At 70.0% G+C, this 422,305-nt stretch carries 365 protein-coding genes, 9 tRNA genes, 8 pseudogenes and 1 riboswitch (1 of these 383 cut by a window edge); of the genes and pseudogenes, 208 read left to right on the plus strand and 174 right to left on the minus strand.

Features of this window, described 5'->3' with window-relative positions:
• The 3 genes from mmsA to ACWDZ6_RS00485 all read left to right on the plus strand — a co-directional run.
• Positions 1–1,296: the 3' portion of a CoA-acylating methylmalonate-semialdehyde dehydrogenase gene (gene mmsA, locus ACWDZ6_RS00475; RefSeq protein ID WP_451501079.1), read on the plus strand. The gene continues 204 nt to the left of window position 1, outside the view; only the last 1,296 of its 1,500 coding nucleotides appear in the window; the start codon falls outside the window, past its left edge; its stop codon occupies positions 1,294–1,296.
• Between the two features lie 293 nt (positions 1,297–1,589).
• A complete protein-coding gene (locus ACWDZ6_RS00480; protein WP_326649993.1) occupies positions 1,590–1,715 on the plus strand; it encodes a hypothetical protein in 126 nt (41 codons plus the stop codon).
• A gap of 92 nt (positions 1,716–1,807) precedes the next feature.
• Positions 1,808–2,608, plus strand: coding sequence for a DUF2637 domain-containing protein (locus ACWDZ6_RS00485; RefSeq protein WP_451501080.1), 801 nt, complete (start codon positions 1,808–1,810; stop codon positions 2,606–2,608).
• 158 nt (positions 2,609–2,766) lie between these two features.
• On the opposite strand, the gene ACWDZ6_RS00490 is transcribed toward ACWDZ6_RS00485, so the two are convergent.
• Positions 2,767–3,945, minus strand: a complete 1,179-nt coding sequence (locus ACWDZ6_RS00490) for a S8 family peptidase (RefSeq protein WP_451501081.1) — start codon at positions 3,943–3,945, stop codon at positions 2,767–2,769.
• Between the two features lie 187 nt (positions 3,946–4,132).
• Positions 4,133–4,561, minus strand: a complete 429-nt coding sequence (locus ACWDZ6_RS00495; RefSeq protein ID WP_451501082.1) for a GNAT family N-acetyltransferase — start codon at positions 4,559–4,561, stop codon at positions 4,133–4,135.
• A gap of 131 nt (positions 4,562–4,692) precedes the next feature.
• On the opposite strand from ACWDZ6_RS00495, the gene ACWDZ6_RS00500 reads away from it, so the two are divergent.
• Positions 4,693–7,527 (plus strand): alpha/beta fold hydrolase, encoded by a 2,835-nt coding sequence (locus ACWDZ6_RS00500; protein ID WP_451501083.1) that lies wholly within the window; start codon positions 4,693–4,695, stop codon positions 7,525–7,527.
• The gene (locus ACWDZ6_RS00505) at positions 7,524–8,384 is read left to right on the plus strand and encodes an ABC transporter permease (RefSeq protein ID WP_451501084.1); all 861 of its coding nucleotides are present in this window, start codon (positions 7,524–7,526) and stop codon (positions 8,382–8,384) included. Before ACWDZ6_RS00500 ends, ACWDZ6_RS00505 begins: the two co-directional genes overlap by 4 nt.
• A gap of 68 nt (positions 8,385–8,452) precedes the next feature.
• Here the strand turns inward: ACWDZ6_RS00505 and ACWDZ6_RS00510 are convergent, their stop codons facing one another.
• Positions 8,453–9,055, minus strand: a complete 603-nt coding sequence (locus tag ACWDZ6_RS00510) for a DNA-binding response regulator (protein WP_451501085.1) — start codon at positions 9,053–9,055, stop codon at positions 8,453–8,455.
• Positions 9,056–9,551: 496 nt separating this feature from the next.
• Between ACWDZ6_RS00510 and ACWDZ6_RS00515 the strand changes: the two genes are divergently transcribed.
• From ACWDZ6_RS00515 to ACWDZ6_RS00525, 3 genes are all read left to right on the plus strand, one after another.
• On the plus strand, positions 9,552–11,150 hold the full coding sequence (locus ACWDZ6_RS00515) for a YfbK domain-containing protein (protein WP_451501086.1): 1,599 nt from the start codon (positions 9,552–9,554) through the stop codon (positions 11,148–11,150).
• A gap of 144 nt (positions 11,151–11,294) precedes the next feature.
• On the plus strand, positions 11,295–11,765 hold the full coding sequence (locus ACWDZ6_RS00520; protein WP_451501087.1) for an anthrone oxygenase family protein: 471 nt from the start codon (positions 11,295–11,297) through the stop codon (positions 11,763–11,765).
• 190 nt (positions 11,766–11,955) lie between these two features.
• Positions 11,956–12,312 carry a hypothetical protein gene (locus ACWDZ6_RS00525; RefSeq protein WP_451501088.1) on the plus strand — a complete coding sequence of 119 codons (357 nt, stop codon included), beginning with the start codon at positions 11,956–11,958 and terminating at the stop codon, positions 12,310–12,312.
• Between the two features lie 202 nt (positions 12,313–12,514).
• On the opposite strand, the gene ACWDZ6_RS00530 is transcribed toward ACWDZ6_RS00525, so the two are convergent.
• A tRNA-Arg gene (locus ACWDZ6_RS00530) sits at positions 12,515–12,587 on the minus strand.
• Positions 12,588–12,907: 320 nt separating this feature from the next.
• Between ACWDZ6_RS00530 and ACWDZ6_RS00535 the strand changes: the two genes are divergently transcribed.
• The 7 genes from ACWDZ6_RS00535 (at position 12,908) to ACWDZ6_RS00565 (ending at position 21,759) form a co-directional block, all read left to right on the plus strand.
• Entirely contained in the window at positions 12,908–14,509 is a 1,602-nt protein-coding gene (locus ACWDZ6_RS00535) for a dynamin family protein (protein WP_451501451.1), read from the plus strand.
• A gap of 5 nt (positions 14,510–14,514) precedes the next feature.
• On the plus strand, positions 14,515–16,275 hold the full coding sequence (locus ACWDZ6_RS00540; protein ID WP_451501089.1) for a GTPase: 1,761 nt from the start codon (positions 14,515–14,517) through the stop codon (positions 16,273–16,275).
• A gap of 97 nt (positions 16,276–16,372) precedes the next feature.
• Positions 16,373–16,789: a single-stranded DNA-binding protein gene (locus tag ACWDZ6_RS00545; protein ID WP_366730689.1), complete on the plus strand. Its 417-nt coding sequence runs from the start codon at positions 16,373–16,375 to the stop codon at positions 16,787–16,789.
• A 256-nt stretch (positions 16,790–17,045) separates the two neighbouring features.
• Entirely contained in the window at positions 17,046–18,467 is a 1,422-nt protein-coding gene (locus ACWDZ6_RS00550; RefSeq protein WP_451501090.1) for an LAETG motif-containing sortase-dependent surface protein, read from the plus strand.
• A gap of 505 nt (positions 18,468–18,972) precedes the next feature.
• Positions 18,973–20,637: an energy-dependent translational throttle protein EttA gene (gene ettA, locus ACWDZ6_RS00555; protein WP_366730666.1), complete on the plus strand. Its 1,665-nt coding sequence runs from the start codon at positions 18,973–18,975 to the stop codon at positions 20,635–20,637.
• Between the two features lie 7 nt (positions 20,638–20,644).
• Positions 20,645–21,088 (plus strand): acyl-CoA thioesterase, encoded by a 444-nt coding sequence (locus ACWDZ6_RS00560; RefSeq protein WP_451501091.1) that lies wholly within the window; start codon positions 20,645–20,647, stop codon positions 21,086–21,088.
• Positions 21,085–21,759 (plus strand): hypothetical protein, encoded by a 675-nt coding sequence (locus ACWDZ6_RS00565; RefSeq protein ID WP_366730664.1) that lies wholly within the window; start codon positions 21,085–21,087, stop codon positions 21,757–21,759. The genes ACWDZ6_RS00560 and ACWDZ6_RS00565 overlap by 4 nt, the downstream gene beginning before the upstream one ends.
• Before the next feature lie 42 nt (positions 21,760–21,801).
• Here ACWDZ6_RS00565 and ACWDZ6_RS00570 read toward each other — a convergent pair whose 3' ends face one another.
• Complete coding sequence (locus tag ACWDZ6_RS00570; RefSeq protein WP_326649976.1) at positions 21,802–22,206, minus strand: globin; 405 nt, start codon at positions 22,204–22,206, stop codon at positions 21,802–21,804.
• Positions 22,207–22,391: 185 nt separating this feature from the next.
• Between ACWDZ6_RS00570 and ACWDZ6_RS00575 the strand changes: the two genes are divergently transcribed.
• Positions 22,392–23,399: a methyltransferase domain-containing protein gene (locus tag ACWDZ6_RS00575; RefSeq protein ID WP_451501092.1), complete on the plus strand. Its 1,008-nt coding sequence runs from the start codon at positions 22,392–22,394 to the stop codon at positions 23,397–23,399.
• Positions 23,400–23,464: 65 nt separating this feature from the next.
• On the opposite strand, the gene ACWDZ6_RS00580 is transcribed toward ACWDZ6_RS00575, so the two are convergent.
• The 4 genes from ACWDZ6_RS00580 to ACWDZ6_RS00595 all read right to left on the minus strand — a co-directional run bounded on the left by ACWDZ6_RS00580 (position 23,465) and on the right by ACWDZ6_RS00595 (position 29,984).
• Positions 23,465–24,697, minus strand: a complete 1,233-nt coding sequence (locus ACWDZ6_RS00580) for an FHA domain-containing protein (RefSeq protein WP_451501093.1) — start codon at positions 24,695–24,697, stop codon at positions 23,465–23,467.
• Positions 24,698–24,757: 60 nt separating this feature from the next.
• Complete coding sequence (locus tag ACWDZ6_RS00585; protein WP_451501094.1) at positions 24,758–26,116, minus strand: vWA domain-containing protein; 1,359 nt, start codon at positions 26,114–26,116, stop codon at positions 24,758–24,760.
• An 85-nt stretch (positions 26,117–26,201) separates the two neighbouring features.
• Positions 26,202–27,563: a PP2C family serine/threonine-protein phosphatase gene (locus tag ACWDZ6_RS00590; RefSeq protein ID WP_451501095.1), complete on the minus strand. Its 1,362-nt coding sequence runs from the start codon at positions 27,561–27,563 to the stop codon at positions 26,202–26,204.
• 3 nt (positions 27,564–27,566) lie between these two features.
• The gene (locus ACWDZ6_RS00595) at positions 27,567–29,984 is read right to left on the minus strand and encodes a tetratricopeptide repeat protein (RefSeq protein ID WP_451501096.1); all 2,418 of its coding nucleotides are present in this window, start codon (positions 29,982–29,984) and stop codon (positions 27,567–27,569) included.
• Between ACWDZ6_RS00595 and ACWDZ6_RS00600 the strand changes: the two genes are divergently transcribed.
• A complete protein-coding gene (locus ACWDZ6_RS00600) occupies positions 29,968–30,231 on the plus strand; it encodes a hypothetical protein (RefSeq protein WP_451501097.1) in 264 nt (87 codons plus the stop codon). The genes ACWDZ6_RS00595 and ACWDZ6_RS00600 overlap by 17 nt on opposite strands.
• Before the next feature lie 40 nt (positions 30,232–30,271).
• On the opposite strand, the gene ACWDZ6_RS00605 is transcribed toward ACWDZ6_RS00600, so the two are convergent.
• From ACWDZ6_RS00605 to ACWDZ6_RS00660, 12 genes are all read right to left on the minus strand, one after another.
• Positions 30,272–31,612, minus strand: coding sequence for a hypothetical protein (locus ACWDZ6_RS00605; protein WP_451501098.1), 1,341 nt, complete (start codon positions 31,610–31,612; stop codon positions 30,272–30,274).
• A 44-nt stretch (positions 31,613–31,656) separates the two neighbouring features.
• Positions 31,657–32,667 carry a glutamate ABC transporter substrate-binding protein gene (locus tag ACWDZ6_RS00610; protein ID WP_451501099.1) on the minus strand — a complete coding sequence of 337 codons (1,011 nt, stop codon included), beginning with the start codon at positions 32,665–32,667 and terminating at the stop codon, positions 31,657–31,659.
• An 11-nt stretch (positions 32,668–32,678) separates the two neighbouring features.
• Positions 32,679–34,070 carry a hypothetical protein gene (locus ACWDZ6_RS00615; protein ID WP_451501100.1) on the minus strand — a complete coding sequence of 464 codons (1,392 nt, stop codon included), beginning with the start codon at positions 34,068–34,070 and terminating at the stop codon, positions 32,679–32,681.
• Positions 34,071–34,306: 236 nt separating this feature from the next.
• Entirely contained in the window at positions 34,307–35,002 is a 696-nt protein-coding gene (locus tag ACWDZ6_RS00620) for a phytanoyl-CoA dioxygenase (protein ID WP_451501101.1), read from the minus strand.
• 85 nt (positions 35,003–35,087) lie between these two features.
• Positions 35,088–36,071: an N-acetylglucosamine kinase gene (locus ACWDZ6_RS00625; RefSeq protein WP_451501102.1), complete on the minus strand. Its 984-nt coding sequence runs from the start codon at positions 36,069–36,071 to the stop codon at positions 35,088–35,090.
• Entirely contained in the window at positions 36,062–37,327 is a 1,266-nt protein-coding gene (locus ACWDZ6_RS00630; protein WP_451501103.1) for a 6-phospho-beta-glucosidase, read from the minus strand. Before ACWDZ6_RS00630 ends, ACWDZ6_RS00625 begins: the two co-directional genes overlap by 10 nt.
• A 6-nt stretch (positions 37,328–37,333) precedes the next feature.
• Positions 37,334–38,230, minus strand: a complete 897-nt coding sequence (locus ACWDZ6_RS00635; protein WP_451501104.1) for a carbohydrate ABC transporter permease — start codon at positions 38,228–38,230, stop codon at positions 37,334–37,336.
• Positions 38,231–38,235: 5 nt separating this feature from the next.
• Entirely contained in the window at positions 38,236–39,225 is a 990-nt protein-coding gene (locus tag ACWDZ6_RS00640; protein WP_451501105.1) for a carbohydrate ABC transporter permease, read from the minus strand.
• Positions 39,226–39,231: 6 nt separating this feature from the next.
• Entirely contained in the window at positions 39,232–40,569 is a 1,338-nt protein-coding gene (locus tag ACWDZ6_RS00645) for an ABC transporter substrate-binding protein (protein ID WP_451501106.1), read from the minus strand.
• An 81-nt stretch (positions 40,570–40,650) separates the two neighbouring features.
• Positions 40,651–41,853, minus strand: coding sequence for an ROK family transcriptional regulator (locus ACWDZ6_RS00650; protein ID WP_451501107.1), 1,203 nt, complete (start codon positions 41,851–41,853; stop codon positions 40,651–40,653).
• 249 nt (positions 41,854–42,102) lie between these two features.
• The gene (locus tag ACWDZ6_RS00655; protein ID WP_451501108.1) at positions 42,103–43,866 is read right to left on the minus strand and encodes a D-glucuronyl C5-epimerase family protein; all 1,764 of its coding nucleotides are present in this window, start codon (positions 43,864–43,866) and stop codon (positions 42,103–42,105) included.
• A 184-nt stretch (positions 43,867–44,050) separates the two neighbouring features.
• Positions 44,051–45,115, minus strand: a complete 1,065-nt coding sequence (locus ACWDZ6_RS00660) for a mechanosensitive ion channel family protein (RefSeq protein WP_451501109.1) — start codon at positions 45,113–45,115, stop codon at positions 44,051–44,053.
• Positions 45,116–45,355: 240 nt separating this feature from the next.
• Between ACWDZ6_RS00660 and ACWDZ6_RS00665 the strand changes: the two genes are divergently transcribed.
• Positions 45,356–45,892 carry an HNH endonuclease gene (locus ACWDZ6_RS00665; RefSeq protein WP_142217192.1) on the plus strand — a complete coding sequence of 179 codons (537 nt, stop codon included), beginning with the start codon at positions 45,356–45,358 and terminating at the stop codon, positions 45,890–45,892.
• A 158-nt stretch (positions 45,893–46,050) separates the two neighbouring features.
• Here ACWDZ6_RS00665 and ACWDZ6_RS00670 read toward each other — a convergent pair whose 3' ends face one another.
• Positions 46,051–48,996 (minus strand): beta-N-acetylglucosaminidase domain-containing protein, encoded by a 2,946-nt coding sequence (locus tag ACWDZ6_RS00670; protein WP_451501110.1) that lies wholly within the window; start codon positions 48,994–48,996, stop codon positions 46,051–46,053.
• A 252-nt stretch (positions 48,997–49,248) separates the two neighbouring features.
• Here ACWDZ6_RS00670 and ACWDZ6_RS00675 point away from each other — a divergent pair, with 252 nt between their 5' ends.
• The 4 genes from ACWDZ6_RS00675 to ACWDZ6_RS00690 all read left to right on the plus strand — a co-directional run bounded on the left by ACWDZ6_RS00675 (position 49,249) and on the right by ACWDZ6_RS00690 (position 52,989).
• Positions 49,249–49,479, plus strand: coding sequence for a hypothetical protein (locus ACWDZ6_RS00675; protein ID WP_389175825.1), 231 nt, complete (start codon positions 49,249–49,251; stop codon positions 49,477–49,479).
• On the plus strand, positions 49,480–51,834 hold the full coding sequence (malQ, locus tag ACWDZ6_RS00680; protein ID WP_451501111.1) for a 4-alpha-glucanotransferase: 2,355 nt from the start codon (positions 49,480–49,482) through the stop codon (positions 51,832–51,834).
• A gap of 20 nt (positions 51,835–51,854) precedes the next feature.
• Positions 51,855–52,085, plus strand: a complete 231-nt coding sequence (locus ACWDZ6_RS00685) for a hypothetical protein (protein WP_366730643.1) — start codon at positions 51,855–51,857, stop codon at positions 52,083–52,085.
• A gap of 328 nt (positions 52,086–52,413) precedes the next feature.
• The gene (locus ACWDZ6_RS00690) at positions 52,414–52,989 is read left to right on the plus strand and encodes a dihydrofolate reductase family protein (protein ID WP_366730642.1); all 576 of its coding nucleotides are present in this window, start codon (positions 52,414–52,416) and stop codon (positions 52,987–52,989) included.
• Between the two features lie 21 nt (positions 52,990–53,010).
• On the opposite strand, the gene ACWDZ6_RS00695 is transcribed toward ACWDZ6_RS00690, so the two are convergent.
• The 7 genes from ACWDZ6_RS00695 to pepN (ACWDZ6_RS00725) all read right to left on the minus strand — a co-directional run bounded on the left by ACWDZ6_RS00695 (position 53,011) and on the right by pepN (ACWDZ6_RS00725) (position 60,907).
• Positions 53,011–53,622 (minus strand): NADPH-dependent FMN reductase, encoded by a 612-nt coding sequence (locus ACWDZ6_RS00695; RefSeq protein ID WP_451501112.1) that lies wholly within the window; start codon positions 53,620–53,622, stop codon positions 53,011–53,013.
• A gap of 389 nt (positions 53,623–54,011) precedes the next feature.
• Complete coding sequence (locus tag ACWDZ6_RS00700) at positions 54,012–55,109, minus strand: selina-4(15),7(11)-diene synthase (RefSeq protein WP_451501113.1); 1,098 nt, start codon at positions 55,107–55,109, stop codon at positions 54,012–54,014.
• A 217-nt stretch (positions 55,110–55,326) separates the two neighbouring features.
• On the minus strand, positions 55,327–55,947 hold the full coding sequence (locus ACWDZ6_RS00705; RefSeq protein ID WP_366730640.1) for a GTP-binding protein: 621 nt from the start codon (positions 55,945–55,947) through the stop codon (positions 55,327–55,329).
• Positions 55,928–56,287, minus strand: a complete 360-nt coding sequence (locus tag ACWDZ6_RS00710; RefSeq protein ID WP_326649947.1) for a DUF742 domain-containing protein — start codon at positions 56,285–56,287, stop codon at positions 55,928–55,930. The genes ACWDZ6_RS00705 and ACWDZ6_RS00710 overlap by 20 nt, the downstream gene beginning before the upstream one ends.
• Complete coding sequence (locus ACWDZ6_RS00715) at positions 56,284–56,700, minus strand: roadblock/LC7 domain-containing protein (RefSeq protein WP_326649945.1); 417 nt, start codon at positions 56,698–56,700, stop codon at positions 56,284–56,286. Before ACWDZ6_RS00715 ends, ACWDZ6_RS00710 begins: the two co-directional genes overlap by 4 nt.
• Positions 56,697–58,127 (minus strand): sensor histidine kinase, encoded by a 1,431-nt coding sequence (locus tag ACWDZ6_RS00720; RefSeq protein ID WP_451501114.1) that lies wholly within the window; start codon positions 58,125–58,127, stop codon positions 56,697–56,699. Before ACWDZ6_RS00720 ends, ACWDZ6_RS00715 begins: the two co-directional genes overlap by 4 nt.
• A gap of 173 nt (positions 58,128–58,300) precedes the next feature.
• Positions 58,301–60,907, minus strand: coding sequence for an aminopeptidase N (gene pepN, locus ACWDZ6_RS00725; protein ID WP_451501115.1), 2,607 nt, complete (start codon positions 60,905–60,907; stop codon positions 58,301–58,303).
• 282 nt (positions 60,908–61,189) lie between these two features.
• Between pepN (ACWDZ6_RS00725) and ACWDZ6_RS00730 the strand changes: the two genes are divergently transcribed.
• Positions 61,190–61,693, plus strand: coding sequence for a DUF1203 domain-containing protein (locus ACWDZ6_RS00730; RefSeq protein ID WP_351445449.1), 504 nt, complete (start codon positions 61,190–61,192; stop codon positions 61,691–61,693).
• Between the two features lie 57 nt (positions 61,694–61,750).
• Here the strand turns inward: ACWDZ6_RS00730 and ACWDZ6_RS00735 are convergent, their stop codons facing one another.
• The 3 genes from ACWDZ6_RS00735 to ACWDZ6_RS00745 all read right to left on the minus strand — a co-directional run bounded on the left by ACWDZ6_RS00735 (position 61,751) and on the right by ACWDZ6_RS00745 (position 66,798).
• Entirely contained in the window at positions 61,751–62,779 is a 1,029-nt protein-coding gene (locus ACWDZ6_RS00735; RefSeq protein ID WP_451501116.1) for an aspartate-semialdehyde dehydrogenase, read from the minus strand.
• A gap of 183 nt (positions 62,780–62,962) precedes the next feature.
• Positions 62,963–66,289 (minus strand): S8 family serine peptidase, encoded by a 3,327-nt coding sequence (locus ACWDZ6_RS00740; protein ID WP_451501117.1) that lies wholly within the window; start codon positions 66,287–66,289, stop codon positions 62,963–62,965.
• On the minus strand, positions 66,283–66,798 hold the full coding sequence (locus tag ACWDZ6_RS00745) for a CGNR zinc finger domain-containing protein (RefSeq protein ID WP_451501118.1): 516 nt from the start codon (positions 66,796–66,798) through the stop codon (positions 66,283–66,285). The genes ACWDZ6_RS00740 and ACWDZ6_RS00745 overlap by 7 nt, the downstream gene beginning before the upstream one ends.
• Before the next feature lie 80 nt (positions 66,799–66,878).
• Between ACWDZ6_RS00745 and ACWDZ6_RS00750 the strand changes: the two genes are divergently transcribed.
• Both ACWDZ6_RS00750 and ACWDZ6_RS00755 read left to right on the plus strand, forming a co-directional pair.
• Positions 66,879–67,349 (plus strand): NUDIX hydrolase, encoded by a 471-nt coding sequence (locus ACWDZ6_RS00750; RefSeq protein WP_451501119.1) that lies wholly within the window; start codon positions 66,879–66,881, stop codon positions 67,347–67,349.
• 119 nt (positions 67,350–67,468) lie between these two features.
• A complete protein-coding gene (locus tag ACWDZ6_RS00755) occupies positions 67,469–68,629 on the plus strand; it encodes a serine hydrolase domain-containing protein (RefSeq protein ID WP_451501120.1) in 1,161 nt (386 codons plus the stop codon).
• Positions 68,630–68,642: 13 nt separating this feature from the next.
• On the opposite strand, the gene ACWDZ6_RS00760 is transcribed toward ACWDZ6_RS00755, so the two are convergent.
• On the minus strand, positions 68,643–69,665 hold the full coding sequence (locus ACWDZ6_RS00760) for a hypothetical protein (RefSeq protein WP_451501121.1): 1,023 nt from the start codon (positions 69,663–69,665) through the stop codon (positions 68,643–68,645).
• Positions 69,666–69,869: 204 nt separating this feature from the next.
• Positions 69,870–72,446, minus strand: coding sequence for an aminopeptidase N (gene pepN, locus ACWDZ6_RS00765; protein WP_451501122.1), 2,577 nt, complete (start codon positions 72,444–72,446; stop codon positions 69,870–69,872).
• A gap of 133 nt (positions 72,447–72,579) precedes the next feature.
• Between pepN (ACWDZ6_RS00765) and ACWDZ6_RS00770 the strand changes: the two genes are divergently transcribed.
• A complete protein-coding gene (locus tag ACWDZ6_RS00770) occupies positions 72,580–73,224 on the plus strand; it encodes a mycothiol-dependent nitroreductase Rv2466c family protein (protein ID WP_451501123.1) in 645 nt (214 codons plus the stop codon).
• A gap of 141 nt (positions 73,225–73,365) precedes the next feature.
• Here ACWDZ6_RS00770 and ACWDZ6_RS00775 read toward each other — a convergent pair whose 3' ends face one another.
• Both ACWDZ6_RS00775 and ACWDZ6_RS00780 read right to left on the minus strand, forming a co-directional pair.
• Positions 73,366–74,007, minus strand: a complete 642-nt coding sequence (locus tag ACWDZ6_RS00775; RefSeq protein ID WP_451501124.1) for a superoxide dismutase — start codon at positions 74,005–74,007, stop codon at positions 73,366–73,368.
• A gap of 638 nt (positions 74,008–74,645) precedes the next feature.
• The gene (locus tag ACWDZ6_RS00780) at positions 74,646–76,055 is read right to left on the minus strand and encodes an amino acid permease (protein ID WP_451501125.1); all 1,410 of its coding nucleotides are present in this window, start codon (positions 76,053–76,055) and stop codon (positions 74,646–74,648) included.
• 413 nt (positions 76,056–76,468) lie between these two features.
• Here ACWDZ6_RS00780 and ACWDZ6_RS00785 point away from each other — a divergent pair, with 413 nt between their 5' ends.
• Entirely contained in the window at positions 76,469–77,053 is a 585-nt protein-coding gene (locus tag ACWDZ6_RS00785; RefSeq protein WP_451501126.1) for a biotin transporter BioY, read from the plus strand.
• 135 nt (positions 77,054–77,188) lie between these two features.
• Here the strand turns inward: ACWDZ6_RS00785 and ACWDZ6_RS00790 are convergent, their stop codons facing one another.
• On the minus strand, positions 77,189–77,818 hold the full coding sequence (locus ACWDZ6_RS00790) for a hypothetical protein (RefSeq protein ID WP_451501127.1): 630 nt from the start codon (positions 77,816–77,818) through the stop codon (positions 77,189–77,191).
• Positions 77,819–78,073: 255 nt separating this feature from the next.
• Between ACWDZ6_RS00790 and ACWDZ6_RS00795 the strand changes: the two genes are divergently transcribed.
• Positions 78,074–79,993 carry a protein kinase domain-containing protein gene (locus tag ACWDZ6_RS00795; RefSeq protein ID WP_451501128.1) on the plus strand — a complete coding sequence of 640 codons (1,920 nt, stop codon included), beginning with the start codon at positions 78,074–78,076 and terminating at the stop codon, positions 79,991–79,993.
• Here ACWDZ6_RS00795 and ACWDZ6_RS00800 read toward each other — a convergent pair.
• Entirely contained in the window at positions 79,957–81,474 is a 1,518-nt protein-coding gene (locus ACWDZ6_RS00800) for an amino acid permease (RefSeq protein ID WP_451501129.1), read from the minus strand. The genes ACWDZ6_RS00795 and ACWDZ6_RS00800 overlap by 37 nt on opposite strands.
• Before the next feature lie 182 nt (positions 81,475–81,656).
• Between ACWDZ6_RS00800 and ACWDZ6_RS00805 the strand changes: the two genes are divergently transcribed.
• Positions 81,657–82,145 (plus strand): ribose-5-phosphate isomerase, encoded by a 489-nt coding sequence (locus tag ACWDZ6_RS00805; protein ID WP_351445424.1) that lies wholly within the window; start codon positions 81,657–81,659, stop codon positions 82,143–82,145.
• A complete protein-coding gene (locus ACWDZ6_RS00810; RefSeq protein ID WP_451501130.1) occupies positions 82,145–82,954 on the plus strand; it encodes an Fpg/Nei family DNA glycosylase in 810 nt (269 codons plus the stop codon). The genes ACWDZ6_RS00805 and ACWDZ6_RS00810 overlap by 1 nt, the downstream gene beginning before the upstream one ends.
• Positions 82,955–83,033: 79 nt before the next feature.
• Here the strand turns inward: ACWDZ6_RS00810 and ACWDZ6_RS00815 are convergent, their stop codons facing one another.
• Positions 83,034–84,263: a GNAT family N-acetyltransferase gene (locus ACWDZ6_RS00815; RefSeq protein WP_451501131.1), complete on the minus strand. Its 1,230-nt coding sequence runs from the start codon at positions 84,261–84,263 to the stop codon at positions 83,034–83,036.
• A gap of 106 nt (positions 84,264–84,369) precedes the next feature.
• On the opposite strand from ACWDZ6_RS00815, the gene ACWDZ6_RS00820 reads away from it, so the two are divergent.
• Together ACWDZ6_RS00820 and ACWDZ6_RS00825 are read left to right on the plus strand one after the other, a co-directional pair.
• Complete coding sequence (locus tag ACWDZ6_RS00820; RefSeq protein ID WP_451501132.1) at positions 84,370–85,515, plus strand: PP2C family protein-serine/threonine phosphatase; 1,146 nt, start codon at positions 84,370–84,372, stop codon at positions 85,513–85,515.
• Positions 85,516–85,823: 308 nt separating this feature from the next.
• A complete protein-coding gene (locus ACWDZ6_RS00825; protein ID WP_451501133.1) occupies positions 85,824–86,999 on the plus strand; it encodes an amidase in 1,176 nt (391 codons plus the stop codon).
• On the opposite strand, the gene ACWDZ6_RS00830 is transcribed toward ACWDZ6_RS00825, so the two are convergent.
• A complete protein-coding gene (locus ACWDZ6_RS00830; RefSeq protein ID WP_451501134.1) occupies positions 86,996–87,277 on the minus strand; it encodes a DUF397 domain-containing protein in 282 nt (93 codons plus the stop codon). The genes ACWDZ6_RS00825 and ACWDZ6_RS00830 overlap by 4 nt on opposite strands.
• Positions 87,237–88,085 (minus strand): helix-turn-helix domain-containing protein, encoded by an 849-nt coding sequence (locus ACWDZ6_RS00835; protein WP_451501135.1) that lies wholly within the window; start codon positions 88,083–88,085, stop codon positions 87,237–87,239. The genes ACWDZ6_RS00830 and ACWDZ6_RS00835 overlap by 41 nt, the downstream gene beginning before the upstream one ends.
• Before the next feature lie 113 nt (positions 88,086–88,198).
• On the opposite strand from ACWDZ6_RS00835, the gene ACWDZ6_RS00840 reads away from it, so the two are divergent.
• Positions 88,199–88,696, plus strand: coding sequence for an ATP-binding protein (locus ACWDZ6_RS00840; RefSeq protein ID WP_366732908.1), 498 nt, complete (start codon positions 88,199–88,201; stop codon positions 88,694–88,696).
• Positions 88,697–88,771: 75 nt separating this feature from the next.
• Complete coding sequence (locus ACWDZ6_RS00845; protein WP_451501136.1) at positions 88,772–89,218, plus strand: HD domain-containing protein; 447 nt, start codon at positions 88,772–88,774, stop codon at positions 89,216–89,218.
• A gap of 42 nt (positions 89,219–89,260) precedes the next feature.
• On the opposite strand, the gene ACWDZ6_RS00850 is transcribed toward ACWDZ6_RS00845, so the two are convergent.
• Positions 89,261–90,415: an acyltransferase family protein gene (locus tag ACWDZ6_RS00850; RefSeq protein WP_451501137.1), complete on the minus strand. Its 1,155-nt coding sequence runs from the start codon at positions 90,413–90,415 to the stop codon at positions 89,261–89,263.
• Positions 90,416–90,837: 422 nt separating this feature from the next.
• On the opposite strand from ACWDZ6_RS00850, the gene ACWDZ6_RS00855 reads away from it, so the two are divergent.
• Complete coding sequence (locus ACWDZ6_RS00855; protein WP_215097656.1) at positions 90,838–91,032, plus strand: hypothetical protein; 195 nt, start codon at positions 90,838–90,840, stop codon at positions 91,030–91,032.
• Positions 91,033–91,220: 188 nt separating this feature from the next.
• Here the strand turns inward: ACWDZ6_RS00855 and ACWDZ6_RS00860 are convergent, their stop codons facing one another.
• Positions 91,221–91,739 (minus strand): hypothetical protein, encoded by a 519-nt coding sequence (locus tag ACWDZ6_RS00860; protein WP_451501138.1) that lies wholly within the window; start codon positions 91,737–91,739, stop codon positions 91,221–91,223.
• 217 nt (positions 91,740–91,956) lie between these two features.
• The gene (locus tag ACWDZ6_RS00865) at positions 91,957–92,424 is read right to left on the minus strand and encodes a cupin domain-containing protein (RefSeq protein ID WP_451501139.1); all 468 of its coding nucleotides are present in this window, start codon (positions 92,422–92,424) and stop codon (positions 91,957–91,959) included.
• Positions 92,425–92,573: 149 nt separating this feature from the next.
• Between ACWDZ6_RS00865 and ACWDZ6_RS00870 the strand changes: the two genes are divergently transcribed.
• Together ACWDZ6_RS00870 and ACWDZ6_RS00875 are read left to right on the plus strand one after the other, a co-directional pair.
• Positions 92,574–92,720, plus strand: a complete 147-nt coding sequence (locus tag ACWDZ6_RS00870) for a hypothetical protein (RefSeq protein ID WP_451501140.1) — start codon at positions 92,574–92,576, stop codon at positions 92,718–92,720.
• Positions 92,717–92,845, plus strand: a complete 129-nt coding sequence (locus ACWDZ6_RS00875; protein ID WP_451501141.1) for a hypothetical protein — start codon at positions 92,717–92,719, stop codon at positions 92,843–92,845. Before ACWDZ6_RS00870 ends, ACWDZ6_RS00875 begins: the two co-directional genes overlap by 4 nt.
• On the opposite strand, the gene ACWDZ6_RS00880 is transcribed toward ACWDZ6_RS00875, so the two are convergent.
• Positions 92,818–93,498: a CocE/NonD family hydrolase gene (locus ACWDZ6_RS00880; RefSeq protein WP_451501142.1), complete on the minus strand. Its 681-nt coding sequence runs from the start codon at positions 93,496–93,498 to the stop codon at positions 92,818–92,820. The genes ACWDZ6_RS00875 and ACWDZ6_RS00880 overlap by 28 nt on opposite strands.
• 140 nt (positions 93,499–93,638) lie before the next feature.
• Between ACWDZ6_RS00880 and ACWDZ6_RS00885 the strand changes: the two are divergent.
• A pseudogene (locus ACWDZ6_RS00885) lies at positions 93,639–93,818 on the plus strand (replication initiator); the annotation flags it as partial.
• Between the two features lie 390 nt (positions 93,819–94,208).
• On the opposite strand, the gene ACWDZ6_RS00890 reads toward ACWDZ6_RS00885, so the two are convergent.
• Positions 94,209–94,279, minus strand: a tRNA-Gly gene (locus ACWDZ6_RS00890).
• Positions 94,280–94,432: 153 nt separating this feature from the next.
• Between ACWDZ6_RS00890 and ACWDZ6_RS00895 the strand changes: the two genes are divergently transcribed.
• The 5 genes from ACWDZ6_RS00895 (at position 94,433) to clpX (ending at position 99,136) form a co-directional block, all read left to right on the plus strand.
• Positions 94,433–94,509, plus strand: a tRNA-Pro gene (locus ACWDZ6_RS00895).
• A gap of 207 nt (positions 94,510–94,716) precedes the next feature.
• The gene (gene tig / locus ACWDZ6_RS00900; protein WP_451501143.1) at positions 94,717–96,120 is read left to right on the plus strand and encodes a trigger factor; all 1,404 of its coding nucleotides are present in this window, start codon (positions 94,717–94,719) and stop codon (positions 96,118–96,120) included.
• A 240-nt stretch (positions 96,121–96,360) separates the two neighbouring features.
• The gene (locus ACWDZ6_RS00905; protein ID WP_351445495.1) at positions 96,361–96,966 is read left to right on the plus strand and encodes an ATP-dependent Clp protease proteolytic subunit; all 606 of its coding nucleotides are present in this window, start codon (positions 96,361–96,363) and stop codon (positions 96,964–96,966) included.
• A 57-nt stretch (positions 96,967–97,023) separates the two neighbouring features.
• Positions 97,024–97,707 carry an ATP-dependent Clp protease proteolytic subunit gene (locus ACWDZ6_RS00910; RefSeq protein ID WP_326649911.1) on the plus strand — a complete coding sequence of 228 codons (684 nt, stop codon included), beginning with the start codon at positions 97,024–97,026 and terminating at the stop codon, positions 97,705–97,707.
• Between the two features lie 145 nt (positions 97,708–97,852).
• A complete protein-coding gene (clpX, locus tag ACWDZ6_RS00915) occupies positions 97,853–99,136 on the plus strand; it encodes an ATP-dependent Clp protease ATP-binding subunit ClpX (RefSeq protein WP_451501144.1) in 1,284 nt (427 codons plus the stop codon).
• Positions 99,137–99,211: 75 nt separating this feature from the next.
• On the opposite strand, the gene ACWDZ6_RS00920 is transcribed toward clpX, so the two are convergent.
• Positions 99,212–100,222, minus strand: coding sequence for a hypothetical protein (locus tag ACWDZ6_RS00920; protein WP_451501145.1), 1,011 nt, complete (start codon positions 100,220–100,222; stop codon positions 99,212–99,214).
• A 136-nt stretch (positions 100,223–100,358) separates the two neighbouring features.
• Here ACWDZ6_RS00920 and ACWDZ6_RS00925 point away from each other — a divergent pair, with 136 nt between their 5' ends.
• From ACWDZ6_RS00925 to galE, 19 genes are all read left to right on the plus strand, one after another.
• Complete coding sequence (locus tag ACWDZ6_RS00925; RefSeq protein WP_451501146.1) at positions 100,359–102,980, plus strand: valine--tRNA ligase; 2,622 nt, start codon at positions 100,359–100,361, stop codon at positions 102,978–102,980.
• 146 nt (positions 102,981–103,126) lie between these two features.
• On the plus strand, positions 103,127–104,617 hold the full coding sequence (gene folC, locus ACWDZ6_RS00930; protein WP_451501147.1) for a bifunctional tetrahydrofolate synthase/dihydrofolate synthase: 1,491 nt from the start codon (positions 103,127–103,129) through the stop codon (positions 104,615–104,617).
• Positions 104,618–104,623: 6 nt separating this feature from the next.
• On the plus strand, positions 104,624–104,947 hold the full coding sequence (locus tag ACWDZ6_RS00935) for a DUF4233 domain-containing protein (protein ID WP_326649906.1): 324 nt from the start codon (positions 104,624–104,626) through the stop codon (positions 104,945–104,947).
• Positions 104,948–105,122: 175 nt separating this feature from the next.
• Entirely contained in the window at positions 105,123–105,548 is a 426-nt protein-coding gene (gene ndk, locus ACWDZ6_RS00940) for a nucleoside-diphosphate kinase (RefSeq protein WP_326649905.1), read from the plus strand.
• 322 nt (positions 105,549–105,870) lie between these two features.
• Positions 105,871–106,890, plus strand: coding sequence for a rod shape-determining protein (locus ACWDZ6_RS00945; RefSeq protein ID WP_326655195.1), 1,020 nt, complete (start codon positions 105,871–105,873; stop codon positions 106,888–106,890).
• A gap of 116 nt (positions 106,891–107,006) precedes the next feature.
• On the plus strand, positions 107,007–108,023 hold the full coding sequence (gene mreC / locus ACWDZ6_RS00950) for a rod shape-determining protein MreC (protein ID WP_366732921.1): 1,017 nt from the start codon (positions 107,007–107,009) through the stop codon (positions 108,021–108,023).
• Between the two features lie 16 nt (positions 108,024–108,039).
• Entirely contained in the window at positions 108,040–108,711 is a 672-nt protein-coding gene (gene mreD / locus ACWDZ6_RS00955) for a rod shape-determining protein MreD (protein ID WP_366732922.1), read from the plus strand.
• 13 nt (positions 108,712–108,724) lie between these two features.
• Positions 108,725–110,893, plus strand: a complete 2,169-nt coding sequence (gene mrdA / locus ACWDZ6_RS00960) for a penicillin-binding protein 2 (protein ID WP_366732923.1) — start codon at positions 108,725–108,727, stop codon at positions 110,891–110,893.
• Positions 110,894–110,896: 3 nt separating this feature from the next.
• On the plus strand, positions 110,897–112,099 hold the full coding sequence (gene rodA, locus ACWDZ6_RS00965) for a rod shape-determining protein RodA (protein ID WP_351445385.1): 1,203 nt from the start codon (positions 110,897–110,899) through the stop codon (positions 112,097–112,099).
• A 129-nt stretch (positions 112,100–112,228) separates the two neighbouring features.
• The gene (locus tag ACWDZ6_RS00970; protein WP_451501148.1) at positions 112,229–113,776 is read left to right on the plus strand and encodes a CYTH and CHAD domain-containing protein; all 1,548 of its coding nucleotides are present in this window, start codon (positions 112,229–112,231) and stop codon (positions 113,774–113,776) included.
• Between the two features lie 51 nt (positions 113,777–113,827).
• Positions 113,828–115,753: a TIGR03960 family B12-binding radical SAM protein gene (locus ACWDZ6_RS00975; protein ID WP_451501149.1), complete on the plus strand. Its 1,926-nt coding sequence runs from the start codon at positions 113,828–113,830 to the stop codon at positions 115,751–115,753.
• A gap of 129 nt (positions 115,754–115,882) precedes the next feature.
• Positions 115,883–117,049: a hypothetical protein gene (locus ACWDZ6_RS00980; protein ID WP_451501150.1), complete on the plus strand. Its 1,167-nt coding sequence runs from the start codon at positions 115,883–115,885 to the stop codon at positions 117,047–117,049.
• A gap of 125 nt (positions 117,050–117,174) precedes the next feature.
• Positions 117,175–117,999, plus strand: coding sequence for a TIGR03936 family radical SAM-associated protein (locus ACWDZ6_RS00985; RefSeq protein ID WP_451501452.1), 825 nt, complete (start codon positions 117,175–117,177; stop codon positions 117,997–117,999).
• 231 nt (positions 118,000–118,230) lie between these two features.
• Entirely contained in the window at positions 118,231–122,091 is a 3,861-nt protein-coding gene (locus ACWDZ6_RS00990; RefSeq protein WP_451501151.1) for an Rne/Rng family ribonuclease, read from the plus strand.
• Positions 122,092–122,431: 340 nt separating this feature from the next.
• Positions 122,432–123,550, plus strand: coding sequence for a DegT/DnrJ/EryC1/StrS family aminotransferase (locus ACWDZ6_RS00995; protein ID WP_366732930.1), 1,119 nt, complete (start codon positions 122,432–122,434; stop codon positions 123,548–123,550).
• Complete coding sequence (locus ACWDZ6_RS01000; protein WP_451501152.1) at positions 123,547–124,560, plus strand: Gfo/Idh/MocA family protein; 1,014 nt, start codon at positions 123,547–123,549, stop codon at positions 124,558–124,560. Before ACWDZ6_RS00995 ends, ACWDZ6_RS01000 begins: the two co-directional genes overlap by 4 nt.
• Before the next feature lie 11 nt (positions 124,561–124,571).
• Positions 124,572–126,200 carry a glycosyltransferase family 2 protein gene (locus ACWDZ6_RS01005; RefSeq protein WP_366732932.1) on the plus strand — a complete coding sequence of 543 codons (1,629 nt, stop codon included), beginning with the start codon at positions 124,572–124,574 and terminating at the stop codon, positions 126,198–126,200.
• Complete coding sequence (locus ACWDZ6_RS01010; protein ID WP_366732933.1) at positions 126,197–127,480, plus strand: nucleotide sugar dehydrogenase; 1,284 nt, start codon at positions 126,197–126,199, stop codon at positions 127,478–127,480. The genes ACWDZ6_RS01005 and ACWDZ6_RS01010 overlap by 4 nt, the downstream gene beginning before the upstream one ends.
• Before the next feature lie 142 nt (positions 127,481–127,622).
• The gene (gene galE, locus ACWDZ6_RS01015) at positions 127,623–128,603 is read left to right on the plus strand and encodes a UDP-glucose 4-epimerase GalE (protein WP_451501153.1); all 981 of its coding nucleotides are present in this window, start codon (positions 127,623–127,625) and stop codon (positions 128,601–128,603) included.
• An 88-nt stretch (positions 128,604–128,691) separates the two neighbouring features.
• Here the strand turns inward: galE and ACWDZ6_RS01020 are convergent, their stop codons facing one another.
• From ACWDZ6_RS01020 to wecB, 3 genes are all read right to left on the minus strand, one after another.
• A complete protein-coding gene (locus tag ACWDZ6_RS01020; RefSeq protein WP_451501154.1) occupies positions 128,692–130,833 on the minus strand; it encodes a glycosyltransferase family 1 protein in 2,142 nt (713 codons plus the stop codon).
• On the minus strand, positions 130,830–132,185 hold the full coding sequence (locus tag ACWDZ6_RS01025; protein ID WP_451501453.1) for a glycosyltransferase: 1,356 nt from the start codon (positions 132,183–132,185) through the stop codon (positions 130,830–130,832). The genes ACWDZ6_RS01020 and ACWDZ6_RS01025 overlap by 4 nt, the downstream gene beginning before the upstream one ends.
• 166 nt (positions 132,186–132,351) lie before the next feature.
• Positions 132,352–133,455, minus strand: a complete 1,104-nt coding sequence (gene wecB / locus ACWDZ6_RS01030) for a non-hydrolyzing UDP-N-acetylglucosamine 2-epimerase (protein ID WP_366732936.1) — start codon at positions 133,453–133,455, stop codon at positions 132,352–132,354.
• Positions 133,456–133,908: 453 nt separating this feature from the next.
• On the opposite strand from wecB, the gene ACWDZ6_RS01035 reads away from it, so the two are divergent.
• On the plus strand, positions 133,909–134,967 hold the full coding sequence (locus ACWDZ6_RS01035; RefSeq protein ID WP_451501155.1) for a hypothetical protein: 1,059 nt from the start codon (positions 133,909–133,911) through the stop codon (positions 134,965–134,967).
• 162 nt (positions 134,968–135,129) lie between these two features.
• Here ACWDZ6_RS01035 and ACWDZ6_RS01040 read toward each other — a convergent pair whose 3' ends face one another.
• Positions 135,130–135,732 (minus strand): acyltransferase, encoded by a 603-nt coding sequence (locus ACWDZ6_RS01040; RefSeq protein ID WP_351445356.1) that lies wholly within the window; start codon positions 135,730–135,732, stop codon positions 135,130–135,132.
• Positions 135,733–135,787: 55 nt separating this feature from the next.
• Positions 135,788–137,635, minus strand: coding sequence for a hypothetical protein (locus ACWDZ6_RS01045; protein WP_451501156.1), 1,848 nt, complete (start codon positions 137,633–137,635; stop codon positions 135,788–135,790).
• A 297-nt stretch (positions 137,636–137,932) separates the two neighbouring features.
• Here ACWDZ6_RS01045 and rplU point away from each other — a divergent pair, with 297 nt between their 5' ends.
• From rplU to ACWDZ6_RS01105, 12 genes are all read left to right on the plus strand, one after another.
• On the plus strand, positions 137,933–138,253 hold the full coding sequence (gene rplU / locus ACWDZ6_RS01050; RefSeq protein WP_108148675.1) for a 50S ribosomal protein L21: 321 nt from the start codon (positions 137,933–137,935) through the stop codon (positions 138,251–138,253).
• Between the two features lie 14 nt (positions 138,254–138,267).
• Positions 138,268–138,525, plus strand: coding sequence for a 50S ribosomal protein L27 (rpmA, locus tag ACWDZ6_RS01055; protein ID WP_326649883.1), 258 nt, complete (start codon positions 138,268–138,270; stop codon positions 138,523–138,525).
• A 119-nt stretch (positions 138,526–138,644) separates the two neighbouring features.
• Positions 138,645–140,081, plus strand: coding sequence for a GTPase ObgE (gene obgE, locus ACWDZ6_RS01060; protein ID WP_366732939.1), 1,437 nt, complete (start codon positions 138,645–138,647; stop codon positions 140,079–140,081).
• A 153-nt stretch (positions 140,082–140,234) separates the two neighbouring features.
• Positions 140,235–142,310 (plus strand): glycosyltransferase family 4 protein, encoded by a 2,076-nt coding sequence (locus ACWDZ6_RS01065; protein WP_451501157.1) that lies wholly within the window; start codon positions 140,235–140,237, stop codon positions 142,308–142,310.
• A 188-nt stretch (positions 142,311–142,498) separates the two neighbouring features.
• Positions 142,499–143,998: an SDR family NAD(P)-dependent oxidoreductase gene (locus tag ACWDZ6_RS01070; protein WP_451501158.1), complete on the plus strand. Its 1,500-nt coding sequence runs from the start codon at positions 142,499–142,501 to the stop codon at positions 143,996–143,998.
• 134 nt (positions 143,999–144,132) lie between these two features.
• A complete protein-coding gene (locus ACWDZ6_RS01075; protein WP_451501159.1) occupies positions 144,133–146,274 on the plus strand; it encodes a hypothetical protein in 2,142 nt (713 codons plus the stop codon).
• Between the two features lie 140 nt (positions 146,275–146,414).
• Complete coding sequence (locus ACWDZ6_RS01080; RefSeq protein ID WP_451501160.1) at positions 146,415–147,470, plus strand: glycosyltransferase family 2 protein; 1,056 nt, start codon at positions 146,415–146,417, stop codon at positions 147,468–147,470.
• Positions 147,471–147,603: 133 nt separating this feature from the next.
• Positions 147,604–148,731 carry a glutamate 5-kinase gene (proB, locus tag ACWDZ6_RS01085; protein ID WP_451501161.1) on the plus strand — a complete coding sequence of 376 codons (1,128 nt, stop codon included), beginning with the start codon at positions 147,604–147,606 and terminating at the stop codon, positions 148,729–148,731.
• 132 nt (positions 148,732–148,863) lie between these two features.
• Entirely contained in the window at positions 148,864–149,382 is a 519-nt protein-coding gene (locus ACWDZ6_RS01090) for a hypothetical protein (RefSeq protein WP_366732945.1), read from the plus strand.
• Between the two features lie 64 nt (positions 149,383–149,446).
• A complete protein-coding gene (locus ACWDZ6_RS01095) occupies positions 149,447–150,739 on the plus strand; it encodes a glutamate-5-semialdehyde dehydrogenase (protein ID WP_451501162.1) in 1,293 nt (430 codons plus the stop codon).
• A 223-nt stretch (positions 150,740–150,962) separates the two neighbouring features.
• The gene (locus ACWDZ6_RS01100; protein ID WP_366732947.1) at positions 150,963–151,571 is read left to right on the plus strand and encodes an SCO2584 family spore wall biosynthesis protein; all 609 of its coding nucleotides are present in this window, start codon (positions 150,963–150,965) and stop codon (positions 151,569–151,571) included.
• An 89-nt stretch (positions 151,572–151,660) separates the two neighbouring features.
• On the plus strand, positions 151,661–152,737 hold the full coding sequence (locus tag ACWDZ6_RS01105) for an SCO2583 family membrane protein (protein ID WP_366732948.1): 1,077 nt from the start codon (positions 151,661–151,663) through the stop codon (positions 152,735–152,737).
• Here ACWDZ6_RS01105 and ACWDZ6_RS01110 read toward each other — a convergent pair.
• Entirely contained in the window at positions 152,722–153,852 is a 1,131-nt protein-coding gene (locus ACWDZ6_RS01110; RefSeq protein ID WP_451501163.1) for a M48 family metallopeptidase, read from the minus strand. The genes ACWDZ6_RS01105 and ACWDZ6_RS01110 overlap by 16 nt on opposite strands.
• A 110-nt stretch (positions 153,853–153,962) precedes the next feature.
• Between ACWDZ6_RS01110 and ACWDZ6_RS01115 the strand changes: the two genes are divergently transcribed.
• From ACWDZ6_RS01115 to ACWDZ6_RS01145, 7 genes are all read left to right on the plus strand, one after another.
• Positions 153,963–154,127: a hypothetical protein gene (locus ACWDZ6_RS01115; protein WP_389175930.1), complete on the plus strand. Its 165-nt coding sequence runs from the start codon at positions 153,963–153,965 to the stop codon at positions 154,125–154,127.
• A 108-nt stretch (positions 154,128–154,235) separates the two neighbouring features.
• Positions 154,236–154,397 (plus strand): hypothetical protein, encoded by a 162-nt coding sequence (locus ACWDZ6_RS01120; RefSeq protein ID WP_326649869.1) that lies wholly within the window; start codon positions 154,236–154,238, stop codon positions 154,395–154,397.
• 38 nt (positions 154,398–154,435) lie between these two features.
• Positions 154,436–155,059: a nicotinate-nucleotide adenylyltransferase gene (gene nadD / locus ACWDZ6_RS01125; protein WP_451501164.1), complete on the plus strand. Its 624-nt coding sequence runs from the start codon at positions 154,436–154,438 to the stop codon at positions 155,057–155,059.
• A gap of 19 nt (positions 155,060–155,078) precedes the next feature.
• A complete protein-coding gene (locus ACWDZ6_RS01130; RefSeq protein WP_451501165.1) occupies positions 155,079–156,782 on the plus strand; it encodes a LytR C-terminal domain-containing protein in 1,704 nt (567 codons plus the stop codon).
• Positions 156,783–156,877: 95 nt separating this feature from the next.
• A complete protein-coding gene (rsfS, locus tag ACWDZ6_RS01135) occupies positions 156,878–157,309 on the plus strand; it encodes a ribosome silencing factor (protein ID WP_366732953.1) in 432 nt (143 codons plus the stop codon).
• Positions 157,306–157,968, plus strand: coding sequence for a histidine phosphatase family protein (locus ACWDZ6_RS01140; protein ID WP_451501454.1), 663 nt, complete (start codon positions 157,306–157,308; stop codon positions 157,966–157,968). Before rsfS ends, ACWDZ6_RS01140 begins: the two co-directional genes overlap by 4 nt.
• 105 nt (positions 157,969–158,073) lie before the next feature.
• A tRNA-Ala gene (locus ACWDZ6_RS01145) sits at positions 158,074–158,146 on the plus strand.
• A 123-nt stretch (positions 158,147–158,269) separates the two neighbouring features.
• On the opposite strand, the gene ACWDZ6_RS01150 is transcribed toward ACWDZ6_RS01145, so the two are convergent.
• Positions 158,270–159,148, minus strand: coding sequence for a helix-turn-helix transcriptional regulator (locus ACWDZ6_RS01150; protein ID WP_451501455.1), 879 nt, complete (start codon positions 159,146–159,148; stop codon positions 158,270–158,272).
• 111 nt (positions 159,149–159,259) lie between these two features.
• Between ACWDZ6_RS01150 and ACWDZ6_RS01155 the strand changes: the two genes are divergently transcribed.
• From ACWDZ6_RS01155 to ACWDZ6_RS01165, 3 genes are all read left to right on the plus strand, one after another.
• Entirely contained in the window at positions 159,260–160,696 is a 1,437-nt protein-coding gene (locus ACWDZ6_RS01155; RefSeq protein WP_451501166.1) for an MFS transporter, read from the plus strand.
• Positions 160,697–160,934: 238 nt separating this feature from the next.
• Positions 160,935–161,168 (plus strand): hypothetical protein, encoded by a 234-nt coding sequence (locus ACWDZ6_RS01160; protein ID WP_147986417.1) that lies wholly within the window; start codon positions 160,935–160,937, stop codon positions 161,166–161,168.
• 169 nt (positions 161,169–161,337) lie between these two features.
• Positions 161,338–161,410, plus strand: a tRNA-Ala gene (locus ACWDZ6_RS01165).
• A gap of 64 nt (positions 161,411–161,474) precedes the next feature.
• Here the strand turns inward: ACWDZ6_RS01165 and ACWDZ6_RS01170 are convergent.
• Both ACWDZ6_RS01170 and ACWDZ6_RS01175 read right to left on the minus strand, forming a co-directional pair.
• On the minus strand, positions 161,475–163,073 hold the full coding sequence (locus ACWDZ6_RS01170) for a ferredoxin (RefSeq protein WP_451501167.1): 1,599 nt from the start codon (positions 163,071–163,073) through the stop codon (positions 161,475–161,477).
• Positions 163,070–164,554 carry a hypothetical protein gene (locus ACWDZ6_RS01175; protein ID WP_451501168.1) on the minus strand — a complete coding sequence of 495 codons (1,485 nt, stop codon included), beginning with the start codon at positions 164,552–164,554 and terminating at the stop codon, positions 163,070–163,072. Before ACWDZ6_RS01175 ends, ACWDZ6_RS01170 begins: the two co-directional genes overlap by 4 nt.
• 605 nt (positions 164,555–165,159) lie before the next feature.
• Here ACWDZ6_RS01175 and leuS point away from each other — a divergent pair.
• From leuS to ACWDZ6_RS01200, 5 genes are all read left to right on the plus strand, one after another.
• The gene (leuS, locus tag ACWDZ6_RS01180; RefSeq protein ID WP_451501169.1) at positions 165,160–168,021 is read left to right on the plus strand and encodes a leucine--tRNA ligase; all 2,862 of its coding nucleotides are present in this window, start codon (positions 165,160–165,162) and stop codon (positions 168,019–168,021) included.
• Positions 168,022–168,139: 118 nt separating this feature from the next.
• A complete protein-coding gene (locus ACWDZ6_RS01185) occupies positions 168,140–168,955 on the plus strand; it encodes a hypothetical protein (protein WP_451501170.1) in 816 nt (271 codons plus the stop codon).
• Between the two features lie 78 nt (positions 168,956–169,033).
• The gene (locus tag ACWDZ6_RS01190; protein WP_366730618.1) at positions 169,034–169,879 is read left to right on the plus strand and encodes a DegV family protein; all 846 of its coding nucleotides are present in this window, start codon (positions 169,034–169,036) and stop codon (positions 169,877–169,879) included.
• A 324-nt stretch (positions 169,880–170,203) separates the two neighbouring features.
• Complete coding sequence (locus tag ACWDZ6_RS01195; protein WP_451501171.1) at positions 170,204–171,064, plus strand: helix-hairpin-helix domain-containing protein; 861 nt, start codon at positions 170,204–170,206, stop codon at positions 171,062–171,064.
• The gene (locus ACWDZ6_RS01200; protein ID WP_451501172.1) at positions 171,061–173,658 is read left to right on the plus strand and encodes a ComEC/Rec2 family competence protein; all 2,598 of its coding nucleotides are present in this window, start codon (positions 171,061–171,063) and stop codon (positions 173,656–173,658) included. Before ACWDZ6_RS01195 ends, ACWDZ6_RS01200 begins: the two co-directional genes overlap by 4 nt.
• 141 nt (positions 173,659–173,799) lie before the next feature.
• Here the strand turns inward: ACWDZ6_RS01200 and ACWDZ6_RS01205 are convergent, their stop codons facing one another.
• Positions 173,800–174,042 (minus strand): hypothetical protein, encoded by a 243-nt coding sequence (locus tag ACWDZ6_RS01205; RefSeq protein WP_451501173.1) that lies wholly within the window; start codon positions 174,040–174,042, stop codon positions 173,800–173,802.
• A gap of 82 nt (positions 174,043–174,124) precedes the next feature.
• Between ACWDZ6_RS01205 and holA the strand changes: the two genes are divergently transcribed.
• Positions 174,125–175,117, plus strand: coding sequence for a DNA polymerase III subunit delta (gene holA / locus ACWDZ6_RS01210; protein WP_326649856.1), 993 nt, complete (start codon positions 174,125–174,127; stop codon positions 175,115–175,117).
• A gap of 224 nt (positions 175,118–175,341) precedes the next feature.
• On the opposite strand, the gene rpsT is transcribed toward holA, so the two are convergent.
• Positions 175,342–175,608 carry a 30S ribosomal protein S20 gene (gene rpsT / locus ACWDZ6_RS01215; protein ID WP_366730613.1) on the minus strand — a complete coding sequence of 89 codons (267 nt, stop codon included), beginning with the start codon at positions 175,606–175,608 and terminating at the stop codon, positions 175,342–175,344.
• A 234-nt stretch (positions 175,609–175,842) separates the two neighbouring features.
• On the opposite strand from rpsT, the gene lepA reads away from it, so the two are divergent.
• Both lepA and ACWDZ6_RS01225 read left to right on the plus strand, forming a co-directional pair.
• Positions 175,843–177,708 (plus strand): translation elongation factor 4, encoded by a 1,866-nt coding sequence (lepA, locus tag ACWDZ6_RS01220; RefSeq protein WP_366730612.1) that lies wholly within the window; start codon positions 175,843–175,845, stop codon positions 177,706–177,708.
• 268 nt (positions 177,709–177,976) lie between these two features.
• On the plus strand, positions 177,977–179,866 hold the full coding sequence (locus tag ACWDZ6_RS01225) for an AMP-dependent synthetase/ligase (RefSeq protein ID WP_451501174.1): 1,890 nt from the start codon (positions 177,977–177,979) through the stop codon (positions 179,864–179,866).
• 69 nt (positions 179,867–179,935) lie between these two features.
• Here ACWDZ6_RS01225 and ACWDZ6_RS01230 read toward each other — a convergent pair whose 3' ends face one another.
• Entirely contained in the window at positions 179,936–180,520 is a 585-nt protein-coding gene (locus ACWDZ6_RS01230) for a response regulator (protein WP_451501175.1), read from the minus strand.
• A 10-nt stretch (positions 180,521–180,530) separates the two neighbouring features.
• Positions 180,531–184,634: a HAMP domain-containing protein gene (locus ACWDZ6_RS01235; protein WP_451501456.1), complete on the minus strand. Its 4,104-nt coding sequence runs from the start codon at positions 184,632–184,634 to the stop codon at positions 180,531–180,533.
• A gap of 240 nt (positions 184,635–184,874) precedes the next feature.
• On the opposite strand from ACWDZ6_RS01235, the gene ACWDZ6_RS01240 reads away from it, so the two are divergent.
• Together ACWDZ6_RS01240 and hemW are read left to right on the plus strand one after the other, a co-directional pair.
• A complete protein-coding gene (locus ACWDZ6_RS01240) occupies positions 184,875–186,833 on the plus strand; it encodes a SpoIIE family protein phosphatase (protein WP_451501457.1) in 1,959 nt (652 codons plus the stop codon).
• A gap of 40 nt (positions 186,834–186,873) precedes the next feature.
• On the plus strand, positions 186,874–188,106 hold the full coding sequence (gene hemW / locus ACWDZ6_RS01245) for a radical SAM family heme chaperone HemW (RefSeq protein ID WP_451501176.1): 1,233 nt from the start codon (positions 186,874–186,876) through the stop codon (positions 188,104–188,106).
• 6 nt (positions 188,107–188,112) lie between these two features.
• Here hemW and ACWDZ6_RS01250 read toward each other — a convergent pair whose 3' ends face one another.
• Both ACWDZ6_RS01250 and ACWDZ6_RS01255 read right to left on the minus strand, forming a co-directional pair.
• A complete protein-coding gene (locus ACWDZ6_RS01250; RefSeq protein WP_451501177.1) occupies positions 188,113–188,934 on the minus strand; it encodes a DUF3097 domain-containing protein in 822 nt (273 codons plus the stop codon).
• Between the two features lie 10 nt (positions 188,935–188,944).
• Positions 188,945–189,679: an MBL fold metallo-hydrolase gene (locus ACWDZ6_RS01255; RefSeq protein WP_451501178.1), complete on the minus strand. Its 735-nt coding sequence runs from the start codon at positions 189,677–189,679 to the stop codon at positions 188,945–188,947.
• 180 nt (positions 189,680–189,859) lie between these two features.
• Between ACWDZ6_RS01255 and hrcA the strand changes: the two genes are divergently transcribed.
• From hrcA to ACWDZ6_RS01275, 4 genes are all read left to right on the plus strand, one after another.
• Complete coding sequence (hrcA, locus tag ACWDZ6_RS01260; RefSeq protein ID WP_366730605.1) at positions 189,860–190,882, plus strand: heat-inducible transcriptional repressor HrcA; 1,023 nt, start codon at positions 189,860–189,862, stop codon at positions 190,880–190,882.
• Positions 190,883–192,019 carry a molecular chaperone DnaJ gene (dnaJ, locus tag ACWDZ6_RS01265; protein WP_326649847.1) on the plus strand — a complete coding sequence of 379 codons (1,137 nt, stop codon included), beginning with the start codon at positions 190,883–190,885 and terminating at the stop codon, positions 192,017–192,019.
• 316 nt (positions 192,020–192,335) lie between these two features.
• Positions 192,336–193,406, plus strand: a complete 1,071-nt coding sequence (locus ACWDZ6_RS01270; RefSeq protein WP_451501179.1) for a nitronate monooxygenase — start codon at positions 192,336–192,338, stop codon at positions 193,404–193,406.
• The gene (locus ACWDZ6_RS01275) at positions 193,406–194,149 is read left to right on the plus strand and encodes a 16S rRNA (uracil(1498)-N(3))-methyltransferase (protein ID WP_451501180.1); all 744 of its coding nucleotides are present in this window, start codon (positions 193,406–193,408) and stop codon (positions 194,147–194,149) included. The genes ACWDZ6_RS01270 and ACWDZ6_RS01275 overlap by 1 nt, the downstream gene beginning before the upstream one ends.
• A gap of 17 nt (positions 194,150–194,166) precedes the next feature.
• Here ACWDZ6_RS01275 and ACWDZ6_RS01280 read toward each other — a convergent pair whose 3' ends face one another.
• Entirely contained in the window at positions 194,167–194,550 is a 384-nt protein-coding gene (locus tag ACWDZ6_RS01280; RefSeq protein ID WP_326649844.1) for a hypothetical protein, read from the minus strand.
• Between the two features lie 73 nt (positions 194,551–194,623).
• Between ACWDZ6_RS01280 and ACWDZ6_RS01285 the strand changes: the two genes are divergently transcribed.
• The 5 genes from ACWDZ6_RS01285 to ACWDZ6_RS01305 all read left to right on the plus strand — a co-directional run bounded on the left by ACWDZ6_RS01285 (position 194,624) and on the right by ACWDZ6_RS01305 (position 200,949).
• Positions 194,624–195,166: a hypothetical protein gene (locus ACWDZ6_RS01285; RefSeq protein ID WP_451501181.1), complete on the plus strand. Its 543-nt coding sequence runs from the start codon at positions 194,624–194,626 to the stop codon at positions 195,164–195,166.
• Between the two features lie 46 nt (positions 195,167–195,212).
• On the plus strand, positions 195,213–198,428 hold the full coding sequence (locus ACWDZ6_RS01290; protein WP_451501182.1) for a S41 family peptidase: 3,216 nt from the start codon (positions 195,213–195,215) through the stop codon (positions 198,426–198,428).
• 206 nt (positions 198,429–198,634) lie between these two features.
• The gene (locus ACWDZ6_RS01295) at positions 198,635–198,994 is read left to right on the plus strand and encodes a histidine triad nucleotide-binding protein (protein WP_366730598.1); all 360 of its coding nucleotides are present in this window, start codon (positions 198,635–198,637) and stop codon (positions 198,992–198,994) included.
• A 13-nt stretch (positions 198,995–199,007) separates the two neighbouring features.
• The gene (locus tag ACWDZ6_RS01300) at positions 199,008–199,916 is read left to right on the plus strand and encodes a ribonuclease Z (RefSeq protein ID WP_451501183.1); all 909 of its coding nucleotides are present in this window, start codon (positions 199,008–199,010) and stop codon (positions 199,914–199,916) included.
• Between the two features lie 25 nt (positions 199,917–199,941).
• Positions 199,942–200,949, plus strand: a complete 1,008-nt coding sequence (locus ACWDZ6_RS01305) for an adenosine deaminase (RefSeq protein WP_451501184.1) — start codon at positions 199,942–199,944, stop codon at positions 200,947–200,949.
• An 84-nt stretch (positions 200,950–201,033) separates the two neighbouring features.
• Here ACWDZ6_RS01305 and ACWDZ6_RS01310 read toward each other — a convergent pair.
• A pseudogene (locus tag ACWDZ6_RS01310) lies at positions 201,034–201,396 on the minus strand (IclR family transcriptional regulator domain-containing protein); the annotation flags it as partial.
• Positions 201,397–201,656: 260 nt separating this feature from the next.
• Here ACWDZ6_RS01310 and ACWDZ6_RS01315 point away from each other — a divergent pair.
• The 7 genes from ACWDZ6_RS01315 to ACWDZ6_RS01345 all read left to right on the plus strand — a co-directional run bounded on the left by ACWDZ6_RS01315 (position 201,657) and on the right by ACWDZ6_RS01345 (position 207,826).
• Positions 201,657–201,779, plus strand: coding sequence for a hypothetical protein (locus ACWDZ6_RS01315; RefSeq protein WP_451501185.1), 123 nt, complete (start codon positions 201,657–201,659; stop codon positions 201,777–201,779).
• Positions 201,776–203,080, plus strand: a complete 1,305-nt coding sequence (locus ACWDZ6_RS01320) for a glucarate dehydratase family protein (protein ID WP_451501186.1) — start codon at positions 201,776–201,778, stop codon at positions 203,078–203,080. Before ACWDZ6_RS01315 ends, ACWDZ6_RS01320 begins: the two co-directional genes overlap by 4 nt.
• A 176-nt stretch (positions 203,081–203,256) precedes the next feature.
• On the plus strand, positions 203,257–204,360 hold the full coding sequence (locus ACWDZ6_RS01325) for a carbohydrate kinase family protein (RefSeq protein WP_389176822.1): 1,104 nt from the start codon (positions 203,257–203,259) through the stop codon (positions 204,358–204,360).
• Positions 204,361–204,609: 249 nt separating this feature from the next.
• Positions 204,610–205,671, plus strand: coding sequence for a PhoH family protein (locus ACWDZ6_RS01330; RefSeq protein ID WP_451501187.1), 1,062 nt, complete (start codon positions 204,610–204,612; stop codon positions 205,669–205,671).
• A 12-nt stretch (positions 205,672–205,683) separates the two neighbouring features.
• Positions 205,684–206,181, plus strand: a complete 498-nt coding sequence (gene ybeY / locus ACWDZ6_RS01335) for an rRNA maturation RNase YbeY (protein ID WP_451501188.1) — start codon at positions 205,684–205,686, stop codon at positions 206,179–206,181.
• Positions 206,178–207,476, plus strand: a complete 1,299-nt coding sequence (locus ACWDZ6_RS01340; RefSeq protein WP_451501189.1) for a hemolysin family protein — start codon at positions 206,178–206,180, stop codon at positions 207,474–207,476. Before ybeY ends, ACWDZ6_RS01340 begins: the two co-directional genes overlap by 4 nt.
• On the plus strand, positions 207,473–207,826 hold the full coding sequence (locus tag ACWDZ6_RS01345; RefSeq protein WP_451501190.1) for an MmcQ/YjbR family DNA-binding protein: 354 nt from the start codon (positions 207,473–207,475) through the stop codon (positions 207,824–207,826). Before ACWDZ6_RS01340 ends, ACWDZ6_RS01345 begins: the two co-directional genes overlap by 4 nt.
• A gap of 84 nt (positions 207,827–207,910) precedes the next feature.
• On the opposite strand, the gene ACWDZ6_RS01350 is transcribed toward ACWDZ6_RS01345, so the two are convergent.
• Positions 207,911–209,311, minus strand: a complete 1,401-nt coding sequence (locus ACWDZ6_RS01350) for an MFS transporter (RefSeq protein ID WP_451501191.1) — start codon at positions 209,309–209,311, stop codon at positions 207,911–207,913.
• 126 nt (positions 209,312–209,437) lie between these two features.
• On the opposite strand from ACWDZ6_RS01350, the gene ACWDZ6_RS01355 reads away from it, so the two are divergent.
• From ACWDZ6_RS01355 to era, 7 genes are all read left to right on the plus strand, one after another.
• A complete protein-coding gene (locus tag ACWDZ6_RS01355) occupies positions 209,438–210,298 on the plus strand; it encodes a helix-turn-helix transcriptional regulator (RefSeq protein WP_451501458.1) in 861 nt (286 codons plus the stop codon).
• 92 nt (positions 210,299–210,390) lie between these two features.
• Complete coding sequence (locus tag ACWDZ6_RS01360) at positions 210,391–211,125, plus strand: hypothetical protein (RefSeq protein WP_451501192.1); 735 nt, start codon at positions 210,391–210,393, stop codon at positions 211,123–211,125.
• A gap of 61 nt (positions 211,126–211,186) precedes the next feature.
• A complete protein-coding gene (locus ACWDZ6_RS01365) occupies positions 211,187–211,540 on the plus strand; it encodes a cytidine deaminase (protein WP_326649829.1) in 354 nt (117 codons plus the stop codon).
• Between the two features lie 35 nt (positions 211,541–211,575).
• Entirely contained in the window at positions 211,576–211,944 is a 369-nt protein-coding gene (locus ACWDZ6_RS01370; protein ID WP_451501193.1) for a hypothetical protein, read from the plus strand.
• A 269-nt stretch (positions 211,945–212,213) separates the two neighbouring features.
• A complete protein-coding gene (locus tag ACWDZ6_RS01375) occupies positions 212,214–213,569 on the plus strand; it encodes a beta-xylosidase (RefSeq protein WP_451501194.1) in 1,356 nt (451 codons plus the stop codon).
• A 99-nt stretch (positions 213,570–213,668) separates the two neighbouring features.
• Positions 213,669–214,655, plus strand: coding sequence for a WxL protein peptidoglycan domain-containing protein (locus ACWDZ6_RS01380; RefSeq protein ID WP_451501195.1), 987 nt, complete (start codon positions 213,669–213,671; stop codon positions 214,653–214,655).
• 20 nt (positions 214,656–214,675) lie between these two features.
• Positions 214,676–215,617 (plus strand): GTPase Era, encoded by a 942-nt coding sequence (gene era, locus ACWDZ6_RS01385; RefSeq protein WP_326649825.1) that lies wholly within the window; start codon positions 214,676–214,678, stop codon positions 215,615–215,617.
• Between the two features lie 32 nt (positions 215,618–215,649).
• On the opposite strand, the gene ACWDZ6_RS01390 is transcribed toward era, so the two are convergent.
• Positions 215,650–215,916, minus strand: coding sequence for a protealysin inhibitor emfourin (locus ACWDZ6_RS01390; protein ID WP_451501196.1), 267 nt, complete (start codon positions 215,914–215,916; stop codon positions 215,650–215,652).
• Positions 215,917–215,941: 25 nt separating this feature from the next.
• Positions 215,942–217,009 (minus strand): M4 family metallopeptidase, encoded by a 1,068-nt coding sequence (locus tag ACWDZ6_RS01395; protein WP_389176837.1) that lies wholly within the window; start codon positions 217,007–217,009, stop codon positions 215,942–215,944.
• Between the two features lie 294 nt (positions 217,010–217,303).
• Between ACWDZ6_RS01395 and leuA the strand changes: the two genes are divergently transcribed.
• Positions 217,304–219,064 carry a 2-isopropylmalate synthase gene (leuA, locus tag ACWDZ6_RS01400; protein ID WP_351445259.1) on the plus strand — a complete coding sequence of 587 codons (1,761 nt, stop codon included), beginning with the start codon at positions 217,304–217,306 and terminating at the stop codon, positions 219,062–219,064.
• Between the two features lie 211 nt (positions 219,065–219,275).
• Positions 219,276–219,968, plus strand: a complete 693-nt coding sequence (locus tag ACWDZ6_RS01405; RefSeq protein ID WP_451501197.1) for a tellurite resistance TerB family protein — start codon at positions 219,276–219,278, stop codon at positions 219,966–219,968.
• Between the two features lie 170 nt (positions 219,969–220,138).
• Here the strand turns inward: ACWDZ6_RS01405 and ACWDZ6_RS01410 are convergent, their stop codons facing one another.
• Positions 220,139–221,500 (minus strand): FAD-dependent oxidoreductase, encoded by a 1,362-nt coding sequence (locus ACWDZ6_RS01410; protein ID WP_451501198.1) that lies wholly within the window; start codon positions 221,498–221,500, stop codon positions 220,139–220,141.
• Between the two features lie 400 nt (positions 221,501–221,900).
• Between ACWDZ6_RS01410 and ACWDZ6_RS01415 the strand changes: the two genes are divergently transcribed.
• Complete coding sequence (locus ACWDZ6_RS01415; RefSeq protein ID WP_451501199.1) at positions 221,901–222,731, plus strand: hypothetical protein; 831 nt, start codon at positions 221,901–221,903, stop codon at positions 222,729–222,731.
• Positions 222,732–222,820: 89 nt separating this feature from the next.
• On the opposite strand, the gene ACWDZ6_RS01420 is transcribed toward ACWDZ6_RS01415, so the two are convergent.
• Positions 222,821–225,349 (minus strand): SpoIIE family protein phosphatase, encoded by a 2,529-nt coding sequence (locus ACWDZ6_RS01420; protein ID WP_451501200.1) that lies wholly within the window; start codon positions 225,347–225,349, stop codon positions 222,821–222,823.
• A gap of 178 nt (positions 225,350–225,527) precedes the next feature.
• Between ACWDZ6_RS01420 and ACWDZ6_RS01425 the strand changes: the two genes are divergently transcribed.
• The 3 genes from ACWDZ6_RS01425 to ACWDZ6_RS01435 are packed head-to-tail and all read left to right on the plus strand — an operon-like array spanning position 225,528 to position 227,460.
• Positions 225,528–225,797: a DUF1905 domain-containing protein gene (locus ACWDZ6_RS01425; protein WP_451501201.1), complete on the plus strand. Its 270-nt coding sequence runs from the start codon at positions 225,528–225,530 to the stop codon at positions 225,795–225,797.
• Positions 225,798–225,847: 50 nt separating this feature from the next.
• Entirely contained in the window at positions 225,848–226,600 is a 753-nt protein-coding gene (recO, locus tag ACWDZ6_RS01430; protein ID WP_326649811.1) for a DNA repair protein RecO, read from the plus strand.
• Between the two features lie 14 nt (positions 226,601–226,614).
• Entirely contained in the window at positions 226,615–227,460 is an 846-nt protein-coding gene (locus tag ACWDZ6_RS01435; protein ID WP_326649810.1) for an isoprenyl transferase, read from the plus strand.
• Between the two features lie 995 nt (positions 227,461–228,455).
• Here ACWDZ6_RS01435 and ACWDZ6_RS01440 read toward each other — a convergent pair.
• Genes ACWDZ6_RS01440 through ACWDZ6_RS01455 form a run of 4 tightly spaced genes read right to left on the minus strand, consistent with a single transcriptional unit; the run spans position 228,456 to position 231,610 of the window.
• On the minus strand, positions 228,456–228,893 hold the full coding sequence (locus ACWDZ6_RS01440; RefSeq protein ID WP_326649809.1) for a Fur family transcriptional regulator: 438 nt from the start codon (positions 228,891–228,893) through the stop codon (positions 228,456–228,458).
• 55 nt (positions 228,894–228,948) lie between these two features.
• The gene (locus tag ACWDZ6_RS01445; RefSeq protein WP_451501202.1) at positions 228,949–229,842 is read right to left on the minus strand and encodes a metal ABC transporter permease; all 894 of its coding nucleotides are present in this window, start codon (positions 229,840–229,842) and stop codon (positions 228,949–228,951) included.
• Between the two features lie 2 nt (positions 229,843–229,844).
• On the minus strand, positions 229,845–230,642 hold the full coding sequence (locus tag ACWDZ6_RS01450) for a metal ABC transporter ATP-binding protein (RefSeq protein WP_451501203.1): 798 nt from the start codon (positions 230,640–230,642) through the stop codon (positions 229,845–229,847).
• On the minus strand, positions 230,639–231,610 hold the full coding sequence (locus ACWDZ6_RS01455; RefSeq protein ID WP_451501204.1) for a metal ABC transporter substrate-binding protein: 972 nt from the start codon (positions 231,608–231,610) through the stop codon (positions 230,639–230,641). The genes ACWDZ6_RS01450 and ACWDZ6_RS01455 overlap by 4 nt, the downstream gene beginning before the upstream one ends.
• Before the next feature lie 144 nt (positions 231,611–231,754).
• On the opposite strand from ACWDZ6_RS01455, the gene ACWDZ6_RS01460 reads away from it, so the two are divergent.
• Positions 231,755–233,137 carry a glycine--tRNA ligase gene (locus ACWDZ6_RS01460; RefSeq protein ID WP_366730566.1) on the plus strand — a complete coding sequence of 461 codons (1,383 nt, stop codon included), beginning with the start codon at positions 231,755–231,757 and terminating at the stop codon, positions 233,135–233,137.
• Here ACWDZ6_RS01460 and ACWDZ6_RS01465 read toward each other — a convergent pair.
• Complete coding sequence (locus tag ACWDZ6_RS01465) at positions 233,107–233,574, minus strand: hypothetical protein (protein ID WP_451501205.1); 468 nt, start codon at positions 233,572–233,574, stop codon at positions 233,107–233,109. The genes ACWDZ6_RS01460 and ACWDZ6_RS01465 overlap by 31 nt on opposite strands.
• Positions 233,575–233,751: 177 nt before the next feature.
• Between ACWDZ6_RS01465 and ACWDZ6_RS01470 the strand changes: the two genes are divergently transcribed.
• From ACWDZ6_RS01470 to ACWDZ6_RS01485, 4 genes are all read left to right on the plus strand, one after another.
• Positions 233,752–234,963: a sensor histidine kinase gene (locus tag ACWDZ6_RS01470; RefSeq protein WP_451501206.1), complete on the plus strand. Its 1,212-nt coding sequence runs from the start codon at positions 233,752–233,754 to the stop codon at positions 234,961–234,963.
• A complete protein-coding gene (locus ACWDZ6_RS01475) occupies positions 234,951–235,598 on the plus strand; it encodes a response regulator transcription factor (RefSeq protein ID WP_326649801.1) in 648 nt (215 codons plus the stop codon). The genes ACWDZ6_RS01470 and ACWDZ6_RS01475 overlap by 13 nt, the downstream gene beginning before the upstream one ends.
• A gap of 98 nt (positions 235,599–235,696) precedes the next feature.
• Positions 235,697–235,900, plus strand: coding sequence for a hypothetical protein (locus ACWDZ6_RS01480; protein WP_451501207.1), 204 nt, complete (start codon positions 235,697–235,699; stop codon positions 235,898–235,900).
• 195 nt (positions 235,901–236,095) lie between these two features.
• A complete protein-coding gene (locus ACWDZ6_RS01485) occupies positions 236,096–236,296 on the plus strand; it encodes a DUF6243 family protein (protein ID WP_366730562.1) in 201 nt (66 codons plus the stop codon).
• A 74-nt stretch (positions 236,297–236,370) separates the two neighbouring features.
• Here the strand turns inward: ACWDZ6_RS01485 and ACWDZ6_RS01490 are convergent, their stop codons facing one another.
• Positions 236,371–237,753 carry an MFS transporter gene (locus tag ACWDZ6_RS01490; protein WP_451501459.1) on the minus strand — a complete coding sequence of 461 codons (1,383 nt, stop codon included), beginning with the start codon at positions 237,751–237,753 and terminating at the stop codon, positions 236,371–236,373.
• A 173-nt stretch (positions 237,754–237,926) separates the two neighbouring features.
• Here ACWDZ6_RS01490 and ACWDZ6_RS01495 point away from each other — a divergent pair, with 173 nt between their 5' ends.
• A complete protein-coding gene (locus ACWDZ6_RS01495) occupies positions 237,927–238,781 on the plus strand; it encodes a helix-turn-helix transcriptional regulator (protein WP_451501208.1) in 855 nt (284 codons plus the stop codon).
• 63 nt (positions 238,782–238,844) lie between these two features.
• Here the strand turns inward: ACWDZ6_RS01495 and ACWDZ6_RS01500 are convergent, their stop codons facing one another.
• The 4 genes from ACWDZ6_RS01500 to ACWDZ6_RS01515 form a co-directional block, all read right to left on the minus strand.
• Positions 238,845–240,005, minus strand: coding sequence for a hypothetical protein (locus ACWDZ6_RS01500; RefSeq protein WP_451501209.1), 1,161 nt, complete (start codon positions 240,003–240,005; stop codon positions 238,845–238,847).
• Between the two features lie 30 nt (positions 240,006–240,035).
• On the minus strand, positions 240,036–240,668 hold the full coding sequence (locus ACWDZ6_RS01505; protein ID WP_451501210.1) for a dioxygenase family protein: 633 nt from the start codon (positions 240,666–240,668) through the stop codon (positions 240,036–240,038).
• 230 nt (positions 240,669–240,898) lie between these two features.
• Complete coding sequence (locus ACWDZ6_RS01510) at positions 240,899–243,532, minus strand: helix-turn-helix transcriptional regulator (RefSeq protein WP_451501211.1); 2,634 nt, start codon at positions 243,530–243,532, stop codon at positions 240,899–240,901.
• Positions 243,533–243,627: 95 nt separating this feature from the next.
• Positions 243,628–245,082 carry an MFS transporter gene (locus ACWDZ6_RS01515; RefSeq protein WP_351445218.1) on the minus strand — a complete coding sequence of 485 codons (1,455 nt, stop codon included), beginning with the start codon at positions 245,080–245,082 and terminating at the stop codon, positions 243,628–243,630.
• A gap of 52 nt (positions 245,083–245,134) precedes the next feature.
• On the opposite strand from ACWDZ6_RS01515, the gene dusB reads away from it, so the two are divergent.
• Positions 245,135–246,283, plus strand: a complete 1,149-nt coding sequence (gene dusB, locus ACWDZ6_RS01520; RefSeq protein ID WP_451501212.1) for a tRNA dihydrouridine synthase DusB — start codon at positions 245,135–245,137, stop codon at positions 246,281–246,283.
• Positions 246,284–246,418: 135 nt separating this feature from the next.
• On the opposite strand, the gene ACWDZ6_RS01525 is transcribed toward dusB, so the two are convergent.
• Positions 246,419–247,171, minus strand: a complete 753-nt coding sequence (locus ACWDZ6_RS01525) for a GntR family transcriptional regulator (protein ID WP_451501213.1) — start codon at positions 247,169–247,171, stop codon at positions 246,419–246,421.
• A 265-nt stretch (positions 247,172–247,436) separates the two neighbouring features.
• Between ACWDZ6_RS01525 and ACWDZ6_RS01530 the strand changes: the two genes are divergently transcribed.
• The 7 genes from ACWDZ6_RS01530 (at position 247,437) to ACWDZ6_RS01560 (ending at position 256,819) form a co-directional block, all read left to right on the plus strand.
• A complete protein-coding gene (locus ACWDZ6_RS01530; protein WP_451501214.1) occupies positions 247,437–248,582 on the plus strand; it encodes an ABC transporter substrate-binding protein in 1,146 nt (381 codons plus the stop codon).
• Entirely contained in the window at positions 248,582–249,478 is an 897-nt protein-coding gene (locus ACWDZ6_RS01535) for an ABC transporter permease (RefSeq protein WP_451501215.1), read from the plus strand. Before ACWDZ6_RS01530 ends, ACWDZ6_RS01535 begins: the two co-directional genes overlap by 1 nt.
• On the plus strand, positions 249,466–250,398 hold the full coding sequence (locus tag ACWDZ6_RS01540; RefSeq protein WP_451501216.1) for an ABC transporter permease: 933 nt from the start codon (positions 249,466–249,468) through the stop codon (positions 250,396–250,398). The genes ACWDZ6_RS01535 and ACWDZ6_RS01540 overlap by 13 nt, the downstream gene beginning before the upstream one ends.
• Positions 250,399–250,401: 3 nt before the next feature.
• On the plus strand, positions 250,402–251,496 hold the full coding sequence (locus tag ACWDZ6_RS01545; RefSeq protein ID WP_451501217.1) for an ABC transporter ATP-binding protein: 1,095 nt from the start codon (positions 250,402–250,404) through the stop codon (positions 251,494–251,496).
• A gap of 8 nt (positions 251,497–251,504) precedes the next feature.
• Entirely contained in the window at positions 251,505–252,218 is a 714-nt protein-coding gene (locus ACWDZ6_RS01550; protein ID WP_451501218.1) for an HAD family hydrolase, read from the plus strand.
• A 340-nt stretch (positions 252,219–252,558) separates the two neighbouring features.
• Positions 252,559–255,267: a pyruvate, phosphate dikinase gene (ppdK, locus tag ACWDZ6_RS01555; protein ID WP_451501219.1), complete on the plus strand. Its 2,709-nt coding sequence runs from the start codon at positions 252,559–252,561 to the stop codon at positions 255,265–255,267.
• Positions 255,268–255,799: 532 nt separating this feature from the next.
• Positions 255,800–256,819, plus strand: coding sequence for an ArsR/SmtB family transcription factor (locus ACWDZ6_RS01560; protein WP_451501220.1), 1,020 nt, complete (start codon positions 255,800–255,802; stop codon positions 256,817–256,819).
• Here the strand turns inward: ACWDZ6_RS01560 and ACWDZ6_RS01565 are convergent.
• The 7 genes from ACWDZ6_RS01565 to ACWDZ6_RS01595 form a co-directional block, all read right to left on the minus strand.
• Complete coding sequence (locus ACWDZ6_RS01565; protein ID WP_366730631.1) at positions 256,789–257,949, minus strand: alkaline phosphatase PhoX; 1,161 nt, start codon at positions 257,947–257,949, stop codon at positions 256,789–256,791. The two genes, ACWDZ6_RS01560 and ACWDZ6_RS01565, sit on opposite strands and share 31 nt — an antisense overlap.
• Before the next feature lie 320 nt (positions 257,950–258,269).
• Positions 258,270–258,464, minus strand: a complete 195-nt coding sequence (locus ACWDZ6_RS01570) for a ferredoxin (protein ID WP_451501460.1) — start codon at positions 258,462–258,464, stop codon at positions 258,270–258,272.
• A 26-nt stretch (positions 258,465–258,490) separates the two neighbouring features.
• Positions 258,491–259,738, minus strand: coding sequence for a cytochrome P450 (locus tag ACWDZ6_RS01575; protein WP_451501221.1), 1,248 nt, complete (start codon positions 259,736–259,738; stop codon positions 258,491–258,493).
• A 151-nt stretch (positions 259,739–259,889) separates the two neighbouring features.
• Positions 259,890–260,816, minus strand: a complete 927-nt coding sequence (locus ACWDZ6_RS01580) for an oxidoreductase (protein ID WP_451501222.1) — start codon at positions 260,814–260,816, stop codon at positions 259,890–259,892.
• 266 nt (positions 260,817–261,082) lie between these two features.
• Complete coding sequence (gene nirD, locus ACWDZ6_RS01585; protein WP_451501223.1) at positions 261,083–261,433, minus strand: nitrite reductase small subunit NirD; 351 nt, start codon at positions 261,431–261,433, stop codon at positions 261,083–261,085.
• Positions 261,430–264,051 carry a nitrite reductase large subunit NirB gene (nirB, locus tag ACWDZ6_RS01590; RefSeq protein WP_451501224.1) on the minus strand — a complete coding sequence of 874 codons (2,622 nt, stop codon included), beginning with the start codon at positions 264,049–264,051 and terminating at the stop codon, positions 261,430–261,432. Before nirB ends, nirD begins: the two co-directional genes overlap by 4 nt.
• Entirely contained in the window at positions 264,038–265,267 is a 1,230-nt protein-coding gene (locus tag ACWDZ6_RS01595) for an NAD(P)/FAD-dependent oxidoreductase (protein ID WP_451501225.1), read from the minus strand. The genes nirB and ACWDZ6_RS01595 overlap by 14 nt, the downstream gene beginning before the upstream one ends.
• Positions 265,268–265,538: 271 nt before the next feature.
• Between ACWDZ6_RS01595 and ACWDZ6_RS01600 the strand changes: the two genes are divergently transcribed.
• Positions 265,539–266,324: a sulfite exporter TauE/SafE family protein gene (locus tag ACWDZ6_RS01600; protein ID WP_451501226.1), complete on the plus strand. Its 786-nt coding sequence runs from the start codon at positions 265,539–265,541 to the stop codon at positions 266,322–266,324.
• A gap of 96 nt (positions 266,325–266,420) precedes the next feature.
• On the opposite strand, the pseudogene ACWDZ6_RS01605 reads toward ACWDZ6_RS01600, so the two are convergent.
• From ACWDZ6_RS01605 to ACWDZ6_RS01615, 3 genes and pseudogenes are all read right to left on the minus strand, one after another.
• Positions 266,421–267,046 (minus strand): annotated as a pseudogene (locus tag ACWDZ6_RS01605) (class F sortase).
• Between the two features lie 127 nt (positions 267,047–267,173).
• Entirely contained in the window at positions 267,174–267,683 is a 510-nt protein-coding gene (locus ACWDZ6_RS01610) for a hypothetical protein (RefSeq protein ID WP_451501227.1), read from the minus strand.
• 637 nt (positions 267,684–268,320) lie between these two features.
• Entirely contained in the window at positions 268,321–269,082 is a 762-nt protein-coding gene (locus tag ACWDZ6_RS01615; protein WP_451501228.1) for an aminotransferase class IV family protein, read from the minus strand.
• Positions 269,083–269,165: 83 nt separating this feature from the next.
• On the opposite strand from ACWDZ6_RS01615, the gene ACWDZ6_RS01620 reads away from it, so the two are divergent.
• The 3 genes from ACWDZ6_RS01620 (at position 269,166) to ACWDZ6_RS01630 (ending at position 270,787) form a co-directional block, all read left to right on the plus strand.
• Entirely contained in the window at positions 269,166–269,825 is a 660-nt protein-coding gene (locus ACWDZ6_RS01620; protein WP_451501229.1) for an NADPH-dependent FMN reductase, read from the plus strand.
• A gap of 165 nt (positions 269,826–269,990) precedes the next feature.
• Positions 269,991–270,323 (plus strand): divalent-cation tolerance protein CutA, encoded by a 333-nt coding sequence (gene cutA, locus ACWDZ6_RS01625; RefSeq protein WP_351445182.1) that lies wholly within the window; start codon positions 269,991–269,993, stop codon positions 270,321–270,323.
• Entirely contained in the window at positions 270,320–270,787 is a 468-nt protein-coding gene (locus ACWDZ6_RS01630; protein WP_451501230.1) for a gamma-glutamylcyclotransferase family protein, read from the plus strand. The genes cutA and ACWDZ6_RS01630 overlap by 4 nt, the downstream gene beginning before the upstream one ends.
• Before the next feature lie 7 nt (positions 270,788–270,794).
• On the opposite strand, the gene ACWDZ6_RS01635 is transcribed toward ACWDZ6_RS01630, so the two are convergent.
• The 3 genes from ACWDZ6_RS01635 to ACWDZ6_RS01645 all read right to left on the minus strand — a co-directional run bounded on the left by ACWDZ6_RS01635 (position 270,795) and on the right by ACWDZ6_RS01645 (position 274,487).
• The gene (locus ACWDZ6_RS01635; RefSeq protein WP_451501231.1) at positions 270,795–272,990 is read right to left on the minus strand and encodes a molybdopterin oxidoreductase family protein; all 2,196 of its coding nucleotides are present in this window, start codon (positions 272,988–272,990) and stop codon (positions 270,795–270,797) included.
• Between the two features lie 228 nt (positions 272,991–273,218).
• Positions 273,219–273,800: a TIGR03086 family metal-binding protein gene (locus tag ACWDZ6_RS01640; RefSeq protein WP_451501232.1), complete on the minus strand. Its 582-nt coding sequence runs from the start codon at positions 273,798–273,800 to the stop codon at positions 273,219–273,221.
• Between the two features lie 72 nt (positions 273,801–273,872).
• Entirely contained in the window at positions 273,873–274,487 is a 615-nt protein-coding gene (locus ACWDZ6_RS01645) for a SanA/YdcF family protein (protein ID WP_451501461.1), read from the minus strand.
• Positions 274,488–274,873: 386 nt separating this feature from the next.
• Here ACWDZ6_RS01645 and ACWDZ6_RS01650 point away from each other — a divergent pair, with 386 nt between their 5' ends.
• The 5 genes and pseudogenes from ACWDZ6_RS01650 to ACWDZ6_RS01670 all read left to right on the plus strand — a co-directional run bounded on the left by ACWDZ6_RS01650 (position 274,874) and on the right by ACWDZ6_RS01670 (position 281,896).
• Positions 274,874–275,806 (plus strand): sirohydrochlorin chelatase, encoded by a 933-nt coding sequence (locus tag ACWDZ6_RS01650; protein ID WP_451501233.1) that lies wholly within the window; start codon positions 274,874–274,876, stop codon positions 275,804–275,806.
• Between the two features lie 47 nt (positions 275,807–275,853).
• A complete protein-coding gene (locus tag ACWDZ6_RS01655; protein WP_451501234.1) occupies positions 275,854–277,194 on the plus strand; it encodes a deoxyguanosinetriphosphate triphosphohydrolase in 1,341 nt (446 codons plus the stop codon).
• 139 nt (positions 277,195–277,333) lie between these two features.
• A complete protein-coding gene (locus ACWDZ6_RS01660; protein ID WP_366730528.1) occupies positions 277,334–278,596 on the plus strand; it encodes an NAD(P)/FAD-dependent oxidoreductase in 1,263 nt (420 codons plus the stop codon).
• 35 nt (positions 278,597–278,631) lie between these two features.
• Entirely contained in the window at positions 278,632–280,536 is a 1,905-nt protein-coding gene (gene dnaG, locus ACWDZ6_RS01665; protein ID WP_451501235.1) for a DNA primase, read from the plus strand.
• A 106-nt stretch (positions 280,537–280,642) separates the two neighbouring features.
• Positions 280,643–281,896, plus strand: a pseudogene (locus tag ACWDZ6_RS01670) (RNA polymerase sigma factor).
• A gap of 21 nt (positions 281,897–281,917) precedes the next feature.
• Here the strand turns inward: ACWDZ6_RS01670 and ACWDZ6_RS01675 are convergent.
• The 4 genes from ACWDZ6_RS01675 to ACWDZ6_RS01690 all read right to left on the minus strand — a co-directional run bounded on the left by ACWDZ6_RS01675 (position 281,918) and on the right by ACWDZ6_RS01690 (position 287,443).
• Positions 281,918–283,840 carry an ABC transporter ATP-binding protein gene (locus ACWDZ6_RS01675; RefSeq protein ID WP_451501236.1) on the minus strand — a complete coding sequence of 641 codons (1,923 nt, stop codon included), beginning with the start codon at positions 283,838–283,840 and terminating at the stop codon, positions 281,918–281,920.
• Positions 283,837–285,570, minus strand: coding sequence for an ABC transporter ATP-binding protein (locus ACWDZ6_RS01680; protein ID WP_451501237.1), 1,734 nt, complete (start codon positions 285,568–285,570; stop codon positions 283,837–283,839). The genes ACWDZ6_RS01675 and ACWDZ6_RS01680 overlap by 4 nt, the downstream gene beginning before the upstream one ends.
• Before the next feature lie 91 nt (positions 285,571–285,661).
• A complete protein-coding gene (locus tag ACWDZ6_RS01685) occupies positions 285,662–287,107 on the minus strand; it encodes an FGGY family carbohydrate kinase (RefSeq protein WP_389176915.1) in 1,446 nt (481 codons plus the stop codon).
• Positions 287,108–287,143: 36 nt separating this feature from the next.
• Complete coding sequence (locus tag ACWDZ6_RS01690) at positions 287,144–287,443, minus strand: YtxH domain-containing protein (RefSeq protein WP_366730523.1); 300 nt, start codon at positions 287,441–287,443, stop codon at positions 287,144–287,146.
• Between the two features lie 173 nt (positions 287,444–287,616).
• Between ACWDZ6_RS01690 and ACWDZ6_RS01695 the strand changes: the two genes are divergently transcribed.
• The 3 genes from ACWDZ6_RS01695 to ACWDZ6_RS01705 all read left to right on the plus strand — a co-directional run bounded on the left by ACWDZ6_RS01695 (position 287,617) and on the right by ACWDZ6_RS01705 (position 288,030).
• A tRNA-Asn gene (locus ACWDZ6_RS01695) sits at positions 287,617–287,689 on the plus strand.
• 5 nt (positions 287,690–287,694) lie between these two features.
• Positions 287,695–287,767 (plus strand) — tRNA-Asn (locus ACWDZ6_RS01700).
• Positions 287,768–287,956: 189 nt separating this feature from the next.
• Positions 287,957–288,030 (plus strand) — tRNA-Ile (locus ACWDZ6_RS01705).
• 1,422 nt (positions 288,031–289,452) lie between these two features.
• On the opposite strand, the gene ACWDZ6_RS01710 is transcribed toward ACWDZ6_RS01705, so the two are convergent.
• A complete protein-coding gene (locus ACWDZ6_RS01710) occupies positions 289,453–290,121 on the minus strand; it encodes a MerR family transcriptional regulator (protein ID WP_451501462.1) in 669 nt (222 codons plus the stop codon).
• Positions 290,122–290,297: 176 nt separating this feature from the next.
• On the opposite strand from ACWDZ6_RS01710, the pseudogene ACWDZ6_RS01715 reads away from it, so the two are divergent.
• Positions 290,298–290,441: pseudogene (locus ACWDZ6_RS01715) on the plus strand (GntR family transcriptional regulator); the annotation flags it as partial.
• A 342-nt stretch (positions 290,442–290,783) separates the two neighbouring features.
• The gene (locus ACWDZ6_RS01720) at positions 290,784–291,587 is read left to right on the plus strand and encodes a hypothetical protein (RefSeq protein ID WP_451501238.1); all 804 of its coding nucleotides are present in this window, start codon (positions 290,784–290,786) and stop codon (positions 291,585–291,587) included.
• 141 nt (positions 291,588–291,728) lie between these two features.
• Here the strand turns inward: ACWDZ6_RS01720 and ACWDZ6_RS01725 are convergent, their stop codons facing one another.
• Positions 291,729–292,298, minus strand: coding sequence for a PadR family transcriptional regulator (locus ACWDZ6_RS01725; RefSeq protein WP_451501239.1), 570 nt, complete (start codon positions 292,296–292,298; stop codon positions 291,729–291,731).
• A 117-nt stretch (positions 292,299–292,415) separates the two neighbouring features.
• Here ACWDZ6_RS01725 and ACWDZ6_RS01730 point away from each other — a divergent pair, with 117 nt between their 5' ends.
• Genes ACWDZ6_RS01730 through ACWDZ6_RS01740 form a run of 3 tightly spaced genes read left to right on the plus strand, consistent with a single transcriptional unit; the run spans position 292,416 to position 295,447 of the window.
• Positions 292,416–292,811, plus strand: a complete 396-nt coding sequence (locus ACWDZ6_RS01730; protein ID WP_451501240.1) for a nuclear transport factor 2 family protein — start codon at positions 292,416–292,418, stop codon at positions 292,809–292,811.
• Positions 292,804–294,285: a phytoene desaturase family protein gene (locus tag ACWDZ6_RS01735; protein WP_451501241.1), complete on the plus strand. Its 1,482-nt coding sequence runs from the start codon at positions 292,804–292,806 to the stop codon at positions 294,283–294,285. The genes ACWDZ6_RS01730 and ACWDZ6_RS01735 overlap by 8 nt, the downstream gene beginning before the upstream one ends.
• A 25-nt stretch (positions 294,286–294,310) precedes the next feature.
• Entirely contained in the window at positions 294,311–295,447 is a 1,137-nt protein-coding gene (locus ACWDZ6_RS01740; RefSeq protein ID WP_451501242.1) for a 2Fe-2S iron-sulfur cluster-binding protein, read from the plus strand.
• Between the two features lie 305 nt (positions 295,448–295,752).
• On the opposite strand, the gene ACWDZ6_RS01745 is transcribed toward ACWDZ6_RS01740, so the two are convergent.
• Positions 295,753–296,661: a GlxA family transcriptional regulator gene (locus tag ACWDZ6_RS01745; protein ID WP_451501463.1), complete on the minus strand. Its 909-nt coding sequence runs from the start codon at positions 296,659–296,661 to the stop codon at positions 295,753–295,755.
• 140 nt (positions 296,662–296,801) lie between these two features.
• Between ACWDZ6_RS01745 and ACWDZ6_RS01750 the strand changes: the two genes are divergently transcribed.
• Both ACWDZ6_RS01750 and ACWDZ6_RS01755 read left to right on the plus strand, forming a co-directional pair.
• On the plus strand, positions 296,802–297,395 hold the full coding sequence (locus tag ACWDZ6_RS01750) for an MBL fold metallo-hydrolase (RefSeq protein WP_451501243.1): 594 nt from the start codon (positions 296,802–296,804) through the stop codon (positions 297,393–297,395).
• A 548-nt stretch (positions 297,396–297,943) separates the two neighbouring features.
• Positions 297,944–298,546, plus strand: a complete 603-nt coding sequence (locus tag ACWDZ6_RS01755) for a cadmium resistance transporter (RefSeq protein WP_451501244.1) — start codon at positions 297,944–297,946, stop codon at positions 298,544–298,546.
• Between the two features lie 159 nt (positions 298,547–298,705).
• Here the strand turns inward: ACWDZ6_RS01755 and ACWDZ6_RS01760 are convergent, their stop codons facing one another.
• Positions 298,706–299,944 (minus strand): heparan-alpha-glucosaminide N-acetyltransferase domain-containing protein, encoded by a 1,239-nt coding sequence (locus ACWDZ6_RS01760; RefSeq protein WP_451501245.1) that lies wholly within the window; start codon positions 299,942–299,944, stop codon positions 298,706–298,708.
• A gap of 366 nt (positions 299,945–300,310) precedes the next feature.
• Positions 300,311–300,661 (minus strand): DoxX family protein, encoded by a 351-nt coding sequence (locus ACWDZ6_RS01765; protein WP_366734016.1) that lies wholly within the window; start codon positions 300,659–300,661, stop codon positions 300,311–300,313.
• A gap of 50 nt (positions 300,662–300,711) precedes the next feature.
• Here ACWDZ6_RS01765 and ACWDZ6_RS01770 point away from each other — a divergent pair, with 50 nt between their 5' ends.
• Positions 300,712–301,374: a TetR/AcrR family transcriptional regulator gene (locus ACWDZ6_RS01770; RefSeq protein ID WP_451501246.1), complete on the plus strand. Its 663-nt coding sequence runs from the start codon at positions 300,712–300,714 to the stop codon at positions 301,372–301,374.
• 66 nt (positions 301,375–301,440) lie between these two features.
• Here ACWDZ6_RS01770 and ACWDZ6_RS01775 read toward each other — a convergent pair whose 3' ends face one another.
• From ACWDZ6_RS01775 to ACWDZ6_RS01790, 4 genes are all read right to left on the minus strand, one after another.
• The gene (locus tag ACWDZ6_RS01775; RefSeq protein ID WP_451501247.1) at positions 301,441–302,247 is read right to left on the minus strand and encodes an SDR family NAD(P)-dependent oxidoreductase; all 807 of its coding nucleotides are present in this window, start codon (positions 302,245–302,247) and stop codon (positions 301,441–301,443) included.
• Positions 302,240–302,878 (minus strand): carboxymuconolactone decarboxylase family protein, encoded by a 639-nt coding sequence (locus tag ACWDZ6_RS01780; protein ID WP_451501248.1) that lies wholly within the window; start codon positions 302,876–302,878, stop codon positions 302,240–302,242. Before ACWDZ6_RS01780 ends, ACWDZ6_RS01775 begins: the two co-directional genes overlap by 8 nt.
• 177 nt (positions 302,879–303,055) lie before the next feature.
• Entirely contained in the window at positions 303,056–303,472 is a 417-nt protein-coding gene (locus ACWDZ6_RS01785) for a VOC family protein (RefSeq protein ID WP_451501249.1), read from the minus strand.
• 358 nt (positions 303,473–303,830) lie between these two features.
• On the minus strand, positions 303,831–305,276 hold the full coding sequence (locus tag ACWDZ6_RS01790; protein WP_326649752.1) for a glyceraldehyde-3-phosphate dehydrogenase: 1,446 nt from the start codon (positions 305,274–305,276) through the stop codon (positions 303,831–303,833).
• Positions 305,277–305,405: 129 nt separating this feature from the next.
• Here ACWDZ6_RS01790 and ACWDZ6_RS01795 point away from each other — a divergent pair.
• Positions 305,406–305,561 (plus strand): annotated as a pseudogene (locus ACWDZ6_RS01795) (molybdopterin-dependent oxidoreductase); the annotation flags it as partial.
• Between the two features lie 2 nt (positions 305,562–305,563).
• Here the strand turns inward: ACWDZ6_RS01795 and ACWDZ6_RS01800 are convergent.
• Positions 305,564–305,983 (minus strand): TOBE domain-containing protein, encoded by a 420-nt coding sequence (locus ACWDZ6_RS01800; protein WP_451501250.1) that lies wholly within the window; start codon positions 305,981–305,983, stop codon positions 305,564–305,566.
• A gap of 135 nt (positions 305,984–306,118) precedes the next feature.
• On the opposite strand from ACWDZ6_RS01800, the gene ACWDZ6_RS01805 reads away from it, so the two are divergent.
• The 4 genes from ACWDZ6_RS01805 to ACWDZ6_RS01820 all read left to right on the plus strand — a co-directional run bounded on the left by ACWDZ6_RS01805 (position 306,119) and on the right by ACWDZ6_RS01820 (position 311,993).
• Positions 306,119–306,514, plus strand: coding sequence for a TOBE domain-containing protein (locus tag ACWDZ6_RS01805; RefSeq protein WP_366734010.1), 396 nt, complete (start codon positions 306,119–306,121; stop codon positions 306,512–306,514).
• Between the two features lie 85 nt (positions 306,515–306,599).
• A complete protein-coding gene (modA, locus tag ACWDZ6_RS01810; protein WP_451501251.1) occupies positions 306,600–307,409 on the plus strand; it encodes a molybdate ABC transporter substrate-binding protein in 810 nt (269 codons plus the stop codon).
• Positions 307,410–307,517: 108 nt separating this feature from the next.
• Positions 307,518–309,446, plus strand: a complete 1,929-nt coding sequence (locus ACWDZ6_RS01815; RefSeq protein ID WP_451501252.1) for an ABC transporter permease — start codon at positions 307,518–307,520, stop codon at positions 309,444–309,446.
• A gap of 492 nt (positions 309,447–309,938) precedes the next feature.
• Complete coding sequence (locus ACWDZ6_RS01820) at positions 309,939–311,993, plus strand: ricin-type beta-trefoil lectin domain protein (RefSeq protein ID WP_451501253.1); 2,055 nt, start codon at positions 309,939–309,941, stop codon at positions 311,991–311,993.
• 35 nt (positions 311,994–312,028) lie between these two features.
• Here the strand turns inward: ACWDZ6_RS01820 and ACWDZ6_RS01825 are convergent, their stop codons facing one another.
• Both ACWDZ6_RS01825 and ACWDZ6_RS01830 read right to left on the minus strand, forming a co-directional pair.
• The gene (locus tag ACWDZ6_RS01825) at positions 312,029–312,817 is read right to left on the minus strand and encodes a VOC family protein (protein WP_451501254.1); all 789 of its coding nucleotides are present in this window, start codon (positions 312,815–312,817) and stop codon (positions 312,029–312,031) included.
• A 118-nt stretch (positions 312,818–312,935) separates the two neighbouring features.
• A complete protein-coding gene (locus tag ACWDZ6_RS01830; RefSeq protein ID WP_451501255.1) occupies positions 312,936–313,145 on the minus strand; it encodes a hypothetical protein in 210 nt (69 codons plus the stop codon).
• Positions 313,146–313,511: 366 nt separating this feature from the next.
• Here ACWDZ6_RS01830 and ACWDZ6_RS01835 point away from each other — a divergent pair.
• Positions 313,512–314,764 (plus strand): annotated as a pseudogene (locus ACWDZ6_RS01835) (MFS transporter).
• A gap of 83 nt (positions 314,765–314,847) precedes the next feature.
• Here ACWDZ6_RS01835 and ACWDZ6_RS01840 read toward each other — a convergent pair.
• The 3 genes from ACWDZ6_RS01840 to ACWDZ6_RS01850 all read right to left on the minus strand — a co-directional run bounded on the left by ACWDZ6_RS01840 (position 314,848) and on the right by ACWDZ6_RS01850 (position 318,594).
• Entirely contained in the window at positions 314,848–316,326 is a 1,479-nt protein-coding gene (locus ACWDZ6_RS01840) for a carboxyl transferase domain-containing protein (protein ID WP_451501256.1), read from the minus strand.
• A complete protein-coding gene (locus tag ACWDZ6_RS01845) occupies positions 316,319–317,728 on the minus strand; it encodes an acyl-CoA synthetase (protein ID WP_451501257.1) in 1,410 nt (469 codons plus the stop codon). Before ACWDZ6_RS01845 ends, ACWDZ6_RS01840 begins: the two co-directional genes overlap by 8 nt.
• Positions 317,729–317,970: 242 nt before the next feature.
• Complete coding sequence (locus ACWDZ6_RS01850; protein ID WP_451501258.1) at positions 317,971–318,594, minus strand: LysE family transporter; 624 nt, start codon at positions 318,592–318,594, stop codon at positions 317,971–317,973.
• A 70-nt stretch (positions 318,595–318,664) separates the two neighbouring features.
• Between ACWDZ6_RS01850 and ACWDZ6_RS01855 the strand changes: the two genes are divergently transcribed.
• Positions 318,665–319,090, plus strand: coding sequence for an Lrp/AsnC family transcriptional regulator (locus ACWDZ6_RS01855; protein WP_326649740.1), 426 nt, complete (start codon positions 318,665–318,667; stop codon positions 319,088–319,090).
• Here ACWDZ6_RS01855 and ACWDZ6_RS01860 read toward each other — a convergent pair.
• The 3 genes from ACWDZ6_RS01860 to ACWDZ6_RS01870 form a co-directional block, all read right to left on the minus strand.
• Positions 319,087–319,254 (minus strand): hypothetical protein, encoded by a 168-nt coding sequence (locus ACWDZ6_RS01860; RefSeq protein WP_451501259.1) that lies wholly within the window; start codon positions 319,252–319,254, stop codon positions 319,087–319,089. The genes ACWDZ6_RS01855 and ACWDZ6_RS01860 overlap by 4 nt on opposite strands.
• 8 nt (positions 319,255–319,262) lie before the next feature.
• Positions 319,263–320,306 carry a rod shape-determining protein gene (locus ACWDZ6_RS01865; RefSeq protein ID WP_366734000.1) on the minus strand — a complete coding sequence of 348 codons (1,044 nt, stop codon included), beginning with the start codon at positions 320,304–320,306 and terminating at the stop codon, positions 319,263–319,265.
• A gap of 124 nt (positions 320,307–320,430) precedes the next feature.
• On the minus strand, positions 320,431–321,003 hold the full coding sequence (locus ACWDZ6_RS01870; protein ID WP_389176958.1) for a hypothetical protein: 573 nt from the start codon (positions 321,001–321,003) through the stop codon (positions 320,431–320,433).
• Between the two features lie 134 nt (positions 321,004–321,137).
• Between ACWDZ6_RS01870 and ACWDZ6_RS01875 the strand changes: the two genes are divergently transcribed.
• Positions 321,138–321,854: an SCO2400 family protein gene (locus ACWDZ6_RS01875; protein ID WP_451501260.1), complete on the plus strand. Its 717-nt coding sequence runs from the start codon at positions 321,138–321,140 to the stop codon at positions 321,852–321,854.
• A 9-nt stretch (positions 321,855–321,863) separates the two neighbouring features.
• Here the strand turns inward: ACWDZ6_RS01875 and ACWDZ6_RS01880 are convergent, their stop codons facing one another.
• Complete coding sequence (locus ACWDZ6_RS01880) at positions 321,864–322,304, minus strand: MarR family winged helix-turn-helix transcriptional regulator (RefSeq protein ID WP_326649736.1); 441 nt, start codon at positions 322,302–322,304, stop codon at positions 321,864–321,866.
• A 91-nt stretch (positions 322,305–322,395) separates the two neighbouring features.
• Between ACWDZ6_RS01880 and ACWDZ6_RS01885 the strand changes: the two genes are divergently transcribed.
• Positions 322,396–323,415, plus strand: a complete 1,020-nt coding sequence (locus tag ACWDZ6_RS01885) for an NADP-dependent oxidoreductase (RefSeq protein WP_451501261.1) — start codon at positions 322,396–322,398, stop codon at positions 323,413–323,415.
• Positions 323,416–323,482: 67 nt separating this feature from the next.
• A complete protein-coding gene (locus ACWDZ6_RS01890) occupies positions 323,483–323,911 on the plus strand; it encodes an organic hydroperoxide resistance protein (RefSeq protein WP_326649734.1) in 429 nt (142 codons plus the stop codon).
• Positions 323,912–323,994: 83 nt separating this feature from the next.
• Here the strand turns inward: ACWDZ6_RS01890 and ACWDZ6_RS01895 are convergent, their stop codons facing one another.
• Entirely contained in the window at positions 323,995–326,535 is a 2,541-nt protein-coding gene (locus tag ACWDZ6_RS01895) for a M14 family zinc carboxypeptidase (RefSeq protein ID WP_451501262.1), read from the minus strand.
• 215 nt (positions 326,536–326,750) lie between these two features.
• Between ACWDZ6_RS01895 and ACWDZ6_RS01900 the strand changes: the two genes are divergently transcribed.
• Complete coding sequence (locus tag ACWDZ6_RS01900; protein WP_451501263.1) at positions 326,751–327,539, plus strand: EI24 domain-containing protein; 789 nt, start codon at positions 326,751–326,753, stop codon at positions 327,537–327,539.
• Here ACWDZ6_RS01900 and ACWDZ6_RS01905 read toward each other — a convergent pair.
• A complete protein-coding gene (locus ACWDZ6_RS01905; RefSeq protein WP_451501264.1) occupies positions 327,536–328,252 on the minus strand; it encodes a carbon-nitrogen hydrolase family protein in 717 nt (238 codons plus the stop codon). The genes ACWDZ6_RS01900 and ACWDZ6_RS01905 overlap by 4 nt on opposite strands.
• A gap of 83 nt (positions 328,253–328,335) precedes the next feature.
• On the opposite strand from ACWDZ6_RS01905, the gene ACWDZ6_RS01910 reads away from it, so the two are divergent.
• Positions 328,336–328,944: a LysE family translocator gene (locus tag ACWDZ6_RS01910; protein ID WP_451501265.1), complete on the plus strand. Its 609-nt coding sequence runs from the start codon at positions 328,336–328,338 to the stop codon at positions 328,942–328,944.
• A gap of 70 nt (positions 328,945–329,014) precedes the next feature.
• Here the strand turns inward: ACWDZ6_RS01910 and ACWDZ6_RS01915 are convergent, their stop codons facing one another.
• The 3 genes from ACWDZ6_RS01915 to ACWDZ6_RS01925 form a co-directional block, all read right to left on the minus strand.
• A complete protein-coding gene (locus ACWDZ6_RS01915) occupies positions 329,015–330,463 on the minus strand; it encodes a hydrolase (RefSeq protein ID WP_451501266.1) in 1,449 nt (482 codons plus the stop codon).
• Positions 330,464–330,876: 413 nt separating this feature from the next.
• Positions 330,877–332,142 carry a pyroglutamyl peptidase gene (locus ACWDZ6_RS01920; protein ID WP_451501267.1) on the minus strand — a complete coding sequence of 422 codons (1,266 nt, stop codon included), beginning with the start codon at positions 332,140–332,142 and terminating at the stop codon, positions 330,877–330,879.
• 704 nt (positions 332,143–332,846) lie between these two features.
• The gene (locus ACWDZ6_RS01925; protein ID WP_451501268.1) at positions 332,847–333,767 is read right to left on the minus strand and encodes an SGNH/GDSL hydrolase family protein; all 921 of its coding nucleotides are present in this window, start codon (positions 333,765–333,767) and stop codon (positions 332,847–332,849) included.
• Between the two features lie 262 nt (positions 333,768–334,029).
• Between ACWDZ6_RS01925 and ACWDZ6_RS01930 the strand changes: the two genes are divergently transcribed.
• Complete coding sequence (locus ACWDZ6_RS01930) at positions 334,030–334,524, plus strand: DUF3145 domain-containing protein (RefSeq protein WP_326649724.1); 495 nt, start codon at positions 334,030–334,032, stop codon at positions 334,522–334,524.
• A 94-nt stretch (positions 334,525–334,618) separates the two neighbouring features.
• Here ACWDZ6_RS01930 and fabF read toward each other — a convergent pair whose 3' ends face one another.
• The 5 genes from fabF to ACWDZ6_RS01955 form a co-directional block, all read right to left on the minus strand.
• The gene (fabF, locus tag ACWDZ6_RS01935) at positions 334,619–335,881 is read right to left on the minus strand and encodes a beta-ketoacyl-ACP synthase II (RefSeq protein ID WP_326649723.1); all 1,263 of its coding nucleotides are present in this window, start codon (positions 335,879–335,881) and stop codon (positions 334,619–334,621) included.
• Positions 335,882–335,959: 78 nt separating this feature from the next.
• On the minus strand, positions 335,960–336,208 hold the full coding sequence (locus tag ACWDZ6_RS01940; RefSeq protein WP_078077492.1) for an acyl carrier protein: 249 nt from the start codon (positions 336,206–336,208) through the stop codon (positions 335,960–335,962).
• Positions 336,209–336,263: 55 nt separating this feature from the next.
• Positions 336,264–337,265: a ketoacyl-ACP synthase III gene (locus tag ACWDZ6_RS01945; RefSeq protein WP_366733989.1), complete on the minus strand. Its 1,002-nt coding sequence runs from the start codon at positions 337,263–337,265 to the stop codon at positions 336,264–336,266.
• 16 nt (positions 337,266–337,281) lie between these two features.
• Positions 337,282–338,244, minus strand: coding sequence for an ACP S-malonyltransferase (locus tag ACWDZ6_RS01950; protein WP_451501269.1), 963 nt, complete (start codon positions 338,242–338,244; stop codon positions 337,282–337,284).
• An 89-nt stretch (positions 338,245–338,333) separates the two neighbouring features.
• Complete coding sequence (locus ACWDZ6_RS01955) at positions 338,334–339,518, minus strand: PucR family transcriptional regulator (RefSeq protein WP_451501270.1); 1,185 nt, start codon at positions 339,516–339,518, stop codon at positions 338,334–338,336.
• A gap of 91 nt (positions 339,519–339,609) precedes the next feature.
• Here ACWDZ6_RS01955 and ACWDZ6_RS01960 point away from each other — a divergent pair, with 91 nt between their 5' ends.
• Entirely contained in the window at positions 339,610–340,290 is a 681-nt protein-coding gene (locus tag ACWDZ6_RS01960; RefSeq protein ID WP_451501271.1) for a pirin family protein, read from the plus strand.
• A 28-nt stretch (positions 340,291–340,318) separates the two neighbouring features.
• Here the strand turns inward: ACWDZ6_RS01960 and ACWDZ6_RS01965 are convergent, their stop codons facing one another.
• A complete protein-coding gene (locus ACWDZ6_RS01965) occupies positions 340,319–341,137 on the minus strand; it encodes a serine hydrolase domain-containing protein (RefSeq protein WP_451501272.1) in 819 nt (272 codons plus the stop codon).
• A 10-nt stretch (positions 341,138–341,147) separates the two neighbouring features.
• The gene (locus tag ACWDZ6_RS01970; protein WP_451501273.1) at positions 341,148–341,609 is read right to left on the minus strand and encodes a GNAT family N-acetyltransferase; all 462 of its coding nucleotides are present in this window, start codon (positions 341,607–341,609) and stop codon (positions 341,148–341,150) included.
• Positions 341,610–341,696: 87 nt separating this feature from the next.
• Between ACWDZ6_RS01970 and ACWDZ6_RS01975 the strand changes: the two genes are divergently transcribed.
• Together ACWDZ6_RS01975 and ACWDZ6_RS01980 are read left to right on the plus strand one after the other, a co-directional pair.
• Positions 341,697–342,152, plus strand: a complete 456-nt coding sequence (locus ACWDZ6_RS01975) for a MerR family transcriptional regulator (RefSeq protein ID WP_351445051.1) — start codon at positions 341,697–341,699, stop codon at positions 342,150–342,152.
• Between the two features lie 6 nt (positions 342,153–342,158).
• Positions 342,159–343,175 carry an aldo/keto reductase gene (locus tag ACWDZ6_RS01980; protein WP_451501274.1) on the plus strand — a complete coding sequence of 339 codons (1,017 nt, stop codon included), beginning with the start codon at positions 342,159–342,161 and terminating at the stop codon, positions 343,173–343,175.
• A gap of 172 nt (positions 343,176–343,347) precedes the next feature.
• Here ACWDZ6_RS01980 and ACWDZ6_RS01985 read toward each other — a convergent pair whose 3' ends face one another.
• Both ACWDZ6_RS01985 and ACWDZ6_RS01990 read right to left on the minus strand, forming a co-directional pair.
• A complete protein-coding gene (locus ACWDZ6_RS01985; protein ID WP_451501275.1) occupies positions 343,348–344,217 on the minus strand; it encodes a DUF4429 domain-containing protein in 870 nt (289 codons plus the stop codon).
• Between the two features lie 75 nt (positions 344,218–344,292).
• Positions 344,293–345,504: an alpha/beta hydrolase gene (locus tag ACWDZ6_RS01990; RefSeq protein WP_451501276.1), complete on the minus strand. Its 1,212-nt coding sequence runs from the start codon at positions 345,502–345,504 to the stop codon at positions 344,293–344,295.
• A 526-nt stretch (positions 345,505–346,030) separates the two neighbouring features.
• Between ACWDZ6_RS01990 and ACWDZ6_RS01995 the strand changes: the two genes are divergently transcribed.
• Entirely contained in the window at positions 346,031–346,399 is a 369-nt protein-coding gene (locus ACWDZ6_RS01995) for a peptidase inhibitor family I36 protein (protein WP_366733981.1), read from the plus strand.
• Between the two features lie 48 nt (positions 346,400–346,447).
• A complete protein-coding gene (locus ACWDZ6_RS02000; RefSeq protein ID WP_451501277.1) occupies positions 346,448–346,756 on the plus strand; it encodes a small hydrophobic protein in 309 nt (102 codons plus the stop codon).
• A 99-nt stretch (positions 346,757–346,855) separates the two neighbouring features.
• On the opposite strand, the gene ACWDZ6_RS02005 is transcribed toward ACWDZ6_RS02000, so the two are convergent.
• A complete protein-coding gene (locus tag ACWDZ6_RS02005; protein WP_451501278.1) occupies positions 346,856–347,662 on the minus strand; it encodes a potassium channel family protein in 807 nt (268 codons plus the stop codon).
• A 99-nt stretch (positions 347,663–347,761) separates the two neighbouring features.
• The gene (gene aceE, locus ACWDZ6_RS02010; RefSeq protein ID WP_451501279.1) at positions 347,762–350,494 is read right to left on the minus strand and encodes a pyruvate dehydrogenase (acetyl-transferring), homodimeric type; all 2,733 of its coding nucleotides are present in this window, start codon (positions 350,492–350,494) and stop codon (positions 347,762–347,764) included.
• 457 nt (positions 350,495–350,951) lie between these two features.
• Here aceE and ACWDZ6_RS02015 point away from each other — a divergent pair, with 457 nt between their 5' ends.
• The 6 genes from ACWDZ6_RS02015 (at position 350,952) to ACWDZ6_RS02040 (ending at position 355,482) form a co-directional block, all read left to right on the plus strand.
• A complete protein-coding gene (locus ACWDZ6_RS02015) occupies positions 350,952–351,380 on the plus strand; it encodes a DUF3052 domain-containing protein (protein WP_326649708.1) in 429 nt (142 codons plus the stop codon).
• Between the two features lie 111 nt (positions 351,381–351,491).
• Positions 351,492–351,950: a peroxiredoxin gene (locus tag ACWDZ6_RS02020; protein ID WP_326649707.1), complete on the plus strand. Its 459-nt coding sequence runs from the start codon at positions 351,492–351,494 to the stop codon at positions 351,948–351,950.
• A gap of 119 nt (positions 351,951–352,069) precedes the next feature.
• Positions 352,070–352,645 carry a TerD family protein gene (locus tag ACWDZ6_RS02025; protein ID WP_326649706.1) on the plus strand — a complete coding sequence of 192 codons (576 nt, stop codon included), beginning with the start codon at positions 352,070–352,072 and terminating at the stop codon, positions 352,643–352,645.
• Positions 352,646–352,874: 229 nt separating this feature from the next.
• Positions 352,875–353,450 carry a TerD family protein gene (locus ACWDZ6_RS02030; RefSeq protein WP_326649705.1) on the plus strand — a complete coding sequence of 192 codons (576 nt, stop codon included), beginning with the start codon at positions 352,875–352,877 and terminating at the stop codon, positions 353,448–353,450.
• Positions 353,451–353,519: 69 nt separating this feature from the next.
• A complete protein-coding gene (locus tag ACWDZ6_RS02035; RefSeq protein ID WP_326649704.1) occupies positions 353,520–354,647 on the plus strand; it encodes a DUF475 domain-containing protein in 1,128 nt (375 codons plus the stop codon).
• A 97-nt stretch (positions 354,648–354,744) separates the two neighbouring features.
• Positions 354,745–355,482, plus strand: coding sequence for a TerD family protein (locus ACWDZ6_RS02040; protein ID WP_451501280.1), 738 nt, complete (start codon positions 354,745–354,747; stop codon positions 355,480–355,482).
• A 30-nt stretch (positions 355,483–355,512) separates the two neighbouring features.
• Here the strand turns inward: ACWDZ6_RS02040 and ACWDZ6_RS02045 are convergent, their stop codons facing one another.
• Positions 355,513–356,316 (minus strand): TerD family protein, encoded by an 804-nt coding sequence (locus ACWDZ6_RS02045; RefSeq protein WP_451501281.1) that lies wholly within the window; start codon positions 356,314–356,316, stop codon positions 355,513–355,515.
• A 177-nt stretch (positions 356,317–356,493) separates the two neighbouring features.
• Here ACWDZ6_RS02045 and ACWDZ6_RS02050 point away from each other — a divergent pair, with 177 nt between their 5' ends.
• Genes ACWDZ6_RS02050 through ACWDZ6_RS02060 form a run of 3 tightly spaced genes read left to right on the plus strand, consistent with a single transcriptional unit; the run spans position 356,494 to position 361,050 of the window.
• Complete coding sequence (locus ACWDZ6_RS02050; protein ID WP_451501282.1) at positions 356,494–357,657, plus strand: HpcH/HpaI aldolase/citrate lyase family protein; 1,164 nt, start codon at positions 356,494–356,496, stop codon at positions 357,655–357,657.
• Position 357,658: 1 nt separating this feature from the next.
• Positions 357,659–360,226: a phosphoribosyltransferase gene (locus tag ACWDZ6_RS02055; protein ID WP_451501283.1), complete on the plus strand. Its 2,568-nt coding sequence runs from the start codon at positions 357,659–357,661 to the stop codon at positions 360,224–360,226.
• Positions 360,223–361,050 carry an HAD family hydrolase gene (locus ACWDZ6_RS02060; RefSeq protein WP_451501284.1) on the plus strand — a complete coding sequence of 276 codons (828 nt, stop codon included), beginning with the start codon at positions 360,223–360,225 and terminating at the stop codon, positions 361,048–361,050. The genes ACWDZ6_RS02055 and ACWDZ6_RS02060 overlap by 4 nt, the downstream gene beginning before the upstream one ends.
• Before the next feature lie 100 nt (positions 361,051–361,150).
• Here ACWDZ6_RS02060 and ACWDZ6_RS02065 read toward each other — a convergent pair whose 3' ends face one another.
• From ACWDZ6_RS02065 to ACWDZ6_RS02085, 5 genes are all read right to left on the minus strand, one after another.
• On the minus strand, positions 361,151–361,372 hold the full coding sequence (locus tag ACWDZ6_RS02065; protein ID WP_351445021.1) for an FmdB family zinc ribbon protein: 222 nt from the start codon (positions 361,370–361,372) through the stop codon (positions 361,151–361,153).
• 46 nt (positions 361,373–361,418) lie between these two features.
• Positions 361,419–362,117 (minus strand): FadR/GntR family transcriptional regulator, encoded by a 699-nt coding sequence (locus ACWDZ6_RS02070; protein ID WP_451501285.1) that lies wholly within the window; start codon positions 362,115–362,117, stop codon positions 361,419–361,421.
• Positions 362,114–362,698 (minus strand): DUF4383 domain-containing protein, encoded by a 585-nt coding sequence (locus ACWDZ6_RS02075; RefSeq protein ID WP_451501286.1) that lies wholly within the window; start codon positions 362,696–362,698, stop codon positions 362,114–362,116. The genes ACWDZ6_RS02070 and ACWDZ6_RS02075 overlap by 4 nt, the downstream gene beginning before the upstream one ends.
• A 350-nt stretch (positions 362,699–363,048) precedes the next feature.
• Entirely contained in the window at positions 363,049–364,422 is a 1,374-nt protein-coding gene (locus ACWDZ6_RS02080; protein ID WP_451501287.1) for a hypothetical protein, read from the minus strand.
• A gap of 71 nt (positions 364,423–364,493) precedes the next feature.
• Entirely contained in the window at positions 364,494–365,258 is a 765-nt protein-coding gene (locus tag ACWDZ6_RS02085; RefSeq protein ID WP_451501288.1) for a DUF4097 family beta strand repeat-containing protein, read from the minus strand.
• Between the two features lie 199 nt (positions 365,259–365,457).
• Between ACWDZ6_RS02085 and ACWDZ6_RS02090 the strand changes: the two genes are divergently transcribed.
• Both ACWDZ6_RS02090 and ACWDZ6_RS02095 read left to right on the plus strand, forming a co-directional pair.
• Positions 365,458–365,532, plus strand: a tRNA-Val gene (locus ACWDZ6_RS02090).
• Between the two features lie 289 nt (positions 365,533–365,821).
• A pseudogene (locus ACWDZ6_RS02095) lies at positions 365,822–365,971 on the plus strand (IS110 family transposase); the annotation flags it as partial.
• 58 nt (positions 365,972–366,029) lie between these two features.
• Here ACWDZ6_RS02095 and ACWDZ6_RS02100 read toward each other — a convergent pair.
• Positions 366,030–366,182: a hypothetical protein gene (locus ACWDZ6_RS02100; protein WP_451501478.1), complete on the minus strand. Its 153-nt coding sequence runs from the start codon at positions 366,180–366,182 to the stop codon at positions 366,030–366,032.
• Entirely contained in the window at positions 366,179–366,820 is a 642-nt protein-coding gene (locus tag ACWDZ6_RS02105) for a TetR/AcrR family transcriptional regulator (protein ID WP_451501289.1), read from the minus strand. The genes ACWDZ6_RS02100 and ACWDZ6_RS02105 overlap by 4 nt, the downstream gene beginning before the upstream one ends.
• A gap of 111 nt (positions 366,821–366,931) precedes the next feature.
• Here ACWDZ6_RS02105 and ACWDZ6_RS02110 point away from each other — a divergent pair, with 111 nt between their 5' ends.
• Together ACWDZ6_RS02110 and ACWDZ6_RS02115 are read left to right on the plus strand one after the other, a co-directional pair.
• Positions 366,932–367,585: a hemerythrin domain-containing protein gene (locus ACWDZ6_RS02110; protein WP_451501290.1), complete on the plus strand. Its 654-nt coding sequence runs from the start codon at positions 366,932–366,934 to the stop codon at positions 367,583–367,585.
• Complete coding sequence (locus tag ACWDZ6_RS02115; protein WP_451501291.1) at positions 367,582–368,268, plus strand: SDR family oxidoreductase; 687 nt, start codon at positions 367,582–367,584, stop codon at positions 368,266–368,268. Before ACWDZ6_RS02110 ends, ACWDZ6_RS02115 begins: the two co-directional genes overlap by 4 nt.
• Before the next feature lie 365 nt (positions 368,269–368,633).
• Here ACWDZ6_RS02115 and ACWDZ6_RS02120 read toward each other — a convergent pair whose 3' ends face one another.
• On the minus strand, positions 368,634–368,993 hold the full coding sequence (locus ACWDZ6_RS02120; protein ID WP_451501292.1) for a DoxX family protein: 360 nt from the start codon (positions 368,991–368,993) through the stop codon (positions 368,634–368,636).
• A gap of 173 nt (positions 368,994–369,166) precedes the next feature.
• Positions 369,167–369,661 (minus strand): cupin domain-containing protein, encoded by a 495-nt coding sequence (locus ACWDZ6_RS02125; RefSeq protein ID WP_451501293.1) that lies wholly within the window; start codon positions 369,659–369,661, stop codon positions 369,167–369,169.
• Between the two features lie 81 nt (positions 369,662–369,742).
• Between ACWDZ6_RS02125 and ACWDZ6_RS02130 the strand changes: the two genes are divergently transcribed.
• The 4 genes from ACWDZ6_RS02130 to ACWDZ6_RS02145 all read left to right on the plus strand — a co-directional run bounded on the left by ACWDZ6_RS02130 (position 369,743) and on the right by ACWDZ6_RS02145 (position 371,840).
• Positions 369,743–370,594: a LysR family transcriptional regulator gene (locus tag ACWDZ6_RS02130; protein WP_451501294.1), complete on the plus strand. Its 852-nt coding sequence runs from the start codon at positions 369,743–369,745 to the stop codon at positions 370,592–370,594.
• A gap of 164 nt (positions 370,595–370,758) precedes the next feature.
• Positions 370,759–370,959, plus strand: coding sequence for a dehydrogenase (locus tag ACWDZ6_RS02135; RefSeq protein WP_351450777.1), 201 nt, complete (start codon positions 370,759–370,761; stop codon positions 370,957–370,959).
• A gap of 174 nt (positions 370,960–371,133) precedes the next feature.
• Positions 371,134–371,418 carry a hypothetical protein gene (locus ACWDZ6_RS02140; protein WP_351450779.1) on the plus strand — a complete coding sequence of 95 codons (285 nt, stop codon included), beginning with the start codon at positions 371,134–371,136 and terminating at the stop codon, positions 371,416–371,418.
• Between the two features lie 197 nt (positions 371,419–371,615).
• Positions 371,616–371,840, plus strand: coding sequence for a cold-shock protein (locus ACWDZ6_RS02145; RefSeq protein ID WP_451501295.1), 225 nt, complete (start codon positions 371,616–371,618; stop codon positions 371,838–371,840).
• Between the two features lie 609 nt (positions 371,841–372,449).
• Here ACWDZ6_RS02145 and ACWDZ6_RS02150 read toward each other — a convergent pair.
• Positions 372,450–373,034: an effector-associated constant component EACC1 gene (locus ACWDZ6_RS02150; protein WP_451501296.1), complete on the minus strand. Its 585-nt coding sequence runs from the start codon at positions 373,032–373,034 to the stop codon at positions 372,450–372,452.
• Positions 373,035–373,695: 661 nt separating this feature from the next.
• Here ACWDZ6_RS02150 and ACWDZ6_RS02155 point away from each other — a divergent pair.
• Positions 373,696–374,049, plus strand: coding sequence for an NIPSNAP family protein (locus ACWDZ6_RS02155; protein WP_451501297.1), 354 nt, complete (start codon positions 373,696–373,698; stop codon positions 374,047–374,049).
• Between the two features lie 256 nt (positions 374,050–374,305).
• Here the strand turns inward: ACWDZ6_RS02155 and ACWDZ6_RS02160 are convergent, their stop codons facing one another.
• The 6 genes from ACWDZ6_RS02160 to ACWDZ6_RS02185 form a co-directional block, all read right to left on the minus strand.
• On the minus strand, positions 374,306–374,839 hold the full coding sequence (locus ACWDZ6_RS02160; RefSeq protein ID WP_451501298.1) for a hypothetical protein: 534 nt from the start codon (positions 374,837–374,839) through the stop codon (positions 374,306–374,308).
• Between the two features lie 129 nt (positions 374,840–374,968).
• A complete protein-coding gene (locus ACWDZ6_RS02165) occupies positions 374,969–375,766 on the minus strand; it encodes a bestrophin-like domain (protein ID WP_451501299.1) in 798 nt (265 codons plus the stop codon).
• A gap of 860 nt (positions 375,767–376,626) precedes the next feature.
• A complete protein-coding gene (locus ACWDZ6_RS02170) occupies positions 376,627–377,679 on the minus strand; it encodes a fatty acid desaturase family protein (RefSeq protein WP_451501300.1) in 1,053 nt (350 codons plus the stop codon).
• Positions 377,680–378,111: 432 nt separating this feature from the next.
• Complete coding sequence (locus ACWDZ6_RS02175; protein WP_451501301.1) at positions 378,112–379,749, minus strand: FAD-dependent oxidoreductase; 1,638 nt, start codon at positions 379,747–379,749, stop codon at positions 378,112–378,114.
• Positions 379,750–379,854: 105 nt separating this feature from the next.
• Positions 379,855–381,258, minus strand: coding sequence for an MFS transporter (locus ACWDZ6_RS02180; protein ID WP_451501302.1), 1,404 nt, complete (start codon positions 381,256–381,258; stop codon positions 379,855–379,857).
• 268 nt (positions 381,259–381,526) lie between these two features.
• Positions 381,527–381,910: a VOC family protein gene (locus tag ACWDZ6_RS02185; protein WP_451501303.1), complete on the minus strand. Its 384-nt coding sequence runs from the start codon at positions 381,908–381,910 to the stop codon at positions 381,527–381,529.
• A 195-nt stretch (positions 381,911–382,105) separates the two neighbouring features.
• Between ACWDZ6_RS02185 and ACWDZ6_RS02190 the strand changes: the two genes are divergently transcribed.
• Positions 382,106–383,257 (plus strand): serine hydrolase domain-containing protein, encoded by a 1,152-nt coding sequence (locus ACWDZ6_RS02190; protein WP_451501304.1) that lies wholly within the window; start codon positions 382,106–382,108, stop codon positions 383,255–383,257.
• Between the two features lie 199 nt (positions 383,258–383,456).
• Positions 383,457–383,711 carry a DUF2277 domain-containing protein gene (locus tag ACWDZ6_RS02195; protein ID WP_451501305.1) on the plus strand — a complete coding sequence of 85 codons (255 nt, stop codon included), beginning with the start codon at positions 383,457–383,459 and terminating at the stop codon, positions 383,709–383,711.
• On the opposite strand, the gene ACWDZ6_RS02200 is transcribed toward ACWDZ6_RS02195, so the two are convergent.
• From ACWDZ6_RS02200 to ACWDZ6_RS02220, 5 genes are all read right to left on the minus strand, one after another.
• Entirely contained in the window at positions 383,677–384,324 is a 648-nt protein-coding gene (locus ACWDZ6_RS02200) for a DedA family protein (RefSeq protein WP_451501306.1), read from the minus strand. The genes ACWDZ6_RS02195 and ACWDZ6_RS02200 overlap by 35 nt on opposite strands.
• A gap of 195 nt (positions 384,325–384,519) precedes the next feature.
• Positions 384,520–384,993 (minus strand): DoxX family protein, encoded by a 474-nt coding sequence (locus ACWDZ6_RS02205; RefSeq protein ID WP_451501307.1) that lies wholly within the window; start codon positions 384,991–384,993, stop codon positions 384,520–384,522.
• A 59-nt stretch (positions 384,994–385,052) separates the two neighbouring features.
• Positions 385,053–387,047, minus strand: a complete 1,995-nt coding sequence (locus ACWDZ6_RS02210; RefSeq protein ID WP_451501308.1) for an FAD/NAD(P)-binding protein — start codon at positions 387,045–387,047, stop codon at positions 385,053–385,055.
• Between the two features lie 146 nt (positions 387,048–387,193).
• On the minus strand, positions 387,194–388,882 hold the full coding sequence (locus tag ACWDZ6_RS02215; protein WP_451501309.1) for an alkaline phosphatase D family protein: 1,689 nt from the start codon (positions 388,880–388,882) through the stop codon (positions 387,194–387,196).
• Between the two features lie 102 nt (positions 388,883–388,984).
• Entirely contained in the window at positions 388,985–389,638 is a 654-nt protein-coding gene (locus tag ACWDZ6_RS02220) for an HNH endonuclease family protein (RefSeq protein ID WP_366734844.1), read from the minus strand.
• Positions 389,639–389,804: 166 nt separating this feature from the next.
• Between ACWDZ6_RS02220 and ACWDZ6_RS02225 the strand changes: the two genes are divergently transcribed.
• A complete protein-coding gene (locus ACWDZ6_RS02225; RefSeq protein WP_389177067.1) occupies positions 389,805–390,545 on the plus strand; it encodes an ABC transporter permease in 741 nt (246 codons plus the stop codon).
• 239 nt (positions 390,546–390,784) lie between these two features.
• A complete protein-coding gene (locus tag ACWDZ6_RS02230; RefSeq protein ID WP_389177069.1) occupies positions 390,785–391,369 on the plus strand; it encodes a TMEM165/GDT1 family protein in 585 nt (194 codons plus the stop codon).
• Between the two features lie 89 nt (positions 391,370–391,458).
• On the opposite strand, the gene ACWDZ6_RS02235 is transcribed toward ACWDZ6_RS02230, so the two are convergent.
• The 3 genes from ACWDZ6_RS02235 to ACWDZ6_RS02245 all read right to left on the minus strand — a co-directional run bounded on the left by ACWDZ6_RS02235 (position 391,459) and on the right by ACWDZ6_RS02245 (position 392,744).
• Positions 391,459–392,136, minus strand: coding sequence for an HAD-IA family hydrolase (locus tag ACWDZ6_RS02235; RefSeq protein WP_451501310.1), 678 nt, complete (start codon positions 392,134–392,136; stop codon positions 391,459–391,461).
• A gap of 158 nt (positions 392,137–392,294) precedes the next feature.
• Positions 392,295–392,486: a hypothetical protein gene (locus ACWDZ6_RS02240; protein ID WP_389177073.1), complete on the minus strand. Its 192-nt coding sequence runs from the start codon at positions 392,484–392,486 to the stop codon at positions 392,295–392,297.
• A gap of 42 nt (positions 392,487–392,528) precedes the next feature.
• The gene (locus ACWDZ6_RS02245; protein ID WP_366734872.1) at positions 392,529–392,744 is read right to left on the minus strand and encodes a peptidoglycan-binding domain-containing protein; all 216 of its coding nucleotides are present in this window, start codon (positions 392,742–392,744) and stop codon (positions 392,529–392,531) included.
• A 1-nt stretch (position 392,745) separates the two neighbouring features.
• On the opposite strand from ACWDZ6_RS02245, the gene ACWDZ6_RS02250 reads away from it, so the two are divergent.
• Both ACWDZ6_RS02250 and ACWDZ6_RS02255 read left to right on the plus strand, forming a co-directional pair.
• A complete protein-coding gene (locus tag ACWDZ6_RS02250; RefSeq protein WP_451501479.1) occupies positions 392,746–393,279 on the plus strand; it encodes a hypothetical protein in 534 nt (177 codons plus the stop codon).
• A 274-nt stretch (positions 393,280–393,553) separates the two neighbouring features.
• On the plus strand, positions 393,554–395,656 hold the full coding sequence (locus ACWDZ6_RS02255; RefSeq protein ID WP_451501311.1) for a DHA2 family efflux MFS transporter permease subunit: 2,103 nt from the start codon (positions 393,554–393,556) through the stop codon (positions 395,654–395,656).
• A gap of 57 nt (positions 395,657–395,713) precedes the next feature.
• Here the strand turns inward: ACWDZ6_RS02255 and ACWDZ6_RS02260 are convergent, their stop codons facing one another.
• Complete coding sequence (locus ACWDZ6_RS02260; protein ID WP_451501312.1) at positions 395,714–396,193, minus strand: GNAT family N-acetyltransferase; 480 nt, start codon at positions 396,191–396,193, stop codon at positions 395,714–395,716.
• A gap of 108 nt (positions 396,194–396,301) precedes the next feature.
• On the opposite strand from ACWDZ6_RS02260, the gene ACWDZ6_RS02265 reads away from it, so the two are divergent.
• Complete coding sequence (locus ACWDZ6_RS02265) at positions 396,302–396,922, plus strand: hypothetical protein (RefSeq protein ID WP_451501313.1); 621 nt, start codon at positions 396,302–396,304, stop codon at positions 396,920–396,922.
• Positions 396,922–397,485 (plus strand): hypothetical protein, encoded by a 564-nt coding sequence (locus ACWDZ6_RS02270; protein WP_451501314.1) that lies wholly within the window; start codon positions 396,922–396,924, stop codon positions 397,483–397,485. Before ACWDZ6_RS02265 ends, ACWDZ6_RS02270 begins: the two co-directional genes overlap by 1 nt.
• 48 nt (positions 397,486–397,533) lie before the next feature.
• On the opposite strand, the gene ACWDZ6_RS02275 is transcribed toward ACWDZ6_RS02270, so the two are convergent.
• The 3 genes from ACWDZ6_RS02275 to ACWDZ6_RS02285 form a co-directional block, all read right to left on the minus strand.
• The gene (locus ACWDZ6_RS02275) at positions 397,534–397,875 is read right to left on the minus strand and encodes an antibiotic biosynthesis monooxygenase family protein (protein ID WP_366734852.1); all 342 of its coding nucleotides are present in this window, start codon (positions 397,873–397,875) and stop codon (positions 397,534–397,536) included.
• Between the two features lie 225 nt (positions 397,876–398,100).
• Positions 398,101–398,781, minus strand: coding sequence for an O-methyltransferase (locus tag ACWDZ6_RS02280; RefSeq protein ID WP_451501315.1), 681 nt, complete (start codon positions 398,779–398,781; stop codon positions 398,101–398,103).
• Positions 398,782–398,796: 15 nt separating this feature from the next.
• Complete coding sequence (locus ACWDZ6_RS02285) at positions 398,797–399,888, minus strand: DUF2330 domain-containing protein (RefSeq protein ID WP_451501464.1); 1,092 nt, start codon at positions 399,886–399,888, stop codon at positions 398,797–398,799.
• A gap of 348 nt (positions 399,889–400,236) precedes the next feature.
• On the opposite strand from ACWDZ6_RS02285, the gene ACWDZ6_RS02290 reads away from it, so the two are divergent.
• From ACWDZ6_RS02290 to ACWDZ6_RS02300, 3 genes are all read left to right on the plus strand, one after another.
• Complete coding sequence (locus ACWDZ6_RS02290; protein WP_451501465.1) at positions 400,237–402,219, plus strand: bifunctional glycosyltransferase 87/phosphatase PAP2 family protein; 1,983 nt, start codon at positions 400,237–400,239, stop codon at positions 402,217–402,219.
• A 215-nt stretch (positions 402,220–402,434) separates the two neighbouring features.
• A complete protein-coding gene (locus tag ACWDZ6_RS02295; RefSeq protein ID WP_451501316.1) occupies positions 402,435–403,268 on the plus strand; it encodes a helix-turn-helix domain-containing protein in 834 nt (277 codons plus the stop codon).
• Positions 403,243–403,491 carry a DUF397 domain-containing protein gene (locus ACWDZ6_RS02300; protein ID WP_451501317.1) on the plus strand — a complete coding sequence of 83 codons (249 nt, stop codon included), beginning with the start codon at positions 403,243–403,245 and terminating at the stop codon, positions 403,489–403,491. Before ACWDZ6_RS02295 ends, ACWDZ6_RS02300 begins: the two co-directional genes overlap by 26 nt.
• Positions 403,492–403,552: 61 nt before the next feature.
• Here ACWDZ6_RS02300 and ACWDZ6_RS02305 read toward each other — a convergent pair whose 3' ends face one another.
• Positions 403,553–404,809, minus strand: a complete 1,257-nt coding sequence (locus ACWDZ6_RS02305; RefSeq protein ID WP_451501318.1) for a cytochrome P450 — start codon at positions 404,807–404,809, stop codon at positions 403,553–403,555.
• A 287-nt stretch (positions 404,810–405,096) separates the two neighbouring features.
• On the opposite strand from ACWDZ6_RS02305, the gene ACWDZ6_RS02310 reads away from it, so the two are divergent.
• Complete coding sequence (locus tag ACWDZ6_RS02310) at positions 405,097–406,266, plus strand: steroid 3-ketoacyl-CoA thiolase (RefSeq protein WP_451501319.1); 1,170 nt, start codon at positions 405,097–405,099, stop codon at positions 406,264–406,266.
• A 248-nt stretch (positions 406,267–406,514) separates the two neighbouring features.
• Here ACWDZ6_RS02310 and ACWDZ6_RS02315 read toward each other — a convergent pair whose 3' ends face one another.
• From ACWDZ6_RS02315 to ACWDZ6_RS02370, 12 genes are all read right to left on the minus strand, one after another.
• The gene (locus ACWDZ6_RS02315; RefSeq protein ID WP_326649658.1) at positions 406,515–406,946 is read right to left on the minus strand and encodes an aggregation-promoting factor C-terminal-like domain-containing protein; all 432 of its coding nucleotides are present in this window, start codon (positions 406,944–406,946) and stop codon (positions 406,515–406,517) included.
• A 275-nt stretch (positions 406,947–407,221) separates the two neighbouring features.
• Positions 407,222–408,094 (minus strand): ECF transporter S component, encoded by an 873-nt coding sequence (locus ACWDZ6_RS02320; protein WP_451501320.1) that lies wholly within the window; start codon positions 408,092–408,094, stop codon positions 407,222–407,224.
• The gene (locus tag ACWDZ6_RS02325) at positions 408,091–409,857 is read right to left on the minus strand and encodes an ABC transporter ATP-binding protein (protein ID WP_451501321.1); all 1,767 of its coding nucleotides are present in this window, start codon (positions 409,855–409,857) and stop codon (positions 408,091–408,093) included. The genes ACWDZ6_RS02320 and ACWDZ6_RS02325 overlap by 4 nt, the downstream gene beginning before the upstream one ends.
• Entirely contained in the window at positions 409,854–410,915 is a 1,062-nt protein-coding gene (locus ACWDZ6_RS02330) for an energy-coupling factor transporter transmembrane component T (protein ID WP_451501466.1), read from the minus strand. The genes ACWDZ6_RS02325 and ACWDZ6_RS02330 overlap by 4 nt, the downstream gene beginning before the upstream one ends.
• A 488-nt stretch (positions 410,916–411,403) precedes the next feature.
• Entirely contained in the window at positions 411,404–412,069 is a 666-nt protein-coding gene (locus ACWDZ6_RS02335) for an SCO2322 family protein (protein ID WP_451501322.1), read from the minus strand.
• A complete protein-coding gene (locus ACWDZ6_RS02340) occupies positions 412,069–413,322 on the minus strand; it encodes a prenyltransferase/squalene oxidase repeat-containing protein (protein WP_451501323.1) in 1,254 nt (417 codons plus the stop codon). The genes ACWDZ6_RS02335 and ACWDZ6_RS02340 overlap by 1 nt, the downstream gene beginning before the upstream one ends.
• A 132-nt stretch (positions 413,323–413,454) precedes the next feature.
• Positions 413,455–413,527: riboswitch (cobalamin riboswitch) on the minus strand.
• A 111-nt stretch (positions 413,528–413,638) separates the two neighbouring features.
• Positions 413,639–414,685, minus strand: coding sequence for an MBL fold metallo-hydrolase (locus ACWDZ6_RS02345; protein ID WP_451501324.1), 1,047 nt, complete (start codon positions 414,683–414,685; stop codon positions 413,639–413,641).
• 229 nt (positions 414,686–414,914) lie between these two features.
• Positions 414,915–415,637 (minus strand): CAP domain-containing protein, encoded by a 723-nt coding sequence (locus ACWDZ6_RS02350; RefSeq protein WP_451501325.1) that lies wholly within the window; start codon positions 415,635–415,637, stop codon positions 414,915–414,917.
• A gap of 754 nt (positions 415,638–416,391) precedes the next feature.
• The gene (locus ACWDZ6_RS02355) at positions 416,392–417,633 is read right to left on the minus strand and encodes a cytochrome P450 (protein ID WP_451501326.1); all 1,242 of its coding nucleotides are present in this window, start codon (positions 417,631–417,633) and stop codon (positions 416,392–416,394) included.
• Positions 417,634–417,698: 65 nt separating this feature from the next.
• Positions 417,699–419,090: an NAD(P)/FAD-dependent oxidoreductase gene (locus ACWDZ6_RS02360; protein ID WP_451501327.1), complete on the minus strand. Its 1,392-nt coding sequence runs from the start codon at positions 419,088–419,090 to the stop codon at positions 417,699–417,701.
• Complete coding sequence (locus ACWDZ6_RS02365; protein WP_451501467.1) at positions 419,080–419,316, minus strand: ferredoxin; 237 nt, start codon at positions 419,314–419,316, stop codon at positions 419,080–419,082. The genes ACWDZ6_RS02360 and ACWDZ6_RS02365 overlap by 11 nt, the downstream gene beginning before the upstream one ends.
• 136 nt (positions 419,317–419,452) lie before the next feature.
• The gene (locus tag ACWDZ6_RS02370; protein ID WP_451501468.1) at positions 419,453–420,121 is read right to left on the minus strand and encodes a hypothetical protein; all 669 of its coding nucleotides are present in this window, start codon (positions 420,119–420,121) and stop codon (positions 419,453–419,455) included.
• 392 nt (positions 420,122–420,513) lie between these two features.
• Between ACWDZ6_RS02370 and ACWDZ6_RS02375 the strand changes: the two genes are divergently transcribed.
• Both ACWDZ6_RS02375 and ACWDZ6_RS02380 read left to right on the plus strand, forming a co-directional pair.
• Positions 420,514–421,974 (plus strand): aldehyde dehydrogenase, encoded by a 1,461-nt coding sequence (locus ACWDZ6_RS02375; protein ID WP_451501328.1) that lies wholly within the window; start codon positions 420,514–420,516, stop codon positions 421,972–421,974.
• Between the two features lie 11 nt (positions 421,975–421,985).
• Positions 421,986–422,219 (plus strand): ferredoxin, encoded by a 234-nt coding sequence (locus ACWDZ6_RS02380; protein ID WP_366734870.1) that lies wholly within the window; start codon positions 421,986–421,988, stop codon positions 422,217–422,219.
• Positions 422,220–422,305: the final 86 nt, after the last annotated feature.

Here is a 422,305-nt window from a genome sequence, read left to right on the forward strand (position 1 = left end):
CTTTTCCACTACCGCGCACTCCTCGACGCGCACCGCGACGAGATCGCCGCGCTGATCACCGCCGAGCACGGCAAGGTCCACTCCGACGCGCTCGGCGAGGTCGCCCGCGGCCTGGAGATCGTGGAACTCGCCTGCGGTATCACCACCCAGCTCAAGGGTGAGCTGTCCACCCAGGTATCCAGCCGGGTCGACGTCTCCTCGATCCGTCAGCCGCTCGGTGTCGTCGCCGGCATCACGCCGTTCAACTTCCCGGCGATGGTGCCGATGTGGATGTTCCCGCTGGCCATCGCCTGCGGAAACACCTTCGTACTGAAGCCGAGCGAGAAGGACCCGTCGGCCGCCAACCTCCTTGCCGAGCTGGCTTCGGAGGCCGGGCTGCCCGACGGCGTGCTCAATGTCGTCCACGGCGACAAGGTCGCGGTCGACGCGCTGCTGGCGCACCCGGATGTCAGCGCGGTCTCGTTCGTCGGCTCCACCCCGATCGCCCGCTACATCCATACCACCGCCTCCGCGAACCACAAGCGCGTCCAGGCGCTCGGCGGCGCGAAGAACCACATGCTGGTCCTCCCGGACGCGGACCTGGACGCGGCCGCCGACGCCGCGGTCTCGGCGGCGTACGGCTCGGCCGGTGAGCGCTGCATGGCCATCTCCGCGGTCGTCGCGGTCAGTTCCATCGCCGACGAGCTGGTGCAGAAGATCCGCGAGCGCGCCGAGAAGATCAAGATCGGCCCCGGCGACGACCCGGCGTCGGAGATGGGCCCGCTGATCACCAAGGCCCACCGCGACAAGGTCGCCTCGTACGTCAAGGGCGCGGCGGCGCAGGGTGCGGAGGTCGTCCTGGACGGCACGGGCCACACGGTCGACGGCTTCGAGGACGGCCACTGGATCGGCCTGTCGCTCCTCGACCACGTCTCCACCGACTCCGACGCCTACCGTGACGAGATCTTCGGCCCGGTGCTGTGCGTTCTGCGCGCGGAGACGTACGAGGAGGGCGTGGCGCTCATCAACGCCTCTCCCTTCGGGAACGGCACCGCGATCTTCACTCGCGACGGCGGCGCGGCCCGTCGCTTCCAGCTGGAGATCGAGGCGGGAATGGTCGGCGTGAACGTCCCGATCCCGGTGCCGGTGGGTTACCACTCCTTCGGCGGCTGGAAGGACTCGCTCTTCGGCGACCACCACATCTACGGCAACGACGGCGTGCACTTCTACACTCGCGGTAAGGTCGTCACCACCCGCTGGCCGGACCCTTCGGACGCTCCGGCCGGCGTGGACCTGGGCTTCCCGCGCAACCACTGACAGCAACAGCAGGCAGGCACCGGGCCCGTACGGAACTCTGTATCCGTACGGGCCGCGTCTGTCCGGTGCGGCGCGGCCGGCGCCCACGGCGGCTCGCTCGCATTTCACATGCGCCGGCGTTCCGGGGTCTCCGACACGCCGGGGGCTGCATATTTCACCTATTTACTATTTATTGGTTCATTCGTGTGGCCGATAGCGATGGGGGCGCGTTCGTCGTTGAGAGGGCTGTGACAACGCCAACTTCACAGCCCAAGTCGCTCAACCCACGTGCCGACGGACTGCCCCGGTGGCCCATGCGTACCAGTACGGAAGGTGCCGCCGTTCTGGTCCGGGCCCGGGAGTGCACCGCGGAACTGGCGGACTTCATGGCGGCCATGGACCTGATCGAGGCCGATTACACCCGCCGCTTCCCCGCGTGACCGCCGAGCATGGCGCCGCACACTTCCACCGCGGCCCACTGCCGGAGCCGCCATTGCCACCACCACTGGACATCGTCCACGGTAGGAACCACATGTATGACAGGCACGACCACTTCGGGGCGTACGGAATGCCTGCTGAGCAGTACGACGAGACGTACGCATCCGTCTCGGAACAGTGGGACGGTTACAGTTCCGCCGACCAATGGGACGGCTACAGCGCCTCGTTCGGGCAGGAACCATTCTCTGCTCCGGACCTTGACGTCCTGCAAGGGCGCTGGGAACCGGACGTCGAACTGACACAGCTGCTGCAGGAAAATCCCGACCCCGTGGAACTGCCGCCCCCGGTCCTGGACCTGCGGCCCCCGACGATGGGCCCGTCCTGCCACCGCCGGCGCCCGATGCACAAGGTGAAGCCGAGAGCGTGGAAGCTCAACCGCAACCAGTCCCTGAACTACGCCCTGGCAGGGGCGAGTGCGGTCATCATTGCCATCGTGAGCATCCTCGGGTGCCTGCTCACCCACGACATCATGCGGCACGCCGCCGCCCCTGGTGCCGCGTTCAGGCTTTCGCCCTGGTGGCCGGCGCTGGTGTACGGACCCTGGACGGTCGCATCGCTCTCGATCCTGCGAGCCACGCTGCACCGCCGCCGTGCTCCCCACGCCTGGGCCATCGCCCTGTTCTTCTGCGCGCTCGCCGCGCTCTCGTGCGTCGCCGCGGCGCCCAGGACCGTCAGCGGAGCGGGCGTCGCCGCTCTCCCCGCCATCGCGACCATGGCCTGCTTCCATCAGTTCGTACGCCACATCACTCTCACCCGGCCGCCACGCCGCGAGGTGGGTGGCTGGTGCAGAGCCGTACGCCGATGTTCGAGTCCTGATCATTCAGAGTCGCTGTAGGTGCGGGACAAGCCGGCAGAAAACGTCGCGAGCAGGCTGCTGCCCGAGGAGCGCCGTGCCCGGATGGGCAGGAACTCCTCGGGCAGCAGCTCGGTCGGACCAGAGACTCGGCCGGACCAGCCATTCGGCCGGACCGGTCGGTTGGACCGGTCACTCTTCTAGAAGAGTGAATACAGCAGCTTGTTCGGCGAACCCGTCCGCGGGTCCTGGACCTTGCCGCTCGTCGCGCCGTTCACCAGCGCGTCCCGGACCTGGACCGGGCTCGCCGTGGCGTGGGTCGCCAGGTAGAGCGCCGCGGCGCCCGCAGTGTGCGGGGTGGCCATCGAGGTGCCGGAGATCGTGTTCGTCGCCGTGTCGCTGTCCTTCCATGACGAGGTGATGTTCACTCCCGGCGCGAACAGGTCCAGGCAGGTGCCGTAGTTGGAGAACGACGCCCGCCGGTCCGTGTTGTCCGTCGCGCCGACCGTGATCGCCTCGGGCACGCGGGCCGGCGAGTAGTTGCACGCGTTCGCCGGCAGGCCGAGGAAGTTGCCATTGCCCGCGGCGATCGCGTAACTCACGCCCGAACCGATGGACTTCTTCACCGCGTTGTCCAGCGCCGCGTCCGCGCTGCCGCCCAGGCTCATGTTCGCCACGGCCGGCTTCTTCGCGTTCGCGGTCACCCAGTCGATGCCCGCGATGACCCCGGCCGTCGTACCGGAGCCCTGGCAGTCCAGGACACGTACGGCCACGAGCTTGACGCCCTTGGCGACGCCGTACGTCTTGCCGCCGACCGTACCGGCGACATGCGTGCCGTGGCCGTTGCAGTCCTGGCCGTTCTGGCCGCCGCCGACCGTGTCCGTGCCGACGCTCGCGCGGCCGCCGAACTCGCTGTGCGAGGTGCGGATCCCGGTGTCGATGATGTACGCGGTCACATTCGACGCGGTGGTGTTGTAGGTGTACGTCTTCGACAGCGGCAGGTTCCGCTGGTCGATGCGGTCGATGCCCCACGTGGCACTGGGCTGAGTCTCGTTGATGCGGACCGTGGCGTTCTGCTGGACGTACGCCACGCGCGGATCGGCGGAGAGTTTCGCGGCCTTCGCGCCGGACATCGACGCGGAGAAGCCCGTAAGGGCACTGCGGTAGGTGTGGTTCGGCGTGACTCCCAGATCGGCGGCGCGCGTGGTGCCGTCCTTCAGGACGACAATCCAGCTGTTCTGTACGGCAGTTGCAGTGGGAGCGAGACGGAGATCGCCGATTGACGCGCTGTGCGCGGTGGGGGAAACGGCGAACTGGAGACCGGCCGCAAGGGCGACTGCGGGTATCAGCGCCCCGACGCGTCGGGCAGTGGTTCTCATCTCGTGCACCTACCTTTCGTTGACCGTTTAAGGGACAAGTACGGGCGTGCATGCTGCCAGACAGTGCATATGCGCTGACCAGGGTCTCGTGACGTGACGTGCGACACAAGGTGCCGACACCATGTACGGCATGACGGCTCCCGGACGGTGAACACCCATCAGGTCGGCCTCGTCGACGAGGCCGTGGCTACCTGGCCGGGAACTCCCAGGTGAGCATCGCGAACACGCCGTCGTCCTTCGCCCCCGCCGATCGGTAGGTCGCCGTCGCCGGGCCGTTGTCGGTGTCCACGCCTACCCACATGCCGTAGCAACCCCGCTCCCGCGCCACCTCGGTCAGCGCCTCGGTCAGCGCCCGTCCGATGCCGCGCCTGCGGTACGTCTCGTCCACCGACAGCTCGTACAGGCACATCTCCGTGCCCTTGTCGGGATGGAGCATCTCGATGCCGGAGATCATCCCGGCCGGCGTCCCGTCGACGTACGCGATCAGCATCAGATGCCCGGCGGCGGCAAGGAACCGCTCGGCCCACTCCGCCCGCGCCGGTCCGTCGTAGAGGTGCTCGGCCGCCGTGAGCTCGGCCACGGTCGTCGCGCGCCGGATGTCCGTACGGAGGTCCATGCGGTCCCTTCCCCCAGGCTGCATACCGCGTCTGGTGTACGGCGACCGTACTCCGTACTACTTGGGGAGGCTCGTGAGTTCCCCCTGGCGGCAGCCGAGTCCGCACAGGGGACCGGCTTAGGGTTTCAAGCATGCAGATCCGACTTCCCCGGCCGCGCGGCCGATGGCTCGCAGGCGTCGCGGCCTTCGCCGTCCTCGCCGGCGCGGGCACCTGGACCGCGGTCGCTGACGACAGCGCACCGGCTGTGCACCGTGAGGACCGGGTGCAGCAGATGCCCGGGGCGGAGATCGACACCTCCTACTTCACGGCGGGCGGCACGGGCCGCCGGCCCGCTGTTCTCCTCGGGCACGGCTTCGGCGGCAGTAAGCAGGATGTACGCGCCCAGGCCGAGCAGCTGGCCCGCGACGGATACGCCGTGCTGACCTGGTCCGCCCGCGGTTTCGGTGAGTCCACCGGGAAAATCGGGCTCAACGACCCGGACTTCGAGGTCAAGGACGTCTCGCGGCTGATCGACTGGCTGGCGGCGCGGCCCGAGGTGCAGCTTGACGCGGACGGCGATCCGCGCGTGGGTGTCACCGGGGCCTCGTACGGCGGGGCGATCTCGCTCCTCGCGGCCGGCTACGACAAGCGGGTCGATGCGATCGCACCCCAGATCGCCTACTGGAACCTGGCCGACGCGCTCTTCCCGAACGGTGTTTTCAAGAAGCTCTGGGCCGGGATCTTCTTCTCGACCGGCTCGGCGGGTTCGGCGGCCGGTTCCGGCTCGCAACCCCCGGCCGACGAGGCCGCACCGGACGCGCCGGCGGGTCGGGCGGCCCCCGGCGACGCGGCGAAGACCGATGGGGCGAAGACCGATGGGGCGACGGCCAAGACGCCCGGCGGCGCGGCGAAGGCCAAGGAGGCGAAGGCCGAGGCGGCCCGGGCCGAAGCCGCCGCCGACCCGAGCGGCTGCGGGCGTTTCGAACCTGCGCTCTGCGCCATGTACGAGCGCGTCGCCGTTGCCGGAAAGCCCGACGCCGCCGCCCGTACGCTCCTCGAAGTCCGCAGCCCCTCCGCCGTCGGCGACCGCATCAAGGTGCCCGCGCTCATCGTGCAGGGCCAGGCGGACTCGCTCTTCCCGCTGATGCACGCCGATGCCATGGCCAAGAGGATCAGCGCCAACGGCGCGCCCGTCTCCGTCGACTGGATCGCGGGCGGCCACGACGGCGGCGACCGGGAGACCGGCCGCGTCCAGAGCCGTATCAGCGACTGGTTCGACCGGTATCTCAAGCAGGACAAGGGCGCGGACACCGGGCCCGCCTTCCGCGTCAGCCGCACCGGCGGCGTCGACTCCACCGACGGACAGGCCCTGCTGCGCGGCGCCACCGGCAACGCCTACCCGGGGCTCGGCAGCGGCGTGCGGCCGGTCGCGCTCAACGGCCGCGCGCAGACCTTCGCGAATCCTGCCGGCGCCACCCCGCCCGCCATCTCGGCCGTCCCCGGCCTCACCGGCGGGCTCACCCAGCTCTCCTCTCTCGGCCTCGGACTCTCCCTCGACTTCCCCGGCCAGTTCGCGCGCTTCGACTCCGCGCCGTTGGCCCAGTCGCTGCGGATCACCGGCTCGCCGGCCGTCAAGGTCAGGGTGACCTCGAGCAGCGGCGACGCTGTCCTGTTCGGGAAGGTGTACGACGTCGGGCCCAACGGCCGTGAGCAGGTGCTGCCTTCCCAACTCGTCGCGCCGGTCCGGGTCGAGGGCGCCGGGCAGGGCAGGGACGTCGAACTGACCCTGCCGGCCGTCGACCACGAGGTCGACGCCGGTCACCGGCTGCGGCTGGTCCTGTCCGCGACCGACCTCGGCTATGCGTCTCCGGCCGCCCCCGCCGCGTACACCGTCGAACTCCTCGGCAGTGGCGCACTGGCTGTGCCCACCGCGCCCGCCGTGAAGACGCAGGCCGCGGGACTGCCCTGGTGGACCTGGGTCCTCCCGGCCGCGGGCGCGCTGCTGGCGGCGGCCCTGCTGGTCACAGCCCGCCGCCGGGTGGTCGCTCCCGCACCCGACCCCGAGCTTGCCGAAGTGCCCCTGGAGATCACCGGGTTGACCAAGCGGTACTCCAAGTCCGCCGACCGGTACGCCGTACGGGAGCTCTCCTTCCGTGTCCAGAAGGGCCAGGTACTCGGCCTCCTCGGCCCCAACGGCGCGGGCAAGACCACCACCCTCCGCATGCTGATGGGCCTCATCCGGCCCGACGACGGCGAGATCCGCGTCTTCGGCCACGCCATCAGGCCCGGCGCACCTGTTCTCTCCCGGGTCGGCGCGTTCGTCGAAGGCGCGGGCTTCCTGCCGCATCTGTCGGGACGCGACAACCTGGAGCTGTACTGGCGGGCCACCGGCCGCCCTGCGAGCGACGCGCACTTGGAGGAGGCCCTGGAGATCGCCGGCCTCGGCGATGCCCTCGCCCGCGCCGTACGCACCTACTCGCAGGGCATGCGGCAGCGTCTCGCCATCGCCCAGGCCATGCTCGGCATGCCCGATCTGCTCATCCTCGACGAGCCGACGAACGGCCTCGACCCGCCCCAGATCCGTGAGATGCGGGACGTGATGATCCGGTACGCGGCCGCAGGCCGGACGGTCATCGTCTCCAGCCACCTCCTGTCGGAGGTCGAGCAGTCCTGCACGCATCTGGTGGTCATGGACCACGGGCGGCTGGTGCAGGCAGGACCGGTCGCGGAGATCACCGGCGAGAGCGACACCCTGCTGGTCACCACCGCGGAGGAGGTGCCGGAGCCATTGATCGAGAAGATCGCGGCGCTCCCGGGTATCGGTTCCGCCTCCCGTACGGACGAAGGACTGCTCGTACGCCTCGACGGAGCCACCGCCACCGGCATGATCACCGAACTCGTCCGGCTGGACGTGCCGTTGACGGGCGTCGGTCCGCACCGCCGCCTGGAGGATGCCTTCCTCAACCTGATCGGAGGTTCCGCATGAGCACGCTCGTCGAGTCGGCCCCGGGCTACCGGGCACGGCACACGCTGCCGCTGCGTGTCGAGGCCGTACGGCAGCTGAAGCGCAGGCGGACGCTGGTGATGGCGGGGATCCTTGCCGCGCTGCCGCTCATCCTGATCGCCGCCTTCGCGATCGGCGGCACACCGGACGGTGGGGACAGCAGCCGGGTGACCCTGATGGACACGGCCACCGCGTCCGGCGCGAACTTCGCCGCCACCTGTCTGTTCGTCTCGGCAGGCTTCCTGTTGGTGGTGCCGGTGGCGCTCTTCCACGGGGACACCGTGGCCTCGGAGGCGAGCTGGTCCTCTCTGCGCTATCTGCTGGCCGCCCCCGTCCCGCGCTCCCGGCTGCTGTGGTCCAAGCTGGCGGTGTCGCTCGGTTTCAGCGCGGCGGCGATGGTACTGCTGCCGCTGGTCGGTCTGGCGGCGGGGACCATCGCATACGGCTGGGGCCCGCTGAAGCTGCCCACGGGCGGCGGCTCCCTGGCCGCCGGCGACACCGTGGCGCGTCTTGCGCTGGTCGTGGCGTTCATCTTTGTCTCCCAACTGGTCACGGCAGGACTTGCGTTCTGGCTGTCCACCAAGACCGACGCCCCGCTGGGCGCGGTCGGCGGAGCGGTCGGACTGACGATCATCGGCAATGTGCTGGATGCGGTCACCGCGCTCGGTTCGTGGCGTGATGTGCTGCCCGCGCACTGGCAGTTCGCCTGGATCGACGCGCTGCAGCCGCAGCTGGAGTGGAACGGCATGGTGAAGGGCGCGGCGGTCTCGGTGACGTACGCCCTGGTGCTGTTCGCGCTCGCCTTCCGGAACTTCTCCCGCAAGGACATCGTGTCGTAGGAGATGTCGCAGGGCATGCCGTACGGGCTGTCGCAGGAGGTCTCGCGAGCGGTCCCGCCGGGCTCCTCCTAGACCCAGCCCCGGCGAGCCGCTTCCGCTCCCGCCCGGAAGCGGCTCGTCGTGCCGAGGGCGGTGAGCAGTTGACCGACGCGGCGGCTGTACGTACGCCCGGACATGCCGAGCCGGCTCGCGGCCGCCTCGTCCGTGAGCCCTGCCAGCAGGGCCTGCAGGACGGGCTGCAGATGGACGGGCAGGGTGCCGGGTACGGCCTGCCCGGTCAGATCGTCGCCGGTGTCCCACCAGGAGCGGTGCGCACGGACCAGGGCCTGGACGACGACGGGATCCCGGATCAGCAGCACGCCGTTGTAGTGCAGTTCGAGGTCGAGGGGGACGGCCGCGACCGTACGGTCCGCGACGAGCATCTTGAACGGGATCGAGTCGGTCACCCGGGCCGCGCCAGGACCGGTCCAGGGTGCCGTGAGATGAGTCAGCCCGTGCCGGGGTGCGATCCGTCGTACCGTCGCGGTCTGCGCCGTGGCCGTGCGCACGCATCTGCCGGCGAACTCCAGAAAGGGCTCCGGGATGCCGTGGCCCAGCGCGCCGGCCGGATCGTCGAAGCTGAGGAGCTCATGGCGAGCGGAGCGGACCAGGCCGGTCAGGGCCGCTCTCACCTGTGCCGCTCCATGAACCGGCCGCCCCGGCACCTCGCGCAGAACGGACCGTGAGACCTCCCGCGAAAAGTCCTGTGCAACCTCCCTGCCGAGCACGGAGCCCGGAACCATTCCCACGACCATGGCCGATCACCCCCGTCAATCCGCCTGCCAGGCCGTGTGTCGGACCGCCTGACGATCCGCGCGGTCCGTCCCCTCGGAGCCGCGCGCCACTCCATGTACGCATACGGATGCGCATGGTGACAAGGGCCTGCTCAGGGACTGGCGAGTCCTTGCCAGTCCCTTCAGTTCCGACGCCGGGCGGGTCACGATCGAGGCACGGGAGACGAGCGAATGAGAGCTGCGCGGGCCTGAGCCACTGAGGGGGTTGCCACCGGCCGAGGACAACCCCCGCCCGCCGTTGCCGCATTGAGATTCATCCGCAACTCCTTCGTCTGCTCCTTCTGGCCTCCTCGAACGTCACATTCACAAGTGCTGACGATCCAGGGGAGCCCAGATGAAGCTCTGCGCAAGGACGTACAGGGGAGTGCTGGCCGCGGTTCTGGTCGGCGGCATGCTGCTCACCGCCGGCTGCGGTGGAGGCGGCCAGAGCGACCGGGCCTCCCACGGAGGTGCCGAACGGCGGGCGAACGACGGCGCGAAGCCGGTGCCCCCGCCGAGAGCGCCGGACGGCGGTGGCGGAGGCGGAGGAGCGCCCGCGGCCGGGACCGACGCAAGGAAGGAGGGGGAGCGGAACGGCGATGAGCTCCAGGAGTCCAAGCCAGCGGCCGACTACCTGTCGACCTTCGCGCTCGACGTGGACACCGCCTCGTACGGCTACGCTCGCCGCACGCTCGCCGACGGGCAGCGGCCGAAGCGGGGCGACATCAGGCCCGAGGAGTTCATCAACAGCTTCCGCCAGGACTATCCGAGGCCGAAGGGCAACGGCTTCTCGGTGACGGTCGACGGTGCGCGTCCCCGGAGTGCCGAGGGCGAGGCGGGCGCCGAGGACTGGTCGCTCGTACGGGTCGGACTCTCCACCCGCCCCTCCGACCGCAAGGGCGAACGGCCGCCCGCCGCCCTCACCTTCGTGATCGACATCTCCGGCTCCATGGCCGAGCCCGGCCGGCTCGACCTGGTCAAGGAGTCGCTGGGCATCCTCACCGATGAGCTGCGTGACGACGACTCGATCGCCGTCGTCACCTTCAGCGACGAGGCCGAGACGCGGCTGCCGATGACCCGGATCGACGACAACCGCGACCGTATCCATTCGGTGATCGACGGCCTGGAGCCGACGGACTCCACCAATGTGGAGGCGGGCGTTCGGGCCGGTTACGACGAGGCCGTCGAGGGCCGCAGGCGCGGGGCCACCAACCGGGTCGTCCTGCTCTCCGACGCACTCGCCAACACCGGCGAGACCGACGCCGACGCGATCCTCGACCGGATCGACGATGCCCGCCGCGAGTACGGCATCACCCTCTTCGGCGTCGGTGTCGGCAGTGAGTACGGCGATGCGCTGATGGAGCGACTGGCCGACAAGGGCGACGGGCACACCACGTATGTCTCCACCGGCGAACAGGCCAGGAAGGTCTTCGTCGACCAGCTGCCCACCCATGTCGAGTTGCGCGCCCGGGACGCGAAGGCGCAGGTGGCCTTCGACCCGAGGACCGTCAAGCAGTTCCGGCTCATCGGGTACGAGAACCGCGCGGTCGCGGACGAGGACTTCCGTAACGACCGTGTGGACGGCGGTGAGATCGGCCCCGGCCACACGGTGACGGCGCTCTATGCCGTACGGCTCCGGGAAGGTGCGAGCGGACATCTCGCGACGGCTACGGTGCGCTGGCTCGACCCGAGGACGCGGGCGCCGCACGAGCAGACCGGCTCGGTCGAGACGGACGCGGTCGACGGCGCGCTGTGGGACGGGGCCTCGAAGAGGTTCCAGGTCACCGCGGTCGCGGCGTACTTCGCCGAGTCGCTCAGGGGCGGTTCGATGCCGGGCGCGCCGACGCTCGGTGAACTCGCCGAACGGGCCCGGAAGCTGGCGCGCTCGACGGAGGACAGCTCCGTGCGGCAACTCGCGGACGCGATCGGACAGGCGCAGCGGCTGAGGGATTGAGCGCGGGAGCCCCGGACCCGCTCCACTGTCCGGGGAGCGGGAGCCGTGGCGTCCCGCCCTGCGACGGGGGCCGGGGCCCGCCGCGGCCCGGGCCCTGTCGCAAGGTGGCTGCACCGCCCGCCCCACCGCGCCATGATGTGCGCCATGGCCACCCTTCTCCTCGCCCTCGCCGTCATCTCCACAGGTCTGTACGCGGGCATGATGCTGATCTTCCGGACCGGGATCATGCCCGCGCTCGCCCGCCTGACTGACGACCAGTTCGTGACGGTCATGGGCCGCATCAACGAGGCCGTGCCACGTGCTGTGTTCCTGCTGGTCTTCCTCGCGATCGTGGTGTTTCCGGCCGCGGCCCTGGCCGTCCCGGTCGACGGCCGCACGGACACCCAGCGGTGGCTGATCATCGCGGGCCTGGTGTGCGCGGTCCTCAACCACCTGATCACCATCGGCGGCAACATCCCGCTGAACAACGCACTCGCCTCGGCCGAGTCGGCTTCCCCGGCTGTCCCCGCCGGCCAGGCGCGCGCCACCTTCGAGTCCCGCTGGAACCTCTTCCATCTGATCCGCACCCTGTTCACGCTCGCGTCGTTCGCGCTGCTCGTCAGTGCGACGCTGTAGTCGATCGTCAGGCCCTGGGGCCGGACCGGGTCGAGCAGCGAGTAGCGGTCCATACAAGCTCCACGCCGCGCAACCTGAGGTCGGCAAGCAATGGACTGACACGGGCAAGGTCCATGAAGAACGCGGGTTGAAGGGGCGCGCGGCTGACGACACCCGGCCTGTGCCCTGCCGACCCGCCCCGTCGAAGATCTTGCGCGAGCACATCAAGGCGGAGAGGCTGCGGCCCGGCGATCTGCTGTCCCCGGGGGAGAAGGGCGAGATGCTGGCAGGCTCAGTTTTCCGCCGGGCCTGGCGCTCTGCCCGGCAGCAGGTGCTCACCCCGGATGAGTACGCGTCGCCGCTCGGCAAGAGGGTGTACGACCTGCGGCACACCTGCCTGACAACCTGGCTCAACAACGGGGTGCCGCCGGCGCAGGTGGCCGAGTGGGCAGGCAACAGCGTGCCCGTCCTGCTGGCCACGTACGCCCGCTGCATCTCGGAACAGCTCAAGGATCTCCAAAAGCGCATCGAGGCGACCGAGCTCCCAGTGGTGGACGACGACGCGTGATCGGCGACCCGGAAAACGCCACCGCGTATCCACAGTGGCCACCCGCAGAAACCCGGTGACAGCCGGACAGCGCCGGATCGATCCCCGACCGTCTCGGGGGCGGTCCGGCGCTTACGTGTCCGCTACCCTCCGCCCGCTATGGTGCCTTTGACCAGCAAAAAGACCCTCCGGGGTGGAGGGTCTGTCGGTTGTGCGGACTGTGCGCCCCCGGCAGGACTCGAACCTGCGGCCAAGCGCTTAGAAGGCGCCTGCTCTATCCACTGAGCTACGGGGGCCGAATGGTGGCCTCGGTGGCCTGGAGCCCCGGGTCTGGTGGTTCCGTGACCTTGCCGGACACAAGGATAGGGCTCCGATCCCCATGACCCGGTTGCTTCACCTGCGTGGCACGATGTGGAGGTTCGGTGAAGCGAACCGATAATCGCAGGCAGGTGCGATTCCCGCACCGCTTTTGACGTCTCAGGTCACGGGTGTTGTGCACTCGTTATGCCTGCGCCCCACTCATCCCGTCTGCCCCGTCTGTCCGATCGGCGCGCGCAGAGAGTTCCATACGCTTCAAAAAGCCGCCAAAATTGGGCATTCTTCGCATGTGGTGACCTTGGATGCACGGCCTCAGCTGATCGACGCACTATCCGCCCTCCGCGACCGTGTCGCCGCCGTGCGTCTCCCCCTCCCTCTGCCCGGCACTCCGCGTGCCCGGCAGACGCGCACCGAGCTGCTCGCACAGCTCGACGACTATCTCGTGCCCCGGCTCAAGGAGCCCGAAGCGCCGCTCCTCGCGGTCGTCGGCGGATCCACCGGGGCCGGGAAGTCGACCCTCGTCAACTCCCTTGTGGGGCGCCGGGTCAGCGAGGCCGGTGTGCTGCGGCCCACCACGCGTACGCCCGTGCTCGTGTGCCACCCCGACGATCACCACTGGTTCGCCGGGATGCGTGTGCTGCCCCAGCTCACCCGCGTATGGCTGCCGCAGCAGGACGAGACCGAAGGGCCCGACGACGGCGCGCGCGAGGCCGAGGAGGAGAACTCGCTGCGGATCGAGACCGCCGCGACGCTGCCCCGCGGGCTCGCGCTCCTCGACGCCCCCGACATCGACTCGCTCGTCGTGGAGAACCGTCTGCTGGCGGCCGAGTTGATCTGCGCCGCCGATATCTGGGTGATGGTGACCACCGCCTCGCGGTACGCCGACGCTGTGCCGTGGCATCTGCTGCGTACGGCGAAGCAGTACAACGCCACGCTGGTGACGGTCCTCGACCGGGTGCCGCACCAGGTCATCGCGGACGTGTCGCGGCAGTACGCGGCGCTGCTGACGAAGGCCGGCCTCGGCGATGTGCCGCGGTTCACCATCCCGGAGCTGCCCGAGTCGACGGGCGGCGGCAACGGTCTGCTGCCCACCACCGCGGTCAGCCCGCTCTTCAGCTGGCTCGCCCACCGGGCGCAGGACCCGGCGGCCAGACAGCAGGCCGCAGGGCGTACCGCGGCGGGCGTGATCGACTCGCTCAATACGCGGATGCCCGAGCTCGCGGGCGCGGTGGCCGCCCAGTACGCGGCGGCCGTACGCCTCACCGGCGCGGTGGAGGAGGCGTACGAGAGGGAGGGCGAGCGGGTGCGCCAGCGGCTCCGGGCCGGTGCCGTGCTCGCCGGGGACGCGCGGACCCGCTGGCGCGGCTTTCCGCGCGACAGCTCTGCGGGCGAGCTGCTGGACTCCCTCGTCGCCAGCCTCTCGTCGCTGCTCCAGTGCGCCGTCGCCGCCGCCGACGAGCATGTCCGGGCGGCCTGGCGGCGCGAGCCGGCCGCGGCAGCGCTGACCGTCCAGGGGCGCCGGGACCTGGAGTCGGTGGAGCGGATCGGGATCGCCGTTCGCCGCTGGCGACGGGTGCTGGAGGAGCTGGCCGAGGAAGAGGTGCGCCGGCTGGATCGGACCGCCGCTTCCGACCCCGAGACGGTGGCCGCGCTCCTCGGGGCCGCGCTGCTCGGCGGGCGCCGCGCCCGCAGCGCGGGGGAGCGGCTCGCCGAGCGGATCGGGGCCCAGGGAGCGCTGCGGCTGCGAGACAGGGGCGGCGAGCTGGTGACGGCGTACATCGAAGACGTACTGCATGGCGAACGCGACCGCTGTCTCGCCCCCATCGACGCACTCGAAGTGACCCCTGAACCGCAGGCCGAGCTGATCGCCGCGCTGTCCGTACTGCAGAAGGAGAGGTGACCGCGGTGACCGCCATCACTGACGACGAGAACGAGGCCGCCGGCCGCTGGGACGACGGGCTGATCGCCCGGCGGGCCGGCGGCCGGGAGGAGGACCCCGGGACGGAACCGGAGGAGGACCTCCTGGGCGAGGTGCATGTGCCGATCGGCGGTCCCTATATCGGGCCGCTGAGGGTCAGGCTGGACGCGCTGCGCGAGCTGATCGGGCTGTCACGTACCCGGCTGGACGGCAGGACCCTCGCGGAGGCGGGACGGGTACTGGACGAGGCGGCCGCCCGGCAGCGGCTCTCCTCGCGGCACACCGTCGTCGCCATCGCGGGCGCCACGGGGAGCGGGAAATCGACGTTGTTCAACGCGCTCGCCCAGGTGCCGATCTCGGAGACCGGGCTGCGCAGACCCACCACATCCGCGCCCATCGCCTGCACCTGGTCGGAGGGTTCGGCCGGTCTCCTCGACCGGCTCGCCATCCCGCCGCGGCTGCGGCGCAGACCGCTCGCAGGCGGCGACGAGGAGTTGTCCGGGCTCGTCCTCGTCGATCTGCCCGATCACGACTCGGCCATGGTCAGACACCGGGAGCAGGTGGACCGGGTGCTGGCACTGGTGGACGCGGTGATCTGGGTCGTCGACCCGGAGAAGTACGCGGACGCCGCGCTGCACGAGCGGTATCTGCGGCCGCTCGCCGGGCACGCGGAGATCACCTTCGTGGTGCTCAACCAGGTGGACCGGCTCTCGTGCGACGCTGCCGACCAGGTGCTCGACGATCTGCGCCGGCTCCTCGACGAGGACGGCATCGCGCTCGGTGAACACGGCGAGCCCGGCGCCACGGTGCTCCCGCTCTCGGCGCTCACCGGCAGCGGTGTCGGTGAACTGCGCGAGCTGCTCGGGAAGTTCGTTCAGGAGAAGAACGCCGCGGCGCGCCGGCTGTCCGCCGACGTGGACGCGGCCGCCGCGAAGCTCCTCACGGTGTACGTCGCCGAAGGCCGCACCGGTCTCGGCGAGCGCTCGCGCGAGGACTTCGCCGCACGGCTGGCGGAGGCGGTGGGCGCGAAGGCGGCGGGCGAGACCGCGGAGCGCGAGTGGCTCAGGAACGCGAGCCGGGCCTGCGGGACGCCGTGGCTGCGGCTGTGGCGCTGGTACGAGCGCACGCGTATGCGCGGGAGCGGGTTGAGGCCTGCGGCCCCGGCGGAGGACGAGCTCACGGCACGGCAGCGGGTCGAGCAGGCGGTGCGCGCGGTCGCGGACGAGGCGTCACACGGGCTGCCGGGGCCGTGGGGGCAGGCGGTGCGCGAGGCTGCGCTTCGCGGTGCCGAAGGACTGCCCGAGGCGCTGGACGAACTGGCGGTGCGCGAGGCGGGGGCGACGAGCGGCCGGCCGCCGCGTGCCGCGTGGTGGCCGGCCGGGGTGCTGGCGCAGGTGGCGATGACGCTGCTCCAAGTCTACGGAGGCCTGTGGCTGGTGGGCCAGATCATCGGTGTACTGGAGCCGGGCCTTGTGCCGCCGGCGCTGGTGATGCTCGCGGGGATCGTGGGCGGGCCGCTGGTGGAGTGGGCGTGCGCGGCGGCGGCCAGGGGGCCGGCGCGCCGGTACGGGCAGGACGCACAGCGGCGGCTGCAGGAGGCGGCCGCGGCGTGCGGGCGGGCGAAGGTGCTCGATCCGGTCGTGACCGAGCTCATGCGGTACCAGGAGGTACGGGAGCGTTACTCGACCGTCTCGGGGCCCGGGAGGCCGACTGCGGGGGTGACGAAGTTGTCCACAGTCGTGCGGTAGTCCACAGGCGTCGGCGGGATCCCCCCGTCCGGTCCAGCATGGAGACCGGTCGGAGAAGACCGGTCAGGGCAACAACCGGACGGGGAGGGTGGCCGCGATGAACGACACGATGGTGACGGTGGTGGGCAATGTCGCCACGAATGTGGAGTACCGGGAATCGGCGTCGGGAGGGGTGGCGCGATTCCGCTTCGCGGTGACGCCGAGACGGTACGAGCGGCAGAGCGGGAGCTGGTCGGACGGACACACCAGTTTCTACACGGTCTTCGCCTGGCGGACGCTCGCCGCGAATCTCGCCGGCTCCGTGTCCGTCGGTGAACCTCTCCTGGTCCATGGGCGGTTGAAGGTGCGGGAGGAGGAGCGGGACGGGAAGCGGAGGACGTTCGTGGACATCGAGGCGGTGGCGGTGGGACACGACCTGACGCGGGGAACGTCTGCGTTCCGCCGAGTGGTGAAGGCGGAACCGAATCTGACGGAACGTCCGCAGGGAGTGCCGGCTCCGGCGCCCGTGTCCTGACCTGGAGTTGTGAAGATTTGTCGATCGAGAAACGGTGAAACGGCGATGACGTGCGGCTCGGTGGAGGTCGGCGGGGGACGGAGGGCGGACGGCGATAACGATTCCGAGTCGGAATGGTTGTCTGACGGTATGACTGGGGACTGGGGTGCGCCTCCTCTCTAGGATTTCCGCATACTCACGGGGCACTTGAGTCTGCAGGCGAGGCACTCCCCCCACGCGTCACCCGCGAATAGGTCCTCGTCCGGAGGGGAATTCTGTGTTTGCTGTGTTCTCTGCGTCGTCTGTACGCAGGCGGGGCGCTGCTCGTCGTCTTACTGTCGCGGCTGTGGTGTCGGGCCTCATCGCGACGGGCTCCATGGCCGGCGCGGGTGCGGCCGCCGTCGACGACGACGGCGTCCAGCACCAGGGGGGCGCGGTCGCCACTCTTGACGGGCTGAAGACCTTCGACCGGGCCGTGCTCCACACGAACGGCAGGAATCACGAGATCCCCGCCGGGGTGTTCGAGATGACCGTCGACGGCGGCGGCCGGCTGAAGACGTACTGCATCGACATCCACAACCCGACCCAGGAGCAGGCGAAGTACCTGGAGACGCCGTGGAACCAGACGTCGCTCGGCACCAACAAGAACGCGGGCAGGATCCGCTGGATCCTGCAGCACTCCTACCCGCAGATCGACGACCTGGCGGCGCTGGCCAAGGAAGCGGGCACCGGGCCGCTCTCCGAGAGGACCGCTGCGGCAGGCACTCAGGTCGCCATCTGGCGCTACTCGGACGCGGCGGATGTCGACGCCCTGGACCCGCAGGCGGAGAAGCTCGCTGACTGGCTCGAGAAGGCGGCCAGGGACGTCGCGGAGCCCAAGGCCTCGTTCAGCCTGGAGCCGAACGCGGTCTCCGGTCCGGCCGGCGGCCGGCTCGGCCCCGTCACGGTCCGCACCGACGCCGACCGGGTCACCGTGAACCCGCCGGCCGACGCCGCCGCCAGCGGCATCAAGGTCACCGACGCGGCCGGCAAGCCCGTCACCTCCGCCGTCAACGGCGCCCAGCTGTACTTCGACGTCCCGGCCGGCGCCATTGACGGTTCGGCGACGCTGACCGCGCAGGCGACCACCTCCGTGCCGGTGGGCCGGGCGTTCGCCGGAGCGACCAAGAGCCAGACCCAGATCCTGGCCGGCTCCAGCGAGACGACGGTCTCCGCGGACGCCACCGCCACCTGGGCGAAGGCGGGCGCGATACCGGCGCTCTCCGCGAAGAAGAACTGCGTCAAGGGCGGCGTCGACATCACGGCCACCAACAAGGGCGACGCTCCGTTCACCTTCGAGCTGATGGGCTTCAAGCACTCCATCCCGGCCCGCGCATCCAGGACCGTCACCATTCCGGTCGGCGAGGACCAGGCGTACGACTTCACCATCACCGGGCCCGACGGCTTCGAGAAGACCTTCAAGGGCGTACTGGACTGCAGGACCGCCGGCACCTCGGGCCCGGAGACGGACACCCCCTCGTCCCAGCCCAGCCCGGCCTCGGCCGGCGGCACCTCCGCGGGCCTCGAGGGCGACCTCGCCGAGACCGGCAGCTCCAGCGCCACCCCGATGATCGCGGGCATCGCCATCGCGCTGGTCGTCATCGGCGGCGGCGCGGTCTTCTTCCTCCGCAGGAAGAAGTCGACGGCCACAGAGGAGTAAGCGCGCATACGCGCAACGTGACGCTGGCTGATGACGGCCCCGGTATGCCCGCCCGTACCGGGGCCGTTGGTCGAGCGTCGACTGTCGGCCGCGACTGCTTCGGTCGTGCGGCACCCTGCGCGGGCGCCTCATGAGGAACAATTTCTCGCACTCGCACTCTCACCCGTATTCGATTTGCGCGGGATGGGCTGTCGCCCGGCAGGGGATCCCACTCGGCAGTGTGAGGGGGCTCACATACGCAGAGGGGGCGGTGGGGCGGGGCGGCGTCTCCGTTGCCCGATCGCCTTCCCGTCGGCGCGTTGGCCAGCCAGAACGTGTTCGCCCGCGGGGCCGTCCGCGTGCCGCCGAGGGGGTCCGGCAACGACCGATGACGGCCGGACCGGCGTGTGCGCGCGTCCTGAGCGGCTCAGATCAGAGCCGCTGACCGTACTCATTTCCATCACGGGCTGGACCTACGGCAAGATGGGGTGTATCTGCCCATCCACTTCTTGCCGGACGGTTTCTCTTGGCTGAGTACATCTACACGATGCGCAAGACGCGCAAGGCGCACGGCGACAAGGTCATCCTCGATGACGTGACGCTGAGCTTCCTGCCCGGTGCGAAGATCGGTGTGGTCGGCCCCAACGGCGCCGGTAAGTCCACCGTGCTGAAGATCATGGCCGGCCTTGAGCAGCCGTCCAACGGTGACGCGTTCCTGTCGCCCGGCTACACGGTCGGCATGCTCCTCCAGGAGCCCCCGCTCGACGAGTCCAAGACCGTGCTGGAGAACGTCCAGGACGGCGCCGCCGAGATCATGGGCAAGCTCAGGCGCTTCAACGAGGTCGCCGAGCTGATGGCGACCGACTACTCCGACGCGCTGATGGAGGAGATGGGCAAGCTCCAGGAGGACCTGGACCACGCCAACGCCTGGGACCTCGACGCACAGCTCGAGCAGGCCATGGACGCGCTGGGCTGCCCGCCCGGCGACTGGGCGGTCACCAACCTCTCCGGTGGTGAGAAGCGCCGCGTGGCCCTGTGCAAGCTGCTTCTCGAAGCCCCCGACCTGCTGCTCCTCGACGAGCCCACCAACCACCTGGACGCCGAGTCCGTGCAGTGGCTGGAGCAGCACCTCGCCAAGTACTCCGGCACCGTCGTCGCCGTCACCCACGACCGGTACTTCCTCGACAATGTCGCGGGCTGGATCCTGGAGCTCGACCGCGGCCGTGCCATCGGCTACGAGGGCAACTACTCCACCTACCTCGAGAGCAAGCAGTCCCGCCTCAAGGTCGAGGGCCAGAAGGACGCCAAGCGCGCCAAGCGCCTCAAGGAAGAGCTCGAGTGGGTCCGCTCCAACGCGAAGGGGCGGCAGGCCAAGTCGAAGGCCCGCCTCGCCCGTTACGAGGAGATGGCCGCCGAGGCCGACAAGATGCGGAAGCTGGACTTCGAGGAGATCCAGATCCCGCCGGGCCCGCGTCTGGGCTCCGTCGTCGTCGAGGTCAACAAGCTCTCCAAGGCCTTCGGTGACAAGGTCCTCATCGACGACCTCAGCTTCACGCTGCCGCGTAACGGCATCGTCGGTGTCATCGGCCCGAACGGCGCCGGCAAGACCACGCTGTTCAAGATGATTCAGGGCCTCGAGGCCCCCGACTCCGGCGAGATCAAGGTCGGCGAGACCGTCAAGATCTCCTACGTCGACCAGAGCCGCGCCAACATCGACCCCAAGAAGTCCCTGTGGGCCGTTGTCTCGGACGAGCTCGACTACATCAACGTCGGCCAGGTCGAGATGCCGTCGCGCGCTTACGTCTCGGCGTTCGGCTTCAAGGGCCCGGACCAGCAGAAGGCGGCCGGCGTCCTCTCCGGTGGTGAGCGCAACCGCCTCAACCTGGCGCTGACCCTGAAGCAGGGCGGCAACCTGCTGCTCCTCGACGAGCCGACCAACGACCTCGACGTCGAGACGCTCTCCTCCCTGGAGAACGCCCTGCTCGAGTTCCCCGGTGCGGCCGTGGTCGTCTCCCACGACCGTTGGTTCCTCGACCGCGTCGCCACGCACATCCTGGCGTACGAGGGCGAGTCCAAGTGGTTCTGGTTCGAGGGCAACTTCGAGTCGTACGAGAAGAACAAGGTCGAGCGCCTCGGTGCGGACGCGGCCCGTCCGCACCGTGCCACCTACAAGAAGCTGACCCGGGGCTGAGTCGCTCATGGCCCGGTACATCTACCGCTGTCCCCTTCGCTGGTCGGACATGGACGCCTTCGGGCATGTCAACAACGCCGTCTTCCTGCGGTATCTGGAAGAGGCGCGGATCGACTTCATGTTCCGGCTGGCGCCGGGGGACGGTTCCCCGTCGTTCTCCGGCGGGTCCGTCGTGGCCCGGCACGAGATCGACTACAAGCGGCCGCTGGTCCACCGGCACGAGCCGGTGGTCGTCGAGCTGTGGGTGACGAAGATCAGCGCCGCGTCGCTGACCATCACGTACGAGGTCAAGGACGCCGAGGGCGCCTCCTCGCAGGTCTATGTGCGGGCCTCGACCATCGTCGTGCCCTACGACCTCAGCGCCGAGCGACCGCGCCGGATCAGCGCGGAGGAGAAGTCCTTCCTCCAGCAGTACCTCGACGACGCGGGCGAGGGTGCTCTCGCAGCATGACCGTGCCCGTGCAGAGTCTGCACTTCGCCGATGCGAGGGAGGCGGAGGATCTCGCCGCCTTCCTCGCCCGGCTGATCCACTACGACCGCGCCGCCGCCGTCAGGCTGCAGGCCGGGGCCGGCGCGCTTGCCGTTTTCGGGCGTCCACCGTCCTTCGAGGTGCTCGCGATCCGTACGGCACGGCTCGGCGACCCCGTCGAGCTGGATGTCACCGTCTCCGCGGGCGAATTGCTGGAGTGCATCGGAGCCGAGGGCGGCGCGGAGTTCACCGTGCCCGCTGCCGTCACCGGTCCGCCGTGGGCCGGTCTGCTGCCGCCGCGCGGCGGCTGGCGCGAGATCTCCGGACTTCCCCAAGCGAACGCGATGCAGGGCGCGGTCGCCGCCGCGGTTGCCGAATTCCGTACCCGCGACGCGCAGTTGCCCGCCGAGCGCCGCACCCGGGCAGAGCGTGACCGGATAGGGCGCGAGATCTGGTCGCGCACCGTCGCCGGCAGCAAGCTGCCGCTACGCGCCGTGCACGCCGCCCAGTCGCTCGGCTTTCTGCGGCCCGGCGCCCCGGTCGCGCTCTTGTCCGCGGGCGCCTGGCTCAGACTGCGTACGCCCTTCGGCTCGATCGTCGTACGCACGTCGGGTCTCGGCGGACTGACGATGACCCCCACCGGACGCGGTTGACCCACGCCCGACCGGGCAGGCACGGCGTGCAGCCCGCGGCGTTCAGTCTGCGGCGTTCACCATCGTCGCTGCGGCATAGGTGAGGTACTTCCACAGCTGCTGCTCGTGCTCCTGCGAGAGTCCGAGCTCGTCGACGGCCGTGCGCATGTGCTTCAGCCAGGCGTCGTGCGCGGCCCTGTCGACGGTGAACGGTGCGTGCCGCATCCGCAGCCGGGGATGGCCGCGGTGGTCGCTGTAGGTGCGCGGACCGCCCCAGTACTGGATCAGGAAGAGAACGAGCCGCTCCTCGGCCGGACCCAGATCCTCCTCCGGGTACATCGGCCGCAGCACCGGGTCCCCGGCAACGCCCTGGTAGAAGCGGTGGACGAGCCGCCGGAAAGTCTCCTCGCCGCCGACCTGCTCGTAGAAGGTCTGCTCCTGAACGGTGCCGCGCGGAATCTCGTTCACGTGAATAAGCCTCGCAATGTGTCTCTGGTCAGCCCCGATGGGGTGTCGGCCGGGGGTCCGGGGGTTGCCCCCGGGAAGTGCAGCACCCGTCCATCGTCTCAGACGCACCGGCCGAGGACTCCAGGCCTAGGACCATCCCCGACGGGGTGCTCGCCTACGGGGCGGCGGCGCAGGAGAGTGTAGGCATGGCTGTGCACCTGGACCGGTTCGCCGAGCCCGCCGCCGAGGCGCGGCGGTCGCTGGTGCGGGAGATCGTGGCGGCCGGCGGGCTGACCGACCCGGCCTGGCGGGCGGCGTTCGAAGAGGTGCCGCGGCATCTGTTCGTGCCGTACTACTACGGGATCCGGGCGGGTGCGTACGAACGCCTGTGGTGCGAGGACCCGGACCCCGTGCGGCGGGTGCGCTGGCTGCGAGGTGCGTACGCGGACGGGCCGCTGGCCACCCGGGTGCGCGACGGTGAGTTGGTCTCCTCCAGCAGCCAGCCCTCGCTGATGGCCCGGATGCTCGAGGAGCTCCATGTCGAGGACGGGAACGCCGTACTCGAGATCGGCGCGGGCACCGGCTACAACGCCGCGCTGCTGTCGCACCGGCTCGGCGACGACCTGGTGACCACGGTCGAGCTGGACCCTGAGATCACCGAATCGGCGCGGTCGCATCTTGCGGCCGCGGGCCGCCATCCCACCGTCGTCACCGGCGACGGTGCGCGCGGCTGCCCGGGGCGTGCCCCCTTCGACCGCATCATCGCGACCTGCACACTGCCGTCGGTGCCGTTCGACTGGCTGCCGCAGTGCAGCCCGGGGGCGCGGATTCTGGCTCCGCTCTCCACCGGGCTGATCGCGCTGCGGGTACGTGTCGACAGCCGCGGCAGAAGCGCGGAGGGCCGCTTTCTGCGCACGTCGGCGTATTTCGTGCCGCTGCGCGGTGGCGCGCTGCCGCGGGAGGGACATACCGGCGGGTTGCCGAGGCGCGTGGTCGAGAACGACCTCTTCCGCTTCCTGCTGACCTTGACCGCGGGCAGCCTCGACCCGCACGAGGCCCTCTCGCTGTGGGAGCGCGAGCGGCGCCCGGAGCGGGACCGGTTCGGGGTCACGGTCAGCGGGGACCACCAGTGGGCCTGGCTGGACGACCCCGAAGGGCCGTACGCGTGGCCGCTGGGACGCCCGACCGGCTGGGCCGCCTCGGCAGGTGGCTAGTCTTCCGACGGCATGGCCGGGAGCCCAGTCCTGAAACAGCCCTGAAAACAGTCCTAAAACATGCCTCAGCCGCGCCGGATGGTGATGGTCGTCCAGGCGCCGACATGGACCCGGTCGCCGTCGTTCAACGGGATGGGCACGTAGGGCTGGATCGGGTCCTCGGCGCCGTTGAGCGTGGTGCCGTTGGTGGAATTCTGGTCGACAACGGCCCAGGAGCCGTCGGGCTGCTGGACCAGCACCGCGTGCTGGTGCGAGACACCGGGGTCCTCCGGCGGTACGGACAGGTCGATGTCGGGGGACTCGCCCGTGGAGTGCCGGCGGCGGCCGATGGTGATCTGGTTGCCGTCGAGCGGCAGGTGCTGCTCGGGCGAGTACGCGGGCAGATTGAGGCTGGTGGCCTCGGGTCCGCTGCGCTGCATCATCGCCAGGAAGTACTCACGGTCGGGCGCGATGACGGCGGTCCAGCCGGCGGGGGTCTGGTACTGGGGCGGCTGCTGCTGACCGGGCTGCTGGCCCTGCTGCTGCCCTTGCTGCTGGGCGAACTGCTGCTGCATGGCCAGTTGTTGGAAGGGATCGCCCGGCTGCCGGAACGAATCCGGCTGCTGCGGCGCCTGGGGAGTCTGGGGTGCCTGGGTCTGCGAGGGCGGAGACAGCATCCAGTCGTCGCCGCCCGTCTGCGCGGGCTGCGACAGGTCGGGCGGAGCGGGCTGCTGGTACGCGGGCGGGGCCGGCGGACCCGGCTGCGACTGCGGGTTGGGGAACGGATTCTGCTGGGGGAACGACGGCGGGGCCGGCGGACCCTGCTGCTGGTACGCCTGCTGCTGGGCCGACGGATCGTTCATCAGGGGCTCGGCCGGCCGGTTCATCTGCGAGGGCCGCGAGCTCTGGTAGTCGTACGCATCAGGCTGCCGGTGCGGCGGCGGCTGCTGCTGGTACGGCGGTGGGGGCGGCGGCGGAGCCTGCGCGGGCTGGGACTGGAAGCCCGGCGGAAGGTTCAGCCCGGGGGGCTGCTGGGACGGAGCCACCGGGGTGTACGACGTCGCCGTGTGCGTGAGGAAGTTGTACCGGCACTCCTCGCAGAACGGGGCCATGGCCTCGCGCGGGGTGCGGCACTGGGGGCAGAGCTCCGCCTGGGCGGTGGCGTTCGGATCGCCGGGGCCCGGGTAGCCGTAGGCCGGCGGCGGGGGAGGCGGCGGCGGAACGGCACCCGCGGGAGCGCCAGGACCGGCCATGCGGTGGCCACAGACCTCGCACCAGTCGTCGGAACCCGACTGGTGTCCGTTCGGGCAGGTCGGCATGTCGGCGCTTCCCCCTCTCCTCGTTCGGCCCGAGGGCCGTTCGCCTAGGTATTTCTGCTGCTACTTCTTCACGCGAACCGTCTTGGTCGAGCGCGTTTCGAGGGTCATCTCGTCGGCTTCCGCGACCTTCGCCTTCAGTCGCACAGTACCGGTCGCCGCATCGACGACGTCCACCACCTTCGAAAGGAGTTTCGCAGTGTCCTCGTTCCCCGAGTTCGCCGCGAGTTGAACCGCGCGGCCCAGCTTGGCGGTCGCGCCGTCGAAGTCGCCCGACTTGCGTGCATCCAGCCCCTGCTGGATGACTTGCGCCAGTTCGGCCTGTCCTGTGTAGTGCGCGACCTGGGGGTTGATCGAGGTGGACGCCACCATGTCGTCCGTCCACACGGCCTTGACGAGCCCTTGCGACAGCACCTGGGGAGCGCCGCCGTCCGCCGCCGGAATGATCAGCGAGACCCGGGCCGCCAGCATCTCCTGGCCGATGCCTGCCTCCGGTACCTGGACGCACACGTGGTAGTCGCGGGACTCGTCGCCCCAGGAGCCGGTCGGATAGTCCCCGGCCCGCGGTCCCGCCTCCGTACGCCGCCCGGTCAGCTCCTCGACCGTCGGAGCCACCTGCTTGACGAACTTGATCTCCACGCCGACGGGCGTCCACAGCCGCAGCGCCACATCCGCGATCTCCTTGCCCATCGCGTTCTCCATCATGCTGGTGAAGTCCGCGGCCAGGCCGGCCGGGTCGGCGACGATATCGGCCGTGCCGAGCAGCGCCGATGCGATACCGGTGACCTCCTTGACCTCCCAGTCCGTGCCGACTCCGCGGGCGTCGCAGGTGAAGCGGCCCGCGCCGGCGTCCAGGGCGGCCCGCAGGTCCTCCGGGGACTCGTGCTCATTGCGCCCGTCGGTGAGCAGGATGCCGTGCCGGATGGGGACGTCGGAGGAGGCCAGCAGCCGGTCGGTCAGCCGCAGCCAGGTGCCGATCGCGGTGCCGCCGCCCGCGCTGAGCCGTCGCAGGGCTTCCTTGGCCTGGCCGCGGGTCTGCGCGTCGGCGACCGCGAGCCGGCCGCCTCCGGGAAAGACCTCGCTCGCCACATGCGTACCGGCGACCACCGCGAAGGCGACACCGTCGCGCAGGGTGTCGATGGCGGCGGCGGTGGCATCACGGGCATTGCGCATCTTGGTCGGCGGATAGTCCATCGAACCGGAACAGTCGACCATGATCACCACAGCGGCGCCCGGCGCCCGGCCCGGTATGTACGAGGGGGAGAGCGACGCTCCCGCCAGCGGCGCCCCGCCGCTGGTGCCGCCCCCGGTGGAGGTGACCGTGACGATCGCGTTGACCTCGCGGCCGCCCTCCGGCAGATATTCGTTCTGATAGACCTCGACGGAGAACTGCGGCACCTGGGACTTGGAGAAATTGGCCATCTCATCGGCTCCTTGAGGCTCCACTGGGCAGCGAGAAAAGAACACAGGGGTCCCGCGGGCGGCGGCTCGCCGGACATATCGGGGCTCAAGCCTTGTTGTAGGCCGATCCTGCCCCTTGGTGCGGCACGGCGAACGGCAGTACGGCCACTGTTACGTTGTCGTGGCCGCCGCCGTCGAGGGCATGACCGACCAGCACCTGAGCGCTGTGCAGCGGCCGGCCCGCGGCATCCACCGGGATGGCCCGGGCCATCTCCTCGGCGCCTTCCGCGTAGTTCCACAGGCCGTCCGTGCAGACCACGACCACACCTGGCCGGTCCGGCTTGAAGGACGCGGTGTGCGGCTCGAGTTCGTACGCATCGGCCCCCAGCCAGCCCGTGATGGCGTGGGCGCGCTCGTCGGCGTACGCCTCCGCCTCGCTCATCAGACCGGCCGACACCATCTGGGCGGCCCAGGAGTCGTCCTCGGTGAGCCGGGCGGGCGGGCCGCTGCGGTCGTCGGGCACCCAGTAGGCGCGGCTGTCGCCGACCCAGCCGATGACCAGCAGACCTGCGGCGGCCACCGCGCCGACGATCGTGCACGCCGGTGCGTTCTGATGGCGGTGCGGATCGTGCTCCATGGCCTCGCCCCGATCGGGCTCCGTGGCGAGGGAGTTGACCGCTTCGGAGGCGGCGATGATCGCCTCATGCATTGCCTGCTGGGGGTGCGTGCCGCGCGGCAGCGACTCCAGCAGCAGCTCGTTGGCAGCGCTCGCGGCGGCCTCCGATGCCTCGTCGGGGCGGGTCGCCGATGAGACCCCGTCGCAGACGATCGCGACGACGGCGGGTGAGCCGTCCGGCAGAGCCGTGGAGGAGACCGCGAACGAGTCCTCGTTGCGGTGGTGGCGCAGCCCGCGGTCGCTGACTGCGGCGACCGAGCCCAGCTCCTGCTCCATGTGGTCGCGCTCGCGGGGCTGGGCGTGGCCGCAGTTCTCGCAGTAGCCGTCGGTGTCGACATGGCCGGCGCGGCAGGCCACGCAGAGCTTGGTGCCCGGCGCGGAAGTGATGGCGGGGTCCGCGGCACGCGGGTCGGCGGCCACGGCGGTGCCCGCCTCGGGCGCGGGCAGCTCGAAGTCGCCGCTCGATGAGGCACTGGCGTCGGCGGACGCGCCATGGCTGGGCGGATGGTCGTACCGCACGGCCGATGCGGGCAGTTGACCGCCGCCCGAGTCCGTACCCGCCAGATCGCTCGGCAGATGCACCGGCGCGGGGGTGCCCGAGGTGTCCGTCCCGGTGGCCGCCGGCCACTCGACGGGAGTGCCGATGGCGATGGTGGGATGGTCGCTCCGGGGCGCCGGCACGGCCGACAGGTCGTACCCGCACGCACCGCAGAACAGGTCACCCGTCTCCAGCGGTTCCTCGCAGCTGGGGCATGTCGACCCGGTGGCCAGCTGATGTTTCTGCGACGACATCAATCACACCCACGTCCGGGGGCGGAAACGGTTCGCCCGTTCCACCAGGTCTATCCGCTCCTCGCCCCGCTGGGCGAGCCGGGCGAGCACCCGGTATGAGCGTTCCAGCCCGAAGCGCAGGCCGCGCTCGTCCAGTTCGCTGCCGAGCAGCACGGTCGGTGCGCTCTGGGCGCTCTGTGCGTTCGGCGCGGTCGGTACGGACGGCGGGGCTCCGGGACTACCGGAGAGTACCCAGTCGAGAGCCGTGCCGAGTACTTCTGTCGACAACTGCTCACGGCGTACCGCGTCCAGACCGAAGTCCTTCAGGGCCTCCACCTGCGCCGCGGCCGCCGACAGGTCGTCGATCAGAGGGTCGTGCGCGGCGCGTCGCCGCAGCCTCGCCCGTACGGCCGCGACCCGCGCCGCCGTGTAGTGGATCGACGCCTCGGGTACCGACTCCAATGTCCGTACGGCTCCGGTCCGGTCGCCCGCCGCGATCTGCACCCGGGCCAGGCCGAACGCGGCGCTGACATAGCTCGGGTCGGTCGTCCATACGAGGCGGTAGTACTCCGCGGCGTTGTCCAGCTGGCCGAGCACCTCGGCGCAGACGCCCAGCGCCAGCTTGGGCGCGGGCTCGCCGGGGAACGCGTCGTAGATCGCGTCGAAGGAGAGCGCCGCGACCTCGTTCTCACCGGTCACCAGCGAGGTGAGACCGCGGTACCAGACGACGCGCCAGTCGTCGGGATGCCGGTTCTCCAGGGTCGCCAGTGCCCCGGTGGCGGAGTCCAGTTCGCCCATCTCGAGCCGGGCGCGCAGCTCGCGCAGCCGGGTCTCCGGGGAGCCGGCGGCGGCGGAGTGCAGCGCGGCGATCAGCTCGGCGGGCGCGGAGGCCATGAGACCGGCGAGGAAGCCGGCGTTGGGGTCGTTCGGGTCGACGCGCGGCACCGGCAGCGCGAGCGAGGTCGCCCGGGCGTCGAGCACCGCGAGATGCGGTGCGAGGGACAGGCTCGCGGGCGGTGCGCCGAGGACCTCGCCACGTGGCGCGGGGATCGCGGCGGCCGGTGGCGCGTAGGGGTTGGCGGCGGCTCCCGGGGTTCCGCCGCCCGGGATTCCGGCGCCATTGCCGGTCTCGTATCCGGCGCCCCAGGGGTGGGCCGCCGAACCAGCGGCCACCGCGGCCGAGCCGGTCACCGCGGCCGAACCGTTCCCGGCGGCCGTCCGCTTGCGCCCGCGGCCCGAAGGCAGCACCACCCGCGCGCCCAGCTGCGACACATCCCCCGTGAGCTCCGCGAACAACTGCGTGTCCGTGACCCGCAGCTCCGGGCCGAAGAGCGTGGACAGCGAAGGCCGCGGGCGGCCCGTCTGGATCGCCACGACCTCCCGGAGCACGCCCGTCAGCTGCTCCGCCATCTCCTGCGCCGAGGCGAACCGCCGCACCGGATCCGGGTCCGTCGCGCGCACCAGCAGCCGGTAGAAGGACTCGTACGTCCTGAAGACCGGGATGTTCTCCGGGTCGGGCAGGGAGTCCACGAACACATTGGTGTAGCCCTGGAAGTCGAAGGTCAGCACGGCCAGCGTCCGCGCGACCGTGTACAGGTCGGAGGCCACCGACGGGCCGACCTCCGCGACCTCAGGGGCCTGGTAGCCGACCGTGCCGTAGATCGCGGACTCGTCGTCGTCCATCCTGCGGACGGCGCCCATGTCGATGAGCTTGAGCTGGTCCTGCTGCTGGATGGCGTTGTCGACCTTGAAATCGCAGTACAGCAGGTTTCTGCTGTGCAGGTGCCCGAGCGCCTCCAGCGCCTCGATGCCGTACGCGCACGCCTGCTCGACCGGCAGCGGGTCGCGCTTGCCGTCCGGGCCGCGCCGCTCGTTGGCGATCTCCTTCAGCGACTTTCCGCCGACGTACTCCATGACGATGTAGCCGTCGAGAGAGCCGGTCCGCTGGTCGAGGTGCTCGACGAAGTTGTAGATCCGGACGATGTTGGAGTGCTCGATCTCCGCGAGGAAGCGGCGCTCCGAGATCGCCGCCGCCATGGCGTCCTGGTCGCCCGTGTCCAGCAGGCCCTTCAGCACCACCCAGCGGTCGGACACCGCCCGGTCCACCGCGAGATAGACCCAGCCCAGGCCGCCGTGGGCGAGACAGCCCGCGACTTCGTACTGCCCGTGGACGATGTCGCCCTCGCTCAGCTTCGGCACGAAGGAATACGGGTGGCCGCACTTGGTGCAGAAGCCTTCCGTGCGGCCGGCGCGCTCACCGCGGGAACGTCCCACCGGCGCCCCGCAGTCGGAGCGCGAGCAGAACCGCTTCCGCTCCGGAACCTCGGGGTTCTCCATCACGGCCGAGCGCGGATCGGGGCGCGGCACCTCCGGTACGGAGACCAGGCCCGCCCCCAGGCGGTTGCGGCCGGAGGAGCCGGTGTTGGTGCCGGAGCTGCGCACCGAGACCGAATGGGACGAGGTGCTGCTGCCGGAGAGCGAACGCGACAGGCGGCCGGAGACGGAACGGCGCGAGGTCGATGAGCGCGACGAGGCCCGCGAGGAGCGTGAACTGCTCCGTGCGGAACTGCTGCCCCGGCCGCCGCCCGTGATCCCGGTGGGCTGCGAGGCGACCAAGCCGCTGGGGGAGACGACGGGCGCAAGACCGCAGGTGTCGCAGTACAGGTCACCGCTGCCCATGTCCTCGTAGGAGCCCTCACAACCGGGGCGCTGACACTGCTTGTTCTCGCTCACGAATCCCCCCTGCGGTCAGTGGGCCCGGACGGACCGGACTGTCTCGGCACCAGTACCTCCGCGGCGGCCTGCTGATAGCGCAGCACCGCCTGCTCGGCGACCCGCAGATCGCACGGTGCGCTCCACAGCATCCGGCGGGCCGCGTCGTACCGCTCGATCAGCAGCGGGTCCTCCGCCATGCCGTGCCTGGCCACCTTCGCCTTGTACGCGTCCAGCCGGCCGCGCAGCTCGGCACGGACGGCGAGCGGCGCGGTGACCGCGGTCAACGACTCGCGGGCGCGCAGCAGCTCGTCCTCGGCCTCACGTTCCAAGGACTCCAGCAGCGGCGAGAGCCGGTGCCACTGGGAGTACCGGCGGTACTCGGCTGCGGTGGCGAGCCGCTCCTGCAGTACGGTCGCCGGGCCGCTGACCGCCGGCACCTCGGATGCCGCGATCTTCGCCAGCACCTCGCCCCGCGCCGAACGCGCCTCGGTCAGCGTCCGGTCGGCGCGCGAGAGCACATCCCGCAGCCGGAGCAGCCGCTCCTCCGAGTCCTGCCGGACCTGGAGCACCGCCTCGATCTCCCGGCGGATGTCCTCCAGGACCCGTGCCGCCCGGTCGTAGCGTTCGGTGTCGGGCCGGCCGCCGCCCGGGGCCGAACTGCCGGGCGCGGACCGCCAGAAGGCCAGCGGATCGGAGATCACCTGGGCGCGCAGCGTGGACAGCTCATGGGTGATCGACTCCAGCTCGTCGCCGGCCGGGTGCTCCCCGGGCCGTACGCCGACGGAGTGCGCGAGCGAGCGGGTGCGATGCAGCTCGGCGGAGAGCAGATCTATCCGGGCGGGCAGCGCGGACCACACCGAGTCGGCCGTCACCACCATGTCCAGCGAACTCGCGTACAGCTCGTTCATCCGGGAGACCAGCTCCTCGAGCGTGAACTGCTCGGAGAGTTTGGCGGGTCCGGTGATCGAGGGCGCCGGGTGAGCGGCGGTGCCGGCGATCGTGACACTGCGGCCGCGCAGCCGTTCGGTCAGCTCCACCAGGTCCTCGCGACCGGGCCAGCGCCGCCTTGCGCGCAGCTCACGCGTGTCGTCCAGGGCGGCGGTGTACGCGTCGAAGTACCCCCACAGCAGCGATATCGCCTGCTCGGTGGAGGCCCAGCGGTCCTTGGTGACGCCCGTCAGCCCGGCACCTTCGAGGAGCCTGCGGCCCGCGTGGTCCTGAAGGGCCAGGAGCGACGTCTCGATCGCCTCGTGCTCCGCGCCGAGCCGCGCCAGCGCACGGTCCACCTCGTCCCGGTCCATCACCGGTCCTGGGGGTCCCCCCGCGAAGCTGGGGGAGGGTCCGGCGACGCCCATCGATCACCTCTCCGCTCTTCCTGCAAGGACTAGTCGTTCGTAGGTCAGCCGGTGCGGTACTTGGGCGCGGGTGGCCCGGTTATCCCGGGCAGATCGGCGACCAGCCACTTGTTGTACGCCTCCGTCCAGGGGCCCTTGCGGTAGTCGTCGAGCACCTTGTTGACCCGGCGCACCAGGTCGTTGTTGCCGAGCTTGGTGGCGACGCCGTAGAACTCGGTGGTGAAGGGCTTGCCGCCCTTGAGCTCGACGGCAGGGTCCTGCGCCGCCTGGCCGGCCGCGAGGGCGGCGTCCGTCACGACCGCGTCGACGAGGCCCATCTGGAGCCGGACCAGGCAGTCGAGCTGGTTGGGCACGGTGAACCGGTCCTCGTCCTGCGGCTGCCCGTCGTGCGCGTCCTTGAACGTCGCTCCGAAGGAGTTCTTCTCCAGGGCCTCGTACGCCGTCGAGCCCTCCGCTGAGCAGATCCTCTTCCCGGCGAGTGACGTGTTGTACCCGGTGATGGACGAGCCCTTGGGCGCGAGCACCTGCTGGCCGGTCTGGAAGTACGCGGTGGAGAACGCGACCTGCTTGATCCTGGCGCAGTTGATCGTCATCGTACGGACGACGATGTCCACCGTGCCGTTGTTCAGAGCGGGTATGCGCTGGTTGGTCGGTATGGCGCGGAAGATGACGGCGTCCGGCCTGCCGAGGAGGTCCCGGGCGATGGCCCGGGCGAGATCGATGTCGAAACCCTCGAGGCCGCCGCTGGCGGGATTGCGATAACCCCAGCGGTAGCTGTTCTGGTCGACGCCGACAATCAGCTTGCCCCGCTGCACGATCCTGTCGATGTTCGGCCCGTCGGCGGCCGACGACGGCAGCGAGGCCTCGGGCGTCTCGCAGTCGTCGGCCTTGGCGGGCCGGGTCGAGGCCACGCCCTGACCGGCCGGCGACGCACCGGCGTTGGCCGCGGCGCCGTGGGACAGCGGCAGCAGTGTGGCTGCGGCGGTCAGGGCGCAGGCCGCGGCCATCCCCGCGACGCCGCCCCAGCCACGGAACCGGGTCCTCGTGTCCGTCATCGCGCCTCCTCTCACCGGTACTCCGAAAGCCTGCGGTTGATGCCGAGAATCGCTCCCGCCGCGCCCAGCACAGCCAGCGCCGCGGCGCCGATCGCCAGCCCGGACAGTGCCCCGCGCCCCGACTCCGCGGACGCCGTGAACTCGCTCTGCTCATGGTCGATCGCCTGGCGCAGCGCCGCGTCCACCGTGTCGAAGGACTGGCCCGTGGAGCCCTTCGCTCCAATGGTCTGCTCCAGGGCGCCCTCGAAGTCGCCGTCGTTGTCGACGTCGCGCGCCTTCTGGTGGCGGGTGCGCCACTCGGCGACGGCCGTGGTGGCGTCCGCGACGGGGTCGCGGCCCTCGGGGTCGTCGGCGAGGTCCTTGGCCCACTTGAGGGTGAGACTGACGGCGTCCATGCGGTTCTTGTAGGTGAACTCGTACTGGTCGTTCTTGCCGTCCGGGGTGAGGACCGCGCCTCGTGCCACCAGTGTCAGGTTCTCGTTGGCGCGGGCCTGCAGCGCGTGCACCCGGGAGGTGTTGAGGGTCTTCAGGGATTCCTGGCCGTGCTCCATGGCGTCCCGCAGCTCGGTGCGGGCCACGGTGTGCCCCACGATCAGCCAGAGGATGACGACCGTCGAGGCCGCCGTGGCGGCGAGCAGCCCGTGGTTGAACATACGGTTCGTCCGCCGGTAGTTGCGCCGCTGGGCCCAGACGAGCGCGGCCAGCGCCAGCACGCCGAGACCGAGCGAGGCGAACGGCCAGTCGCGCGCGTCGCCGGTGTCCTGGTCGAGCCGCGCCGTCTCCGCCTTGTAGAGCCTGTCGGCGGCGGGCAGCAGCTCGGTCGACATCTTCAGGTTCGCGTACCGCAGATAGGCGCCGCCGAGCGGCAGGCCCTGCCGGTTGTTGGCACGGGCGCGCTCGATCAGTCCTGTGTAGCGGGGCAGCTGCTCATTGAGGGTCGCGATCTGGCGGCCGGATTCACTCGAACTGCTGGTATTCGCCGCGGCGTTGACCAGCAGACGGGACGCGGCCGTGATGTCCCTTTCGTACCGCTCGTGGATGACGCGGGGTTCTTCGGCACCCGCCAGGAAGCCATTGGCCGCCGCGGCGTCGGCGTCGGCCAGCGAGCGGTGGATGGACGCGGCGTCCGCGCTCAGCGGCTGGCTGCGGCTCACCACGTCGTCGGCCGCGGACGCCCGGTCCGAGATCTCGAACGCGGTCACCACGCCGAACGCCACCACCAGCGCGGCCAGCACGGCCCCGATGATCTGCAGCCGGCCGGGCTCGGTCGTCGCGGCCGTACGCAGCCGCTCCTTGCCCTCGGCCCATGCGCCGCGGTGGGCGGGCGGCTGGGCCGGCGGCTGCGCGGGCGCATACGTCGGAGCCGCTTGGGGCGCGGTGCGCACAGTCGGCGGGTATGTCACGTGACCTCCCCCTCGGTCGCTGACGTCGGCCCGCCCCCCGGCGGGTTGGGGGACGACTCCCGGCAGCAGTATGGCCGCAGTGACTGACATTCACAGCACGATTGACTGGATCTTGTTTCTATCGCAGCGATTCAGGATCCCGCCAGGCCATTCTCCCCGCATCCTCCCCACCATGAATACGCTTCAGTGCCTTGATCGGTTCCCGTTGTACGGGCGGCGGAAGCCGCACCAGAGGTCTAGGCGGAGGCCGGATACAGCGGAGGCTGGGCCATGAACCGTGGCCGCGTACCGTGGTGCGGCTGCGCGGCGTGCACCAGGAAGGGATGGCAGAGATACACATCCCCGGGCCGGCCCGTCGCGCATACCGTCCCGCGGTGCGCGGACGCCGCGTCGATCGCCGGGCCGATCTCCATGATCGAGACGCCTTCCTCCCCGTACGGAGCGAGCAGCGCCGGCATGTCGTGGTGCGAGCCGATCCGGATCCGGGTCGGCGCGTCACGCTCGCCGACCTCGCTGAACAGGAACTGCATCAGCAACGCCCGGCCCTTGGAACGGTGGTTGGCGTAGTACGTGCTCGCGCCCTCCGGCTGATAGCTGCCCTCGATGTGCCAGCCGGCGTCGTCGGGCTCCTCCTCGTGCGGGAAGCGCAAGGGGAACGACCCCAGTGAGTACCGCGGCTCCCACCGCCCGGGACCGACCAGCCGGTCGAACGCGTCGAGCAGCACAGGGGTGTTGACGGCCTGTATGAACGGCTCCTGCGCCATGCCCCACACCCAGTGCACGGGCCGGGTCCAGGTCGCAGGATCGCCCGGATCACACCCCGTCTCGGCCCACAGCAGGTCGGCGCACTCCTGTGCCACGGACGCCGGGAAGGCCTCTTCGAGCTTGACGAACCCGTCGGTCTCGAACCGTTCACGCAATGCGTCGCCCATGCCCCGATCCTGGTACCGGGCACAGGGGCGGCGCATCCCATTTTCCTGCCGCTCTGCCGCCCCCCGCCGCCCCGCCCCGCTCTCGCTACGCGTAATGAGCGCGCAACCGGGCGCCCGCCTGTGGCGACGCCCCGATGTGGTCGAGTCCCAGCAGAGCGGCGCCCAGCACCGGCGGGGCCGTCACCACCCCGATGACCGCCTTCGGTGCCTTGGCCGCGAGCAGTTTGCCGATGTGCTCGTCCAGTTCCGGGTGCTGGGCCGCGAGGACGCTGCCGCCCAGCAGCACCGGAGCCTCCTCGTCGAGCAGATCGAGCCGGGCGAGCGCCACCGTGGACATGGCGACGACCTCCTCCGCGAGCCGGTGCACCAGCGAGCGGGCGACCGGATCCCCCTCGGCGGCGGTGGCGAAGAGGACCGGGGTCAGCTCATGTCTGCGCGCCGGGGCGATGTGCTCCAGATGCAGCGCCTCGATCAGCGCGTACATGGAGCCCAGGCCGAAGTGCGCGGGCAGCGTGCGGGCCAGGGCCGTCGGCTCGCCCCGGCCGTCCTCCGCCCGCGCCGCGAACCACAGCGCCTCCTCCGCGAGCCCCGAACCGCCGCCCCAGTCCCCGGAGATCCTGCCGATCGCGGGGAAGCGTGCGGTACGGCCGTCCGGCAGCATGCCGACACAGTTGATGCCCGCGCCGCACACCACCGCGACGCCCCGCGGCTGGTCGGCGCCCGCGCGCAGTATGGCGAAGGTGTCGTTGCGCACCTCGGTCGTACGGCCCCACTCGCGGGCGTGCAGGGCGGCCGTCAGCTCTCTTTCCTCCACCGGCAGATCGGCGTTGGCGAGACAGGCCGACACATGCTCGACGCCGTCGATGGCGGCGCCGTGGGCGTGTGCCTTCGCCAGTGCCTCGCCGACGGTCGTGCCGAGCACGTCGAGTGCCGCCTCGACGCCGACCTTCGGCGGCTGGAAGCCGGGCCCGCGGGACGACACAAGGACCGAGCCGTCGTGGCCGACGAAGGCGACATCGGTCTTGCTGTTGCCCGCGTCGATGGCGAGGACTGCGGCGTTCACGCCCACGCGAGATGCTCCTGGTTGTGTGCGATCAGCTTGTCGGTGAGCGCTTCGGCGTACTCGTACTGGCCGATCAGCGGATGCGACAGCATGGCCTTGAAGACACGGTCACGGCCGCCGCGCAGGGCGGCCTCCAGCGCCAGGTCCTCGTAGGCGGTCACCTGGGCGATCAACCCCGCGTACAAAGGGTCGACTTCGGGCACAGGCAGCGGTGTCACACCCTTCGAGCCGACGGCGGCCTGTACCTCGATCACGGCGTCGTCCGGCAGGAAGGACAGCGTGCCGTTGTTGACGGTGTTCACCACCTGGTACGGGCTGCCGCCCGCGCCCAGCAGCGAGGCCGCCAGGTCCACGGCGGCCTCCGAATAGAAGGCGCCGCCGCGCTTGGCGAGCAGCTCCGGCTTCTGATCGAGCGCCGGGTCGCCGTACATCTCGAGCAGCTGCTTCTCCATCTCCGCGACCTCGGCGGCCCGCGAAGGCTTCGTCCTCAGCTCGCGTACGACCTCGTCGTGCGCGTAGAAGTAACGCAGGTAGTACGAGGGGACGACACCGAGCCGGTCGAGCACCGCACGCGGCAGACGCAGATCGTCGGCGATCGCGTCACCGTGGCCGGCCAGCAGCTTCGGCAGCAGATCCGTGCCCTCGGGACCGCCGAGCCGCACACCCGTCTCCCACGTCAGGTGGTTGAGGCCCATATGGTTCAGGTGGATGTCGGCCGGGGCGACTTCCAGGAGCGCGGCGAACTTGCGCTGGAAGCCGATGGCGACATTGCACAGACCGACGGCCTTGTGGCCGGCCTGCAGCAGCGCCCTGGTCACGATGCCGACCGGGTTGGTGAAGTCGATGATCCAGGCGTTCGGATTGGTACGGCGTACCCGCTCGGCGATGTCGAGGACGACCGGGACGGTACGCAGCGCCTTGGCGAGGCCGCCCGCGCCCGTCGTCTCCTGGCCGATGCAGCCGCACTCCAGCGGCCAGGTCTCGTCCCGGTTCCGCGCCGCCTGCCCGCCGACGCGCAGCTGCAGCAGCACCGCGTCGGCGCCGGCCACGCCCGCGTCCAGGTCGGAGGTGGTGACGATCTTCCCGTCGTGTCCCTGCCTGGCGAAGATCCGCCGTGCCAGACCGCCGACCAGCTCGAGCCGGTCGGCCGCCGGGTCGATGAGAACCAGTTCACTGATCGGGAGGGTGTCCCTCAGCCGGGCGAAGCCGTCGATCAACTCAGGGGTATAGGTGGATCCGCCACCCACGACTGCGAGCTTCATCAGTTCTTAGCCCTTCACTCCGGTCAGTGTGACGCCCTCGACGAATGCCTTCTGGGCGAAGAAGAAGACGAGGATCACGGGGGCCATGACCAGTACGGTCGCGGCCATGGTCAGATTCCAGTCGGTGTGGTGCGCGCCCTTGAAGGACTCCAGGCCGTACGACAGGGTCCATGCGGCCGGGTTCTCCGAGGCGTAGATCTGCGGGCCGAAGTAGTCGTTCCAGGCGTAGAAGAACTGGAAGAGGGCGACGGCGGCGATACCCGGTCTGGCCATCGGCAGCACCACTTTGATCAGTGTGCGGAACTCACCGCAGCCGTCGACCTTCGCCGAGTCGAGATACTCGTTCGGGATGGTCAGCAGGAACTGGCGCAGCAGGAAGATGGAGAACGCGTCGCCGAACGCCATGGGGATGATCAGCGGCCAGAGCGTTCCGGAGAAGTCGAACTGCTTCGCCCAGAACAGGTACATCGGGATGATGGTCACCTGCTGCGGCAGCATCATCATCGAGATGACCAGCATCAGCGACAGCTGGCGGCCGCGGAAGCGGAACTTGGCCAGGGCGTACGCCACCGGGATCGAGGAGGCGACCGTGAGGACGGTGCCGAGACCCGCGTACAGCAGCGTGTTCTTCCACCAGGTCAGAAATCCCGGGGTGTTCCAGACGTCCGCGTAGTTGCTCCACTCCCAGTTCTGCGGCCAGAGATCGCGGGTGAGCGCCTGCTGGTCGCTCATCACCGATGTCAGGAAGAGGAAGAGGAACGGCAGGACGAAGAAGAGCGCGGCCGCGATCCCCAGCGAGTGCACCGCGACCCAGTGGAGCAGGGCCTTGCGGCGCGCGGTGCGGGCGGCGGGGGACCGGGAGATCTCCTCGGGGGCCGTGCGGGCGCTCAGGACTTGGGTCATGACGGTCAGTCACCTGCCTGGATCAGGCCGCCACGGCGGCGCATCAGCAGCGCGGTGAAGGCCATGGCGAGAGCGAACAGCACAAGCGCGATCACACAGGCGGAGCCGTAGTCGAAGCGCTGGAAGCCGAGGTCGTAGACGAGCTGGGGGAGGGTCAGCGTGGACTTGTCGGGGTAGCCGGGTTCGAACTGCTGGCCCGAGCCGCCGATGATGCCGGAGGCCACCTTTCCCGCGACGAGGGGCTGTGTGTAGTACTGCATCGTCTGGATCACGCCGGTGACCACGGCGAACATCACGATGGGCATGATGTTGGGCAGGGTCACGAAGCGGAACCGCTGCCGGGCCGAGGCACCGTCCAGCTCCGCCGCCTCGTACTGCTCCTTCGGTACGTTGAGCAGCGCGGCCATGAAGATCACCATCAGGTCGCCGATGCCCCACAGGGCGAGCGAGGTGAGAGCGGGCTTCGACCAGGTGGGGTCGGTGAACCAGCCGGGAGCCGGCAGCCCGATCGAGTCGAGGACCGAATTGACCGGTCCCGTACCCGGGTTGAGGAGGAAGACGAAGGCGAGCGTGGCCGCGACCGGCGGGGCCAGGTACGGCAGATAGAACAGCGTCCGGAAGACCCCGGCACCGGTCTTGATCCTGGTGATCAGCAGTCCGATGCCGAGACCGAACACCACCCGGCAGGTGACCATGACCACGACGAGCCAGAGGGTGTTCTGCATGGCCGGCCAGAACAGCCGGTAGTCGTTGAAGACGTAGGACCAGTTGTCCAGGCCGTTGAAGGCGGGCGGCCGGATGCCGTCGTACTTCGTAAAGGAGAAGTAGACGGTGGAGATCAGCGGGTAGGCGAAGAAGACGCTGAAACCGATCAGCCAGGGCGACATGAAGGCCGCCGTGCGAAGCGCCGACCGGCGGCGCTTCGCACGCAGGGTGTGCCGGCCGGTGCTCCCGCTCCTGCCCGTGCCCGTGCTAGTGCTCGCGCTCGTGCTCATGGAGGGCTACTTCGCCTTCGCGATGTCCGTGTCGATCTGCTGGGCGGTCTTCTCCAGACCGGCCTTGAGATCCTTCACGGAGCCCTTCTCGTACTGGTAGCCGAAGTCCTGGAACGTCACCTGGTACGCGCCGCCGTCGGCCTGCGCGGGGGTGGTGTTCGACTTCGGGTGCTGCGCGATCTCGATGAAGGTCTCGAACCCAGGCTCGATCTTCAGCTTCGGCGACTTGAGCGCCTCCAGCGTGGACGGCACGTTGTGGATAGCGTTGGCGAAGGCCACGACCGCGTCGGTGTCCGTGGTCATGTACTTCAGCAGCTCCCACGCCGCGTTCTGCTTCTGGCTGGTGGCTGCGATGCCCATGACGGTGCCGGAGAGGTAGCCCTTGCCGTAGTCGGCGACCTGGTCGTCGGCGACGGGCAGCGGAGCCGTGCCGATCTCGAACTTCGCACCCGCCTCCTTGGCCATACCGAGGCGCCACTCGCCGTCGAGCTGCATGGCGACCTGTCCGGTGTGGAAGGGGTGCTTGGCGCCCCACTCGTCACCGAAGGTGTTGCGGTACTTCTCCAGTTTCTGGAAGCCGCCGAGCTTGTCGATCAGGCCCTTCTGGAAGGTGAGCATTTTCGAGAAGGCCGGGTCCTTGACGACGTTGGACCTGCCGTCGGCGCCGAAGTACGTGGGGCCCCACTGGGAGACGTAGTGCATCGGGGTCGTCTCGTAGCCGTGGTAGGTCGGCATGAAGCCGACCTGCGAGTAGCTGTCGCCCTTGGGCCTGGTCAGCTTCTCGGCGGCCTTCTCGAACTCGCTCCACGTCTTCGGCGGGGCGGTGATCCCGGCGGCCTTGAAGGCGTCCTTGTTGTAGTAGAGCCCGTACGCGTCGTTGAGCAGCGGCAGCGTGCACTGATTGCCGTCGAACTGCGTGTAGTCGAGCAGCGTCTTCGGGAAGACCTTCGACGGGTCGATCTTCGACTTGTCCAGGAACGGCTTGAGGTCGACGAAGGAGCCGGAGGTGCAGAACTTGCCGACGCTGTCGGTGGTGAACGAGGACACCACGTCGGGAGCCTTGGAGCCGCCGGCCCGCAGCGCCTGCTGGGTCTTGGCGTCGGTGATATTGGCGGTGACCTTCACCTTGATGTTCGGGTGCGCCTTCTCGAACCGGGCGACGTTGTCCTGGATCGCCTTCACCTCGCCGGGCGCGCTCCAGCCGTGCCAGAAGTTGATCGTGACGTCTTTCTTGGGGTCGTCGTTCGCCGCGCTCTCGTTCGACCCCGTACAGGCCGGGGCCAACAGGGATATCGCGGCGGTCGCGGCGAGCGCGGCGGCAGTCCTCCGGGTGCGTGTGGGCATGGCTGTGTCTCCCTGTGGCGGGTAGAGGGGCCTGAGGTCGAACGGGTAGGTGTGCTGGTTTCAGCGGGAGGTGCGGCGGTTTCAGCGGGAGGTGTCGAAGACTTCGTCCCGCGTGGTGGCCAGGGCACTCTCCAGCGCTCCTCGCAGGACAGGGTGTTCCCGTACGGAACCGAGTACGAGACGGGGCCGGGAAGCGGCCAGTTCGGTGAGCTCTGCCTGCACGCGTTCGCGCAGAGGTTCTCCGCCGGCGGCGATCACCTCGCCGGACAGGACGACAAGTTCGGGGTCGAGCACGGCGACCATGGAGGCGAGACCGGTGGCGAGACCGGTCGCATAGGCGTCGAGGAGCTCGCGGTACGGCCCTGACCCGGCACCCGCGGCCCTGGCGACCAGCTCGGTGGCGGCCTCGGCGTGCGGACCGTGCGGGACGCCGTCCACACCGAGCTCGCGCGCCAGCCGGGGCAGCGCCTGCGCACCGGCCAACTCCTGGAAGCCGCCGCTGTTCGCCTTGGTCACCTGCCGCACCAGCGGGGTGCCGGGCACCGGCAGGAACCCGACCTCACCGGCACCACCGGTGAATCCGCGGTGCAGCCGGCCGCCGATGACGACGGCGGCGCCGAGGCCCTCCTCGTTCCACAGCAGCACAAAGTTCTGATGACCGTGCGCGGCGCCGAGGCGCTGCTCGGCGACCGCGACGAGGTTGACGTCGTTCTCGTACTCGACGGGCATCGGCAGCACCGCGGCCAGCTCGTCGAGGAGGGTGGGGGAGTGCCAGCCGGGCAGATGGGAGGCGTACCGCAGCCGCCCGGTGGACGGGTCGAAGGCGCCGGGTGTGCCGATGACCAGCCGGTGCACGTCGGAGCGGGTGACCCCGGCGGCCTTCACGGCCCCGTCGAGCGCCTCGGTGACCTGGCGTACGACGCTCTCGGCGCGCCGTCCCGGGGTCGGCAGCTCGAACTCGCCGACGGTGGCGCCGGTGATGTCGGCGACGGCGGCACGGATCCGGTGCGGGGTCACATCGAGCCCGCCGGCGTAGGCGGCCCGCGCGTTGACGGCGTACAGCTGAGCGTTGGGCCCGGGCCGCCCTTCGGTGGTCCCGGTGGCGACGACGAGCCCGGCGGCCTCGAGCCGCGCCAGGAGCTGGGAGGCGGTGGGCTTGGAGAGGCCGGTAAGTTTGCCTATCTTCGTACGTGACAGGGGCCCGTGCTCGAGCAGCAGGTCGAGTGCGGCCCGGTCGTTCATGGCGCGGAGTACGCGCGGCGTACCGGGGGTGGTTCCGGCCACGACGGATGCACCTGCCTTTCGACTGCCGACTTTCTCGGCTGCACTGTTAGGAAAGTTTCCTAACCAGTGAGAGGAAAGTAAGCCGCACGTCAGCCGGGCGTCAATGGCCGGCGCCTCCGAGGCAACCAAAGTGTTACCTGCCAAGCCGCCGAGTGTGTGCGGTTGTTCGATACTTTCTCCGCTGCCGACCGGCTGCCGACCGGTTGCCGGCCCGCAGCAGCGGACCTGCAGGTCCGCTGCCGCGCTGCGTCAGCGCCCGTCGGTGAGCAGCTGGGCGGTGGGTGCCCAGTACCCGTTCAGTCCGCCGGCGGTGATCCGGACCATGGGCCTGCCGTTCACGACGGCCCTGCGGTCGAAGGGGGCGTTGGACTCCTTGGCGAACTTCACCGTCCTGGTGGAGCCGGTCGTCCCGTCGGTGCCGAACTTGACGCAGGTGACTTCCACATTGGCGGGGAACGTCGCGGTGCGCTGCGGGAGGTAGGTGGTGGAGAGATACTCGCCGCGCAGGAAGGCCTTCGGGAACGCCTCGCCGATCCACCAGCCCGCGTACGCACCGGCGTTGATCCGGTAGTAGATGCCGCGGCCCATGATGCGGCGGCGTACGTTGACCGGCGCCTGGGTGGCCTTGGAGAAGGTCACCTTCTTCGTGGCCAGCTGCTTGTCGGCCTTCGGGGCGGACCAGCCGAAGCTGCGCTCCGCGCCGAGGGTGTCGAACATGTAGAGGGTGTGCGTGCCGGCGGCGATGGCCGTTACGGACCCCGAGCGCAGGCCGTACGCCGGGAAGTCGTCGATCAGCTGGTCGTGCCGGTTGGCGAATGCGGGACTGCCCGTCTGCCAGTGCAACTGCCGCAGAAGGTTGATGTGGTGCTGGTGATACGTCGGCGCCTCAATGCGGTGGGTGTCGCAGTAGTACGAGAACCAGCGGGCGTTGCGCAGCCGGGGGAAGTGATCGCGGATCGTGGTCAACGAACCGTCGTACAGCCGCTCCGCCAGCGGATTGCCGGTGGCCTGGAAGTAGTCCCAGAGCCCGAACATGGCGAAGACCATGCCGTTGTAGGTGTAGTCCGAGGTGCCCGGGGAGTCGATCGGATACTCCTGGATCCACAGGTACCCGTTCCTGTCCTTGTTCACCGCCCACGGCCTGGCGTCGTCGGCGCGCAGCAGCGAGGCGAAGGCACCGTCGGCGGCCGCCTTGTAGGTCGTGCGCTCCTGCTCGGCGATCCCGTCGAGCTGGGAGAGCTGGATGAAGAGACTGATCGCCTCACCCTGCGCCATGCCGGAATACCAGGGCGCCTTGTAGGTGATGCCGCTGTGTACCGCGTGCGTGAAGTCGAAGGGGTACGGGAAGTACCAGGCGCCGCGGGCCTCCACCCGCTTCTCGATCAGACGGTCCGCCTGCGCCTTGGCGCGCTGGAGGAAGAGCGACTTGCGGGCGGGGTCCTTCTCGGTGCGGTAGGCGGTGATGCAGCCCAGACCGAACTGGATCTGGGTGACGGGCTGGTCGTACCCGGCCGCGGTCCTGCTCGACCGGTACTGGATGGCGCCCCTGGAGTCGAGATAGATGTGGTCGTTGTCGGGCGTGATATTGGCCCAGGCCGTCGGACGGTCCCGCCACGGCCGCAGCGCCTCGGGCAGGGCGGTCACGCACGTGTAGCCGGCCTTGTTGAACTCGAACGGCAGGGTCGTCGGTACAAGGTCCCCGGCGTCCCTCGGTTTCACCGGCTCGTCGGTGTACGGAATCTTCACCCGGGGGCCGGGCTCGGAGAGAGTGCCCTCGGACATCTGATCCGGTAGCGGCGGCAGCGGCGCCTGATCGCCGCCGGGTGCCGCAGGCAGGCTCAGCGCGAGCGACCTCGGCATCCCGCCGAAGGGGTCCGGCTCGGGGGTGTTGAACACCCCGGTGGCCATGGCGCTGAAGGTGCCCCCACCCGCCACGGCTGCGCCGGCGACGGTGCCTCCGGCCACACGGATGAAGCGTCTGCGACCGATGTCGGCACGTCTCTGTCCTGGCATGACTGAAGAACGGGAGTCACGGGGGAGTCGTCATGCCGGTGTGCCCAGGAGTACACGAATGTGTGGTCCGATCCGACGCGGCGCCAGGCGTCGGTGCCCCTCTGCGTGTCATCGACCTCTGGCAGGGCACCGCCGGGGTTCCCCACCGATCCGGGACCCGGGGTGCCCGTTCCTGTGCGTAGTCCTACTTCGCCACGGCCGTCGGAGGCGTTATCGGCGTCGCCGCCACCGACTGCGGCGAGGTCGTCGACGCGTACGCCGAAGGCGCCGCCATGCCCGCCGTCGGGTCTGCCGCCGAGGCCTGGTCCGTCACTGGCGGCAGGCCGCCCACGATGCGGATGTCCGCAGCGTCGAAGGCCTTCTTGATCCGCAGGCGGAGCTCGCGCTCCACGCCGAGCGCCTTGCCCGGCATCGTCTTCGCCGAGACCCGCACCGTCATCGAGTCCAGCAGCACCTCGTTCAGGCCCAGCATCTCCACCGGGCCCCACAGCCGCTCATTCCACGGCTCGGCCTTCGCCAGGTCCTCCGCGACCTCGCCGATCACCGAGCTGACGCGGTTCAGGTTCTCCGAGGAGCGGACCACGACGTCGACCATGGCGGTGGCCCAGCCCTGGCTGAGGTTGCCGATGCGCTTGATCTCTCCGTTGCGGACGTACCAGATCTCACCGTTGTCGCCGCGCAGCTTGGTGACGCGCAGGCCCACCTCGATCACCTCGCCCGAGGCGACGCCCGCGTCGATGCTGTCCCCGACTCCGTACTGGTCCTCCATGATCATGAAGACACCCGAGAGGAAGTCGGTGACCAGGTTGCGCGCGCCGAAGCCGATCGCGACGCCCGCGACACCTGCCGATGCCAGCAGCGGGGCCAGGTCGATCTTGAAGGCGCCGAGGATCATCAGGCCCGCAGTGCCAAGAATCACAAAGGACGAGACCGAGCGAAGTACGGAACCTATGGCCTCCGAGCGCTGGCGGCGCCGCTCGGCGTTGACCAGCAGGCCGCCGAGCGCCGTGCCCTCCATGACCTGGGCGGAGCGGTTCATCCGCGAGATCAGCCTGGTGAGGGCGCGGCGCAGCACCATACGCAGTACCAGCGCGACCACCAGGATCAGCGCGATGCGCAGGCTGGTGTTCAGCCAGGTGGACCAGTTCTCCTCCACCCAGCCTGCGGCGTCTCCTGCCTGCTTGGCGGCCTCGTCGAGCGAGGCGGGCTCGGGTGACGGGTCGGCGGCCAGTAGGACGGACCAGGACACGAGCGGAACCTCCAGGCATTGCGGGTGGCAGAGAAACCACCCTAACGGGGCATCCGGTGTGCTCCCTCGCTGTGTTCGAGGGAGAGACGAGGCTCACCTGGGGATGAAGCGGGTGTGCCGCAAAACACTTCGAGCCCGTTACCCGCACGTGGTGGCGCTCGGACCTGGCATGAGGAGACACTGAAGTGCAGATCGTCCCGGCGCGAGCCACGCGCCGCCGGCGTACAAGGAGGCATCCCCGTGCCGCACGTTCTGGTCCTCAATGCGTCGTACGAGCCGCTCGGCGTCGTACCGCTTCGCCGCGCGCTCATCCTCGTACTGGAGAACAAGGCCCTCTGCCTCGAGGAATCCGGCGCCTTCATGCACAGCGCGACCCGTGTCATCGCCGCACCCAGCGTCGTACGGCTGAAGCGGTTCGTCCGGGTGCCCTACCGGGGACCCGTTCCCCTCACCCGCAAAGCACTCTTCGCCCGCGACGGCGGGCGCTGTATGTACTGCGGTGGCGTCGCAACCAGCGTCGACCATGTCATTCCGCGCAGCCGTGGCGGACAGCACGCCTGGGACAACGTGGTGGCGGCCTGCCGCCGCTGCAACCATGTCAAGGCCGACCGGCATCTGCGGGAGCTGGGGTGGCGGCTGCACCAGCATCCCGCCCCGCCGAGCGGGCTCGCGTGGCGCATCATCGGGACCGGGCATAGGGACCCGCGCTGGCTGCCATACCTGCAGCCGTACGGCGCGGACGACGCGATGGCCCGGATCGACGGCATTTCCGCCTGAGGACCGAGCCATTTTTCGTGGCTCGCCTCGCCTCCGGGGCGCCTGAGCGTCCGACGGCGGTCGACCGTGCTCGACCACGCGTCCCTCGCGGCCTCCGCGCGCCCCTCGGTTTCTCTCGCCAGGGCTGCGGTGCTGCGGGGCGGAGGCCGGGCCGCAGCTCACTCTGCGACGGCGTATGCCTCCACCGACCAGAGTGAGTACCCGTACCGGGTGGCGCGCGCGTCGCCCTGGACACGGATGAAGCGGGTGTCCCTGCTGTCCATACGGACGCTCTCGCGCCCGCCCCCGCCGTCGTTCACCGTCGCCGCCGTGCGCCAGGTACGGCCGTCGGCGGAGACCTGGATGCGGTACTTCGTCGCGTACGCGTCCTGCCAGTGCAGCACGACCTGGCCGACCCGGGCCGGCCGCGGCAGCTCCAGCTGCCACCAGGCGCCGTCCTCGGCGGGCGAGGACCAGCGGGTCTTCGGGTCACTGTCGATCGCCGCCGACGCCGGGAAGTCGGCCGTCTCGTCGCCGGACGAGGCGGCGGCAGCGCCCGCTGTGCGCGCGAGGTCGGGCCCGCCGGTGCGCGGATAGGCACGCACCGTCAGCGTGCGCTCCTGGCCCGCGAAGGACAGCGGCACCCGGTACTCACCCGCGGGTGTGCCCGCCGGGACGGTGACCTCGACCGGCACGGTCGTACGCTGCCCGCGGTGCACCGTCGTCTGCTTCGGCACCCGCACCTTGATGCCGGCCGGAGCCTTCGCGGTGAGTTCACCGCGCACCTCGGCGGGGCGCCGCCCGGTCAGCCGGACACCCGTGTGCTGCGGGCCGCCGCCGATCTCGGCGTCCGCCTCGCCGCGTACGAGATCGAGGCCGGCCGGCGGCTCGTCGGCGAACCACGGCACCACGGACCGTACGGCGACGGGATCGCCCCCGTCCGAAGCGACCCTCACCGCGTCCACCCGCAGGCCCTTGGCGTCGGTCTCGGTCCAGCCGCCGGCGGAGAGGGGGCCGAGCGTGCGCCAGCCCTGGCCGGGGACATGCGCCTCCACCCGGCCGCGGGAGCCCGCGGCACCGGAGGACGGTTCGGTCATCGTGTTCACCGCGGCGACGGGCCTGGGCCGGTCCAGCCGGACCGTGTCCTCGCCGGCCGAGTCCGCGAAGCGGTCCGCGCCCGTCCAGGTCGCCGACTCCTTCGCGGCCCGGTCCAGGAAGGGATTCAGCACGCCCTTGCCCACCGTTGCCCGGCTTGCCCTGATGGCCGTACGCAGCGGCTCCAGGGCCAGCGAGTCACGCCAGGCCGCCACGCCGTCCCCGCGCGCCTGCGCCTGCAGCATGTCGACCGAGAGCTCGCCGGCCCGGCCGTACCGCGCCAACTGCTGCAGCCACGGCCCCGCTTCGTCGTCAAGACGGCCGTCGGCAGGCCGCGTCAGCCGCTGCGGGGCCTCGCGCATCACGGTGAACGCGGCGCGCAGAGAGGCCGCCGCCCGGTCCCTGGCCGCCGCGTCCGTGGTCGTGCGCGACCGCCAGAATTCCTTCAGCAGCGGCTGCAGATAACCGGACTCGGTGGGGTTGAGTATCGAAGAGGCGTGATTGCCGGCCAGTGCGCGCAGCGCTTCGCGGGTCTTCGTATCGCCGCCGGCGAGATCGTTGATCGCGGCCTGCCAGGACTCGTCGGGGCGGTAGCCCTTGGGGTTCCAGGCGTAGTCGGCAGCGGTGAACAGCGGTATGCGGGACGCGGATGCCTGCTCCATGGCGTTGGCCAGCAGCGCGACGGAGCCGGTCGCCACTGCGGGCTCGCGGCCCGTGTACGGGCCGAGGAACATCCGGTCCTGCGCGTAGTCGTTGACCGGGTAGTTGTCCATGGTGACCAGCGGATGCTCGAACGCCTCCCGGGCACCCGCCAGTTCGCGGCCCGTGATGGTGCGCGGCACCACCCCGACGCCCGTCCACGCCACCTGCACCCGGCCGTCCAGCTCGCTCGCGAGCGCCCGCCGGTAGTCGGTGGCGCCGTCCTGGTAGAACTCCGTCGGCATCAGTGAGAGCGGCGCGGCGTCGGGGTACCGGCTGGCCAGATGCTGCGCCACCGCGCCCGCCACGCGCGCCTGGGCCCTGGCCGCCGCCTCGGGGCCCGAGCCGAAGGTGTCCGCGTCCTTGTCGCAGTGCCACTCGCTGTAGCTGACGTCCTGGAATTGCAGCTGGAAGGCGCGTACGCCCAGTGCCCACATCGCGTCGATCTTGCGCGTCAGCGCCTTGACGTCGCCTTCCTTGGCCAGACACATGGCCTGCGCGGGCGCGACGGCCCAGGCGAGCGTGACGTGGTTGCGGCGTGCGCGCTCGGCGAGTTCACGGAACTGTGCACGCTGGGCCGCCGGATACGGCTCGCGCCAGCGGGCCTGCCGGAAGGGGTCGTCGCCGGGCGCGTACAGATAGCGGTTCTGCTTGGTACGTCCCATGAAGTCGAGCTGCGCCAGCCGCTGTTGACGGCTCCACGGCTGTCCGTAAAAACCTTCTGTCATGCCGCGTACGGCCGTGCCCGGCCAGTCGCGCACAAGGACTCCGGCAATGGTCTGCCGGGCGGCTCCCGCGACGGTCTGCCGGACGATCAGCTGCCGCAGCGTCTGGACGCCGTGGTAGAGACCGTCCTCGCCGACGCCGTCGAGCGCGACGGTGTCCCGGCCCTGGACCTGGCCGACCGCGAGCCGGTAGCCCCCGGAGGGGAGATCGGTGCGTTCGGGTGCGCGCAGGGCGCGCAGCGCGTCCTGCGCGCCGGTGCCGCCGATGCGCAGGACGGGGCCGCGGCCGGGCAGCGCGGTGTGCACGGTCCGTACGCCGGACGCGTGCAGCAGCTCCTTCAGCCGCTCGACGGCGTACGGATCGGCGCCGGGGTCCGCGACGACGGTCGCTTCCTCGCCCAGCGCGACGGCCGATCCGGCCGCCCGCATTGTCTGCGGCCGCGGCCAGACGGAGGGCACTGCGGCCGCACCCTCGGGGTCCTGAGCGGTGGCCGGGGAGCCCGGAGTGTCCGGAGCGGCGACCGCGCTGTGCGCGCCGCCGAGCAGGCTGCCGATGACAGCGACCGCGACGGCTGTCGCAGTACGCCTCCCGCGCGCGAGCCGCACGCTCGTCTCCCCTCGGTCTCCCCAGTCGCTCCGGTCGGCTTTGAGCCCACCACCACACGGTGAGGGTGTCAATGCGAGTGGCCGTTGTGCACCTTTTGACTGGTGCGATGGGGCGGTTTGATTGATTTGATTCAACCGCCGCGCCGGGAACGGAATGTGACACGGACCACGTTGCCTGATCGTGTACGTCTGCGGCCGCGCCCACTGGGTAGGGCTGCTGTGTCCCACTACCGACCGCTTGGAGTGACCACCGTGGCCGCATCCGCACACCTTCTGCTGTCCGCCCTGTCCAAACAGGTCCCGGGGCCCGGCCCGCTGACCAGCGAACCCCCGCTCGCCGATGCCCGTCCGCTGACCAGCGAGCCCCCGCTCGCCGATGCCCGTCCGCTGACCAGCGAGCCCCCGCTCGCCGACATCGCACCTCTCACCAGTGAGCCGACGGCCCACGGCACTGCCGGGGGCATGGAGTCCTCAGGAGTCTGAATGGGCCTTGCCCGGCTCGCCGCACTGCACGGAGTCGCCACTTCCTACGCACCTTCCGAGGGCGTCACCGTCCCGGTACCCGACGCGACGGTCGTCGCGGTCCTCGCCGCGCTCGGCGTCGACGCGTCCACCGCGTCGGGGGTGCGTGATGCCCTGAGCCGCGCCGAGTCCGCCGCCGCGGACCGGCTGCTGCCGCCGACGGTCGTGCTCTGGAGCGCGAGCGGCGAGGTCCCGGCGGCGCTGACGGAGCTCCCCGCGGGCACCACCCTGCGGGTCGAGACGGAACAGGGCGCGGCGCTGCAGTGGCTGATCCCCGGGCCAGAGGCCGCCGCGACGCCCGGCGACGCGGAACAGGCCGCGCCGCGGGGCGAGGTGGAAGCGGCCGTCTTACGCGACGACGACAATGAGGCGGCCTTACGCGGCCACACGGAGCGGTCCCACACGCCCTCAGTGGCGCGCGGCGAACCCGCCGTACCCTCAGCGCCGGCCGCTTCCGGCGGTGCCGGGGCCGCGCCCGAGGACCCCCGCCCCTGGCGCCGGCTTCCGTATGGCGTCCACCAGTTGTCGGCCGAGGCTCCGGACGGGCGGGTCGCCCGGTCCAGCCTTGTGGTCGCGCCCGCCCGGGTGCCGCAGCCCGACGGCCGCTCGCACGGCCTTCTCGTACAGCTCTACTCCCTGCTCTCCGCCCGCTCCTGGGGCATGGGTGACCTCGGCGACCTGGCCGAGCTGGCTACCTGGTCCGGACGGTCGCTCGGGGCCTCCTTCGTACAGGTGAACCCGCTCCACGCCGCCGTACCCGGCGCCCCCACCGACCCCTCCCCGTACCGGCCTTCCTCGCGCCGTTTCCCCGACCCCGTCCATCTGCGCATCGAGGACATCCCCGAGTACGCGTACACGGACGCCAGGGAGAGACAGCGGCTGGACGAGCTCCGTGACAAGGGCGCCGGGCTGCGCGAATCCGTTCTGCGCAAGGGCGCGTTGATCGACCGGGACGCGGTCTGGGAGCTGAAGCGCGAGGCACTGGAGATCGTGCACCGTATCCCGCTCGGGCCCGGACGCCGTGCCGCGTACTGTGACTTCCTCGCCGAGCAGGGCCAGGCCCTGGAGGACCACGCCACCTGGTGCGCCCTCGCCGAGGTGTACGGCCCGCAGTGGCGCACCTGGCCGGCGGGACTGCAGGACCCGCGCTCGGCCGAGACCGCCCGCGCCGGGCACGAGCTGATGGACCGGGTCGACTTCCACAGCAGGCTCGCCTGGCTGACCGACCGGCAGCTGGCCGCCGCCGGGCAGGCGGCGCGCGAGGCCGGCATGGGTGTCGGTATCGTCCACGACCTGGCCGTCGGGGTGCATCCGGCCGGCGCGGATGCCTGGGCGCAGCGGGAGGTCTTCGCCGCCGGGATGTCGGTCGGCGCCCCGCCGGACGCCTTCAACGCCCGCGGCCAGGACTGGGGCCTGCCCCCGTGGCGCCCGGACGTGCTGGCCGCGTCCGGATACGCCCCGTACCGAGGACTGCTGCGCTCACTCCTGCGCAATGCGGGCGCGCTCCGTATCGACCATGTGATGGGCCTGTTCCGTCTCTGGTGGGTCCCGGAGGGCTGCCCGCCCACCGACGGCACGTACGTCCGCTACGACGCCGAAGCCATGCTCGCGGTCCTCGTCCTGGAGGCCCACCGCGCCGGCACCTTCGTGATAGGGGAGGACCTCGGCACGGTCGAGCCAGGTGTGCGCGAGGAGCTGACGCGCCGGGGCGTACTGGGCACCTCCGTGCTCTGGTTCGAGCGCGACTGGGCCGGCACCGGCCGTCCGCTGCCGCCCGAGGAGTGGCGCGTGGGCTGTGTGGCCACCGCGACCACGCACGATCTGCCGTCCACGGCGGCGCGGCTGACCGGCGAGCATGTGGCGCTGCGCCACCGCCTCGGTCTGCTGACCCGTTCCCTGGAGCAGGAGCGCACGGAGGACGCCGGGGATATCGCCGAGTGGCTCGGCCTGCTCGGCGACCTCGGCCTGCTGCCCGAAGGCAGCGGTGACGAGGAGGGCCGGATCCGCGCGGTCTACCGCTTTCTGCTGCGTACGCCCGCCCGGATGGTCGGCGTCTGGCTGCCGGACGCGGTGGGTGACCGGCGCCCGCAAAATCTGCCGGGCACCTGGGACGAGTATCCGAACTGGCGGCTGCCCGTCGCGGACGCCGAAGGCCATCCCCTCACGCTGGAGGAACTGGCCGCCTCGCCGCGGCTGCATGCGCTGATGGGTGTCTTCGCGGATGTCCTGCGCCCCGGGGGCGGACCGGGAGCCGGCGCGGGGCCCGGTCGCGGGCCCGGTGCCCGTACGGCACCCCCGGACGCGCGCCCGGGATAGCCGTTCGCTACGTTGGCACCGTGGACAAGAAGAACGCTTTGCGCGCCGGCGCCGTCGCGGCCGGTACGACGCTGATGATGCTGCTCCTGTCGTCGCCGGCGCTCGCGCTGACCCAGGACGACGGCGACGACCCGGGCCCCGGCCTGAGCGTGATCCAGACGGTCGGCCTCTTTGTCGTGACACCTCTCGCTCTCTTCGCGTTGATCGCGGGCCTGGTGATGGTCCTCGACAAGTCCAAAAAGGCGAGCTGACCGGCTCCCAGCAGTCCGAACCGATCTTCCAGGGCGCCCTGGGGTGTGTACGCACCCCAGGGCGCCTTTGTCGTGTCGCGGCCGCCCACGGCGTTGGTGTGGCGACCGGCCGGACGTAGGCCCTGGGCACGGTGCCGCTCCTCGATGGAGTGATGCCGGGGCGTCGGGCGGTGGGGCGGGCGGGAGCGAGTGGGACCGTGGGGAGGGTCGCCTTGCGCTAACCAATACAAGTGAAGTACTATGACTGTCGTGGTTAACGGGATGCTCAACAGCCTCGACGCATCTCCCGTGGATTCCGACCCGGCACTCATCGACGAAGAGGACCAGCTTGCGAAAGCTCGTGTACTACATCGCCTGCTCCATCGACGGCTTCATCGCATCCCCGGAAGGTGACGGCAACGTCTATCCGATCAGCGAGGAGTTCACGTCGTACACATCGGCGGAGTACCCGGAGACCCTGCCTTCGCACATCCGCCCGCTGCTCGGGATCGAGGACGCGGAGAATGTGCACTTCGACACCGTGGTGATGGGGCGCGGGACATACGATTCCGCGCTGGAGATCGACATCACCAGCCCGTACGCGCACATGCGGCAGTACGTCGTCTCCCGCAGCATCAAGCAGCAGCTCGACCCGGCGGTGAAGATCGTCTCCGGTGATGCCGTCGCCAAGGTCCGCGAGCTGAAGCAGGAGGACGGCCTCGGCATCTACCTCTGCGGCGGCGGAAACCTCGCGGGACAGCTGCGTGACGAGATCGACGAGCTGCTCGTGAAGACCTACCCGGTGGTACTCGGTTCCGGCACCCCGATGTTCTCCGCGGACTTCTCCGTCACGGACTTCGAGTTCCGCTCCAACCGGGTCTTCGACAACGGTCTGGTCTTCACCACGTACGACCGGAAGCGGTAGTCGCCGTCTCTGCGGCGAGGCCTACGCACAGGGACGGTCCCGCCGGGCGTCGTGGAGCACCGAGCCCCACCACAGCAGCTGGTCGAGCAGCACCTTCGCCGCGCCGTTGGGGCCCTCGGGGTTCCTCAGGGTGCCGTCCGGGCCGAAGAGTTCGTAGTACCGGGGGAACGAGACGACGTCCCGGACCGTATGGGCTTGCAACTCGCCGAACACCTGGCGCAGTTGTTCCACCGCCAGTAGCCCGCCGCTTCCACCGCTGTAGCCGATGAAGCCGACCGGCTTCGCGTGCCACTCGGTGTAGTGCCAGTCGATTGCCGCCTTCAGCGAGGCCGGAAAACTCCGGTTGTACTCCGGTGTCACCACGACGATCGCGTCCGCCGCCCCGATCCGCCGGGTGAGCCCCGCCATCTCCGCCGGCCGCGTCATCTCGGGCTCGAGCGCGGGCGGTACGGGCGGCAGCTCGAGCGGGAGTGGCGTGTCCGCCAGGTCGATGACGTCCACCGCGAACCGGCCGTGCTGCTCGGCCCGTTCGGCGAACCAGTTCGCGACCACGGGGCCGAACCGGCCCTCCCTGACGCTGCCGATGATCACTGCGAGATTGAGGGGCGCACTGTTGAGGGGCTCACTGGTCATGGCTGTGCTCCGTCCGAAGGCATGCGGAGAGGTGTGCGGAGAGATGTGCAAAAGGATGTGCAGGAGAGATGTGGGTGACCGGGGCGGTCACCCGACCCAACCTGCCCGCCGCCGACCCTGCGAGGAAGGCCGCCCCAAGGCTGGTAGCAGCAGGGCCACCATCCCGCCCGTCCCGCACTGTTACGTTCACCATGTGAGCGACAACGAGCCGGGGATTTTCCTGCGTACGCGCCGGGAAACGCTCACCCCCGGGCCGGGCTGCGCGCCGTCTCCGGCCGAGCGCCGAGCAGCCGGCCGGGCCGGACCGACACGTCAGGCCGGAGAGCAGGCCGCGCCGGACCGAGCACCCTCGTCAGGCGTCTCCGGCCGACACCGCAGAATCCTTTGCTCTATGAGGTTCGCTGAACCGGCCGGTACCGGTCCGCCGCAGTGGTGCCGCACGGGAGAAGGTCCCACCACCAGGCGATCGCCGGGATGGCCAGCGGCTCGCGGCTGTCGTCGGTGGGCGTATCGCGGAACACCGTGGGGATGCTGGCCGGGTCGTCCGGCGTGGTGTACCGCACGGAGCTGACGCCCCAGTCCTGGGCGCCCCGTATGAAGGAGGCCAGGCTCTTCAGATACTGGCGCAGCTGCGGGCTGCCCTGCTCCGCCACATAGTCGCTCAGGCGTATGAAGAGGCACATCACCCGGTCCCGCTGGGCGATCGCCGTGGTCAGTGCCTGGTCGGTGCCGAGCCCGCTCTCCTGCTCCAGCACCCGCAGGACGTTGAGGAAGTAGCCCGGCCCGCTCCGCTCCTTGTGGTACGAGAAGATGTCGTTGTCCCAGGTGATGACGAACGACGCCATTTCGGCCGCGGCGCGCACCGTTGTGCGGTCCCGCTCGTGCGGCTGGAGCTCGTAGCCGTGCCCCATCTCCAGCAGGGGCAGCACCACCGACGTCGCGCCGTCGTACAGCCGCATCAGGGTGTAGTCGTTCAGGTCGGGCACTGTGCCCGCGCTGCGGTGGGACGCCTCCCACACCACCGAGAAGAAGTACTCCCGCAGCGCGTCCACCCAGCGGGCCGTCTGCCCAGCTGTGCCGTACCGGCTGACTCTGAGCCGCAGGTCCCGCAGCCCGGCCGCCAGCGGGTCGTCCAGCAGCATGGGGGCTTCCGGGTTCTGCGCGATACGCAGCAGCCGGTGCAGCAGTCCCGCCAGATCGCCCGGCCGCCGGCCGAGTTCACCCTCCTCGCAGTGCCCGTCGTCCACACCGAAGAGCCAGAGCACGAAGTCGGCCAGAAGGGAGACGACTTCCTCGCGGCCCTCCGGCAGGATCCGGGCGGAGAAGGTGCCGATGTCCTGCATGACGAGTTTGCCGCGCAGTTCGTCGGACCCGATGCGAAACGTTTCCGCCCAGGCCGCTGTCTGTACGTCTATGTCCGCATGGCGCGGATGGATCGCCGGTGGGAAGGGAGAGAAGATCGGCGGAACCGCCAGCTCAGGCTCCACTTCGGCCTACCTCTCCATGCCGGGTGCGACGCGTTGTCACTGACGCAACACGCGACACGCACATCCCATAGTGATCAACTATCACGCATCGTACTGAGCCGTGATGGCTGATCCAATAGGACAATCCCTCAGCTATCCGACACGCGCCGGCGTTTATCAGCCGGAACGGAACAACGACCTCCGTCAGCAGCCGGGGTGAGTCCGGTCGTGGGCGTGGTTACGACGCCTCCGGCTTCGCGGCGAGGGACTGCAGATAGCGCATCAGCGTCAGCAGCACGTCGCGGCTGGAGGCGCGCCCGCGTGCGTCACAGGAGACGACCGGGACCTCCGCCGGCAGATCGAGGGCGCCGCGCACCTCCTCGAGGGAGTAATCGGGCGCATCGGGGAAGGAGTTGACGGCGACCACGAAGGGCACACCGCGTTCCTCGAGCCGCCCGATGACATCGAAGCTGACCTCGAGCCTTCGGGTGTCGACCAGCACCACCGCGCCCAGCGCGCCCTCGAACAGGCCGCGCCACAGGAACCAGAAGCGCTCCTGGCCCGGGGTGCCGAAGAGATACAGCACCAGCTCCTCGTTGATGCTGATGCGGCCGAAGTCCATGGCGACGGTCGTCGAGGTCTTGCGCTCCACGCCCTGGACGTCGTCGACCCCGACCCCGGCCTGGGTCATGGTCTCCTCGGTCGTCAGTGGCCTGATCTCGCTCACCGAGCCGACCAGGGTCGTCTTGCCGACGCCGAAGCCGCCCACGATGACCACCTTGACGGCCGCGGCGGCCGTCTCGGGCAGTACGTCCTCGCTCCGCGGCCCGACGGCCTGCTCAGAGCTTTTGAAGTCCATCGATCACTGCCTCAATCAAAGCTCGGTCGGGGAGTTGGGCGGCCTGGACAGGCGCGCGGGCAAGCACCTGGTTGTCGGCCAGTAGATCGCTGAGCAGTACGGTGACGACACTCACCGGAAGGCTCAGATACGCGGAGAGCTCGGCCACCGAGAGCGGCGCCTGGCAGAGCCGGATGATCGCGGCGTGCTCGGGCTGAATACCGGGCCGGGGGCCCGACCTGGCGACGATCAGCGTGACCAGGTCGAGAGTGGTGGGTGCGGAGGAGCCGCTGCGGCCGCCGGTGATGACGTAAAGCCGCTCGGGACTGCTCTCTTCCCAGTTCCCGCCCGGGTTGCTCACGCGGTCTGTCCCTCGTGCCGCGGCGGCGTGCTCAGGTGCTCTCCGATCCGCAGCACCAGATCGCGCATCCGGTGGCCCATCAGCCCGGCGTCGACGCCCTCGTCGGCCAGCACGGCGAGATAGGCACCCGCGCCCGCCGCCATCAGATAGAAGAAGCCGCCGTTCATCTCGATGACGACGAGACGCATCTGCCCGTCGCTGTGCGGGAGTTCGCTCGCGACGGCGCCGGCCAGACTCTGCAGTCCGGCGCACGCGGCCGCCAGCCGGTCGGCGGTGTCGGTGTCCGCGCCGTACTGGGCCATGCGCAGCCCGTCCGCGGACAGCACGACCACGTTCCTGGTCTGCGGGACACCCTCGGCCAGGTCCTTGAGCATCCAGTCCATGTTGGTCTGGTTGGACTGCTGCTGAATCATGGCTGCGTGTTCCCCTTGCTCGTCTGGGTGGGCTCACCGGACAGCCCGCTCTGGAAGGCGGAAAGCCACATGCCCGGCTGAACCGGGGGTGAGTGCTCCGGCTCGGGCGCGGCGGCGGAATCGGCGGCGGCCGGTGCGGTGACACGGGCCTTGCGGCGCCGCTGCGGGAGACCTGTCATGGTCCGCTCGGTCACGATCGGGACCTCGTCGTCTCCCGGCATGGGGCCGGTGACCGGCCTGGGCAGCGGCTCCTCGGTGAGCCGGTCGGCCGGGCGGGGACCGGAGGCGGTGCCGATGCCGTGCGCGAGGCCGGTCGCCGAAGCGGCCGTGGTGATCAGTTCCTGCGGTACGACGAGGACGGCACGCACACCGCCGTACGCCGAGGAACGCAGCGAGACCTGGAAGCCGTACACCTGCGCCAGCCGGCCGACCACGGCGAGGCCGAGGCGGGGCGTCTCGCCCAGGTCGTTGACGTCGATGCCCTGCTGGGCCTGGCGGAGCATGCGCTCGGCCCGCTTGCGGGCCTCCTCGCTCATGCTCACGCCGCCGTCCTCGATCTCGATGGCGATGCCCGACTGCACATCCACGGCGGTCAGATGGACCCTGGTCTGTGGCGGCGAGTAGCGGGTGGCGTTGTCGAGCAGCTCGGCGAGCGCGTGGATCAGCGGCTCGACGGCGGTGCCGACGACGGCGACCTCGGAAACCGAATGCAGCTCCACCCGCTGGTAGTCGATGATCCGCGACATCGCGCCACGCATCACGCTGTAGAGCGGTACGGCCTTGCTCCACTGGCGGCCGGGCCGCGCGCCGCCGAGTACGGCGATGGAGTCGGCGAGTCGGCCGATCAGCGCGGTGCCGTGGTCGATGCGGAGCAGATCACCGAAGACGTCCGGAGCCTTGCCGTGCCGGTCCTCCATCTCACGGAGTTCCTGGGCCTGTTGGTGCACGATGGCCTGAACTCGACGGGCGATGTTCACGAAGGCGCGCTGCGCGGACTCGCGCAGGTCCTCCTCGGCGACGACGGCTTCGAGCACCGAGCGCAGCACCGCCTGGTGCTCGGCCGGTGCGTCGAGCGAGTCCAGTACGTCCTCGGGGAACTCGCCCTTGCGCAGCTGTTCCACCACCTGGGGCAGCAGCTCGCCGGCGAGGCGTGCGGTCTCGGCCTGCTGCCGCGACAGCGCCGCCTCCCGCTCCACGAGCCTGCCGTGGAGCTCTGCGATCACCCTGCCGCGTCGTGCGGCCTCGGCGCAGGCGACGGCGACCGCGGCGACCGCCGCGACACCGATCCAGAGCACGGGGGTGCGGGCCGACGCGGAGACCAGGGACGCGGCTGAGGCCACGGCCGCAACGGTCACGGCAACGGGCAGCAGCCACCCGTAGTTGGCCGGGGGCCGCGGATTTCCGGTCGACGTTCCCTGTCGAACCATCAGCATCCTCAGAATCGAACGAGAAAGATCATATGACGACGGGCACGGAGCATATCCGGCTCAGTGAACGGAGATTGACGAGGGGTCACAAAATTGGCGGGAAGTTCGTGCCCGCGAAACGCAAGGGCGCCCCGGGCCGTACGGCCCGGGGCGCCCCTTCTCTGCGGACAGGGCTACGGTTGCGCAGCCGCGGCGTCCGCCGCCTGCGCCTTCAGCGCCCGTTCGACGCCCGCGCGCGACTCCGAAATCAGCCGCCGCAGCGCTGCGTTCGGCTCCGCCGAGTCCAGCCAGGCATCCGTGGCGTCCAGCGTGGCCTGCGAGACCTGGAGCGAGGGGTAGAGCCCCACCGCGATCTGCTGGGCGATCTCATGGCTGCGGGACTCCCACACGCCCTTGACCGCGGCGAAGTACCTCTCCGCGTACGGGGCGAGCAGCTCGCGCTGATCGGTCTGGACGAAGCCCGCGATGACCGACTCCTGTACGGCGTTCGGCAGCTTGTCGGACTCGACGACCGAGGCCCAGGCCTCCGCCTTCGCCTCCGCCGTGGGCCGGGCCGCTCGTGCCGTGGTCGCGTGGCGCTCGCCCGCCGCCGTCTTGTCGCGCTCGTACTCCGCCGCGATGTCGTCCTCGTCGAGCATTCCGACCGCCGCGAGACGCTCCACGAACTCCCACCGCAGCTCGGTGTCCACGACCAGGCCCTCGATGGACTCCGTGTCGTCCAGCAGCGCCTGGAGCAGGTCGAGCTGCTGCGGCGTCCGCGCGGTCGCGGCGAAGGCACGGGCCCAGGCCAGCTGGTGGTCGCTGCCCGGCTCGGCCGCGCGCAGATGCGCCAGCGTCGCCTCGGTCCACTGCGTCAGACCCGTCTCGCGCCACTGCGGTGCCGAGTACAGGTCGATCGCCAGCTTCACCTGGCGGTGCAGCGACTGCACGACGCCGATGTCCGACTCCTTGCCGATGCCGGAGAGGACCAGGGACAGATAGTCCCGCGCCGCCAGCTCGCCGTCGCGCGTCATGTCCCAGGCGGAGGCCCAGCACAGCGCGCGCGGCAGCGACTCGGTGAAGTCGCCGAGGTGTTCGGTGACGACCCGCAGGGACTCCTCGTCGAGCCGGACCTTCGCGTAGGTGAGGTCGTCCTCGTTGAGCAGGATCACCGCGGGACGGCGGGTGTTCTGCGGGAACGGCACATCCGTGCGCTCGCCGTCCACGTCCAGCTCGATCCGGCTCGTACGGACGAGCTTGCCGTTCTCGTCGAGGTCGTAGCAGCCGATCGCGATCCGGTGCGGGCGCAGGGTCGGCTCGCCCTTCGCGCCGGTGGGGAGGGGCGGCGCCTCCTGGCGTACGGCGAAGGACGTGACGTACCCCTCCTCGGAGATCTCGATCTCCGGGCGCAGGATGTTGATGCCCGCCGTCTGCAGCCACTTCTGCGACCAGGTCTGCAGATCACGGCCGGAGGTCTCCTCCAGCGCGCCCAGCAGGTCGGACAGCCGGGTGTTGCCGTACGCGTGCGCCTTGAAGTACGCCTGCACGCCCTGGAAGAACTCGTCCATGCCGACGTACGCGACGAGCTGCTTCAGCACCGACGCGCCCTTGGCGTACGTGATGCCGTCGAAGTTCACGAGAACGTCATCGAGGTCGCGGATTTCGGCCATGATCGGGTGCGTCGACGGCAGCTGGTCCTGCCGGTACGCCCAGGTCTTCATGGAGTTCGCGAACGTGGTCCAGGCGTGGGGCCACTTCGAGCCCGGCGCGTACGCCTGGCAGGCGATCGAGGTGTACGTGGCGAACGACTCGTTCAGCCACAGGTCGTTCCACCACTCCATGGTGACCAGGTCGCCGAACCACATGTGGGCCAGCTCGTGCAGGATGGTCTCCGCGCGCACCTCGTACGCCGCGTCCGTCACCTTCGAGCGGAAGACGTACTGGTCACGGATGGTCACCGCGCCCGCGTTCTCCATCGCGCCCGCGTTGAACTCCGGCACGAAGAGCTGGTCGTACTTCGCGAAGGGGTAGGCGTAGTCGAACTTCTCCTGGAACCACTCGAAGCCCTGCCGCGTGACCTCGAAGATCGCGTCGGAGTCCAGGAACTCGGCGAGCGAGGGCCGGCAGTAGATGCCGAGCGGGACGGACTGGCCGTCCTTCTCGTAGCTGCTGTGGACCGAGTGGTACGGACCGACGATCAGCGCCGTGATGTACGTGGAGATACGGGGCGTCGGCTCGAAGTGCCAGACGCTGTCCTTGGGCTCCGGGGTCGGGGAGTTCGAGATGACCGTCCAGCCCTCAGGGGCCTTCACGGTGAACTGGAACGTCGCCTTCAGGTCCGGCTGCTCGAAGGAGGCGAAGACGCGGCGCGCGTCCGGCACCTCGAACTGCGTGTAGAGATACGCCTGCTGGTCCACCGGGTCGACGAAGCGGTGGAGTCCCTCGCCGGTGTTGGTGTACGAGCAGTCCGCGACCACCGTCAGCTCGTTCGGGCCCGCGTGCAGATGCGGCAGCGCGATCCGCGAGTCCCGGAAGACGGCGGCGACGTCCAGCTCCTTGCCGTTCAGCACGACCTGGTGGACGGCCGGGGCGACGAGGTCGATGAAGGTCTCCGCACCGTCCTCGGCCGACTCGAAGCGCACGGTGGTCACGGACCGGTAGGTGCCTTCCCCTCCCTCCGCCGGGGCGTCCCCGCTCCCCTGCGCGGCGTTGCTCAGGTCGAGGTCGATCTCGTACGAGTCGACGGTCAGCAGGCGGGCCCGCTGCTGTGCCTCTTCGCGGGTCAGATTCGTGCCAGGCACGCTGTCATCTCCTCGGTTCGTGACGTTTGGGGCCATCCTTCCATGGGCTGTGGGTCGGCCGCCTGCACTAATCGGGCCGGGCGACGGCACCGGGTTCAGCGGGGGGTTGCCGGGGTCCACCCGTGCCGCCACCGTCGCCGCGCCGGGCGGAAAGCGCATGCGGCAAGGGGGAGCGCGCATGACTCCCCACCGGCGGCCGCACATCCGGACCGGCCGGTGCGAGCCGAACTCCATGTCCATTTCCCGCCGGAAGCAGGACCCCGTCGGCGTCACGCTGAACCCATGACCGGAACACTCTGGACCGCGCGTCCCATCGAACCCGCCACCCTCGAGCAGCTCCGCGACACGGACGACGCGGGCCGCGCCTGCGCCCCGTACACCGATACCGAGGGCGGCGCCCCGCTGCGCTGCTGTCTGCGCCTGAGCGGGACCGGCGAGCGCATCGCCCTGGTCTCGTACGCCCCGCTGCGCCGCTGGGCCACCGAGACCTGGGCGAAGCCCGGCGCGTACGACGAACAGGGCCCCGTCTTCATCCACGCCGAGGAGTGCGGAGGGCCGGCCGGGCAGGAGGGCTACCCCTTCGCCCGCCCCGGGGCGCTGCGCACACTGCGCCGCTACGACGCGGAGGGCCATATCGCGGGAGGCCGCCTCCTGGAGATCCCGGAGGCGGCCACCGAGGCATTCGACGCGGCGTTCGCGGAGGCCTTCGCCGACCCCGGCGTGGCCCTGGTCCACGTCAGGGCCGTGGAGTACGGCTGCTTCCAGTTCGAGGTACGGAGGGCGTAGGAAGCGGTGGCGCTCCGCCCGGGCCACCCGCTCCTGAGCAGCCGGAGGGGCCGGAGGTCAGCCCTTCAGCTCCTGCGCGACCAGCTCCGCGATCTGGACCGCGTTCAGCGCCGCGCCCTTGCGGAGGTTGTCGTTGGAGAGGAAGAGCGCGAGGCCGTTCTCCACCGTCTCGTCCTTGCGGATCCGGCCGACGTACGAGGCGTCCTTGCCGGCCGCCTGCAGCGGGGTCGGGATCTCGGAGAGCTCGACGCCGGGGGCGTCCTTCAGCAGCTCCTGCGCGCGCTCCACGCTGATCGGGCGCTCGAAGCGGGCGTTGACCTGCAGGGAGTGGCCGGAGAAGACCGGGACGCGCACACAGGTGCCGGAGACCTTGAGCTCAGGGATCTCCAGAATCTTGCGGGACTCGTTGCGGAGCTTCTGCTCCTCGTCGGTCTCGAAGGAGCCGTCGTCGACGAGATTGCCCGCCAGCGGCAGGACGTTGAAGGCGATGGGGCGCTTGTAGACGCCGGGCTCGGGGAAGTCGACCGCGCCGCCGTCGAAGGTCAGCTGGTCGGCGGCTTCGGTGACCTGGCGGGCCTGCGCGTGCAGCTCGGCGACACCGGCCAGGCCCGAGCCGGACACGGCCTGGTAGGTGGTGGCGACCATCGCGCTGAGTCCGGCCTCTTCGTGCAGCGGGCGCAGCACCGGCATCGCGGCCATGGTCGTGCAGTTCGGGTTGGCGATGATGCCCTTGGGGCGGTTCTTGATCGCGTGCGCGTTGACCTCGGAGACGACCAGCGGGACCTCGGGGTCACGGCGCCAGGCGGAGGAGTTGTCGATCACGACGGCGCCCTGAGCGGCGACCTTCTCGGCGAGCGCCTTGGAGGTCGCGCCGCCGGCCGAGAAGAGCACGATGTCCAGACCGGAGTAGTCGGCGGCGGTCGCGTCCTCGACGGTGATCTCCTGGCCCTCCCACTCGAGGGTGGATCCGGCAGACCGGGCGGAGGCGAACAGACGAAGCTCGTCGATCGGGAACTTTCGCTCGGCGAGGATCTTGCGCATGACTCCGCCGACCTGACCGGTGGCTCCGACGATTCCGACCCTCACGGTGACTCCTTCTTTCTGTGCGTACGACGCGGGCAGCCTGCCCATCATGCGTATGACCTGGGTCCGCTTGTCCAATCCATTGTCCGGGCTTCGGGACGTGTGAGTCAGGACATGCCGACGGGGCGGGTGCTCCGAAGAGCGCCCGCCCCGCCGTCGTACGGCTCACTCCGTCACGTCACACCGCTACGGAGTGACCTTCTCGATCACGACGCTGCCGGCGCCCGCGGCTGTGCCGCGACCGTTCAGCAGCTGCACCTCGCCGAAGAACTGCCGTCCCTCGGGAGCCGGGCCGCCCACCAGAACCTCGGCGCTGACCTGCGCCGACGCCCCATTGGCGAGCTTGACGGGCTTGGTCGAGTCGACCTTGACCGAGCCGAGTGAGGCCGCGAAGAACACATCGCGGTAGTTGTACTCGGTGGTCCCGGCCGGGACGGAGTAACCGTCGACCACGACGGTGTACGTGCCCGCGGCCGGCTTGAGCAGGCTCACAGCCTCCTCGGAGTCGCCGTCCGCGGACTGGCCCACCCGGACGCCGTTCAGGAAGACCGACAGGTCCAGGTCGGCCGCGGTGTCGGAGACGCCGCCGATGGCGACGTCGAGACGCTCGACGCCCTCACCGATGGTGACCGTCGACTCCTGCGACTCACCGTTCTTGATCGACGGACGCGAGACCTTGGCCGAGCCCAGCGAGCCGCCCGCGAGCTTGCCGTCGATGGCGGCGAAGCCGTTGGTGACCTTCCACTCGACGGGGGTCGGCGTGCCGACCTTCGCCTCGGGGAGGGTCTTGACGGCCGGGTCGAAGGAGGCACCCAGCAGGGTCACGTCCAGCTTGTACGGGTTGTCGAGCAGCGGAGAGGTGCGCCGCGACTCGATCTCGATCTCCCAGACGCCCGGGGTCGGCTCGGCGTACGAGCGCAAGTCCGGACGGCAGGTGTTCGCCGGATTGTTGTAATTGGGGTAGCAGAAAATCGTGGAGCTGTCCTCGACCGGCACACCGTAGGGGTGGATGCCGATGAAGCGGGTCTGGCTGTCCTTGGCCAGGCCGCCGAGGGCGACCTCCAGGTTCTTCGCGCCCTCCGGCACGGTGATGAAGTACGACTTGCTGCTGTTGCGCTGTACCGAGGCGGTGTCGGAGAAGCTGTACACGGGCTTCGCCAGCGGCTTGGAGACGACCACGGTGGCGAGGATCTGCTTGTCGACGCCCTCGGTGCGCTCGTCGTCCAATTCGAGGATCGCGCTGTGCACGCCTGCCGTGCGGGGCTTGGCCTCGACCTTGACGGTGACCGGCTGGTTCAGCGGCAGCGTGACCGCGCCCGATCCGGGCAGGTCGAAGGTGCCGTCGTTGTACTTCCAGTCCAGCTCGTGCCGCACGGGACGGTCCGGTCCGGTCGTACGCGTGATGGTGACGTCGTACGACTTCTTCTGGCCGGCCTTCAGACCGCCCTCGCGGTCGTAGAGGCCGGTGCCGAAGCCCGGGGTCTTCAGCGCGAAGTCGATCGCGGTGTCGACCGGAGCCTTGACGCCGTACTCGTGGGCGGTGGCGCCGTCCTCGATGGCGTCCCAGGCATCCACGATGTTGATCAGGCCGGAGCCCTGCTCATGCGCCTGCACTCCGGGGATACGGTGCGCGGTGCTGGTCAGCGCCGTGCGCAGCTTCGCCGGGGTCAGCTCGATGTGCCGCTGCTTGGCGGCCGAGAGCAGCAGCGCGCTCGCGCCCGCGGCCTGCGGCGAGGACATCGAGGTGCCCTGCAGCATGGAGTAGCCGGCCGGGAGCTGGTAGCCCGCCTCCTTGACCGGGCTGCCGGGCAGCCAGGTCTGGGTGGTGTTGATGGAGGCACCGGGCGCGGTGATGATGGGCGCGAAGCCGCCGTCCTCGCGCGGGCCGCGCGAGGAGAAGGGGAGCATGGCGTACTTCTTGGTCACCCCGGAGCCGTAGTTGGCGGCCCAGGTTGCCTTGGAGATGCCGGCGCCGACGGAGATGACCTTGTCGGCCAGGCCCGGGTCGCCGATGGTGTTGGTGCCCGGACCCTCGTTGCCTGCCGAGATCACCAGTTGGACGCCGTAGGTGTCGATGAGCCGGGTGTAGAGCTCGGCGCGGGCGTTGTTGCCGTCGTTCAGCGCGGGCAGACCGCCGATGGACATGTTGACGATGTCCACGCCGCGGTTGATGACCAGATCGGCCATGCCCTCGGTGAGCGCGATGTTGGTGCAGCCGCCGCTCCAGGTGCAGGCGCGCGAGGAGACCAGCTTGGCGCCGGGCGCCTCACCGTTCATCTTGCCGCCGAAGAGGCTGTTGGCGGCGGTGATGCCGGCGACGTGGGTGCCGTGCTCGCTCTCGATGACGCCGATGTTGACGTAGTCGGCCTTGGCGCCCGCGGCGTTGTATACGACGTCCTTGCGGACCTCGATGACGAACGGGATCCGCTCGACGACCTCGGTGGCCGGGTTGTCCTTGCCGAAGTAGCCGATCTGGAAGCCGTTCTTGTACGGCTTCATCACGGTGTCGTTCGAGAAGTTCCCGTCGTTGTCGAGGTCGACGGTGGCGGTCCGGGTGCCCGGGTCGTACAGCACGCCCCAGACGTCCGTGGTGTCGCCGTCCCGGTTGAGGTCACCGGCCATGTCGCCGCCCTTGGTGGCGGACTCGGCGAAGAGGTTGAACTTGTACGCGCCCGCCGGGGCGGAGTACGTACGGCCGTTGACGGCGAACGTCGGTCCGCTGACGTCGAGCGACATCCGGCGCCAGGTGCCGTCGCCGTCCGCCACCGGGTCGGTCGCGGTGACCCAGTCGACGATCTTGCGCTCACCGGTGGTGGTCTTCTGCAGCGCGGGGTGGCCGAGGTCGACGCCGGAGTCCAGGATGCCGATCGTCACGCCGCGGCCGTCGGCCTTGGGGTGCTCCTTGACGAAGTCCACCGCGCCGGTCTCGAAGGACGGGTTGTACGGGTTCTTCGCCGGGGTGTTCTTTCCGGGCGCCGGGTACGTCGTGGCCCGCGTACCCGCGGTGCCCGCGGCTTTGGTGGTGTCTCCCGCGGGGGTCGGGTCGTCCAGCTTGACCTCGTGCTTGAGGTCGATGCCGTGGACGCTGGAGAGCTTGGCCGCCGCCTTCAGCGCGGCCTCCGCCTTGGCGGTGGGAAGGGTGGCCCTTACATAACCGAGCTGGTCGAACGTCCTGCCCACGACGGCGCCCTGGACGGCGTCCAGCTGCCCGGCGACCTGCTCGGTCGCGCCGGGTGCGGTGGCGACCATCACGGTGACGCTCTTCTCGCCCTTGGCCTCGGCCTGGGCGAGCAGATCGGCGTCGGCCGAACCGAGCTTGTCGGAGGAGGACTTGGCCTTGACACCGGAGGTGCCGGCCGGATCGTCGGCGGGCGAGGCCGAGAAGGCCGGCGCAGCGCCCGCGGCGATCAGTGCGGTCACGAGCGACGCGGCGGCCGCTATACGGGCCACGCGTCTGTGACCTGGTACGGAGCGCCCTGGAATGGAGCTCTGGGATTCGGGGGTCATCAGCATCCCTGTTTGTGAAAGGTAAGGGTCCGGAATTCGGTGCCGGATGACCGCTCAGCCTTTCGTAAGTGACAGGGGTTTGTGGAGAGTTGGCCGAGACGTGAACCCATCATGGCGTAGATCCGCCACTGCGGCAGATACGCCATGCGGGACAATTGGGTACTTTTCGGGACAAGCCGCGGTCGCCTTTCCCCGTCCTCGTGGGTGCGGGCGTAGTGCCGCGATGCCGTCGCGCGGTCGCCGCACACCGCCATGGAGCACCAGCGGCGCGTGCCGTTCCCTGACCTGTCGAAGAAGTGCAGGGCGCACGCCTCACGCGCGCAGGCGCGGATCCGGTCCGGCGCGGGTGCGCAGCGGACCGGGGGTGTCGACGAGGGCGGCGAGCGCGTCCCGGGCGTCCGCGTCCGCTTCAGGGTGGCCGAGTCCGCGGTGAACCGCTTCGCGAGGCCGTCGGCCGGGTCGGCAGCCCGTGGGCCCCGGTCGGCGGGTCCTGGCGCGCGCCGTGCTGCGCCCACCTGGTGTTGAGCAGGACGAGGGCCTGTCCGAAGTCCGCCCGTTCGAAGTCCGCCGGCGTTCGTACCTCTACCCTCACCGCATGAACAGGCAGTTGCGCAACAGGGAGTTGAGGGTCGCGGCTTACGCCGTGTGCGTACGGGAGGATCAGATCCTGCTCGCCCGCTGGGTGGCCCGTGACGGCGTCAAGAAGTGGACGCTGCCGGGCGGCGGCATGGACCACGGGGAGGACCCGCTCGATACGGTCGTCCGCGAGGTCGAGGAGGAGACGGGATACGCGTCCGAAATGACCGCGCTGCTCGGCCTCGACACCATCCGTCGCCAGTACCCGCGCAAGCTCGGCGCGTTCGCCGACTTCCAGGGGCTGCGCATCGTGTACGAGGGCCGGATCGCCGGCGGCGAGCTGCGCCATGAGACGGACGGGTCGACGGACCTCGCCGCCTGGCACTCGCTGGACGCGGTGACAGATCTGGAGCGGGTCGAACTCGTCGACATAGGACTGGAGTTGTGGCGGTCCCGGCCCCCCGTGGGCCGGATCGCCAGGAACGGCTGATAGCCGCTCAACCCTTCCGCCACAGGCAACGCCGCACGCGCCGCCCGAGTCCCTACGGCCGACCGCAGCCGCAGATCAGCGGCCGCGGAGCAGTGGAAGACAATCGACAGGGGACTGGTATGTCGTTATGTACGGTACGTACGTTCCGGGCGGCGTTGACGGGAGTGGTGGCGGTGGCAGCCTTGGCCACCGCCGCCCTGGTGAGCCCGGCCGCCGCGGACAGCGGCACGGGTGAGACCCACCGCGGCACCCAGCGGGCGATCGAGGCCGCCGTCCGCGACGGAGTGCCCGGAGTCGTCGCCCAGGCGCACGACCGCGACGGCACCTGGAGCGGCACGGCCGGCGTGGCGAATCTGCGGACCGGACGCGAGCGCCTGCCGCAGGACCGCTTCCGCGTCGGGTCCATCACCAAGACCTTCGTCGCCACGGTGGTGCTCCAGCTGGAGGCCGAGGGCAGACTGAGCCTGGACGACACCGTGGAGCAGTGGCTCCCCGGCGTGGTGCGCGGCCACGGCCACGACGGACGCCGGATCACCCTGAGGCAACTCCTGAACCACACCAGCGGGATCTACAACTACACCGGCGACCCGGGCTTCCTGGCGAAGGTCTTCGGCGACGGCTTTTTCCAGCACCGCTACGACACGTGGACGCCGCGGCAGCTGGTGGGGCTCGCGATGGGGCACAGCCCCGAGTTCGCCCCCGGCACGGCCTGGAAGTACTCCAACACCAACTTCGTCCTCGCCGGAATGGTCGTCGAACGGGTGACAGGGCATCCCTACGGATCCGAGATCGAGCGCCGGATCCTGCGCCCGCTCCATCTGCGCGCGACCTCCCTGCCCGGGACCGAGGCACGGATGCCGCGCCCCAGCGGCCGGGCCTACTCGAAGCTGTCCGAGGACCCGAAGGCGAAGATCCATGACGTGACCGAACTGAACCCGTCGGCCGCCGGGGCGGCCGGCGAGATGGTCTCCGACTCCGCCGATCTGCAACGCTTCTACCGGGCGCTGCTGAAGGGCGATGTGCTGCCGCGGCGGCAACTGCGGGAGATGACCACCACCGTCCCGACGGACCCGGAGGAGCCGTACAACCGCTACGGTCTCGGCCTGATGCGGCACACGACGAGCTGTGGCACCGAGGTCTGGGGTCACGGCGGTGGAATTCACGGTTCCGCGTCCGAGGCGCTCACCACGCGGGACGGGAGCCACTCGCTGGCGCTGAACTTCAACGGCGACTGGGCGGGGGACAGCGAGGCAGTCGTCGAGGCGGAGTTCTGCGGCTGACGCGGCTTGCGGCTCAGCGCGGGAGCACGACGACGTAGGCGGCCGGGTCGCGCTCCGCCGCTGCCCTCAGCGCCGTACGGACCACGGTCGCCTGCTGCTCCGGTGACTCCCGCAGCTTCTTCGGCGTGATGTGTACGACGGTGATGCCGAGCCGCTCGAGGTGCTCGCGCTTGCGGGCGTACTCCGACCACAGCGCCTCGTCGTGGCGGGGCGCGCGGGTGTCGAGTTCCACGGCGACGGCCGGCCCGGGCCAGTAGGCGTCCACACCGCCGAGATGCGGGCCGCCGGGCAGCCGCAGATCCACGTTCCAGACGGGTTCGGGCAGTCCGGCGCTCCGCACCAGCTGGTACAGCCGGGACTCGGCGAGTGCCCGCCCCTCGGCGAGCAGCGAGCCGACGGCGTCCACCACATGGGGCCGGTTCAGCAGCCGCGCGCGGTTCAACTCCGCGACGACGGCGGCTGGTTCGCAGTGTCCGCCGCGTACCGCCTCGGTGAGCAGCCGCCGTACGGCATTCGCGTCGGAAAGCTGCGCGACGGCGTCCGCGAGGGCGCGCGGCACGGGCGCGACGGGCAGGCCGCTGATCACTTCCGCTCTCGGCAGGGCGTGTGCCCTCACCAGCCGGGCGCATCCGATCGACCGCAGCCGCCGGGTGCGGGGCACGAGGACGTCGATCCGGTCGAGGGAGAGCAGCGGAGGGGCGGAGGGGAACCGACGCAGGGCGAGCGCGGCGAGCCCGGTGATCATGGCCTCGCCGTACCGGAGCGCGTCGGTCTTCCGCACCCCGGACTGTGCGGGCAGCGCCGGCCGCCCGGCGTACAGCAGCGTGGCGTGCAGCCGTTCCTCGCTGGTCGGCGGCCCGGGGTGCAGGAGGAACACACCGGGCAGCATCAGCTGCCAGGGCCCACCGGGGCGGCACTGCGCGGTGGCCCTGGCGGCCGAGACGCCATGGGCGTGCAGTTGCGCGACCGACAGCACGCGCAACTGCACGGTGGAGAGGTGACTCAGGGGGAGGGGGGAGAGTGGGGTGTTGTTCATGTCCGGGGGATGCCCGCGGTCGGACGGCCCGCTAACCGCTGTTACAAGCCCGTCGACAATTCAGGACAACCCCGTCCTAAAGTACGGACGTTCGACTGCCGAAAAGAGCCACTTCGCGCCGTGCGCGGCCCCGGCGGTCGCCTGCCCCCGGGGGAAGGGGCGGGGGGAGGGAAGAAGACCTCGGGCACCCGCCCCCGCACCCCCTCAGGCGCCCGCCCCCGCGCCTCCGTCGCATGCCTGTCCCCGCAGCGCCCTCGCCAGGTCGTCCCGTGCCTCCAGCACCAGACGCCGCAGCGCCGGCGGCGCACCCGCGTGGCCGTCCAGCCACGCGTCGGTCGCCGACAGCGTCCCCTCGTCGTCCTGCAGGCTCGGGAACAGGCCCTTCACCACGTCCATGCCGATCTGGATGGACCGGTCCGCCCACACCCGCTCGATCGCCTCGAAGTACTTCGACGCGTACGGAGCCAGCAACTCCCGCTGCCCCGCCTGCACAAAGCCCGAAATCGTCGCCTCCACCAGCGCGTTGGAGAGCGCGTCGGACTCGACGACCTGAGCCCACGCCTGGTCCTTCACCGCCGCCGAGGGCCGTGCCGCCAGGCACCGCATCTGGTGGCGCTTGCCCGAGGCCGTGTCGTCGCGGGCCAGTTCGTCCGCGATGGCCGACGCGTCCGCCACCCCGTGCGAGGCCAGCGGCTCCAGGAACGCCCAGCGCAGCTCCTGGTCCACCTCCAGGCCGTCGATCTTCGCCGTACCTTCCAACAGGCCCTGCAGCAGTTGCAGATCGGCCGCCGATGTCGCCGTCGTCGCGAGGAACCGCGCCCATGTCAGCTGGTGCTGGCTGCCCGGCTCGGCCAGCCGCAGCTCGCGCACCGCCCCTTCCGCCAGCAGCCGCCCACCTTGCTCGCGCCATTCGGGCGCGGCGTAGTGCTGGAGCGCCGAGCGCGCCCACGCGTGCACCATCTGCAGTACGCCGATGTCCGATTCGCGGCCGGCGAACCGCAGCACCAGATCGATGAAGTCCCGCGCCGGCATCAGCGCGTCCCGGGTCAGATTCCACAGCGCCGACCAGCACAGCGCCCGCGCCAGCGGGTCCGTGATGTCGCCCAGATGTGCCCGCAGTGTCGCCAGCGAGCCCTCGTCGAAGCGGATCTTGCAGTACGTCAGGTCCTCGTCGTTGACCAGGATCAGATCGGGCCGTTCAGCGCCCGCCAGGCCGTCCACGACCGTCCGCACACCGGTGACGTCCACCTCGGCGCGGGCGTACCGCACCAGCGCACCCACCTCGTTGCGGTACAGACCGACCGCCACCCGGTGCGGCCGCAGCTCGTCGCCGTCCTGGAGCACGGCGAGCTGGGTGATCCGGTCGCCGGTGTCGTAAGTGGCCACGGGCGTCAGCGAGTTGACGCCCGCCGTCTCCAGCCAGGACCGGGACCAGGACGTCAAGTCCCGCCCGGACGTCTCTTCCAGAACGGACAGCAGATCACCCAGGCGTGTGTTGCCGTACGCATGCCGCTTGAAGTAGCGCCTGGCGCCCTCCAGGAAGGCATCGCGCCCCACGTAGGCGACCAGCTGCTTCAGTACGGACGCGCCCTTCGCGTACGTGATCCCGTCGAAGTTGAGCTTCGCGGCCTCCAGGTCATGGATGTCGGCCGTGATCGGATGGGTGGACGGCAGTTGGTCGGCCCGGTACGCCCACGACTTGCGGTTGTTGGCGAAGGTCACCCAGCCGTTGCTGAACCGGGTCGCCTCCACCAGCGAGAACGAGCCCATGAAGTCCGCGAACGACTCCTTCAGCCACAGGTCGTCCCACCACTGCATGGTGACCAGATCGCCGAACCACATGTGCGCCATCTCGTGCAGGATGACGTTGGCCCGGCGCTCGTACGACGCCTGTGTCACCTTCCCGCGGAAGACGAACTCCTCGCGGAAGGTCACACACCCGGGGTTCTCCATCGCGCCGATGTTGTACTCGGGCACGAACGCCTGGTCGTACTTCCCGAAGGGGTACGGGTAGTCGAAGTGGTCGTGGAAGAAGTCCAGGCCCTGCTTCGTCACCAGGAAGATGTCGTCGGCGTCGAAGTGCCGGGCGAGACCCTTGCGGCACATCGCGCCGAGCGGGATCTCCAGCGTCGTGTTGTCGTCGAGGGTCCGGGTGTAGAGGTCGGTCTCGTAGTGGTACGGACCGGCGACGACCGCCGTGATGTACGTCGAGATGGGCTTCGTCTCCGCGAACCGCCACACCCCGTCCTCATCGAGCGCGCCCGTTCCGTTGCTCCAGACCGTCCAGCCGTCGGGCGCGGTCACCTCCAGGCGGAACGGCGCCTTCAGGTCGGGCTGTTCGAATGTGGCGAAGACACGGCGCGCGTCGGCCGGCTCGTACTGGGTGTAGAGGTAGACCTCACCGTCCTCCGGGTCGACGAAGCGGTGCAGCCCCTCGCCCGTACGGCTGTAGGCACACTGCGCGTCCACGATCAGCACGTTCTCCGCGGCGAGGCCGTCCAGCGCGATCCGCGAGCCGTCGAAGACGGCGGCCGGGTCCAGCTTCTCGCCGTTCAGCGTCACGGCCGTCACGGCGGGCGCCAGCAGATCGGCGAAGGTCGGGGCGCCCGGCTGTGCGCAGCGGAAGCGGATCGTCGTCACCGACCGGAAGGTGCGCGGCCCGGAGCCGTCCGCGGCCTCCCCGACCGCCGAACGCACGTCGAGCGCGACCTCGTACCCGTCGACGGACAGCAGCTCGGCCCGCTGACGGGCCTCGTCGCGGGACAGATTCTCACCGGGCACGGGCACTCCTTCGTGTCTCGTTCGAACAGCACCGATCCTCCCATGTGCACCTGGCACGCGGTATCCGGGAATCCCCGGGCGAGCGGTGGCGTTGCCCGTTCGAGGCGCACGCGACGTGCTAACGAGGAGAGACATGTCAGAGAACGGCAAGCCCGGCAAGATCACGGCCGACTTCTGGTTCGACCCCCTGTGCCCCTGGGCCTGGATGACGTCCCGCTGGATGCTCGAGGTGGAGAAGGTCCGCGATGTCGAGGTCCGCTGGCATGTGATGAGTCTCGCCGTCCTCAACGAGCCCAAGCTCGACGAGCTCCCGGAGAAGTACCGCGAGGGAATGAAGCAGGCGTGGGGCCCGGTCCGCGTTGTCATCGCCGCGCAGCAGAAGTACGGCGACGAGGTCCTCGGCAGGCTCTACACCGCGCTCGGCACCCGCTTCCACAACCGCGGCGAGGGCGCCACCCGTGAGGCGATAGCGGCCGCGCTGGAGGAGGCCGGCCTGCCGGCGGAGCTGATCGAGTACGCCGACTCCGACGCATACGACACCGAGTTGCGCGCCTCGCACAAGGAAGGCATCGACAAGGTGGGCCAGGAGGTCGGCACGCCGGTCATCGCGGTGCCCGGCACCGACGGCGAGCAGATCGCCTTCTTCGGCCCGGTCGTCACGCCCGCCCCGAAGGGCGAGGAGGCGGCGAAGCTGTGGGACGGCACGCTGATGGTCGCGTCCATCCCGGGCTTCTACGAGATCAAGCGCACGCGCACGCAAGGCCCCGTCTTCGACTGACCCGGCGAGTACCCCGCGCCGCTCATGGAAGGACCCCCGCGAGTCAGGTTTCTCGCGAGGGTCCTTCGTCATTCCGCCTGCAGGTGAAGGTTGAGAAGACGATCACGAGCAGGACGACCATGCGGTGCTGCGGCGCCGGTGCTACGGAGCGAGCAGGAGGTTGTACGCGCGCTGCTTGGCGGAGGCGTAACGCTTGGCCACGTCCTGCCAGTTGACGACCTTCCACATCGCCTCGATGAAGTCCACCTTCTGGTTCTTGTACTGAAGGTAGAAGGCGTGCTCCCAGGCGTCGAAGACCAGGATCGGGACCGAGCCCTGGCCGACATTGCCCTGGTGGTCGTAGATCTGCTCGACGATCAGACGGCCGCTGACCGGCTCGTACGCGAGGACGCCCCAGCCCGAGCCCTGGGTGGTCGCGGAGGCCTTGGTCAGCTGGGACTTGAAGCCGGCGAAGGAGCCGAAGGACTCGGCGATCGCGTCCGCGAGCTCGCCGACGCCGTCCTTCTCCAGTGGCTCACCGCCGCCGTCGCCGGTCATGTTGTGCCAGTAGATCGAGTGCAGGATGTGGCCGGAGAGATGGAACGCGAGGTTCTTCTCCAGGCCGTTGATCGCGCCCCAGGTCTCCTTGTCACGCGCCTCGGCGAGCTGGTCGAGGGTGTCGTTGGCGCCCTTGACGTAGGCGGCGTGGTGCTTGTCGTGGTGGAGCTCGATGATCTGCGGGTTGATGACAGGTTCGAGCGCCGCGTAGTCATAAGGAAGTTCAGGAAGCGTGTACATGGCCATGGCCGGTCCCTCCGACTGCTTATTGCACATCTTATGCAGATGCACGCTAGCAGCAGGAGGGTCGGGGGGTGATCAGGCTCGAAGGCGCCCGGCGGCCGTGCCGTGACCCCGCCGCTGAACTCTCCGGCGATGTACTGGCGTTCGAACTCGTCCAGGTCGCGGTGGGCAGTCATCCGGGCTGACACCGATCCGCTCGCGCGCCTCGTTCGCGGGGAGGCGGAGGCGCGGCGAGCGGAGCGGGGAGGCGAGATTGTCATATGCCGCGCGGTGTGGATAGAGGGCGCGCAAGGCGAAAAACGAGGCGACGCCAGCGGTGTGCGCGCGTGTCGTCCCGCATTCCCCCCACACGTCCGTGGAACGCGAAGGACCCCCGGGCCGTGGCGGCCCGGGGGTCCCATACGTATCGCGCGCCTCCGGCGGAATCCCAAGCCGGTCCTGGCGGAATCCCAAGCCGGTCCGGGCGGAATCTCAACCCGTCCGGGCGGAAACTCAAGCCCGTCCGGCGATTGAGGACGACCCGCGGCCCGGGGCGCCGTATCCGATCGCCGGTCCTGGCGGAACCCCGGCCGGTTCTGGCGGAATCCCAAGCCCGTCCGGCGATTGAGGACGGCCCGGCCACCGGACGGCCCGGCCCCTACTCACTCCTCGCGCGTCGCCCCGCCCCGCCGCGCCGTCACCTGGCGCACGTACCCCACAACAGCCAGCGCCAGCGTCAGCCCGCCCGTGTAGTACAGCTGCGTACGCGTGTCCGCCTCGCGTGCCATCAGGACGAAGATCGTCGCCATACCCGCCAGCGCGACCCACGTCAGCGTCGGGTACAGCCACATCCGCACCACCAGCTTCTCCGGCGCCTCGCGCTCGATCCGGCGACGGAGCACCAGTTGGGAGACGGCGATGAAGGTCCACACGACCAGGATGATCGCGCCGATCATGTTGAGCAGCCACATGAAGACATCGTTGGGCCGCCAGTAGCTGAGCAGCACACACGCGAAGCCGACGACCGAGGAGACCAGTACGGCGATGCGCGGCACGCCGCCGAAGACCTTGCCGAGCGCCCTCGGCCCCTGGCCGCGGGCCACCAGCGAGCAGGCCATGCGGGAGGCGCCGTAGACATTGGCGTTCATCGCCGAGAGCAGCGCGACCAGCACGACCACGTTCATGATCTGGCCGGCGCCAGGGATGCCCAGGTGGTCGAGGGTCGCGACGTACGGGCCCTTCTCGACGACCTTCGGGTCGCCCCAGGGGACCAGCGTGACGATGACCGCCATCGAGCCGATGTAGAAGACCGCGATGCGCCACATCGCCGTACGCACGGCCTTGGCGACGCCCTGGACCGGGTGTTCGGACTCGGCCGCGGCGATCGTGACCGTCTCCAGGCCGCCGTACGCGAAGACCGAGGCGAGCAGACCCACGACGAGACCCTCGGAGCCGTTCGGCATGAAGCCGCCGTCGCCCGTGAGGTTGGCGGTGCCCGGCGCGTCGGTGCCCGGCAGGATGCCGAGGATCGCCAGCACACCGATGACGAGGAAGAGCGCGATCGCGCCGACCTTGAGCGCCGCGAACCAGAACTCGAACTCGCCGAAGTTCTTCACCGCCGCCAGGTTCGTACCGCAGAACACGAGCATGAAGAGGGCGACCCACGCCCATTCCGGCGTGCCCGGCAGCCAGCCGGTCATGATCTTCGCGGCGCCGATGCCCTCGAGGCCGACGGCCACACAGAGCAGGAACCAGAACGCCCAGCCCGCGGTGAAGCCCGCCCAGGGCCCGATCGCCCGCTCGGCGTGCACGGAGAAGGAGCCGGAGGCCGGGTTCGCCGCCGACATCTCGCCGAGCATGCGCATCACGAGCATGACGAGCAGGCCGGAGATCGCATAGGCGATGACGATGGACGGGCCGGCCGCGGCGATGCCCGCGCCGGAGCCGACGAAGAGTCCGGCGCCGATCACACCGCCGAGGGCGATCATCGACAGATGGCGTTGCTTGAGTCCGTGCGAGAGCGAAGCGTCGGCCTGCTGGTCGACGGGCGCGGGCGCGGAGGTCCGAGACATGGGCGTGCCCTGTTCAGTTGCTGAGACGGGGGAGCGGACCAGTCTGGGCACGGGACCCGCTTACGAGGAACGTATGTCCGCTATACGGGCACGATGCTCACACAAGGTGAACACTTGCGTACCGCGCCCAACGTCACGAACGCCCCTCGCGCCCCGCCACTACCAGGAGCGCTGCGGCAGCCGGATTGGCGGGATCCCACAGTCTCCCGGAGTCCGCCCCTCCGCGCAAAACGGACCCACTCGGCCCCGACCTCAGTGACGAGCGTCACGCCAACTCGCGTGTGATCGACGCCTTTTGTTTGATCCTCACCAAACCGCTCCATCGTCCTTTGTCGGCGGCTGATGGTGATCGAGCGAATCACCGCGGGATAGCGTCACCGTGTCCCTACCTGCCTCACCTCCGCGGAGTCCCGATGAGTACTGCTTCCGTCACCTCCCGTCCCGGAGCGGTCCTCGCCGACCTGCTGCCCGCCTCCCGTACCCGGGACATCGCGCTCGTCATCGGCGGCGCCGCGCTCACCGGCATAGCGGCCCAGCTCACCGTCCCGGTCCCGGGCTCACCGGTTCCGGTCTCCGGCCAGACCTTCGCCGCGCTCCTCGTCGGCACGGCGCTCGGCGCCCGCCGCGGCTTCCTTTCCCTCGCGCTCTACGCGCTGGTCGGCATGGCGGGCATGCCGTGGTTCGCGGAGGGCGCTTCCGGCTACGCGATGCCGTCCTTCGGCTACATCCTCGGCATGCTGCTCGCCGCCACGGTCGTCGGCGCCCTCGCGCGCCGCGGCGCCGACCGTTCCGTGCTGCGCACCGCGGGCGCGATGGTGGTCGGCTCCGTGATCATCTACGCGGTCGGGGTCCCGTACCTGGCCCTCGCCACCGGGATGACGATGGGTCAGGCAGTGGCCGCGGGTCTGGTGCCGTTCCTCATCGGAGACGCTCTGAAGGCCGCCCTGGCGATGGGCGCGCTGCCCACGGCATGGAAGCTCGTCGGCCGCCGGGGCTGATGCCGTAGTGCTGCCGGAAGAGGTTCGCCCGGTCGTACGGCGGGGTCGTACGGCGGGATCGTACGGCGACACACGAAGCGGAGGGCCCGCAGCCACCGACGGCTGCGGGCCCTCTTGCATGCTGCGTCCCTGGGTTCAGGGCCGCCCGGCCTTGCGCGTCGTCCACCAGATACCCGTACCGCCGACCGCGAGGAGCGCGAGGGCGGCCAGACCGAGCGGCAGTGTGCTGTCGGCCGGACCGGTGCGCGGCAGATCGCCGGCGGCCGGTGGATTCTCGGGCCCGAAGGGCACATTGGTCGTGCCCAGCAGCAGGGGAGTGTCCGGTGCGTTCGGCGTGGGCTGGGAGGTGCCGAAGGGGACGGGGCCCTGCTGCCAGATCAGCTTCTCACCGGTGCCCATGGTGACGGGCAGACAGATCTTGCCGGTCTTCTGCAGATCGAAGGTGGCGGCCACCTGGTACGAACGGCCCTTGCCGGCCGCGAGGTTGTCGATGGCGCAGGCGTAACCGCTGTTGGAGCCTTGCGGAAGCCGGCCGGCCGGAATCGGGACACACCCTTCGACCGCGGTGATCCGCATACCGTCGAAGCCTACGACGGAGAGGGTGACGGGACCGCTGTCCTTGGTCCCGCCGTTGGCGACCTTCGCTGTGACGGTTGTCTTCTCGGACTTGTTGTCGACCGTGATCTTTCCCGGAAGCTCGGTCGTGATCTTCACATCGGCGGGTGCGGCGGGCCCGGGCGTGCCCCCCTTGCTGCTCCCGGGCACCGGATCGTCTGCGTAGGCGCTGAACGGCAGAATCAGTACGCCGGCGGCAATAGCCGCGACTATTGAGCCCGAGATTGATCCCGGTACTGGACCTGAGTGCTTTCCGTGCATTTCCCAGCCCCCTTGGTGCGCGTCGTGCAGTGCGTACCAGAAGGGTTCCACAAGATTGCGGGCAACTATGCTCTCATGGTGGAAAGTTCATGCTTCTGACCTGGTCGCAGTAGGTGCGGAAGGTGCTGAGGGGGGCGGAAGGGAATGCCGGGAATTCCAGGTCTATTGGTGGTGGGACGTTACCGGCTGGACGAAAGTATTGGGCAGGGGGGAATGGGGCGGGTGTGGCGGGCGGCGGACGAAATGCTCGACCGCCCCGTCGCGGTCAAAGAGATGCGGATGGACGACACGGACGCGGAGGACAGCCGCATCCGCCGTGAACGCACTCTGCGCGAGGCGCGCGCGACCGCGCGGATCGACCACCCCAATGTGGTGCGGGTCTATGACGTGGTCGAGGAGAGCGACCGGCTGTGGATCGTGATGGAGCTCGTCGACTCCCGCTCCCTGGAACAACTCCTCGTACAGAACGGGCCCTTGCCGCCGGAGGAGGCGGCGCGGATCGGGATGGGCCTGGTCGCCGCGCTGCGTGAGGTCCACGCCAGGGGAGTCCTCCACCGTGACATCAAACCGGGCAATGTGCTGATCGGGGCGGGCGGGAGAGTCGTCCTGACTGACTTCGGCATCGCGGCGATCCAGGACGCGGCGCAGCTGACGGTGGCGGGGATGCTGGTCGGCTCGCCCGACTACATGGCGCCCGAGCGCGTCGGCGGGCGTCCTCAGGGCCCGCCGTCCGATCTCTGGTCGCTGGGCGCGACGTTGTGCGCCGCGGTCGCGGGCCGGTCTCCGTTCGCCCGCCCGACAACTCTGGCGACGCTGCACGCTGTGCTCTACGAAGAGCCCGAACTTCCGGCGGAGGCGGGCCCGTTGTCCCCGCTCCTGTCGTCCCTTCTCCTCAAGGACCCGGACGGGCGCCCGACGCTCGACGAGCTGTATGCCGGCTTGGAACGGGTGGCGTCCCCGCAGCCGGACCGAGTCGCTACGGAGCCGAGGGACGAGCCCCCCGCACCGGTGCCGTACGTTCCGACGCTCCCGGCCTCGATCACGCCCCCGAAACCGCAGCCGCAGCCGGAGCCGAGCCGCCCGGCGAAGCCCGATCCGGAGGCCGTCGAGCCCGAGTCCCAGTCGGAGCCCGAGGCTCAGCCCGAGCCCGAGCCCGAGCCCGAGTTCCAGTCCCAGCCGGAGGCCGTCGAGCCCGAGCCGGACGCCGCGAATCCGCCCCCGCCGCGGCCGGAGCCTCCCGCACCCGTGCCGTACGTCCCGACGCTCCCGACCCCGATCGCCTGCCCGCGCCCGCAGCCCGGCCCCGCGGTCGAGCCCGCCGAGCCCGGGCCGGTCGCCGTCCCGCGCCCGCAGCCTTACGCGCCCGTCGAGCCGACACGGCCGGCCGCCACCACCGCGGCAGACGCGAGCCGGGGGTCCGGGGTGCTGCCCCCGGTGACGCCGAAGCGACCCCGCACCCGCGTTCTCGTCGCCGCCGCACCCCTCGCGGCCCTCGCCATCGGCACCGCGATCGTCCTCGTCCTCATCACCCGGCACCCGGACGACGCCACATCCGGCACTTCGAACAGCAATGTCCCCACCGTCGCGGGCACCTCCCACCCGCGACCGTCGAGCGCCCCGCCCACCCCGGCCCCCAGCGCCCCGGCCCCCGGCTCCCTCAGCGAGACCGGATTCGCCTGGGCGCCGCCCAGCGGCTGGACCCGCAGCGCCAAGAGCCCGTCCAACGTGCATTACCACTCGCCCGACGGACAGCAAGAGATCGCCGCCTCGTACGCACTCGCACGAGGCGGCGATCTCCTCACCCAATGGCAGCAGTTCGAACGCGAGAGCGGTGACGCTCCCGGCTACGGCAAGCTCCGCCTGGAGCGCACCACCTTCCGCGGCCGTCCGGCGATCATCTGGGAGTACGTCTTCACCCAGGCGGGCGCCCCATGGCGCGCCCGCCAGGTCGGCTTCACTGCGGGCGGCAAGTCGTACCAGCTCAACGTCTGGTACGCCGCCGCCTCACAGCGTGCCGCGCTGACCGTTTACGACCGGGTGACCGCGTCCTTCACACCACTCTGATCGTCGTCGGCATCGACATCGTCGGCCGAAGCCGCCGACTCGGCCGTAACCGCCGACACGCTTGGCTTGAACATCTGGCGCGCGACCGCGATGCCGATCACCACCGCCGCCACCAGCAGCGACAGCAGCACCTGGTCACGCGCGTCGCCGCCGTCGTAGACCATGTAGCCCAGCACGAACAGGATCATCGCGATGGTCAGCCACGTCAGATACGGGAAGAGCCACATCCGCACGACAAGCCGGTCCGGCATCTCGCGCTCGATGATCCCGCGCATCCTCAGCTGGGTGACACAGATGACCAGCCACACGAACAGCGCGACCGCGCCGGAGGAGTTCAGCAGGAACGCGAAGACGGTGTCCGGCCACTTGTAGTTGAAGAAGACGGCGAGGAAGCCGAAGACCACGGAGCCGAGGATGGCCACCTGCGGCACACCCCTGGAGTTCGTCCGCGCGAAGGCCTTCGGCGCGTCGCCGCGCCGCCCGAGCGAGAACGCCATCCGCGAGGCGGTGTACAGCCCCGAGTTGAGGCACGAAAGCACGGCCGTCAGCACGATCACGTTCATGATCTGGCCGGCGTGCGCGATGCCGATCGAGTCGAGCGCGGCGACGTACGAGCCCTTGTCGATGATCGACTTGTCGTTCCACGGCAGCAGCGTCAGCACCACGAGGATCGAGCCCAGGTAGAACACGCCGATCCGCCAGATCACGCTGTTCGTCGCCTTGGTGACGGCACGCTGCGGGTCCTCGGACTCGCCCGCCGCCAGCGTCACGATCTCGCTGCCCATGAAGGAGAAGACGACCATCAGCACACCGGTCAGAATCGCGCCCGCACCGTTCGGCATGAATCCGCCGGCATCGGTGAGGTGTGCGAAGCCCGCACCGGGGTTGTCCGAGCCCGGCAGCACGCCGAAGACGGCGAGCAGGCCGATCACCACGAACGCGCCGATCGCGACGACCTTGATGCCCGCGAACCAGAACTCGAACTCACCGTACGAGGACACGGACGCCAGGTTGGTGGCTGTCAGCACGACCATCACGATCAGTGCCCACGCCCACTGCGGTACCCCGGGTACCCAGCTTTCGAGGATCTTCGCGCCGGCCGTTGCCTCGACCGCGAGCACGACGACCCAGAAGAACCAGTACAGCCAGCCGATCGAGAACCCGGCCCAGCGGCCGAGCGCCCGGTCCGCGTAGGCGGAGAAGGAGCCGGAGGTCGGGTTGGCAGCGGCCATCTCACCGAGCATCCGCATGACGAAGACGACCAGTGCGCCCACGAGTGCGTACGACAGAAGGATGGCCGGGCCCGCCGCGGCGATACCGGAACTGGATCCGACGAACAGGCCGGCGCCGATCACACCGCCGATGGCGATCATGGACAGATGCCGGTTCTTGAGTCCGGCCTGGAGACCGTCTGAGGGCTGCGGCTTACCGGGTGTACCGGCCTGTCCGCCTTCCTTCGTAAGGGTCTGCTGCGAGGTCATGGACGAATTCCTTTGATCGAGAGCACTCGGGTCACGAGCCCCCGCATTCAAACGTGTGACTCCCCGGTACGGAAGACCCGAATCCGGATCGTTAGGTGAGGCTCCCTCGGCAGGGGCTCGGGGTCCGGTGAGTCCTGACCCCGCTGACCGCTACCCGGTCGCGCGCGTGCCACACTCGGAACATGCGCGTGTACCTCGGCTCCGACCATGCCGGCTTCGAACTCAAGAACCACCTCGTCGAGTGGCTCACGGCCCATGGCTACGAGCCCGTCGACTGCGGTCCCCACATCTATGACGCCCAGGACGACTACCCGCCGTTCTGCCTGCGTGCCGCCGAGAAGACGGCCGCGGACCCGGACAGCCTCGGCATCGTGATCGGCGGCTCCGGCAACGGCGAGCAGATCGCCGCGAACAAGGTGAAGGGGGTGCGCGCGGCCCTCGCCTGGAGCGAGCAGACCGCCGCCCTCGGACGCGAGCACAACAACGCGAACGTCATCGCCATCGGCGGCCGGATGCACACGGTGGAGGAGTCGACCAAGTTCGTCGAGATCTTCCTCACCACGCCGTACTCCGGTGAGGAGCGTCACACCCGCCGTATCGACATGCTCTCGGAGTACGAGAACACCCGGGTGCTCCCCCCGATCCCGGCACACCACCCGCAGCAGGGCTGATGCCCGAGGGGCACACGATCCACCGACTGGCCGCCGACCACTTCGAGAGGTTCGGCGGCCGGTCTGTGCGCGCGTCCAGCCCGCAGGGCAAGTTCTCCGGCAGCGCGGCGCTGGTCGACGGGCAGGTCCTGGAGACCACCGAGGCGCACGGCAAGCACCTCTTCCTCGGCTTCGGCCCGCTCGGCTCGGTCCATGTCCACCTCGGGCTGTTCGGCAAGGTCAACTTCGGCGACGCCCCCGCGCCGCCGCCCACCGACACGGTCAGGCTGCGCCTGGCAGGCCCCACCGCGTACGTCGATCTGCGCGGTCCCACCACCTGCGCACTCATCACCGACGGCGAGAAGCAGGCGATACACGACCGCCTCGGCCCCGACCCGCTGCGCCCCGACGCGGATCCGGACCGGTCCTGGGCCCGTATCTCCCGCTCCCGCACCAGCGTCGCCGCGCTGCTCATGGACCAGAAGGTCATCGCGGGCGTCGGCAATGTGTACCGCGCCGAAGTGCTCTTCCGGCACGGCATCGGCCCCTACCGGGCCGGCCGGGACCTCCGCCGAGCCGAGTGGACCGCGATCTGGACGGACCTCGTCGAGCTGATGGGCGAAGGTGTCCGGAACAACCGCATCGACACCGTCCGCCCCGAGCACACCCCGGAGGCGATGGGCCGCCCGCCCCGCGTCGACGACCACGGCGGCGAGGTCTACGTCTACCGCCGGGCACAGCTGCCCTGCCATGTCTGCGGCGGCGCGATCCGTACCGCCTCTCTCGCCGCACGCAATCTCTTCTGGTGCGAGGCCTGCCAGCCGCATTGAGCCCCGTGGGGGTCCCCCGGGGACGAAGTCTGGGGGAGACTTGAGGCGCGGCGGCCCGGGCGGAGCCCCGGTCCGGGAACTAGAAGCCGTGCGGCAACCAGGGCGCCAGGTCGTTGCCGAACGCGGTCGACGCCTCGGTCAGCGCCCCCTGCCGCAGCTCCCGCACCCGCCCCGCCCCCGCCAGCGCCGTCAGCGAGACCCCGCCCAGATACGCCGCCCCCAACTCCCTTACGGTCAGTGCAAGATCCGCCTCGTCGTCCGTCCGCTTGCACGACGCGCCCTTGCGGTCGCCGGTCAGCCGCCAGCGCCCCGTGTTCCACGGACAGAAGGCGTCCTCGACATCGAAGACCACATCCAGCGGCGTCTGGTACGTCCGCGCCTCCAGCGCGGCCCCCAGATCCACCAGCCGTACGAACAGCCCGTCCCGCACCCTGACTTCGCACCGACGCACATCGTTGACCAGGTGCAGCAGCGGATCGTCCACGGGCCGGTTGCGCGCCACCACCTGCACGGTCAGGTCGATGCCGAAGAGGAAGCGCCACAACTCGGCGTACGTCACGGGGTCGAGCGCCTCGATGTGCCGCAGCACAATGGTGCCCTTCGGGCCGCGCGGCTCCCACTCCGCCTTGTTGTGGAAGCGGACGAAGCCGACAATCTCCCCTTCCCGCTCGGCGACGACGCACTGCATCGCCGAGCCGCCGTCACGATCGCCGGGCGGGTCGAGCAGCGGCAGTCGCTCCCAGCCCGGCTTGCGGGCGAGCATGCCCGGCCGTGAACCGATGCTGCGGACGTACACCGCCTCGCACTCCTGCGCTACATCCTCGACCTTCGCGAACCGCAGCCGAACCGCGTCGGCGCCCTCCGGAACGTTGATCCGCGCCTGGACCGTGTCGATCTGCGCGGACATCTGCTGGGTCGCGATCCCGTAGCCGAACCGTCCGTAGATCTCCGGCTCGGAGGCCGTCAGCACGGCGAGCGGCTCGCCCCAGCCGCGTACGTCGTCGAGCTGGCGGCGCATCATCGAGGTGAGCACACCTCGCCGCCGGTGCGTCGCCGCCACGCTCACCATCGTCACGCCCGCGGCCGGCACCATCGCGCCGCCCGGGACCGAGACCCCGAACGAGAACGCTCCGGCCGTCCCCACGCAGTAGTCGCCGTCCCAGGCCCCGATCGAGCGCTCGTGCTCGGTGAGCGAATCCCACAGATCGCGTTCCTCCGGAGCCTCCCCGGCTCCGCCGAAGGCGAGCATCAACTTCCCGTACCAGTCATCCCATTCGGACGGACGCAGCACCCGCAGCTCTGTCGTCATATGCCATGCCTATCAGGGCTACGTCGTCTGGGCGACCCGATTTCGAACGCATTGTCATAGGGGTCCCCCTGCACGGGAGGCGACTGGGTGGATAGGGTCCACGGCAATGGCCCGTGCCTCTGCAGCAGACTCGTACACGGCCCGGTTGCGGCAAGCGGTGCACCGGGCACGTATCGCGCTGCGCAAATCCGGAGTCGACTACTTCCGCGGCGACGGCTCCGACTGGATCGCGCTGGCCGGGCTGCTGCTGACCATCCCGGCGTTCACCTGGGGCACGATAGTGATGCCCGTCTGGGTCTCCCCGGCGGCGCTGGTGCTGCCGATCGTGGCCGGCGGCCTCCTCCTCCGCCCGGCGAGCCTGCTCGGTCTGTACGCCGCGGCGGCAGCGGCCCTGATCATCGAAGCGGTCGTGCTCGGCCCGTACGCCGAAGGCCCGGCGAGAGTGACACCGGGCACCGTCCTGACAGTCGCGGCCTGTGGTTTCTTCGGCCTGTTGATCGCGCAGTTCCGGGCGAGAGTCGGCGTGCCCTGGCGGCGCGGCGGCACCATGCTCTTCGACCTGCGCGAACGCATCCGGGTGCAGAGCGCGCTGCCGCAGCTGCCGAAGGGCTGGCACCGCGAGATGGCGCTGCGCCCGGCGGGCGGCCAGTCCTTCTCCGGCGACTTCGTGGTCGCGGCCCGTACGAACGGCGGCCGCACCCTGGAGGTCGTCCTCACCGACGTCTCGGGCAAGGGCATGGACGCCGGCTCGCGCGCGCTGCTCCTGTCCGGTGCGTTCGGCGGCCTGCTCGGCTCGTTGCCGCCGCACGGCTTCCTGCCCGCGGCCAACGGCTATCTGCTCCGCCAGGACTGGGACGAGGGCTTCGCGACCTCCATCCATCTCGTCCTGGACCTGGACTCCGGCGACTACGAGCTGCTGTCGGCGGGACATCTCCCCGCGCTCCAGCTGCACGCGGGCAGCGGCCGCTGGGAGGAGAAGGACACCGATGGCCCGCTGCTCGGTGTCTACGACGGTGCGCAGTTCGACCCGGTCAAGGGCTCCCTGCGCCCCGGCGACGTACTGATGCTCTTCACCGACGGCCTGGTGGAGGCGTCAGGACGCGACATCAGCGAGGGCATCGACCGCCTCACCGGTGAGGCCGACCGGTATGTGTCCTCCGGCTTCGAGGGCGCGGCCTGGCATCTGATCGAGGCGGTCGCCAAGGACGTCAACGACGACCGGGCGCTGCTGCTTCTGTGCCGCGAGGCGTAAGTGTTTTGTCCTCAATCGCCGGACGGGCTGTTTTCTCCAGCCCGTCCGGCGACCCGGGATGCCCGGTCGTGAGGGCCGGGTCCTGGGGTGTGGCCTTCCAGCCTGTCCGGTGATTAGGGGACACGGCCGTGGGCTGTGCTGCCGTCTGCGACGGACAGGTCCGGGATGCCCGGGCGGCAGGGCTGGGTCCTGGGGTGTGGCCTCCAGCCTGTCCGGCGTTTGAGGACACGGCCGTAGGCTGTGCCGCCGTCCGCGATGGGCAGGTCCGGGAGATGCTGGGCGCCACGGCCGCGTCCCGAGGAGCACAGATGGCCACGACAGACACCGCGGTCTGGCGCGAGCACGGCACCCCCCTGGTCAGCGGTGCAGACCGCGGTCCGCTGCAGGGCGTACGGCTCGCGGTCAAGGACGTCCACGCCGTCGCCGGCCACCGGCTGGGCGCCGGAAATCCGGCTTGGCTCGCAGAGGCGGAACCACAGCCCTCGCACTCCTGGGCAGTGGACGCCCTGCTGCACGCCGGCGCCGACATCACCGGCATCGCGCAGACCGACGAATTCGCCTACAGCCTCAACGGGACGAACGCGCACTACGGCACCCCGCCCAATCCGGCGGCACCCGGCCGCGTCCCCGGTGGCTCCTCCAGCGGCCCGGCCGCCGCGGTCGCCCTCGGCGAGGCCGACGCCGGTCTTGGCAGCGACACCGCCGGATCGATCCGGGTCCCCTCGTCGTACTGCGGGCTGTACGGCCTGCGGCCCACCCACGGCCTGGTCCCCACCGCCGGGATGCTGCCGCTGGCTCCCTCCTTCGACACCGTCGCCTGGCTCGCACGCGACGCGGGCACGCTGGCGCGGTTGGGTGAGGTACTCCTGCCTGCCGGGGGCGAAGGACGTCAACACCCGTTCCGTACGGCTCTGGTCGCGGCGGACCTCGTCGCGCTCGCCGACGAGGGGGTACGCGAGGCCTTCGGCCCGGCAGCGGCGGACCTGGCCGAACGGCTGGGCCTGCGGGTCGGGGAAGTCCCGTCCCTCGGAGGCGATCCGGGGGAGAGGGCGGCGGCCTTCGCCACGGCGCAGGGCGCGGAGGTATGGGAGTGCGACGGGGCGTGGGTGAGCGCGCACCCAGGGGCGCTGGGTCCAGGCGTCGAGGCCCGGTTCGCCCGCGCGGCCGCGGTGACTCCCGGGGAGCGGGCCGCGGCGGAGGCGGTGGTCCACCGCACCGCGCGCGACCTGCGGGCAGCCCTTCCCGAGGACGCGGTGCTGCTGCTCCCCGCGGCGGGCGGCCCCGCGCCCCTGATCGACGAGGACCCCGAACGGAAGGCCGCCACCCGGCAGGCCACGTTTCGCCTCACCTGCCTGGCGAGCGGCGCGGGGCTGCCGTGTCTGGTGCTTCCCCGGATGTCGGTGGACGGACTGCCGGTGGGGCTGGCCGTGATCGCAGGCCGGGGGAGTGACCGGGTGCTTCTCGAACTGGCGGGCGCTGCTTAGCTGTTGAACCCGCCGTCGGCGGCGGCCGCGACGAAGGCCGCGAAGGCGGCGGCCGGGACGGCGAAGGCGGGGCCGTCGGGGTTCTTAGAGTCGCGCACGGCCACGGCGGCGGTGCAGGCGGCGACCTCGACGCAATCGCCGCCGGTGTCGGAGCTGTACGAGGACTTGCGCCAGGCGGTGTCGCCGAGGGTGGTGCACTCCACGCACTCGCCTCCGGTGTCGCCGCTGTAGCTCGACTTACGCCACAGCACGCCCGTCAGCTTCTGGTTGGTCTCCATAACGCTCCTCCATTACGCGGGCGATCAGTGCCGCCGAATCATCCACGGAGAGCGCGGCGGCCTGCAAATGATCGTAACGGAGTGAACCCTCCCTGACGGCTTGCGGGTTGGCGGTCATATGGCCCTGGATGAAGTCCTCGGTGTAGACGAGGTCCGGGTCGCCCTCGAACCGCAGGACAGTGAACGCACCCATCAGCCCGGCATGCTGCCCCGCCGCGAAGGGCAGGATCTGCACCTTCACCCACTCCCGCCTGCGCAGCTCCAACAGCCGGGCAAGTTGGTCGCGCATGACCTCCGGTCCGCCGATCTCTTGGTGCAGTACGGCCTCGCTCAGCACCACCCACATCAGCGGCGGATTGTCCCGCTCCAGGATCCGCTGGCGCTCGATACGGGCCGCCACCCGTGCGTCGAGGTTCTCCTCGGTCCGTACGCCAAGTACTGCCCGCGCGTAAGCCTGCGTCTGCAAGAGGCCGTAGACCAACTGCGCCTGGTAGGTGGAGAGGTATGTGGCGCGGGCCTCAAGCTCGGCGTACTGGCGAAACCACGACGGCAGTTGGCTCCTCAGCACCAGCCCCACCAGCCGCGACATCGCCCCCTCCGTCCCCAGCGCCGCGTCCACGCGCTCCGAGAACTCCCTGGTCGGGACCTTGCGCGCGGTCTCGATCTGGCCGACCAGCGAGCCGGTGCAGTAGATGATCGATCCCAGCTGCTTCTGGTTGAGGTCGGCCGCCTCCCGTAGCCGCCGCAGTTCCGCGCCGTAGTAGTCGAGCGGGGACGCGCTCGGGTCGAGGTCTCGGATATGCGTCACGACTTCCCCCAACGGTACGCAGGGTTGCTCACAGGTCGTAGCCGAGCGTAACCGGGCGACCGCAGGCTTGGTGGCAGAACAAACCAACTTGTCCTGCCCCACCGGGAGTTATCGTGCACCAGATCGATGCCGCGCCATCCGCGACGTACCGAATGAACTTCACCGTGGGTGAGCATTCCGCGCGTCATCTCCGTCGGATCGTCCGCTCGTACCTCCACCTCTGGCGGCTGGAGGAGCTGGGCGACGCGGTCGGGCTGGCCGTCACCGAGCTGCTCGCGAATGTGGTGCGGCATGTGCCGGACAGGCGGTGCGCGCTGCTGGTCCTGCGCCAGGCCTCCGGCGTACGGATCGAGGTCACCGATGGAGCGCCGGGGCTTCCACGGGCGTCTGCCTCCGGCGGCGACCCGGACGGGCTCGCCGAGGGCGGGCGGGGGCTGCTGCTGGTCGAGGCGGTAGCCGATCGGTGGGGCGTTGTACCGCTCGCGCGGGGCGGCAAGACGGTGTGGTTCGAGTGTGAGTCGAAGGAGCCGGACGGTGACCGGGCCCGACCGGTAGGCGATTCGTCCTCGATCTCCCCATGCGCGGGGAATTCATGCCCGTCCGGCGATTGAGGGCGCCAGGTACGTCCCCGACGGCCCCGCCAGGGTCTGGGCGGCCCCGCGACAGGCACCCGTACAGTCGTCGCCATGCCGTATCTCACGCTGTCCGAGGTCGAGGCGATCGCCCGCGAGGCTCACGCCGCCCAGACGGACAAGGCGGGACGCCCGTACACGGAGCATCTCGCCGCCGTCGCGGAAGGCGTTCGTGCCCGGGGCGGGAGTGACGAGCAGATCGCGGCCGGCTGGCTGCACGACTCCGTCGAGGACGACGCGCTGTCCCGGGAGTGGCTGGAGGCCGCCGCGCTGCCGCAGTCGGTCAAGGACATGGTCCTCGCACTCACCAAGCGCAAGGGTGAGGAAGTGGAGGACTACACGAGGCGCATTCTGGCCACTCCCGGCGCCCTCCTGGTCAAGGAGGCCGATCTGGCGCACAATGCCGACCCGGCGCGGCTCGCGGTCCTCGACGAGGCGACGCGGACCCGGCTCACCGCGAAGTACGCGAAGGTGCGCGGTATGCTGGGCCTGTCCCGGTGAAGACAGCCCGAAATCAGGACAGGCCCAGCAGAACAGGCCGACTCAGCGTTGCGGTCCGAGCTTCGCCGCGTCCCGCCGGAACGCCCACGCCATCTCCGGCTCGGTGACCCACCGCACCGCACGCCGCACCGGCGGTGTGCACAGCAGCGTCACCACGGTCGCAGCGATGAACGTAAGCAGGATCTCGCCGCCCGGGTCGCTCAGCCAGGTGTACGTCTCGAAGACATGCCCGTAGTCCGCGGCCTTGATCAGCAGCCCGTGCAGCAGATAGCCGCAGATGGTGCCGGCCCCCAGCACCGTGAACCAGGTGCTGCGGCGCGGCACCCAGGCCAGGAACCCGGCCGTCAGCAGCACCGCGCACCCGAAGAACGCGAGAGTCATCACGATCCCCGTCCACCAGGGCACACCCAGTTCCTGGGCGCTGCTGGAGCGGTAGAGCCAGGTGAAGTTCATCCGGGGAGATGCCCAGTACGCGAAGATGCCCGCGCCCGCGAACAGCGGCAGCGCGAGCAGCCGCACCTCCCGCCGCCGCACCAGCTGGAAGTGCTCGGGCTTCAGACACAGCCCCAGCACGAAGAACGGCAGGAACTGCAGCACGCGCTGGAGGTTGAGGTCGGCTCCGATGTTCGGCGTCATCGTGGCGAGCGAGGCGATCGCGAGCGCCACCGGCAGCGGCCACCGGATCACCCGCCAGAGCGGCGTGGTCAGCCGCCAGATGAACAGAGCGGCCAGGAACCAGGTCAGATAGAAGGGGTCGAGCAGACTGATCGGCTGGTCGGGGGCGTGCTGAGCCCACCGTCTGAAGAGGGAGTACACCACTTCGAAGACGACGTACGGCACGGCGATCCCGGTCAGCAGGCGTCTGACCTGGTCGGGCCGGCCGATGTAACTTCTGGAGAAGTAGCCGGAGATCAGGATGAAGGCCGGCATGTGGAAGGTGTAGACGAGCAGGTACAGCGCCCGGGAGGCGCGGCTGCCGTCCATCACCGGCTCCCATGCGTGCGCCATTGCCACGAGCACGATGGCCAGATACTTCGCGTTGTCGAAGTATGCGTCTCGCCTGGTGGACTTCTCGGCGGCCTTCTCGGCAGGCGCGTCAGGAACCTGTGTGCGGGCCTGTTGCGTCGTAGGGGCGGGCTCCGACTCCCGGCCCGTGGGGAGCGGGGCCCTCTGATATCCATGCGGAGCGTGGAACATCTGAGGCACCCTAGCGCCGTCTATTCGATTTAGTAAAACCCTCTGCGACTGTCTCCCATTCGTATCTGATACAGGCGCCAACCGCGCCGTATGCCCCAATTAATCCCCGTTAAACAGGGCATATCGGCACGGTCTTGCGATGAAGTGAATTTCCTCACCACCTGCCTCTGAATTTCCTGTGACCGACATGTGCGGGCATGGAAACGATCAGGCCGAATTCCGTCCCGTATTTCACCCCTCCGGCCGAGTCGTCCCTTCGCCGGAGGCGTGCGCAGGCGCACAGTTGGCGTGATCCCGTCGTCGATGATTCGTCAGCGGGACGCATGTATGGGGCTGTTGGTGGCAACATGGTCATGGCGGGGGTGTGCTGGGCTGCATGCTCCCAGGCCGGCAAGGCGGACCGACCGAGGGTGTGATCAGTTGTGGCCATTTCACTGTCTGTGGTGCTGCTGTTGGCGATCATCCTCGTGGTGCTGATCCGCGGCGGCTCCATCAAGGCCGGACCCGCCATCGTCGCGGTGCTGTTCGGGTTCTTTCTCGCCTCGACGGGCATGGCGCCGTCGATCAATAGATTCCTCGACTCGATAGCCGACACGATCAACCAGATCAACTTCTGAACTTGGGCAGCCGGCTGGTCCCGCGCTGACAACGTCTCAGGGAAGTCCGTGAAACGCCTCAGGCCCGGCTCGGACTGTGCTCGACCGCTCGATCCGGCGCGGATCCGGCCCGTCGGCCGAGCCCTTCCATGCCGGGCGCGAGCCGGGAAGCAGTCCTCACCCGCGATGGGTAATTTCGGCAGGCGCACTCAGTGCTTCAGGGCGACTTTGAGGACCACGATGAGGAGGCCGAGGGCCAGGTTGACCGCCCCGGCGACCAGTACCAGACGGCCGGTCGCGCCCGCGCGGAGCGCCGCCATCGCCGCCCAGCCGACCTGCCCGGCGATCGCGACGCCGAGGCCCAGCCACACGGTCCCTTCCGGTCCGAGCCCCAGCAGCGGACTGACGGCGACCGCGGCGGCCGGTGGGACCGCTGCCTTGACGATCGGCCACTCGGCTACACACACCCGCCGGATCTCCCGGCCGCTCATTGGCACGTACGCGATCCTCTCCCCGAAGAGGCGGGCGAAGACATGCGCGGCCCAAAACACCACACCGGTGCAGAGCAGCAACAGAACAAGTTCCAAGCGCGGGAACGAGCCGAGCGATCCGGCGCCGACCACCACCGAGGCGGCAAGCAATGAGCCGTACACGGCTCCCGTGTAGTCGACCCGTTTCGCGGTTGCAGTCCGCGGCGGTGGACCTTCCGATGAAGTCCGGCCTCTCATGCTTCCAGTGTCGCCACGACCGGCGTCCCGCTTCCACCTGAGGCCGGCTCCGGAATGCGCTGCGCTGCAGAGGGGCGCACGCTATGAGCGTGGGTGGCGACACCGACCCGGGTGCCTTCCGGCTCGCGGCGGCCCTTGGCCGGTTCGAGCGGACCGGAGGGGCGCACGACCTTTGGTGCGGGACGGCGGGTGGGGCGGACGCGGTGGGGGCGGACGGTCAGCGAGGTGGTCCGATGATGCGGTTGCCGCGCAGGGCGGCGGCTTCGGCGAGCTTGTCCTTGGTGATCTCGAACCCGTCGGGACGGGGGGTCGTGACGTCGTGTCCGGCGTGCCGGAACATTTCCTCTATGCCCGCGGGGGTGGCGATGAGGAGGAGGTCTGCGCGGTCGGACGTGATGCGGTAGCCATGGGGGATGTTGCGGGGCAGGTAGACGACGCCGCCTTCGGACAGTTCGTGGCGTTCGTCTCCGACCCACACGAGTGCCTCGCCCTTGAGGAGGAGGAACACCTCGTCCTCGCGGGTGTGGAGGTGGAAGGGCGGGGCCTCGCCCTTGGCGATGTCGAAGCGTCCGACAGTGAGCTGTCCTTCGGTGGCCTGACTGTCGAGCAGGATCGTGAACAGCCCGCCGTCGAGCCATTCAAGGGTCTGCTGCTGGCTGGGCTGGGCGAGGTAGGCCATGGTCATGGCGGTCTCCAGGGTGGGTGCGGTGGCGCGTGGGCGAGTCGGACGCGGGGGCCGTGCGCTTCCCGGCTGCTCGGGCAGGCTTGTCCCCTGCCCGGCCGGCAGGATCCCGGAGGGCCGTGCGGACCTCCGGGGGGCGGTCAGTGCCGCCCATGCCTGCAATGCCGGTGTGGTCGCGGAAGGTGCGCCGCGGGAACTGCGCGCCCTCGGCGACCTGGCCCCGTACCCGCACCTTCCATGGTGTGGACGCGCTCACTCCGACCGAACGCAGGGTCGCCGATCTCGCTGCGGCGGAATGACCGACCGGGAAATCGCCCGGCATCTCTTCGTCGGCCTGCGGCGGACCATGGAGATCCATCTCACCCGTGTCTACGGCAGACCGGGCATCAAGGGCCGTCAGGGACTGGCGGAGGCACCGCGCTGAACGACCTCGGCCTTCGAGCGATGTGATCGCCGGAGAGTGGTGAGCCAGTGGACGATCGCCCACGTCGCCGCGAGGACGACGGTCGCGGCGACAAATGCCGGACCACCGCCGACGGTGCAGAGGGCCCAGATGATGACTCCGGTCACGGCCGTCAGAACTCCGGCGGAGACCAGGAGAAGGCCGCGAACCAGCTTTCCTGCCAACGAGTTGGGCGTGCCGCTGGTGTTCACTCGCGGGTGCCGAGTCGGGTGCGGCGGAGAACGGCCGGGTCCCAGGAGCCGGATTCCCGGGCGGGCGCTCTCCCCGGTCATCGACACCTTCCCGGTGGACCAGGGCCGGGAGGCGATCCACTCGGTGGTGTCGTGGAAGTCGCGCTGCTCGGCGGGCCCGAACGGCTCGAACTCCCCCTCGGACCGGCCGGTGCCGCGCTGGTCGCCGATCACGACCGCGTAGCCGTGGCCGGTCCAGTGGTCGATCGGGCCGGGCTCGATGTACCGGAGCATCGGCACCGCGGGCAGGTACAGCAGGTCCTTCTGGTAGGGCACTACCGCGTACAACGCCGGGAACGGGCCGTCCCCGTCGGGCAGGTACACATCGACGCAGATCCGGATGCCGTCGGACGCCGTGATCCACTCATCCTTGAACGCGCGCATGATCAACTCCTAATTTCCGCACGTGCGGGAACTAATTTCAGCGTATGCTGAAACTGTCGCGGGCGGGAAGTCCCTTCGCTGACCTGTTACGGACGGTGATGCGGTGTGACTGGGCGAGGTCCGCGGAGCTTGCCGACGGGCGTCCCGAGCTGCCGGACCACACCCGGCGTCTGATCGAGCCCTGTTGGGACCTGGACGCGGCCTACCCGGAACGGCCGCCGGCGCACTGGTCCCACATGCCCGGCTTCCGGGGCCACTTCTCGACCAGGACGCCTCGCTACTCGACCACTCTCAGAGCTCTGCGCGGCGCAGGGGCCGAGATCCCGTCATGTTGCCGCCGCGATCCCGATCTCGACGCGGGCGCCCCGCGCGTGCGCTGGAACGTGGCCGAACTCCACAGCGGCAGGCGGCCGGTGAAGGAATCCAAGAGCGCGGCGGGCAGGCGCACCGTGGAGATGTCTTCCGTGATCGTGACCGATCCGGCTACGCACCCTGCCGTATTCGCCGAGCCGGGCCCGGATCCACCAGCACGCAACCGCCGAACGGGAGCGGCTGATCGGCCGGGTCGTGAGCGCTGTTGTCGAGCAGGCAAGGAAGCACGATCCCGAGCCGGACGGGCGCGCAGCGGGCACACCGGCCGAATCGAAGTCCGGAAACGCATCAGGGCCAGGCTGGAGGATGAACCTCCGACCTGGCCCTGAACGTTCAAGAGCGGGCGACGGGAATCGAACCCGCGTAGCTAGTTTGGAAGACTAGGGCTCTACCATTGAGCTACGCCCGCAAGCATCGCACCGCAGGTCACGAGGGCCGCGGTACGAAGAGCATCGTAGCGGGTCCGGGGCCGATGCCGCACATCCCATTGCGTGCCGCAATCCCTGCCGGGAAATGCGGCAGCCGCACTGCCTGCGGGCATGTACCCTACGTGTCGCACCGACGGGGTGTGGCGCAGCTTGGTAGCGCGTCCGCTTTGGGAGCGGAAGGTCGTCGGTTCGAATCCGGCCACCCCGACCATCAACACGATGACCCTTCAAGATCACTCTTCAAGATCGCATTGTGGGGCTCATCCTGCTTGCGGCTACTATGCAAGCTGCGTGCCCGTGTATCTGACGAGTCCGGCGAAGAGCCGGCGAGTCTGACGAGAAGCCGGGCCGATCCGCTGAGCCGCCTCAAGTGCGGCGGACGCAGCAGAACCCCAGAATCCACCAAGGAGACCGAACCGTGAAGAGCGCCGTGGAGACCCTGAACCCGACTCGGGTTCGGCTCACTGTCGAGGTGCCCTTCGAGGAGCTCAAGGACAGCCTCGACGCGGCGTACAAGAAGATCAACCAGCAGGTCACGGTCAAGGGCTTCCGTAAGGGCAAGATCCCGGCCCGAGTGATCGACCAGCGGTTCGGCCGTGGTGCGGTGCTGGAGGAGGCTGTCAACGACGCCCTCCCGAAGTTCTACACCGAGGCGGTCAACGAGGCCTCGCTGAACCCGCTCGGCCAGCCCGAGGTCGACATCACGGAGCTGAAGGACGGCGAGACGCTGGCCTTCACCGCCGAGGTCGACATCCGCCCGGTCATCGAGATCCCGGACTACTCCGGCATCGAGGTCACCGTCGACGCGGTCGAGGTCAGCGACGAGGACGTCGACAAGGCCGTCGAGGAGCTGCGCGACCGTTTCGCCTCCACCAACCCGGTCGAGCGCGCCGCCGCCGAGGGTGACGTCGTGACGATCGACCTCGAGGCCAAGGTCGACGGCGAGGTCCTCGAGGACGGCGTCGCCAGCGGAGTCCAGTACACGATCGGCTCCGGCGAACTGCTCGACGGCATCGACGAGGCCGTCACCGGCCTCGAGGCCGACGGCGAAGCCACCTTCACCTCCGAGCTCAAGGGCGGCAGCGCCGAGGGCAAGGAGGCCGAGGTCACCGTCAAGGTCACCGCCGTCACCGCCCGCGAGCTCCCCGAGCTCGACGACGACTTCGCGCAGCTGGCCAGCGAGTTCGACACCCTCGAGGAGCTGCGTGCGGACAGCCGCAAGCGCCTCGAGAACATGAAGCAGTACGACCAGGCCACCCAGGCCCAGGAGCGCGTCCTGGACGAGCTGCTGAAGCTGGCCGAGGTGCCGATCCCCGAGAAGCTTCTCGAGGACGAGGTCAAGACCCGCAAGCACAACCTCGAGCACCACCAGCTCGGTCAGATGGGAATCGACCTCGCCAAGTACCTGGAGATCCAGGGCAAGACCGAGGAAGAGTTCGATGCAGAGACCAGTGAGCAGGCGGTCAAGGGCATCAAGACCCAGTTCATCCTCGACGAGCTGGTCAACAAGGAGAAGCTGAACGTCAACCAGGAGGAGCTCACCGAGCACCTCATGCGGCGTGCTGCCTCCTCCGGCATGAGCCCCGACCAGTTCGCCCAGGCCGTCGTCGAAGGCGGCCAGGTGCCGATGCTCGTCGGCGAGGTCGCCCGCGGCAAGGCGCTCGCCGTGGTCGTCGAGGCCGCCAAGGTCGTCGACACCAACGGTGAGGTCGTCGACCTCGAGGACGACGAGGACGAGACCGAGACCGCCGCCGAGACCGTCGAGGCCGTCGTCGACGGTGACGACGAAGGCGACGCGGCCCCGGAGAAGACCGAGGCCTGAGCCTCGCTCAGAGCCCTACGCCGGGCCCCGGACGCAGCATGCGCCCGGGGCCCGCTGTCGTACACACGGACCCCAAGTACCTTGCGCTCCGAGCGAACAGTTCGGGAAGCGGGATGGCGCCCGCCTACCAGCGCGTTAGGGTCCATGAATACGAGGGCAGGGGAGTCCCCGCCCCCAGTACGAAGACGCTGAGACGGCCGGAGCCGTCAGAGACGAGCAGGTGGATACGTGACGAATCTGATGCCTAACGCCGCGGGTGAGCCGTCCATCGGTGGTGGCCTCGGCGACCATGTCTACAACCGGCTGCTCGGTGAGCGCATCATCTTCCTCGGCCAGCAGGTCGACGACGACATCGCCAACAAGATCACGGCGCAGATGCTGCTCCTTGCCGCCGAACCGGACAAGGACATCTACCTCTACATCAACAGCCCCGGCGGCTCGGTGACGGCAGGCATGGCGATCTACGACACCATGCAGTACATCCCGAACGACGTCGTCACGATCGGTATGGGCATGGCGGCCTCGATGGGCCAGTTCCTGCTGACCGGCGGCACCGCGGGCAAGCGCTTCGCGCTCCCCAACACCGACATCCTCATGCACCAGGGATCGGCCGGCCTCGGCGGCACCGCCTCCGACATCAAGATCCAGGCCGAGTACCTGCTCCGCACGAAGAAGCGCATGGCGGAGATCACCGCACTCCACTCCGGTCAGTCCGTCGAGACGATCATCCGCGACGGTGACCGCGACCGCTGGTACACCGCTGAAGAGGCCAAGGAGTACGGCCTCATCGACGAGATCATGGCCTCCGCATCGGGCGTTCCGGGTGGCGGCGGCACCGGCGCCTGAGCCCTCGCGCCAGGCAGCCGGCCCCCCAGTCTCCCGAGCCCCCAGAACGCCACCAGGATGGTGAACACCGACATGACCAACTTCTCCGCCGCCTCCGCCAGCGGCCTCTACACCGGCCCGCAGGTGGACAACCGCTACGTCGTCCCGCGCTTCGTGGAGCGCACCTCGCAGGGCGTGCGTGAGTACGACCCGTATGCCAAGCTCTTCGAGGAGCGCGTGATCTTCCTCGGCGTGCAGATCGACGACGCCTCCGCCAACGACGTCATGGCGCAGCTGCTGTGCCTGGAGTCGATGGACCCGGACCGCGACATCTCGATCTACATCAACAGCCCCGGTGGCTCCTTCACCGCGCTGACCGCCATCTACGACACGATGCAGTTCGTCAAGCCGGACATCCAGACGGTCTGCATGGGCCAGGCGGCATCCGCCGCGGCCGTGCTGCTCGCCGCCGGTACCCCCGGCAAGCGGATGGCCCTGCCGAACGCGCGCGTGCTGATCCACCAGCCGTCCTCGCAGACCGGCCGCGAGCAGCTCTCCGACCTGGAGATCGCGGCCAACGAGATCCTGCGGATGCGGACGCAGCTCGAGGAGATGCTGGCCAAGCACTCGACGACGCCGATCGAGAAGATCCGCGACGACATCGAGCGCGACAAGATCCTGACCGCCGAGGACGCGCTTGCGTACGGTCTCGTCGACCAGATCGTCTCGACCCGTAAGAGCACGGCCGCAGCGGCCGCCTGACCGCTCCGGCGCCCTTGGCGCGGTGCACGAGAATGTGAACCGCGCCAAGGGGGGCCCGAACGGGGGGCCAGGCAAGGTACCGTCGGATATGAGGCACCAGGAGCCGGCTGAACCAAGCTGCTCCCAGGCGAAGGGGAAGCACCTCGTGGCACGCATCGGTGATGGCGGCGACCTGCTCAAGTGCTCGTTCTGCGGAAAGAGCCAGAAGCAGGTGAAGAAGCTCATCGCAGGCCCCGGTGTGTACATCTGCGACGAGTGCATCGATCTCTGCAACGAGATCATCGAGGAGGAACTCGCAGAGACCTCCGAGGTGCGGTGGGAGGAACTTCCCAAGCCGCGCGAGATCTACGAGTTCCTCGAGGGGTACGTCGTCGGGCAGGAGCCCGCGAAGAAGGCCCTCTCGGTAGCGGTCTACAACCACTACAAGCGCGTTCAGGCCGGCGAGAACGGCGGTGGCGCGAGCCGCGACGACGCGATCGAACTGGCCAAGTCCAACATCCTCCTGCTGGGCCCCACGGGCTCCGGCAAGACGCTGCTGGCCCAGACGCTCGCCCGCATGCTGAACGTCCCGTTCGCCATCGCCGACGCGACGGCGCTGACGGAAGCCGGCTATGTCGGCGAGGACGTCGAGAACATCCTGCTGAAGCTGATCCAGGCGGCCGACTACGACGTCAAGAAGGCCGAGACCGGGATCATCTACATCGATGAGATCGACAAGGTCGCCCGCAAGAGCGAAAACCCTTCCATCACCCGGGATGTGTCGGGCGAAGGCGTCCAGCAGGCACTGCTGAAGATCCTGGAAGGCACGACTGCCTCCGTCCCGCCGCAGGGCGGCCGGAAGCATCCGCACCAGGAGTTCATCCAGATCGACACGACGAACGTGCTCTTCATCGTGGGCGGCGCCTTCGCCGGCCTGGAGAAGATCATCGAGTCGCGTGCGGGCGCGAAGGGCATCGGCTTCGGCGCGACGATCCGCTCGAAGCGCGAGATCGAGGCGAGCGACCAGTTCCAGGAGGTCATGCCGGAGGACCTGGTGAAGTTCGGGATGATCCCGGAGTTCATCGGCCGCCTTCCGGTACTGACCTCGGTGCACAACCTGGACCGCGAGGCGCTGCTCCAGATCCTGGTGGAGCCGCGGAACGCGCTGGTGAAGCAGTACCAGCGGCTCTTCGAACTGGACGGCGTGGAGCTGGACTTCGAGCGCGGGGCACTCGAGGCCATCGCGGACCAGGCGATCCTGCGCCAGACGGGCGCGCGTGGTCTGCGGGCCATCATGGAAGAGGTCCTGATGTCGGTGATGTACGAGGTGCCGTCCCGCAAGGACGTGGCCCGGGTCGTCATCACGTCGGACGTGGTGCACAACAACGTGAACCCGACGCTGGTGCCGCGGATCGTGAAGAACGACGGCCGCCACGAGAAGTCCGCGTAGCGGTCGGGTACTTACGCCGAAGGGGCGCCCGGCCGGCTGAACCGGCCGGGCGCCCCTTCGTGTTGAGCCGAAAGATCAGACCTTGGTGCGCGAGGTCTTGTACAGCTTGGCCGCGAGTTCGGCGACCTGGTCCTGCGGGACGGGCTTGCCACCGGTGCCCAGCATCTGCGCCGCGTCGAGGGCGTTCACAGCGGCGACGGTGCTGTAGTCGGCCCAGACGCAGATCGGGATCTCGAACTCCTTCGGGCCCTTGGCCGACGAGGAGGCCGCGTCACCCACCGCCTTGAGCTTGGCGTTCTGGCACTTCATCAGAGCGCCCTCGAAACCGGAAGGCGTGACCGAGGTGGGGCTGCCGACGAGTTCGACCGAGACGTCCCCGTCCTTCTCGTCGCCCTCCTTGATGCTCGCGAAGTAGCCGTCGACCGCCTTCTCCGGGTCGGCGATCTCGCCCCACAGCCCGGTGAGGTTGACGATTTTCCCCTCCAGCGGAGAGCTGGCGCCGGCCGACTTGTACTGCGCGCCGGCCTGCGCCGGGTTCTTGACCCCGAGCGCTTCCGCCTTCTTCTTCTCCTTGTCGGAGAGAGAGCTGGGGGTGTCCTTGTCCTTCTTGTAGTCGTCGACCGACGCCGCCGGGGTGAGCTTGTACCCCTTGGTGCTGTCGGCGACATCGCTGTTGCCGCCGGCACCGCCGAGCAGCAGATACGCGCCGCCGCCGATCACCGCGATCGCCACCACCGACGCCACCACGATCAGGCCCGTCTTCTTCTTCGGCGCGGCCGGCGGAGGCGGCACCTGGCCGCCGCCGTACGGCTGCTGGCCGTACGGGCCCGGCTGCTGGGGCTGGCCCCACTGGCCCTGCTGGCCCTGCTGCGGCGGAACGCCCTGCGGAGCCTGCTGCGGGTAGCCGTAACCGGGCTGCGGGGCCTGCTGCGGGTAGCCGTAGCCGGGCTGCGGGGCCTGCGGCGGCTGCTGACCGTAGCCGGGCTGCGGGGCCTGCGGCGGCTGCTGGCCGTAGGGACCCGGCTGACCGTACGGTCCGGGCTGCTGAGGCTGGCCGCCGTACGGGCCCGGCTGGTTGTAGCTCATTACTGGGTTCCCCTCCACATACTTATGTCGTTCGAACATCCTCGCCCAACCACCAACGCCGTGGGGCGGCAGGGGTCACACCGTTACCGAACATTCCAGTTTCAGTACGGCCCTGTGACACCTCTAAACTGAACCCGTGACCGAGAACGCTCAGCAGCAGCCAGCCAGTAACCCCGAACTGCCGACCCAGTACGCGCCGGCCGAGGTGGAGGGGAAGCTGTACGAGCGCTGGGTAGAGCGCGGTTACTTCGCGGCGGACCCCAAGAGTGAGAAGCCGCCGTACACCATCGTCATTCCGCCGCCGAACGTCACGGGCTCCCTGCACCTGGGCCACGCCTTCGAGCACACGCTGATCGACGCCCTCACCCGCCGCAAGCGGATGCAGGGGTACGAGACGCTGTGGCAGCCCGGCATGGACCACGCCGGTATCGCCACCCAGAACGTCGTCGAGCGCGAGTTGGCGAAGGAAGGCAAGTCCCGCCACGACCTGGGCCGAGAGGCGTTCGTCGAGCGCGTCTGGCAGTGGAAGGCGGAATCCGGCGGGCAGATCTCCGGCCAGATGCGCCGCCTCGGCGACGGCGTGGACTGGAGCCGCGAGCGCTTCACCATGGACGAGGGCCTCTCCCAGGCTGTCCAGACGATCTTCAAGAAGCTCTACGACGACGAGCTGATCTACCGCGCCGAGCGGATCATCAACTGGTGCCCGCGCTGTCTGACGGCCATTTCGGACATCGAGGTGGAGTACCAGGACGACGAGGGCGAGCTGGTCTCGATCCGCTACGGGGAGGGCGACGCATCCATCGTCGTCGCCACGACCCGCGCCGAGACGATGCTCGGTGACACCGCGGTCGCGGTCCACCCCGAGGACGAGCGCTACGCCCACCTCGTCGGCACGGAGATCGAGCTGCCGCTCACCGGCCGCCGGATCCCCGTCGTGGCCGACACGCACGTCGACCCCGAATTCGGCACGGGCGCCGTCAAGGTGACGCCCGCCCACGACCCGAACGACTTCGAGATCGGCCAGCGGCACAGCCTGCCGAACCTCGCGATCATGGACGAGCACGCGGTCATCACCGTGCACGGCCCGTTCCAGGGGCTGGACCGGCTCGAGGCCCGTTCCGCGATCGTCGGTGCGCTGCGCGCAGAGGGCCGGATCGTGGCCGAGAAGCGCCCGTACACCCACTCCGTCGGCCACTGCTCGCGCTGCAAGACGACGATCGAGCCGCGGCTGTCCATGCAGTGGTGGGTCAAGGTCGGCCCGCTCGCCAAGGCCGCGGGCGACGCGGTCCGCGACGGCCGGGTCACCATCCACCCGAAGGAGATGGAGTCCCGGTACTTCGGCTGGGTCGACAACCTGCACGACTGGTGCATCTCGCGCCAGCTGTGGTGGGGCCACCGCATCCCCGTCTGGTACGGGCCGAACGGTGAGGTCGTCTGCGTCGGACCGGACGAGCAGCCGCCGACGGGCGAGGGCTGGACCCAGGACACCGACGTCCTGGACACCTGGTTCTCCTCCGGCCTGTGGCCCTTCTCCACCCTCGGCTGGCCCGAACAGACCGAGAGCCTCGAGAAGTTCTATCCGAACTCCGTCATGGTCACCGGGTACGACATCCTCTTCTTCTGGGTCGCCCGGATGATGATGTTCGGCCTGTACGCGATGGACGGCACCCCGCCGTTCCACACCATCGCCCTGCACGGCATGGTCCGCGACCAGTTCGGCAAGAAGATGTCGAAGTCCTTCGGCAACGCGGTCAACCCGCTGGACTGGATGGACACTTACGGCTCCGACGCCGTGCGGTTCACGCTGGCCCGCGGTGCCAACCCGGGGGTGGACGTCCCGATCGGCGAGGACTGGGTCCAGGCCTCCCGCAACTTCGCCAACAAGATCTGGAACGCGACCCGTTTCGCCCTGATGAACGGTGCGACGGTGGAAGGCGAACTGCCGCCCACCGAGCAGCTGTCGGCCGCCGACCGGTGGATCCTCTCCCGGCTCAACGCGACCGTGGCCGAGGTCGACGCGTACTACGAGGACTACCAGTTCTCCAAACTGTCCGACGCCCTCTACCACTTCGCGTGGGACGAGGTCTTCGACTGGTACGTCGAGCTGTCCAAGACCACGTACTTCGCGGGCGGCGAGCAGGCCCGTGTCTCCGGCCGCGTGCTCGGCGAGGTCCTCGATGTCACGCTGCGGCTGCTGCACCCGGTCGTCCCCTTCGTCACCGAGACGCTGTGGACCACGCTCACCGGCAAGGAGTCCGTCGTCATCGCCGACTGGCCCGGCGACAGCGGCTTCCGCGACGAGGCGGCCGAGCGGGAGATCGAGCTGGTCCAGCGGGTCGTCACCGAGGTCCGCCGGTTCCGTTCCGACCAGGGCCTGCAGCCCGGTCAGAAGGTCCCGGCGCGGCTCACCCTCGACGGCACGGCGCTGGCGCCGCACGAGGCCGCGATCCGGCAGCTGCTGCGGCTGCAGCCGGAGGGCGAGGGTTTCAGCGCCACGGCGACCCTTCCGGTCGCGGGGGCCACGGTCGCGCTGGACCTGTCCGGCACGATCGACGTGGGCGCGGAGCGCAAGCGGCTGGCGAAGGACCTGGCCGCGGCCGAGAAGGAGAAGGCACAGGCACAGGCGAAGCTCGGCAACGAGGCGTTCCTCGCCAAGGCACCGGACAACGTGGTCGACAAGATCCGTACGCGCCTGGCCAAGGCCGAGGAGGACATCGCCCGGATCACCGCGCAGCTGAACAGCCTGCCGCAGGCGTAGCGGCACGCGGGATACGTACGAGAGGCCCCGGGATTTCCCCGGGGCCTCTCGCGTTGCCCAGGTCCCCGGGCGTAACAGCGGCGTGACCGGCGGTGTGGGGAACAGGGCGGGAACGTCCTGTCACTCCTCCTCCGTAGACTGGTCCTGTGAGTGAGCAGCCGGACCCATTCGAAGAGATCGTCGACGCCGAGACCAACCGTGACCCCGACCTGGCGGTGATCGAGGCCGGCAGCCGTACCCTGCGCGCGCAGGCCGGCTCGCCCCAGGGTGACCCCGTGCCCGCCCGGCCCGCAGACCCGGAGGTGGACAAGGCGCTGCGCGCGGTGGAGCAGGAGCTCGCCGGGCGCTGGGGCGAGACCAAGCTGGAGCCCTCGGTCACCAGGATCGCGGCGCTGATGGATGTGCTGGGAGACCCCCAGCACGCGTACCCCTCGATCCACATCACCGGTACGAACGGCAAGACCTCAACGGCCCGCATGATCGAGGCCCTGCTTGCCGCTTTCGACCTGCGCACCGGCCGCTACACCTCGCCGCACGTCCAGTCGATCACCGAGCGGATCAGCCTGGACGGCGCCCCGATCGAGGCCGAGCGCTTCATCGAGACGTACAACGACATCAAGCCGTACATCGAGATGGTCGACTCCGCGCAGGAGTACCGGCTCTCCTTCTTCGAGGTGCTGACCGGCATGGCGTACGCCGCCTTCGCCGACGCGCCCGTTGACGTCGCGGTCGTCGAGGTCGGCATGGGCGGCAGCTGGGACGCGACGAACGTCATCGACGGGTCCGTCGCCGTCGTCACCCCCATAGACCTGGACCACACCGACCGGCTCGGCAACACGCACGCCGAGATCGCCGCCGAGAAGGCCGGTGTCATCAAGCAGGGCGCGACCGTGATCCTGGCGCAGCAGCCGGTCGACGCCGCGCAGGTGATGCTGAAGAAGGCCGTCGAGGTCGACGCCACGGTTGCCCGCGAGGGCATGGAGTTCGGTGTGGTCGCCCGCGAAGTCGCGGTCGGCGGCCAGCAGGTGACGCTGCGCGGGCTCGGCGGTGAGTACGAGGAGATCTTCCTCCCGCTGTACGGGGCGCACCAGGCGCACAACGCCGCGGTGGCGCTCGCCGCGGTCGAGGCGTTCTTCGGCGTCGGTGCCGAGCAGTCCCGCACGCTGGACATGGACACCATTCGCAAGGCGTTCGCCTCGGTGGCCTCGCCCGGCCGCCTCGAGGTCGTGCGCCGCAGCCCGACGGTCGTCCTGGATGCCGCGCACAACCCGTCCGGTGCCCGGGCGAGCGCCGAGGGCATCAGCGAGTCCTTCGGCTTCTCGCGTCTGATCGGTGTGGTCGGCGCGAGCGGGGACAAGGACGTCCGGGGACTTCTCGAGGCCTTCGAGCCGATCTTCGCCGAGGTCGTCGTCACACAGAACTCGAGCCATCGGTCGATGGACGTCGACGAGTTGGCGGCGCTCGCCGTGGAGGTCTTCGGCGACGAGCGGGTGGTCGTCGAGGCTCGTCTCGACGACGCGCTGGAGGCGGCGATCACGCTTGCCGAGGAGGAGTCCGAGTTCGCGGGCGCGGGCGTCCTGGTGACCGGCTCCGTGATCACGGTCGGCGAGGCCCGGCTGCTCCTGGGAAGGGCCTGACAACCCATGCGTACGCTCTGTGCATCCACCCTGATCGGTGAATTCTTCGTGATCGGCTTCGCCGGTCTGGTCGCCATGAAGTCCGACGACCTGTCGATGGCGACGGTCTGGACGGTCTGCGGTATCGGGATGCTGCTCTCGGTGCTGCTCTGCGGGATGATCAGCCGCCCGGGCGGAGTGCAGCTCGGCTGGGCGCTGCAGATCGCGCTGATCGCGAGCGGCTTCGTGGTGCCGACGATGTTCTTCCTGGGCGCGGTCTTCGCGGCCCTGTGGTGGGCCTCGGTCCACTACGGCCGCAAGATCGACGAGGCCAAGGCCTCCTGGGCCTAGTGTCCGGTCCTGGTGGGCGTGTCGGGGCGTTGTCGGCTGCTGTCGGGTGGGGGTTGCCGGGGCCCGCGGCGCACGGTCCTGGCGTCGGCCCCCGGACCTGACGCTGCGTAATCGGTAACCCCTTTGGCCCTGTAGCCTCTGAACTCTTGAATCCGCATATGAAGGAGCCCGTACCGTGAGCCAGCGCACGCTCGTCCTGCTCAAGCCCGACGCCGTACGCCGCGGCCTGATCGGCGAGATCATCGGCCGTATCGAGGCCAAGGCCGGCTGGACCATCGGCGCGCTGGAGCTGCGCTCCCTCGACCGGGAAATCCTTGAGCAGCACTACGGCGAGCACAAGGGCAAGCCGTTCTACGAGCCGCTGGTCGAGTTCATGTCCTCCGGTCCGGTCGTCGCGCTGGTCGTCGACGGCGAGCGCGTCATCGAAGGGCTGCGCCAGCTGTCGGGCCCGACCGACCCCATCGCCGCCGCGCCCGGCTCCATTCGCGGTGACTTCGGTACGATCGTCCGGGAAAACCTGATCCACGCCTCGGACTCCGAGGAGTCCGCCATTCGGGAACTCAAGATTTTCTTCCCCGGCCTCGCGGACCACCAGAAGTAGGCCTCGCCACTCCCGGCAGCCCAGGCGCCCCGGGCCACGCAGCCATGAGGGCAGCGAGTTCCTGATTGGGCGTCAGCCATACAGCGCTCATGACCTGGGGCGACCGAAGTAATTTCGGTCGCCCCCAGGCATATGGACGAGCATTGCGGGAACGCATCGGTCCGACACCTCGTCACCTAATAGAGAGGTGGACCACCGCGCGGTGTCCGTGCAGGCGGCACTACGATGGAAACCTCCACGCCACAGCGCACCCACCTCGCCATCCTGAAAAGCCATCAACGCTCGATTTGGGAAGGCCAGACGCATCCTCATGGGGAACAACATGTCGTTCATCGGCCGTGACATGGCTGTCGACCTCGGGACCGCCAACACGCTGGTGTACGTCAGGGGCCGGGGGATCGTCCTCAACGAGCCGTCCGTCGTCGCCATCAACACCAACACGGGCGGCATCCTGGCGGTCGGCGCCGAGGCGAAGAAGATGATCGGCCGGACACCGGGCAACATCGTTGCCGTCCGGCCGCTGAAGGACGGCGTCATCGCCGACTTCGAAATCACCGAACGGATGCTCCGCTACTTCATCCTGAAGATCCACAAGCGCCGGTACCTCGCCCGTCCGCGCGTCGTCGTCTGTGTGCCCTCCGGCATCACGGGTGTTGAGCGCCGCGCGGTCATCGAGGCATCGACGCAGGCGGGCGCCCGGCAGGTGCACATCATCGAGGAGCCCATGGCCGCGGCCATCGGCTCCGGACTCCCGGTTCATGAAGCCACCGGCAACATGGTCGTCGACATCGGTGGCGGGACCACCGAGGTCGCCGTCATCTCACTCGGCGGAATCGTCACAGCACAGTCCATCCGCGTCGCCGGCGACGAGCTGGACAACGCGATCATCCAGCACATCAAGAAGGAGTACTCGCTCCTGCTCGGCGAGCGGACCGCCGAGAACATCAAGATCACCATCGGCTCGGCGTTCGACATGGGCAAGGACGAGCACACCGAGATCCGCGGTCGTGACCTCGTCTCCGGTCTGCCGAAGACCGTGGTGATCTCCGATGCCGAGGTCCGCAAGGCGATCGAGGAACCGGTCAACGCGATCGTCGACGCCGTGAAGACCACCCTCGACAAGTGCCCGCCCGAGCTCTCCGGCGATGTCATGGACCGGGGCATCGTCCTCACCGGCGGCGGCGCGCTGCTGCGCGGCCTCGACGAGCGGCTGCGCCGCGAGACCGGGATGCCGATCCATATCGCCGAGGATCCGCTGGACTCCGTGGCACTCGGAGCCGGCAAGTGTGTCGAGGAGTTCGAGGCGCTCCAGCAGGTGCTGGACGCCCAGCCCCGCCGCTAGGTCGTATCTCGCCGCGGAGACTCACGAATCCGCCGTCCGGGGGCCTGCCAACCCGTACGGCGGATCGTTGATATACAGACATCCACATTCCTACGAGGAAGGCACGGCCGCCGCACGTGAGGGACACACGAGAGAGCCGGCTGCTCCTGGTGCTGCTGATCGCCATCGCGTTCGCTTTGATCACGGTGGATATCCGCGGAGGCGAGGAGTCACCGGTCGACGGCGCCCGGCAGGCCGCCGCCACGGTCTTCGGACCCGTCGAGAAGGGCGTCGCGAGTGCGGTCGACCCGATCGGCAACGTCATCGGGGCCGTTCGCGACTCCGGCGAACGTCATGACCGCATCGGCAAGCTGGAGCAGGAGAACGCCGCGCTGAAGCAGAGGCTCGGCAGCGACGACCGCAACCGCAGCCGGGTGCGCGAACTCGACACCATGCTCAAGAAGGCAGGCGCCGGCCAGTACGGCATCAAGGGCGCGGAGGTCATCGCCATAGGAGCGGCCCAGGGCTTCTCCTGGACGGTGACCATCGATGTCGGCTCGGGCGACGGCATCAGGCGCGATATGACCGTCCTCAACGGCGACGGACTCGTCGGCCGGGTCACCACCGTCGGGCCGAACACCTCGACCGTACTGCTCGCCAACGACCCGGACTTCACGGTCGGTACCCGGATGGAGAAGACGAACGAACTCGGCTTCGCCACCGGCCAGGGCGACCGGCCGCTCTCCGTCCAGCTGCTCAACGGCAAGGCCAAGGTGAAGAACGGCGACCGGCTCGTCACCTTCGGCTCGCAGGGCGACAAGCCCTTCGTGCCCGGTGTCCCGGTCGGCGAGGTCGTCCGCGTCGACCCCTCCGGCGGCGACCTCACCAGGAACATCTACGTCCGCCCCTTCGTCGGCTTCACCCAGCTCGACATCGTCGGCGTCGTCGTCCAGGCGCCAAGATCCGATCCGCGTGACACGGTCCTGCCGCCCAAGCCCGCCGCGCCCAAGCCCACCCCGACCGTCACGGTGACCGTCACCCCGTCGCCGAACGGCGAGGGTGAAGGTCAGCAGGCCCAGGGCGACGCCGGCGCCAGAGCCGACGGCAAGGGGCAGGACCCGGCGAACGCCGACGGCCAGAACGATGTCGAGTAGTAGGAGCTGATCCGTCATGCGTTTCAACCGGATGCTGCTCTCCACGACACTCGTCGTGGTCGCCCTCGTCATCCAGGTCTCCATCCTCGCCCGCCTCCAGCTCCCCGGCGCCGTCCCCGATCTGCTGCTGCTCGTCGTTCTCGGACTCGCCTTCGTGTACGGGCACGTGGCGGGCGCGTTCATCGGCTTCGGCGCCGGACTGCTCGCCGACCTCGTCCCGCCCGCAGACCACGCCGCCGGACGCTACGCGCTCGTGCTCTGCGTGATCGGCTATCTCGCGGGCCTGGTGCGCCCCGACAACGGCCAGCTCAGGTCCGCCACCGCACCGATGATCGCGGTCGTCGCCGCCGCCATCGGTTCGACACTGCTGTACGCGGGCGTGGGCGCCCTCGTCGGCGACACCGCGGCCCGCCATGTGGGCCTCGGCAGCCTGCTGTTCACCGCCGCCGTCTACGACCTGCTGCTCGCGCCGTTCACCGTGCCGCTGATCATGGCCCTGGCCAGACGCTCGGAGAACGATCCGCTCGGTGAGAGCAAGAGCGGCGGCGGGGGCGGCGATATCGCCGCGCGCTGGACCAGCTCCGGCACCGGTCTGCGCATCGGCAAACAGCGCGGCGGACTGCGGGTGAAGGCCACCCGGGCCAAGGTGGCACGGGCCGGCCGTATCAAGGGAGTCAAGCGACTGTGATCGAGGGGGCAGCGTGAGCAACATTCCGGAGACCGGGCGGACCCCCCGGGTCCAGATCCGGCTCATCGTCATTCAGGTGCTTGTCTTCTCCCTCCTGCTCACCCTCGGCGGACGGCTCTGGTACCTCCAGATCCGCAACGGCCAGGAATACACCAATGAGGCGAAGAACAACCACGTCCAGCAGGTCGTCCAGCCCGCCGTCCGCGGCTCGATCCTCGACTCCCGCGGTATCCCGCTCGCCGACAACGAGACCCGTCTTGTCGTCTCCGCGTCGCGCACCGAGCTGATGAAGATGAAGGACGACGGCAAAGGCGTCCTCACCCGGCTCGCCGGTGTCCTCGGCATGAAGCCGAAGGACGTCATGGACAAGGTCCGGCTCTGCGACGCCAAGACCCCGCAGCCTTGCTGGAACGGCTCGCCCTACCAGCCGATCCCGGTCACCGACGAGGCCAACACCCAACAGGCCCTCCAGATCCGCGAGCGCGCCGAGGACTTCCCGGGCATCACCGCCGAGCCCACCGCCGTACGCCGGTACATCGGGCCGGGAAAGACCAACACCGCGCAGGTTCTCGGCTATCTCTCGCCCGTCACCGACGAGGAGATCACCAAGGCCAAGGACACCGACTCGCCGTTCCTCCGCTCCGACCAGGTCGGCCGCTCGGGCCTCGAGCGCACCTACGACAAGGAGCTGCGCGGCAAGGCCGGCGTCACCCGCTACGAGGTCGACAACCTCGGCCGGGTCATCGGCGAGGCGGCCAGGGACGAGGCCCAGCCCGGCGCCAACCTCGTCACCTCCATCGACGCACGCGTACAGGCGGTCGCCGAGTACGAGCTCAACAACGCGATGAAGGCCGCCCGTCTGGAGTTCGACAAGAACACCGACAAGAACTACAAGGCCGACGCCGGTGCCGTCGTGGTGATGGAGAACAAGACCGGCCGGATCGTCTCGATGGCCTCCCAGCCGACGTACGACCCCAACTCCTGGGTCGGCGGCATCTCCGGCAAGGACTACGCCAAGCTCACCGGCAAGGCCTCCAACTACCCACTGCTGAACCGCGCGATCCAGGGCCAGGCCGCCCCCGGCTCGATCTTCAAGGTGATCTCGTCGACCGCCGCGGTCAACGCCGGTTACCCCTTCGACGGCGGCTACCCCTGCCCCAGCTCGTACTCCGTGGGCGGCCAGGTCTTCAAGAACTTCGAGTCCAAGGGCTACGGCAGCATCTCCCTCGGCAGGGCCCTGGAGGTCTCCTGCGACACCGTCTTCTACGGCATCGCACACCGGGAGTGGCAGAAGGACGGCGGCACCAAGCCCAAGAAGCGCACCAACGACTGGTTCTATCGGACCGCCCACCAGTTCGGCCTCGGCAAGGAGACCGGCATCGACCTCCCCAACGAGGTCAAGGGCCGCGTCCCGGACCGCCAGTGGAAGCAGAACTTCTGGGAGGCCAACAAGGACGGCTGGTGCAAGCAGGGCAAGAAGAACGGCGACTACGTCGAGAAGATCGCGTACGAGAACTGCCTCGAAGGCAACCGGATGCGAGCGGGTGACTCCGTCAACTACTCGATCGGCCAGGGCGACACGCTGGTCACCCCGATCCAGATGGCCACGATCTACTCCGCCATCGCCAACGGCGGCACCCTGCACAACCCCACCATCGGCAAGGCCGTCATCAGCGCCGACGGCAAGAACGTGCAGGAGATCAAGCCCACGTCGCACGGCAAGCTGCCGATGAACGCCCGGACCCGGGACCAGATCGACAAGGCCCTCGCGGGAGTCACGACCCGCGGTTCCGCCGCCTGGCGGTTCGGCGGCTGGCCGCAGGACAAGATCCCGATGCACGCCAAGACGGGTACCGCCGAGGTCTACGGCAAGCAGACGACCTCATGGTTCGTCTCGTACACCAAGGACTACACGATCATCATGACGATCGCCCAGGGTGGTACGGGATCCGGCGCCTCGGGTCCCGCCGTCCGCAACATCTACGAGGCGATGTACGGACTCGACAAGGACGGCGGCCAGGACCTGAAGAAGGCACTCCTGCCCGTACCGCAGACGGCGCTCCCGAAGATGGAGCCGGACGGTTCCATCGAGGCCCCGAAGATCGAGCCGTACGAGCCGGAGAAGAAGGAGCCCCCGGCCGAGGACCAACAGCTCGCGGGCCCGCCCGCGCGGAGGGACTGAGACATGGCCGGCTCGAATGGTTTCTCCGTCTCCGGCTACGGGCCCGAGCGCGGAGGTCTGTGGTCCCAGCTCTCCGCCCGCGACTCCGTGGTGCGCAGGCTCGACTGGCCGATGCTCTTCTCGGCGCTCGCGCTCTCCTTCGTGGGCTCGCTGCTGGTGTGGTCCGCGACGCGCGGCCGCACCGAGCTCAACCAGGGCGACCCGTACTACTTCTTCCTCCGGCACGCCCTCAACACCGGTATCGGCTTCGCGCTGATGATCGGCACGATCTGGCTCGGGCACCGCACCCTGCGCGGCGCGGTCCCGGTCCTGTACGGGCTGTCCGTCCTGCTCGTCCTGCTCGTCCTGACACCGCTCGGCGCGACCATCAACGGCGCGCACGCGTGGATCGTGATCGGCGGCGGCTTCTCCCTCCAGCCCTCGGAGTTCGTGAAGATCACGATCATTCTGGGGATGGCGATGATGCTGGCCGCGCGCGTCGACGCCGGCGACCTGCTGCACCCGGACCACCGCACGGTCGCCAAGTCGCTGGGCCTGGCGGCCCTGCCGATGGCGATCGTCATGCTGATGCCGGACCTCGGCTCGGTCATGGTGATGGCGGTGATCGTGCTCGGAGTGCTGCTCGCCTCCGGCGCCTCCAACCGCTGGATCCTCGGTCTGATCGCCGCCGGAGCCATCGGCGCCGTACTGGTCACCGCGCTCGGACTGCTCGACGAGTACCAGATCAACCGCTTCGCGGCGTTCGCCAACCCGGAGCTCGACCCGGCCGGTGTCGGCTACAACACCAACCAGGCGCGGATCGCCATCGGATCCGGCGGACTGACCGGCACGGGTCTGTTCAAGGGCTCCCAGACCACCGGCCAGTTCGTCCCCGAACAGCAGACCGACTTCGTCTTCACGGTCGCGGGCGAGGAGCTCGGCTTCCTCGGTGCCGGACTGATCCTGCTGCTCCTCGGCGTCGTCCTGTGGCGTGCCTGCCGTATCGCACGCGGGACGACCGAGCTGTACGGCACGATCGTCGCCGCGGGCATCATCGCCTGGTTCGCCTTCCAGGCCTTCGAGAACATCGGGATGACGCTCGGCATCATGCCGGTGGCGGGTCTGCCGCTGCCGTTCGTGTCGTACGGAGGCACCTCGATGTTCGCGGTCTGGATCGCGATCGGACTACTCCAGTCGATCCGGGTGCAGCGGCCGATAACCGCGTAGCCCGGGCAGGCCCGACCGGCCTGCCCGGCGCTTCAGGGCACAGCACAGCAAGCCCAACCGGCGCTGGAGGACGGTGCCGTCACGAGAGTGGGTCTGCCACAAACGAGCTTCGGCGACTAAGTTCGGTTCATGGCGGACACAAAGCGCGAGATCGAGCGGAAGTACGAGGCCACCCCCGACACCAAGCTGCCGGACCTCACCCGGGTGGCCGGCGTCCCGGCCGTCATCGACAAAGGCGTCGCCGAACTCGACGCCGTCTACTACGACACGGCAGACCTGAGACTGGCCGCCTCCTCCATCACCCTGCGCCGCAGGACGGGCGGGACCGACGAGGGCTGGCACCTCAAGCTCCCCGTGGCACCGGGTGTGCGGGACGAGATCACCGTGCCGCTGTCCGAGCCGCTCCCACATGCTCTGGAGAGTCTGGTCCGCGCCCGCACCCGGGGCGCCGAACTCGTCCCCGTGGTCCGCCTGCGGTCCTCACGGCACATCCACCATCTTCTCGACGCGGACGATGCCCTGCTGGCCGAGCTCAGCAGGGACGGCGTGCGCGCGGAACGCCTCACGGACGGCGGCCGCACGGCGCAGTGGGACGAGATCGAGGTCGAGCTCGCCGACGACGCGGACCCGGCGTTCCTCGACGCGGTCGACAAGAAGCTCCGCAAGGCGGGCGTGCGCCCGGCCAAATGGCCGTCCAAGCTGGCCAGGGCCCTGGCGGAGACAGCCCCCGAGGATGGCAGGCACGTGAAAGCGGCCGCGGAGCCGGCGGCCCCCGCCCTGGTGGAGGAACCCGCGAACGCGGGCGATCACATCCTCGCCTACCTGCGGGAACAGCTCGACGCCATCCTCGCGTACGACCCCGCCGTGCGCCGCGACCTGCCCGACTCCGTCCATCAGATGCGGGTCGCCACCAGGCGGATGCGCAGCGCGTTCAAGTCGTACCGCAAGATCATCGATCGCGCCGTCACCGACCCGATCGGCGAGGAGCTGCGATGGCTGGCCGGTGAGCTGGGCGTCGCCCGGGACCAGGAAGTGCTCACCGAACGGCTGCGCTCCCGGATCGACGCCCTGCCGAGGACCCTGCTGCTCGGCCCGGTACGCGGGAGGTTGCGCATCTGGTCCGTTGCCCATGGCTCGGGCGCGCGCCGCAAGGCCATCGCCGTACTGGACAGCAAGCGGTACTTCGCGCTGCTCGACTCGCTGGACACGCTGCTCGCCGATCCTCCGCTGCTGAAGGCGGCGTTCGGCGCGGCCGCAAGGGTCGTCCCCAAGGCCGTCCTCAAGGACTACGACCGGCTGGCCGGCCGGATCGACCATGCCCTCGAGCTCCCCCCGGGACACGAACGCGATCTGGCGATGCACGACGCCCGCAAGGCCGCCAAGCGCGCGAGGTACGCGGCCGAGGCGGCGATCCCCGTGCTCGGCAAGCCCGCCAAGCGCTTCGCCAAGCGGATGAAGGCCGTGCAGACGGTGCTCGGCGACCACCAGGACAGCGTCGTCGCCCGCGAGGCGCTGCGGAATCTCGGGATCCAGGCGCACGCGGCCGGCGAGTCGGCCTTCACCTGGGGACTGCTCCACGGCCAGGAGGAGGCGCAGGCCGCCGAGCGCGAGCGGGAACTGCCCGAGGTGTGGCGGGAGGCTTCGGACGAAGATCTTCGGGCGGCGCTCAGCGGCTGAGCCCCGGGGTACGCTTGATGGTCACCCTGCCCGCTCACGAGAGACACCACAATGCCTGTCGAGTCGGTCTTCCCACGCCTGGAAGCGCTTCTCCCGCACGTCCAGAAGCCGATCCAGTACGTCGGTGGAGAGCTCAACTCCACCGTCAAGGACTGGGACGCCTGCGACGTCCGCTGGGCGCTCATGTACCCGGACGCGTACGAGGTCGGGCTGCCCAATCAGGGCGTCATGATCCTCTACGAGGTACTCAACGAGCGCGCCGGAGTGCTGGCCGAACGCACCTACAGCGTCTGGCCGGACCTCGAAGCGCTCATGCGCGAGCACAAGCTCCCGCAGTTCACCGTGGACTCGCACCGTCCCGTGAAGGCCTTCGACGTCTTCGGGCTGAGTTTCTCCACCGAGCTCGGCTACACCAACATGCTCACCGCCCTGGACCTCGCGGGCATCCCGCTCGAGTCGAAGGACCGTACTGTCGACGACCCGATCGTGCTCGCGGGGGGCCACGCCGCCTTCAACCCCGAGCCGATCGCGGACTTCATCGACTGCGCGGTCATCGGCGACGGCGAGCAGGCCGTCCTCGACATGACCGGGATCATCCGCGCCTGGAAGGCCGAAGGCCGGCCGGGCGGGCGCGAGGAAGTCCTCTTCCGCCTCGCGAAGACGGGCAATGTCTACGTCCCGCGCTTCTACGACGTCGAGTACCTTCCCGACGGCCGGATCGGCCGCGTCGTCCCGAACAGGTCGGGCGTCCCGTGGCGAGTCTCCAAGCACACGGTCATGGACCTCGACGAATGGCCGTACCCCAAGCAGCCTCTTGTGCCGCTCGCCGAGACCGTCCATGAGCGGATGTCGGTCGAGATCTTCCGCGGCTGCACCCGCGGCTGCCGCTTCTGCCAGGCCGGCATGATCACGCGCCCTGTGCGGGAGCGAAGCATCACCGGCATCGGCGACATCGTCGAGAAGGGTCTGAAGGCGACCGGCTTCGAGGAGGTCGGCCTGCTCTCGCTCTCCTCCGCGGACCACAGCGAGATCGGCGACATCGCCAAGGGCCTGGCCGACCGGTACGAGGAGGACAAGATCGGCCTGTCCCTCCCGTCCACCCGTGTCGACGCGTTCAACGTGGATCTCGCCAACGAGCTGACCAGGAACGGCCGTCGGTCGGGTCTGACCTTCGCCCCCGAGGGCGGCTCCGAGCGCTTGCGCAAGGTCATCAACAAGATGGTCTCGGAAGAGGACCTGATCCGCACGGTCTCAACGGCGTACGGCAACGGCTGGCGCCAGGTGAAGCTGTACTTCATGTGCGGCCTGCCCACCGAGACCGACGAGGACGTGCTGCAGATCGGCGACATGGCGGTCAAGGTCATCGCCGAGGGCCGCAAGGTCTCCGGCCAGAACGACATCCGCTGCACGGTCTCGATCGGCGGCTTCGTGCCCAAGCCGCACACGCCCTTCCAGTGGGCCCCGCAGCTGTCGGCGGAGGAGACGGACGCGCGCCTGGAGAAGCTGCGCGACAAGATCCGCGGCGACAAGAAGTACGGCCGCTCGATCGGCTTCCGCTATCACGACGGCAAGCCCGGCATCGTCGAGGGCCTGCTCTCGCGCGGTGACCGCCGTATCGGCTCCGTCATCCGCGCCGTCTACGAGGACGGCGGCCGCTTCGACGGCTGGCGCGAGTACTTCTCGTACGACCGGTGGATGGCGTGCGCCGCCAAGACGCTGCCCGAATTCGGTGTGGACGTCGACTGGTACACCACCCGTGAGCGTACGTACGAGGAGGTCCTGCCCTGGGACCACCTGGATTCCGGTCTCGACAAGGACTGGCTCTGGGAGGACTGGCAGGACTCGCTGGACGAGACCGAGGTCGAGGACTGCCGCTGGACGCCGTGCTTCGACTGCGGTGTCTGTCCTCAGATGGACACGCAGATTCAGATCGGCCCGACCGGCAAGAAGCTGCTGCCGCTGACGGTCGTCAAGTAACAACTGCGCGAAGGCCCGGCCGTGTGGGGACACCCCGTGGCCGGGCCTTCGTACGTCCCGACGGCGGACGAGCGCGGCGAAAAGCGCAGGTAGTGGATCCGGACGGGGCTGTAGTGCGTCATCTCTGACATGGAGTTCGAGAAGTCGCCTCAGACCTACGGGAGTCACCAGGCTCCCGCGCACCACCAGCCCGGCGCGGGCTGTCTGACCACGGTCATCCGGATTCCCGTGCGGATCGTGGTGCTGCTTGTCGTCCTTCCCGTGCGGATGGTCTGGGACGTCCTCGTCGTCTGCGCGCTCGCCGTCGACCGCGTGCTGCTGCGACCGCTGCGCCGGGCGTTGGCCTGGGTGTACGAGTACGTCCTCACCCCGATCGGGCACGGTCTGGCCCGGCTCGCTTCTTTCGTCGGCAGGGCGCTCTTCGTCTGGCCGTGGGTCGCGCTGTGGCGCTATGTGCTGGTGCCGGTGGTGATGTACGGGCTGGTGGTGCCGCTGGTGTGGATCCACCGGCAACTGCTGACCCCGCTCGGCCACGGCATCGCCCGGCTCGTGGAGCATCTGCTGCTCGCTCCCGCGCGCTGGACCTACCGCCGGCTGCTCACACCCGCCGGCCACGGCATCGCCGCGGTCCTCGGATGGCTGGGCAGGGCGCTCTTCGTCTGGCCGTGGGTCGCGCTGTGGCGCTATGTGCTGGTGCCGGTGGTGATGTACGGGCTGGTGGTGCCGCTGGTGTGGATCCACCGGCAGTTGCTGACGCCGCTCGGCCACGGCATCGTCCGGCTCGTAAGCGCCGTGTGCCGCGCTGCGTGGACGGCGGTCGTCCGGCTCGTGGCGACGCTGCTCGTCACGCCCGTTGCCTGGGTCTACCGCCATGTCCTCGCTCCGGTCGGCCGGGAGATCGCCGACGCGATCGGCGTCGCCTGGAGCATCGCCGGACATATCTCGCGCGCCGTCGGCCGGGCCCTCAAGTGGCTGGCCTGGAACTTCGTCGGGCGGCCGGTGCGCTGGTTCTACCAGTACGTCTGCACTCCCGTGGGGCACGTGCTGCGCGACGGCGTCTGGAGTCCGGCCAGGAAAGCCGCTGTCGAGGCGGGCCGGGCGGCGCGGGCCGCGCTGCGCTCGGCCGGCGAAACGGTACGGCAGGCGCGGCGAGACGCCTGGCGGGCGCTCGTCGGCGAGCCACGGGCCTCAAAGCCCGTGGAACCGGCAGTGCGGCAGGCGCGTACGCTGGGTAGTACAACGACTGTTCCCGGCGCGGCGGCCGAACCCGAGATCTCCCTGCACAAGCAGGGGTGAGCCGGGCGGCCCCCGAGGAACACCACGTACGTCCGAGGGCGGGCGCGCCACCCGCGCTCGCTCCGCACCGAGGAGAAGAACCACTGGGCAAGCGACAGCCCGAAGGCCCGCCGCCCGCACCGGCGGTGCAGCGCATCCGACTGCGCTACACCAAGCGCGGCCGCCTCCGGTTCACCAGCCACCGTGACTTCCAGCGCGCCTTCGAGCGTGCACTGCGCCGTGCAGAGGTGCCCATGGCGTACTCGGCGGGCTTCACCCCGCACCCCAAGGTCTCGTACGCCAATGCCGCACCCACCGGCACGGGCAGTGAGGCCGAATATCTGGAGATCGCCCTCACCGAGCACCGTGACCCGGACAAGCTGCGTGAGCTGCTCGACGAGTCGCTGCCCGGGGGGCTCGACATCACCGACGCCGTCGAGGCCCGCACCTCGGGTCTCGCCGACCGGCTCACCGCATCCGTGTGGGAGCTGCGGCTCGACGGCGTGCCCGTCGAGGACGCGGAGAAGGCCGTTTCCGGCTTCCTCGCCGCCGAGACCGTCGAGGTCGAGCGGAAGACGAAAAACGGCATGCGGACCTTCGACGCACGAGGTGCCGTAGCGGAGCTGCAGGCGCTCCGTCCGGCGTCCGAAGCCGGCGCCGGCACCACCGGAGCGGCTGCCACCGCGCTCATCAATAGGCCGGGGGACGGGCCCTGTGCGATACTGCGCCTGGTTGTTCGGCACGTGACACCTGCCGTGCGACCCGACGACGTCCTGTCCGGTCTCCGAGCTGTGGCCGACCTGGCGCCGCCGGTCCCCGCAGCGGTGACCAGGCTGGCGCAGGGGCTCTTCGACGAGGAGTCCGGCACGGTGACCGACCCGCTCGCGCCCGACCGCGAGGCAGTTCCGGCCGCTCCACCCACGGCCGCCGGAACAGCCGCCGCGACGGCGCCGGAAGGTCCCGCCGCGTAAGGGCAGTCGTTGTAGCGCAGCCCTGGTACTCGGGAGCCACCTGGGTCGGGCCGCGTACTGACAGGAGACTTTCGCCAGGCCGTACGTACATCGCGTAGGGAACCGGCGAGCCATACATCAGCTCCCGTGCGGCGCCCGCGCCCCGGACGGCGGCACCGCGCACATCACGCGGGCCGTGGCCGGACCGGAATCAGGCGCGGCGCCCGGGAGCGTGACGGGAGAACCGCCCGCATGCTCGAACCGATCGAATCCGGCACCGCCGGAGACACTGAGAACAACTCCCCCAGCGACACGTTGCCGCCGCGCCGCAGGCGCCGCGCCGCGTCGCGTCCCGCAGGGCCGCCGACGGCGGCCGCGGGCGCCAAGGACGTCTTGGAAGCCACGGACGTCACCGAGACGGCCGCTCCGGCTGTCGAGAGTGCTGAGAGCGCCGAGGCGGAGGCCGCCGCGCCGCGTTCGCGCCGCCGTGCGACCCGTAAGGCGACGGCGCCCGCCGGTGCGCCTCAGTCCAGCGAGGCCGCTGAGGCCGACGAGACTGTTGCCGCCGAGGCCGCCGAGGCCGCCGAGGCCGCCGAGCCCGAGGCCGAGGTGGCCGCGCCCCGTACACGCCGCCGCGCGACCCGTAAGGTCACCGCGCCCGAGCCGGTCGCCGAGGCCGTGAGTGGCGCCGAGGCCGTGTCCGCCGAGGCCGTGTCCGCCGAGGCCGTGTCCGCCGAGGACGAGGAAGAGACCCCTGCCGAGGCCCCCGCGCCGCGCGGCCGTGCCCGCCGCCGGGCCTCCGCGCCCGCCGGGGCGCCGCAGGCCGCCGAGGCCGCGGAGGCAGCCGAGCCCGAGGCGCCCGCGGAGGAGGCGGCCCCCGCAGGCCGTACCCGCCGCCGTGCCACCCGCAAGGCCACCGCGCCCGCCGACGCCCCGCAGGCCGCCGAGGCCGACGAGAACGGCGTCGCCGACGGGGGCGAGAGCCTGCCGCAGGACGTGGTGGCACAGATCACAGCGGACGAGGCCGAGGTCGAGGCCGCCGCAAAGGCGGCGAGCCGCGGTCGTACGCGCCGTCGTGCCGTCTCGCCCGAGTTCACCGCCCAGCCGGAGAAGGCCAAGGCCGAGCAGGGTGAGAAGGCCGAGAAGAGCGAGAAGGCCGCCAAGGCCGAGAAGAGCGAGGCGCCCGCGCGCGGCCGCCGGGCCACCCGGCCCGCCGTCGCCGTCTTCCAGGCCCCGGTCTTCACCGAGCCGATGTTCCAGACCCCGGAGACGGCAGCCGCGGCCGCCGCCGCTGCCGTCGAGACGGAGCCGGAGGAGGACGAGGAGTTCGCCGAGCCGGTCGCCGAGCCCGTCGCTGCCGAGCCCGCCGGACGTCGCCGTCGCCGCCGCCGTGGTGAGCCCGCCGAGGCCCCGGCGCCCGTTGCCCACGAGGCCGAGCCCGAGGCGGAGACCGAGTCCGAGCAGGCCGCCGAGGGCGAGGAGTCGGACGAGTTCGAGGACCGCCCGTCGCGTCGCCGCCGCCGTGGTGGCCGTCGCCGTCGCCGTGGCGAGCCCGCCGACGCCGACGAGACCTCGGAGGAGCAGGCGGACGAGGCTGCCGCCGAGGACATCCAGGACGAAGAGGAAGGCGAGGAGGACGACGAGCAGGGCGACACCGAGACCCCCTCGGCCGCCGGCACCAGCAGTAGCCGTCGCCGGCGCCGCCGTCGTCGTCGCAGCGGTGATTCCGGCCCCGAGGAGGAGACGGCTTCGGGCGACCCGGAGCGTACGGTCGTCAAGGTCCGCGAGCCGCGCGCCCCGCGTGCGAAGAGCGACGAGCCGTCCGACGAGGTGCAGTCCATCAAGGGCTCGACCCGTCTGGAGGCGAAGAAGCAGCGCCGCCGTGAGGGCCGCGAGCAGGGCCGCCGCCGGGTGCCGATCATCACCGAGGCCGAGTTCCTGGCCCGCCGTGAGGCCGTCGAGCGTGTGATGGTCGTCCGGCAGAACGGCGAGCGCACCCAGATCGGCGTCCTCGAGGACAACGTGCTCGTCGAGCACTACGTCAACAAGGAGCAGGCCACCTCGTACGTCGGCAATGTCTACCTGGGCAAGGTGCAGAACGTACTGCCGTCCATGGAGGCCGCGTTCGTCGACATCGGCAAGGGGCGCAACGCCGTCCTGTACGCCGGCGAGGTCAACTTCGAGGCGCTGGGCATGGCCAACGGCCCGCGCCGTATCGAGGCCGCGCTCAAGTCCGGCCAGTCGGTCCTCGTCCAGGTGACCAAGGACCCGATCGGCCACAAGGGCGCCCGCCTCACCAGCCAGGTCTCGCTGCCCGGCCGCTACCTGGTCTACGTGCCCGAGGGCTCGATGACCGGTATCAGCCGCAAGCTGCCCGACACCGAGCGCTCACGCCTGAAGACCATCCTCAAGAAGATCGTCCCCGAGGACGCGGGCGTCATCGTGCGTACCGCGGCCGAGGGAGCCAGCGAGGACGAACTGCGCCGCGACGTCGAGCGGCTGCAGGCGCAGTGGGAGGACATCCAGAAGAAGGCCAAGAGCGGCAACGCCCCGACGCTGCTCTACGGCGAGCCGGACATGACCGTCCGCGTCGTCCGCGACATCTTCAACGAGGACTTCACCAAGGTCATCGTCAGCGGCGACGAGGCGTGGGACACCATCCACGGCTATGTCTCGCACGTCGCGCCGGACCTGGTCGACCGCCTGCAGCGGTGGACCAGCGAGGTGGACGTCTTCGCGTCGAACCGCATCGACGAGCAGCTGATGAAGGCGCTGGACCGCAAGGTCTGGCTGCCGAGCGGTGGCTCGCTGGTGATCGACAAGACAGAAGCCATGGTCGTGGTGGACGTCAACACCGGGAAGTTCACCGGCCAGGGCGGCAACCTTGAGGAGACCGTCACCAGGAACAACCTGGAGGCGGCTGAGGAGATCGTGCGCCAGCTGCGGCTGCGCGACCTGGGCGGCATCGTCGTCGTCGACTTCATCGACATGGTGCTGGAGTCCAACCGGGACCTGGTCATGCGGCGGCTGCTCGAGTGTCTGGGCCGTGACCGTACGAAGCACCAGGTGGCCGAGGTCACCTCGCTGGGCCTGGTCCAGATGACCCGCAAGCGGGTGGGCCAGGGTCTTCTGGAGTCCTTCTCCGAGACCTGTGTCCACTGCAACGGCCGCGGTGTGATCGTGCACATGGAGCAGCCGACCACCGCCGGTGGCGGCGGCAAGCGCTCCAAGAAGCGCGGCCGCGGCGGCGCCGATCAGGTGCACGAGCACGAGGCCGTCCTCGAGACCGAGGACGAGACCGAGGCGGAGATCGCCGCCGAGGTGGCTGCCCCGGTCGCGCTGGCCGAGCCCGAGTTCGTCCCGGACGAGGAGCTCTACAGCAGTGCCGCGGAGGCCGAGGCTGCCGTGTCGCGCGGTCGTGGCCGCCGCAGGGCGACCCGTAAGGCGACGGCTCCGGCCGGTGCGCCGAAGGCCGCGGAGGTCACGGTGGCCGAGCCCAGGGCCGAGGAGCCGACGGCCGTCGAGGTCACGCCCGAGGCCCCGGTCACCGTGGCCCCGGTCGCCGAGGCGGCGGCTCCCGCGGAGGAGGCGGCCCCGAGGGGTCGTGGCCGCCGCAGGGCGACCCGTAAGGCGACGGCTCCGGCCGGTGCGCCGAAGGCCGCGGAGCCGGAGATCGTCATCGAGGCGAAGGCCGAGGCTCCCGCCGAGGCTCCTGCGGTCGAGGCCGCGGCAGTCGAGACCGCCGGGTCCGAGGAGGCTCCCGTCGCGGCCCCGCCGCGTGCGCGCCGCCGGGCGACCCGCAAGGTCACCGCTCCCGCCGGTTCGCCCTCGGGCACGGAGGAGGCCGGCATCGTCGTGGTCCCCGCCGCGGCCGAGCCGGACGCCGGGTCTTCGGAGGCTGCGGAGAGCGCGGAGAGCGAGGACCAGGCTCCGGCCAAGAAGGCGGCTCGCAAGACCGCCAAGAAGGTCACCGCGACGAAGGCCGCCACCAAGAAGACGGCGGCCAAGAAGACCGCGGCGAAGAAGACGACCGCCAAGAAGGCCACCGCGAAGAAGACCGCGGCCGCCGAGCAGCAGACGCCGTCGTCGGTGTCGGCATCGACCGACAGCTGAACAGCTGAACAGTTGATGAGCCTTCAGTGAACAGGCCGTGTCCCATCCCGCAGCCCGCGGGGTGGGACACGGTTTTTGTCGCCGAATCGATGCCGTGCTCCGTTAACAGCCCCGAAATTCGCTAGGAAATCCCTGATAATGTGACGGCGGTCGCTGCCGGGTGCGGTCTCGTTCCAGACACTACGGTGGGTGACCGGCCCGGTTCGGGACAAGACCGGTCCCAGAATCCTCGGTAGGGCGTCGGCTTCGCGCCGGAGGGGTTTGCGCGGCCTCGTGAGACGTCCGCACGGCCCCTGATCCTCTGCCATAAAGAGTTCAGCGGTGTTCAAGGAGGACGTCCATGACGAGCAGCAACCAGCAGCCCATTCCCGCTGCCCGCCCGGTCATCGGTGAGGAAGAGATCGAGGCGGCGGTACGCGTACTGCGTTCCGGCAGGGTCGTACAGGGCCCGGAAGTAGCGGCATTCGAGGAGGGCTTCTCGGAGCTGGTCGAGGGGCGCCATTGCGTGGCCGTCAACTCGGGTACCTCCGCACTGCACCTCCTTCTGCTTGCACTTGGCATCGGCCCGGGTGACGAAGTGATCGTTCCTTCGTTCTCGTTCGCCGCCTCGGCGAACGCGGTCCGCCTGGTCGGCGCCGACGTCGTCTTCGCCGACATCGAGCCGGGCAGCTACGGCCTGGACCCGGCAGCGGTCGAGGCGGCCATCACGCCGCGCACCGCCGCGATCATGCCGGTGCACCTCTACGGCCACCCGGCCGCGATGGACAAGATCATGCCCATCGCCGCCAAGCACAAGCTGGCCGTGGTCGAGGACGCCTGCCAGGCGCACGCCGCGGCGCTGAACGGCACCCCGGTGGGCGCCTTCGGCTCCGGCGGTACGTTCAGCTTCTACCCGACCAAGAACATGCACTCCCTCGAGGGCGGCATGATCTCCACCGGTGACGCCGAGGTCGCCCGCACTCTGCGCCTGCTGCGCAACCAGGGCATGGAGCAGCGGTACGCCAACGAGATCGTCGGCGCCAACATGCGGATGACCGACGTCGCCGCCGCCGTCGGCCGCGTACAGCTGTCGAAGCTGGGCGGCTGGACCGAGCAGCGCATCGCCAACGCCGCGTACCTCACCGAGAACATCACGGCGCCGAACGTGCAGACGCCGACGGTCGCCGAAGGCGCGCGTCACATCTACCACCAGTACACGATCCGGATCACGGGGGACCGCGACGCCGCGATGGCGAAGCTCACCGAGGCGGGTGTCGGCAACGCCGTCTACTACCCGACCCCGATCCACCGGCTGAAGCCGTACTGGGAGCCGGACCAGAAGGCCGGCCGTAACTGGGACCTGCCCGAGACCGAGCGTGCGGCCTCCGAGGTCGTCTCGCTGCCGGTGCATCCTTCGCTGACCGCGGAGGACCTCGAGCGTATCGTCGCTGCCGTGAACGATCTTGGAGAGACTCTGTGACCACCCGGGGACTGCGAGCCGGCCTGATCGGCCTCGGCTCGATGGGCCGCCACCACGCCCGCGTACTCGCCGGTCTCGACGGCGTCGAGCTTGTCGCCGTCGTCGACCCGATGGGTGACAAGAACGGCTGGGGGCAGGGTGCCCCTGTGCTGTCGACCGTCGAGGAGCTCATCGCGCTCGGCATCGACTACGCCGTCGTGGCCTGCCCCACCGCCCTGCACGAGGAAGTCGGCCTCAAGCTCGCCGGGGCCGGTGTCAGCGCGCTGGTCGAGAAGCCGGTCGCGGACACCGTGGAAGGCGCCCGCCGCCTCGTGGAGGCCTTCGAGTCGCGCGGCCTGGTCGCCGGTGTCGGCCACATCGAGCGCTGCAACCCCGCGCTGCGCTCCCTGCGCCAGCGCCTGGAGGCCGGCGAGCTCGGCGACGTCTACCAGGTCGTCACCCGCCGCCAGGGCCCCTTCCCGCACCGCATCGCCGATGTCGGCGTGGTCAAGGACCTCGCCACCCACGACATCGACCTCACCGGGTGGGTGACGGGCCAGACGTACACCTCGATCTCCGCGCGTACGGTCTCCAAGTCCGGCCGTCCGCACGAGGACATGGTCTCCGCGGTCGGTCAGCTGTCCGACGGCACCATGGTCAACCACCTGGTCAACTGGCTGAGCCCGCTCAAGGAGCGGTTCACCTCGGTCACCGGTGAGAAGGGCTGCTTCATCGCGGACACCCTCACCGCCGACCTGACCTTCTACTCCAACGCCGCCCAGGCCACCGAGTGGGAGGCCCTGCAGGCCTTCCGCGGTGTCGCCGAGGGCGACATGATCCGCTACGCCATCCCGAAGCGTGAGCCGCTGCTGGTCGAGCACGAGCTCTTCCGTGACGCGGTCCTCGGCAAGTCCCAGGACATCTGCACGCTCCGCCAGGGCCTTCGTACGGTCGAGGTGGCAGCCGCGGTGCTGGAATCCGCTTCCCACGGCATCACCGTCGATCTCTCCGCGCACGCCGCGGCCCAGTAGGGCGAGGAGCCTTGACCAGTCCTGATGTCACCGTCGTCGTCGCCGTGTACAACACGATGCCGTACCTGACGGAATGCCTTAACTCCCTTGTCGGGCAGAGCATTGGCCTGGACAGGCTCGAGATCGTGGCCGTCGACGACGGTTCCACGGACGACAGCGGAGCGGAGCTCGACCGCTTCGCCAAGAAGTACCCGGACACCGTCAAGGTGATCCACCAGGCGAACTCCGGTGGCCCGGCCGCGCCCAGCAACAGGGCGCTGGACGTGGCCACCGGGCGCTACGTGTATTTCATCGGCTCCGACGACTACCTCGGCAAAGAGGCGCTCGAGCGGATGGTGGCCTGCGCCGAGAAGCACGGCTCCGATGTCGTGGTCGGCAAGATGGTCGGCACCAACGGCCGCTACGTCCACCAGGCGCTCTTCAAGAAGAGCGACCCGGACATCAGCCTGTACGACTCGGCGCTGCCGTTCACGCTGGCCAACACCAAGCTCTTCCGCCGTGAGCTGGTGGAGAAGTACAACCTGCGCTTCCCCGAGGACCTGCCGGTCGGCAGTGATCAGCCGTTCACCATCGAGGCGTGTGTCCGGGCCGGGAAGATCTCGGTGCTCGCGGACTACACGTACTACTACGCGGTGAAGCGCGGGGACGCGAGCAACATCACCTACCGGGCCGATCACCTGGCGCGGCTGGGCTGCACGGCGAAGATCATGAAACATGCGGCCGCGCTGATCGAGCCCGGCCCGCAGCGGGACACCGTCTTCAAGCGCCACTTCACCTGGGAGCTGTCAAAGCTCATCCAGGGCGACTTCCCGGCGCTCGACCCCCAGACCAGGCGCGAGGTGTGCGCCGGTATCGCCGATCTGGCCGACGAGTACCTCACGGACGGTCTGAGCGACTCGCTGCCGGTCATGAGGCGGGTCAGGCTCACCCTGGCCCGGCGCGGCGCGGTGGACGAGCTCGTCGCGGCGATCACGGCGGAGGAGGAGAACGGCGCACCGCCGTTCCACCTGGAGGACGGCAGGGCCTTCGCGCTCTACCCGGGCTTCAGGGACCCCGTGATGGATGTTCCCGACCGAGTCTTCGAGGTGGTCGGGGAATCGGTGCCCGGAAGGCTCTCGGCCAGGACCGAGCTTGTCTCGGCCGAATGGGAGCAGAACGGCGACGATCTGGCCCTGGCCGTGGCGGTACGGACCGGGCTCACCGGTGACACCGACTCGGCCGTCGTCCGGCTCGTCCAGGGCGCGATGCCCAAGAGCGCGGACAAGGCCGGCGCCCGCAGGCTGCCCGCCGGCCATGAACTCCCCGAGCCCGTGGGGGAGTTCACCCAGGAAGTCACTGCCGACGGCCTCGGCACGGTCGTCCGTGCGCGGATTCCGATCCAGCCCCGCCAGGCCTCGCTCGGCGTGCGCGTCTATGTGGACGTCGCGGGCTGGACGTACGAGATCCCGGTGCGCGGCAAGGATCTGCCGATGCCGCTCGCCAGGCGCTGGCGCAGTGGCACCCCGTATCGAGTGGCGGCGCGCGTGAACCCCAAGGGCCGGATGGTCATCCAGACCGGCCTGCTGTTCCCGCCCGCGCAAAGATGGTGGTCGCGCGTGCGACCCCTGCTGGTTCGGTTGAAGAGGAAAGTAACCCGATGAATATCTGTGTAGTCGCGCTCGGCAAGATCGGGCTTCCGCTCGCCGTGCAGTTCGCCGCCAAGGGCCACCGGGTGATCGGCGCCGACGTCAACGAGAAGGTCGTCGAGCTGGTCAACGCCGGCACCGAGCCCTTCCCCGGCGAGCACGACCTCGACCGTCTGCTCAAGGAGACCGTCGGCGCCGGGCTGCTGACCGCCACCACCGACACCGCGGCCGCCGTCGCCGAGTCCGACGCCGTCGTGGTCGTCGTCCCGCTCTTCGTGGACGCCGAGGGCGTGCCGGACTTCGGCTGGATGGACTCCGCGACCAAGGCGATCGCCGCCGGCCTCAAGCCCGGCACCCTCGTCTCGTACGAGACCACCCTGCCGGTCGGCACCACCCGCACCCGCTGGGCCCCGATGCTGGAGCAGGGCTCCGGCCTCACCGCGGGCAAGGACTTCCACCTGGTCTTCTCCCCGGAGCGGGTGCTCACCGGCCGCGTCTTCGCCGACCTGCGCCGCTACCCCAAGCTCGTCGGCGGTATCGACGAGGTCTCCACGCAGCACGGTGTGGAGTTCTACGAGCAGGTCCTCGACTTCGACGAGCGCGCGGACCTCGCGCAGCCGAACGGCGTCTGGAACCTGGTCACCGCCGAGGCCTCGGAGCTGGCGAAGCTCGCCGAGACCACGTACCGCGACGTCAACATCGGCCTGGCGAACCAGTTCGCCCGCTTCGCCGACAAGAACGACATCGACGTCAAGAAGGTCATCGAGGCCTGCAACTCCCAGCCGTACAGCCACATCCACCAGCCCGGTATCGCGGTCGGCGGCCACTGCATCCCGATCTACCCGCGGATGTACCTGTGGAACGACCCGGAGGCCACCGTCGTGCGCTCGGCGCGCGAGGCGAACGCCGCCATGCCGGAGTACGCCGTCGACCTGCTGGCCGCCGCCTACGGCGACCTCGACGGCGTGGGCGTGCTGGTGCTCGGCGCCGCCTACCGCGGCGGCGTGAAGGAGACGGCCTTCTCCGGCGTCTTCCCGACCGTCGAGGCGCTCAAGGCGCGCGGGGCCGTCCCCTTCGTGTCAGACCCGATGTACACCTCCGAGGAGCTGGCCGCGCACGGTCTCACTCCGCACGAGAGCCAGGTCGTCACGGCCGCGATCCTGCAGGCCGACCACGCCGAGTACCGCGAGCTGGCCGCCACCGACCTGCCGGACGTCCGCGTCCTGGTCGACGGCCGGCGCACCACGGACCCGGCGCGCTGGGAAGGCGTCCGCCGCGTCGTCATCGGCGGCTGACGCTGCCCCTGCGCCTGAACCGGCGCCGCTCCCGCGGAGACGTTGCTCTCCGCGGGGGTTGCTCAACTGATGGCTGATCTACGAGACGAAGGCCCTGCCCCGCGTACTTGTGGGGCAGGGCCGACCTGCAGAGGGTTTCCCCATGACCTGGTTGATCACTGGCGGAGCCGGATACATCGGCTCGCACGTGGTGAAGGCGATGACCGACGGCGGCGAGCGTGTCGTCGTCCTCGACGACCTCAGCACGGGCAGCACCGAGCGGCTGTCCGCCGGAGTCCCGTTGGAAGTGGGCTCGGTACTCGACCGTGAGCTGGTCGGCCGCGTCCTGCGCGAGCACTCCGTCACCGGCATCGTGCACCTCGCGGGCAAGAAGCAGGTCGGCGAGTCCGTCGCGCTGCCGCTGCACTACTACTACGAGAACGTCGAAGGGCTCCGGACCGTCCTGGCGGCGGCCGCGGACGCCGGTGTGCGCCGGTTCCTGTTCTCCTCCTCCGCCTCGGTCTACGGCATGCCCGATGTCGACTTGGTCACCGAGCAGACACCGTGCCTGCCGATGAGCCCGTACGGCGAGACCAAGCTTGCCGGCGAGTGGCTGGTCACAGCAGTCGGCAAGGCACACGGTATGGCCACGGCCTCGCTGCGCTACTTCAACGTCGCGGGCGCCGCCTCGCCCGAACTCGGTGACGACGGCATCTTCAACCTGGTGCCGATGGTCTTCGAGCGACTCACGGCCGGCGAGTCGCCGCGTATCTTCGGCGACGACTACCGGACGCCCGACGGCACGTGCATCCGCGACTACATCCACGTCGAGGACATCGCCTCCGCCCATGTCGCGGCGGCGCGGCGGCTCGCCGATGACGCCGGGGCCTCGCTGATCCTCAACATCGGCCGCGGGGAAGGCGTTTCGGTCGCCGAGATGGTCACCACCATCCAGGATGTCACCGGACGGGTCGACCTCAAGCCGGTGGTCACCGAGCGCCGTCCCGGCGACCCCGCACGGGTCGTGGCTGCGGCCGACCGGATCCGCGAGGAGCTGGGCTGGCAGGCGCGCCACGACGTCCGCGCGATGGTCACATCGGCCTGGGCGGGCTGGTGCCTGCGCCACCCGGAGGCACGCGGCTGAGCGGGATCCACCGCGCAGATCCCCCGCACGTACGGAACGAGGAAGGGCCCCGGGAATCCCGGGGCCCTTCCTGCGTACAGGCTCCGTGCTACTCGCCGAGCAGCAACTCGTCGAAGCGACGGCTCACCACGGGCCAGTCCCACGCGGAGAGCGCGTGCTCGGAGGCGAGCTTGCCCGCATTCCGCCAGCTCTCCTCGGTCGCCGTGGTTTCCAGGATGCGCTTCGCGGCCTCCTCGGGAGAGCCGACGACCCAGCCCTCGGGGTAGAGCGTACGAGCGCTGTGCTCGCGCCCGGCGTAGAACGGCCAGTCGCGGACGACGGGGACGGCGGCGCTCGCCGCGCCCTCCATCAGCCCGACATGGCAGCCCTCACGCACCGAGGAGCTGAGGATCGTGCCGATCTCGGTGAGCGCGGACGGCACATCGTCGGTCGGTCCGAGACGTACCACCGCACCGGACTCCTCCAGGGGAGCCAGCTGCTTCTCGAACTCCGCGAGGTAGTCCTTGGTGGCACGGCTGGTCTTGCGGTCCATGTCGCCGCCGACCAGCAGCAGCCGGTAGCGCTCGTCCTTCCTGCGCACCCGCTGCAGTACGTCGATGGCCCACAGCGGGTCCTTCGCGACCTGCGAGATACCGATGAGCCCGAGGTTGAAGCGGGCGTCGGCCGGCTTCGCGCGGTTGAAGGCGCTCAGGTCCATGGCGTTGTCGAGCATGTGCGTACGCGGCGCCTGCGGACCACGCAGCTGCGGAACCAGCGAGGTCGTCAGATCCTGCACATGGTCCGCGACATACACGAGGTCGTCCACACGCGAGAAGTCGACCAGGTGCGGCCAGCGGGTGAAGGCCTCGTAGCTGTGCAGCCGGACGACGATCCGGGTGTCGCCCGGGTCGATCGTCGTGAGCATCACGGCCGGTGCCACACACCAGTCCAGGAACACCGTGTCGGCCCAGTCCAGATGGGGCCGCATGAGCTGCTCGACCTGATCCGCGTAGAGGGCGTCGCCCCCGAGACGGTTCTCTATCATCCGCCGTCCGGCCCACGAGATCCGCTTGAGGGCCGGAGTGGCCGCGAGGTCCAGGTAGCGGACCTCGACGCCCTGGTGGGCCTCGTAGTGGGACAGGATCAGCTTCAGGAAGTTGTCGTTGGCGCTCGTCGTGACCAGGAGTCGCAGCGGCCGGTCGGACGGCGGCGTGGCGGCGGGAGTCTTCCTGCCGCGCGGTTCCCCCAGTTTCTTCATGACCGCCGAGCGGTGCACCGGCGCGGAGAACGCCTCGGGGTCGGCGGCCAGCGGAGAGCTCAACTGGTCGATGTGCACGACCCGGTGGAAACCGAGAACGAGCGCCCGGTCCAGCGTGGACGCCGCCGCAGCCGGGTCACCGGCCTTGTAGTACTCGTCCGCGGAGGCCAGCAGCTCGTGGACCGTCTGGTCCAGAGCACGCGGTGCGATGCCCTTGTTGAGCTCGGTCTTGACCGCCTCGTCCAGCAGCCCGGTCCTGATCTTCCGGTCCGAGATGCGCGCCGCGGCGGTGGTCAGCGCGAGCGTCGCGCCACCGGGCCGGCCGGCCCAGCGCATGCCCTCCGCCACCTGGCGGGACAGCGCGGCCCGCACCTTGGCGGGCACGCCGGGCGCGCCGAGGGCGGTGCGCCACAGCCGGGCGCCGACGGAGCTGCGCATCACGGGGCGCGCGGTGGCCGTACGCAGCACGGTCTGGGGCAGCGACCTGGCCTGGCGGCGTACGTCGCTGGCGAGCAGTGCCGGCGGCGGCACGAGTGCCTTGCGCTTGGCCGGAGCCCCGGACGGGCGGCCCGGGACACGCGGGTTCTCCATGGCCCTCAGAGCCGGCGCGATACCGAAGGAGGCACCGGCGCCGGGGTTGTACTGGGCCAGCCGCCAGACCGTGTACACGGCGTTCGCGTCGAGCGCGACGAGGTGCTGCGCGCCCAGACCGTGCCGGCGCAGCCAGACGTTGCGACGGCTCTGGACCCACAGCCGACGGCTGTGCGGCACCTTCTTCAGCTTGCGCCGCGTGGAGGTGCTCAGATGCCCTATTCCGTACGGCAGTTGGTGGTACCCGTCCAGCTCGAGCCGGTCGAGTTCCTCCTGGCAGCCCTTGGTGTCGAAGGCACAGGCCAGGTAGACGCTGGCGCCGAGAGCGCGGAACTTCTGCACCGCACCGGCCAGCACGCCGAGCTGCGGCTGGGTGGCGGCGACGAACAGCACATCGGTCACGGGGTGGGACCTCCGGCGACGATCGACTTCGGGGAGCGGTTGTCCACATCCGCCGTTCCCGCAGACTGGGAGATGGTGGCCCCGGGAAGCACGGCCGGCCCGTCGTGGTCCGCGGCGAGCCGGTTCACCAGGTTCTTCACGGCGACGGACATCAGCGCCTCGCGGGTGAACTGATCGGCGTGCGCCATCGCTTCCGCGTGCACCTCGTCGCTCGTCTCGACGGCCATGTGCGCCGCCCTGACGAACGACTCCGCCAGGCCTTCCTCGTCGATCCCCACGGCGCCGGTCCACAGGGGGTGACCCTGCAGGACGTTCGAGGCGTCGTGCTCGACGACGTGCGCCGAGACGATCGGCAGGCCGGTGGCCATGTACTCGTAGACCTTTCCGGAGGTCACGAAGCGACCGCCGATCAGGATGAGCACCATCGCGTCCCAGCGGGCGTAGATGGAGGAGACCTCGGCCTTGGCGGCGGGCCCGCCGAACGAGACGCCGTCGGCCTCGGCCTGCTTGAGCATCTCGGAGTGCTTGTTGGCCTCGCGGCCCGCTCCGTTGCCGATGTGGCCGCGTACCTCGAAGCGCGCGTTGGCGAGCAGCGGCTCCCGCTCACGGGCCGCACGCCAGGCGTTGAGCACCGTCTCCAGGTGCGCGGGGGTGAAGTTGACCGTGCCCAGGTAGCCGAAGACCAGACCGGCCTCGGGGTCCGGGCGGTGCGCCCGGCCGGGCGAGCTGTCGGCGTCATAGCCGTTGCGTACGACCTCGACGCGGGAGGCGACCTCGGGGTAGCGGGCGCGGTAGTGGTCGGCGATCGGGTCGTTCACGACCCACAGCGAGACCGCGTGGTCGAGGACCTTCTGCTCCCAGTGGCCCAGCTCGGAGTCCTTGGTGAAGGCCTCGATGCCGGTGATCACGTCGATGGACCAGCCGTCGCGGAAGTCCACCGCGTACGGAACCCGGGCCTCTTCCCAGAGCTTCCAGGCGGCCGCGAGGTTCACATACGGAACGCAGCTGGCCACGAGCAGGTCCGCCGGGTGCTCCCGGTGAATGTCGAGGACGGCCTTCTCGAGCGCGCCGCGCCACTCGCCGAAGTTCGGCTCGGGGAACGGCTTCTGCTGCCGCTTGCGCAGCTGCGTGACCCACTTGTTGGGGTTGAGCGCGCGCTCCTCCGCGTAGAGGCGGATGTCCGTTTCCAGGTCCTCGCGGGAAAGCGGCAGCTCGATGATCTTCACCCGCGGGTCGACCTGCTCGAGGAGCGTGAGGTCGACGCCCGAGTCCCGCTCCCAGGACTCCTGGGCGATATTGACGACAGTGACATCCCAGCCCGCCTTGCAGAACTGGTTCGCCGTCTCGCGCATGCGGTACGCGCTGCTCTTCGCAGCCGGCGGGAAGCCGATGGCGAGATAGATGACATGAGGCCGAGCGCCTTCTGAGGGCAGCCCGGACCTGGGAGACGCTGACATAAACGGTGACGCTAGCACGGTGACATGTACGGATTCGGGCCCCTGTGAAGCCCTGTGTCCGTCACGCGCGCCGGCTGCCCCCCTTCCACTGTTCCATGATCCGGACAACATTCTGCGCGGCTCGTCCGTCGCCGTACGGCGTGCCCGGGTCGGTCGTCGGGACCGCTCGGGTGACAGTGGCGGCCCACTCGTCGGCGGAGAGCTCGTGCGGGTCGGGAACCAAGACGTTCCAACCGGTGTCGACGGTTTCCACCCACTCGGTCTCGGGACGGATCGTGGTGGTGATCCGCTCCAGGAGGAAGGCCTCCTTCTGGAGACCGCCGGAGTCGGTGACGACACCGGTCGAGGCCAGGACCGCGGCGACCAGACCGGCGTACGGCAGCGGGCGGCTGACGTGCACCGAGCCCTGCGCGAGGTCGATGCCGTGCTGCTCGGCGCGCGCGACCAGGCGCGGGTGCGCGAGCAGCGCCACCGGCACCGGCAGCTTGGCCAGCGAGCCGATGATCGCGGCGAGGCGCTCGGGGTCGTCGGTGTTGTCCGGCCGGTGCAGGGTCGCCAGCAGGAACGGCTTCGAGGGGTCGATGCCCTCGGGCAGCTCGGGCGCCGCGTGCTCGCCGGCGAGGACGGCGTCGCGGATGCGCAGGCAGATGTCGACCATGACGTCACCGGCGAGCACGGCGCGGTCCTTGAGGCCCTCGTCGGCGAGGTGGCGCATGGCCTCCTCGGTCGGGGCCAGCAGGACGTCGGCGCAGTGGTCGGTCAGTACGCGGTTGTGCTCCTCCGGCATACGCCGGTTGAAGGAGCGCAGGCCCGCTTCGAGGTGCGCGACCGGCAGGTGCATCTTCACGGCCGACAGCGCACCGGCGATCGTGGAGTTGGTGTCGCCGTAGACGAGGACCCAGTCCGGCTGCTCGCGCTCGAGGACCGGGTCGAGCGCCGTGAGTACCGAACCGGTCTGGACGCCGTGGCTGCCGGAGCCGACACCGAGGTGGACATCCGGGTCCGGGATGCCGAGACCGTCGAAGAAGACGTCGGAGAGGTCGGCGTCGTAGTGCTGCCCGGTGTGCACGATGAAGTGCTCGTGCTCCGTCTCGGAGAACGCGGCCGCGATGGGGGCGAGCTTCACCAATTGAGGACGGGCACCGACGATGCTGATGACTTTCACTGAACACTCTTCTTCTGGGTCAGGTCACTGGCAGGGGCGTGTCACGGTCTCATACTGCTGGCAGGCACCCCGCGCGATCGCGCCGCCGCCGGTGCGGCCGGTCAGCCCGGTGCGGCACACGCGCCCAGGGGTGTTCTACGCAATGGTAGGCAATCGCCGAGGTGAGCAGGCTCACGGCCCGGCCGTCGCACGGAAGTCGGTGCCTTCCCGTCCATGGTCAGGACGTCCCACCTGTGCGACGAGTGATCGGATAACGATTCTGTGAACGGGCCGTGTGGCGGCTGAGCGGTCCTCCGGCCTGCCCCTGCGGGCCGCCTGTCGTACTATCGTCGCGCAAGTTTCGCGGGGCGGTCACGGGAAAGTCGACGGTGTGCCATGGCGGTCTGGTCCGGACGGAAATCTGCGCGTCGTACGGATGCGCCGCCGAGCGGCAAGGCCGGCAGAACGCCTCCCGTGGACACCTCCCTCGCCGCCACCACCGGCTGGCTGCTGCGTGGCAAGGACGGCAGGCTCACGGCGTACGCCCCGGCCGCCGAAGGTGTCCTGCGCTGGACCGAGACCCGTCCGGGCGGCCCGGAGTGGTCCGCACCCGATCTGATCCCCGCCCCGGGCATACTGCCGTATCTCTGCCTGGCGCAGGGCGCCGACGGCTACGTCCACATGGTGGGCCTGCGGCGCAAGCGTCTCGCGGACGGCCGGACCGGCACGGATGTGGTGTACGCCCTCCAGTACCAGTCGGGCCTGGCGATACGGGACTGGTATCCGCTCGGCAGCCCGTACCCGAACGACCCCGCCCTTGCCGAGAAGATCGGCCTGCCGTCGGCGGTGGTGGACGCGGAAGGTTCGCTGCACGTCTTCGTGCGTAACGCGGGCGGCGGCGTCTGCGGGCGCAGCCAGGTGCCTTCGGGCAAGTGGAACAAGTGGGCCGACTTCAAGGGCAGCGGAGCGTCCGGCACGGTCTCCGCCTCGGTCACCGCGGACGGCCTGATGGAACTCCTCGCGCCCGCGGCGGACCACATCATGCGCTGGGAGCAGCGGGAGGCGGGCGTGAAGTTCGAGCGCGCCGACGACATCCCGGCATCGGCCGCTCCGGACTCGCTCACGGCCGAGCGCACCGGCGGCAACCGGCTCACCCACTTCTGGCACGACGCCGGCGACCGCACGGTCCGCGCCTGGCGCGAGTCCGACGACACGCCGTCCGAACTCGGCAATGGTGCGGGCACCGGCCCGGTCGCCCTGCTGCGTACCCCGGTCGACGGCTACGACTGCACTATCCTCGCCCACCGTGACGCCGAGACCGGCCGCCCGGCCCTCGCCGCTTATCCGTCGGAGGACGAGTCCAGCGGCGTCAGCTGGACCCTGACGGGCGAGCCGTGCGTGGGTGCGCCCGCGCTGGCGATCGACGCCAGGGGCCGGGTGGTGATGGCGGCGTTCGGCACGGACGGCACGCTGCGGGTGACCCGCCAGAAGGACGAGTCGGGGCTGGCCCTGGAGGCCTGGACCCGGGCGTAGGCGGACCGACCGGGGGCGGTTCCGGGTGCCGTCGGCGGGACCGGCGGCCGGACCGCTGTCGGGACGGGTGGCCGGACCGCTGTCGGGACGGGTGCCCGGACCCTTGTCGGGACGGGTGCCAGACCCGCTGTCACTGTCAGGACCGGCCCGCCGAACCTGGTGTCAGACCGCCTGCTCGGCGAGGACGCCGTCCTTCTCGACGTACACCGCGCCGGTCTGCGGGCACTCCCACACACCGGACTCGTCCGCCCGCTCCACCAGGCGGACACCGGAGCGGCCGACCCAGCCGATCTGCCGGGCGGGCACACCGACGACCAGCGCGAAGTCCGGAACGTCCTTGGTGACGACGGCGCCCGCGGCGACCATGGACCAGCGTCCGATACGGACCGGGGCGACGCACACCGAACGCGCGCCGATCGAGGCACCGTCGGCGATCTTCACGCCGACCGCCTCCCAGTCGCCGCCGCGCTTCTGCTTGCCGTCGGGGTCGACGGAGCGCGGGTTGTGGTCGTTGGTGAGCACCACGGCGGGGCCGATGAAGACACCGTCGCCGAGCTCGGCCGGCTCATAGACCAGCGCGTAGTTCTGCAGCTTGCAGTTGTCGCCCATCGTGACGCCGGTGCCGACATAGGCGCCGCGCCCGATGACACAGCCCTCACCGAGCTTCGCGCCCTCGCGGATCTGGGCGAGCTCCCAGACACTGCTCCCGGCGCCGATCTCGGCGGTCTCGTCGACCTGGGCGGTGGGCTGGACCCTGTAGTTCACTTCTCTGCCTTCCGGTGCGCGGCTTCGCCCGGCGAGCATACGGCCCAGGGCGCGCTCACCGGCTGTGGACCCGGGCCTTCCGCAGCTGGACCGCGAGGTAGAGCGCGGCGGCCGTCGGGGCGATGGTGCGGTACCAGCCCACGTCCGGGGACCACCAGGCGTACGCCGCCGCCGAGGTGAGGAGCAGCAGGCCCAGAATCCGCAGGATCCACCAGCGTGCAGGGTGGCGGACCGGGAGGGCGGGGGAGCCCAGGTCCGTCGACAGGGTGTCCCTGATTCCCTTGAACACCCCGCGGCGGGGGAGGAGTTGGGCTCCCGGCAGGCTCTTGAGGATCTCGTCCCGCTCGCCGAAGCCGTCCGGGACGGGCGGCAGCCCGAGCACGGCCACCAGCCCGGACTGGCGCCGGGCCGGGCTGTCCGAGCCGCGCAGCAGTGTGACCAGCGGGCGCGGGTCGGGCAGGGGGAAGACGGTGGCGATGGCCCGGGCGGTGGCGGCGGCCTCGGCGTGGTCGGTGACCGGTGCGGCCGGGTCCCACAGATGCGACGCGAGTGCCCTGCCCTTGTGGAACAGAGTGAAGCCGTAGCGGTCGGCGGTGCGGCGCAGGACGAGGGCGGGCCATTTCTCGCCGGTGGTGAAGTTGTCCGCGGCCGCCGTCAGCATCTCTCCGCCGGTCGCGAGGGTGGCGCGTCTGCCGGGGGAGGGGTCGGGGACGAGTTCGACGTAACTCATACGGGCCGGCGCCGCGGACGGGGCCGGGGCGATACGGAGCGAGACACCGCACATCAGTGCCGCGTCGGCGACCTCGTGGGGCGGGGCCGCGGCTATCGCGAGCGAGCGTGGCGTGGGCACGGGGACGCCGGGGCCTGCGGAGAGTGGAGCCGCCGGTATGGCGGGCTTCGGCGGGTGACCGAAGAACGGGGTCTGCGACGCGACCTGCATCCGTACACCCAGACGGAATTCCAGGAACTCCTTGCGGCTGTCGCCGACGTACGCCCACGGGTACTCGCGCGCGTGCACGCCGATCGCGCGGAAGACGTCGAGCGCCTCGGCCCAGCGCTCGCCGAAGATCAGCATGAGGGCGAGGTGATTGCGGAACCCGGCGGCCTCCGGGTCGCCGGGCGCGTACCAGCCGGAGAGGTCCAGGGCGCGGTCGATCGCCGCGTCGATCCGGGCGCGGTCGATCGGGCCGTTCTCGGTGGAGTCGTCGGACACCACCTCGTACTCCACGGCGGCGAGCAGCGGCAGCGCGTGCAGCTTCGAGCCGGGCAGCGCACCTTCGGCGGCCTGCTCGGCGAAGGCGAACATCTCCTCGTGCGAGCCGTACCACTTGTCGCACAGATACTGCAGGGCGGTGGAATGGCAGCCGTAGTGGTGCGGGGCGCGGGCGACGGCCTCCGCCCAGTACGCGTCGAACACATCGCGCGGTGCCTGGGTGCCGCGTGCGTGTGTGAGCGCGACCTCCCAGGGCACCGGGTCGCCGGGGTTCAGCCCGGCCGCGGCGGCGATCACCTCAGTTGCATCGTCGAGGAGTGTGAAGAAGGCCCGGAACCGGTCCTCGGACACATGCCTGGCGCGGTAGCCGGTACGTATCTCCCAGGCCTGCTGGATGCAGAGTTCCGCCTTCACGAGCATCGCGTCGGGATCCTCGGGGCACTCCGCCAGCCACGCCTCCAGCCAGCCGGGGCTCCGCAGCGCGTACTCGGCCAGCTCCGAGACGCAGACGCTGCGCCGCTCCCACTGCGCGTCGAGGCGGGTCCCGGCGAGCAGTTCGCGGGCGGGACCGGCGTCGCCCGCCGCGGCCGCCGCCAGCGCCGCCCGCAGCGCGGGCTCGGCGACCCCATCGACGCTCACGGCCTCGTCCGGCGGCAGATCCGCTCCCACGGACGAGCCGTGACGGAGCATGCGAGGCAGGGTGATGAGTGAACGAAAGGACACGAGCGCTCATTGAACAGGCCGGAGCCGCCGCGTACCAAGGGGTGACGCAGGGCCAATGGGAGCGCCGACCCCGGTTTGACCCCTTGCCCGGGCGCCCGTAACCTTGACCCTCGGCGTGTTTCCATACACAGCCACCCCTGAGCAACTCCCTCCCGCTGGTTCTGCCGGCCGGGAGAGGCCGCTCATCCTTCCGGATCGCCGCAGGCTCAGGCCTGTGCGAGCGGCTGGCATCAGGGGATCCGTTCCGAGCGAAAGAGAGTCCGCGTGTACGCCATCGTGCGCAGCGGTGGTCGCCAGCACAAGGTTGCTGTCGACGACATCGTTGAGGTTGACAAGATTCCCACCGCCAAGGTTGGCGACACGGTCGAGCTCTCGACCCTGCTCGTTGTCGACGGCGACGCTGTGACCAGCGACCCGTGGGTGCTGGCCGGCATCAAGGTCACGGCCGAGGTCGTGGATCACCACAAGGGCGCGAAGATCGACATCCTTCGCTACAAGAACAAGACCGGCTACCGCCGTCGCCAGGGTCACCGTCAGCAGTACACGGCGATCAAGGTCACCGGTATCCCCGCGGCTGCGAAGTAAGGGACTGAGGAGACATGGCACACAAGAAGGGCGCATCGTCCACTCGGAACGGGCGCGATTCCAATGCTCAGCGGCTCGGCGTGAAGCGCTTCGGCGGTCAGGTCGTGCTCGCCGGTGAGATCCTGGTCCGCCAGCGCGGCACCCACTTCCACCCGGGTGCGGGCGTCGGTCGCGGTGGCGACGACACCCTGTTCGCGCTGAACGCCGGTGCGGTGCAGTTCGGCACCCACCGCGGCCGCAAGGTCGTGAACATCGTTCCGGTCGCCGAGTAATTCGGTCGCTGTAGAGCGGTTTTCTTCGTGAGGCGGACCTCGCTTCCCGGCATCGGGAAGCGGGTCCGCCTTTCGCTTGTTACTAGATAGACATTCGGTATGTAACTGGAGGAACACCCATGACCACCTTCGTGGACCGCGTCGAGCTGCATGTCGCCGCGGGTAACGGAGGCCACGGCTGCGCCTCCGTTCACCGGGAGAAGTTCAAGCCGCTCGGCGGCCCCGACGGCGGCAACGGCGGCCGTGGCGGTGACGTCATCCTGGTCGTCGACCAGTCGGTGACCACGCTGCTCGACTACCACCACAGCCCGCACCGCAAGGCCACCAACGGCCAGCCCGGCGCCGGTGACAACCGCTCCGGCAAGGACGGCCAGGACCTGGTCCTGCCCGTTCCGGACGGCACCGTTGTCATGGACAAGCAGGGCAATGTCCTCGCCGACCTGGTCGGTCAGGGCACCACCTTCATCGCTGGCCAGGGCGGCCGCGGCGGCCTCGGCAACGCCGCGCTGGCTTCCGCCCGCCGCAAGGCCCCCGGTTTCGCGCTGCTCGGTGAGCCGGGTGAAGCCCGTGACGTCGTCATGGAGCTCAAGACCGTCGCCGATGTGGCGCTGGTCGGCTACCCGAGCGCCGGCAAGTCGTCGCTGATCTCCGTGCTCAGCGCCGCCAAGCCGAAGATCGCGGACTACCCGTTCACGACGCTCGTACCGAACCTGGGCGTCGTCACCGCCGGCTCGACCGTCTACACCATCGCCGATGTCCCCGGCCTGATCCCGGGCGCCAGCCAGGGCAAGGGGCTCGGTCTGGAGTTCCTGCGCCATGTCGAGCGCTGCTCGGTGCTGGTGCACGTCCTGGACACCGCGACGCTCGAGTCCGACCGGGACCCGGTCTCCGACCTCGATGTGATCGAGGCCGAGCTCACGCAGTACGGCGGACTCGACAACCGGCCGCGGCTCGTCGTCCTCAACAAGATCGACATTCCGGACGGCCAGGACCTCGCGGACATGATCCGCCCGGAGCTCGAGGAGCGCGGCTACCAGGTCTTCGAGATCTCGGCGATCGCCCGCACCGGCCTCAAGGAACTCTCCTTCGCGCTCGCCGGCATCATCGCCGAGGCGCGTGCGGCCAAGCCGGCGGAGGAGGCGACCCGGATCGTCATCCGCCCGAAGGCCGTCGACGACACGGGCTTCACCGTCACCCAGGAGGAGGACGGCATCTTCCGGGTGCGCGGCGAGAAGCCCGAGCGCTGGGTGCGGCAGACCGACTTCAGCAACGACGAGGCCGTCGGTTACCTCGCGGACCGCCTCAACCGCCTCGGTGTGGAGAGCGAGTTGATGAAGGCCGGTGCCCGCAGCGGCGACGGCGTGGCCATCGGCCCCGAGGAGAACGCTGTCGTCTTCGACTGGGAGCCGACGATGATGGCGGGTGCGGAGATGCTCGGCCGTCGCGGCGAGGACCACCGTCTTGAGGCTCCGCGGCCTGCGGCGCAGCGTCGCCGGGACCGGGATGCGGAGCGGGACGAGTCCCAGCGTGAGTACGACGAGTTCGACCCCTTCTAGGAGCACCAGCACGGGGCGGCGCGGCGGGAGGCCGGGTCGCCCCGATGAGTCCGATCCGTATCCATGCGTGCGGCGGCGCAACCTCCTGCCCCCAATGACCGTCTTGTACGCGGGGGCGGGGCGAAGTGCCCCGGTACACGGAACGGAGCGTTGATGAAGATTTCCTTCCTCATCCACACCATTTACGGCATCGGCGGCACCATCCGCACCACGCTGAACCTTGCGGAGGAGCTTGCCGACCGGCATGAGGTAGAGATCGTCTCGGTCTTCCGGCACCGCGACAACCCGCTGTTCGCCATAGACCCCTGCGTCAGCGTCGTACCGCTCGTGGACACCCGTCCGTCCTCCCCGACGAACGAGATCAAGCACCCGCTCCAGCTGGAGCCCGCCGAGCGGTACCCGAGGACCGACGCCCGCTACAAGGAGTACAGCAAGCTCAGCGACGAGCGGGTGCGGGCCCACTACGCCGGGTCGGACGCGGATGTGATCATCGGGACCCGGCCCGGACTGGTCGCGTACGTCGCGCAGTTCGCGCCGGAGGGCGCCGTGCTCATCGGCCAGGAGCACATGACGCACAATCATCACAAGCCCGAGCTGCGCGCCGAGATGTACGACCACCTCGCCGGGCTCGACGCCTTCGTGACGGTCTCCGAGGGCGACGCGGCCTCCTACCGGGAGCAGATGCCGCTGCCCGGCACCCGCGTGCTCGCCATTCCGAACAGCGTGCCCGAGCCGATGGTCGCGCCTTCCGACACCTCGGGCACCACGGTGGTGGCGGCGGGACGGCTGGCTTCGGAGAAGCAGTACCAGGTACTCATCGAGGCCTTCGGCAAGGTCGCCGCCGTCCGGCCGGAGTGGACGCTGCGGATCTGCGGCTGGGGCAACCAGAAGGACCGGCTCCGCAGACGCATCGACGAACTGGGTCTGTACAACAGAGTCCATCTCATGGGCCCCCGCTCGCCCATCGAGCCGGAGTGGGTCAAGGGCGCGATCGCCGTATCCACCTCCCGCCACGAGTCGTTCGGCATGACGCTCGTGGAGGCCATGCGCTGTGGTCTGCCGGTGGTCAGCACCGACTGCGACTACGGACCGCGGGAGATCATCGACGACGGCGTGGACGGGCTGCTGGTCCCCGTCGGTGACGTCGACGCCATCGCCGAGGCCCTGCTGAGGCTCATCGACGACGAGGATCTGCGCCGGCGGATGGGTGCGGCCGCGCTGCGCAACGCACGGCGCTTCGACCCGGGCCCGGTCGCCAAGCAGTACGAGGAGCTGTTCGCCGAGCTCGGCGCGGCCACCGCCTCGCGCGGGGCTGCCCCGCGCACCGCCTCCGCGGCCGGGGGCGGCGGGGAGTTCGCTCCGGTCGCCGACTGCGTGGTGGGCCGGGACGGCGGGCTGGCCGTCACCCTGCTTCCCCGGAGCCCGCAGGGACAGAACGGCCCGTATCTGAGCCGGGGCACCGGACTGCGACTGGTCTGTACACATCAGGATGACTCGGTCGAGGAGCGGACCTTCGCGTTCGACGCCGGCGGCCGGGCGACCGTCCCGGCCGGTGCCGACTTCCCCGAGGGCGTCTGGACCTGCCATGTGGAGCGGCCCGGGGGCGAGCGGGTGGCGCTCGCGACCCGTGCCGTCGACCAGCGCGGCGCCATGCGGGCCGCGGACCGCGCGGTGGCCGGCGCGGCCGTCGGCCAGCTCGTCCCGTATGTGAGGCAGTCAGTGCTCTCTCTGCGCTCCTGGGCCAGACCGGTCCACGCGGAGGTCGGCGACATCCTGCTCGCCGACCGGAAGATCACCTTTTCCGGCCGGTTGCTGGGCAAGGGCGCCCTGGCCGACGACCCGGTGCTGCTGCTGCGCCGACGCGGCAAGGACCCGGTCGAGCTGACGTTCCCCGTCGGCCGGGAGGGAAGCGACGGCTTCCGGGTCACCGTTCCGTGCGCGGCGCCGGCAGCTCGCCGGTCTGCCCCGCACGATGTCTGGGACCTGTGGCTGCGGTACGCGTCCGACGCCGGTCCGGTCAGGCCGGGCCGGGTGCTCGACGATGTCGTGGAGAAGGGGTCGCTCGTCCCGTATCCCGGCATCGAGCTGTTGAAGAAGAGACCGTTCGCCGTGGTGCGTGCGGTGGCCCGCAAACTGCGGGGCAGGCCCCAGGAGCGGGTCACGGTCAAGGTCTTCTACAGTGCTGCCAACGATCTTGTACTGAGCGTTGTCGACAAGCCGATCAAGTAGCTGAGCGCATCATTGGCACATGTGGTGTCAGTCACCCCGCGGGTGGCGCGGGTCGCCGCCATCTCCCTGGCCACAGGGTGAACTTCCCCTTTCGCGGAGGTGTGGAGCTCTCGACGTCCGCCTTGCGGGACGGTCACGGAGAGTGCGACCATCGCCCCGTCCCCCACTCATCGCAAGGTAGGTCGTCTGTGTCTGTGCCGCACGAAGCCAAGCCCCGCACCACAGCAGTCGTGCTCGCCGGTGGTACCGGCCAGCGCGTCGGACTGGCAATTCCGAAGCAGCTGCTGAAGATCGCCGGCAAGGCCGTCATCGAGCACACGCTGTCGATCTTCGAGCAGGCCGAGTCGGTCGACGACGTGATTGTGCTGATGGCGCCGGGATTTGTGCCCGATGTGGAGAAGATCATCGCGAAGGCCGGGCTGACCAAGGTCAGCAAGGTCATCGAAGGCGGCGCGACCCGTAACGAGACCACCGAGCGCGCCATCGAGGCTCTCGGTGAGGGGCTCGCGGAGGGCGAGGACCGCAACGTCCTCTTCCATGACGCAGTGCGTCCGCTTTTGTCGCAGCGTGTGATCAAGGCCTGCGTCGACGCCCTCGACCGCTACCAGGCCGTCGATGTCGCCATCCCCTCCGCCGACACGATCATCGTGACCCGCACCCACGGCGGGGACGGCGAGTTCATCACCGACGTCCCGGACCGCTCCCGGCTGCGCCGTGGGCAGACGCCGCAGGGCTTCAAGCTCTCCACGATCCGCCGGGCGTACGAGATCGCCGCCGGCGACCCCAACTTCCAGGCCACCGACGACTGTTCAGTGGTGCTGAGGTATCTGCCGGACGTGCCGATCTATGTCGTCGCGGGCGACGAGTACAACATGAAGGTGACCCAGCCGGTCGACGTCTTCATCACGGACAAGCTCTTCCAGCTGGCTTCCACCGCGGCCCCGCGCCAGGCCGACGAGGCCGCCTACCGCGCGCTGCTGTCCGGCAAGACGCTGGTGGTCTTCGGCGGTTCGTACGGCATCGGCGCCGACATCGCGACGCTGGCCGGACAGTACGGCGCCAAGGTGTACGCGCTGGGCCGCTCCACCACGGGCACCCACGTCGAGAACCCGGAGCATGTGGACGACGCGCTCTCCAAGGCGTACTCCGAGACGGGCCGTATCGACTACGTCATCAACACCGCCGGCGTGCTGCGCATCGGCAAGCTGGCCGAGACGGACAACACCACCATCCAGGAGGCGTTGAACGTCAATTACCTGGCGCCGGTGCAGATTGCGCGAGCCTCGTACAAATACCTGGCGGAGACCAAGGGTCAACTGCTGCTCTACACCTCCTCCAGTTACACCCGCGGCCGCGCCGAATACAGCCTTTACTCCTCCACCAAGGCGGCCATGGTGAATCTCACCCAGGCCCTCTCGGACGAATGGGCGAGCGAGGGAATCCGGGTGAATTGCGTCAATCCGGAGCGCACGGCCACCCCGATGCGGACCAAGGCATTCGGCACGGAGCCGGAGGGCTCGCTGCTCTCCTCCGACGCTGTGGCGCGGTCCTCTCTGGACGTGCTGCTCTCCGAGCTGACCGGTCATGTCATCGATGTGCGGCAGCAGGATCCGACCCGCGAGGCGAGTGAGGCCTCGGACTTCGAGCAGGCCCTCGCCGCGGCCCTGGACCGCGAGGAAGATGTGTAATAATCCTCCATTAAATTACTTTTCGGGCCTCTGTTATCGCCTTGAGGCGAAAGCAGGGGCCCGAGTTCGTGAAGCCCCACCTTCACAATTCCCGCCAAATGTGAAACAACCGGCACCCTTGGAGCAGGTTCTTCGTGATTTCGACCGCCATTCGTCTGGCACGCGTAGGCAGCCTGTCGGAGCTGGCCGCGGCAGCTCTGATGGGACTCGGCTATCCGTGCGTCATGATCGCCGCGCTGATCCCGAACATCTGGTTCTTCGCGGCTGCCGGTGCCGTGACCTATGCGGCGGACTGGTATCTGCACCAGAAGGGCAGCTACCTGGTCAACCGCCTCAACAAGGTCCGGATCGGGCTGCCGATCCGCTTCCTGCTGCGTGAGCTGCTGCTTGTCCTGCTGCTCGCCCGGGAGAACATGGCGGAGACACCGCTCTTCTATGCCGCTGTCGCCTGCTTCCTGGTCTTCTACGGTCTGCAGGCGCCGCAGGGAGCCCTGGCGACCCTGATCCGGCTGCGCCGCACCATGCCGGTCGTCACCCGCAACGTCGACCTCCACGCCATACGCATCCCGGACGCCCCGCCGAAGGCGCTGCTGCGCCGCTCCGGCGAGAAGATGCTCCACCTCGACATCCCCGCCATGGCCGGTGTGGTGATCGCCGCCGGGACCGGCAAGGACGTCATCGGCTACGCGGGCATCGCCACGACCCTCGCTCTCGGACTGATCTACACGGCCGTCCTCGTGCCGTATCTGCGCCGCAAGCGCAGGGTGCCGGGCGCGCCCACCGTGCTCAAGGCCGTGAGCACCTGGCTGCGCGAGTACCGGCCGACCGTCGTGCTCTACTTCTCCGGCTCCGACGAGTCCGCGTACCAGGTCAACATGTGGCTGGAGACGATGGAGCGGGCCGAGGGCCGGCCGCTGATCCTCATGCGTGAGCGCAGCCTGGTGCCGAAGCTCGCCCCGACCTCCGTGCCGGTGATCTGCGTTCCCGGCGGCACGCATCTGATGAACCTCGACCTCTCCATGGTCCGCGTGACGCTGTACCCGGCCAACGTCGGCAAGAACATCCACATGCTGCGTGTCCCGACCATGAAGCACGTCTTCATCGGCCACGGCGACAGCGACAAGCTCGCCAGCGTCAACCCCTTCTCCAAGGTGTACGACGAGGTGTGGACCGCGGGCCGGGCGGGCCGCGACCGCTACGCGCTGGCCGACGTCGGCGTGCGCGACGACGACATCGTCGAGGTCGGACGCCCGCAGCTGGCCCCGATAGAGACCTGGACCGGCGCCCCGAAGAACGACATCCCGACCATCCTGTACGCCCCCACCTGGGAGGGCTGGGACGACAGCCCCGGCAACACCTCCCTGCTGCTGGCCGGCGAGAACATCGTCCGGCGGCTGCTGGAGGCGGAGAAGCCGGTCCGCGTCATCTACAAGCCGCACCCGTTCACCGGTATCCGCAACAAGAACGCCAAGGCCGTCCACGAGCGGATCACCGCGCTGGTGCAGGCCGCCGGCGCCGAGCGCGCCGCCGACCCGCGCTGGGCGAAGGAAGCAGCCGCCGCGCAGTCCGCCCAGGCCGCCGCACGGGCCGAGCTGACCCGTATCGAAGCCGCACTGGCCGTGGTGACCGCGCCGGGGCGCGCGGGCGGGGACGAGTCCGAGCAGTCGCGGGTCTCGCTCGCCGACCCGGTGCGCCTTGCCGAGATCAAGAAGCTGCGTGCCGAGTGGAACAACGCCTACTGGCGCTCCTTCGGCTGGTGGGAGCACAAGGTCGTCACCGGCGCCGAGCCGAAGCTGTACGACTGCTTCAACGAGGCCGACGGCATGGTCTCCGACATCTCCAGCGTGGTCTCGGACTTCATCGCGAGCGGCAAGCCGTATGCCGTCACCGACTCCGCCGAGCTGGGCATCGAGGAGTTCCAGCGGCAGAACACCGCCGTGCGGGCCGCGGTCATCCTCTCCAACGGCGCCGAGGAGCTCGGCGAGCTGCTGGACGCGGTGGCGGACCCGGCCGCCGACCGGCAGGCGGACGCCCGGCGTGAGCTCAAGGATTATCTGCTCGGCCCCGACGAGCCGACCTCGAGCGAGCGGTTCAACGCGGCGGTACGGGTGCTGACGGACAAGGCCGAGGAGCGCAACGTGGCTGTGGAGCAGCGCATCGGCGGACAGTTCCTGGGCGAGCTCGACCGGGAGTCCGACGCCGGCGGCGAGCAGCTGGTCGGCGGCGAGGCCAATGGTGTCGAGCCCAACGGAGCCGAGGCCCCGGTAGCGCGCTGACACTGCCGCATCTCTTTTCACGGCCCGGAAAACCGCCCGCGAAGGCGAGTTTCCGGGCCGTGTCGCGTCCGACACGCGTGTGACACATGAGACGGGCACCCTGGCGCGACGTTCCACCGCGTAAGACTGTCGGAGTGTCCATGTGCGATGTCAGCGTGATCATCGGGGCCTATGAGGCCATGCCGTATCTGGTGCGCTGTCTGGAGTCGGTGGAGACGCAGACCATCGGCGCCGACCGGATCGAGATCGTGGCTGTCGACGACGGCTCCACCGACGGTACGGGGGAGTATCTGGAGGAGTTCGCGGCCGCGAGCAAGATCCGGACGCGGGTATTGCGGCAGGCCAACTCCGGTGGCCCCGGCGGACCGCGCAATGTCGGCCTTTCGCTGGCCCGTGGGCGCTATGTGTTCTTCCTCGACGCGGACGACTACCTCGGCGAAGAGGCACTGGAGCGACTGGTGGCGATGGCCGACCGCGCCGGAACGGATGTGGTGCTCGGCAGGGTCGAGGGAGTCAACCGCAACGCCGCCAAGTCGATGTGGGACCAGAACCTCGAGCACGCCGACATCCATACCTCCAACGTGAAGTTCACACTGAGCGCGCAGAAGCTGTTCCGGCGCGAGCTGCTCGCACGACTGGACATGCGCTTCGACGAGACCATGCGGACCGGCGAGGACGCGCTGTTCACGATGGAGGCGTACCTGCGGGGCGACGGCGTCTCCGTCGTCGCCGACTACACCTGCTACTACCTGGTGGGCCGGGACGACGGCAAACATGTGACCAAGAGCGGGAGTTACACACTGCGCTTCGACTCGGCGCGACGGCTGATGGAGCTCATCGCCGCCCACGAACCGCCGGGCGCACGGCGCGACCAGCTGATGATCAGGCCGTTCGCGGTGACGCTGCTGCCGCAGTTCGGCCCCGTCGTGCTGAGGCAGAGCGAGGAGATCCTGCACCACAAGATGGAGCTGGCCGCGCCCTTGATGGAGGCGTACTGGACGCCGGGAGTGGCGCGGCGGCTGGGCGCCAGGGACCGGCAGCGGCTCACGTGTGTCGGCGAGGGGCGGCCGGATCTGCTGAAGGAGGCGCTGCTCGCGCCCGGCGCGCCGCGGAAGGTGTCCTTCGCCAGGCGGGTGGTGCGGCGGCTGCGCCGGGAGGTACGACGACGACGGCCCGGGACCCGCACGGCGGCGTAGCGCCGTACTCCTCCGCCTCAGCGCTGGTGGCGTGGTCGGCGGCCGGCCACTCTGCCCCTCGGCCCTCGGCCGTGCTGTCCAGCGAATGAAATGACCGAGCACCCACCACCTGCCCTGACATAGGTTCGGGCCTGTGACAGTGGCAAGACAGCAGGTAACACAGGCCCGCAGGATCGTCGTCAAGGTCGGCTCGTCCTCCCTGACCACAGCCGCGGGCGGACTCGACGCCGACCGCGTCGACGCGCTCGTCGACGTGCTCGCCAAGGTCCGCAGCGGCGGCGAGAGGGAGATAGTGCTGGTCTCCTCCGGTGCCATCGCCGCGGGCCTCGCACCGCTGGGCCTGGCCCGCCGGCCCAAGGACCTCGCCCGCCAGCAGGCGGCCGCCAGCGTCGGCCAGGGCCTGCTGGTCGCCCGCTACACCGCCTCCTTCGCGCGCTACGGCGTACGCGTCGGCCAGGTGCTCCTCACCACCGACGACACCAGCCGCCGCGCCCACTACCGCAACGCCTACCGCACCCTGGACCAGCTGCTCGCCATGGGCGCCGTCCCCGTCGTCAACGAGAACGACACCGTCGCGACGGACGAGATCCGCTTCGGCGACAACGACCGTCTCGCCGCGCTCGTCGCCCACCTCGTACGCGCCGATCTGCTGGTCCTCCTCTCGGACGTCGACGGGCTGTATGACGGGGACCCCTCCCGGCCCGGCACCTCGCGGATCGAGGAGGTACGCGGCCCGGCCGACATCGCACACGTGCAGATCGGCAGCACGGGCAAGGCCGGCGTCGGCACCGGCGGCATGGTCACCAAGGTCGAGGCCGCCAGGATCGCGGCGGCCGCCGGGGTCCCCGTCGTCCTCACCTCCGCCAGCCGCGCCGCCGACGCCCTCGCGGGTCGTGCCACCGGCACGTACTTCCACAGCACCGGACGCCGCTCCGCCGACCGGCTCCTCTGGCTCGCGCATGCATCCACCCCGCAGGGCGCGCTGATTCTGGACGACGGTGCGGTACGGGCCGTGGTGCACGGCAAGAAGTCGCTCCTGGCGGCCGGGATCGCCGCGGTCGAGGGCGAATTCAGCGCAGGCGATCCGGTCGAGCTGCGCGACACCGCGGGCCACGCCGTGGCCCGCGGGCTCGTCAACTTCGACGCGAAGGAGATCCCGCAGCTGCTCGGCCGCTCCACCCGGGAGCTGGCGCAGGAACTGGGCCCGGCGTACGAGCGTGAGGTCGTACACAGAGACGATCTGGTCGTCCTCCACCCCTGAAACGGCTGAAAGACCGGCCATCTCGCAGAGACCTTTACCAAAACCGCCCCGCGTTCCGCCCGGGACTGGTCAACTTTGTTGCGGGGGTATGGCGGGGTACAGCAGGACGACACATGCAACAGGAGGCCGCCGGTGAGACGAGCGCGCCCAGGGGATGTGCCCCGCGGGACGGGGGGCATCCCTCATGCCCGTAGGGCCGTGGGCGAGGAACGAGCCCTGACCAGCGTCGGAGCGGGCGCCGACTTCGGCGACGCCGAGGAGGATCAGAAGACGGGGGCGGGAACGGACACGTACGGCGAGGGGCATGTGCTGTCCAAGCTGTGGCACATCACGCTCAGCGTCTCCGGCTCCGAAGCCCCGCTGCAGGAGGTCAGGCGCGGCCTTGAGCAGCTCGCGCACGACCATCCCTTCCTGCTGACCAGCCGGTACGCCAACGACCACGCGGAGATCCGCTACTGGGAAGAGGCGCGTGACCTGCACGACGCCGCGGCGGTGGCGCTGCGGCTGTGGGGCGAGCACCGATCGAGCGCCCGGCTGCCGCCGTGGGAGATCGTGGGCCTGGAGGTCATCGACCGCCAGACGTACCACCAGCGCATCGCGGAGGGCTACGGCCCGCCGCCCGCCGCCCCGGTGGGCGTGCACCCCTTCTGAGGCTTCTGTCTCGCAGGGCGGGATACGTGAGGGACGCCCGCGGGGCGCGCACTACCCTGCGGGTATGACGACGTTCTCGCCGCTTTCGCCGTACGACAACCTCTCCCCGGTCGCACGGGCCGCCTACCGGGCCCGGGGCGCTGCCGCCGACATCGCGCCGCTGCCGCGGTCGGCCAAGGACGACGCCCTGCTGGCGATCGCGGACGCGCTCGAGGTCCGTACCAGCGAGATCGTCGCGGCCAATGCCGAGGACATCGCGCGCGCCAGGGAGGCGGGCACCAGCGAGTCGATCATCGACCGCCTCACCCTGACCCCGGAGCGGGTACGGGCCATCGCCGCCGACGTACGGGACGTGGCCGCGCTGCCGGACCCGGTCGGCGAGGTGGTGCGCGGCTCGACCCTGCCCAACGGCATCGATCTGCGCCAGGTGCGCGTGCCTCTCGGCGTCGTCGGGATCATCTACGAGGCCCGTCCGAACGTCACCGTGGACGCCGCCGCGCTCTGTCTGAAGTCCGGCAACGCGGTCCTGCTGCGCGGCTCCTCCTCCGCGTACTCCTCCAACACCGCCCTGGTGAAGGTCCTGCGGGACGCGGTCGGCGGCTCCGGTCTGCCAGCCGACGCCGTACAGCTCGTGCCCGGTGAAAGCCGGGAATCCGTACGGGAGTTGATGCGCGCCCGCGGTCTGGTCGACGTACTGATCCCGCGCGGCGGAGCCGCCCTGATCCGTACGGTCGTCGAGGAGTCGATCGTCCCGGTCATCGAGACCGGCACCGGCAACTGCCATGTGTACGTGGACGCCGAAACCGACCTCGACATGGCCGTCGACATCCTGATCAACTCCAAGGCGAGCCGGCCGAGCGTCTGCAACTCGGCCGAGACGCTCCTGGTCCACCAGGACATCGCCGCCGACTTCCTGCCGCGCGCCCTGGACGCGCTCGCCGAGGCCGGAGTGACCGTGCACGGCGACGAGCGCGTGCTGGAGTACGCCGACGCCACCAAGGCCACGGTCGTGGCGGCCACGGCCGAGGACTGGGAGACGGAGTACCTCTCGTACGACATCGCCGCCGCCGTCGTGGACTCGCTGGACGCGGCCGTCGCCCACATCCGGCTCTGGTCCTCCGGGCACACCGAGGCGATCGTGACCACGTCGCAGGCCGCCGCCCGCCGTTTCACCCAATTGGTGGATTCCGCGACGGTCGCGGTGAACGCGTCCACGCGCTTCACGGACGGGGGCCAGTTCGGATTCGGCGCCGAGATCGGAATCTCCACGCAGAAGCTGCACGCCCGCGGGCCCATGGGCCTGCCGGAGCTGACCTCGACGAAGTACATCGTGACAGGAGACGGTCACACTCGGTAGCCGGTAGCCGGTAGCCGGTAGCCGGTAGCCGGTAGCCGGTAGCCGGTAGCCGGTAGCCGGTAGCCGGTAGCCGGTAGCCGGACGTGGGCCGGGGGCGTGGTGGACCCCGGGGTTTCACCGGTACCTCGCGGCACGCACGGTTTCAGACGGGTGAAGGTCATCGGGGCAGGCAGACTTCGGACTCTGTCTGCCGAAACCGACCGGCCAGGTCTACTCTGAATACGTGCCGGACGACGTGGGGGGCAAGCCGTTCCCGGACGGCTGGGAGCCCGACGACGACCGCGGGGGCGCGGACGAGGACTTCGCCACCGTGGTGTTCGACGAGGACTTCGTACGGGCCGCCGAGATTCATGAACCGACCGCCGTCGAGCGACTCCTGGCCGCCGCGCAGGCGCGTGCCGAGGCCGAGGCCGCACGCGGCGGATACGGCGGTGGAGCGGCCGACGACGAGTTCTACGACGACGGCTACGGCCCAGGCGGCGAATACGGCCGCGAACGGGCGTACGACGACGATGACGAGGCCGCCGACGGCGAGCACGGGCCCTACGGACGGCACGGCGGCGCCCTGCGCCCCTACCGCGGCAGCGCCCGCTGGCACCGCCCGGTGGCCTGGATCCTGGCCCTGCTGATGGGTATCGGGATGGTCGCCCTCGCCTTCACCGCGGTGTACCGAGGGGCTGCCGGCAACCGCCAGGACCGGGTGCCGGCGCCCGCCACGACCGGCGTCGACTCCACACCGTCGAGCAGCTCCGCCACCGGCCGGGTCACAGGGCCCTCCGCCTCCGCGGAGTACACGGCGCCGCCTGTTTCCGCCGATCCACGCACCCCCTGAACAGCCACTGAACGACTGCGTGGGAACTCGTCAGAGTTTGTCGCGCACCAGCGCGTTTATCGTGGCCCTGCCAGACCTACCCTGAAAGTATGGCTGGGCGCGGAGACCCGCCTGAGGGGACACCCGAGGGACTCCCCGGCGGTGGTGAGGACGAGTACCGATCCGTCGTCTTCGACGAATCGTTCGTCCGGGCTGCCCGGCTGCAGGAATTCTCCGCGCAGGAGCGGATGGGCGAGCACGCGCGGGCCGTACGCAGCCTCCCCGCCTGGGGCCGCAGACGCGGCGCGAGGCAGGTCCTGATGCTCATCCTGCTGGTCGCGATGGCCTTCGGAACCGCGATCTACCTCGGCGTCCGTCACCCCTACCAGGTTCCGCAGGCCAAAGACGCGGCGCCGCTGCGCATCACGATGATCCCGCTCTCGCCGCAGGGCCCGGTCCCGGGCGGCACCCCCGCCGATCTCTATGCGCACAGCCCCGCCGCGCAGTTCCGCGTCGGCGCGTCGGGCATCACGCTTCCCGGCGCCCGGCGCACCAAGAACTTCTCGGAGGACCAGGTACTGACCGCGCTGACCACGGCCAAGGACTACCTCGTCGAGTCCTCGCTCGACCCCGATGTGCTCACCGGCGGTGCAGTGCGGCCCGTGCGGCTGCTGCTCGACCCGGCCCAGCTTGAGCAGTTCGACCAGAGCATCTCCTCCCCGGCCGGCGACGGCCGCCATGCCGCCACCGGCTGGCTGGTGCGCTACGACCCCGCGAAGGTCGCGCTGGCCGACCCCCATGTGCGGGTGCAGGGCACGCTGACCGTCGCCGAGGCGGGGCCCGACGCCCTGGAGGTGACGTCGGACCACACCTTCGCCTATGCCCTGCGGCCGGTCGGCGTGAGCGGCCCACGGGCCAACGAGGCCTCGTTGTTCACCGTCCGCCGTGAACTGCACTTCCGCTTCGACCGCGAGGACCTGCGCCAGCACCGGGTCGAGCTGCTGGTCAGCTATGTCCAGGCCGGACCGCAGGCCTGCTCCGCCGACGCGTCCGGCACCCTGCGCCCGCTGCTCGCCGGCCAGCGGGCGAGCGCGGACGGTCCGGCGGGCACCGATCCGTATGCGACGGGCCAGGCCACCGCGGCGCTCTGCGGGGCGCTGGCGCCCCGGGCTCAGCCCTTGCCCTGACCGCTCTCATCGCTGTCGTCGTCGTTCGCAGGACCGCTGCCGCTGCCCTTGCCGCCGTCGCTCCCGCCCGAGCTCCCACCACTGGCGCTGCCGCCTCCGCCCGTGAACTTGCCCCGTAGCTTGCCGCCCAGGTCGCCCGCGCCGCCGGCTATGTCACCGACCAGCTTCAGCAGGGGATCCTTGCTGGTGCGGACCGTGTCGGCGTAGTGCGAGGCGGACTGGCGGAAGGAGTCCGACACCGAGGTGTCACCGTCCTCCGTGCGCCGCGGGTAGTGACCGTCCATGATCCGCTGGTAGTCGCGGCTCGCGGCCCACTTCTTCAGCTCGGCGGCGCGCACCGTGGTGAACGGGTGCGAGCGGGGGAGCAGATTCAGAATCTTCAGCACGGAGTCGCGCAGATCGCCGCCCGCCTCGTACTCCTCGGCCTGCTGCAGAAACGCGTCGACATTCATCTCGTGCAGATGATTGCCCCCGGCGATCTTCATCAGGCCGCGCATCGACGCCTGAAGGTCCTGGCCGACCAGCAGCCCGGCGCGGTCCGCCGAGAGCTCCGACTTGCGGAACCACTCGCGCAGCGCGGTGACGATCGCCATGATCGCGACGTTGCCGAGCGGGATCCAGGCGATCTTCAGCGCCAGGCCGGTGAGGAACAGCAGGATCGTGCGGTAGACGGAGTGGCCGGAGAGGGCGTGGCCCACCTCGTGTCCGACGACGGCCCGCATCTCCTCCTCGTCGAGCAGCTCCACCAGGCCGGTGGTGACCACGATGATCGGCTCGTCCAGGCCGATGCACATGGCATTGGGCCGTGGGTCCTGCGTGACGTACATCGCCGGGACCTTCTCCAGATCCAGGATGTAACAGGCGTCCCGCAGCATGCTGTTGAGGTGCATGAACTGCGCGTCGCTCACTCGCACCGAGTCGGAGAGGAAGAGCAGTCGCAGGCTGCGCTCGGGCAGCAGTCCGCTGAGCGCCTTGAAGACGGTGTCGAAGCCGCTGAGCTTGCGCAGGGCGACCAACGCCGAGCGGTCCGCGGGATGTTCGTACGCTCGTGAGGAGATGCCCGGGAAGCGCTTGCGCTGCCTGCTCGGAACACTCTCGTGATTGCTTTCGGCCATCAATGCCCCCTGTTTGCGCGAGTCCCTGCTCGTCCCCCTGACGGCCCCCAGCGTAGGTGCTGGGGCTACGGTGTGGCGGGGGCTGTGGATAACTGAGGAGTACATCAGACATGCCGGAGACCGCCGCACTGCTCGCCGCCGTAACCGAGCAGCAGGGACTGGGCAGCACACTGCGCATCCTGCTGATCTCCTCGATCGCCGGAGCGGCTCTGCTCGCCTGGTTCCTGCTGCGCGGCTACCGAGGAAACGGCAGCGACGAAAACCACAACGACTGAGTCGGCGTGAGCGTGCCCGGGCAGCCCGCATACGATGTGCGCGAAGTCTCTCCGCTCCGATTCCCGAGCTCCGGCTCCCGGACTCCCGATCGATAGGTTCCGCTGACGATGAGCCTCACCAGCACCGCCGCCAACCTGGTCACTCTTGCCGAGGGCGCCGAGCACGGTGGCAACCACCCAAGCCTCAGCCCCTACCTCACCGGTGGCGGCGCGCTCTTCGCGCTGCTCCTGCTGCTGTGGATCACCACGCGCTTCAACCGCGACCGCTGAGTCGGGGCCGGACCGTCGTGCCAGTAGGCTCTGCACGCATGGGAGAGCAGGAAGTGCCTACCGGTTCCGGTTCCGGGAAGCGCCGAATCGGCGTGATGGGCGGGACGTTCGACCCGATCCACCATGGACACCTGGTGGCCGCCAGCGAGGTGGCCGCCCTGTTCCACCTCGACGAGGTGGTGTTCGTACCGACCGGGCAGCCGTGGCAGAAGAGCCACAAGGTGGTGTCCCCGGCCGAGGACCGCTATCTGATGACGGTCATCGCCACGGCGTCCAACCCGCAGTTCTCGGTGAGCCGCATCGACATCGACCGCGGCGGGCCGACTTACACGAACGACACGCTGCGGGAGTTGCGGGCCCTCAACAGCAACGCGGATCTTTTCTTCATCACGGGAGCCGACGCGCTCTCCCAGATCCTCGGCTGGCGGGACGCGAAAGAACTGTTCTCACTCGCCCATTTCATCGGTGTGACCAGGCCGGGGCACGACCTGACGGACGACGGGCTGCCCGAGGGCGGTGTCTCTCTGGTGGAGGTTCCGGCGCTGGCCATCTCGTCGACCGACTGCCGGGCTAGGGTCGCCAACGGGGACCCGGTCTGGTACCTGGTGCCGGACGGTGTGGTGCGCTACATCGACAAGCGCCAGTTGTACCGCGGCGAGTGAGCCACGGAGAGGGGCACCGGTGAACGACCAGCAGAATCCGTACGACCCGTACTACCAGCAGCCGCAGATCATCGGCTACGACGAGTACGGACAGCCGGTGTATCAGCAGCCCCAGCAGTACGACCCCTACGCGCAGCAGCAGCCCCAGCACCCTCAGCAACCGCAGGCTCCCGAGCAGGGCCAGGGGCAGGGGTACGGCTACGACCCGTACGCGCAGCAGCAACCGCAGGCCGGGCAGTCCCGGCAGTACGACTCGTACTACCAGCAGCCGCAGTCCCCCGGGCAGGGCCAGGACCAGGGATACGGCTACGACGGGTACGGCTACGACACGGGCACGCAGCCCGCGGCCGTCGACACCACCCAGCAGTGGAACATCCCGCAGCAGCAGGGCCCGGCCGAGCCGCGGACGCAGCCGCAGGCGCCCGAACCGGCCGCCGTGCCGGAGCAGCGCCGCCCCGCCGCCGACCGCGACTACCGGACCGAGCAGTTCTCCTTCATCGAGGAGCCCGACGAGGACTCCGAAGACGTCATCGACTGGCTGAAGTTCACCGAGAGCCGCTCCGAGCGGCGCGAGGAGGCCAAGCGCCGCGGCCGCAACCGCGTCGTCGCGCTCGTCGTCGCGCTGGCGCTGGTCGCGGTGGGCGGCGTCGGCTACCTCTGGTACGCGGGCAAGCTGCCCGGCCTGTCGGACGCGGACAAGAAGAGCAGCACGGCGACCGGACCGCAGAAGCGGGACGTGGTCGTGGTGCATCTGCACAACACCAAGAAGAAGGGCACCTCCACCGCCCTCCTCGTCGACAACGCCACCACCAAGCAGGGCACCACCGTCCTGCTTCCCAACTCGCTCGCCGTCGCCAATGACGACGGCACCGCCACCACGCTCGGCAAGTCCGTCGAGGACGACGGCTCGACGGGTACCCGTGAGGCGGTCGGCACCCTCCTCGGCGCCAAGATCACCGGCACCTGGCGGCTCGACACCCCGTTTCTGGAGAATCTGGTCGAGCTGGTCGGGACCATCGACCTGACCACGGACACCGCGGTGCCCGGTGCGAAGAAGGGCGAGGCGCCACTGGTGAAGAAGGGCGAGAACCAGACCCTGAACGGGCGGATGGCCGTCGCGTACGCCACCTACCTCGGGCCCGGCGAGGCCGAGGCGAAGCAGCTGCAGCGCTTCGGCCAGGTCATGCAGGGCGTCCTGCGGAAGTTCCCCGACGACCCGAAGGCGGCGACCGTCACCGTCGAGACACTGGCGCAGATCCTCGACCCGTCACTGCGCGAGAGCGACCTGGGTGCCTCGCTGGCGAAGCTCGCCGAGCACGCCAAGGGCGGCGACTACAAGACGGCAGTGCTTCCGGTCCAGCAGGACGGCACGCTCACCGAACAGACCGCCAACAGTGTCGTCAAGGACGTCCTGGGCGGCACGGTCACCGCACCGGAGAAGGGCGCGGCCATCCGCGTGGGTGTCAAGAACGCCACCGGGACCACGGCGGCCACCGAATTCGCCCGGATCGCCCTGGTCAACGGCGGCTACGCCGTCCTCGACGGCGGCAAGGACGACACCGTCACGTCGTCGCAGGTCACCTACGGAGACGCGGCGCAGAAGGCAAAGGCGGTCGAGGTCGCCAAGACCCTGGGTCTGCCGGTGAGCGCGGTCCAGAAGGGCAAAGCCGTCACCAACGCCGATGTCTCGGTCGTCCTCGGCAAGGACTTCGAGCTCCAATGACGGGCGACCCATCAGGTCCGAAATAAACGCGTCATGGGCCGTCGGCGGTCCGTGAGACCCTTGAAGGGTTCCCGACCGCCGACGAAAGCCTGCTTGTGACCGCCACGGATCGCTCCATCGAGCTCGTCAACGCTGCCGCCCAGGCAGCCGCCGACCGACTCGCGCACGACATCATCGCGTACGACGTCAGCGATGTGCTGTCCATCACCGACGCCTTCCTGCTCGCCTCCGCGCCCAACGACCGCCAGGTCAAGTCGATCGTCGACGAGATCGAGGAGCGGCTGAACAAGGAGCTCGGCGCCAAGCCGGTGCGCCGCGAGGGCGACCGCGACGCCCGCTGGATCCTCCTCGACTACGTCGACATCGTCGTGCACGTCCAGCACAGCGAGGAGCGCGTCTTCTACGCCCTGGAGCGGCTGTGGAAGGACTGCCCCGAGCTGCCTCTCCCCGAGGACGCCCTGAAGACCCGCGGCAAGGCCGAGGAGCACGCGAAGCTCACCGGCGACCCGGACGGTGAGCTGAGCTGAGCGGAAAAGACACCAGCGAGCGCGCCACGGGACGCCGCGTCGTCCTGTGGCGGCACGGCCAGACCGCCTGGAACCTGGAGCGCCGGTTCCAGGGCTCCACGGACATCGCGCTGACCGAGACCGGCGTGGCCCAGGCACGCCGCTCCGCGCGGCTCCTCGCCTCGCTGAGGCCCGACGTGATCATCGCCTCCGACCTCAAGCGGGCGGCGGCCACGGCCGGCGAGCTGGCCGAGCTCACCGGGCTCGACATCTCGTACGACGCCGCCCTGCGCGAGACCTACGCCGGAGCCTGGCAGGGGCTGACGCACGAGGAGATCGTCGCGCGGTACGGCGAGCAGTACGCCGCATGGAAGCGCGGCGAGCCCGTGCGCCGCGGTGGCGGTGAGCTCGAGACCGAGGTCGCCGACCGGGCCGCTCCCGTGGTGCTGCACCACGCCGAGAAGCTCCCCGAGGACGGCACGCTCGTCGTGGTCAGCCACGGCGGCACGATCCGCACCACGATCGGTCGGCTGCTGGGCATGGAGTCCCATCACTGGGAGAGTCTCGGCGGACTCTCCAACTGCTGCTGGTCGGTGCTCGGCGAGGGCGCGCGCGGCTGGCGGCTCCTCGAGCACAACGCCGGCACGCTGCCGGAACCGGTCCTCGGCGACGACGACTGAGCCCGGCCGGACCGGGCGTCCGGCCCCGCACCCCCGGATTTCACTTTCCGGCAGGTCGCAGGCTAAAGTTCTTCTTGTTCGCAGCGCGGAGCGCGAAGAACACGCGGGGCTATAGCTCAGTTGGTAGAGCGCCTGCATGGCATGCAGGAGGTCAGGAGTTCAATTCTCCTTAGCTCCACAATCCGGATCCCGCCTTCGTCAGAAGGCGGGATTTCGCATTTCCCGACGCCGGCTTTCCGGGCGGCCTCCGGCCGCCCGTCCCCATCCCGGTCCTGGTCCAGGTCCTGGTCACGACCGTGCCTCAGTCGCGCAGCTCACGCAGCGCTCCTATCCGGCGGCTGCTCTCCTCGTCGTTCGGGCTGTAGGCGACGATCCGGCACTCCGGCATTCCGTTGATCGACAGCGATACCGAGGTCATCCGCACCTCGCCGACGGCGGCATGCCGGAAGACCTTCACCCGCGGCCCCGGCGGGACTACATTCCCGCTCTCCCACAGCTCGGCGAAGTACTCACTCGCCGACGAGAGCCGGTGGACGAACAACTCCCAGGCCGGCTCACCCACATGACGCCCGTACGCACCGCGCAGCTGCGCCACCATCAGCGGCAGCTCCGCCTCCCGGAAGACCAGTGGGCAGGACGGCTCGGGCACCGTGAAGAGCGTCCACAGCACATTGCCTATGCCGAAGTGCTCCGGGCGCGAGAGGGCGAACAGCTCGCGGTAGGCGCGGTTGGTGGCCAGGACGTCGTACCGCGCGTTGTAGACCACGGCGGGACGCGGGTCGAGGGCGTCGATGATGCCCTGGATCTCCGGGGCGACGTGCTCCGCGGCCGCCTGCCGGTGGTCGGTCGCGTAGGGCACCTCCGCCAGGTGGTAGAGATGCTCCCGCTCGGGCTGGTCGAGCCGGAGCGTACGCGCCACGGCGTCCAGGACCTGTGCCGAGGCATTGATCGGGCGGCCCTGCTCCAGCCACGTGTACCACGTGACACCCACGCCGGAGAGCTGGGCGACCTCCTCGCGGCGCAGCCCCGGCGTACGACGGCGCAGGCCGGGCGGCATACCCACATCGGCGGGCGTCACCCGCGCCCGGCGGCTGCGCAGAAACGCGGCCAGTTCGGGTCTGCGGCGATGATGGTTCGCGTGGTTCGCCGCCGCGCCTGCGGTGTTCGTCGTCGCGGTCATCGTGGTCACACCCCCATGGTCGAGTCAGTGGCCCGTCCTTGCCAGGTGCTGTCAGTACCAGCATCGGCGGGCTCTCGTTACCCGTACCGGAACGCCGTCAGGCTCGAAGCCATGACGACGACCTCTGCGGAAACTCCACTGCTCAGTAAAGCCCCCGGCACTGACAACGGACCACGACTGCTGCTCGCGATCGTGCTCGCCGCGCAGTTCATGGCGCTCCTCGACACCTTCATCGTCAATGTCGCGGCCCCCACCATCCGCAGCGAACTCGGCGCGTCCGGCGCCGGGTTGCAGCTGGTCATCGCCGGTTACACCATTTCGTACGCCGTCCTGCTGATCACCGGCGCCCGGCTCGGCGATCTGCTCGGACACCGACGGGCCTACCTGGGCGGTCTGTTGCTCTTCACCGCCGCCTCGCTCGCCTGCGGACTCGCCGCGGGCACCGGCCAGTTGATCGCCTTCCGGCTGGTCCAGGGTGCGGGCGCGGCGCTTCTGATACCGCAGGTACTCAGCCTGATCCAGCGGCACTTCACCGGCGAGGGGCGGGTGCGGGCGCTCGGCGCCTACTCCGCGGTCCTCGCCACCGGGGCCGCCGCCGGGCAGGTCGTGGGCGGTGTGCTGGTCAGCGCGGACCTCTTCGGTGCGAGCTGGCGCCCGGTCTTCCTGGTGAACGTCCCGATCGGCCTCGCTCTGCTGGTGCTGGGTGCGCGAGTGCTGCCGAAGGACCGGCGCGAGGAGCCCGAGCGCGGTCGCGGACTCGATCTGCCCGGTCTGGTGCTGCTCGCCGCCGCGGTGTCGCTGTTCACCGTGCCGCTGGTGCTCGGGCAGGAGCAGGACTGGCCCGTCTGGTCCTGGCTCTCGATCGCGGCGTCGGCGGTGTTCTTCGGCCTTTTTCTGGCGTACGAGTCGGGGCTGGCCCGACGCGGCGGCGCCCCGCTGATCGCGCCGCGTGTGCTGGGTATCCCGGGTATGGGCCGCGCGGTGTTGCGGATCACTCTGGTGATGGCGGTGAACGCGGGCTTCCTCTTCACGCTCACCCTTCATGTCCAGGGTGGTCTCGGCCACAGTGCGCTGCGCGCCGGGCTGATGTTCGCGCCGACCGCCGTGGTCTTCGGAGCGGTCGGGCTGACCTGGCGGCGCTGGCCCGCCGGCCTGCAAAAGGTGCTGGTCCCTGGCGGGTTCGTACTGACCGGTCTGGCGTCCGCCGCGGTAGGCGTGGTGCTGCGCGACGGTGGCGACGGCGGCCCGTGGCTGTATCTCGCATTCGTGGCCGTGGGCGCCGGTCTCGCGCTCGCCTACAGCCCCACGCTGACCGGCGCGCTGGCGACCGTACGCCAGGAGGACGCGGCCGATGCCAGCGGTCTGCTCGTGACCGTCACCCAGCTCGGCCAGGTGATCGGCGTCGCCGCATTCGGCACACTCTTCCTGAATCGGCAGACAGTTCCCGGGGCGCAGGGGTCCGCCCATGCGCTGTGGGTGAGTGCGCTGGCGCTCGCAGCCGCGTCGATCTTTGGCGCGGTGGCCGGTCTCGTACCCAAACGCCGCTGACCCTCTTGCGTGGTCATGGCAGAATCGGACGGCCGGAGGGGACACCGGCCAGGACGGGAGGGAGAGCACGATGTCCGCCAGCGCGAGCGAGGAGGCCGATGACCTGCTTGCCGCGGCGGAGGTACGTGCTCGTCTCAGCTGCCCGTCCTGCGGATCAGCGCATGTCGCCCAAGTCCTCGGCGACAATGGCGGGGTTTCCTACGTGTGCACGGCCTGCGGCCACAGCTGGAGCTGAGTGATGGGTGCACACAGGCGGAAATGCGACTGGTGCGGCGGTGGTACGCCGATCGTTCGGGACATGGATCCGGTCAATCCCGAGTACCAGTACTGGTGCGAGGAGTGCGCGCGGGCGCTGATCATAAAAGGCGACCCCATCGAGACCTACCGAGAGCTCGAGGGGGAGCCGATCTACGGCCGTCTCCTCGACGAGCACTGCACGTTGAAGCGGTTCTATTCGTTCGCCACAGCATGAGCGGCACGGCTGCGGCTGTGAGTTTCGTCGCAGTCGTAGTCGCGGCCGCAGCCGCGGACCACCGGCCTTGTCCGCACAGACCGGAAACGATTTGGCGATGCACCGGGGAGACCGTTAATGTTGTCGACGTCGCCGCGGGGGAAACCTTGATCAAGGCGGCACATCGCAAGGGGCTATAGCTCAGTTGGTAGAGCGCCTGCATGGCATGCAGGAGGTCAGGAGTTCAATTCTCCTTAGCTCCACAGAAGCAGTGGACACACAGAAGCGGGCCACCCGGATCGGGTGGCCCGCTTCTGCGTGTGTCCGTCAACCCCGGCCGCTGCCAAGGGCCTTGCGGTTGCTGCTGGGCAGCTCCCGACGGCCCGAGGGCGCGGGGCCGCCCCGCTCGGACGGCATCTGTTCGATACGCATCGCCAGTGCGGGACAGCGGCGCACGGCGCGCTGTGTGGCTCCCTTGAGGTGCATGGGAACGACCGCGTCGGCCACCGACGGGAAGCCGTCGGGGTTCAGCCTGATCAGCTCCGGGATGATGTCGGCGCAGAGCCCGTGGCCCTGGCAGAGCGTCCAGTCGATGAAGACCTTCTCACCGCTCGGAATCGACTCTTCCGCCTCCTCATAACCGGGCAGCGGCAGCGGCAGCACGCCGGTCGTCTCGCGTCCGCAGCCGCCGTGGAGCACATGGGCGGCGAGGTCGTCCGTGAAGGCGGACAGGGTCGAGGCGAAGAAGCGCGCCGAGCCGTCGGGGTGCTTGCACGCGCCCCGGCCCTTCACGGCCTGGGTCACCTCGCGCAGCGCCTCCAGGGCGGCCGGGCCGCCGCCGTTCATGACGTCGGACAGGCCGCCGGCCGCCGCGGGCAGGCCGAGCTTGCAGGGACCGCACTGGCCGGCCGTCTCGGCGGCGAGCCAGTTGGCCACCCGCAGGGCCTCGCCCAGCGGGCAGGTCTCGGGGCCGATCGGCAGGATCGCGCCGGCCCCCAGCGCGCCGCCCAGGGAGGCCAGCGATTCGCGCGAGACGAGCGCTTCGTTGACGGCCATCGCGTCGATCCAGTTGCCGTGGTAGCCGCCGGTGAGCACGCCCTGGGGGAGCGGCGGGGCGCCCGCGAGCTGCAGTACGTACCGCAGCGGCACGCCCGTGGGGACCTCGACGACCATCGGGCGCGCGACCGCCCCGGAGATCGTCAGCATGACGGTGCCGGGCTCGGTCTCCAGGCCGGTGTGGCTGTAGCGGCGGGCGCCGATACGGGCGCCGACGGCGAGCTGCGCGAACGTCTCGGCGTTGGACAGCAGGGTCGGAGCACCGCCGACGCCGGTGTCGGAGGCGCGCTCACGGCGGCCGGGCGGCAGCGCGGGGCCGCCGTTCACGGCCCGGATGACGGAGGAGGCCTCGCCGGAGACCATGCGCTCGGGGGTGCGTACGACCCGCGCGCGCAGCTGCTGCCCGCGCCGGTCGGAGAGTCCGCGCTCGGCCAGGGCGGCGCGGATGGAGACCTCGGTCGAGTTGCGGGTGACCGCGATGACCAGCGTGCGCGCACCGAGCGCTTCGGCGGCGATCAGGGCGCCGTCCAGGATCAGATGGGGCGCGCGGTTGAGCAGCACGGTGTCCTTGCGGCAGGCGGGCTCGCCCTCGCTGCCGTTCACCACGACGACGGGCCGTACCCCGCGTCTGATGGCGGACTTGGCTACGGCGCGGAGCTTCTGTCCGAAGGGAAAGCCTGCGCCGCCACGGCCACGCAGGGATATGTCGTCGGCGAGCTGCGCGAGCCGCTCGCCGGTCATCGGTTCGAGAGGGCCGTGCACCTTGAGATGCATGGGGAGGTCGAGCCGCTCGACAAGGTCGAACCCCTGCGTCAGCTGGGGAAGGCCGACGACGCGAACCTCGGGGACATCGGGGAGGGGGGTGTTCACGGTCGATCTCCTGCGGGCGCGTGCCAGGGTTCCCCGGCCGGGGGCGGGAAGAGAGGCCCGGGCATTTGCGCCGTGTCGTCGTACGTCCTGGCGTTGCTGGTGTCGTACGGGGAGGAAGGTGCTTCGTACGGGGAGGAGGGGTCGTAGGCGGGCGGGGTGTCGTACGCGGGAGGGGGCTCGTACGGAGGGGTGTCGTACGAGGGGGAAGCGTCGAAGGAGGAAGGCGCCGCGTACCCGAGAGGGGTGTCATAGGCGGGAGCTGGTTCGTACGCCGGGGGCGCGTCGTACGCGGGAGGGGGCTCGTACGCGGGCGGAACCGGCGGCGCGGACGGGACTGCCTGCGCGGGCGGCGGCGGCGACGGGGTCGGCCACTGGCCCGGCAGCGGTCCCGAGTCCGAGACGACGGGGATCTCCTCGGTCATCGGCACGCGTTCGGCCAGCGGGGCCGTCTCGGGGGCGAGGGAGACCGCGCGGTAGGCGGCGGAGATGCCGGGGCCGGGTCCGGTGCCACTGCTGAGAGTCGGTTCCGGCTCCGGTGCCATAGGTACCTCGTACAGCTGCGGAGCGGGGGCTTCGAGCCGCCGGGGCTGTGTGCGCGGCTGGCCGAGGGGAGGCTCGCGCAGGAAGTCCTGCTCGTACGCGCGCTGCGACGGGATGCCGTTCATGGCGCCCCGGCCGTTCATCTCGTTCAGGCCGGCCGGTCCGGTCAGGCCCGTGGCGCCGGGGAGTGGCGACGAGGCGAGATCGCGCCGCAGCCGCTCGTCGGCCGCGGACCTGTCGGAGCCCGAGCCGATCAGGGAAAGGATCTTGTCGGCGATACGCCGCTTCACCGGCTGCGGCAGCATCCGAAGGGACACGGCCGCGGCGACGCCGGCGAGTGACAGGCAGTACATCGTCACGACCCAGGTCGCGGCCGGCCGGCCGGTGTACAGACCGTGCACCAGCGCGGAGCACCAGGCCGGGTAGGCCAGCATGTGCAGCGGCCGCCAGCGGCCCGCGACGCGGATGTTGGTGGCCAGGGCGCTGCGCAGCGCGCCCGTAGTGGCGGCGATCACCATGAGGAAGCCGGCCAGCGAGCCGAAGCCGATCAGGCCGGACGTACCGGTGACGCCGAGTCCGAACGGGACGAGAGCGCCGAGCAGTTCCACATGCCCCAGCGAAACCTTCACGGTGGCGTGCAGCAGCAGGAAGCCGAGCGAGGCGACCGCGGTGGACCGGTGGATGGCCTGGGAGAGGAGGCGGTGGCGCGTGGACAGCAGCAGCCGGTCGGTGGCGATGAGCCCCCACGCGACGGAAGCGGTCAAGGACACCAGGGACAGAACCCCGGTGGTGAAGTCGAGCGCGGCGCGAAAACTGTCGCTCCCGCCGATGGCGAGCACGGGTATGAGGACGAACGCCGCGACGGTCAGCCCGCCTTGCACCGGGCGGCTCAGTCCGGGGCTCGGTGCGGGTGACGAACGACTCTTGCGATGAGGCTTCATGGGGCGACTCCGAATGGTGCGGGAAATACGGTCCCGTTGATGCATGCTAGGTCCACCCATACCGGACGGTACGAGGTTTCGGTGTTTAGAGAGCGGCACCACAGACAACTGACTCTGGGGTTGCCCTGGATAGGGGCGATACGCGGAGTAACTTGAGTGGCTCGGAGGCATGATCCGACGAGTTTCAGTGTGCGCTGGAGTGTTGCGCGGAGGGTCGCTCGGGCGTGCGCCGGGGGCGTGCGGTAGCACACGAGGGCTCGGTGCGGGTTCGTCGCGACGGTGCGGCCGGAGCCTTCGGGAGCCCGTCGAGGTCCGCTGACGGCCCTTCGGCGTCGCCTCGGGTGCCTTCGCGGTCCCTCGGGGGTGCCTCGGCGGCTGCCCCGGCGGCTGCTCAGGGTGCTTGGCGGTTGCTCTCATGCGACCGGTTCGCTCGCTGCGGTACCCTGACGCCATGCGTGCCGTACGCCTTCTGCTTAGCGAGCCGCGCTGATCAGTCCCGACGGATGAAAAATCCGGTTGGAATCGGCGCGGCGTCCCCTCCTGTGCGAGGGGCTTTTTCGTTTTCGAATCCGCTGGCAGAGACGATCGATGGAGCTTTAAGGATCATGAGCGAGACGAATTCCGCTGCCGCTGCAGAGGTGGCCGCAGCGCACCGCTACACGGCTGCCATGGCCGCCGACATCGAGGCACGCTGGCAGGACTTCTGGGACGCCGAGGGCACGTACGAGGCGCCGAACCCGAACGGTGACCTGGCCGGGGAGGACGCGGCCCTGGCGGCCAAGCCCAAGAAGTTCGTCATGGACATGTTCCCGTATCCCTCCGGTGCCGGCCTCCACGTCGGGCACCCACTGGGCTACATCGCCACCGACGTCTTCGCCCGCCATCAGCGCATGACCGGCCACAACGTCCTGCACACGCTGGGCTTCGACGCCTTCGGCCTGCCGGCCGAGCAGTACGCCGTGCAGACCGGCACGCATCCGCGGGTGTCCACCGAAGCCAACATCGAGAACATGAAGGTCCAGCTGCGGCGGCTGGGCCTGGGCCACGACAAGCGCCGGTCGTTCGCGACGATCGACCCGGACTACTACAAGTGGACCCAGTGGATCTTCGTCCAGATCTTCAATTCCTGGTACGACGAGGACGCGCAGCGGGCCCGCCCGATCGACGAGCTGGTCGCCCAGTTCGAGAGCGGTGAGCGTCCGGTGCCCTCCGCGCGCGCGTGGAGCGAGCTGAGCGCCAACGAACGCGCCGACGTGCTGGGCGGCTACCGGCTGGCGTACGCCTCCGACGCGCCCGTCAACTGGTGCCCGGGGCTGGGCACCGTACTGGCGAACGAGGAGGTCACCTCGGACGGCCGGTCCGAGCGTGGCAACTTCCCCGTCTTCAAGGCGAAGCTGCGCCAGTGGAACATGCGCATCACCGCCTACGCGGACCGGCTGCTGGACGATCTGGACGCGCTGGACTGGCCCGAGGCCATCAAGCTGCAGCAGCGCAACTGGATCGGGCGCAGCGAGGGCGCGCGCGTCGACTTCCAGGCCGGTGACCAGGACGGCACGCGGATCACGGTTTTCACCACCCGCCCCGACACCCTGTTCGGCGCCACCTACATGGTGCTGGCCCCCGAACACGGGCTGATCGACTCCATCGTCCCGGGCGAGTGGCCGCAGGACACCAACGAGGCCTGGACCGGCGGTGCCGCCACTCCCGCAGAGGCGGTCGCCGCGTACCGCAAGCAGGCCCAGACCAAGAGCGACGTCGAGCGGCAGACGGAACACAAGGACAAGACCGGTGTCTTCACCGGCGCCTACGCGCTGAACCCGGTCACCGGCGCGCGGATCCCGGTCTTCGTCGCCGACTACGTCCTGATGGGCTACGGCACGGGCGCCATCATGGCCGTGCCCGGACAGGACGAGCGCGACTGGGAGTTCGCGGAAGCCTTCGAACTGCCCATCGTCCGCACCGTCCAGCCGCCGGAGGGCTGGGAGGGCGAAGCCTTCACCGGGCAGGGCCCGGCGATCAACTCCGCCAACGAGGGGATCTCGCTGAACGGCCTGGGCGTCGCCGAGGCCAAGGCCAGGATCACCGAATGGCTGACCGCGCGCGGCATCGGTGAGGGGACGGTCAACTTCCGGCTGCGCGACTGGCTGTTCAGCCGGCAGCGCTACTGGGGCGAGCCCTTCCCGATCGTCTACGACGAGGACGGCATCGCGCACGCGCTGCCCGAATCGATGCTGCCGCTGGAGCTGCCGGAGGTCGACGACTACTCCCCCCGTACGTTCGACCCGGACGACGCGGACACCCAGCCCGAGACCCCGCTGTCGCGCAACGAGGACTGGGTCGATGTGGAGCTGGATCTGGGCGACGGCGTCAAGCGCTACCGCCGGGAGACCAACACCATGCCCAACTGGGCGGGTTCGTGCTGGTACGAACTGCGCTACCTGGACCCGCACAACAGCGAGAAGCTGGTCGACCCCGAGACCGAGCGGTACTGGATGGGCCCGCGGGAGGGCCAGCCGCACGGCGGCGTCGACCTGTACGTCGGCGGCGCCGAGCACGCCGTGCTGCACCTGCTGTACGCGCGGTTCTGGTCCAAGGTGCTGTTCGACCTGGGGCACGTCTCCTCGGTCGAGCCGTTCCACAAGCTGTACAACCAGGGCATGATCCAGGCGTACGTCTACCGGGACAGCCGCGGCTTCCCGGTGCCGGCCACCGAGGTCGAGGAGCGGGACGGAAGGTTCTACTTCGAGGGCGAACCCGTCAAGCGCGAGCTGGGCAAGATGGGCAAATCCCTGAAGAACGCCGTCACCCCGGACGAGATCTGTGGCGAGTACGGCGCGGACACACTGCGTCTGTACGAGATGGCCATGGGCCCGCTGGATGTGTCCCGGCCGTGGGACACCCGGGCCGTCGTCGGCCAGTACCGCCTGCTGCAGCGGCTGTGGCGCAATGTCATCGACGAGGCGACGGGTGAGGTCACCGTCGTCGACACCGAGCCCGACGAGGCGACCCTGCGCGCGCTGCACAAGGCGATCGACGGCGCCGGTCAGGACCTGGCGGCCCTGCGCTTCAACACCGCCATCGCCAAGATCACCGAGCTGAACAACCATCTGACGAAGACGGGCGGCCCGCTGTCACGGAGCGTGGCGGAGCGGCTGGTGCTGCTGATCGCCCCGCTGGCCCCGCACATCGCCGAGGAGCTGTGGCACAGGCTGGGGCACACCGACTCGGTCGTGCACCAGGACTTCCCGGTCGCCGACCCGGCCTATGTCGTGGACGAGTCCGTGACGTGCGTCGTGCAGATCAAGGGCAAGGTGAAGGCGCGCCTGGAGGTCCCCCCGTCCATCTCGGACGAGGAGCTGGAGGCGCTGGCACTGAGTGATGAGGCAGTGGTCTCGGCGCTGGGCGGCGCGGGCATCCGCAAGGTGATCGTGCGGGCGCCGAAGCTGGTCAACATCGTGCCCGCCTAGGGTTCGGCCGGTCTCACAGGGGTTTCCCCTACGGGCAGGTTGGGGGTTCCGGTGGAACCCCCAACCTGCCCGTTCCGTTTACGGTGGAGGGACAACATCCGATGCCGGAGGGGCGCTCATGGAAGCCGCGATACTGATTTTGGCGCTGCTTTTCGTCGCCTTCGTGGCTTTGGGGGTGTATGTGAGCGTGAAGGCGATCGGTGCGGCGAAGCGGGGTGTGGAGCGCACGGTCACGCAGGCACGCCGCACCGTCGAGGAGACCACGCTGCGGGCGAAGAGCTTCGGGCAGGGCGGCGTGGCCGGTGAACTGGCGCAGCTGCGGTTGTCGCTGCGTACGTCGATGAGGGCGACGCAGGACGCGCTGCACGCGGGTGCGGCGGAGGACGCCTCGCTGTCCGAGTCGCTGGCCCTGTTCCGGCGGCTGAGTGCGCACGGTCATGAGCTCGACGACGAGCTCAAGCGGCTGGAGCGCGAGCCGGACCGGGCAACGGTGGCCTCACTGCTGCCCGGGCTGCGCGAGCGTACGGAGCGCATCTCGCGCTCGGCCGAGTCGCTGCGCTGGGCGGCGCGGGACCGGGCGCGGAAGTTCGCGGACGACGATCTGGATGCGCTGAGCCTGCAGATCGATGTGGAGGCGGGGGCGCTGCGGCACTGGTCGGGTGAGGGCGTGCCGGGCGCCGATTTGCGGGACGTGCCGGATGTACCGGACACCGCGCCGGAGCCCGCGTCCTGGCCGGAGGCGGGGCGGACCGCCGGTGGCGCGGCCGGCCATGGCGTCGCGTCCGAGCAGACCCGGCCGGAGCCGGGGGCCCGCTCCGAGCCCGGTCCCGGGCACACTGTGGCCGAGCAGCCGCAGGCGATCACGGCACGCGATCCGAGGCAGCAGACCTCCTATCCCTGGCAGAGGAACGCCCGTCCGGAGACCACGAACTGATCCACCGGCCGGGGCGACGCGAGCATTGGCAAGGGGCCGGGCTGCCGTCCGGCGGCCCCGACGGGTAACCTCCCGCTCATGTCCCGCCATGTCGCTATCGTCACCGATTCAACGGCCTACCTGCCGCTGCCGACGATGGAGCGGCACGCCATCACCGCAGTGCCGCTGACCGTCGTGCTCGGTGATCAGGCGCTCGAGGAGGGCACCGAGATCTCGGCACGCTCGCTGGCGCTGGCATTGCAGAAGCGACGGCCTGTGACCACGTCCAGGCCGAGCCCCGAAGTGTTCGCCGAGACATACCGGCGGTGCGCGGAGGCCGGGGCGACCGGGATCGTGTCGCTGCATCTCTCGTCGGAGTTCTCGGGGACGTACGACGCCGCGGTGATGGCCGCCAAGGACGCTCCGGTGCCGGTACGTGTGGTGGACACCGGCATGGTCGCGATGGCCCTGGGATTCTGCGCGCTCGCGGCCGCGGAGGCGGCGGAGGCAAGCGGCACGCTGGACGAAGCGGTGGCCGCCGCGGAGAAGCGGGCCGCGGGCACGTCCGCGTACTTCTACGTCGACACACTGGACTACTTGCGCCGCGGCGGCCGTATCGGGGCCGCGCAGGCGCTGCTGGGTTCGGCGCTCGCGGTCAAGCCGCTGCTGCAGCTGGACGGCGGCCGGATCGAGCTGCTGGAGAAGGTGCGCACGGCGTCGAAAGCGATCGCCAGGCTGGAGGAGATCGCCGTCGACCGGGCGGGTTCGAGCCAGGTGGACATCGCGGTGCACCATCTGGCCGCGCCGGAGCGGGCCGCCGCGCTCGCGGAGCGGCTGCGTGACCGGGTGCCCGGCCTGGTCGACCTGCATGTCAGCGAGGTGGGTGCGGTGATCGGGGCGCACACGGGGCCGGGGCTGTTGGGGGCCGTGGTCTCGCCGCGCTGAGACGGCGAGGGGCGCTGCAGCACGCTGACGGTGCGCCGCTGTCACCTTTGCCGGTGAGCGAGTTATCCACAACGGGACGGCTGTCCACGGAAATTGGGCCTGCTCAGCGGGCTCGGACGGATGTGCCTACCGTCCTGTGGCATGGCTCTCCGATCACGCTCCGCAACCAGTGGCCCGGGACGCGCCCCGGCCTCGGACAGCCGCGCCCGTCACGGCCGCGGCTCAGGACCAAGCCGCGGCCCGGATCGCGGGCCGGACCGCGGCCGCCCGGACCGCGGCCCGAGTCATGGCTTACGCCACCCGGGCCGATTGCGCGGCAGGCGCTTGTCCGCCGCTTCGACCGCGGCCCTGCGCAGCCGCGCGGATGCCCTGTTCGAGGGTGCTCCGCGCGGTGCGGGCACGGGACTCGACGCTGCCGGCGCGCGTTCGCGGGTGGACGCCGGGGACGTCGGCACCGGGGCGGGCACCGGCGCCGGGACGGTCACCGCTGCGGGTGCGGACGCCCGGCGGTGGGCGGGGCTTGCGCTGCGGGAGCGGTTGCCGATGTGGGTGCAGCTCAGGTGCGGGCTCGAGCCCAGGACTCTCGCCGCACTGGGCGTCGTTCTCGTGGTCGCCGCGGTCTTCGCGGCCCAGCACTTCTGGGCGGGCCGGCCGCAGGCCGTACGTGCCCCGGAGCTGGTCCAGCAGAGTGCGGCCTCACCGGAGCCGCGGCCTTCGCCGGGGGCATCGCCGTCCGACACCGGACCCGGCGGGCGGATCGTCGTCGATGTGAGCGGCAAGGTGCGCCGCCCGGGGGTGCTCCAGCTGCCCGCCGGATCCCGGGTCACCGACGCACTGCGAGCGGCCGGAGGCGTCAGGGCCGGCACGGACCTGTCCGGGATCAACCAGGCACGGGTCCTCATGGACGGCGAGCAGGTGGTGGTGGGCGGACCCGCGCCGCCAGGACCCCTGGTGACCGGATCGGGCACGGGCACGCGCGGCGCGCAGGCCGCGGGGCCGGTGAGCCTCAACGCGGCGACCGTGGAACAGCTCGACACCCTGCCGGGGGTCGGTCCCGTACTGGCACAGCACATCGTCGACTACCGCACGCAGCACGGCGGTTTCCGGTCCGTCGACGAACTCCACGAGGTCAACGGGATCGGCGACCGCCGGTTCGCGGACCTCCAGTCCCTCGTACGGCTATGACGGCCCCGACGCGCCCGGTGGTTCATGCCGCGTCGGGCCATCGGCTCGGGGCGTCCGATCCGCGGCAGGAGGGCCCGGCCGATCTGCGCCTGGTTCCGCCGGCGCTGGGCGCCTGGGCCGCGGCGGCCCTCGGGGTGGGCGCGCGGGGGTGGTGGACGGCGGTGGGTGTGACGGCATGCCTCGCCGTGGCGGGCCTGTTGCTGGCTCCGGCGGTGGCCCGTGCTGCAGGGGCGGTCACGTCGGTCCGTGGGCGTGGACTCAACGCCACTGCCGTGGCCGCGTTGTTGCTGTGTGCCGCCGCGGGAGCGGCTTCGGCGGGGCTGCACGGCGCGGATCTGCGCAGAGGGCCGCTTCCCGGCTTGGCGGATCAGTACGCCTACGTCACCGTCGAGTTGACGGTCACCTCCGATCCGCGACTCACCCGCCCCCGAATCCGCGGTGACCATATGGCGGCCATATCGATCGTGCTGGACGGTGAGGCGACCCGGGTGACGGCTCCAGGCGGCGCGGTCACGGCGATCCGGACGCCTGTCCTGGTGATCGCGCCGTTGGGCAAGCCGGGCAAGCCGGGTGACTCCGGCGGGTCCGGGGCGTCCGCCGGGTCAGGCACCCAGTGGCAGCGGCTGCTGCCTTCCACCCGGCTGCGGCTGTCAGGCCGGCTCGCGCCCCCGATGCAGGCGGACGACCGTTTCGCCGCCGTACTGAGGGCGCAGGGCGGCGGCCCGCCGCGCATCACCGGCCCGCCAACGGCACTCCAGCGGACGGCAGGAAGCCTGCGAGCGGGACTGCGTGAGGCGACAGCCGACCTGGCCCCCGACGCCCGCGCCCTGCTGCCCGGGCTCGTCGTCGGCGACACCTCCCGGATCCCGCCCGACCTGCACGACGCCTTCGAGGCGACCGACCTCACGCACTTGCTCGCTGTATCGGGGAGCAATCTGACCATCGTGCTCGTCCTGTTGATCGGGCCGCCGGGCACCGCCCTGCTGGCCGAACGGCGCGGCCTCGCGCCGAGGTTGGGCCTCACCCTGCGCGGGACCGCGCTGATCGGCGGGGTGCTCACACTCGCCTTCGTGGTCGTGTGCCGTCCGGAGCCAAGCGTGCTGCGGGCCGTCGCGTGCGGGCTCGTCGCACTTCTCGCCATCGCCACCGGGCGCCGCCGATCGCTCATTCCCGCGCTGGCCACCGCCGTACTGCTGCTCGTCCTGTACGACCCATGGCTGGCGCGCAGCTATGGCTTTCTGCTCTCCGTGCTGGCCACCGGTGCCCTGCTCACCATCGGCCCCTGCCTGAGCGCGGCGCTGCAACGGCGACGGGTGCCGCCGCGGCTCGCCGAAATGCTGGCCGCCGCTGCCGCAGCCCAGGCTGTGTGCGCTCCCGTGGTGGCGGTCTTCGCAGCCAGGGTGAGTCTGGTGGCGATCCCCTGCAACCTCGTCGCCGAGCTGGCGGTCGCCCCGGCCACGGTCCTCGGCTTTGCCGCCCTCGCCGCGACGCCACTGGCCATACCGCTCGCGGAGACGCTCGCCCGCTGCGCGGGGTGGCCCGCCGGATGGATCGCCTCCGTCGCCCGCACCGGCGCGGCGCTGCCCGGGGCGCAGGCGAGCTGGCCGGGAGGCTGGCCCGGCGGGCTGCTGTTGGCAGCCGTCACGGCACTGGTCGTGCTGGTCGCGCGCAGACTGTCGCGCCATCCCTGGGCAGCCGTCGGCTGCGCCCTGGTGCTCCTTCTCGCCGTCCTGCGCCCGGCCCCGCTCACCAGGGTCGTCACCGGCTGGCCCCCGCCCGGCTGGACGTTCGTGATGTGCGATGTCGGCCAGGGGGACGCCACCGTGCTCGCGGCGGGCGAGGGCGCGGCCGTGGTCGTGGACGCGGGACCCGATCCGGAGCTTGCCGACCGCTGTCTGCGGGACCTGGGCATCACCAGGATTCCGCTGCTCCTGCTGACGCATTTCCATGCCGACCATGTCCGGGGGCTGCCCGGGCTGCTGAGAGGTAGGGCCGTCGGCGAGGTCCAGACGACGACGTTCGACGAGCCGCGGGAGCAGAGCGCGTTCGTACGGAGGACGGCGGCCGCGGCCGGGGTGCCCGTCATCCGCGCCGGACCCGAGGAGCGGCGCGCGGTCGGGCGGCTCGCCTGGCAGGTGCTGTGGCCCCGGGCAGCCCTCGGCCCCGGCTCGACCCGAGCCTCCGCGCTCGTGCCCGACGGTCCCAACGACGCGAGCGTCACGCTGCTGGTGCGCATCGCCGGCGGTCCGACCCTCCTGCTCCTCGGCGACCTCGAACCCCCTGCCCAGCGAGGGTTGTTACGGGCCCACCCGGTACTCCCGCCGGTCGACGTCCTCAAAGTCGCCCACCACGGCTCCGCCCACCAACACCCCGGTCTGTTACGGAGCGTGCGCCCGCGACTGGCGCTGATCTCCTGCGGGCGGAACAACTTCTACGGTCACCCGTCGCCCCTTACCGTCGACGCGCTCCGGACCGGCGGAGCGGTGGTGCTGCGCACGGACACGGACGGGGCGATCGCAGTCACCGGAGGCGGCCGGGACCTGCGGGCCGTGCCCAGGGGCCGGGGCAGCGGGCCGGACCCGCCCGCCTTCTGAACCGTCTGGACCGGGGGCCGCCTGAACCGCTGGGGGCGGCCTGAACCGTCTGAGCCGGGAGCGGTCATGACTGACCTTCCTCGACGAATGGGGGTGCGCAAAGTCCTACGGCCATAGGGCCGGGACTTCCCGAACACGCTCCTATGCCTCCAGCCAGCCCTCGTACTCCGCGGCGAAATCGTCCAGCGCCGCGGGGTCGAGGCGGGCCTTCGGGTCCTCCACGACGACCAGCCACTGGGCGTCCTCGGCGTCGTCCTCGCCGGCCAGCGCGTCGCGTACGAGCTGGGGCTCATCGGCCACTCCGAAGCGGCCCGCCAGCTCCAGTGCCACCTCCTCGGCGGCGTCGCGGTCGGGCAGCACCAGTACATGTCTCGAGTCGATCACCGGTCCATTCTGCGGTACGTCTCCCGTACGGGAATCCCGGTACGCACAGGAGTGTCAGTGCCCCGTGGGATGCTGGATCGCGATGATCCGCAAACCTGGCCAGAACCCGACCGACGACCTCCTCGCCCCCGTCACGCTCGCCGTGGGCCAGGAGGACCTGCTCCTCGACCGTGCCGTGCAGCAGGTGGTGGCGGCGGCCCGCGCTGCCGACGCCGACACGGACGTACGCGACCTCACCTCCGACCAGCTACAGCCCGGCACCCTCGCCGAGTTGACCAGCCCTTCGCTCTTCGCCGAGCGCAAGGTCGTCGTCGTGCGGAACGCCCAGGACCTCTCCGCCGACACGATCAAGGACGTCAAGGCCTATCTGGACGCGCCGGCAGAGGAGATCACCCTCGTCCTGCTGCACGTCGGCGGCGCGAAGGGCAAGGGCCTGCTGGACGCGGCGCGGAAGGCGGGCGCCCGTGAGGTCGCCTGCCCCAAGACCACAAAGCCGGCGGAGCGGCTCACCTTCGTACGGTCCGAGTTCCGTGCGCTGGGAAGGTCCGCGACGCCCGAGGCGTGTCAGGCCCTGGTCGACTCCGTCGGCAGCGATCTGCGGGAGCTGGCCAGCGCGGTCTCCCAGCTCACCTCGGACGTCGACGGCACCATCGACGAGGCGGTCGTCGGGCGGTACTACACCGGCCGCGCCGAGGCCTCCAGCTTCAATGTCGCCGACCGTGCGGTGGAGGGCCGGGCGGCGGAGGCGTTGGAAGCCCTGCGCTGGTCGCTGTCGACGGGGGTCGCGCCGGTCCTGATCACGAGCGCGCTGGCGCAGGGTGTGCGGGCGATCGGCAAGCTCTCCTCGGCCCGCGGCGGGCGGCCCGCCGACCTCGCCCGTGAGCTGGGCATGCCGCCGTGGAAGATCGACCGGGTCCGCCAGCAGATGCGCGGCTGGACGCCGGACGGGGTCGCGGCGGCGCTGCGTGCGGTCGCGGAGGCGGACGCGGGCGTGAAGGGCGGCGGAGACGACCCGGAGTACGCGCTGGAGAAGGCCGTCGTGGCGATTGCGCAGGCGGCGCGGTCGGGGCGCTAGGGGCGCGGTAAGCGCGGTAGGGGCGGTAAGCAGGCCTCCACCGTCGGCCGGGCAAGCCGGAGGCCCCGGTGACCGTCCTGGGGAAGGATGGTCACCGGGGCCTCATGGTTCAAGCTTTTGTGCGCCGCACCCGCGTGGCGAACGCGTTCGGTGTGCGGCGCGGGGTGCCGGGAAGGAGCGGGAGAGAGGGCCCGCTGGGTCCCTACCGGCGATCGGTCAAGAGCTCAGCCCTGGAGGGCGCCAACCTTGATAGCCAGCGCCGACTTCTTGTTGGCGGCGGCGTTCTTGTGGATGACACCCTTGGAGACTGCCTTGTCGAGCTTCTGCGACGCCTCACGGACGGCCACAGTGGCCTTCTCGACGTCGCCGGTGGCGACAGCCTCGCGGGCCTTGCGGATCGCGGTCTTGACTGACGACTTGACGGCCTTGTTGCGCAGGCGCGCCTTCTCGTTCGTCTTGTTCCGCTTGATCTGGGACTTGATGTTCGCCACGAAAGAGCCTTTTCAGGTTCGATGATCTTTGAGTTTGCGTCCCTCCGCCCATAACCCTTCGGGCACGGGAGGTGCCCCAAGAGAGGGCACGAGACACAGCTGCCCACGTTACCAGCCGCCCCTTCACCGGCCCAAACCGGGCGCAGTCCCGTTCCCGTGGGACGATGGAGGCTACGTATCGATCCGACATCGCCCGAGACGAGACGCCCCGCGTCTCAAGAATCAGGACCCTGCGTGCCCGCGACTCCTACCAACGTGCCCGAGCCGAGCCGTACCGACCCGGCGCTGATCCGCAATTTCTGCATCATCGCGCACATCGACCACGGCAAGTCGACGCTCGCCGACCGGATGCTCCAGCTGACCGGAGTGGTCGATCAGCGGCAGATGCGCGCTCAGTACCTCGACCGCATGGACATCGAGCGCGAGCGCGGCATCACGATCAAGTCCCAGGCGGTCCGCCTGCCGTGGGCACCCAGCGAGGGCGAGGGTCACAACACGACCCACATCCTCAACATGATCGACACCCCGGGCCACGTGGACTTCACCTATGAGGTCTCCCGATCGCTCGCGGCCTGCGAGGGCACCGTCCTGCTGGTCGACGCGGCGCAGGGTATCGAGGCGCAGACTCTCGCCAACCTCTACCTGGCGATGGAGAACGACCTCACGATCGTCCCGGTCCTCAACAAGATCGACCTGCCGGCCGCGCAGCCGGAGAAGTTCTCCGAGGAGCTCGCCAACCTCATCGGCTGCCAGCCGGAGGACGTCCTCAAGGTCTCGGCCAAGACCGGCCTCGGCGTGGAGGCCCTGCTGGACCGCGTGGTCCGCGACGTCCCGGCCCCGGTCGGCGTCGCCGACGCACCCGCCCGCGCGATGATCTTCGACTCCGTCTATGACTCGTACCGCGGTGTGGTGACATACGTACGAGTCGTCGACGGGCAGCTCAACAAGCGCGAGCGCATCAGGATGATGTCCACCGGCGCCACCCACGAGCTGCTGGAGATCGGTGTCTCCTCTCCGGAGATGACCCCGGCCGACGGCGTCGGCGTCGGCGAGGTGGGCTACATCATCACCGGCGTGAAGGACGTCCGTCAGTCCAAGGTCGGTGACACGATCACCTCGCTGAGCAAGGGCGCCACCGAGGCGCTCGGTGGCTACAAGGACCCCAAGCCGATGGTGTTCTCCGGCCTCTATCCGCTGGACGGCTCGGACTACCCCGAGCTGCGCGACGCCCTCGACAAGCTTCAGCTCAATGACGCCGCGCTGGTCTACGAGCCGGAGACCTCCGCCGCTCTCGGTTTCGGTTTCCGTGTGGGCTTCCTCGGCCTGCTCCACCTGGACGTGATCCGCGAGCGACTGGAGCGTGAGTTCGGCCTCGATCTGATCGCCACCGCGCCGAACGTGGTCTACCGCGTGGTCATGGAGGACGGCACCGAGCACACCGTCACCAACCCGAGCGAATTCCCCGAGGGCAAGATCTCCGACGTGCACGAGCCGGTCGTGCGGGCCACGATCCTCGCGCCGAGCGAGTTCATCGGCTCGATCATGGAGCTCTGCCAGACCCGCCGCGGCACGCTGCTCGGCATGGACTACCTCTCCGAGGACCGGGTCGAGATCCGCTACACCCTCCCGCTCGCCGAGATCGTCTTCGACTTCTTCGACCAGCTGAAGTCCAAGACGCGCGGCTACGCCTCCCTCGACTACGAGCCCACCGGCGAGCAGGCCGCCCAGCTCGTCAAGGTCGACATCCTGCTGCACGGCGACAAGGTCGACGCCTTCTCCGCCATCACGCACCGGGACGCGGCGTACGCGTACGGAGTAAGGCTCGTCGCCAAGCTGAGGGAGCTCATCCCGCGGCAGGCCTTCGAGGTGCCCATCCAGGCCGCGATCGGCTCGCGCGTCATCGCCCGCGAGACCATCCGCGCCATCCGCAAGGACGTCCTCGCCAAGTGCTACGGCGGTGACATCTCCCGTAAGCGGAAGCTGCTCGAGAAGCAGAAGGAAGGCAAGAAGCGGATGAAGATGGTCGGCAGCGTCGAGGTGCCGCAGGAGGCCTTCATCGCCGTGCTGTCCAGCGACGACAGCGGCAAGGCAAAGAAGTAGCCGCACCCTCGCGGCAGCCGTACGAAAAGCGCCCGCCGGGGTCCGGACGGGCGCTTTTCGTATGGCTGTGGACGCATCACCCGATAGGTGAGGGATACACCGACCAGCGGTTCCAGCCACCGGCCGAGCGTTCCGTTCGTTATCAAGCGGCAGCCCGTAGCCCCTTACGCGCAGGTCCCGGGCGCTCTACCCTGAGCACGGCTCGATGGTTACTCGCCAGTTAAACAGCAGCCACTCGTGCAGTGCTGCCGCAGGCCCGGAGGACGTCGTGAGCGACACAAAGACCTTGATCGAGAACCGACCGCCCTCGGTGGCGAGTCTCTTCACCGAGCGCGTGGCGGCTACGCCGGACGCCGAGGCCTACCGCTATCCGGTGGTCCCCGCCACCGGTCAGGGGCCCGACGACTGGAAGGCCCTGACCTGGGGGCAGGCCGCAGAGCGGGTCTACGCCATCGCGGCCGGACTGATCGACCTGGGGGTACGCCCGGAGGAGCGCGTCGCGCTCGCCTCCTCCACCCGGGTCGAGTGGATCCTCGCCGACCTCGGCGTGATGTGCGCGGGCGGTGCGACCACCACGATCTACCCGTCCACCAACGCCGAGGAATCGGCGTACATCCTCTCCGACTCCGAGAGCCGGGTGCTGATCGCCGAGGATGCCTCCCAGCTGGCCAAGGCGCGTGAACGGCGGGCCGAGCTGCAGGACCTGAAGCACGTCGTGGTCATCGACGCGAAGGGCGTGGAGCCGGACGAGAGCGACCCCGAGGGCTGGGTGCTTTCGCTTGCCGACCTGGAAGCCCGCGGCGCGGATTACCTCGCCAAGCACCCGGACTCCGTCAAGGAGCGGGTCGATGCGATCAGGGCCGACCAGCTGGCCACCCTGATCTACACCTCCGGCACCACGGGCCGGCCCAAGGGTGTGCGGCTGCCGCACGACAACTGGTCCTACATGGCCAAGGCGACCGCCGCGACCGGGCTGATCAGCAAGGACGACGTGCAGTACCTCTGGCTGCCGCTCGCCCATGTCTTCGGCAAGGTGCTGACCTCCGGGCAGATCGAGGTCGGCCATGTCACCGCCGTCGACGGCCGGGTCGACAAGATCATCGAGAATCTGCCGGTGGTCCGGCCGACGTACATGGCGGCCGTGCCGCGCATCTTCGAGAAGGTCTACAACGGAGTCGCCGCCAAGGCGCGGGCCGGCGGTGGCGCGAAGTACAAGATCTTCCAGTGGGCGGCCGGGGTCGCCCGCGAGTACGCCAAGGCCGCGCAGGACAACTTCCGCCGTACGGGCTCGGCCTCCGCGCCCTTCGGACTCACCGCCAAGCACAAGGTCGCCGACGCGCTCGTCTACTCCAAGCTGCGCGAGGCCTTCGGCGGCAATCTGCGGGCTGCGGTTTCCGGCTCGGCCGCGCTCGCGCCCGACATCGGCTACTTCTTCGCCGGCGCCGGGATCCACATCCTCGAGGGCTACGGCCTCACGGAGTCCAGCGCGGCGTCCTTCGTCAACCCGGGCGAGGCGTACCGCACGGGCACCGTCGGCAAGCCGCTGCCCGGCACCGAGGTGCGTATCGCCGACGACGGCGAGATCCTGCTGCGCGGCCCCGGCATCATGGAGGGCTACCACCGCCTGCCCGAGAAGACCGCCGAGGTCCTCGAATCCGACGGCTGGTTCCACACCGGTGACATCGGGGAGCTGTCCGAGGACGGCTACCTGCGCATCACGGACCGCAAGAAGGACCTGATCAAGACCTCCGGCGGCAAGTACATCGCGCCGGCCGAGGTCGAGGGCCAGTTCAAGGCGGTGTGCCCGTTCGTCTCCAACATCCTGGTGCACGGCGCGGACCGTAATTTCTGCACCGCGCTGATCGCGCTGGACGAGCCGACCATCCTCGGCTGGGCCAAGGAGAACGGCCTGGACGGCAAGCCGTACGCCGAGGTGGTCGCCACCAAGGAGGCCGAGCAGCTCATCGAGGGCTATGTGAAGCGGCTCAACGAGGGGCTGCAGCGCTGGCAGACGATCAAGAAGTTCCGCCTGCTCCCGCGGGACCTGGACATCGAGCACGGCGAGCTGACGCCCAGCCTCAAGCTGAAGCGGCCGGTCGTCGAGCGCGAGTACAAGGACCTCATCGAGGACATGTACGCAGGCTCCCGCGAGTCGTAACCGCGCGAGGCGCAGGACCGGCCGACGGGCGGGAGCCCGCCCGCAGGACCGAATGTGCTGCGGGCGGGGCTACTGGCTCCGCCCGCGGCGCAGGTCCCCCAGGATCTCCTCCACCCGGGTCAGCTGCATTCGCACCTCCGGTATGTCGCTCGGGCCGCTCCTGTCCAGCTCGCTCTCGATCGCACTCAGCCGCTTCGACATCTGGCCCAGCTGCTCCTGCTCCTGTGCCAGCATCCGCTCCAACTGGCGGTTCTTGCGGTGCAGTTCGAGGAAGACATTCACCTTGGCGCGCAGCACCCAGGGATCGAACGGTTTGGTGAGGAAGTCCGCCGCCCCGGTGGCGTAGCCGCGGAAGGCATAGCCACTGTCGGCATCCGTCCCGGTCAGGAAGATGATCGGGACGTCCTTCGTCTGGTCGAGCCGCTTGATGTTGGACGCTGTCTCGAAGCCGTCCATGCCGGGCATCCGCACATCCAGCAGGACCACCGCGAACTTCTGCCGCAGCAGCGCCTTCATCGCCTCTTCCCCCGAACGAGCCCGGACCAGCGGTTCGTTGAGGGACCCCAGGACTGCCTCGAGGGCCACGAGATTGTCCTCCATGTCGTCCACCAGGAGGATGCTCGCGCGGTCGGCGGTGGGTGCCTCTGTGCTCATCGTGTCTGCCTCACGTGATCGTCGGCGGGGCAGTCGGTTTCCCATCGCCGATCGGCTGCCCCGGTATTGCAGGTTCTTCGGCCGAAGGCGCACTGTCCGGCCCGGCCGTTCCGCTCTCCGGATCCAGCACGGAACAGACGACGGTCAGCAGACGGTCCACGTCGACCGGCTTCGGCACGTAGTCGTTGGCGCCCTGCGCGATCGACTTCTCGCGGTCGCCCGGCATTGCCTTGGCGGTGAGGGCGATGATCGGGAGGTCGGTCCAGAGCGGGCTGCGCCGTATGGCCTCGATCGTCTCGTACCCGTCCATCTCGGGCATCATGATGTCCATCAGGATCAGTTCGACGTCGGGGTTGCGCTCGAGTGTCTCGATGCCTTCCCGGCCGTTCTCCGCGTAGAGCACTGGCATGCCCACTCTGCCGAGCACATGGGTGAGCGCGAAGACGTTGCGGATGTCGTCGTCGACGATGAGGACGCGGCGGCCCGGCAGGATCCGGCCCGCCCGGCCCGACTTCCACTCCTCCAGCTTGGTCGTCGTGGGCCAGCCGTCCTCCAAATCCGGGCGCGGCACAGGCTCGCTGTGGTGCCGCTCGGGCGCGGCCAGCGGCATGCCATGGATGTCGTGGCCGTCATGGGAGCCGTCGCTCTCGCCGCCGGCATGGCCGGGGTGCAGGACGGGGACGTACAGCGTGAAGGTGGATCCACGGCCCGGCTCGCTCTCGGCGATGATGCGCCCGCCGAGCAGCCCCGCGATCTCCCGGCTGATGGACAGGCCGAGGCCTGTCCCGCCGTACTTGCGGTTGGTCGTCCCGTCGGCCTGCTGGAACGCCTCGAAGATCACCGGGAGCTTCTCCGGGGCGATACCGATGCCGGTGTCGGCCACGGCGAAGGCGATCAGGTCGTCGATCCCCTTGAGCAGCTTGTCGTCGGGGTCCTTGACTCTCTCCACCCTCAGTTCGACGCGGCCGGAGGAGGTGAACTTGATGGCGTTGGAGAGCAGGTTGCGCAGAATCTGCTGGAGCCGCTGCTCGTCGGAGTACATCTCGCGCGGTACGTCCTCGCCGACCGCGACCTCGAAGGCCAGCCCGCGGTCGAGGGTGATCGGACGGAACGTGGCGTGGACATAGTCGAGCACCTTGATCAGCGGCAGCTTCTTCGGGCGTACGTCCATCCGGCCGGCCTCGATCTTCGACAGGTCCAGAATGTCGTTGATCAGCTGGAGCAGATCGGAGCCCGAGCGGTGGATCGTGGTGGCGAACTGCACTTCCTGGTCGGAGAGATGGCCGTCCGGGTTGTCGGAGAGCAGCCGGGCCAGGATGAGGAGGGAGTTCAGCGGCGTGCGCAGTTCGTGCGACATGTTCGCCAGGAACTCCGACTTGTACTGCGAGGAGGTCGCGAGCAGTGCGGCCTTCTCCTCCAGTTCGGCGTTGGAGCGCTGCAGTTCGCCCTGCTGGCGCTGGAGCTCGTCGGAGCGCTCCTGGAGCTGGACCGCGAGCCGCTGGGACTCGCCGAGCAGTGACTCCGTACGGGAGTTGGCGATGATGGTGTTGATCGCGACGCCGATGGTGTTCACGAACTGGTCGAAGAAGGCCAGGTGGACGTCGGAGAAGCGGGAGAAGGACGCCAGTTCGATGACGCCGAGCAGTTTGTCCTCGAAGAGGATCGGGATGATGACGACGCTGGCCGGTGACGCCTCACCCAGACCAGAGTTGATCTTGATGTAGTCCGGCGGCGCTTCCTCGAGGAGGATCCGCTTCTTCTCCAGGGCCGCCTGGCGCACCAGACCGTGGCCCGGCATCCCGGTGGTGTCTATGGTGGCCGACTGGGCCGAGCCGTAACCTGCGATGAACGCCAGTCCCTTGGTGGTGGACGTGGTGTGGGACGGAGCGCCGTCGGCGTCGGGGTCGGCCAGGAAGAACGCGCCGTACTGCGCGTTCACCAGCGGGGTCAGCTCGCGCAGGATGAGGTCGGCGACCTCCATCAGATCGCGGTGGCCCTGCATCAGACCGGCGAGACGGGCGAGATTGGACTCCAGCCAGTCCTTGGCCCGGGTGGTCTCGCGGAGGTTGGACACCATCAGATTGATGTTGTCCTTCAGCTCGGAGACCTCGCCGCGCGTCTCGACCGTGATCGAACGGGACATGTCGCCCTGGGCGACGGCGGACGCCACCTCGGCGATGGCCCGGACCTGGGTGGTGAGGTTGAGCGCCAGCTCATTGACGTTCGTCGTCAGCCGCTTCCAGGTGCCGTACACGCCCTCGACCCGCGCCTGGCCGCCGAGCTGGCCCTCGGAGCCGACCTCGCGGGCCACCCTGGTGACCTCGGAGGAGAACGAGGAGAGCGTGTCCACCATGGTGTTGATGGTGGTCTTGAGCTCCAGGATCTCGCCGCGCGCGTCCACGTCGATCTTCTTGGAAAGGTCGCCCTGCGCCACGGCCGTCGCCACCTGAGCGATGTTCCGCACTTGTGAAGTGAGGTTGTCGGCCATGTAGTTGACGTTGTCCGTCAGGTCCTTCCACAGGCCGGTGACGCCGAGAACCTGGGCGCGGCCGCCCAGCCGGCCGTCGGTGCCGACCTCGCGGGCGACCCTGGTGACCTCGTCGGCGAAGGCGCGCAGCTGTTCCACCATCGTATTGACGGTGTCCTTCAGCTCCAGGATCTCGCCGCGCGCGTCCACAGTGATCTTCTTGGAGAGGTCGCCGTTGGCGACGGCGGTGGTGACCTGCGCGATGTTGCGGACCTGGCTGGTCAGGTTGGACGCCATGAAGTTGACGTTGTCCGTGAGGTCCTTCCAGACGCCGGAGACGCCGCGGACCTGCGCCTGGCCGCCGAGGTTGCCTTCCGTGCCGACCTCGCGGGCGACCCTGGTGACCTCGTCGGCGAAGGCGGAGAGCTGGTCGACCATGGTGTTGATGGTCGATTTCAGCTCCAGGATCTCGCCCTTCGCCTCGACCGTGATCTTCTTGCCGAGGTCGCCCTGGGCGACGGCCGTCGACACGAGCGCGATATTGCGGACCTGTGAAGTGAGATTGTCCGCCATGAAGTTGACGTTCTCGGTGAGGTCCTTCCAGACGCCGGAGACGCCGCGGACCTGGGCGCGGCCGCCGAGGTTGCCTTCCGTGCCGACCTCGCGGGCGACCCTGGTGACCTCGTCGGCGAAGGCGGAGAGCTGGTCGACCATGGTGTTGATGGTCGATTTCAGCTCCAGGATCTCGCCCTGGGCGTCCACGGTGATCTTCTGGGAGAGGTCGCCGTTGGCGACGGCGGTGGTGACCTGCGCGATGTTGCGGACCTGGCTGGTCAGGTTGGACGCCATGAAGTTGACGTTGTCCGTGAGGTCCTTCCAGACCCCGGACACACCGCGGACCTGGGCGCGGCCACCCAACTGGCCCTCCGTGCCCACCTCGCGCGCGACCCTGGTGACCTCGTCGGCGAAGGCGGAGAGCTGGTCGACCATGGTGTTGACGGTGAGCTTCAGCTCAAGCAGTTCGCCGGTCGCCTCGACCGTGACCGTACGGGTCAGATCGCCGCGGGCCACCGCCGTGGTCACCGCGGCGATGTCCCGCACCTGCGCGGTCAGCCGGGAGGCCATGGTGTTGACCGCCTCGGTGACGTCCCGCCAACTGCCCGAAAGGCCCTGAACCTTGGCGCGTCCGCCGAGCCGGCCCTCCGTGCCCACCTCGCGGGCCACCCGCGTCACCTCGCTGGTGAACAGCGACAGCTGATCGACCATCTTGTTCACCGCACGGCCGAGGCGGCGTAGATCGCCGCGCAACTGACGGTTGCCGTCGTGCAGATCGACCCGCTGGGTCAGATCGCCGCCGGCCACCGCGTCCAGCACGCGGGTGGCGTTCGCGGCGGGCACCACCAAGGCGTCCAGCAGCGCGTTCGTACTGATGACACCGGACGTCCAGGCGCCCTGGCCGGGGCTGGCCGACAGTCGGTCGTCGAGCCGTCCGTGCCGTACGACCTCCCTGCGCACCCGCGACAGCTCGTCCGTGAAGTGCTGGTTGCGCACGGCGATCTGGTTGAACATCGCCGCCAGTTCGGCGGGCACGCCCTCATGGACCTCGGCCATCCGCACATGAAAGTCCCCGTCGCGCAGGGTCGTCATCGCGGTCAGCAGCGGGCGCAGCTCCGAGGCGCGGATCCAGCCGCCGTCGGCGGAGGGCGGGGAAGAGTCCGCAGGCAACCGGGACGCCGCCTGAGGGGAGGGCAACGCACTTTCTCTGTTCATAATCCGCCCACTTCGGTGACTCGGCGCTTATGAGCAGGCTCAGTCTGTCACTCTGTCGGTGTCATAAGCGGCGCATTGCCAGAACCGACCAGGAGCCGCACAGTGGGGTCCCTTCCGATGCAGCGCGAGACCGTTCACCGCACAACGCCGTTGTACCCCCTGCGGGATGACGCACGTTCAGTCGCTCGCACCAGCCTGCCCGGCAACCCTCTCGCACCGTCCGCCGCGCGCCGCTTCGTGCGCGCCGCCATCGCCGACTGGACCAACCTCGGGATGCTCGCCACCTGCGCCTTCTGCCGCGGGTCCGGGGGCTGCCCGCCGGGCAGGCACAGTACGGACCGGCTCGCCGACGACGCGGTTCTCATCGTCAATGAACTCGTCACCAACGCCGTCGTGCACGCGGGCACCACCGTTGAACTCCTCTGCAGGCTGGAGGAGTCGGCGGACGTCGAGCCCGCGGCCCTCGTGCTCGAAGTCTCCGACCACCACCCCGCCAGGGCCGTACGCAACGAGCCGCACGGCGCCGAGGAACGCTCCGGCACGCCCGAGTACGGGCGCGGCCTCCATCTCGTCGCGGCCCTCGCCGAGCGCTGGGGCATCACCTACCGCTCCGGCCTCAAGACCGTCTGGGCCCGTCTGCCCGTCGACGGCTGGGACACCTGCCCGCTCCCCGGCGCCGAACCCGCGCTGCAGCGCGGACTGCGCGCCGCCGAGATCCTCGCCCCCTCGCCCCGGCGCACCGTGCGCGAGGACCAGGACTGGATCAGCCGCGGCGCCCTCTCCTTCCTCGCCGAGGCCTCCGACCTGCTCGCCGGACAGCTCGACGAGGACATGGTCGCGGCGCTCGCCGGGCAGCTGCTGGTGCCGAGACTCGCCGACTGGTGCGCGATCTGGCTGGACAGCGAGGCGGGACGGCCGGGGTCCGGCTGGGGCGCGGGCGGCGGAGCGGGGGCCGCGCAGCGGCTCGCACGGGTCTGGCACAGCGACGAGTCACGTACGGAGCAGCTGCGCGATGCCCTGGACAAGGAGCCGCCGCTGCTGCCCGAGGCCGCGGGCAACGGGCCCGTACCGATTCCCTGGCCCGGTGACGGCGAACCGGGCGCCGGTGAGGGCTCGGCCGTCGCCTACCGCCTGGCCACGGGCGGACGCGGGCTCGGCACCCTGCTGGTGGCGCGGTACGGCCTCGCACGCGTACCCGACGAAGCGACCGCGCTGATCGCGGACTTCGCACGGCGGGTGGCTCTCGCGATCAGCGCGGCCCGCCAGTACACCCGGCAGGCCACCATCAGCCGGGTCCTGCAGCGCGGTCTGCTGCCCGGCAAGGTCGGGGAGATCCCCGGCGTCGACCGGTTCCTGGTGTACGAGCCGAGCGACGACGGCGTCGCGGGCGGCGACTTCTACGACATCTTCCCGGCCGGCTCGGGCGGCCGCTGGTGCTTCATGCTCGGCGACGTCCAGGGCAGCGGACCCGAGGCGGCGGTCGTCACCGGCCTCGCCCGGCCCTGGCTGCGGCTGCTCGCCCGCGAGGGGTACCAGGTCGGCCAGGTGCTGGACCGGCTCAACGGACTGCTCCTCGACGACGCCATGGAGGCGGCGGAGTCGGCCGCGCTGATGGTCGTGGCAGCGGGCGGTCAGGGCGTGCCGGAGGGTCCGCAGGCGCGGTTCCTGTCCCTGCTCTACGGCGAGCTGGTGCCCTCGCCCCGGGTCGGCGGAGGCGTCCGCTGCACGCTGGCGAGCGCCGGACATCCGCTGCCGCTGCTGCTGCGCCCCGACGGCCGGGTGCTCACCGCGGCCGAGTCGCAGGTGCTGCTCGGGGTCGTCGAGGACGTCGCGTACCAGAGCCAGACCTTCGACCTGGAGCCCGGGGACACCCTTCTCTGCGTCACGGACGGGGTGACGGAGCGGCGCTCGGGGACGCGGATGTTCGACGACGAGGACGGGCTCGCCCGGGTGCTCGCCGGCTGCGCGGGCCTGACCGCGCAAGGGGTCGCGGAGCGGATCAAACAGGCGGTGTACGAGTTCGGGGAGGCGCCGCCGGAGGACGATCTGGCGCTGCTGGTGCTCCAGGCGCGGTAGCCGTCCCGGGGCACTCGCGAGGTGACGGACAATGGGGGGCATGCCTTCCGTACTGCCCGATGGTGAGCCCATGCCCGAGGACGGGTCGCTGCCCGCGTCCGCCCTGACAGGCGCCGGGGACCGGCCGCTCGCCTTCTACCTGCATGTGCCGTACTGCGCGACGCGCTGCGGCTACTGCGACTTCAACACCTACACGGCGACCGAGCTGCGCGGCTCGGGCGGCGTGCTCGCCTCCCGGGACAACTACGCCGAAATGGTGGCGGACGAGGTCCGCCTCGCCCGCAAGGTACTGGGCGACGACCCGAGGCAGGTGCGGACGGTGTTCGTCGGGGGCGGTACGCCGACGCTGCTCGCGGCCTCGGACCTGGTGCGGATGCTGGGAGCGGTCCGCGAGGAGTTCGGGCTCGAGGACGGCGCGGAGATCACGACCGAGGCGAACCCGGAGTCGGTGGACCCGGCGTATCTCTCCGAGCTGCGGGAGGGCGGCTTCAACCGGATCTCCTTCGGGATGCAGAGCGCGCGGCAGCATGTGCTGAAGGTGCTGGACCGTACGCATACGCCGGGCCGCCCGGAGGCGTGCGTCGCGGAGGCACGGGCTGCGGGCTTCGACCATGTGAACCTCGACCTGATCTACGGCACGCCCGGCGAGAGCGACGACGACTGGCGCGCGTCCCTGGCGGCCGCGGTGGGCGCGGGTCCTGACCACATCTCGGCGTACGCGCTGATCGTCGAGGAAGGCACCCAGCTTGCGCGGCGGATCCGCCGCGGCGAGGTCCCGATGACCGACGACGACGTCCACGCGGACCGGTATCTGATCGCGGACTCGGTGCTCGGGGACGCGGGCTTCGACTGGTACGAGGTTTCCAACTGGGCCACCTCCGAGGCGGGCCGGTGCCTGCACAACGAGCTGTACTGGCGCGGCGCGGACTGGTGGGGCGCGGGCCCCGGCGCCCACAGCCATGTGGGCGGGGTGCGCTGGTGGAATGTGAAGCACCCGGGCGCGTACGCGGCGGCGCTGGCGGAGGGCCGCTCGCCGGGCGCGGGCCGCGAGCTCCTGTCGGCGGAGGACCGCCGGGTGGAGCGGATCCTGCTGGAGCTCAGGCTCCGGGACGGCTGCGAGCTGGGGCTGCTGCGCCCGGCGGGCCTGGCGGCGGCGGCCGGGGCGCTGTCGGACGGCCTGCTGGAGCCGGGGCCGTACGAGGAGGGCCGGGCCGTACTGACGCAGCGGGGCCGGCTGCTGGCTGACGCGGTGGTACGGGACCTGGTGGACTGACGCCGCTCAGGCGGGCGGTGCCGTCACGAAGTCGATCAGGTGCTCCACCGAGCCCAGGAGCTCGGGTTCCAGGTCCCGGTAGCTCCGGACCCCGCCAAGAATCCGCTGCCACGCCGCTCCCGTGTTCTCCGGCCAGCCCAGTGCGCGGCAGACTCCCGTCTTCCAGTCCTGGCCGCGCGGCACCGACGGCCACGCCCGGATGCCGACCGAGGACGGTTTCACCGCCTCCCACACGTCGATGTAGGGGTGGCCCACGATCAGGGCGTGATCGCCGGCGACCTGGGACGCGATACGGGACTCCTTCGAGCCCGGGACCAGATGGTCCACCAGCACCCCGAGGCGCGCGTCGGGGCCGGGCGCGAACTCCTTGACGATCGACGGGAGGTCGTCGATGCCTTCCAGGTACTCCACCACCACGCCCTCGATCCGCAGATCGTCACCCCAGACCCGTTCGACGAGCTCAGCGTCGTGGCGGCCCTCCACATAGATACGGCCCGCCCGCGCGACCCTCGCCCGTGCCCCCAGGACCGCGACCGAGCCGGAGGCCGTACGCGCCGGGCGGGCCGGCGCCGCCGCCGAGGGGCGGACCAGCGTGACCACCCGGCCCTCCAGCAGAAACCCCCGCGGGACCAGCGGGAACACCCGGTGCTTGCCGAAGCGGTCCTCGAGCGTGACCGTCGGGCCCTCCGCTGTCTTCTCGGTACGGATCACCGCACCGCAGAAACCCGTCGTGACCTCCTCCACGACCAGGTCGGACTCGGCGGGGACCTCCGGGGCCGGCTGCCGCTTCTTCCAAGGAGGCGTCAGATCCGGGCTGTAGCTGCGCATTTGGCCGACGCTACGACACACTGAAGCGCTCCGCCAACGAATCCCGCTGCGCGCGTACGAAAGCCGCGTCGACTCTCGCCCCGTGCCCGGGGACATATACCGCGTCCTCGCCGCCCAGCGACAGCAGCCGGTCCAGCGCCGCCGGCCAGCGGGGCGGGATCGCGTCCGGGCCCGCCTGCGGTTCGCCCGACTCCTCCACCAGATCCCCGCAGAAGACCACCTCCGGGCTGCCCGGGCCGCCGTCCGGCACCAGCAGTGCCAGATCGTGGCCCGTGTGGCCGGGTCCGACATTGGCCAGCAGCACCTGGCGGCCGCCCAGGTCGAGCGTCCACTCCCCGCACACCAGATGGCGCGGCAGCACCAGCAGATCGGCGGCCTCCGCGGCCTCCTTCGCGGGGACACCGTGCCGTACGGCCGCGTCGCGGATCTCGTCCCGCTCCCGCCTCATCAGGTCGTCGAGGCCGACCGCGCCGAACACTTCGGCCCCCGAGAACGCCGCGGTCCCCAGTACATGATCGAAGTGCGGATGGCTCAGTGCGATATGCGTCACTCGGCGGCCGCCCATCAGCGCCTGCGCCTGGGTGCGGAGCTCGGCGCCCTCACGGAGCGTCGAACCCGTGTCGTACATGAGGACACGGTCCTCGCCGGCGACCAATCCGACGGTCGCGTCCCAGACGGGCATCCGCCGGCGCCCCACCCCGTCGGCCAAGCGCTCCCAGCCGAACTCTTCCCAACTGACGTCCATACCGCGACGCTATCGGCAGGGACCAGCGGTGTCGCACGGTAGCGTGATCGGCCGCCCTCGCAGAACGCCCTTGCTAGGGGCGTACCCGACAGCCGTACACTGGCTCGGGGGAGTGCTGGCACTCGAACGTATCGAGTGCCAGGCAGTACCACCAAGGAACCACGGCTGGAGGTGTGCGCGATGCTCAGCGAACGCAGACTCGAAGTGCTGCGCGCCATCGTCCAGGACTATGTCGGCACGGAGGAGCCCGTCGGCTCCAAGGCTCTCACCGAACGGCACAAGCTCGGTGTCTCCCCGGCTACTGTCCGTAACGACATGGCGGTGCTGGAAGAGGAAGGGTTCATCGCCCAGCCGCACACCAGCGCCGGCCGCATTCCGACGGACAAGGGCTACCGGCTCTTCGTCGACAAACTGGCGGGCGTGAAGCCCCTGTCGTCGCCCGAGCGGCGCGCCATCCAGAACTTCCTGGACGGAGCCGTCGATCTGGACGACGTCGTGGGCCGTACGGTACGGCTGCTGGCGCAGCTGACCCGGCAGGTCGCCGTCGTCCAGTACCCCTCGCTGACCCGGTCCACGGTCCGGCATGTGGAGCTCCTCTCCCTCGCGCCGGCCCGGCTGATGCTCGTGCTCATCACGGACACCGGACGGGTCGAGCAACGCATGATCGACTGCCCCGCGCCGTTCGGCGAGACATCGCTGGCGGACCTGCGGGCCCGGCTCAACAGCCGGGTCGTCGGGCGCCGCTTCGCGGATGTGCCGCAGCTGGTGCAGGAGCTGCCCGAGTCCTTCGAGCCGGAGGACCGCGGCACCGTCTCCACGGTGCTGGCGACCCTGCTCGAGACTCTGGTCGAGGAGACCGAGGAGCGGCTGGTGATCGGCGGCACCGCAAATCTCACCCGTTTCGGGCACGACTTCCCGCTGACCATCCGGCCGGTGCTGGAAGCGCTCGAGGAGCATGTGGTGCTCCTCAAGCTGCTCGGCGAAGCCAATGACTCGGGCATGGGCATGACCGTACGTATCGGTCATGAGAACGCCCACGAGGGCCTCAACTCCACTTCCGTGGTCGCGGTCGGCTACGGTTCGGGCGACGAGGCAGTTGCCAAACTCGGCGTGGTCGGACCGACCCGCATGGACTACCCCGGAACGATGGGAGCGGTACGCGCAGTGGCACGTTACGTCGGACAGATCCTGGCGGAGTCGTAAGTGGCCACGGACTACTACGCCGTACTCGGCGTACGCCGCGACGCATCGCAGGACGAGATCAAGAAGGCCTTCCGCCGGCTTGCGCGCGAACTCCACCCGGATGTGAATCCGGACCCGAAGACGCAGGAGCGCTTCAAGGAGATCAACGCCGCGTACGAGGTGTTGTCGGACCCGCAGAAGAAGCAGGTCTACGACCTCGGCGGAGACCCGTTGTCCCAGGCGGGCGGCGGAGGCGCGGGCGGATTCGGGGCCGGTGGCTTCGGCAACTTCTCCGACATCATGGACGCGTTCTTCGGTACGGCGTCGCAGCGGGGGCCCAGGTCGCGTACGCGACGGGGCCAGGACGCGATGATCCGGCTGGAGATCGACCTCAACGAAGCGGCCTTCGGCACGACCAAGGACATCCAGGTCGACACGGCTGTCGTCTGTACGACGTGCTCCGGTGAGGGCGCGGCGCCGGGGACCTCGGCGCAGACCTGCGACATGTGCCGCGGACGCGGTGAGGTCTCGCAGGTGACGCGGTCCTTCCTGGGTCAGGTCATGACCTCGCGGCCGTGCCCGCAGTGCCAGGGCTTCGGCACGGTCGTGCCGACGCCGTGCCCGGAGTGCGCCGGCGACGGCCGTATCCGCTCGCGCCGGACGCTGACCGTGAAGATCCCGGCGGGCGTCGACAACGGCACCCGCATCCAGCTCGCCGGCGAGGGCGAGGTCGGCCCGGGCGGTGGCCCGGCGGGTGACCTGTACGTCGAGATCCACGAGCTGCCGCACGCGGTCTTCCAGCGGCGCGGCGACGATCTGCACTGCACGGTGACGATCCCTATGACGGCGGCGGCGCTGGGCACGAAGTGCCCGCTGGAGACGCTCGACGGCATCGAGGAGATCGACATCCGCCCGGGCACACAGTCCGGCCAGTCGATCCCGCTGCACGGGCGTGGCATCACGCATCTGCGGGGCGGCGGTCGGGGCGACCTGATCGTGCACGTCGAGGTGATGACGCCGTCGAAGCTGGACGCGGACCAGGAACGGCTGCTGCGGGATCTGGCGAAGCTGCGCGGCGAGGAGCGGCCGACGGGGCAGTTCCAGCCGGGGCAGCAGGGATTGTTCTCCCGCCTGAAGGACGCGTTCAACGGGCGGTAGCCGTTGGGGCGGGAGTGCGGGTTGCCCGTTTCCGGGGCTCTGCCCCGGCTCCCGCGCCTCGATCGCCGGCGGGGCGGAATCTTCCGGCCGGTGGGCTGGATCTCCGCCCGGCGGGGGGAAATCTCAGCCCGTCCGGCGATTGAGGACACGCCCGAAGGGCGTACGGGGGTATCGGGGCTCGCCCCCACACCGCACGGCGGGGCCGCAGATCGACACAGCGGGAAGACGCGGGCAAGCGAAAGGCCCGCCCCCGCACCCCCGCCGGCCGCGGAACGCCCGATTCGGCCGCGCGCGGCCGACATGGCACCATGCCTGCATGTCCTCCGCACTGACCGATCTCTGCCGGTATCCGATCGTGCAGGCCCCCATGGCGGGCGGCGCCTCCTGTCCGCAGCTCGCCGCCTCCGTCTCCGATGCGGGCGGCCTCGGCTTCCTCGCCGCCGGATACAAGACCGCGGACGGCATGTACCAGGAGGTCAAACAGATCCGAGGGCTCACCGGTCAGCCCTTCGGCGTCAATCTCTTCATGCCGCAGCCCAACACCGCCGACCCCGCCGCCGTCGGTGTCTACCGGCAGCAGCTCGCCGGTGAGGCCGCCTGGTACGAGACGCCTCTCGGCGACCCCGACAGCGGGCGGGACGACGGGTACGAGGCCAAGCTCGCCATCCTCCTCGACGACCCCGTGCCGGTGGTCTCCTTCACCTTCGGCTGCCCGACCCGCGAAGTGCTCGACTCCTTCGCGAAGGCCGGGACCTTCACCGTGGTCACCGTCACCACGCCCGAGGAGGCACAGGCCGCGCAGTGGGCCGGTGCCGACGCCGTGTGTGTGCAGGGCATCGAGGCCGGCGGCCACCAGGGCACGCACCGGGACGACCCCGCCGCCGACGGCTCGGGGATCGGGCTGCTCTCGCTCATCGGGCTGGTCCGCGAGACCGTGCAGCTGCCGGTCATCGCCGCCGGCGGACTGATGCGCGGCGGCCAGATCGCCGCCGTGCTCGCGGCAGGTGCGAGCGCCGCGCAGCTCGGGACCGCGTTCCTGGTCTGTCCCGAGTCCGGCGCCAATGTGCTGCACAAGCAGGCCATGACCAATCCGCTGTTCGTCCGCACCGAACTCACCCGTGCCTTCTCCGGGCGGCCCGCCCGTGGCCTCGTCAACCGCTTCATGCGGGAGCACGGTCCGTACGCCCCCGCCGCCTATCCCCAGGTGCACCATCTGACGAGCGGCCTGCGCAAGGCCGCCGCCAAGGCGGGAGACCCGCAGGGCATGGCCCTCTGGGCCGGACAGGGCCACCGGATGGCGCGCGAACTGCCCGCCGGTCAGCTCGTCGATGTGCTCGCCGCCGAACTCGACTCCGCGCGGGCCGCGCTGGCGCTGGGTGGTGGGTGATGACCGCCCCCGTATTCGTCGTCGACTCGCTGGACGGCGTGGGTCCTGGTGCGGTCCTCACGCTGGACGGGCCCGAGGGACGGCATGCCGTTTCCGTACGCAGGCTGCAGTCCGGTGAGGGCATCGTGCTCACCGACGGGAGAGGACGCGGCGCGGCCGGTGTCGTCCTGCGGACGGAGGGCAAGGACCGGCTGATCGTCGAGCCGTTCGAGTTCCCGACGGAGCCCGAACCCACGCCTCGTATCACCGTCGTCCAGGCCCTGCCCAAGGGCGACCGCGGCGAACTCGCGGTCGAGACCATGACGGAGACCGGTGTGGACGCCGTGGTGCCGTGGGCCGCCGCCCGCTGCATCACGCAGTGGAGGGGAGAGCGGGGCGGCAAGGCCCTCGCCAAGTGGCGGGCCACGGCGCGCGAGGCGGGCAAGCAGTCGCGCAGGCTGCGCTTCCCGGAGATCGCGGACGCCGCAACGACCAAACAGGTTGCCTCACTTCTGGCCGAAGCCGACTTCGCGGCGGTGCTGCACGAGGAGGGCGCCGAGCCGCTGGCCACCGCGGAACTGCCCGCGGAGGGCTCGATCGTGCTGGTCGTCGGGCCCGAAGGGGGCGTGTCGCCGGAGGAGTTGGCGGCATTCGCCGAGGCGGGCGCGAAGCCGTACCGGCTCGGGCGCAGCGTGCTGCGCACGTCGACGGCGGGTACGGCAGCCACGGCGCTGCTGCTGGGCCGCACCGGCCGCTGGTCCTGAAGCGGTCCTTTCGCGTCCTAGCCCTTCTCGTTCGCCACCACCGCGTCGAACAGCGGCCAGCCGTCGACCTCGGTCGTCCCGGCCGCGGTGGGCAGCAGCCCGCGCACTGTCGCCTCGTCGAGGAGCCGCCGCGCCGACCCCGGCTCGTAGAGGTTCAGCCAGTTCTGCTCGGTGTCGCCCACCGAGCCCGATTCCCAGTAGCCGTCGGCGACGACCCGGCCCGGGCCCGCCCGGAAGGCGAGCTCCAGGCGCGCCGTCGTGCCCTCGCGCCGCAGTGAGAGCGTGGTGCGGCAGTCCGGGCAACGCCCGTCGGTGCGCGCGTGCTTGTGACGGACCGACCACATGTAGACGGTGTTCTCGTCGACGACGAGCCGGCGCGTCCGGATCAGCTTCCTGGCCATTCCATGACCGTACGGGGTAAAGGTGGCCGCAACCACTCTTTTCCTTCAGGGCACTCGGTGACACTCTGCCCTCATGCGGGGCTTGAGACGAGTACGACACCGGCACATCCTTGCCGCAATCGGCGTTGTCGGTACGGCAGTTGCGTGTGCTGCGGCCTGTGAACCGGCGTCCGGCGGCGGGCTGAGTTCCGTCGCCGTCGCTGTCACCACCGACAAGACCGGCACCAGCACCCTGGAGCGACTGGGCTTCGACGTACGGTGGCTCAGCTGTACGGCGACAACGGGCGACGGCCCGAAGCCGGCCGGCACGGCGTCCGCCTCGCCCTCCGCCCGTAGCGTGGCAACCGTCGACTGCCAGGGTGAGACCAATACCGGCCAGGGCATCACGCTCAAGGGCAAGGTCACGGAGGAGCGCTCGGGGAAGTGCGTACGCGGCGATCTCATCGCCAAGGTCGACGGCAAGGTCGTCTTCGAGGCCAGCGTCCTCGGCAACTGCGCAGGCACGCCCACCCGCACGCCCACCCGCACCCCCGGCACCCACCGCCCGGGCGACCCGCCGCGGCCCACCGTCACCGTCACGGTCACCGTGACCGCGACACCCGACCCGGCCAAGTGATCGGAAAGCCGTGACCGGGCGGCGGCAGGCTGCCTAGGGTGACGGTGTGACGCACCCTGCCTACCTCCGGTATCCGCATGTCCACGGCGAGTTGATCGCCTTCACCGCAGAGGACGACGTCTGGGTCGCGCCGCTCGACGGCGGCCGGGCGTGGCGCGTCAGCGCCGACAACGTGCCGGTGGACCATCCAAGGATCTCGCCCGACGGCACGCACATAGCCTGGTCCTCACGCCGTGACGGCGCACCCGAGGTGCATCTAGCGCCCGTCGACGGCGGTCCTTCGGACCGGCTGACGCACTGGGGCAGCGGGAAGACATCCGTACGCGGCTGGACGCCGGACGGCGAGGTCCTGGCGATCAGTACGTACGGCCAGGCCTCGCTGCGCCGCAGCTGGGCACGGGCCGTGCCGCTCGACGGCGGGCCCGCCACCGTGCTGCCGTACGGGCCGGTCGGTGATGTGGCGTTCGGTCCCCATACGCTGCTGCTCTCGGCCACCATGGGGCGGGAGGCCGCCGCCTGGAAGCGCTACCGGGGCGGTACCGCGGGCAAGTTGTGGATCGACCGGGCGGGCGACGGGGAGTTCGTACGCCTCCACGAGGACCTCGACGGGAATGTCGAGTATCCGCTGTGGGTGGGGGACCGCGTCGCCTTCCTCTGCGACCACGAAGGCGTCGGTGCCGTCTATTCGTCTCTGCCGGACGGTTCGGACCTGCGCCGCCACACCGGGATCGACGGTTACTACGCGCGGCATGCCGCCACCGACGGCACCCGGGTGGTGTACGCCGCCGCCGGTGAACTGTGGATCCTCGACGACCTCGGGAGCGACGGGCCCCGCCGGCTCGACATCCGCCTCGGTGGCCAGCGCACCGATCTGCGGCCGCGCCCCGTCAAGGCCGAGTGTCATCTCGGCACCGCGGCCCCCGACCACACCGGACGCGGCAGCGCGGTGGAAATCCGCGGCGGCGTCCACTGGGTCACCCACCGCGAAGGTCCCGCGCGGGCGCTCGCCGTGGAGCCCGGCGTACGAGCCAGGCTGCCGCGCACCTTCCGGGTCGACGGTGAGGAGCATGTGGTCTGGGTGACGGACGCCGAGGGCGACGACGCCCTCGAGTTCGCACCGGCCGTCGGCCAGGCGCCCGGGGCGACGCCGCGCAGGCTGGGCGCGGGCCGGCTCGGCCGCGTACTGAGTCTCGCTGTCGCACCCGACGGCAGCCGTGCCGCGGTCGCCTCGCACGACGGCCGGGTACTGCTCGTCGAGCGGGAGAGCGGCGAGGTCCGCGACGTCGACCGCAGCGAGCACGGCGACGCCACCGGCCTGGTCTTCTCGCCCGACTCGGGCTGGCTCGCCTGGTCGCATCCAGGACCGTCCCCGCTTCGGCAGCTCAAGCTCGCCAACACCGCGGATCTGTCCGTTTCCGAGGCGACCCCGTTGCGCTTCCGGGACTTCCAGCCCGCGTTCACGCTCGACGGGAAGCACCTCGCGTTCCTCTCCGAGCGCGCCTTCGACCCGGTCTACGACACGCATGTCTTCGATCTGGCCTTCGTCGGCGGCTGCCGCCCGCATCTGATCACGCTGGCCGCCACGACCCCGTCGCCGTTCGGGCCGCAGCGCCACGGCCGGGCCTTCGAGGCCGACAAGGACGACCGCGGCAGGGACCAGCGGCAGGACGGTGAGGAGAGCGATGCCCCCGTCACCCGTATCGATCTCGACGGACTCGCCGACCGGATCGTGCCCTTCCCCGTCGAGGCGGGCCGCTACTCCACGCTGCGTGCCGCCAAGGACGGACTGCTGTGGCTGAGCCATCCGATGCGCGGTGTCCTGGGCGCCACCAGGGCCACACCCGAAGACCCGTGGCCGAAGACCGCTCTGGAGCGGTACGACCTGGTCCAGCAGCGCATCGAGGAACTCGTCCCGGACGCCACGAGCTTCGACGTCAGCGGTGACGGCAAGCGGGTGCTGCTGTACGCGGACGGCAAGCTGAAGGTCGTACCGAGCGACCGCAGGCCCTCGCGCGACGAGGACAGCGACACCAATATCACCGTCGATCTCGCCCGCGTACGCAGCAGTGTCGATCCGGCCGCGGAATGGCGGCAGATGTACGACGAGGCCGGGCGGCTGATGCGCGACAACTTCTGGCGCGCGGACCTCGGCGGTGTCGACTGGGACGGCGTACTGGAGCGGTACCGTCCGGTCCTCTCCCGGCTGGCCACCCACGACGATCTGATGGACCTGCTCTGGGAGGTGCAGGGCGAACTGGGCACCTCGCACGCCTATGTCACGCCCCGGGGCGGCTATGGCAGTGCCTCGGCACGGCAGGGGCTGCTGGGTGCCGACATCTCCCGCTCCGCGGACGGTAATTGGCGCGTCGACCGGGTCCTGCCCTCCGAGACCTCCGACCCGCAGGCCCACTCACCGCTCGCCGCGCCCGGCGTCGCGGTGCGGGCCGGGGACGCGATTCTCGCGGTCGACGGAAGGCCGGTGGACGAGGTGACCGGGCCGGGGCCGCTGCTGGTCGGCGCTGCGGGCAAGGCCGTCGAGCTCACCATCTCCCCGGCGGGCGGCGGCGATCCGCGGCACGCGGTGGTCGTCCCGCTCGCGGACGAGGAGCCGCTGCGGTACCACGCCTGGGTCGCCGACCGGCGTCGTTACGTCCATGAGCGGTCCGGGGGCCGGCTGGGCTATCTGCATGTGCCGGACATGCAGGCGCCGGGCTGGGCCCAGATCCACCGCGATCTGCGGGTCGAGGTCGCGAAGGAGGGCCTGGTGGTGGACGTCCGGGAGAACCGGGGCGGCCACACGTCGCAGCTCGTGGTGGAGAAGCTGGCGCGGCGCATCGTGGGCTGGGACCTGCCGCGCGGCATGCAGCCGCTGAGCTACCCGCAGGACGCGCCGCGCGGACCTGTGGTGGCGGTGGCGAACGAGTTCTCGGGCTCGGACGGCGACATCGTCAACGCGGCGATCAAGGCGCTGGGCATCGGCCCCGTCGTGGGCACGCGGACCTGGGGCGGCGTGGTCGGCATCGACAGCCGGTACTCCCTGGTCGACGGCACGCTCGTCACTCAGCCGAAGTACGCCTTCTGGCTGGAGGGTTACGAGTGGGGCGTGGAGAACCACGGCGTGGACCCGGACGTGGAGGTCGTCATGACGCCGCAGGACCACGCCGCGGGCCGCGACCCGCAGTTGGACGAGGCGGTCCGGATGGCGCTGGCGGTGCTGTCGGAGAACCCTGCGAAGTCGGCGCCGGGCCTGCCGCAGGCGTAGAGCCGGCGGTGGCACGCCGGCGGCGTGGCTGTGGTGCGTGCCGACCGTCGTCCGTGCCGGCTGTCGTCGGCGCGGGCCGATCGCGGCGCGGGCTGTCGCGGCACGGACGCAAGGGCGACCGGCACACCTGACCCGCCACGGCGGGCTTGTCCGACGCGGGCTATACGATGCCGTGGGTACCGACCACACGCGAGGAGGACCCGGTCATGGCGGGAGAACCGCAGGCTGACTGCCTGTTCTGCAAGATTGTCGCGGGGGAGGTGCCGGCCACCGTCGTGCGGGAGACGGAGACCGTCGTCGCCTTCCGCGACATCAACCCCCAGGCCCCGACCCACATCCTGGTCATCCCCAAGGCGCACTACCGCGACGCCGCCACCCTCGCCGCCGCCGCGCCACAGCTCGCCGCCGATGTGCTGCATGAGGCGGGTGTGGTCGCCGGTGAGGAGAAGATCGACGGGGCCGGATACCGCGTCGTCTTCAACACCGGCGCGGGCGCGGGCCAGACCGTCTTCCACGCGCACGCGCATCTGCTGGGCGGCCGCGGCCTCGAGTGGCCTCCCGGGTAGCGGGTACACCGACTTGTCCGTACGTGAATTGGTGGTGCTCGGCACCGCCAGCCAGGTCCCCACCCGGCACCGCAACCACAACGGCTATCTGCTGCGGTGGGACGGCGAGGGCATCCTCTTCGACCCCGGCGAGGGCACCCAGCGCCAGATGCTGCGCGCCGGTGTCGCCGCGCACGACATCAACCGGATCTGTATCACCCACTTCCACGGCGACCACTCGCTCGGGCTCGCCGGAGTGATCCAGCGGATCAACCTCGACCGGGTGCCGCACCCGGTCACCGCGCACTACCCGGCCAGTGGACAGCGCTTCTTCGAACGGCTGCGGTACGCCACGGCCTACCGCGAGACGGTGGCGCTGGAGCAGGCGCCGGTGGGCGGCGACGGTTCCGTACTGGCCACGACCGAGGCGTACACCCTCGACGCCCACCGGCTCTCGCACCCCGTCGAGTCGTACGGCTACCGGATCACTGAGCCCGACGGCCGCCGGATGCTGCCCGAGAAGCTGGCCGCGCACGGCATCAAGGGCCCGGGCGTCGGCCGGCTGCAACGAGAGGGTGTGCTCGACGGTGTCACTCTCGACGACGTGAGCGAGGTCCGCAGGGGCCAGCGCTTCGCCTTCGTCATGGACACCAGGCTCTGTGACGGCGTGCACGCGCTCGCCGAGGGCTGCGACATGCTCGTCATCGAGTCCACCTTCCTCGACGAGGACGAGCAACTTGCCTCGGACCACGGCCACTTGACTGTGGGTCAGGCGGCCCGCGTGGCGCGCGACGCGGGCGTGCGGCACCTCGTGCTGACACATTTCTCGCAGCGCTACAGCGACCCGTACCAGTTCGAGCGCCAGGCCAGAGCCGTCGGTTACGAGGGTGAGCTGACGGTTGCCCAGGACCTGTGGCGGATCCCCGTGCCCAAACGGAGCTGAGCACGAATCGGCCTAAGATGGGGCAATGCCCCTCCCCAAAGCCGAACTGCACCTGCACATCGAAGGCACCCTCGAGCCTGAGCTCGCCTTCGCGCTCGCCGCGCGCAACGGCGTCGTACTGCCGTACAAGGACACCGAAGAGCTGCGCCGCGCCTACCTCTTCCAGGACCTGCAGTCCTTCCTCGATCTGTACTACGAGCTGATGGCCGTACTGCACACCGAGGACGACTTCGCGGAACTCGCCGACGCGTATCTGGCGCGGGTCGCCGGGCAGGGCGTGCGCCACGCGGAGATCTTCTTCGATCCGCAGGCGCACACCGCCCGCGGTGTCCCGATCGGTACGGTGATCGACGGGCTGGCCCGGGCGCTCGACGGCAGCCAGCAGCGACACGGCATCTCCACCCGGCTGATCATGTGCTTCCTGCGGGACGAGTCCGCCGAGTCGGCGATGGCGACGCTCGATGCCGCGAAGCCGCATCTGCACCGGATCGCGGGGGTGGGTCTGGACTCGGCGGAGGCCGGGCATCCGCCGTCGAAGTTCCGCGAGGTGTACGCGGCGGCGGACGCGCTCGGGCTGCGCAAGGTGGCGCATGCGGGCGAGGAGGGCCCGCCGGAGTACATCAGGGAGGCCCTGGACCTGCTGGGAGTCGAGCGCATCGACCACGGGCTGCGCTGCATGGAGGATCCGGAGCTGGTCGACCGGCTCGTACGGGAGCGGGTCCCGCTGACGCTCTGCCCGCTGTCGAACGTACGGCTGCGGGCCGTCGACGTCCTCGAGGAGCACCCGCTGGCACGGATGATGGAGGCGGGACTGCTGTGCACCGTCAACTCCGACGACCCCGCGTACTTCGGCGGCTATGTCGGCGACACCTTCCACGCGGTGCACGAGGCGCTGGGGCTCACCGAGGACCAGCTGCGTGAGCTGGCCCGCAATTCGTTCCTGGCGTCCTTCCTGGATGACGACGAGGCGCGGCGGGCGCGGCTGATCGCCGAGGTAGAGGCGTACGACTTCGCCGCCGGACGCCCCGACTAGCGCGGGCCCGGGTCACCGGGGACCGCACCCCCGGGGGCCGAAGGCCTTTCCGGCGTGTCTTCGATCGCCGGAGGGGGTCAGTGTTCAGCCCCTCCGGCGATTCGCCGCCGCCTCCTCGATCTTCGTGCGGACCGCCCTCATCACCGCCACGATCCGCCGCTCGTGCTCCTCGGTGAGCCGCGCCACCGGCACCGAGCAGCTGATCGCGTCCGTCGCGGGCGTGTCGTGGCGCAGCGCGATGCCGAAGCCCGCGATACCGGTCATACCCTCCTCGCGGTCGACGGCGTAGCCGCGCTCGCGGATCGCGGCGAGGTCTGCGGCGAGATCGGCGCGGTCGGTACGGGTGTTGGGCGTGAGCCGCTCCAACTCGCCCTCCGGAAGCAGCTCGTCCGGCCGCTCGGTCAGCAGTGCCTTGCCCAGCGCGCCCGCGTGCGCGGGCAGCCGGCGGTCGTCGCCGCGCTCCGCGAGCGCTTCGAGCAGGTCGACGGTGCGAGCCGCGACTTCACCTCGCGCACGCCGCCGGACCGCGGCGCCGATTCTGCTCCCGGCTCCGAAGCCGATCCCGGCTCCGATCCCGGCTCCGGCTGCGAATCCGTCTCCGACATGCGCCGATCGTATTCCGCGCGGCCCCCGGCCCATTGACGATGTCTGTTCGCGTATCTAATCTCCATTCTCATTCATGTACAACATCTACATAGGGAGACAGCATGGCGCAGGGCACGGAAGTGGACGACCGTGCGGAGGAGGACGCCGAACCCGGCCCCGACGACCTCGCGGACCTCGAAGCACTGCCGGCAGACGGACTCGATCCGGCAGGAGCCACCGCATGAACGCGCGCAGCGACCTGACGATCACCGATGTGCGGCTCACTCCGATCCTCGTCGCCGACCCGCCGCTGCTCAACACACAGGGTGTGCACCAGCCGTACACCCCGCGCCTGATCGTCGAGGTGGTCACCTCAGGCGGCGTCACCGGCGTCGGCGAGACCTACGGAGACTCCAAGTACCTCTCCCTGGCAACGCCGTTGGCGGAAGCGCTGCCCGGCCGCCAGGTCGGCGATGTGAACGGGCTGCATCAGCTCGCGGCCCTGGTCTGCGGCGACTCGGCCGAGGCCACCGGCGCGGACGCCGTCGACGCCGGCGGTCTTCGCGGTGTGCAGACCGCCGACAAGCTGCGGCTCTCCATCGTCTCGGCCTTCGAGGTCGCCTGCCTCGACGCCCTCGGCAAGGCCCTCGGTCTGCCCGTGCACGCGCTGCTCGGCGGCAAGGTGCGCGACGCCGTCGACTACAGCGCGTACCTGTTCTACCGATGGTCCGCGCACCCCCGCGGGGCCGGGGAGTCCGACGACTGGGGCGCGGCCGTGGACCCGGCGGGGATCGTCGCCCAGGCCCGGCGCTTCGCCCGCGACTACGGCTTCGCCTCCTTCAAGCTCAAGGGCGGCGTCTTCGCGCCCGACGAGGAGATCGCGGCGGTACGTGCGCTGGCGGAGGCGTTCCCCGGGCAGCCGCTGCGGCTCGACCCCAACGGCGCCTGGTCCGTGGAGACGTCGCTGCAGGTCGCCGAGGAACTCGCAGACGTACTGGAGTACCTGGAGGACCCGGCGAGCACGACGGCCCGGATGGCCGAGGTCGCGGCCGGCACCGACGTTCCGCTCGCGACGAACATGTGCGTGACGACCTTTGCCGAGATCCCGGAGGCCTTCGCGAGCGGCGCCGTTCAGGTCGTCCTCTGCGACCACCACTACTGGGGCGGGCTGCGCAACACCCGGGAACTGGCCGCGATCTGCCGGACGTACGGGGTCGGCCTGTCGATGCACTCCAACACCCACCTCGGTATCAGCCTCGCCGCGATGACCCAGGTCGCCGCGGTCGTTCCCAACCTGGACCACGCCTGCGACAGCCACTACCCGTGGCAGACCGAGGACGTCGTCACCAAGCGTCTCGAGTTCAAGGACGGCCGCCTCGCCGTGTCCGACCTGCCCGGCCTCGGTGTCGAACTGGACCGCGAGCGGCTGGCGCTCCTGCACCGGCGCTGGCTCGACGACGACGGCACGATGCGCGAACGCGACGACGCCGCGGCGATGCGGGTGGCCGAGCCCGGCTGGGTCGCGCCGCCCGTCCCCCGTTGGTAGCAAATTCTCCGGGAACCCGAGCCGTGCATCCGGAGCCGCACAGGCGGCCCGTCCGGCGAGCGAGGGCGGAATCGGGAAGGGCGGGGCGGGGCAGCTTCCTCCGCCCCGGCCCCCACCCGTCAGCGCCCCGATCAGGCAGACTGGCCTGATCTGCACCACGTACCGGGAGCGGCACGGTGACCATTGGACACGGAGAGCATCCGCACCACGCTGCCCCCTGCCTGGACCCGCTCGCCGCGCTCCGGAGACCGGCCGATCCGGCCTGCGACGTCTACCTCACCGGCAGTGTCTTCCTCGACATCATCTTCACCGGCCTCGACTCCGCCCCCGTCCGCGGCACCGAGTCCTGGGCCCGTGGCATGGGCTCAAGCCCCGGCGGTGTCGCCAATATGGCCACCGCCCTGGCCCGGCTCGGGCTGCGTACCTCGCTCGCCGCCGCGTTCGGGGACGACCACTACGGCGAGTACTGCTGGGACGCCCTCGAGCACGGTGAGGGCATCGATCTCTCGCTCTCCCGTACCGTGCCCGGCTGGCACTCGCCCGTCACCGTCTCCATGGCGTACGAGGACGAGCGCACGATGGTCTCCCACGGGCACGAGGCCCCGCCGCCCGTGCCCGAGTGCCCGCCGCCCGCCAGGGCCGCCATCGCCTCTCTCACGCCCGGTCGCGACGAGTGGATCGCCCAGGCCGCACGCAAGGGCACCCGCGTCTTCGCCGACGTGGGCTGGGACGAGAGCGGCCGCTGGGACCCGGACGACCTCGCCGACCTGGAGCACTGCGAGGCCTTCCTGCCCAATGCCGAGGAGGCGATGCGGTACACCCGCACCGACTGCCCCCGCGCCGCCGCCCAGGCCCTGACCGAGCGGGTTCCGCTCGCCGTCGTCACTCTCGGCGCGGAGGGCGCGTACGCCGTGGACGGCGCGACCGGCGAGAGCGCCCAGGTCCCCGCCATCGCCGTGGAGGCGCTCGACCCGACCGGCGCCGGCGACGTATTCGTGGCCGGTTTTGTCACCGGTACGCTCGCGGGCTGGCCGCTCGCCGACCGTCTCGCCTTCGCCGGGCTGACCGCCGCCCTCTCGGTGCAGGAGTTCGGCGGCTCGCTCTCCGCCCCGGGCTGGTCCGAGATCGCCGCGTGGTGGCAGTACGTCCAGGGCTGTGACGACCAGGACCCGACGGCCCTGCGCCGGTACGCGTTCCTGGAGACGCTGCTGCCCGCGCCCACCCGGCCCTGGCCACTGCGCCGGGCCGTACCGACGATCGGTTTCGGCCGCTCCGTCTGAAGCTCCGCCCGAGGCCTCGGCCTGGAGGTTCGGCCCGAGGCCTCCGCCCGGGGTCTCGGCCTGAAGGTTCGCCGCCGGACCTCCGCCTGAAGCTCCGGCCCGGAGCCTCCGCCGGAAGCCGACCTTCCGCAACGCCTCCGGAAAAGCCCTCGGCCTTGTCAGTGTCAAGTCGTACGCTTGGTGTTCCAGAGGTTGTCGAGCAGCGAGAACCCTGCAACGGGAGGTATGTGCAGGCCACAGAGCCGGCCCATGACTCAGACACCTAACGCCCAGACCCGCCCCCCACGCCCCGGGGGCGTAGGGGGACCCGCAGCGCCAGGGGAGGCGCGAGCCCACTTCACCGTCCCCGCCAAGCATCCGATGGTGACGGTCCTGGGCTCGGGCGACGCCCTGCTTCGCGTGATCGAGAAGGCCTTCCCGGCGGCCGATATCCATGTCCGGGGCAATCAGGTGAGCGCGGTCGGCGACGCCGTGGAAGTCGCCCTGATCCAGCGCTTGTTCGACGAGATGATGCTGGTGCTCCGCACCGGGCAGCCGATGACGGAGGACGCAGTGGAACGCTCGATCGCCATGCTCAGGGCAGTCGAAGACGGCAACGGCGAGGTCGAGACCCCGGCCGAGGTGCTCACCCAGAACATCCTCTCCAGCCGCGGCCGGACCATCCGCCCCAAGACCCTCAACCAGAAGCGGTACGTCGACGCGATCGACAAGCACACGGTTGTGTTCGGCATCGGCCCCGCCGGTACCGGCAAGACGTATCTCGCCATGGCCAAGGCGGTCCAGGCCCTGCAGTCCAAGCAGGTCAACCGCATCATCCTGACGCGTCCCGCGGTGGAGGCCGGAGAGCGCCTCGGCTTCCTGCCCGGCACGCTCTACGAGAAGATCGACCCGTATCTGCGGCCGCTGTACGACGCGCTGCACGACATGCTCGACCCCGACTCGATCCCGCGGCTGATGGCGGCGGGCACGATCGAGGTCGCGCCGCTGGCGTACATGCGCGGCCGTACGCTCAACGACGCGTTCATCATCCTCGACGAGGCGCAGAACACCAGCGCCGAGCAGATGAAGATGTTCCTGACCCGGCTCGGATTCGATTCGAAGATCGTCATCACCGGTGACGTCACCCAGGTCGACCTGCCGAACGGCACCAAGAGCGGACTGCGCCAGGTCCAGCACATCCTGGACGGCGTCGAGGACGTCCACTTCTCCCGGCTCACCAGCCAGGATGTCGTCCGGCACAAGCTCGTCGGCCGTATCGTCGACGCGTACGAGAAGTACGACGGCCAAAACGGGAACCCGAACGGGAAGTAGTAACTGCGCACCATGTCGATCGACGTCAACAACGAGTCCGGAACCGAGGTCGACGAGCAGGCGATCCTCGATGTCGCCCGCTACGCGCTCGCGCGGATGCGAATCCACCCGCTCTCCGAGCTCTCGGTGATCGTCGTGGACGCCGAAGCCATGGAGCAGTTGCACATCCAGTGGATGGACCTGCCCGGTCCGACCGATGTCATGTCCTTCCCGATGGACGAGTTGCGTCCGCCGGTCAAGGACGACGAGGAGCCCCCGCAGGGGCTCCTCGGTGACATCGTGCTCTGCCCCGAAGTCGCCAAGAAGCAGGGCGAAGAGGCCCCGACACAGCACTCCATGGACGAGGAGCTCCAGCTCCTTGCCGTCCATGGAGTGCTGCATCTGCTGGGCTATGACCATGAGGAGCCGGACGAGAAGACCGAGATGTTCGGTCTGCAGGCCGCGATCATCGACGGCTGGCGGGCGGAGAAGGGCCACACCGGTCCGTCCCCGGCGCCGACCGTCTCATGACCGGTCAACTGATCTTCGGCGCGATTCTGCTGGTCGTCGTCGCCTGGCTGGCGGCGTGCGCGGAGGCGGGCCTGGCGCGTGTCTCGAGTTTCCGTGCCGCCGAGGCCGTCCGGTCCGGGCGGCGCGGCTCCGAGAAACTGGCGCAGGTCGCCGCCGACCCGACCCGGTATCTCAACGTTGCCCTGCTGGTGCGGGTGTCCTGCGAGATGGCGGCCGGGGTGCTCGTCACCTATGCCTGCCTCGAGGAGTTCAAGGAGACCTGGACGGCGCTGGTCATCGCCATCCTCGTGATGGTGCTCGTCTCGTATGTCGCGGTGGGCGTCTCGCCGCGCACCATCGGCCGCCAGCACCCGCTGAACACCGCCACGGCTGCCGCGTACGTCCTGCTCCCGCTGGCCCGCATCATGGGCCCCGTCCCGCAGCTGCTGATCCTGCTCGGCAACGCGTTCACGCCCGGGAAGGGCTTCCGCAAGGGCCCGTTCGCGAGCGAGGCGGAGCTTCGGGCGATGGTCGACCTCGCCGAGCAGGAGTCGCTGATCGAGGACGACGAGCGCCGCATGGTGCACTCCGTCTTCGAGCTCGGCGACACCCTCGTACGCGAGGTGATGGTCCCCAGGACCGACCTGATCTGCATCGAGCGGTACAAGACGATCCGGCAGGCGCTGACCCTGGCGCTGCGCTCCGGCTTCTCGCGCATCCCCGTCACCGGGGAGAACGAGGACGACATAGTCGGCATCGTGTATCTGAAGGACCTGGTCCGCAAGACGCACATCAACCGCGACTCGGAGGCCGATCTGGTCTCCACGACGATGCGGCCGGCCGTGTTCGTCCCCGACACAAAGAACGCCGGAGATCTGCTGCGCGAGATGCAGCAGAAGCGCAATCACGTGGCCGTCGTCATCGACGAGTACGGCGGCACCGCCGGGATCGTCACGATCGAGGACATCCTCGAGGAGATCGTCGGCGAGATCACCGACGAGTACGACCGTGAGCTGCCGCAGGTCGAGGAGTTGGGCCAGGGCCGCTTCCGGGTCACCGCCCGCCTCGACATCGACGATCTCGGCGAGCTGTACGGGCTCGACGAGTTCGACGACGAGGATGTGGAGACCGTCGGCGGACTGCTGGCGAAGGCCCTGGGACGGGTGCCGATCGCGGGCGCGTCCGCGGTGGTCGACCTGCCGGACGGGCGGGCGCTGCGGCTGACCGCGGAGTCCCCGGCCGGCCGCCGGAACAAAATCGTCACGGTGCTGGCGGAGCCGGTGCCGGGCAAGCCCGAGGGGGAGGCGGCGACATGAAGGCGCAGGAACTGAGGGCGTTCTGCCTCGAATTCAACGCGGCGGTGGAGGAGTTCCCGTTCGGGCCGGAGACCTCGGTCTTCAAGGTTCTGGGCAAACTCTTCGCGCTCAGCTCGCTGGCTGCCGAGCCGCTGAAGGTGAACCTCAAGTGCGAGCCGGACATCGCGGTCCAGCTGCGCGCCGACCACGCGGCGATCGCCCCCGGCTATCACATGAACAAGCGCCACTGGAACACGGTGACGGTCGACGAGCTCCCGGACCGGATGGTCCGGGAGCTGATCGAGGACTCGTACGACCTGGTGGTCGCGGGCCTGCCGCGGGCGGACCGCCTCCGCCTGGACCGCGCCTGACCCGGGCCGCCTTCCCGTAACCGGGGCTCCCACCGGGACTCCGCCCAGGACCCCGCGCCTCAAACGGCGGCCAGGCTGGACCGGTCAGGCCCGAGCCCTGCGCAGGCCCACCCCCACCAGGGCCGCCGCCGCCACGACAACCGCCGCGTCCACCGCCAGCACCGTACGGACCCCGTCGAACAGCGAGCCCTGCGTCGTCGCCAGCACACCCAGCAGCGGGATGCCGATGGTGATGCCCACCTGCTGCGTCGTGGTGACGAGGCCGGTCGCCAGGCCCTGCTCGTCGTCCGGAACCCCGGACGTCACCGTCAGCCCGTACGAGATGATCGCGCCGAGATGGCAGACGCTGGCCAGCGAGACGGCGACGGTCGCCAGCAGGGCGCCCGATCCGGTGCCGATGCCGAGCAGGGCGGCGACGAACACGCCCTGGCCGAGCAGCGATACGACCAGCGTGCGGCGGGCGCCGATGCGGCCGATGAGCCTGGGCGCGTACGCACCGGCGAAGGCCGACAGCACGCCCTGGACGCCGAAGACCAGACCGGTCCGGAAGGCGGAGAGCTCCAGCACTTCCTGGAGGTAGAGGGTGAGGACGAAGACGACCGTGCTCATCATCGAGAAGGTCACCAGACCGCCCAGATTCCCCCAGGCCACCGTCCGCCGCCTCAGCATCGGCAGTGAGACCAGCGGGGCGGCGGACCGGGACTCGACCAGTACGAACCCGACCAGCAGCCCGACACCGGCGACCAGGGTCACCAGGACGTCCGCGCCGCCGAAGCCCCGCTCGGCCGCCGTGGACAGGGCGTAGATCACGGCGAGCAGCCCGCCGGTGACGGTGACCGCGCCGGGCACGTCAAGACGCGGCCGCTCCGGGTGCCGGGACTCGGCCAGCAGACCGGGTGCCAGGACGAGGACGAGCAGTGCGGCGACGGCCAGCAGGCCCATCGTGGAGCGCCAGCCCAGGGTGTCCGTCAGTACGCCGCCCAGCACCATGCCGATGGTGAAGCCCAGCGACAGCAGCGTGCCGCTGATGCCCAGTGCCCGGTCGCGCTGCGGGCCTTCCGGGAAGGTGGTGGTGAGCAGCGACATTCCGGTCGGCACGATGGCGGCCGCGCCAAGGCCCTGCAGGGCCCGGCCGGCCAGGAAGGACGCCGGGTCCCAGGCGAATGTCGCGAGCAGCGAGGCCGCGCCGAAGACGGCGAGACCGGTGAGAAACAGCTTGCGCCGCCCGTACAGGTCGGCGGTCCGGCCGAAGAGCAGCAGGAAGCCGCCGGAGGGCAGCGCGAAGGCGGTGACCGCCCACTGCAGCGCGGACCGGCTCATGCCCAGGTCCTCGCCGAGGACGGGCAGCGCCACATTGAGTACGGAGAAGTCGAGCGCGACCATGAACTGGGCGGCGCACAGGACCAGCAGGATCAGCTTGGCCCGGCCGGAGAGCTTGGGCGGCGCGGTCGCCGCGGGGGCGGGGGCGGAGGTGTCGATTGCCATGGGCAACACCCTCCGGCTCCAGGAATATCCGTGGGGAGCCGGTACTTATCCTGTTGGTCGCACCACCAGGCAGCCAGGCGTACGGACCAGGGGGAGTACGTGGCCACGACGGCCGAGCACGATGTGATGAAGGCGCACCGCCTCGGCGAGCTGCGCGAGTTCCTGATGAGCAGGCGTGCCAGGGTCAGCCCGGCCGAGGCGGGCCTGCCGGACGGCGGGGCCCGCCGTCGTACGCCCGGACTCCGCCGTGAGGAGGTCGCGGTCCTCGCGGGCGTCGGTGTCTCCTGGTACCAGTGGCTGGAGCAGGGGCGGGACATCACCGTCTCACCGCAGGTCCTCGACTCGGTGGGCCGGGTGCTGCGGCTGAGCAGTGTCGAGCGCCGCCATCTGTATGTACTTGCGGGGCTCAACCCGCCCCGGCCGGAGGTGGATCCGGGCGACGCCGATATGTGCGCCGGGCTGCGGCGGCTGATCGACGCGTGGATGCCCTTCCCCGCGCACATCATGGACGCGTACTGGAACACGATCCTCTACAACGACGCGGCGGGGATGGTCCTCGGCATGCGTCCCGGGCTCGTGCAGAACTGTCTGATCGCCTTCTTCACCGACCCCATCTACCGCTCGCGGGCCAGGAGCTGGGAGCGGAACGCGCCGTACGTCGTCGCGCAGTTCCGGGCCGCCTGCTCCGAGCGCCCCGACGACGAGGGCTTCCGGGCGGTGGTCGAGGAAGCGAAGGCGGCCAGCGAGGAGTTCACCGCGCTGTGGGAGCGGCGCGATATCGCGCCCGGCGGACAGGTCCGCAAGGAGCTGGAACACCCGCTGGTCGGGGAGCTGTTCGTGGAGTCGACCCAGCTGAGGGTGCCGGCCAGGCCGGATCTGGCGATCGTGATGCATACGCCGCTGCCGGAAGCGGACACGGCGGCGAAGCTGGAGTGGCTGGCGAGCCCGGAGGGCAGACGCGGCTCGATGTATCCGGTGGCGGGCTGACCTCGGCGTATGTGTATCCTCTGCCCGTTACCGGGGAGGGGGGAAGCTCCCCATGAGCTTTTTTGAGACAGAACCAGGGGAGTACCACTTTCATGAGTACCCGTTTGCGCCGCGGCGTTGCCGCTGCTCTCACCGTCTCCGCGCTGTGCTTCACCGCGGCGGCCTGCGGCGGATCGTCCGACGACAAGAAGCCGGCCACAGGCCAGGAGCAGTCCAAGGACAAGGCGAAGGGCGAGGACAAGGAGTCGCCGGCGCTCACGCCGCTGACCGCCGCGCAGATGAAGGCCGCGACCGTCGAGGTCAAGGACCTTCCCTCCGGCTGGAAGGCCGGCAAGGTCCCCGTCGACAACACCCCGGCCCCGAAGGCCGACAAGCCCGCGTGCCAGCCGCTCGCCGACATGATGGGCGCCAAGATCAAGGGCGCCACCAAGGGCGGCGACGTCGACTTCAAGCAGGCGGACGGCAAGACCGAGCTGAGCCAGCAGGTCCTCACGTTCGCCGGCGCGGGCGCCGCCGACTTCACCAAGGCCGTCGGCACGGCGCTGGACAGCTGCTCCACCGTCTCCTTCGAGATGGAGGGCGAGAAGACCGCCGTCAAGATCGAGAAGCTCGACGTTCCGACGGTCGGCGAGGCATCGCACGCCTTCCAGATGTCCATCGAGTTCGCGCCCGGCATCGTGATCAAGGCCGATCTGCTGGTCGCGCACCAGGGCACCGGTGCCACCCGCGTCGCGTACATGAACGAGGGCGGCGCCACGGCGCAGAAGGACTTCGCGGATCTGGTCAAGCGGATCGGTGACAAGTTCGTCAAGGGCGTCCAGGGCTGAGCCCCGGCCACCTCGACCGGCCGCCCGGCTCCGTGCCGGGCGGCCGATCTATGCTCGAGCCATGACGCAGAGCACCGACCTCGATCCCGAGGACCGCAAGATCATCACGCTGGCGCGCAGCGCCCGGGCCCGCAACGGCGTGTCCGAGGGTGCTGCCGTACGGGACGAGACGGGGCGTACGTATGTCGCGGGGACCGTGGAGCTGGAGTCGCTGAAGCTCAGCGCGCTGCAGACCGCCGTCGCCATGGCCGTCGCCAGCGGCGCGAAGTCCCTCGAGGCCGCTGCCGTCGTCTCCGAGGCGGACGCCGCTGCCGAGGCGGACCGCGCCGCGGTACGTGACCTGGGCGGCCCCAAGACCCCGGTGCTGCTCGCCGGGCCCGACGGAACGCTCAAGTCCGCGGTGGCGGCGGGCTGATGCGCGGCGCTCCGAAACGAGCGCGGCGTCAGCGGGTGTTCGCCTGGATCGCACTGGCGGGTGCCGGCACCGTCGGGGCCGGCAACCTTGTCGAAGGCGTCCTCACGGGTGCTGTGGAGGCCATGGACGTCTGGCCCTTCGCGGTGGTCGCCTTCGCCGCCGGCGAGCTGCTGAAGGGCTACGGACGCGAGCGCGCGGCGCGCACCGCTCAGGCGGTCGCGAGCGTGCTGCTGGCGTCGCTCTCGCTGTGGCTGGGCGGAGCCGCGGTACGGAGCCTGGCGCTCGGCCGGGGCGCCGATTGGCTCGATCTTGCGGTCGGTGTGCTCGGCACGCTGTACGTGGCTGTCCAGGCGGCGCTCATGGCCGACCGGTTCCGCAAGCGCCGGACCGTCGCGGGCGTCTGACGTCACGGCCCGGGGAACGGTCCGCTGCTCCCCGCCGAGCCGGCCCCTCGTTCGCAGGCAGCGGGTGCGCTGCGGCCCCCTGACATGACAGCGCCACTGTGACAGGAATCGGCGTCATCGATCCGGTGGTGCCGATTCCCCTTCCGGCCTGCGGGGACGCGGATCTTGACAGTATCTGATGGGTCATCAGATGTCGCATTTCGATTCCATTGACTTCTTTCGGCCGTCCCACGTCAATGGCCCCCAGCATTCCTCAGAAGGGGGCAATCATGGCTACAGCCGCCCGAAGATCCGCCAACCGAAGATCCACCCATCGCAGGCGACGGTGGACCGCCGCACTGGGGTCCCTCGCCCTGGTCGCGGGCGCGGCATCGCTCGCCGCACCCGCGAACGCGATGGCCGCCGCTTCCGCACCGGTGGACTTCGCGACCCACTGCGTACCGCCGCCCATCGCCGGCATCCCGCCCATCGACGGCACCACGACCGCCGAGATCACCGTCGACAATGCCGCCCCCAAGGTGGGCGACACCGTCAAGGTCACGTACACGGTCACGAAGCCGGCCGCCAGCAACCCGGTCGACCTCGCGCTTCCGGCCGACATCATGACGCCCAGCGGCAAGGTCACCCTCGGCGGCGCCCAGGCCGGCAGCGTCACGGTCACCGGCCCCAAGAAGAACCCGCCCGTCCCGGGCAAGGGCGCGTTCCCGCCGTTCTCGATGACCGGCACCTTCACGGTCACCGCGCCCGGCTCGATCACCCTCTCGCCCGGCGACTACAACATCCACACCAGCTACATCATGGAGCTGGACACCCCCTGTACGGTCATCAATCCGCCGGCGCCCGTCTCCCAGACGGTCGTCGCGACGGACGTACCGGGGGCCAACGAGCGCACCATCCAGCTCGCCACGGCCTCCGGCAAGCCCGGTGACCCGGTCACCGTCACCGGCGCGAAGTTCAGTCCGCTCGCCGACATCACCGTCGTCGGACGGGCCGGAGCGGCCGAGACAGCCGACAGGGCGGCCGTCAAGGCCGACGCCACCGGCGGCTTCACCGCGCAGCTCAAGGTCGGCAACAAGGCGACCACCGGCATCGTCGCGTACGAAGGCAGTGCCTGGTCGGCGGAGAAGGGCGCCGGCCCGGCGGCGTACACCGTCATCGACGACACGCCTCTGCCCGGCAACAGCCAGAAGCTCAACACCTCCGTCGCGGCAGGCACGTTGTCCATGTCCCAGGCCGGTGACACCGTCCAGATGTCGGCGGTCGACTTCGGCAAGGGCGGGGCAGCCACCGGCGATCTGAAGACGGTGACGGTCAAGGACTTCCGCGGCGGCCCCGCGGGCTGGTCCCTGACCGGCAAGGTCACCGACTTCACCGGGCCCGGCGGGAAGATCGACGCCGCGAGACTCGGCTGGACGCCGGCCTGCACCACCAAGCAGGGCAGTCCCAGCACCTGTGCGGCCGGCTCCGCGGGACCGGTCGGCAGCGCGGGCGCGACCCTCGCCTCCACGCCCAACGGGGCACTCACCGGAGGCGAGTTCACCGTGGACGCGAAGGTCTCACTGGACGTACCGGCGTACACCGCGCCCGGTGCGTACTCCGGCGTACTGACCCTCACGCTCACCTAGGCGAACCGAGCCGAAGAAACACCAACGGCGGGCCGGGCGCGCACCCGGTCGGCCCGTCCGAACCTCCCCGGCACCGCTACGTCCCTGGGGGCTCCCCATATGCGCAAGCTGTACGTCATCCTGCTGCCGGTCCTGGTCGCGCTGCTGCACGGCGCGTACGGCATCCCGGTTGCCCACGCCGCCGACAACGGCAACTGGTCCGTCTATCCCGCCTCTCCCCCTCGCTCCGCCGGGGGGACCCCCGCCGAACCGGGCCGGCGCCCGTGCTTCTACCTTTCGGCCGACCCCGGCGCGACCCTCACCGATCAGGTCACGGTCACCAACAAGACCGCCGCCCCCCTGACGTTCCGGCTGTACGCCGCCGACGCCTACAACACCGAACGGGACGGCGGCTTCGCCGTACGCACCCTGAAGGAGAAGCAGCGCGGCGTCGGCGCCTGGGCGAAGCCCGGGCGGGACCGCGTCACCGTCCCCGGCAACAGCTCGGTCACCGTGCCCTACACCATGCACGTCCCCGAGGACGCCGAGCCCGGTGACCACCCCGGCGCCCTGGTCGCCCTCGACGAGCACATCAACCCCTCGACGGGCCCGCTCGCCGTCGGCATCCAGCAGGCGGTCGGCGCGCGCATCTATCTGCGGGTGAACGGCCCCACCGTCCCCGCGCTCTCCGTCGAGAACGTCACGCTCACCCACGAGCAGCCCCTGCTACCCGGCACCGGCGAGAGCAGTGCGCTCATCTCGTACACCCTCTACAACCGCGGCAATGTCACGCTCAACCCCAAGGTCGCACTCAAGGCCGAAGGCCTCTTCGGCCGCGATCTGCTCAACCGCGATCTGAAGATGATCCCCGCCGAGCTGCTGCCGCGTCAGAAGATCCGTCTCACCGAACGCTGGGCGGGAGCACCCCAGCTCGAATGGGGCGAGGTCAGACTCACAGCCAGCGCACGGGACGTCCGCGAGTCGGCCGGAACCTCCTTCTTCGCGCTGCCGTGGCTGGTCGCGGTGGTGCTGAGCGCCGGCCTGCTGGGGGCCGGAGTGTGGGCCAGAGTGCGGCGGGTGAGGGCGCGCGTACCCGAGGGCTCGTGACATCAGGGACAATGGGCGCCATGAGCGCTCGTACCCAAGAGAACAACGTCCCGCACCGGGCCGGCTTCGCCTGCTTCGTCGGCCGCCCCAACGCGGGCAAGTCCACCCTCACGAACGCTCTGGTAGGCCAGAAGGTGGCGATCACCTCCAACCGGCCGCAGACGACCAGGCACACCGTACGCGGCATCGTGCACCGCCCCGAGGCCCAGCTGATCCTGGTGGACACCCCGGGCCTGCACAAGCCGCGCACGCTGCTCGGCGAGCGTCTCAACGACGTCGTACGCACCACCTGGGCCGAGGTCGACGTGATCGGCTTCTGCCTGCCCGCCGACCAGAAGCTCGGCCCCGGCGACCGCTTCATCGCCAAGGAGCTCGCGGGCATCAAGAAGACCCCGAAGGTCGCGATCGTCACCAAGACCGACCTGGTCGACTCCAGGACCCTCGCCGAGCAACTGATCGCGATCGACCGGATCGGCAAGGAGCTGGGCATGGAGTGGGCGGAGATCGTCCCGGTCTCGGCGCTCGGCGGCAAGCAGGTCCAGCTGGTGGCCGACCTGCTGATCCCGCTGCTCCCGGAGGGCCCGACGCTCTACCCGGAGGGCGACCTCACGGACGAGCCCGAGCAGGTCATGGTCGCGGAACTGATCCGTGAGGCCGCGCTGGAGGGCGTACGGGACGAGCTGCCGCACTCGATCGCGGTGGTGGTCGAGGAGATGCTGCCGCGCGAGGACCGCCCGGCGGACAAGCCCTTGCTGGACATCCACGCGAACCTCTACATCGAGCGCCCGAGCCAGAAGGGCATCATCATCGGCCCGAAGGGCAAGCGCCTGAAGGAGGTCGGCACGAAGTCGCGCAAGCACATCGAGGCGCTACTGGGCACGCCGGTCTTCCTGGATCTCCATGTGAAGGTCGCGAAGGACTGGCAGCGGGACCCGAAGCAGCTGCGCAAGCTCGGTTTCTGACCGGGCCCGCGTTCGCGTCCGCGTTCGCCCGGTCAGGAACCTTCCTTGAGGACACGCGAGATCAGCTTCCGCTGCGCGTCGGACAGCCGGGGATCCGCGCAGTGGACACTGCGCCCGTCCACCGTGATCCGGTAGCTGAACCCGTCCGGCACCCCGACCCCTGGCGTGCCCCGGCCGTCGGCCATCGCCTGCTCGGCCAGGGCATGCCAGGTACCCGCATCGGTCCGCCCCGAGGTGTCCACCTCCGCGGACCGCTCGATGCCGGCGAACCCTCCCGTGCGTCTTACCTGGATACGCATGGGTCCTGTCTAGTACGAGAACGGCTCAGTGGGTACTCACCCCGACCTGGGACCACGCCTTCAGCAGCGCCTCCTGCTCCTCGCCGTCGCCGAAGCGCGAGCGGGCCGCGGCCACCGAGAGGCCGGCGAATTCGGTGAACTGCGCGGTCGTGGAGAGTTCGCCGCCGGTCAGGACGTCGTACCAGATCTGGCCCGCCCGCTCCCACGCATTGCCGCCCAGCGCGGTGGCGACCAGGTAGAAGGCGTGGTTCGGGATCCCCGAATTGATGTGCACGCCGCCGTTGTCGCGACCGGTTCTGACGTAGTCCTCCATCGTCGCCGGCTGCGGGTCCTTGCCGAGAACGTCGTCGTCGTACGCCGTGCCCGGCTCCTTCATCGAGCGCAGCGCGACGCCCGTCACATTGGGGCCCAGCAGGCCCGCGCCGATCAGCCAGTCGGCCTGGTCGGCGGTCTGGCCGAGGGAGTACTGCTTGATCAGCGAGCCGAAGACGTCCGACATGGACTCGTTCAGCGCGCCGGACTGGCTGAAGTACTCGAGGTTCGCCGTGTACTGCGTGACACCGTGGGTGAGCTCGTGCCCGATCACGTCCACGGGCAGCGTGAAGTCCAGGAACAGATCGTTGTCGCCGTCCCCGAACACCATCCGCTCGCCGTCCCAGAAGGCGTTGTCGTAGTTCTCGCCGTAGTGGACGGTCGCGTTCAGCGGCAGGCCGGAACCGTCGATGGAGTGACGGCCGTACGCCTTCAGATACAGCTCGAAGGTCGCGCCGAGGCCCGCGTGGGCGCGGTTGACCGTGGCGTCCTTGGCGGGCTTGTCGTTCTCGGAGTGCACCTTCCTGCCCGGCACGGTCTCCTCGTGCCCGGCGTCGTAGATCGTGCGATGCGGCTTGTCCGACACGGCGCGCGCCGCGCCCGGAGTGAGGCCGCGGACCGTGGTGATCCGGCGGCGGGTGCGCTGGAGGGCGTCGTGCTCCAGGGTGCGGGCGGCGGGCTCGGCGATCGCGGGATCCTCGGCGCGGGCCAATTTGTCGAGGACATGTGGCGGCACGATGGTGCAGAAGACCGGGTTGACCCGGCGGGCGTTGGCGTCCATGCGGGGGACTGTGGCATTGAGTCACGGCGCTGTCACTAGTTGCCACCATGATTAGTGAAATGGAGTGATGGGTCACCGTTTAGCCGTAACCGGAATTGTGTCCCGCATAGTGATACACCACCTCCATCCCCGCGATGCTCGGCTAGGCTGCTTCCCATCATGCGTTTCGGGCTGCTTCTCCTTAGCTGCCGCGGCGAGGGCCTGTAGTCGTAGGCCGACCCCCTCCCCGCGGGATCTGGTGCTGCTTCGACTCAGTCGGCCGTCCTACCGCTGGACCCCGAGGAGCCCTGCGCAATGTCTGACACTTCTGTCGGTCGCCCCACGCCCATCACCACGGCGACCCACACCCAGAGGCCGTCCGGGATGCCGATCCACAAGTACGGCAAGTACGAGGCCGTGGACATCCCCGACCGGACCTGGCCGGACAACCGGATCACCGCCGCGCCCCGCTGGCTGTCCACCGACCTGCGCGACGGCAACCAGGCCCTCATCGACCCGATGTCGCCCGCCCGCAAGCGCGAGATGTTCGACCTGCTGGTACGCATGGGCTACAAGGAGATCGAGGTCGGCTTCCCGTCGTCCGGCGAGACCGACTTCAACTTCGTACGCTCCATCATCGAAGAGGGCGCGATCCCCGAGGACGTGACGATCTCCGTCCTGACCCAGGCGCGCGAGGACCTGATCGAGCGCACCGTCGAGTCCGTCGTCGGAGCCCACCGCGCGACCGTGCACCTGTACAACGCGACGGCGCCCACCTTCCGCCGGGTCGTCTTCCGCGGCTCGAAGGACGACGTCAAGCAGATCGCCGTGGACGGTACGCGGCTGGTGATGGAGTACGCCGAGAAGATCCTGGGCCCGGAGACGACCTTCGGCTACCAGTACAGCCCGGAGATCTTCACCGACACCGAGCTGGACTTCGCGCTGGAGGTCTGCGAGGCCGTCTGTGACGTCTGGCAGCCCGAGGCCGGCCGCGAGATCATCCTCAACCTGCCTGCCACCGTGGAGCGCTCGACCCCGTCCACGCACGCCGACCGCTTCGAGTGGATGTCGCGCAACCTGTCGCGCCGCGAGCACGTGTGTCTGTCCGTACACCCGCACAACGACCGCGGCACCGCCGTCGCCGCCGCCGAGCTGGCGATCATGGCCGGTGCGGACCGTATCGAGGGCTGCCTTTTCGGCCAGGGCGAGCGCACCGGCAATGTCGACCTGGTGACGCTGGGCATGAACCTGTTCAGCCAGGGCGTCGACCCGCAGATCGACTTCTCGCAGATCGACGAGATCCGTCGGACGAGCGAGTACTGCAACCAGATGGAGATCCACCCGCGCCACCCCTACGCGGGCGATCTGGTCTACACCGCCTTCTCCGGCTCCCACCAGGACGCCATCAAGAAGGGGTTCGACGCCATGGAGGCCGACGCGGCCGCCCAGGGCAAGACCGTTGACGACATCGAGTGGGCCGTCCCCTATCTGCCGATCGACCCGAAGGACGTCGGACGCTCCTACGAGGCGGTCATCCGGGTCAACTCGCAGTCCGGCAAGGGCGGTATCGCGTACGTCCTGAAGAACGACCACAAGCTGGACCTGCCGCGCCGGATGCAGATCGAGTTTTCGAAGATCATCCAGGCGAAGACGGACAGTGAGGGCGGCGAGGTCACGCCGAAGGCGATCTGGGCGGTCTTCCAGGACGAGTACCTGCCCAACCCGGACAACGCGTGGGGCCGGATCCAGCTGCGTTCCGGCCAGACCACCACCGACAAGGACGGCATCGACACGCTGACCGTCGAGGCGGTCGTGGACGGCGCCGAGACGGTGCTGACCGGCTCCGGAAACGGCCCGATCTCGGCGTTCTTCGAGGCGCTGAACGCGGTGGGCGTCGACGCGCGGCTGCTGGACTACCAGGAGCACACGATGAGCGAGGGCGCGTCCGCGCAGGCCGCCTCGTACATCGAGTGCGCGATCGACGGCAAGGTGCTGTGGGGCATCGGTATCGACGCCAACACCACGCGTGCTTCGCTGAAGGCGGTCGTCTCGGCCGTCAACCGCGCGGCCCGCTAGTACGCTTCACCGGGTCAACTTCACCGCGCCTCCGGCAGCTCCTTCGGGAACGGCCGGAGGCGCGGTCGTGCCCGCCTTCGGGGCCCGGTCGCAGGGCGAGGATTCAGCCATGTCCTGGCCTAGTGCCGTCCGAGGTGCTGACGTGACATCACGCATGTGGCTAACATCACGTCAACGCGGCAATGTTGCCGGAGCGTTACGGAGGTGCGACGTGCAGCCAGCTCGAGGACCAATCGGCCGAAAAGTGCTGGTCTGCGGCGTTCATACCTCTTGGAACACCATCGGCGACGGAGAGTTCTTCTGCTCCGACTGCGGAGGCGACCGCAACTACCGCCGTCGCACCGGCCGTCGGCGCTTCACCTTCCTCGGCGTGCCGCTGCTGCCGCGCGGCGCCGCCGGTCCGGTCGTCGAATGCGCCGCCTGCCACAGCCACTTCGGCATGGACGCCCTCGACCACCCCACCACCAGCCGTTTCTCGTCGATGCTCCGGGATGCCGTGCACACCGTCGCGCTCGCCGTCCTCGCCTCCGGCGGCACCTCCTCCCGCCCGGTCCGCGAGACCGCGGTCGCCACGGTCCGTGCGGCCGGCCTCGACGACTGCACCGAGGACCAGCTGACGGCGCTGATCGAGGCGCTCGCCGCGGACACCGGCCGCTTCGTCACCGACACCGGGCCGTACGGAGCCGCGCTCGCCATCGAGCTCCATGAGGCGCTGGAACCGCTCGCGCCTCATCTGGCCCCGGCAGGCCGGGAGTCGATCCTGCTGCAGGGCGCGAGAATCGCCCTGGCGGACGGCCCGTACACCCCGGCGGAGCGCGAGGTGCTGACGACGGTCGGCGCGGCGCTGCAGCTGTGCGCGGACGACACGGCGCGGCTGCTGGCGGCGGCGCGTACGCCCTTCTAGTACGCCCCGGCCGGTGGGCCCGGCCCCTGCGCCCGGCTCGTACTCCCCGCCCGTACTCCCTCGGGAGTAGAACCCGGCCGGGGCCGCCCCGCGCAGTAGCCCACCGTCCGGCGGAAGATCAGGCCCCGCCGGCGGTTGAGGCGCGCGATCTGGGGCGGAGCCCCAGTTGCCTAGGCCTCGCTCGCCCGCAGCATGCCCTCGCGGTCGACGATCTTCACACGCTCGCGGCCTTCCGCCGCACCCAGCGCGCGCTCCGCCTCGTCCAGGCGGTGCCAGCCCTCCCACGTGGTGTAGCGGACGTCCTTGCCCTCCAGGAAGCCGACGATCGCCTCGGGGCCCGGCGCGGCCGGCGTCTGGAGCCGCCCGTTGGCGTGGTCATCCAGCAGATTGGCGACCGTCTCGTTGGCGTCGCCCTTGGTGTGGCCGATCAGGCCGACCGGGCCGCGCTTGATCCAGCCCGTGACGTACGTCGACTGCGTGTGCTCGCCGCCCTCGATGACCCGGCCGCCCTCGTGCGGGACCGTGCCGGTGAGGAAGTCGAAGGGGAGCTTGGGCAGTTCGTCGGACAGATAGCCCACCGCCCGGTAGACGGACTGCACGTCCCAGGTGTGCATCTCGCCCGTGCCGGTGACATTGCCCGTGCCGTCCAGCCGGGTGCGCTCCGTACGCAGCCCGACCACGCGGCCGTCCTCGCCGAGGACTTCGGTCGGGGACTCGAAGAAGTGCAGGAACAGCTTGTGGGGCCGGTCGCCGGCATCCCGGATCGCCCAGTTCTCCAGCGTCTTCGCGACCATGTCCGCCTGCTTGTTGGCCCGGCGGGTGGCGATGCTGCCGTCGTCGTAGTCGATGTCCTCGGGGTTGACGATGACCTCGATGTTCGGGGAGTGGTCGAGCTCGCGCAGCTCCATCGGGCTGAACTTGGCCTGCGCCGGGCCGCGCCGCCCGAACACATGCACCTCGAGGGCCTTGTTCGCGGCCAGGCCGTCGTACACATTCGGCGGGATCTCGGTCGGCAGCAGTTCGTCCGCGGTCTTCGCGAGGATACGGGCCACGTCCAGGGCGACATTGCCGACGCCGAGCACGGCCACCTTCTCCGCGTCCAGCGGCCAGGTGCGCGGCACGTCCGGGTGGCCGTCGTACCAGGAGACGAAGTCGGCGGCTCCGTACGAGCCGTCCAGCTCGATGCCGGGGATGTCCAGGGCCCGGTCCGCGTCCGCGCCCGTGGAGAAGATCACCGCGTCATAGAACTCGCGCAGATCGTCCAGGCCGATGTCGTTCGGGTAGTCGACGTTTCCGAAGAGACGTATCTGCGGCTTGTCGAGCACCTGGTGGAGGGCGGTGACGATGCCCTTGATCCGCGGGTGGTCGGGCGCGACGCCGTACCGGATCAGGCCGAACGGCGCGGGCATCCGCTCGAAGAGGTCGATGGAGACGCCGGGCTCGACGGCGGCCTCGGACTTCAGCAGCGCGTCGGCGGCGTAGATCCCGGCGGGGCCGGCACCGACGATCGCGATCCGCAGAGGGCGGGGCATGGATGGTTCCCTTCGAACGAGGTCCACGGGGCGTGACCCGGCGAGTGAGACGGTCCGGCGCGTGCGGAGGGAGCCGACTCTCCTACGCCACTCTGGCAACGGCGCTCGCACGGCGGTACCCGCCCTGTACCTATGAACCCATAAGCCTGATCTATGACCGGGCACCCGGGAGGGGCGGGGTAAGGACACCCTAACCTCTCACTCGAGGGCCGCCCGCAGGGCCCCACCCGCGGTGCGCCGCGGGCCCGTGACCTGCTCGCCCTGACTGCGGCCCTCTCCCTCGGTCCGTCGACCGGTCCGTCGAAGCCGCGCGCGGCGGCCGAACCCCTGTAGCGCGGTGAAGGATCTCGCGGCAGGCTTGACGCCAGGAGGATCTGCCCGGCGAAGGGGCCCCCGCACGATGAACACTGCCGCAGGCACGGCACCCGGTGGCCGTCTCGCCGCCGCGCTCGAGAGCCCGATTGTCGGGATGTCGCCGTGGATCATCTTCTCGGTCCTGGTCGGCCCGGGTCGCTTCGAACTGGCGGTGGGCCTCGCCCTCGCCATGTCGGTGGTGCTCCTCATCGCGGCGCGGATGCTCTGCCGCGGCACCTCGCTCAAGATCCTCGAGGTGTCGGACGTCGTCTTCTTCGCCGTACTGGCCGCCGTCGGAGCCGCCTCCTCGCCGGGCACCCACACATGGCTGGAGACGTACGCGGGTGAGATCTCCAACCTCGCGCTGGTGGTCATCGCCTTCGGCTCCATGGCCGTACGGGTGCCCTTCACGATCCAGTACGGACGGGAACGGGTCGACCCGGAGTACTGGAAGTCGCGGGAGTTCCTCCGCATCAACTATGTGATCACCGGCGTCTGGGGCGCGGCCTTCTTCGTGGCGGCCCTCGCGGGCGGCTTCGGGGACCTTGTCCTGCACAATCCGGACAATCTCTGGACCGCGTGGATCATCCAGATCGGGGCGATCGTCACCGCGCTGAGCTTCACCGAGTGGTACCCCCAGGTCGTCCGCAGCCGGAAGCACACCGATGAGCCCCCGCCGCCGGTGCGCAACCTGCTGATCCCGCTGGCGGGATTGATCATCCCGGTGGGTGTCGTCTCCCTGATCTTCGACGCCGCGGCGTCCTGGTTCGGCGTCGGCTTGATCTTCATCGGGATCATCCTCGCCCGCGCCATCAACAAGGACGCGGAGATGACGCCGCCGGGCGGCGGACACCCTCGACGAAGGCGGCCGAACTGAGCGGCTGCGATGACACCGAACGGGTCCGATGACACCGAACGGCTCTGACGACAAGGACGGCGCGGTCGGGGTTCTGTGCCCGCTTCCGCTCACCCGGCGGGGGGTGCGGGCGGCGCGGCAGGGGCGTACCCGGTGAGGAGCAGCGCGATGTCGTCCCTGCGGTTCGGGGTCTGGCGGGCGTCCCGCAGGAGTGCGTCGGCCAGTTCTTCCAGCGAGTCCGCACCGGCATGGGCCAGCGAGGTCCGCAGCCGGTCCATGCCCACACCGATGTCGGACTCGCGTGTCTCGATCAGTCCGTCCGTGCAGAGGGCCAGGACCGAGCCGGGCAGAAGTCTCAGCTCCGATTCGGGGTAGTCGACGGCGCGCTCCACTCCCAGTAGCGGGCCGCCCGGCACATCCAGGAACTCGGTGTGTCCGTCGGGTCGGCGCAACAGGGGCGGGCAGTGGCCCGCGCGGACCACGTGCGTGACTCCCGTACCGGGTTCGAGGAGGACGTAGCAGCAACTGGCGAGGAGCCCGGGGTCCAGGTCGAGGAGCAGCCGGTTGGTGCCGGCGATCACATCGCTGGGGCGTTGGCCCGCGGAGGCGAAGGCGCGTACCGCGCTCCGCAGCTGGCCCATGGTGGCTGCGGCGGCGACGTTGTGGCCCTCGACGTCCCCGACGACCAGCACGACGCCGCGGTCGGTGGGGATCGCGTCGTACCAGTCGCCGCCGATGTCCATCCCGCGGGTACCGGGCAGGTACCGGCCGGTGACGCGGATGCCCGGCAGCGTGGGCAGCCGGTGCGGGAGCAGCGCGTTCTGCAGACCGCGGGCGAGGGCGAATTCGGTGTCGTAGAGCCTTGCACGCTCCAGGGCCTGGGCGATCAGACCGCTCAGCGCGGTGAGGAGGCTTCGTTCCTCGCCGGAGAAAGAATGGGCCTCGTCGAAGCCCAGAACGCAGGCACCCACGGGGTGGTTGGAGGCGATCAGAGGCAGGAACACGAAGGAGTTGGACTCGGCGCGGAGTTCGGGATAGGCGCGGGAGAACTCCTCCCGCGATTCGATGAACAGCGGGACCCCGGAGGTCAGTGCTCCGGTCACGGGCTCCCGGCCGTGATGCAGCGGCCTGCCCTCGAGCGGCTCCAGAAAGCTCTCGCTGTAACCACGCTGCGACAGCAGACGCAGATGCCGTTCGTGCACCACGTATATCGCCACTCGATGCCCGCCGACGGCGGGCAGGAGCTGGTCGGTGACGACGTCGCACACTTCCCGCGCGGTGACCGCCTCGGTGAGGGCGCTGCTCATCTGAAGGACGCGATAGATGGCGCCCAGGCGTGTCGGTGCGGGCCGCGAGGAGGACGGGGCGGCCCCCGCTGCCTCCGCGGGCGGTGCTCCGGGCTCGGCCCCGGCCGGGACCGGTTGCCGGGACGGAGTCGCCCAGCCGGTCATGCCCTGCGCATCCGGGCGGAGAGAGAACACGAGCCACTGGTCGGGGCTTCGGGCCAGGAAGGAGACGGGCTGCTGGGAGACCCTGGCGGCGCGGAAACGGTCTTCGTAGGCGGGATCGGCCAGCCACGGCAGGGCCTCCCAGAGGTGCCGGCCCACCAGATCCTTCCGGCGTACGCGCAACAGCCGCACCAGAGTGTGGTTGGCGTAGGAAACACAGCCGTCTCGGTCGAGCGAGAAGAAGCCGTCCGCGAGCCGTTCGATCGCCGCGACGGCGGCCATACCGGCCCCGAGGTCGAGGACCCCGCCCACCAGATGGGGCCGCGCCTCCCGGTCGGCCGGCGTGTCGGGTACCCGGCCCCACAGCTCGATGGTGCGGTGACCGCCGCCCCTCTCCGGCACGCGCAGGCTTTGCGCGAGGATGTGGCCCTCCTCGGCCGCACTACGGGCGGCAGCGCGGAGACCGGGACGGTCCGCGGGATGCACCCTGGCCGCCAGCGTGGCCACCTGTCCGTCGTACTCGTCCGGGGCGAGGCCGAAGATCGCACACAACGTGGCATCCGCATGGAGGGCTCCGGTGTCGAGTTCCCAGTCGAACAGGCCCACCCGTACCGCCGAGGCGGACGGCACCGGGACCTCCACCGGAACGGTCTCCATGTCGCACCCGACATCGGCGCCGTGCGCGTTCAGCTCGGAGAGCGTTACGCCGAGGCGGCCGGCCGCGGTGCGCAACTGCCGTCGCTGCGCCTTGGACAGCCCGTTCCCACCGGGCCTGGCGGCCCACACCACGGACATGGACCCGAAGGTCTCCCCTCCCGCCGTGACCGGCACGGAGGCGGAGCCGAAAGGGTAGGGCAGTGCGACGGCGAGCTGGGGAAATCGCCGCATGGTCTCATCGGCGTCGGCCAGATGGACCGTCCGCCCGGAGCGGAACGCCTCCGCCACGGGAATGGCACTGTTCACAGGAATCCGCCGCCAGCCGCCGAGCAGCGACGGTGGCATCCCGGCCGCTGCCGCGAGTACCAGCGTGAGGCGGTTGCGCGAGATCAGGAACACACTCCCGGCATGGGCGCCGGTCACCTCGACGGCTCTGAGGACGGCATGAGTCAGTGCGTCGTCACGTTCCGCCGCGCCTTCAGCACTTGTGGTGCCGAAGGGGTGCGTACTCGACCTGGTATCGGTGGACGACACGCTGGCCCCGATCGCTGCAGTGGTGGCGTGGCCTGCACGTCAGAGGTGTTTGTTCAATTCTCATATGGAATGGTTCATCGCGAAACCCGGCCGGACGCCGCCCCACCGGTCGAGGGAGGGGCCGCCGTACATCCGGGAGCCCGCGATGAGTTTGCCCGCCTCGCGCCGTCCTGTCTGCATGGACAAACAATTCACCGCGACCCTGCGGAAGAGCCCGGACAAGGGCGGCTGGACCTACCTCGTGTGGCCCGACTCCGTCGAGTTCTTCGGCACCCGCGGCCTGGTCAAGGTCCGGGGCACGATCGACGGCCACCCCTTCCGCAGTTCGTTCATGGCCCTGGGCGACGGTACGCACAAGCTGCCGGTCAAGGCCGACCTGCGCAAGGCCATCGGAAAGGAGGCGGGCGACAGCGTCACCGTCCGTCTGGAGGAGCGCGTCCACGACTGATTCTCCGGGCGGGTTACGGGCGCGGGCGACCTGTACGGGACAATGACCGCATGAGCCTGTTCCGTGACGACGGCGTCGTCCTCCGCACCCAGAAACTGGGCGAGGCCGACCGCATCATCACGCTGCTCACCCGCAGTCACGGCCGCGTCCGTGCCGTCGCTCGTGGCGTCCGGCGCACCAAGTCCAAGTTCGGTGCCCGGCTCGAGCCCTTCTCCCATGTCGACGTGCAGTTCTTCGCGCGCGGCAGCGAACTCGTCGGCCGCGGGCTCCCGCTCTGCACCCAGAGCGAGACCATCGCTCCCTACGGTGGCGGCATCGTCACCGACTACGCCCGCTACACCGCGGGCACCGCCATGCTGGAGACCGCCGAACGGTTCACCGACCACGAGGGCGAGCCCGCCGTCCAGCAGTACCTCCTCCTGGTCGGCGCCCTGCGCACCCTCGCCCGCGGCGAGCACGCCCCGCATCTCGTCCTCGACGCGTTCCTGCTGCGCTCCCTCGCCGTCAACGGCTATGCACCCAGCTTCGACGACTGCGCGAAATGCGGCATGCACGGGCCGAACCGGTTCTTCTCCGTCGCCGCCGGCGGCGTCATATGCGGCGACTGCCGGGTGCCCGGCAGCGTCGTACCCTCTGCGGAGGCCATCGGGCTGCTCAGCGCGCTGCTGACCGGCGACTGGCCGACGGCGGACGCGTGCGAGGCGCGCCATGTCCGGGAGGGCAGCGGGCTCGTGTCCGCCTATCTGCACTGGCACTTGGAGCGCGGCCTGCGCTCGCTGAGGTACGTCGAAATAGAGAAATAGGAGATGTGAACCGCATGGCACGACGCGGAATCCTGGGCCGGTCCCGCCGCGACTACAAGGTCCCCGAGCCGCACCCCTCCGGCGCGCGCCCGCCGAAGATCCCGGGCGAGCTGGTGCCGAACCATGTGGCATGCGTCATGGACGGCAACGGCCGCTGGGCCAAGGAGCGCGGGCTGCCGCGCACCGAGGGGCACAAGGTCGGCGAGGCCGTCGTCCTCGACGTGCTCAAGGGCTGCATCGAGATGGGCGTCAAGAACCTCTCTCTGTACGCCTTCTCCACCGAGAACTGGAAGCGCTCGCCCGACGAGGTGCGCTTCCTGATGAACTTCAACCGGGACGTCATCCGGCGCCGCCGCGACGAGATGGACGAACTCGGCATCCGTATCCGCTGGGTCGGCCGGATGCCGAAGATGTGGAAGTCGGTCGTCCAGGAGCTCCAGGTCGCGCAGGAGCAGACCAAGGACAACGACGCCATGACGCTGTACTTCTGCGTCAACTACGGTGGCCGCGCGGAGGTCGCGGACGCGGCGCAGGCCATCGCGCGCGATGTGGCCGCGGGCAGGCTGGACCCGTCCAAGGTCAACGAGAAGACCTTCGCCAAGTACCTGTACTACCCGGACATGCCGGACGTGGACCTGTTCCTGCGCCCGAGCGGCGAGCAGCGCACCTCCAACTACCTGATCTGGCAGAGCAGTTACGCCGAGATGGTGTTCCAGGACGTGCTGTGGCCGGACTTCGACCGCCGCGACCTGTGGCGTGCCTGCCTGGAGTACGCGCAGCGCGACCGCCGTTTCGGCGGCGCGATCCCGAACGAGGAGCTCGAGGCGATGCGGGGGCGGCCCGAGGGCACGTCTGCGTGAGCGGGGGCTTTCCCCCACCCCGCCCCTTCCCGAAACTGGGGGCGGTGCCCCCAGGCCCCCTGGGAGGGGCGGGGCTGACGCCCCCACGTGCCCGGAGCGGCAGCTTCGCGCCGCAGAGCGCAGGCGCGTGGCCGCCGGCGGCTCGTGCCACGAGCCGGGGCGAAGCCCCGACGCCGACGGGCACCCGAGGAGCCCTGGTCCGTCCCTGGCAGGGGACGTGTTCTGGACGTAGAGCTTGCACGCCGCCTGAGCTTCGCGCCGCAGACCAGGTGCCTCGCCGGTGTTGGACCAGCCGTTGCCGATCAGCTTGCCGTCCTGGTCGGCGACGCCGGCGAAGCCGGAGACCCGCCCGGTGGCGTCGGCTTCACCGGACCGGAGCCGTGGGTGAAGGTGTAATGGGGGGACCGTTCCCGGCGGGCGGACGTACAGGGGTCGTGAAGCCAGGACGGCCCGGGGGCACGCGGCGTGAGCTTCGCGCCGAAAGCAGGTGCCTCGGGACCCGTTCCTGGCCGGCGGACGCGCTGGGGGCGTGTTCTGGACGTAATGCCACGAACCCCGGGGCAAAAGCCCCAACGCCGACGGGCACCCCGAGGAGCCCTGGTCCGTTCCTGGCAGGGGGACGCGCAGGGGTCGTGTTCTGGACGTAAAGCGTCGCAGCTCGCGCGAAGCGCGGTGAGGAAAGCAGTCCAGGACACGAGCCCCGGAGCGGCCCCAACGGCGCGCGCTCGGCTCGGGGCGCGCCCGGGCGCCGCGAGCCCGCACCCCGGGGACGGGGCACCCAGGGGAGACGGCACCCGTGGGCCCGTACCTCGGGGAACGTGCCAAACCCGCGCCCGCGCCCCGGCGACCGGGGCACCCAGGGGAGACGGCACCCGTGGGCCCGCACCCCGCGGGACGTGCCAAACCCGCGCCCGCACCCCGAGGACCGGGCACCCCGGGACGGGCACCCCACCACCTCCCTGGGGCGCCGCCCCAGGGTCCGCGCCGTCGTCCGGTCAGCCCTCCGCCGAGGAGCTCGCGCACTCCACGCACGTGCCGAAGATCTCCACCGTGTGCGCCACGTTCACATAGCCGTGCTGCGCCGCGATCATCTCCGCCCACTGCTCCACCGCGGGTCCCTCGACCTCGACGGCCTTTCCGCAGACCCGGCACACCAGATGGTGATGGTGGTCGTCGGTCGAGCAGCGCCGGTACACCGATTCGCCCTCGGAGGTGCGCAGCACGTCCACCTCGCCCGCGTCCGCGAGCGACTGCAGCGTGCGGTAGACCGTCGTCAGGCCCACCGAGTCGCCGCGGTGCTTGAGCATGTCATGCAGCTCCTGCGCGCTGCGGAACTCGTCCACCTCGTCGAGCGCCGCCGCCACAGCGGCCCGCTGCCGGGTCGACCGGCCCCGCACTGGGGCTGCATTTCCGCCGGTTGGCGCCGTCGCCACAGGTGCCTCCTCGCTTCGCCCGCACATATGTCGGGCCATTCTGCCAGGCCTGGGCTCAGACCTTGACGTCGTCGCTCGGACGTCGCGTGTGCGGCATGTCCGCGGTGCACTCCGCCCCGCTCGCCTCCAGTGTGCGCGCGCGCCGCCTCGCCAGGGGCGCGGCGAGTGCGGTCAGCACCACGAAGATGCCGATGGCGAGCAGCACGATCGTCGCGCCGGGCGGCACATCCTGGTAGTAGGAGGTGGTCGTTCCGGCCAGTGTGACCGTCACGCCGATCCCCACCGCCAGCGCGAACGTGGCCCTGAAGGACCGTGAAATCTGCTGCGCCGCGGCCACCGGCACCACCATCAGCGCGCTGACCAGCAGCAGCCCGACCACCCGCATCGCCACGCTGACGGTGACCGCCGCGGTCACCGCGATCAGCAGATTCAGCGCGCGCACCGGCAGACCGGTGACCCGCGCGAACTCCTCGTCCTGGCTGATCGCGAACAGTTGCCTGCGCAGTCCCAGCGAGACCAGCACCACAAAGGCGGCCAGCAGCAGGATCGCGATGAGGTCCGCGTCGGAGACGGTGGAGAGCGAGCCGAACAGGAACGAGCTGAGATTGGCCGTGGAGCCGCTGTCCGAGAGGTTGATCAGCAGCACACCGCCGGCCATACCGCCGTAGAAGAGCATCGCCAGCGCGATATCACCGCGAGTGCGTCCGTACGCCCGGATCAGCTCCATCGTGACCGCGCCGACGATCGAGACGAGCGTCGCCATCCAGATCGGGTTGGTCGAGAGCAGGAAGCCGAGGCCGACACCGGTCATCGCGACATGGCCGATGCCGTCGCCCAGCAGCGCCTGGCGGCGCTGCACCAGATAGATGCCGATGGCGGGGGCGGTGATGCCGACCAGTACGGCCGCGATGAGCGCCCGCTGCATGAAAGCAGTCTCGAGGATTTCCATGATCAGGTCAGCAGTCCCGTGCGGAGCGGCTCGTCGGCCGCATGCGGATGTACGTGGTCGTGGCCGGGCAGCGCATGCTGGCCCACGGCCTTCGGCGGCGGCCCGTCATGGACCACACAGCCGTCGCGCAGCACCACCGCGCGGTCGATCAAGGGCTCCAGAGGTCCGAGTTCGTGCAGGACCAGCAGGACTGTCGTCCCGGCCGCGACCTGCTCGCGCAGCGTCCCGGCGAGGATCTCCTGGCTGGCCAGGTCGACGCCCGCCATCGGCTCGTCCATGATCAGCAGTTCGGGGTCGGAGGCGAGCGCGCGGGCGATGAGCACCCGCTGGTGCTGGCCGCCGGAGAGCGCATTCACGGAGTCCTTGGCGCGGTCCGCGAGCCCGACGAGCTCGATGGCGCGGTGGACGGCGGCCCGGTCGGCCCGGGACTGCCGGCCCAGCCGCGTACGCGACAGGCGGCCCGAGGAGACGACCTCGCGCACCGTCGCGGGCACACCGCTCGCGGCGGTCGTGCGCTGCGGTACGTAACCGATGCGCGCCCAGTCGCGGAAGCGTCGCAGCTCCGTGCCGAACAGGGCGATCTCGCCGCCGGTGAGCGGCACTTGACCGATCACGGAACGCACGGCAGTGGACTTCCCCGAGCCGTTGGCGCCGAGCAGGGCGACCACCTCACCGGGCTGGACGGTGAGGTCGATGCCGCGCAGTACGGGGCGCGAGCCGAGCGTGGCCTGGGCCCCGCGGACGGATATGACGGGCTCCATGGCTGGGGCCTCCGGTGTGTGCGTACCGATCGATGTCATTTCGCGCCGAGAGCCTTCTGCAGCGCGGCGAGGTTGGACTGCATCACCTCGATGTAGTCGGCGCCCTTGGACTTGTCCGTGATTCCCTCGAGCGGATCGAGGACGTCCGTCTTCAGACCGGTGTCCTCGGCAAGAGTCCTGGCGGTCTTGTCGCTGGCGAGCGTCTCGAAGAAGACCGTGGTGACCTTGTCCTTCTTCGCGATGGCCTGGAGGTCCTTGATACGGGCCGGGCTGGGCTCGGACTCGGGGTCGATGCCCGCGATGGCCTCCTGGTCCAGGCCGTAGCGCTCGGCGAGGTAGCCGAAGGCGGCGTGGGTGGTGATGAAGGTCTTGGTGGCGGTGTTCTTCAGGCCCTGCTCGTACGTCGTGTTCAGCCCGCCGAGCTTGGTGACGAGCGCGTCGGTGTTCTTCCGGTAGTCCGCGGCGTGGTCGGGGTCGGCCTTCTCGAGGGACTTTCCGACGCCCTTGGCGACCTCGGCGTATTTCACCGGGTCGAGCCAGATGTGGGGGTCGGCGCCCGCCTCGCCCTCATGCCCGTGCTCGTCGTGGCCGGCCGCTTCGCCCTCATGGCTGTGGCCGCCCTCGGTGCCGTGGTGCTCGAGCTTGGTGAGAGTGGCCGCGTCGACCTTGTTCTTCGCCTCGGACTGGGCGATGGCCTTGTCGACGGCAGGCTGGATGCCCTTGAGGTAGAGGATGTAGCCCGCCTCGTTCAGCTCGGCGGTCTGGCGGGGCCCCAGCTCCAGGTCGTGCGGCTCGACGCCCGGCTTGGTGAGGGTGGAGACTGAGACATGGTCGCCGCCGATTTCCTCGGCGAGGTACTGCATGGGATAGAACGACGCCACCACCTTCAGCTTGCCGCTGCTGCTGCCGTCGGCGGCATTGGAGGAGGAGCAGGCGGAGACGGCCATGAGGCCGAGGGCGACGGCTCCGGCAGCAGCGGTGGCGGGTATGAGGCGGCGTACGTTCATGACAGTCATTTTCAACAAAACTGGAAACGATTGTCAACAAAGCTGCTGAGCTCCCCTTACCCGGATCCGATTTGATCCGGGGGGTGCGGCCGCCGGTAACCTGAAGCATTCGCCGTTCGTCGTCGTCGTAATGAAGAGAGCACCGTGGCCGCCGACAAGATCGACACCATCGTCAACCTGAGCAAGCGCCGTGGCTTCGTCTACCCGTGCAGCGAGATCTACGGTGGTCAGCGTGCCGCCTGGGACTACGGACCGCTGGGTGTCGAGCTGAAGGAGAACATCAAGCGCCAGTGGTGGCGCTACATGGTCACCTCGCGCGAGGACGTCGTCGGTATCGACTCGTCGGTGATCCTGGCCAGCGAGGTCTGGGAGGCCTCCGGTCACGTCGCCACCTTCACCGACCCGCTCACCGAGTGCACCTCCTGTCACAAGCGCTTCCGCGCGGACCATCTGGAAGAGGCGTACGAGGAGAAGCACGGCAAGGTCCCCGAGCACGGCCTCGCCGACCTCAACTGCCCCAACTGCGGCAACAAGGGCACCTTCACCGAGCCCAAGAGCTTCTCCGGCCTGCTCTCCACGCACCTCGGCCCGACGCAGGACTCCGGCTCGGTCGCCTACCTGCGCCCGGAAACCGCGCAGGGCATCTTCACCAACTTCGGCCAGGTGCAGCAGACCTCGCGCAAGAAGCCGCCGTTCGGCATCGCGCAGATGGGCAAGTCCTTCCGGAACGAGATCACTCCCGGCAACTTCATCTTCCGCACCCGCGAGTTCGAGCAGATGGAGATGGAGTTCTTCGTCAAGCCCGGCGAGGACGAGCAGTGGCAGGAATACTGGATGGAGCAGCGCTGGAACTGGTACCGCGACCTCGGTCTCCGTGAGGAGAACATGCGCTGGTACGAGCACCCGGCCGAGAAGCTCTCCCACTACTCCAAGCGCACCGCCGACATCGAGTACCGCTTCAGCTTCGGCGGCAGCGAGTGGGGCGAGCTCGAGGGCGTCGCCAACCGCACCGACTTCGACCTCTCCGCGCACTCCAAGGCCTCCGGCCACGACCTGTCGTACTTCGACCAGGAAGCCGGCGAGCGCTGGACGCCGTTCGTCATCGAGCCCGCCGCCGGTGTCGGCCGCGCCATGCTCGCCTTCCTCCTCGACGCGTACAACGAGGACGAGGCGCCCAACGCCAAGGGCGTCCTGGAGAAGCGCACCGTGATGCGCCTCGACCCGCGCCTCGCGCCGGTCAAGGTCGCCGTGCTGCCGCTCTCCCGCAACCCGCAGCTGTCGCCGAAGGCCAAGGGCCTCGCCACCGACCTGCGCAAGAACTGGAACATCGAGTTCGACGACGCCGGGGCCATCGGCCGCCGCTACCGCCGTCAGGACGAGATCGGCACGCCGTACTGCGTCACCGTCGACTTCGACACCCTCGACGACAACGCGGTCACCGTGCGCGAGCGCGACACCATGAAGCAGGAGCGGGTCTCCCTGGACCAGATCCAGGGCTACCTGGGCAGCCGCCTGCTCGGCTGCTGACCGCACACTGACCTCCGAGGGCCGGCCGGGCCAGAAGCCCGGCCGGCCCTCGCATGCGTCCCTACGGCAAGGTCCACGCACAGGGCCGCCAGTGGCAGCTCCGCACACACCGCCATCGCCGCCGCCTGCGCCAGCTCGGCGCCCGGAGCCGACGTCAGCAGGTCCGCACAGGCATCTGCCACCAACAGCAGCGCGGCACCGACCGCCGCCGTCCGATGGCCGCCCCCACCGCGTACGAGCCGACTGCCCGCCGTCAGCAGACAGGCAGCCTCCAGAACATCCAGCGCCACCCACGCCGCCGCCTCGCCCGGCGGGAGCGTCGCCGCCAGAAACCCCATCCAGGGCAGCAGGGCCAGGCCCGCACCGGTCAGTAACCGGCCCTGCCACCTGGACAACCGGGCAGTGTCGACAGGGGAGTTGAAGGCAATGAGAGCCATGGAGCGCGCCTCTTTCGGCAGTCACGAACCCGGCCTTCGGGCTCGTGATCAACACTCCTGTTCCGTGTCGTCACAGTCAGTAACACTGCTTGCCGACTTGGGGTGGCACCAGTTGCACCCCAGAACCGGCAACAGGCTTCATGGCGGCCGGACATGCCCACCACATACGGTTTGATCATGACCATCCCGCCCCGGCTCCGCCGCTCCCTCACCCGGCTGCGGCGCGACATGTCCTTCATCGCCTCCGGGATGCTCCTGCACCTCGTCACAGCACCGTTGTTCCTCTGGGCCGCGAAGCTGGCCGTCGCAACCTTCAACGGCACCTCCTCCGACGCCCCGGTGATCCTTCCCGTCCCCGTCGCCCTGATCGCCATCGCCGGATTCGGCCTCACGAAAGCCCACCGATGGCGCTACCGGGAACTGTGCGGCGTGGACCTGCCCACTCTCCGGTTCGCCGTGGCGAGACGGCAGTTCGCGTACAACTGCCTCGCCGGGCCCTGCCTCGGCATACTCGAACTGCTCGTCCTCGCGCTCCTGGTGGCCGGCGCGGCCGCCACCACCATCTACGCCTGGATCATGCTTCTGCCGGCGGACTGGCGGATCGACCACCCCGGCTACACCACCCAGGCCGCCTACATCATGGCCGCCGGAGTAGTCGCACTGGCCGCCGTGCCGAGCCTCGCCGGAGCCCTGGTACGGCTGGAGAACCGCATAGCCCCCGCCCTTCTCAAGGACACCCGGGCCGCGGAACTCGAGCAGCGCGTCGAAGACCTCACCGAAAGCCGGGCCGGAGCGGTCGACGCCGCCCACGCCGAACGCCGCCGCATCGAACGCGATCTCCACGACGGCGCCCAGCAACGGCTCGTATCACTGGCACTGAACCTCGGGCTCGCCAAAGTGACACTCAAGGACCTGCCGCCCGAGGTGCGGCAAGTGATCGACGACGCACACCGCGAAGCCAAGGAGTCGATCGAGGAACTCAGCCATCTCGTACGCGGCCTCCACCCGTCCGTACTCGATGAACTCGGCCTCGACGCAGCCCTCTCCGGCCTGGCCGCCCGCGCGCCACTGCCCGTACGGCTACAGGTCGACCTGCCGCGGCGAGCCGCACCCGCCGTCGAAGCGGTCGCCTACTTCGTCGCCTCCGAGGCTCTCACCAACATCGCCAAGCACGCGCACGCGACCCGCGCCGACGTGACCGTGTCCCGGCTGGGCGGGATACTGCGGGTGGTCGTCGCCGACGACGGTGCGGGCGGCGCCGATCCGGCCGGCGGTACCGGTCTCAGAGGACTCGCCCAACGTGTGGGATCCGTCGACGGGACCTTCCGGATGAGCAGCCCCACCGGGGGCCCGACCGTCATGACCGTGGAGCTGCCGTGCGCGCTGTGATCGCCGAAGATTCCGTCCTGCTCAGGGTCGGCGTCGTCAAAGTCCTGGAGATGGCCGGATTCGAGGTTGTCGCGGAAGTAGGCGACGCCGAAGGGCTGTTGGCCGCGGTCGAGGAACACCGGCCCGACATGGCCGTCGTCGACGTCCGGATGCCGCCCGGCTTCACCGACGAAGGCGTACGGGCCGCACTCCAGCTGAGACAGCGGTGGCCGGACACCGCCGTCCTGATGCTGTCGCAGTACGTGGAGGAGCGGTACGCCGCCGAGCTCATCGCCGCCAACACCAGCGGCATCGGCTACCTGCTCAAACAACGGGTCGCGGACGTCGAGGAGTTCATCGAAGTGCTGCGACGGGTCGCCGACGGCGGGACCGCCCTGGACCCGCAGGTCGTCGCACAGCTCCTGGTGCGGCGGCAGAGCGATCCGCTGGAACGGCTGACCGGGCGCGAACGGGATGTGCTCGCCCTGATGGCGGAGGGCCGCTCCAACGCCGGAATCGCAGATCGGCTGGTGATCAGCGAAAGCGCCGTCGCGAAACACATCAACAGCATCCTCGCCAAGCTCGGCCTGGAGCGCGCCGGCGCGGATCACCGCAGGGTGCTGGCTGTACTTCGCTTCCTGGAAGGTGGCGCCTGAGCGCACGGAGCGGGACGTATGGGACAACAGCGCGAGAGAGTGCTGCTGTTGATGTTGAACCTGCTGCACACTGGGCGCACTCGTCACCAGGAGGACCGATGCCGTCCATGACCACAAGCAAGGTCAGCAGATGGGATCAGCACGGCCGCGAGCATGTCGTGCACGTGCAGAAATCGGGCATGCAGCGGATGCTGACCTGTAACACCTGCGGCTGGCGCAAAGGGGCGCAGTTCCTGCCCTGGCTCAAAGCCGAGGAGCACCTCGCCGAGGCGCACCAGGCCACGGTGGACCCGAGCGCCTGATGATCTCCCCTGTCCGCTCGACCGGTCCGCTCGCACGGCCCGCGCGAAATAACGAGGTGTTCCCGCCCTTCGCGGCGGGGTACCGTGACCCGCATGTATGCGTATCTCCCGATCTACGAGTGAGAGGGCGGCGGTCGACTCCCGCCCCCGTCTGACGATTCCCCAGTCACTTCTCACCACAAATGGGAGAAACCCATGGCCAAGAGCCGCAACAACCTCCTCGGCGTGGGCGGACAGCGCAAGAAGCTGTCGCGCGCCGACCAGCAGGGCAACGGTCCGGCGCGCAACGCCGACCGCAAGACGTCCGCCGACCAGAAGCAGGAGCTGGTGCGCAAGATGCGCGAGCGTGCCGAGAGCGTCGGCACGCCGGAGGAGCCGCAGGAGAACCAGGCCTGATCACGACCGTGGGCCCGGACCGCGTCACGCGGTCCGGGCCCACGGCCATGTCCGGGCCCGCCAGGTTCAACGGGTCAGTTCACCGTGCGCGGCAGGCGCAGGCTCAGCAGCGTCGTCAGCACGATCATCCCCAGCTGCACCAGCAGTGTGACCGTCAGCGCCTGACGCATCCCCGCCGACGTGGCCAGCGAGAGGAAGAGCGAGCCCAGCGTGGCCACGCCCAGCGCCAGTGCGGACTGCTGGGTCGTCACCATCACACCGCTGCCCACCCCGGCGCGCTCCGGCGGCACTTCGGAGAGCACGATCCGGAAGATGACCGGCAGTTGGAGCCCCTGGCCGAAGCCGGCGAGCGCGACGCCCGGCATCAGTTCCACGAAGCCCAGGTCCGGCCAGCCGCGCCAGACGGCGAGGGCCAGTACCGCGACGCCCACGGCCTGGAGCGCGCCGCCGGTCGGCACGATCCGGGTGCCGTACCGCACCACCAGCCGCGGTCCTGCCAGCGAAGCCACGAAGAAGGCCAGCGCCATCGGCACCAGCGCCATCCCGGAGGCCACGGCCCCCATCCCCAGGCCCTGCTGCAGCGCCACCGCGACCACGAACATGAAGCCGCCGAAGCCGATCGAGAACGGCAGTACCAGCGCAAGCCCGCGCCGCAGCGGGACCAGTGCGAACAGGCTCGGCGGCACCAGCGGTGTACGCCCCTGCCGGTCCGCGCGACGCTCCACCCGGTAGAAGGCCACCGCCGCGACCGGGAACATCGCCAGCGAGACCCATGTCCACAGCGGCCAGCCGGTGGCCCGTCCCTCCGTCAGTGGCGCCAGCAGCGTCAGCAGGGTCACGGTCAGCAGCAGCGTGCCGGGTACGTCCACGGGCGCGGGGTTGGCGGAGCGCGTCCTCGGGACCGAGCGGGCGGCCAGTACCAGGCCGATCAGCGCCACCGGCACATTCACCAGGAACACCGCCCGCCAGCCGGTGCCCGCGATGTCGGCCGCGACCAGGACGCCGCCCAGGATCTGCCCGGCGACCATCGAGAGTCCGGCAGTGGCTCCGTACAGGCTCATCGCCCGGGCCCTGCGCGGGCCGGCCGTCGCCGACTGGATGGTGGCCAGTACCTGCGGCATCATCAGCGCGGCTGCCGCGCCCTGTGCCGCCCGTGCCCCGACCAGCGTCCAGGCGTCCGGCGCGAGCCCGCAGGCCAGCGAGGTGAGTCCGAAGGCGGCCATGCCGCCCAGGAAGAGCCGGCGGCGGCCGTACATGTCTCCGAGTCGTCCGCCGAGGACGAGCAGTACGGCGTACGAGAGTCCGTACCCGGCGACCACCAGTTCCAGCAGCGCGGGGCCCGCGCCGAGGTCGTGTTCGATGGTCGGCAGGGCGACATTGACGATGAAGAAGTCGATCAGGGGAAGCGCCGCGCCGAGCAGCACGGTGAACAGCCCGAGCGGGCCGAGCTGTGGCACGGCGGCCTTGGCGGCTTCCGCGGCTTTGGCGACGCGGACGGGGTCTGGGGAAAGGACACTGGTCTCACTCACGCCATCGACGATCGTCCACCGTGGAGCCTGGTACCAGAGTGTCTTTATCCTGGTACTAGCACTACCTGGCAATGGTCTGCGCCGTCCGGCACGCTGGAAGCATGACGACGATGGTGCAGGAGAGCGACGTACGACGGCATGAGCTCGCGGGCTTTCTGCGCAGCCGTCGTGAACGCATCACCCCCGAGCAGGTCGGGCTGCCGCGCGGCCGTCGCCGGCGGACCCCCGGTCTGCGCCGCGAGGAGGTCGCGCATCTCGCCACTGTCGGTGTCACCTGGTACACCTGGCTCGAACAGGCCAGGGACATCCAGGTCTCCCCGCAGGTCCTCGATGCCATCGCCCGCGCCCTGCTCCTCGACCCCAGCGAGCGCACCCATCTCTTCGCCCTGGCCGGCGCCACCGACCCGGCCCCCGGCACGCCCTGCCCGACCATCACGCCGGCCCTGCGGCAGATGCTCGTGCAGCTCGAGCCGATTCCGGCCTGCATCATGAACAGCCGTTACGACATCCTCGCGTACAACCGCACCTACGGACGGCTGTTCTGCGACCTCGACTCCCTTCCTCCGGAGGACCGCAATTGCATGATCATGGCCTTCACCAATGACGACTGGCGGGCGGCGGTCGTCGATCTCGCGGACGCCAACCGGATGATGGCCGCGAAGTTCCGGGCGTCGATGGCCGAGCATCTGGCCGAGCCCGCGTGGAAGGCGCTGCTGGGGCGGCTGGAGAGGTCCTCGCCGGCGTTCCGTGAGGTGTGGGCGCGCCATGAGGTGGTCGGCCAGAGCGGCAGGACCAAGCTGATCCGCAACGCCCAAGTGGGCCTGTTGCACCTGGAGCACAACAATCTGTGGCTGGGCCCGGCGGCCGGGCCCCGGCTGGTCAGTTACACACCTCTGGACGTCGAATCGCGCGAGCGCCTGGAGAAGCTCCAGGCGCTCGCGCCGGCCGAGGCCTGAGCACGTGGCATGGCCCGGGCCCGGACCGTGGCGCATGGTCCGGGCCCGGGTTCGGTGTGCCGGTCAGCCCGTGAAGCGGGTCACTGCCGGAACCAGGTCGCCCTGTTTGGCAATGCCCACTGTCCACAGGTCTGCGCTGCTCGGCACAGTGGTGAACCCTCGCACCACCACACCGGGGTCGGCGGCCTGCTCCCAACGGCGCTGTTGCGCGTCGAAGCGCAGGGCGACGGAGACAGCACCCTTGCCGCCGACCGCCCACAGCGCGCCGTCCCCGGCCCTGCCGACGGCCCGAAGCCGGCCGTCGGCGATCGCGGGCGTCCTGACGTCGGTCCACTTCTTGCCGTCCCAGTGCACCGCGTAGGGGCGGTCGGCTCCCTTGGACGTCGAACCGCCCACCGCCCAGACGTCGTCGGCACCCAGTGCGGTGATGCCGCTGAGCCAGCGGTGCTCGTCCGCGGCTCCCGCGGGCGCGGCGACCCGCGTCCAGGAGGTGCCGTCCCAGTGCAGCAGCAGGGCCGTCTGCGCGGTGCCGCCGGTGGCGAAGGACGTGCCCGCCGCCCAGATGTCGTCCGGTGCGACGGCGGTGAGGCTGGTGAGTTCGCCCTTGCCGACGTCGGGCAGGGTCTGCCGGCGCCAGGCCGTGCCGTCCCAGGCCTGAATGGCGGGGACCCCGTTCTTGATGCCCTGCGGCACCGCGCGACCGGCCGTCCAGGCCTTCCCGTCGGACGTCGTCACCACCGCGTCGGGTGTCAGCCGGCCCGCGGGGTCGCGGTCGAGGTTGCGCGTGGTCCAGGAGGTGCCGTCCCAGTGGGCCGCCGTCGCGCCGACGGCCCAGATGTCACTGGCCGACCGTACGGCGATCGCCTGCGGAAAGGTGTCCTTCGGCAGCGTCGACTGCTGCGTCCAGGATGTTCCGTCCCAGTGCAGAGCCAGGGCCTCCACTTCGGTGGCGCTCTTCAGCCGGTAGCCGACGGACCAGGCCTGCTTGTCGCTGAGCGCCGCCACGGCGGTGAGGTCGCCCTTGGCCACCGGCACCGCGGTCGACTGCCACTGTCCGGCGACGCGCGCCGGTGCGGCCGCCACGTCCTTGGCGGCGGGCGCGGATCCGGCCCAGCCCGTGCCGGCGGCGATCAGGCCCCCGGCCGCGATGGCGCCCGCGGCCAGCGCCGCCACCAGCGGCCGCCGTCCGAGATGCAGGCGCCGGGATGACTTGCTCGTATTCATCACGGAAATCCTTGAGTGATCGGCGGTCGGCTACGTGGCCGTGGTCTGGATGACGAAGTCGAAGGCGCCGGTGTAGCGGCCGTCCTTCGGGCCCGCGAGCGTGATCGTGCAGGCCCGGTTGAGGAGCCGGTCCGCGGCGTTGAGCGCGGCGAAGTCCCGGCCGTACGCCTGGGTGTCGTCGGGGAAGTACAGCTGGGTGACGAGCACCGGTCCGCCGGGCGCCTGGACCTGGGTGTGGATGTGGGGAGCCCGCTGGCCCCAACGGCCCCAGTAGTCCCGGGGGATGATCGTCGCGAGCCGGAACGCGCCCCTGCTGTTGGTGTACTGGTGGCCGCGGAGCGAGAAGCCGGCGGTGTCGTAGTCGCCGTTCTGGTCGCACTGCCAGAACTCGATGAGCGTCCCCGGGAGGGGCTTGCAGGCGGTGTCGTAGACGACGCCGCCGAAGTCGAGCCGCACTCCGCGGATCGCGGGGGTGATGAAGTCCGCCCGCTCGGGGGATTCCGGTTTGAAGAGCGGGCCCTCCGTCGCCGCCGGGGTCTCGTGACCGTCGCAGGCAGGCGTGACGGCCAACGGGCGTCCCGCCGCGCGCGCCTCCTGCACCGTGCTCACCGGTGCCGCCAGGGCCGCGCCGGCCCCGCTCGTCGCCACGAGGGCGGCGGTCATTCCCACCGAACTCGTTCTGATGAACGCCCTCCTCGAGCTCGTGTGCTCGCCGCTCGTTTCGTGGTCTGGCCGCATCGCGTCTCCTTGCCGGAATCGACTGCTCGCCAGGGCATTCCGTGGGGGGAAGGACGGGCCAGAGGCCTGCGAGTCCTTGGAATGCCCTGTTCCGGCTCAGCTTTGCCGCTGCCGCTGAAGAGCGGATCGATCAGATGACCGGCGGCTTCGCCGCGTTACGAAACCTCGCCCCAACGCTTGTCGTGATCCGGGACGGCGCGCCGTTCCTTTCCGGCCACCCACAGCGCGATCTGTGTCCGGGACCGCATGCCCAGCTTGTCCCGTACGTTGTCGAGATGCGTGGCTACGGTGCTCGCCGACAGATCGAGACGAGCCGCGACCTCACGGTTGGTCAGTCCCTCGGCGACCAGAGCGGCGACCGCCGCCTCCCGCCCTGTCAGCGGAGATCGCCCGCCGCCGGTTCCGCTCCCGATTCCCCCTCCTCCGTCACCGTTGCCGACGGTTGAGGCGACGACTGGCGCGGAGTCTTCGTCGGTCCCGTTCAGCGCGTAGACGAGCAGCCGCTCCCAGCGCAGCCGGCGTCCACCGGACACCGCCCCGTCCCGGGCAGCCGCGGGCAGAGCCGCCTCCGCGCGGGCCGCCGCGGCTTCGACCTGCCGCTGCCACCCGGCTTCCGGCTCGGTGTCCAGGCGGCGGCGCGCCTGCGCACAGGCCGCGAACAGCCGCAGCGAGCGTTTCATCTCGCCGCGTTCGGCCGCCACGACGGCAAGCCCCTCGAGCGGATACAGCGCGTGGAAACTCTCGCCGGGCACCGTGCGCAGCGCCTCGGCGAACAGCCGTTCCGCCGCCCTGAGATCGCCCAGAGCCAGCCGTATCGCGCCGGCGGTGTGCAGCGCTGCCGCCGACTGACACCAGGGCGCCTGCCCTCGCAGCTCGGGCAGGCAGGAAGACATGAGCGCATCGCCCTCGGCCGCCTTGCCGGCATGCAGCAGCGCCCAGGCCAGGTGATGCCGGCACCATGCGGTGTCGCGGGGGCGGCCGAGCGTGGCGACGATGGCCAGGCACTCGGCGAAGTCGTCGACGGCCTGCGAGAACTCGCCGCGGCACAGCAGGGCGGCAGCGCGTGCGTCCAGGGCGTTGGCGAGCGAGGCGGGGTCGTTCCGGCGCCGCTCGACGGCGACCGCCCGCTCGGCGAAGCGCAGTGCGGCCGCCTCGTCCACCTGCTGGCAGGCGGCGCGTGCGGCGAGCGCCAGGGCCGTACCGACGTGCCGGGAGTCCTCGGAGCGCGGGGGTTGCCGGGGGTCCCGCGCGTCTCCCGGGGCCCGCGAATCCTCGGGGTCGCTGTCCTGCTCCAGTACGTCCGTCAGCAGCGCTCGGGCGGCTGTCAGCTGCTCCTGCTGGTAGCGCACCCGCGCCAGCGCCAGCGTCAGGGGTACGTTCGGTGCGCCACCGTGGCTGTTGGTGTGGGCGACGGCCGCCGCGAGGTTCTCCCGCTCCTCGGTCAGGGGGCCGCCCGCCTGGTCGACGAAGACCTGACCCGTGGTCGGCTCCAGCAGTCCGGTCAGCCAGTCGACGGCCCGCCGCCAGGTGCCCGGCAGCTCGCCGGAGTCGGCGAGGCGGTCCAGGGCGTAGGCGCGGATGGCGCTCAACTGCCTGAATCGTGCGGTGACTTCGGCCTCGGGGCCCGGCAGCCGCACGATCAAGGACTTGGCTTCCAGCGCGCACAGCACCCGCAGGACGTGCCGTGGCGGCATCTCGCCGTCGGCGCAGACCGCGGCCGCTCCTACGGCGTCGAAGCCGCCGACGAGGACGGAGAGACGGCGGAAGAGGGCCTGCTCCTCCGCATCCAGTAACCGATGGCTCCAGTCGATCGCGGCCGCCAGCTCGCGGTGGCGTCCCGGTCCGGTCCTGCTGCCGTCCGTGAGGAGGGTGAGCTGGTCGTCGAGGCCGGCCAGGATGTCGCTCAGCGGGAGGGCTCCCGTACGGCGTGCCGCCAGCTCGATGGCCAGTGGCATGCCGTCGAGGCGCCGGCAGATCTCGGCCACGGTAGGGGCGTTGCCGGCATGCAGCTCGAATCCGGGTGCGCGGCTGCCCGCGCGCTCCACGAAGAGCCGGACGGCATCCGCCTGCAGCACGGCTGCCGGGTCGTCGTCCTCGCCGGCCGGCGACAGGGACAGTTCGCCGACCCGGAACACCACTTCGCCGGGCACGCGCAGCACTTCCCGGCTGGTGGCGAGGATCCGCAGCCGCGGGCACCGGGCGAGCAGGGCCGCGGCCAGCTGTGCGCACGGCTCGGCCAGGTGCTCGCAGTTGTCCAGGACGATCAGCATCGGGCGGTCGCCGAGCTCGTGCGCGAGCAGCGCGATACCTGTACGGCCGCCGCGCTCGCCCACGCCCAGCGCGGCGGCCACCGCCTGCGGAAGCCGGTCGCCGTCCCGCAGTGAGTCCAGTTCGACCAGCAGGGCCTTGCCGTCGGCGGCGCCACGCCGGCCGCCGGCGAACTCCATCGCCAGACGGGTCTTGCCCACCCCGCCCGGACCGGTGAGAGTCAGCAGCCGCGAGGACTTCGAGAGGGTGCGCAGCCGCGACAGCTCGCGCCGCCGGCCGACGAAGGAGTCCAGTGGCCGTGGCAGCTCCCGGCCCACCACCTGCCTGTGGTCCTGGTCCTGGCCGTGTGCTCGGTCCTGGTCCTGGGCGTCTGGTGCCGAGCGTCGGCGAAAGGCGCGCTGTCTGCATGCGGCGGAGCAGTAACGGGCAGGCCGGCCGCCCTGTGCCGGCCCGCTCCCCTTGCGCGGCCCGCGGCCGGGCAGCTCGGTCCCGCACGCCTCGCACGTTCGACTCGGACTCATCCGTCGAATCCTTGCCGAACGGACGCCGCCGGACCAGCGGGTCCGGCGAAGGGTGAGCCACGCCCCATGGCGCCTGTGGCCCGGCTCGGAGACGGCTATGCGTTCGCTGTGGACGGCGCCTTGTCCCGGTCCGGCGGTTCCAGTTGCTCAGCCGTGCGCCGCGCCGTCTCCCGTGCCCAGCCGCCGCTGGTCAGCGCCCCCACCACGAGGACGCACAGCCCGCAGCCGGTGATGATCCACCAGGCCGGCCTGCTCGCGGCGACGAAGCCGTCCGCGTACGAGGTGGAGGCGACCCCGGCGGCCAGTACGGCTCCGATGACGGCGACGCCGAGGGTCTGCCCGATCTGCCGGCTGGTGGAGGCGACAGCGGCCGCGACACCGGCCTGGGAGCGGGGCATTCCGGAGACGGCGGTGTTGGTGATCGGCACGTTCACCATGCCGAAGCCGAGACCGAAGAGGAAAAAGCCGAGGAAGAGCAGCGCGTCGGAGGTCTCGGCCTCGAAGGCGGCGAACAGCACCCCGCTCGCGGCCATCGCGATGCCCGCGATCATCAGCGGGAGGCGCGGACCCCGGCTGCCGACCAGCCGTCCCGACAGTGGTGCGCAGATGAACGTCATGGCGGCCATCGGCAGCATGTAGAGACCGGCGTCCATGGCGGACAGGCCGCGGACGTCCTGCAGATAGAGCGTGTTGATGAAGAGGAAGCCGCCGAGCGAGGCGAAGGCGCACACCGCGATGACCGTGGCACCGCTGAACGGGGCGCTGCGGAAGAAACGCAGATCGATCAGGGGCTCGGTGCGCCTCGGTTCGTACAGCAGCAGTCCGGCCAGCGCGAGGGCCGCGACCGCACTGAGGGCAAGGATCACCGGCGAGTGCCGGCCGGCCGAGGGCGCCTCGATGATCGCGTACGTGAGCGAGCCGAGGAGCGCCATGACAAGGAGCTGGCCGACGGGATCGGGGCGGCGTGGCTTCGGGGCGCGGGACTCCGGTACGTAGCGCCAGGTCAGCAGGATGGCGGCGATACCTACCGGCAGATTGACCCAGAAGATCGAGCGCCAGCCGATCGAGTCCACCAGGACTCCGCCGACCAGGGGCCCCGCGGCCATGGAGATGCCGACGACGCCGCCCCATACGCCGATGGCACGGGCCCGTTCGCGCGGGTCGGTGAAGGTGTTGGTGATGATCGACATAGCGACCGGATTGAGCATCGAGCCGCCGACGGCCTGCACCATGCGGAACGCGATGAGCGACTCGAGATTGGGCGCGAGCGAGCAGAGCAGCGAGCCGACGGTGAAGAGGACGAGCCCGGTCTGGAAGACCCGGCGTCGGCCGATCCGGTCGGCGGTGGAGCCGGAGAGCATCAGCAGGGAGGCGAGGACGAGGGTGTAGGCGTCGATCGTCCACTGCATCCCGGCGACCGAGGCGTGAAACTCCTTCTGGATCGAGGGCAGCGCGACATTGAGGATCGTGTTGTCGAGGCTGACGATCAGCAGGCTCATAGCGCAGATCGCCAGCACGACCAGCCGCCGTCGGTATGTGAGCTCGGGCATAAGCGGATAGTACGGCTGACTAACGACTCCCGTCGTGAGCGACAATGGGCGAATGACCACGCTCGCCCCGTCCTCCTCGATGCTCAGGATCGGCCCGCACACCGTGCAGCCCCCGGTGGTGCTCGCGCCGATGGCGGGCATCACCAATGCGCCTTTCCGCACGCTGTGCCGCGAGTTCTCCGGCGGCAAGGGGCTTTTCGTCAGTGAGATGATCACGACGCGGGCGCTGGTCGAGCGCAATGAGAAGACCATGCAGCTCATCCACTTCGACGCGAGTGAGACGCCGCGGTCCATTCAGCTGTACGGGGTGGATCCGGTGACCGTCGGCAAGGCCGTCCGCATGATCGTGGACGAGAACCTGGCCGACCACATCGACCTGAACTTCGGCTGCCCGGTCCCGAAGGTGACGCGCAAGGGCGGCGGCTCGGCCCTTCCCTACAAGCGGCCGCTGCTGCGCGCGATCCTCAACGAAGCGGTGTCGAACGCGGGCGGCCTGCCGGTCACGATGAAGATGCGCAAGGGCATCGACGACGACCACATCACCTATCTCGACGCGGGCCGGATCGCGGTCGAGGAGGGTGTGACGGCGATCGCGCTGCACGGGCGTACGGCGGCGCAGCACTACGGCGGTACGGCCGACTGGGACGCGATCGCCCGGCTGAAGGAGCACGTCCCGGAGATCCCGGTGCTCGGCAACGGCGACATCTGGTCGGCGGACGACGCGCTGCGGATGGTGCGGGAGACGGGCTGCGACGGAGTGGTCGTGGGGCGCGGCTGCCTGGGGCGGCCGTGGCTCTTCGGCGACCTCGTCGCGGCGTTCGAGGGTGCGGGTACCTGTGCGACGCCGACGCTCAAGGAGGTCTCGGTCGTCATGCGGCGGCACGCGGAGCTGCTGGGGGAGTGGATCGGCGACGAGACGCGTGGCGTGATCGACTTCCGTAAGCATGTGGCGTGGTACCTGAAGGGCTTCTCGGTCGGCTCGGAGATGCGGAAGAAGCTGGCGATCACCTCGTCGCTGGCGGAGATGGACGCACATCTGGAGGAGCTCGACCTGGACCAGCCGTGGCCGGTCGGTGCGGACGGGCCGCGCGGGCGTACGGCGGGCAACAACAGGGTGGTTCTGCCGGACGGCTGGCTGAAGGATCCGTACGACTGCGCCGGGATCGGTGCGGAAGCGGAACTGGACACCTCAGGCGGCTGACGGCACCGTCCGCGGCTCTGCCCGGAGCCGGCGGCTGAAGCGCCGGCGGGGCTGAATCCGGCTCGCCGGACCGGCGGAAGATCAAGCCCGTCCGGCGCTTGAGGACACAGCGGGGCCGGGGTCCCGCAAGCCGCGCTACGCGTCCAGCGCGCCCGCATGCCGCGACAGTGGGGCCGTGTCCGCCGAGTTGCTCACACTGAACGTCACACTCCCCGCCACATACCTGTCGTCCGTCCACTCGATGGGCCGGCCCGTCGCCGTGCACGTCAGATGACGCTGCCGCAGCAGCGGGCTGCCCCGGCGGACCCGTAGCAGCCGCGCGTCCACGCTCCCCGCCGCGACCGCGTCGATCAGGTGCTCGCCGTACTGGGCCACGATGCCGTGCTGTCCGGCGATGCTGTTCATGATGGATAGGCAGTCCTCGGGCAGCTCCTCCACCGCGGGCGCCACCCACTCCGCGTACGCGGTGCGCTCCAGCATGGCCGGTTCGCCGTCGAGCAGCCGCAGCCGTATGACGTACAGGACCGGCGATCCGGCGGTGACGGAGAGCCGGGAGGCCTCGGCGGGGGTCGCGGGACGGCGGGCGCGGGTCAGGATGCGGCTGGAGATCTCGTAGCCCATGCCCTCGGCCCACTGCGCGAAGCTGTTCAACTCCGCGAAGCTGTGCCGGCGTTCGTGGCGCAGCACGATTCTGCGCGCACCCTGCCGGGAGCCGATCAGGCCCTCGGAGGCCAGTACGGCGACGGCCTGCCGGACCGTCCCGCGCGACGCGGACCAGCGGGCCGCGAGGTCGCTCTCCGAGGGGAGCCGCGCTCCGACCGGATACTCGCCGCCCAGGATCGACCGCCGTACCGCATCGGCGATCTCCAGATAACGCGACGTACCCACGCGAACGCCCTCCGTGTCCCGGACTGTGCGCAGTTGGTTGCGCTGTGTTCCGCTTTCCCGCCCACCCTAACCACGCCGGAGCGCCTATGTCTCCCGTCCCCGGGGACCCGCTCCCACCGGCGAGGAGTCGGCGTCGGCTCTTCCGGCAGCCGATCCACCGCGGCCATGTGCCGTTCATGATCCGGACAGCTCCTCCGGGCGAACTGAATCCAGCTTGTTCAGACAAGTGCTCACCGTGTCCTTCACTTCGTCTCTGGGAGAGACCGTGTTCAGACCTTCCCGTCTCGGCGCTACCGCCCTGCTCGGCGCTGCCGCGCTCACCACCCTCACCGCCTGCGGTGCCGCGCCCGACGGCGCTGCCGCCGGTGCCGCGGTGAAGGCGAACGCCGGCACCTCGGCCGCCGGGTTCGGCGGAATGAAGGCGCTCGTCGCGGCCGCCGAGAAGGAGGGCAAGCTGAATGTCATCGCCCTCCCGGCGGACTGGGCGAACTACGGCGAGCTGATCAAGGCATTCGAGGCCAAGTACAAGATCAAGGTCGGCAGCGAGAACCCGGACGCCTCCAGCGCCGACGAGATCGCCGCCGTCAAGGCCCGCAAGGGCCAGGAGCGCGCCCCCGACGTCCTCGACCTGGGCATCGCCTTCGCCCGCAGCGGCGCTGCCGAGAACCTGTTCGCCCCGTACAAGGTCGAGGCCTTCGACAAGATCCCCGCAGGCCAGAAGGACCCCGAAGCCCGCTGGTACAACGACTACGGCGGCTATGTCTCCATCGGCTGCGACGCCGAGCGGATCAAGAACTGCCCGCAGACCTTCGCGGACCTGCTCAAGCCCGAATACAAGGGCAAGGTCGCGCTGAACGGCAACCCGACCAAGTCCGGCTCCGCCTTCGGCGGCGTCTACGCGGCGGGCCTCGCCAACAAGGGCTCCTTCGCCGACATCCAGCCCGGTATCGACTTCTTCGCCAAGCTGAAGAAGAGCGGCAACTTCATCCCCGTCGAGTCCACCCCGGCCACGGTCGAGAAGGGCGAGACGCCCATCAGCATCGACTGGGACTACCTCAACGCCGGCTACGCCGACCAGTTCCGCGGCAAGGGCGTCGACTGGAAGGTCTCCGTACCGAGCGACGGCGTCTACGCCCAGTACTACTCGCAGGCCATCAACAAGCAGGCCCCCCACCCGGCGGCCGCCCGCCTGTGGATGGAGTTCCTCTACAGCGCCGAGGGCCAGAACCTCTGGCTGAAGGGGTACGCCCGGCCCGTACTGCTGCCTGCCATGACCGCGGACGGCAGCGCCGACAAGGGCTCCGTCGCCAAGCTCCCCAAGGTCGAGGGCACTCCGTCCTTCCCGTCCTCCGCGGAGCTCGACAAGGCCAAGGCCGCCCTCGCCGAGAACTGGGACAAGGCCCTCTCCTGATGCCCGTACCCTCCCCGTCCCGCACCGGGCCCGCCGGCGGAACCCGCCGCCGGCGGCGCGGCCCCCGCACCTGGCTCGCCGCGCTCCCGCTGCTCGTCTTCACGGGCCTGTGCTTCGGCCTTCCCGTCGCCGCGCTCCTGTACGGAGCGGTCACGGGCACCGACCCGGCGACCGGCGCCGGTCGGCTGACCGGTGAGCATCTGCGGCGCTCGCTGCAGGGGCCCTATCTCGGCTCCCTCGTGGGCAGCGTCCAGCTCTCCGCGCTCACCGCGGTGATCGGGTCGGTCGCCGGTGTGCTGATCGCGCAGGCCATCGTGACCTCCCGGCGTACGTGGCTGCGCAGCGCAACCCTCACGGCCTCCGGCGTCCTCGCCAACTTCGGCGGTGTGCCGCTCGCGTTCGCGTTCATCGCGACCGCGGGCATCTCCGGTGTGGTCACCCGGCTCGCGGACCTCGACGGTCTCGGCTGGAACCTCTACTCCTTCACGGGGCTCGCCGTGGTCTATCTCTACTTCCTGACCCCGCTCATGGTGCTCGTGATCATCCCGGCGCTGGACGGACTGCGTCCCCAGTGGCGGGAGGCCGCGCAGAACAGCGGGGCGACCGGGCGGCAGTTCTGGCGGCTGGTCGGGCTGCCGGTCCTCGCGCCGTCCCTGCTGGGCGGCTTCGTCCTGCTCTTCGGCAGCGCGTTCGCCGCGCATGCCACTGCCGCGGCTCTGGTCGGCGGTTCCGTACCGCTGGTCACCTTGAAGATCGCTGACGCGCTGTCCGGCAATGTGCTGGTCGGCCAGGAGAATGTGGCGCTCGCCCTGAGCCTCGACATGATCGTGATCGCCGGCCTGGTCATGGCGGTCTATCTGCCCCTCCAGCGACGGAGCGCCCGATGGCTGCGATGACACCCACCGCCCAGGCCGTGCCTGCCGGGTCCCGCCCCGCACCCGAGAAGGCCGCTGTCCGCCGACAGCGCCGCCGGCCGCGCGTCTGGCGCGGACTCGTCCTGGGTCTGGCCGGTCTCTACTTCCTCGTTCCGCTCCTCGCGTCGGTCGTCTTCACGGTGCACACTCCGGGCCGGGGCGTCTCGTTCGAGGCGTACACCGGGATTCTCGGCGCGGAGGGATTCACCGACAGCCTGCTGCTCTCGCTCGGCCTCGCCGCCGCGACCATCGCGCTCGTTCTGCTGCTGGCCGTGCCCGCGCTGGTCGCCGTGCGGCTGGGGGCGCCACGGCTGCGGCCGGTTGTCGAAGTCATGTGCATGCTGCCGCTGGTGGTGCCGCCGATCGCGCTGGTCACCGGGATCACCACGGTGCTGCGCTGGGGGCCGGAGCATCTGTCCCGTACACCGCTCTACCAGACCTTCATGGCGGTCCAGGACGAGAACTTTCCGCTCGTGCTCGTCCTCGCCTACACGGTGCTGGCCCTGCCGTTCGTGTACCGCTCCCTGGACGCGGGACTGCGCGCCATCGACGTACCGACGCTGGTGGAGGCCGCCCGCAACTGCGGTGCGAGCTGGGCGTACGTCATCCTCCGGGTCATCCTGCCCAATCTGCGCACCGCGCTCGCCGGCGCCGCATTCCTCACCCTGGCGCTGGTGCTGGGCGAGTTCACCATCGCCGCGCTGCTCGGCTACCAGCCCTTCGCGGTGTGGATCGTCACGGTCTCCGGAGCGCAGGCACGGATGTCGGTGGCCGTCTCCGTCCTCAGTCTTCTGATCACCTGGGCGCTGCTGCTGCTCCTCTCCCGCGCGGGGAACGGCACCCGGCCCGCGAAGAGCGCGGCCACCGTGGCCGCCGCGCCCTCCTCCAGCAAGGACCGGTAATCCATGTCTGCAAGTACAGCGACCGCCGTCGCGCGGCGGAGCGAGACCTCCGGCGTGACCGGCGCCCGGGTCGAATTCCGCGGTCTGCGCCGGGCTTTCGGCGCCACCGTCGCCCTCGACGGGCTCGACCTGACCGTCGAACCGGGTGAGCTGATCGCCCTGCTCGGCCCGTCGGGCTGCGGCAAGACCACCGCCCTGCGCGTCGTCGCGGGCTTCGAACAGCCGGACGCCGGCGAGGTGCTGGTCGACGGCGAGGACATCACCCGGGTGCCGGCCAACCGCCGGGACGCGGGCATGGTCTTCCAGTCATACAGCCTCTTCCCCAACCTCAGCGCCCGCGACAACGTCGCTTTCGGCCTGCGGGTCCGCAAGATGCCGACCGCCGGGCGCAACGCCCGCGCCGCCGAGCTCCTGGCCCTGGTCGGCCTGCCCGAACACGGCGACCGCTACCCCCACCAGATGTCCGGTGGCCAGCAGCAGCGCGTCGCCCTGGCCAGGGCGCTGGCCCTGGAGCCGCGCGTGCTGCTGCTGGACGAGCCGCTGTCCGCGCTCGACGCCAAGGTGCGGCTCAGCCTGCGCGAGGAGATCCGCCGGCTGCAGCTCTCCCTCGGGATCACCACGATCTTCGTCACGCACGACCAGGAGGAGGCCCTGTCCATGGCGGACCGGGTCGCCGTCCTCAACGCCGGGAAACTGGAGCAGTGCGCGGCGCCCGCGGAGCTGTACGAGCGCCCCGCGACGCCGTTCGTCGCCGAGTTCGTCGGGACCATGAACCGGCTGCCGGGCCGGATGGCGGACGACGGCCTGGTCGAAGTGGCGGGCAGCAGGCTGCCCGTGGACGGCGAAGCGCCGAAGGCATCCGAGGTCGAGGTGCTCGTACGTCCCGAGAACGTCACCGTGACCGCCGATCCGGACGGCGAGGCCACGGTCGTCTCCGCGTCCTTCCTCGGCTCGGTCACGCGCGTGCTGCTCGACCTGCCGGACGGCAGCTCGGTCAAGGCCGACCTGGCGTCGCGGGACGCGGGCGCGCTGCTGCCCGGCGGCCGGGCAGCGGTCGGACTGGCACAGCGGCCCGTCCTCGTCGTACCGGCGCGGTGAGCGTGGCCATGACCGAGCCCGCGGCGGTCCTCTTCGACATGGACGGCACCCTCGTCGACACCGAGGTGCTGTGGTGGGAGACGGCCGAGGAGGTCGCCGCGTCGCTCGGCCACCGGCTCTCCGGCGCGGACGCACCGGAGGTGGTGGGCCGGGCCGTCGAGGACACCGCCGCTCATCTGATACGGATCACGGAGGTGGCCCTCAGTGCCACCTCCACCGTGTCGGCGGTGGCGCAGGCGCTGACCGACGGGTTCTTCCAGCGGGTGGAGGCGGGCGCCCCGGTGCGTCCCGGCGTACGGCGGCTGCTGGCCGAACTGGAGCACCGGCAGGTTCCGTTCGCGCTGGTGAGTGCCTCACCGCGCATCGTCGTCGATTCGGTGGTCGGTGGAGCGCTGGCCGATGTGCCGTTCGTCTTCACGCTGTCGGCCGACGACACGGTGCGGACGAAGCCGCATCCGGATCCCTACCGGGAGGCCGCGGACCGTTTCGGGGCCCTGCCCAGGACATGTGTGGCGGTGGAGGACTCGCCGGACGGCAGCGACTCCGCGGAGGCCGCGGGGTGTGCGGTGCTGGTGGTGCCGTCGCTGCTGCCGGTTCCCGCGTCCTCGGGCCGGGTCTTCGCCCGGAGCCTGGAGGACGTGGATCTCGATGTCCTCAGCCGCTGTGTTTCGTCGTGTTACGCGGGTCCGGATGATGGGACCGGAGGCCCCTCAGCCGCGTGATTCTCGCCACCCCTGATAGGGGTAGCGCTCACATGAGCGATTTGGCGACGACTGCACCTCTCAGAGGGGTGGCACTAAGTGCCACCCCTTCGGCGTTCAAATGATCTATCGATTCATCGCGCCGTGTAGCTTCCTGCGCGATCAATGTCGCTGTACGTGCTGATGCGTTCAAGCCTTGAATGAAATCTCTCAATCGAGCTGCCACTCAGTTACTTTGGATCTGGTGGCGGACGAGTGGTTACGGCCGTATGACCGCCAAGTGGACGTACCCAGACGCCTTCGATCTGGGTATGTTCCTCGCCGTCAGGGCAGCCACCGAGTCCTCGAGGAGTCGAGACCCGTGTCGGAAAACAAAGATCAGAAGTTCGTCTACGACTTCACCGAGGGCAACAGGGACCTCAAGGACCTGCTCGGCGGCAAAGGTGCCAACCTCGCAGAGATGACCAACCTCGGGCTGCCCGTCCCTCCGGGCTTCACCATCACCACCGAGGCGTGCAAGGTCTACCTCGACAGCGGCACCGAGCCCGCCGCGCTGCGCGACGAGGTGAGTGCCCACCTCGACGCCCTCGAGCGGTCGATGGGCAAGAAGCTCGGCCAGGCCGACAACCCCCTTCTGGTATCGGTACGTTCGGGTGCGAAGTTCTCGATGCCGGGCATGATGGACACGGTCCTCAACATCGGCCTCTCCGACGAGTCGGTGGCCGGGCTCGTACAGCAGTCCGGCGACGAGCGCTTCGCTTGGGACTCGTACCGCCGCCTGATCCAGATGTTCGGCAAGACGGTGCTGGGCGTCGACGGCGAACTCTTCGAGGAGGCGCTCGAGGAGGCCAAGCACGCCAAGAAGGTCACCGTCGACACCGACCTCGACGCCGGCGATCTGAAGAAGCTGGTCAAGCAGTTCAAGAAGATCGTCTCCCGTGACGCGGGCCGCGACTTCCCGCAGGACCCGCGCGAGCAGATGGACCTCGCGATCCGCTCGGTCTTCGAGTCCTGGAACACCGACCGCGCCAAGCTCTACCGCCGCCAGGAGCGCATCCCCGGCGACCTCGGCACGGCCGTCAACATCTGCTCCATGGTCTTCGGCAACCTCGGTCCCGACTCCGGCACCGGCGTCGCCTTCACCCGCGACCCCGCCAGCGGCCACCAGGGCGTCTACGGCGACTACCTCCAGAACGCGCAGGGCGAGGACGTCGTCGCCGGTATCCGCAACACGGTGCCGCTCGCCGATCTGGAGAACATCGACAAGCAGTCGTACGACCAGTTGATGCAGATCATGGAGACCCTCGAGACGCACTACAAGGACCTGTGCGACATCGAGTTCACCATTGAGCGCGGCCAGCTGTGGATGCTCCAGACCCGGGTCGGCAAGCGGACCGCGGGCGCGGCCTTCCGTATCGCCACCCAGCTCGTCGACCAGGGTCTCATCGACGAGGCCGAGGCGCTCCAGCGCGTCAACGGCGCGCAGCTCGCGCAGCTGATGTTCCCGCGCTTCGACGACCACGCGAAGACCGAACTGCTCGGCCGCGGTATCGCCGCGTCGCCCGGTGCGGCCGTCGGCAAGGCCGTCTTCGACTCGTACACCGCGGTCAAGTGGTCGCGTTCCGGCGAGAAGGTCATCCTCATCCGCCGTGAGACCAACCCCGACGACCTCGACGGCATGATCGCCGCCGAGGGCATCCTGACCTCGCGCGGTGGCAAGACCTCGCACGCCGCCGTTGTCGCCCGCGGCATGGGCAAGACCTGTGTCTGCGGCGCCGAGGAGCTCGAGGTCGACACCAAGCGGCGCCGGCTGACGGTCGGTGGGACCGTCATCGAGGAGGGTGACGTCGTCTCCATCGACGGCTCCACCGGCAAGGTGTACCTCGGTGAGGTGCCGGTCGTGCCGTCCCCGGTCGTCGAGTACTTCGAGGGCCGGATGCACGCGGGCGCCGACGACGCCGACGAGCTGGTCGCCGCCGTGCACCGGATCATGGCGTACGCGGACCGAGTACGCCGCCTTCGCGTACGGGCCAACGCCGACAACGCCGAGGACGCGCTGCGCGCACGGCGGTTCGGCGCGCAGGGCATCGGCCTGTGCCGCACCGAGCACATGTTCCTCGGTGAGCGCCGCGAGATGGTCGAGCGGCTCATCCTCGCCGACACGGACGAGGAGCGTGAGCAGGCGCTGGGCGCCCTGCTGCCCCTGCAGAAGAAGGACTTCGTCGAGCTGTTCGAGGCGATGGACGGTCTGCCCGTCACGGTCCGCCTGCTCGACCCGCCGCTGCACGAGTTCCTGCCCGACATCACCGAGCTGTCGGTACGGGTCGCCCTCGCCGAGGCCCGCAAGGACGCCAACGAGAACGACCTCCGCCTCCTTCAGGCCGTGCACAAGCTCCATGAGCAGAACCCGATGCTGGGCCTGCGCGGTGTACGCCTCGGCCTGGTCATCCCCGGTCTCTTCGCCATGCAGGTACGGGCGATCGCCGAGGCCGCGGCCGAGCGCAAGAACGCCAAGGGCGACCCGCGCGCGGAGATCATGATCCCGCTGGTGGGCACCGTTCAGGAGCTGGAGATCGTCCGCGAGGAGGCCGACCAGGTCATCGCCGAGGTGCAGGCTGTCACCGGCACCGACCTCAGGCTGACCATCGGCACGATGATCGAGCTGCCGCGCGCCGCGCTGACCGCCGGTCAGATCGCCGAGGCCGCCCAGTTCTTCTCGTTCGGTACGAACGACCTCACCCAGACCGTCTGGGGCTTCTCCCGCGACGACGTCGAGGCGAGCTTCTTCACCGCGTACCTGGAGAAGGGCATCTTCGGGGTCTCCCCGTTCGAGACCATCGACAGGGACGGCGTCGGCTCGCTCGTACGCAGCGCTGTCGAGGCCGGCCGGGCCACCCGCCCCGACCTCAAGCTGGGCGTCTGCGGCGAGCACGGCGGTGACCCGGAGTCGGTGCACTTCTTCCACGAGGTGGGTCTGGACTACGTGTCCTGCTCGCCGTTCCGTATCCCGGTGGCGCGCCTCGAGGCCGGCCGGGCCGCGGCCGAGTCGAAGGGCAGCGACTCCCGCTGAGAGACCGGAGCCGTCGCCGGGGTCTGGGGGCCTGCCCCCAGTCGGTCCCGACCCTCACCGACCCGGTGGCGGCTCCGGAACACCGAAAAGGAAGGGGCGGGCGCCTTGTGCGGGGCGCCCGCCCCTTCCATGTGTTCATTCGTGTGCCGTTCTGTTTCGCTTTTCGGCCCGGCCCGATTCCCTGTTGAATCATGGACGTCCAACGGCAATCGAATTTCTGCCATTTCGCGGCGCAAAAAAGCGGGCGGAGCGCGGCCCGCGGATCCCCATCCGCAGGCCGCGCCCCATTACCCGTGCCGGACACGGAGCCGCACCTTCCGTCACCCGCCGCCGGACGTTCCAAAGCCCCCCACGGTCTTCGCAACGTCACATCGGAGACGGAAGGTTCATGCCCGACGTCGTACAGCCTTTCGGTTGGCACCCACCCCCCGCGAGGCGTTTCAACTGTGGCTGAAACACCGTGGTAACGTCCTGTGATGGCATGCATACTCAGTGATCGGGGGCGATTGCGGATGCAACAGGTGGGGGTTCGGTGCTTCGTATCCATTTCACTGGGGACGACCTAGCCAGAGTGCGGATGGGGGCCAGACCGGATGCTTTGTGGGAAACGATTCTCAGTTTTCACCGATTGCGGGATCGACGCGGCGCACTCGTCTTCGGAGAATGGCGCTCGGAGACCCGGGCCCGGTTGAATGGTGAAACACGCCTGCTTGCCGCGCTGGTACCGCCGCGGGGCTATTTCCCGGACTTCCTGACACCTCCCGAAGGGCAGGGCGGGCTGGACGCGGGCCTGGAGGCGCTGCGTGCCACCCCGGCGGCCCGTCTGCACACCGAACTCGCCCTGGCCGCCTCGGAGCGCGCCACGGTGCCCGTGCTGCCCGGCCGGCTCGTCGCGCTCGCCGAGGGCAGGCCCGAGCCGCTCGCCCGGCTCGTGGGGGCGCTGCGCGGCTATCACCGGGCCGCCGTGGAGCCGTACTGGCCGCATATCCAGGCCAGGGTGGAGGCGGACCGTGCCGTGCGAGGCCGCGCGCTGCTCGACGGCGGCGCGGACGAACTGCTCACGTCACTGCCGCCGGTGCTGCGCTGGCGGCCGCCGGTTCTGGAGGCCGACTATCCCGTCACGCGCGAACTGCACCTGGACGGGCGCGGGTTACTGCTCCAGCCCTCGTTCTTCTGCCGCGGCACACCGGTGGTCTACCGCGACGCCGCGCTCCCGCCGATCCTCGTCTATCCGGCCGCCCACAGCAGCGGTCCGGACTTCAGCGAGGCCGGCGGCCCCTCACTGGGCAAGCTCGTCGGCCACACCCGCTCCGCCATCCTGCAGGCCATCCGCTTCGGCTGTACGACCAGCGAACTGGCCCGCAGGGCAGGGGTGTCCCTCGCCTCCGCGAGCCAGCACGCGGCCGTCCTGCGGGAGGCGGGCCTGGTGGTGACGCTGCGCCACGGCAACGCCGTCCTGCACACACTCACCCCGCTGGGCGCCGCCCTGTTGCGGGGCGGCGCCACCGCGGAGGCGTCGGGCTACGCCCGGAACGGCCCCGTCACCTCGTAGGTGATGCCGCCCGACGAGGATCCGCTCGTCCCGCGCTGGCTGGAGAAGTACAGCCGGGTACCGTCGGGCGAGAACGCCGGTCCGGTGATCTCGGACGAGGACTGGCCGGTGATCCGCAGGAACACCGCGACGACGTCGTCCGGAGTGATGATGCAGATCTCCATGTTGCCGCCGTCCTCGGCGACGAACAGATCGCCGGAGGACGAGCCGGTGACGTTGTCCACGCCGGTGAGCGGGGCGCCGCCGCCGACCACCAGCGAGTCGTCGTAGGCCAGTTCGTAGGTGCTGCCCGCGAGGTTGAGCTGCCAGACCCGGTTGTCGCCCTTGGTCGTGAACCAGACGGTGTCATTGGCGTAGTGACAGCCCTCGCCGCCGTTGAAGTGCTTGGCGCCGGAGACCTGGCTCCGGGTCGCGGTCGGCGAGCCGTCCGGGTCGGGCACGTTCTGCCAGGTGAAGGAGCCGGAGGTGCCGGAGCCCGCGACGAGCACCTGGAGTGTGCCGGAGGCGAGGTTGCCCCAGGTGGTGGGGATGAACCGGTAGAGGCAGCCGTTGGTCTCGTCCTCGGTCAGGTAGACGACATGGCGCACCGGGTCGGCGGCCGCGGCCTCGTGCTTGAACTTGCCCATGGCGTCCCGGCGTACGGCGGCGTTCACGCCGTACGGGTCGGTCTCGTAGACGTACCCGAGGCTGACCTCCTCGCACGACAGCCAGGTGTTCCACGGCGTCTTGCCGCCCGCGCAGTTCTGGCGGGTGTTGGAGAGGATTCTGTACGCGCCGGTGATCGCGCCGGCCGAGGAGAGCTTCACCGCGCTCGCGCCGCCGGAGGGGTTGATCTCCGAGTTGGAGACATAGATCCAGCCCGAGCCGTCCGCGAAGCAGGCGCCGCCGTCGGGGGCGTTGTGCCACTTGTAGGAGGTCGGGCCGACATTCTGACCGGACCGGGCGATCACCCGGCTGCTGAACCCGCTGGGCAGCTGAATGCCGTTGGCGTCCGCCGCGCCGAGGGCCCCGTAGGGCCCCGGGCCGGGCTGGGCAGGGGCGGCGTAGGCGGCACCGCGCATCAGGGTGCCGCCGAAGGCGGCGGCGGACGTGCCGATGACTGCTCCGCGCAGGAAGTTGCGACGATCCACTGTCACTCCAGGGTGGTGACCGCTCCGGGGCGCCGGTCGACGCCCCGGAGTTGGCGCGGTACCGGAACCTATGAGTCGTGAATTGACAGCACGTCAACGAGTGGTGACGTACAGCCGTCAACCAGCGCGCAGACTCGGGGGTAGGGCAGGTTGCGCCGGGGCGCACGCCGAGCGCGCGCCGTTCACCACCCGGGCGTCGACGCCGTCCCCCGGACCTCGTGCCGGGGCCCGGACGGGGCCTGTCCTTCCAGCCCGTCCGGCGATGGAGGACGAACCGTCTGCGGATCCGGCCACCAGCACGCCCGCCCGACGCGCAGGTCTCAGCCGTGCGAGAGCCGGATCGCGCCGACCGGGCACGCCCGGGCCGCCTCCCGTACGAGCGGGCTGCCCGCTCCGTCCCCGCGGTCCGGCAGCAGCTCGCTGAATCCGTCGTCGTCCTGGGTGAACACCTCCGGCGCGGTCAGCGCGCACTGACCCGCCCCGATGCACCTGTCCTTGTCGATGGCGATGCCGATGGCCGTACGGTCGGTACCCATGGCGGCTACCAGGCCACGGGGAGTTCGACCATCCCCTGGAGTGTGTCGCCGGGTTTGAAGGGGATTGTCTCGGCGGGGGCCGCAAGCCGAAGTCCTGGCAGCCGGACGAAGAGCGTCCGCAGCGCGATCTCCATCTCCGCCCGGGCCAGATTCTGTCCCAGGCACTGGTGGATGCCGAAGCCGAAAGCGACATGGTGACGGGCCGAGCGGTGCCAGTCGAGCGTGTCGGGCGCCGTGTACGCGGCGGTGTCGCGGTTGATGAGGGACGTCGAGAAGATGACGCCCTCGTCGGCGCGGATGGTCGTCCCGGCCACCTCGATGTCCTCCGTGGCCACCCGCAGCATCCCGTCGGCGATCGACAGGAACCGCAGCAGCTCCTCGACGGCGGTGGGCATCAGCGACTCCTGCGCCCGCAGCTCGGCGAGTTGTTCAGGGTGCTGGAGCAGGGTGAAGGTGCCCAGCGAGATCATGTTCGCCGTGGTCTCGTGGCCCGCGACCAGCAGGATCGCGGCGAGGCTGATCAACTCGCGCCGGTCCACGGTGCCCTCGTGCAGCTGCTGCTGGATGAGTTCGTCGAGCAGTGCCTCGCCCGGGTCCTCCCGCTTGCGGTCGATCAGCGCGCCGAGGTATTCGTTCAGCTGGTCGCGCGCGTCCTCCGTGTCGGCGGGGGACGGTCCGCGCAGCAGCCGGCGCGACTGCGCCTCGAAGAAGTCGTGGTCGGCGTAAGGGACGCCGAGCAGGGCGCAGATCACCATCGATGGCACCGGCAGCGCGTAGGCGCTCACCAGCTCCGCGGGCGCCCCCTGTTCGGTCATGGCGTCGAGCAGCCGGTCCACGGTCCGCTGGATCTGCGGGCGCAGTGCGGTGACGCGTTTGACGGTGAAGCTGGGGATGAGCATCCGCCGCTGGGTGTTGTGCTCGGGATCGTCGACGCCGAGCAGCGCCGTGCGGCGGTTGCGCAGCTGCGCGAAGCGCTCCGTGGGCACGGGGAACCCGCGGTTCTCGCGGTTGGTGGAGAGCCGCTGGTCGGCCAGCAGTTCGCGCGCCGTCGCGTGCCCGGTGACCACCCACACGGTGCCGCCGTCGAAGAGGGCGACCCGGGAGAGCGGCCGGGCCTCGCGGAGTGGCTGGTAGGGAGCGGGCGGGTGGTAGGGGCAGCCGCGGTCCTGAGGAAACGCGACGGGTTCCGCGACGACGGGTGCTGGAGCGACGGGTTCTGGGACGACAGGTTGTGGGGCGACTGGTTCTGTCATGGTGACCTCGCGAGCGAAGAGTCCGCCTAGCCGGACTCCCATTAGATGCCTCGGGCACCTAGTGGTCCATGCGAAGTTCGGCCAAACGGCCCAAGGACGGCGGAGCCGGCAGAGTCCATGGCGTACACCGGCCGCCCGGCGCGCGAGGGGCTCAGGGCTTGAGGCCCTCGTACGTCACCCCGGTGAGCTGCTCGGACGCCACCCACAGCCGCTCGCCCGCCACATCGTTCCGGGTCCACTTGGCCCGCCGGGACGGAGCGGGCGGGCCGCGCCAGCCCTGGAACCTCGGTCCGGTGAAGGAGTCGGGCTGTACGCCCGGCGCGGTGGCCGCGTACAGCGTCGGCAGCGCCCCGGACTCGGCGGGCTGCGCCGCGATCCGGTTGCCGAACTCAATGATCCGTTCCCTGAGCCTGCTGCCCTCCATCCTCGCGCTCGCGGTCTGGAGGTTGGTGGCGGCGTAGCCGGGGTGGGCGGCCGCCGCGACGACATCGGACCCGGCGGCGCGCAGCCGCCTCGACAGCTCGTGCACAAAGAGCAGATTCGCTGTCTTGGAACGGGCGTAGGCCACCCAACGGCGGTAGCGACGCTCGCTGTTGAGATCTCCCATGTCGAGATTGGCCATGGCGTGCAGTCCGCTGGACAGGCTCACCACGCGCGCGCCCGGCGTGTCCAGCAGTTTCGGCAGCAGCAGCCCGGTCAGCGCGAAGTGCCCGAGGTGGTTGACGCCGAACTGCGTCTCGAATCCGTCGGCCGTCTTCCCGTACGGCAGGGCCATCACGCCGGCGTTGTTGATGAGCAGATCGAGGCCGTCGTACGGATACTCGGCCGCGAACTTCCGTACGGAGGAGAGGTCCGCCAGATCCAGCGGCCTGAACTCCACCGCGGCGTCCGGCACCTCACGTTTGATGTGGGTCTCCGCCTGCTCGCCGCGGACCGCGCTGCGGCACGCGAGAACCACTCGCGCACCGCGGCGGGCCAGCTCCTGGGCCGTGACGAGTCCGATGCCGCTGTTGGCTCCCGTGACCACGGCGGTGCGTCCGGACTGATCGGGGATGTCGCTCGTGTTCCAGCCCGCCATGGCTGAGCCCCTCGCTAGGAATCGTTGGCTGCCAGCCTACGAACCGTCGGGTCGAGGAGCCACCGCGGACGACGAGGCCGCCGCGGTGTCCGGCGTTCAGGACCGGCGGGCGACCGGGGGCCACGGGCCGGCCCGACCGCACGGGCCGGGCCGACCGCACCGGCCGGCGCGTTGCCGGGCCGCCCCCCACGGCCCACGCCGGACGGCCGCTCACGCGTCGCGGGCAATCAGGGCAGTGGCCCGTGACGCGTGAGCGGAGTCAGCGGTCAGTGCAGCCGTACCTCGTAGGCCGTCACCGATACCGAATCGTCGTCCAGGCAGCGTCCCGTCGCCAGGTCGAAGCGCTGCTTGAGCAGCGGCGAGGCGACGAAGGGGCCGTCGGGGGACGAGCCGACGAGGCCCCGGGAGAGGACCTGGGCCCCGGCGAAGGGGTCCTGGTTGTCGATGGCGTACGGAGTGCCCTCGCGGTCCAGGAAGACCGCGGCCTGGCGGCCGTCCGGCAGCAGGGCCGCGACTCCGCGGCCCGGAGTGAGCAGGGACAGCGTGCAGAGCGCGAGCCACTCCCGGCCCAGGCGGAGCTGGACCTGCGTTTCCGTCTTTTCGGGTGCGATCGTCATCGGGTGGCGGTACCTTCCAGGACTTCCAGCGGGCGGATGGTCAGCAGCGGCAGATCGGGCTTGACCTGGCCGCGCTCGGGCACGAACTTCACCGTCGGGTCCGGGACATCGGGCGCGTTCACGAAGGAGACGAAGCGGCGCAGCCGTTCCGGGTCGTTGATGGTCTCGGACCACTCGTCGCGATAGCCGGCGACATGGTCCGCCATCAGCGACTCGAGCTCGGCGCAGATGCCCAGCGAGTCATGGACGACCACATCCCGTACGTGACCGAGGCCGCCCTCGATCCGCTCCAGCCAGGTCGAGGTGCGCTCCAGCCGGTCGGCGGTACGGATGTAGAACATCAGGAACCGGTCGATGAGCCGGACCAGTTCCGCGTCGGAGAGATCCTGCGCGAGCAGATCCGCGTGGCGCGGGGTCGCGCCGCCATTGCCGCCGACGTACAGGTTCCAGCCGTTGGCCGTGGCGATGACGCCGAAGTCCTTGCTCTGCGCCTCCGCGCACTCACGCTGGCAGCCGGAGACCGCCGACTTCAGCTTGTGCGGGGAGCGCAGGCCCCGGTAGCGCAGCTCCAGATCGATGGCCATCCGGACCGAGTCCTGCACGCCGTAGCGGCACCAGGTCTGGCCCACACAGGACTTCACGGTGCGCAGCGCCTTGCCGTACGCATGCCCGGACTCGAAGCCCGCGTCCACCAGCCGCGCCCAGATCAGCGGCAGTTGGTCGACGCGCGCGCCGAACAGGTCGATCCGCTGGCCGCCCGTGATCTTCGTGTAGAGCCCGTAGTCGCGGGCCACCTCGCCGATCACGATCAGCTTCTCCGGAGTGATCTCGCCGCCCGGAATGCGCGGCACGATCGAGTACGAACCGTTCTTCTGCATATTGGCGAGGAAGTGGTCGTTCGTGTCCTGCAGCGCGGCCTGCTCGCCCTCGAGCACATAGCCGTCGGCGCCGATCGTCGGCGCCAGCGAGGCGATGATCGAGGCGACGGCAGGCTTGCAGATCTCACAGCCGTTTCCGCCGCGGGCCGCCTCGCGTCCGTGCGCGTCGAGGAGCTTCTGGTACGAGGCGATCCGCAGTGCGCGCACGGTTTCGTACAGCTCCTGGCGGGTCTGGGCGAAGCAGGCGCACAGGCCCTTGTCGACCTCGACACCCGAGGACTCCAGCTCGGCATTGACCAGCTGGCCCAGCACCTTGACGCAACTGCCGCAGCCCGTACCGGCCTTGGTGCACTTCTTCACCTCGGGCACGGTCGTGCAGGAGTGCTCGGTGACCGCGCCGCGGATGGTGCCCTTGGTGACGTTGTGGCAGGAGCAGATGACGGCCTCGTCGGGCAGCGCCGCCGGGCCGAGCGCCGCCGGCGCGCCGATCCCGGCCGGCAGCACCAGCTGTTCGGGCGAGAGCGGCGGGATCGAGCCGGTGAGCGGGCGCAGCATGCCGTAGGAGTCGGCGTCACCGACCAGTACCCCGCCGAGCAGCTTGCCGTCGGCGCCGATCACCAGCTTCTTGTAGACGCCGCTGCGGGAGTCGGAGTAGACGACGTCCAGGCAGCCCTCGCCGGTGCCGTGCGCGTCGCCGAAGGACGCCACGTCCACGCCCAGCAGCTTGAGCTTGGTGGAGGTGTCGGCGCCCGTGAAGCCGCCCGCCTTTCCGGCCTCGCCGGCGATGGCGTCCGCGGCCACCTCAGCCATCTCGTATCCGGGCGCGACCAGCCCGTACACCCGGCCGTCGGCGGCCAGCGCGCACTCGCCGATCGCGAACACCGCCGGGTCGCTCGTACGGCACTGCTCGTCGACCGTGATGCCGCCGCGTTCACCCACGGTGAGCCCGCTCTCGCGCGCGAGCTGGTCCCTGGGCCTTACGCCGGCCGAGAAGATGACCAGGTCGGTGTCGATGGACGAGCCGTCCGACAGCGCCATCGCGGTCACCGTGCCGTCCTCGCCCGCCGTGATCTCCTTACCGCCGACGCCGGTGTGCACGTTCAGGCCCATGTTCTCGACGGTGCGGCGCAGCGCGGCGCCGCCGCCCTCGTCCACCTGCAGGGACATCAGCCGCGGATTGAACTCCACGATGTGCGTGGTGAGTCCCAGCCCCTTGAGCGCCCCGGCCGCCTCCAGGCCCAGCAGCCCACCGCCGACCACGGTGCCGGTCGTGCAGTTCTTGGCGTACTCCTCGATCGCGAGGAGGTCATCGATCGTGCGGTAGACGAAACAGCCCTCGCTGTCCTTGCCGGGCACGGGCGGGACGAAGGGGTACGAGCCGGTGGCGAGGACGAGAGTGTCGTACGCGAAGGTCCGCCCGGCGCGCGAGGTGACCGTGCGCGCCTCCCTGTCGATGGTCTCCGCCGGGTCGTCGAGATGCAGCTCGATGCCATGGCGCTCCATGAAGTCGCCCTCGACGAGGGAGAGTTCGTCGGGCGTGCGGCCGGAGAAGTACGAGCTGAGCCGGACCCGGTCGTAGGCGGCGCGGGGCTCCTCGCACAGCACGACGATTCGCGCGCGCCCGGTCAGGCCGCGCTCGGCGAGGGCCTCCAGGAATCGCTGGCCGACCATGCCATGGCCGACGACCACGATCGTGGGAGTCGTGGGGGTGGACATCGCAGGCATGTCAGAGGCCTCCATCGTTGGTGAGCAGGTGGAGCAGGGGCACGGTGTCGGGGAGGGCCTCGTCGCCTTCCCAGGCCCGGGCGAGCGCGCCGACCGCGGCGAGATCTCCGAGCAGCACCCCGCCGACGAGCCGGTCTCCACGGACGACGACCTTGCGGTACGCGCCCCTGGTGGCGTCGGCGAGCTGGACCACGTCGTCTCCGGGCCGGGGAGTCGGATCGCCGAAGGCGGCGAGATCGAGCGGGCCGGCCGTGGCGGGTCCGGGCCCGGTGAGAGTGAGCCGGGTGAGGGCGCGGGTGCCGGTGTACCGGGGCGACGCCGGGCCGAGTGAGGGTGCCGCGGTGAGTGCCGGCTCCGAGGTGAGTACGCGGGCCAGGACGTCCGCCTGTTCCAGGGCCGGACCCGCCAGGCCGTACACCTGGCCGTTGTGTTCGGCGCAGTCGCCGATGGCGTATATGTACGGGTCGGAGGTGCGCAGTTCGTCGTCGACGACGATGCCGCGGCGCACCTCAAGACCGGCGGCGTGCGCCAGACCGACGCGAGGGCGCACTCCGCAGGCGAGTACGACGAGCTCCGAGTCGAGGACATATCCGTCGGCGAGCTCGACCGCCGTACCGCGCAGGCCCCTCACCCGGCACTCCGTGTGAACCTCCACGCCCAGCGACTCGAGGTGGCCGCGCAGCAACTCCGAAGCGGACACGTCCAGATGGCGCTCCATCAGATGCTCGCCCTGCTGGGCCAGCACCACCCGGGCACCGCGCGCGGCCAGCGCGCGGGCGGCCGAGACACCGAGCAGACCGCCGCCGACGACGACCGCGTGGATCCCGGGGCGTACGGCGGCGGACAGCGCCGTGCAGTCGTCGAGGGTGCGGAAGGGGTGCACACCGTCGGGAAGCTCTCCGGCCAGTCCGCGCAGCGGGGGCAGCACCGGGTTGGATCCGGTGGCCAGCACCAGCCGGTCGTACGCCACCGAGGTGCCGTCCGCGCAGTGCACGAGCCGCAGGTCCCGGTCGATCGCGGTCGCTTGTACACCGCGCCGTACCGGCGCCTCGGGCAGGGCTATCACCTCGGGGCCGTAGCGCCCGGCGAGAACCTCCGCGAGCAGCAGCCGGTTGTACGGCGCGTGCGGCTCCTCGCCGAGAACCGTGACGTCGGCGCCGCTCACGCCGAGCTGCCGCGCAAGCCGCACGCCCGCCGTTCCGCCGCCGATGACCACGATCTCCGATTTCATACCCGCAGCCTGCGGCGCCGGTGTTACCCGACAGGTCTTCTGCTGTTTCCCTCGGGGAACGCTGCGCTCAGCGCGGCGCGGGACGGGGTGTGAGGGGTGGGCCCGCCCGAATCGCCGGCCTCCGTACCGGGGCGACCGGTACGGGACCGCAGGCCGGGAGCCTCGGCGCTTGCCCGCCTCGACGGTTCACCGGCCGCCGGAACCTCAGACGTCGCTCAAGTCCGGCGGGATCGATGGACTGGGCACTCATCTCCTCCGTAGGGTCGCGACCATGCCCGACATATCGCTGACCACACTCGTCTTCCTCTGCCTCGCCGCCGCGGCGGCCGGCTGGATCGACGCGGTGGTGGGCGGCGGCGGGCTGCTGCTCCTGCCCGCCCTGCTGCTCGGCCTGCCGCACGTCCAGGCCGCCCAGATCCTCGGCACCAACAAGGCCGTGGCCATCGTCGGCACCTCGGGTGCCGCCGTCACCTATGTGCGCAAGGCCCCGGTGCAGGTGAGGTCGGCGGTAAGGATCGGACTGGCCGCGCTCGCGGGCTCGATGGGCGGCGCGTTCTTCGCGGCCGGCATCAGCAGCGACGTACTCCGGCCCGTGATCATGGTGGTGCTGCTCGGTGTCGCGGCCTTTGTGATGCTGCGCCCCACCTTCGGCACCGCCGCGGACGCCGGTAAGGGACCCGTCACCCGCGCCCGCACCGTCACGGCGATCGTCCTCGTCGGCGGCGGGATCGGCTTCTACGACGGGCTGTTCGGGCCCGGTACCGGCACCTTCCTGGTCCTCGCGCTCACCGCCGTACTCCATCTCGACCTGGTGACCGCATCGGCCACCGCCAAGATCGTCAACATCTGCACCAACGGCGGGGCGCTCGCGATGTTCGCCTACCAGGGCACGGTGATGTGGCAGCTGGCCGCACTGATGGCGGTGTTCAACCTGGCGGGCGGCATGTTCGGCGCCCGGATGGCGCTCAGGAAGGGCAGCGAGTTCGTCCGCGGAGTGCTGCTCGTGGTCGTCTTCTCGCTGGTCGCGAAGCTCGCCTTCGACCAGTGGACGGCTTAGGTCCGCCGGACGGCTCAGGTCCGCGTCCGCCGCCGAGCGGTACGGCACCGTGCCGTTCGTCCACGGCCGAGAGGCACGGCACCGTATCGCGGAAGATCACGCCGACGGAGCGGGCCGCGCCCCGATGAGATGCGCGTACGCCACCACATTGCCCTGGTAGCCGGTCTCCTTCGTGAAGCCGCCGCCACAGGTGATCACCCGCAGCTCGGCCCGGTCCTTCGGTCCGTAGACCTTCTCGTCCGGGAAGGCGTCGGCCTCGTACACCTCGATCGCGTCGATGGTGAACACGGCGGTACGGCCGTCCTTGCGGGTCGCCTCGATCCGGCCGCCCTTCTTCAGCGCACCGAGGTTGTAGAAGACCGCGGGCCCCTGCGCGTTGTCGACATGCCCCGCGACGATCGCCGTGCCCTTGGCGCCCGGGGCGGTGCCGTCCTTGTACCAGCCGGCGAGGTTGCGGCCGGCGGCACGCTCAGGCTGCCGTCCTTGCCGATGCCCAGCAGCATGACGGGGGCGTCGACGCGGATCTCGGGTATGCGCAGCCGTACCGGTTCGGACGGCGGCAGCGGGTCGGCGGACGCTTCCGTGTAGTGCCCCGGACCTGCCGCGAAGGCCTCGGCGGCCGACGGCATCGGCGGGGTCACGTCCTCCGAGCCGTTCTGGACCAGCCAGAGACCGACACAGACGGCGACGACCATGCCCCAGCCGCCTCCCCTGGCGGTCATGGGTCCTCGGCAGTCATCCGGTCCCCCGTACGAATCTCCCCATGCGAATCTCCCCCGCTCCCGCCAGGCGCGGTGGCCTGACGGGAACGGGGGCACGGCGGGACGCGGGCCGGTGCATACCGGCCCGTCAGCTGTCCTGCGCGCCGCTCGCCCGGCGGCGCAGGAACAGGATCCCGCCGACGGCGGACGCGGCCAGTACGGCCACACCCGCCGCGATCTGGGTGGTGTCGGGGCCGACGCTGCCGCCGACGCCCGTCCTCACATGGCCTCTCGGCCCGTCGTGGTGCCGCGCCATCAGGACGCCGGTGGCCCTGCTGCCGTTCTGGCAGGTCACGCTGATGGCGTAGGTTCCCGCCTCGGCGCCGTGGGGGATCTTGAACCGGCTGCCGGCCTCGACCTCCTTGTGCGTACCGGGCGAGACGCGCAACTGGCCCGCGCCGATCGGCCATGCGTCTTTGACGCCCTGGCCGTTGTCCGCGCAGGCGGTGGTGTTCTCGGTGACGGTCGCCCCCGGACCGGCGGGCGACGGAAATATCTCGAGCGGCTCGAAGTCCCCGGCGAACGCCGTGTGGGTGCCGAGCCCGGTCGTGGCGACTGCCGGCGCGGCAGTGGTCAGCAGACGGGCAGTGGTGCGCATGGCGGTCCTTTCCGGGGAAGCGCGGTGGTGCTCTGTGGCGTTCTCTCTCCGAGATAAGGCGCAGCCCGCCCACAACGCCTGCTGATGGGCAATCAGATTCGATGGCCTCGTTCGGCGTGTCGCGCTGGACGTGAGACGTCGTCGCAGGTCATCGCCGGTGACTGAGAACCAGATGGGGTGCGCGAAGCCGACGTGCTGAACGGGTGATGGGCACTCCGGGGTGCGGGGTGTCAGGCCGCCCCGAGGAGCGCGGCCGGCCGGGCGTGGAGTGCGGCGTGCGTAGCGCGGCCGGAGCGGAGTGCGGCGGGCGCCGCGAGGAAGCCCGGCGCGCCCGGGCGTCGCCGGAGGTGCCGGTGACCAGGGCTCCGACCTCCCGCGCGAGGAGAGTGCCGGCCGACGGGTCGGTGTCGTCCGGCCATGCTCCCGACTCCCGGAACGCAGCACGCAGCACGCAGCACGCAGCCGGAGAGCGCAGAGCGCGGAACGCGACGCCGTTCCGGCCGGACGCCGGATCGGCGATCTGTCAGGAGACCGGTCCCGGATTCCGTACTGCGGCGACGGCGGGCACCACGGCGCCCAGCAGCCGGCCCGCTTGCGCCGCGGCCTGGTCTGTGCGGCGGGGAGCGCGGGAGGGTTCTCAGATCAGGTCCCACTCCACCGCGTCGTACGCCGTCGTCACCGTCTTCATCAGCTCCGCATCCACCGCGTACTCCACCTCGTCGATCCGGCACACCGGCGCGATGCCCTGCGAGTTGGTGATGAACGCCGCCTCGTACGAGGGGAGATCGGCGAGTGTCACCCGGCGGCGCACCGACGGCAGCCGCGGCTCCAGCAGGGCCATCGTCATGCCGGGCAGTGCGGGGGCGTCCGGCCGGACCACTGAACCACCGTCCCAGAATGCGATGTTGGTGATCGCTCCCTCCGTCACAAGGCCGTCGGGAGTGGTCAGCAGCGCCTCGTCGAACCCGGCCCGGTCCGCGAGTGTCAGGTAGTGGTTCTGCCCGAAGCCGCCCAGATGCTTGATGTGCGGCATATCGCGGACGTACGGCACGGACATCAGTCTCTTCGGGTGCTCGGCCATCTTCTGCGGTGCCCGCACGGTCACCATCAGCGTCGCCCGCTCGTCGCCGTCCGGCCAGTAGACGTAGACCCGGACGGAGGCGTCGCGGGCGTCTGCCGCGCCCAGCGCGTGCCGGATGTCCTCCCGTACCCGCTCCCCGTCCAGGCTCGGGCCGAACAGCTCCCGAGTCGACGCGTCCAGCCGGCCGAGGTGGAGTGCGAGGCCGCGCACCCGGGCGTCCCTGACCTGCATGGCGGTGAAGTGCCCGTAGCTCGTGAGCGCGGGGAGGTGCAGCGCCTCCGCGGTGGCGGGCGCGCCGTTGATCTCTATGTACGTCATGCGCTCACCGTAGAGCGGGCAATGCGCCATGCGTTCTGAAGCGGCTTGACCTCAACCATGGTTGAGATACGAGGCTCTTCGGCATGGACCTCACGACGCCTGAAACCGTGCCCGTGACCGCGCAGGAATCCGCGCAGGAAGGAGCGCAGCCAAACCCGGTCGGCGCCCCGCCTCTGAAGCTCGCCGTCATTCTCGGCAGCAACCGCGAGGGCCGCTTCGGCCCGGTCATCGCCCAATGGTTCCTCTCCCGCACCGCCGGACGCGAGGACTTCGCCGTCGAACTGATCGACCTGGCCGAAGTGGATCTGCCCACCGTCCTCTCCCATCGCCCGGCACCCGAAGTGCGGGCCGAACTTGCCAAGACCACACCGAAGTTGGCCGACGCCGACGCCTTCGTCGTTCTCACGCCCGAGTACAACCACTCCTTCCCGGCCTCCATCAAGACCCTCATCGACTGGCACTTCGGCGAATGGCAGGCCAAGCCCGTCGGCTTCGTCTCGTACGGCGGAATCGCCGGCGGTCTGCGCGCCGTCGAGCAGCTGCGCCAGGTCTTCGCCGAAATGCACGCCGTCACCATCCGCGACACCGTCTCCTTCCACAACGTCGGCACCCAGTTCGACGACGAAGGACAGCACAAGGACCCCGCCGCCAGCGATGCCGCCGCGAAGACGATGCTGGACCAGCTCGCCTGGTGGGGGAACGCCCTGCGCACTGCCAAGTCGATCTGTCCGTACGCGGGCTGACGCCCGCGCCATCGCCGGGGCGCCGGGCACGAACACGCCGGGCTCGGCCGCGGCATTGGTCAGGGCCGGGGCGACGGGGCCGGGAAGGGGCCGTCGTGCGTACGGTGGCCTGACCGACCGGTAATGGACCGAGGTCCCGCCCTCACGGCCCGAAGGAGCTTGTCAATGGCCCAGGCACTGACCGTACTCACCGTGCTGACCACGACCGACAGCGCGGAGAAGGCGGAGGCTCTCGCCCGGGGTGCGGTGGAGTCGCGGCTGGCTGCCTGTGCGCAGATCTCCGCGCCGGTCACCTCCGTCTACCACTGGAAGAACGCGATCGAGACGGCGGAGGAGTGGCAGGTTCTGTTCAAGACCACCGAGGCCTGCTACGCCGCGCTGGAAGCGCATCTGACGGCCGCGCACGACTACGAAACGCCGGAGATCATCGCGACGCCGGTGGTGCGCGGCAGTGCGGCCTATCTGGCATGGATCGACGAGGAGACCGTGGCGCCGTGACCGAGTCCGAGTCCGAGTCTGATCCCGGGTCCGGGATCGAGCCCGAGCTCCCGTTCTTCGTATACGGGACGCTGCGCCCCGGCGAGTGCAACCACGACCTCTTCCTGCACGGCCGCACTGCCGCGGAGGAGCCGGCGCTGCTGGCCGGCGCGGTGCTCTACGAGGGCCCGGGCTATCCGTACGCCCTGCTCGACGCCGGTGCGGGCACGGTCGCGGGTGAGGTGGTGACGGCGGCGGCGGGGGAGTACGAGGAGCTCCTCGCCGTACTCGACCGGCTGGAGGAGTACGTCGCGCCGGGCCACCCGCGCAATCTGTACGAGCGGGTGGCCCGCGATGTCGTCCGGCCGGACGGCACGGCGGTCCGGGCCTGGGTGTACGTGGCGGCGCCGGGCCCGGCCCGGAAACTGCGCGCGAGTGGCACCCGCATCCGCGGCGGCGACTGGTGCGGCCGTACGAGCGGCTGACCCGCGCCTACCGCCGCTGTTCTTTCTGCTGTTCTTTCTGCTGTTCGCTGTGCCGTTCATCCTGGTGTGCGCGTTCCACCCGGACCGCGCACACCTTGAACTCCGGCATGCGCGAGGTCGGGTCGAGCGCCGGATTCGTCACCGAGTTGACCCGGCCCTCGCCCGGCCAGTGGAACGGCATGAAGACGGTGTCCGGACGGATCCCGGTGGTGATCCGCGCAGGCCCGACGGCCCGCCCGCGCCGCGAGACGACGGCGAGCGCATCCCCCTCGACGGCGCCGACACGTTCGGCGAGCTGCGGATGCAGCTCGACAAAGGCCCCGGGCGCGGCGGCGTTGAGCTCATCGACCCGCCGGGTCTGCGCCCCGGACTGGTACTGGGCGACGACCCGCCCGGTCGTCAGCAGCACGGGATACTCGGCATCCGCTTCCTCTGCCGCGGCCCGATGCCCGACGGCGATGAACCGGGCACGCCCGTCGGGAGTGGCGAACCGCTGCAGGAAGAGCCGCGGCGTACCGGGATGGGCGGTTCGGGGTACGGGCGAGTCATCGGCCGCAAGTCCACGGTCGTCCCGGGCAGCAGCAGGTTCCTCCGGGCACGGCCAGAACACCCCGTCCTCCTCCGCGATCCTCCGGTACGTGATGCCCGAGTAGTCCGCCGGGCCGCCCGCCGATGCCCGCCGGAGTTCCTCGAAGACCTCCTCCGGATCCGCCGGAAAGCCCTTCTCGTGGCCCAGCAGGCTTGCCAGACCGCCCAGAACCTCCAGGTCGCTCCGTACTCCCGGCGGCGCCGACACCGCCTTCCGGCGCAGCAGGACCCGGCCCTCCAGATTCGTCGTCGTGCCCGTCTCCTCCGCCCACTGGGTGACCGGCAGCACCACATCCGCCAGCGCAGCCGTCTCCGACAGCACCACGTCCGCCACCGCCAGGAAGTCCAGCGAGCGCAGCCGCTCCTCCACATGCCCGGCGTGCGGCGCGGACACCACCGGGTTCGAACCCATCAACAACAGCGACTTCACGTCCCCGCCCAGCGCGTCGAGCAGTTCGTACGCGCTGCGCCCGGGGCCCGGCAGCGTCTCCGGCTCCACTCCCCACACCCCGGCGACATGCGCCCGCGCCGCCGGGTCGTCCAGTTTGCGGTAGCCCGGCAACTGGTCCGCCTTCTGGCCGTGTTCGCGGCCGCCCTGGCCGTTGCCCTGACCGGTCAGACAGCCGTAGCCGGACAGCGGCCGTCCCGCCCGGCCCGTCGCCAGACAGAGGTTGATCCAGGCGCTCACCGTGTCCGTGCCCTTGGAGTGCTGCTCGGGCCCGCGCGCCGTGAGTACCATCCCGGACTCGGCGTCGCAGAACATCCTTACCACTTCCCGCAGTTCGGGCACGCCGACACCCGTGACGCGCTCGACGAACTCGGGCCAGTGCGCCATCGCGGCCGCCCTGGCGTCCTCCCAGCCGCTCGTGCGCTCGCTGACGAACTCCTCGTCCGTCCGTCCCTCCGCTACCACCACGTGCAGCAGCCCGAGCGCGAGCGCCAGATCGGTTCCCGGCCGCGGGGCCAGATGCAGATCGGCCTGCTCAGCGGTCCGGGTACGGCGCGGATCGATGACGATGAGCTTGCCGCCGTTCTCCCGGAGCTCGGTCAGATAGCGCAGCGCGGGCGGCATCGTCTCGGCGAGATTCGAGCCGACGAGGATCACGCATCCACTGCGCGGTATGTCCTCCAGCGGGAACGGCAGCCCGCGGTCGAGGCCGAACGCCCGCTGATGCGCGGCCGCCGCCGACGACATGCAGAAGCGCCCGTTGTAGTCGATCTGCGAGGTGCCGAGCACGACCCGGGCAAACTTCCCGAGCAGGTACGCCTTCTCGTTGGTCAGGCCGCCGCCACCGAAGACGCCGACCGCGTCGGGGCCGTACACCGCCCTGGTACGCCGCAGTCCCGTGGCGACCGTGCTCAGGGCCTCCTCCCAGGTGGCCGGCTCGAGCCTGCCTGTGGCGGGGCGTCGGACCAGGGGCTCGGTCAGGCGCACCCGGGAGGAGAGCAGTGCGGGCGCGGTGCGGCCCTTGCCGCACAGGGCGCCACGGTTGACGGGGAAGTCCGGTCGCTCCACCACTTCGACCGCCCCGGCTCTGCCGCGCAGACTCATGCCGCACTGCAGGGCGCAGTAGGGACAGTGGGTCGCGGTGGTGTCGTCGAGCGTGTCGGGCATAGCGTCAGCGTGCGACGCCCGTGTTACGCGGGCGGGCGCACCGCATTACGGTCCGGGTACGCCTGTCTCCGACTGCGCCCCGCTGCCCCGTGAGGCGCCGCTCACCTCGGCCTCTTCCGGCACAGGCCCTCTTCAGGCACGGTTCTCTCCCCGGCACGGTTCTCTCGCAGGCACGGGTGGCATTCACGCATGCGTCTCCCGCATGCCCGCGTGGGGTCGGTCACGGCGTCAGTCCCGGCGCCCCAGGAGGGCCAGCAGCCTGGTCTGGTGGCTGTCGCCCGGCGGCGGCTCGATGGGCGGGGCGAACAGGCCGGACTTCGACAGGCCCGACGCGTACGGCGTGACTTCGTCCAGCGCGAAGCCCACCAGCGCGGCCGGCAGCCGCTCCGGAGCGCCGATCCCACGGGAGAGGTCCCAGGTGTGCACCACGGCATCCGTGATCATCTGGGCGCAGTACGCGACGGCCGGTGTCTCCCCGTACGACAGCTGTACGGTCTGCTCCAGCGCCCCCGGGGCCGCGAACGCCTTGCGCGCGGCGCGTGCGGCGGCGTCCCAGGCGGCCTTCGGCTTCCTGCCGAGCACATCCCCGTCGTACGCGTCGCCGACCTCCTCGACGCTCGATCCGTCGGTCACCAGGGCGGGCACCCAGAGCTGTTCCGCAGTGAGGTGGTTGACGAGATCGCGTACGGACCAGTCGGTACAGGGCGTCGGAGCGTCCCACTGGTCGACCCCTACGGCATGCACGCGCTCGGTGAAGAGCGCGAGCGCCTCGGTGTGCCGGGCGAGGAGGGTTGCCACATGGTTTTCCATACGGCTCACTGTCGCGCTCCGTGGATGCCGACGCGAGTCGGTCGGCCGCCGTGGCGCTCGTGTCGCCGCGTGTCACCCGGCCGCTGCGGCCAGCGCTTCCTTCACACCGGGCTCCTTGGCGCCGAGGAATCGCGGATCAGGCGTGAGCGTGGCGTCCAGCGCGGCCTTGCCGGCGGCGAACATCTCCCGCGTCCCGCCGTAGTACCAGGTCGCGTCATGGGGCTCGGTGACCCCGACGCCGTACGATTCGACTCCGGCCGCCTGGCAGAGGGCGACGGCCCGCCGGATGTGGAAGCCCTGCGTCACCAGGACCGCCCGCTCCACGCCGAAGATCTTCTTGGCGCGGACGCACGAGTCCCAGGTGTCGAAGCCGGCGTAGTCGCTGACGATGCGGCCGTCCGGCACTCCGCGAGCGCTGAGATACGTCCGCATGGCATCCGGCTCGTCGTACTCGACCCTGCTGTTGTCGCCGGTGACCAGCACGACCTTGACTTTGCCCGCCCGGTACAACTCGGCGGCGGCGTCCAGCCGGTGCGCGAGGTAGGGCGTGGGCCGGCCCTTCCACAGCCCGGCCCCGAAGACGACGGCGACATCCTGTGCGGGCACCTCGGCGACGGTGCGGACCCGGCTGTCGGCGGCGGCATGCATCCAGGTCGCGGGCGCGAGCGCGAACACGCACGCGAGCATGATCGTCTGCACGATCCGTCGCTGGGTGCGTCGGGCGCGCGGCAGCTTCGGGAGCCGCAGCAGCTTCGGTCCTGATGACTTCGACGGCTTCGGAGTCTTGGCTGCTTTCGGTGCTTTCGGCGGCTTGGGTGTTCTTGGCGCCTTGGGTGCCTGCGATGCCTTCACGCCTGGTCAGACGCTGATCGTGGCCGATCGGTTCGGTCCACGGCACCGGAGGTTGCCGTCGCGTCGCGGTCGGGGCCTGTCACCGACCACCAGGCCGGCAGTTGTGTCGATCACTGTAGGTGCCGGGTCTGACAGCGCAGTCGGGCAGCCGGTGAGCCCGCGGAAAACACCCGTCACCCTCACGCAATGACCCGGCAACCTGAGCCCGTCAGGATCGGTTCATGACGGAGTCGGCACACGTTCGAGAGTCCCTGCCCTTCGACACGACCGCGCAGCTTCTTACGCGCATCACGGCCCAGCTCGGCACCCAGCTCAGCCACGTCACACTGAACGGAACCCGCAGGCCTATGCCCCTGACCGACCGGCCGCCCGCCCTCGTCGCAGTCGCCCACGGCAGCCGCGACCCGCGCGCCCTGCGCACCGTGACCGAGCTCCTCGACCGGGTCCGCGAACTGCGTCCCAGGCTCGATGTCCGTCTTGGCCACATCGAGCTGAACGAGCCGCTGCTCTCCGACACGCTCGCGGCGCTCGGAGGCGAGAGACGCGATGTCCGCGAGCTGCGTGAAGTGCGTGACAGGCTGAGTGGCGCCGGGGCCGTCCTCGTACCGCTGATGCTGAGCCGCGGCTATCACGTCAAGCACGATCTGCCGCAGGCCGCCGCGGCCGTCCCCGGCGCGGACATACGCATCGCCGCCCCGCTCGGCCCGCACCCCCTCCTCGTCGAGGCGCTCTGCTCCCGTCTCGTCGATGCGGGCTGGCGTCCCGAGGACGGCACCAGCCGCAGCGCCGGAGTCGTCCTGGCCGCCGCCGGATCCCGTGACCCGGACTCGGTCGCCGACGCCCGCCGCACCGCCGACCTGCTCAGCGAGCGCCTCGGCGGAGTGCCCGTCGTCGCCGCGTACGCCTCCGCCGTCTCGCCCACCGTCCCGGCGGCCGTGCGCGCGCTCACCGCCCGCGGCCGCCACCGGATCGCCGTCGCCTCCTACTTCGCGTCCCCCGGCCTCTTCGCCACCCGCAGTGCCGCCGTCACGCCCTGGATCGCCGCCGCCCCGCTCGGTGCGCACCCCGCCCTGGCCCGGCTGCTGCTGCAACGTTACGACGACGCCATGAGCACGCCGCACGCCTCTCAACGGCGCGAACTCACTCCGGCCTAGCCCACCCGCAGCGCCCGGCTGTCGCCGGCTCCGGTTACCTTCGGTGCATGGAAGGCACCACCAGCACCACCTCAGACGACCCCGCCGGCCACGACGCGTACGACGGGGCGGCCACCGCGCGCTGGGCGGCCGAGCCCGACAAGCGTCCGGGCCGCACCGCCTTCCAGCGCGACCGCGCGCGCGTGCTGCACTCCTCCGCGCTGCGTCGCCTCGCAGGCAAGACCCAGGTGGTGACCCCCGGCACGCGCAACCAGGCATGGGACGCCAGCCCGCGCACCCGGCTCACCCACTCCCTGGAATGCGCCCAGGTCGGTCGGGAACTGGGCGCGGCGCTCGGCTGCGACCCCGATCTGGTGGAGGCGGCCTGCCTCGCCCACGACATGGGCCATCCGCCCTTCGGGCACAACGGCGAGCAGGCGCTCAACGACTTCGCGAAGGACTGCGGCGGTTTCGAGGGCAACGCCCAGTCGCTGCGGCTGCTGACCCGTATCGAACCCAAGCGGTTCGTCCACAGCGAGGCGGTGACCTCAGCCGCTGCCGCGGCGGGCGGCGGTCTTGTCAGCGTCGGCCTCAACCTCACCCGGGCAGCCCTGGACGCCGCCACCAAATACCCCTGGCCGCGCGGCGGTCACCCCACCGATCCCGGCTCGGTGAAATTCGGCGTGTACGAGGACGATCTGCCGGTCTTCGAATGGGCCCGCCAGGGCGCACCGGCGTACCGCAAGTGCTTCGAGGCCCAGGTCATGGACTGGTCCGACGACGTGGCGTACTCCGTGCACGATTTCGAGGACGGTCTGCACGCCGGCCATTTCGACCCCGGTCTCCTCCTCGCCGAGCCGGAGCGGAGCGACATCTGGGCGGTGGCGATCGGGCGGTACGTACCTCGGGACACCGATCCGCAGGAACTGGCCGAGGCCCTCGACCGGCTCATCGACCAGGAGTGGTGGCCGCACCACTACGACGGATCGGCCGTCGCGCAGGCCCGGCTGAAGGATGCGACGAGCCAGCTCATCGGCCGTTTCTGCCTCGCCGCCGAGGCCGCGACGCGCCAGGCGTACGGATCGGGCCGGCTCACCCGGTACGCCGCCGAGCTGGTCGTCCCGCGCGCCACCCGCAACGAATGCGCGGTCCTCAAGGCCGTCGCCGACCTCTATGTCATGCAGCGCGCCGAACAGGAGGCCATCCGGGCCGACCAGCGCATCGTGCTGGCCGAGCTGGCCGAGGCATTGACGGCCGGTGCCCCGGAGAGCCTCGACCCGCAGTTCCGTGCCCTGTTCGACGCCGCGCCGGACGACCGGGCGCGCAAGCGGGTGATCGTGGACCAGCTCGCGTCCCTCACGGACGCATCCGCGCGTACGCTCCACACCCAGCTCACGGCCCGCCGTTGAGCTGCCCGGAGCGCAGGGCGGAGCCTTGTCGGCACGTCCGAGATGACACGCCCAGGGATGACTCCCTCTTCCGCCATCACGCTCCGTGCGGGACGCTCGCTGAAGGCTGAACGGCGTAGAAGCAAAGAGGAGGCATCAAGTGGTCGACGCACATCGGACATTCGTCATCGTCGGCGGTGGACTGGCCGGAGCCAAGGCCGCCGAGACCCTCCGCGCCGAAGGGTTCACCGGACGAGTGATCCTCATCGGTGACGAACGCGACCACCCCTATGAACGCCCGCCCCTGTCCAAGGGCTATCTGTCGGGCAAGGAGGAGCGCGACAGCGTCTTCGTCCATGAACCCGCCTGGTACGCCCAGGCCGACGTCGAACTGCACCTCGGCCAGACCGTCGTCGCCATCGACCGCGACGCCAAGTCCGTACGGCTGGGCGAGGGCACCGTCCTCCACTACGACAAACTCCTGCTCGCCACCGGCGCCGAGCCGCGCCGCCTCGACATCCCCGGCACCGACCTGGCCGGCGTCCACCATCTGCGCCGCCTCGCCCACGCCGACCGGCTGCGCCAGGTGCTCACCGTCCTGGGCCGCGACAACGGCCGGCTCGTCATCGCGGGTGGGGGCTGGATCGGCCTGGAGGTCGCGGCGGCCGCCCGCGGTTACGGCGCCGAGGTCACCGTCGTCGAGCCGGCGGCCACCCCGCTGCACCACGTCATCGGCCCGGAGCTGGGCCAGGTCTTCACCGACCTGCACCGCGAGCACGGTGTCCGCTTCCACTTCGGCGCCCGCCTGACCGAGATCACCGGGCAGGACGGCATGGTGCTCGCGGTCCGTACCGACGACGGCGAGGGACACCCGGCCCACGACGTCCTCGCCGCGATCGGCGCCGCCCCGCGCACCGCACTCGCCGAGAGCGCCGGCCTCGCGCTCGCCGACCGGGGTCACGGCGGCGGTATCGCCGTCGACGCGAGCCTGCGCACCTCCGACCCCGACATCTACGCCGCGGGCGACGTCGCGGCAGTCCACCATCCGCTCCTCGGCTCCAGGCTGCGCGTGGAGCACTGGGCGAACGCCCTCAACGGCGGCCCCGCCGCCGCCCGCTCGATGCTCGGTCAGGACGTCTCGTACGACCGCATCCCGTACTTCTTCTCCGACCAGTACGACCTGGGCATGGAGTACTCCGGCTGGGCGCCGCCCGGCTCCTACGACCAGGTCGTCCTCCGCGGCGACGTCGGAAAGCGGCAGTTCATCGCCTTCTGGCTGAAGGACAGCAGGGTGCTCGCCGGGATGAACGTCAATGTGTGGGACGTCACCGACCCCATCCAGCAGCTCGTCCGCAGCGGAACACCGGTGGACCCCGAGGCCCTCGGCGACCCGTCCGTACCCCTCACTTCCCTCAACAGCTGACGGGAGTGTCGCAACGCCACCGTAGACTTCCGCGTGTGGCAGGCAGGATCAACGATGACGACGTGAAGGCGGTACGGGACGCGGTCCCGATCGACGCCGTCGTTTCCGAGTATCTCCAGCTGCGCAATGCCGGCGGCGGAAACCTCAAAGGCCTCTGCCCCTTCCACGACGAGAAGTCCCCCTCCTTCCAGGTCAGCCCGAGCAAGGGTCTCTTCCACTGCTTCGGCTGCCAGGAGGGCGGCGACACCTTCGCCTTCGTGATGAAGATCGACCATCTCTCCTTCTCGGAGACGGTCGAGCGCCTCGCCGCGACGGCGGGCATCACCCTGCGCTACGAGGAGGGTGGGTACAACCCCACCCATCAGCGCGGCGAGCGCATCCGCCTGGTGGAGGCGCACAAGATCGCTGCGCAGTTCTACATCGAGCAGCTGGAGAGCGGGCCGGAGGCCGAGACCGGCCGCAAGTTCCTCGCCGAGCGCGGCTTCGACCAGGCCGCGGCCCAGCACTTCAGCGTCGGCTACAGCCCGCAGGGCTGGGACCACCTCACCCGCTTCCTGCGCGGCAAGGGCTTCAGCGACAAGGAGCTGATCCTCTCCGGCCTCTCCCAGGACGGCCGCCGCGGCCCCATCGACCGCTTCCGCGGCCGGCTGATGTGGCCCATCCGCGACATCTCCGGCGATGTCGTCGGCTTCGGCGCGCGCAAGCTGTACGAGAGCGACAACGGCCCGAAGTACCTGAACACGCCTGAGACGGGCATCTACAAGAAGTCCCAGATGCTGTACGGCATCGATCTCGCCAAGAAGGAGATCGCCAAGACCAGCAGGGCCGTGGTCGTCGAGGGCTACACCGATGTCATGGCCTGCCATCTCGCCGGTGTCACCACCGCCATCGCGACCTGCGGCACCGCCTTCGGCGGCGACCACATCAAGATCCTTCGCCGGCTGCTGATGGACAACGCCACCGCCGAGGTCATCTTCACCTTCGACGGCGACGCGGCCGGCCAGAAGGCCGCGCTGCGGGCCTTCGAGGACGATCAGAAGTTCGCCGCGGAGACCTCCATCGCGATCACCCCGGGCGGTATGGACCCCTGCGAGCTACGTCTCGCGGAGGGCGACGCCGGGGTGCAGAAACTGGTCGAAACCCGCACGCCGCTCTTCGAGTTCGCGATTCGCCACAGCGTGACGCGCCACAATCTGGAGACGCCCGCGGGCCGGGCCGCCGCACTGGACGAGGCCGCGCCGATCGTCGCCGGCATCAAGAACATCGCCATCCAGCACGAGTCGGCCGTGCAGCTCGCGGGCATCCTCGGCATCCTCGACACCCAGTTCGTCGTCAAGCGCGTCGCGCAGCTCGCGCGCTGGGCCCGCGACCGCGGTGGCCGCGGCCCGGCGACACCGTCCCGCACCCCTCAGGCGTACGAGCGGCAGGGCGCCCACCAGATCCCGGCGGGCCCCGCCCTCAATCTGCGCAGCCCCACCCACCGCACCGAACGCGAGCTGCTCAAACTCGCGCTCCAGCACCCGGGCCTGGTCTCTCCGGCCTTCGACGCGTACGGCGTCGACGAATTCACCGCCCCGCCGTACGCCGCGGTCCGCCAGACCATCGCGGAGGCGGGCGGCGCGGAACAGGGCACCCAGGACACACCCGACTATCTCGCCCGGGTCCGGGACGCCGCGCCGAACGACACGGTGCGGGCCATGGTCACCGAGCTCGCCGTGGAAGCCATCCACGCCAGGACGGTCGACGAGATCTACGCCGGCACCCAGTTGGTCCAGGTCCGCCTGCGCGCGGTCGACCGCCGGATCGGCGACGTCCAGGGCACCCTCGCCCGACTCGGCCCGAACGCCGAACCCGAGCACCACACGGCCGTCGCGAACGAACTCTGGGTGCTTCAGCAGTACGCCCAGTCCCTCCGCAACCAGGGCGCGGACGCTCTCTAGCCGTCCGCGGATTCCCCTTCGGTAACCACCCGGTCACGCACGGGACTCAAAAAGTCGCCGCACGCCCCTCGTGGCAGCGATGTGTCGTACCCCACACTGGGGTGCGGTGCCTGAGTCCTCGGAGCGTGGCCGGTCCATCCACAGTGGCCCCCCTGACCCCCGCGGATCCGCTCATCGTGTACGGGACGGAAAGTGGCCCGGCCGCCTCCGTCCCGCTGCCGCACACCCCCGAACCGGCAGCGATCACCTGGAGGTCGCCCCCGTGCAGACCCAGACCCTGACCGAGACAGACTCTGCCGCGGCCGTCTCCGCGCAGGTCCCCGCGCAGAGCCGGGCCGTACATCACCCCGAGGCGGTGCCAGAAGCTGTCCCTGAGACCGTTGTCGAGGATCCGGTGGAAGTGCCCGTACCTCCTGAGTCGCGGGCCGGCGGCCGGGTGGACAGCGGCGGGCCCTCGTCCGATCTCTTCCGGCAGTATCTGCGGGAGATCGGCAGGATCCCGCTGCTCACGGCGGTCGAGGAGGTCGACCTGGCGCGCCGCGTCGAAGCAGGTCTGTTCGCCGAGGAGAAGCTCCTCAGCACTCCTGACCTGGACTCCCAACTAGCCATTGACCTGGACAAGTTGGTCGTCATGGGCCGGATGGCCAAGCGCCGGCTGATCGAGGCCAACCTCCGGCTCGTCGTTTCCGTCGCCAAACGCTATGTCGGGCGCGGACTGACCATGCTCGACCTTGTCCAGGAGGGAAACCTGGGCCTGATCAGGGCAGTTGAGAAATTCGACTACGCCCGCGGCTACAAGTTCTCCACCTACGCCACCTGGTGGATCCGCCAGGCCATGTCCCGGGCCCTCGCCGACCAGGCACGCACCATCCGGGTGCCGGTCCATGTCGTCGAGCTGATCAACCGGGTCGTACGGGTCCAGCGCCGGATGCTCCAGGAGCGCGGTTACGAACCCACTCCCGAGGAGGTCGCCGTCCAGCTCGACCTGCCCTCCGAGCGGGTCAGTGAGGTGCTGAGGCTCGCCCAGGAGCCGGTCTCCCTGCACGCCCCCGTGGGGGAGGAGGACGACGTCGCGCTCGGCGATCTCATCGAGGACGGCGACGCCGCGTCGCCCGTTGAGTCCGCGGCCTTCCTGCTGCTGCGCGAGCACCTCGAGGCGGTCCTGTCCACCCTTGGTGAGCGCGAACGGAAAGTCGTACAGCTGCGGTACGGACTGGCCGACGGCCGGCCGCGCACGCTCGAAGAGATCGGCCGGATCTTCGGCGTGACACGCGAACGCATCCGCCAGATCGAATCCAAGACCCTCAACAAGCTGCGCGACCACGCCTTCGCCGACCAGCTCCGCGGCTATCTCGACTAGGACGCCCAGGGCCGCGCGGGGCTACTCCACCTCCACGACCGCCTGCGCGAACTGGGCCGCGTACAGCCGCGCATACGCGCCGTTCGCCGCCAACAGCCCTTCGTGCGTGCCCTGTTCGACGATCGCGCCGTTCTCCATCACCAGGATCACATCCGCGTCCCGGATGGTGGAGAGCCGGTGTGCGATGACAAAGCTCGTACGCCCGTGGGCCAGGCGCGCCATCGCCTTCTGGATCAGTACCTCGGTGCGGGTGTCGACCGAACTGGTCGCCTCGTCCAGCACCAGGATCACCGGGTCGGAGAGGAACGCCCGCGCGATGGTGATCAGCTGCTTCTCGCCCGCGCTGACGCCCGAGCCCTCGTCGTCGATCACCGTGTCGTAGCCGTCGGGCAGGGTCCGTACGAACCGGTCCGCATGGGCGGCCCGCGCCGCCTCCTCGATCTCCTCCCGGGTCACCTCGCGGGAGGATCCGTAGGCGATGTTCTCCGCGATGGTGCCGCCGAACAGCCAGGTGTCCTGGAGCACCATGCCTATCCCGGACCGCAGTTCCTCACGCGACATCTTCGCGACGTCCACGCCGTCCAGGCTGATCCGGCCGCCCGTCACCTCGTAGAACCGCATCAGCAGATTCACCAGCGTGGTCTTGCCCGCGCCGGTCGGCCCGACGATCGCGACCGTGTGACCGGGTTCGACGCTCAGCGACAGATCCTCGATGAGAGGCTTCTCCGGCTCGTACCGGAAGGCCACCTTCTCCAAAGACACCTGACCGCGCAGCTGCTTCGGCCGCTCGGCCGACGGGGAGTCCGGCTGCTGTTCCTGCGCGTCCAGCAGCTCGAAGATCCGCTCGGCCGAGGCGACGCCCGACTGCACCAGGTTCGCCATCGACGCGACTTGGGTCAGCGGCATCGAGAACTGGCGCGAGTACTGTATGAACGCCTGCACATCGCCGATCGACAGCGTGCCCGTCGCGACCCGCAGCCCGCCGACGACCGCCACCAGCACGTAGTTGAGGTTGGAGACGAAGAACATCAGCGGCTGCATGACGCCGCTGTTGAACTGGGCCTTGAAACCGGCCTCGTACAGCGTCTCGTTCTGCTCGGCGAAGGCCTGCGCCGACTCGTCCTGCCGCCCGAAGATCTTCACCAGCGCATGGCCCGTGTACATCTCCTCGATATGGGCGTTGAGTTTACCCGTGGACTTCCACTGCTGCACGAACTGCGGCTGTGAACGCTTGCCGACCCTCGTCGCCACGAAGACCGACACCGGCACCGTCACCAGTGCGACCAGTGCCAGCAACGGCGAGATCCAGAACATCATCGCCAGCACGCCCACGATGGTCAGCAGTGAGTTGATCAGCTGTCCCATGGTCTGCTGCATGGTCTGCGAGATGTTGTCCATGTCGTTCGTCGCCCGGCTGAGCACCTCGCCGCGCTTGGCCCGGTCGAAGTACGACAGCGGCAGCCGCGACAGCTTCGCCTGTACGTCCTCGCGCATCCGGTACATGGTCCGGTTGATCACCCGGATCGACAGCCTCGTCGACACCAGCATCAGCAGCCCGGCGGCCACGTACACGGCCAGCGCGACCAGCAGCACACTGCCTACGGCGTCGAAGTCGATGCCGTCGCCGGGCGTGAAGTCCACCCCGGACAGCATGTCGGCCAGCCCGCCGTCGCCCTTGTCCCGCAGGCCCTCGATCGCCTGGTCCTTGCTGGTCCCGGCCGGCATGCCGCGGCCGACGACCCCCGCGAAGACCAGGTCCGTCGCCTGCCCCAGAATCTTCGGCCCGACCACTGCCAACGCGACGCTCAGCACACCCGCGCCGAGCATCGTCCACAGCGTGGCCCGCTCCGGCGCGAGCTGCCGCAGCAGTCGCTTGCCCGAGCCCTTGAAGTCCATGGACCGCTCGGTGGGGCCCATCATCATGCGTCCGCCCGGCCCGCTCATGCGGCCTCAGCCTCCGTCAGCTGCGAGAGCACGATCTCGCGGTAGGTCTCGTTGCTCTCCATGAGCTCGTGGTGGCTTCCCGCCCCCACGACCTGCCCCTCGTCCAGGACCACGATCCGGTCGGCGTCACGGATGGTGGACACTCGCTGGGCGACGATCACCACGGTCGACTCCGCGGTCTCGCTCGCCAGCGCCCGGCGCAGCGCGGCGTCCGTGGCGTAGTCCAGCGCGGAGAAGGAGTCGTCGAAGAGATAGATCTCGGGCCGCTGCACCAGTGTCCTGGCGATCGCCAGCCGCTGCCGCTGCCCGCCGGAGACATTGGTCCCGCCCTGCGCGATCGGCGCGTTCAGCCCGCCTTCCAGCTCCCGTACGAAGTCGGCGGCCTGCGCCACTTCGAGGGCCTCCCACAGCTCTTCGTCACTGGCGGAGGGCTTCCCGTAGCGCAGATTGGTGGCCACGGTCCCGGAGAAGAGATACGGCTTCTGGGGCACGAGCCCCACCGTCCTGGCCATCAGCGCCGGATCGAGCTCGCGCACATCCACGCCGTCGACGAGAACCTCGCCGCCCGTCACATCGAACAGCCGCGGTACGAGCCCCAGCAGGGTCGACTTGCCGCTGCCCGTCGACCCGATGATCGCGGTCGTCTCGCCGGGCCGCGCCACCAGTTCGACGCTCCGCAGCACCGGCTCCTCGGCCCCCGGATAGCGGAACTCGGCGCCCCGCAGCTCCAGATGTCCGCGTCTGCGCAGCTGCCGTACCGGCTCGGCCGGCGGCACCACGCTCGAATCCGTGCCCAGGACCTCCTCGATCCGCTCGGCACAGACCTCGGCGCGCGGCACCATCATGAACATGAAGGTGGCCATCATCACGGCCATCACGATCTGCATCAGATAGGCGAGGAACGCGGTCAGCGCGCCGATCTGTATCGCGCCGCTGTCGATCCGGTGCGCACCGAACCAGACGACGGCGATGGACGACACGTTCACCACCGTCATGACGGTCGGGAACATCAGCGCCATCAGCCGGCCGGTGGACAGCGACACGTTCGTGAGCTCGGTGTTGGCCTCGCGGAAGCGTTCCTTCTCGTACTCGTCCCGTACGAAGGCGCGAATGACGCGGTTGCCGGTGATCTGCTCCCGCAGCACCCGGTTCACGGTGTCCAGACGCTCCTGCATGGTGCGGAACAGCGGACGCATCTTCTTGACGATCACCGACACCGCGATGCCCAGCACAGGCACCACGGCCAGCAGCACCGCCGACAGCGGCACGTCCTGGCCCAGCGCCATGATGATGCCGCCGACGCACATGATCGGCGCCGACACCATCAGCGTGAACGCCATCAGGACCAGCATCTGGACCTGTTGGACGTCATTGGTCGTACGCGTGATCAGCGACGGCGCACCGAAGTGCCCGACTTCCCGCGCTGAGAAGCTCTGCACCCGGTCGAAGACGGCCGCCCGGACGTCCCGCCCGAGCGCGGCCGCGGTGCGGGCGCCGTAGAAGACGGCTCCGATATTGCAGAAGACCTGGACGAGACTGACGGCGATCATGAGCGCGCCGATTTCCAGGATGTAACCCGTGTCCCCCTTCACGACACCGTCGTCGATGATGTCCGCGTTCAGGGTGGGCAGATAGAGGGTGGCGCTGGTCTGCAGCAGCTGGAGAGCCACGAGCAGGGCGATGGGTTTCTTGTACGGACGCAAGTGCGTCCGCAGTAGTCGTATCAGCACGCGCAGTCTCTCGAGGTCGGCAAGATCGGGGGGTCACCCCATCTTCCGGCACTCCACCCCTGGAACCTCAAGCGATTAACCCAAGGCGGGGTCAAGAAGTCGGGTTGAACGCCCCCGGATGAATCTGGTCCCGGGTCGCACCGTACTGCTGGCGAACCGCCTGACCCACCGCCAGATTCTCGCCGGGCTCGAAGACCTGCGCGGCCGCGCCCTGCCAGGCCGGCGGAGCGCCCGGCGACAGCGTCCCCCGCGAGACGCCGAGCGACCAGGCGGCCTGCCGGGCCGCGCCCAGTGCCGCATAGTCGGCGGGCTGCGGTACGACGACCTGCGCCCCGAAGATCGCGGGCGCCGCGGCCTGTACGGCGGGCAGCCCGGCGGCCGCACCCAGCAGAAAGACCCTGCGCACGTCGACCCCGCGCCCGCGCAGCACATCCATCGCGTCCGCGAGCGAGCAGAGCATGCCCTCGAACGCGGCCCGCGCCAGATGCTCGGGCTTCATCGACTCGCGCCGCAAACCACTCAGCGTCCCCGCGGTGTGCGGCAGTTGCGGAGTCCGCTCGCCCTCCAGGTACGGCAGCAGCACAAGCCCGGACGATCCCGGCGTCGACTTCATCGCCTGCGCGGAGAGCTCGTCGAGGTTCTCCAGACCCAGCAGCTCGGCCGTTCCGCGCAGCGCCCGTACGGCGTTGAGTGTGTGCACGACCGGCAGATGCATCCCGGTCGCGTCGGCGAACGACGTGATCATCCCGCTCGGATCGGCCAGCGCCTCATGGTGCACGGCCATCACGGAACCCGAAGCCCCGAGCGACACCACCGCGTCGCCGACCCCGACGCCGAGCCCGAACGCCGCGGCCATCGTCTCGCCGGTCCCGGCCGAGATCAGCAGCCCCTCGGGCGTCATCCCCGCGGCCTCGGCCGGGCCGAGCACTTCGGGGAGCGCGCACTGGTGCCCGAGCGCGAGCTCCACCAGATCGGGCCGGTAGGACCCGCTGCCCGCGGACCAGTACCCGGTGCCGGAGGCGCCGCCGCGGTCCGTGGTCCTGCGGACGGGCCGGCCGAGCAGCTGCCACACCAGCCAGTCGTGCGGCTGCATCACCAGCGCGACCCGCTGCGCGAGCTCCGGCTCGGAGCGCGCCATCCAGCGCAGCTTCGACACCGGCTGCGCGGCCTGCGGCACCGAGCCGACGGCCTCGGCCCATGCCTGCCGGCCGCCCAGCGCGTCGATCAGATCCGCCGCCGCGACCTGCGCCCGTTTGTCATTGCCGAGCAGTGCGGGCCGTACGAGATTGCCCTGCCGGTCCAGCGCCACCAGTCCGTGCTGCTGCGCGGACACCCCGATGGCCTGTACGCCTTCCAACAGCCCGCCGGTCGCGGCCTCACCGAGCGACAGGAGCCAGGCCTGCGGATCAATCTCGGTGGCCTTCGCCTCGACGGGGTGCGGTGCGTACCCCTGGCGCAGCACGGCGCCCGTGTCCGCGTCACAGACGACGATGCGCGTGAATGCAGACGAACTGTCCAGCCCGGCGACTATCCCCATGTCAGACGATTCTGCCGCACCCGCAGGGGTACCGCGTCACGTGTTGCTTGTTCCCCACTCGTCCTCACCGGCCGCGGTCCGCTCCCGCAGTGACCGCACCCGCTCCGCAACCGAGTCGGGCACCCGCTCCCCGACCTTTTCGCTCACCGTGTGGAATGCCTTGCCCGCCACCTCGCGGCTGCCCTGCGCCGCGGTCTCGGCGGCGTTGCGCACGGCGGGGTTCTGGGCGATCTGGCGCGCGGACTTCTTGAGCTGCTCATAGCGCTCGCGGCCGGCCCGGGTGCCGAGAACGTATCCGAGGGCCAGTCCGATGACGAACGTCAGCTTGTACCGCATGGCTGCCACCCTTCCCTTGCGTAGGTGCTGCCCGTCTACCCGTCGAGGCCCGAGATCACCCCGGGCATACCGATTGGCGGAGCACCCCCCTGCTTGCGCTAATGTATGTGTCGCAGCGAGCACACGCCCCCCGGGACGCCCCGAGGTGGGTACGTTCGGTGCACATGCAGCAATCCCCTGTAGCTCAATTGGCAGAGCAGCCGGCTGTTAACCGGCAGGTTACTGGTTCGAGTCCAGTCGGGGGAGCGCGATCCCCTGTAGCTCAATTGGCAGAGCATTCGGCTGTTAACCGGAGGGTTACTGGTTCGAGTCCAGTCGGGGGAGCGGAACCGGAAGAGGACCCCTCGGGGTCCTTTTTCGTGTGCCCTCAACGACTTCTTGATGTCTCCTGGAACCGGGCAGCGGGCAGCACAGTCCTCATGATTGTGCGTTGCCGACCATCCGAGGCAGGAGATCGTATGAGCGGCTATGCTGCGGCAGACGGCGCGCACATATGTGCGCGACGCGCCGTTAGGGGCGGTAGCTCAGCCGGTTAGAGCAGCGGACTCATAATCCGTCGGCCGTGGGTTCGAGTCCCACCCGCCCCACTGCGCGCTACGCGTGGAGAAACGATCTGACCAGTGTCTTCGCTGGTCGGACGGATCTTGCTGGTGATCGTGACGGCCCGTTTCTGCCGTTGTCCACTCAGTGTGTGGACAGTGCGTGGACAGAGGCGGCAACGACACGCCCCAGCCGCGTGTCCCTACGCGGCTTCCTGGCCCGGTCCCTCGTCCGGGCCGTCGTTCTTCTGGGCTCGCTCCAGCCGGCCGGCTACATCGGATGCAGTCACGCGGCCGATCACGAAGCGCACCAAGGTGAGGTGCTGACGTTGATCCTCAGGTAAGCCGCGTGCAGATTCTCGACCGGGACCAGTTGCAAGCTGCCTTCGGCGCAGTGCTCGCGCAGCCACTTCTCTGCGGCAGCCGCCGCCTGCTCGGTAGAGCGCTCGGGGCTCCGATCTCTCCCAGCGGTTCGCCGTCGTGCCGAAGCGGGGCGCCCACTGCCCGGAGGCCGCCGTAGCTCGCCGCATGGGCGTACACGACGGCCAGCCCGTCCCTCAACGCTGAAAGGCTCGCTGAGATGTGCCGGGCATCGTGGAGACGGACCGGGGGCAGCCCGGACAGCTCAACCAGGCGCTTGAATCGCCGGTTGACCCGGTCCGGGTGAATCGGCTCACCGTTTTCGTGGGTGAAGACCAGACCGGACTCGACCCAGGCGCCGGCCTCGGACCACCGCTCGCGCTCGCGCTGTTGCTTGGACTTCCATGCGCGCAGGACCTCGGCCGACTCCAGGCCCATCGAGACGGTGCGGACGCTGTCAGCCTCGGGAGCTTCGCCGTATGTCCGGTAGGCGACCGCGACGGTCTGTACGGAGATGCGCAGCCGCAGATCCGTGACTGACCTCGGTCCAGGGCAGCGCGCACATCTCGCCTCGCCCGCCGCCCCTGGAATATGAAGGTGTGCCACAAGGGGTAGAGCCGGTCGTCCTTGATGATGTCGAGGAATTGGCCGGTCTGCCGGCTGTCCGGACCATGACGGATCCGGGCTTCTCACCCGTCGGCTTCCAGTGCTCAACGCGCTCTGGTGTCCAGACGATTGGCTTCGGACGGGTGACGGCCGGAAGCTCGACGAAGGCTGCCCAGTTCTTCGCAAACGCTCGCCCGCGCTGTCACCTCACCGGCGCGCCATCGTGGCCTGCCCGTCGGCAACGGCCTGCCGCAGCGGGCCCAACGCACTGTTCCGCCCGCGCTGCCGACCCGACGGCCCCACGGTGCCGCGCTCCCGACCGGCGACCATCCACGGCCGCCTCACCCGACGAGGCCGGTCCCCGGCCCACCCTTCGGGTACCGGAGCTCCGGCACCCCATGGGGGGACCCTCGAACGCCGGGGAGGCCGAAACGGGCGCGTCGCCCCAGAGCCCGGGACGCGCGTCCGATCGCACGCCCGTGGGGCGTAGCCGCAGGGGCGGCCTCAGTCGCCCTCGATTCCCGGCATACCGCCCTCGGACTCGTCGCTCTCGTACACGCGAGCCGAGCGGTCGGCCTGTGCGAGCCGCCGCAGCGACGCGAACAGCGTGTCCCCGAGCACCGTGCCCACGACCACGCTCTCCACCAGGTCGTCAAGACCGGCCCGGCCCGCGACATAGGCGAGGTCCGCCCGCGCGACCTGCTCCGCGGCGTCCGCGTAAGCCTCCAGCACCTGGGAGAAGGCCCCGTGGCCGACCCTCTCCAGCGCGGCGAGTGCTGCCGCCAGGGCCTCCGCGGCGGGGAAGTCCCCGTGCACCAGCCAGCCGCGTCGGGCGATCAGCTCGCGCACCTCGTGACGTGCCGCGTCCAGTTCGGCGTCCGCTTCCTCGTCCGCGTACTTCGGGACGATCAGGTCCGTCGCCACCCCGAGGACGTTGTGCACGGACTTGTCGGGGTCGTCCACCGCCGCCAGGACATCCGCGATCGCGGCCACCTTCAGTCCGCCCACCTCCAGCAGCGCGCGGATCAGCCGCAGTCTGCGCTCGTGCGCATCGTCGTAGGTCGCCTGGTTCGGGCTCGTCAGCCGGCCGGGCGGGAGCAGCCCTTCCCGGACGTAGTACTTGATCGTCGGCACCGGTACCCCGGTCCTGCGGCTCATTTCGCCGATGCGCAATGCCCGTTCACCCTTCCGCGCCTCTTGCCAAGGTCCCATCCATCATAGATAGCTCCACTATTGGATAGTGGATAGTGTCGCTACCACATAGCGGCCTCACGCCGGAGGCCCACGAGCGCGCCTTCGAGCACGAACAGCCGGAGCTCACCAGCGAAAAGCCCCGAAAGGCGGGGCCCCTGGACCCCGCGAAGCCGCCGGCGGAGCCGGTAGTCGTGATGACAGCGAAGTTCGTCGACAGCGAGAGCAACGTTGTGGAGTACGGCGTTGACCTCGGGGGCCCTGGTCGTACGTGGCGCACCGAATCGGAAGTCACCCAGTGACGGCCGTGGACTTAGCGGTCCATGCCGCTACGGCTCGTCATGCCCACCGTGCCCCATCGGCCGGGCTTGGCACCCGAACCTCCAGGCCTCTGATTCCCAGGTAAACGAGCGCCCATGTCCTCCAGCATGCGCCGCGCCATGCTCCAGGCGCATGCTGGAAGGGCGGCGACGAACTTAGCTGTGGCGCAGAGATTCTGTGGCACCGCTCGAGGTACAACCGCGGCACATCAGAAGGTTCTTGGTGGCCTGGGGCGCCGGCGCCGAGCGCGCTCGTATGACCTCGTGCCCGCGTATTCCCCGAAACCCGAGGCTCGCCTTGATCGTGACCCCGAGGAGCGCGCGATGTCGGATCAGTTGAACGCTGCACTTTCGGGAGAGGCCCCAACAGCGCTTGCCGAGGACGTCTCTCTCGCGACTCCACTGGTCGCGCCTCGCATCGCCGGTCGCGACGCTGTTTCGGCAGCTCTCGGTACGTACCAGCAGGCGCTCGCCGCGCCTGAAGCTACAGTCCGGCTCAAGGGAGACGAGGTGGAGGGGGTCGTGTACAGCGCGAGCCCCGGCGGACGACCGACAGAGATCGTGGCCCTCGCCCGGCACAACGCTGCGGGCCTGATTGCCACCATCGACGTCTACGGTCGGCCGTGGCCATTCATGGCCGCTCTGCGCGAAGTGATTGCGAAGACAGACCACGCTCTCGCAGACCCGAGCCTCGGATCCGGACCGTATACCCCGGATGGGCCGACGCCGGTTTGGGTTGACCATCCAGCCGTCCCGCCGCTGGCGCAGGATGTCACCCTGTACTCCCCGATCCTGAGCGAAGAGCCGACGGGGAAGGCTGTCGTCGGGCCTGTCCTCAAAGCAGCGGCGCAAAGTTTCAGCGACCTCAAGGTTCGTGCCGTCCTGGACATCGAGGGCCGATCGGGATTCGCGGTGGTGATCGACGAATACGTGGACGGTCACGTACAGCAACTCGTGGAGATGTTCACCCTCAACGATGCAGGCGAGGTCGGGGAGATCCGCATCTTCACCCGCCCATGGCTCGTGACCGCCCACTTCCGAAAGAGGATGTATGCCCTGCTGAAAGAAACTCTCGGCGCCGAATTCTGGGAGGGGCCCGACCCGGAAGGCCCCTTGCCCACACCCTGACATGAGGCCTACGCCTGGACACAGGGACCGGCTCCTGGCGGCATCCCACGAAGCCACGCGGGCGGTACGCACCTAGTAGTCACGCACGAGTCAACGGGGGCCCTTCGCCATGGTTGTGACCGGCACAGGCATCGGACTCATTCATCCGGTAGAGGCCGAGGCACGCTGTTCCAGCCTCTTCAGGGCCATCTCACCCCACCGGAGGTTGTCCCTTTCGAGGGCAATGCCGCGCAGCAGTGTGAGGTAGGGGCCGATGGGCTCGCCGCCGGCGAAGTATCCGTCCTCCGTGCGCCCGTCCAGCAGGCGCTGCTGCAGACGCGCGTAGCGGGCCAACTTGGCGGTGGCCCACTCCATGTGCTCGGCGATGGCGGATCGCACGGCCTCGATGTCGCCGGCGTCGACGCTCTGGACCTTGACCATCAGCTCGTCCCTGATGGCCGTCGGCTTGCCCGGGGGTTCGGCGGTGTAGGCACGCACTGCCTCGAATCCGGCCTCGGTGAGGGAGAACAGCCGCTTGTTGGGGCGGCGCTCCTGCTCCACGACGCGGGCCGTGATGAGCCCATCCCCCTCCATGCGCTCCAGTTCCCTGTAGAGCTGCTGGGGGGTGGCCATCCAGAAGTTGGCGATCGAGGCATCGAAGCCCTTCGCGAGGTCGTACCCGGACGCCTCGCCCTGCAAGAGAGCGGCCATCACCGCGTTACGTAGAGCCACACCCCCAACCTAGCATCAGTTGATTAGTCAAAAAAGTGACTAGGGTATGGACGCCTCACGCTCCCGCTCCTAGTCTGCGATGCACCTATTCAACTCGTTGACTATAGAGGTGATCTTGTGCATCCCTTCCGCAATGCCGTCGAAGCAGGCGACAAGGACGCTGTCGCGGCCCTGCTGGCCGAGAACGTTGTCTTCACCAGTCCCGTCGCCTTCAAGCCGTACCCGGGCAAGGCGATCACCGCCGCGATTTTGAACGCCGTATCGCAGGTCTTCGAGGACTTCACCTACATCCGGGAGATCGCCAACCCGGACGGCCGCGACCACGCCTTCGTCTTCACCGCCACCGTGAACGGCAAGCAGCTCACGGGCTGCGACTTCCTCCACTTCGACGAGGACGGCAGGATCGACGACTTCATGGTGATGGTCCGCCCGATCTCGGCGGCGAACGCACTGGCCGAGGCGATGGGCGCGAAGTTCGACGAGATCGCGCGAGCGGCGGGCGGCGATGAGTGACTTCGACGCCGTCGTCATCGGCGCGGGCAACGCCGGACTGACCGCCGCCACCACCCTCCAGCGCGCGGGACTGCGCACGCTGCTGGTGGAGCGCCACAACATCCCCGGCGGCTGTGCCACCTCGTTCAGGCGGGGCCGCTACGAGTTCGAGGTGGCCCTGCACCAGCTCTCCGGGCTGGGGTCGGAGGGCCAGGAGTTCTCCCTGCGGGGTCTGTTCGAGAAGCTGGGCGTCCTCGACCGCCTCGACTTCGTCCAGGAGCAAGACCTCTACCGGGCCGTGGTGCCGGGCGAGTACGACGTGACGCTGCCCGCGGAATGGGCGGCCGCCGTGGACGTCCTGAGCGATGCCTTCCCCGGCAACCGTGAGCGGGTCGAGCGGTTCTTCCAGCTGGTGAAGGACACCACGATCTGGCAGATGGCCGCCATGCGCGGGCTGCCTCCCGAGCAGGTCGACCCCACCTACTTCCGCCAGGGGCTGCGGCCGCTCGATGAGGTGCTGGACGACCACTTCGACGACCCCCGGATCAAGGCCGTCCTGGCCACCTACTGGGGCTATGCCGGCCAGCCGCCCTCCCGGCTCGCCTTCCAGGACCTGGCGCTGCTGCTGTTCGCGTACCTCGAGTTCAAGCCCTGGCACATCAGGGGCGGTTCGCAGGCCATGTCCAGTGCGTTCCTCGACTCGTTCCTCGCGGCGGGCGGCGAGGTCCGCTTCAACACGGCGGTCGAGGCGATCCTGACCGAGCGAGGACGCGCCGTCGGAGTGCGCCTCGACGACGGCCAGGAGATCTCGGCGCGGGACGTCGTCTCCAACGCCTCCTTGCCGGTGACGTACGCGATGCTCGGCGACGCCGTGCCCTCGGCCGTACGGGACGAACTCGCCGGCCGGCGGATCGGTGTGTCCGGCTTCGTCCTGCACATGGGCCTTGACGCCACGCCCGCCGAGCTCGGCTTCACCACCAGCACCACCTTCGTCAACGCCGATCTGGACGACGACCGCCTGTACGCCTCCTGGCACACCCTGGAGCCGGCCCGCGGGATCTGCGTCTCCTCCTACGACGTCGCCCCGATCGGCTTCGCCCCTTCGGGCGCGACCCACGTCAGCCTCATGACGCTCCAGTACGCGGACGCCTGGGACAAGGTGTCGCCCGGCGAATACGCGCGCACCAAGTTCGCGTACGCCGAGACGCTCCTTGACCGCGTCGAGGTGATCACGCCCGGCATCCGCGACACGATCGAGGAGGTCGACGTCGCCACCCCGATGACCATGTCCCGCTACCTCGGGCATCCGGGCGGCGCGATCTACGGCTACGACCAGGACCGCACCGAGAACTGGCTCTTCCGCAACAGCGAACGCGAGACCCATGTCCCCGGCCTGCACCTGGCCGGCTCGTGGGCCGGAATGGGCGGCTTCCAGACGACTCTGGAATCCGGTCACCGGGTCGCCCGCCGCCTGCTGCGCCACCAGGCCGCCTGACCGCACGAGCCGACAGGGAGCTCACGTGACCCACCGCCTCGCCCCTCTCTTCGAGGGCTACGCCGACATCCAGGCCGACATCGACGGCCGCCCCGCCGACACCGCCGACCACGCTGCGGAGACACGACGCACTGTCGCCTCGTACCATCCCCGACGACTCGCCCTGACCGTCTCCGAGATCATCACCGAGACCGTCAGCTCCGCCACCTTCCGGCTGCGCCGGCCCGGCGGCGCGGATCTGCCGCCGTTCCTCGCCGGGCAGTACGTGGGCGTGTTCGCCGACGGCACCAACCGCCCGTACGCCCTGTCCTCCAGCCCGGCGAGCCTCGACCACTGGAATCTGACGGTGCGCCGGGTCCCCGGCGGGCGGATCAGCAACCACCTCATCGACACCCTCACCGTGGGCCACACGCTCACCACGACCGGGCCGATGGGCACCTTCCACCACAACCCGCTTTTCCACGGCGACGACCTGGTGTTCCTCGCCGGCGGCTCCGGTGTCGTACCGGCCATGAGCATGATCCGCGACATCGTCGACAACGGACTGGACCGCCGCTTCCACCTGATCTACGGCTCCCGCACGCCCGGCGACGTGATCTTCCACGAGGAACTCGACGCACTCGCCGCCGACCACCCGAACATCCGCGTCGACCACGTCATGGACGACCCCGGAAACGGCTGGGCCGGACCCACCGGCCTGCTGACTTCCGCCCTGATCAAGACCCTCGCAGGGCCGCTCGACGGCCGCATGGTCTATGTCTGCGGCCCCCAAGCCCTGTACCCGTACGCGATGCAGCAGCTGAAAGAGCTCGGCCACCCCCGCCGCCGGGTCCGCTTCGAGGCCAACGGCGCCCCCGCCGACCCCACCCGCCAGTCCCACTGGCCGGCCGACACGGATCCCGAGGCCGAAGTCACCGTCACCGCCGGCGGTACGTCGTTCCGCACCCGTCGCGGACGGCCCCTACTGGACGCGCTGGAGGACGAGGGCATCCGCCCGGAAGCCGCCTGCCGCTCCGGCGAGTGCGGCCTGTGCCGCGTCCGCGTCCTCAAGGGCACGGTCCACACCGCCGAGGAAGCCCAACTGCGCTTGTCCGACGAGCGGTTCGGCTACACCCACTCCTGCGTCGCCTACCCGGTCACCGACCTCGACCTCGACCTCTGATCCGGTACGGCGGCCGGGGCGCGGGACGCGGCCGCCGCACCGGCCCACAGAAGGAGCCGCGACAACCGTGTCCAAGATCGACGCACCCGCCGTCGCCCAGCCGGCCGAAACTGGCAGGTGACGCCTACGGCCCGCGCACCACACTGCGGTTCAAGCGTGCCGGAGTCCGGCACCGGAGTCCGACGACCGGGCGGTTCGTGCCGGCCGAGATCGACTGGCCAGGGATCCGCAGCACGCCTCGTAACCAGGTGACTGTGGGTGTGGGAGAGCGGCCTGCTCAGAACGGCGTCGGCGCGCCCGGCTCGCTACGGCGCGTTGGTGAAGGAGCGGCGGTAGGAACGGGGCGGCACACCCCGGCGGCGCACGAACTGTTCGCGCAGGACGGCCGCGCTTCCGTATCCGACCCGGTGGGCGATCTCCTCGATCGGCAGGTCCGTGGTCTCCAGGAGTTCCTCGGCGCTGCTCAGTCGCAGGCTCCGGAGCCAGGCGTGCGGGGTGGTGCCGGTCGCGGCGGCGAAGCGACGGGCGAAGGACCGTTTGCTCATCACCGCGCGTCGGGCCAGTTCCGCGACGGGAAGCGGTTCGTGGAGGTGCTCGCGGGCCCAGGCGAGCACCTCCACGAGACGCTCGTCCTGACAGTCCTCAGGGACGGGGGAGGTCAGATACTGGGCCTGACCGCCGTCCCTGTGGGAGGGCAGCACCATGTCGCGGGCGACGGCGTTGGCCATCGCGGCCCCGTACTCCCGCCTCAGCAGATGCAGGCACAGATCGAAGCCGGCGGCGGCTCCCGCGCCCGTGGTGATCCGCCCTTCGTCGATGTACAGGGCATCGGGGTCCACAACGACGTCCGGGTGGCGGTGGGCCAGCAGTTCGGCGAACCGCCAGTGCGTGGTGGCCCGTCGGCCGTCGAGCAGACCGGCGGCGGCGAGCGCGAACGTGCCGACACAGTGGGCCGCGACCAGTGAGCCGCCCTCGTGCGCGGCCGAAAACGCGTCAAGCACAGCGGGACCGGGTGGCGTACGGAAGCCGGCCCATGGCAAGGCGATCACCAGATCCGCGGCAGCCAGCCGGTCCAGGCCATGCGCGACCATGAGCGGCACGCCGAGGTCGGTAGGAACCGGCCCGGGCCGGTCGGTGCACAGCACGAAGTCGAAGCCGGGCAGTCCCGCCCCGTGAGGGCCGAACACCTCGGCGACGATGCCCACGGCGAGCATGCCGACACCAGGGGGAACGTACGCGGCAACAGTCACGAAAGGCGGCACGGGAGCAGTGTGGCACCGATGGCACGAATCCTGCGATGAGAGGCAGCAGTGCCACTCGTCAGCGGCCCGGCCTGCCCGGAATGATGGGGGACATGACAGACGCACCGCTCGGCCGCAGCGCCGTGTACACGATCCTCACCACCGGCTACGTCGGTTCCACCGGTCCCGGTGTCGCCGCCACCGTCTCTTACGTCACCGACGGCGACCGGCATGTGATCTTCGACCCGGGCATGGTGGCGAGCCGCGAGCACATCCTCGGCCCGCTCGCGGAGTTGGGGCTCGGCCCCGACGACATCACCGACGTGGTGCTCAGCCACCACCACCCGGACAACACCATGAACGTGGGCCTGTTCAGCCGGGCCAGGGTCCACGACCACAAGGTGGAGTACCTGGGCGACCAGTGGAGGAACCGGGACGCGGAGGGCTACGAACTAACCCCGTCGCTGCGGCTGATCCGCACACCGGGACACAGCCTCGAGGACATCACGCTGCTGGCCGGCACGGACACGGGCGTGGTGGCGTTCGCCGGCGACCTGTGGTGGCACGCGGACGGCCCCGCGGACGACCCCGTAGCCCCGGACCGGGAGATACTGCGCGCCTCCCGGCTCCGCGTGCTGGCCGCCGCGGACCTGATCGTGCCCGGCCACGGCAGCCCCTTCAAGGCCGACATCACCGCGCCACGCTAACTGTCCTGTCCACGGCGTGACATGCAGAACTCCTCCGCTCGACCTTCGGCGGTAATCAGTCAAGATTCGCTGTCGCAGGGCAATAGGTGGCCATCTCGATTCGTAGTTGGCGGCCAGCATCCTGCTTCGGGCATGCGGTGCGGGCTCGGGGCGTGGGCGGCTGAGCGGCTGCTGCCGTATGCGGAAGGGATACGCACCGCGTACGTCGACGCGTTCGGTGTGCCCCCTCGGGGTTATGACACGGCGATGGCCGAGGCCCGGCCACGAGGTGCGCACGAGAGATGCTCGGCGAGTCTGCCGAAAAGGGGAGCGCAGGCTGACCACCGCAGTGGCCTGGTGGCCGACAGGGGACACGCGGAAGCGCGCGGAGCGGACCTCGCCCCAGCTCGGGCACGGCAGCCGGCTCCTCGGCGCGGCCGCGGTCACCGCCGGCGCCGTCTTCCTCGCGCAGCCCGGCCGGGATCCGGCGCCGCAAGGCCAGGCAGCACCTCCGTAGAGTGACCGGCCGGGCAGTACGTCGGGCAGTACGTACCGAGCGGAGCGGGACCGTGGATCTGGGCATCATCGTGCAGGCGACCGGGCTGTTCGCCGTCACCAACATCGACGACATCCTGATCCTGGCACTGTTCTTCGCCCAGAGCGCGGGACATCGCGGCTCCACCCGCAAGATCGTGCTCGGTCAGTACCTCGGCTTCGCCGCCATCCTCGCCGTCGCCGTGGCCGCAGCGTTCGGAGCCACGTTCCTGCCCGAGTCAGCCATCCCCTACCTCGGCCTGCTGCCCCTTGCCCTGGGCCTCAAAGCCGCCTGGCGGGTGTGGAAGAACCACCGCAACGACGGGGACGAAGAGGAGGGCGAAGCCAAGGAAGGTGGCCCGAGCCACTGGGAAGTCGCCGCGGTTACTTTCGCCAACGGAGGTGACAACATCGGCGTGTATGTGCCGGTCTTCGCCACTGCCGGCATCGGTGGGATGAGCGTGTACGCCGTGGTCTTCCTCGTCCTGGTCGCCGTCTGGTGCTTCGCAGGCAAGTTCTTCGCCACCCGCCCGGTCATCGCCAAGGCCCTCAGCCGCTGGGGACACATCCTGCTGCCCCTGGTCCTGATCGCCATCGGCCTGCTCATCCTCATCGAGGGCGGGGCGTTCGGCCTGTAGCCCGTACTCCCGCCCGGACGACCGGTATTGCGGGATACCGGCGACATGGAGATCGAGGTCCTGGCCGTGTCGGGCTGGTGCCCGCGGCCGCGCGCCTTGCCGGTGAGGGCGGGCAGGGCTGTGGTGAGGTGGATGAGGGTCAGGGCGGGCCGTGGCACGTCATCCGCGCAGGGTCAATGACTCCTGGGTCGCTCTGCTCTCGGGTGTGGGTGCCTTCCGGGTCGGGGTGATCGTGTGAAGGGCCCATTCCAGCGGCCCGCGCCTGAGCGAAGTGCCGCGGAAGACATACGCCCAGATGACACACCCCACCAGCGAGACCCCGCAGAAGGCGCCCAGGGCCGGCCAACCGTGCTGCGGTTGCAGCTCGGCCCGCGCGAGGACGTGAAGGGTGTACACCGACAGGCCCATCGTCCCGACGACGGCCAGCGGGCGCAGGAGCAGTTCGAGCACGTGATGGCGGCAGGCGGCCACTGCGAGGCCGATGAGGAGCCAGCCGGCGCCGATGTTGGCGATGGTCTCGAAGGGCGTCTGGCTGTAGGGATCGTCGACCAGCAGCCAGGCCCACGAGGTGCTGGGTATCGCCCCGGCCTGTCGGGCAAGCACGTCCTCCACCGGATCGGGGAAGTTCATGGCGAAGGGGTGGCTGTGGGCTATGGCATCCAGCAACGTCGCGCGCCCGCCGGCCGGCCCAAGAGCCAGCGCGGACAGCCCATGCCCGGCCAGGACGGACAGTGCTCCCCAGCCGATGAGCCGACGGGCTGTTCCGGGCCGGGTCAGGTTCGCCACCCGGCCCAGCGCCATGCCGACGATGACGTAAGGAAAGTAGGTGAGCCAGGGGTAGGCGCCGGACACCAGCAGTGTGTCGAGTGCCTCAGTGAATCCGGACCAGCTGGTGACCGCATCGAATCCGGGGTAGCCGCCGCGTCCGGTGGCACGGTGTCCCAAGTACGGCCCCAGCGAGTACGACAGGACCGGACCCAGCACCACGGAGATTGCCGCGACCGCGATCAGTGCGCGGGTGCGCAGGCGGGCCAGCGGTTCGGCTGTCAGGAAGTACACGGCGAAGAACGTCAGTATCACCGCAATCCCGGACTTCAGCTCCGCCAACGCCATGCCGAGCACCGCGAGTACGGCGCAGCGTACGAGCGTGGCGCGCAGTGTGCCGGTCAGCGGTGGACGGGGCTGGGTGCCGCCACGGGAGAGGGTCAGCGAAAGTCCCGCGATCAGGGTGAAGACGGCGGGCGCGCGCCCATCGAAGGCGACCAGCAGATAGCCCGCGCCCTCGGGCTTCGCCGGGGGGCCGATGTGCGCGGCGAACATGGCGAACACGGCGATGGCGCGGGCCGAGTCCACGCTGAGCAGCCGCCTGTTGGCCGAGGTTGCTGTACGTTCCTGCATTCTTGCTGCCCGCTCCCGCGTCTGCTCGTATCAACGGGCGGCCGTTCAGGGATGGTCTGCGAACCGATGCCGACTGATGTCTGTGCGCCCATGCGGTCGTTAAGAGGACGAGCGGGCTGTGCGGGTTGCCTGGCACCACAGCCGGAGTTCCTGGTGCCGTTGGTGATGCGCGGTCGGGCCATTCGCGGAGAGGGCGCCGTACCGAGCGGGCCGAGCCGCAGGCAGGGCCCGCTCGGTACGGGGGCCCGTGCGGGCCGGTTCCGGTTCGCGATCGCCGAAAGCCGATGCAGCCGATTGCCTACGCGGTGTGCGCGCCAGGGCGCAGCGGGGCATTCCCCCGCCACAGCAGCTCCGGCGCGTGGGGGTTCACGCGGCGATGCCGCACACAAGGGACGCCGAAGCGAGCAGGAGAATGCCCCCGGCAGAGGCCACCACAGCGATCGGATCCCTGGCCCGCAGGTGCGTCAGCACGGCGCCGAGCATCAACGCGCACAGTCCCGCGCCGGCCGCGATGCCCAGCGGCCGGACCGCCAGTCCGCCGAGCAGCCCCAAGCCACCCGCTGCCTCCAGCACGCCGATCGCCCGCCACAGCGAGGGCGACATGCCGAAGTGGTCTCGGTACTGCAGGGACCGGCGCAGGCCGTAGATCTTGATCCCCCCGGTGAGGACAAATATCGGGCCGACGGCTACAGCCAGGATGATGCGCAAGACGTCCACAGGTCACCTTTCGAGCAGTGGGCAGTCGCGGATGGGATACTGCTGGGGCGATGACCGATCCCACGACAACGACCGGCCCCCTTCCGACGATGCGCGACGACCAGCGGGAGGCCTCCCGGCGCAGACTGATCGACGCGGCACTGGGGATCCTGGCCGAGGAGGGTTACCGCGGCCTCACGGTGAAGAAGGTCGGTGATCGCGCCGGGGTCAGCCGGGGCATGGTCAGCTATCACTTCGCGTCCAAGGCGGGGCTCGTCGAGGCGGTCATCAACGACATCCGCGAGGTCTTTGTCGACCGTCTCCGGGCACTCCCCGGATACCGCCGGATGACCGGGCTCGAGGCCGTGCTGGCCAAGCTGGAGCAGTACTTCTCACGTCTGGCCGAGCCGGGCCCCAGTGTCCGGGCACGCGCCCTGCTGGTGCTGCTCGTCGAGGCGGTCGGCAGCCCGGGGGACACCGCCAAGGGGCCCTTGGGCGGCCAACTCGACTTGGTCCGCACCGGCGTGGAGGACGACATCCGACGGGGGGTCGCCGACGGCACCATCCGCTCCGACCTCGACCCCCGCGCGCAGGCATTCCTTCTGGAGAGTTTGGCGCGCGGCGTGCTGCTCCAGTACCAGCTGGACCCCTCCCGCGCCCGCCTGGAGGAAATCGGCCGCGCGGCCCACGACATGGTGCTGCTGGCACTCACTCCGGACCCGAGGACCGGCTGACCTCGGCGGCCGGGGTCGGCTGCGGGAGTCTGCCCGAGCACCGGCCGGCCGGCTGCCGAACCGAGGTCAGACCGCACTCAGGCCGCCGTCCACCACCAGCTGCTGGCCCGTGATGTACGAGGCGCGATCGGAGAGCAGGAACGCGACCGCGTCCGCCACCTCCCACGCGGTGCCCTGCCGGCCGAGTGGGATCCGGGCGAAGGACGCGGTCCTGGAAGTGCGTGAGGCTGATGCCTGACGGCCCATCGGGGTGTCGATCAGGCCAGGTACGACCACGTTGGCACGGATACCCCGGGCCGCGCCTTCCTTGGCGACGTGCCGGGTCAGACCCATCAGACCCGCCTTGGAACTGTCGTACGCGGGCGAGCCGGTGGCGGCGCGCAGTCCGCCAACGGATCCGATGAAGACGATCGCGCCGCCGCCGTTCATCGTCGGCAGGCCGTACTTCGCGGCCAGGAAGGGCGCGCGCAGATTGAGTGAGAGGACGCGGTCCCAGTCCTCGGGCGAGGAGCCGGCCAGGCCGACGCCGAGCCCGACGCCCACGTTGACCACGAGGGCATCCAGGCCACCGAGTTCGCGGGCGGCCTCGGCGACCATTGCGGCGGTCTGTTCGGGGTCGGTGGCATCAGCCACCAGGGCGACGCTCGGGGAGCCCTCGGCGGTGACGAGCCGGGCGGTCTCCGAGGCCGCCTCGGGTGCGATGTCGGCGCACGCCACACTCGCTCCCTCACGGGCGGCAAGGACGGATATCGCCCGCCCATTGCCGACGGGTGCCTGCGGATCCCCGTCCGGACGGGTGCCCGCGCCGATCACCAGGAGCTTGCGGTCGGCCAGACGGCGCGCCTCCTTCTCCGGTCTCCGCTGCTCATCCACCGGTGCACGCCCCCTTCCCGGTGCCTGTCCGGTCGAAGCCCGGCTCCAGCTGCACGCCGACGGAGTTCAGGAAGAACGCCAGCATGTGGTACTGGCCGATGAGCATGGTGATCTCCATCAGCTCTGCCTCCTCGTAGTAGGACGCGAGAGCTTCCCAGGTCACGGCTGAAATCCGTGCGTCGCGGTGCAGTTGGTCGGCGGCCCGGAGTAGATGGCGCTCGAGGTCCGTCCACCCGACGGCGTCCGGGCCCTGGGTGATGCGCCGGACGTCCGCGACCGAGACCCCGGCGGCCTCGGCCAGCGGCAGATGGCGTCCCCACTCGTAGGCGGCCCCGGTGTTGTGCGCGGTGCGCAGGATCAGTAGCTCCCTGATCCTTCCCGGCAACAGCCCTTCGCGGAGCAGCTGCCCGCCGAACGGCATGAACCGCGCATAGAGGTCCGGGTGGCGGGCCAGGGTGGTGAAGATGTTGGGCACCCGGCCTCCCGGGTCCCGTGGAGCGGTGGCCAGAAGCCGGCGCACCCGCGCGTCCCAGCGGTCCTCCGGCAGCGGCGCGATGCGGGGGAGGCGGCTGCCACCTGGGAGATGGCCAGAGGGCGGTGCGTCAGGTACTTCAGTCGCGGCGTCGTCCATACACGCACAGTAGAAACTGGCTGAACGTTTAGCAAGTGAAAAGCTCGAACGTGATGGAGGCGCTGCGCGGGCAGTGCGGCCCGGAGGGGTGTCGCGACTGACTGAAGGCGCTGCCGGTCCCGCGCCCTTCTGGAGCCGCGCCGGCGGCCCTGGCCGCCGACGCGCCCGACGTACGGATCAGCTCTGTTGCTCGCTGATGTTGACCATCCACGTGACACCGAACTTGTCCGTGCACATACCGAATACGTCGCCCCACATCTGCTTCTCCAGGGGGACGGACACATTGCCTCCGGCGGACAGCTTGGCCCAGTAGCCGCGCAGCTGGTCGGTGTCGTCCCCGCTCAGGCTCACGGCGAAGTTGTTGCCCGGCTTGTACTCCATGCCGGGCGGGGTGTCGGCGCCCATGAGCGCGAAGCCGCTGTCCGTCTCCAGCAGGCTGTGCATGACTTTGTCGGCGTATCCGGGTGGCGCCTCGGAGCCGAAGTCGCCGTAGGTGTTGACGGACAGATTGCCGCCGAGAACCTCCTTGTAGAACTCCATGGCTTGCTTGGCTTCACCGGAGAAGCTGATGTACGGGTTGAGACGAGAGGCCACAACTACCCCTTTCGTGACTGACTGTCAGTGCGGGCAGCCTAAGGGCGTCATGGGCGAAGTCGGACGACCGGAGGGGTGTGGTCGCTCGTCTGGTCGGCGAACTCGGCGTTCGTGCGCACGATGTCCTGGCCGGACCTCGGGCCACTGGGTCATGTGTTCGGGCGGCGCCTGCGAAGAGGCCGCACGGCCCGGCCCGCGAAGTGGGTCGGTGAGGCCGACGGCCTCTTGCGGGGCCCACCGGAAGGTAGGGCGTACGGACCATTCCGCTACCGCTACCGACGGCGGGAGGGCGACCGGATCCGGTCGCCCTCCCACCGCCGCCCTGTCCGCCGGGACGCCGGATCGGACAGTACGTCGATCAGACCGCCGGGGCCGGATAGGTCGGGTACTCCACCCCGGAGACGTGCTGGACGATGCGGATGACCTGGCAGGAGTAGCCGAACTCGTTGTCGTACCACAGGTAGAGGATCGCGTTGTCGCCCTCGACCTTGGTGGCGCCGGCGTCGACGATCGAGGCGTGGCGCGAGCCGATGAAGTCGCTCGAGACCGCGTCGGGAGCGGTGATGAAGTCGATCTGGCGCTTGAGCGGCGAGGTCAGCGATACGTTGCGGAGGTAGTCGAGGACCTCCTCGCGGGTGGTCTCGCGCGCGAGCTGCAGGTTGAGGATCGCGATCGAGACATCCGGCACCGGGACGCGGATCGAGCTGCCGGTGATCTTCGCCTCGAGGTCGGGCAGCGCCTTGGCGACGGCGGAGGCGGCGCCGGTCTCGGTGATGACCATGTTGAGTGCGGCCGAGCGGCCGCGGCGGTCGGAGCCGTGGTAGTTGTCCAGCAGGTTCTGGTCGTTGGTGAACGAGTGGACGGTCTCCACGTGGCCGCGCAGGACGCCGTACTCGTCCGCCATCGCCTTCAGCGGCGGGACGATCGCGTTGGTGGTGCAGGAGGCGCAGGACAGGATCTGCTCGTCCGGCTTGATCGTGTCGTGGTTGACGCCGTGCACGAGGTTGGGGACGTCGCCCTTGCCCGGCGCGGTCAGGACGACTTTGTCGATGCCGGGGCGCAGGTGCTTCGACAGGCCCTCGCGGTCGCGCCACTTGCCGGTGTTGTCGATGAGGATGGCGTCCTTGATGCCGTACGCCGTGTAGTCGACCTCCGACGGGTCGTTGGCGTAGATCACCTTGATCTCATTGCCGTTGGCGATGATCGTGCTGTTCGCCTCGTCGACGGTGATCGTGCCCTGGAACTGACCATGGATGGAGTCGCGGCGCAGCAGCGAGGCACGCTTGACGATGTCCTGGTCGCCGCCCTGGCGGACGACGATGGCGCGCAGCCGCAGGCCGTTGCCGGAGCCGGCCTTCTCGATGAGCAGGCGGGCGACGAGGCGGCCGATGCGGCCGAACCCGTAGAGGACGACATCGCGTGGCTCACGGCGCTCGATCTTGTTGTCGCCGGTGGCGCCGGCGACGGCCCCGGCGGTGAACTCCTCCACCGAGAGACCGCGGTCGTCGGTCTTGTACGTCGCGGCGAGCATGCCGATGTCGATCTGGGAAGGGCCGAGATCGAGCGTGGTGAGAGCCTGCAGGAACGGCAGCGTCTCGGTGACGGTGAGCTCCTCACCGGCGATCTGCCGGGCGAATCGGTGCGTCTTGAGGATGCTGACCACCGACTTGTTCACCAAGGAGCGGCTGTGAAGCAGGACCGTGACGTCCTGCTCCCGGTGTAGCTTCCCGATTACCGGGATCATCGACTCCGCGATTTCCTCGCGGTTCTTCCAATTGGTGAACGAGTCCACGGTGGTAGTCACAGGTTCATCTTTCGAGCTAGGCGGTGCTCATATGCTAACGTCCCGCCATTTTGATCATTCAAGCCGTGCCACTTGAGCGGGATGCGGTGATCGGGACCCATGGCCGAACCGGGACAGAGCACCCTCTTCCTCCTCGCCACCGCGATGGACGGGCGGTGCCTCGACCGGGCGGGCAGCCAGCTGGTGGTGCCGTCCGACCGGTGCGGGGCGCGCTGCATCAGCGCGATCACCAGCGTCTGGGTGGGAGCCTGCGCCGTCCCGGCGGAGCCGGTGCCGCAGGGTTGACCTCAGACGCTGGCGAGGGCGATTTCGGTCGACTTGATCAGCGCGACAACGGGGGACCCGGCGGCGAGACCCAGGTCGGTGACCGCTTCCTTGGTGATCGCGGAGGTCAGCTCGCCGCCGGCGACGGTCACCTTGACGCCTGCCATGGCGCCCCCGGTGGTGACCTCGGTGACGGTGCCGGGGATCCGGTTGCGGATGCTCAGCCCCTGGACCGCACCTGTGGCGAGAGCGACCTCGGTGGACTTGATCAGGGTGCGTACGGAGGAGCCCGGGGCGAGGCCCAGCTCCTTGACGGCCTCAAGCGTGATCGCGGCCGTGATCTCCTGGCCGCCGTCGAGCCGGACCTTGACGGTCGCCATCACCTCGCCGGACGTGACGGAGACGACCGTGCCGGGGATCTGATTGCGGATGCTCAGGCTCATGAACCCACCGTAGCCACGGGGCCCGACAGCGGTCGGGTGCCGCGCTTGGGGCTTCCTCCAGCCGCTCCGGCATTTGCTACGGAAGTGAACTCGAAGGCTTGTAAATGCTGGCTGATACTGCCTACGGTGTCGCATATGCAGTCCTACACAATCGGCCAGGCGGCGCGTCTGCTGGGCGTCAGCCCGGACACCGCGCGCCGCTGGGCGGATGCCGGCCGGGTCACGACCCACCGTGACGAAAGCGGCCGCAGGCTCATCGACGGCCGCGATCTGGCCGCGTTCTCCATCGAGGTCGCCCAGAGCGGCACCGGCGAGGAGGACGCCTCGTACACCTCGGCCCGTAACGCGTTCCCCGGCATCGTCACCGCGGTCAAGCTCGGCGATGTCGCCGCGCAGGTCGAGATCCAGGCCGGCCCGCACCGGCTGGTCTCGCTGCTGACCCGGGAGGCCGTCGAGGAGTTGGGACTGGAAGTCGGCATGCAGGCCACCGCCCGCGTGAAGTCGACCAGCGTGCACATCGACCGCGCCTGAACCACCCTTCGCATCCATCCCTTGCAGCGGCGTCGCCCGTCCCCGACGCGGCCTGTTCCCACCGCTTCACCAAGGAGACCCCGCCATGCCGTACGCCTTCAACGGGCGCCGTACCGCCGCCGTCATGCTGACCGCGGCCCTGCTTGTGCCGCTCGCCGCCTGCGGCAGCGGCGACGACGGCAAGAAGGAGAGCGGAGCGAACGCCGGCCGGTCCGCGACCGGCGCGTCCAAGGCCAACCTGACCGTGCTGGCCGCCTCTTCGCTCACCAACGTCTTCAAGACGGCGGGCGCCGCGTACGAGAAGTCGCACCCGGGCACCAGGGTGAAGTTCTCCTTCGCCGGGTCTCAGGAGCTGGCCGCACAGGTCAAGCAGGGTGCCCCCGCCGACGCGCTGGTCACCGCGGACACCAAGACCATGGACGGTCTGAGATCCGACACCAACGCCGCGACGGTCATCGCCAAGAACCGGCTGGTCATCGCCACCGTCGAGGGCAACCCGAAGAAGGTCGACGACCTCAAGGACCTCGCCGACACCAAGCTGAAGGTCGTACTCGCCGCGCCCGAGGTCCCGGTCGGCCGCTACAGCAAGAAGATCCTGGACGCGCAGAAGATCGTCGTGAAGCCGGTCTCGCAGGAGCCGAACGTCCGCGCCGTGCTCAGCAAGGTCGAGCTCGGTGAGGCCGATGCCGGTCTCGTCTACAAGACGGACGCCGCCACGGCGACCGACAAGGTCGACGCCGTCGAGATCCCCGACGCGCAGAACGCCATCGCCGAGTACCCGGCCGCGACCCTGAAGGTGTCCAAGAACAGTGCGGCCGCCGCCGCGTTCGTGGCCTGGCTGTCCACGCCCGAGGCGCAGAAGATCCTCCAGAACGCGGGCTTCCAGCAGCCGTAACCGTCGTGCGTGGGCTGCCCGGTGCGGGGGCCGGGCAGCCCACGACCGTCGATCGACCCTCCGGAACACCCGGTGCCCCCGGGGACCCCGATACCCCAGGAACACCTGATGAGACGCCTTCGCACCCGCGGCAACCGCACCCCTGTCGCGCTCGCCGTGCCCGCGCTTGTCGCGATCGCGTTTCTGCTGATGCCGCTGATCGGCATCCTCGCCCGTACCGCGTGGGGCGATCTCGGCAGCCATCTCACCAGTCCAGGAGTCACCGAGGCCCTGCGGCTTTCGCTGCTCGTCTCCTTCTGGGCGCTGGGCCTCTCGTTGCTGCTCGGGGTGCCGCTGGCCTGGCTGCTGGCCCGCGTCGAATTCCCCGGCAAGGCGCTCGTACGCTCCCTCGTGCTTCTCCCGATGGTGCTGCCGCCCACCGTCGGAGGTGTCGCGCTCCTCCTCGGGTTCGGCCGCCGCGGCCTGCTCGGCCCGTGGCTGGAAGACACCTTCGGCATCACCCTGCCCTTCCACACCTCGGGCGCCGTCGTCGCCGCGACGTTCGTGGCGATGCCCTTCCTCGTCATCAGCCTCGAAGGCGCGCTGGGCGGGCTGCGGCCGCGCTACGAGGAGACCGCGGCCTCCCTCGGAGCCTCACCGGTACGGGTGTTCTTCACCGTCACGCTGCCCATGGTGGCCCCCGGGCTCATCGCCGGAGCCGCCCTCACCTGGGCGCGGGCGCTCGGTGAGTTCGGCGCGACCATCACCTTCGCCGGCAATCTGCCCGGTACGACGCAGACTCTGCCGCTTCAGGTGTACCTGCTCCTCCAGGACGAGCCGGAAGCGGCGACCTCCGTCTCCCTGCTGCTGCTCGCCATCGCCATGCTGGTGCTCATCGCCCTGCGCGGCCGCTGGACCGGAACGCCGAGCGACCGTTCACGCACGCCCGCGCCTTCGGCGAACGACACGGAACCGCCGCCGCCCGCGCCCCCCGAAGACCTCGAGCCCGTCTTGCCGCAAGACCGCTGGTCCCTGCACGCCGATGTCACGGGCTTCAACCGGCTGACCCTGGACGCCGAACCGGGCACCACCATCGCCGTCGTCGGCCCCAACGGCGCGGGCAAGACCACCCTGCTGCGCGCCCTCCTCGGCCTCACGCCCCGCGCGCACGCGGCCCTGCGCCTCGGCGACACCGACGTCACCGAGCTGCCCCCGCACCGCCGCGGGGTCGCCTGGGTCCCGCAGGACGGTGCGCTCTTTCCCCACCTCACAGCCCTCGCCAACACGGCGTACGGGCTGCGCGCCCACGGCGTCCCGCGCGCCGAGGCCCGCCGCGCCGCCCAGCAGTGGCTCGACCGGCTCGGCGTCGGGCACCTCGCACACCGCAAACCGGCCCAGGTCTCCGGCGGCCAGGCCCAACGCGTCGCCCTGGCACGGGCGCTGGCCGCCCGGCCGCGCCTGCTGCTCCTGGACGAACCCCTCGCCGCACTCGACCAGACCACCCGCGCCCAGGTGCGCCACACCCTGCGCACCCACCTCGCCGGCTTCGGCGGTGTCTGCCTGATGGTCACCCACGACCCCGTCGAAGCCGTGTCGCTGGCCGACCGGGTTCTCGTACTCGACGAGGGCCGCGCCCTGCAGGACGCACCGCCCACCGAGGTCACCCGGCATCCCCGCTCCCCGTGGGTCGCCAGGATGCTCGGCCGGAATGCCTGGCCGGGCATCGCGACGGCGGACGGTCTCGCGCTCTCCGGCGGCGGCCTCCTCGTCGTCGCGGATCCGCTGCCCGCGGGTACCGAGGCTCTCGCGATCATCGCTCCGGAGGCGGTCTCCGTACACCGCGACAGGCCCGGCGGCAGCCCGCGCAATGTCTGGCCGGGCACCGTCAGGGAAATCACGGCCATCGGCAGCCGGCTGCGCATTCTGATCGCCTCCGGACAGGCACCGGACCTCGTCGCCGAGATCACTCCGCAGGCCGCCGCCGAACTGGGCCTTGCCGACGGGACTTCCGTATGGACCAGCGTCAAGGCGACAGAGGCCGTCATCGTGAGGCTGTGAGAGCCGGAGCCGCAGCCCTCAGCCGCAGCCCCAGCCGTGACTGTTGCCGCCGAGCTGGAACCGGCCGTGTTGCCGCGGCGGTGAAGTACCTCGTCGCGCTCTCTACCGTCTACGTAGTACTCAGAAGCGCTCATTTCTGATCAAGGGCGAGCGCGAAGCCGGGTGCACTCGAACACTCCGACCCCGCGCTGTGCGCCGCTGTGAAGTGCGGTCCTTTCCTGTTCTGGTGCACCGTGAATGGTCGCTGTCCGGAACTCTTGTTCCACACAGGTGGGTTGTGTCAGGGTGAGCTTCCTCACGTCCGAACATGACGTTTTTGCTCAACCGTTCGAATTACCCGCGGTAAGTCACTGCGAAAACATCGGCGCGACTCCTCCGCAAGGTATGTACCAATCAGTCATGCCCTTTCAACTGCCGCGAAAACGATGGCGGTTGACCGGGATTGAGAGGCCTGCAACCCCCCACTGCAATGCCCTGGATGGAAAGACTTCTATGCAGAATCCCCGTACTCCGGGTCCCGTCCCTCCCACCCGCACCGGCCTCAGCTCCGGGGACTCCGACGAAGGGCTCGCGGCCACGCTGCGGGCCGGCGGCGGGAAGGACGAGGCCCGTCCCGTAGCAGTGCTGCTGGCGAGGCACTGGCAACCGGTCGTCGACTATGCCTCGATCTGTACCCCCTCGGCGAAAGCCGCCTCGATGCTGGCCGCGGCGGCGTTCAGCAAGGTGCTGGAGAATCTCAGGAAAGCAAGGTCGACAGCGGCTCTCCGCCCCCTTCTATTGTTGACCGCTCGTCAAATCGCGAAGGGCTGGGCGAACGACCGGCATGTCGTCGCACTGCCCGAACTCCAGTATCCGGACGGCGGCCGCACTCTAAGAGTCGACATGTTTACTCTGCCGGAGAATCGGGAGCTGGTCTCCCGCGCTTTCCACGCAATGCCGGGACCCGTGCAATGTCTGCTCTGGCATGCCGAGGTCGAGGCGGAGGGGATATCCGTACCGGCGGGTTTGTTGGCCATTGACCCGCGTACTGCCGGGGTCCAACTCGAACAGGCGCGTGAGCTCTTCCGCGCGGGCTGTCTGCGGGCTCATGTCGAACTCGCGCCGGACAAGGACTGCCGCCACTACAGCCGCCTCCTCGATGTGTCATTGCGTCGCGGCGGCACCCTGATACCTGATATCCAGAAGCATCTGGCGGAGTGTCAGTACTGCCGCTACGCCGCCGAACAGCTCAACCATCTGGACGGCCGCCTCGCCGTGCTGCTGGCCGAAGCTGTGCTCGGCCAGGCCGCCCGCGGCTACCTGGAATCACGACCGGCCCGCAACGGTGCCCGGGCGCAGGCGAAGGCGCAGGGCGGGGAAGGCCCGGTCCGCAGTACGGGCCGGCACTCGAAGGCCGGACGCCCCCGTGCACTGCCCCGTATGACCTTCCCCGGCCGGCACTTGATGCTGGCCCGGCCGAAGGTTGTCCTCACCGGTCTCGGGCTGCTGGTGACCGGCGCGCTCGTCGTGACCGCCGTCTCGGCGCTCTGGTCGGACGACAGCGACTACGCGGGACCGTCGGTCCCGAGCGGCTCGGTCACCGACACCGCGCCTCCCGCGTCCGGATCCCAGGTGCCGTCCGGCCGTTCACCGCAGCCGTCGACCACGTCCGCCGGCCTCCCGGCGGGCCCGCTGACCACCAGACTGCGCAATGCCGACGCCGGTCTCTGTCTCGACATCCGTGACCGCAGGGCGGTGCCGGGTGCCGAGGCGGTGATGGCGGTGTGCTCGAGCACCGTGACGCAGACGTGGGTGTACGAGGACGACGGGCTGCTGCGCAGCTTCGCTGCCCCGGATCTGTGCCTGAATTCCCATGAGCTCGACGGTGTGGCCGTTCTGGACGCCTGCGCCGCGGCGTCGGCCGCGAACGCCGCGGACGTACGCTACGACCTGACCATCCAGGGCAATGTGATCCCCCGTTGGAACGACGGACTGGCACTCGTCCCGATCTCGCCGGATCCGGCAACGACCGTGGTGGTCAAGGTCCGTGACGGATCCGCGGCACAGCGATGGGTGACTGACAACGTTGCCGCCGACACGCGCGGGATCCGGCCGAGCGCCGATGTGGGCTCACCGTCCACCAAGGAGGTCAACGCCTCGCCGCAGACCGGCGAGTACTGCGCCTCCCCGAGCTGCCAGGGACCCCCGCCGCCGGCGGGCGGGGCAGAGGCGCCGGTTCGGGTGCCGTCGGATCCGGACGCCGAGCAGCCGCGGACCGGCGTCCGGCGGGTCAGTAACGGCTCGTCCGACGAGAAGCGGGTCGACCGGCCCGTACGCAAGGCTCTCGGGCTGCACCCCGCCCATGGGCGGCGGTCGGCTCCGGTCGGCCTCCGCCTCCCGGACAGGGCCGGCGCGGCGTGGCCCGACCTCGCTCGGCCGGGCCACGGCCGGACCGAGGCCGCCCGGACGGAGGCCGGGCGCACCATGGCCGGTCACGCCGAGGCCGGTCGGGAGGAGACCGGTCACGCCGAGGCCGGTCGGGAGGAGGCCGGTCACGCCGCCGGATGACGACTGGTCGTCCGCGGTTCCGTGCGTGTCCGGGGTCAAGACATCTCGGGCATCTCGCCCTTGGTGGTCTGCGGGTCGATCACGGAGAAGACGGCGCCCTGCTGGTCCGCGACCGTCGCGATGCGGCCGAAGGGGCTGTCCGCCGGGCCGAAGTGCACTCGCCCGCCGAGCTTCTCGACCGTGGCGATCGCCGCGTCGCAGTCCGCCACGGCGAAGTACACATTGACGTACGGGGGGAAGTCGGGCACGAAGTCGTCGGTCATCCTCATCCGGCCCGCCACCGGCCGGCCGTCGATGTTCCAGACGTGGAAGTCGACGGTCTCGTGCTTCATCTTCTGTACCTCGAAGGGGAACACGGTGGTGAAGAAGGCGTCCGCCTTGGCGGCGTCCCGAGTGGTGACCTCGGCCCACGCGAACGAGCCCGGTTCGCCCGTCTTCTCGAAGCCCTTGTGGCCGAGCGGCTGCCAGACGCTGAAGACCACACCGCTGGGGTCCTGGGCCGTCACCATGGCGCCGAAGTCGCCGACCTGCATGGGCTCCATCATCAGCGTTCCGTCGTTCTCACGGATCTTCGCGGCCGTCGCGGAGGCGTCCGTGGTGGCGAAGTAGAGGTTCCACGCCGCCGGGCTGTCCATGCCGGGCATCTGCGGTACGACGGCGGCCACCCGCTTGCCGTCCGAGCGCGCCTGAATGTAGTTGCCGAACTCTTCCGAGCCCTCGTCATAGGTCCAGCCCATCAGCTCGCCGTAGAAACGCTTCGCGGCTTCCACGTCCGGGAACATCGCGTCGGCCCAACAGGGCGTGCCTTCCGGTAGCGCAGCCATGGTTCCAAGCCTCCAGGTCGAGGAAACTTCCCGTTCTTTTCACGCTATTCGCCGATGAGTGTCGGCGCGCGTCGACCCCGCTCGCCGGCCGGCGGCGCACTGGCGTGGGCCGCGGCCATCACTTTCCGGCGTGACGGTGGAGCCGCAACCACTCGCGTGCGGTGTGCCGGCGCTCCTGGTGTGCGGGGTGCCGGACTGTCGTCCTGGTGCGGCCGCTGAGGGGGAATGCCGCGATGCGTTCGTCCCGGTAGCCATTGAGCAGACGGATCGCGAGCGCGGCCGCGATGATCATCGCGATGATCGCCAGCACGGTGACGAGGTTGTCCATGACCTCACTTCCCACTCTGCCCCGGGCCGGCCGAACCGGCCGGGCGTTGTTGAAGCGCCGATGTGGTGAAGCGCCGAAAACCACACCGGCACGACGGCCGGTGTGCGAAATGTCCTCGGTACCACCAGCGTACGCCCGACCCTGCGCATCGCTGCGGGTGCGGCGGTGGCCGTCCCTGCACCCGCGCATCGCCGCGGGTGCGGCCGCGGCCTGTGCCTGGACCTCCCGCCCCCACCCGCACCGGTCCCCTGGCAGACGGCCGGATATGTAAGGGGCCCACTCGCTAAGCGTCCATATACTGCCCGTCATGCCGACGACCAGCCTCGCCAGCCGCACCGCCCTCCACGCGCACCGCAGCCACTCCATATGACCGACACCGCCCGGCCTCCGCGCCGTCGCATACTCGCCGACCTCACTCCCCTCCGCAGCTCCGCCGACTACCGGCGGCTCTGGTTCGGCAACACGATCTCCTGGGTCGGCCAGGGGATGACCACTCTCGCGATCTCCCTCCAGGTCTACGACATCACCCGCTCCACCTTCGCCGTCGGCCTCGTCGGGCTCTGCTCCCTCGTACCGCTCGTGGCGTTCGGGCTCTACGGCGGTGCGATCGCCGACACCGTGGACCGGCGCAAGCTCGGGCTCTTCTCCGCGAGCGGGTCCGCCGTGCTGTCGGCCGGACTCGCCACCGCCGCCCTCGCCGGGTTCCACCACGTCTGGTTCCTGTACGCCGTCGTCGCGCTCCAGGCCATCTGCGCGGCCGTCAACTCCCCGGCCCGCAGCGCGATGATCCCCCGGCTGCTGCCGCCCGAGCAGCTGCCCGCCGCCAACGCGCTCACCTCGATGACCATGACCTCGGGGAACTCGTCGGGCCGATGCTCGGCGGGCTCATCGTCGGATTCGCCGGGTACCAGGCCGCGTATCTCATCGATGCCGTCGCCTTCTCCGCGTCCCTGTACGCGATGTGGCGGCTGCCCTCGATGCGCCCGGACCGCCTCGCGGGCACCAAGAGGGCGTCCGTCCTGGACGGGCTGCGTTTCCTCGCCACCCGGCCCAACCTCCGGATGACGTTCTTCTCGGACTTCTGCGCCATGATCCTGGCCCATCCGCGGGCGCTCTTCCCGGCCGTCGCCGTGGTCTGGTACGGCGGTGACGCACGCACCACCGGACTGCTGGTCGCCGCGCCCGCCCTCGGCGCGCTGCTCGGCGGGGTGTTCTCCGGGTGGCAGGGCCGGATCCGGCGGCACGGGCTGGCGATTGTGCTTGCAGTCGGCGCCTGGGGTACGGCGATCGCCGTCTTCGGGCTCATCCGCAACCTCTGGCTCGGACTGCTGTTCCTCGCCCTCGCCGGGTTCGCGGACACCGTCTCGATGGTCTTCCGCAACACGATGATGCAGACGGCCGCCCCGGACGAGATGCGCGGCCGTCTCCAGGGCGTCTTCATCGTCGTCGTCGCGGGTGGCCCGCGGCTCGGCGACTTCCTGGCCGGCAGCGTCGCCGATCTGACCTCGCCGGCCGTGACCGTGACGGGCGGCGGTATCGCCTGTGTGCTGGCGATCTCCCTGCTCGCGTTGAGCCGTCGCGGCTTCGCCCGGTACGACGCCCGCAACCCGATGCCCTGACGGGCTCTCAGGCGGTCACGGGGTGGCCGGTGGACGAGCCGGCTGCGCGCGAGGAGCCGGCGGCCTTCCCGGAGTCGGGCATCTCAGCCCGCTGAGGACGGTGGACCGTCCGTGGGCGCCGCGTTCCGGCCGGCGGGGTCCAGGGCGACGATCCCGCGTACGACGCCCAGCTCCACCAGATCCTGGGGCCGCAGCCGCAACTGGTCCGCGGTGCGGGGCACCTGCTCGGGCCCGCGCTTGAGGATCGCGGCGGCGAGCTCCGGGGCGATGACGGAGAAATAACTGTCCGGTGTGGCCCAGGTGTTGCCGGGAGCGGCGAGCGCGAGTGCCCCGCCCGAGCCGCCCTCGCCGATGAGAAGGCTGGTCAGCGGAGTACGGGCGGCGGCGATGGCCGAGAACAGCTCGGCGATCGCCGCGCCCGCGCCGGCCCGCTCCGCCTCGGCGTCATTGGCCGCGCCCGGGGTGTCGATGAGCGTGAGCACGGGAATCCCGACCCGGTCGGCGAGCCGCACGACACGGGCGGCGGTCCGGTACCCGGCAGGCCTGGTCGGGGTACCGCACTGGGCGACGTATGCGATGGCCCGGCCGTCGCGCAGCCCGACACCGCAGAGCAGCCCGGGGTCGGTGCCACCGCAGCGGTCGCCGTGGAGGGGGCGGCGGTGCGTGAAGTACCGATCGAGATACGCCTCGGCATGGGGCCGCCCGGGCATGCGGGCCTGCTGGACGGCGTCCCACCCGGTGTGGGGGAGGGGAGCCCCGCCGAGGGCGTACGGGGGTGGAGCGGGCTCGACGCGGGACGGGCCGGCGACCGCCGGGGTGCCCGCTGCCCGCGCGGCGCCCCCGACGTCAGGCCCGCCCGCGGAGGTGCGCTCGGCCTCCGCTCCCGCGAGCCCCGCGCCCAGCGCTCCCGCCCAGTACGCGAGCGCGTCCCGCAGATCCTCACCGCGCACGATCGCGTCGATCTGGCCCGAGGCCAGTTGGCCTTCCGCCGTGTACGCCGCCGGGTCCGCGTCCGGCGGCCGGACGCGGGAGCCGGCGAAGCCCACCTGTGCGGTCGGCAGGGCCAGGATCACGTCCGCGCCCGCGCCCAGTGTGGCCCAGCCGCCGCCCGTGGTCGGGTCGCGGAGGACGGCGATGTGCGGGACACCAGCGTCGCGCAGCAGCACCGACGCCCGGGCCACGCGCTGGAGCTGGTGGAGAGCGATCATGCCCTCCTGCATACGGCTGCCGCCCGTCGAGATCAGCGAGATCAGCGGTCGCCCCCGTTCGCGCGCCGTGCCGTACGCCGCCTCCAGGCGGTCCCCGGCGCGCTTGCTCAACGAGCCGCCCATGAAGCCGAACTCGAAGGAGACCACCACACATCGGCGGCCGCCGAGCGTGGCCTCGCCGTAGAGGACGGACTCCTTCGAGCCCGTACGCTCGGCGGCTCTCTCGCGCGCCGCGTCGTAGCCCTCCCAGGCGATCGGGCCGTCCGGAACGCAAGGCCGGCCGACGGGCTCGGCCTCCGTGAAGTCGTCGCAGACCAGCGCGATCGCCTCGCGGGCCGTCGCCCGCTCACCCATGGAGCGCCCGCTTCATGATCTTGCCCATGTCGTTGCGGGGCAGCGCATCGAGGAAGCGGACCTGGCGGGGGCGCTTGTGCGGCGCGAGCTGCGCGGCCACATGTGCGGACAGTTCCTCCGGCGCGGGCGGCGCCAAGGGGTCCGCCGGCACGACCCAGGCGACGATCCGCTCACCGAGGTCCGGGTCCGGCTCCCCGGTCACCGCCGCCTCGCGCACACCGGGATGATCGAGCAGCGCGTTCTCGATCTCGCCCGCGCCGATCTTGTATCCGCCGCTCTTGATCAGGTCGGTGGCCTTGCGGCCGACGATCCGTACATAGCCGTCCGGGTCGCGGCCGGCCATGTCGCCGGTACGGAACCAGTCGCCGTCGAAGGCCGCCTGGGTCGCGTCGGGCCGGTTCAGATACTCCGTGAAGAGGTTCGGTCCGCGCACCTGGATCTCGCCGATGCCGTCGCTTTCGTCGACCAGCCGCAGCTCGACGCCGCGCAGTGGGACGCCGACCGTACCCGGACGTGCCTCGCCGTCGGCGCGTACCGAGGTGTTCATCAGTGTCTCGGTCATTCCGTAACGCTCGATCACCCGCCGTCCCGTCGCCGCCGCGATCCGCTCATGGTCGTGCAAAGGCAGCGCGGCCGATCCCGACACCAGCAACCGCGCACCCGCCAGTGCCTTCACCAACCGGGGCTCCGTGTCGAGCACTTCGGCCAGTCGGTGATACATCGTCGGTACGCCGAAGAGCATGGTGCCGCCGTCCGCGAGCTCGCGCGCCACGCCTTCTGCCGTGAACTTCCCCAGGTGCCGCACCTCCCCGCCGCGCCGCAACGGGCCGAGGATGCCCAGGATCAGACCGTGGACATGAAAGAGCGGAAGGCCGTGCACGAGGACGTCGTCGGCGGTCCACTGCCAGGCGTCCTCCAGCGCATCGAGAGTCGCTGAGATCGCGCGGCGCGGCAGCACGGCGCCCTTGGGCGGTCCCGTCGTCCCCGAGGTGTAGACGATCAGAGCGGGCGCCTGGGGGTCCGGCTCCGCGGGCAGCGGCCCGGCAATACCCGCGACCGCGATATCGATGCGTTCCAACCCGCCCAGCGCCGAAGGCAGTTCGTCGTCCGGCCCGGCCAGCACCAGCGATGGCGCACTGTCCGCGACGATATGTGCCAGCTCGCGCTCACCCGTCTTCGGGTTCAGCGGCACGACAGGTACGGCGGCCAGCAGCGCGGCCACCACACCCACGGCCGTCTCCAGCGTGGGCGTGGCCCAGACGGCGACCCGCCGGGCGGCGGAGATCCGGCCCGCCAGCGAACCCGCCGCGCCGGCCAGCTCGCCGTACGTCAGCGCACGTTCGCCGAAGCGGAGGGCGCGCCGGTCCGAACCGGCCGCCAGCGCCGGGAAGAGGTCACTCACTCGTCGTCCTCCATCTGTCGCCATCTGTCGCCATCTGTCGCCATGTATTGCCGCACGGGACTGCCCGTCCGCGCTCCCGGGCGCTCCATTCTCCCCGCTACCAGGAAACAAGGTGAGGGGGTATCGGTGTCGGCGGCGCGTACCGGGCCCGTTCCGCTCTGCGCCGCATCCGCCCGTACGAGCGGCGGACATCGCCGGGCGCGCCGGGCCACCCCGTACGGATCTGCCCGGGGAATGACCGGCTACGGCAGTGGCAGCGCCACCTTCACCGCGTACACCGCGACGAGGCCGTATCCGATCCGGAAGGTCCATGCGCGGGCGGTGTCCGAGATCCGCGCGCCCGCGAGGCCGCTCACCGCCACCAGCAGCTGCTGCCACACCATCGAGGCGACGAACACCCCGCACACGAAGATCAGCCCGGCCGTACCGCCGCTGAGAGCCGCGCCCTGCGCGGTGGTCAGGGCGGCGAAGTACAACGCGGTGGTGGGGTTGATCAGAGTGAGCGCGGCGAACCGCGTGAACGTCCGCACCGGGCCGGCGCCGCCTGTGCTTCCGCCCTGCGCGGCGGGCCCGGTGGTGCGCGAGGCGAGCAGCCCCCGCACCGCGATCACCGCCAGCACCGCGGCCGACACCAGCCTGACCCAGGCCTCCACGCCGGAGAGCGCGGAGGCGACCAGTGGGCCGAGCGCGGTCGCCACGGCTGCGTACGCGAGGTCGACGACCGCCACAGCGGCGGCCGCGGCCACGGCTCCCCGGCGGTCGCGCATGCCCTCCTGGACGAGCAGCACGCCCATCGCCCCCACGGGCATCGCCACACCCAGGCCGGCTGCCGCGCCCGCCACAGCCGTCGTCCACATCTCGCTCATGCCGCACACCTTCAGGCCCTGCCTGAGGTCCGCGCGGCCGAATTCCGGCCCGAACTGCGACAATCGCGGTATGGACCGACTGGACAGCGAAATCCTCGGCATCCTGCAGGAGGATGCGCGGATCTCCTACCGCGATCTGGGGGTACGGGTCGGGCTCAGCGCCAACGCCGCCGCCGACCGGGTCCGCCGTATGCGCCGCGAGGGCGTGATCCGGGGCTTCACGACGCTGGTCGACCCGGCGGCCGACACCCGCGCGGGCCTGATCGTCTTCATCGATGTCACGCTGCGCCTCGATACCACCAACGAGGACTTCGAGAAGGCTGTGCTCAAGTTCCCGGGCATCACCGAGGTCGTCCATGTGACGGGCGAACACGACTATCTCCTGCGAGCCCGCGCCGCCGATCCGCCCGCCCTGGACGGCCTGCTGCGCCGCCTCAAGCGCGAGGCCGGCGTGGCCCAGTCCAGCACCCGGATCGCGCTGAGGTCCGCCCGCTAGCGCGGGGCCCGCGGGCCGACCCCGGCGGTCGACAGCCCGGTGATCCGGCCGCGCCCGGGGGCGATGACCCCGGGCGCGGCGTATCGCGCACCGGTCGGGCCGGCGGCGGAAGCCGACGATCCGCGGGCGGTGGCGCGCAGTTCGAGGCGGTGCCGACGCTCCATGCCCGCCCTCAGCCGGCTTCGCCCAGCGGATCGAGGACCCTCGACTGGATCTTGCCCTCCATCATCGCGCCGAGGCCGAGCACCGCGCAGATGTCGGGCCGTTCGGCGATGCCCACCGGCATCCCGGTCGCGTCGCGCAGCATCTGGTCCAGGCCCGGCAGCAGCGCGCTGCCGCCGACCATCATGATTCCGCGGTCGGCGAGATCGGCGACCAGGTCCGGCGGGCAGTCGCGCAGCACCTTGCCGATGCCGTCCAGCACGGAGGTGAGCGGAGTGTGGATGGCGTTCCGTACGGCGGCGGTGTCGACCTTCACCGAGCGGGCGAGGCCGGTGGCGACGTCCCGGCCGTGGATCTCCGTCGACGAGGGCCCGTGGGTGTTCAGCCCGTTGCCGTGCAGGGCCAGCTGGAGGGGCCGGACCGACTGGCTGGGCAGCATCAGTTCGTGCTGGTGGCGCAGGTGCTGGATCACCGCGTGGTCGATGGCGTTACCGCCGACCGGGATGCGCTCGGCGGTCACGATCGCGCCGAGCGAGAGCACGGCGACCTGCGTGGTGGCCGCCCCGCACACCATGATCATGGTCGCGGTGGGCTCCTCCACGGGCAGCCCGCAGCCGACGGCCGCGGCGATCAGGGTGTCGACCAGTTCGACCCGGCGGGCACCGAGGCCGACCAGGGTCTCGACTGCGGCGCGTTGCGCCAGCGGGTCGCTGTCGTGCGGGGTGCAGGCGGCGGCGCGCAGTCGCGGCTTGCGGCGCAGCTGGCGGCTGAGCTTCTCGCCGAGGAGATGACGGAGCATCCGCTGGGCCATGTCGATGTCGACGACGGTGCCGCCGGAGACAGGGCGGGTGACGCGGATGTAGTCGGGCGTACGGCCCGTCATCTTTTCGGCGAGTGCGCCTACGGCGATCAGCGCCCCCGTGCGCGTGTTCACGGCGGCCACGCTCGGCTCGTCGACGACGAGCCCGGCCCCCTTCACGAACACCCGAGTCCTCGCGGCCCCCAGGTCGACGGCGACATGGCAACGGCGCAACTGCTCAAGGCTGACGGTCACAGCGGATCCTCCCGAGTGCGGTACTTGTTCGCATCGTGCGATCGCCTCGAGCGGTGCGCGCGCTGGGTGAGCCGGTCGGGGGTACGGAACTGACGACCCGACAGATTCGTTCAGCCGATCGGCCTCAGGCCACCGTCAGCCGCTGCAACAGACCCCAGGTGAACTCCGCGACGCATGACTCGCCGCCGGGCAGGGTGAGCCCCAGCCTCCATCTGGTCGGTGCCGACCCCTCCATCGGCCTCGCCGGGGGGAAGGCTCCGGCCACTTCGTCCACCGTGCACGACCAGGGCCTCAGATCCTGCACCGTGCGCAGCTCGGGACCCGGCGCCCCCGGGGCGCGTACCAGCCACTCGTTCCACACCGCTCCACTGTCCGTGGCCAGCACCTCGAAGCGCAGATCGGGCCAGAGCGGTACGGGCCACAGCAGCGCCTCGCACTCCAGGTCGCCGATCCTTCGCCGTACGGACTGTTCCGGCGCACCGAGCACCGAGCGGTAGCGGGCGAGCGCACCGCGGGTTCTCCGGGCGCGGACCATCGCCTGCCAGCGGCGGTTGGACTCACGCATCTCGGCGAGCGAGGCGCCCAGTTCGCGGCGGGCGTCCTCGACGAGCCCCGGTTGGTGGTCGGCCATCCGGCGGAGCAGTACCAGCTGGAAGTCGCGCGGCCCGAAAGGTGCGGCAGTGGTCATGCCAGACATCCTGCCCCGTCGGGCACCGCGAGCCACGAGCGGTCCCAGCGAGCTCGACGCGCCGCGGAAGTGAAGATTCCACACAAGATCCTCACAGGGCGCTCCACCTCTGGTACCCCCGCGCCGCATAGCCTGCGGGCGCCATGGATTACTGCAACCAGTGTCGTAGGCACCTCAACGGGGCCCTGGCCTGCGCCGGATGCGGTACGCCCGTTGAGGAGCTCAGGCGTCACCACCCCAGCGCACCCGCGGCGGAACACGTCTATGAACTGGACGAGGTCTCCGAGCCCGTGGGCCATCGGCGTTCGCGCCGCCAGCCTCCGCCGCGCCGCAGATCCGCAGGTACCCGCCGGGCACGCAAACGGCGAGGCCGCAAGGTGCTGCTCGGCACGGTCGGCCTGGTGCTGGCGGCAGGCGCGCTGAGTCTGGCGGAGCTGGCCACCGAGAACAAGGGCGACGACGGTGCCGCCACCGCCGTGAAGGAAGACCCGAGCGTCGAGACGGAGCCCGCGCCCGAGCCCACGGACGTCGATGTGACCCCCGAGGGTCCGGATCCGGTGACGGAACCGCCCGTCTCCGAGTCCGCTGCGGTACGTCCCACGGGAACAGGGTCCGGCGCGGGCAGCGGCAGCGGCAGTGGCTCCGGCACTGGCAGTGGCAGTGGCGGTGACGGAAAGCAGGCCACGAGCGGCCCGGCGTCGCCCTCGTCCTCCGCCGCCCAGCCCTCCGGCAGTGCGCAGCCCTCGTCCTCCGGGCAGCCGAGCCCCTCGGCCCCGGGCGGCGGAACGCAGCCTTCCGCCGAGCCGACGCCGACGGCGAGCCCCACACAGTGCAACCGCTTCCTCTGGTGGTGTCTGTAGAGGACCCGCCTAGGGCGCGGAAGTCTCCTCGCCCAGCATTCGCTTGAGCAGGTCCCGCAGCACCGTCCGCTCCTCGTCGGAGAGCCCCGCCAGTGGCTCGCGCGCGAAGTTCAGCGATTCCCGCAGTCGGCGCGCGGTGACCCTGCCCTCCTCGGTCGGGGCGGCGACCTTGACCCTGCGGTCGTTCGGATCGGGGCGGCGCTCCACCAGCCCCCTGGCCTCCAGCCGGTCGATGATCCCGGTGACGTTCGACGGCTCGCACTTCAGCTTCTGCGCGATACGGCGCATCGGCGTCGGCTCCACGGTCAGCAGCCCCAGCACCCGCGCCTGGGCCCCGGTGAGTGAGTGCTCGGCCGCGGCCTGCTCGTACTCCGTGTAGTAGCGGGCCACGACGGTGCCGATGAGCTCGACGACTTCGACGGTCAGGGGATCAGTTCGTGGAGTGGCCATGAACGCAAGGATACCCAGTTACTTGACAACATGAAATATCCAGGAGCATGGTTCTTTCAGAAGGTGAAGCTTTTTCTAGGAGGAACGCAGCATGTCCGCACTTCCCGCATCCGGCCGTGAATGGCACCTCGTCGCCCGCCCGCACGGCTGGCCCAAGGCGGAGGACTTCGCTCTGCGTGAGACCCCGGTGACCGCGCCGGGCGAGGGGCAGATCCTCGTACGCAACCTGCACTTCTCGGTCGACCCGTACATGCGCGGCCGGATGAACGACGTCAAGTCCTACGTCCCGCCGTTCAAGCTCGACCACCCGATGGACGGCGGCGCGGTCGGCGAGGTCATCGCCTCGAACGCCGAGGGCTTCGCGGTCGGTGACCACATACTGCACGGCCTCGGCTGGCGCGAGTACGCCACGGTGAACGCCAAGCACGCCACCAAGGTCGACGCCTCGCTCGCCCCGCTCTCCGCCTACCTCGGCGTGCTCGGCATGACGGGCCTCACCGCCTACGCCGGACTCTTCGAGGTCGCCTCCTTCAAGGCGGGCGACGTGGTCTTCGTCTCCGGCGCGGCCGGCGCCGTCGGCAGCCAGGTCGGCCAGATGGCCAAGCTCAAGGGCGCTTCCCGCGTCATCGGCTCGGCGGGCTCGGACGAGAAGGTCAAGCTCCTCGTCGAGGAGTACGGCTTCGACGCCGCCTTCAACTACAAGAACGGCCCCGTCGGCGAGCAGCTGAAGGAAGCCGCCCCCGACGGCATCGACGTCTACTTCGACAACGTCGGCGGCGACCACCTCGAGGCTGCGATCTCCTCGCTCAACGTGCACGGCCGGGCGACCATCTGCGGCATGATCGCGCAGTACAACAACACCGAGGCGACCCCCGGCCCGCGCAATATGGCGATGATCATCGGCAAGCGGCTGCGCCTCCAGGGCGTCCTCGTGGGCGACCACGCCGCGCTCCAGCCGCAGTTCGTCCAGGACGTCGCCGGCTGGATCGCCTCCGGCGAGCTCAAGTACAACGAGACGGCTGTTCAGGGCATCGAGAACGGCTTCGACGCCTTCCTCGGCCTCCTCCGTGGCGAGAACACCGGCAAGATGATCGTTTCGCTCACCCGTTAGGCTCACCGCCAGACCGCCGCGATCCGTGGGCGCGAGTCGCGGCGACACCTCAGGAGGAACCTTCCGCATGTCCATCCAGAACATAGACGTCCTCTACACCGCCGTTGCCACCGCGGAGAACGGCCGTGACGGCCGTGTCGCCTCCCACGACGGCAACCTCGATGTGGTCGTCAACCCGCCCAAGGAGATGGGCGGCAGCGGCGCCGGCACCAACCCGGAGCAGCTGTTCGCGGCCGGCTACAGCGCCTGCTTCCAGGGCGCGCTCGGTGTCGTCGCCCGCCTGGAGAAGGCCGATATCTCGGGCTCCACCGTGACCGCCTCGGTCGGCATCGGCAAGAACGAGGCCGGCGGCTTCGGCCTGGAGGTCGCGATCACCGCCTCCATCCCGAACGTCGACGAGGCCACCGCCCGGGCGCTGGTGGAGAAGGCGCACCAGGTGTGCCCGTACTCCAACGCCACCCGCGGCAACATCAAGGTCGAGCTCGCCGTCGCCTGACAACGGCACAGCTGAAGACCGAGGGCCCCACTCCCGCAGGGGAGTGAGGCCCTCGGCCGTATCACCGGGTCGCTTCGCCGCCGCTACAGCAGCAGTGCCCGGCCGATCTGCGCGAAGACACCCTTGGGGTGGTCGCGGAACAACGGCTCGGTGCCGAACAGCACGACCGGTGCGCCCGTCTTCGCTGTGCCGCGGACGATCGACGCCTTGCCGGCCGCGTCCTTCGGTCCGCCCGTACCGTCGTCCACCGGCCGCCAGTGGCCCGCGACAAGCGGGTTCCCGGAGCCGTACGACTGCTCGACGCGCACCCCGGGGCCGAGATCGGTGAACCAGAGCGGCGAGTACACGAAGCTGTGCGCGGGCGCGCCGCCGGTGACCGGGCTGCCGGCCGCGTTGACCACCCGGACCACGCCGTTCGCGTCCCCGTTGCCCGCCACCGGCCTGGCCGCGAGCAGTCCCGCCCCGGCGTTGAAGGCCGCGCCGTCCGTACCGAGAGCGACCACGGCGCCGCCGCGGGCGAGGAAGGCGTTCAGCGCGCCGCGGGCGGCCGGGTTCAGCTCCCCGTACTGCAGACCGCTGGACACATACAGGACATCCGCCTTCGACCAGTCGTAGCCCGCGTTCAGCGCGCCGGTCGAGACCGGCCGGGTCTCGAAGCCCATCTCGCGCAGCGCGAACAGCTCACCTGGGGTCACGGCCGCGGCCACCCTGGTCCGGTGCAGCTGGGCTGTGCCCTTCTCCTTCGTGGCCGAGAAGGCGACCCCGTAACGGTCGGCGAGTCCGGCCGCCGCACGACGGGCCGAGCCGGGCACGATCGCCGAACCGTCCGCCGCGCGCCGCACCGTCACGCCCTGGGCGAGCAGCGAGTTGAGAGCGGTGAGCTCCTTCGGATCGTCGAGCCGCAGCCGCAGATCCCCGAACGGGGCGACATATCCGGTCGGCGACGCGGCGTGGACCGTACGCCCCACCACATGGAGCGCACCGGTGACGACCTTGTCCACACGCGCGCCCCACAACAGCCCGAGGCTCCAGCCCGAGATGTCGTACATCGTGGAGACGTCTGCGCTGATGTCCCGGCCCCCGTCCAGGATCACGTTGGCGATGCCGCGCTTGGGCTGGCGCATGTCGACGACGTACGAACCGGCCGGATAGCCGCGGCCGGCCAGCCGGAACGGCAGGACCGCCCGCTCCACCCGTACGTCGTTGGCGACCAGATGGTCCACCAGCCGGGCCGCCGCGGTCGCCGACCTCTGCTTGCGTCCCGCCGGAATCACGTACGCCCGCGGGAAGGCCGTGGTGTACACGTCCTCGGGCCCGATGCCCGGCACCCCCGGCACGGTCTCCTCCGACACCGGCCGCTGCGCCTCGCCCGCCGCGCCCCGCCGGAACGTCTCGATCTGGTCGGCGATCACCGAAGCGCGGTGCGTACGGGTGTAGTCGAGGGTCGCGCGCATCGCCGCGCCCGCGATGTCCTTGTTGATCCGGGCACGGCGGCGAAGCTCGGCGACCGGGAGGGTGTCGTACTCCTCGTTGTTGACCGCCATCGGGAACTCGATGGTGTGCGCGGCGATCGCGCCCTGGAAGGGCATGTACTGCGGGGTGAAGATCGGCGGCCAGTCGTCCCAGCCCTCCTTCTGGTCCCGGAAGGGGATGACGGCGGGCTCGACGCCGTCCTTCGCCGGGGTATAGCCGAGCCCGTTGACGGCCTTCTCCATGCCCAGGGCATTGGCGTAGGCATTCTTCAGGAAGAGGTCGTACTCGTAGTTCTCGCCGTGCGGGGGAGTCGTCGGCTCGATCAGCGTGCCGTTGACATACCCGTGCAGATCGAGCATGACGGCCGGCTGCTTGTCGATGGCGATCTGCCGGATGGCGCGTGCCTCCGGCTGTGAGCCGGTGATGAAGTCCCGGTTGAGGTCGAAGCCGTTGGCGTTGGCGCGCGTTCCGGCGATCCGGCCGTCGGGGTTGGCCGTCACATTGAGATAGATCCGGTTCTTGGCGAGCAGCTCGGTAGTCGTGCCGTCCTTGGCCTTCGCCAGGTCCCCGATGAGCTTCAGGGCGGCGTCCGTGCCCTCCCACTCATTGCCGTGGATGTTGTTGTTGATGAAGACGGGCGTTTTGTACGAGGACTTGATCCGCTTGTCCCTGGCGGCGGCCGATGGCGAGTTCTCGATCAGCTCCCGCATCCGCTCCTGCTCGCGGGTCTGGTGGGAGCTCTCGGGCGCGGTGACGGTGACGAGATACAGCTGGTGCCCGCCGGCGGACCGCCCGGCGACCTCGACGCTGACCCGGTCGCCCAGTTTCTGCAGCGCGTTCAGCCGGGGTGCGAGCGAGTGGTACGGCGCGAGGCCCAGTTTGATCGACTTGTCCGCCGGGTTCGCGGGCGGCGGGTCGAGGACTGTTCTGCGGGGATATCCACCGCTTTTGGCGAGCTTGGGGGCTGCGGTCCCCAGCGCGTTGGCGGCGGCCGAGAGCGGGGCCTTCGCGACTGCGGTGTCGCGCCCGCCCCCTTCGCGTACGGGATGCGGGCCGTCGCGACCGGGCGCGGCGGTCGCCGCTCCGGGCGCGAGAAGCACCGCCCCGGCGAGGACGGCGGTGGCGATCAGGACGGGACGTGGCAGGCCCATGCTTACGTGCCTCCGGGGTGTGGGGATCGATCGGCACAACGATCAGTACGCAGGGGTCTACCGGTTCAACTCCCGAACAACAAGAGGCACTTGCGTGAGACACCAGGGCCGGCGTACGGCTCGGGCTGTGGTTCGCAGGTGGAGAGCGGGACTCATGGGACCCTTCCGCCGTCCTCTCCGGAATGCAGAATCCGGCACCCCGATAAGGTGGGCGTATGCATGATCTTGGGGTGGGCTTCGGCTACTTGATGAAGGGCCAGCGCTGGGTCGGCGGGCACGGCCGGTGGTTCGGCTTCGGGCTGCTGCCCGGCCTGGTGACCCTGGTGCTGTACACCGCCGCGCTCGTCTCTCTCGGTTACGGCGCGGACGATCTGACCGCCTGGGCGACGCCGTTCGCCGACGACTGGACCTCGCCCTGGCAGGGCCTGTTCCGCGGCTTCCTCACCGCGCTGGTCTTCACCTTCGGGCTGTTCCTCGCGGTGATCACCTTCACCGCGGTGACGCTGCTGGTCGGCCAGCCCTTCTACGAGTCCCTCTCCGAGCAGGTCGACCGCAGCGAGGGCGGCGACGTCCCCGAGTCCGGGCTGCCGCTCTGGCGGGAGCTGTGGATCTCCGCGCGCGATTCGCTGCGGGTCGTGGCGCGGGTGGTGCTGTACGGCGTACTGCTCTTCGCGCTCGGCTTCATCCCGGTCGTCGGCCAGACCGTCGTCCCGGCGATCGGCTTCTGCGTTTCGGGCTTCTTCCTCGCGGAGGAGCTCACAGCGGTGGCCCTCCAGCGGCGCGGCGTCGAGCTCAAGGAGCGCCTGGCGCTGCTGCGGGGCCGACGGCTGCTCACTCTCGGCTTCGGCGTGCCGCTGACCCTGGCCTTCCTCGTGCCGTTCGTGGCGGTGTTCCTGATGCCGGGCGCGGTGGCGGGCGCGACGCTGATGGTGCGGGACCTGGAGGCGCCGCCGGACGACACCGCCGCGCCGGCTCCGGCTCCGTACAGCTTCAGCAAGGACTAGAGGGGCAGGTCCGCGAGCGCGAGGCCGGGGTCCTCGGTGCCCGCGTCGGCGATGCGCCGGCCGTCCGGGCCCCAGACAGCGCTGCCGCCCCGGCACTCGCCTGCCTCGTTGTGCCCCAGGACGTTGGCGAGCACCACATACAGGCCGTTCTCCCGGGCCCGCACCGGATAGACCGTGTCGAACGAGTCGTTCTCGGTGTCCAGCACCGAACTCGCCAGATACGCCCGGCAGCCGTCGGCCTCCGCCCGCTCGGCGATGTCCGGGAAGCGGTTGTCGTAGCAGGTCGCCAGCGCGAACCGGACGCCGTCGAGGGTGAAGCGGCCGTCCTCGCTGCCTGCCGCGAAGATGTCGTTCTCGACGCCGTGCAGATGCAGCTTGTCGTAGCGCGTGAGCAGTTCGCCGCACGGCCCGATGACGAGCGAGGTGATGCCTGGCCGCCCGCTCTCCGTCCGCACCGGGCCACCCACGACGGCCGCGGCCGAGCCGGCCCGGCATGCCTCCCGTACCGGCTCGAGGCGCTCGTCGTCCTCGGCCGGCCAGAGCCCGGGATCCTTGCGGATCAGCCCCGGCTCGTATCCCGTCAGCGCGAGCTCGGGGAAGACGACGAGCCGGGCGCCCCGACCGGCCGCCGCACGGATCAGGCCGCACATGAAACGGACATTGGTTTCGATATCGCCAGGTACGGGAGTGAACTGCGCAGCCGCTGTCTTCATGCGTCCCATCATCGGCGTCTCACCATCCGGGAGGAAAGCCGGATCCGATTGATCGTGCGGCCGGTGCTGGCGAGCATCGGCGGATGACCGAACTGATCGCCGTCGCCGTCATCACCGTCCTCGCCGTCATCAGCCCGGGCGCCGACTTCGCGATGGTCGTCCGCAACAGTTGTCTCTACGGCCGTACGACAGGGCTGTTGGCGGCGGCCGGTGTCGCCGCGGGTGTGCTCGTCCACGTCACGTACACGATGCTCGGCGTCGGCCTGCTGATCGCTTCGTCGACCGCACTGTTCACCGCGATCAAGCTGGTCGGCGCGGCGTACCTCGTCCATATCGGTGTCCGCACCTTCCTCGCCCGCGCCGACCTCGCCGTCGACCTGGAGTCGAAGCCCGAACTGACCCGGCTGGGCGCGCTGCGCACCGGATTCCTCACCAACGCGCTCAACCCGAAGACGACTCTCTTCGTGGTCTCCACGTTCACCCAGGTGGTGGGCCCGGGAACGCCGGTGTGGCAGCAGGCGGGCTACGGGCTGTTCATGTCCTTCGCCCATCTCGGCTGGTTCGGTCTCGTCGCGCTTTTCTTCTCCCACTCCCGGCTGCGCACGGGCATGCTGAGGTGGCAGAAGGTACTCAACCGCTCGATCGGTTCGGTGCTGGTCGGCCTGGGCGTCACGCTCGGATTCGCCCGCTGACCGCCGCGGCCATGTCGACCGCGGCGGCCGTGCGCCTCGAGCAGCGCCTCCCGGTGGAAGCGCGCGCAGGTCAGCTCACATTGAGTGCCGTGTCGTCGATGACGAACGACGTCTGCAGCTGGGAGCCTTCCGTGCCGGTGAACTTGAGGGTGACGGTCTGCCCGGCGTACGCGCCGAGGTTGAAGCTGCGCTGGGCGTAGCCGCTCGCGGCATTGAGGTTGGAGTACGTCGCGAGCGTGGCCAGTACCGAGCCGCCGCTGTTGAGGACCTGGACCTTGAGAGTGTCGTAGGCCGTGCTGGTGGTGGTCTCGGCCGTGTCGATGTGCAGATAGAAGCTGAACGTGGCGGCCGAGCAGCCGGACGGGACGGCCACCGACTGGGAGAGGGTGTCGGTGTGGGCGGAGCCGTAGCCGCTCAGCCAGGCCTTGTACGAGCCGGTACGGGCGGCCTCACCGCTGTCGGTGGTGATGACACCGCTGCTGGCCGACCAGGACGTACTGCCGGACTCGAAGCCGGGGTTGGCAATCAGCTGGGCGGCGGTGCAGGTACCGCCTCCGCCACCACCGCCGGTGCCGTCGGAGAGCCACTCGGTGGCGTTGAGGGCGAGGGCGGCGTTGGTGCCCGCGGTGTCGTTCCAGCCGTCGTAGAGGGTGTTGCCGGACTGGCCGGTGCCGTCGTCGATGGGTGAACTGTCGCCCCAGACCGCGACCCGGCCGCTGCCGAAGGTGCTGGTGGCGAAGAAGGCGCCGGTGTTGCCGGAGTAACCGGTCCGGTAGACCAGGCCCTTGACGGCGGGGTTGTCGGCCGGCTTGAGCGTGACGGTCGTACCGCTGCGGATGATGCTGCCGGTGACCTTGCCGAAGGAGCCGTTGAGCACCGGGTTGGCGGAGTCGGTGATGGCCCTCGGGTTGTCGGTGGAGACCGACAGTGTGTCGACGGAGAAGCCGAACGGATCGGTGCTGTCGACGCTGTTGTTGCTCATCAGGTCGTTGATGACCTCGACCGCGTCGTAGCCGTCGTTGTTGCGGTCGGCGCCGGTGTGGTCGGAGACCAGGAAGAGCCCGCCGCCGTTCTGCACGAACCTCATGACTGCGGTCTTCTCGGCGGCGCTGAGCAGGACGTTCGGCTCGGGCAGTACAAAGGTGTCGAAGTTCTGCAGGTCGAGCGCGGCGCCGGTGCCGTAGGTGATGGTGTTGCCAGAAGGCAGCGTCTTCAGTGAGTAGTCGCCGGTCTTCTGCAGCGCGACACCCCAGGCGGAGAGGGCGCCGGTCCAGTCGGTCTCGGCGGAGGGCGTCGCATCCTGCGCCAGCGGGTCGGGCTGACCGGTGCCGATGATCCAGTCGGCGTTCCCGGCAGTCTCGGCCTTGCTGTTGTCGAAGAGGATCCGGTGCGGGGTTGCGGCGGCCGCCGTGGGGGCGGTGGCGGCCTGGACAGCGGTTCCGGCGATCAGGGCGGCGAACACGGCCAGGGCGCTGGTGAATGCACGTCTGTATCTTCTGGGGCTTCTGGATCCGAGCATCCGGCGTACCTCCATGAGGGGTGGGGGAGAGGCGGTGCGGGCGCTGATTCTGCGCGCGTAGAACAGCGCCCGGCGGACAGCTGGGCAACGCGCGCTTGAACGGTACATGGCAGAATTGTGACTCGACAACGATCGTGCGCCCGGTGAACCGGTTGGCAGCCCCGTCTCGACGACGGCCGCGGACCATGCCGTTTGGAGCGGTCGCCCCGGTCGGGCGGACCTGCCGCGGCGTGGCGCGAAGACGCCGCCCGTGGGGACGGCTCCCGTCGCACGAGCCCGCAGGCGCCGGTGCCGGGCTGCCCCGGCGGGCGCGTCGGCTACGCGGCGGCGGGCACCGCCGTCGGATCCGGGGCCCGCCTCGCCGGTGCGTCGAGGGCGGTGCGAGGCTGCCGCCCCCCGACGCACCGGACCCGTCAGCCCGTCGTCTCCGCCGTCACGCGGATGATCGACCGGACCTGCGCAATGATGTCCAGTCTGTTCTGCACGAACTCCGGGTCCGTGATCTCCGTCGTGTTGCCCGACCCGAACTGCAGCACCGGCGTGTGCACATGACCGCCCGGGATGGTGAGCCCCAGCCGGTCCCGCAGCAGCGTCGCGCGGTAGGCGATCTCGTTCGAGAGATAGTTGCCGCCGCCACCGGCACGCGCCGTCGAGCCGGGCGTCGGGCCGTCGGGGCGTACGACCGGTGCCGTCCCGCCCGCCGGGATCTCCGTCACCGACGTATTGTCGAACACCGGGAAGTGCCCGGTGCCGGCCGCCACGATCGCCGCGTACGGAAGCGTGGTCGTCGTCCACTGCGGCTGCGACGCCGGGTCGCCGACCGGCACCGTCTCCAGGCGCGAGAGGTTCTCGTTGTCCAGGGACCCGCCCCGCCACGCGCCGTTGGTCCGCTCGATGTCGAAGCGGCCCACCCGGCCCTGGCTCACGGTGGTGAACAGATCCGCCTTCGGGAGTTGCGGGCGCAGCGTCCGTTCGACCGTGCCGTCCGCGAAGTCCTGCCAGCGGACCGGGAAGACGGCCGTCTCGATCCGGGCGAATCCCTCGCCCGTCCGTATCCACGTCCCGTCCAGCGCCAGCGCGGTCGCGCCGGACGGATTGCTGATCCGGATGTCGCGGTCCAGCGTGAACGGGTCGAAGCCCGTCATCACGATGCGCTTGAAGCCCTTGCCCGCCGGGAGGTTCATCGAGTCCTGGCCGCGCGAGGAGCGTTCCAGACGGTCCAGCAGCTTCGTCCGCTGTGCGTCCGAGAGTCCGAACTCCGGCTGCCACTGCCGCAGTTCACGCGTCATCCCGAGCCGCGCCCAGTAGAGCGGCCGGTCGTCGTCGCGGCTCAGATCGCCGCGCGCGGGGCCGCGCCCCTGCGCCCGGTCCACTGCGCGGTCCCACAGCCGTGATCCCTGCCGTACCACGGCCCGCTCCGCCTGCCGGTACGACCTCACATCCGCCAGCGCACGAGTGAACTCCGGTGCCACGGCGTCGAATCCACTGCGCCGCAGGATCTCCTGGGGCACGGCCTCGTCGAGCCGTGCTTCCTCGACGGTGACCGGCGGCGCGGGAGCGGGCTGTACCGGAGCCTGCCGCGCGGGAGCCGGCCGGGCGGAGGCGAGGGGTGAGCCGGCGAGGGTGAGGGTGACGAAGGCGACGCCAACGACGTGCAGGCGGACGCGTATTCGGGACACGGGAATCCTTCCGTCGGGTTGCGGAAGTATCGCCTTCCGGCCGCGACCGTGGCTAGCGCGTCACTTCGGCCACAGCAGCCTCAGCAAGTCGCCGAACACCTCTGGCATGCCGACCGCGTCCGGCTCGAGCGGCCACGGGTACCGCAGCCCGTTCGTCACCGCGGCCGGCGGTCCGTGAAGCCCTTGCCGGATGGGCCTCGGTCACGCACTCGCCTCTCTGCCGACGGCGAGATCCTGTGGGGGGCGTCCAGGAGGCGGTGAACGACTGCGACCCGTTCGAGGCGTTCTGCGAAGCACCGCGCGAACGCGGCCGCGTCTCGTCACCGAGGGTGAGGAGGACGAGGTCCTCACCCGCGCGTCAACACGGTGATCGCGTCAACAAGGTGTCGGACACACCACCCTCCGCCGTCCTGTTCTCCCCGGACCGCCTCGGCCCGCAGCGCACGCCGACCAGCCGATCGCCGAGGCCGTCGAGGCCGCCCGTGCCGCCGGCACCGCGGTGGTCGTGGTCCCGAACACCGGCCGTGTCGAGTCGGAGGGCTTCGACCGCAAGGACCTGAGCTGCCCGGCCGCCACGACGATCTCGTACGGGCCGTGGCCGCCGCCGATCCGGACACGAGATCGCGCCCGTCCGCTTCGGAGCCGTGCGCCCGCTGAGCCGCCGCACCGGACGGATGGCCGGCGAAGCGGCCCGTGACCCAGGTTCAGGGCCGCGGCGGCTTCGCGGCGGTGACATTGCGGTACGCGATCTCCGCGAGCCGCTCCTGTCCGTTCCTGCTGGGGTGGAACCAGTCCCAGCGGCTCAACTGCTCGCCGCTGAACCGGTAGTCGAAGACCGCACCGCCGTCGTAGCGGCAGCGCAGATCCTTCGCGCAGACCTGCTTCAGTACCTCGTTGTACGCCACGACCCGCTCATGCACCATCGCCCGCCGCTGCTGGGCCTTCGGGCTCACGTCGTCCGAGTCGCCGAGCATCGAGGCGCAGATTCCCAGCTTCCAGATCTGCCGGCCCAGCGGGTTGCCGCGCCCGGTCGACCACAGCCGCTTCAGGTCCGGCACGCTCGACACGTACACCTGCGTCTTGGGTGCCGTACGCCGTAACCGTGCCATCGACGCCTTGAACGACGCCCGGAACCCGTGCACCGACGTCATCTTCTCCGCCGAGTCCCGGCACGCGTCATTGGCGCCGACCATCACCGTCACCAGTTCGGGTTTCTTCGCCGCCGCCTGCGCCATCTGCTCGGGCAGGTCACCGACGTCGGCCCCGGAGCGCGCGAAGTTCCAGCTCCGCTGCGCGACCGCCGCCGGCTCGCCGATCAGCCGCAACGCCAGGCTGCGTACCCTGGCGTCCGTGCCGGTCGCCCAGGACACCTCCGGGCAGTCCGAGAAGACCACACAGGCGTCGAAACCACGGGTGATGGAGTCACCGACGGCGGCAATCGAATCGGGGCTGCGGTCCCAGACCGGGGTGGGGCTGGCGGACGGCCGCCGTTTGGCGGGCGCGCCGTTTCCTCTGGCATCCGACGAGGAGTCACATCCGGCCAGCGCGCCGGTCGTCAGGAGTGCGGCGGCCGTCAGAACTGCCGCGGCGCCGCGCGAACGGCGTGTCCGGCTGGTCTTCCGCATCCCCGGTTTCCCTCCGTATCACCGGGCCCCTGACGTCTTGTCGGGTGAAAGCTTGGTGCGTACGGGCCCCTGGACCGACACTACGTCACCCCTTGGCCACCTACTCACGGTAGCTTTTTCCCCGTCGACCCAGAGGCATCGCGCCCGTCGGCTCCGGTAAATTACATCACGTCACATACTGTCCCTTTTGTGGAGTTTGACTGCCGATGCTGTTTACTGAGGCCGCTGGGAAGGCGATTCTCGTCCCACACTGGAGGTCCCGGTGACGACACGCGGCGTTCTGTACGTTCACTCCGCACCGCGCGCGCTGTGCCCGCACGTCGAATGGGCGGTCGCGGGTGTTCTTGGTGCGCGGGTCCAGCTCGACTGGATCCGGCAGCCCGCATCGCCCGGCACCTGGAGATCCGAGTTCTCCTGGCGTGCCGAGGTGGGCACAGCCTCCAAACTCGCCTCCGCGCTGCGCGGCTGGCAGATGGTGCGCTTCGAAGTGACCGCTGAGCCATGCTCCACGGCCGAGGGCGAGCGCTACAGCGCCACGCCCGACCTCGGCATCTTTCACGCCGTCACCGGGATACACGGCGACATCCTGATCCCCGAGGACCGGCTGCGCGCCGCGCTGGCCCGCTCGGCGCAGGGCGAGACGGAACTCGAGGCGGAGATCGCCAAGCTGCTCGGCAAGCCGTGGGACGACGAGCTGGAGCCGTTCAGATACGCGGGCGAGGGCGCGCCGGTCCGCTGGCTGCACCAGGTCGTCTGACGGGCGTACGGGACGGGCGTACGGGAAAGGGCCCCCACCACGCGGTGGGGGCCCTTTCCCGTACGCACCAGAAGTGCGGAGACGGTACGCGGACTCAGACGGTGCGGAAGGCCAGGACCACGTTGTGGCCGCCGAAGCCGAACGAGTTGTTGATCGCGGCGATCGTGCCCTCGGGAAGCTTGCGGGGCTCGCCACGCACGATGTCCGCGTCCACCGCCTCGTCGAGGTCGTCGATGTTGATGGTCGGCGGAGCCGTGCGGTGGTACAGCGCGAGGACCGTGGCGACGGTCTCGATGCCGCCCGCGCCGCCCAGCAGATGACCGGTCATCGACTTCGTGGCGGAGACCGCGACATGGTCGAGCTCGTCGCCCAGCACCTTGCGCAGGGCCTTGATCTCGGCGATGTCGCCCTGCGGCGTCGACGTGGCATGTGCGTTGAGGTGCGCGACCTCGGACGGCTTGAGGTCCGTGGCGTCCAGCAGGTTCTGCATCGCGGTGGCGATGCCGCGGCCGGTCGGCTCGGGCTGGGCGATGTGGTGGCTGTCCGCGGACAGACCCTGGCCCAGCACCTCGCAGTAGACCTTCGCGCCGCGCTTGGCGGCGTGCTCGGCCGACTCCAGGATGACGACACCCGCGCCCTCGCCGAGGACAAAGCCGTCACGGCCCTTGTCGTAGGGGCGAGAAGCCTTCTCGGGCTCGTCGTTGTGCTTGGACATCGCCATCATGTTGGCGAACGCCGCGATGGGCAGCGGGTGGATCGCCGCCTCCGTGCCGCCGGCGACGACCACATCGGCGCGGCCGGTACGGATCATCTCGACGGCGTAGCCGATCGCCTCGGCGCCCGACGCACAGGCGGAGACCGGGGTGTGCACGCCCGCCTGGGCGTTCACCTCCAGGCCGACGTTGGCGGAGGGGCCGTTCGGCATGAGCATGGGGACGGTGTGCGGGGAGACGCGGCGTACGCCCTTCTCCTTGAGCACGTCGTACTGGTCGAGCAGAGTCGTTACGCCACCGATGCCGGAGGCGATGACCGTACCCAGCCGCTCGGGCTGGACCTTGTCGTCCTCACCGGCCGGCGCCGTGTAGCCGGCGTCGGCCCACGCCTCGCGGGCCGCGATCAGCGCGAACTGCGCCGAGCGGTCGAGCTTCCGGGCCAGCGGGCGCGGCAGAACCTCGCCCGGGTCGACCGCGGCGAGCGCGGCGATACGGACCGGGAGGTCGGCGAAGCGTTCGCCCTCGAGGGCCTTGATACCGGAACGCCCGGCAAGCAGACCTTCCCAGGTCGATGCGCTGTCGCCACCCAACGGTGTGGTTGCGCCGATACCGGTGACGACCACGGTGCGATTGGTCGAGCTCACAGGAATTCTTTCTCCACGTGTAGGGGGTGCTGAATTGTCACGGCGCCACCGCCGGGTGGCGACAAACGCGATTCAGGCTCAGGCCTGGTGCTTGGCGATGTAGTCCGCGGCGTCGCCGACGGTCTTCAGGTTCTTGACGTCGTCGTCCGGGATCTTGACGTCGAAGCGCTCTTCGGCGGCGACGACGACCTCGACCATGGACAGCGAGTCGACGTCCAGGTCGTCGGTGAAGGACTTGTCCAGCTGGACGTCCTCGACCGGGATACCGGCGATCTCGTTCACGATCTCCGCGAGACCGGTGACGATCTCTTCCTGAGTGGCGGCCATGTGGCGCTCCTTCGGTTTGTTTCAGAGGGTGTGGCGTCCGGAAGATCCGGTGTGCCTAGGGGAGGGTAACGACCGTCGCGGCGTAGACGAGACCCGCCCCGAAGCCGATGACGAGCGCGGTGTCACCGCTCTTCGCCGCCCCGGTCGCCAGGAGCCGCTCCATGGCGAGCGGGATCGAGGCGGCCGAGGTGTTGCCGGTGGTCTCCACGTCACGGGCGACCGTGACGTGCTCCGGCAGCTTCAGAGTCTTCACCATCGAGTCGATGATCCGCATATTGGCCTGGTGCGGAATGAAGACGTCCAGGTCGTCGGCGCTGATCCCGGCCGCGTCCAGGGCCTGTTGCGCGACCTTCGCCATCTCGAAGACGGCCCAGCGGAAGACCGCCTGGCCCTCCTGCGTGATGGCCGGGAACTTCTCGACGGTGCCGTTGCGGTAGTCGTCCCACGGCACGGTCTGCTTGATGGTCTCGGACTTGTCGCCCTCGGAGCCCCAGACGGTCGGGCCGATCTCCGGCTCGTTGGACGGGCCGACGACGACCGCGCCCGCACCGTCGCCGAACAGGAAGGCCGTCGCGCGGTCCTCCAGGTCGGTGAGGTCGCTGAGCCGCTCGACGCCGATGACAAGTACATATTCCGCCGAGCCCTCGACGACCATGCCCTTGGCCAGGGTCAGGCCGTAGCCGAAGCCGGCGCAGCCCGCTGAGATGTCGAACGCGGCCGGCTTGATCGCGCCGATCTTGTCCGCGATCTCGGTGGCGACGGCAGGGGTCTGCTTGAAGTGCGAGACGGTGGAGACGATCACGCCGCCGATCTGCTGCGGGGTGATTCCGGCGTCGGCGATCGCCTTGCCGGAGGCCTCGACGGACATCGCGGCCACGGTCTCCTCGGGGGAGGCCCAGTGGCGGGTGGCGATGCCCGAGCGCGAGCGGATCCACTCGTCGGAGGAGTCGATCGTCTCGAGGATCACCTCGTTGGGCACGACACGGGTCGGGCGGTAACCGCCGACACCCATGATCCGTGCGTACGGGGCGCCCTTGCTGGGCTTGATCTTCGACATGCTCTACGGCTCCTTGTCAGGCAGAGTGCTCGGTGAGCAGCGTGCGGGCCGCGTCGAGGTCGTCGGGGGTCTTCAGCGCGAGCGTCTTCACACCCGGCAGCGCGCGCTTGGCGAGGCCGGTGAGCGTGCCGCCGGGGCAGACCTCGATCAGGGCCGTGACGCCCCGCTCCTTGAAGGTCTCCATGCACAGGTCCCAGCGGACCGGGTTGGCGACCTGGCCGACCAGCCGGGCGATGACGTCGTCGCCTCCGGAGACCGTCTGACCGTCCCTGTTCGAGACGTACGGGACGACCGGGTCGGCGACGGTGAGGCCGGCCGCGGCCTCCTGGAGGGTCGCGACCGCGGGAGCCATGTGGTGCGTGTGGAACGCTCCGGCCACCTTCAGCGCGATGACACGGGCCTTCTCCGGCTTGTCCTCTGCCAGCGCGGCGAGCTGCTCGGCGGTGCCGGCGGCGACGATCTGGCCGGCGCCGTTCACATTCGCCGGGGTCAGGCCGAGCTTCTCGAGGTGGGCGACGACCTGCTCGGGGTCGCCGCCGAGGACGGCCGACATGCCGGTCTCGGTGACCGCGGCGGCCTCGGCCATCGCCAGGCCTCGCGTGCGTACGAAACGGAGCGCGGCGGTGTCCTCGAGGACACCGGCGAACACAGCGGCGGTGATCTCACCGACGCTGTGACCCGCGACGGCACCGGCCGATACGCCCACCCGTTGTCCACCACCGCCCTCGCCCGAGGCGCTTTGGGCCGCCCCGTCGAACAGCGCGGCGGCCGACAGCAGGCCGGCGGCGACGAGCAGCGGCTGCGCCACGGCGGTGTCGCGGATTTCGTCCGCGTCGGCCTTCGTGCCGTAGTGGGCAAGGTCGAGCTCAATGGCGTCGGACCAGGCCGCGATGCGGTCGGCGGCGCCGGGGAGGTCGAGCCAGGGAGTCAGGAAGCCGGGCGTCTGAGCGCCTTGGCCGGGAGCGACGAGTACGAGCACCCTCACACTCTCTCTTGCGGACGGCCTCAACCGCCCGTGGGGACAGGGACGAAGAACCGTCAGGGGAATTGTTGGTGTTCGACAAAAGTCTAGGACTGCGAATCCCCGTCGGCCAGACGCCCCAGGATCAGCGCGATTCGCAGAGTGAACGCGGAGCGTACATCGGAGGGTGACCATCCGGTGACGTCGGTCACACGTCGCAGCCGGTAGCGCACGGTGTTGGGGTGAACGAAGAGCATCCGCGCCGCCCCCTCCAGACTGCTTGCCTGTTCCAGATAGACGCTCAGAGTTTCCAGCAGCGCCGAGCCCGCTTCTTCCAACGGTCTGTAGATCTCCTCCACCAACTGCTCGCGCGCGGCAGGGTCTGAGGCGATCGCTCGCTCCGGCAGCAGATCGTCCGCGAGAACGGGGCGCGGCGCGTCCTGCCAGGCGGAGCACGCCTTGAGCCCGGCGGCTGCGGCCTGCGCGGACCTGGTCGCGGCGAGCAGGTCGGGGATGACGGGCCCCGCGACGACGGGTCCGGCCGCATACGGCCCGATCAGCGCCTTGGCGACGTGCAGCGGATTGTCGCTGCCGCCCGCGATGACGACGAGCCGGTCACCGAGGACTCCGGTCAGGACCTGCAGCTTGGCGTGCCGGGCGGCGCGGCGGATCGCCTCGACGGTGAGCTCACTGTCCCCGTCGGGCGCGGTGCCGAGGATGACACAGACATGTTCGGGCGAGTTCCAGCCGAGCGCGGCGGCGCGGGAGACCGCGCCCTCGTCGGCCTCGCCGGACAGTACGGCGTTCACCACGAGGGATTCCAGCCGGGCGTCCCAGGCACCGCGGGCCTCGGCGGCCTGCGCGTACACCTGGGCGGTCGCGAAGGCGATCTCGCGTGCGTAGACGAGCAGCGCCTCGCGCAGGACCGACTCGTCGCCGGGAGCGGCGACCTCCTCGATCGCCGCCTCCATGACCTCGATGGTGGTGCGCACCATCTCGACGGTCTGGCGCAGCGTGATGGCCCGGGTCAGCTCGCGCGGAGCCGTACCGAAGACATCGGTCGAGATCGCCTGCGGGGTCTCCGGATGCCGGAACCACTCGGTGAACGCGGCGATGCCGGCCTGGGCGACCAGGCCGATCCAGGAACGGTTCTCCGGGGGCATCGCCCGGTACCAGGACAGCGTCTCGTCCATACGCGCGATGGCGTTCGCGGCGAGTCGGCCGGAGGACTGCTCCAGGCGGCGAAGAGTCGCGGAATGCGGGTGGGCGGGGTTCGCTGCAGGTTCGGGCACGGGGACAAGAGTGCCTTATCGGGACGGGTACGCGGAGTGGCGGGTCTCCGGACAGTCCAACCGGGCGGTGCCGCGGGGCTACGGTGGACCCGTGATTGACGTACGGCGCTCCGCCGACCGCTTCCGCGGCGGCGATCCCGCCTCGGGCATCGAGTCCCTGCACGCTTTCTCCTTCGGGCGCTTCTACGACCCGGACAACATCCGCTTCGGCGCGATACTCGCGTGCAACGAGGAGCGGCTCGAGCCCGGCGCGGGCTTCGACGAGCATCCCCACAGCCACACCGAGATCGTCACCTGGGTCGTCGAGGGCGAGCTCACGCACCGCGACTCGGCGGGCCACGCGAGCGTGGTGCGGCCCGGTGACGTCCAGCGGCTCAGCTCGGCGGGCGGGGTGCGGCATGTGGAGCGCAACGACGGGGACGCGCCGCTGGTCTTCCTGCAGCTGTGGCTCGCGCCGCTGTCGCCGGGCGGCGAGCCGTCGTACGAGATCGTGCACGGCATCGCGGACTCGACTCCCTACGCGCTCCCGCGGGCGGGCGCGATGCTGCACGTACGCCGCCTCAACGCGGGCGAGCGCACGGCGGTGCCGGACGCGGCCGCGGTGTACGTCCATGTGGTGCGGGGCGAAGTCCGGCTGGCGGACGAGGAGTTGGGTCCGGGTGACGCGGCGCGTATCAAGGACGCGGAGGGCCTGGTGCTGGCTGCGGTGGGGACCGCCGAGGTCCTGCTCTGGGAGCTGAACGAGGCGAATTCAAGCCCCGCGAGCGTTTGAGTCGCGGGTGTCCGGGGTGGAGCCCGGTTCACCCTCGGCGCAGCTCGGCCAGCACCGCGTCCGTGAACGGCGGCCACGCCTCGACGGCCCACGGCCCGAAAGCCCGGTCCGTGAGCACCACGCCGGCCGCGCGCGCGTCCGGGTCGATCCACAGGAACGTGCCGGACTGACCGAAGTGACCGAAGGTGCGCGGCGAGGACGAACTGCCCGTCCAGTGCGGTGACTTGCCGTCCCGGATCTCGAAGCCGAGACCCCAGTCGTTGGGCTTCTGATGGCCGTAGCCGGGCAGGATGCCGGACAGACCGGGATGGACGACCGTCATCGCCTCCAGGACCGTGCGGGCGTCCAGCAGCCGCGGGGCCTGCACCTCCGCGGCGAACTTCACCAGGTCCTCGACCGTCGAGACGCCGTCCCTGGCCGGAGAGCCGTCCAGCGTGGTCGCCGTCATACCCAGCGGCTCCAGCACCGCCTGGCTCAGATACTCCGCGAACGGGATCTCCGTCGCCTTGGCGATATGGTCGCCGAGCACCTCGAAGCCCGCGTTGGAGTACAGCCTGCGGGTGCCGGGCGGGGCCGTCACCCGGTGCTCGTCGAAGGCGAGTCCCGAGGTGTGGGCGAGCAGATGACGGACCGTGGAGCCTTCGGGACCGGCCGGCTCATCGAGCTCGATCGCCCCCTCCTCGTAGGCCACGAGCACCGCGTACCCCGCGAGCGGCTTGGTGACGGAGGCCAGCGGGAAACGGTGCGAGAGGGGGCCGTACGAACCGGCGACGGTTCCGTCCGCTCGTACGACGGCGGCCGCCGCGGTGGGTACCGGCCAGTTCTCGATCATCGCCAGACTCTGCATGCGTACGAGCCTAAAGGGTGAGGCGCATCGCAGGATCGGGGGTGCGGACGAAGCCGAGCGAGGCGTACAGCGGCTCGCCGTCGGACGAGGCGCGCAGGTCGATCCTGGACACGCCGCGCTCGCGGAACCAGCCGAGCAGCGCCTCCATGCAGGCCCGGGAGTAGCCACGGCGCCGCAGGTCCGGGTCGGTGGCCACGCTGAACACATAGCCGGAGGTGCCGCGCGGGTTGCCGGGGCCGCCGAGCCGGTATTCGATCGTGCCGACCGCGCAGGAAGCGAGGCCCCCGGGGCGCTCGACGACGAACGCGGTCAGGTCGCCGGCCGGGTCTGCGAGCTCCTTGCGCAGCGTGTCGACGGCGGCGGGCTGCCAGCTGACGTCGGGATTCGGCCCGAGATGCGAGTCGTGCATGACCTTGCGGAGGCGGACCAGCTCTTCGGCGTCCTGTGGGGTGGCGCGGCGGGCGAGGCTCATGCCACCGCAGGCTATTGGGGGGCGTACGAAAACTGCCATCGGTTTCTGCTTGCTTCGAGTGCACTCCAAGGTTCTAGCGTTGAGGGCATGACGGTGATCGAGAGCACGTCTGCAAGGACGGACATCTGCGCATCCGCTCCCCGTGCGCATCCCCGGCCCGACGGGCAGGACCGCTACACGATCAGCGAGGTCGTCGCCTTCACCGGGCTCACCGCGCACACCCTGCGCTGGTACGAGCGGATCGGGCTGATGTCGAACGTCGACCGGTCGCACACCGGACAGCGCCGCTTCACCAACCGTGACCTGGACTGGCTCGCCTTCGTCGGCAAGCTGCGGCTGACCGGGATGCCGGTCGCGGACATGGTCCGCTACGCCGAACTGGTGCGCGAGGGCGAGCACACGTTCGAGGCACGGCAAGAGCTGCTGGAGCGGACGCGGCGCGATGTGCGGTCGCGCATCGCGGAGCTCCAGGACACGCTCGCCGTCCTGGACCACAAGATCGAGTTTTACGCGGGCGCCCACCGGGCGCCGGAGAGGGTCTGAACCCTGATGAGCAACAGCAAGATCGCACAGGTGCGGCTCGGGACCGACGGACCGCTGGTCGGTGTGCAGGGCCTGGGCTGCATGGGCATGAGCGAGTTCTACGGAGACACCGACGAGGCGGCGGCCAAGGACACCCTGGAGGCGGCGCTCGAGGCGGGCGTCACACTCTTCGACACCGCGGACGTGTACGGGCGGGGCGCCAACGAGGAGTTCCTCGCACCGTTCTTCGGCGCGCACCGCGACGAGATAACCCTGGCCACCAAGTTCTCCATCGAGCGGACGGACGACCCGCACTACCGGGGCATCCGCAATGACCGGGCGTACATCCGGCAGGCCGTCGAGGAGAGCCTCAAGCGGCTGAAGACCGATGTCATCGATCTGTACTACATGCACCGCCGCGACCCGGCCGTGCCGTTCGCCGAGTCCGTCGGCGCGATGGCCGAGCTGGTCGAGGAGGGCAAGGTCAAGCACCTGGGGCTGAGCGAGGTCACGGGCGCGGAGCTGCGCGAGGCGCACGCCGTGCACCCGATCGCGGCCCTGCAGTCGGAGTGGTCGCTGTTCAGCCGGGACGTGGAGCGCAGCGCGGTGGGCGCGGCGGCGGAGCTGGGTGTCGCCTTCGTGCCGTACTCGCCGCTCGGCCGCGGCTTCCTGACCGGGGCGTTCGCGGACGCCGGCACGGATCTGTCGGAGGGCGACTTCCGTAGGTTCCAGCCACGCTTCACCGGCGACAACGCCAAGGCCAACGCGGCCCTCCTGGAGCCGGTCCACAAGATCGCGGCGGCGCACGGCGCGACGGCCGCCCAGGTCGCCCTCGCCTGGGTGCAGCAGCGGGCCGAGGCGCACTCGCTCGCCGTCGTCCCGATCCCGGGCACCCGCAAGAGCAGCCGGCTGCTGGAGAACGTCGCCGCGACCCGGCTGACGCTGACCGCCGAGGAGCTGGCGGTGCTCGAGCCGATCGCCGGGCTGGTGGCGGGGGAACGCTACCCGGACATGTCCTCGACGTCGGCGGCGCGCGAGGTCTGAGCCGGTCCGGAGCGCGAAGGCGCGAAGCCCGCCGTGAGCAGTGCTGCCACTGCCCGGCGGGTGTTCGACTCCCTTCGGCCACGGCGATCCGAAGGCGCGCGAACCGCCCCGCGGATGCTCTCCCGCACCGGCAGCCGCCGCCAGGTGATCACCCGCTACGAGACGCGGGCGCTCACAGCCGCGCGAGCAGCTCCGCCTTCTTCGTGCTGAACTCCTCGTCCGTCACCAGCCCCGCCTGGTGCAGCTCCCCGAGGTGCCGTATCCGCTCCGCGATGTCGGCCGGGTCGCGCCGGCCCGCCCGCAGCGCCATCGCCGGTGCCGAGTCGCTGTTCTGTACGGATTCGAGCACCGCGGCCGCGAACGGCAGCGACTCGTGCACCGGCCCGTACCTGATCCCGAAGAGCACCGCGGCCGGGTCCTGGTCCACCTGCGCGTGCCGGGCTCCGTCGTCGCAGGGCTCCTCGCCGTGCCGCAGTAGCCGCAGGTACCCGTCGAACGCCTCCGGCGACCGCCATTCGACCCCGCTCAGCTCCGTCACCGCAAAACTCTGGTCGCCCGCCCGCCACTTGGCGGACGACGCGCCCGTCCGCGACCAGCGGAAGGAGACCTGCGAGCCGTCGAAGGAGGCCTTGCCGTCGTACGCCTTGAAGTGCAGCGGGGCCTCGGGCGCGGCCACGGCGTACCGTTCGGCGGGCCGGTCCGCGTCGGTCGGCAGCAGCGTGCGCAGCTCGTCGGCGTAGTACTCGGCGAGCGTCTCGCGCTCCGCGGGCAGCACCAGGCGGTACGGGTCGCAGCCTTCCCTCAACTGCCCCGCCGCGGCCTCCATCAGCGGATCCGCGCCGTGTCTGGGCACGGCGTGCAGCACCACCGTGCCCCGCTTGCCCGGCGCGAGGGTCACCGACGCCAACGCCTCGTGGGGGATACGGCGTTCGCGAAGCGTCTGGAACAGCTTCGGCGTACGGCCCCCCCGTTCGAAGCGGATGAGCACGGAGTCGGTCTCGAACTCCCAAGTGGCTTGAATTCCGGCCAGAACGTCACCCATACGCCTCATCGTATGCGGCGTGCGCCCGCGCGTCGCCCCTCGGCGCTCACCCCGACCCACGGAGTTCTACGCGCGTCAGGCCGCTTCCTCGCCGTAAATACCGTTGCGGCAGGTGTCGTTGTCGCTCGCACAGGTCACGCTGTGGAAGGAACCGACGCCTATCTCGGCGAAGTTGCTGACGCTCTCGGTTCCCGGCTCGAAATAGCCTGCGTGTCCGATCGCGCCGGCCGCCGACATCACCCGAGCCCCGAACGCCGGCGTCACCGGGTCCTCGCCGTGGCCCAGCCCGCCGACCTCCATGTGCGGTACACCCCGGATCCAGTCGTCGCTGTCCCGCATGGCCCACACCCGGGCCCGTGAACGGAGACCGGCCACGTTCTCGGCCCGCATGCCGGGGCTGCCGGCGACCGCTATGTCGCCCACCCGATCGGGCAGCCGGCGGGCGGCGACACCGCACACCACGGAGCCGTAGCTGTGGCAGAACAGCGCGACCTTGGCGTTGCCGGGCAGCGCGGAGGTGAGCGCGGTCAGCCGGACCGCGCCGTTCTCGGCGAGCCGGCCGATGGCCGAGTCCATGCCCACACCGACGGGCGCGGTGTAGTCGGCCCAGGCGATGACAGCGGTACGGGTCCGGGGCGAGGCGGCCCGCTCGGCGGCGTACAGCGACTGGGCCATGCCGACGGGCGCGGAGTACTTGCGAGTGGACCGCTGGAAGGTGAGCAGATTGGTGTCGACGCCGGGGACGATCACGGAGACACGCTGGGCGCGGTCGAGGTCGCCGAGGACCTCGGCGACCTTGCCGGGGCCCGATGGATCGAAGGCGAGGATCTGCCGGTCCGCGCTCATGAGCGCCTCGAAGCGGTTCATCCGGCGGACCGCGTCGTGGTGGCCGTCCGCCGTGAGGTTCGGGTCGCTCACCCGCTTGCTTTCCAGCTGGAACGAACGCGCGAGGGCTTTGCGGTTGGCGCGGTAGCGCAGGGTGACCGGGGCACCGTTCAGATTGCCGATCACGAGCGGGTACCGGTCGGTGAGCTCGGACCGCTGCAGGGGACCGAGCGAGGCGAAGAAGGCGGCCAGCCGCTGCGGAGGCGTGTCGGTGCCGGGCAGCTCACGCGCACCGATCCGGGCCTTTGCCCATCCGGCCAGTTCGGCCTGGAGGGCATCACGGGGGCCGCTCTGATGCCGTACGGCGGTCCAGCCGCTCGTCGCCAGCATCATGAACACGACCGCGAGGGCGAGCAGAGTGCGCCATGCGGTCAAGGTGGGGGAGGAGTCGAAGGAAGTCACTGCGGGACACCCTAGGAGACGCGCGAGGGGCCCCGCGAAGACCGTGAGGCAGATCACGTGTTCCGCGCGGAAAGAGGGGAAGGCCGTCACATTCCGTGCGCCCGGGGCGTACGCTCCGGTGCGCTCGCACGGCCCGCTTTTATGCTCTCCTTACGCCCGTTCTCGGCGAGCGCGCGCCCGGGGTGGTCCGAACCCGGTCGGCGTCCCGGCGTTCGTACTCGGCGCACTGATCCTCCTGATCCTCGAGGGCCACCGCGCAGAGAATTCGCCGACATGTCGATCTGTCGACCGACACCGGCAGCCTTCCGATGCCGGTCCGGTTCGCCCAGCTCGGCCTCGGTCTCGCGCCGGTCATGGCCGGTGCGTCCGAAGCCGGCGTCAACCGGGTGCGTACGACAGCTCCGCCGGGCCCACCCGGCGGAGCTGTCGCCTATCCGGGTGATGTGCTCCGGCCCCTCTTCCCCCGGGCGCCGAGCGCAGGTCAGGGTGCGGTCAAGTGATCCGCACGACACGGGGGTTGACCGATATGCGTAAAATCTTCACGGCCGGAATCCTGGCCGCGGCAGTCCTGGCGCCGCAGACGACAGCGGCCACCGCCACCGCCGCGCCGCGCCTCGGGGAGTGCGCGGCAGGCCAGTTCTGCCTCTGGGAGAAGGCGGACTTCAAGGGCGCACGCCAGGTCCATGAGCTCTACGGCACCGATATCGAGAGCTGTGTCCCGCTGCCGCCCGGCACCACCGCAGAGGCGCTGGCCAACCGCACCGGACGGCCCGTCACCACGTACCAGTCGGCCGAGTGCGAGGAGACGGGCGAGTTCGAGACCTACCCGGGCGGCGGCACCTGGGCGCCCCAATCCCCGTACCAGATCAGAGCCTTCAAGGTCTGGGAGCGCTGAACGGGGGTACCCGCTGTGCGGGCCCCGATTCGACAACCCCAGGGAGTGATGATGGCGGGCTTCGGACACACCACGCGCAAGCACCCTCGCTCACACGGCCGGACGTGGTCGCGGAGCGGGCCGGACCGCGCGGTACTCGGAATCATCGGGCTGATCTGCGCGATCGCGGGATTCTTCGTGCTGGGGATCATCCTCGGTCCGATCGCGATCGTCTGCGGCTGGCTCGGCATGGGACGTCGCTGGAACGGCGCACAGCCGGTCCCGGCACTGGTCGGCGTCGTGCTCGGTGCCATTGACACCGTGCTGGCGATCGTCTGGCTGGCGGGAGTGTCAGCCATGGGCAACGGCCTGTTCTGACGGCCCCTCAGGCGGCCCCTCGGGGCTGCCGGCAGCCCCGGCCCCGGGACACACCTGCATCCGGCCGACCGGGGAAAACCGGGCCGCCGGCCCGACCGGTCAGATCGCCGACCTGTCGGGCGTGGCAGCAATACCGTCCTGAACCGGCACCACGCCGGGAACGGACGCCGCCGCCGCGCCCGACAGTCGTCCGACCTCGACCCGCAGCTGCCTGACCTCCTCGGTCAGCGCTTCGAGGAGCGCCGTCTGCCGGCGCTCCTCCGCGTCGTCCCGCTCGAAGCGGGAGATGAACCACGCCGCGATATTGGCGGTGACGACACCGAGCAGCGCGATCCCCGCGAGCATCAGCCCGACCGCGAGCACCCGCCCCAGACCCGTCGTCGGCGCGTGATCGCCGTACCCGACCGTCGTCATCGTCGTGAACGACCACCACACGGCGTCGCCCAGCGTCTTGATGTTTCCGTTGGGCGCGTCCCGCTCCACATGGAGCACGGCGAGCGAGCCGAACATCATCAGCCCCACCACCGCGCCACCGACGTATGTCGTCAGCGTGATCTGCGGCGCCATCCTGGCCCGCCGGCCCACCAGCAGCAGCGTGGAGACGACCCGCAGCAGCCGCAGCGGCTGCACCAGCGGCAGCAGCACCGCGATCAGATCCAGCGGATGGCTGCGAACGAAAAGCAATTTGCCGGGCGCCAGCGTCAGCCGTACGAGGTAGTCGACGGCGAAGGAGCCCCACACCACCCACTCGATGACCATGCAGACCGTGTGCACCCAGCTCTTCGCGTCGGGCGTCACGATCGGTATGGCATAGGCGACGGCGAACGCCAGGGCGAGCGCCAGCAGGGGTGTCTGCATGCGCTGTTCCCACCGGACCTGCGCTGTTCGCTGCTTCATGCCAGGCATCGTAGGGCTGTGCTTTTCCCGGGGACGGCCCCAGGGCCCCCGGATGTGAAAGGGCGGCGGAGCCCCATGGGTTCCGCCGCCCTTCACCGAGCCATGTGCTTACGCGTCGCCGCCGGCCGGGCCGGGGTCCGCCGCCGCCACATCCAGCAGCTGGTAACGGTCCAGCGCCTGCTTCAGCACCGAGCGGTCGACCTTGCCGTCCCGCGCGAGCTCGGTGAGCACCGCGAGCACGATCGACTGCGCGTCGATGTGGAAGAAGCGGCGGGCCGCACCACGCGTGTCGGCGAAGCCGAAGCCGTCCGCCCCCAGCGACTGGTACGTGCCGGGCACCCAGCGCGAGATCTGGTCGGGGACCGAGCGCATCCAGTCCGAGACCGCCACGAACGGGCCCTCGGACCCCTGCAGCTTCTGCGTGACGTACGGGACGCGCTGCTCCTCCTCCGGGTGGAGCAGATTGTGCCGCTCCGCCTCGACGGCCTCACGGCGCAGCTCGTTCCAGGACGTCGCAGACCAGACGTCGGCCCTGACGTTCCACTCCTCGGCGAGGATCCGCTGAGCCTCGACCGCCCACGGCACGGCCACACCGGACGCCATGATCTGCGCGGGGATCGCACCGGCCTCGCCCGCCTTGAAGCGGTGGATGCCCTTGAGGATGCCGTCGATGTCGACATCAGCGGGCTCCGCCGGGTGCTGGATCGGCTCGTTGTAGACGGTGAGGTAGTAGAAGACGTCCTCGCTGTCCGGACCGTACATCCGGCGCAGACCGTCCTTGACGATATGCGCGATCTCGTAGCCGAAGGCCGGGTCGTACGCGACACAGCCCGGGTTGGTCGAGGCGAGCAGCTGTGAGTGGCCGTCCGCGTGCTGCAGACCCTCACCGGTCAGAGTCGTACGTCCCGCGGTCGCGCCCAGCACAAAGCCGCGCGCCAGCTGGTCGGCCATCTGCCAGAACTGGTCGCCGGTCCGCTGGAAACCGAACATCGAGTAGAAGACATAGACCGGGATCAGCGGCTCGCCGTGCGTGGCGTACGCCGAACCGGCGGCGATCAGCGATGCCGTGCAGCCGGCCTCGGAGATGCCGTCGTGCAGCATCTGGCCGGTCGGCGACTCCTTGTAGGCGAGCAGCAGCTCGCGGTCCACCGCTTCGTACTGCTGGCCCAGCGGGTTGTAGATCTTGGCGCTCGGGAAGAACGCGTCCATGCCGAAGGTGCGGTACTCGTCGGGTGCGATCAGCACGAATCGCTTGCCGATCTCCTTGTCCCGCATCAGGTCCTTCAGGATGCGGACGAACGCCATGGTCGTGGCGATCGACTGCTGGCCCGACCCCTTCCTGGCGGCGGCGTAGGTCTTGTCCTCCGGCAGGTCCAGCGGCTTCGCGCGCACCACACGGGTCGGTACATAGCCGCCGCACGCCTTGCGGTGGTCGTGCATGTACTGGATCTCTTCGGAGTTCCGGCCCGGGTGGTAGTACGGCGGCGCGCCGCTCTCCAGCTGCTGGTCCGTGATCGGGATGTGCAGCCGGTCGCGGAAGCGCTTGAGGTCGTCGACCGTCAGCTTCTTCATCTGGTGGGTCGCGTTGCGGCCCTCGAAGTTCGGACCGAGGGTCCAGCCCTTGATCGTCTGCGCGAGGATCACCGTCGGCTGGCCCTTGTGCGCCTTGGCCGCCGTGTAGGCCGCGTAGACCTTCTTGTGGTCGTGACCGCCGCGTCCCAGGTGCAGGATCTGCTCGTCGGTCATGCCCTCGACCATCTTGCGCAGCCGCTGGTCGCTGCCGAAGAAGTGCTCACGGATGTACGCGCCGGTCTCGGTGGCGTACGTCTGGAACTGGCCGTCCGGCGTGGTGTTCAGCTTGTTCACCAGGATGCCGTCGCGGTCCTGCGCGAGCAGCGGGTCCCAGGAGCGGTCCCAGACCAGCTTGATGACGTTCCAGCCGGCTCCGCGGAACTGGGACTCCAGCTCCTGGATGATCTTGCCGTTGCCGCGTACCGGGCCGTCGAGGCGCTGAAGGTTGCAGTTGACGACGAAGGTCAGGTTGTCCAGGCTCTCGCGGGCCGCGATGGACAGCTGGCCGAGCGACTCGGGCTCGTCCATCTCGCCGTCGCCGAGGAACGCCCACACGTGCGACTTGGAGGTGTCCGCGATGCCGCGCGCCTCCATGTAGCGGTTCATCCGGGCCTGGTAGATCGCACCGAGCGGGCCGAGGCCCATCGACACGGTCGGGAACTCCCAGAAGTTCGGCATCAGCCGTGGGTGCGGGTAGCTGGACAGCCCGTTCGGGAACTTGGACTTCTCCTGGCGGAAGGCGTCCAGCTGGTTCTCGTCGAGCCGGTCGAGCAGGAAGGCGCGGGCGTAGATGCCGGGCGACGCGTGGCCCTGGAAGAAGATCTGGTCGCCGCCGTCGCCCTCGTCCTTGCCGCGGAAGAAGTGGTTGAAGCCGACGTCGTAGAGGGACGCGGAGGAGGCGAAGGTGGCGATGTGCCCGCCGACGCCGATGCCCGGGCGCTGCGCGCGGGAGACCATCACCGCGGCGTTCCAGCGGGTCGCGTTGAGGACCTTGCGCTCGATCTCCTCGTTGCCGGGGAAGAACGGCTCGTCCTTGGTGGCGATGGTGTTGACGTAGTCCGTGCTGCGCATCTCGGGCACGGCCACGCGCCTCTCGCGGGCACGCTCGATCAGGCGGAGCATCAGGTAGCGGGCGCGCTCCCGGCCCCGCTCGTCGACGGCGGCGTCGAGGGAGTCCAGCCACTCCTGGGTCTCTTCAGGATCGAAGTCCGGGACCTGACTGGGAAGGCCGCCAATGATGATCGGATTGCGATCGGATCCGGAAGCCACGCTATTCCTTCGCTGTTCGGGGGCACTGCCTCTACGGGACGTACGGGATGTCTGCGCGGTGTCGCACCGCCTCCATCGTGTACCGCGGGGAGGCAAACGTCATCTCTACCGAGGGGTAACCCGTGTTCTCGGAGACATCCGGCCCGAACCCCGGTTCCGGGTTCGGGCAAATCGCAACCTTACGCCCAAGCCGTCAATGCGTTTGGTCCGGCTGTTCGGCTCCGATCGACTCACCGATGCGAGGAAAAGACGTAAAGGTGGTCGAATGGTGTGGCAGGAACAATGACAGGGGTCCGAGCGTGCCTGGAGTTGCGTCGAGACGGCCGCAAACGTCACCGTTTCGGCGGTCTGGACGGCCGGGTACTTGCGCGATCGGTCCCGCCCGTGTGGACTACGGCCAACGCCACGCGCACGCGCGGGGCTGCAGCATTTTCCAAACATGATCAGGAGGCAAGCCGTGAGCGCGACCGCGGACCACGCGGAGGAGCGGACCAACCCGGCCGTCAGGCTGGGGTTCGAGCCCGGACAGGTGGTCCAGGAGATCGGCTACGACGATGACGTCGAGCAGGAACTCCGTGAGGGCATCGAGGCTGTAATCGGCCAGGAACTCGTCGACGAGGACTACGAGGACGTCGCAGACGTCGTCGTGCTCTGGTTCCGTGACGACGACGGCGACCTTACGGACGCGCTGGTGGACGCCATCGGCCTGCTCGACGAGGGCGGCGACATCTGGTTGCTTACGCCGAAGACCGGCAGGGACGGTTACATCGAGCCGAGCGACATCAACGAAGCCGCGCAGACCTCCGGTCTCTCCCAGACCAAGAGCATCAATGCGGGCAAGGACTGGTCGGGCACCCGACTGAGCGCACCCAAGTCCAAGCGCTGAGCGCTGAGCGCCCGAAAGCCCCCGTCGACGTATGTCGGCGGGGGCCTCTGCGTAGGGTGGACACCACCCGAACGGACCACCAGGCTCCGCCCAGCGAAGGGAAGCACCGTCATGGCGATCGAGGTCGGCACCGAGGCCCCGGATTTCGAGCTGAAGGACAACCACGGCAAGGCCGTGCGTCTCGCCGACTTCCGCGGCGAGAAGAACGTGGTGCTCCTCTTCTATCCCTTCGCCTTCACCGGTGTGTGCACGGGTGAGCTCTGCGCGCTGCGTGACGAACTGCCCTCGTTCGTCAACGACGACACCCAGCTGCTTGCGGTCTCCAACGACTCGATCCACACGCTGCGCGTCTTCGCCGAGCAGGAGGGCCTCGAGTACCCGCTGCTCTCGGACTTCTGGCCGCACGGCGAGACCTCGCGCGCCTACGGCGTCTTCGACGAGGAGAAGGGGTGCGCCGTGCGCGGAACCTTCATCATCGACAAGGAGGGCGTGGTCCGCTGGACCGTTGTGAACGGTCTGCCGGATGCCCGCGACCTGACCGAGTACATCAAGGCGCTGGACACTCTCTGATTCATCGGGCGCCCCGCGCCAAAGGGTGTTTTGCGCGGGAACCGGTCACTAGGATCCATTCGTTGATCCGATACCAACGCACTACTGGGCCCTGGCCCTGAAAACCAATGGAGGGACTCGTGGGAGTCAGCCTCAGCAAGGGCGGCAACGTCTCGCTGACCAAGGCCGCGCCCAACCTGACCGCGGTCACCGTGGGCTTGGGCTGGGATGTCCGGACCACCACCGGCACCGACTTCGACCTCGACGCCAGCGCCCTGCTGACCAACGCCGAGGGCAAGGTCGCCACCGACGGCAACTTCGTCTTCTTCAACAACCTCAAGAGCACCGACGGCTCCGTCGAGCACACCGGTGACAACCTCACGGGCGAGGGCGAGGGCGACGACGAGCAGATCAAGGTCAACCTCGCTTCGGTCCCGGCCGACGTCGAGAAGATCGTGTTCCCGGTCTCGATCTATGAGGCCGAGGCTCGCCAGCAGTCCTTCGGTCAGGTGCGCAACGCGTTCATCCGCGTCGTCAACCAGGCCGACAACAACGAACTGGCCCGCTACGACCTGAGCGAGGACGCCTCGACCGAGACCGCGATGGTCTTCGGCGAGCTCTACCGCAACGGCCCGGAGTGGAAGTTCCGTGCCATCGGCCAGGGGTACGCCTCCGGCCTGCGCGGTATCGCGCAGGACTTCGGTGTGAACGTCTGAGCCAGCAGTACCTCCGCTTCCGGCGCCGCACATCTCCGTGCGGCGCCGGACGTGCCTGAACACCGCCGAGCCTCGAAAGGCTCAGAACGCCCGAAGGCCGCAGAACCTCGCCGGCCGCAGCACTGCGCCGGGCCGCAGAACCTCGAACACCCGCAGAACACGAACACCCGCAGAACTTCGAACACCCGCAGAACCTCGCGACACGTCATCCAGGGGAGGACCCACGATCATGGGCGTCACGCTCGCCAAGGGAGGCAATGTCTCCCTCTCCAAGGCCGCACCGAACCTCACGCAGGTGCTGGTAGGGCTCGGCTGGGACGCGCGCTCCACCACCGGAGCGCCCTTCGACCTCGATGCCAGTGCACTGCTCTGCCAGTCCGGCCGGGTACTCGGCGACGAGTGGTTCGTCTTCTACAACAACCTCACGAGCCCCGACGGCTCCGTGGAGCACACCGGCGACAACCTCACGGGCGAGGGCGAGGGTGACGACGAGTCGCTGCTGGTGGATCTCACCAAGGTGCCGGCCCATGTCGACAAGATCGTCTTCCCGGTCTCCATTCATGAGGCCGACAACCGCGGCCAGACGTTCGGGCAGGTCAGCAACGCCTTCATCCGGGTGGCCAATCAGGCGGACGGCCAGGAACTGGCCCGCTACGACCTGAGCGAGGATGCCTCGACCGAGACGGCGATGATCTTCGGCGAGCTCTACCGCTACGGCGGCGAGTGGAAGTTCCGTGCAGTGGGGCAGGGGTACGCGTCGGGGCTCCGAGGCATCGCTCTAGACTTCGGGGTCAACGTTTCGTAAAGCCACGCACTGGAATGGGGAAACCCGGACTTGGTGCGGGGCCACCCGTACTAACACGATTGGGTACCAGTGGTTCTGAAAACCTTCGGCTGGTCGTTCGCGGTCACCGCGATCGGCCTGGTCGCAGCGGTGCTCTACGGCGGGTGGACCGCGTTCGGGGTCGTCCTGATCCTGTCCATCCTCGAGATCTCGCTGTCCTTCGACAATGCGGTGGTCAACGCCGGAATCCTGAAGAAGATGAGTGCCTTCTGGCAAAAGATCTTCCTCACGATCGGCGTGCTCATCGCCGTGTTCGGTATGCGACTGGTCTTCCCTGTCGTGATCGTCGCCATCAGCGCCAAGCTGGGCCCGATCGAGGCCGTAGACCTGGCGTTCAACCAGCCCGAGCGCTATGAGCAGTTGGTCACCGACGCGCATCCGTCGATCGCGGCCTTCGGCGGTATGTTCCTGTTGATGATCTTCCTCGACTTCATCTTCGAGGACCGTGACATCAAGTGGCTGGCCTGGCTGGAGCGGCCGCTGGCCAAGCTCGGCAAGGTCGACATGCTGTCGGTCTGCATCGCCCTGATCGTGCTGATGGTCAGCTCGATGACCTTCGCCGTCAACGCCCACCAGCACGCCGGGCACGCGGACAAGGCCCAGACGGTGCTGATCTCCGGTATCGCGGGTCTGATCACATATCTGATCGTCGGCGGGCTCTCCGGATTCTTCGAGAACCGGCTCGAAGAGGAGGAGGAGCGCGAGCACGAGGCCGAGGAAGAGGCCAAGAAGGCGGGCAAGCCGGTCTCGGCCGTCGTGATGGCGGGCAAGGCCGCGTTCTTCATGTTCCTCTACCTCGAGGTGCTGGACGCGTCCTTCTCCTTCGACGGCGTCATCGGTGCCTTCGCCATCACCAACGACATCGTGCTGATGGCGCTCGGCCTCGGTATCGGCGCCATGTACGTCCGTTCGCTCACGGTCTACCTGGTCCGCCAGGGAACCCTCGACGACTACGTCTACCTGGAGCACGGCGCGCACTACGCGATCGGCGCGCTCGCCGTGATTCTGCTCGTCACCATCCAGTACCAGATCAACGAGATCATCACCGGTCTGGTCGGCGTGGTGCTGATCGCCTGGTCGTTCTGGTCCTCGGTGCGCCGCAACAAGGCGCTCGAGGCGGCCGAGAACGAGCCACAGGAAACCCCCGCCGGGGTGTGACCCGGCCGGGATTGAGGAACGCTCTGAGCGGGGCGGCACCGAGGCACCGGCCCCGGCGCCGCCCCGCGGGGTTCATCGATGCGTGTGGGGGTGGGGTATGGCCTTCTGGGACAGCCTGTGGCGGGGGCGGTCACCGCAGTTCGACTCGGGGAGCGCCGCGACCAATTCCATCGAACTGACCAAGCGGCACCCGACGGTCTCGCTCACCAAGCAGGGCGCGGCCACCGGCAATCTGCGCGTCAACCTGTCCTGGCGGATGCGCACATCCGATATCGAGGGCAGGTCCAAGCAGAGCGGCAGACTGCTGCGCCACCCTTTCAAGCTCTTCCAGCCCGATGTGGTCCAGGCGCACACCCGGGGCGTGGTCAACGTGGACCTCGACCTCGGCTGTCTGTACGAGCTCACGGACGGCAGCAAGGGCGTGGTGCAGCCGCTGGGCGGCTTCTTCGGCAGTATCAACGAGCCGCCCTATGTGAAGCTCAGCGGCGACGACCGGTTCGGCTCTCCCTCGGGCGAGACGCTCTACGTCAACCTCGACCACCGCGAGTCGATCAAACGGCTGCTGTTCTTCGCGTACATCTACGACCAGACGCCGGCCTTCGACCGCACGCACGCGCATGTGACGCTCTACCCCAGCAACGGCCCGCGGGTCGAGATCGAGCTCGACGAGCGCGCGCCACAGGCCCGTTCCTGCGCGGTGTTCTCCATGGAGAACGTCAAGGGCGAGCTGATCGTGCGTCGTGAGGTGAAGTTCGTGTACGGATTCCAGGCGGAGCTCGACCGGCTGTACGGCTGGGGTCTGCAGTGGGGCCGCGGCTACAAGAACCGGGTCTGAGGCGGCTGCCCGCGGCTCAGACCCGAATGCTCAGGCCCGAATGAACTGCGGGCCCATCGGCGGCAGCCGGAAGTTCGGGTCAGGAGCGTGCGCGGCCGCCGCGGCGGGCTGCGGGTAGCCGTACCCGGGCTGGGCCGTGGCGGGCTGGGGATAGCCGTACGCGGACTGGTCCGGGGCCGGCTGCGGATACCCGTACGCGGACTGGTCCGGGGGCGAGGACGGCGGCTGGAGGGGTGGCTGGGCCGGTGGCTCGGGCTGCGCGGACGGCTCGGCCGCCGCCTCCGCCTCGTCCACCGAGATACCGAACGCCGTGGCCAGGCCGACCAGGCCGGTCGGATAGCCCTGCGCGACCGCGCGGAACTTCCAGCCGTCCCCGCGCCGGTAGAGCTCACCGCAGATGATCGCGGTCTCCTCGCCGGTCTCCGGCTTCACATCGAAGACGGCCAGCGGGTCGCTGTCGGCCAAAGCGGCGTCGTAGAGCAGTATTCGCAGATCCCGTACATGCTGGAAGGTGTCGCCGTCCGAAGAGGCGGCGAGCACCACCTGGTCGACCGACGGGTCGAGGGCGGCGAGATCCGCCTCGACGGTGTCGGTGAGCCGCTCGGCGATGCGCTTCTTCGGCAGCCGCCGTACCAGCCCCGAAGGGTGGCGCGGCTGGTTGTAGAAGACGAAGTCCTCGTCGGAGCGCACACGGCCGTCCTGGCCGAGCAACAGGGCCGAGGCGTCCACATCGGGGACCCCGGTGCCCGGGGTCCAGCGCAACACGGCCCGTACGGCCATGGCATCGAGAGGGACGTTCGAACCCTTCAGCATCGCGTGCGTCATGTCCGTCATCCTGCCTTCCCGGAGGCCCTGCGGACAACGCGGGGCCCCTTGTTCTCCGGCCAGGACATAGGCATGGTGCAAGCGGGTTACCTGGAATTCATGGACTTGGGGAACTCTTGACACACAGTCGTACGTACTATTACCGGCCACGTCAGTCGGGCCGCCAAGGCAGTACGGGGGAAATAAATGCGTCACTTCGGGCATCTTTCGCCTGCTGTCCGGGAGAGTCTCTTCCATCAGGAGCCGTGCGAATTCACGGCAGCCTCGCCCGGCCGCCTGCTCGCCACCGCGCTCGGTGCCACCCTCTACAGCCCTGCCACCCGGCCGAAGCTCGCCGACGACGTGCTCAAGCAGATCGGCCGCGGAGTCGTCTCCATGGTCCTCTGCCTGGAGGATTCCATCGACGACGCGGAAGTCGCCGAGGCCGAGGAGAACCTGATCCGGCAGTTCGCCGACCTCGACGCGCGTGACGCGGAGCTGCCGCTGCTCTTCATCCGGGTCCGTGAACCCGGGCAGATTCCGGATCTGGTGGACCGGCTCGGCCGCTCGGTCCGGAGACTGACCGGATTTGTACTACCGAAGTTCACGGAAGAGCGGGGCGTGGCGTTCCTGGAGGCACTCTCCTCCGCGGAAACAGCGAGCGGACAGCGGCTCTTTGCCATGCCCGTACTGGAATCTCCCAGCCTGCTCCACCTCGAAACCCGCGCCGAGACGCTCGCCGGGATCGCCCGCACCGTGGACAAGTACCGCGAGCGGGTCCTGGCGCTGCGGCTCGGCGTCACGGACTTCTGCTCGGCCTACGGGCTGCGCCGCTCGCCCGATATGACCGCGTACGACGTCCAGATCGTCGCCGCGGTCATCGCCGACGTGGTGAACGTCCTGGGACGGGCGGACGGCACCGGCTTCACGGTGACCGGGCCGGTGTGGGAGTACTTCCGGCTCCAGGAGCGCATGTTCAAGCCCCAGCTGCGCCGAAGCCCCTTCATGGAGGGGCGGGCGGAGGAGCTGCGCACCACGCTCATCGAGCACGACCTGGACGGCCTGCTCCGCGAGATCGAGCTGGACCGGGCCAATGGTCTGCAGGGCAAGACCTGTATCCATCCCTCGCATGTGCTGCCCGTGCACGCACTGTCCGTAGTCAGTCACGAGGAGTTCAGTGACGCGCGGGACATCGTGCGGCCGGAACGGGGCGGCGGAGGCGTGATGCGTTCCGCGTACACGAACAAGATGAACGAAGTGAAGCCCCACCGGGCCTGGGCCGAGCGCACGCTGCTGCGTGCCGAGGTCTTCGGCGTGGCCAAGGAAGAGGTGGGCTTCGTGGAGCTGCTCACGGCCGGGCTCTCGGGCTGACATGACGAAGGAAGAGACTGTAAGCGTGGTGTGGTCGGGAACGTGGGTCGCTGAGCGGCTCGGCGTCGGGCTCGCAGGAGACGAGACGCTGAGCGGCCTGCTGGGGCTGGCCCTGCGCCGCAATCCCAAGCGGGCGCATCTGCTGGTGTCGAACGTGCTGGGCAAGCATGTGCCGCAGTCGCCGGCGGTGGTGTACGACGCGGGACACCGGCTCGGACGTCGCGTGCGTGATCTGCTCGGCGACGCGGAGGCGGCCCGCGCGGTCGTCCTGGGTTACGCCGAGACGGCGACCGGACTGGGGCACGCGGTGGCGGACGGCCTGGGCCTGGCGCCGTATCTGCACTCCACGCGCCGCCCGGTCGAGGGCGTGCCGCGGGCGGGCGGCTTCGAGGAGTCCCACTCCCACGCGACCTCCCACCTCCTGCTGCCCGAGAACCCACGGCTGCTGGCGGGTGCGGGCCCGCTGGTCCTGGTGGACGACGAGTTCTCGACGGGTAACACCGTGCTGAACACGATCCGCGACCTGCACGAACGTTATCCGCGGGACCGGTATGTGATCGTGGCGCTGGTCGATATGCGCTCGGAGCGGGACCGGAGCCGTCTGACGGAGTTCGCGGAGGAGCTCGGCGCACGGGTCGATCTGGTGGCACTGGCTTCGGGGACGGTGAAGCTGCCGGAGGGCGTCCTGGAGAAGGGACGGGCGCTGGTGGCCGAGCACGAGGCGGGTGGCGATCCCCCAGCGGCCGCCGACACGGCGGGACACATGGTCCCGGGCGCGCCGGAGGCGGCCGGGCAGTCGGTGGCGCACGCCGCCGTGCGGGTGGAGCTGGACTGGCCGGCCGACGTGCCCGACGGCGGGCGGCACGGCTTCACGCCGGACCACCGCGAGCAGCTGGAGGCCGCCCTGCCGGGCATGGCCGCCCGCTTGGCCGAGGCGCTCCGTGTCCCCGCCACCACCCGGCCCCGTGTACTCGTCCTCGGGTTCGAGGAGTTGATGTACGCGCCCCTCCGGCTCGCCACCGCCCTTGAGCAGGTGCTCGACGCCGACGTCCGGTACTCCACCACCACCCGCTCACCCGTCCTCGCCGTCGACGATCCCGGCTATGCCATACGCAGCCGCCTCGTCTTCCCCGCCCATGACGACCCCGTCGACGGCCCCGGCGAGCGGTACGCCTACAACGTCGCGGGCGCCGGCTTCGACGCTGTCGTCGCCGTCGTCGACTCCGCCGCCGACACGCCCCGACTGCACGCCCCCGACGGCCTGTTGGCCCGGCTCGCCGAGCACACTCCGCACGTCGTGCTGGCCGTCGTCCCCTCGTATGTCCCCGAGGTGTCCGACGCATCCGATGGACCCGACGTATCCGATGGACCCGACGAATCCGAAAGGGCCTTCATGCTGCCCGAGCCCCTCCGCGGCCCCGCCTTCTCCTCGTACGCCCCCGAAGACGTCGGCTGGCTGCTCCAGGACCTCTCGGACGTCGAGCTGGAGGCCCCGACGGAGGAGCGCGAGGAAGCGATACAGAGCGGCGGCGCACACTACGCCGAGTCGCTGCCCGTCGAGTACCAGCCCAGCGCCCAGTACCAGGAGCTGTTCAAGGCCGCGCTGGAGACCTCCGCGGCCCGTATCGCCCTCGCCGTCGGCACCGTGACCGAGACCGTCCTCGCGGAGTTCCCCCAGCGCCTTCGCCGTGGGAGGGACGCCCACGAGCCGCGCCCCGTGCTCGTCTCGCTGGCCCGCGCCGGCACCCCCGTGGGCGTACTGATGCGCCGTTGGGCACAGCACCGGCACGGCCTGGACCTGCCGCACTACGCCGTGTCCATCGTGCGCGGCCGCGGCATCGACACCAACGCCCTGCGCTGGCTCCAGGAGCACCACGACCCGGCCGACGTCGTCTTCGTCGACGGCTGGACCGGCAAGGGCGCGATCACCCGCGAACTGGCCGACGCGCTCAAGGAGTTCGAGGGCTTCGACCCGGAGATCGCGGTCCTCGCCGACCCCGGCGGCTGCGTCCGCACCTACGGCACGCGCGAGGACTTCCTCATCCCGTCCGCCTGTCTCAACTCCACCGTCTCCGGCCTGATATCGCGTACGGTCCTGCGCGCGGACCTCGTCGGCCCGCACGACTTCCACGGCGCGAAGTTCTACCGCGAACTCGCCGACAGCGATGTCTCGCAGCACTTCCTGGACACCGTCGCCGCCCGCTTCGACGAGGTGGTGGACGCCGTCGACGCCGAGGTCAAGGAGCTGCTGTCGGCCGACCGCGCGCCCACCTGGGAGGGCTGGGCCGCCGTCGAGCGGATCAGCGAGGAGTACGGCATCCACGATGTGAACCTGGTCAAGCCGGGTGTCGGCGAGACGACCCGTGTCCTGCTGCGCCGCGTCCCCTGGAAGATCCTCGCCAAGCGCGGCGCGGGCGCCGACCTCCTGCATGTGCGGCTGCTCGCGGAGCAGCGCGGCGTACCGGTCGAGGAGGTCGACGAACTCCCCTACACATGCGTGGGGTTGATCCACCCGCGGTACACCCGCGGAGCGACCGGCGCGGACGGCAAGGCGGTGTCGGCACTGTGAGCACCCCGGAGGCCACTGCGGCGAGCACCCTCGTCGCGAGCGATCTCGACCGCACTCTGATCTACTCCGCCGCCGCCCTCCAGCTCCCCATGCCCGACGCGGACGCGCCTCGCCTCCTCTGCGTCGAGGTGTACGAGGGCAAGCCGCTGTCGTATCTCACCGAGACCGCCGCGGGCCTGCTGACGAGACTCGCCGCCGACAGCGTCTTCGTACCGACCACCACCCGCACCCGCGAGCAGTACCACCGCATCCACCTCCCGGGCCCCGCACCGCAGTTCGCGATCTGTGCCAACGGCGGGCACCTCCTCGTCGACGGCGTCTCCGACCCGGACTGGCAGCGGCGGGTGGCGGCCACGCTCGCCGACGAGTGCGCCTCGCTCGCCGAGGTCCGCGCTCATCTCATCGCCGCCGCCGACCCCGCCTGGCTGCTCAAGGAACGGATCGCCGAAGACCTCTTCGCCTATCTGGTCGTCGAGCGCACGCTGCTGCCCGACGGCTGGGTGAAGGAGCTTGCCAAGTGGGCCGAGGGCCGCGGCTGGACCGTCTCGCTCCAGGGCCGCAAGATCTATGCGGTGCCGCAGCCGCTCACCAAGAGCGCGGCGGTGCGCGAAGTGGCCCGCCGCACCGGGTCGGAGCGGATCCTCGCGGCCGGCGACTCCCTCCTCGACGCCGATCTGCTTCTCGCCGCGGACCGCGCCTGGCGGCCCGGCCACGGCGAGCTGGCCGACAGCGGCTGGATCGCCCCGAACACCGACGTACTGACGGAGAAGGGCATCGCGGCGGGCGAGGAGATCCTGCGTCGCTTCCTGCGGAAGCTCGGCTGAGCGGGCAATACGGCGTGCCGAGCCCGGTCGCCCGACCGGGCCCCGGTGGCCCGGCCCGAAGCGGCCGGGCCGGGCGTGCCGGTCGGGCCGAGCGTGTGGTTCAGCCGCAGCAGCCGCCTCCGCAGCAACCCCCGCCGCCCCCGCCGCCGTTGGACGCGGGCGCCGGCCCGGACTTCGTACCGCCGACGGCGACCGCCGAGAGCAGTTTGACCGTGTCCGGGTGACCGGCCGGGCAGCTCGCCGGATCGGAGGACTGGGCCATCGGACGGTTCACTTCGAAGGTGTCGCCGCAGGTCCGGCAGCGGTATTCGTAACGAGGCATGGCCCCAGGCTAGCGGCAGCCGGGCGGGTTCCTACGGGCCGGACGTCTACGGATGGTGGCGCATGGCCATGTCGAGCAGCTCCAGCGTGGCCATATAGGCGCCGTCGACGTCCTGGTCCCGTACACGCTCGAAGACGGCGGCGTGCACGTCGACCGGATCCTCGGTCGTCCCGGCCAGGTGGACCCGCCGGTCGCGCTCGATCAGCACCGGGATGATCACCCGCCGCAGCTGCGCGAAGAACCGATTGTGCGAGGCGGTCAGCAGAGCGGTGTGGAAAGAGGCGTCGGCGCGTACGGCGAGGACGGCATCGTTCCAGCCCACTCTCATCGCGGCCAGCGCGGCGTCGAGCGCGGCGAGGTCCTCGTCGGTCCGGTGCACGGCGGCGAGCGAGGCGGCCGCCGGCTCGATGGAGCGGCGCAGCTCCAGCAGGTCGGCGAAGAAGTCGTTGGACACGCCGACGGCGAGCTTCCAGCGCAGTACGTCCGTGTCGAGGAGGTTCCAGTCGTCCCGGGGGCGTACGTGCGTGCCGCGCTTCTGCCGGGCGCCGAGCAGCCCCTTGCCGGTGAGTACCTCGATCGCCTCACGGAGCACGGCCTGGCTGATGTGCAGCTCGGCCATGAGCGCGGGCTGGTCGAGGGTGTCGCCCTCGGAGTACGCCCCGCCGACGATCCGGCGGGCGAGACCCTCCACCGCAGCCTTGTGCACCCCACGCCCCGCGTGGGCTCCGTCGACTTTGCGGTTCATCTGCTTTCGTGCTGCTTGGCCCGGTCGAGAGCCGCATCCCCTGTGCCGGCCTGCTCGAGGCCGCGCTGTTCCTGCGCGGCCTGATCGGGATGGCGGGTCCTCCAGTAGGGGTTGTCGTGCGGGAGGGTGGCGCTGACCCGTCCGTACATTCCGAAGAACATCAGCATCACGCCCACCACAAAGCTGAACAGCACGTTCTGGATCTTGAAGGCGAGGGGGTTGAAGCTCGAGTCGAGCAGGGCGAGATTCGCGAAGCCGCTGAGGATGAAGGCGATGCCGAGGACCATGTTCAGCGTCGAGGCGAAGTTTCCGCCGATGATCATCCCGACGAAGAGCAGCAGTCCGACACAGATGGACAGCACGCTCAGCGTTCCGTTGGTGTTCAGGCCCGCGACCGTGGCCCCACCGGTGTCGAAGAACCCGATCTTGTCGATCAGCCCGAGGATCCCGAAGGCGAGCAGCACCAGGCCCATCAGACCCGCGCCTACGCGGTAGAACTTGCTGAGCCGGTGGTCGACGGGCAGATGCTCGTCCAGCCTGGTGCGGCGGCGGGGTTTGGGGTGCAGTACGTGTGTGGCCATGTCCGGTCTCCTTTGGAGGTACCCGTACACCTCCCAGGATCCGCCCGCGCGCGGGCCCCGACAAGCCAGGCGCAGGGGGATCCGGCCGGGGATGGGCCCGAGGCTCGCCGGAGGCGGGCGTGACCAGGGGCCAGAGGTCATGGGCGGCCTCAGGTCGTTGGACCTCGGGCCTCAGGTCGTCGGACCTCGGCGGCCTCGGGCAGTCGGACCCGGCGCGGACGGGGCCTTCGGGCCACGGAGGCCACGAGCCTCAGACAGGCCACGGTGGCCAGGGACGTCAGACAGGCCACGGAGGCCACGGGCCTCAGATCTTCGGACCGGGCACGGCGCGCCCTGTCGGCCTCGGACCCTCAGGTGCCGCTCGCGCCCCGGTCCTCGCGGATCTGCTCGACCACGTGCGCCACCGTGCGCCGTACCGCCTCGGTCTCCGTCAGGAAGTGCCAGTAGTCGGGATGGCGTCCCTCGAGCCCGGCGACGGCCCGCTCCAGCCGGGCCACCGAGTCGTCCAGCGGCCGTGCGTGACGGGGGTCCGGGGTGTTGCGCCCGGCCATGGCGAGGCGCTGCGCGTCCCGGATCGCGAACCGGGTCCGCTCGATCTCCTGCTGAGGGTCCTTCGCCACGGCGTTGAGCCGCTGCAGCCGGTCACCGGCGGCCGATACGGCCTCATCCGTGGCGTTCAGCAGCGCACGCACCGTGCTGAGCAGGGCCGTCGCGTCCGCCCACCGCTGCTCGTCGCGTGCCTTGCCCGCTTCCTTGAGCTTCTCCTCGGCCTGGCGGACGCTGATCGCCGCCTGCTCGGGGACGGGCTGCAGATCCTGCCAGCAGGCGGCGGAGAAGCGGCGCCGCAGCTCGCTCAGGACCGGCTCGACCGATCCGGCGCGGTTGGTGAGAGCCTGCGCCCGGGTACGGAGCGACACCAGGCGCTTGTCGGTCTCGGCGGCACGCTCGGGCAGCCTGTCCGCCTCGGCCCGTACGGCTTCGGCGTCACGCAGCACCCGGTCGGCACGCTGCAGGGTCTCGGCCACGCCGTGCCGGCCCGCGCCCTGGTTGAGCATGGTCAGCTCGGGACCGAGTGCGGCGAGCCGGGCGGCGAGATCATCCGCTCGCAGACCGGAGCTCCGCGCCGAATCGAGAGCATTGCTCGCGGAAAGGAGCGCCTGCCGCGCCCGCTCCACGGCGGGCGCCAGGCGGGCCAGCTGCGTCTCGGCCTTGTCGAGCAGCGGCCCGAGCCCCTGCGCGTAACGGTCGAGCTCGCCCTTGACCCGTACGAGATCGTCCTTGGCCCGGTTCAGCTCACCGCGCGCCTGCGAAGCCACCGAGGCTTCCAGATCGTCACGGTCGAGATCATGTGCGTCGACGGCGGTGATGTACGCAAGGCTCACTTCGTCGATCCGTCGCCCCAGCGCCGCGAAGTCCTCCACGGCCCGGCGCGCACCCGGCGAACTGTCCACCGCCGTGATCGTCTCTATCGAGATACGAAGATCGCGCTGAGCGGTGTCCAACTCGACGAAAGCAGCGGCGGCGGCGTCCTTCGCGGCCTGTGCGTCGGCCCGCTGGCTCTCACCGCGCCCGCCGAACCAGCGCCGCGTACCCCCTCCGGCGAACGCACCCGGCAGTACCGCGACGACAAACGGCACCGGCAGCAGCATCAGCGCCAGGACGTCGCGGACGGCTCTCGCACTCGCTTTCGCTCTTGCGTGCGGCTGCGCGTGTGTCGCCGTCACATCCCTCTCCCGTGCCGAATCGCCCTGCCCGGTTCATTCTCCCACCAGGTAAGGACGAACACACGGGCCGGTTAGTTCACACTTCGCACGGTGACTTCGCCGTTGTCGCTGCGCGCCTTCACCACATGCGGGCTGCCGCCGGCGGTCGGCACATCAACATTCGCATCGCCGTTGCCGCTCGTGGCGGTGACGGCGTAGGGGGCCCCGGCGCGCGGCAGCTCGATGACGACCTCGCCGTTGTCGGTGACGGTCTCGACCCGGTCCGGCGCACCGGTGAGCCCGAGCCGCACCATCCCGTTGCCCGATCGGGCGGTCACCGTCCTGGCGGTGACGCGTTCGGTGACGATCTCGCCGTTGTTGCTGTTCAGATCAAGGGGCCCGCTGGAATCCCGTACCGTCACCTCGCCGTTGTCGGAGCGGATCTTCAGCGCGGTGTCGAACCCCGTGGCGGTGAGCCGGCCATTGCCGTCCTCGACGGTGACGGCGACGCCGCGCGGGACTTTCAGGGAGTGCCGCGACGCGCAGTCGCCGGCGATCCCGTCGCACTTGACGCGGAGGGTCAGCGTCCCGTCCTTCATTTCCCAGGAGGCCTTGGGCCGGTTCCCCCGGGACCCGTCGACCTGCCGGGAAACCTGCACGTCTTTCACATCGGCCGGCACCAGCTTGATGTCGGAGTTGTCGGTGTCGATGGTCAGCGTCCTCCCGGTGAGGGGGAAGGAACGGCTCTCGACGGGCGCCTCTCCGGCATCGGCGCTCGCGCACCCGCTGAGAGCGACCGCGACGACGACGCCGGAGGCGGCGAGGAGGGTGTGGGTGTGGGTGCGGAGTGCGGCCACGGTGATCGTTCCCCCAGGTAGTTCTGCCGGTGTGCCACCAAGCTACGAGCCCGCGGGCGGCGGAACGATCCGGGCGGCCACCGTTCCGGGGTGGGGGTAGCCCCCGTACGCGGGGCCACGGGATGCGGCGGTGAGGGGCCGCGGCGGGAACGGGTTTGCAGGGCGCCCCCGTCTGCCATGTACGCTGTTCCTCATTCACGGGTGCGTAGCTCAGGGGTAGAGCGCTGCTCTTACAAAGCAGATGTCGGCGGTTCGAAACCGTCCGCGCCCACCAGTGCAAAGGCCCCCAGCCGATCAAGGCTGGGGGCCTTTGACCTCCACAGCTGACTGTGAGGATGTCGGTGTGCCGCCCTGGGGGCCTGACTCTCCGTCTGACCGACGCCGTCCGGCTGTCCTGTTGATGATCTGTCGGCCGTCCTGGGCGGTGCCGCCCCGTGCGCGGCCGGTCGGGCGTCTGTGACCTCATAGGAGCCCGGCCAAAGGTCCCATCACAGTCTTGTCCTGCCGCCCGACCGGCGTGCGCCGTCCCTCACGCGTCGCACGGAAGGACAGCAGCAACCAGGATGGCAGACCACATAGCGGTGGTCGGCGGCGTCGACACCCACACCGACTTCCACCAGGCCGCCGTGATCGACTCCATCGGCCGACACCTGGCCACCCAGGCTTTCCCCACTACCCCTGACGGCTACTGCCGGCTGCTCAACTGGCTGCGCTCGCACGGCGAGCTCATTGCCGTCGGCGTCGAGGGCACCGGCGCCTACGGCTCGCAGCTCACCCGCCCTGCGAACAGACCAGGTCACCGTCGTCGAGGTGGACCGGCCCGACCGGCGGGCCCGCGACTCGTCTGTCGTTCATGTCTTGATCGGCTGCGATGTCCTCGTAGTCCCCGACGCGGACCTCCGCGTGGACGAAGTCCCTGTTCACTGGGGCGGATTCCGAGGTGCGGGGGCATCATCGAAGAGGATGTGCCGCAGTATCCGGGTGAGGTGTTCGGTGAGCTGCTCGGGTGGCATCGAGGCAAGTGGCTCGGTTCGTGCGATGTACCGGCTGAAGACCACTCCGATCATGTGTGACCCCACGAGTGCTACGCGGGTGTCCAAGTCATCGCCGAGCGCTGCCGGTGCGTTGGGGGAGAGCACGGACCGGTACGCAGCGGCACTGTGCTCCTGCATCGCGACCAGGAGGTGAGCGGCTGCACGCTCGTCGGACGCGGCACTGCGCACGAGGGTGACGAGTGGGTCGTTGACGGCGTCGGTCTCCATCCGCTGGACGAAGGCGTGGGCGATCCGGTCGGGCAGTGTCGCCGGGTCTCCGGCAACTACCCGTTCCAGGTCGCTGTTACCGGGCACAGCCGCGAGGAAGAGCCGCTCTTTGGATTGAAACTGACGCGTGATCAGACCGTGGGTGACACCGGCTCGACGCGCGATTTCGCGGAGGGTCGTGCGGGCGTAACCACGCTCGGCGAAGGTGTGACGGGCCGCCTCCAGGATGGCTGCTCGGTGTCCCTCCGGGTCCCGTCGGCGCGTGCGCAGTGGCCTCTCGGACGCTTCCTGACCGTTCATGGCGACTCCTTCATCTGATCACTGTAGTGCTGGCCACCGGGGTCCTCGCTGACCGCTGGTACCCTTAATATCCAAGTGGACATTAAGGGTCCATTGAGATTGGAGGCTGTTGTGAGCACGAATCCGCCGGAGCCCGCGGGGATCGTCGAGACGCGGCTACTGCACAAGATGCACCGGGCCGCGACGTCCCTGCTGGCCGACGCCGCACAGCGCGACAACGCCCCGTCGGCCGCACTGGCCGAACTGCGTGACTTCCTGGTGGCGGCGCTGCGGCATCACCACGAGAGCGAAGACGATGTGCTCTGGCCGCAGTTGATCGCCGCCGACCCGGTGGCCGACGCCGTGCTGAGCGAACTCAGCACGGAACACGATGCGCTGGACGCGGCATTGGACGCGCTCGCCGTCGCTCCCGTGCAGGACGATGCGGACCGGGCAGCGGTGGCCGCCGCGGCAGCCAGTGTGCGCGACCTGGTGCACCAGCACCTTGAGCACGAGGAACCGGTGCTGTTTCCCGCGTTGGCAGCGCACATGTCAGATGAAGCCTGGACCGAGTTCTCCCGCGCGGTGATCGCCTCGGCCCCGCCCGTAGGGGCCCACCTCAACCTTGGTTTCTTCGAACAGGTGGGCACTCCCGCCGAGCTCGCGGTGGTCACAGCGAACCTGCCGCAAGCCGTTCTTCCCCTCGTGCCGGCCATGCGTGAGCAGGCCAAAGCCACCCTGAACAGCCTTCACACAACCGACAACGTAAGGACGGTCATCGCGTGACCAGCACACTCATCGTCGGCGGCAGCGGCGGCCTGGGCGGAGTGATCGCCCAGTACTTCGCAGACCGCGGTGACGACGTCATCATCACCAGCAGGGACAAGGCACGGGCCGAGACCATTGCCGCCGGGATCGGCGTCGGCGTCCGGGGGCTGGCCCTCGACCTTGCCCAACCCGAAACGATCAGCGCCTCGTTGGCCGACGTGGCCGAGGTCGACAATCTTGTCATCACCGCGGTCGGGCAGGCCGCGAACACGCTGGCGCAGTTCAACATCGCTGATGCCGTGACGGCCGTGACCATGAAGCTCGTCGGCTACGCCGAGACCGTCCGTGTGCTGCGCGACCGGTTGAGCCCAGGCGCTTCCGTCGTTCTTTTTGGCGGGCTCGCCAAAGAACGCCCGTATCCAGGCTCGACCGTCGTCACCACCTTCAACGCCGGAATCACCGGCCTGGTGAAGACCCTCGCGGTGGAGATGGCTCCGCATCGCGTCAACGCCCTGCATCCGGGCCTGATCGGCGACAGCCCCAAATGGCGCGACGTTCCCAACCCACCGCACTCGGCCCAGACACCGATCGGACGACTGGTGACGATGGCCGAGATCGCCCACGCCACCGATTTCCTGCTCCGCAACACCGGCATCAACGCCCACGACCTGTACATCGACGGCGGCCTGCTGGCCACCTGACCCACAACACCATTGGCAACTGAGCCACCACACTGCTCGTCGCTCGCCCTTATCCGGCGCTGACCGACGATCACCTCCACGAAGCCGGGCGGCCGATCGAAGGCCGCCACCACACCCAAACCCACGCTCCGCCGGGCCCCGTGAGCCAGGCCAGGTTCTCGGCGACGATGTCCCGTCCACCGAGATCCTGGACCGGCCCAGGTGACTGCGGCACCGTTCATACGACTGTGATCCACATTCTCGCGGTCCGATCGCGGAACGTTCAGGCGCGGAGTGGAGCGTACGAAGCAGTCGCCCACACCCATCGATGTCGGGGACACAGACGCCCCCTGTAGTCGCATCGACCGGTCGAGGACTGTGCTCGATCACAGCCGGGTGGTCAGCCAGATGGTCACGGCCGCGGTAACAGTGAGCCCGGCGTTGAGTGCGATCCGGCGGTCTTCGCCAATCAGGTGGACGGCGATCGCGCCGGTCTGCAGGAGTACGAAGCCGATGGCCGCGGCCGACGCCAGCGAGGGAACGATGCCGGTCAGCGGCGGCAGGATCAGGCCGGTCGCGCCGAGTATTTCGACCGTCCCCAGCGCCCTGAGGGCAGGCAAGGGTATGTGGTCGACCCAGGCCATCATCGGTCGGAGTTGATCGCGGCTGCGGATTACCTTCAGCGTGCCTGCGTAGACGTAGAAGATGGCGAGCAGTCCCGCGACGGTCCAATAGGCGATGTTCATGGTTCCCGTTCATGGGCCACCGGTTCACGGGGGCCCGTCGATTGCGTCGATTGCCAGAAGAGCCCTGGTGAAGGCCCGGTCCGTCGTCCGAGGGACCCAGACGCCGGAAGGCGGCAGGGCCACCGTCCTGCCGGTCGAAAGGAGGGTGGCCGGGCCGTGCTGTGCCGTCGGCTTCAGGCGAGGTCGGTGGCGGGCTCGGTCGCGTAGCGGCTCATCGCGTCGATGTTGGCCTGTGGCGTCAGCGGCCGGCCGCCGGCGAATACTTCCTGGAGGTCCCGGAAGTACTGCACGTACAGGTCGGGGGTGAATGTGCTGAGCATGACGGCGGGTTGGTCGGTCAGGTTGGCGAAGGTGTGCGGGGTACCGGGCGGAACCATCACGAGCGTGCCCTTGGCGGCGTCGTAGTCCTCGTCCCCGACGGTGAACCGCACGGTGCCGGACAAGACGTAGAAGCCCTCATCGTGTCGGCCGTGGCGGTGCTGCGGCGGTCCCTGGGTGTGCGGGGCTAGGACGGACTCGGCGATCGCGAGGCGGTGCCCGGTGTGACTGCCGTCCTCCAGAACCCGCATGCGCGTGGTACCCAGAACGATCATCTCGCCATCGCCGGGACCCATCACCGATACAGCGGGGTGGGTCTGCGGCTCGCTGGTCTTCGCTTCTTCAGTCATGTTCACGAGTTCAGCGTCGGGTACCCAGGGCTGTCCAAGACCCGTCCCGCAGCGCCGATACCTCGTAGGTATCGTTGCAGCGTGGAGCTACGGACCTTGCGCTACTTCGTGGCGGTCGCCGAGGAACTCCACTTCGGCCGGGCCGCCACCCGGCTGCACATGAGTCAGCCGCCGCTGAGCCGGGCGATCAAGCAGTTGGAGGCCGATGTCGGGGCCCTGCTCTTCGCCCGCTCGCCTGCCGGCGTCACGCTCACTCCGGTGGGCACGGTGCTGCTCGACGAGGCGCGGGCCCTACTCGACCATGCCGACCGTGTCCGGGTACGCGTGAGCGCGGCGGCCGGCGTCGCGACCATCACCATCGGCATCCTGGGCGACGGCGCCGACCGGGGAGTGGCCAGGCTGGCCGCCGCCTACCGCCGACACCACCCCGGCATCGATATCCGCATCCGTGACACCGATCTGACCGACCCAACCTGCGGGCTGCGCGCCGGACTGGTTGACGTCGCGCTGACTCGGGCGCCGTTCGACGTGACTGCCCTGACGGTGCGTGCACTGCGGACCGATCCGGTCGGCGTGGTCCTGCGCGCTGACGATCCGCTGGCCCGCCGCGACGGGCTGCGGCTGGCCGAACTGAGCGACCGCCGCTGGTTCCAGTTCCCGCAGGGCACCGATCCCATCTGGCAGTCGTACTGGAACGGTGGCAGGTCGCGCGAGGGCCCAGTGGTGCGCGCCGTCCAGGAATGCCTGCAGGCCGTGCTGTGGAACGGCACGGTCGGCCTGGCCCCGCTCGGACACGACCTGCCCGCGGAGCTGGCCGTGGTGCCGCTGATCGACATGCAGCCGAGTCGAGTGGTGGCGGTGTGGAACGAGGGTGACACCAACCCGTTGATCCGATCCTTCATCGAGATCGCGACAACCGCGTACCGTCACTGAGCACCGGCAACCGGTGCTGCCGCAACTCGTGAACAATTCGAACGCCGCAGCCCCAGAGACCGCCTCCCGAAATGGTGAACATCTGCTGTTCCTTCTCGCGTACAGAGCCAAGCTGCCGGTATCGGCACGTGCTGCTACAGGCTCGCTTGGCTACCGTTCGCAGCATGAGCAGCGACCCTCCCGCCTGTCCCGAGTGCAGCGGACCCATGACGTTCGGCGGATTCGTGCTCTGTGGGCGGGAGGACGATGGCAAGCGGACATGCCGTTCGCTGTGGAAGTGCGCCAGTCGCCATGTGTGGTGGAACTGGGCCGACCGGCCGGACGAGCCGTTGGAGGTCTGCCCGGTGCCGGAGCTGTTCCGCTGACATCCAGCGCTGATATCAACAGGCATGCACAGCCGCAGTGTTCAGCGGCCGCCCACGGCCTGAGTGCGCGCATTTGGAGTACGCCAGGCGGCACATCGATCGAACTCCTAAAGCGGTGGTCGGAATGGGCATAGGCACGACGGCCAACAGTCTGGTAGCTGGCATCATCGCTGCATGGCAGGCGAGCAACTACCCAGAGGGTGGACCCTTGAGGAGATCCGCAACGTCTCCGGGGACCAGGACGCCATCCCTCTCGAAACTGATCGCAGAGTGACGTGGCAGGGGTGGCCGGCGGACGACGAAAGCGTCCAGCCCGAGATCGTGTTGGGGTTTCACAGCCTGTGCCTGGTGAAGCCGGTCAACGACGATGAGTGGTACATGGGCAGCCTGAACGACGACGGCAGCATCGACTGCTGGAGCGCCTACGGCGATCTCCGCCAGGCTCTTCGAGGCCTGTAGGTCTCAAGGCCATGCGCACCAGATACGCACCAGTAATAGCGGTGAACCACGGTCAACGACGGTCGGGCCAACCAGCCTTGCCCCCTTGTGCGGTCGGCGTACACCCAGATCAGGCTAGGCATATCAATAGACGATCAGTGATTCCCAAGCTCAGGACCCGGACTGCCGGCGCGGACAAAACCCGTAAGGTTCCGACCATGGTGACTGCGACTGTCCGCGAGTGGCGCGACGAGGAGGGGTGGGGTGTGCTCGACTGCGCCAAGACCCCTGGCGGCTGCTTCGGCCACTACTCCGTCATCCAGATGGCCGGGTTCCGGACTCTGTCGCCGGGCCAGCGAGTGGACCTCTCGTGGGAAGCCCCAGGCTTCAAACAGGACGGCTACGACTACCGGGCCGTGAGCATCGTGCCTCGGTCCGCCTGACATCCAAACCTGACATCAACGACAGTGCACAGCCGCATCCTTGAGCGACCCAACACGGCAGCCGGAGACCCAGGCGTACCTGGGGCAGTGGGCCAGCGATCGCACTTACAAAGTAGATGTCGGCGGTTCGAAACCGTCCGCGCCCACCAGTGTGAAGCACGACGAAGGCCCAGGTCACCGGCAACAAACCGGAAGCCTGGGCCTTATTCGTTCGTGGGCCATGCGGGCCGGAGCGAGGCGCCGTGCCACTTACCTCGTGCGGTAGACCCGCTCCGGCTTCGGTCCCATCCCTTGAGCCCACTCCCTGAAACCCTCTCTGCGGGTTCGCTGCGCGCGGCCCCGGCTCCAGCGCCGGGCCCCGACGCTCCTGTCTCCGCCCCGCTGCGGGCCCCCGGCTCCGCCGGCCGCGCGGGGGCCGGCGGAGCCGGGGCAGGACATGCGCCGGCGTTCGTCGGCGTGCGGGTCCTGGGTGGCGCTGAGGAGCGGACCGGGCAGTACGGGGCTGTGTACGACCTGCCTTCGATCTGCTCGGCGTCGCCCGGCAGGCCTCAACTCGCCGTCATACAAAACAAGTTGACATTCCGATCACGAGTGCTGTGTCATCTCACCTCAATCGAACACCGGCGCGACGGGAAACTCTTTATGAAGCTCAAGAGACTGGCACAGGTCGGTCTGGCCCTGGCGGCGAGCGCGATCATGGTCGCCGGGATGGAAGGTTCCGCCTCCGCGAGCGGGCTCAACGTGTCCGTCAGCAAGAGCTGGGGCACTTCGACGTTCTACCCAGACGGTGACTGGCTCTACATCACCGACCACTCCGCCGACGGCTACTCGGTGTACGGCAAGATCCAGCAGCGGGTCTGCGCCAACGTCGGCTGCGACGGGTACACCTGGCAGGACCTGCGCACTGGTTGCTACGACACCACCAGCATCGGCGACAACGGCACCGAGATCCGCCAGTGCAACTACGACATCACCGAGAACATCACTGTGCGCGTGTGCGAGGCCCGCTACAGCGGTGGCAGCCGCTACGGCGACTGGTACTGCAGCGACGAGACCAAGTCCTGATTCCGGGCAAGCTCTACGCCTACGGGGCCGGGCCGCATCGCGAAGGTCCGGCTCGGCCCTGTGAAGCCAATACCTGAGTGACCTCAGGGCTGGACACCGGAGGGTTGCAATGGTCGGTATCCCGCCCATGGGCCGCACGCGATCCGTGTAGGCGAACCCCTTCCCCAACTCGCCGTGTTGGAGCGACTGACCACCGCCGTGCCGTTCGAGATGAGCGACGAAGGATCGCCTCCACCCGCCGCTACCTCCCCTAAGACCGCATGGTTGAGCTATACATCCAACAGGTCGGGCGGGTGGTGTCCGTCTGGATGACGAGGTCTGGGCGGTGCTCACGGGCGAGCTCGACGCCTGTGGATCCCGGCGAGTGATCCAGCAGAGGGCGACCCGTCCCACGCCACGAAGGCACCACCGTCCAGCAGTGCGGCAGGAGCCGCGGTCGTAGCCTCAGCGCCGTCGGTCAGCAGTTGAATGAGCGCGTCGCGTTCCACGGTCACTTCCACTCGGGATCCTGCGGTACAGCAGCGAAGTACAGCAACCGCATTGACCGCAGTCGGCCGGCGCCGAACCCCACGAGATGCTGACCAGCCCAGCAGATCTCAGCGACCGCCCGCCGATAGTTCGGGACGAAGAGGTCGTGCCAGTTCCGTGCCGGATCGAGCGGTCAGTCACGGTCAATTGGGGTGTGAGGCGGTGCAGGCAAGCGTTGACGGGCTCCGTGCCGTTGTGCGCCTGTTGACCAGCCAAGCCTGTTCCGCAAGGATCAGGCCGCATCCTCTTGTTAGGGTCAGTCATGATCACTTGTGTAGTCGAGTACGTGATCGATCCGGCGAAGACCGATGCCTTCGAGCGTTTCGGTCGGCGTTGGATGGAACTGGTCGGCAAGCACGGAGGCACCCACCACGGCTACTTCCTGCCGGCGGAAGGCGCCAGCGACAAGGCCTTGGCTCTGTTCAGCTTCCCCAGCCTCGCCGCTTACGAGGAATACCGTCGGCTGTTCGGCACTGATCCTGAGTTCGTCGACGCGGACAGCATCAGGGACGAGAGCGGGTGCGTGCTCCGCTACGAGCGGACCTTCATGCGGCCCCTGTTTCCCGAGCCGACGCGCCTGAACGCGGTCGGTGGCCGGGCTGAAGAAGCGCAGTGAGCCCCCGGCCGCCTCCCAGCACGAACACGACAGTCTGCAGCACCGGATCGTGTGCGGCGAGGAACAATGGCCGCGTCGTACACCGCCTTGATCCGAGAGAATCGGGTCCGTGCCACACCCGCGCCAGATCGGGCGGGGAGCACGGGGAACTCCGGTGGCTGGCAGGGGCAGCAGCCGGCACCCGCTGAAGTCGTGGTGCCCCAAGTCACGGCCCAACTCGCCCCCACCTCGCTCCTGAAGCGGGTGTCGGACGGCGCTACTGATCGGCCTCCTGGTTTTGGACTCCATGGCTCATGAACCAGTGACGGTCGAAGCAGCGAGCGGTCGAGTGAGGGTGCAGCGGGTCGGTGAGCATGTGATAGATGAACTCCGCGGTCGAGCCGTCGAACCGGTCCCAATCGGTGCAGTCGTCTTCTGTGACGAGGATGGGCCATCGGTCAGGGTCGGCGCCCTCGGTGAGCCAATAGAACGACGTCCGCTGTTCTGTGCTCGCCCACTGCAGCAACCCACCCGGAGCCGGATACAGGCGGTACGGCTCCCACGGGCCGCTGCCATCGGCTCCGGCCGATCGAGCCCAAAACTCGTTGACCTCGACGATGTGGAGGCTGCCGGGCGGCCCGTCGGGGAGCAGCAGGCCGAGGTGGCCGTCGAAGTCGCCGTACCCGAACCGCTCGACCAGTTCCCTGTAGTCCCTGGGCAGCGCCGTCCCGAGCCGAGTCTCGACCCTCGCCCAATCGACCACGTCGCTCCGCTCCCGCGCCCACCCTGTGATGGCGACGACACGGTCCACCCAGGAGGCTTCCTCCGTCAGCCCATCCGGCTGCGGTATGACCCGCGCGGCAACCAGCACTACCGGCCTCACATCGCCGCCGGCCCGGACCACGCCGGCAGTTGTCGGCGTACTGATCGCGCCCGTCGCCTACGGCCCGCCGTCGAAGAAGCCGGACTTCAGGTCTCCGATGACGGCGTCGAGTGGATGCCCACTGACGATGAACGGTCCGTTCCAGGGCGCGCTGAGTGCGAAGAGCAACGCCAGGCTCAGCCCGACCACACTCGCAACACCTACGATCAGCAGTGACGTTCGCAGGCTGCTGCGGAAGACCAGTGCGCCGGAGTTCACGATCAAGGCCAGTCCGCTGACCACAAGCGTGACGACGTAGAGCGCGGGAACGTCGCGCGAGGCGGCCGCAACGCGGGCGCGACGACTACTGGTGACACCGTCCATGGAAACCACCAGCTCCGTGCCTGTCGGGGTTCCCACCTCGGGCCGGGCCGCCTCGGCGCGCACACTCCGCTCCAGCCGTGCGATCACGCGAGCGGTGGCGGGGTCGTCACCGGACGCCGCTGCTGCAGCCTCCCACTCCCTGGCACGCGTGGTCTGCAAGTAGTCCAGCAGTGCCGCATGGATCGGCTCCGACTGGACTCGCGGACTTGTCGCCGCCCATGCCAGTCGGGAGGCCGCGGCCGCCTCGTCGCTCACCAACCCCTCGGCTGCGCGCAGGTAGCCGGCCTCGCTGGCCAGTGTGAGTGCCGCAAAGATCGCGAAGGCAGCGCCGAGTGTCGGCATCAGGGGCGTGGCGATCTGCGGCACCCGATCCCGTTCCTCGACCGGTACGAGCGCCCGGACGCCGACCCGCGCCACGGCCGCGACCAGTAAGGCAAGTAAGAGCCCGCCCACAACCAGCACCGCCGCCGGCAGCGAGATCAACCAGTTCACCACATCACCTACAGCGCGTTACCGCGAGCGCCACACCGCGGCGGCACATCGGCCCCCGCGACCTGGAGCTCCTCGTCGATCACTTTTAGTGAACGCTCCATGATCACAGGTCGAAGACCTTTGACGCTCGCGACGCCCGGCACGGCATCTCGCCAAACACCCGAATACGGCCCAGTGCGAGGCTGCACTGACAACGACCGCCGCACCCGTCTCACTTTCCGTCTCATTCGGCCTCGTTCAGCGTCGTTCAGCGAGACCGGAAGCCGATCCCAATCCGGTGGCGAGCCGCCCATGAACGACGCGAGCCTCACGCAACACTCGGCCGGTCTGCAAGTCCGTCGGCACCAGGGCAGTTGTCGCTCGTACACAGTCCAGGTGTAGAGCGATCACGCAGAAGGGGACCAGGTGCCGGCGCTTTGCCGGTGGGGCCTCCCGGTGCGATCTCCATCGTGAGGAGTGGTCCTCTCACGTGATCCAGAAGCGCAAGGAAGCGGAGCGCAAAGCGAAGGCCAAGGGGCGCAAGTAGCCGTGACCTCGGGCCGCCTCTGGGCCGAGGAAGGGTGACCGGGGGCGACCAGCGGTGACAGGCAATGACAGCGGAACCGCAGGTCACCGACGGGATCACACCTGAAGGGCTGCCGCACGCGCGTGGGTGACGACGTCGAACGGAAGGGCGCGAGCTGCGTGCTGAGGTTCGCCGGTACTGGTGAAGCCGGTGTCAGGATCACCGTCACCGAAGGCGGGTACGAGAACGCGGATGGGGCGGGACACCTTCTCGGTGTCCCGCCCCATCGGCGTTGCCCAGTTCCCGCTCGGTCTGTCGGCGCTCCCCATGGCGTGGTGCCGACGTCGAGCGGGGTCTAGGCGGGGGCGGCGTCCCGGATCGGCGCTCCGGCCTGGTGGAGGCTGGCGAGGGCCTGTCGGTAGGAAGTGATCAGGCTGGTCTCCAGGTAGTTCACTCCCAGGTCCTGGCAGTGGCGGCGGACGATCGCCTGCGCCCTGCGCAGATGCGGGCTGGGCATGCTCGGGAACAGATGGTGCTCGATCTGGTAGTTCAGTCCGCCGAGTGCGACGTTGGTCAGCCATCCACCGCGGACATTGCGTGAGGTGAGCACTTGGCGCCGCAGGAAGTCGGGGCGGTCGTCGCCGGTCAGGATCGGCATGCCCTTGTGGTTGGGGGCGAAGATCGAGCCCAGGTAGACCCCGAACAGACACTGGTGAACCACAAGGAACGCAACGGCCATGCCGGGCGGCAGCACCAGGAACAGGGCACCCAGGTAGAGGGCGAAGTGCGCGAACAGCAGACTTCCCTCCACCACGCGGTTCTTCAGCGAGCGGTCGGCCAGCGACTTCACACCCGACAGGTGCAGGTTGAAGCCCTCGAGAGTGAGGAGGGGGAAGAAAAGGAACGCCTGAAAGCGCCCGAGCACACGGGGCAGCCCTCTTGCGGCGTGGGCCTGATTCTGCGACCAGACCAGGATGTCGGGGATGAGATCCGGGTCCAGTTCCTCATGATTGGGGTTGGCGTGATGGCGCGTGTGCTTGTCCTGCCACCACCCGTAGCCCATCCCGATAGCGGCGTTTCCCGCGATACGGCCGGTTCGTTCGCTGGCCTTGCGGAGCCGGAACACCTGCCGGTGCGCCACGTCGTGCGCGAGGAGCGCAACCTGGCCGAAGACGACGGCGAGGAACGCCGCCACCGCGAGGGTCCACCAGCTGTCGCCGACGAGGACGAACGCGATCCACCCGCAGACGTAGAGGGCAGTGACCGCCGCGATCCGGGCCGCATAGTAGCCCGGGCGTCGGCCCATCAGGCCGGCGTCGGCAATCTTCCTCGACAGTCGGGAGAAGTCACTCCCCGCCTCTTGCCGGATTTCAGGCGGGGGAGGGTGAATAACGGTCTGCGAATCCATGGAACGAGCTCCCTCAAGGGGTGTCGGATGCGGTCGGCACTGACGGCCGTAGTGGTCAGGAACGACCTTGATCCATCGCCCCGTACTAAGCGGCGCTCGCTGCCGGGAGAAAAGGCCCTGTCGGAGGGCACCATCCAGGCAGCAAAGCAGGCCGACTCTTCAGAGGGTCTCGGCGCGCACACCGCGCGCACGTCAGTCACCGTGGGCTCCCCGGACATATCGGGCCCTTCCAGGGCCCACGGGTCACAGCGACCGACTCACCCCTCTCAACGAATGTCGGCCATCGTGGGTTCCCGGGACACGAACCGACGCCTCAGCCGCAGGTTCACTGGTCATCCTGGCCTGGCCGGAAGCAGTCGGCGCAGGGCCGGCCGGTCGGCCCCACGGCTCGAGGCCGGCTTCAGTGACGGGTGACGCGAAGCGCGAGGCGGCTCAGCCGCCCAGGTACTCGTGCACCAGGCGAACGGCCGTGGCTCCGTCGCCCACCGCCGAGGCGACACGCTTGATCGAGCCCTTCCGTACGTCTCCCGCCGCAAATACACCGGGCACGCTCGTCTCCAGCGGCATGGGGTCTCTGTCGAGTGGCCAGCCCGCCGGGGATTCCTCGCGGATCTCGCGCCCCGTCACCAGGTAGCCCTGCCCATCACGCGCCATGCTGTCCGGGAGCCACTGCGTGTGCGGTTCACCGCCGATCATGATGAACAGTGCGGCTGCCGGAACGCGCTCGAAGGTGCCCGCCGTCCGGTCCCCGAGCGTCAGGTGTTCCAGGCGCTCATCGCCGCCACCGTCGACCACCTCCGTCCCATGGCGGACGATGATGTTCGGCGTCGCCTCGATGGCACGCACCAGATAGGCCGACGCCGACTTCGCGAGGCTGTCGCCCCGAACCACCAGGGTGACCGTGCGAGCGTGCTTGGCCAGATGCACCGCGGCCTGGCCGGCCGAATTCCCGGCGCCGACGATGAAGACGTCCTGGTCCCGCATCGCGCGGCTCTCGCCCACGGCCGTGCCGTAGAACACGCCGGAACCGACCAGGGCTTCCAGGCCCGGCACGCCGAGCCGCCGCCAGTCGGCACCTGTGGCGATCAATACCGCGCGTGCGCTGACCTCGGAGCCGTCCAGCATGTGCACCACTGGCCGGTCGCCGCGGCGTTCGAGCGCGATCGCTTGCTGCGCGAAGACGATGTGCGCGCCCATCAGCCACGCCTGTTCGCAGGTCTGCTCCATGAGGTCGCCGCCGGCGATGCCGTGGGGGAATCCTGGATAGTTCCTGATCATCGGGCTCGTCCCGGCCTGACCACCCGAGATGGCCTTTTCGAGCAGCACGGTGTCCAGTCCTTCGGACGCGGCGTAGACGGCCGCCGTCAGGCCGGCCGGCCCGGCACCGACGATGGTGACGTCGGCGACATCCATGTCGTTCGTGACACTGACCCCGAGGGCGCGCGCGAGATCGGGCAGGCTCGGATCGATGAACGCCTGGCCGTCATGGCGGATCACCACCGGCAGGTGCGACGCGTCGATGCCGGCCTCCCTCAGCAGACGCCGTCCGGTCTCCTCCTCGGCCGGGTAGACCGTGAACGGCAGGTTGAAGCGCGCCATCACATCGCGCAGCTGCAGCACACGGCGGTCGCCCTGTCGGGCGACGACCCGGAACAGCTGGAATTTCGGTTCCTGATCCCTCGTCCACGCGGACAGGTACTCACCCACCGCGCGGTAGAGCGTCTCGTCGTCCGCCCACGGCCGCACGATGTGGTAGTCGGCGCGGCCGAGTGCGATCGCCTGTACGGCCGGGCTGGTCGACGAGTAGTCGCGATCCACGAGCAGCACACGCTTGGCGCGCGGGCACAGCTCATGTGCCCGCGTGAGGATGTCGACGGAGCTGTCGTCCACGAGCAGCAGTGCGACGGGCGCCTCGGCCCGCGCCAGTTCCTGCAGTGCGGTGAGGGCAGCTTCCGGCGAGCTCGCGCCCTTCACCGTGAATGCTCTGCCGAACCGTCGTGTGAGGTCGGAGAGCATCACACCGAGCGAACTCGGGTTGCGATCCACCACGAAGATGACCGGCCACGTCACCTGTATAAGCCTAATGGCGGCCGGCGGCTCGTGCGCGGTTACGGCCCCGGCGCCGCGACGGTGGCAGTCCAGCCTCGGGGCCGCCCCCTACCGGTCGGCCGCGGCTCATGCTCCTTCGGGTTTCGCCGGCACGCACAGCCACGCCAGGATGGCGGCGGTCAGGTACGCGAGTGCGCCGATGGCCATGCTGATTCTCACCCCTGCGTTGTAGTCCGTCGCCGTCGCCAGCAGGGTGCCGCCCAGGGCTACGCCGGTGGCGCTGCCCACCTGACGGGTGGTGTTGAACAGTGCGGAGGCGGTTCCCGAGTAGCCGGCGGGGGCGGCGCCCATCACGGTGGCGGTGGCGCCCGTGAGAGCGAAGGAGGTGCCAAATCCGGCAGCCATCATCGGGGCCACGAGCAGCGGGTAGGGGGAGTCGGGTCCCGCGGCCCATCCGGCCAGCCCCAGGGCCGCCAGGAGCATGCCGGAGACAACCAGCGGGCGATGGCCGGTTCTTCGGGCCAGTCGCCCGGACAGGACGGAGGCGAACATGGTCATCGCTACCGCCGGGAACAGCGCTGCCCCGGTGTCCAGGGCGCTGAAGCCTCGCTGGCGCTGAAAGTACAGGCTGGCGGTGAACACCATGCCGTAGAAGCCGAAGTTGAACAGCGCACCGATGAGGGCTCCGCCGCTCATCGCTCGGGAGCGCAGCAGGCTCGGCGGGAGGACGGGGTATCGGGCCAGCCGCTCGCGCACCGCGAGCGTGGCGGCGGCCAGCGCGGACAGGCCCGCCGCGGCAAGGACGGCCGGATCGGTCCAGCCCCGCCGGCCGGCCTCGTTGAGCGCGGCGGTCAGCAGCGCGACCGCCACCACGATCGCGCACTGCGCCGGCCAGTCCAGGGGCCGGTCGGCGCGCCTGGGCGATCGCGTCACATTCCGCAAGGTCAACGCCAGGCAAGCGATTCCGGCGGGCAGGTTGATGAGGAACACCCAGCGCCAGCCCACTGTGGTGACGACCAGTCCGCCCAGCAGCGGCCCGGTGGAGGCGGCGATGCCCGCCATCGAACCCCACAGCCCGAAGGCCCGCGAGCGTGCGGCCGGTGCCGGGTATGCCTGCTGGAGCAGGGCCAGCGAGCCGGGCACGATCAACGCCGCGCCGAGTCCCTCCAGCAGCCGGGCGGCAACCAGCAACGGCGTACTCGGTGCGATCGCGCACGCGGCCGAGGCCACGGTGAACACAGCCACGCCCGAGCAGAAGACACGCCGGTTGCCCAGCCGGTCGCCCAGCGCGCCGCCGGTCAGCAGGAGTCCGGCGAGGACCATGGTGTACCCGTTGGTGATCCATTGGATGCCGGTGAGCGACGCCGACAGCTCCCGGCCGATCACCGGCACAGCGACGTTAATGATCGTCACATCCAGGATCACGATGAAATACCCGGCGCACACCGCCACCAGAGGCGCCCAGGACCGCTGCCCGGACTCAGGAGACGACGCGGGCTCACCTCCACGGGCCGACTCCGCACTCGCCACTTCCCCAGCCCCGTCCCGGCCGCAGAGGTCATCCGTCAAAGTGCACGATAAGGTGCATATTGCGCATATCGCGAGGATCGGGCGCGGTAGGTCGGGGATCAGCCCGGCTCTGTCGACAAAGGGCTGAGGCTCAAGTGCGGTGGGGCGGCGACTTGGACATCAGTCGTTGACGGCAACGAGCGTGGACTGCGGGGGGAGAGCGCGGCAGGCAGTAGCGGTCCTCGGGTCTGCTGCTCCTCCCACGGGGCCCGGCGGTGCTCGGCGGGGCTCAGGACGGGCCGGCGGCCCGCTCGGCGGCGCTGCGCTCGACGCAGAACTCGTTGCCCTCGATATCGGCGAGCGTGGCCCAGCCGGAGCCGTCGGCGCGGCGGTGGTCGCCCACCAGGGTGGCGCCGAGGGCGAGCAGGCGCTCGACCTCCTCGTCACGGGTGCGGTCCGTGGGCCGGATGTCGAAATGGATCCGGTTCTTGGCCGTCTTGCCCTCGGGTACGGCGATGAACAGGAGCGAGATGCCCTGGGCCTCGACCAGGGCCTCGGGGTCGCCGGGATGGTCCTCGTCGCTGATCTTGGTGCCGAGCACCTCGGCCCAGAAAGTGCCGAGCCGATAGGTGTCGGCGCAGTCGATGCTCACGTGGTCCACAGAAGAAGCCATGGCCGAGACTATGACGGACAGCCAGATGACCTTCCAACAGGTTTTGGGCTCGGTGCTCGCAGTGCGGAGGAGCACCGGCGCCGGCGGTACCCGGTCTGCTCGAGGAGGGGGCGGAGAGTCCGCGACAGGGGGAATTTCCTTACGGTGCCCCGTGGTTGGCGTCCGGTGAGTGTTGCTGATCACTGGGGAGGATCAATGTCCGAGGCCGGCGTGCAGGGGATTGTCGCGGAGGGTTTCGAAGGCGTACGGGAGGAGTTCGACGCTGTATTTGCCGAGGGGATCACCGAGTCCGGCGCTCAGCTCGCGGCGTACGTCAACGGGCAGCAGGTCGTCGACCTGTGGGCCGGAGACGGGATGGCGGGCGACTCGCTCACCGGCGTCTACTCCGTCACCAAGGGCGCGGCGCATCTCGTCGTCGCACTGCTCGTGCAGGACGGCCTGCTCGAGCTCGACCGTGAAGTCGCCTCCTACTGGCCTCAATTCGCGGCCGAGGGCAAGGACCGGCTCACGCTTCGGGAGCTGCTCGGGCACCGAGCCGGACTGATCGGCGTCGACGGCGGGTTCAGCACCGAGGAGCTGGCCGACGACCGGCTGCTCGCCGCGCGGCTGGCGGGTCTGCGACCGTACTGGGAGCCGGGAACGGCGTACGGGTACCACGCCTTCGTCATCGGCGCTCTCACCGGCGAAGTGGTACGCCGCGTCACCGGGCGCTCGATCCAGGAGCTGTACGAGGAGCGGGTGAGGGCCCCGTACGGGCTCGACTTCCATCTCGGGCTGCCCGAAGCGCTGGAATCGCGTTATCTGGACGTACTGCCGATGCGGACCACACCGGAGCAGCTCGCCGAGCTCCGCGCGGACGCGCCGGCCCCGGACAGTCTCATGGCGATCGCCTTCGGCTTGAACGCCGATCCGCCCACCGACCTGGTGGAGCTTGCCAACACGCGCACGGTGCGGGCCCTCGGCCAGGCCTCGGCGGGCGGGGTGGGGAACGCGCGCGGGGTCGCGGCGATGTACGCGGCGGCCATCAGCGAGGTCGACGGCAGGGCACCCATGCTCAAGCCGGACACGATCGCGGAGTTCGCCCGGCTCTACTCGGTGGGCACCGATGTGGTCACCGGTGAGGAGGATCAGTTCGGCCTCGGCTTCCAGGCACTCGGTGTGCGGTACCCGTTCCTGGGCGAGGATGCCTTCGGCCACGGCGGAGCGGCGGGAGCGCAGGCATTCGCGGATCCGGCCAGTGGCGTGGCGTACGGCTACGTGCGGCGCCGCTTCCCCTTCCCGCCCGGCGGCGGTTCGGTCGAGAACGACCGGCTGGCCGCGGCGGTCGTCAGGGCCGCCACCGCCTGACCGCAGAACGTACGGATGCACGCCCCGAACCAGACGCACGCCCAAGGCCCCTTCGCCGGCGGACGGAGGGGCCTCGGGCATGGGCAGCCGCGCGCCGCCGGTCGGGTGCTTGGTCAGCCGGCCGGCCGGGGGAGGGCGGTCAGGTCGCCGGACTCCGAAGGCCTCGCCCCGCGGCCGGCGCACGGGGCACACTGAACACATGTGCCGCAGTATCAAGACCCTCCGCCCGCCCGTGCTCCCCGAAGAGGCCACTGAGGAGGACATCCGCGCCGCAGCCCTGCAGTTCGTGCGCAAGGTGTCCGGATTCCGGGCCCCCGCCGCGCACAACCGTGAGATCTTCGAGCAGGCCGTGGACGAGATTGCCGAGTCGACCCGCAGGCTGCTCGAAGGGCTCGAGGTCCGTGGGTCCGGCGGGGCCGCTAAGCGGCCGGCTCAGGAGCCGGACGCCGCATGACGTACGCGGCCAGCGCGCCCGCCGCGAACAGCGCGAGCACCGAGACCGCCGCGCCGACCCAGCTCGCGCCGAGCCATTGGCCGCCGAAGTAGCCGAGCCCCACGCTGTAGCCCGCCCATGCCACGCCCGCGAGGGCCGACCAGGGCAGGAAGTCCCTCACCTTGCGGTGCGCCGCGCCCGCGCCCAGTGAGACGACCGAGCGGCCGGCCGGGGCGAAGCGGGCGATCACGACGAGGGCGCCGCCGCCGCGGCTGAGGGCCGCGCCAAGACGTTCCTGCGCGGTGGTCAGCCGGCGTGAGCGGGCGATCGCCCGGTCGAGCCGGTCGCCGCCACGCCAGGCCAGCCGGTAGGCGACGAGGTCGCCGAGTACGGAAGCGGTGGCGGCGCAGAGGACCAGGACGAGCAGTGAGGGCACCTCGTGCGGGACCTTTCCGGCCGCGGTCTCGACGGATCCGGTGGCGGCGCTGGTCGAGCCCGCCGCGGCGGCGGTCGCCGCCGTGATCACCAGGACTCCGCTGGGCAGCACGGGCAGGAAGACGTCGAGAAGTACGGAAAGCGCGACGACGGCATAGATCCATGGGCTGCCGGTCAGCAACCCCACGCTCTCGAGCACCCGAACTCCCCGGTTTCGTAAACAACGCCGCGACGTCGCAGGGGAGCGGCAGGGGCGGCAGTACAGCTGTACAGCGTACGCCTGGGGTTCGACTCGAGATCGCCAGGGGGGAGCCGATGTTGTGATCGTCACGTTCCGCGGATCGACGCGGCGCCCGGACCCTCCGAAGAGGATCCGGGCGCTCCGGAAGAGTGACTATGCAGCGGCCGCCGCGCCCTGCTCCTTGGGCTCCTCGTCCGTCGCCCGGCTCGCGTTGCGGACGAACAGCCGGTCCAGCGCAAACGCGCCCGGGCCGGTGAAGACCAGCAGCAGGAAGGCCCAGCAGAACATCGCCGCCCCCTCGCCACTGTTCTGCAGGGGGAAGAGCGCGGTGGGCTGGTGGACGTCGAAGTACGCGTACGCCATCGAGCCGGAGGCCACGAAGGCGGCGCTGCGGGTGCCGAGGCCGAGCAGCACCAGTGTGCCGCCCACCAGCTCGATCACCGCCGCGTACCAGCCGGGCCAGGTGCCGGCCGCGATGGTGCCGCCACCGCCGCCGGCGCCGCCGAGGACGCCGAAGAGCGAGGCGGCGCCGTGGCAGGTGAAGAGCAGGCCGACGACGATGCGGAACAGGCCGAGCGCATAGGGCTGGGCCGTGTTCAGCCGGGTGGGAAGCGAGGGATGTGCCATGGGGGGCTCCTTCGGTCTGGGGACGTGAACCGACGAGGGAAGCCCTAGGTTAGGCGGACCTAATCAATGCTTGCAAGTTCAACATTTGATCGTGGGCTGGTTTCCGCCCTGGATTCCGTTTCCCCGCCGGGAGCCGAGTCCTGCTCCGTGACGAGCGTGCGCAGGGCGGCGCGCGCCACCGCGTCCGCGTCCGACAGGGTCACCGAGTCGACGCCGGGCCTGGCTCCGGCCGCGGTCACCCAGTGCACGCCCTCGGTGGGAACGCCGATCGCGAACCGTCTCGAGTGCGGACGGCCCTGACGGTTGATCAGACGGTACGGGCGTGGTGTGACGTCCAGCCCTCCGGTTTCGTAACCGTCGATGGAGTGCGGGCGGCAGTGGCCGGTTTTCAGCAGCCGCTCGAGCAGCTCGTCACAGGTCCGCCGGAGGTCGGGTTCCGGCAGTCGCGCTTCGATGAGCGTCGTCGCCGTCACGAAAGAGCCGGGGACATCAGGCGATTCGGCGGTGAAGGCTCCGTCCAGGGCGTCGTGCGAGCCGGCGTCCGCCATCCCGATCGTGGTGCGCGGACCGACCACCTCCAGGACGCCGGCCTCGATCAGCGCCGTCATCTCCTCGATCCGGCGGCGCGGCGGGCCGATGGAGAGAAACGCGTTCAACGGGGTGTACCAGCGGTCGAGATGGTCGCGCCGGGAGGTGCCGGAGAGGCCCGCGTGGTCCACGATCAGACGGAGCTCGTTGCGCAGATCGCGCAGTACGTCGAGGGCGGCCTTCAGCGGACCCGCGACATTGCCGAGCGCGGCCTGCGCGGCGTCCTGTCGCAGATGGCCGAGGAGCCAGGTGCGGTGCTCGGCCGGCGAGGCGAAGCGCTCACCTGCGTGCGGGCGTGAAATCCGGTCCCAGGACCAGCGGTCCGCCTCCGTGACCCCGAACGCGTCCAGTACGGCGGCCTCTTGGGCGCTGCCGTGGGGTGCGTCGAGGAAACGGTCCCGGAAGCCGTGAGGAGCGGAGCCCTGCGGATCGGCGAGCAGCGCCTCGTAGTGGACCGTCTCCACTTCCTTGGCCACCAGCGGCCATATCTCGGTCAGGAAGTCCGGCGGATCGCCCTCGCCCGCGCGGTTGCGGAAGACCGCGATCACATCCGGGGTGAGGACGAGGGGTTCATGCCGGCCGGAGGGGCCCTTGGCGTTGTCGCCGCGTGCCTGGTACGGGACGCCGCGCCGTGATCCCGCGTACAGCCGCGGCTCACGGCCCGAGGGCCGGTAGACGAGCTCCCCGCCGTCGGCGCGTACGAAGGTGCCGCCGCGGCCCGTCGTCAACAGGGCCATATGGTCGAAGAAGTTGAGCCCCAGGCCGCGCAGCAGCACCCGTTCACCCGGGGCGACGCCCGAGAGGTCGAGGTCCGCGGGGTTGGCGGGCCGGAAGTAGCGCAGGCGCGGGTGACGGGCGGCGTACTCGGCGAGATGCGCCTGCGACTGGCGGCAGACCACCGGGAGATGGCCCTGCGCGAGGATTACCGCGCTGAGCCCGGTGAGGACGGTGCCGTCGTCGAGTGCGAGAGTCTGGAAGGCCGCGGTGCCGGTGGGCCCCGCCACCGCGTCCCGGTCGTCCTCCAGCCGTACCGCCCGCGACCGGTGGACCGCCACCCGCACGGTGTCCGGTGCGCCGGACACCGCCCGGCGGAAGGCCCATTCCAGGTAGCGGCCGTAGCAGGCCCGCGTCGGGTAGTCGTCGGGGCCGAGGGTCTCGTCGGTGTGCGCGGCCGCCCATTCGTACAGGCTCGGGCCCGGGAGTATCGGCCCCTCGCAGACAACGCTGTCGTCCGTGAAGAGGGTCACCTGCGAAGCCACCGTGTTCATCAGCAGTTCGGCCGACTGGTCCGGGCGCCAGACGCGGCCGGGGCCCGGCGGCGCGGGATCGACCAGGTGGACCGTGAACGGGGTCCCCGGGGCCAGTTCGCGGGCGGACGCGCAGAGCCGTTCGAGGACGGAGGTGCCGCGGGGGCCTGCGCCGACGACCGCGACGGCGGTGGCGCGACTGGACGAAGCTGCGGACAAAACGGGAACTCCCGGAGCATGTGGGGGGAATGGCCTGTTCGCGTGCACTGCGCTCGTCCAGGGGGCCGGTCGGGCGACGGGTGGGAGGGATCGTCCGGCACATCATGCCGCTGGTGCGCCCGGAGTCGAACCCCCGGGGCGGAGGATCACGCTCCGCTGTGGGAAGCATCACGGTCCGCGGTCAGGTCCCGTTCCTCCACCGTCACCAGCTGCGCGCCCGCGGTCTGCTCGCTTCCGAGCGCCCGCGCCTGCTCCAGCCGCAGCCCCGCCGAGCGCCCCCGAAGCGTCAGCGTCATCAGCTGATTGCCGAACCACGGACCGCCGGTCCTGCGCCAGCTGACCGGCGGCTTGCCCACCCGGCCGTGGCGGGCCAGGGCGCGGCCGAGTCGCCGGCCGGCCCGGCTCCAGCCGAAGCGGAAGCCGACCTGTATCGAGCGGGGGATGGAGTTGTGCACCGGCGAACAGGTCAGCTGCAGCACCCGTGCGTCCGGCTGTGCGCGGTCCGGCCAGGTGGGTTCCGCGACATACGCATGGTGCACATCGCCCGAAAGCACACATACCGTCGCCGGGGCGCCGTCCCCGCTGCCCGCTTCCGCGAACAGTCGCGCCAGCTCGGCGAAGGAGTCGGGGAAGGCCGCCCAGTGCTCCAGATCCGCCCGTCTGCGCAGATCCTCACCGAACCGTGCCCAGCGCGCACCGCGCTCGCCCCGGCACAGCGCGGCGTTCCAGCTCTCCGCGTCATGGATCAGCGGCGGCAGCAGCCAGGGCAGTGAGGTGCCGATCAGGAGATGGTCGTACGTCTCCCGCCCGGCCAGCGCCTGCTCGCGCACCCAGCCGGCCTCACCCGCGTCGAGCATCGTCCGGTTCTTCTCGTCGAGGACCCGGGCGGCGCGTGTGTCCACCATCAGCAGCCGGGTCCGGCCGAAGTCGCGGCGGTAACTCCAGCGCACTGAGGCAGGATCGGCGTCCGCCCCGGTGGCGAAGGTCTTGAGGAGGTCGGTTCCGTCGGGGGCTGCCCGCACCGCGGTGTACAGCTCGTCCGACTCCAGCTCCGCGGGCGAGAGATTGCCCAGGTGCTGGTAGACCCAGTACGACATCAGTCCGCTGAGGATCCGGTCCTGCCACCACGCCGTCTCGCGCATCTCCGCCAGCCAGGAGGCGCTGGTGTTCCAGTCGTCGATCACATCGTGGTCGTCGAAGATCATGCAGCTGGGGACCGTGGAGAGCAGCCAGCGCACCTCGGGGTCGCTCCACGACTCGTCGTAGAGCCGGGTGTACTCCTCGTAGTCCGCGACCTCCGCGCCGGGCGGCTCGGACAGATCACGCCGGGTCGCGAGCCAGGACCTGGTCTCCTTGGACGTCTCGTCCGCGTAGACCTGGTCGCCCAGCAGGAGCAGCACATCGGGGCGTTCGGCGGTGGGATCGGCCGCCAGCCTGAGGGCGAGGGTGTCGAGCGCGTCCGGCCCCACCGGGTCGTGCCCGTCGTCGGGCGCGGCCGACCAGCGGCAGGAGCCGAAGGAGACGGTGATGCGGTCGGAGGGGACCTCGGGCGTACGGATCGTGCTGTCCGGGAAGAGGGAGCCGGCCGGTGGCCAGACCCGCTCGTCGTCGAGCAGTACCTCGTACGCGGTCGTGGTGCCCGGCGTCAGACCGGTCACCGGCACCAGCGCGTAGTGGTGGCCGGCGATCCGGAACGTTCGCGAAGCGCCCCGCGCGCCGTCCGCGCACCGGACCTCGGCCGTGCACGGGCGGTCGGCCTCGACCCAGACGGTCGCGCTCCCGCCGGATTCCCAGTCGACATACCGCAGCAGTGGCCCCAGGCGCAGATCGGCCATGTGTTCCCTCCTCTGTCGTCCCGTACGGTACGGAACGACAGAGGTCGACGGCCAGGTTCCGACGGTACCGATCGTGATCGTGTCCGGACCGTCAGCGGCTGGTCAGCAGCCGTTCAGGATGCCCTGGAGCGCACTCTTCTCGGCCGAGTCCACCTTCAGGCTGTAGTAGTGCTTCACGTCCACCCACATCCGGGCGTACATGCAGCGGTACGAGGTGCGCGAGGGCAGCCACTCCGCCGGGTCCTGGTCACCCTTGGCCTGGTTGACGTTGTCGGTGACGGCGATCAGCTGGGGGCGGGTGAGGTCGTTGGCGAAGGCCTGGCGCTGGGCGGTGGTCCAGCTGTTCGCGCCGGACTTCCACGCCTCGGAGAGCGGCACCATGTGGTCGATGTCCACGTCGGCGGCGGCGGTCCAGGTAGCCCCGTCGTACTCGGAGAACCAACTGCCGCTGACCGCCGCACAGCTGGAGTCCTGGACGACGTTCGTACCGTCGCGCTTGAGGACGACCTCACGGGTGTTGCATGCGCCCGACTGAGTGATCCAGTGCGGGAACTTGTCGCGGCTGTAGCCGGTGGAGGAACCCTCGGCCGCCACGGTCAGCTGACCGAGGTAGGTGCGGGCGGTGGCGGCGCTGACGGGGGCGGGCGGGGATGCCTGGGCGGCGGGGGCGGTGGCGAGCAGACCGGTGGTGGCGAGAGCGGCGGTGGCGGTGAGCACGGCTATTCGGCGGGTTTGACGCGCGTAGACACCAGACATGCGAACTCCTTTGATGTGGGGGGAGCTTGGCCGTTCGGGCGTGGCCATGCTTGCGGCGCAAGGTTTCCGTGGGGTGGGCGCCAGGTAACAGGGTGGCGACATGGGCACGTCAGATCAAGTGTTCTGACGCCCCAACACATACCGGGCCGCGGCGTAGGGTTGTCTGGTGCTGCTGACGGTCAATGTCACTTTCGGGGTCGTGCTGGCTGTCCTGCTGGTCGTCGCGGCTACGGTGGCCGCGGTCGCCCACCTCGGGCGGGCCCGCGAGATCGTCGTCGCGGGCGTACGGGCGGCGGTCCAACTCGCGGCCGTCTCCCTGGTGATCGGATGGGTGGTCCGTTCCGTACCGCTGCTGCTCGGCTTTCTGCTGCTGATGTACGCCGTGGCCGTATGGACGGCGGGCCGGCGCATCACCGGGAACCGGACCTGGTGGTGGACCTGGCTGCCGATCGCCGCGGGCGTCGTGCCCGTCGTCGCCGCGCTGCTGCTCACGGGCCTGGTGCCGCTGAAAGGCATCGCGCTGATCCCGGTGACGGGCATCCTCATCGGCGGCGCGCTCACCGCGACCGTGCTCGCCGGGCGCCGGGCGCTGGACGAGCTGGGACTGCGGCGGGGCGAGGTGGAGGCGGGGATGGCGCTCGGGCTGCTCGACCGTGACGCCCGGCTCGAGGTGGCGCGTAGTCCGGCGTCCGACGCGCTGCTGCCGGGCCTCGACCAGACCAGGACCGTGGGCCTTGTCACACTGCCGGGCGCGTTCGTCGGCATGCTGCTGGGCGGGGCATCACCCGTGCTGGCGGGGGCCGTGCAGCTGTTCGTGCTGGTCGCGCTGATGGCGGTGCAGGCGGTGTCGGTGTCGTTGGTGCTGGAACTGGTGGCGCGGGGGCGGCTCTACCGGGATCCGGCCTGACGGCCGTATCCCGTACCCTGGACCGAGCAGAAGGGGAGTAGCTCTTCGCCGGAACGTCGACATACTGCTGGGCCTCGTGCCCGGCCGGCGCCCGGAGGCGGCCTCGTCGAGGCCCGCCAGCGAGACCTTCGGCCGCAGTGCCCATGTACGCATTCATGGCGCTGCCGTGCCGAAGCGACCCCTGAACGTTCAGGACTTCTCGGCAGGGCCGCGCCCCGACCGATTGAGGACTCCCACCCGTGATCAGCTTCACCGTCATGGCGATCACCTTCGGCGTCGTCTTCCTCGCCGAACTCCCCGACAAGACCGCGCTCGCCGGTCTCATGCTCGGCACCCGCTACCGCGCCTCGTACGTCTTCGCGGGCGTAGCGGCCGCCTTCGCCGTCCATGTCGCGCTCGCGGTCGCGGCCGGCAGCGTACTGACCCTGCTGCCGCACCGGCTGGTGCAGGCGGTGGTCGGCCTCCTCTTCCTGGCGGGCGCGTTGCTGCTGCTCATGAAGAAGGACGACGGGGACGAGGAGAACATCAAGGCCCCGGCGGACCAGTCCTTCTGGAAGGTCTCGGGGGCGGGCTTCATGCTCATCCTGGTCGCGGAGTTCGGCGATCTGACCCAGGTCATGACCGCCAACCTCGCCGCCCGCTACGACAGCCCGCTGTCGGTGGGCGTCGGCGCGGTGCTGGCGCTGTGGGCGGTCGCGGGCATGGGCATCCTGGGCGGCCGGACGCTGATGAAGTACGTACCGCTGCGTCTGATCACGAAGGTCGCGGCCTGTCTGATGCTGGCGCTGGCCGGCTTCAGCCTCTTCGAGGCGCTCGCTCCCTGACGCGCGCTCCCTCATCGGCTCGCGCGCTGTTGGCTCGCGCCGTGGTTGGCACGCTGTCGGCTCGCGCCGCCCAGCCCGAATGCCGGCGGTCAGGCCGCCGGGGGTGCCACCCGCAGTCCGATGGTGCCGTCAGGGCCCTCGGTCACGGTCAGGTGCGTGAGGTCCGGGACATGGACGTCCGGGGAGAGGGCCGCCGCGCGGGGGCCCACGCCCACCACGCGCATACCCGCCGCGCGGGCCGCCTGGATGCCCGCCTCGGAGTCCTCGAAGGCGATGCAGTCCGCCGGGTCGAAACCCAGCTCGGCCGCGCCCTTGAGAAAGCCTTCAGGATCCGGCTTGCTCGCGCCGACGCGCTCGGCGGTGACCCGGATCCGCGGCATCGGCAGACCGGCGGCGGTCATCCGGGCCTGGGCGAGCGCCTCGTCCGCCGAGGTCACCAGGGCGTGCGGCAGTCGGGCGACGGCGGCCATGAAGGCGGCGGCGCCCGCGACGGGGACCACGCCCTCGATGTCCGCGGTCTCCTGGGCGAGCATCACCCGGTTGTCGGCGTAGTTCTGCTCCATGGGGCGGTCCGGGAGGAGTACCGCCATGGTGGCGAAGCCCTGCCGGCCGTGGACGACCTTGAGCGCCTCTTCCGGGTCCAGGCCGTGCCCGGTGGCCCAGAGCCGCCAGCAGCGCTCGACCACGGCATCCGAGTTGACGATGGTGCCGTCCATGTCCAGCAGGAGGGCGCGGGCGCGCAGAACGGACGGGGTGGCTGCCGGCATCGGCGTACTCCAGGGCGCGGGAGAAGAGAAACAAGTGGCTCCGCCCGCCGGTCAGGGAATACGGGCGGAACCACTTTGTTCCTACACGATACAAAACGGGGGCGGGTAGCGCCACCCGGTCCCGGTCCGTGGGACGCCCCGCTCCACCCGGTCCCGGTTCAGGGGACCGCGTGCAGCGCCACCGCGGCGGCCGGAGGAGAAGGCTTCGGGCGGCGCGGTTCGCGCACTCCGGCGGACGGCGGACCACCGCCGGGGCCGCCGCGTCCCTCCGCGCGACGGCGCAGCAGCAGCCCGAAGATCAGGATCAGCGGAAGTACGGGCAGGGCGAGCAGGAGCCAGGACCTCTTCATCACCCCACGGTCCGCCGCCGGCGCCGAGTGCGCCATAGCCCGTCAGGGCTCCTGGGTTTCGGCCTCCAGCGCGCGGCGGGTGTTCGGGCCGTACGTGCCTCTGGGATCGCCCCTGACGTGCCGGTCCCGCTGGAAGGCCCGCACCGCGTCCTCGACGCTCTCGCTGTACGTGCCGTCCATCGGGCCCGTGTACAGGGACGCCTCGGCCAGCCGCTGCTGGAGCTCCGTGACCTCGGGCCCGCTGTCCCCGCTCCGCAGTGTGTCCGATGTCCGCCAGCCTGCCGGCTGGGGAGCCGAGCTGGCCGACGCCGACGTGGAGGACGCCGACGAGGGCGCCGCCGCCGTGGCCGCGGGGCCGGACGAGCCGGCGGACGCGCGCGGCGCGAACCGCGCCGCCGAGGCCGTACCGGACGGGGACGCCGACGCCGAGCCGGACACGGATGCGGACCGGCTCGGCGACGAAGAGGGCCCGTCCGGCAGCACGGCAATGCTCGGCGTGCTTGTCTCCCTGTCCAGCAGCGCCTTCTCGCGCTCGTTGCCCCCGGAGAACAACCCCGAGGCGACCGCCGCGGTCCCGGCCACCGCAATCGCCGCCGCGACCACCATGAGCCCGGTGTTCCGCCGCCGTGGGCGGCGGTGCCCAGCCGGGGTGAGGTCCACGGAATCGAGCGCGTGCGGCTCGTCGCGCGGCGCCGGAGCCACCACGTACGGCAGCATCAGGGGGACCGTCGCCGGGCCGGGCTCCCCGCCGCTCCCGCTACCGCCCCCGTCCACGCTCCGCAAGGTCACATAGGGCCGTATGCGCAGCGGATCGAAATGCCCCGGCGACGCGAGGCCCGGCTGCCGCTCCGCCCCCGGCGTGCCCCCGGCACGCTCCGCGCAGTGGCACCCCGGACCGGCTCTGCCGCCGGCACCCGGCGGCTCACCGCATTCAGGACACATGTGTCCGGTCATGGCAGGTTCCCTCCCCAATAGCTGCCAGCGATTATGCAGGCGCCGCCGCGACGGCCCAACGGCCCGGGGGCCACTCGGCAGGCCATATCCGGGCAGACCGATCAGGATGGAGAATGTCCGAGAACGGGCGGCGGGTCGGGCCCGGAAGCGGAACCGAGGTGATCGCCGTGTCCCAGGAAGTGAGCACACCGGCCGTGAGTCCGGCCCCGGGTGAGGGCCAGAAACGGCAGACCGTCATGGTCGCCATCGGTGCACTGCTGCTGGGCCTGCTGCTCGCCGCCCTCGACCAGACCATCGTCGCCACCGCGTTGCCGACCATCGTCAGTGAACTCGGGGGCCTGAAGCACCTTTCGTGGGTGGTCACCGCGTACCTGCTGGCCGCGACCGCCGCCACCCCCCTGTGGGGCAAGCTCGGTGACCAGTACGGCCGGAAGAAGCTGTTCCAGACCGCCATCGTCATCTTCCTCGTCGGCTCCGCGCTCTGCGGCATCGCCCAGAACATGCCTCAGCTCATCGGCTTCCGCGCGCTGCAGGGACTCGGCGGCGGCGGACTGATCGTGCTGTCGATGGCGATCGTCGGCGATATCGTCTCGCCGCGCGAACGAGGCAAGTACCAGGGCCTGTTCGGCGCGGTCTTCGGCGCCTCCAGCGTCCTGGGCCCGCTGCTCGGCGGCTTCTTCACCCAACACCTCAGCTGGCGCTGGGTCTTCTACATCAACCTGCCGGTCGGCGTCGTCGCGCTGCTCGTCATCGCCGCCGTACTGCACATCCCCGTACGGCGGACCAGGCACACCATCGACTACCTCGGCACCTTCCTCATCGCCGCCGTCGCCACCTGCCTGATCCTCGTCGCCTCCCTCGGCGGCACCACCTGGGCGTGGGGCTCGGCGCAGATCATCGCGCTCGCCGTCCTCGGAGCCGTACTCCTCGTCGTATTCGTGTACGTCGAACGGGGCGCCGCCGAACCCGTACTGCCGCTCAGACTCTTCCGTATCCGCACATTCACGCTCGTCGCCGTCATCAGCTTCATCGTCGGCTTCGCGATGTTCGGCGCGTTGACCTATCTGCCGACGTTCCTGCAGGTTGTCCACGGCATCACACCGACCCTGTCCGGTGTGCACATGCTGCCGATGGTGCTCGGCATGCTGCTCACCTCCACGGGCTCCGGCCAGATCGTCAGCCGCACCGGCCGCTGGAAGGTCTTCCCGATCGCCGGCACCGGCATCACCGCTGTCGGCCTCGTACTGCTCCACCAGCTCGATGAGACCAGCTCCACCTGGCAGACGAGCGCGTACCTCTTCGTCTTCGGTGCCGGTCTCGGCCTGGTCATGCAGGTGCTCGTGCTGGTCGTCCAGAACGCCGTCAGCTACGCGGACCTGGGCGTCGCCACCTCCGGCGCGACCTTCTTCCGCTCCATCGGAGCCGCGTTCGGCGTCGCCGTCTTCGGCACGATCTTCGCCGGCCGGCTCCAGAACAAACTGGCCGACGCGCTCGCCGGACGGCCGGTGCCGTCCGGCGCCGGTGCCGGGCAACTGGCCGACGACCCGCGCGCCATCGCCGAACTGCCGCCCGCGCTGCGCCCGTCGGTACTCCATGCGTACTCCTCGGCCATCACCGATGTCTTCCTGTACGCCGTGCCCGTCGTGATGCTCGCCTTCCTCATCGCCTGGTTCCTCAAGGAGGACAAGCTGCGCGGCTCGGTCACCGCGCCCGATACCAGTCAGACGCTGGCCTCCAACCCGGTCGAGCGCTCCTCGCACGATGAGGTGGCCCGGGCCCTCTCGGTACTGGGCTCGCGCGAGGGACGGCGCCAGATCTACGAGAAGATCGGCGCGAAGGCGGGGTACGACCTGCTGCCCGAGGCCAGTTGGCTGCTGCTGCGGATCAGGCGCCACGGCACGGTCGAGCCGGCCCTGCTCGCCGACGCCACCCCCGTACCACTGCACATCATCACCGACGCGGCACGGCAGGTGGAGGAGCGGGGGCTCGCCCGCCGCGAGGGGCTGCAGCTGATCCTCACCGACCCGGGCGTCGAGGCGGCCGTACGGCTCGCGAAGGCGCGCGAGGAGTCCCTCTCGGAGCTGCTGGGCGACTGGTGGGCGCCGGAGCGGCCGACCGATCTGGTGCAGCTGGTGAAGGAGCTGAACGCGGAGCTGTGCGGGTCGGACGCCGAGCGGCCGTACAGTCCGCCGCCGAAGCGGGACCACGCGGCCTGAACTCCCGGGCGGCTGACGGCTCCGGGTCGGCTGACAGCTCCGGGTGCCCGGGGCCGGTCAGAGTTCCTTGCCGTACCAGATCTCCATGTACGGACCCGAGCAGTACGCCGGGATCTCGGCGTAGCCGTTCCGGACGTAGAGCTTCCGCGCCTCGATCAGATCGAGCCGGGTGTTGAGAACCATCCGCCGGGCGCCCAGCTTGCGCGCCTCGCTCTCCAGGGTCTCCAGCAGGATTCCGGCGCCTCTCCTGCCGCGGAAGGCGCGGCGCAGAAAGACGCGCGTGAGCTCTGCCCGCTCGGCGTCCAGCATCAGGACCCCGCCGCAGGCCGCGGCCTTGGTGCCGTACCGCCCGACCACGAACTGACCGGTGGGCGGCGTGAGTTGCTCGGCACCGTCGCCGCTGAGCCCCTGGTCGATCTCCTCGGCGGTCGCGGGGCGCTGCCAGTAGCGGCTCGCGACCTCGCCGTAGTACTCGCGCCGCAGGGCGCTCGCGTCGGAGGAGTCGAACGCTTCGGGGGCCAGGGTCCAGGTGGTCATGACGATCTCTGTACCGGAGGGGCGGGCTGTTTGGCCAACGAATTCCGGGCAACCCGCCTTCAGGAGGGCCCCTCAACCGACACCGAATCGTGAACAGGGAAGGCAGTTATGTCCACAGTCCTGATCGTCATCGCTCTGGTAGCGGTGTTCGCGATCGTCGTCGCCGCCGTGCTCTACGCCGGTCCGGGCAGGGGAGGCGGCCGGCGGGGTCTGAAGCGGCGGTTCGGCCCCGAGTACGACCTGGTCCTCACCCGCCACGACGGCGACACCAAAGCGGCGGAACGTGAACTGGACGAGCGCGTCAAGCGCCACGGTGACATGAAGCCGCAGCCGCTGGCGAACGAGACACGTGAGCTGTACGTCGCCAAGTGGGCCGGTCTCCAGGAGCGCTTCGTCGACTCGCCGGCCGAAGCCGTCGCCGAGGCGGACCAGCTGCTGGCGCGGCTGGCGGGGGAGCGGGGCTTCCCCGAGGCCGCACAGCACGAGGAGCAGCTCGCCGCGCTCTCCGTGCACCACGCGCAACACGTGGGCGGCTACCGCCGGATGCACCGCGCGGCGGGCGCACGGTCGAGCACGGAGGAGCTGCGTGAGGCGATGGTCGAGAGCCGGGCGCTCTTCGAGGCCCTGCTCCACACCCGCGCCGCCGAGGACACCCGCCCGCACCGGGCCGGTGTGGTGGGGCGCGGCGGTCGCGGGCATCTGCTGAAGCCGAAGGGGAGTGGCGCCTGATGACGTACGAAGCGGAGCGTGCACCGACAACTGAGCGTGCACCGACACCTGAGCGGGTCCAGTCACCTGCGCGTGAACAGACACCAGTACATGCCGAGACACCTGAGCGGGTTCAGTCACCCGGGCGGGCCGAGACACCTGAGCGGATCCAGGCAACCGAGCGGGCCGAGACACCTGAGCGGGTCCAGGCACCCGAGCGGGCCGAACGTCTCGAGGGCCCTGAGTACCTTGAGCACTTCGAGCGCGATGAGGACCATGAGTCCCGCGACGAGAACCCGTCGCGGCAGCTGATCCCGCAGGACGAGTGCGACAAGCTGACGCTGCGACTGCAGCAGTCCCTCGGCGGTTTTGTCGACGGGCCGCGGCATGCGGTCGAGGAGGCCGCCGCGATACTGGAGGACACCGCCGACCGCATCACGACCGCCCTCACCGAACGGCGCCAGGCTCTCCGCGCCGACTGGGACAGCGGGAAGGAGCGCCGCCCGGTGGAGGCGGACACGGAGGAGCTGCGGGTCGCCCTGCGCGCGTACCGCGAGGTGACGGAGCGGCTGCTGCGGATCTAGTTCGTGGCCGGAGGCCCGGGTGTTGTGCCCGGCCCTCCGGCTTCGGCCTCAGGCCTTCGGGGCGGCCTGCTGGACCACCTCGAACGACCACAGCGTGGACCCGGAGGCGGCGGGCTTGGGACGCTCGCCGCCTTCGCCGCTGCCCGGGCCTCCCTGGCCCGCGCCGTGGGAGGCCTTCATCGAGCCCTCCATCCAGGCCTGGAAAGAGGCCTCGTCGCGCCAGCGGGTGTAGACGAGGTACTCGTCGGTCCCCTCCACGGGGCGCAGCAGCTCGAACCACTCGAAGCCGTCGGAGTTCTCCACCGAGCCCGCGCGGGACGCGAAGCGCTTCTCCAGCACCTCGCGCTGCTCGGCCGGGACGGTCAGGACGTTGATCTTCACAATGCTCATGCCGCCATCTTGCCGCACGGCCTGCGCTCACCGGCATGACGCACGGGGCGGGTTGGGGGCACAGCCGCGTCCCGCCTCTTCGCGGGCAGGACAGTCGGGCAGGACAGTCGGGCAGGACAGTCGGGCAGGGCGGTCGGGCAGACAGACAGTTGGTTGGTCGGTCGGTCGGTCGGGCGGTCGGGTCGGACGGCCGGGCACCGGCCGCCGCGACCACCCGCCCCACCCTCAGGCCACCACGCGCGCCACCAGCAACCCGTCGTACCCCTTCGTGCCCACCGTCTGTACCGCCGTCGCGCTCAGCCGCGGTTCCCGTGCCACCAGTTCGTACATCTCCCGCGTGCCCACGATGGCCGGATGCGTGTTGTCCGCGTCCACCACCGCCCCGCCCCGCACCGCGTTGTCGACGATGATCACGCTGCCCGGGCGGCTCAGCTTCAGCGCCCACTCCACGTAGCGCGGGTTGTTCTCCTTGTCCGCGTCGATGAAGATCAGGTCGAACGGGCCCGCGCCCGGTTCCGTCGCCAGCTTCGGCAGTGTCTCCAGCGCCGCGCCCGTCCTGACCTCAGCGATCTTGGCGAGGCCCGCGTGGGCGAGATTCGCGCGGGCCACCTCCGCGTGCCCCGGGTTGTACTCCAGCGAGATCAGCCTGCCTTCCTCGGGCAGCGCCCTGGCCAGCCAGATCGTGCTGTAGCCGCCCAGCGTGCCGATCTCGAGCACCGTGCGCGCGCCCTGCAGCTGGGCCAGCAGATACAGCAGCTTGCCCTGGTTCGGGGCGACAGCGATGGCCGGCAGGCCGGCCGCGTCGCTCGCCGCGAGCGCGGCGGTCAGCGCTTCGTCGTCCTGGACAAGGATGTCGGTGATAAAGCGGTCTACGGCGTTCCACCGTTCCTGGTTCTCCTGGGTCATACGCCCCAACCTATTTCAGGCGATCGGTGGCGGCACTTGGATTGCCGGAGGAGGCGGGACCGGCCTGCGCCGCCGTGCCCGTACGCGCACGAGCACCACTGCCGCGAGAACCGCCAGAGCCCCGCCGACCGTCAGCAGCCACGCCGGGACACCGGCCACCGTCAACAGCCTGTTTTCGTACACCACCCGCCGGAAGGGGGTGTCCTTGTCCGCGGCGCGCAGCTCATGGTCGCCGTCGATCCGCCTGGGCTCCGGAAACTCCTGGTCCAGCGCCGTCAGGAATCTCTCGCCGCCGCCGGTGAACGCGCCGAGCGCCCCGCTCGCCTGCACTTTCCCCGCGTACGTGACCTCCGGCGTGTTCCCGCCGATCGAGCCGCGCGGCTCCATCCGGTGCGGCGCCAGCACGAACAGACCCAGCGACTGCGCGGTCCTGGCCAGCCGCGACAGCCGCATCGGGTAGATGAGCCGGTCGCTGGCGAAGCGCAGCCGCAGCGGGTCGAGCGTGCCGCGCAGCACGGAGCCCTCCGCATCGGGGGCCAGGCGCACCGCCACGTACTCCCACTTCTGCTCGACGTACGGCTTCAGCGCGCCGGTGAGGCCGTCCGGCAGCTCGAAGCCGTTCCGCTCCAGCCAGCCGCGCAGCGCGCCGGGATCGGTCGCCGTCAGCCGTGCGACATCGAAGTCGCCGAGGCGCTCGCGGCCGACCACACCCACCGCCGGCGCACCCGCCGCGGGGGCCGGTGCGCCCGCGGAGTCGGCGGAGGAACCTGAGGAGAAGGGCCAGTCGTGGCCGCGCGGCCAGAAGTAGTGTCGCGTCCGGTGCTCCGGCGCGATGATCGTCTCGAGCTCGTCGAAGAGTGCGCTGTCGCCGAGCTCGACCGTCGCACGGCTCGGCACCGGCATGATCCAGGCAGCCTTGGGAGCGTTTCCGTCGACCGTGAAGCGCATCAGTATCTGCTCCGTACGGCCGTCCCAACCGACCACCGACGTCTCCCGGTTGACGGACATGTACGACTGCTTGTCCGGCACCATCGCGCCGCATCCGCAGGCGTACGCCGGGCTGATCAGCGATCCGAGCTGCAGCGCGAGCAGAGCGAGCACCACCATCAGCAACCGCTGTCCGTGTGGCGCGCGCGCCGCTGTCCTGTCTTGTATGTTCCCCCGCATGCCTCCTGTGACGGCGCCGCGGACCTCGCGGTTCCGGTGTCGTCGAACGAGATATCCGGTCAAAACAGGGTGACAGTCAGGCGAAGAGGGGGTTGCCTGAGTCTCCTTCATGGGGCAGTGCGAGGCTCTACGAATCCGGAGCGGCCCGGACACGGAATCCGGAGCGGGCCGGACACGCAGGACCCGGCACACAGAACGTTGTCCAGGAATACAGAACGTGGGGAGGCGCGGCGCGACGTGGCGAACGCGGAGCACAGCGTGCACGGAAGTGCGACGACGGATACGAGGATGGGCGCGGTCAGGGCCGCCCTATGGCTCGTGGCGGCCGTCCTCGCGGTACGGCAGGCAGCGGCAGTGCTCCGGCATCCGCCCGGTGAACGGCTCACCGACCTGGAGACCTGGATCGGCGAGAACGGCGTCCTGCATATGAAGGGCTCGCTGTACGACTCCGACAGGTTCACCGGTACGCCGTTTGCCGGACTCGTACTGAAGCCACTGACCCGGGCCGCCGAGCAGGCGCTCGGCATCGCCTGGACCTTCGGGACGCTGCTGCTCGTCGTCGTGCTCGGCCTGGTCGTCGCCCGCGCTCTGCCGGGACCCGTTTCGCGCCGCAGCGGACTGCTCGCCGCGCCCATCGCGATCAGCCTGCTGATGCTCTCGCTGCCCGTGCGCAACAGCTTCTACCTGGGGCAGACCAGCATCATTCCGGTCCTGCTGGTGCTGCTCGGCTGCTTCGCCGTGCGCGGCGAGAGGCCGTCCGGCGTGCTGATCGGCTTCGGCGCGGCGCTCCAGCCGACGGTGCTGCTCTTCGCGCCGCTGCTCTGGTTCACCGGCCGCAGACGCGCCGCGGTCACCTCGGCGGCCACCTTCGCCGCCTCCTCGGCGCTCGCCTGGGCCGCGCTGCCCAGCGACTCCTGGACGTACTGGGTGCACCATGTCGCCGGCGCCGGGCTCGGCGCCCGCCCGGACAGCCTGGCCAACCAGTCACTGCACGGCGCGCTGCTCCGTCTCGGCCCGGCGGGCCCGCTCGAGATCGCGCTCTATGCCGCGCTCGCCGCCGCGGTCTGCTTCTTCGGCCTGCGCCGTGCCGTCCGCTACGCCCAGGACGGACAGCTGCTCCTCGCCGTCGCCCTGACCGGCTGTGTGGCCGTCGCCGTCTCGCCCACCGCCTGGCAGCACCAGCTGCTGTGGGTGCTCCTGGCCGTCGTCGGCCGGGTCGGCAAGCGCGCCTCGGACCGCATGCTGTGGCCCGTCCTGGTGATCCTCGCGATCACACTGCCGGGCACGATGCTGCTGCCCAACATGGCGGTGCTCTATCCCGTACGCGACAACGTCCTGCTGATCGCGGCCCTGGCCGCGGCGGTCGCGGTGCCGTTCCTGCCCCGTACCTCGCCGTACTTCCGGCGGCCGGTGCCGACCGAGTACGCCCTGCCGCTCCCGGCCCGCTGGAGCCGGGTGCCGCTGCTGCCGTTCTGGCGGCGTGTGCTCAGCCGCCCGAACCTGCTGCTCGAACTGCTGGTGATACGGGTCGGCTACTCCGTCTACTCGCACATCCGCGCCGCCGCCACCGGCGGCGTGACGGCGGCCGAGGAGCACGGCCGGCAGATCATCTCCGCCGAGCAGGCGCTCGGCATCGACGTCGAGCACTGGGTCAACCACGCGGTGGTGAAGGCCGAGTGGGTAGAGGCCTTCTTCAACTTCTACTACACGTCCTTCCACTTCGTGGTGCCGCTGGCCATCCTCGGTGTGCTGTACGTCCGCCGCCCCGCCGACTACCGCTGGGCGCGCTCGTCGCTCGCCTTCGCGACGCTGCTGGCACTGCTCGGCTTCTGGCTGTACCCGCTGGCCCCGCCGCGACTGATGCCGGGCATGGAATTCATCGACACGGTGCACGGCCCGCAGGACCTCGCCAACCCGGACTACGGGGCGATGACGGCGGTCACCAACCAGTACGCGGCGATGCCGTCGCTGCATTTCGGCTGGTCGCTGTGGTGCGGACTGATTGTCCTGCTCCTCGCGCCGAAGCTGTGGATGAAGCTCCTCGGCCTGCTCCACCCGCTCTTCACCGTCTGCGCGATCGTGGCCACGGCCAACCACTGGGTACTGGACGCGGCGGGCGGCGCGGCGGTGGTGGGCGCGGGCTTCGGCTTGACGTACCTGCTGGCGGGCCGGCGGCAGCTTCGGGTGCCGGCGGGGGCGGTACCGGGGGCGAGAGCGGACGCGCACGTGGACGAGCCCGCGCAGGAGCCTGTCCCGGCCGCGCCGAAGTAGCACGCGCGCCCCAGGGAGTACGGGTCGTCCCCGTACCCCCTGGGGGTGGATCGTCGCGTTCAGGCCAGGATCCGCCTACGGGCACCTTTCCGCCACTCGGGCGGCCGAAATGTCATCGTTCCTGGTACGAGCGTGGCGACCGTTGACTACTCTCGGCTACGGGTCGGCTACAACCTGCCCTGCCGTTGGTGGAGTTGAACGAGGGGATGCCCGCCATGAGCCAAGTCAACGTCCTCGACCCGAGTGCGTCGCCGCTCGACTACTACGGCTACGAGTTGCGTCGCCACCGGGAGGCGGCCGGCCTCACGCAGAAGCAGTTGGGCGAGATCATCAGCTACACGGGGTCGCTGGTCGGCCAGATCGAGACGGCGCGGAAGTTGCCGACGGGGGAGTTCAGCGAGCGGGTGGATGCGGCGCTGGGCACGGGTGGGTTGCTGTCCCGATTGCTGGATCTGGTGTTGCGCAGCCAACTGCCGTCCTGGTTCCAGCAGATCGCGGAGCTGGAGGCCCGAGCCACGGAGATCTACGCGTTCCAGGCGCAGCTCGTGCATGGCCTTCTGCAGACAGAGGCGTACGCCCGGGCGGTGCTCGGGGTGATGGACCCGACCGATCTGGACCGCCGTGCGGCTGCTCGGCTGGCGCGACAGCGGATCCTGGAGAAGCAGGAGCCGCCGGTGCTGTGGGCGGTGCTCGGCGAGGCGGTGCTGTACCAGGGGATCGGCGGCCGTGAGGTCATGCGGAGGCAACTGCTCCACCCGTCTTCCCACTTGGACAACCCACGGGTGAACGTCCAGGTTCTGCCGTTTACAGCCGGCGCCCATGCCGGGCTTCCCGGTTCGTTCGACCTCTTCCGCTTCGCGAGCGACCCGGCCATCGTCTATAGCGAGGACTACGAGACCGGTCATCCCACCGCGAATCCGGTTGAGGTCAGGGCGCGTTCGCTCCGTTACGATCACCTCCAGGCCGCGGCCCTGTCCTTGCAGGACTCGGCGGAGCTGATCCGGCACATCATCGAGGAGCGCTATGGGGAGCAGCACGAAGTGGCGTAGGTCGAGCCATAGCAGCGACCAGGGCGGCGAGTGCATCGAGTGCGCTCCCCTCAACGGCGCCGCCTGGCGTAAGTCGAGCTACAGCTCCGACACCGGCGGCTCCTGCGTCGAGATCGCCGAGGCCCCCCACGCTGTCGCCGTACGCGACTCCAAGGACCTCTCCCGCCCGCCCTTCCGCGTCTCCCGTACCGCCTTCGTCGTGTTCGTCGACTCTCTGCGCTGACCGGCGGGAGGCAGAGGCGTGGCGGGGGGTTGGTGGCCCCTGCCTCCCACGGCGGACCGGGTCAGCCGTGGCTGACCCGGAGTTCCTTGATGCCGTTGAGCCAGGCCGAGCGCAGCCGCCGCGGGTCGCCGGCCAGTCGCAGATCCGGCAGGACGTCCGCTATCGCGTTGAAGATCAGGTCGATCTCCATCACGGCAAGGGACTTGCCGAGGCAGAAGTGCGGGCCTCCGCCGCCGAAGCCGAGGTGCGGGTTCGGGTCGCGGGTGATGTCGAACTGCTCGGGCTCGTCGAAGACTTCGGGGTCGTTGTTGGCGGAGGAGTAGAAGATTCCGACCCGGTCCCCCTTCTTGATCTGCCGGCCGCCCAGCTCCAGATCCTGCGTGGCGGTGCGCTGGAAGGAGACCACGGGCGTCGCCCAGCGCACGATCTCCTCCGCCGCCGTCCCCGGCCGGTCCCGCTTGTAGAGCTCCCACTGCCTGGGATGCGTGAGAAACGCGTGCATGCCGTGGCTGATCGCGTTCCTCGTCGTCTCATTGCCCGCGACCGCCAGCAGGATCACGAAGAAGCCGAACTCGTCGTTGGAGAGGTTGCCTTCGTGCTCCGCCGCGACCAGTTGGGACACGATGTCCTTGGCCGGACACTCCTTGCGGGCCGCGGCCAGATTCATCGAGTACGCGACGATCTCCATCGCAGCCTCGGCGCCGATCTCCTCGGTGATCGCGTACTCCGGGTCGTCGTATGCCGCCATCTTGTTGGACCAGTCGAAGATCTTCGTACGGTCCTCCTGCGGTACGCCGATGAGTTCCGCGATCGCCTGGAGCGGGAGTTCCACCGCGATGTTGGTGACGAAGTCGAAGCTGCCGTCGTCCTTCGCGCCGGCAAGCGCGGTCTCCACGATGGAGCGGGCGCGGCTGCGCAGGGCCGATTCCAGGGACCGGATCGCCCGCGGGGTGAATCCGCGCTGGACGATCTGGCGGACACGGGTGTGCTCCGGCGGGTCCATATTGAGCATGATCAGCTTCTGGACCTCGATCTGGTCGCGGCTGATCGACTCCTTGAAGCGGATGACCGCGGTGTTGGTGTTGGAGGAGAAGAGTTCGGGGTGGGTGGAGACATGCTTGACGTCGGCGTGCCGGGTGACGGCCCAGTAGCCCTCGTCCTGGAAGCCGGAGATGCCGGCCGGCTGGCTGCACCACCAGACCGGGGCGGTCTGCCGCATCCGGGCGAACTCCGGGTGGGGGACGCGGGCTTGGAGCAGGTCGGGATCGGTGAAGTCGAACCCTTCGGGCACATGGGGGCAGTCCTTCGGCAGCTTCACGGTCAACTCCAGGTCTGGCGGTGGTGTCGGTGACCGAGGTGGTCACGGGGGTGGTGACACGGCTTGCTGACGACCCATCAGAAGTTGACGGAAAGGTAGTAGCGAGTTCTACAAGTGGCAAGGGCCGCGGCGGGATCTGTTGCCGGTGAGGGGTGCAGCAGGGGCGTGCAAGGCCCTTGCGTACCGGGGGTAGCACTCATAAGACTGCTATGAGAACTAGAACGCGTACTAGTTCGGCCGTGGGAGCGCCGGGACGCTCAGCGGCTGTGCGAGGAGAGGACGAGCTCATGGCCGCGGAACCCGTCATCGTCGAAGCCGTACGCACCCCCATCGGCAAGCGCTCAGGCGCGCTTGCCAACCTCCATCCCGCCTATCTGCTGGGCGAGACCTATCGCGAACTTCTCGGCCGCACCGGCATCCATGCCGACTGCGTCGAGCAGGTGGTGGGCGGTACGGTCACCCACGCCGGCGAACAGTCCATGAACCCCGCGCGCAACGCCTGGCTGGCGATGGGGCTTCCGTACGAGACCGCGGCCACGACCGTGGACTGCCAGTGCGGTTCTTCGCAGCAGGCGAGCCATATGGTCGCGAACATGATCGCGGCCGGTGTCATCGACGTCGGCATCAGCTGCGGCGTCGAGGCGATGTCGCGGGTGCCGCTGGGGAGCGGCTCCAAACACGGGCCGGGCAAGCCGTTCCCCGACGAGTGGAACGTGGATCTGCCCAACCAGTTCGAAGCGGCCGAGCGCATCGCGCGCAACCGCGGGCTGACGCGTGAACGGGTCGACTCCTTGGGGCTGCTGTCGCAGGAGCGGGCCGCTGTGGCGTGGGCCGAGGAGCGCTTCAAACGCGAGACGTTCGCCGTGCAAGTGCCCACCACGGAGGAGGAGCAGGCCGCAGGGCAGGGGATGTGGCGGCTCGTCGACCGCGACGAGGGGCTGCGGGACACCAGCATGGAAGCGCTGGCAAGGCTGAAGCCGGTCATGCCGACGGCCGTGCACACCGCGGGCAACTCCTCGCAGATATCCGACGGAGCGGCCGCGATCATGTGGGCGTCCAAGCGGATGGCGCGCGCTCTGAAGCTGAGGCCGCGGGCCCGGATCGTCGCGCAGGCGCTGGTCGGCGCGGACCCGCACTATCACCTCGACGGGCCGATCGACGCGACGCGTGCCGTGCTCGGCAAGGCGGGAATGTCGCTCAAGGACATCGACCTGGTGGAGATCAACGAGGCGTTCGCGTCGGTGGTGCTGAGCTGGGCGCAGGTCTTCGAGCAGGACCTGGAGAAGGTCAATGTCAACGGTGGCGCGATCGCGCTCGGGCATCCGGTGGGGGCGACCGGGGCGCGGCTGATCACCACGGCCCTGCATGAACTGGAGCGCAGGGACAAGGAGTTCGCGCTGATCACCATGTGCGCGGGCGGGGCGCTGGCGACGGGCACGATCATTCAGCGGCTGTAGGGGTCCGGCCCGCCTCGTGCCGTACCCGGGGGCAAACCCCGGGTCCCCGGTACGTGCTCCGGGGCTTCCTCCACGCCCGCGGGGCGCAGGGGGCGTGTCCTCGATCGCCGGACGGGCTGGATCCGCCCGCTCGAACGGGCTGGATTTTCCCGCCTGATGCGCTGGATCTTCCAGCGGGCCGGATCAGCCGCTCCGGCGATGGAGGTGCGAGTTCCGGGGCGGAGCCCCAGGAGGTCTCGTGGGCCGGATCAGTACCAGCCCTGCGCCTGCCAGGAGGACCAGGCGCCACAGGGGCTGCCGTAGCGCGACTTCATGTAGTCCAGGCCCCACTTGATCTGGGTGGCCGGGTTGGTCTTCCAGTCGGCGCCCGCGGACGACATCTTGCCGCCCGGCAGTGCCTGGACGAGGCCGTACGCACCACTGGACGGGTTGGAGGCGTTCACATTCCAGCCGCTCTCGTGCTCCACGATCTTGCTGAAGCACTGGAACTGCGCGTCGTCCGCGATCATCTTCTGGGCGATCGCCTTGGGGGACCCGGACCCGTTCTCCGAGGTGGGAGCGGCGGCGGCCGTGGCCGGGTTCATGCCGAGCGCCATGCCGGCAGTGCCCAGGACAAGGGCGGAGCCGACGAGAGCGGACTTCGGGCGGCGGGTGATTCGGCTGACGAGCGAGCGGGACACAGGGTGACCTAACTTCCGAGAACAGGGCCGTCGCGGGCATGCCGGAACTCGCTTGTACGCGCGGGATCCGGCCGCCTGAGAGGCACTGCGGCTCCGGTGAGGAGCACTGACTGCGCCTTGCGACTGGACCAGTTCTAGCGGCGGGGTCAGCCCGTGGCAACGACCCTTGTTACTAGCCGAGCTCGCACCCGGGAGGGAACGCAGGGGGCTCGGTGATGGAGGTTCCCGCAGGTGGCGGCGGGGATCAGATGGGTCACTATGACCGATAAAAGGTACTATTCAGGCTCGTATCGGACCAAAGCCCTGTGGGGCGGCTCACCCCGGGAGGCACTGCCGGGGGTCTCGAATGTGACCTGCGCCTCGAAGGCGGCACGGCGTGTGGCCCGGCGCAGCGCCTTGAGGACCGTCGAGCCGATGGTGAGGGTCAGTACGACGGTGAGCACCGCACGTCCGAGGTCCCAGCCGAAGGAGGTCGCCGCGCAGTAGGCGAGGAAGCGGACCAGGTTCTCCCGCACCGGATCGCCGGGGTGGAAGGAGAAACCGGAGGAGAGGCCGCCGATGTACGTCCAGCCCTGGAGATTCATGATCGTGCCGTAGGCGAACGCGGCGGCGGCCCCGTACACCCCGAGCACCAGAAGCTCGGCGCGGCCGCGCAGCCGGTCCGGCCCCGGCAGCAGGCCCGCGCCCATCGTGAACCACCCCATCGACAGCATCTGGAACGGCATCCACGGGCCGACACCGCCGGTGAGCAGCGCGGACGCGAACATGGTGACCGAGCCGAGTACGAAGCCGAAGCCCGGCCCGAGCACCCGCCCGCTCAGCACCATCAGGAAGAACATGGGCTCCAGGCCGGCGGTGCCCGCGCCCAGCGGCCGCAGCGCGGCGCCGACCGCGGCGAGGACTCCGAGCATCGCCACCGCCTTGGCGTCCATCCCGGTATCGGCGATCGTCGCGACGACGACGGCGACGAGGAGCGGGAGCAGCGCGGCGAAGAGCCACGGCGCGTCGGCGGAGTGGGCGAGCCCGGAGTCGGCGTCGGCGAGCAGCGGCCAGCCGAACGCGATCACCCCGATCGCGCTGACCAGGACGAGGGCGGCGATGGACCGGGGGCCGAGGCGTACGGCGCGGCCCCGTGTGGTGTGGTTCACAGGGCGTCCCTGACCTGGGAGACGGTCAGCCACTTCTGCGGGGCCAGGATCTTGGCGACCTGGGGCGCGAAGGCGGGCGAGGAGACCACGACCTCGGCGGTCGGGCCGTCCGCGACGATCTCGCCGTCGGCCAGGATCACCACCCGGTGCGCGAGGTCGGCGGCCAGCTCCACGTCGTGGGTGGCCAGGACGATGGCGTGCCCCTCGGCGGCCAGACTCTTGAGGACGGTGACGAGCCGGGCCTTCGCCGCGTAGTCCAGACCCCGGGTCGGCTCGTCGAGGAGGAGGAGCGGCGGCCGCCCGGTGAGCACGATGGCCAGCGCCAGGGCGAGGCGCTGCCCCTCGGAGAGATCGCGGGGATGGGTCCCGTCCGGTACGTCGGGGAGCAGCTCCGTCACCAGGGCGCGGCAGGAGCCGGGTGCGGCGCCCGCGTCGGCGTCGGCCGCCGCGCACTCCGCCGCCACCGTGTCCGCGTACAGCAGATCGCGCGGCTCCTGGGGAACCAGGCCGACCTGGCGCACGAGCTCACGGGGGTGGGTGCGGTGGGGTGTGTGGCCGCCGACGAGGACCGTGCCGGAGGTGGGCTCGACGATGCCGACGAGGGTGGAGAGGAGAGTCGATTTTCCGGCGCCGTTGCGGCCCATGAGGGCGATGGCCTCGCCGGGGGCGACGGTGAGATCGATGTGGCGGAGGGCCTCTACGCGGTCGCGGCGGACGGTGAGCGCGCGGGTCTCGGCGAGCGGACCGCCCGAGCCGGGGCTCAGCCCCATACCCCGCGCCTCGATCGCCGGCGGGGCCGACATCGGCCCGGTCCGGGCCGGGGCTCCGCCCCAGGCCCCGCGCCTCAATAGCCGGCGGGGCCGCATTGCGGCCCGTCCGGCGATCGAGGACACGGCAGAAGGCCGTACGGGGGCCCCGGTTACGGGAAGGGGCGGGGTGGGGGAAAGACCCTCCAGGCGCTCCCGCAACGCACCGGCCCCGCGGCGCGCGTCGCGTACCGACAACGGCAGCGGGTCCCAGCCCGCCAGGCGGCCCAGCGCCACCACCGGAGGGTGCACCGGCGAGATGGCCATGACCTCCGCCGGCGCCCCGATCACCGGGGGCTCCCCGGGCGCGGGCAGCAGGATGACCTGGTCCGCGTACTGCACCACCCGCTCCAGGCGGTGCTCCGCCATCAGAATCGTCGTGCCGAGATCGTGGACCAGCCGCTGCAGGACCGCCACGACCTCCTCCGCCGCCGCCGGGTCCAGCGCGGATGTCGGCTCGTCGAGCACAAGGACCTTTGGGTGCGTGGTCAGCACCGAGCCGATGGCGACGCGCTGCTGCTGTCCGCCGGAGAGCGTGGCGATCGGGCGTTCGCGCAGCTCGGCCAGCCCGAGGAGATCGAGCGTCTCCTCGACACGGCGGCGCATCACTTGGGGTGCGAGACCGAGCGACTCCATGCCGTACGCCAGCTCGTCCTCGACCGTGTCGGTGACGAAGTGGGCGAGCGGGTCCTGGCCCACCGTGCCGACGACATCGGCGAGTTCGCGCGGCTTGTGGGTACGGGTGTCGCGGCCGTCGACGGTGACGCGGCCGCGCAGGGTGCCGCCGGTGAAGTGCGGGACCAGGCCGGAGACCGTGCCCAGCAGTGTCGACTTGCCGACACCGGACGGCCCGACCAGAAGCACCAACTCGCCCTCGGGCACGGTCAGGTCGACACCGCTGATCGCGGGTGCGCCGGCATCGCCGTACGTCACCGACACGTCTTCGAAGCGGATCACGGTTTCTCCTGCGAGACGGGTACGGGCGCGATGAAGGCGGGAAGCAGACCGATGAGGATGCTCGCGGCGGGCCACAGGGGCAGCGTCGGCGCGGTCGGCGGTACGACACCGGGGTGCAGCGCCTCCGGGTCGTATGTACCCGCCCGGATCATCAGGACAGCGACGGCCGCGCCGGATCCGGCAACGAGCCAGGACCGCGGGCCCCAGCGGTCGGGACGGTAGCGGGTGCGTACGGAGCGCCGGCCGCCCAGCCGGAGACCGGCGAGCGCGGCGAGGAGCCCGGCGGCGAGGAGGGGCAGAGCGTACGAAGCGCCCTCCGCGGCGAGCAGTCCGTACGAACCGGCGCAGACGCCGAGGAGCCCCCCGAGCGTGAGGACGGTGGTGGTGCGGCGGACGGCGGGCGGGACGTGCGCGGTACGTCCGTAGCCGCGCGCGTCCATGGACGCGGCGACGGCGACGGACCGCTCGAGCGCGCCCTCCAGGACGGGCAGCCCGATCTGCACGATCGCCCTGATGCCGCCGGTGGGGCGGCCGCGCAGGCGGCGGGCGGTACGCAGCCGGACCACGTCCGCGACCATGTTGGGCGCGAAGGTCATGGCGACGACGACGGCGACGCCGACCTCGTACAGGGCGCCCGGGAGGGACTTGAGCAGGCGGGCGGGGTTGGCGAGCGCGTTGGCCGCGCCGACGCAGATGAGGAGCGTGGCGAGCTTGGCGCCGTCGTACAGCGCGAAGAGCAGCTGCTCGGCGGAGACCCTGCCGCCGATGCGTACGCCTCGCGCCCAGTCGGGCAGCGGTACTTCGGGAAGGCTGAACAGGACATGGGTCCCCGGGATCGGCGAGCCGAGGACGACGGAGAAGAGCACGCGCACGCCGATGACGAAGAGCCCGAGCTTGACGAAGGCCCCGTACGAACGGGCCCAGGGCGCGTCGGTACGCCGGGCGGCCACGACGTATCCGGCGACGCCGACGAGGAGCCCGAGAAGCAGCGGATTGGTGGTCCGCGACGCGGCGGTGGCAAGCCCGAGGGCCCAGATCCACCAGGCCCCGGCATGCAGGGCGTTGCTTCGACTGGCGGCGGGCGCGAGGAAGTACGACCTGCGGGGCGGTGTGCCGTCGCCCGGGTGACCGGCTGTTCGCTGCGGTGTCTCGTCGGCCTGGTGACCGGCGGCCCGTGGCGGTGCGGTGCCGGTCGGTCGGGGCGGTTTTCCGCGGCCCCGGTGGTCGGCGGCTTGTCGCGGTGCTGTGCCGCTCCGGCCGGGGGCATGGGGCTGCGCCCGGTCGGCCGGGTGACCGGCTGTTCGCTGCGGTGCGTCGTCGGCCTGGTGACCGGCGGCCCGTGGCGGTGCGGTGCCGGTCGGTCGGGGCGATCCGTCCACCGGCCGTTCGGCCGCCCGCTGTTGCGCCCCGTCGCCGTGGCTGTCGGCCGCCTGGGGCGACGCCCCGTCAATCCCGCGCCCCGCCTCCGGGCCGCGGGTCACAGCATCTCCGGATCCACCCCGCCGCAGTGGCTCCGCTTCGTCTCGCACCGTCGATGCCCCGGTCGTCATCCCCGGCGGCGGCGCGACTGCCATACCGCCGCGGTGCCGAGTACCGCCACCGCCGCGATGCCGGCGATGAGGCCGACCGACGGACCGCCCTCGTCGTCATCGCTCCTGCTGTTCGCCGCGGACGCGGATGTGGCCGCAGAAGCTGACGGCTCCGGTTTCGCCGCGACCTGTTCGCCGCAGCCCGACTTCGGGTAGCCCGAGATCGCGCAGAGCAGCGCTCCGCTGTTGTACCGCAGCGGCTTCGCCACCGATGCCAGCGCCTCCGCGCTCGTCGCGTCCTTGCCGACCTGCGCACACGCCGACCGCGACGCGGGCGGGGTCTCGCCCGCCGGGGCGTCCGCCGGCGTTCCGGAGTCGATGACCAGCGCGATCCGCTTCATGCCGTCCTTCGGTGGCGTCCCGCCGCAGACCGCACCGAAGTCCGGGGCCTTTCGCGGCTGCGCCGAGTCCCCGCTGTCCTCGCTCACCGAGAAGCGGAAACCGTTCACCGAGCCGTCCGACGGCCTCGCCGTGGCCGGTCCCTCTGTGGCGTACGTCCACTTCCCGCCGCCGCTCTGCCAGAACGACCAGTAGCGGTAACCCGCCGCCTGCGCCGGACCCGCGCCCAGCACCGCGAGTGCGGCGCCGAGCGCGAGGACGAGACAGAGGACTCGGGTGCGCATCACCGCTGCTGGTTCTTCTTGCGGCCGCTGATGAGGATTCCGGCGCCGACACTGGCGACGAAGAACACGCCCACGATCCACCACACCCCGACGCCCGAGCCGGAGTCCTTCTCCTCGTCCTTCTTCTCGTCCGCGGCCTGCGCCGGCTGCCCCTTCGTCGACTTGGGCGCGGGGCCCGTCGCGTTGAGCCCGGACACCAGGTCCGTCCCGCCGAAGCTCTTCGGGTCCGCGCCACTCGCATGCACGGCGAAGATCAGCTGTGCGTACGCCGCCGGGCCGGACGCCTTCGCCCAGGCCGCCGAGTTCTGCCGCAGCCACTCCAGCGGCTTCTTCGCCCGGCCACCGAGGCCCTGCGCGTTCAGCGCGACGATCGCGTCCGCCGTGTTCCCGAAGTCCGGCTTCTCCGTCGGGTCCGTGGCGCCCGGCATCGGCGCCGTGTCGAGGTGCCCGGTCCTGGCGAGCGCGGTCGCCAGGTACGCCGCGCCGTTGTGTGCCGCACCCTCGACCGTCGTCGCCTTCTCGCAGACCGTGCCCTTGGCGTCCTTCGTGCCCGCCGTCACGACCAGGCCCTTGCCGTGCGCGCCGGCCACGGCCGCCGCCGTGGAGTCGGCGACGATGCCGGGCGACTTCAGCTGGAAGACGAACGCGCCGCCCTCCTTCCCGCCGCACGGCTTCGCGAACGCCAGCAGCGCTTCGTACGGCGTCTTCCCGCCCTTCGACTTCACCGCCGCCGGCTTCTCGCCCGCCGCCGCGAGCGCGCCGATCACGATGGATGTGGAGTTGGCGTCGCTGGCTCCGCCCGGGTTATAGCCCCAGCCGCCGTCCGCGTTCTGCACGGACTTCAGCCAGTCGGCCGTCTTCTTCACGGTGGCGTCCTGCCCGCCGAGCGCGGCGAGCGCCTGCACCGCGGCCGCCGTGGCGTTGGAGTCCAGCGGCAGCTTGGCGTCGCACGCCTTGGTCGCGTCCGCGCGGTATGACGGGAAGCCGCCGTTGTCGCACTGCTGACCTGTCAGCCAGTCCACGGCCTTGTCGGCCGGCGTGACGCCCACCGTGTCCTGCGCGAGCAGCGCCAGCGACTGCCGCCAGACACCGTCGTACGTCGGGTCGCCCGTGCCGTACAGACCGGCCGGCAGCGCGGTCGACGGCTTCGGGGACGGCGCCGCTGTCGCGGCCGGGGCGGCGGCCGAGGCAATGGCCACGCCGAGTACGGCGGAGGCGGCGAGCGATATGGCGCTGCGGCGAACGGTGGTCATGGCGGGCTGGGCCTCTCCTGGGGGGGGAGCCGGGCACAGGCACGCTGAGGTACCAGGGCTCCGGCCCCGTATTCCTCGACGGTGCCGGCCACCGGCGGCTGCCGGTGGCACGAGCCGGTCACGACGTGTACGGGGCATTCCGGCTCACCGCCTGCGACGGCGGTTCACGGTTGCGGGTCAGCGCCGGATTTGCACCGGCTTCCCCCCGTACGGTCATGATGACGACTCGCTCACTGTACCGACCGGTCGTCGGCCGGTCGCCGGTGGCCACCCCCGCCACCTACGCCGGCCGTCACGCACTCGGACCGCCGCGTACTCAGACCGCCACGTACAGCGTGGGGCCGCTCCCCGCGAGCACTTCCGCGTGCCCGAGCTTCACCAGGCGCCGCAGATGCGCCTCCGCCTCCGAGACCGCGATGTTGCGTGATCCGTACGGGATCTGCTCCCAGGGCCGGTTCCACTCCATCCGCTCGGCGACCTGCCACGCGGTGCGCGGTGCGGCGAGCAGCCCGAGCAGACCGGTGAGCCGTTCCTCGTGGTGGGCGAGCAACTCCCGTACCCGGGAGGCGGCGTCGGGGAAGGCGTACTGGTGCGCAGGCAGCACCTCGGCCGGTGCGAGGCGGCCGATGCGCTCCAGGGAGTCGAGGTAGTCGCCCAGCGGATCGGTGACGGCGGCTGTGTCGCCGGCGGCCGGATCCTCGTAGAGGCCGATGTGCGGGGTGATCCCGGGCAGCAGATGGTCGCCGGAGAAGAGCCGTCCATTGCCGGGGCTGCCCGCCGGATGGGCCTCGTCCAGGTGGAGGCAGACATGGCCGGGCGTGTGGCCCGGGGTCCAGATGGCGCGCAGCCGGCGGCCCGGCAGATCGAGCAGTTCGCCGGGAACGATCTCCCGGTCGGGCAGGGCCCCGCGCAGGCCCGGCAGCGTACGCGTCCGGCCCGAGGCGCGGGCGGCGCGCAGCGGCGCGGTGTGTTCGTCGGGGGCGCCGGCCCTGGTGAGCTTGTCCGCCAGGTACTCGAGCCAGAGGGCCGGTGCGGCCTCCCTGGTGCGGCGTACCACCGCACTGTCCGCGGCGTGCATCGCGATCCAGGCGCCGGAGACCTCCCGGACCTGTCCGGACAGTCCGTGGTGGTCGGGGTGGTGGTGGGTGATGACCACGCCGTGGATGTCACCGACCGCGACATCGACCGAGCCGAGACCCGCGACAAGGGTGTCCCAGGAGGCCGGGTCGTCCCAGCCCGTGTCGATGAGTACGGGCCCGCTGTCCGTGTCGAGCAGGTGGACCAGCGTGTGACCGAGCGGGTTGTCCGGGATGGGCACCTCGATGGACCAGACGCCCCCGCCGTGGTCGGTCACCTGGGTCATGAGGCTCTCGTCTCTCCTGGGCGGCACGGCCATCGTTCACTATAACTAGAACTGGTTCCAATGGTCGCCCAAGTCGACTGTCATTCCTGGGGAGTTGGCCGGCCTACGGCGCGCCGACGACGAAGGCCCCGGCCGGCGAACCGGTCGGGGCCTTTCATCGGTGGAGCGTGCGCGCCAACCCCGCGGCAGCGAGGCCGTGGCGGATGGCGGGCCGGATTCCTCGTGCCCGCTATCGGGCCGTTCCGAAGTCCTGCGTCCAGTAGTCGCCGGGCTGGGCCAGGCCGATGCCGATCTCCTTGAACGCACAGTTCAGGATGTTGGCCTTGTGGCCGGGGCTGGACATCCAGCCCGCCATGACGCTCTCGGGTGTGGCGTAGCCGTAGGCGACGTTCTCGCCGTAGGTGCTCCAGCTGTAACCGGCACTCGTGATCCGGTCGCCGGGAGACGACCCGTCGGAACCCGTGTGGGACATGTTCTTGTGGGAAGCCATGTCCTTGCTGTGGTCCAGGGCGGCCTTGGTCAGCTTCGCGTTCATGGTCAGCGCGGAGCAGCCGACCTTGCCGCGCTCGCTGTTGACGAGTTGCAGCACGCGGGCGGCAGCCCCGGAAGCAGGGGCGGTGGCCTTCGGCGTGCTGGGAGACGCGGTCGCCTTCGGCGCGGTGGTCTTCGGCGTGCTGGTCTTCGGCGCGCTGGGGGAGGCGGTGGCCTTCGGCGCGGCCGGAGACCAGGTGGGCGTCTTCGACGCTCCCTCGGTCGGCCTGTGGCCCCACGGAGCACCCGTCCACCGATGCTCCGACTTCGCGCCCTTCCAGTGGTGGGCGTGGGGCTGACTGCCCGCGTCGACCTGAGGGTCCACGCATGCCATGGCGGCAGAGGGCACAGCCACGGCTCCCACAGCGACGGCGGCGATCGTTATCTTCCGGTAGTACGTCTTCTTACGGTGCTTGCTCATGCGTGACCTCGCTCGATAATCGCGGAGCGCCCCCGGTGTGGCTGACTCTGCGCAGATCCTGCACCTGAGCTGCGGAGACGCTTTGCGCCGCCATTCTTAGAACCGCTGTCAGGGCAGGGCAATGAGCGCCGGTGCTATCTCGCTTCGTAGTACCGGAGGGCCCTTGAAATGGGCGCACGGGCGTGCTCGTCCGGTTTATGGGGTTCCGTAATCTACTGACGCTCCGTCAGAAGCCCTTGCATGCTCGCCGAACGGGCGAAAGTGTCGAGCGGACCGAATGCCCCCAAATCCTGCGTGGAGCATGTCTGTATCAAGACGGACAAATCTCGCTATGTCGTCAAGATGCCATCTACTATTCAGCGACCTAAGTTCCAAATGTCCCTGTGGCCGATGTCACCGGTCGATGGCCGGGCAAGCCTCTCGCCTGGTTGTTACGTGCATCTATGCCGCTTATGCGAGTTCTCGAAGCGGGAATGTCACCCGAAGTCGATCAAGGAGAATCCACTGCGCGCTCGCCCTCGCATGCCGTTCGAGCGCATCGGCACTCGCCGTCGCTGATGTCGACGGGTCGGACGGGCCGGACGGGGAGGGCAGCCGCCTCTCGGGGCCGCCTGCCGGAGGTCGGCTGGGGCAGCGGCAGCAGCGGCTGGGGCGCGCCCGGGGCTGTGGGGCGCCGCGGGGCGGCCGGCGACAGCCGTCCGGTGCTGAGCCAAGGGCTCAGCACCGGACGTGACGCGGGTGGCCGGCGACAGCGCTAGGGGCGGCAGCCGTCGAACGCGATGTTCAGATGGCGGGGTCCGCGCAGCACAGCGTTCTGGCGGTAGGGGGGCGGGTCCTCCAGCAGCCGGGGGTTGTCGAGCCTGCGGGCGAGTTCGGTCAGAGCGATCTGGGTCTCCAGGCGGGCGAGGGGCGCGCCGAAGCAGTTGTGGATGCCGCTGCCGAGGCCGAGGTGCTGGTTGTCCTTGCGGTCGGGGTCGAAGCGGTCGGGGTCGAGAAACCGCTGCGGGTCCCGGTTGCCGGAGGCGAGGACGAGCCAGAGGGAGGCGCCCTTGGGGATGGTGGTGCCGGCGACCTCGATGTCCGCGAGGGTGGTGCGCTGGGGCAGCAGCTGCACGGGAGGCTCGAAGCGCAGGAGTTCTTCCACGAGCGGGACGGCCAGCTGGGGTTCGGCCCGCAGCCGCTTGAGGACATCCGGGTTGCGCAGCAGGGTGAGCATCCCGTTGGTGATGAGGTTGACCGTGGTCTCGTGGCCGGCGATCAGGAGCAGAGCGGCGGTGCTGAGCACTTCCATCTGGGACATCTGCCCGTCCGGTCCGTGCTCGGTGGCCAGCGCGGAGAGCATGTCGTCGCCGGGGGCCTTGCGGCGTTCGTCGATGAGCCCGGCCAGATATACGCCCAGGTCTGTGCGTGCCGTCTGTGCGATGCGGCGCCGCTCGGTGGGGTCCTCGGACGGGTCCGGGTCCAGGCTGGCGGCGATGGTGTCGGCCCACGTGTGGAAGCGTGCCTCGTCCTCGCGGGGGATCCCGAGCAGCCTGCAGATCACGGTCACGGGGAAGGGGTAGGAGAAGTTGTCGACGAGGTCGATCTGCTCCCGGTCCCCGAAGTCGTCGATGAGATCCGAAACGATCTTGGAGAGCTCGCCGCGCATGTTGTGGACGCGCCGAGGGGTCTCCGGCGGTCCGAACGGCCGCATCGTCATACGGCGCAACCGGTCGTGCTCGGGAGGGTCGAGCTTCAGGAAGGTGGGTGGCAGGCCACTCTCTTCCTCCTCCTGGTCAGGGATGGCGCCGGCTGCCTGCGGGGACAGATTGCGGGCGTCGGAGCTGATCCGCGGATCGTGGAGCAGGCCCTTGATCTCCCAGTAGTTGCTGACCACGTACGTGTTGCGGTCTTCCTCCCGGTACACCGGAGTCTTGCGGAGCTCGGCGTAGAGGGGGTAGGGGTCGGCGCGGTTGGCGTGGTCGAGGATCTGTCCCAGGAGCGTGGCTTGCGTCATGGCGGGTCCTTGTGGGCGTTGGAGACGGCTTTGCGGGCCTTGGACGGGCGTTGCCGTGCCCGTGGTCAGGCCCGGACCGGGGTGAAGGTGATCCGCCGGTCGGTCGGCGAGTAGCCGCTGAGGGTGACGGACGGCGCGTGGGTGGGCAGGGACGGGTCGGGGAAGTCGGCCGGGACCGGCCGCAGGCCTTCCGGTCGGCGGTCCACCGTGGGGAACGGCGGCGGGAACGGCGCGGCCGTTTCGATCTGCCGCTGGTAGAACTCCAGCCACTTCGTCTGGTCGAAGGTGACGGCGGCGATGACGCGGCCCTGGTATCCGTACACGCCGGTGAAGCGGTGTTCGGCGAGTGCCCCTTGGGCGATGAGGATCTCCTCGCCCAGGGACGGGACGCCCACCGACTTGATGCTGACCCCGAATTGGGAGGACCAGAAGGCCGGCACCCACAGGTGCGGACGGCGCTCCGAACTGGCGCTGATCATGTTGTGCGCCGCGATCTCGGCCTGTGCGACGGCATTGCCCCAGTGTTCGAGGGACAGGAACTGGTAGCCGAAAAGCGCGTGCGGGGATCGTGCGACGTCGCCGGCGACGAAGACGTCGTCGGTCACGATGCCCCGGACGTCGAAGGCGCGGCATCCGGCGTCGCAGGCGATTCCGCGCGGGCCGGCGCCGAGCCCCGAGTCGGCCAGCCACGCGGTGTTGCGCGTCGCGCCGAGCGAGACCACCGCGACATCCGCCTCGACGGTGGTGCCGTCGGACAGGTGGGCGCACCGCAGGCGTCCTGCCGAGTCGCCCTCCAACCCCGTGACCATGAGGCCGCAGCGCAGGTCCACGCCGTGTTCGCGTTGCAGCTCCGCGGCCGCCTGGCCGACCACACCGCCGAGCGCGCCCACGAGAGGCGCCGCGGCGCGTTCGACGACGGTGACCGGCAGCCCGCGCTCGCGGCAGGCGGACGCGATCTCCGAGCCTGTGAAGCCGGCGCCGATGACGAGCACCCGGCGTGCGCCCACCAGCCGCCGCTGCAGTCCGGCCGCGTCGTCGCGCGTGCGCAGTACGAAGACCCCGTCCAGGTCGGCTTCCGCCTCATGCGGCCATGGCCGGGCGTGAACGCCGGTCGCGATCAGCAGCCGGTCGTACTCCACCTCGTCGCCGTCGGCCAGGCGCACCCGTCTGTTCGCCATGTCCAGCCCGGTGGCGGCGACACCGAGCCGCCAGTGAGCGTCGAACTCCATGCGCTGTGGCAGTGCGGTCCGATCGGCGGACGTCTGGCCCAGCAGGACCTGCTTGGAGAGCGGCGGCCGGTCGTACGGTTCGTACGGCTCGTCGCCGATCAGCGTGAGTGAGCCGGTGAAGCCCTCCTTCCGCAGGGTCTCCGCGGCCCGGAGGCCGGCGAGGGAAGCGCCCACGATCACGATCCGCCCCTCGCGCCTCATCCACTCCAAGTACCCGTCACCGGCCACTGGACAGCCCCTCCCTCACCGGGGCAGGCGTATCGCCCAGGTCGTCCACCAGAATGGCCTGGACCGGACATGCCGCGACGGCCCGCGCCACGTGCTGCCGCTGTGCTTCGTCGGCGTGCGGCTTGTACAACAACGCCTCGTCGCCGTGCATGGTGAATACATCGGGTGCGAGGAAGGCACACTGCGCGTACCCCTGGCAACGGTTGAGATCGACGACAAGCCTCATCAAGGGGCCGCCCTTCCAGTAGTACCCCTGGCCCAGCATGCGAGTGCCGCTGTGGTTCCGCGAGCGCAGGCGGGCCAATGGGGTTAACGGTCGACAACGCTCAGGAAATGGCTGGTGGTCATGAGGAGAGGGCTGGTCATGACGAGACGGCCGGCACGGGGCGCGGGCGGAAACTGGCCACGAGAATGTAGAGGCTGAGGATCAGGGCCCACCCGGGGAAGACCAGCTCGGACCAGGCGATACTGCCCGTCACGAAGAGCAGTACCAGGGCTACCAGGTAGCCCAGGAGCGAGAGCCAGCGCGGAAGGACGCCGAGCCGGTGCCCGATCGAGGAGGTCGAGAAGGTGAATACCGCGGCCATGCGCATCGAGTAGGTCGTCAGCAGGTTGTAGGTGAAGTGATTGCCGAAGGACCACACCTGCAGCTGAGAGTCGACCCCGGCCGCGTCGGCCGTGACCAGCAGACTCCCCGCTGCCGCCGCGGCCCCGAAAAGAGTCGCCACGAACACCAGACCGCTGCCGAGGAAGACCGTGGAGATGAACTGGTCTTCCGCCTCTCCGATACGCGCGCGGACAGCGCCCATGAACCACAGGAAGAAGATGCCCGCGAACGGGATGAGGCTGAGCGCCGTCTCCACCGTGTGCCGACGCGAGGGATCGCTGAACCAGTTGCTGTCCCCCTTGGTCCCCTCGTGCGGTATCGCCAGGCGGACCAGGACGATGGCGGCGGCGAGCAGGAGGGCGAAGATGATCCCTACCAGGCCTGCGGCTCGTGGAGTGCGCAGCGACTGGCTGCTCTTCTCCATGGAGGTCATTCGCTTCCTCTCCCTGTCCGTGCGTCACCCGGTCCGGTGACGGCCTGTTCCCCGCCCGGCCGCGGCGGCGACAGGCAGATGCCGGATGTCCCGCTTCCGCCGGCCGCGTCATAGGCCGGACGTGGCGTTGCGGCCTCGCGCGGACCCCCCCGAGGACGACTAGGACCAGCAAGCACCCGCGCACGCGGCCGCGCCACCCGGATCACCCGTGCGGGTGACGTGTGCGCCACTTGGCACTCGACGACTGCGGCTCAAGCACTCCCTTCCCGGCGGGAAACCACTGGTCGGGGCTATTTCGTTCCTGCCGTGGACTCCTTCAACTAGAACTGGTATCAGTTCTGAAACAGTGTCAGAAAAGCGCCGGGCCGCAGGAGGCAGCAGCCATGACCGAGCTTGTGGAACACGGAAAGCTGTTCATCGGCGGGGAGTGGACCGATCCGCTCGGCAGCGACGTCATCGAGGTCGTATCGCCGCACACCGAGCAGGTCATCGGGCGGGTCCCGCACGCCTCACCGGCAGACGTCGACCGGGCGGTGGCCGCCGCCCGCGAGGCCTTCGACGAGGGACCCTGGCCACGGATGACGCTCGACGAGCGGATCGTCGTCATCACCAGGATCAAGGACGCGATCGCCGTACGGCACGAGGAGATAGCCCGCTCCATCAGCGCGCAGAACGGCTCTCCGTACTCGTGGAGCGTGCTCGCGCAGGCGCTCGGCGCGATGATGGTGTGGGACGCGGCGATCACCGTCGCGCGCGGATATCCGCACGAGGAGCAGCGGGCCGGAGTGCTCGGGCCGATCCTCGTACGGCGTGAGCCGGTGGGCGTCGTGGCGGCCGTGATTCCCTGGAACGTCCCGCAGTTCACGGCCGCGGCCAAGCTCGGCCCGGCACTGCTGGCCGGCTGCACGGTGGTACTCAAGCCATCACCCGAGTCACCCCTGGACTCGTACATCCTCGCCGGGATCGCGCAGGAGGCCGGGCTGCCCAAGGGCGTGCTCTCGATCCTCCCCGCGGACCGCGAAGTGAGCGAGTACCTGGTCGGGCACCCCGGCGTCGACAAGGTCTCCTTCACCGGCTCGGTCGCGGCCGGCAGGCGGGTCATGGAGGTCGCCTCACGCAATCTCACCGGCGTCACGCTGGAACTCGGCGGCAAGTCGGCGGCGGTGATCCTGCCGGACGCGGACCTGGAGTCGGCGGTGGCCGGGATCGTCCCGGCGGCCTGGATGAACAACGGGCAGGCGTGCGTGGCCCAGAGCCGTATCCTCGCGCCGCGCAGCCGCTACGAGGAGATGGCGGAGGCGTTCGCCGCCGCGGCGAGCGCCCTGGTGGTCGGCGACCCGCTCGACGCGGCGACGCAGGTCGGGCCGCTGGTGGCCCGCCGCCAGCAGCAGCGCTCGCTCGACTACATCCGGATCGGGCAGGAAGAAGGCGCCAAGGTACTCACGGGCGGCGGGCGTCCGGCCGGTCTTGAGCGGGGCTGGTACGTGGAGCCGACACTCTTCGGCGGGGTCGACAACTCCATGCGCGTCGCCCGCGAGGAGATCTTCGGTCCGGTGATCTGTCTGCTGCCGTACGGGGACGAGAACGAGGCGGCGAAGATCGCGAACGACTCCGACTTCGGGCTCAGCGGCAGCGTCTGGACGACCGACGTCGAGCGCGGCATCGACTTCGCGCGGCGGATCAGGACGGGGACGTACAACGTCGATACATTCAGCCTCGACATGCTCGGGCCGTTCGGCGGCTACAAGAACTCGGGCCTGGGGCGGGAGTTCGGGCCCGAGGGCTACGGCGAGTACCTGGAGCACAAGATGATCCATCTGCCGGCCGGGTACGGAGAGAACTGAGGAGACAAGTCATGGGAGACCGCTGGCACGTCGAGGTCGACCGGAGCGTCTGCATCGGCTCGGGCATGTGCGTGAGCCATGCCCCGGACGGCTTCGCACTCGACTCGGCCCGGCAGTCGCATCCGCGGGACGCCGACACCGACGCCCACGAGACGATCCTCGCGGCGGCCGAGAACTGCCCGGTCGAGGCGATCGCCATCACCCTGCTGGAGAGCGGGGAGCCGGTCTTCCCGCCCGAGGAGTAGCGGAGCGGCCGGGGCCGGGCCATGGCCCGGCCCGGCCGGGGGTGGTGGCCCCCCGGGGGCCGGTTTGGGTGGGGGCGGGACCGTAC

This window comes from Streptomyces sp. NPDC002926 (genome assembly GCF_053591755.1).

Excerpts from the sequence above, each read along its gene's own strand:
- ACWDZ6_RS00480 (WP_326649993.1), top strand. The coding sequence starts at position 1,590 with ATGCGTACCAGTACGGAAGGTGCCGCCGTTCTGGTCCGGGCCCGGGAG.
- ACWDZ6_RS00485 (WP_451501080.1), top strand. The coding sequence starts at position 1,808 with ATGTATGACAGGCACGACCACTTCGGGGCGTACGGAATGCCTGCTGAG.
- ACWDZ6_RS00490 (WP_451501081.1), bottom strand. The coding sequence starts at position 3,945 with ATGAGAACCACTGCCCGACGCGTCGGGGCGCTGATACCCGCAGTCGCC.
- ACWDZ6_RS00495 (WP_451501082.1), bottom strand. The coding sequence starts at position 4,561 with ATGGACCTCCGTACGGACATCCGGCGCGCGACGACCGTGGCCGAGCTC.
- ACWDZ6_RS00500 (WP_451501083.1), top strand. The coding sequence starts at position 4,693 with ATGCAGATCCGACTTCCCCGGCCGCGCGGCCGATGGCTCGCAGGCGTC.
- ACWDZ6_RS00505 (WP_451501084.1), top strand. The coding sequence starts at position 7,524 with ATGAGCACGCTCGTCGAGTCGGCCCCGGGCTACCGGGCACGGCACACG.
- ACWDZ6_RS00515 (WP_451501086.1), top strand. The coding sequence starts at position 9,552 with ATGAAGCTCTGCGCAAGGACGTACAGGGGAGTGCTGGCCGCGGTTCTG.
- ACWDZ6_RS00520 (WP_451501087.1), top strand. The coding sequence starts at position 11,295 with ATGGCCACCCTTCTCCTCGCCCTCGCCGTCATCTCCACAGGTCTGTAC.
- ACWDZ6_RS00545 (WP_366730689.1), top strand. The coding sequence starts at position 16,373 with ATGAACGACACGATGGTGACGGTGGTGGGCAATGTCGCCACGAATGTG.
- ACWDZ6_RS00560 (WP_451501091.1), top strand. The coding sequence starts at position 20,645 with ATGGCCCGGTACATCTACCGCTGTCCCCTTCGCTGGTCGGACATGGAC.
- ACWDZ6_RS00565 (WP_366730664.1), top strand. The coding sequence starts at position 21,085 with ATGACCGTGCCCGTGCAGAGTCTGCACTTCGCCGATGCGAGGGAGGCG.
- ACWDZ6_RS00575 (WP_451501092.1), top strand. The coding sequence starts at position 22,392 with ATGGCTGTGCACCTGGACCGGTTCGCCGAGCCCGCCGCCGAGGCGCGG.
- ACWDZ6_RS00580 (WP_451501093.1), bottom strand. The coding sequence starts at position 24,697 with ATGCCGACCTGCCCGAACGGACACCAGTCGGGTTCCGACGACTGGTGC.
- ACWDZ6_RS00585 (WP_451501094.1), bottom strand. The coding sequence starts at position 26,116 with ATGGCCAATTTCTCCAAGTCCCAGGTGCCGCAGTTCTCCGTCGAGGTC.
- ACWDZ6_RS00590 (WP_451501095.1), bottom strand. The coding sequence starts at position 27,563 with ATGTCGTCGCAGAAACATCAGCTGGCCACCGGGTCGACATGCCCCAGC.
- ACWDZ6_RS00605 (WP_451501098.1), bottom strand. The coding sequence starts at position 31,612 with ATGGGCGTCGCCGGACCCTCCCCCAGCTTCGCGGGGGGACCCCCAGGA.
- ACWDZ6_RS00610 (WP_451501099.1), bottom strand. The coding sequence starts at position 32,667 with ATGACGGACACGAGGACCCGGTTCCGTGGCTGGGGCGGCGTCGCGGGG.
- ACWDZ6_RS00620 (WP_451501101.1), bottom strand. The coding sequence starts at position 35,002 with ATGGGCGACGCATTGCGTGAACGGTTCGAGACCGACGGGTTCGTCAAG.
- ACWDZ6_RS00630 (WP_451501103.1), bottom strand. The coding sequence starts at position 37,327 with ATGAAGCTCGCAGTCGTGGGTGGCGGATCCACCTATACCCCTGAGTTG.
- ACWDZ6_RS00635 (WP_451501104.1), bottom strand. The coding sequence starts at position 38,230 with ATGACCCAAGTCCTGAGCGCCCGCACGGCCCCCGAGGAGATCTCCCGG.
- ACWDZ6_RS00640 (WP_451501105.1), bottom strand. The coding sequence starts at position 39,225 with ATGAGCACGAGCGCGAGCACTAGCACGGGCACGGGCAGGAGCGGGAGC.
- ACWDZ6_RS00645 (WP_451501106.1), bottom strand. The coding sequence starts at position 40,569 with ATGCCCACACGCACCCGGAGGACTGCCGCCGCGCTCGCCGCGACCGCC.
- ACWDZ6_RS00655 (WP_451501108.1), bottom strand. The coding sequence starts at position 43,866 with ATGCCAGGACAGAGACGTGCCGACATCGGTCGCAGACGCTTCATCCGT.
- malQ (WP_451501111.1), top strand. The coding sequence starts at position 49,480 with ATGGGCCTTGCCCGGCTCGCCGCACTGCACGGAGTCGCCACTTCCTAC.
- ACWDZ6_RS00695 (WP_451501112.1), bottom strand. The coding sequence starts at position 53,622 with ATGACCAGTGAGCCCCTCAACAGTGCGCCCCTCAATCTCGCAGTGATC.
- ACWDZ6_RS00705 (WP_366730640.1), bottom strand. The coding sequence starts at position 55,947 with ATGGACTTCAAAAGCTCTGAGCAGGCCGTCGGGCCGCGGAGCGAGGAC.
- ACWDZ6_RS00715 (WP_326649945.1), bottom strand. The coding sequence starts at position 56,700 with ATGATTCAGCAGCAGTCCAACCAGACCAACATGGACTGGATGCTCAAG.
- ACWDZ6_RS00720 (WP_451501114.1), bottom strand. The coding sequence starts at position 58,127 with ATGGTTCGACAGGGAACGTCGACCGGAAATCCGCGGCCCCCGGCCAAC.
- ACWDZ6_RS00730 (WP_351445449.1), top strand. The coding sequence starts at position 61,190 with ATGACCGGAACACTCTGGACCGCGCGTCCCATCGAACCCGCCACCCTC.
- ACWDZ6_RS00740 (WP_451501117.1), bottom strand. The coding sequence starts at position 66,289 with ATGCTGATGACCCCCGAATCCCAGAGCTCCATTCCAGGGCGCTCCGTA.
- ACWDZ6_RS00750 (WP_451501119.1), top strand. The coding sequence starts at position 66,879 with ATGAACAGGCAGTTGCGCAACAGGGAGTTGAGGGTCGCGGCTTACGCC.
- ACWDZ6_RS00755 (WP_451501120.1), top strand. The coding sequence starts at position 67,469 with ATGTCGTTATGTACGGTACGTACGTTCCGGGCGGCGTTGACGGGAGTG.
- ACWDZ6_RS00760 (WP_451501121.1), bottom strand. The coding sequence starts at position 69,665 with ATGAACAACACCCCACTCTCCCCCCTCCCCCTGAGTCACCTCTCCACC.
- ACWDZ6_RS00770 (WP_451501123.1), top strand. The coding sequence starts at position 72,580 with ATGTCAGAGAACGGCAAGCCCGGCAAGATCACGGCCGACTTCTGGTTC.
- ACWDZ6_RS00775 (WP_451501124.1), bottom strand. The coding sequence starts at position 74,007 with ATGGCCATGTACACGCTTCCTGAACTTCCTTATGACTACGCGGCGCTC.
- ACWDZ6_RS00780 (WP_451501125.1), bottom strand. The coding sequence starts at position 76,055 with ATGTCTCGGACCTCCGCGCCCGCGCCCGTCGACCAGCAGGCCGACGCT.
- ACWDZ6_RS00785 (WP_451501126.1), top strand. The coding sequence starts at position 76,469 with ATGAGTACTGCTTCCGTCACCTCCCGTCCCGGAGCGGTCCTCGCCGAC.
- ACWDZ6_RS00795 (WP_451501128.1), top strand. The coding sequence starts at position 78,074 with ATGCCGGGAATTCCAGGTCTATTGGTGGTGGGACGTTACCGGCTGGAC.
- ACWDZ6_RS00800 (WP_451501129.1), bottom strand. The coding sequence starts at position 81,474 with ATGACCTCGCAGCAGACCCTTACGAAGGAAGGCGGACAGGCCGGTACA.
- ACWDZ6_RS00805 (WP_351445424.1), top strand. The coding sequence starts at position 81,657 with ATGCGCGTGTACCTCGGCTCCGACCATGCCGGCTTCGAACTCAAGAAC.
- ACWDZ6_RS00810 (WP_451501130.1), top strand. The coding sequence starts at position 82,145 with ATGCCCGAGGGGCACACGATCCACCGACTGGCCGCCGACCACTTCGAG.
- ACWDZ6_RS00815 (WP_451501131.1), bottom strand. The coding sequence starts at position 84,263 with ATGACGACAGAGCTGCGGGTGCTGCGTCCGTCCGAATGGGATGACTGG.
- ACWDZ6_RS00820 (WP_451501132.1), top strand. The coding sequence starts at position 84,370 with ATGGCCCGTGCCTCTGCAGCAGACTCGTACACGGCCCGGTTGCGGCAA.
- ACWDZ6_RS00825 (WP_451501133.1), top strand. The coding sequence starts at position 85,824 with ATGGCCACGACAGACACCGCGGTCTGGCGCGAGCACGGCACCCCCCTG.
- ACWDZ6_RS00830 (WP_451501134.1), bottom strand. The coding sequence starts at position 87,277 with ATGGAGACCAACCAGAAGCTGACGGGCGTGCTGTGGCGTAAGTCGAGC.
- ACWDZ6_RS00845 (WP_451501136.1), top strand. The coding sequence starts at position 88,772 with ATGCCGTATCTCACGCTGTCCGAGGTCGAGGCGATCGCCCGCGAGGCT.
- ACWDZ6_RS00850 (WP_451501137.1), bottom strand. The coding sequence starts at position 90,415 with ATGTTCCACGCTCCGCATGGATATCAGAGGGCCCCGCTCCCCACGGGC.
- ACWDZ6_RS00860 (WP_451501138.1), bottom strand. The coding sequence starts at position 91,739 with ATGAGAGGCCGGACTTCATCGGAAGGTCCACCGCCGCGGACTGCAACC.
- ACWDZ6_RS00865 (WP_451501139.1), bottom strand. The coding sequence starts at position 92,424 with ATGACCATGGCCTACCTCGCCCAGCCCAGCCAGCAGCAGACCCTTGAA.
- ACWDZ6_RS00870 (WP_451501140.1), top strand. The coding sequence starts at position 92,574 with ATGCCTGCAATGCCGGTGTGGTCGCGGAAGGTGCGCCGCGGGAACTGC.
- ACWDZ6_RS00875 (WP_451501141.1), top strand. The coding sequence starts at position 92,717 with ATGACCGACCGGGAAATCGCCCGGCATCTCTTCGTCGGCCTGCGGCGG.
- ACWDZ6_RS00880 (WP_451501142.1), bottom strand. The coding sequence starts at position 93,498 with ATGCGCGCGTTCAAGGATGAGTGGATCACGGCGTCCGACGGCATCCGG.
- ACWDZ6_RS00905 (WP_351445495.1), top strand. The coding sequence starts at position 96,361 with ATGCCTAACGCCGCGGGTGAGCCGTCCATCGGTGGTGGCCTCGGCGAC.
- ACWDZ6_RS00910 (WP_326649911.1), top strand. The coding sequence starts at position 97,024 with ATGGTGAACACCGACATGACCAACTTCTCCGCCGCCTCCGCCAGCGGC.
- ACWDZ6_RS00920 (WP_451501145.1), bottom strand. The coding sequence starts at position 100,222 with ATGAGCTACAACCAGCCGGGCCCGTACGGCGGCCAGCCTCAGCAGCCC.
- ACWDZ6_RS00935 (WP_326649906.1), top strand. The coding sequence starts at position 104,624 with ATGCGTACGCTCTGTGCATCCACCCTGATCGGTGAATTCTTCGTGATC.
- ACWDZ6_RS00945 (WP_326655195.1), top strand. The coding sequence starts at position 105,871 with ATGTCGTTCATCGGCCGTGACATGGCTGTCGACCTCGGGACCGCCAAC.
- mreD (WP_366732922.1), top strand. The coding sequence starts at position 108,040 with ATGCGTTTCAACCGGATGCTGCTCTCCACGACACTCGTCGTGGTCGCC.
- rodA (WP_351445385.1), top strand. The coding sequence starts at position 110,897 with ATGGCCGGCTCGAATGGTTTCTCCGTCTCCGGCTACGGGCCCGAGCGC.
- ACWDZ6_RS00970 (WP_451501148.1), top strand. The coding sequence starts at position 112,229 with ATGGCGGACACAAAGCGCGAGATCGAGCGGAAGTACGAGGCCACCCCC.
- ACWDZ6_RS00975 (WP_451501149.1), top strand. The coding sequence starts at position 113,828 with ATGCCTGTCGAGTCGGTCTTCCCACGCCTGGAAGCGCTTCTCCCGCAC.
- ACWDZ6_RS00980 (WP_451501150.1), top strand. The coding sequence starts at position 115,883 with ATGGAGTTCGAGAAGTCGCCTCAGACCTACGGGAGTCACCAGGCTCCC.
- ACWDZ6_RS00990 (WP_451501151.1), top strand. The coding sequence starts at position 118,231 with ATGCTCGAACCGATCGAATCCGGCACCGCCGGAGACACTGAGAACAAC.
- ACWDZ6_RS00995 (WP_366732930.1), top strand. The coding sequence starts at position 122,432 with ATGACGAGCAGCAACCAGCAGCCCATTCCCGCTGCCCGCCCGGTCATC.
- ACWDZ6_RS01010 (WP_366732933.1), top strand. The coding sequence starts at position 126,197 with ATGAATATCTGTGTAGTCGCGCTCGGCAAGATCGGGCTTCCGCTCGCC.
- galE (WP_451501153.1), top strand. The coding sequence starts at position 127,623 with ATGACCTGGTTGATCACTGGCGGAGCCGGATACATCGGCTCGCACGTG.
- ACWDZ6_RS01025 (WP_451501453.1), bottom strand. The coding sequence starts at position 132,185 with ATGCGCGAGACGGCGAACCAGTTCTGCAAGGCGGGCTGGGATGTCACT.
- ACWDZ6_RS01045 (WP_451501156.1), bottom strand. The coding sequence starts at position 137,635 with ATGCTCCGTCACGGCTCGTCCGTGGGAGCGGATCTGCCGCCGGACGAG.
- rpmA (WP_326649883.1), top strand. The coding sequence starts at position 138,268 with ATGGCACACAAGAAGGGCGCATCGTCCACTCGGAACGGGCGCGATTCC.
- obgE (WP_366732939.1), top strand. The coding sequence starts at position 138,645 with ATGACCACCTTCGTGGACCGCGTCGAGCTGCATGTCGCCGCGGGTAAC.
- ACWDZ6_RS01065 (WP_451501157.1), top strand. The coding sequence starts at position 140,235 with ATGAAGATTTCCTTCCTCATCCACACCATTTACGGCATCGGCGGCACC.
- ACWDZ6_RS01080 (WP_451501160.1), top strand. The coding sequence starts at position 146,415 with ATGTGCGATGTCAGCGTGATCATCGGGGCCTATGAGGCCATGCCGTAT.
- ACWDZ6_RS01095 (WP_451501162.1), top strand. The coding sequence starts at position 149,447 with ATGACGACGTTCTCGCCGCTTTCGCCGTACGACAACCTCTCCCCGGTC.
- ACWDZ6_RS01105 (WP_366732948.1), top strand. The coding sequence starts at position 151,661 with ATGGCTGGGCGCGGAGACCCGCCTGAGGGGACACCCGAGGGACTCCCC.
- ACWDZ6_RS01110 (WP_451501163.1), bottom strand. The coding sequence starts at position 153,852 with ATGGCCGAAAGCAATCACGAGAGTGTTCCGAGCAGGCAGCGCAAGCGC.
- ACWDZ6_RS01115 (WP_389175930.1), top strand. The coding sequence starts at position 153,963 with ATGCCGGAGACCGCCGCACTGCTCGCCGCCGTAACCGAGCAGCAGGGA.
- ACWDZ6_RS01120 (WP_326649869.1), top strand. The coding sequence starts at position 154,236 with ATGAGCCTCACCAGCACCGCCGCCAACCTGGTCACTCTTGCCGAGGGC.
- nadD (WP_451501164.1), top strand. The coding sequence starts at position 154,436 with ATGGGAGAGCAGGAAGTGCCTACCGGTTCCGGTTCCGGGAAGCGCCGA.
- ACWDZ6_RS01150 (WP_451501455.1), bottom strand. The coding sequence starts at position 159,148 with ATGACCGCGACGACGAACACCGCAGGCGCGGCGGCGAACCACGCGAAC.
- ACWDZ6_RS01155 (WP_451501166.1), top strand. The coding sequence starts at position 159,260 with ATGACGACGACCTCTGCGGAAACTCCACTGCTCAGTAAAGCCCCCGGC.
- ACWDZ6_RS01160 (WP_147986417.1), top strand. The coding sequence starts at position 160,935 with ATGGGTGCACACAGGCGGAAATGCGACTGGTGCGGCGGTGGTACGCCG.
- ACWDZ6_RS01175 (WP_451501168.1), bottom strand. The coding sequence starts at position 164,554 with ATGAAGCCTCATCGCAAGAGTCGTTCGTCACCCGCACCGAGCCCCGGA.
- leuS (WP_451501169.1), top strand. The coding sequence starts at position 165,160 with ATGAGCGAGACGAATTCCGCTGCCGCTGCAGAGGTGGCCGCAGCGCAC.
- ACWDZ6_RS01185 (WP_451501170.1), top strand. The coding sequence starts at position 168,140 with ATGGAAGCCGCGATACTGATTTTGGCGCTGCTTTTCGTCGCCTTCGTG.
- ACWDZ6_RS01190 (WP_366730618.1), top strand. The coding sequence starts at position 169,034 with ATGTCCCGCCATGTCGCTATCGTCACCGATTCAACGGCCTACCTGCCG.
- ACWDZ6_RS01200 (WP_451501172.1), top strand. The coding sequence starts at position 171,061 with ATGACGGCCCCGACGCGCCCGGTGGTTCATGCCGCGTCGGGCCATCGG.
- holA (WP_326649856.1), top strand. The coding sequence starts at position 174,125 with ATGATCCGCAAACCTGGCCAGAACCCGACCGACGACCTCCTCGCCCCC.
- ACWDZ6_RS01230 (WP_451501175.1), bottom strand. The coding sequence starts at position 180,520 with ATGAGCACAGAGGCACCCACCGCCGACCGCGCGAGCATCCTCCTGGTG.
- ACWDZ6_RS01235 (WP_451501456.1), bottom strand. The coding sequence starts at position 184,634 with ATGACGACCCTGCGCGACGGGGACTTTCATGTGCGGATGGCCGAGGTC.
- ACWDZ6_RS01240 (WP_451501457.1), top strand. The coding sequence starts at position 184,875 with ATGCAGCGCGAGACCGTTCACCGCACAACGCCGTTGTACCCCCTGCGG.
- hemW (WP_451501176.1), top strand. The coding sequence starts at position 186,874 with ATGCCTTCCGTACTGCCCGATGGTGAGCCCATGCCCGAGGACGGGTCG.
- ACWDZ6_RS01250 (WP_451501177.1), bottom strand. The coding sequence starts at position 188,934 with ATGCGCAGCTACAGCCCGGATCTGACGCCTCCTTGGAAGAAGCGGCAG.
- ACWDZ6_RS01255 (WP_451501178.1), bottom strand. The coding sequence starts at position 189,679 with ATGGACGTCAGTTGGGAAGAGTTCGGCTGGGAGCGCTTGGCCGACGGG.
- hrcA (WP_366730605.1), top strand. The coding sequence starts at position 189,860 with ATGCTCAGCGAACGCAGACTCGAAGTGCTGCGCGCCATCGTCCAGGAC.
- ACWDZ6_RS01270 (WP_451501179.1), top strand. The coding sequence starts at position 192,336 with ATGTCCTCCGCACTGACCGATCTCTGCCGGTATCCGATCGTGCAGGCC.
- ACWDZ6_RS01275 (WP_451501180.1), top strand. The coding sequence starts at position 193,406 with ATGACCGCCCCCGTATTCGTCGTCGACTCGCTGGACGGCGTGGGTCCT.
- ACWDZ6_RS01280 (WP_326649844.1), bottom strand. The coding sequence starts at position 194,550 with ATGGCCAGGAAGCTGATCCGGACGCGCCGGCTCGTCGTCGACGAGAAC.
- ACWDZ6_RS01285 (WP_451501181.1), top strand. The coding sequence starts at position 194,624 with ATGCGGGGCTTGAGACGAGTACGACACCGGCACATCCTTGCCGCAATC.
- ACWDZ6_RS01295 (WP_366730598.1), top strand. The coding sequence starts at position 198,635 with ATGGCGGGAGAACCGCAGGCTGACTGCCTGTTCTGCAAGATTGTCGCG.
- ACWDZ6_RS01305 (WP_451501184.1), top strand. The coding sequence starts at position 199,942 with ATGCCCCTCCCCAAAGCCGAACTGCACCTGCACATCGAAGGCACCCTC.
- ACWDZ6_RS01315 (WP_451501185.1), top strand. The coding sequence starts at position 201,657 with ATGGCGCAGGGCACGGAAGTGGACGACCGTGCGGAGGAGGACGCCGAA.
- ACWDZ6_RS01320 (WP_451501186.1), top strand. The coding sequence starts at position 201,776 with ATGAACGCGCGCAGCGACCTGACGATCACCGATGTGCGGCTCACTCCG.
- ACWDZ6_RS01330 (WP_451501187.1), top strand. The coding sequence starts at position 204,610 with ATGACTCAGACACCTAACGCCCAGACCCGCCCCCCACGCCCCGGGGGC.
- ybeY (WP_451501188.1), top strand. The coding sequence starts at position 205,684 with ATGTCGATCGACGTCAACAACGAGTCCGGAACCGAGGTCGACGAGCAG.
- ACWDZ6_RS01340 (WP_451501189.1), top strand. The coding sequence starts at position 206,178 with ATGACCGGTCAACTGATCTTCGGCGCGATTCTGCTGGTCGTCGTCGCC.
- ACWDZ6_RS01345 (WP_451501190.1), top strand. The coding sequence starts at position 207,473 with ATGAAGGCGCAGGAACTGAGGGCGTTCTGCCTCGAATTCAACGCGGCG.
- ACWDZ6_RS01350 (WP_451501191.1), bottom strand. The coding sequence starts at position 209,311 with ATGGCAATCGACACCTCCGCCCCCGCCCCCGCGGCGACCGCGCCGCCC.
- ACWDZ6_RS01355 (WP_451501458.1), top strand. The coding sequence starts at position 209,438 with ATGAAGGCGCACCGCCTCGGCGAGCTGCGCGAGTTCCTGATGAGCAGG.
- ACWDZ6_RS01360 (WP_451501192.1), top strand. The coding sequence starts at position 210,391 with ATGAGTACCCGTTTGCGCCGCGGCGTTGCCGCTGCTCTCACCGTCTCC.
- ACWDZ6_RS01365 (WP_326649829.1), top strand. The coding sequence starts at position 211,187 with ATGACGCAGAGCACCGACCTCGATCCCGAGGACCGCAAGATCATCACG.
- ACWDZ6_RS01375 (WP_451501194.1), top strand. The coding sequence starts at position 212,214 with ATGGCTACAGCCGCCCGAAGATCCGCCAACCGAAGATCCACCCATCGC.
- ACWDZ6_RS01380 (WP_451501195.1), top strand. The coding sequence starts at position 213,669 with ATGCGCAAGCTGTACGTCATCCTGCTGCCGGTCCTGGTCGCGCTGCTG.
- era (WP_326649825.1), top strand. The coding sequence starts at position 214,676 with ATGAGCGCTCGTACCCAAGAGAACAACGTCCCGCACCGGGCCGGCTTC.
- ACWDZ6_RS01390 (WP_451501196.1), bottom strand. The coding sequence starts at position 215,916 with ATGCGTATCCAGGTAAGACGCACGGGAGGGTTCGCCGGCATCGAGCGG.
- ACWDZ6_RS01395 (WP_389176837.1), bottom strand. The coding sequence starts at position 217,009 with ATGGACGCCAACGCCCGCCGGGTCAACCCGGTCTTCTGCACCATCGTG.
- leuA (WP_351445259.1), top strand. The coding sequence starts at position 217,304 with ATGTCTGACACTTCTGTCGGTCGCCCCACGCCCATCACCACGGCGACC.
- ACWDZ6_RS01410 (WP_451501198.1), bottom strand. The coding sequence starts at position 221,500 with ATGCCCCGCCCTCTGCGGATCGCGATCGTCGGTGCCGGCCCCGCCGGG.
- ACWDZ6_RS01415 (WP_451501199.1), top strand. The coding sequence starts at position 221,901 with ATGAACACTGCCGCAGGCACGGCACCCGGTGGCCGTCTCGCCGCCGCG.
- ACWDZ6_RS01425 (WP_451501201.1), top strand. The coding sequence starts at position 225,528 with ATGGACAAACAATTCACCGCGACCCTGCGGAAGAGCCCGGACAAGGGC.
- recO (WP_326649811.1), top strand. The coding sequence starts at position 225,848 with ATGAGCCTGTTCCGTGACGACGGCGTCGTCCTCCGCACCCAGAAACTG.
- ACWDZ6_RS01435 (WP_326649810.1), top strand. The coding sequence starts at position 226,615 with ATGGCACGACGCGGAATCCTGGGCCGGTCCCGCCGCGACTACAAGGTC.
- ACWDZ6_RS01445 (WP_451501202.1), bottom strand. The coding sequence starts at position 229,842 with ATGGAAATCCTCGAGACTGCTTTCATGCAGCGGGCGCTCATCGCGGCC.
- ACWDZ6_RS01450 (WP_451501203.1), bottom strand. The coding sequence starts at position 230,642 with ATGACATCGATCGGTACGCACACACCGGAGGCCCCAGCCATGGAGCCC.
- ACWDZ6_RS01455 (WP_451501204.1), bottom strand. The coding sequence starts at position 231,610 with ATGAACGTACGCCGCCTCATACCCGCCACCGCTGCTGCCGGAGCCGTC.
- ACWDZ6_RS01465 (WP_451501205.1), bottom strand. The coding sequence starts at position 233,574 with ATGGCTCTCATTGCCTTCAACTCCCCTGTCGACACTGCCCGGTTGTCC.
- ACWDZ6_RS01470 (WP_451501206.1), top strand. The coding sequence starts at position 233,752 with ATGACCATCCCGCCCCGGCTCCGCCGCTCCCTCACCCGGCTGCGGCGC.
- ACWDZ6_RS01480 (WP_451501207.1), top strand. The coding sequence starts at position 235,697 with ATGCCGTCCATGACCACAAGCAAGGTCAGCAGATGGGATCAGCACGGC.
- ACWDZ6_RS01485 (WP_366730562.1), top strand. The coding sequence starts at position 236,096 with ATGGCCAAGAGCCGCAACAACCTCCTCGGCGTGGGCGGACAGCGCAAG.
- ACWDZ6_RS01495 (WP_451501208.1), top strand. The coding sequence starts at position 237,927 with ATGACGACGATGGTGCAGGAGAGCGACGTACGACGGCATGAGCTCGCG.
- ACWDZ6_RS01500 (WP_451501209.1), bottom strand. The coding sequence starts at position 240,005 with ATGAATACGAGCAAGTCATCCCGGCGCCTGCATCTCGGACGGCGGCCG.
- ACWDZ6_RS01505 (WP_451501210.1), bottom strand. The coding sequence starts at position 240,668 with ATGACCGCCGCCCTCGTGGCGACGAGCGGGGCCGGCGCGGCCCTGGCG.
- ACWDZ6_RS01510 (WP_451501211.1), bottom strand. The coding sequence starts at position 243,532 with ATGAGTCCGAGTCGAACGTGCGAGGCGTGCGGGACCGAGCTGCCCGGC.
- ACWDZ6_RS01515 (WP_351445218.1), bottom strand. The coding sequence starts at position 245,082 with ATGCCCGAGCTCACATACCGACGGCGGCTGGTCGTGCTGGCGATCTGC.
- dusB (WP_451501212.1), top strand. The coding sequence starts at position 245,135 with ATGACCACGCTCGCCCCGTCCTCCTCGATGCTCAGGATCGGCCCGCAC.
- ACWDZ6_RS01535 (WP_451501215.1), top strand. The coding sequence starts at position 248,582 with ATGCCCGTACCCTCCCCGTCCCGCACCGGGCCCGCCGGCGGAACCCGC.
- ACWDZ6_RS01540 (WP_451501216.1), top strand. The coding sequence starts at position 249,466 with ATGGCTGCGATGACACCCACCGCCCAGGCCGTGCCTGCCGGGTCCCGC.
- ACWDZ6_RS01545 (WP_451501217.1), top strand. The coding sequence starts at position 250,402 with ATGTCTGCAAGTACAGCGACCGCCGTCGCGCGGCGGAGCGAGACCTCC.
- ACWDZ6_RS01550 (WP_451501218.1), top strand. The coding sequence starts at position 251,505 with ATGACCGAGCCCGCGGCGGTCCTCTTCGACATGGACGGCACCCTCGTC.
- ACWDZ6_RS01575 (WP_451501221.1), bottom strand. The coding sequence starts at position 259,738 with ATGACAGAACCAGTCGCCCCACAACCTGTCGTCCCAGAACCCGTCGCT.
- ACWDZ6_RS01580 (WP_451501222.1), bottom strand. The coding sequence starts at position 260,816 with ATGGCGGGCTGGAACACGAGCGACATCCCCGATCAGTCCGGACGCACC.
- nirD (WP_451501223.1), bottom strand. The coding sequence starts at position 261,433 with ATGACGATCGCACCCGAAAAGACGGAAACGCAGGTCCAGCTCCGCCTG.
- nirB (WP_451501224.1), bottom strand. The coding sequence starts at position 264,051 with ATGGAGGCCTCTGACATGCCTGCGATGTCCACCCCCACGACTCCCACG.
- ACWDZ6_RS01595 (WP_451501225.1), bottom strand. The coding sequence starts at position 265,267 with ATGAAATCGGAGATCGTGGTCATCGGCGGCGGAACGGCGGGCGTGCGG.
- ACWDZ6_RS01600 (WP_451501226.1), top strand. The coding sequence starts at position 265,539 with ATGCCCGACATATCGCTGACCACACTCGTCTTCCTCTGCCTCGCCGCC.
- ACWDZ6_RS01610 (WP_451501227.1), bottom strand. The coding sequence starts at position 267,683 with ATGCGCACCACTGCCCGTCTGCTGACCACTGCCGCGCCGGCAGTCGCC.
- ACWDZ6_RS01615 (WP_451501228.1), bottom strand. The coding sequence starts at position 269,082 with ATGACGTACATAGAGATCAACGGCGCGCCCGCCACCGCGGAGGCGCTG.
- ACWDZ6_RS01620 (WP_451501229.1), top strand. The coding sequence starts at position 269,166 with ATGGACCTCACGACGCCTGAAACCGTGCCCGTGACCGCGCAGGAATCC.
- cutA (WP_351445182.1), top strand. The coding sequence starts at position 269,991 with ATGGCCCAGGCACTGACCGTACTCACCGTGCTGACCACGACCGACAGC.
- ACWDZ6_RS01635 (WP_451501231.1), bottom strand. The coding sequence starts at position 272,990 with ATGCCCGACACGCTCGACGACACCACCGCGACCCACTGTCCCTACTGC.
- ACWDZ6_RS01640 (WP_451501232.1), bottom strand. The coding sequence starts at position 273,800 with ATGGAAAACCATGTGGCAACCCTCCTCGCCCGGCACACCGAGGCGCTC.
- ACWDZ6_RS01645 (WP_451501461.1), bottom strand. The coding sequence starts at position 274,487 with ATGCTCGCGTGCGTGTTCGCGCTCGCGCCCGCGACCTGGATGCATGCC.
- ACWDZ6_RS01650 (WP_451501233.1), top strand. The coding sequence starts at position 274,874 with ATGACGGAGTCGGCACACGTTCGAGAGTCCCTGCCCTTCGACACGACC.
- ACWDZ6_RS01655 (WP_451501234.1), top strand. The coding sequence starts at position 275,854 with ATGGAAGGCACCACCAGCACCACCTCAGACGACCCCGCCGGCCACGAC.
- ACWDZ6_RS01675 (WP_451501236.1), bottom strand. The coding sequence starts at position 283,840 with ATGAGCGGGCCGGGCGGACGCATGATGATGGGCCCCACCGAGCGGTCC.
- ACWDZ6_RS01685 (WP_389176915.1), bottom strand. The coding sequence starts at position 287,107 with ATGGGGATAGTCGCCGGGCTGGACAGTTCGTCTGCATTCACGCGCATC.
- ACWDZ6_RS01690 (WP_366730523.1), bottom strand. The coding sequence starts at position 287,443 with ATGCGGTACAAGCTGACGTTCGTCATCGGACTGGCCCTCGGATACGTT.
- ACWDZ6_RS01720 (WP_451501238.1), top strand. The coding sequence starts at position 290,784 with ATGTCGGATCAGTTGAACGCTGCACTTTCGGGAGAGGCCCCAACAGCG.
- ACWDZ6_RS01735 (WP_451501241.1), top strand. The coding sequence starts at position 292,804 with ATGAGTGACTTCGACGCCGTCGTCATCGGCGCGGGCAACGCCGGACTG.
- ACWDZ6_RS01745 (WP_451501463.1), bottom strand. The coding sequence starts at position 296,661 with ATGCTCGCCGTGGGCATCGTCGCCGAGGTGTTCGGCCCTCACGGGGCG.
- ACWDZ6_RS01750 (WP_451501243.1), top strand. The coding sequence starts at position 296,802 with ATGACAGACGCACCGCTCGGCCGCAGCGCCGTGTACACGATCCTCACC.
- ACWDZ6_RS01760 (WP_451501245.1), bottom strand. The coding sequence starts at position 299,944 with ATGCAGGAACGTACAGCAACCTCGGCCAACAGGCGGCTGCTCAGCGTG.
- ACWDZ6_RS01770 (WP_451501246.1), top strand. The coding sequence starts at position 300,712 with ATGACCGATCCCACGACAACGACCGGCCCCCTTCCGACGATGCGCGAC.
- ACWDZ6_RS01780 (WP_451501248.1), bottom strand. The coding sequence starts at position 302,878 with ATGGACGACGCCGCGACTGAAGTACCTGACGCACCGCCCTCTGGCCAT.
- ACWDZ6_RS01800 (WP_451501250.1), bottom strand. The coding sequence starts at position 305,983 with ATGAGCCTGAGCATCCGCAATCAGATCCCCGGCACGGTCGTCTCCGTC.
- ACWDZ6_RS01805 (WP_366734010.1), top strand. The coding sequence starts at position 306,119 with ATGCAGTCCTACACAATCGGCCAGGCGGCGCGTCTGCTGGGCGTCAGC.
- modA (WP_451501251.1), top strand. The coding sequence starts at position 306,600 with ATGCCGTACGCCTTCAACGGGCGCCGTACCGCCGCCGTCATGCTGACC.
- ACWDZ6_RS01815 (WP_451501252.1), top strand. The coding sequence starts at position 307,518 with ATGAGACGCCTTCGCACCCGCGGCAACCGCACCCCTGTCGCGCTCGCC.
- ACWDZ6_RS01820 (WP_451501253.1), top strand. The coding sequence starts at position 309,939 with ATGCAGAATCCCCGTACTCCGGGTCCCGTCCCTCCCACCCGCACCGGC.
- ACWDZ6_RS01825 (WP_451501254.1), bottom strand. The coding sequence starts at position 312,817 with ATGGCTGCGCTACCGGAAGGCACGCCCTGTTGGGCCGACGCGATGTTC.
- ACWDZ6_RS01830 (WP_451501255.1), bottom strand. The coding sequence starts at position 313,145 with ATGGACAACCTCGTCACCGTGCTGGCGATCATCGCGATGATCATCGCG.
- ACWDZ6_RS01840 (WP_451501256.1), bottom strand. The coding sequence starts at position 316,326 with ATGGGTGAGCGGGCGACGGCCCGCGAGGCGATCGCGCTGGTCTGCGAC.
- ACWDZ6_RS01850 (WP_451501258.1), bottom strand. The coding sequence starts at position 318,594 with ATGAGCGAGATGTGGACGACGGCTGTGGCGGGCGCGGCAGCCGGCCTG.
- ACWDZ6_RS01855 (WP_326649740.1), top strand. The coding sequence starts at position 318,665 with ATGGACCGACTGGACAGCGAAATCCTCGGCATCCTGCAGGAGGATGCG.
- ACWDZ6_RS01860 (WP_451501259.1), bottom strand. The coding sequence starts at position 319,254 with ATGGAGCGTCGGCACCGCCTCGAACTGCGCGCCACCGCCCGCGGATCG.
- ACWDZ6_RS01870 (WP_389176958.1), bottom strand. The coding sequence starts at position 321,003 with ATGTCTGGCATGACCACTGCCGCACCTTTCGGGCCGCGCGACTTCCAG.
- ACWDZ6_RS01875 (WP_451501260.1), top strand. The coding sequence starts at position 321,138 with ATGGATTACTGCAACCAGTGTCGTAGGCACCTCAACGGGGCCCTGGCC.
- ACWDZ6_RS01880 (WP_326649736.1), bottom strand. The coding sequence starts at position 322,304 with ATGGCCACTCCACGAACTGATCCCCTGACCGTCGAAGTCGTCGAGCTC.
- ACWDZ6_RS01885 (WP_451501261.1), top strand. The coding sequence starts at position 322,396 with ATGTCCGCACTTCCCGCATCCGGCCGTGAATGGCACCTCGTCGCCCGC.
- ACWDZ6_RS01890 (WP_326649734.1), top strand. The coding sequence starts at position 323,483 with ATGTCCATCCAGAACATAGACGTCCTCTACACCGCCGTTGCCACCGCG.
- ACWDZ6_RS01895 (WP_451501262.1), bottom strand. The coding sequence starts at position 326,535 with ATGGGCCTGCCACGTCCCGTCCTGATCGCCACCGCCGTCCTCGCCGGG.
- ACWDZ6_RS01900 (WP_451501263.1), top strand. The coding sequence starts at position 326,751 with ATGCATGATCTTGGGGTGGGCTTCGGCTACTTGATGAAGGGCCAGCGC.
- ACWDZ6_RS01905 (WP_451501264.1), bottom strand. The coding sequence starts at position 328,252 with ATGAAGACAGCGGCTGCGCAGTTCACTCCCGTACCTGGCGATATCGAA.
- ACWDZ6_RS01910 (WP_451501265.1), top strand. The coding sequence starts at position 328,336 with ATGACCGAACTGATCGCCGTCGCCGTCATCACCGTCCTCGCCGTCATC.
- ACWDZ6_RS01915 (WP_451501266.1), bottom strand. The coding sequence starts at position 330,463 with ATGCTCGGATCCAGAAGCCCCAGAAGATACAGACGTGCATTCACCAGC.
- ACWDZ6_RS01925 (WP_451501268.1), bottom strand. The coding sequence starts at position 333,767 with ATGCGGAAGACCAGCCGGACACGCCGTTCGCGCGGCGCCGCGGCAGTT.
- ACWDZ6_RS01940 (WP_078077492.1), bottom strand. The coding sequence starts at position 336,208 with ATGGCCGCCACTCAGGAAGAGATCGTCACCGGTCTCGCGGAGATCGTG.
- ACWDZ6_RS01945 (WP_366733989.1), bottom strand. The coding sequence starts at position 337,265 with ATGTCGAAGATCAAGCCCAGCAAGGGCGCCCCGTACGCACGGATCATG.
- ACWDZ6_RS01965 (WP_451501272.1), bottom strand. The coding sequence starts at position 341,137 with ATGCAGAGTCTGGCGATGATCGAGAACTGGCCGGTACCCACCGCGGCG.
- ACWDZ6_RS01970 (WP_451501273.1), bottom strand. The coding sequence starts at position 341,609 with ATGAGCCTCGCCCGCCGCGCCACCCCACAGGACGCCGAAGAGCTGGTC.
- ACWDZ6_RS01975 (WP_351445051.1), top strand. The coding sequence starts at position 341,697 with ATGACGGTGATCGAGAGCACGTCTGCAAGGACGGACATCTGCGCATCC.
- ACWDZ6_RS01980 (WP_451501274.1), top strand. The coding sequence starts at position 342,159 with ATGAGCAACAGCAAGATCGCACAGGTGCGGCTCGGGACCGACGGACCG.
- ACWDZ6_RS01985 (WP_451501275.1), bottom strand. The coding sequence starts at position 344,217 with ATGGGTGACGTTCTGGCCGGAATTCAAGCCACTTGGGAGTTCGAGACC.
- ACWDZ6_RS01995 (WP_366733981.1), top strand. The coding sequence starts at position 346,031 with ATGCGTAAAATCTTCACGGCCGGAATCCTGGCCGCGGCAGTCCTGGCG.
- ACWDZ6_RS02000 (WP_451501277.1), top strand. The coding sequence starts at position 346,448 with ATGATGGCGGGCTTCGGACACACCACGCGCAAGCACCCTCGCTCACAC.
- ACWDZ6_RS02005 (WP_451501278.1), bottom strand. The coding sequence starts at position 347,662 with ATGCCTGGCATGAAGCAGCGAACAGCGCAGGTCCGGTGGGAACAGCGC.
- ACWDZ6_RS02020 (WP_326649707.1), top strand. The coding sequence starts at position 351,492 with ATGGCGATCGAGGTCGGCACCGAGGCCCCGGATTTCGAGCTGAAGGAC.
- ACWDZ6_RS02030 (WP_326649705.1), top strand. The coding sequence starts at position 352,875 with ATGGGCGTCACGCTCGCCAAGGGAGGCAATGTCTCCCTCTCCAAGGCC.
- ACWDZ6_RS02040 (WP_451501280.1), top strand. The coding sequence starts at position 354,745 with ATGGCCTTCTGGGACAGCCTGTGGCGGGGGCGGTCACCGCAGTTCGAC.
- ACWDZ6_RS02045 (WP_451501281.1), bottom strand. The coding sequence starts at position 356,316 with ATGACGGACATGACGCACGCGATGCTGAAGGGTTCGAACGTCCCTCTC.
- ACWDZ6_RS02050 (WP_451501282.1), top strand. The coding sequence starts at position 356,494 with ATGCGTCACTTCGGGCATCTTTCGCCTGCTGTCCGGGAGAGTCTCTTC.
- ACWDZ6_RS02055 (WP_451501283.1), top strand. The coding sequence starts at position 357,659 with ATGACGAAGGAAGAGACTGTAAGCGTGGTGTGGTCGGGAACGTGGGTC.
- ACWDZ6_RS02065 (WP_351445021.1), bottom strand. The coding sequence starts at position 361,372 with ATGCCTCGTTACGAATACCGCTGCCGGACCTGCGGCGACACCTTCGAA.
- ACWDZ6_RS02070 (WP_451501285.1), bottom strand. The coding sequence starts at position 362,117 with ATGAACCGCAAAGTCGACGGAGCCCACGCGGGGCGTGGGGTGCACAAG.
- ACWDZ6_RS02075 (WP_451501286.1), bottom strand. The coding sequence starts at position 362,698 with ATGGCCACACACGTACTGCACCCCAAACCCCGCCGCCGCACCAGGCTG.
- ACWDZ6_RS02105 (WP_451501289.1), bottom strand. The coding sequence starts at position 366,820 with ATGAACGGTCAGGAAGCGTCCGAGAGGCCACTGCGCACGCGCCGACGG.
- ACWDZ6_RS02120 (WP_451501292.1), bottom strand. The coding sequence starts at position 368,993 with ATGAACATCGCCTATTGGACCGTCGCGGGACTGCTCGCCATCTTCTAC.
- ACWDZ6_RS02125 (WP_451501293.1), bottom strand. The coding sequence starts at position 369,661 with ATGACTGAAGAAGCGAAGACCAGCGAGCCGCAGACCCACCCCGCTGTA.
- ACWDZ6_RS02135 (WP_351450777.1), top strand. The coding sequence starts at position 370,759 with ATGAGCAGCGACCCTCCCGCCTGTCCCGAGTGCAGCGGACCCATGACG.
- ACWDZ6_RS02140 (WP_351450779.1), top strand. The coding sequence starts at position 371,134 with ATGGCAGGCGAGCAACTACCCAGAGGGTGGACCCTTGAGGAGATCCGC.
- ACWDZ6_RS02145 (WP_451501295.1), top strand. The coding sequence starts at position 371,616 with ATGGTGACTGCGACTGTCCGCGAGTGGCGCGACGAGGAGGGGTGGGGT.
- ACWDZ6_RS02150 (WP_451501296.1), bottom strand. The coding sequence starts at position 373,034 with ATGGGCGGGATACCGACCATTGCAACCCTCCGGTGTCCAGCCCTGAGG.
- ACWDZ6_RS02155 (WP_451501297.1), top strand. The coding sequence starts at position 373,696 with ATGATCACTTGTGTAGTCGAGTACGTGATCGATCCGGCGAAGACCGAT.
- ACWDZ6_RS02170 (WP_451501300.1), bottom strand. The coding sequence starts at position 377,679 with ATGGATTCGCAGACCGTTATTCACCCTCCCCCGCCTGAAATCCGGCAA.
- ACWDZ6_RS02185 (WP_451501303.1), bottom strand. The coding sequence starts at position 381,910 with ATGGCTTCTTCTGTGGACCACGTGAGCATCGACTGCGCCGACACCTAT.
- ACWDZ6_RS02190 (WP_451501304.1), top strand. The coding sequence starts at position 382,106 with ATGTCCGAGGCCGGCGTGCAGGGGATTGTCGCGGAGGGTTTCGAAGGC.
- ACWDZ6_RS02195 (WP_451501305.1), top strand. The coding sequence starts at position 383,457 with ATGTGCCGCAGTATCAAGACCCTCCGCCCGCCCGTGCTCCCCGAAGAG.
- ACWDZ6_RS02205 (WP_451501307.1), bottom strand. The coding sequence starts at position 384,993 with ATGGCACATCCCTCGCTTCCCACCCGGCTGAACACGGCCCAGCCCTAT.
- ACWDZ6_RS02215 (WP_451501309.1), bottom strand. The coding sequence starts at position 388,882 with ATGGCCGATCTGCGCCTGGGGCCACTGCTGCGGTATGTCGACTGGGAA.
- ACWDZ6_RS02220 (WP_366734844.1), bottom strand. The coding sequence starts at position 389,638 with ATGTCTGGTGTCTACGCGCGTCAAACCCGCCGAATAGCCGTGCTCACC.
- ACWDZ6_RS02235 (WP_451501310.1), bottom strand. The coding sequence starts at position 392,136 with ATGCCGGCAGCCACCCCGTCCGTTCTGCGCGCCCGCGCCCTCCTGCTG.
- ACWDZ6_RS02240 (WP_389177073.1), bottom strand. The coding sequence starts at position 392,486 with ATGAAGAGGTCCTGGCTCCTGCTCGCCCTGCCCGTACTTCCGCTGATC.
- ACWDZ6_RS02255 (WP_451501311.1), top strand. The coding sequence starts at position 393,554 with ATGTCCGAGAACGGGCGGCGGGTCGGGCCCGGAAGCGGAACCGAGGTG.
- ACWDZ6_RS02260 (WP_451501312.1), bottom strand. The coding sequence starts at position 396,193 with ATGACCACCTGGACCCTGGCCCCCGAAGCGTTCGACTCCTCCGACGCG.
- ACWDZ6_RS02265 (WP_451501313.1), top strand. The coding sequence starts at position 396,302 with ATGTCCACAGTCCTGATCGTCATCGCTCTGGTAGCGGTGTTCGCGATC.
- ACWDZ6_RS02270 (WP_451501314.1), top strand. The coding sequence starts at position 396,922 with ATGACGTACGAAGCGGAGCGTGCACCGACAACTGAGCGTGCACCGACA.
- ACWDZ6_RS02275 (WP_366734852.1), bottom strand. The coding sequence starts at position 397,875 with ATGAGCATTGTGAAGATCAACGTCCTGACCGTCCCGGCCGAGCAGCGC.
- ACWDZ6_RS02280 (WP_451501315.1), bottom strand. The coding sequence starts at position 398,781 with ATGACCCAGGAGAACCAGGAACGGTGGAACGCCGTAGACCGCTTTATC.
- ACWDZ6_RS02285 (WP_451501464.1), bottom strand. The coding sequence starts at position 399,888 with ATGGTGGTGCTCGCTCTGCTCGCGCTGCAGCTCGGATCGCTGATCAGC.
- ACWDZ6_RS02290 (WP_451501465.1), top strand. The coding sequence starts at position 400,237 with ATGGGCGCGGTCAGGGCCGCCCTATGGCTCGTGGCGGCCGTCCTCGCG.
- ACWDZ6_RS02295 (WP_451501316.1), top strand. The coding sequence starts at position 402,435 with ATGAGCCAAGTCAACGTCCTCGACCCGAGTGCGTCGCCGCTCGACTAC.
- ACWDZ6_RS02300 (WP_451501317.1), top strand. The coding sequence starts at position 403,243 with ATGGGGAGCAGCACGAAGTGGCGTAGGTCGAGCCATAGCAGCGACCAG.
- ACWDZ6_RS02310 (WP_451501319.1), top strand. The coding sequence starts at position 405,097 with ATGGCCGCGGAACCCGTCATCGTCGAAGCCGTACGCACCCCCATCGGC.
- ACWDZ6_RS02335 (WP_451501322.1), bottom strand. The coding sequence starts at position 412,069 with ATGCGCACCCGAGTCCTCTGTCTCGTCCTCGCGCTCGGCGCCGCACTC.
- ACWDZ6_RS02340 (WP_451501323.1), bottom strand. The coding sequence starts at position 413,322 with ATGACCACCGTTCGCCGCAGCGCCATATCGCTCGCCGCCTCCGCCGTA.
- ACWDZ6_RS02345 (WP_451501324.1), bottom strand. The coding sequence starts at position 414,685 with ATGACCCAGGTGACCGACCACGGCGGGGGCGTCTGGTCCATCGAGGTG.
- ACWDZ6_RS02350 (WP_451501325.1), bottom strand. The coding sequence starts at position 415,637 with ATGAGCAAGCACCGTAAGAAGACGTACTACCGGAAGATAACGATCGCC.
- ACWDZ6_RS02355 (WP_451501326.1), bottom strand. The coding sequence starts at position 417,633 with ATGACGCAAGCCACGCTCCTGGGACAGATCCTCGACCACGCCAACCGC.
- ACWDZ6_RS02365 (WP_451501467.1), bottom strand. The coding sequence starts at position 419,316 with ATGAGGCTTGTCGTCGATCTCAACCGTTGCCAGGGGTACGCGCAGTGT.
- ACWDZ6_RS02370 (WP_451501468.1), bottom strand. The coding sequence starts at position 420,121 with ATGGAGAAGAGCAGCCAGTCGCTGCGCACTCCACGAGCCGCAGGCCTG.
- ACWDZ6_RS02375 (WP_451501328.1), top strand. The coding sequence starts at position 420,514 with ATGACCGAGCTTGTGGAACACGGAAAGCTGTTCATCGGCGGGGAGTGG.
- ACWDZ6_RS02380 (WP_366734870.1), top strand. The coding sequence starts at position 421,986 with ATGGGAGACCGCTGGCACGTCGAGGTCGACCGGAGCGTCTGCATCGGC.